Annotated in this window: 411 protein-coding genes, 9 tRNA genes, 5 pseudogenes and 3 riboswitches (1 of these 428 cut by a window edge); of the genes and pseudogenes, 255 read left to right on the top strand and 170 right to left on the bottom strand. The window is 73.6% G+C overall.

Annotated features, from left to right (window positions below; genetic code table 11):
• The 7 genes from IFT72_RS08840 to IFT72_RS08810 all read left to right on the top strand — a co-directional run.
• Positions 1-473: the 3' portion of a helix-turn-helix transcriptional regulator gene (locus IFT72_RS08840; RefSeq protein ID WP_192046174.1), read on the top strand. The gene continues 1 nt to the left of window position 1, outside the view; the window shows 473 of its 474 coding nt (coding positions 2-474); its start codon straddles the left edge of the window (only 2 of its three bases are visible, at positions 1-2); its stop codon occupies positions 471-473.
• A gap of 119 nt (positions 474-592) precedes the next feature.
• A complete protein-coding gene (locus IFT72_RS08835; RefSeq protein WP_192046173.1) occupies positions 593-2,320 on the top strand; it encodes a long-chain fatty acid--CoA ligase in 1,728 nt (575 codons plus the stop codon).
• 90 nt (positions 2,321-2,410) lie between these two features.
• A complete protein-coding gene (locus IFT72_RS16500) occupies positions 2,411-3,460 on the top strand; it encodes a DMT family transporter (protein WP_192046172.1) in 1,050 nt (349 codons plus the stop codon).
• 13 nt (positions 3,461-3,473) lie between these two features.
• On the top strand, positions 3,474-5,006 hold the full coding sequence (locus IFT72_RS08825) for an MmgE/PrpD family protein (RefSeq protein WP_192046360.1): 1,533 nt from the start codon (positions 3,474-3,476) through the stop codon (positions 5,004-5,006).
• Positions 5,006-5,908 (top strand): methylisocitrate lyase, encoded by a 903-nt coding sequence (gene prpB / locus IFT72_RS08820; protein WP_192046171.1) that lies wholly within the window; start codon positions 5,006-5,008, stop codon positions 5,906-5,908. Before IFT72_RS08825 ends, prpB begins: the two co-directional genes overlap by 1 nt.
• Before the next feature lie 123 nt (positions 5,909-6,031).
• Positions 6,032-7,222, top strand: a complete 1,191-nt coding sequence (locus tag IFT72_RS08815; protein WP_192046170.1) for a bifunctional 2-methylcitrate synthase/citrate synthase — start codon at positions 6,032-6,034, stop codon at positions 7,220-7,222.
• Between the two features lie 196 nt (positions 7,223-7,418).
• Positions 7,419-9,434 carry a thioredoxin domain-containing protein gene (locus IFT72_RS08810; protein ID WP_192046169.1) on the top strand — a complete coding sequence of 672 codons (2,016 nt, stop codon included), beginning with the start codon at positions 7,419-7,421 and terminating at the stop codon, positions 9,432-9,434.
• Between the two features lie 106 nt (positions 9,435-9,540).
• Here IFT72_RS08810 and IFT72_RS08805 read toward each other — a convergent pair whose 3' ends face one another.
• The 5 genes from IFT72_RS08805 to IFT72_RS08785 form a co-directional block, all read right to left on the bottom strand.
• Complete coding sequence (locus tag IFT72_RS08805; protein WP_056058947.1) at positions 9,541-10,416, bottom strand: sulfurtransferase; 876 nt, start codon at positions 10,414-10,416, stop codon at positions 9,541-9,543.
• Between the two features lie 275 nt (positions 10,417-10,691).
• Complete coding sequence (locus IFT72_RS08800) at positions 10,692-11,255, bottom strand: CoA-binding protein (protein ID WP_056056755.1); 564 nt, start codon at positions 11,253-11,255, stop codon at positions 10,692-10,694.
• Complete coding sequence (locus IFT72_RS08795; RefSeq protein WP_056056753.1) at positions 11,252-12,550, bottom strand: O-acetylhomoserine aminocarboxypropyltransferase/cysteine synthase family protein; 1,299 nt, start codon at positions 12,548-12,550, stop codon at positions 11,252-11,254. The genes IFT72_RS08800 and IFT72_RS08795 overlap by 4 nt, the downstream gene beginning before the upstream one ends.
• Positions 12,551-12,672: 122 nt before the next feature.
• Positions 12,673-13,083, bottom strand: coding sequence for a hypothetical protein (locus tag IFT72_RS08790; protein WP_192046168.1), 411 nt, complete (start codon positions 13,081-13,083; stop codon positions 12,673-12,675).
• Positions 13,074-14,777 (bottom strand): dolichyl-phosphate-mannose--protein mannosyltransferase, encoded by a 1,704-nt coding sequence (locus IFT72_RS08785; RefSeq protein ID WP_192046167.1) that lies wholly within the window; start codon positions 14,775-14,777, stop codon positions 13,074-13,076. Before IFT72_RS08785 ends, IFT72_RS08790 begins: the two co-directional genes overlap by 10 nt.
• Before the next feature lie 57 nt (positions 14,778-14,834).
• On the opposite strand from IFT72_RS08785, the gene rsmI reads away from it, so the two are divergent.
• A complete protein-coding gene (rsmI, locus tag IFT72_RS08780) occupies positions 14,835-15,665 on the top strand; it encodes a 16S rRNA (cytidine(1402)-2'-O)-methyltransferase (protein WP_192046166.1) in 831 nt (276 codons plus the stop codon).
• Between the two features lie 189 nt (positions 15,666-15,854).
• Here rsmI and IFT72_RS08775 read toward each other — a convergent pair whose 3' ends face one another.
• Positions 15,855-16,787, bottom strand: coding sequence for a type IV toxin-antitoxin system AbiEi family antitoxin domain-containing protein (locus tag IFT72_RS08775; protein WP_192046165.1), 933 nt, complete (start codon positions 16,785-16,787; stop codon positions 15,855-15,857).
• A gap of 287 nt (positions 16,788-17,074) precedes the next feature.
• Here IFT72_RS08775 and metG point away from each other — a divergent pair, with 287 nt between their 5' ends.
• Genes metG through IFT72_RS08750 form a run of 5 tightly spaced genes read left to right on the top strand, consistent with a single transcriptional unit; the run spans position 17,075 to position 22,097 of the window.
• Positions 17,075-18,643, top strand: a complete 1,569-nt coding sequence (metG, locus tag IFT72_RS08770; protein WP_192046164.1) for a methionine--tRNA ligase — start codon at positions 17,075-17,077, stop codon at positions 18,641-18,643.
• Positions 18,640-19,590, top strand: coding sequence for a TatD family hydrolase (locus IFT72_RS08765; protein ID WP_167259921.1), 951 nt, complete (start codon positions 18,640-18,642; stop codon positions 19,588-19,590). The genes metG and IFT72_RS08765 overlap by 4 nt, the downstream gene beginning before the upstream one ends.
• Positions 19,590-20,477 (top strand): 16S rRNA (adenine(1518)-N(6)/adenine(1519)-N(6))-dimethyltransferase RsmA, encoded by an 888-nt coding sequence (gene rsmA, locus IFT72_RS08760; protein ID WP_056056743.1) that lies wholly within the window; start codon positions 19,590-19,592, stop codon positions 20,475-20,477. Before IFT72_RS08765 ends, rsmA begins: the two co-directional genes overlap by 1 nt.
• A gap of 4 nt (positions 20,478-20,481) precedes the next feature.
• Positions 20,482-21,144, top strand: a complete 663-nt coding sequence (locus IFT72_RS08755) for a DUF4287 domain-containing protein (RefSeq protein WP_197981321.1) — start codon at positions 20,482-20,484, stop codon at positions 21,142-21,144.
• 14 nt (positions 21,145-21,158) lie between these two features.
• Positions 21,159-22,097, top strand: a complete 939-nt coding sequence (locus IFT72_RS08750; protein WP_192046163.1) for a 4-(cytidine 5'-diphospho)-2-C-methyl-D-erythritol kinase — start codon at positions 21,159-21,161, stop codon at positions 22,095-22,097.
• A 490-nt stretch (positions 22,098-22,587) separates the two neighbouring features.
• Here IFT72_RS08750 and IFT72_RS08745 read toward each other — a convergent pair whose 3' ends face one another.
• Positions 22,588-24,381, bottom strand: coding sequence for a hypothetical protein (locus IFT72_RS08745; protein WP_185233459.1), 1,794 nt, complete (start codon positions 24,379-24,381; stop codon positions 22,588-22,590).
• Here IFT72_RS08745 and IFT72_RS08740 point away from each other — a divergent pair.
• Entirely contained in the window at positions 24,380-25,663 is a 1,284-nt protein-coding gene (locus IFT72_RS08740; protein ID WP_192046162.1) for a ThiF family adenylyltransferase, read from the top strand. The genes IFT72_RS08745 and IFT72_RS08740 overlap by 2 nt on opposite strands.
• A 271-nt stretch (positions 25,664-25,934) precedes the next feature.
• Here the strand turns inward: IFT72_RS08740 and IFT72_RS08735 are convergent, their stop codons facing one another.
• The 6 genes from IFT72_RS08735 to IFT72_RS08710 form a co-directional block, all read right to left on the bottom strand.
• Positions 25,935-26,204: a MoaD/ThiS family protein gene (locus tag IFT72_RS08735; RefSeq protein ID WP_192046161.1), complete on the bottom strand. Its 270-nt coding sequence runs from the start codon at positions 26,202-26,204 to the stop codon at positions 25,935-25,937.
• Position 26,205: 1 nt separating this feature from the next.
• Positions 26,206-27,318, bottom strand: coding sequence for a GTP 3',8-cyclase MoaA (moaA, locus tag IFT72_RS08730; RefSeq protein ID WP_185233455.1), 1,113 nt, complete (start codon positions 27,316-27,318; stop codon positions 26,206-26,208).
• Positions 27,319-27,499: 181 nt separating this feature from the next.
• Positions 27,500-28,684 (bottom strand): ATP-binding cassette domain-containing protein, encoded by a 1,185-nt coding sequence (locus IFT72_RS08725; protein ID WP_192046160.1) that lies wholly within the window; start codon positions 28,682-28,684, stop codon positions 27,500-27,502.
• Positions 28,681-29,586, bottom strand: a complete 906-nt coding sequence (locus tag IFT72_RS08720) for an ABC transporter permease (protein WP_192046159.1) — start codon at positions 29,584-29,586, stop codon at positions 28,681-28,683. The genes IFT72_RS08725 and IFT72_RS08720 overlap by 4 nt, the downstream gene beginning before the upstream one ends.
• Positions 29,564-30,394, bottom strand: a complete 831-nt coding sequence (modA, locus tag IFT72_RS08715) for a molybdate ABC transporter substrate-binding protein (protein ID WP_185233432.1) — start codon at positions 30,392-30,394, stop codon at positions 29,564-29,566. Before modA ends, IFT72_RS08720 begins: the two co-directional genes overlap by 23 nt.
• 9 nt (positions 30,395-30,403) lie before the next feature.
• Positions 30,404-31,987, bottom strand: coding sequence for a glycosyltransferase family 87 protein (locus IFT72_RS08710; RefSeq protein ID WP_192046158.1), 1,584 nt, complete (start codon positions 31,985-31,987; stop codon positions 30,404-30,406).
• Between the two features lie 62 nt (positions 31,988-32,049).
• Between IFT72_RS08710 and IFT72_RS08705 the strand changes: the two genes are divergently transcribed.
• A complete protein-coding gene (locus IFT72_RS08705) occupies positions 32,050-33,378 on the top strand; it encodes a molybdopterin-dependent oxidoreductase (RefSeq protein ID WP_056056724.1) in 1,329 nt (442 codons plus the stop codon).
• Positions 33,375-33,875 carry a hypothetical protein gene (locus tag IFT72_RS08700; RefSeq protein ID WP_192046157.1) on the top strand — a complete coding sequence of 167 codons (501 nt, stop codon included), beginning with the start codon at positions 33,375-33,377 and terminating at the stop codon, positions 33,873-33,875. Before IFT72_RS08705 ends, IFT72_RS08700 begins: the two co-directional genes overlap by 4 nt.
• Here IFT72_RS08700 and IFT72_RS08695 read toward each other — a convergent pair.
• The 5 genes from IFT72_RS08695 to IFT72_RS08675 form a co-directional block, all read right to left on the bottom strand.
• Positions 33,821-34,537: a class I SAM-dependent methyltransferase gene (locus IFT72_RS08695; RefSeq protein WP_371741223.1), complete on the bottom strand. Its 717-nt coding sequence runs from the start codon at positions 34,535-34,537 to the stop codon at positions 33,821-33,823. The genes IFT72_RS08700 and IFT72_RS08695 overlap by 55 nt on opposite strands.
• Positions 34,534-35,172: a DUF2064 domain-containing protein gene (locus IFT72_RS08690; protein ID WP_192046156.1), complete on the bottom strand. Its 639-nt coding sequence runs from the start codon at positions 35,170-35,172 to the stop codon at positions 34,534-34,536. Before IFT72_RS08690 ends, IFT72_RS08695 begins: the two co-directional genes overlap by 4 nt.
• A complete protein-coding gene (locus tag IFT72_RS08685) occupies positions 35,169-35,837 on the bottom strand; it encodes a glycosyltransferase family 2 protein (RefSeq protein ID WP_192046155.1) in 669 nt (222 codons plus the stop codon). The genes IFT72_RS08690 and IFT72_RS08685 overlap by 4 nt, the downstream gene beginning before the upstream one ends.
• Before the next feature lie 151 nt (positions 35,838-35,988).
• Positions 35,989-37,080, bottom strand: coding sequence for an NAD-dependent epimerase/dehydratase family protein (locus IFT72_RS08680; RefSeq protein WP_192046154.1), 1,092 nt, complete (start codon positions 37,078-37,080; stop codon positions 35,989-35,991).
• Entirely contained in the window at positions 37,077-38,003 is a 927-nt protein-coding gene (locus IFT72_RS08675) for an MTAP family purine nucleoside phosphorylase (protein WP_082514551.1), read from the bottom strand. Before IFT72_RS08675 ends, IFT72_RS08680 begins: the two co-directional genes overlap by 4 nt.
• 39 nt (positions 38,004-38,042) lie before the next feature.
• Between IFT72_RS08675 and glp the strand changes: the two genes are divergently transcribed.
• The 6 genes and pseudogenes from glp to IFT72_RS08650 all read left to right on the top strand — a co-directional run bounded on the left by glp (position 38,043) and on the right by IFT72_RS08650 (position 42,782).
• Positions 38,043-39,299: a gephyrin-like molybdotransferase Glp gene (gene glp, locus IFT72_RS08670; protein WP_371741222.1), complete on the top strand. Its 1,257-nt coding sequence runs from the start codon at positions 38,043-38,045 to the stop codon at positions 39,297-39,299.
• A gap of 10 nt (positions 39,300-39,309) precedes the next feature.
• Complete coding sequence (gene moaC, locus IFT72_RS08665) at positions 39,310-39,828, top strand: cyclic pyranopterin monophosphate synthase MoaC (RefSeq protein WP_056056712.1); 519 nt, start codon at positions 39,310-39,312, stop codon at positions 39,826-39,828.
• A complete protein-coding gene (locus IFT72_RS08660; RefSeq protein ID WP_197981390.1) occupies positions 39,816-40,313 on the top strand; it encodes a molybdenum cofactor biosynthesis protein B in 498 nt (165 codons plus the stop codon). Before moaC ends, IFT72_RS08660 begins: the two co-directional genes overlap by 13 nt.
• Complete coding sequence (locus IFT72_RS08655) at positions 40,306-40,803, top strand: molybdenum cofactor biosynthesis protein MoaE (protein WP_167259900.1); 498 nt, start codon at positions 40,306-40,308, stop codon at positions 40,801-40,803. The genes IFT72_RS08660 and IFT72_RS08655 overlap by 8 nt, the downstream gene beginning before the upstream one ends.
• A 164-nt stretch (positions 40,804-40,967) precedes the next feature.
• A pseudogene (locus tag IFT72_RS16615) lies at positions 40,968-41,436 on the top strand (ATP-binding cassette domain-containing protein); the annotation flags it as partial.
• Between the two features lie 2 nt (positions 41,437-41,438).
• A complete protein-coding gene (locus IFT72_RS08650; protein ID WP_371741251.1) occupies positions 41,439-42,782 on the top strand; it encodes an ABC-F family ATP-binding cassette domain-containing protein in 1,344 nt (447 codons plus the stop codon).
• A gap of 28 nt (positions 42,783-42,810) precedes the next feature.
• Here IFT72_RS08650 and IFT72_RS08645 read toward each other — a convergent pair whose 3' ends face one another.
• Positions 42,811-43,350, bottom strand: a complete 540-nt coding sequence (locus IFT72_RS08645; RefSeq protein WP_192046151.1) for a MarR family winged helix-turn-helix transcriptional regulator — start codon at positions 43,348-43,350, stop codon at positions 42,811-42,813.
• 76 nt (positions 43,351-43,426) lie between these two features.
• Between IFT72_RS08645 and IFT72_RS08640 the strand changes: the two genes are divergently transcribed.
• The 4 genes from IFT72_RS08640 to IFT72_RS08625 all read left to right on the top strand — a co-directional run bounded on the left by IFT72_RS08640 (position 43,427) and on the right by IFT72_RS08625 (position 46,608).
• Positions 43,427-43,498 (top strand) — tRNA-Gln (locus IFT72_RS08640).
• 105 nt (positions 43,499-43,603) lie between these two features.
• A complete protein-coding gene (locus IFT72_RS08635; RefSeq protein ID WP_192046150.1) occupies positions 43,604-44,092 on the top strand; it encodes a DUF4126 family protein in 489 nt (162 codons plus the stop codon).
• Positions 44,093-44,153: 61 nt separating this feature from the next.
• Positions 44,154-45,587 (top strand): bifunctional UDP-N-acetylglucosamine diphosphorylase/glucosamine-1-phosphate N-acetyltransferase GlmU, encoded by a 1,434-nt coding sequence (glmU, locus tag IFT72_RS08630; protein ID WP_192046149.1) that lies wholly within the window; start codon positions 44,154-44,156, stop codon positions 45,585-45,587.
• A 43-nt stretch (positions 45,588-45,630) separates the two neighbouring features.
• Complete coding sequence (locus IFT72_RS08625) at positions 45,631-46,608, top strand: ribose-phosphate diphosphokinase (protein ID WP_056056702.1); 978 nt, start codon at positions 45,631-45,633, stop codon at positions 46,606-46,608.
• Positions 46,609-46,733: 125 nt separating this feature from the next.
• Here the strand turns inward: IFT72_RS08625 and gndA are convergent, their stop codons facing one another.
• A complete protein-coding gene (gene gndA, locus IFT72_RS08620; RefSeq protein ID WP_056058923.1) occupies positions 46,734-48,137 on the bottom strand; it encodes an NADP-dependent phosphogluconate dehydrogenase in 1,404 nt (467 codons plus the stop codon).
• A gap of 206 nt (positions 48,138-48,343) precedes the next feature.
• Here gndA and IFT72_RS08615 point away from each other — a divergent pair, with 206 nt between their 5' ends.
• The 13 genes from IFT72_RS08615 to IFT72_RS08555 all read left to right on the top strand — a co-directional run bounded on the left by IFT72_RS08615 (position 48,344) and on the right by IFT72_RS08555 (position 62,966).
• Positions 48,344-48,865: a gluconokinase gene (locus IFT72_RS08615; RefSeq protein ID WP_056056700.1), complete on the top strand. Its 522-nt coding sequence runs from the start codon at positions 48,344-48,346 to the stop codon at positions 48,863-48,865.
• 189 nt (positions 48,866-49,054) lie between these two features.
• Positions 49,055-49,690 (top strand): 50S ribosomal protein L25/general stress protein Ctc, encoded by a 636-nt coding sequence (locus tag IFT72_RS08610; RefSeq protein ID WP_192046148.1) that lies wholly within the window; start codon positions 49,055-49,057, stop codon positions 49,688-49,690.
• Between the two features lie 51 nt (positions 49,691-49,741).
• On the top strand, positions 49,742-50,326 hold the full coding sequence (pth, locus tag IFT72_RS08605; protein WP_192046357.1) for an aminoacyl-tRNA hydrolase: 585 nt from the start codon (positions 49,742-49,744) through the stop codon (positions 50,324-50,326).
• A 131-nt stretch (positions 50,327-50,457) separates the two neighbouring features.
• Positions 50,458-54,072, top strand: a complete 3,615-nt coding sequence (gene mfd / locus IFT72_RS08600; protein ID WP_192046147.1) for a transcription-repair coupling factor — start codon at positions 50,458-50,460, stop codon at positions 54,070-54,072.
• A 7-nt stretch (positions 54,073-54,079) separates the two neighbouring features.
• On the top strand, positions 54,080-54,757 hold the full coding sequence (locus IFT72_RS08595) for a MazG nucleotide pyrophosphohydrolase domain-containing protein (RefSeq protein WP_192046146.1): 678 nt from the start codon (positions 54,080-54,082) through the stop codon (positions 54,755-54,757).
• A gap of 495 nt (positions 54,758-55,252) precedes the next feature.
• Complete coding sequence (locus IFT72_RS08590; RefSeq protein ID WP_192046145.1) at positions 55,253-55,843, top strand: TetR/AcrR family transcriptional regulator; 591 nt, start codon at positions 55,253-55,255, stop codon at positions 55,841-55,843.
• Positions 55,844-56,131: 288 nt separating this feature from the next.
• Positions 56,132-57,376 (top strand): HisS family protein, encoded by a 1,245-nt coding sequence (locus IFT72_RS08585; protein ID WP_192046144.1) that lies wholly within the window; start codon positions 56,132-56,134, stop codon positions 57,374-57,376.
• Positions 57,377-57,488: 112 nt separating this feature from the next.
• Positions 57,489-58,769 carry a phosphopyruvate hydratase gene (eno, locus tag IFT72_RS08580; RefSeq protein WP_192046143.1) on the top strand — a complete coding sequence of 427 codons (1,281 nt, stop codon included), beginning with the start codon at positions 57,489-57,491 and terminating at the stop codon, positions 58,767-58,769.
• A gap of 93 nt (positions 58,770-58,862) precedes the next feature.
• Complete coding sequence (locus IFT72_RS08575) at positions 58,863-59,402, top strand: septum formation initiator family protein (protein WP_056056685.1); 540 nt, start codon at positions 58,863-58,865, stop codon at positions 59,400-59,402.
• Positions 59,399-59,950, top strand: a complete 552-nt coding sequence (locus tag IFT72_RS08570; protein ID WP_056056684.1) for a DUF501 domain-containing protein — start codon at positions 59,399-59,401, stop codon at positions 59,948-59,950. The genes IFT72_RS08575 and IFT72_RS08570 overlap by 4 nt, the downstream gene beginning before the upstream one ends.
• A 5-nt stretch (positions 59,951-59,955) precedes the next feature.
• Complete coding sequence (locus IFT72_RS08565; RefSeq protein ID WP_255465495.1) at positions 59,956-61,209, top strand: S8 family serine peptidase; 1,254 nt, start codon at positions 59,956-59,958, stop codon at positions 61,207-61,209.
• A gap of 39 nt (positions 61,210-61,248) precedes the next feature.
• Entirely contained in the window at positions 61,249-62,772 is a 1,524-nt protein-coding gene (locus IFT72_RS08560; RefSeq protein WP_192046142.1) for an FAD-dependent oxidoreductase, read from the top strand.
• Between the two features lie 119 nt (positions 62,773-62,891).
• Positions 62,892-62,966 (top strand) — tRNA-Leu (locus IFT72_RS08555).
• Positions 62,967-63,014: 48 nt separating this feature from the next.
• Here the strand turns inward: IFT72_RS08555 and IFT72_RS08550 are convergent.
• A complete protein-coding gene (locus IFT72_RS08550) occupies positions 63,015-65,294 on the bottom strand; it encodes a hypothetical protein (RefSeq protein ID WP_192046141.1) in 2,280 nt (759 codons plus the stop codon).
• 238 nt (positions 65,295-65,532) lie between these two features.
• On the opposite strand from IFT72_RS08550, the gene IFT72_RS08545 reads away from it, so the two are divergent.
• The gene (locus IFT72_RS08545) at positions 65,533-66,114 is read left to right on the top strand and encodes a LemA family protein (RefSeq protein ID WP_192046140.1); all 582 of its coding nucleotides are present in this window, start codon (positions 65,533-65,535) and stop codon (positions 66,112-66,114) included.
• Positions 66,115-66,117: 3 nt separating this feature from the next.
• On the opposite strand, the gene IFT72_RS08540 is transcribed toward IFT72_RS08545, so the two are convergent.
• Positions 66,118-67,338 carry a DNA glycosylase AlkZ-like family protein gene (locus IFT72_RS08540; RefSeq protein WP_192046139.1) on the bottom strand — a complete coding sequence of 407 codons (1,221 nt, stop codon included), beginning with the start codon at positions 67,336-67,338 and terminating at the stop codon, positions 66,118-66,120.
• 155 nt (positions 67,339-67,493) lie between these two features.
• Here IFT72_RS08540 and IFT72_RS08535 point away from each other — a divergent pair, with 155 nt between their 5' ends.
• Complete coding sequence (locus tag IFT72_RS08535) at positions 67,494-68,885, top strand: AI-2E family transporter (RefSeq protein ID WP_185233401.1); 1,392 nt, start codon at positions 67,494-67,496, stop codon at positions 68,883-68,885.
• A pseudogene (gene ilvA, locus IFT72_RS08530) lies at positions 68,878-70,081 on the top strand (threonine ammonia-lyase); the annotation flags it as partial. The gene IFT72_RS08535 and the pseudogene ilvA, both read left to right, overlap by 8 nt.
• 19 nt (positions 70,082-70,100) lie before the next feature.
• Here ilvA and greA read toward each other — a convergent pair.
• Positions 70,101-70,595: a transcription elongation factor GreA gene (greA, locus tag IFT72_RS08525; protein ID WP_056056674.1), complete on the bottom strand. Its 495-nt coding sequence runs from the start codon at positions 70,593-70,595 to the stop codon at positions 70,101-70,103.
• A 162-nt stretch (positions 70,596-70,757) separates the two neighbouring features.
• A complete protein-coding gene (locus tag IFT72_RS08520; protein ID WP_056056672.1) occupies positions 70,758-71,213 on the bottom strand; it encodes a DUF4307 domain-containing protein in 456 nt (151 codons plus the stop codon).
• Between the two features lie 69 nt (positions 71,214-71,282).
• Here IFT72_RS08520 and mca point away from each other — a divergent pair, with 69 nt between their 5' ends.
• Positions 71,283-72,176 carry a mycothiol conjugate amidase Mca gene (gene mca / locus IFT72_RS08515; RefSeq protein WP_192046138.1) on the top strand — a complete coding sequence of 298 codons (894 nt, stop codon included), beginning with the start codon at positions 71,283-71,285 and terminating at the stop codon, positions 72,174-72,176.
• A complete protein-coding gene (locus IFT72_RS08510) occupies positions 72,173-72,511 on the top strand; it encodes a hypothetical protein (protein WP_192046137.1) in 339 nt (112 codons plus the stop codon). The genes mca and IFT72_RS08510 overlap by 4 nt, the downstream gene beginning before the upstream one ends.
• Here IFT72_RS08510 and IFT72_RS08505 read toward each other — a convergent pair.
• Positions 72,508-73,248 carry a hemolysin III family protein gene (locus IFT72_RS08505; protein WP_056056670.1) on the bottom strand — a complete coding sequence of 247 codons (741 nt, stop codon included), beginning with the start codon at positions 73,246-73,248 and terminating at the stop codon, positions 72,508-72,510. The genes IFT72_RS08510 and IFT72_RS08505 overlap by 4 nt on opposite strands.
• A gap of 83 nt (positions 73,249-73,331) precedes the next feature.
• Between IFT72_RS08505 and IFT72_RS08500 the strand changes: the two genes are divergently transcribed.
• The 4 genes from IFT72_RS08500 (at position 73,332) to IFT72_RS15660 (ending at position 77,996) form a co-directional block, all read left to right on the top strand.
• Positions 73,332-74,120 (top strand): isoprenyl transferase, encoded by a 789-nt coding sequence (locus IFT72_RS08500; protein ID WP_235491255.1) that lies wholly within the window; start codon positions 73,332-73,334, stop codon positions 74,118-74,120.
• 123 nt (positions 74,121-74,243) lie between these two features.
• Positions 74,244-75,371 carry an aminotransferase class V-fold PLP-dependent enzyme gene (locus tag IFT72_RS08495; RefSeq protein ID WP_192046136.1) on the top strand — a complete coding sequence of 376 codons (1,128 nt, stop codon included), beginning with the start codon at positions 74,244-74,246 and terminating at the stop codon, positions 75,369-75,371.
• A gap of 271 nt (positions 75,372-75,642) precedes the next feature.
• Positions 75,643-77,079, top strand: a complete 1,437-nt coding sequence (locus IFT72_RS08490) for a PhoH family protein (RefSeq protein ID WP_371741221.1) — start codon at positions 75,643-75,645, stop codon at positions 77,077-77,079.
• A gap of 326 nt (positions 77,080-77,405) precedes the next feature.
• On the top strand, positions 77,406-77,996 hold the full coding sequence (locus tag IFT72_RS15660; protein WP_197981318.1) for a prepilin peptidase: 591 nt from the start codon (positions 77,406-77,408) through the stop codon (positions 77,994-77,996).
• A gap of 77 nt (positions 77,997-78,073) precedes the next feature.
• Here IFT72_RS15660 and IFT72_RS08480 read toward each other — a convergent pair whose 3' ends face one another.
• The 5 genes from IFT72_RS08480 to xseA form a co-directional block, all read right to left on the bottom strand.
• A complete protein-coding gene (locus IFT72_RS08480; protein WP_192046135.1) occupies positions 78,074-79,468 on the bottom strand; it encodes an aspartate ammonia-lyase in 1,395 nt (464 codons plus the stop codon).
• Positions 79,469-79,533: 65 nt separating this feature from the next.
• Positions 79,534-80,124 carry a carbonic anhydrase gene (locus IFT72_RS08475; RefSeq protein ID WP_056058904.1) on the bottom strand — a complete coding sequence of 197 codons (591 nt, stop codon included), beginning with the start codon at positions 80,122-80,124 and terminating at the stop codon, positions 79,534-79,536.
• A 68-nt stretch (positions 80,125-80,192) separates the two neighbouring features.
• The gene (locus IFT72_RS08470; protein WP_167259860.1) at positions 80,193-80,867 is read right to left on the bottom strand and encodes a DUF4245 domain-containing protein; all 675 of its coding nucleotides are present in this window, start codon (positions 80,865-80,867) and stop codon (positions 80,193-80,195) included.
• A complete protein-coding gene (locus IFT72_RS08465) occupies positions 80,864-81,124 on the bottom strand; it encodes an exodeoxyribonuclease VII small subunit (RefSeq protein ID WP_056056660.1) in 261 nt (86 codons plus the stop codon). The genes IFT72_RS08470 and IFT72_RS08465 overlap by 4 nt, the downstream gene beginning before the upstream one ends.
• A gap of 1 nt (position 81,125) precedes the next feature.
• Positions 81,126-82,406 (bottom strand): exodeoxyribonuclease VII large subunit, encoded by a 1,281-nt coding sequence (gene xseA, locus IFT72_RS08460; RefSeq protein WP_056056658.1) that lies wholly within the window; start codon positions 82,404-82,406, stop codon positions 81,126-81,128.
• A 101-nt stretch (positions 82,407-82,507) separates the two neighbouring features.
• On the opposite strand from xseA, the gene IFT72_RS08455 reads away from it, so the two are divergent.
• Together IFT72_RS08455 and IFT72_RS08450 are read left to right on the top strand one after the other, a co-directional pair.
• Positions 82,508-83,581 (top strand): 4-hydroxy-3-methylbut-2-enyl diphosphate reductase, encoded by a 1,074-nt coding sequence (locus IFT72_RS08455; RefSeq protein WP_167259856.1) that lies wholly within the window; start codon positions 82,508-82,510, stop codon positions 83,579-83,581.
• Positions 83,578-84,186, top strand: coding sequence for a DUF6264 family protein (locus IFT72_RS08450; protein WP_192046134.1), 609 nt, complete (start codon positions 83,578-83,580; stop codon positions 84,184-84,186). The genes IFT72_RS08455 and IFT72_RS08450 overlap by 4 nt, the downstream gene beginning before the upstream one ends.
• A gap of 93 nt (positions 84,187-84,279) precedes the next feature.
• Here the strand turns inward: IFT72_RS08450 and fbaA are convergent, their stop codons facing one another.
• Positions 84,280-85,308 carry a class II fructose-bisphosphate aldolase gene (gene fbaA, locus IFT72_RS08445; protein WP_192046133.1) on the bottom strand — a complete coding sequence of 343 codons (1,029 nt, stop codon included), beginning with the start codon at positions 85,306-85,308 and terminating at the stop codon, positions 84,280-84,282.
• 132 nt (positions 85,309-85,440) lie between these two features.
• Positions 85,441-88,926 (bottom strand): SdrD B-like domain-containing protein, encoded by a 3,486-nt coding sequence (locus IFT72_RS08440; protein WP_192046132.1) that lies wholly within the window; start codon positions 88,924-88,926, stop codon positions 85,441-85,443.
• Between the two features lie 95 nt (positions 88,927-89,021).
• Between IFT72_RS08440 and glpX the strand changes: the two genes are divergently transcribed.
• Positions 89,022-90,020, top strand: a complete 999-nt coding sequence (gene glpX / locus IFT72_RS08435) for a class II fructose-bisphosphatase (protein ID WP_056056650.1) — start codon at positions 89,022-89,024, stop codon at positions 90,018-90,020.
• An 82-nt stretch (positions 90,021-90,102) separates the two neighbouring features.
• On the opposite strand, the gene rmuC is transcribed toward glpX, so the two are convergent.
• Positions 90,103-91,404 carry a DNA recombination protein RmuC gene (gene rmuC / locus IFT72_RS08430; RefSeq protein ID WP_192046131.1) on the bottom strand — a complete coding sequence of 434 codons (1,302 nt, stop codon included), beginning with the start codon at positions 91,402-91,404 and terminating at the stop codon, positions 90,103-90,105.
• Positions 91,401-92,000 (bottom strand): exonuclease domain-containing protein, encoded by a 600-nt coding sequence (locus tag IFT72_RS08425; protein ID WP_167259848.1) that lies wholly within the window; start codon positions 91,998-92,000, stop codon positions 91,401-91,403. Before IFT72_RS08425 ends, rmuC begins: the two co-directional genes overlap by 4 nt.
• A 99-nt stretch (positions 92,001-92,099) precedes the next feature.
• On the opposite strand from IFT72_RS08425, the gene ychF reads away from it, so the two are divergent.
• From ychF to IFT72_RS08380, 9 genes are all read left to right on the top strand, one after another.
• Positions 92,100-93,173: a redox-regulated ATPase YchF gene (gene ychF / locus IFT72_RS08420; RefSeq protein WP_167259846.1), complete on the top strand. Its 1,074-nt coding sequence runs from the start codon at positions 92,100-92,102 to the stop codon at positions 93,171-93,173.
• An 11-nt stretch (positions 93,174-93,184) separates the two neighbouring features.
• The gene (locus IFT72_RS08415; protein ID WP_192046130.1) at positions 93,185-93,682 is read left to right on the top strand and encodes a hypothetical protein; all 498 of its coding nucleotides are present in this window, start codon (positions 93,185-93,187) and stop codon (positions 93,680-93,682) included.
• Between the two features lie 556 nt (positions 93,683-94,238).
• A complete protein-coding gene (locus IFT72_RS08410) occupies positions 94,239-95,741 on the top strand; it encodes a glycosyltransferase (RefSeq protein ID WP_197981316.1) in 1,503 nt (500 codons plus the stop codon).
• Entirely contained in the window at positions 95,738-97,684 is a 1,947-nt protein-coding gene (locus IFT72_RS08405) for a right-handed parallel beta-helix repeat-containing protein (RefSeq protein ID WP_192046129.1), read from the top strand. The genes IFT72_RS08410 and IFT72_RS08405 overlap by 4 nt, the downstream gene beginning before the upstream one ends.
• A complete protein-coding gene (locus IFT72_RS08400; protein ID WP_192046128.1) occupies positions 97,681-98,790 on the top strand; it encodes a nitrous oxide reductase family maturation protein NosD in 1,110 nt (369 codons plus the stop codon). Before IFT72_RS08405 ends, IFT72_RS08400 begins: the two co-directional genes overlap by 4 nt.
• A gap of 315 nt (positions 98,791-99,105) precedes the next feature.
• Positions 99,106-100,521, top strand: coding sequence for a UDP-glucose/GDP-mannose dehydrogenase family protein (locus tag IFT72_RS08395; protein ID WP_244634314.1), 1,416 nt, complete (start codon positions 99,106-99,108; stop codon positions 100,519-100,521).
• Positions 100,522-100,715: 194 nt separating this feature from the next.
• Positions 100,716-101,588, top strand: a complete 873-nt coding sequence (locus tag IFT72_RS08390; protein ID WP_192046127.1) for a patatin-like phospholipase family protein — start codon at positions 100,716-100,718, stop codon at positions 101,586-101,588.
• Between the two features lie 81 nt (positions 101,589-101,669).
• Positions 101,670-102,968 carry a hypothetical protein gene (locus tag IFT72_RS08385; protein WP_192046126.1) on the top strand — a complete coding sequence of 433 codons (1,299 nt, stop codon included), beginning with the start codon at positions 101,670-101,672 and terminating at the stop codon, positions 102,966-102,968.
• Between the two features lie 70 nt (positions 102,969-103,038).
• Positions 103,039-103,200, top strand: coding sequence for a hypothetical protein (locus tag IFT72_RS08380; protein WP_156370064.1), 162 nt, complete (start codon positions 103,039-103,041; stop codon positions 103,198-103,200).
• Positions 103,201-103,356: 156 nt separating this feature from the next.
• Here the strand turns inward: IFT72_RS08380 and IFT72_RS08375 are convergent, their stop codons facing one another.
• Positions 103,357-104,565 carry a cysteine desulfurase-like protein gene (locus IFT72_RS08375; protein WP_192046125.1) on the bottom strand — a complete coding sequence of 403 codons (1,209 nt, stop codon included), beginning with the start codon at positions 104,563-104,565 and terminating at the stop codon, positions 103,357-103,359.
• 118 nt (positions 104,566-104,683) lie between these two features.
• Positions 104,684-105,676 carry a bifunctional methionine sulfoxide reductase B/A protein gene (locus IFT72_RS08370; protein ID WP_185233372.1) on the bottom strand — a complete coding sequence of 331 codons (993 nt, stop codon included), beginning with the start codon at positions 105,674-105,676 and terminating at the stop codon, positions 104,684-104,686.
• A gap of 111 nt (positions 105,677-105,787) precedes the next feature.
• Here IFT72_RS08370 and IFT72_RS08365 point away from each other — a divergent pair, with 111 nt between their 5' ends.
• Complete coding sequence (locus tag IFT72_RS08365) at positions 105,788-107,413, top strand: ABC-F family ATP-binding cassette domain-containing protein (RefSeq protein ID WP_167259811.1); 1,626 nt, start codon at positions 105,788-105,790, stop codon at positions 107,411-107,413.
• 63 nt (positions 107,414-107,476) lie between these two features.
• On the opposite strand, the gene IFT72_RS08360 is transcribed toward IFT72_RS08365, so the two are convergent.
• The 3 genes from IFT72_RS08360 to IFT72_RS08350 all read right to left on the bottom strand — a co-directional run bounded on the left by IFT72_RS08360 (position 107,477) and on the right by IFT72_RS08350 (position 109,760).
• Positions 107,477-107,749 (bottom strand): hypothetical protein, encoded by a 273-nt coding sequence (locus tag IFT72_RS08360; protein ID WP_192046124.1) that lies wholly within the window; start codon positions 107,747-107,749, stop codon positions 107,477-107,479.
• A 128-nt stretch (positions 107,750-107,877) separates the two neighbouring features.
• Complete coding sequence (locus IFT72_RS08355; RefSeq protein WP_192046123.1) at positions 107,878-108,741, bottom strand: siderophore-interacting protein; 864 nt, start codon at positions 108,739-108,741, stop codon at positions 107,878-107,880.
• Between the two features lie 14 nt (positions 108,742-108,755).
• Positions 108,756-109,760: an iron-siderophore ABC transporter substrate-binding protein gene (locus tag IFT72_RS08350; protein WP_192046122.1), complete on the bottom strand. Its 1,005-nt coding sequence runs from the start codon at positions 109,758-109,760 to the stop codon at positions 108,756-108,758.
• Between the two features lie 139 nt (positions 109,761-109,899).
• On the opposite strand from IFT72_RS08350, the gene IFT72_RS08345 reads away from it, so the two are divergent.
• The 4 genes from IFT72_RS08345 (at position 109,900) to IFT72_RS08330 (ending at position 113,651) form a co-directional block, all read left to right on the top strand.
• A complete protein-coding gene (locus IFT72_RS08345) occupies positions 109,900-110,973 on the top strand; it encodes an iron ABC transporter permease (RefSeq protein WP_192046121.1) in 1,074 nt (357 codons plus the stop codon).
• The gene (locus IFT72_RS08340; protein WP_192046120.1) at positions 110,970-112,037 is read left to right on the top strand and encodes an iron chelate uptake ABC transporter family permease subunit; all 1,068 of its coding nucleotides are present in this window, start codon (positions 110,970-110,972) and stop codon (positions 112,035-112,037) included. The genes IFT72_RS08345 and IFT72_RS08340 overlap by 4 nt, the downstream gene beginning before the upstream one ends.
• A complete protein-coding gene (locus IFT72_RS08335; protein WP_056056627.1) occupies positions 112,034-112,864 on the top strand; it encodes an ABC transporter ATP-binding protein in 831 nt (276 codons plus the stop codon). The genes IFT72_RS08340 and IFT72_RS08335 overlap by 4 nt, the downstream gene beginning before the upstream one ends.
• 106 nt (positions 112,865-112,970) lie before the next feature.
• On the top strand, positions 112,971-113,651 hold the full coding sequence (locus IFT72_RS08330) for an SDR family oxidoreductase (RefSeq protein ID WP_192046119.1): 681 nt from the start codon (positions 112,971-112,973) through the stop codon (positions 113,649-113,651).
• Between the two features lie 31 nt (positions 113,652-113,682).
• On the opposite strand, the gene IFT72_RS08325 is transcribed toward IFT72_RS08330, so the two are convergent.
• From IFT72_RS08325 to IFT72_RS08315, 3 genes are all read right to left on the bottom strand, one after another.
• Positions 113,683-114,177, bottom strand: a complete 495-nt coding sequence (locus IFT72_RS08325) for a MarR family winged helix-turn-helix transcriptional regulator (protein WP_056056623.1) — start codon at positions 114,175-114,177, stop codon at positions 113,683-113,685.
• A 172-nt stretch (positions 114,178-114,349) separates the two neighbouring features.
• On the bottom strand, positions 114,350-115,996 hold the full coding sequence (locus tag IFT72_RS08320) for a glycosyl hydrolase 53 family protein (protein ID WP_185233355.1): 1,647 nt from the start codon (positions 115,994-115,996) through the stop codon (positions 114,350-114,352).
• Positions 115,997-116,126: 130 nt separating this feature from the next.
• Entirely contained in the window at positions 116,127-118,178 is a 2,052-nt protein-coding gene (locus IFT72_RS08315) for a beta-galactosidase (RefSeq protein WP_185233353.1), read from the bottom strand.
• 204 nt (positions 118,179-118,382) lie between these two features.
• On the opposite strand from IFT72_RS08315, the gene IFT72_RS08310 reads away from it, so the two are divergent.
• The 11 genes from IFT72_RS08310 to IFT72_RS08260 all read left to right on the top strand — a co-directional run bounded on the left by IFT72_RS08310 (position 118,383) and on the right by IFT72_RS08260 (position 131,716).
• Positions 118,383-119,690 carry an ABC transporter substrate-binding protein gene (locus IFT72_RS08310; protein WP_056056617.1) on the top strand — a complete coding sequence of 436 codons (1,308 nt, stop codon included), beginning with the start codon at positions 118,383-118,385 and terminating at the stop codon, positions 119,688-119,690.
• A gap of 81 nt (positions 119,691-119,771) precedes the next feature.
• A complete protein-coding gene (locus tag IFT72_RS08305; protein ID WP_056056614.1) occupies positions 119,772-120,725 on the top strand; it encodes a carbohydrate ABC transporter permease in 954 nt (317 codons plus the stop codon).
• A 2-nt stretch (positions 120,726-120,727) separates the two neighbouring features.
• Positions 120,728-121,678, top strand: a complete 951-nt coding sequence (locus IFT72_RS08300) for a carbohydrate ABC transporter permease (RefSeq protein ID WP_167259793.1) — start codon at positions 120,728-120,730, stop codon at positions 121,676-121,678.
• A gap of 46 nt (positions 121,679-121,724) precedes the next feature.
• The gene (locus tag IFT72_RS08295) at positions 121,725-122,735 is read left to right on the top strand and encodes a LacI family DNA-binding transcriptional regulator (protein WP_185233347.1); all 1,011 of its coding nucleotides are present in this window, start codon (positions 121,725-121,727) and stop codon (positions 122,733-122,735) included.
• 161 nt (positions 122,736-122,896) lie between these two features.
• Entirely contained in the window at positions 122,897-124,549 is a 1,653-nt protein-coding gene (locus IFT72_RS08290) for an ABC transporter substrate-binding protein (protein WP_192046118.1), read from the top strand.
• Between the two features lie 3 nt (positions 124,550-124,552).
• Entirely contained in the window at positions 124,553-125,506 is a 954-nt protein-coding gene (locus tag IFT72_RS08285; RefSeq protein WP_056056607.1) for an ABC transporter permease, read from the top strand.
• On the top strand, positions 125,506-126,384 hold the full coding sequence (locus tag IFT72_RS08280) for an ABC transporter permease (RefSeq protein WP_185233343.1): 879 nt from the start codon (positions 125,506-125,508) through the stop codon (positions 126,382-126,384). The genes IFT72_RS08285 and IFT72_RS08280 overlap by 1 nt, the downstream gene beginning before the upstream one ends.
• A gap of 4 nt (positions 126,385-126,388) precedes the next feature.
• Complete coding sequence (locus IFT72_RS08275) at positions 126,389-128,281, top strand: gamma-glutamyltransferase family protein (RefSeq protein WP_371741250.1); 1,893 nt, start codon at positions 126,389-126,391, stop codon at positions 128,279-128,281.
• On the top strand, positions 128,265-129,962 hold the full coding sequence (locus IFT72_RS08270) for an ABC transporter ATP-binding protein (RefSeq protein WP_192046117.1): 1,698 nt from the start codon (positions 128,265-128,267) through the stop codon (positions 129,960-129,962). The genes IFT72_RS08275 and IFT72_RS08270 overlap by 17 nt, the downstream gene beginning before the upstream one ends.
• A 30-nt stretch (positions 129,963-129,992) precedes the next feature.
• Positions 129,993-130,793, top strand: a complete 801-nt coding sequence (locus IFT72_RS08265; protein WP_235491251.1) for a GntR family transcriptional regulator — start codon at positions 129,993-129,995, stop codon at positions 130,791-130,793.
• On the top strand, positions 130,790-131,716 hold the full coding sequence (locus IFT72_RS08260) for an acetamidase/formamidase family protein (protein WP_192046116.1): 927 nt from the start codon (positions 130,790-130,792) through the stop codon (positions 131,714-131,716). The genes IFT72_RS08265 and IFT72_RS08260 overlap by 4 nt, the downstream gene beginning before the upstream one ends.
• A 21-nt stretch (positions 131,717-131,737) precedes the next feature.
• Here the strand turns inward: IFT72_RS08260 and IFT72_RS08255 are convergent, their stop codons facing one another.
• From IFT72_RS08255 to IFT72_RS08235, 5 genes are all read right to left on the bottom strand, one after another.
• Positions 131,738-132,598 carry an ABC transporter permease gene (locus IFT72_RS08255; protein ID WP_056056599.1) on the bottom strand — a complete coding sequence of 287 codons (861 nt, stop codon included), beginning with the start codon at positions 132,596-132,598 and terminating at the stop codon, positions 131,738-131,740.
• The gene (locus IFT72_RS08250) at positions 132,585-133,568 is read right to left on the bottom strand and encodes an ATP-binding cassette domain-containing protein (RefSeq protein WP_192046115.1); all 984 of its coding nucleotides are present in this window, start codon (positions 133,566-133,568) and stop codon (positions 132,585-132,587) included. The genes IFT72_RS08255 and IFT72_RS08250 overlap by 14 nt, the downstream gene beginning before the upstream one ends.
• A gap of 11 nt (positions 133,569-133,579) precedes the next feature.
• Positions 133,580-134,704, bottom strand: a complete 1,125-nt coding sequence (locus IFT72_RS08245; protein WP_192046114.1) for a DUF2092 domain-containing protein — start codon at positions 134,702-134,704, stop codon at positions 133,580-133,582.
• Between the two features lie 233 nt (positions 134,705-134,937).
• Positions 134,938-135,252: an antibiotic biosynthesis monooxygenase gene (locus tag IFT72_RS08240; protein WP_192046113.1), complete on the bottom strand. Its 315-nt coding sequence runs from the start codon at positions 135,250-135,252 to the stop codon at positions 134,938-134,940.
• 71 nt (positions 135,253-135,323) lie between these two features.
• On the bottom strand, positions 135,324-135,806 hold the full coding sequence (locus IFT72_RS08235; RefSeq protein WP_056056592.1) for an FBP domain-containing protein: 483 nt from the start codon (positions 135,804-135,806) through the stop codon (positions 135,324-135,326).
• 423 nt (positions 135,807-136,229) lie between these two features.
• Here IFT72_RS08235 and IFT72_RS08230 point away from each other — a divergent pair, with 423 nt between their 5' ends.
• The 7 genes from IFT72_RS08230 to gcvP all read left to right on the top strand — a co-directional run bounded on the left by IFT72_RS08230 (position 136,230) and on the right by gcvP (position 144,702).
• Positions 136,230-137,078: a putative protein N(5)-glutamine methyltransferase gene (locus tag IFT72_RS08230; RefSeq protein ID WP_192046112.1), complete on the top strand. Its 849-nt coding sequence runs from the start codon at positions 136,230-136,232 to the stop codon at positions 137,076-137,078.
• Between the two features lie 51 nt (positions 137,079-137,129).
• Positions 137,130-137,588 (top strand): SseB family protein, encoded by a 459-nt coding sequence (locus tag IFT72_RS08225; protein WP_082514536.1) that lies wholly within the window; start codon positions 137,130-137,132, stop codon positions 137,586-137,588.
• 77 nt (positions 137,589-137,665) lie between these two features.
• Positions 137,666-138,157, top strand: coding sequence for a hypothetical protein (locus IFT72_RS08220; RefSeq protein ID WP_056056588.1), 492 nt, complete (start codon positions 137,666-137,668; stop codon positions 138,155-138,157).
• Positions 138,154-139,545, top strand: coding sequence for an HD domain-containing protein (locus IFT72_RS08215; RefSeq protein ID WP_192046111.1), 1,392 nt, complete (start codon positions 138,154-138,156; stop codon positions 139,543-139,545). Before IFT72_RS08220 ends, IFT72_RS08215 begins: the two co-directional genes overlap by 4 nt.
• Before the next feature lie 74 nt (positions 139,546-139,619).
• Positions 139,620-139,723, top strand: a riboswitch (glycine riboswitch).
• A gap of 1 nt (position 139,724) precedes the next feature.
• Positions 139,725-139,838, top strand: a riboswitch (glycine riboswitch).
• Positions 139,839-139,944: 106 nt separating this feature from the next.
• On the top strand, positions 139,945-141,264 hold the full coding sequence (gene gcvT, locus IFT72_RS08210; protein WP_192046110.1) for a glycine cleavage system aminomethyltransferase GcvT: 1,320 nt from the start codon (positions 139,945-139,947) through the stop codon (positions 141,262-141,264).
• A gap of 130 nt (positions 141,265-141,394) precedes the next feature.
• Positions 141,395-141,772 carry a glycine cleavage system protein GcvH gene (gcvH, locus tag IFT72_RS08205; RefSeq protein ID WP_167259769.1) on the top strand — a complete coding sequence of 126 codons (378 nt, stop codon included), beginning with the start codon at positions 141,395-141,397 and terminating at the stop codon, positions 141,770-141,772.
• Positions 141,773-141,873: 101 nt separating this feature from the next.
• On the top strand, positions 141,874-144,702 hold the full coding sequence (gene gcvP, locus IFT72_RS08200) for an aminomethyl-transferring glycine dehydrogenase (RefSeq protein WP_244634360.1): 2,829 nt from the start codon (positions 141,874-141,876) through the stop codon (positions 144,700-144,702).
• An 82-nt stretch (positions 144,703-144,784) separates the two neighbouring features.
• Here gcvP and IFT72_RS08195 read toward each other — a convergent pair whose 3' ends face one another.
• Positions 144,785-145,579: a CPBP family intramembrane glutamic endopeptidase gene (locus IFT72_RS08195; protein ID WP_235491319.1), complete on the bottom strand. Its 795-nt coding sequence runs from the start codon at positions 145,577-145,579 to the stop codon at positions 144,785-144,787.
• Between the two features lie 282 nt (positions 145,580-145,861).
• On the opposite strand from IFT72_RS08195, the gene IFT72_RS08190 reads away from it, so the two are divergent.
• From IFT72_RS08190 to IFT72_RS08175, 4 genes are all read left to right on the top strand, one after another.
• A complete protein-coding gene (locus IFT72_RS08190) occupies positions 145,862-147,484 on the top strand; it encodes an ABC transporter substrate-binding protein (protein WP_192046108.1) in 1,623 nt (540 codons plus the stop codon).
• Positions 147,485-147,635: 151 nt separating this feature from the next.
• Positions 147,636-148,565 (top strand): ABC transporter permease, encoded by a 930-nt coding sequence (locus IFT72_RS08185; protein WP_192046107.1) that lies wholly within the window; start codon positions 147,636-147,638, stop codon positions 148,563-148,565.
• On the top strand, positions 148,555-149,508 hold the full coding sequence (locus IFT72_RS08180; RefSeq protein ID WP_192046106.1) for an ABC transporter permease: 954 nt from the start codon (positions 148,555-148,557) through the stop codon (positions 149,506-149,508). Before IFT72_RS08185 ends, IFT72_RS08180 begins: the two co-directional genes overlap by 11 nt.
• The gene (locus IFT72_RS08175) at positions 149,505-151,265 is read left to right on the top strand and encodes an ABC transporter ATP-binding protein (protein WP_192046105.1); all 1,761 of its coding nucleotides are present in this window, start codon (positions 149,505-149,507) and stop codon (positions 151,263-151,265) included. The genes IFT72_RS08180 and IFT72_RS08175 overlap by 4 nt, the downstream gene beginning before the upstream one ends.
• Before the next feature lie 105 nt (positions 151,266-151,370).
• Here the strand turns inward: IFT72_RS08175 and IFT72_RS08170 are convergent, their stop codons facing one another.
• Complete coding sequence (locus IFT72_RS08170) at positions 151,371-151,598, bottom strand: hypothetical protein (protein ID WP_192046104.1); 228 nt, start codon at positions 151,596-151,598, stop codon at positions 151,371-151,373.
• Between the two features lie 179 nt (positions 151,599-151,777).
• Between IFT72_RS08170 and typA the strand changes: the two genes are divergently transcribed.
• Together typA and IFT72_RS08160 are read left to right on the top strand one after the other, a co-directional pair.
• Positions 151,778-153,688: a translational GTPase TypA gene (gene typA / locus IFT72_RS08165; RefSeq protein ID WP_056056572.1), complete on the top strand. Its 1,911-nt coding sequence runs from the start codon at positions 151,778-151,780 to the stop codon at positions 153,686-153,688.
• A 131-nt stretch (positions 153,689-153,819) separates the two neighbouring features.
• A complete protein-coding gene (locus tag IFT72_RS08160) occupies positions 153,820-154,344 on the top strand; it encodes a hypothetical protein (RefSeq protein WP_056056570.1) in 525 nt (174 codons plus the stop codon).
• A 46-nt stretch (positions 154,345-154,390) separates the two neighbouring features.
• On the opposite strand, the gene efeB is transcribed toward IFT72_RS08160, so the two are convergent.
• Genes efeB through efeU form a run of 3 tightly spaced genes read right to left on the bottom strand, consistent with a single transcriptional unit; the run spans position 154,391 to position 157,846 of the window.
• Positions 154,391-155,737, bottom strand: a complete 1,347-nt coding sequence (gene efeB / locus IFT72_RS08155; RefSeq protein WP_192046103.1) for an iron uptake transporter deferrochelatase/peroxidase subunit — start codon at positions 155,735-155,737, stop codon at positions 154,391-154,393.
• Positions 155,738-155,750: 13 nt separating this feature from the next.
• Positions 155,751-156,944, bottom strand: a complete 1,194-nt coding sequence (gene efeO, locus IFT72_RS08150) for an iron uptake system protein EfeO (RefSeq protein ID WP_192046102.1) — start codon at positions 156,942-156,944, stop codon at positions 155,751-155,753.
• Entirely contained in the window at positions 156,941-157,846 is a 906-nt protein-coding gene (efeU, locus tag IFT72_RS08145) for an iron uptake transporter permease EfeU (protein WP_192046101.1), read from the bottom strand. Before efeU ends, efeO begins: the two co-directional genes overlap by 4 nt.
• Before the next feature lie 166 nt (positions 157,847-158,012).
• On the opposite strand from efeU, the gene IFT72_RS08140 reads away from it, so the two are divergent.
• The 8 genes from IFT72_RS08140 (at position 158,013) to IFT72_RS08105 (ending at position 170,033) form a co-directional block, all read left to right on the top strand.
• Positions 158,013-159,386 (top strand): PIG-L family deacetylase, encoded by a 1,374-nt coding sequence (locus IFT72_RS08140; RefSeq protein ID WP_192046100.1) that lies wholly within the window; start codon positions 158,013-158,015, stop codon positions 159,384-159,386.
• Positions 159,383-159,709, top strand: a complete 327-nt coding sequence (gene fdxA, locus IFT72_RS08135) for a ferredoxin (protein ID WP_056056561.1) — start codon at positions 159,383-159,385, stop codon at positions 159,707-159,709. Before IFT72_RS08140 ends, fdxA begins: the two co-directional genes overlap by 4 nt.
• A 10-nt stretch (positions 159,710-159,719) precedes the next feature.
• Entirely contained in the window at positions 159,720-160,820 is a 1,101-nt protein-coding gene (gene dapC / locus IFT72_RS08130) for a succinyldiaminopimelate transaminase (RefSeq protein ID WP_192046099.1), read from the top strand.
• Between the two features lie 73 nt (positions 160,821-160,893).
• Entirely contained in the window at positions 160,894-162,186 is a 1,293-nt protein-coding gene (locus IFT72_RS08125) for a citrate synthase (RefSeq protein WP_192046098.1), read from the top strand.
• Between the two features lie 1,188 nt (positions 162,187-163,374).
• Positions 163,375-163,779 carry a hypothetical protein gene (locus IFT72_RS08120; RefSeq protein ID WP_192046097.1) on the top strand — a complete coding sequence of 135 codons (405 nt, stop codon included), beginning with the start codon at positions 163,375-163,377 and terminating at the stop codon, positions 163,777-163,779.
• A 174-nt stretch (positions 163,780-163,953) separates the two neighbouring features.
• Complete coding sequence (locus tag IFT72_RS08115; protein ID WP_192046096.1) at positions 163,954-166,245, top strand: NACHT domain-containing NTPase; 2,292 nt, start codon at positions 163,954-163,956, stop codon at positions 166,243-166,245.
• 146 nt (positions 166,246-166,391) lie between these two features.
• Positions 166,392-166,619, top strand: a complete 228-nt coding sequence (locus IFT72_RS08110) for a hypothetical protein (protein WP_192046095.1) — start codon at positions 166,392-166,394, stop codon at positions 166,617-166,619.
• Between the two features lie 489 nt (positions 166,620-167,108).
• Positions 167,109-170,033: a cutinase family protein gene (locus IFT72_RS08105; protein WP_192046094.1), complete on the top strand. Its 2,925-nt coding sequence runs from the start codon at positions 167,109-167,111 to the stop codon at positions 170,031-170,033.
• 180 nt (positions 170,034-170,213) lie between these two features.
• On the opposite strand, the gene IFT72_RS08100 is transcribed toward IFT72_RS08105, so the two are convergent.
• From IFT72_RS08100 to dapD, 3 genes and pseudogenes are all read right to left on the bottom strand, one after another.
• Positions 170,214-170,660 (bottom strand): DUF4913 domain-containing protein, encoded by a 447-nt coding sequence (locus tag IFT72_RS08100; RefSeq protein ID WP_192046093.1) that lies wholly within the window; start codon positions 170,658-170,660, stop codon positions 170,214-170,216.
• A gap of 54 nt (positions 170,661-170,714) precedes the next feature.
• Positions 170,715-171,209, bottom strand: a pseudogene (locus IFT72_RS08095) (SCO6880 family protein); the annotation flags it as partial.
• Between the two features lie 122 nt (positions 171,210-171,331).
• Positions 171,332-172,300, bottom strand: coding sequence for a 2,3,4,5-tetrahydropyridine-2,6-dicarboxylate N-succinyltransferase (gene dapD / locus IFT72_RS08090; RefSeq protein ID WP_185233311.1), 969 nt, complete (start codon positions 172,298-172,300; stop codon positions 171,332-171,334).
• Positions 172,301-172,349: 49 nt separating this feature from the next.
• Between dapD and dapE the strand changes: the two genes are divergently transcribed.
• The 3 genes from dapE to IFT72_RS08075 all read left to right on the top strand — a co-directional run bounded on the left by dapE (position 172,350) and on the right by IFT72_RS08075 (position 174,947).
• Complete coding sequence (dapE, locus tag IFT72_RS08085; RefSeq protein WP_056056554.1) at positions 172,350-173,426, top strand: succinyl-diaminopimelate desuccinylase; 1,077 nt, start codon at positions 172,350-172,352, stop codon at positions 173,424-173,426.
• Positions 173,411-174,691, top strand: a complete 1,281-nt coding sequence (locus tag IFT72_RS08080) for a hypothetical protein (protein WP_371741219.1) — start codon at positions 173,411-173,413, stop codon at positions 174,689-174,691. Before dapE ends, IFT72_RS08080 begins: the two co-directional genes overlap by 16 nt.
• A gap of 85 nt (positions 174,692-174,776) precedes the next feature.
• Positions 174,777-174,947 carry a DUF3117 domain-containing protein gene (locus IFT72_RS08075; RefSeq protein ID WP_082514530.1) on the top strand — a complete coding sequence of 57 codons (171 nt, stop codon included), beginning with the start codon at positions 174,777-174,779 and terminating at the stop codon, positions 174,945-174,947.
• A gap of 206 nt (positions 174,948-175,153) precedes the next feature.
• On the opposite strand, the gene IFT72_RS08070 is transcribed toward IFT72_RS08075, so the two are convergent.
• Positions 175,154-175,780, bottom strand: a complete 627-nt coding sequence (locus tag IFT72_RS08070) for an O-methyltransferase (protein WP_056056553.1) — start codon at positions 175,778-175,780, stop codon at positions 175,154-175,156.
• A 70-nt stretch (positions 175,781-175,850) separates the two neighbouring features.
• On the opposite strand from IFT72_RS08070, the gene IFT72_RS08065 reads away from it, so the two are divergent.
• Positions 175,851-176,255 carry a hypothetical protein gene (locus IFT72_RS08065; protein ID WP_056056552.1) on the top strand — a complete coding sequence of 135 codons (405 nt, stop codon included), beginning with the start codon at positions 175,851-175,853 and terminating at the stop codon, positions 176,253-176,255.
• A 13-nt stretch (positions 176,256-176,268) separates the two neighbouring features.
• Here the strand turns inward: IFT72_RS08065 and IFT72_RS08060 are convergent, their stop codons facing one another.
• Positions 176,269-177,183: a LysR family transcriptional regulator gene (locus IFT72_RS08060; protein WP_056056551.1), complete on the bottom strand. Its 915-nt coding sequence runs from the start codon at positions 177,181-177,183 to the stop codon at positions 176,269-176,271.
• Positions 177,184-177,463: 280 nt separating this feature from the next.
• Here IFT72_RS08060 and IFT72_RS16370 point away from each other — a divergent pair, with 280 nt between their 5' ends.
• Positions 177,464-177,586: a hypothetical protein gene (locus IFT72_RS16370; RefSeq protein WP_255354162.1), complete on the top strand. Its 123-nt coding sequence runs from the start codon at positions 177,464-177,466 to the stop codon at positions 177,584-177,586.
• Positions 177,587-177,742: 156 nt separating this feature from the next.
• Here IFT72_RS16370 and IFT72_RS08055 read toward each other — a convergent pair whose 3' ends face one another.
• The 3 genes from IFT72_RS08055 to IFT72_RS08045 are packed head-to-tail and all read right to left on the bottom strand — an operon-like array spanning position 177,743 to position 180,744.
• Positions 177,743-178,894, bottom strand: a complete 1,152-nt coding sequence (locus tag IFT72_RS08055) for an Mrp/NBP35 family ATP-binding protein (protein WP_371741218.1) — start codon at positions 178,892-178,894, stop codon at positions 177,743-177,745.
• Positions 178,887-179,438, bottom strand: a complete 552-nt coding sequence (locus IFT72_RS08050) for a DUF1003 domain-containing protein (protein WP_056056550.1) — start codon at positions 179,436-179,438, stop codon at positions 178,887-178,889. Before IFT72_RS08050 ends, IFT72_RS08055 begins: the two co-directional genes overlap by 8 nt.
• Positions 179,425-180,744: a magnesium transporter MgtE N-terminal domain-containing protein gene (locus IFT72_RS08045; protein ID WP_056056549.1), complete on the bottom strand. Its 1,320-nt coding sequence runs from the start codon at positions 180,742-180,744 to the stop codon at positions 179,425-179,427. Before IFT72_RS08045 ends, IFT72_RS08050 begins: the two co-directional genes overlap by 14 nt.
• 48 nt (positions 180,745-180,792) lie before the next feature.
• On the opposite strand from IFT72_RS08045, the gene IFT72_RS08040 reads away from it, so the two are divergent.
• From IFT72_RS08040 to IFT72_RS08030, 4 genes are all read left to right on the top strand, one after another.
• Entirely contained in the window at positions 180,793-181,290 is a 498-nt protein-coding gene (locus IFT72_RS08040) for a general stress protein (RefSeq protein WP_056056548.1), read from the top strand.
• 153 nt (positions 181,291-181,443) lie between these two features.
• Positions 181,444-182,073, top strand: coding sequence for a hypothetical protein (locus IFT72_RS15985; RefSeq protein WP_056056547.1), 630 nt, complete (start codon positions 181,444-181,446; stop codon positions 182,071-182,073).
• Positions 182,074-182,189: 116 nt separating this feature from the next.
• Entirely contained in the window at positions 182,190-183,002 is an 813-nt protein-coding gene (locus IFT72_RS15980) for a YcnI family protein (protein WP_369814273.1), read from the top strand.
• Positions 182,999-183,796, top strand: coding sequence for a copper resistance CopC family protein (locus IFT72_RS08030; protein WP_192046091.1), 798 nt, complete (start codon positions 182,999-183,001; stop codon positions 183,794-183,796). The genes IFT72_RS15980 and IFT72_RS08030 overlap by 4 nt, the downstream gene beginning before the upstream one ends.
• 97 nt (positions 183,797-183,893) lie before the next feature.
• Here IFT72_RS08030 and IFT72_RS08025 read toward each other — a convergent pair whose 3' ends face one another.
• A complete protein-coding gene (locus IFT72_RS08025) occupies positions 183,894-185,381 on the bottom strand; it encodes an aminopeptidase P family protein (protein WP_192046090.1) in 1,488 nt (495 codons plus the stop codon).
• Positions 185,382-185,422: 41 nt separating this feature from the next.
• Entirely contained in the window at positions 185,423-186,451 is a 1,029-nt protein-coding gene (locus IFT72_RS08020) for an endonuclease/exonuclease/phosphatase family protein (protein WP_244634312.1), read from the bottom strand.
• A gap of 68 nt (positions 186,452-186,519) precedes the next feature.
• Between IFT72_RS08020 and IFT72_RS08015 the strand changes: the two genes are divergently transcribed.
• On the top strand, positions 186,520-187,374 hold the full coding sequence (locus IFT72_RS08015; RefSeq protein ID WP_056058858.1) for a PHP domain-containing protein: 855 nt from the start codon (positions 186,520-186,522) through the stop codon (positions 187,372-187,374).
• An 87-nt stretch (positions 187,375-187,461) separates the two neighbouring features.
• Here the strand turns inward: IFT72_RS08015 and IFT72_RS08010 are convergent, their stop codons facing one another.
• Positions 187,462-188,955: a DEAD/DEAH box helicase gene (locus IFT72_RS08010; RefSeq protein WP_185233291.1), complete on the bottom strand. Its 1,494-nt coding sequence runs from the start codon at positions 188,953-188,955 to the stop codon at positions 187,462-187,464.
• A gap of 84 nt (positions 188,956-189,039) precedes the next feature.
• On the opposite strand from IFT72_RS08010, the gene IFT72_RS08005 reads away from it, so the two are divergent.
• The gene (locus IFT72_RS08005) at positions 189,040-189,759 is read left to right on the top strand and encodes a ferritin-like fold-containing protein (protein ID WP_371741217.1); all 720 of its coding nucleotides are present in this window, start codon (positions 189,040-189,042) and stop codon (positions 189,757-189,759) included.
• Positions 189,760-189,827: 68 nt separating this feature from the next.
• Here the strand turns inward: IFT72_RS08005 and IFT72_RS08000 are convergent, their stop codons facing one another.
• Both IFT72_RS08000 and IFT72_RS07995 read right to left on the bottom strand, forming a co-directional pair.
• The gene (locus tag IFT72_RS08000) at positions 189,828-190,121 is read right to left on the bottom strand and encodes a hypothetical protein (RefSeq protein WP_056056542.1); all 294 of its coding nucleotides are present in this window, start codon (positions 190,119-190,121) and stop codon (positions 189,828-189,830) included.
• A 4-nt stretch (positions 190,122-190,125) separates the two neighbouring features.
• On the bottom strand, positions 190,126-190,350 hold the full coding sequence (locus IFT72_RS07995; protein WP_167259742.1) for a DUF3107 domain-containing protein: 225 nt from the start codon (positions 190,348-190,350) through the stop codon (positions 190,126-190,128).
• Between the two features lie 105 nt (positions 190,351-190,455).
• Between IFT72_RS07995 and IFT72_RS07990 the strand changes: the two genes are divergently transcribed.
• Both IFT72_RS07990 and IFT72_RS07985 read left to right on the top strand, forming a co-directional pair.
• Positions 190,456-193,620, top strand: a complete 3,165-nt coding sequence (locus IFT72_RS07990) for a UrvD/REP family ATP-dependent DNA helicase (RefSeq protein ID WP_192046089.1) — start codon at positions 190,456-190,458, stop codon at positions 193,618-193,620.
• On the top strand, positions 193,617-196,919 hold the full coding sequence (locus IFT72_RS07985; protein WP_192046088.1) for a UvrD-helicase domain-containing protein: 3,303 nt from the start codon (positions 193,617-193,619) through the stop codon (positions 196,917-196,919). The genes IFT72_RS07990 and IFT72_RS07985 overlap by 4 nt, the downstream gene beginning before the upstream one ends.
• Positions 196,920-196,926: 7 nt before the next feature.
• Here the strand turns inward: IFT72_RS07985 and IFT72_RS07980 are convergent, their stop codons facing one another.
• A complete protein-coding gene (locus tag IFT72_RS07980) occupies positions 196,927-197,916 on the bottom strand; it encodes a phosphotransferase (protein ID WP_192046087.1) in 990 nt (329 codons plus the stop codon).
• A gap of 74 nt (positions 197,917-197,990) precedes the next feature.
• On the opposite strand from IFT72_RS07980, the gene nudC reads away from it, so the two are divergent.
• Positions 197,991-198,923: an NAD(+) diphosphatase gene (gene nudC / locus IFT72_RS07975; RefSeq protein ID WP_056056538.1), complete on the top strand. Its 933-nt coding sequence runs from the start codon at positions 197,991-197,993 to the stop codon at positions 198,921-198,923.
• The gene (locus IFT72_RS07970; protein WP_082514526.1) at positions 198,920-200,632 is read left to right on the top strand and encodes an ATP-dependent helicase; all 1,713 of its coding nucleotides are present in this window, start codon (positions 198,920-198,922) and stop codon (positions 200,630-200,632) included. Before nudC ends, IFT72_RS07970 begins: the two co-directional genes overlap by 4 nt.
• A gap of 847 nt (positions 200,633-201,479) precedes the next feature.
• Here IFT72_RS07970 and IFT72_RS07965 read toward each other — a convergent pair.
• The gene (locus IFT72_RS07965; RefSeq protein WP_192046086.1) at positions 201,480-202,934 is read right to left on the bottom strand and encodes a zinc-dependent metalloprotease; all 1,455 of its coding nucleotides are present in this window, start codon (positions 202,932-202,934) and stop codon (positions 201,480-201,482) included.
• A 105-nt stretch (positions 202,935-203,039) separates the two neighbouring features.
• On the opposite strand from IFT72_RS07965, the gene IFT72_RS07960 reads away from it, so the two are divergent.
• From IFT72_RS07960 to IFT72_RS07945, 4 genes are all read left to right on the top strand, one after another.
• Positions 203,040-204,143 (top strand): PDZ domain-containing protein, encoded by a 1,104-nt coding sequence (locus tag IFT72_RS07960; protein ID WP_192046351.1) that lies wholly within the window; start codon positions 203,040-203,042, stop codon positions 204,141-204,143.
• Between the two features lie 102 nt (positions 204,144-204,245).
• The gene (locus tag IFT72_RS07955) at positions 204,246-207,191 is read left to right on the top strand and encodes a UPF0182 family protein (RefSeq protein WP_197981315.1); all 2,946 of its coding nucleotides are present in this window, start codon (positions 204,246-204,248) and stop codon (positions 207,189-207,191) included.
• Positions 207,192-207,333: 142 nt separating this feature from the next.
• Positions 207,334-207,407, top strand: a tRNA-Met gene (locus tag IFT72_RS07950).
• A gap of 183 nt (positions 207,408-207,590) precedes the next feature.
• Entirely contained in the window at positions 207,591-208,721 is a 1,131-nt protein-coding gene (locus IFT72_RS07945) for a glycerate kinase (RefSeq protein ID WP_192046085.1), read from the top strand.
• On the opposite strand, the gene IFT72_RS07940 is transcribed toward IFT72_RS07945, so the two are convergent.
• Entirely contained in the window at positions 208,718-209,917 is a 1,200-nt protein-coding gene (locus tag IFT72_RS07940; protein WP_192046084.1) for an aminotransferase class I/II-fold pyridoxal phosphate-dependent enzyme, read from the bottom strand. The genes IFT72_RS07945 and IFT72_RS07940 overlap by 4 nt on opposite strands.
• Before the next feature lie 178 nt (positions 209,918-210,095).
• On the opposite strand from IFT72_RS07940, the gene IFT72_RS07935 reads away from it, so the two are divergent.
• The 6 genes from IFT72_RS07935 to IFT72_RS07910 all read left to right on the top strand — a co-directional run bounded on the left by IFT72_RS07935 (position 210,096) and on the right by IFT72_RS07910 (position 216,426).
• A complete protein-coding gene (locus IFT72_RS07935; protein WP_197981314.1) occupies positions 210,096-211,787 on the top strand; it encodes a S1C family serine protease in 1,692 nt (563 codons plus the stop codon).
• 166 nt (positions 211,788-211,953) lie between these two features.
• A complete protein-coding gene (locus IFT72_RS07930) occupies positions 211,954-212,997 on the top strand; it encodes a glycosyltransferase family 2 protein (protein WP_056056535.1) in 1,044 nt (347 codons plus the stop codon).
• 7 nt (positions 212,998-213,004) lie between these two features.
• A complete protein-coding gene (locus tag IFT72_RS07925) occupies positions 213,005-213,814 on the top strand; it encodes a CDP-alcohol phosphatidyltransferase family protein (protein WP_056056534.1) in 810 nt (269 codons plus the stop codon).
• Positions 213,811-214,695: a glycosyltransferase family 2 protein gene (locus IFT72_RS07920; RefSeq protein ID WP_056056533.1), complete on the top strand. Its 885-nt coding sequence runs from the start codon at positions 213,811-213,813 to the stop codon at positions 214,693-214,695. The genes IFT72_RS07925 and IFT72_RS07920 overlap by 4 nt, the downstream gene beginning before the upstream one ends.
• Positions 214,696-214,752: 57 nt before the next feature.
• Positions 214,753-216,042, top strand: a complete 1,290-nt coding sequence (locus IFT72_RS07915) for a CDP-glycerol glycerophosphotransferase family protein (protein ID WP_371741216.1) — start codon at positions 214,753-214,755, stop codon at positions 216,040-216,042.
• Between the two features lie 78 nt (positions 216,043-216,120).
• Positions 216,121-216,426 carry a helix-turn-helix domain-containing protein gene (locus tag IFT72_RS07910; protein ID WP_185233271.1) on the top strand — a complete coding sequence of 102 codons (306 nt, stop codon included), beginning with the start codon at positions 216,121-216,123 and terminating at the stop codon, positions 216,424-216,426.
• Between the two features lie 12 nt (positions 216,427-216,438).
• Here IFT72_RS07910 and IFT72_RS07905 read toward each other — a convergent pair whose 3' ends face one another.
• The 5 genes from IFT72_RS07905 to IFT72_RS07885 form a co-directional block, all read right to left on the bottom strand.
• Positions 216,439-216,717: a hypothetical protein gene (locus IFT72_RS07905; RefSeq protein ID WP_056056530.1), complete on the bottom strand. Its 279-nt coding sequence runs from the start codon at positions 216,715-216,717 to the stop codon at positions 216,439-216,441.
• Positions 216,718-216,808: 91 nt separating this feature from the next.
• The gene (locus tag IFT72_RS07900; protein WP_192046083.1) at positions 216,809-217,576 is read right to left on the bottom strand and encodes a hypothetical protein; all 768 of its coding nucleotides are present in this window, start codon (positions 217,574-217,576) and stop codon (positions 216,809-216,811) included.
• Between the two features lie 9 nt (positions 217,577-217,585).
• On the bottom strand, positions 217,586-218,377 hold the full coding sequence (locus IFT72_RS07895; protein WP_056056528.1) for an ABC transporter ATP-binding protein: 792 nt from the start codon (positions 218,375-218,377) through the stop codon (positions 217,586-217,588).
• Positions 218,377-219,174, bottom strand: a complete 798-nt coding sequence (locus tag IFT72_RS07890) for an ABC transporter permease (protein ID WP_056056527.1) — start codon at positions 219,172-219,174, stop codon at positions 218,377-218,379. The genes IFT72_RS07895 and IFT72_RS07890 overlap by 1 nt, the downstream gene beginning before the upstream one ends.
• Before the next feature lie 92 nt (positions 219,175-219,266).
• Complete coding sequence (locus IFT72_RS07885; protein ID WP_056058840.1) at positions 219,267-219,941, bottom strand: NTP transferase domain-containing protein; 675 nt, start codon at positions 219,939-219,941, stop codon at positions 219,267-219,269.
• Positions 219,942-220,308: 367 nt separating this feature from the next.
• On the opposite strand from IFT72_RS07885, the gene IFT72_RS15975 reads away from it, so the two are divergent.
• From IFT72_RS15975 to IFT72_RS07870, 3 genes are read left to right on the top strand one after another with little or no spacing between them, the layout of a single operon-like run.
• Entirely contained in the window at positions 220,309-221,793 is a 1,485-nt protein-coding gene (locus tag IFT72_RS15975) for an ABC transporter ATP-binding protein (protein WP_244634311.1), read from the top strand.
• Complete coding sequence (locus tag IFT72_RS07875; RefSeq protein WP_192046082.1) at positions 221,769-223,334, top strand: ABC transporter permease; 1,566 nt, start codon at positions 221,769-221,771, stop codon at positions 223,332-223,334. Before IFT72_RS15975 ends, IFT72_RS07875 begins: the two co-directional genes overlap by 25 nt.
• Positions 223,335-223,359: 25 nt before the next feature.
• On the top strand, positions 223,360-223,620 hold the full coding sequence (locus tag IFT72_RS07870; RefSeq protein WP_156370054.1) for a DUF3039 domain-containing protein: 261 nt from the start codon (positions 223,360-223,362) through the stop codon (positions 223,618-223,620).
• Between the two features lie 11 nt (positions 223,621-223,631).
• Here the strand turns inward: IFT72_RS07870 and IFT72_RS07865 are convergent, their stop codons facing one another.
• Entirely contained in the window at positions 223,632-224,882 is a 1,251-nt protein-coding gene (locus IFT72_RS07865; protein ID WP_244634353.1) for a nicotinate phosphoribosyltransferase, read from the bottom strand.
• Between the two features lie 80 nt (positions 224,883-224,962).
• On the opposite strand from IFT72_RS07865, the gene murI reads away from it, so the two are divergent.
• Genes murI through rdgB form a run of 3 tightly spaced genes read left to right on the top strand, consistent with a single transcriptional unit; the run spans position 224,963 to position 227,219 of the window.
• Entirely contained in the window at positions 224,963-225,817 is an 855-nt protein-coding gene (gene murI / locus IFT72_RS07860) for a glutamate racemase (protein ID WP_056056524.1), read from the top strand.
• A gap of 59 nt (positions 225,818-225,876) precedes the next feature.
• Positions 225,877-226,626: a ribonuclease PH gene (gene rph / locus IFT72_RS07855; RefSeq protein ID WP_185233267.1), complete on the top strand. Its 750-nt coding sequence runs from the start codon at positions 225,877-225,879 to the stop codon at positions 226,624-226,626.
• Complete coding sequence (gene rdgB / locus IFT72_RS07850; protein WP_056056522.1) at positions 226,623-227,219, top strand: RdgB/HAM1 family non-canonical purine NTP pyrophosphatase; 597 nt, start codon at positions 226,623-226,625, stop codon at positions 227,217-227,219. The genes rph and rdgB overlap by 4 nt, the downstream gene beginning before the upstream one ends.
• A 43-nt stretch (positions 227,220-227,262) precedes the next feature.
• Here the strand turns inward: rdgB and IFT72_RS07845 are convergent, their stop codons facing one another.
• The 3 genes from IFT72_RS07845 to IFT72_RS07835 all read right to left on the bottom strand — a co-directional run bounded on the left by IFT72_RS07845 (position 227,263) and on the right by IFT72_RS07835 (position 229,583).
• Positions 227,263-227,988, bottom strand: a complete 726-nt coding sequence (locus IFT72_RS07845) for a DedA family protein (RefSeq protein WP_056056521.1) — start codon at positions 227,986-227,988, stop codon at positions 227,263-227,265.
• 143 nt (positions 227,989-228,131) lie between these two features.
• Positions 228,132-228,216 (bottom strand) — tRNA-Leu (locus tag IFT72_RS07840).
• Between the two features lie 68 nt (positions 228,217-228,284).
• Positions 228,285-229,583, bottom strand: a complete 1,299-nt coding sequence (locus tag IFT72_RS07835; protein ID WP_185233263.1) for an MFS transporter — start codon at positions 229,581-229,583, stop codon at positions 228,285-228,287.
• An 82-nt stretch (positions 229,584-229,665) separates the two neighbouring features.
• Here IFT72_RS07835 and mnmA point away from each other — a divergent pair, with 82 nt between their 5' ends.
• The 10 genes from mnmA (at position 229,666) to IFT72_RS07785 (ending at position 240,985) form a co-directional block, all read left to right on the top strand.
• Positions 229,666-230,784: a tRNA 2-thiouridine(34) synthase MnmA gene (mnmA, locus tag IFT72_RS07830; RefSeq protein WP_156370052.1), complete on the top strand. Its 1,119-nt coding sequence runs from the start codon at positions 229,666-229,668 to the stop codon at positions 230,782-230,784.
• 10 nt (positions 230,785-230,794) lie between these two features.
• Complete coding sequence (gene ligA, locus IFT72_RS07825) at positions 230,795-233,131, top strand: NAD-dependent DNA ligase LigA (RefSeq protein WP_371741215.1); 2,337 nt, start codon at positions 230,795-230,797, stop codon at positions 233,129-233,131.
• A gap of 105 nt (positions 233,132-233,236) precedes the next feature.
• Positions 233,237-234,727: an alpha/beta hydrolase gene (locus IFT72_RS07820; RefSeq protein WP_192046081.1), complete on the top strand. Its 1,491-nt coding sequence runs from the start codon at positions 233,237-233,239 to the stop codon at positions 234,725-234,727.
• Between the two features lie 61 nt (positions 234,728-234,788).
• A complete protein-coding gene (gatC, locus tag IFT72_RS07815) occupies positions 234,789-235,088 on the top strand; it encodes an Asp-tRNA(Asn)/Glu-tRNA(Gln) amidotransferase subunit GatC (RefSeq protein ID WP_056056516.1) in 300 nt (99 codons plus the stop codon).
• 2 nt (positions 235,089-235,090) lie between these two features.
• The gene (gene gatA / locus IFT72_RS07810) at positions 235,091-236,641 is read left to right on the top strand and encodes an Asp-tRNA(Asn)/Glu-tRNA(Gln) amidotransferase subunit GatA (RefSeq protein WP_056056515.1); all 1,551 of its coding nucleotides are present in this window, start codon (positions 235,091-235,093) and stop codon (positions 236,639-236,641) included.
• The gene (gene gatB, locus IFT72_RS07805) at positions 236,641-238,140 is read left to right on the top strand and encodes an Asp-tRNA(Asn)/Glu-tRNA(Gln) amidotransferase subunit GatB (protein ID WP_192046080.1); all 1,500 of its coding nucleotides are present in this window, start codon (positions 236,641-236,643) and stop codon (positions 238,138-238,140) included. Before gatA ends, gatB begins: the two co-directional genes overlap by 1 nt.
• 37 nt (positions 238,141-238,177) lie before the next feature.
• A complete protein-coding gene (locus IFT72_RS07800; protein ID WP_192046079.1) occupies positions 238,178-239,020 on the top strand; it encodes a hypothetical protein in 843 nt (280 codons plus the stop codon).
• The gene (locus tag IFT72_RS07795) at positions 239,013-239,855 is read left to right on the top strand and encodes a DUF3097 domain-containing protein (RefSeq protein WP_185233251.1); all 843 of its coding nucleotides are present in this window, start codon (positions 239,013-239,015) and stop codon (positions 239,853-239,855) included. The genes IFT72_RS07800 and IFT72_RS07795 overlap by 8 nt, the downstream gene beginning before the upstream one ends.
• A 55-nt stretch (positions 239,856-239,910) precedes the next feature.
• Entirely contained in the window at positions 239,911-240,555 is a 645-nt protein-coding gene (locus IFT72_RS07790; protein WP_056056511.1) for a hypothetical protein, read from the top strand.
• Positions 240,556-240,586: 31 nt separating this feature from the next.
• On the top strand, positions 240,587-240,985 hold the full coding sequence (locus tag IFT72_RS07785; RefSeq protein WP_192046078.1) for a DUF3054 domain-containing protein: 399 nt from the start codon (positions 240,587-240,589) through the stop codon (positions 240,983-240,985).
• Positions 240,986-241,067: 82 nt separating this feature from the next.
• Here IFT72_RS07785 and IFT72_RS07780 read toward each other — a convergent pair whose 3' ends face one another.
• Positions 241,068-241,391 (bottom strand): hypothetical protein, encoded by a 324-nt coding sequence (locus IFT72_RS07780; RefSeq protein ID WP_056056509.1) that lies wholly within the window; start codon positions 241,389-241,391, stop codon positions 241,068-241,070.
• Between the two features lie 203 nt (positions 241,392-241,594).
• Between IFT72_RS07780 and IFT72_RS07775 the strand changes: the two genes are divergently transcribed.
• The 5 genes from IFT72_RS07775 (at position 241,595) to IFT72_RS07755 (ending at position 246,217) form a co-directional block, all read left to right on the top strand.
• Positions 241,595-242,335, top strand: a complete 741-nt coding sequence (locus IFT72_RS07775) for a DedA family protein (RefSeq protein ID WP_192046077.1) — start codon at positions 241,595-241,597, stop codon at positions 242,333-242,335.
• A gap of 94 nt (positions 242,336-242,429) precedes the next feature.
• On the top strand, positions 242,430-243,125 hold the full coding sequence (locus IFT72_RS07770) for a hypothetical protein (RefSeq protein WP_192046076.1): 696 nt from the start codon (positions 242,430-242,432) through the stop codon (positions 243,123-243,125).
• Positions 243,126-243,273: 148 nt separating this feature from the next.
• Positions 243,274-244,302: an SDR family oxidoreductase gene (locus tag IFT72_RS07765; protein ID WP_056056507.1), complete on the top strand. Its 1,029-nt coding sequence runs from the start codon at positions 243,274-243,276 to the stop codon at positions 244,300-244,302.
• The gene (locus IFT72_RS07760) at positions 244,299-245,765 is read left to right on the top strand and encodes an NAD(P)/FAD-dependent oxidoreductase (RefSeq protein ID WP_192046075.1); all 1,467 of its coding nucleotides are present in this window, start codon (positions 244,299-244,301) and stop codon (positions 245,763-245,765) included. The genes IFT72_RS07765 and IFT72_RS07760 overlap by 4 nt, the downstream gene beginning before the upstream one ends.
• Positions 245,762-246,217, top strand: a complete 456-nt coding sequence (locus tag IFT72_RS07755) for an SRPBCC domain-containing protein (RefSeq protein ID WP_056056505.1) — start codon at positions 245,762-245,764, stop codon at positions 246,215-246,217. Before IFT72_RS07760 ends, IFT72_RS07755 begins: the two co-directional genes overlap by 4 nt.
• Before the next feature lie 49 nt (positions 246,218-246,266).
• Here the strand turns inward: IFT72_RS07755 and IFT72_RS07750 are convergent, their stop codons facing one another.
• From IFT72_RS07750 to IFT72_RS16610, 3 genes and pseudogenes are all read right to left on the bottom strand, one after another.
• Positions 246,267-247,718 (bottom strand): serine hydrolase, encoded by a 1,452-nt coding sequence (locus tag IFT72_RS07750; RefSeq protein ID WP_192046074.1) that lies wholly within the window; start codon positions 247,716-247,718, stop codon positions 246,267-246,269.
• Between the two features lie 276 nt (positions 247,719-247,994).
• Complete coding sequence (locus tag IFT72_RS07745; protein WP_192046073.1) at positions 247,995-248,531, bottom strand: DUF4184 family protein; 537 nt, start codon at positions 248,529-248,531, stop codon at positions 247,995-247,997.
• 31 nt (positions 248,532-248,562) lie between these two features.
• Positions 248,563-248,808: pseudogene (locus IFT72_RS16610) on the bottom strand (DUF4184 family protein); the annotation flags it as partial.
• Positions 248,809-249,025: 217 nt separating this feature from the next.
• Here IFT72_RS16610 and IFT72_RS07735 point away from each other — a divergent pair.
• Genes IFT72_RS07735 through IFT72_RS07725 form a run of 3 tightly spaced genes read left to right on the top strand, consistent with a single transcriptional unit; the run spans position 249,026 to position 250,073 of the window.
• Positions 249,026-249,475 carry an SRPBCC domain-containing protein gene (locus tag IFT72_RS07735; protein WP_192046072.1) on the top strand — a complete coding sequence of 150 codons (450 nt, stop codon included), beginning with the start codon at positions 249,026-249,028 and terminating at the stop codon, positions 249,473-249,475.
• 47 nt (positions 249,476-249,522) lie between these two features.
• Positions 249,523-249,822 (top strand): hypothetical protein, encoded by a 300-nt coding sequence (locus tag IFT72_RS07730; RefSeq protein ID WP_156370048.1) that lies wholly within the window; start codon positions 249,523-249,525, stop codon positions 249,820-249,822.
• Complete coding sequence (locus tag IFT72_RS07725; RefSeq protein WP_185233231.1) at positions 249,819-250,073, top strand: hypothetical protein; 255 nt, start codon at positions 249,819-249,821, stop codon at positions 250,071-250,073. Before IFT72_RS07730 ends, IFT72_RS07725 begins: the two co-directional genes overlap by 4 nt.
• Positions 250,074-250,190: 117 nt before the next feature.
• Here IFT72_RS07725 and IFT72_RS07720 read toward each other — a convergent pair whose 3' ends face one another.
• Entirely contained in the window at positions 250,191-250,934 is a 744-nt protein-coding gene (locus IFT72_RS07720; protein WP_192046071.1) for a hypothetical protein, read from the bottom strand.
• A 228-nt stretch (positions 250,935-251,162) separates the two neighbouring features.
• Here IFT72_RS07720 and IFT72_RS07715 point away from each other — a divergent pair, with 228 nt between their 5' ends.
• Positions 251,163-251,696, top strand: coding sequence for a PadR family transcriptional regulator (locus IFT72_RS07715; protein ID WP_244634310.1), 534 nt, complete (start codon positions 251,163-251,165; stop codon positions 251,694-251,696).
• Between the two features lie 71 nt (positions 251,697-251,767).
• Positions 251,768-253,444, top strand: coding sequence for an AarF/ABC1/UbiB kinase family protein (locus IFT72_RS07710; protein ID WP_192046346.1), 1,677 nt, complete (start codon positions 251,768-251,770; stop codon positions 253,442-253,444).
• A gap of 83 nt (positions 253,445-253,527) precedes the next feature.
• Here IFT72_RS07710 and IFT72_RS07705 read toward each other — a convergent pair whose 3' ends face one another.
• On the bottom strand, positions 253,528-255,210 hold the full coding sequence (locus IFT72_RS07705) for a long-chain-fatty-acid--CoA ligase (protein WP_167259709.1): 1,683 nt from the start codon (positions 255,208-255,210) through the stop codon (positions 253,528-253,530).
• A gap of 72 nt (positions 255,211-255,282) precedes the next feature.
• Between IFT72_RS07705 and IFT72_RS07700 the strand changes: the two genes are divergently transcribed.
• From IFT72_RS07700 to lepB, 3 genes are all read left to right on the top strand, one after another.
• The gene (locus tag IFT72_RS07700) at positions 255,283-256,101 is read left to right on the top strand and encodes an SDR family oxidoreductase (protein WP_235491245.1); all 819 of its coding nucleotides are present in this window, start codon (positions 255,283-255,285) and stop codon (positions 256,099-256,101) included.
• 155 nt (positions 256,102-256,256) lie between these two features.
• Entirely contained in the window at positions 256,257-257,174 is a 918-nt protein-coding gene (locus IFT72_RS07695; RefSeq protein ID WP_192046070.1) for an oxygenase MpaB family protein, read from the top strand.
• A gap of 75 nt (positions 257,175-257,249) precedes the next feature.
• Positions 257,250-257,885: a signal peptidase I gene (lepB, locus tag IFT72_RS07690; RefSeq protein ID WP_192046069.1), complete on the top strand. Its 636-nt coding sequence runs from the start codon at positions 257,250-257,252 to the stop codon at positions 257,883-257,885.
• 12 nt (positions 257,886-257,897) lie between these two features.
• Here the strand turns inward: lepB and IFT72_RS07685 are convergent, their stop codons facing one another.
• Both IFT72_RS07685 and IFT72_RS07680 read right to left on the bottom strand, forming a co-directional pair.
• A complete protein-coding gene (locus tag IFT72_RS07685; protein ID WP_192046068.1) occupies positions 257,898-259,598 on the bottom strand; it encodes a long-chain-fatty-acid--CoA ligase in 1,701 nt (566 codons plus the stop codon).
• 92 nt (positions 259,599-259,690) lie between these two features.
• A complete protein-coding gene (locus IFT72_RS07680; RefSeq protein ID WP_056056495.1) occupies positions 259,691-260,248 on the bottom strand; it encodes a TIGR03086 family metal-binding protein in 558 nt (185 codons plus the stop codon).
• A 166-nt stretch (positions 260,249-260,414) separates the two neighbouring features.
• Between IFT72_RS07680 and IFT72_RS07675 the strand changes: the two genes are divergently transcribed.
• Positions 260,415-260,723 (top strand): DUF6412 domain-containing protein, encoded by a 309-nt coding sequence (locus tag IFT72_RS07675; RefSeq protein ID WP_056056494.1) that lies wholly within the window; start codon positions 260,415-260,417, stop codon positions 260,721-260,723.
• A gap of 72 nt (positions 260,724-260,795) precedes the next feature.
• On the top strand, positions 260,796-261,578 hold the full coding sequence (yidC, locus tag IFT72_RS07670) for a membrane protein insertase YidC (RefSeq protein WP_056056493.1): 783 nt from the start codon (positions 260,796-260,798) through the stop codon (positions 261,576-261,578).
• A gap of 61 nt (positions 261,579-261,639) precedes the next feature.
• Here the strand turns inward: yidC and IFT72_RS07665 are convergent, their stop codons facing one another.
• Together IFT72_RS07665 and IFT72_RS07660 are read right to left on the bottom strand one after the other, a co-directional pair.
• On the bottom strand, positions 261,640-262,191 hold the full coding sequence (locus tag IFT72_RS07665) for a YceI family protein (RefSeq protein ID WP_056056492.1): 552 nt from the start codon (positions 262,189-262,191) through the stop codon (positions 261,640-261,642).
• Between the two features lie 202 nt (positions 262,192-262,393).
• A complete protein-coding gene (locus IFT72_RS07660; protein WP_056056491.1) occupies positions 262,394-263,398 on the bottom strand; it encodes an aldo/keto reductase family protein in 1,005 nt (334 codons plus the stop codon).
• 265 nt (positions 263,399-263,663) lie between these two features.
• Between IFT72_RS07660 and IFT72_RS07655 the strand changes: the two genes are divergently transcribed.
• The 6 genes from IFT72_RS07655 to IFT72_RS07630 all read left to right on the top strand — a co-directional run bounded on the left by IFT72_RS07655 (position 263,664) and on the right by IFT72_RS07630 (position 271,055).
• Positions 263,664-265,178 (top strand): glycosyltransferase, encoded by a 1,515-nt coding sequence (locus IFT72_RS07655; protein WP_235491244.1) that lies wholly within the window; start codon positions 263,664-263,666, stop codon positions 265,176-265,178.
• Positions 265,175-267,172: a glycosyltransferase family 39 protein gene (locus IFT72_RS07650; protein ID WP_192046067.1), complete on the top strand. Its 1,998-nt coding sequence runs from the start codon at positions 265,175-265,177 to the stop codon at positions 267,170-267,172. The genes IFT72_RS07655 and IFT72_RS07650 overlap by 4 nt, the downstream gene beginning before the upstream one ends.
• A gap of 92 nt (positions 267,173-267,264) precedes the next feature.
• The gene (locus tag IFT72_RS07645; RefSeq protein WP_192046066.1) at positions 267,265-268,191 is read left to right on the top strand and encodes a DUF4397 domain-containing protein; all 927 of its coding nucleotides are present in this window, start codon (positions 267,265-267,267) and stop codon (positions 268,189-268,191) included.
• A 73-nt stretch (positions 268,192-268,264) separates the two neighbouring features.
• Positions 268,265-269,431, top strand: coding sequence for a glycosyl hydrolase family 8 (locus tag IFT72_RS07640; protein WP_192046065.1), 1,167 nt, complete (start codon positions 268,265-268,267; stop codon positions 269,429-269,431).
• Entirely contained in the window at positions 269,428-270,144 is a 717-nt protein-coding gene (locus IFT72_RS07635; protein WP_192046064.1) for a class F sortase, read from the top strand. The genes IFT72_RS07640 and IFT72_RS07635 overlap by 4 nt, the downstream gene beginning before the upstream one ends.
• A gap of 101 nt (positions 270,145-270,245) precedes the next feature.
• Complete coding sequence (locus IFT72_RS07630) at positions 270,246-271,055, top strand: polyprenol monophosphomannose synthase (RefSeq protein WP_167259698.1); 810 nt, start codon at positions 270,246-270,248, stop codon at positions 271,053-271,055.
• A gap of 84 nt (positions 271,056-271,139) precedes the next feature.
• Here IFT72_RS07630 and treZ read toward each other — a convergent pair whose 3' ends face one another.
• The 4 genes from treZ to IFT72_RS07610 form a co-directional block, all read right to left on the bottom strand.
• Complete coding sequence (treZ, locus tag IFT72_RS07625; protein WP_192046063.1) at positions 271,140-272,897, bottom strand: malto-oligosyltrehalose trehalohydrolase; 1,758 nt, start codon at positions 272,895-272,897, stop codon at positions 271,140-271,142.
• A 108-nt stretch (positions 272,898-273,005) separates the two neighbouring features.
• Positions 273,006-275,348 (bottom strand): malto-oligosyltrehalose synthase, encoded by a 2,343-nt coding sequence (gene treY / locus IFT72_RS07620; RefSeq protein WP_192046062.1) that lies wholly within the window; start codon positions 275,346-275,348, stop codon positions 273,006-273,008.
• Positions 275,345-277,543 (bottom strand): glycogen debranching protein GlgX, encoded by a 2,199-nt coding sequence (gene glgX, locus IFT72_RS07615; protein WP_192046061.1) that lies wholly within the window; start codon positions 277,541-277,543, stop codon positions 275,345-275,347. The genes treY and glgX overlap by 4 nt, the downstream gene beginning before the upstream one ends.
• A gap of 140 nt (positions 277,544-277,683) precedes the next feature.
• Complete coding sequence (locus tag IFT72_RS07610; protein ID WP_192046060.1) at positions 277,684-279,204, bottom strand: S8 family serine peptidase; 1,521 nt, start codon at positions 279,202-279,204, stop codon at positions 277,684-277,686.
• Positions 279,205-279,487: 283 nt separating this feature from the next.
• Here IFT72_RS07610 and IFT72_RS07605 point away from each other — a divergent pair, with 283 nt between their 5' ends.
• Positions 279,488-280,435, top strand: a complete 948-nt coding sequence (locus IFT72_RS07605; RefSeq protein ID WP_371741214.1) for an NAD-dependent epimerase/dehydratase family protein — start codon at positions 279,488-279,490, stop codon at positions 280,433-280,435.
• On the opposite strand, the gene IFT72_RS07600 is transcribed toward IFT72_RS07605, so the two are convergent.
• Positions 280,422-280,814, bottom strand: a complete 393-nt coding sequence (locus IFT72_RS07600; protein ID WP_192046058.1) for a type II toxin-antitoxin system death-on-curing family toxin — start codon at positions 280,812-280,814, stop codon at positions 280,422-280,424. The genes IFT72_RS07605 and IFT72_RS07600 overlap by 14 nt on opposite strands.
• Complete coding sequence (locus IFT72_RS07595) at positions 280,811-281,014, bottom strand: ribbon-helix-helix protein, CopG family (RefSeq protein WP_185233190.1); 204 nt, start codon at positions 281,012-281,014, stop codon at positions 280,811-280,813. Before IFT72_RS07595 ends, IFT72_RS07600 begins: the two co-directional genes overlap by 4 nt.
• Positions 281,015-281,082: 68 nt before the next feature.
• A riboswitch (TPP riboswitch) is annotated at positions 281,083-281,193 on the top strand.
• Here IFT72_RS07595 and IFT72_RS07590 point away from each other — a divergent pair.
• The 4 genes from IFT72_RS07590 (at position 281,185) to IFT72_RS07575 (ending at position 284,746) form a co-directional block, all read left to right on the top strand.
• Positions 281,185-281,841 carry an ECF transporter S component gene (locus IFT72_RS07590; protein WP_056056482.1) on the top strand — a complete coding sequence of 219 codons (657 nt, stop codon included), beginning with the start codon at positions 281,185-281,187 and terminating at the stop codon, positions 281,839-281,841. (Overlaps the previous riboswitch by 9 nt.)
• 19 nt (positions 281,842-281,860) lie before the next feature.
• Complete coding sequence (locus tag IFT72_RS07585; protein WP_192046057.1) at positions 281,861-283,339, top strand: ATP-binding cassette domain-containing protein; 1,479 nt, start codon at positions 281,861-281,863, stop codon at positions 283,337-283,339.
• Positions 283,336-284,130, top strand: coding sequence for an energy-coupling factor transporter transmembrane protein EcfT (locus IFT72_RS07580; RefSeq protein ID WP_185233186.1), 795 nt, complete (start codon positions 283,336-283,338; stop codon positions 284,128-284,130). Before IFT72_RS07585 ends, IFT72_RS07580 begins: the two co-directional genes overlap by 4 nt.
• The gene (locus IFT72_RS07575) at positions 284,123-284,746 is read left to right on the top strand and encodes a hypothetical protein (RefSeq protein WP_244634309.1); all 624 of its coding nucleotides are present in this window, start codon (positions 284,123-284,125) and stop codon (positions 284,744-284,746) included. Before IFT72_RS07580 ends, IFT72_RS07575 begins: the two co-directional genes overlap by 8 nt.
• A gap of 57 nt (positions 284,747-284,803) precedes the next feature.
• On the opposite strand, the gene IFT72_RS07570 is transcribed toward IFT72_RS07575, so the two are convergent.
• From IFT72_RS07570 to orn, 4 genes are all read right to left on the bottom strand, one after another.
• Entirely contained in the window at positions 284,804-285,121 is a 318-nt protein-coding gene (locus IFT72_RS07570) for a metallopeptidase family protein (protein WP_192046344.1), read from the bottom strand.
• 94 nt (positions 285,122-285,215) lie between these two features.
• Positions 285,216-285,491, bottom strand: a complete 276-nt coding sequence (locus tag IFT72_RS07565; protein ID WP_192046056.1) for a hypothetical protein — start codon at positions 285,489-285,491, stop codon at positions 285,216-285,218.
• Positions 285,492-285,688: 197 nt separating this feature from the next.
• Positions 285,689-285,761: transfer RNA gene (locus IFT72_RS07560), tRNA-His, on the bottom strand.
• Positions 285,762-285,801: 40 nt separating this feature from the next.
• Positions 285,802-286,422 carry an oligoribonuclease gene (gene orn, locus IFT72_RS07555; RefSeq protein WP_056056479.1) on the bottom strand — a complete coding sequence of 207 codons (621 nt, stop codon included), beginning with the start codon at positions 286,420-286,422 and terminating at the stop codon, positions 285,802-285,804.
• A gap of 104 nt (positions 286,423-286,526) precedes the next feature.
• Between orn and IFT72_RS07550 the strand changes: the two genes are divergently transcribed.
• The 3 genes from IFT72_RS07550 (at position 286,527) to IFT72_RS07540 (ending at position 287,247) form a co-directional block, all read left to right on the top strand.
• The gene (locus tag IFT72_RS07550; RefSeq protein WP_192046055.1) at positions 286,527-286,823 is read left to right on the top strand and encodes an oligoribonuclease; all 297 of its coding nucleotides are present in this window, start codon (positions 286,527-286,529) and stop codon (positions 286,821-286,823) included.
• Positions 286,824-286,888: 65 nt separating this feature from the next.
• Positions 286,889-287,149: a thioredoxin family protein gene (locus IFT72_RS07545; protein WP_056056477.1), complete on the top strand. Its 261-nt coding sequence runs from the start codon at positions 286,889-286,891 to the stop codon at positions 287,147-287,149.
• A gap of 25 nt (positions 287,150-287,174) precedes the next feature.
• Positions 287,175-287,247: transfer RNA gene (locus IFT72_RS07540), tRNA-Arg, on the top strand.
• A 95-nt stretch (positions 287,248-287,342) separates the two neighbouring features.
• Here IFT72_RS07540 and IFT72_RS07535 read toward each other — a convergent pair.
• The 3 genes from IFT72_RS07535 to IFT72_RS07525 form a co-directional block, all read right to left on the bottom strand.
• Positions 287,343-288,209, bottom strand: coding sequence for a hypothetical protein (locus IFT72_RS07535; protein WP_192046054.1), 867 nt, complete (start codon positions 288,207-288,209; stop codon positions 287,343-287,345).
• Positions 288,210-288,269: 60 nt separating this feature from the next.
• Positions 288,270-288,560, bottom strand: a complete 291-nt coding sequence (locus IFT72_RS07530; protein WP_082514516.1) for a hypothetical protein — start codon at positions 288,558-288,560, stop codon at positions 288,270-288,272.
• A 184-nt stretch (positions 288,561-288,744) separates the two neighbouring features.
• Complete coding sequence (locus tag IFT72_RS07525) at positions 288,745-289,764, bottom strand: aldo/keto reductase (protein ID WP_192046053.1); 1,020 nt, start codon at positions 289,762-289,764, stop codon at positions 288,745-288,747.
• Positions 289,765-289,859: 95 nt separating this feature from the next.
• Here IFT72_RS07525 and msrA point away from each other — a divergent pair, with 95 nt between their 5' ends.
• From msrA to IFT72_RS07495, 6 genes are all read left to right on the top strand, one after another.
• Complete coding sequence (gene msrA, locus IFT72_RS07520) at positions 289,860-290,387, top strand: peptide-methionine (S)-S-oxide reductase MsrA (protein ID WP_185233179.1); 528 nt, start codon at positions 289,860-289,862, stop codon at positions 290,385-290,387.
• Between the two features lie 49 nt (positions 290,388-290,436).
• Positions 290,437-290,667 carry a hypothetical protein gene (locus tag IFT72_RS07515; RefSeq protein ID WP_056056473.1) on the top strand — a complete coding sequence of 77 codons (231 nt, stop codon included), beginning with the start codon at positions 290,437-290,439 and terminating at the stop codon, positions 290,665-290,667.
• A 115-nt stretch (positions 290,668-290,782) separates the two neighbouring features.
• Positions 290,783-291,373, top strand: coding sequence for a single-stranded DNA-binding protein (locus IFT72_RS07510; protein WP_056056472.1), 591 nt, complete (start codon positions 290,783-290,785; stop codon positions 291,371-291,373).
• Positions 291,374-291,482: 109 nt separating this feature from the next.
• Complete coding sequence (locus IFT72_RS07505; RefSeq protein WP_056056471.1) at positions 291,483-291,947, top strand: hypothetical protein; 465 nt, start codon at positions 291,483-291,485, stop codon at positions 291,945-291,947.
• A gap of 99 nt (positions 291,948-292,046) precedes the next feature.
• A complete protein-coding gene (gene ettA, locus IFT72_RS07500) occupies positions 292,047-293,732 on the top strand; it encodes an energy-dependent translational throttle protein EttA (protein ID WP_056056470.1) in 1,686 nt (561 codons plus the stop codon).
• A 1-nt stretch (position 293,733) separates the two neighbouring features.
• Entirely contained in the window at positions 293,734-294,207 is a 474-nt protein-coding gene (locus IFT72_RS07495) for a thioesterase family protein (RefSeq protein ID WP_192046052.1), read from the top strand.
• A 43-nt stretch (positions 294,208-294,250) separates the two neighbouring features.
• Here IFT72_RS07495 and IFT72_RS07490 read toward each other — a convergent pair whose 3' ends face one another.
• The gene (locus IFT72_RS07490; RefSeq protein WP_185233175.1) at positions 294,251-295,141 is read right to left on the bottom strand and encodes an acyl-CoA thioesterase II; all 891 of its coding nucleotides are present in this window, start codon (positions 295,139-295,141) and stop codon (positions 294,251-294,253) included.
• Positions 295,142-295,162: 21 nt separating this feature from the next.
• Here IFT72_RS07490 and IFT72_RS07485 point away from each other — a divergent pair, with 21 nt between their 5' ends.
• Entirely contained in the window at positions 295,163-295,834 is a 672-nt protein-coding gene (locus IFT72_RS07485; RefSeq protein ID WP_056056467.1) for a hypothetical protein, read from the top strand.
• An 82-nt stretch (positions 295,835-295,916) separates the two neighbouring features.
• Here IFT72_RS07485 and IFT72_RS07480 read toward each other — a convergent pair whose 3' ends face one another.
• The 3 genes from IFT72_RS07480 to pepN form a co-directional block, all read right to left on the bottom strand.
• Positions 295,917-296,438, bottom strand: a complete 522-nt coding sequence (locus IFT72_RS07480) for a globin (RefSeq protein WP_192046051.1) — start codon at positions 296,436-296,438, stop codon at positions 295,917-295,919.
• Positions 296,435-297,448 (bottom strand): mechanosensitive ion channel family protein, encoded by a 1,014-nt coding sequence (locus tag IFT72_RS07475; protein ID WP_244634308.1) that lies wholly within the window; start codon positions 297,446-297,448, stop codon positions 296,435-296,437. The genes IFT72_RS07480 and IFT72_RS07475 overlap by 4 nt, the downstream gene beginning before the upstream one ends.
• 117 nt (positions 297,449-297,565) lie before the next feature.
• Entirely contained in the window at positions 297,566-300,106 is a 2,541-nt protein-coding gene (gene pepN, locus IFT72_RS07470; RefSeq protein WP_192046050.1) for an aminopeptidase N, read from the bottom strand.
• A gap of 133 nt (positions 300,107-300,239) precedes the next feature.
• Between pepN and IFT72_RS07465 the strand changes: the two genes are divergently transcribed.
• Genes IFT72_RS07465 through IFT72_RS07445 form a run of 5 tightly spaced genes read left to right on the top strand, consistent with a single transcriptional unit; the run spans position 300,240 to position 304,484 of the window.
• Positions 300,240-300,866 carry a DsbA family protein gene (locus IFT72_RS07465; RefSeq protein WP_056056464.1) on the top strand — a complete coding sequence of 209 codons (627 nt, stop codon included), beginning with the start codon at positions 300,240-300,242 and terminating at the stop codon, positions 300,864-300,866.
• A gap of 21 nt (positions 300,867-300,887) precedes the next feature.
• On the top strand, positions 300,888-301,373 hold the full coding sequence (locus IFT72_RS07460) for a ribose-5-phosphate isomerase (protein WP_056056463.1): 486 nt from the start codon (positions 300,888-300,890) through the stop codon (positions 301,371-301,373).
• A 9-nt stretch (positions 301,374-301,382) separates the two neighbouring features.
• Positions 301,383-302,357: an Fpg/Nei family DNA glycosylase gene (locus tag IFT72_RS07455; protein ID WP_185233169.1), complete on the top strand. Its 975-nt coding sequence runs from the start codon at positions 301,383-301,385 to the stop codon at positions 302,355-302,357.
• Between the two features lie 13 nt (positions 302,358-302,370).
• Positions 302,371-302,988, top strand: coding sequence for an FMN-binding negative transcriptional regulator (locus tag IFT72_RS07450; RefSeq protein WP_192046049.1), 618 nt, complete (start codon positions 302,371-302,373; stop codon positions 302,986-302,988).
• Positions 302,985-304,484, top strand: a complete 1,500-nt coding sequence (locus IFT72_RS07445; protein WP_192046048.1) for an amidohydrolase — start codon at positions 302,985-302,987, stop codon at positions 304,482-304,484. The genes IFT72_RS07450 and IFT72_RS07445 overlap by 4 nt, the downstream gene beginning before the upstream one ends.
• 72 nt (positions 304,485-304,556) lie before the next feature.
• Here the strand turns inward: IFT72_RS07445 and IFT72_RS07440 are convergent, their stop codons facing one another.
• Complete coding sequence (locus IFT72_RS07440; RefSeq protein WP_056056459.1) at positions 304,557-305,045, bottom strand: Dps family protein; 489 nt, start codon at positions 305,043-305,045, stop codon at positions 304,557-304,559.
• A 217-nt stretch (positions 305,046-305,262) separates the two neighbouring features.
• Between IFT72_RS07440 and IFT72_RS07435 the strand changes: the two genes are divergently transcribed.
• Both IFT72_RS07435 and IFT72_RS07430 read left to right on the top strand, forming a co-directional pair.
• The gene (locus IFT72_RS07435) at positions 305,263-306,855 is read left to right on the top strand and encodes a sensor histidine kinase (protein WP_192046047.1); all 1,593 of its coding nucleotides are present in this window, start codon (positions 305,263-305,265) and stop codon (positions 306,853-306,855) included.
• 9 nt (positions 306,856-306,864) lie between these two features.
• Positions 306,865-307,530, top strand: coding sequence for a response regulator transcription factor (locus IFT72_RS07430; protein ID WP_056056457.1), 666 nt, complete (start codon positions 306,865-306,867; stop codon positions 307,528-307,530).
• 40 nt (positions 307,531-307,570) lie between these two features.
• On the opposite strand, the gene IFT72_RS07425 is transcribed toward IFT72_RS07430, so the two are convergent.
• Positions 307,571-308,359, bottom strand: a complete 789-nt coding sequence (locus IFT72_RS07425; RefSeq protein ID WP_185233153.1) for an SGNH/GDSL hydrolase family protein — start codon at positions 308,357-308,359, stop codon at positions 307,571-307,573.
• A gap of 46 nt (positions 308,360-308,405) precedes the next feature.
• Between IFT72_RS07425 and IFT72_RS07420 the strand changes: the two genes are divergently transcribed.
• A complete protein-coding gene (locus tag IFT72_RS07420; RefSeq protein ID WP_192046046.1) occupies positions 308,406-310,304 on the top strand; it encodes an acyltransferase in 1,899 nt (632 codons plus the stop codon).
• 161 nt (positions 310,305-310,465) lie between these two features.
• Here the strand turns inward: IFT72_RS07420 and IFT72_RS07415 are convergent.
• Positions 310,466-310,536: transfer RNA gene (locus tag IFT72_RS07415), tRNA-Gly, on the bottom strand.
• Positions 310,537-310,687: 151 nt separating this feature from the next.
• On the opposite strand from IFT72_RS07415, the gene IFT72_RS07410 reads away from it, so the two are divergent.
• The 6 genes from IFT72_RS07410 to IFT72_RS07385 all read left to right on the top strand — a co-directional run bounded on the left by IFT72_RS07410 (position 310,688) and on the right by IFT72_RS07385 (position 316,801).
• Positions 310,688-310,760 (top strand) — tRNA-Pro (locus IFT72_RS07410).
• 64 nt (positions 310,761-310,824) lie between these two features.
• Complete coding sequence (gene tig / locus IFT72_RS07405; RefSeq protein ID WP_192046045.1) at positions 310,825-312,150, top strand: trigger factor; 1,326 nt, start codon at positions 310,825-310,827, stop codon at positions 312,148-312,150.
• Between the two features lie 160 nt (positions 312,151-312,310).
• Positions 312,311-312,898, top strand: a complete 588-nt coding sequence (locus tag IFT72_RS07400) for an ATP-dependent Clp protease proteolytic subunit (RefSeq protein WP_056056453.1) — start codon at positions 312,311-312,313, stop codon at positions 312,896-312,898.
• A 37-nt stretch (positions 312,899-312,935) separates the two neighbouring features.
• The gene (locus IFT72_RS07395; protein ID WP_056056452.1) at positions 312,936-313,598 is read left to right on the top strand and encodes an ATP-dependent Clp protease proteolytic subunit; all 663 of its coding nucleotides are present in this window, start codon (positions 312,936-312,938) and stop codon (positions 313,596-313,598) included.
• Positions 313,599-313,808: 210 nt separating this feature from the next.
• Positions 313,809-315,089, top strand: coding sequence for an ATP-dependent Clp protease ATP-binding subunit ClpX (gene clpX / locus IFT72_RS07390; protein WP_056056451.1), 1,281 nt, complete (start codon positions 313,809-313,811; stop codon positions 315,087-315,089).
• Between the two features lie 146 nt (positions 315,090-315,235).
• Positions 315,236-316,801, top strand: coding sequence for a right-handed parallel beta-helix repeat-containing protein (locus tag IFT72_RS07385; protein ID WP_192046044.1), 1,566 nt, complete (start codon positions 315,236-315,238; stop codon positions 316,799-316,801).
• A 73-nt stretch (positions 316,802-316,874) separates the two neighbouring features.
• Here IFT72_RS07385 and IFT72_RS07380 read toward each other — a convergent pair whose 3' ends face one another.
• The gene (locus IFT72_RS07380) at positions 316,875-318,920 is read right to left on the bottom strand and encodes a M3 family metallopeptidase (RefSeq protein ID WP_192046043.1); all 2,046 of its coding nucleotides are present in this window, start codon (positions 318,918-318,920) and stop codon (positions 316,875-316,877) included.
• Between the two features lie 95 nt (positions 318,921-319,015).
• Between IFT72_RS07380 and IFT72_RS07375 the strand changes: the two genes are divergently transcribed.
• The gene (locus IFT72_RS07375; RefSeq protein ID WP_192046042.1) at positions 319,016-319,837 is read left to right on the top strand and encodes a methyltransferase domain-containing protein; all 822 of its coding nucleotides are present in this window, start codon (positions 319,016-319,018) and stop codon (positions 319,835-319,837) included.
• A 56-nt stretch (positions 319,838-319,893) separates the two neighbouring features.
• Here the strand turns inward: IFT72_RS07375 and IFT72_RS07370 are convergent, their stop codons facing one another.
• Both IFT72_RS07370 and valS read right to left on the bottom strand, forming a co-directional pair.
• Positions 319,894-320,154 carry a hypothetical protein gene (locus IFT72_RS07370; protein ID WP_192046041.1) on the bottom strand — a complete coding sequence of 87 codons (261 nt, stop codon included), beginning with the start codon at positions 320,152-320,154 and terminating at the stop codon, positions 319,894-319,896.
• Positions 320,154-322,760 (bottom strand): valine--tRNA ligase, encoded by a 2,607-nt coding sequence (valS, locus tag IFT72_RS07365; protein ID WP_244634307.1) that lies wholly within the window; start codon positions 322,758-322,760, stop codon positions 320,154-320,156. Before valS ends, IFT72_RS07370 begins: the two co-directional genes overlap by 1 nt.
• A 222-nt stretch (positions 322,761-322,982) precedes the next feature.
• On the opposite strand from valS, the gene proP reads away from it, so the two are divergent.
• Positions 322,983-324,563: a glycine betaine/L-proline transporter ProP gene (gene proP / locus IFT72_RS07360; protein WP_192046040.1), complete on the top strand. Its 1,581-nt coding sequence runs from the start codon at positions 322,983-322,985 to the stop codon at positions 324,561-324,563.
• A gap of 9 nt (positions 324,564-324,572) precedes the next feature.
• Here the strand turns inward: proP and IFT72_RS07355 are convergent, their stop codons facing one another.
• From IFT72_RS07355 to IFT72_RS07340, 4 genes are all read right to left on the bottom strand, one after another.
• The gene (locus IFT72_RS07355) at positions 324,573-326,345 is read right to left on the bottom strand and encodes a dipeptide ABC transporter ATP-binding protein (RefSeq protein ID WP_192046039.1); all 1,773 of its coding nucleotides are present in this window, start codon (positions 326,343-326,345) and stop codon (positions 324,573-324,575) included.
• A complete protein-coding gene (locus IFT72_RS07350; RefSeq protein ID WP_056056442.1) occupies positions 326,342-327,151 on the bottom strand; it encodes an ABC transporter permease in 810 nt (269 codons plus the stop codon). The genes IFT72_RS07355 and IFT72_RS07350 overlap by 4 nt, the downstream gene beginning before the upstream one ends.
• A 101-nt stretch (positions 327,152-327,252) precedes the next feature.
• Positions 327,253-328,305, bottom strand: coding sequence for an ABC transporter permease (locus tag IFT72_RS07345; RefSeq protein WP_192046038.1), 1,053 nt, complete (start codon positions 328,303-328,305; stop codon positions 327,253-327,255).
• Entirely contained in the window at positions 328,283-329,923 is a 1,641-nt protein-coding gene (locus tag IFT72_RS07340) for an ABC transporter substrate-binding protein (protein WP_192046037.1), read from the bottom strand. Before IFT72_RS07340 ends, IFT72_RS07345 begins: the two co-directional genes overlap by 23 nt.
• 96 nt (positions 329,924-330,019) lie before the next feature.
• Between IFT72_RS07340 and IFT72_RS07335 the strand changes: the two genes are divergently transcribed.
• The gene (locus IFT72_RS07335) at positions 330,020-330,667 is read left to right on the top strand and encodes a TetR/AcrR family transcriptional regulator (protein ID WP_185233130.1); all 648 of its coding nucleotides are present in this window, start codon (positions 330,020-330,022) and stop codon (positions 330,665-330,667) included.
• 20 nt (positions 330,668-330,687) lie between these two features.
• Here IFT72_RS07335 and IFT72_RS07330 read toward each other — a convergent pair whose 3' ends face one another.
• The gene (locus IFT72_RS07330; RefSeq protein ID WP_197981312.1) at positions 330,688-331,203 is read right to left on the bottom strand and encodes a GtrA family protein; all 516 of its coding nucleotides are present in this window, start codon (positions 331,201-331,203) and stop codon (positions 330,688-330,690) included.
• Between the two features lie 300 nt (positions 331,204-331,503).
• Here IFT72_RS07330 and IFT72_RS07325 point away from each other — a divergent pair, with 300 nt between their 5' ends.
• On the top strand, positions 331,504-332,781 hold the full coding sequence (locus tag IFT72_RS07325) for an LPXTG cell wall anchor domain-containing protein (protein WP_192046036.1): 1,278 nt from the start codon (positions 331,504-331,506) through the stop codon (positions 332,779-332,781).
• On the opposite strand, the gene IFT72_RS07320 is transcribed toward IFT72_RS07325, so the two are convergent.
• On the bottom strand, positions 332,744-333,727 hold the full coding sequence (locus IFT72_RS07320) for a cation diffusion facilitator family transporter (protein ID WP_192046035.1): 984 nt from the start codon (positions 333,725-333,727) through the stop codon (positions 332,744-332,746). The genes IFT72_RS07325 and IFT72_RS07320 overlap by 38 nt on opposite strands.
• A gap of 280 nt (positions 333,728-334,007) precedes the next feature.
• On the opposite strand from IFT72_RS07320, the gene ileS reads away from it, so the two are divergent.
• The 4 genes from ileS to ndk all read left to right on the top strand — a co-directional run bounded on the left by ileS (position 334,008) and on the right by ndk (position 339,601).
• Positions 334,008-337,289: an isoleucine--tRNA ligase gene (gene ileS / locus IFT72_RS07315; RefSeq protein WP_192046034.1), complete on the top strand. Its 3,282-nt coding sequence runs from the start codon at positions 334,008-334,010 to the stop codon at positions 337,287-337,289.
• The gene (locus tag IFT72_RS07310; RefSeq protein WP_192046033.1) at positions 337,286-338,701 is read left to right on the top strand and encodes a folylpolyglutamate synthase/dihydrofolate synthase family protein; all 1,416 of its coding nucleotides are present in this window, start codon (positions 337,286-337,288) and stop codon (positions 338,699-338,701) included. Before ileS ends, IFT72_RS07310 begins: the two co-directional genes overlap by 4 nt.
• The gene (locus IFT72_RS07305; protein ID WP_192046032.1) at positions 338,698-339,123 is read left to right on the top strand and encodes a DUF4233 domain-containing protein; all 426 of its coding nucleotides are present in this window, start codon (positions 338,698-338,700) and stop codon (positions 339,121-339,123) included. The genes IFT72_RS07310 and IFT72_RS07305 overlap by 4 nt, the downstream gene beginning before the upstream one ends.
• 61 nt (positions 339,124-339,184) lie before the next feature.
• Complete coding sequence (gene ndk, locus IFT72_RS07300; protein WP_185233120.1) at positions 339,185-339,601, top strand: nucleoside-diphosphate kinase; 417 nt, start codon at positions 339,185-339,187, stop codon at positions 339,599-339,601.
• Positions 339,602-339,917: 316 nt separating this feature from the next.
• On the opposite strand, the gene IFT72_RS07295 is transcribed toward ndk, so the two are convergent.
• Both IFT72_RS07295 and IFT72_RS07290 read right to left on the bottom strand, forming a co-directional pair.
• On the bottom strand, positions 339,918-340,841 hold the full coding sequence (locus IFT72_RS07295; RefSeq protein WP_156370034.1) for a thioredoxin domain-containing protein: 924 nt from the start codon (positions 340,839-340,841) through the stop codon (positions 339,918-339,920).
• A 125-nt stretch (positions 340,842-340,966) separates the two neighbouring features.
• Positions 340,967-341,620 (bottom strand): vitamin K epoxide reductase family protein, encoded by a 654-nt coding sequence (locus IFT72_RS07290; RefSeq protein WP_235491242.1) that lies wholly within the window; start codon positions 341,618-341,620, stop codon positions 340,967-340,969.
• 411 nt (positions 341,621-342,031) lie between these two features.
• On the opposite strand from IFT72_RS07290, the gene IFT72_RS07285 reads away from it, so the two are divergent.
• From IFT72_RS07285 to IFT72_RS07265, 5 genes are read left to right on the top strand one after another with little or no spacing between them, the layout of a single operon-like run.
• Complete coding sequence (locus tag IFT72_RS07285; RefSeq protein WP_371741212.1) at positions 342,032-345,043, top strand: Rne/Rng family ribonuclease; 3,012 nt, start codon at positions 342,032-342,034, stop codon at positions 345,041-345,043.
• A gap of 18 nt (positions 345,044-345,061) precedes the next feature.
• Positions 345,062-345,967 (top strand): hypothetical protein, encoded by a 906-nt coding sequence (locus tag IFT72_RS07280; RefSeq protein ID WP_192046031.1) that lies wholly within the window; start codon positions 345,062-345,064, stop codon positions 345,965-345,967.
• A complete protein-coding gene (locus tag IFT72_RS07275) occupies positions 345,964-347,043 on the top strand; it encodes a permease (protein ID WP_369814269.1) in 1,080 nt (359 codons plus the stop codon). Before IFT72_RS07280 ends, IFT72_RS07275 begins: the two co-directional genes overlap by 4 nt.
• 25 nt (positions 347,044-347,068) lie before the next feature.
• Entirely contained in the window at positions 347,069-347,845 is a 777-nt protein-coding gene (locus tag IFT72_RS07270; RefSeq protein WP_056056432.1) for a TIGR03943 family protein, read from the top strand.
• Positions 347,826-349,247, top strand: coding sequence for a hypothetical protein (locus IFT72_RS07265; RefSeq protein WP_192046030.1), 1,422 nt, complete (start codon positions 347,826-347,828; stop codon positions 349,245-349,247). Before IFT72_RS07270 ends, IFT72_RS07265 begins: the two co-directional genes overlap by 20 nt.
• Positions 349,248-349,317: 70 nt before the next feature.
• On the opposite strand, the gene IFT72_RS07260 is transcribed toward IFT72_RS07265, so the two are convergent.
• On the bottom strand, positions 349,318-349,608 hold the full coding sequence (locus IFT72_RS07260; protein WP_056056430.1) for a DUF4031 domain-containing protein: 291 nt from the start codon (positions 349,606-349,608) through the stop codon (positions 349,318-349,320).
• A 256-nt stretch (positions 349,609-349,864) separates the two neighbouring features.
• Here IFT72_RS07260 and obgE point away from each other — a divergent pair, with 256 nt between their 5' ends.
• The 9 genes from obgE (at position 349,865) to IFT72_RS16605 (ending at position 358,055) form a co-directional block, all read left to right on the top strand.
• Positions 349,865-351,400, top strand: coding sequence for a GTPase ObgE (gene obgE / locus IFT72_RS07255; protein WP_056056429.1), 1,536 nt, complete (start codon positions 349,865-349,867; stop codon positions 351,398-351,400).
• On the top strand, positions 351,397-352,233 hold the full coding sequence (gene proB / locus IFT72_RS07250) for a glutamate 5-kinase (protein ID WP_185233116.1): 837 nt from the start codon (positions 351,397-351,399) through the stop codon (positions 352,231-352,233). The genes obgE and proB overlap by 4 nt, the downstream gene beginning before the upstream one ends.
• A gap of 28 nt (positions 352,234-352,261) precedes the next feature.
• Positions 352,262-353,581 (top strand): glutamate-5-semialdehyde dehydrogenase, encoded by a 1,320-nt coding sequence (locus IFT72_RS07245; RefSeq protein WP_056056427.1) that lies wholly within the window; start codon positions 352,262-352,264, stop codon positions 353,579-353,581.
• Between the two features lie 34 nt (positions 353,582-353,615).
• Entirely contained in the window at positions 353,616-353,834 is a 219-nt protein-coding gene (locus IFT72_RS07240; RefSeq protein WP_056056426.1) for a hypothetical protein, read from the top strand.
• A gap of 20 nt (positions 353,835-353,854) precedes the next feature.
• Positions 353,855-354,487 (top strand): nicotinate-nucleotide adenylyltransferase, encoded by a 633-nt coding sequence (nadD, locus tag IFT72_RS07235; RefSeq protein WP_255354173.1) that lies wholly within the window; start codon positions 353,855-353,857, stop codon positions 354,485-354,487.
• Positions 354,484-355,839 carry a hypothetical protein gene (locus tag IFT72_RS07230; RefSeq protein ID WP_192046029.1) on the top strand — a complete coding sequence of 452 codons (1,356 nt, stop codon included), beginning with the start codon at positions 354,484-354,486 and terminating at the stop codon, positions 355,837-355,839. The genes nadD and IFT72_RS07230 overlap by 4 nt, the downstream gene beginning before the upstream one ends.
• A gap of 117 nt (positions 355,840-355,956) precedes the next feature.
• Positions 355,957-356,361: a ribosome silencing factor gene (gene rsfS, locus IFT72_RS07225; RefSeq protein ID WP_056056424.1), complete on the top strand. Its 405-nt coding sequence runs from the start codon at positions 355,957-355,959 to the stop codon at positions 356,359-356,361.
• Positions 356,362-356,523: 162 nt separating this feature from the next.
• A tRNA-Ala gene (locus tag IFT72_RS07220) sits at positions 356,524-356,596 on the top strand.
• Positions 356,597-357,320: 724 nt separating this feature from the next.
• Positions 357,321-358,055, top strand: coding sequence for a general stress protein (locus IFT72_RS16605; protein ID WP_197981310.1), 735 nt, complete (start codon positions 357,321-357,323; stop codon positions 358,053-358,055).
• Between the two features lie 113 nt (positions 358,056-358,168).
• On the opposite strand, the gene IFT72_RS07210 is transcribed toward IFT72_RS16605, so the two are convergent.
• Entirely contained in the window at positions 358,169-359,068 is a 900-nt protein-coding gene (locus tag IFT72_RS07210; protein WP_192046028.1) for an SDR family oxidoreductase, read from the bottom strand.
• 167 nt (positions 359,069-359,235) lie between these two features.
• Here IFT72_RS07210 and IFT72_RS07205 point away from each other — a divergent pair, with 167 nt between their 5' ends.
• The 3 genes from IFT72_RS07205 (at position 359,236) to IFT72_RS07195 (ending at position 360,548) form a co-directional block, all read left to right on the top strand.
• Positions 359,236-359,634, top strand: a complete 399-nt coding sequence (locus IFT72_RS07205) for a DUF6578 domain-containing protein (protein ID WP_192046027.1) — start codon at positions 359,236-359,238, stop codon at positions 359,632-359,634.
• 63 nt (positions 359,635-359,697) lie between these two features.
• Entirely contained in the window at positions 359,698-359,979 is a 282-nt protein-coding gene (locus IFT72_RS07200) for a hypothetical protein (protein ID WP_192046026.1), read from the top strand.
• On the top strand, positions 359,976-360,548 hold the full coding sequence (locus IFT72_RS07195) for a MarR family transcriptional regulator (RefSeq protein WP_192046025.1): 573 nt from the start codon (positions 359,976-359,978) through the stop codon (positions 360,546-360,548). Before IFT72_RS07200 ends, IFT72_RS07195 begins: the two co-directional genes overlap by 4 nt.
• Positions 360,549-360,648: 100 nt before the next feature.
• Here IFT72_RS07195 and IFT72_RS07190 read toward each other — a convergent pair whose 3' ends face one another.
• From IFT72_RS07190 to IFT72_RS07180, 3 genes are all read right to left on the bottom strand, one after another.
• Complete coding sequence (locus tag IFT72_RS07190; RefSeq protein WP_371741211.1) at positions 360,649-361,971, bottom strand: M1 family metallopeptidase; 1,323 nt, start codon at positions 361,969-361,971, stop codon at positions 360,649-360,651.
• On the bottom strand, positions 361,968-366,038 hold the full coding sequence (locus IFT72_RS07185) for a Pls/PosA family non-ribosomal peptide synthetase (RefSeq protein ID WP_192046024.1): 4,071 nt from the start codon (positions 366,036-366,038) through the stop codon (positions 361,968-361,970). The genes IFT72_RS07190 and IFT72_RS07185 overlap by 4 nt, the downstream gene beginning before the upstream one ends.
• 79 nt (positions 366,039-366,117) lie before the next feature.
• Complete coding sequence (locus IFT72_RS07180) at positions 366,118-366,819, bottom strand: 4'-phosphopantetheinyl transferase superfamily protein (protein ID WP_192046023.1); 702 nt, start codon at positions 366,817-366,819, stop codon at positions 366,118-366,120.
• A 115-nt stretch (positions 366,820-366,934) separates the two neighbouring features.
• On the opposite strand from IFT72_RS07180, the gene IFT72_RS07175 reads away from it, so the two are divergent.
• The 4 genes from IFT72_RS07175 (at position 366,935) to IFT72_RS07160 (ending at position 369,068) form a co-directional block, all read left to right on the top strand.
• Complete coding sequence (locus IFT72_RS07175) at positions 366,935-367,240, top strand: cupin domain-containing protein (RefSeq protein WP_192046022.1); 306 nt, start codon at positions 366,935-366,937, stop codon at positions 367,238-367,240.
• 51 nt (positions 367,241-367,291) lie between these two features.
• Positions 367,292-367,849: a GNAT family N-acetyltransferase gene (locus tag IFT72_RS07170; RefSeq protein ID WP_192046021.1), complete on the top strand. Its 558-nt coding sequence runs from the start codon at positions 367,292-367,294 to the stop codon at positions 367,847-367,849.
• A 45-nt stretch (positions 367,850-367,894) separates the two neighbouring features.
• On the top strand, positions 367,895-368,365 hold the full coding sequence (locus tag IFT72_RS07165) for a GNAT family N-acetyltransferase (protein WP_192046020.1): 471 nt from the start codon (positions 367,895-367,897) through the stop codon (positions 368,363-368,365).
• Between the two features lie 229 nt (positions 368,366-368,594).
• Complete coding sequence (locus tag IFT72_RS07160; RefSeq protein ID WP_206758285.1) at positions 368,595-369,068, top strand: uracil-DNA glycosylase family protein; 474 nt, start codon at positions 368,595-368,597, stop codon at positions 369,066-369,068.
• Here IFT72_RS07160 and IFT72_RS07155 read toward each other — a convergent pair whose 3' ends face one another.
• Positions 369,069-369,995 (bottom strand): LysR family transcriptional regulator, encoded by a 927-nt coding sequence (locus tag IFT72_RS07155; RefSeq protein WP_197981309.1) that lies wholly within the window; start codon positions 369,993-369,995, stop codon positions 369,069-369,071. It abuts the gene before it with no gap.
• A 51-nt stretch (positions 369,996-370,046) separates the two neighbouring features.
• On the opposite strand from IFT72_RS07155, the gene IFT72_RS07150 reads away from it, so the two are divergent.
• On the top strand, positions 370,047-371,195 hold the full coding sequence (locus tag IFT72_RS07150) for a TDT family transporter (protein WP_192046017.1): 1,149 nt from the start codon (positions 370,047-370,049) through the stop codon (positions 371,193-371,195).
• Positions 371,196-371,227: 32 nt separating this feature from the next.
• Here the strand turns inward: IFT72_RS07150 and IFT72_RS07145 are convergent, their stop codons facing one another.
• Entirely contained in the window at positions 371,228-371,671 is a 444-nt protein-coding gene (locus IFT72_RS07145; protein WP_054145818.1) for a hypothetical protein, read from the bottom strand.
• A gap of 344 nt (positions 371,672-372,015) precedes the next feature.
• On the opposite strand from IFT72_RS07145, the gene IFT72_RS07140 reads away from it, so the two are divergent.
• Positions 372,016-372,681, top strand: coding sequence for an SDR family oxidoreductase (locus tag IFT72_RS07140; protein ID WP_192046016.1), 666 nt, complete (start codon positions 372,016-372,018; stop codon positions 372,679-372,681).
• Between the two features lie 236 nt (positions 372,682-372,917).
• On the opposite strand, the gene IFT72_RS07135 is transcribed toward IFT72_RS07140, so the two are convergent.
• Positions 372,918-373,604 carry a hypothetical protein gene (locus IFT72_RS07135; protein WP_192046015.1) on the bottom strand — a complete coding sequence of 229 codons (687 nt, stop codon included), beginning with the start codon at positions 373,602-373,604 and terminating at the stop codon, positions 372,918-372,920.
• Positions 373,605-373,768: 164 nt separating this feature from the next.
• On the opposite strand from IFT72_RS07135, the gene IFT72_RS07130 reads away from it, so the two are divergent.
• Positions 373,769-374,569, top strand: a complete 801-nt coding sequence (locus tag IFT72_RS07130; protein ID WP_192046014.1) for a nucleotidyltransferase domain-containing protein — start codon at positions 373,769-373,771, stop codon at positions 374,567-374,569.
• A gap of 9 nt (positions 374,570-374,578) precedes the next feature.
• Here the strand turns inward: IFT72_RS07130 and IFT72_RS16365 are convergent, their stop codons facing one another.
• Positions 374,579-375,067, bottom strand: coding sequence for a VanZ family protein (locus tag IFT72_RS16365; protein ID WP_192046013.1), 489 nt, complete (start codon positions 375,065-375,067; stop codon positions 374,579-374,581).
• 145 nt (positions 375,068-375,212) lie between these two features.
• Complete coding sequence (locus tag IFT72_RS07120) at positions 375,213-375,956, bottom strand: hypothetical protein (protein WP_192046012.1); 744 nt, start codon at positions 375,954-375,956, stop codon at positions 375,213-375,215.
• Between the two features lie 125 nt (positions 375,957-376,081).
• On the opposite strand from IFT72_RS07120, the gene IFT72_RS07115 reads away from it, so the two are divergent.
• Positions 376,082-376,588: a hypothetical protein gene (locus IFT72_RS07115; RefSeq protein ID WP_192046011.1), complete on the top strand. Its 507-nt coding sequence runs from the start codon at positions 376,082-376,084 to the stop codon at positions 376,586-376,588.
• Between the two features lie 52 nt (positions 376,589-376,640).
• Here the strand turns inward: IFT72_RS07115 and IFT72_RS07110 are convergent, their stop codons facing one another.
• From IFT72_RS07110 to IFT72_RS07100, 3 genes are all read right to left on the bottom strand, one after another.
• Positions 376,641-376,778 (bottom strand): hypothetical protein, encoded by a 138-nt coding sequence (locus IFT72_RS07110; protein ID WP_192046010.1) that lies wholly within the window; start codon positions 376,776-376,778, stop codon positions 376,641-376,643.
• 95 nt (positions 376,779-376,873) lie between these two features.
• Positions 376,874-377,206, bottom strand: coding sequence for a hypothetical protein (locus IFT72_RS07105; protein ID WP_192046009.1), 333 nt, complete (start codon positions 377,204-377,206; stop codon positions 376,874-376,876).
• Between the two features lie 94 nt (positions 377,207-377,300).
• Positions 377,301-378,497 (bottom strand): glycosyltransferase, encoded by a 1,197-nt coding sequence (locus IFT72_RS07100; RefSeq protein WP_192046008.1) that lies wholly within the window; start codon positions 378,495-378,497, stop codon positions 377,301-377,303.
• A 63-nt stretch (positions 378,498-378,560) separates the two neighbouring features.
• Between IFT72_RS07100 and IFT72_RS07095 the strand changes: the two genes are divergently transcribed.
• Together IFT72_RS07095 and IFT72_RS07090 are read left to right on the top strand one after the other, a co-directional pair.
• Positions 378,561-379,457 (top strand): UbiA family prenyltransferase, encoded by an 897-nt coding sequence (locus IFT72_RS07095; protein WP_371741210.1) that lies wholly within the window; start codon positions 378,561-378,563, stop codon positions 379,455-379,457.
• Positions 379,454-380,887 carry an FAD-dependent oxidoreductase gene (locus tag IFT72_RS07090; RefSeq protein ID WP_192046007.1) on the top strand — a complete coding sequence of 478 codons (1,434 nt, stop codon included), beginning with the start codon at positions 379,454-379,456 and terminating at the stop codon, positions 380,885-380,887. Before IFT72_RS07095 ends, IFT72_RS07090 begins: the two co-directional genes overlap by 4 nt.
• 29 nt (positions 380,888-380,916) lie before the next feature.
• Here IFT72_RS07090 and IFT72_RS07085 read toward each other — a convergent pair whose 3' ends face one another.
• Positions 380,917-381,387, bottom strand: coding sequence for a GNAT family N-acetyltransferase (locus IFT72_RS07085; RefSeq protein WP_185233069.1), 471 nt, complete (start codon positions 381,385-381,387; stop codon positions 380,917-380,919).
• A 50-nt stretch (positions 381,388-381,437) separates the two neighbouring features.
• Here IFT72_RS07085 and IFT72_RS07080 point away from each other — a divergent pair, with 50 nt between their 5' ends.
• Entirely contained in the window at positions 381,438-382,040 is a 603-nt protein-coding gene (locus IFT72_RS07080) for a TetR/AcrR family transcriptional regulator (RefSeq protein ID WP_192046006.1), read from the top strand.
• Positions 382,041-382,077: 37 nt separating this feature from the next.
• Here the strand turns inward: IFT72_RS07080 and IFT72_RS07075 are convergent, their stop codons facing one another.
• From IFT72_RS07075 to IFT72_RS07065, 3 genes are all read right to left on the bottom strand, one after another.
• On the bottom strand, positions 382,078-382,512 hold the full coding sequence (locus tag IFT72_RS07075) for a cupin domain-containing protein (RefSeq protein ID WP_185233065.1): 435 nt from the start codon (positions 382,510-382,512) through the stop codon (positions 382,078-382,080).
• Positions 382,509-382,853 carry a carboxymuconolactone decarboxylase family protein gene (locus IFT72_RS07070; RefSeq protein WP_185233063.1) on the bottom strand — a complete coding sequence of 115 codons (345 nt, stop codon included), beginning with the start codon at positions 382,851-382,853 and terminating at the stop codon, positions 382,509-382,511. The genes IFT72_RS07075 and IFT72_RS07070 overlap by 4 nt, the downstream gene beginning before the upstream one ends.
• 157 nt (positions 382,854-383,010) lie before the next feature.
• Positions 383,011-383,874, bottom strand: a complete 864-nt coding sequence (locus IFT72_RS07065) for a MerR family transcriptional regulator (protein WP_192046005.1) — start codon at positions 383,872-383,874, stop codon at positions 383,011-383,013.
• Between the two features lie 205 nt (positions 383,875-384,079).
• On the opposite strand from IFT72_RS07065, the gene IFT72_RS07060 reads away from it, so the two are divergent.
• The 3 genes from IFT72_RS07060 to IFT72_RS07050 all read left to right on the top strand — a co-directional run bounded on the left by IFT72_RS07060 (position 384,080) and on the right by IFT72_RS07050 (position 388,047).
• Positions 384,080-385,984 carry an ABC transporter ATP-binding protein gene (locus IFT72_RS07060; RefSeq protein WP_192046004.1) on the top strand — a complete coding sequence of 635 codons (1,905 nt, stop codon included), beginning with the start codon at positions 384,080-384,082 and terminating at the stop codon, positions 385,982-385,984.
• A 386-nt stretch (positions 385,985-386,370) separates the two neighbouring features.
• A complete protein-coding gene (locus IFT72_RS07055) occupies positions 386,371-386,520 on the top strand; it encodes a hypothetical protein (protein WP_192046003.1) in 150 nt (49 codons plus the stop codon).
• Positions 386,521-386,691: 171 nt separating this feature from the next.
• Positions 386,692-388,047, top strand: coding sequence for a hypothetical protein (locus IFT72_RS07050; RefSeq protein ID WP_192046002.1), 1,356 nt, complete (start codon positions 386,692-386,694; stop codon positions 388,045-388,047).
• Positions 388,048-388,146: 99 nt separating this feature from the next.
• Here IFT72_RS07050 and IFT72_RS07045 read toward each other — a convergent pair whose 3' ends face one another.
• Both IFT72_RS07045 and IFT72_RS07040 read right to left on the bottom strand, forming a co-directional pair.
• Entirely contained in the window at positions 388,147-388,845 is a 699-nt protein-coding gene (locus IFT72_RS07045) for a DUF6584 family protein (protein WP_192046001.1), read from the bottom strand.
• A 56-nt stretch (positions 388,846-388,901) separates the two neighbouring features.
• Positions 388,902-389,468 carry a hypothetical protein gene (locus IFT72_RS07040; RefSeq protein ID WP_185233053.1) on the bottom strand — a complete coding sequence of 189 codons (567 nt, stop codon included), beginning with the start codon at positions 389,466-389,468 and terminating at the stop codon, positions 388,902-388,904.
• Between the two features lie 222 nt (positions 389,469-389,690).
• Between IFT72_RS07040 and IFT72_RS07035 the strand changes: the two genes are divergently transcribed.
• The gene (locus IFT72_RS07035) at positions 389,691-390,344 is read left to right on the top strand and encodes a hypothetical protein (protein ID WP_192046000.1); all 654 of its coding nucleotides are present in this window, start codon (positions 389,691-389,693) and stop codon (positions 390,342-390,344) included.
• 25 nt (positions 390,345-390,369) lie between these two features.
• A complete protein-coding gene (locus IFT72_RS07030) occupies positions 390,370-390,564 on the top strand; it encodes a hypothetical protein (protein ID WP_192045999.1) in 195 nt (64 codons plus the stop codon).
• Positions 390,565-390,667: 103 nt separating this feature from the next.
• Here IFT72_RS07030 and IFT72_RS07025 read toward each other — a convergent pair whose 3' ends face one another.
• The 4 genes from IFT72_RS07025 to IFT72_RS07010 all read right to left on the bottom strand — a co-directional run bounded on the left by IFT72_RS07025 (position 390,668) and on the right by IFT72_RS07010 (position 393,485).
• A complete protein-coding gene (locus tag IFT72_RS07025; protein ID WP_192045998.1) occupies positions 390,668-390,979 on the bottom strand; it encodes a hypothetical protein in 312 nt (103 codons plus the stop codon).
• Positions 390,980-391,138: 159 nt separating this feature from the next.
• Positions 391,139-391,471, bottom strand: a complete 333-nt coding sequence (locus IFT72_RS07020) for a hypothetical protein (protein ID WP_192045997.1) — start codon at positions 391,469-391,471, stop codon at positions 391,139-391,141.
• Positions 391,468-392,631: an inorganic phosphate transporter gene (locus tag IFT72_RS07015; protein ID WP_056056346.1), complete on the bottom strand. Its 1,164-nt coding sequence runs from the start codon at positions 392,629-392,631 to the stop codon at positions 391,468-391,470. Before IFT72_RS07015 ends, IFT72_RS07020 begins: the two co-directional genes overlap by 4 nt.
• 119 nt (positions 392,632-392,750) lie before the next feature.
• Positions 392,751-393,485 (bottom strand): FadR/GntR family transcriptional regulator, encoded by a 735-nt coding sequence (locus IFT72_RS07010; RefSeq protein ID WP_056056344.1) that lies wholly within the window; start codon positions 393,483-393,485, stop codon positions 392,751-392,753.
• 367 nt (positions 393,486-393,852) lie between these two features.
• On the opposite strand from IFT72_RS07010, the gene IFT72_RS07005 reads away from it, so the two are divergent.
• Complete coding sequence (locus tag IFT72_RS07005) at positions 393,853-394,338, top strand: gluconokinase (protein WP_235491316.1); 486 nt, start codon at positions 393,853-393,855, stop codon at positions 394,336-394,338.
• 117 nt (positions 394,339-394,455) lie between these two features.
• On the top strand, positions 394,456-395,703 hold the full coding sequence (locus tag IFT72_RS07000) for an alcohol dehydrogenase catalytic domain-containing protein (RefSeq protein WP_244634306.1): 1,248 nt from the start codon (positions 394,456-394,458) through the stop codon (positions 395,701-395,703).
• A 12-nt stretch (positions 395,704-395,715) separates the two neighbouring features.
• On the opposite strand, the gene IFT72_RS06995 is transcribed toward IFT72_RS07000, so the two are convergent.
• On the bottom strand, positions 395,716-396,168 hold the full coding sequence (locus tag IFT72_RS06995) for a MarR family winged helix-turn-helix transcriptional regulator (RefSeq protein WP_192045995.1): 453 nt from the start codon (positions 396,166-396,168) through the stop codon (positions 395,716-395,718).
• A 71-nt stretch (positions 396,169-396,239) separates the two neighbouring features.
• On the opposite strand from IFT72_RS06995, the gene IFT72_RS06990 reads away from it, so the two are divergent.
• Positions 396,240-396,608, top strand: coding sequence for a VOC family protein (locus IFT72_RS06990; protein ID WP_056056338.1), 369 nt, complete (start codon positions 396,240-396,242; stop codon positions 396,606-396,608).
• Positions 396,609-396,705: 97 nt separating this feature from the next.
• Here the strand turns inward: IFT72_RS06990 and IFT72_RS06985 are convergent, their stop codons facing one another.
• From IFT72_RS06985 to IFT72_RS06970, 4 genes are all read right to left on the bottom strand, one after another.
• Positions 396,706-397,266, bottom strand: a complete 561-nt coding sequence (locus IFT72_RS06985; protein WP_192045994.1) for a GNAT family N-acetyltransferase — start codon at positions 397,264-397,266, stop codon at positions 396,706-396,708.
• Between the two features lie 30 nt (positions 397,267-397,296).
• Positions 397,297-398,721 (bottom strand): MFS transporter, encoded by a 1,425-nt coding sequence (locus IFT72_RS06980; protein WP_192045993.1) that lies wholly within the window; start codon positions 398,719-398,721, stop codon positions 397,297-397,299.
• A 36-nt stretch (positions 398,722-398,757) separates the two neighbouring features.
• Positions 398,758-401,343 carry an ATP-dependent DNA ligase gene (locus IFT72_RS06975; protein WP_192045992.1) on the bottom strand — a complete coding sequence of 862 codons (2,586 nt, stop codon included), beginning with the start codon at positions 401,341-401,343 and terminating at the stop codon, positions 398,758-398,760.
• A 123-nt stretch (positions 401,344-401,466) separates the two neighbouring features.
• Complete coding sequence (locus tag IFT72_RS06970) at positions 401,467-402,354, bottom strand: SDR family oxidoreductase (RefSeq protein WP_192045991.1); 888 nt, start codon at positions 402,352-402,354, stop codon at positions 401,467-401,469.
• A 92-nt stretch (positions 402,355-402,446) separates the two neighbouring features.
• Here IFT72_RS06970 and IFT72_RS06965 point away from each other — a divergent pair, with 92 nt between their 5' ends.
• Complete coding sequence (locus IFT72_RS06965; RefSeq protein WP_192045990.1) at positions 402,447-403,460, top strand: Ku protein; 1,014 nt, start codon at positions 402,447-402,449, stop codon at positions 403,458-403,460.
• A gap of 24 nt (positions 403,461-403,484) precedes the next feature.
• On the opposite strand, the gene IFT72_RS06960 is transcribed toward IFT72_RS06965, so the two are convergent.
• On the bottom strand, positions 403,485-403,760 hold the full coding sequence (locus IFT72_RS06960; protein WP_192045989.1) for a Rho termination factor N-terminal domain-containing protein: 276 nt from the start codon (positions 403,758-403,760) through the stop codon (positions 403,485-403,487).
• Positions 403,761-403,839: 79 nt separating this feature from the next.
• Here IFT72_RS06960 and IFT72_RS06955 point away from each other — a divergent pair, with 79 nt between their 5' ends.
• Positions 403,840-405,036, top strand: coding sequence for an FAD-binding domain-containing protein (locus IFT72_RS06955; protein ID WP_371741208.1), 1,197 nt, complete (start codon positions 403,840-403,842; stop codon positions 405,034-405,036).
• Positions 405,037-405,081: 45 nt separating this feature from the next.
• On the opposite strand, the gene IFT72_RS06950 is transcribed toward IFT72_RS06955, so the two are convergent.
• Entirely contained in the window at positions 405,082-407,490 is a 2,409-nt protein-coding gene (locus IFT72_RS06950) for a phosphoketolase (protein ID WP_192045987.1), read from the bottom strand.
• Between the two features lie 61 nt (positions 407,491-407,551).
• Positions 407,552-409,501, bottom strand: coding sequence for a glycoside hydrolase family 15 protein (locus tag IFT72_RS06945; protein ID WP_192045986.1), 1,950 nt, complete (start codon positions 409,499-409,501; stop codon positions 407,552-407,554).
• 122 nt (positions 409,502-409,623) lie between these two features.
• Here IFT72_RS06945 and IFT72_RS06940 point away from each other — a divergent pair, with 122 nt between their 5' ends.
• Positions 409,624-410,499 (top strand): SMP-30/gluconolactonase/LRE family protein, encoded by an 876-nt coding sequence (locus IFT72_RS06940; RefSeq protein ID WP_192045985.1) that lies wholly within the window; start codon positions 409,624-409,626, stop codon positions 410,497-410,499.
• A gap of 12 nt (positions 410,500-410,511) precedes the next feature.
• Here IFT72_RS06940 and IFT72_RS06935 read toward each other — a convergent pair whose 3' ends face one another.
• On the bottom strand, positions 410,512-411,741 hold the full coding sequence (locus IFT72_RS06935; protein WP_244634305.1) for an NAD(P)/FAD-dependent oxidoreductase: 1,230 nt from the start codon (positions 411,739-411,741) through the stop codon (positions 410,512-410,514).
• 107 nt (positions 411,742-411,848) lie between these two features.
• Positions 411,849-412,388: a Dps family protein gene (locus IFT72_RS06930; RefSeq protein ID WP_082514502.1), complete on the bottom strand. Its 540-nt coding sequence runs from the start codon at positions 412,386-412,388 to the stop codon at positions 411,849-411,851.
• Positions 412,389-412,619: 231 nt separating this feature from the next.
• On the opposite strand from IFT72_RS06930, the gene IFT72_RS06925 reads away from it, so the two are divergent.
• Both IFT72_RS06925 and IFT72_RS06920 read left to right on the top strand, forming a co-directional pair.
• Positions 412,620-412,997, top strand: a complete 378-nt coding sequence (locus tag IFT72_RS06925; protein WP_192045984.1) for a hypothetical protein — start codon at positions 412,620-412,622, stop codon at positions 412,995-412,997.
• Between the two features lie 49 nt (positions 412,998-413,046).
• Positions 413,047-413,784, top strand: a complete 738-nt coding sequence (locus tag IFT72_RS06920) for a triacylglycerol lipase (RefSeq protein ID WP_192045983.1) — start codon at positions 413,047-413,049, stop codon at positions 413,782-413,784.
• Between the two features lie 40 nt (positions 413,785-413,824).
• On the opposite strand, the gene IFT72_RS06915 is transcribed toward IFT72_RS06920, so the two are convergent.
• Together IFT72_RS06915 and IFT72_RS06910 are read right to left on the bottom strand one after the other, a co-directional pair.
• Positions 413,825-414,754: an alpha/beta fold hydrolase gene (locus tag IFT72_RS06915; RefSeq protein WP_192045982.1), complete on the bottom strand. Its 930-nt coding sequence runs from the start codon at positions 414,752-414,754 to the stop codon at positions 413,825-413,827.
• Complete coding sequence (locus IFT72_RS06910; RefSeq protein ID WP_192045981.1) at positions 414,747-415,808, bottom strand: aromatic acid exporter family protein; 1,062 nt, start codon at positions 415,806-415,808, stop codon at positions 414,747-414,749. Before IFT72_RS06910 ends, IFT72_RS06915 begins: the two co-directional genes overlap by 8 nt.
• A gap of 104 nt (positions 415,809-415,912) precedes the next feature.
• On the opposite strand from IFT72_RS06910, the gene IFT72_RS06905 reads away from it, so the two are divergent.
• From IFT72_RS06905 to IFT72_RS06895, 3 genes are all read left to right on the top strand, one after another.
• Positions 415,913-417,121 carry a phosphotransferase family protein gene (locus tag IFT72_RS06905; protein ID WP_056056311.1) on the top strand — a complete coding sequence of 403 codons (1,209 nt, stop codon included), beginning with the start codon at positions 415,913-415,915 and terminating at the stop codon, positions 417,119-417,121.
• Positions 417,122-417,487: 366 nt separating this feature from the next.
• Positions 417,488-419,620, top strand: coding sequence for a DEAD/DEAH box helicase (locus tag IFT72_RS06900; protein WP_056056309.1), 2,133 nt, complete (start codon positions 417,488-417,490; stop codon positions 419,618-419,620).
• 120 nt (positions 419,621-419,740) lie between these two features.
• A complete protein-coding gene (locus tag IFT72_RS06895) occupies positions 419,741-420,136 on the top strand; it encodes a VOC family protein (protein WP_056056306.1) in 396 nt (131 codons plus the stop codon).
• Positions 420,137-420,235: 99 nt separating this feature from the next.
• On the opposite strand, the gene IFT72_RS06890 is transcribed toward IFT72_RS06895, so the two are convergent.
• Positions 420,236-420,508 carry a mycoredoxin gene (locus IFT72_RS06890; RefSeq protein ID WP_056056304.1) on the bottom strand — a complete coding sequence of 91 codons (273 nt, stop codon included), beginning with the start codon at positions 420,506-420,508 and terminating at the stop codon, positions 420,236-420,238.
• Between the two features lie 121 nt (positions 420,509-420,629).
• On the opposite strand from IFT72_RS06890, the gene IFT72_RS06885 reads away from it, so the two are divergent.
• Positions 420,630-422,387, top strand: coding sequence for a pyruvate dehydrogenase (locus tag IFT72_RS06885; protein WP_192045980.1), 1,758 nt, complete (start codon positions 420,630-420,632; stop codon positions 422,385-422,387).
• Between the two features lie 125 nt (positions 422,388-422,512).
• Here IFT72_RS06885 and IFT72_RS06880 read toward each other — a convergent pair whose 3' ends face one another.
• Complete coding sequence (locus tag IFT72_RS06880) at positions 422,513-423,871, bottom strand: phosphotransferase (protein WP_192045979.1); 1,359 nt, start codon at positions 423,869-423,871, stop codon at positions 422,513-422,515.
• Positions 423,872-423,952: 81 nt separating this feature from the next.
• On the opposite strand from IFT72_RS06880, the gene IFT72_RS06875 reads away from it, so the two are divergent.
• On the top strand, positions 423,953-424,639 hold the full coding sequence (locus IFT72_RS06875) for a CYTH domain-containing protein (RefSeq protein ID WP_192045978.1): 687 nt from the start codon (positions 423,953-423,955) through the stop codon (positions 424,637-424,639).
• Positions 424,640-424,705: 66 nt separating this feature from the next.
• Here the strand turns inward: IFT72_RS06875 and IFT72_RS06870 are convergent, their stop codons facing one another.
• From IFT72_RS06870 to IFT72_RS06850, 5 genes are all read right to left on the bottom strand, one after another.
• On the bottom strand, positions 424,706-425,329 hold the full coding sequence (locus IFT72_RS06870; RefSeq protein ID WP_192045977.1) for a DUF1697 domain-containing protein: 624 nt from the start codon (positions 425,327-425,329) through the stop codon (positions 424,706-424,708).
• A 34-nt stretch (positions 425,330-425,363) separates the two neighbouring features.
• Positions 425,364-427,472: a S9 family peptidase gene (locus tag IFT72_RS06865; protein WP_192045976.1), complete on the bottom strand. Its 2,109-nt coding sequence runs from the start codon at positions 427,470-427,472 to the stop codon at positions 425,364-425,366.
• Positions 427,473-427,586: 114 nt separating this feature from the next.
• On the bottom strand, positions 427,587-427,892 hold the full coding sequence (locus IFT72_RS06860) for a hypothetical protein (protein WP_192045975.1): 306 nt from the start codon (positions 427,890-427,892) through the stop codon (positions 427,587-427,589).
• A gap of 10 nt (positions 427,893-427,902) precedes the next feature.
• A complete protein-coding gene (locus IFT72_RS06855) occupies positions 427,903-428,457 on the bottom strand; it encodes a hypothetical protein (RefSeq protein ID WP_192045974.1) in 555 nt (184 codons plus the stop codon).
• A gap of 35 nt (positions 428,458-428,492) precedes the next feature.
• The gene (locus IFT72_RS06850) at positions 428,493-428,843 is read right to left on the bottom strand and encodes a hypothetical protein (protein ID WP_056056289.1); all 351 of its coding nucleotides are present in this window, start codon (positions 428,841-428,843) and stop codon (positions 428,493-428,495) included.
• Between the two features lie 56 nt (positions 428,844-428,899).
• Here IFT72_RS06850 and IFT72_RS06845 point away from each other — a divergent pair, with 56 nt between their 5' ends.
• Positions 428,900-429,391, top strand: a complete 492-nt coding sequence (locus IFT72_RS06845) for an 8-oxo-dGTP diphosphatase (RefSeq protein WP_192045973.1) — start codon at positions 428,900-428,902, stop codon at positions 429,389-429,391.
• 154 nt (positions 429,392-429,545) lie between these two features.
• A complete protein-coding gene (locus IFT72_RS06840) occupies positions 429,546-429,881 on the top strand; it encodes a hypothetical protein (RefSeq protein WP_056056285.1) in 336 nt (111 codons plus the stop codon).
• Positions 429,882-429,890: 9 nt separating this feature from the next.
• Here IFT72_RS06840 and IFT72_RS06835 read toward each other — a convergent pair whose 3' ends face one another.
• Positions 429,891-431,234, bottom strand: a complete 1,344-nt coding sequence (locus tag IFT72_RS06835) for an ABC transporter permease (protein WP_192045972.1) — start codon at positions 431,232-431,234, stop codon at positions 429,891-429,893.
• Between the two features lie 55 nt (positions 431,235-431,289).
• A complete protein-coding gene (locus IFT72_RS06830; protein ID WP_192045971.1) occupies positions 431,290-433,002 on the bottom strand; it encodes a sodium:proton antiporter in 1,713 nt (570 codons plus the stop codon).
• Between the two features lie 201 nt (positions 433,003-433,203).
• Here IFT72_RS06830 and IFT72_RS06825 point away from each other — a divergent pair, with 201 nt between their 5' ends.
• From IFT72_RS06825 to IFT72_RS06815, 3 genes are all read left to right on the top strand, one after another.
• The gene (locus IFT72_RS06825; protein ID WP_192045970.1) at positions 433,204-434,772 is read left to right on the top strand and encodes a carboxylesterase/lipase family protein; all 1,569 of its coding nucleotides are present in this window, start codon (positions 433,204-433,206) and stop codon (positions 434,770-434,772) included.
• Positions 434,773-434,891: 119 nt separating this feature from the next.
• Entirely contained in the window at positions 434,892-436,184 is a 1,293-nt protein-coding gene (locus IFT72_RS06820) for an inorganic phosphate transporter (RefSeq protein ID WP_082514499.1), read from the top strand.
• The gene (locus IFT72_RS06815) at positions 436,181-436,390 is read left to right on the top strand and encodes a hypothetical protein (protein ID WP_056056277.1); all 210 of its coding nucleotides are present in this window, start codon (positions 436,181-436,183) and stop codon (positions 436,388-436,390) included. The genes IFT72_RS06820 and IFT72_RS06815 overlap by 4 nt, the downstream gene beginning before the upstream one ends.
• A gap of 44 nt (positions 436,391-436,434) precedes the next feature.
• Here IFT72_RS06815 and IFT72_RS06810 read toward each other — a convergent pair whose 3' ends face one another.
• Positions 436,435-438,009 carry an MFS transporter gene (locus IFT72_RS06810; protein ID WP_192045969.1) on the bottom strand — a complete coding sequence of 525 codons (1,575 nt, stop codon included), beginning with the start codon at positions 438,007-438,009 and terminating at the stop codon, positions 436,435-436,437.
• Positions 438,010-438,235: 226 nt separating this feature from the next.
• On the opposite strand from IFT72_RS06810, the gene IFT72_RS06805 reads away from it, so the two are divergent.
• Entirely contained in the window at positions 438,236-439,882 is a 1,647-nt protein-coding gene (locus tag IFT72_RS06805) for an aspartate ammonia-lyase (RefSeq protein ID WP_371741206.1), read from the top strand.
• 16 nt (positions 439,883-439,898) lie between these two features.
• On the opposite strand, the gene IFT72_RS06800 is transcribed toward IFT72_RS06805, so the two are convergent.
• Positions 439,899-441,017, bottom strand: coding sequence for a YihY/virulence factor BrkB family protein (locus tag IFT72_RS06800; protein WP_082514497.1), 1,119 nt, complete (start codon positions 441,015-441,017; stop codon positions 439,899-439,901).
• Positions 441,018-441,074: 57 nt separating this feature from the next.
• Between IFT72_RS06800 and IFT72_RS06795 the strand changes: the two genes are divergently transcribed.
• Positions 441,075-442,472, top strand: coding sequence for a PrsW family intramembrane metalloprotease (locus IFT72_RS06795; RefSeq protein WP_192045968.1), 1,398 nt, complete (start codon positions 441,075-441,077; stop codon positions 442,470-442,472).
• Between the two features lie 42 nt (positions 442,473-442,514).
• Here the strand turns inward: IFT72_RS06795 and IFT72_RS06790 are convergent, their stop codons facing one another.
• Entirely contained in the window at positions 442,515-443,873 is a 1,359-nt protein-coding gene (locus IFT72_RS06790; protein ID WP_192045967.1) for an MFS transporter, read from the bottom strand.
• 62 nt (positions 443,874-443,935) lie between these two features.
• On the opposite strand from IFT72_RS06790, the gene IFT72_RS06785 reads away from it, so the two are divergent.
• From IFT72_RS06785 to IFT72_RS06775, 3 genes are all read left to right on the top strand, one after another.
• Entirely contained in the window at positions 443,936-444,310 is a 375-nt protein-coding gene (locus tag IFT72_RS06785) for an FKBP-type peptidyl-prolyl cis-trans isomerase (RefSeq protein ID WP_192045966.1), read from the top strand.
• A complete protein-coding gene (locus IFT72_RS06780; RefSeq protein WP_192045965.1) occupies positions 444,310-445,149 on the top strand; it encodes an aldo/keto reductase in 840 nt (279 codons plus the stop codon). Before IFT72_RS06785 ends, IFT72_RS06780 begins: the two co-directional genes overlap by 1 nt.
• Positions 445,150-445,282: 133 nt before the next feature.
• Entirely contained in the window at positions 445,283-447,619 is a 2,337-nt protein-coding gene (locus IFT72_RS06775) for a UvrD-helicase domain-containing protein (RefSeq protein WP_192045964.1), read from the top strand.
• On the opposite strand, the gene IFT72_RS06770 is transcribed toward IFT72_RS06775, so the two are convergent.
• From IFT72_RS06770 to IFT72_RS06755, 4 genes are all read right to left on the bottom strand, one after another.
• Entirely contained in the window at positions 447,616-448,212 is a 597-nt protein-coding gene (locus IFT72_RS06770) for a DinB family protein (RefSeq protein ID WP_192045963.1), read from the bottom strand. The two genes, IFT72_RS06775 and IFT72_RS06770, sit on opposite strands and share 4 nt — an antisense overlap.
• An 85-nt stretch (positions 448,213-448,297) precedes the next feature.
• On the bottom strand, positions 448,298-448,903 hold the full coding sequence (locus tag IFT72_RS06765) for a hypothetical protein (protein WP_192045962.1): 606 nt from the start codon (positions 448,901-448,903) through the stop codon (positions 448,298-448,300).
• Positions 448,900-449,277 carry a protealysin inhibitor emfourin gene (locus IFT72_RS06760; protein ID WP_192045961.1) on the bottom strand — a complete coding sequence of 126 codons (378 nt, stop codon included), beginning with the start codon at positions 449,275-449,277 and terminating at the stop codon, positions 448,900-448,902. Before IFT72_RS06760 ends, IFT72_RS06765 begins: the two co-directional genes overlap by 4 nt.
• A gap of 113 nt (positions 449,278-449,390) precedes the next feature.
• Positions 449,391-450,434, bottom strand: a complete 1,044-nt coding sequence (locus tag IFT72_RS06755) for a M4 family metallopeptidase (RefSeq protein ID WP_192045960.1) — start codon at positions 450,432-450,434, stop codon at positions 449,391-449,393.
• A gap of 184 nt (positions 450,435-450,618) precedes the next feature.
• Here IFT72_RS06755 and IFT72_RS06750 point away from each other — a divergent pair, with 184 nt between their 5' ends.
• Positions 450,619-451,158, top strand: a complete 540-nt coding sequence (locus tag IFT72_RS06750; protein ID WP_056056260.1) for an adenine phosphoribosyltransferase — start codon at positions 450,619-450,621, stop codon at positions 451,156-451,158.
• A 9-nt stretch (positions 451,159-451,167) separates the two neighbouring features.
• Here the strand turns inward: IFT72_RS06750 and IFT72_RS06745 are convergent, their stop codons facing one another.
• Positions 451,168-451,911, bottom strand: a complete 744-nt coding sequence (locus IFT72_RS06745) for a M50 family metallopeptidase (protein WP_192045959.1) — start codon at positions 451,909-451,911, stop codon at positions 451,168-451,170.
• 96 nt (positions 451,912-452,007) lie between these two features.
• Between IFT72_RS06745 and IFT72_RS06740 the strand changes: the two genes are divergently transcribed.
• Both IFT72_RS06740 and rpsO read left to right on the top strand, forming a co-directional pair.
• Positions 452,008-452,463, top strand: a complete 456-nt coding sequence (locus tag IFT72_RS06740; protein WP_185232983.1) for a VanZ family protein — start codon at positions 452,008-452,010, stop codon at positions 452,461-452,463.
• A gap of 94 nt (positions 452,464-452,557) precedes the next feature.
• A pseudogene (gene rpsO / locus IFT72_RS06735) lies at positions 452,558-452,800 on the top strand (30S ribosomal protein S15); the annotation flags it as partial.
• Between the last annotated feature and the right edge of the window lie 893 nt (positions 452,801-453,693).

Here is a 453,693-nt window from a genome sequence, read left to right as displayed (position 1 = left end):
TGCTGGCCGACCCGGTCGAGGTGTGGATCATCGAGCAGCTCTGCGTCGGCGAGCACAGCTCCGGCGACCTCGCCTCGCTCGCTCACGAAGCCCTCGGCATCGGGTGGTCGGCCGTCTCGCGGCACCTCGTCACCCTGCGCCGCGCCGGCTTCACCGACGTCGTCGTCGACGGCCCGACCCGCTGGCACGCCCTGCGCCCCGACTGGCTCGACCGCGTCGACGCCGCGCTCTCGGGGCTGCGGGGCGTGTGGGACGAGCACCAGCCGCTCCGCGAGCTCGGCTTCACCGCGTCGCTCCCTCCCACGGCGTTCACCACCGACGTCGGAGCCCGCCACGGCGCACCTCTGCTCGACGACGTGCACCACCGCCCCGCTCGTCTGCGTCAGGGACGCGGTGCCCGCGACCTCGCCCGGCGGGGCGTCGGCCGGAGCGAGTGGGCCGAGGAGACGGACGGCGGTGCCGGCCTCACCTGACGAGGCCGGCGAGCCTCACCTGAGGCACCTCGCCGGCCACCTGACACTCGCCCCTGCGGTGGACGGATGCAGACGTATGATCCGAGGAACTCGCACGTCAACGGAGACGGAGACCACCCATGACCAGCACCACGGAGACCCCGGCCAGCACCAGCACCGGCACCGGCACCGGCACCGGCACCGGCACCAGCACCAGCCCGAGCCCGAGCCCCGGCTCCGACACCGGGGCCCGCCCCGGCCCCGGCGCCCCGGGCGACCGGAGCACCGCACCCACCCGCGCCACCGCCTCCGTCGCCGCTGTCCTCGCCGAGTCGGCGCGGCGGTTCCCCGACGACGTCGCCGTCATCGTCGGCGACCAGCGGACCACCTACGCCGAGCTGTGGGCGCAGACCCTCGCCTACGCCGGCGCGCTCCGCGCCAAGGGCGTCACCGAGGGCTCCCGTGTCGCGATGCTCGTTCCCAACGTCGCCGACTTCCCCCGCGTCTACTACGCGACCCTCGCCCTCGGCGCCGTCGCGGTGCCCGTCCACGCGCTGCTCAAGCAGCACGAGATCGAGTACGTGCTCCGCGACAGCGGGGCGACGATGCTCGTCTGCGCCGCGCCGCTGCTCGCCGAGGGCGCCGCCGGCGCCGCGCTCGCCGGGGTCGACGTCGTGACCGTGCTGGCGCCTCCCTCGTCCGTCGACCCGCACGGCACCGGGCACGACCGCCTCGAGGCGCTCGCCGAGGCGAGCGAGCCGCTCGACACCTACGTGCCCCGCGACCCGTTCGACACCGCCACCATCCTCTACACGAGCGGCACGACGGGCCAGCCCAAGGGGGCCGAGGGCTCGCACTTCGCCCTGCTCGAGCAGGTGAACACCAACCTCATGACGACCTTCGACATGACCCGCGGCGACGTGCTGCTCGGGGCGCTCCCGCTCTTCCACACCTTCGGGCAGACCTGCACGATGAACACCGGATTCCGGGCCGGGGCCACGATCGTCATGCTGCCGAAGTTCGACGGCGACGGCGCGCTCGCGGCCATGGTCGAGCACGGCTGCGAGATCTTCATGGGCGTCCCGACGATGTACATGGCGCTGCTCGACGCCGCGACGCGCACCGAGGCACGACCGGCGCTCCGGTACGCGATCTCGGGCGGCGCCTCCCTGCCGCTCGCCGTCCTCGAGCGCTTCCAGGCCGTCTTCGACGCTGCGATCCACGAGGGGTACGGCCTCACCGAGACCTCCCCGGTCGCCACCTTCAACCACGTCGGCCGCCCGCCACGCCCCGGCACGATCGGCACGCCGATCTGGGGCGTCGACGTCGAGATCGCCGACCCGGGCTCCGCCGACGCGATCGTCCTGCTGCCGCACGGCGAGATCGGCGAGCTCGTGATCCGCGGCCACAACCTGATGAACGGGTACCTGAACCGCCCCGACGACACGGCCGCGGCCATCGTCGACGGCTGGTTCCGCACCGGCGACCTCGGCACGAAGGACGACGACGGCTACCTCACGATCGTCGACCGCACGAAGGACATGATCATCCGCAACGGCTACAACGTGTACCCGCGGCAGGTCGAGGAGGTGCTCGCCACCCACCCCGACGTCGCCATGGCGGCCGTGTTCGGCGTGCCGCACGCGGTGCACGGGCAGGAGATCGAGGCGGCGGTGGTGCTCCGCCCCGGCGCCACGGCCACCCCCGAGCAGCTGATCGCCCACGTCTCCGACGAGATCGCCGCGTACAAGTTCCCGCGGGTCGTCCACGTGCTCGACGCCCTGCCGATCGGCCCCAGCGGCAAGGTGCTCAAGCGTGCCCTCGTCGACCGGTTCAGCGCGGAGGAGGAGCCGACCCGCGCCTCCTGACAGCCGCGCCCCCGCCGTCCGGGGGCGGCGCTCCGCACGCCCCTGCGCCACGGCGTCACGGGCAGACCCTCGCGGTGCCCGCGCCCTACGATGACGACGGTGATCGCCATCGTCCTCGCCGCCCTGCTCTGGGGCACGACCGGCACGGCCGCGAGCCTCGTCGGCGGGACGGTCAGCCCGCTGGCGACGGGGGCCGCCACCATGACGGTCGGCGGCCTCCTGCTGGCACTCACGGCCCCGCGCCTCGCCGCGGCGGTGCTCCGAGGAGGCGCGGGCAGCTGGCGCTGGATCGCCCCCGGAGCCGTCGGGGTCGCCGTCTACCCCCTCGCGTTCTACAGCTCGATGTCGCTCGCCGGCGTCGCCGTCGGCAACGTCGTCTCGCTCGGCACGGCGCCCCTGTTCGCCGCGCTGCTCGAGCGGCTGCTCGACCCGCCCGCCCGGCGCCGCCCCCTCGAGCGGCGCTGGCTCGCCTCCGCCGGGGCCGCCGTCGTGGGCGTGGCGCTCCTCGCGAGCGTCGGCCACGCCGAGCCGCCGACCGACGTCGCGGTCGTCGCCGGGGCGGGGCCCGACCCCCGCGAGGCCCTCGCCCCGGGCGCCGGCCTCGTGGGCGGCGTCGCCCTCGGCCTGCTCGCGGGCCTCGCCTACGCGGCCTACACCTACACCGCCGGCCGGCTCATCCAGCAGGGGCACCCGTCGCGGGGCGCCATGGCCGCCCAGTTCGGCGTCGGGGCCGTGCTGCTGGTGCCGGTGCTGCTCGCGACGGGCGGGTCGATCGTGCAGTCGGCGACATCGGTCGGCGTGCACGCGTACCTCGCCCTGGGCCCGATGTTCATCGCGTACCTGCTCTTCGGCCGCGGGCTCCGCACGGTGTCGAGCTCCCGCGCGACCACCGTCACGCTGCTCGAGCCCGTCGTCGCCACCCTGCTCGCGGTCGTCGTCGTGGGCGAGCGCCTGACGCCGCTCGGCTGGCTGGGCCTCGCGCTGGTGCTCGTCGGCGTCGTGGCGGTCGTCACGGGGCCGCGGGCGGGGCGGGCCGCGCCCGGAGCCCCGCCCGCGCCTCCCGCGACCCCGCCCGCGCCTCCCGCGACCCCGCCCGCCCCGCCCGCGACCCCTCGACAGGCCCCGGTGCCCGACGCCTAGAGTGAGCGTCGTGATGCTCAACGACGTGCACGTCCACCGGTCCGACGACCCGCTCGCGCGGCGCGACGAGCTGGCCCACCGCCTCGCCGCGGTCGCGGTCGACCCGGTCGCCGTCGACGACGACGTCGCCGAGATGGTCGTCAACCGCGTGATCGACAACGCGGCCGTCGCCGCCGCGAGCCTGCACCGCGCACCCGTCGTCGCCGCCCGGGCCCAGGCCGCGGCGCGGCTGCAGCACCGGTCGGCCCGCCACGAGGGCGCGACCGTCGTCGGCCTCGACCCCGACCGGCGGGTCCAGCCCGAGTGGGCCGCCTGGGCGAACGGCGTGGCCGTGCGCGAGCTCGACTTCCACGACACCTTCCTCGCCGCCGAGTACTCGCACCCCGGCGACAACGTGCCGCCCGTGCTCGCCGTCGCCCAGCACGTCGGCGCCACGGGCGAGCAGCTGCTCCGCGGCCTGGTGGCCGGCTACGAGCTGCAGATCGACCTGACCCGAGCGATCAGCCTGCACGCCCACAAGATCGACCACGTCGCCCACCTCGGCCCGAGCGCGGCCGGCGGCATCGGAGCCCTGCTCGGCCTCGACGTCGAGACCACCGCCCAGGCCATCGCCCAGGCGCTGCACACGACGACCGCGACGCGGCAGTCGCGCAAGGGCCTCATCTCGACCTGGAAGGCCTACGCCCCGGCCTTCGCGGGCAAGCAGGCGGTCGAGGCGATCGACCGCGCGCTCCGCGGCCAGACGAGCCCCAGCCCGATCTGGGAGGGCGAGGACGGCGTGATCGCGCGCCTCCTCGACGGCCCCGAGGCCCGGTACAGCGTGCCGCTGCCGGCCCCGGGCGAGTCGAAGCGGGCCATCCTCGACAGCTACACGAAGGAGCACAGCGCCGAGTACCAGGCGCAGGCCTGGATCGACCTCGCCCGCCGTCTCGGCCGTGAGCGGCCCGAGCTGCGCGACCCCGCGGCCGTGCGGCGCATCGTGCTGCACACGAGCCACCACACGCACGTCGTCATCGGCTCGGGCGCGGGCGATCCGCAGAAGTACGACCCGCGGGCCAGCCGCGAGACGCTCGACCACTCCATCCCCTACATCGTCGCCGTCGCCCTGCAGGACGGCGCGTGGCACCACGAGCGCAGCTACGCGCCCGAGCGCGCGCAGCGCCCCGACACCGTGGAGCTGTGGAGTCGCATCAGCACCGCCGAGGACGCCGAGTGGACGAGGCGGTACCACTCCGTCGACCCCGCCGAGAAGGCGTTCGGCGGGCGCATCGAGGTCGAGTTCGTCGACGGGTCGAGCCTCGTCGACGAGATCGCCGTGGCCGACGCGCACCCGCTCGGCGCGCGGCCGTTCGCCCGGGCCGACTACGTGCGCAAGTTCCGCACGCTCGCCGAGGGGGTGCTCGCCGACGAGGAGGTCGAGCGGTTCCTGGAGCTGGCCCCGCGACTCCGGAGCCTGCGCCCCGACGAGCTCGCCGGGCTCACCGTGACGCCGCCGGAGGGCAGCCTGCGCGAGGTCGACGCCGCGTCGCCCGAGGGGCTGTTCTGATGCTGTACTCGACGCTGGCCCCGGCCGAGAAGCGGCGGCTGTTCCGCGAGCGGCTGCGCGGCACCGACGAGGTGCTACGGCTGCCCGGGGCGTTCAACCCGCTCAGCGCACGCCTGATCGAGCGCAAGGGCTTCGAGGGCGTCTACGTCTCGGGCGCGGTCGTCGCCGCCGACCTCGGCCTGCCCGACATCGGCCTCACCACCCTCACCGAGGTCGCCCAGCGGGCCGGCCAGATCGCGCGCATGACCGACCTGCCGACGCTCGTCGACGCCGACACGGGCTTCGGCGAGCCCATGAACGCGGCGCGCACCGTGCAGACCCTGGAGGACGCGGGAGTCGCGGGCCTGCACGTCGAGGACCAGGTGAACCCCAAACGGTGCGGCCACCTCGACGGCAAGCAGGTCGTCGACCTCGACACGGCCGTGAAGCGCGTGCGGGCGGCGGTCGAGGGGCGTCGCGACCCCGACTTCCTGGTCATGGCGCGCACCGACGTCCGGGCGCTCGAGGGGCTCGACGTCGCCGTCGACCGGGTGCGTGCCCTCGTCGACGCGGGGGCCGACGCGGTCTTCCCCGAGGCGCTCACCGGGCTCGCCGAGTTCGAGGCCGTGGCCTCCGCGGTCGACGTGCCCGTGCTCGCCAACATGACCGAGTTCGGCAAGGGGCGGCTGCACACCGTCGACGAGCTGCGCGACGCCGGGGTGCGGATCGTCATCTGGCCCGTGAGCCTGCTGCGCCTCGCGATGGGCGAGGCGTCCCGCGGCCTGGACGAGCTGGCCGAGAGGGGCACCCAGGCGCGCCTCCTCGACCGGATGCAGCACCGCGCCGACCTGTACGACCTGATCGACTACGAGGGCTACTCGGCCTTCGACGGCGACGTGTTCGACTTCACCGTCGAGCGCTGAGCGCCGCGGCAGCGCCCGCCCACCGCAGCACACCACCACCGCACCGCAGCACCTGCAGCACCGCACCACCGCACCGTCGCCGGCACCGTCGCCGGCACCGCCTCACCTCACGAAGGAGTGACCATGAGCGACACCCTCACCGCCCCCGCGGCGGCGTCCGCCCCCGAGCTGCACAAGGGCCTCGCCGGGGTGGTGGTCGACCGGACGGCCGTGTCGTCCGTCGACCCGACGAGCGGGTCGCTGCTCTACCGCGGCTACCCCGTGCAGGAGCTCGCGGCCCGCTGCGACGTCGAGGACGTCGCCCACCTCCTGCTGCACGGCGAGCTGCCGACCCCCGAGCAGCGCGTCGCCTTCGACGCCGAGCTCCGGGCCGCGCGGCCGCTCGCGCCCGGGCTGCAGCACGTCATCGACCTCATCCCCACCTCGGCGCACCCGATGGACGTCGTCCGCACCGCCCTCAGCGCCCTGGGCGCCGCCGAGCCCGAGCCGAGCACCGCCCCTGGCGTGCACGACCCGGCCGCCGCGCGGCGCCTCGCGACGAGGGTCTTCGCGGCGCTGCCCGGCGTGATCGCCTACGACCAGCGGCGCCGCCACGACCTGCCTCCGGTGCCCCCGCGCGACGACCTCGGCTGGTCGGCGGACCTCCTCCACCGCGTCTTCGGCCGCGAGCCCGACGAGGTCGACGTGCGGGCCCTCGACACCTCGATGGTGCTCTACGCCGAGCACTCGTTCAACGCGTCGACCTTCACCGCGCGCGTGGTGGCCTCGACGCTCTCCGACCTGCACTCCGCGCTCGTCGCGGCGGTCGGGGCGCTCAAGGGCCCCCTGCACGGCGGGGCGAACGAGGCCGCCCTCGAGCTGCTCGAACGGGTCGCCGACGACGGCGGGGCCGACGGCGCCCTCGCCTGGCTCGACGCCGCGCTCGCCCGCCGGGAGAAGATCATGGGTTTCGGGCACCGCGTCTACAAGGACGGCGACAGCCGCGTGCCGACCATGGAGGAGGCGCTGGCCGGCCTCGTCGACCGTGCCCGCGCCTCCGGCGACACCCGGGTCGACGAGCTCGCCGCGGTGTACGACGCGCTGGCCGCGGGCGTGCTCGACCGCAAGGGGCTGAAGCCGAACGTCGACTGGCCGTCGGGCTTCGCCTACCACTTGATGGGCTTCGAGACCCCGGTCTTCACGCCGCTGTTCGTCGCGGCCCGGGTGCTGGGCTGGAGCGCCCACGTGATCGAGCAGCGGGAGGCGAACTCGCTGATCCGGCCGCTGTCGCACTACGACGGGCCCGCGCAGCGAGCCGTCCCGGCGCGAGCGTAGGCAGTCCGTCCCCCTCCCCGCCGCTGCTGCGGCTGCTTTCGCCGTCGCCGTCGATCCCGGCGGTTCCGCCGCCCCGACACCACCGACTGATCAAACAACCACGTCGTTGGGTGGTTCTTTGATCAGTCGGTGGTTCCGGCGAGCGAGAGGCGGCCGCGGCGGGACGCCCCGCCCGCACGCGCCTAGCGTGGGGCACATGACGAACCGACTCGCCGACGCCGTCAGCCCGTACCTGCGCTCGCACGCCGACAACCCCGTCGACTGGTGGCCCTGGGGCCAGGAGGCCTTCGACGAGGCCGCCCGCCGCGACGTGCCCGTGCTCGTCTCGATCGGCTACGCGACCTGCCACTGGTGCCACGTGATGGCCCGCGAGAGCTTCAGCGACCCCGAGCTCGCCGCGCACCTCAACGAGAGCTTCGTCGCCGTCAAGGTCGACCGCGAGGAGCACCCCGACGTCGACTCGAGCTACCTCGCCGCCGCCTCGGCCTTCACCGAGCAGCTCGGCTGGCCCCTCACCGTCTTCGCGACGCCCGAGGGCCGCACGTTCTTCGCGGGCACCTACTTCCCGCCGCAGCCGGTGCAGGGGCACCCGGCCTTCCGGCAGGTGCTCGACGCCGTCACCGAGGCCTGGACGTCCCGTCGCGGTGAGGTGGACGCGACCGCCCGCGGCGTGGCGGCGGCCCTCGCGGCCCAGCCCGCGCCTCCGGCCGCGCACGCGCCGCTGCCGTCGACCGAGGCGCTCCGGCACGCGGCCGCCCGGGTCGGCGCGGCGGAGGACGTCGAGCACGGCGGCTTCGGCGGCGCGCCGAAGTTCCCGGTCGCGCCGGCGCAGCTGGCCCTGCTCGGCCTGGGCGCCGGGGGAGACCGGGCCGCCCTGGCCCTCGTCTCGCGGACCCTGCGGGCGATGGCCGCGTCGCCGTTGCGCGACCCCGTCGAGGGCGGGTTCTTCCGCTACTCGACCCGGCGCGACTGGCACGATCCGCACTACGAGCGCATGCTCTACGACAACGCGCTGCTGCTGACGGCGTACTCGCGCCTGGCCCTGCTCGAGCCGGGCCTGGTCGAAGAGACGTCGTCGTCGGCGGAGCAGCCCGCGGGAGGCGCGGCCGCCGCCGCCCGCACCGCTCCCGACCCGCTGTCGGTCGCCACGGGCATCGCCGACGTGCTGCTCGGTCGGCTGCGGACCCCGCGCGGGGCGTTCGCCTCCGCCCAGGACTCGGAGAGCACGATCGACGGCCGCCGGGTGGAGGGCGGCTGGTACGCCCTCGACGCCGAGGAGCGCCGCCGGCACGAGGCCCCGCCCGTCGACGAGAAGGTGCTGACCGGGTGGAACGGGCTCGCCATCGCCGCCCTGGCCGAGGCCGGCGCGCGGCACGACCGGCCCGAGTGGGTCGCGGCGGCCCGGGCGGCGGCCGACCTGCTGCTCGACGAGCACGTGACCCGCGACGGGCGGCTGCTCCGCGCCTCCACCGGGTCCGGCGTCTCGACGGCCGTCGCGACCCTCGAGGACCACGGCATGTTCGCCGAGGGGCTGCTGCAGCTGACGCTCGCGACGGGCCTGCCGCGCTACGCGGTCGCGGCCCGCGAGCTGCTCGAGCGAACCCTCGTCGACGACCCCGCAGCCGCGGTCCCGTTCGCCGCGCCCGAGGGGGCCGACCCGGTGCTGCGCGGCCACGGCACGGCGTTGGCGGCCGACCCCTCCGAGGGGGCCTACCCCTCCGGGCTCAGCGCCACGGCGACCGCCGCCCTCACCCTGCACCGGATGACGGGGGAGGCGCGGTGGCGGTCCGCCGCGGAGCGCGCCGTCGCCCCCGGCGCGGCCCGGGCCCTCGACGCTCCCGTCGCGTTCGGCACCACGTTCGCCCTGCTCGCCGAGCTCGCCGCGCCGTCGACGCAGCTGGTCGTCGTCGAGCCCGCCGTCGTGGCGGGTGCGGACGCGGGCGCGGACGCGGCGGCTGTCGAGGACACGACGACGCTGGTGCCCGCGTTCGACCTCGGGGAGCGGGCGCGGCGCACCCTCGGACCCGGCGTGCTCGTCGGCGTCGTCGGGGAGGACGCCGCCGAGGCGCTCGCCGACGCCGGCTTGGAGCTGTTCGCCGGTCGTCGGGCGGTGCGCGGCCACGTGACCGCGTACCTCTGCCACGACTTCGTCTGCCGCCTGCCCGTCACGGGCATCGAGGAGCTCGACCGCGAGCTCGCCGAGCAGCTCTAGGCCGGCGGCGCCGAGTGGTCACGATCGGCTCCTCCCGCGCGCGGGAACGACAGTTCGTGACCACTCGGCGGTCAGACGCGCGGTGGCGGTCGGGTGAGGCCCCCGCTCAGGCGGCGAGCGTCGTGAGCGGGGCGTCGCCGTCGGCGGCCCACTCGGTGAGCGACCCGTCGTACAGCGCGACGTTCCGCTCGCCGACGAGGGTGAGCGCCAACGCGTCGGCGCTGGCCGCGATGCCCTGGCCGCAGTAGACGACGACGCGGTCGGCGCCGAGGGCGGGAGCGAGCAGGGCTCGGAGCTGCGCGGGGCTGGCGAAGCGCCGGTCGTCGGCGACGAGCTCGTCGGCGGGCGCGTTCACGCTGCCCGGGATGTGGCCGAGCCGCGGGCGACGGCCCTCGTGGCCGGCGAACTCGGCGCGGGGAGAGCCGCAGACGAGAGCGGCCTGCTCGTCGCCGTGCACGACGGCCTCGACGTAGGCCTTGTCGACCCAGAGCTCGGGACGCTCGTCGGCGAGGAAGAGCGCGGGCTGCGGCTCGACGTGGCCGACGTCGATCGGGCGCTGCTCGCGCTGCCACGTCGTGAAGCCGCCGTCGAGCACGGCGACGTCGTCGTAGCCGAAGGCACGGAACAGCCACCAGAGTCGTGCGGCCCAGAGGCCGACCGACGAGTCGTAGACCACGACGGTGGTCTCGTTGGTGATGCCGAGCGCGCCCACCGCCGCCTCGAAGCGCTCGGCGTCGGGGCGGGTGAAGGGCAGGTCGGCCCGGTGGTCGCTGAGCTCGCTGACGAGGTCGCCGAAGACGGCGCCGGGCACGTGGCCGCCGACGAGGTACTGCTCGTGCCCGGTGACGAAGCGGCCGCTGGGCCGCCCGTCGGGGCCGGCGACGGAGACGACCGACGCGTCGACGACCACCATCTCGTCGGCCCCGATGTGGTCGGCGAGCCACTGGCTCGAGACGAGGGGGGAGGTCAGCACGGGAGGCATGCGGGCCACGGTACTGCCGACCCCTGTCATCGGCCAGGGCGCGCCTTCACGGCGCGTCACGATCGCGACCGGGCCGACCCGCGGCTCCCGCCGGCGGAACGACCGAGCCGACCCGCGACTCCCGCAGGTCGGCCCGGGCGAGCGACTACTTCCCGGTCGGGCCGGAGAAGCTCTCGATGTCCTGCAGCTCGAGCTCGGCGGTGGCCTGGATCAGCTCGAGCAGGTCGGCGTCGAGGCCGGGGGCGAACTCCTCGAGCCCCCGCGGGGCACCAGGGTCAGCGCGACCGACGCGACGAGATGACGCCCGTGTCGAAGCCCATCAGGTTCAGCCCGCCGTTGAAGCGGGCGTGCTCGACCTTGATGCAGCGGTCCATGACGACGGTGAGGCCCTTCTCCTCGCCGTACCGCGCGGCCTCCTCGTCGTAGATCCCCAGCTGCACCCAGATCGTGCGGGCGCCGCTCGCCACGACGTCGTCGACCACCGACGCGATGTCGCTCGCCTTGCGGAACACGTCGACGATGTCGGGCACCTCGGGCAGCGACGCCAGGTCGGGGTAGGCCTTCTCGCCGAGGATCGTGTCGGCGTTCGGGTTGACGAAGTACACGCGCAGGTCGCTGGACTGCTGCAGGTACGTGCCGACGAAGTAGGAGGAGCGGGTGGCGTTGGGCGACGCGCCCACGATCGCGACGGACTTCGCCTCGCGGAGGATCGCCTGGCGCTCCTTCGCGGTCGGCCCGACCCAGGTGCGCTGCGACTTCAACAGCTTCGCGAGCGGCGAGCTCGACGGCAGCTCGCAGGTGAGCCCGTTGGTCAACTGCGTCGTGACGGTGTCGGTCATGACCGGTCTCCCTTGCTGGCTGCGGTCAGCGCCTGGTCGAGGTCGTCGATGATGTCGGCGGGGTCCTCGATGCCGACGCTGATGCGCACCGAGCCGGGCAGCACGCCGGCGTCGACCAGCTGCTGCTCGCTGAGCTGCGCGTGGGTGGTCGACCCGGGGTGGATCACGAGCGTCTTGGCGTCGCCGATGTTGGCGAGGTGGCTGGCGAGCTCGACCGACTCGATGAAGGTCTTGCCGGCGGCGCGGCCGCCCGCGAGCTCGAACGTGAAGACCGAGCCGGGCCCCTCGGGCAGGTACTTCGCCGCCCGCTCGTGGTGCGGGTGCTCGGGCAGGCCGGCCCAGCGCACCCGCTCGATGCGGGGGTCGGCGTCGAGCCACTCGGCGACCTGACGGGCGTTGTCGACGTGGGCGCGCATCCGGTACGGCAGGGTCTCGACGCCCTGGGCGAGGAGGAACGCCGAGTGCGGGGCGAGCGCCGGCCCGATGTCGCGCAGCTGCTCGGCACGGAGGCGCGTGAGGAAGGCGTACTCGCCGAAGTTGCCCGACCAGTTCAGCCCGCCGTAGCTCGCCACCGGCTGGTCGAAGAGCGGGAACCTCTCGGTGTCCCACGCGAAGCGGCCCGACTCGACGACGACGCCGCCGAGGGTGGTGCCGTGCCCGCCGAGGAACTTCGTGGCCGAGTGGATCACCACGTCGGCGCCCCACTCGATCGGGCGGTTCAGATAGGGGGTCGCGATGGTCGAGTCGACGATGAGGGGGATGCCCGCGGCGTGCGCGACCTCGGCGAGGCCCTCGAGGTCGGCGATCTCGCCGGAGGGGTTGGCGACGGTCTCGACGAAGAGCAGCTTCGTCGCGGGCGTGATCGCGGCGGCGTAGTCGGCCGGCTCGCTCGACTGCACGAACGTCGTCTCGACGCCGAACCGGCGCAGCGTGACGTCGAGCTGCGTGATCGACCCGCCGTACAGGTTGGCGCTCGCCACGATGTGGTCGCCGGCGCCCGCGAGGCTCGCGAAGGTGATGAACTGCGCGCTCAGCCCGCTCGAGGTGGCCACGGCCCCGAGGCCGCCCTCCAGGCTGGCGATGCGCTCCTCGAAGGAGGCGGTGGTCGGGTTCGCCAGGCGGCTGTAGATGTTGCCGTACTTCTGCAGGGCGAAGCGAGCCGCGGCGTCGTCGGTGTCGTCGAAGACGAAGGCGCTCGACTGGTAGATGGGGAGGGCGCGGGCGCCCGTCGCCGCGTCGGGGATGTTGCCCGCGTGGATAGCCCGCGTGCGGAAGCCGTACTCACGATCTGCCATGGGGCCACGCTAGCCGCTGCCCCTGACGGCCCCGGCTGGGAGGTCACAGAACTTCACAGTCGACCCGCGCCTCCGGCGGGTGGGGAGGGACGGGCGACGGGTGGGGAGGGACGGGCGACGGGTCAGAAGGGGTTCGTGAGCCCGTCCACGACGGCCTCGATGGCCTCGCCCAGGACCTGCTTGACCCGGTGGGCGGCCTTGACGTGCCAGGGCGCCGAGCTCTCGAGGCTCCGCGCCGACGCGCGGCGGAGGACTCGGCGCGGGACCCTGCGGCGACACGGCTCGACGTCCGCGGCGGCGTCGGCCTCGACATCGGCGTCGGGGTCGGCCGCGTCACCGTCGCCCTGCGCGGCGCACTCGAGGCAGCGCGTGACCACCGGCTCGTGCGCCCCCGGGTGTGCCGTCCACGTGTGGCCGCAGGCCTCGCAGCGGGCGGCGGCCAGGCGACGGCGGGCGGCCCGGCCGGAGGGGCTCGGCCCGGCCGGTGGCTTCGACCAGGTCTCGGGGGCGGGGGAGGCGCCGCCTACTTCCACGACGGGATCCAGTAGTGCAGGCGGATCCACTCCCAGTCCATCTGCTGGGCCGTCCACATCGGGTACCACCAGACCGACACGGCGACGGCCAGCACGAGGAAGCCCGCCGTGATCGAGAGGCCGCGGCGGCGACGGTCGAGGTCGTCGGTGCGGCGCCCCAACAGCAGTCCGATCACCGCGGCGAGGCCGAGCAGGAGGTAGGGCTCGAAGGCGATCGTGTAGAACTGGAACACCGTGCGGCCGGAGAACGCCAGCCACGGCAGGTAGCCCGCCGCGATGCCGACGAGGATCGCCCCGTGCCGCCACTCGCGGTGCCGCACCACCCGCCAGAGCAGGTAGAGGCAGGCCGCGACCGCGGCGTACCAGATCAGCGGGTTCGCGATCGAGGTGATCGCCTCGCCGCAGCGGGCGACGTCGCAGCCGGCCTGCCCGAGGTCGGTGCCCTGGTAGTACATGCTCGTCGGCCGGAGCATCAGCAGCCAGGTGAACGGGTTCGCCTGGTAGTCGTGCGGCGTCTGCAGCCCGACGTTGAAGGCGTAGACACCGGCCTCGTAGTGCCAGAAGTTCTGCACGACGTCAGGCACCCAGGCCAGTCCGCCCGTCCAGCGCTCGCCGGTCTCCTGCACCCAGTCGCGGTAGTACCCGCCGCCGGTGACGAACCAGCCCGTCCAGCTCACCAGGTACGCCACGACGGCGATCGGCACCGTGAGGAGGAAGCTCACCGGCGCCTGCTTGAAGAGGGTGCCCGACAGCCAGAACTCGACGCCGGCCCGGCGTCGGGCCAGCACGTCGACGACGACGGTGTAGACGGCGAACACGGCCAGGAAGTAGAGGCCGTTCCACTTGACGGCCGTCGCGAGGCCGCACATCAGCCCCGCGGTGACGAGCCAGGGGCGCGACCACAGGGCAGGGCCCCAGGCGGTGTCCCGACCGGCACCGCGCCTCCTCGCCAGCCAGGCCTCGAGACGGCCGGCGCTCTGTCGCCGGTCGAGCAGGACGGCGCCGAAGGCCAGCAGCCCGAACAGCATGACGAAGTTGTCGAGCAGCGAGACCCGCGACATCACGATCGCGTGGCCGTCGATCGCCATCAGGAAGCCGGCGATCGTGCCGACGAGCGTCGAGCGCAGCAGCACCGTGCCGATGAGGGCGACGAGGGCCACCGCGAGCACGCCCGCGATCGCCGTGCTGAGCCGCCAGCCCGCCGGGTCGCCGGGGCCGAGGGCGGCCATGCCGAGCGAGATGAGCCACTTGCCGAGCGGGGGGTGCGCGACGAAGGAGGGGCTGGTCAGGAACCCGTCGGCGCCGCCCGCCGCGAACGAGGCGTCGTAGTCGGTCGGCCACGAGCCCTCGTAGCCGAGCTCGTGGAGGGTCCACGCGTCCTTGACGTAGTAGGTCTCGTCGAAGACGAGCGTGCCGGGCACCCCGAGGTGCCAGAGCCGCAGCAGGGCCGCGAGCACGGTGACGCCGATCGGGCCGCCCCAGCGCCAGGCGGTGCGACGGCCGGGGGTCGAGAGCAGCCGGCCCCACCAGGCGTCGACGCGGGTGAGGCGCGGGGCGTGCGCCGGCGGCGGGGCGGTCTCGCCGGCCTCGCCCAGGCCCGGGGCGGAGCCCTGCGCGAGGCCGTCAGGGCCCCGGGGAGGCGCGCCCTCGGCCTCGAGGAGCGCGTCGAACTCGCGCTCGCCCGGGGTCGTCATCGGGCCATCGTATTCGGCGCGTCGAGCGGCTCCGTCGCGCCGGGGGAGAATGACCGGGTGATCGTTCTCGCCGCGACCCCCATCGGCAACCTCGGCGACGCCTCGACGCGTCTCGTCGAGGCCCTCCGCAACGCCGAGGTGATCGCCGCGGAGGACACCCGCACGGCCATCCACCTCATGCGCGCCCTCGGCGTCGAGAACCGCCCGCGGCTCATCGCCCTGCACGAGCACAACGAGCGCGAGAAGGCGGGCGAGCTCGTGGAGCTGGCCCGCGCCTCCGACGTCCTGGTGCTGACCGACGCCGGGATGCCCGCCATCAGCGACCCCGGGTTCCCCCTCGTCGAGGCCGCCGCCGCCGCCGGCGTCACGGTCACCGCGCTGCCCGGCCCCTCGGCGGTGCTGATGGCGCTCGCCGTGTCGGGCCTGCCCACCGACCGCTTCAGCTTCGAGGGGTTCCTGCCGCGCAAGCAGGGCGACAGGCTGCGGGTGCTCGGCGCCCTCGTCGACGAGCGCCGCACGATGGTGTTCTTCGAGTCGCCGCACCGTCTCGCCGACTCGCTCGGCGACGTCGCGACCGCCCTCGGCGCCGACCGCCGCGTCGTCGTCTGCCGCGAGCTGACGAAGATGCACGAGGAGGTGCGGCGCGGGTCGGCCGCCGACCTCGCCGCCTGGGCGGCCGACGGCGTGCGCGGCGAGATCTGCGTCGTGGTCGAGGGCGCCCCCGAGCGCGAGTTCGACCTCGCCGCCGGGCTCGCGCAGGTGCAGGCGCTCGTCGCCGACGGCGCCCGCCTCAAGGAGGCCTCCGCCGACGTGGCCGCCGCCACCGGCCTCTCCCGCCGCGACCTCTACCAGGCCGCCCTCGGCGCCCGGGCCCCCCGCCCCTCCTGACCTCCCCCCGGGGCGCGGCGCCCCCCGCCCGGCCGGCCCGGCCTGTCCAGTGCGGCGGGTTGGTGTCCTCCTGGGCGGGCGAGCGCCCGCCCGCCCACAGGGACACGAACCCGCCGCACGGTTCGTGCTGCACCGCCGGGGAGGACGTCGACCCGCCGACCATGGCCGACAGCGAGCGTTCACCGCGGCTCACCAGTCCCGCGGCACGGTGGTCCCGCGCATCATCGCCTCGAACGCGGCCCTGTTCCAGACCCGGTCCCAGGTCGGGCGGCGGAAGTCGTACCCCTGCTCCCGGAGATCGTCCTCCCGGACCTTCTCGTCCCAGTGCTCGTCTCCGGTCATGAGCTCGGCGTCCGGCCCGTACTTGTACCGGCCGTCCGCCTCGAGCACCAGGCCGGGCCCGATCGACCCCGGCAGCTCGCGCCACAGGCAGTCGACCTCGGCCCGGCGACCCGTCAGCAGCCGGAGGCGCACCTGCTGCTCGGGGCGACGCCAGCCGCCCTCGAAGCACCTGACCTGGACGAGCGACTCGAGCGGCGACTGCGAGAGCGGGGTGCCCAGCCCCAGCGCGGATCTCGCCCGCCGCGCGCCAGGATGGCGGGGGCGCCGCTCCAGCTCGTCCGACAGCTCGTCGAGCTCGACCATCCCGTGGAGGAGGGCGTGGTCGATCATCGGCACGGAGACGATCAAGGAGTGCGCGAGGGCGACGTCGACGAGCGTCCGTGCCAGGGGCGTCAGCCAGAAGTCGCCGATCGGCACGGGGTCGCAGGGCAGCGTCGAGCGGTGCGCCCGGATGCTGGCCTCCGACCGGCCGCCCGACACCTCGGTGCGGAGCGCGTCGAGCCGGTCGGGGAGCCCGCCGACGACGGGCAGCCCGAAGAGGACGGCCGCCGAGCGGTGGCTCACCACGAGTTCTCGGGGGCGGGTGGCCACGACGGCGCGCGCCCGGGCGACGAACCTGCCCCTCGTGTCCAGAGCCTCCCAGACGTCTCCCTCGAGGTAGGCCCCCGGGGCGACCCGGACGAGCACGCCCCTCCGGGTGAGTCGGCTCTGCGCGTTGCGGTCGACGCCGCGACGGGCGAGTTGGCGGGAGGTCGCGATGACCAGGTCTGAGGGGTCCACGGAGGTGATCCTCGGAGACGACCCGCGACTCCCTGGCGTCCTTCCGTGGGGCTGCGGAGGGACCGGCGCTCCCGAGTCCTGGGGAGGGACGCCGTCGAGCGCAGGTGCGGCGGGTCCGTGTCCTGGTGGGCGGGTCGTCGCGCACCCGCCCACGAGGACGACGACCCGCCGCAGCCGGCGAGGCGAGGAGAGCGCGCCGCCGAGGCCCGGCACCTGCCCTGAGGAGGCCCCCGGGGGGAGGCGCGGGCCGCGTCACGGGGGCGGTGGCCGCACCTAAGATGGTGGCCATGCCCGCCGGCGACTCCTTCTTCATCGCAACGCCCATCTTCTACGTCAACGACGTGCCGCACATCGGCCACGCCTACACCGAGGTCGCGGCCGACGTGCTCGCGCGCTGGCACCGCCAGCGCGGCGACGACACGTGGCTGCTGACCGGCACCGACGAGCACGGCCAGAAGATCCTGCGCACCGCGACCAGCCACGACGTGACCCCGCAGCAGTGGGCCGACAAGCTCGTCACCGAGTCCTGGAAGCCGCTGCTCGAGACCGTCGACATCAGCAACGACGACTTCATCCGCACGACCGACGAGCGCCACGAGGCGGGCGTGCAGAAGTTCCTGCAGAAGCTGTACGACGACGGCTTCATCTACCAGGGCGAGTTCGAGGGCTCGTACTGCGTCGGCTGCGAGGAGTACAAGCAGCCCGGCGACCTCGTCGAGGGCACCGGGCCGTTCGAGGGCGAGCAGGTCTGCGCGATCCACTCGAAGCCCGTCGAGCTGCTGAAGGAGAACAACTACTTCTTCCGCATGAGCGACTTCGAGCAGCGCCTGCTCGACCTCTACGAGCAGCAGCCCGACTTCGTGCAGCCCGAGACCGTGCGCAACGAGATCGTGCAGTTCGTGCGGCAGGGCCTCCGCGACCTCTCCATCTCGCGCCAGAGCTTCGACTGGGGCGTCAAGGTCCCGTGGGACGAGGAGCACGTCGTCTACGTCTGGTTCGACGCCCTCCTCAACTACGTCACGGCCATCGGCTACGGCGTCGACGACGAGCAGTTCCGTCGACGCTGGCCGGCCGTGCAGCTCGTCGGCAAGGACATCGCCCGGTTCCACGCCGTCATCTGGCCCGCCATGCTCATGGCCGCGGGCCTCCCGGTGCCGAAGGCGGTCTTCGGCCACGGCTGGCTGCTCGTCGGCGGCGAGAAGATGTCGAAGTCGAAGCTGACCGGCATCGCCCCGCAGCAGATCACCGACGTCTTCGGCGCCGACGCGTTCCGCTACTACTTCATGCGCGCCATCACGTTCGGCCAGGACGGCAACTTCAGCTGGGAGGACATCGCGGCCCGCTACCAGGCCGAGCTCGCGAACGGCTTCGGCAACCTGGCCTCCCGCGTCGTCGCGATGATCACCCGCTACTTCGACGGGGTCGTCCCCGTCGCCGGCGAGCTGACCGACGCCGACCTCGCGATCCGCGAGACCGAGCTGCGCGTGACGGCCGCGGCCGACGCCGCGATCGAGCGCTTCGCGATCAACGAGGCGCTGGCGTCGATCTGGGAGCTCGTCGACGCTCTCAACGGCTACATCACCGAGCAGGAGCCCTGGGCCCTCGCCAAGCACGAGGACCAGCGCGAGCGCCTCGCGACGGTGCTCAGCACCGCCCTCCGCGGCCTCGGCACGCTCACCGTGCTGCTCTCGCCCTTCATCCCGACCGCGACGCACACGCTGTGGGAGTCCATCGGCCAGGGCACGCTGACCAGCCAGCCGGTCGACCGGGCCGCCGAGTGGTCGAGCGCGCCGGCCGTCGTGCCGCTCGCCGCCGGGCTCTTCCCGCGCATCGAGCAGCCGGAGCCGGCGGCGTGAGCGACGCCGACCGCGACGCGGCCGCCCCCGGGGGCGACGCTCCCGCGCACGTCCGCCACCGCGCCTCCACCGAGTCCGGCGGGCAGACGCGCGACCTGACGTACCCGCCGAGCCCGCAGGCCCTCGTCGTGCCCGTGTACGACAACCACACGCACCTCGAGATCGCCGACGGCGAGAACTCGCTCGACTACCGCGAGCACCTCGACCGGGCGTCGAGCGTCGGCGTCCGCGGCGTCGTGCAGGTCGGCACCGACCTCGAGACGTCGCGCTGGTCGGCCGCGATCGCCGCCCGCGAGCCGCGCGTGCTCGCCGCCGTCGCGCTGCACCCCAACGAGGCGCCCGCCCTCGCCGCCCGCGGCGAGCTGGCCGACGCCCTCGCCGAGATCGACGAGCTCGCCTCGCGCCCCCGCGTGCGGGCGATCGGCGAGACCGGGCTCGACTTCTTCCGCACCGGCGAGGAGGGCCGCGACGCCCAGATCGAGTCGTTCGTCGCCCACGTCGAGATCGCGAAGAAGCACGGCCTGGCCCTGCAGATCCACGACCGCGACGCCCACGACGAGGTCGTCGACCTGCTGCTCGAGGTCGGCGCCCCCGACAAGACCGTCTTCCACTGCTTCAGCGGCGGCCCCGAGCTCGCGAGCATCCTCGCCGAGAACGGCTGGTACGCCTCGTTCGCGGGCACCGTCACGTTCAAGAACGCGCAGCCCCTCCGCGACGCGCTGGTGCAGCTGCCCCGTAGCCTCGTCATGGTCGAGACCGACGCGCCGTACCTCACGCCGACGCCGTTCCGCGGCCGGCCGAACGCGCCGTACCTCATCCCGCACACGCTGCGGTCGATGGCCGAGACGATCGGCACCGACGTGTCGATGCTCGCCGCCCAGATCTCGTCGAACACCGAGCTGGTCTACGGCTCGTGGACGGACGAGCCCGTGACGGTCGAGGGCTGATGTCGCGCTCGACCCTGCTGGGCCCCGCCGAGATCCGCGACCTCGCCGACCTGCTCGGCATCCAGCCGACGAAGAAGCTCGGCCAGAACTTCGTCCACGACGCCAACACGGTGCGGCGCATCGTCGCGGCCTCCGGCGTCTCGGCCGGCATGTCGGTCGTCGAGATCGGCCCGGGCCTCGGCTCGCTCACCCTCGGCCTGCTCGAGGCGGGGGCCGACGTCGTCGCCGTCGAGATCGACAAGCGCCTCGCCGAGCAGCTGCCGAAGACCGTCCAGCTGCTGCAGCCGGCCGCCGACCTGCGGGTGATCGTCGACGACGCGATGCGCGTCGTCGCGCTGCCCTCCGAGCCGTCGCACCTCGTCGCGAACCTGCCCTACAACATCAGCGTGCCCGTGCTGCTGCACTTCCTCGAGCACTTCCCGTCGCTCGAGCGCGGGCTCGTCATGGTCCAGGCCGAGGTCGGCCTGCGCCTCGCGGCCGAGCCCGGCTCGAAGATCTACGGCGCCCCGAGCATCAAGGCGGCCTGGTACGGCGAGTTCTCGACGGCCGGCCAGGTCAGCCGCCAGGTGTTCTGGCCGGTGCCGAACGTCGACAGCATCCTCGTCGCGTTCGACCGGCGCGAGCCCCGCGGCACCGAGCAGGAGCGCCTCGCCGTCTTCGAGCTGGTCGACGGCGCGTTCCAGCAGCGCCGCAAGATGCTCCGCCAGTCGCTCTCGGGCGTCTTCGGGTCGTCGGCGGCCGCCTCCGAGGCGCTGGTCGCCGCCGGGCTCGAGCCGACCGAGCGCGGCGAGCAGCTGACCGTCGACGACTTCCTCCGCATCGTGCGCGCGAGCGGACGTGGGGGAGGCGCCGCCCCGGTCGCCGAGGGCGCTCCCGAGGCAGACTGACCCCGTGAGCACCCACGACGACCCCTCGACGCCGCGTCGTCGCGCGTCGTCGGGTCGCCGGTCCGCCGACGGCGCGACCGCTGCCGCCGCAGCCTCAGCCGCCGCGGGAGGCGTGCCCCCGCGCGGCGTCATCGGCCACGAGCAGACCATGAGCGACGCCCGGCTCGGCGCCGGCACCGGCCGCAGCGCCGAGCAGTGGTTCGCCCTCCTCGACGCGGCGGGCTCCACGACGCGGTCGCACACGCAGATCGCGCGCTGGCTGGTCGACGAGCACGAGGTGCCGGGCTGGTGGGCTCAGAGCATCACCGTGCGGTACGAGCAGGCCAGGGGGATGCGCCTCCCCGGTCAGCAGGCCGACGGCACGTTCTCGGTGTCGGTCAGCCGTAGCCTGCGCGGCGGCCAGCTCGAGCTGCTCGACCTCGCGGTCGAGCGCTTCGCCGCCTTCGCGGGCGGCCCGCCCGACTCGACGAGCCGCTCGGCGAAGCACCCCACGGCGCGCTGGCGGCTGCCGAGCGACGAGTCGCTCCTGCTCACCGTGGCTCCGCCGGTGGGCGGCAAGTGCTCCGTCAGCCTGACCCTCAGCAGGCTCCGCCTGCCCGAGCGGGTCGAACCCGTCAAGCAGGAGCTCACGAAGGCCTTCCGCGTCGTGAGCGGCCGGCAGAACTGACTAGGTTGGGAGTCATGACGACCGTGGCCGCCCCGACCGTGGTCCACACGCGTGCCCCCGGCAAGATCAACGTCTTCCTGGCCGTCGGCGACCTGCAGGGCGACGGCTACCACGAGCTGGCGACCGCCTACCAGGCCGTCTCGCTCTACGAGGACGTGCGGGCGCGCCACTCCGACGACTTCACCGTGCGCGTCTCGGCGGGCCCGGGCGTCGACGTCTCCGGCGTGCCCACCGACGAGAGCAACCTGGCCATCAAGGCCGCCCGCCTCCTCGCCGCCACGACGGGCTGGGCCGGCGGCGTCGACCTCACCATCGACAAGGCCGTGCCGGTCGCCGGCGGCATGGGCGGCGGCTCGGCCGACGCGGCGGCGACCCTGCTCGCGTGCGACACCCTGTGGCAGACCGGCGTGGGGCGCGACGAGCTGCTGCGGCTCGCGGCCGAGCTCGGGGCCGACGTGCCCTTCGCCTTCGCCGGCGGCACCGCCGTCGGCACCGGTCGCGGCGACGAGCTGAGCCCCGCCCTCGCCAAGGGGCAGTTCCAGTGGGTGCTCGCCCTCGCCGACTTCGGCCTCTCGACCCCCACCGTCTACCGCGAGCTCGACGAGCACCGCCGCCGCCACCAGAGCGAAATCGCGCCGGTGCGGCAGCCCGTCGTCGACGCCGGGGTGCTGCAGGCGCTGCGCGCCGGCGACGCCGGCATGCTCGCCGACAGCATGCACAACGACCTCCAGGCGCCCGCGCTGCACCTCGAGCCGGGTCTCTCCGCGGTGCTCGAGCTCGGCGAGAGCAACGGGGCGCTGGCGGGCATCGTCTCCGGCTCGGGGCCGACCGTGGCGTTCCTCACCGCCGACCTCGACAGCGCCCTCGAGCTGCAGATCGCGCTCAGCGCGGCACGGCTCACGGTGCTGAGGGCGACGGGGCCGGTGCACGGCGCCCGCGTCGTCGCCGACTGAGGCGGGCCTGAGAGCCACGCCGGCCGGAGCCGACCATTCTCGCCCGACCGGAGCGGGACCGGGACCGGGACCTGTCGGCTCGACCCGCGACTCCTCGACGCCTGACTCCGAGACGGCGATCCGAGAGAGATCCGTTCTGCCGAGCCCCGAGACCGGGGCTGCCCCGGTCGCCTGCGGGCTGATCACTCTCGAATTTGAGAGCCGCGTCGGCTGGCGCTGGCCGTTTCTCCGCCGCCGGGATCGGAACCGGACGACCCGTCCCCCGACTCCTCGACCCGCGACTCCGCGACCCCTCGACCGGCGATGCGAGAGAGATCCGTGCTCCCAAGACCTGAGACCGGGCCTTCCAGGCCGCGCGCGGGCCGATCACTCTCAAATTGGGAGGGAGAGAGGCTGGGAGCAGGAGCAGGAGCAGGAGCAGGAGCAAGGGCGGCGTCGGCCCGCAGCAGCGCCCGCCACCAGGGCCGCCTCGGGCGGCGCCCGCCACCGCTCAGCGCGTGTAGCGCAGCACGTTCGTGCGGGTCAGCGACCACTCCTCGTCGAGGTGGAACCCGACGCTGCCGAGCTCGTCGGTGACGCGGGGGCGCCAGTCCTGCTTGTCGCTCGTGATCAGCCAGACGACGTCGAGGTCGGCCGTGCGGTCGAGCACGTCGCCGAGGTCGTGCTGGGTCTCCCACAGGCCGTCGGTCTCGGCGCCGGGCGTCTCGAGGGTGAAGTCGGACATGCCCTCGAACGCGGCCGGGTAGGTGTCCTGGATGATCCGCGACGTGGCGTGGGGGTGACGCCGCACGGGGCCGAAGACGAGTCCCTCCGCGGTGCCGGCGGGCTCCTCCGCGCGCTCGCGGGCGACGAGGGCCGCGACCTGGTCCCAGGCCGCGGAGTCCTTGGCCTCGGGCTCGCGCTGCTCGAGCCAGCTGGGGGTCGTGAGCACGACGGCCACGAGCAGCACGAGGGCGATCACGCGCCGCCAGGGGATCGCGGCCACGGCGACGGCCATCGTCATGGCGACGGCGGGGGTGCCGAAGGTCAGGTACCGGGGCGAGTACAGCGGGTCGACGACCAGCGAGACGCCGACGAGCCCGACCGTCGGCACGATGAGCCAGGGCAGCACGACCTCGGCGAAGCCGCGCGCGGCCGGGGCGAGGCGCAGCGCCAGCACGACGAGGGTCGACGCCATCGCGAGGATCGCGAAGACGGCGAAGTTCTCGTTGCCGATGAACCACTGGGTCACCAGCACGCCGCGCAGGGTGTCGAAGTTCGGCCGCTCGATCCAGCTGACCTGCCCGTTCTGCCCCGAGATGAACCAGGCGAGCGGGAGGCAGGCGAGGCCGGCCACGACGGCGCCGCCGAACCACCCGACGAAGGCGCGGCGCGACGAGCGCACCGAGTCGCGCACGACGCCGCCGAGCTGGGTCGCGGTGCGGAGCGGCCCCGTGGCCGACCCCGCGGCGGCGCCGGCCGGCACGACGACGACCGAGCCCGTGCGGGCCCACTCGTCGACGCGCCCCACCTGGTCGCGCTGGTCACGGTGGTCGCGCACGACCCGGACGATCATCGTCACGGCGTGGCCGACGACGAGCAGCGCCAGGTAGAGGAAGAACGCGGCGGCGACGACCGCGAGCACCCCGTAGGCGACCCACCAGAGCGCCACCGAGCGGCGGGTGCGGGCCACGCCGTCCTCCGAGGTGCGGCGGGCGGCCACGACGAGCACGAGGGTCAGGGCGACGGCGAACATCGCCGACAGGGCGTACGAGCGGCCCTCGCCGCCCATCCAGGTGACGCGGGGCAGCAGGCAGAACAGCAGGCCGGCCACGACGGCGGTGCGGCGGTCCACGAGGATGCGCGTGAGGGCCACCGTGAACCCGGCCGCGGCGCCCGTCGCGAGGGCGCTCGGCACGCGCAGCGACGTCGGCGAGTACGGGAAGACGTCGAACCAGAGGTGCATGAAGGCGTAGTACGTGGCGTGCACGAGGTCGACGGTGTGGATCATCGTCCAGAGCTGGCCCCAGGTGCGGGTGGCCGAGACGACGGTCGCGGCCTCGTCGTACCAGACCGAGGGCACCCCGAGGAAGGCCCCCGACACCACGGTCGCGAGCAGGCCGATGAGGACGGCGTCGGCGTGACGGGCGTGCAGGAGGCGCGCGACGGCCCCGCGAGGGCGGCCGGCCGGGCGATCGGCACGGCCGTCGGCGGTGCCGGGGGCCGTGCCGTCGGCGGTGCCGGTGGTCGGGGATACAGTGGGCGCGGCCGCGTCGCCCGCGGCTGGTCTCAGGAGGTCCGCCATGTCGTCACTGCCCCCTCTCGTGTCGTCTGTCAGGGTGTCCGCCGCGCGGGCCGCCGCCGGCCCGGAGGGGTCGGCCACCGCCCCGGAGGACGACGTGCGCTGGTCGCGCAGCGTCCGCCTGCCGGGCTTCGGTCTCGACGCCCAGGGCCGGCTGCGGGCAGCGCGGGTGCTGGTCGTGGGTGCCGGTGGGCTGGGCGCACCGGTCGTCCAATATCTCGCAGCCTCCGGTGTGGGGACGCTGGGAATGGTCGACGACGACGTCGTCGACCGCTCGAACCTACAACGTCAAGTGCTCTTCTCGCCGAGCGACGTCGGCCGGCCGAAGGCCCACGTCGCGGCCGAGCGCGTCCGTGCCGCGGCCCCGGAGGTCGAGGTCGTCGTGCACCCCGTGCGGCTCACGGCGGAGACCGCGTCGCTCCTCGACGGGTACGACCTCGTCGTCGACGGCAGCGACTCGTTCGACACCTGCTACCTCGTCGCCGACGAGGCCGCGGCCCGGGGGCTGCCCGTCGTCTGGGGGTCCGTCTCCCGCTTCGACGGCCAGGTCTCCGTCTTCTGGGACGCCGCCCCCGACGGCCGCGCCGTCGACTACCGCGACCTGCACCCGGCGCCGCCGGCCTCCGGCTGGGACGAGTCCTGCGCCGACGTCGGCGTCCTCGGCCCGCTCTGCGGCACCGTGGGCGGCGTCATGGCCTCCGAGGCGGTCAAGCTGCTGACGGGCGTCGGCGAGCCCCTCCTCGGCCGCGTGGTCACCCTCGACGCCCTCGGCGGCTCGTGGCGCGAGAGCCGGCTGCGGCGGGCTCCGCACCGGGCGGCCGAGCGGGAGCGCGCGGCCGCGGCCCGGCGGCAGGCCGACCCCGAGGAGTCGCGGGTCGAGCCGAGCGCGTCGGCGGGCCCGGTCGTGACCACCGCCTCCCCGGCTGCTCCTGTCGCCGCCTCGGAGGCCCGGGCGGTCGGGCCCGACGTGAGCGCCGACGACCTCGCCGAGCTGCTCACGGCGCGGGAGGAGGGCGTGGCGGAGTTCACCCTGCTCGACGTGCGGGAGCCCGACGAGCACGACTTCGCGCACCTGCCGGGCGACGTCACGGCGCCCGGCCTCGGCGTGCGGACGCGGCAGCGGCCCGAGCTCGACCCCGCGGTGCCCGTGATCGTCTACTGCGCACGGGGGCCCCGGGCACGGGCGGCCGCCGACCTGCTCGCGGGGGAGGGCTTCGACGTGGCCGTGCTCGACGGCGGCATGCTCGGCTGGCAGCTGCGCGCCGACGCCGCGGCCCGTCGCTGAGGCGGCCCGTCCCCGGCCTGTCGGCGGGGCACCCCGTCCTGGCCCGCGGCTGACGCGCCACGGACGTCCTCGCCCGCTGACCGGTGGGCGGCGCCACTTCTCAAATTTGAGAGTGATCCGGTCAGAACGAGGGTCGGAGCCCCGGCCCTCCGGTGCTGGCGACCGAGATGCTCTCGTTCTGCGCCGCCGGGCGCTCGACTGAGCCGCCGCCCGACTCCGCGCCCCGCGCCGCCCGCCCGGTCGGCTCAGCCCGCGCCGCCGTACGCCCGGCTCAGCCGCCGGCGAACGGCGGCATGACGTCGACGACGTCGCCGTCCGCCACGAGCTGCTCGCGGTCGCGGGTCGTGAGCCCGTCGACGAGGAACGAGCAGCGCAGCAGCACGTCGCGCCAGTCGGCGGCCGACGTGCCCTCGACCGGCCGCACCTCGGCGAGCAGCCGCCCGACGGTCGCGCGCTTGTCGTCGGGCAGCTCGACGACCTGCTCGTCGAGGCCGACGGCCGCGCGGGCCGCCGCGAAGAACCTCAGGGTCGCTCGGGTCACGTCAGCCTCCGATGGCGCTCATCGACCGCGCGGGCTGCACGAAGTCGGGTCGGTCGATGCCGTGCGAGGCGGGCTTCGTCCACATCGCCCCGCGCCAGAGGTCGGCGAGCTCGCGGTCGTCGGCCCCGGCCCGCATCGGGTCGCGGAGCCCGGTCTCGGCGTCGCCGAACAGGCAGCTCCGCACGCCGCCCTCGGCGGTGAGCCGGGTGCGGCGGCAGTCGCCGCAGAAGGGGTCGCTGACCGAGGCGATGATGCCCACGGTGCCGGCCAGCCCGGCGTCGGCGCCGTGGCCCACCACGTCGAAGCGCTCGGCGGGCGCGCCGTCGCGCGGTGCGGCGTGGGGGCTGAGCACGAAGCGCTCGGCGAGGCGCGTGCGGATGTCGAGGGAGGTGACGAAGGAGTCGCGCTCCCAGGTGTGGTCGGCGTCGAGGGGCATCTGCTCGATGAACCGCAGCTCGTGGCCGCCGGCGAGCGCCCAGGCCAGCAGGTCGGCGGCCTCGTGGTCGTTGACGCCCGGCAGCAGCACCGCGTTGATCTTGACCGGGGTGAGGCCCGCGGCGGCCGCGGCGTCGACGCCCGCGAGCACCTTGTCGAGGAAGGGGCGTCGGGTGAGCTGCGTGAAGGTCTGGGCGTGCAGCGAGTCGAGCGACACGTTCACGCGGTCGAGGCCCGCGTCGCGGAGCGCCTGGGCCCGCTGCGCCAGGCCGATCGCGTTGGTCGTGAGCGACACGTCGGGCCGGGGCTCGAGCGCCGCGACGCGACGGACGATGTCGACGAGGTCGGCCCGCAGCAGCGGCTCGCCGCCGGTGAAGCGCACCTGCCGCACGCCGAGGTCGCGCACGCCGATCGCGACGAGGCGCACGATCTCGTCGGCGCTGAGGGCCTGGTCCTTCGGCAGCCAGGGCAGCCCCTCGGCCGGCATGCAGTAGGTGCAGCGCAGGTTGCACTTGTCGGTCAGCGACACCCGGAGGTCGCTGGCGACGCGCCCGAAGCGGTCGAGCAGGCCGGGGGCCCGGTCGGCGGAGGGGCGCGCGGGGAGGCCGGCGTCGGCGCTGCCGGCTCCGACCTCGCCGGTGCGCCGGGGGAGGGCTGGCAACCCGAGCGAGACCGTCATGCGACGACTGTAGGCGAACCACGCGGACGCCGCAGGCCGGAGGCGCGGTGACCGCGGCGCGGACCGGCCCGGTCGCGCTCCCGCCGGCTCGGCCCGGGGCCGTCGGGGGTCGTCCCGGCGAGTCGGCGGGTCCGTGTCCTCGCCGGTGCTGGCCCCCGGTGCAGCGGGGAACGCCCGTCGGTCAGCGGATCGTGACGAGGCCCGGGTCGACCGTCACCGTCACCGGGGCGCCCGCGTGCAGCACGGCGGGGTCGGCGTCGCCGAGGGGCACCTCCGCGGTGGCGAGGTGACCGCCCCGGTCGGTGGCCACCAGCACGGCCAGCCGCGAGAGACGCTGCTCGGTGCGGACGACGCGGGCGGCGAGGGCGGCGGGCGCCGCGCCTCCTGCAGGGAGGTCCCCCGGGGCGGCCACCCGGCCGGCCCCGCCGCGGCCGGGGGCGGAGAGCACCAGCGCCTCGGCCGGGAAGGCGACCCGGGGCGGCCCCGTCGCGGCCCGCGGGCGCGTCGACGTCAGCACGACCCCGCCCGGCAGCTCGGCGGTCAGCGTGCCCGGCCCCTCGTGCACCGCCGCGGGCGACCACACCGTCGCGCCGGTCAGCGACGCGACGTAGGGGGTGTGCGGGTCGAGCAGCACGGCGGTCGGGCTGCCGTGCTGCACGGCGGCTCCCCGCTCGAGCACGACGACCCGGTGCGCGAGGGCCACCGCGTCGACCGGGTCGTGGGTCACGAGCACCGTCGGCACGGCGACCCCGCGCAGCAGCTCGGCGAGGGCCGCCCGGAGCTCGGCCCGCGCCCCGGCGTCGAGTGCGGCGAGCGGCTCGTCGAGCAGCAGGAGTCGCGGGTCGGCCGCCAGCGCCCGCGCCACCGCCACACGCTGGGACTGGCCGCCCGACAGCTCGCCGGGGCGACGCCCGGCCTGGTCGGCGAGCCCCACGCGGGCGAGCTCGTCGCGGGCGCGCGCCCGGGCGCGGGTCGCCGGCACGCCCCGCGCGCGGAGGCCGAAGGCGACGTTCTCGAGGGCGGTGAGGTGCGGGAAGAGGCGGTAGTCCTGGAAGACGGTGCCGACGTCGCGGTCGCGGGCGGGGACGCTGCGCGCCGGGCCCTGCGCCGCCCGGCCGCCGGCCGTCGAGCCGCCCTCCAGCGGCCGCCCGTCGAGCACGACCGCCGACCCGTCGGCCGGCAGCAGCCCGGCCAGAGCCCCGAGCACGGTCGACTTGCCGGCGCCGTTGGGCCCGAGCAGGGCGACCACCTCGCCGGGCGCGACGTCGAGGTCGAGGGCGAGCCGGAACGCCCCGCGCGCGACGTGCAGCCGCGCCGAGAGCCCGGCCCCGGCCCCGAGCTCGGCGGCCCCGGCGCCCCCGCTCACCGCGCCCCCGTCGTCAGCCACCGGTCGCGCAGCAGCAGCAGCACCCCGACGCCGACCGCGAGCAGCAGCAGCGAGATCGCGACGGCGCTCTCGGGGTCGCTCTGCTGGGCGAGGTAGACGCTCGTCGGCAGGGTCTGGGTGCGCCCGGGGAAGGTGCCGGCGAAGGTGATCGTCGCGCCGAACTCGCCGAGGGCGCGGGCGAAGCAGAGCACGGCGCCCGCCGCGACTCCCGGTGCCACGAGCGGCACCGTCACGCGCCGGAAGGCGTACCAGCGCGACGCGCCGAGCGACGCGGCGGCGGCCTCGAGCCCCCGGTCGACCCCGCGCAGGGCCCCCTCGACGCTCAGCACGAGGAAGGGCATCGCGACGAAGGTCTGCGCGATCACGACGGCGCCCAGGGTGAACGGCACGGTGACGCCGAAGGCGGCGTCGAGGGGCCGCCCGATGAGCCCCTGGCGCCCGAGCAGGTAGAGCAGCGCGACGCCGCCGACCACGGGCGGCAGCACGAGCGGCACGGTCACGACGGCGCGCAGCAGGCGACGCCACGGCGCCGCCCAGCCGTCGCTCGTCGTCAGCAGCCAGGCCAGCGGCACGCCGAGCACCAGGCTGAGGGCGGTGGCCAGCAGGGCGCTGGTCAGCGAGAGCCGCAGGGCGTCGAGCACGCCCTCGCTGAGGAGTCGCGGCGCCAGCGTCGCCCACGGCGCCCGCACCAGCAGGGCGACGGCGGGCAGCACGAGCAGCGCGAGGCCGACGAGCGCGGGCACGAGCACGAGCACCGGGAGGCGGCGGTCACGGGCCCCGGGCCGCGTCGCGACCGCGCCGCGCCCCGCCTCGGAGGCCGGCCCTGCCCCGGAGCCGGCCCCGGAGGCCGCCCCGGCCTCAGCCGACCCGGAAGCCGGCATCGGCGAGGGCGTCCTGCCCGGGGTCGGAGAGCACGTACGCGAGGAAGGCGTCGGCCACGGTCGGGTCGGGAGCGTCGCGCAGGCGTGCCCCGAGGTACGCCGTCGTCAGGGCGTCGGCACCGCCGACGTCGACGCCCTGCACGCGGTCGCCGGCGGCCGCGACGTCGGTCTCGTAGACGAGCGCGGCGTCGACCTCACCCAGCTCGACCTTGGTCAGCGCGCTCTTCACGTCGGGCTCGAGGGTGGCGGGCACGACGTCGACGCCCTCGGCCTCGAGCAGCTGCCGGGCGAGCGCGCCGCAGGGCACCTCGACGGCGCAGAGCGCGACCGAGACGTCGGGGTCGGCGAGGTCGGCGAGGGAGTCGACGCCGCCCGGGTCGCCGGCCGGCACGGCGATCTCGAGGGCGTTCCGCGCGAACGTGGTCGGCTCGCCCTCGACGAGCCCCGCGTCGACGACGGTCTGCATCGTCGCGCTGCTCGCGCTGAGGAAGGCGTCGACGGGCGAGCCGGAGACGATCTGCTGCGCGAGCGCCGAGCTGCCGCCGTAGCTCACCGTCACGGTCGTGCCGGGGTTCGCCGCCTCGAACTCGGCGGCGAGGCGGTCGACGGTCTCCGTCAGCGAGGCCGCGGCGAGCACGGTCACCTCGCCCGACAGCGCGGGCGTCGCCCGGCCCGGGGCGGTCGTGCCCGCGGTCGAGTCGTCGCCCTGACCGAGGTCGCTGGCGGAGCACCCCGCGGAGGCGGCCAGCACGCCGAGCCCGACGAGGGCGGCGGCGAGGAGGCGCGGTGCGCGTGACCGGGTCGGCATGCGACGATCCTAGGCCGACGCCCCCGGCGGCCCGGCGGCCCCGGTCGACCTCGCCGCCCCGGCGGAGCTGCCCCCGACGCCCCCGACGCCCCCGACATCCCCGACATCCCCGACGCCCCGGGCGCCCGCGACGCCCCCGCCCCCGAGGGCGGCACGCCCGCCCCGGCCCCGCGGCCAGCGCGGGTGGCGCAGTCGCCGGCCCCCCGCCTCCGCCAGGTCCGCCAGCCGGTCGAGCCAGCCGGCCCCGGCGCGGAGGATCGTCCCGAGCAGGATGACCAGCACCGCCGCCGCGAGCGACGACCTCTGGAGCGCCTGGCCCGGCTCGAGCTGCCGCACGAGCAGCGCGAGCGGGATCGCGAGCCACTCCCACCGCCCGGTCATGGCGACGAACGGCACGAGCAGCAGGGCGTACCAGGGGTAGCGGGGGCTGACGGCGACGAGGGTCACGCCGATCATCACGAGCTGGCCGAGCCAGGGGTCGCCGGGCGGCGTCCTGACCCACACGACGACGCCGGTGACGAGCAGCACGAGCGCGACCACGGGCGTCGCGACGGAGTCGGGGAGGTACGCCGAGGCGAAGACGAAGCGCGAGCCGTCCTCGTAGCCCTCCTCGGTGAGGTAGCCGGGCAGGTAGCCGAGCACGCCGATGCCCGTCGACACGACGTAGGGCACGTAGAGCACGGCGAAGGTGACGATCGAGGCGACGATCACCCGCACCGGCTGGCGGCGCAGCAGCGCGGGCGCGGCGATGACCGGGATGAGCTTCGTCGCGATCGCGGCGCCCAGCGCGACGCCGCCGCGCCAGCCCGCGCCGCGGGCGACGAACAGCGAGGCGACGACGACGAGCACGGCGCCGAGCAGGTCGACGTGCGAGTTCGTCACGCCCTCGCCGAGCACGAGCGGGCACCAGCCCCAGAGCGCCGCCCACCGCGGGTCGAGCCCGCGGCGCCGCAGGGCGACGAGCAGGGCGGCCGTCGTGCCGAGCACGAGCAGCGCCCCGGCGAGCTGGAAGGGCAGGAACTCCACGTCGGCGGGCACCACCGAGCGCACCGCCCAGAACCACAGCTCGGCGGTCGGCGGGTAGATCGTCGGCACCTCGGGCCGGTTGATCGCGGTGCAGACCACGTCGCCGGTCTCGGTGTCGTAGGCGCGGTGGATCTGCCGGTCGGGCTGGCTGCAGCGCTGGCCGATCGTGCCGTCGTCGCGGGTGAAGTCGGCCGCGGGCGGGAAGATCCACTCGGGCCGCAGGTCGCGCAGCTCGCCGGAGTCGGGCGTGTACGTGTACGGCGAGGTGCCGGCGCCCTGCACGATGCCGTCCCAGGCGTAGCGGGCCGGGTCGGTGCTGGTGTTCGGCGGGCCCACGAGGGCGGCGCCGCCGAGCAGCGCCGTGCCGGCGAGCACGAGGGCGGTGACGGCCCGCAGGGGCACCCGTCGCAGCAGCACGACGGCGAGCGCGAAGAGGGCCCAGCACGCGGCCGTCCAGAGCACGTAGGAGTCGCGGAGGTCCTTCTCGAGGAAGCCCAGCTCCAGCACGCCCCAGGCCACGGTCGCCGCCAATCCGGAGACGGCCACGGCCGCGAATAGAGTACGCACGCGACCAGTCTGGACGACTCCGCCCTGGGAGGTCGTTCCCGCACCTCGCAGAGACGGCCCCCATGAGACGACTGCTCGACACACTCCGCACGGCGGCCTCCTCGCCGACGCGCACGGCCCGCACCGCGACGGTGCTCGGGCGGCTGCTCGGGCTGGCCTTCGTCGTCTGCCTGCTGACCGGCCTCTACAGCCACTTCCTCCAGGAGCCCGCCGCCTGGATGCGCTTCCCGACCTCGCCCGTGTGGCTGTACCAGGTGAGCCAGGGCGTGCACATCACGGCCGGCATCGCGTGCGTCCCGCTGCTGCTCGGCAAGCTCTACGCGGTCTTCCCGCAGCTGTTCCAGACGCCGCTGGTGCGGCACCCGGTGCAGCTGCTCGAGCGCGCCTCCATCGCCCTCTTCGTCGCGAGCTCGATCCTCCAGCTCGTCACGGGGCTGCTCAACACGTACCAGTGGTACCCGTGGCCGTTCCCGTTCAAGCAGGTGCACTTCGCCCTGTCGTTCGTGATCATCGGGTCGCTCGCGGTGCACATCGCGGTGAAGCTGCCGCTCATCACGCGCTACTGGCGGGCCCGCGACAGCTACGACGCCGAGGGCCGGTTCGTCGAGCCGTCGCGCGAGCTCGACCCGGCCCGCGCCGAGTTCACGGCGGCCCGCGAGCTGCGCGCCCGGCAGGCGGCCCCCGAGCCGCGGCGCGGGCAGGCCGCGGCCGCCCCGCAGCCCACGGGCCTCGTCGGTCGCGTGACCCGGTGGATCGACGGCGCGCGTGACGAGCACGACGCGCCCCGCGCCTCCGTCGTCTCCCGCCGGGCCTTCTTCACCGGCGTCGGCGTCGCCACCGGCGGGGCCGTGGTGCTGACCGCCGGGCAGTCGTTCGCCGCGCTCGCGCCGCTCAACGCCTTCGGGCCGCGGCAGGCGGGCCTCGGCCCGAACGACCTGCCGATCAACCGCACGGCCGCGGCGGCGCGCGTCCTCGAGACCGCGATGGACCCGGCCTGGCGCCTCACCGTCGCGAACGGCGACCGCGAGCTGTCGTTCAGCGCCGCCGACCTCGAGGCGATGCGGCAGGGCGACGAGCGCCTGCCGATCGCCTGCGTCGAGGGCTGGAGCCAGACGGCGGCCTGGCGCGGCGTGCGCCTCGTCGACCTGATGGGCGCCGTCGGCGCCCCGGCCGACGCCCGCCTGAAGTTCACGAGCCTCGAGGAGAAGGGCGGGTACCGCATCATGCTGATGGGCCCCGAGTACGCCACCGACCCGACCACGCTGGTCGCCCTCGAGCTGAACGGGAGCCGCCTCGACATCGAGCACGGCTACCCGGCCCGCGTCATCGCCCCCGGCCGCCCCGGCGTGCTGCAGACCAAGTGGCTCAGCCGGATCGAGGTCGTCCGATGACCGCGTCGAGCGCCGCCCCGAGCGTGCCGGCCTCGACCGGTCGCGGCGTCCGCGTCGCCCGGGCCGTGCTGCTCGTCGTCGGCGTCGCGCTGATCGGCCTCGGCGGGTACGTGCTCACCGACACGGTGAACCCGACCCGGTACGGCGGGCTGCTGGTCTGGCTGATCGGCTCGGTGATCGTCCACGACGCCGTGCTCGCGCCGCTCGTCGTCGCCGTCTCGCTCGTCGTGCGGCGGGCCGGTCGCCGGGTGCGCCCGGCCGTGCTGGCGATCGTCCAGACGACCGTCATCGTCGGAGCCGTGCTGTCGATCGTCGTCGTGCCCGAGATCATCGCGAAGGCGAAGGGCACCAAGAACGACACGGTGCTGCCGTTCGACTACGGCGCTCGGCTGGGGCTGCTCTGGCTCGTGCTCGCCCTGCTCGCCGCCGCGACGATCGCCGTCTACCTCGCGGTGACCAGGCGACAGAAGGTCCGGCCCGAGGCCGACCAGGTCTGAGCCACCCGCAGGCCCGCGGCGGCGGCGTGGCGCCCGAGGGCCTCACGGCCGACCTCGGCCCACGGGAAGGTCGCGCTCGCGCGGCCCTGCTCGTCGACGACCTGGGCGTCGTACACGACGTCGGCGCGCGCGTCGGGAGCGGTCTCGACGACGACCGAGCCGTCGGTCGACAGCACCGAGGAGGCGCGGCGCACGAGCGCGGTCGGGTCGCCCCCGATGCCGATGTTGCCGTCGAGCAGCAGGGCGACGTGCCACGACCCCTCGCCGGGCAGGCCCGCGTCGAAGACGGAACCGGCGACGACGGGCAGGCCCGCGTCCACGGCCATCGCGACCGCGGTGACGGAGACGTCGACCCCGAGGGCGTCGAGGCCGCGGTCGACGGCGGCGCGCACCATCCGGGCGGGGCCGCAGCCGATGTCGAGCACCGAGCGCGCGTCGTCGATCGTGGTGAGGTCGGCCGCGTCGGCGTCGGCGCTCCAGCGGGCGACGTCGAAGGCGGCCTGGGCGGTGCCCCGGGCGGCGTCCCCGGGGCGACCGCCCCGTTCGCGGGTGCTGCCGGGGGAGCGGACGAGCTGCAGCAGGCCCTCACGGCGGAGGGCGCGGGCGTAGGGCTCCGCGCCTCCTGATCCGAAGGTGGGGCGGGGGTCGGAGGCGATGGTCACGAGCGGGGCTCCTCGAAGCGGTGCAGCAGGCGGGCGAAGCGGGTCTCGGGGCCGGCGGCGGCCGCCAGGCGCGCGTCGTCGATGGTGTCGACGTCGGCGAGCTCGGGCAGGGTGCGCACGCGCAGGCCGGCCTCGGCGAGGCGGCGGAGCTGGTGCTCACCGGTGTCGGCGCGCGACATCGGGACGCCGCGGAGCAGGTCGCCGGTCGGTCGGGCGAGGCCGAGGGCCCAGAAGCCGCCGTCGTTGGCGGGGCCGAACCAGGCGTCGACCTCGTCGCCGGGACCGTCGCGCCACGAGTCGAGCACGGGCGCGAGGTCGACGGCGGTCATCTGCGGAGTGTCCATGCCGACGAGCACGGTCGGGCCGTCGACGGCGTCGAAGAGCGCCCCGAGCCGTTCGTCGAGGTCACCGCTGGTCTGGGGGATCACATCGAGGTCTTCGGAGCCGGGCGGCGTCCGGTTGCCGTCGAAGAGCAGGACGCGTCGCGTGGCGGGCAGCGCGCGGAGCACGTCGAGCGTGTCCTGGATCGCCGCGGCGGCCAGCTCGGCCGCCTGCTCGAGGCTCAGCGGCGGGTGCAGCCGCGTCTTGACCCGGCCGGGGAGGGTCTCCTTGCAGATCAGCACCAGGGTGGTCACCGGCCCACCTCGCGCAGCAGTCGCGACATGTCCTTCACGGCGACCCAGGTGCCGCGGATCGTGCCCGTGACCTTGCTGCGGCCGACCCGCGGGGCGTAGGGGGCGTCGAGCTCGACGATGCGCCAGCCGGCGTGCGAGCCGCGCAGCACCATCTCGAGCGGGTAGCCGCTGCGGCGGTCGACGAGGCCGAGGCCGAGGAGGCCCTCGCGGGAGGCGACGCGCATCGGCCCGAGGTCGTGCAGGGCGACGCCGGAGGCGCGGCGCATCAGGCGGGCCAGCACCAGGTTCGCGAGGCGGGCGTGCAGCGGCCAGGCGCCGCGCGTGGTCGGGCGTCGGCGGCCGAGCACCAGCTCGGCGTCGCCGGCGAGGACGGGGGCGGCGAGGGCGACCAGGTCGCCCGGGTCCATCGAGGCGTCCGCGTCGCAGAAGGCGACCCACGGGGCCGTGGCGGCCTCGAGGCCGGCGTGGGCGGCCGCGCCGAAGCCGCGCCGCGACTCCTCGACGACGAGGGCGCCGTGCTCGCGCGCGACGGCGGCGGAGCGGTCGGTCGAGCCGTTGTCGACGACGATCGCGCGCCAGCCCTCGGGGATGCGCGTGAGCACCCAGGGCAGCGCTCCCTCCTCGTCGAGGCAGGGCAGCACGACGTCGACCAGGGGAGAGCTCATCCTCCCGACTGTAGAGAGCCCGCCTTGGGAACGGCCGGTGCCGCCCCGAACGGGGTGCGCGCCTGTCCGCCCAGCGCTGTCGGCGGCGGCGGGGCGCCGCCGACAGCGCCGCCCACCGCCGCCCGTCGCGTCGCGCGACGGCGCCCGGTGGTCAGCGCGCGACGGCCGCCCGCAGGGGCGCGGTCGCGAACTCGCGCATGCCCTCCTCGAACGACACGCTCGGGCTCCAGCCGAGCTCGTCGCGCAGCCGCTCCGACGACGCCGTGACGTGCCGCACGTCGCCCGCGCGGTACTGCCCGGTGACGACCGGGGCGGGGCCGCCGGCCTCGCGGGCCAGCGCCTCGGCCATCTCGCCGATGGTGTGCACGGTGCCGCTGCCGACGTTGAAGGCGCGGGAGGTCTCGGGCTCCTGCCCGGCCGTCCAGTCGAGCGCCGCGAGGTTCGCCGACGCGACGTCGCGCACGTGCACGAAGTCGCGGCGCTGGGCGCCGTCCTCGTAGACGCGCGGCGCCTCGCCCCGCTCGAGCGACGAGCGGAAGAGCGAGGCGACGCCGGCGTACGGCGTGTTCTGCGGCATGCCGGGCCCGTAGACGTTGTGGTAGCGCAGGGCCGCCGCACGCCCGCCGGTGCTGCGCGCCCACGAGGTGGCGAGGTGCTCCTGCGTCAGCTTCGTGATCGCGTAGACGTTGCGCGGGTCGAGCGGCGCCTCCTCCGAGATGAGCTGCGGCTGCAGCAGCTCGCCGTGCTCGTCGCGCGGGTCGAAGACGCCCGCGTCGAGGTCGGCGACGCGGCGGGGCGCCGGGCGCTCCGTCTCGCCGGTCGACGTGCGGTAGCTGCCCTCGCCGTAGACGACCATCGACGAGGCGACGACGAGACGGCCGACGCCGGCCCTGTCCATCGCCGCGAGCAGCACGGCCGTGCCGTGCTCGTTGCTGTCGACGTAGTCGGGGGCGTCCTGGAAGTCGACGCCGAGCCCCACCTTCGCGGCCTGGTGGCAGACGGCGTCGACCCCGACGAGCGCTGCGTCGACGGCGGCGGCGTCGCGCACGTCGGCGTGCACGAACTCGACGCGCGGGTCGAGCGACGGGGGCCCGCCGTGCACGTCGGGGCGCAGCGAGTCGAGCACGCGCACCGTCCAGCCACGGTCGAGCGCCTGCGCCACGATCGCGGAGCCGATGAACCCGGCCCCGCCCGTGACGAGCAGCCGGCCGGGGGCCGACGGGTCGCGGGTCGCGTCGCTCACGACCGTGCCGCCGCGACGGGCCGTGCGAGGACCTCGGCCACGGCCGCCGCCGGGATCAGCTCGCGCGGCTCGTAGTCGGCCGGCAGCGCCGCGACGATGGACTCGATGGCGGCGACGATGCGGGGCTGGGCCGCGGCGAGGCGCTCCATCACGAGGCCGTGGCTGACGGCGTCGTCGTCGGTGCCCTCCTCGGGCGAGATGCCGGCGTCGCTGTCGGTGACGAACGACAGGTTGACGGCGCCCATGCCGAGCTCCATCGTGAGCGGCACCTCCGGGTACATCGTCATGTTGATCGTGTGCGCGCCCGCGGCGCGGAACCACAGCGACTCCGCCCGCGTCGAGAAGCGCGGCCCCTGGATGACGACGCAGGTGCCGGTCGCGGCGAACGGCTCGCCCTGCTGCTCGAGGGCGGCGACGGCCGCGGCGCGCAGCACCGGGTCGAACGGGTCGGCCGCGACGAGGTGCTGCACCGAGCCCGCGACGTCGAAGAACGTGTCGGGGCGGCCCCAGGTGCGGTCGATGAACTGGTCGGTGACGACCATCGTGCCCGGCGGGTACTCCGGGCTGACCCCGCCCACGGCCGACGACGAGACGACGGCCTTCGCGCCGAGCGACGCGAGCGCCCAGACGTTCGCGCGGAAGTCGATGCGGTGCGGCGGCACCGAGTGGCCCTTGCCGTGCCGCGTGAGGAAGGCGACCGTCTTGCCGCCGAGCTGCCCGACCGTGACCTCGCTCGAGGTGGGCCCGTAGGGCGTCTCGACGACGTGGCTCGTGGCCGTGCCGGGGGCGAACAGCGAGTAGAGGCCCGAGCCGCCGATCACGGCGACGTCGACGCGGGGCAGGCCCGCGGCGTCGGGCGCGGCGGAGCCGGCGGGGGAGGAGGAGGTCGAGGAGTCGCGGTGCGCGTCGGTCGTGTCGGTCACGCTCGCTACGCTACTGGCGACCACCGCGAGAGGAGCCGAGTGCGCACCGTCGAGCAGCACCGCCACGACGTCGAGGCCCTGGTGAGGGACGCCCTCGCCGACCGTTCCCCCGAGGTCCTCCGCGTCGATCCCGCCCTCCTCGCGGCGCAGCCCGAGCGGTACCGCCGCCGCGTGCTCGCCGCGCCCCTCGTCGCGCCGATCGACCTGCCGCCGTTCGCGAACTCGCAGATGGACGGCTTCGCCGTGGGCGCTGCCGACCTGGGGGGCGCGGGGCCGGTCGACCTCGTCGTCGTCGAGCCGATCCCCGCGGGGCGGACGGGCCCGCGACTCCTGCCCGGCACGGCCGCGCCGATCATGACGGGGGCGCCCGTGCCCGAGGGCGCCGTCGCGGTGGTGCCCGTCGAGCGGGCCCTGCCCGCGGCCTTCCCCGAGCCCGGCACGGCGGCCCGCGTCGTGCTGCCCGGCGACGTCGCCCCCGGCACGTTCGTGCGGGCGGCGGGCAGCGACGTGGCCGCCGGCGCCGTCCTGCACGAGGCGGGCACGGTGCTGACGCCCGCCCGCTGGGGGGTCGTCGCGGCCGCGGGCCTCGCCACGGTCGAGGTGCTGCGCCGCCCGAGGGTGCTGCTCGTCTCGACGGGGGAGGAGCTCGCCGAGCCCGGCAAGGCGCTCGCGCCGGGCACGATCCACGACGCGAACGGCGCGAGCCTCGCCGCGGCCCTCGGCGACGTCGGCGTCGACGTGCGGGTGCGCCGCGTCTCCGACGACGCCCGGGCGCTGCTCGCCGTGGTCGCCGCCGCGGCCGACGACGTCGACCTCGTCGTCACCACCGGCGGGGTCAGCGCCGGGGCCTACGAGGTCGTGCGCGACGCCTTCGAGGCCGCCGGGGTCGTGTTCTCGTCGGTCGCGATGCAGCCGGGCGGGCCGCAGGGCCTCGGGCGTCTCCGGCTCGAGGGCCGGGCGGCCGCCCTGCCGGTCGTCTGCTTCCCCGGCAACCCGGTCAGTGCGCTGGTGTCGTTCGAGGCGTTCCTCCGCCCCGTGCTCCAGGCCGAGACGTCGGCGGGCACCCCGCGTCGGGCGTGGTCGGCCCCGATGGCCGAGGCGGCCGAGTCGCCCGTCGGCAAGCACCAGCTGCGCCGGGGCCGGCTCGACGACGACGGCCGGGTCCGGTTCGTCGGCGGCCCGGGCTCGCACCTGCTCTCCGCCCACGCGGCGGCCTCGCTGCTGGTGCACCTCCCGGTCGGGGTCGACCGGGTGCAGCCGGGCGACGAGGTCGTAGTCTGGGCCCTCGACGACTGAGGGGCCCGCGATGACCGACGACCACTACCGCCTCCGCCCGGCCTCCTCCTCGCCCGTGGCGCCCGGCGGCCTCACCCACGTGCGGGCCGACGGCACAGCGCACATGGTCGACGTGACCGAGAAGCCCGAGACGACGCGCGAGGCCTCCGCCCAGGCCGTGATCACGACACGGCCCGACGTCGTCGCCCAGCTCAGCGACGGCACCCTGCCGAAGGGCGAGGCCCTCGGCACCGCCCGCATCGCCGGCATCATGGCCGCGAAGCAGACGCCCGCGCTCATCCCGCTCTGCCACCCGCTGCCGCTCGGCGCGATCTCGGTCGACTTCGAGGTCGGCCGCGACCGCGTCACGGTCGTCGCCCGCGTGGCGACCCGCGGCGTGACGGGGGTCGAGATGGAGGCGCTGACCGCGGCCACCGTCGCGGCCCTGACCCTCTTCGACATGATCAAGGCCGTCGACCACCTCGCCGTGATCGGCGACGTTAAGGTGCTCGAGAAGTCGGGCGGCACCTCGGGGCGCTGGTCGCGGTGACCACCCTGCCGGTGCGCCGCGTCGCGGTCGTCGTGGCCTCCACCCGGGCCGCCGCCGGCCGGGCCGACGACCTCACCGGGCCCGTGATCCGGGCCTGGGCCGAGGCCCGCGGCTGGGACGTCGCCGAGCCGGTCGTCGTCGCCGACGGCCCGCCCGTGGGCGCGGCGCTCGCCGCGGCGCTCGCCGACGGCCCCGACCTCGTCGTCACGACCGGCGGCACCGGGCTGACGCCGACCGACCGCACGCCCGAGCAGACCCGCCCCCTGCTCGACCTCGAGGTGCCGGGCGTCGCGGAGGAGCTGCGCCGCCGCGGCCTCGCCGCCACCCCCACGGCCGTCCTCTCCCGCGGCGTCGCCGGCGTCGCGGGCCGCACCTTCGTCGTCAACCTCCCCGGCTCGCGCGGGGGAGTGCGCGACGGCCTCGCCGTGCTCGACGAGATCGTCGACCACGCCCTCGACCAGATCTCCGGAGGCGCACATGACTGACGACGACGGCCCGCTCTCCGAGACGGCCGGCCCCGACGACGACGTCCCCGTGCCGGGCGGGCCGAGCGGGCGGGTCGTGCTCGCCGAGGTGGTGTCGACCGAGCTGTCGGCCACCGAGTGCTCCGTGATGGTCTCGAGCCGCGCCTCCGGGGCGGTGGTGGCCTTCGCCGGGGTGGTGCGCGACCACGACGACGGCCGGGGCGTGACGGCCCTGCACTACGAGGCGCACCCGTCGGCGGGCGACGTCATGGCCGAGGTCGCCGAGCAGATCGCCGCGCGGCACCCCGAGGTGACGATCGCCGTGCAGCACCGGGTGGGCGACCTCGACGTCGGCGACCTCGCGCTGGCCTGCGCGGTCGCGTCGGCGCACCGGGCCGCCGCCTTCGTCGCGTGCTCCGACCTCGTCGACCTGGTCAAGGAGCGCGTGCCGATCTGGAAGCGCCAGGAGTTCACCGACGGCACCGACGAGTGGGTCGCCTCGCTCGGCTGACCGTGCCGCGGCCGGCGACGGCGGGCCCAGCTGGGCCGCACTACTCTTCTCGGGTGGCACATCTGCTGGCGCGCTGGAGCTGAGGCGTCGCGGAGCGGCGCGCGACGCCAGCGCCGAGGGAGCCTGCGACCGAGGGTCCAGGTGAGCCGCACTACTCTTCTCAGGTGGCACATCTACTTGGAGCAGAGAACCTCCGGCTCGAGTTCCCGACGAAGGTCGTCCTCGACGGCGTCACCCTCGGCATCGACGAGGGCTCCCGGATCGGCGTCGTCGGGCGCAACGGCGACGGCAAGTCGACGCTCATGTCGGTGCTCGCCGGCCGGCTCGAGCCCGACGACGGCCGCGTGACGACCCGCCGCGGCCTCACCATCGGCATGCTCGACCAGCGCGACGTGCTGCCCGAGCACGAGACCGTCGGCGCGATGATCGTCGGCGACCGGGAAGAGCACGAGTGGGCGGGCGACGCCCGCATCCGCGACGTCATCTCCGGCCTCGCCAGCGACATCCCGTGGGAGGCCACCCTCGGCGACCTCTCCGGCGGCCAGCGTCGCCGTGTCGCGCTCGCCACCCTGCTCGTCGGCGACTGGGACGTCCTCTTCCTCGACGAGCCCACCAACCACCTCGACGTCGAGGGCGTGGCCTGGCTGGCCGAGCACCTCCGTCGTCGCTGGTCGCCCTCGTCGGGCGCGCTCGTCGTCGTGACCCACGACCGGTGGTTCCTCGACGAGGTCTCGACCGACACCTGGGAGGTGCACGACGGCGTCGTCGAGCCCTTCGAGGGCGGCTACGCGGCCTACGTGCTGCAGCGCGTCGAGCGCGACCGCTCGGCCGCGGCGAGCGAGTCGAAGCGCCAGAACCTCATGCGGAAGGAGCTGGCGTGGCTGCGCCGCGGCGCCCCCGCCCGCTCGACGAAGCCGAAGTTCCGCATCGACGCCGCCAACGAGCTCATCGCCGACGAGCCCCCCGCCCGCAACTCGGTCGAGCTGTCGCAGATGGCGACCGCGCGGCTCGGCAAGGACGTCGTCGACCTCGTCGAGGTCGGCGTCTCGTTCGGCGACAAGCGCGTGCTGCACGACGTCGAGTGGCGCATCGCGCCCGGCGAGCGCACCGGCATCCTCGGCGTCAACGGCGCCGGCAAGTCCACCCTGCTGAAGGTCGTCACCGGGGTCGTGGCCCCGACGGAGGGGCGGGTCAAGCAGGGCAAGACGGTCAAGTTCGCCATCCTCGACCAGCAGCTCGCCGACCTGCACGCCGTCGCGAACGAGAAGGTGAACGACCTGATCGGCCGGCAGCGCACCTCCTACGTGACGGCCGGCAAGGAGATGACGCCGGGCCAGCTGCTCGAGCGCCTCGGCTTCACGAGCGCGCAGCTGCAGACGCCCATCAAGGACCTCTCGGGCGGGCAGAAGCGCCGCCTCCAGTTCTTGCTCATCCTGCTGGACGAGCCGAACGTGCTCATCCTCGACGAGCCCACCAACGACCTCGACACCGACATGCTCGCGGCGATGGAGGACCTCCTCGACGGCTGGCCCGGCACCCTGCTCGTCGTCTCGCACGACCGGTACCTGCTCGAGCGCGTCACCGACCAGCAGTACGCCGTGCTCGACGGGGCCTTCCGGCACCTGCCGGGCGGCGTCGACCAGTACCTGGCGCTCCGCAAGCAGGTGACCGACGCCCAGGGAGGCGCCACCGACCGGCCGACGGCGGTCCAGGGAGCCCACGGCTCGGTCGCGGCGGCCGCCGCGGCGTCGGGCCTCTCGGGCGCCGAGAAGCGCAACGCGGAGAAGGAGCTCGGCTCGATCGACCGCAAGCTGGCGAAGGCGGGCGGCGACCGTGCCGGCCTGCTCGAGCAGTTCGCGACCTCCGACCAGTCCGACTTCGACGGCCTCGCGGCGCTGCAGGCGAAGCTCACGGCGCTCGACGCGAAGACCGCCGAGCTCGAGGCCCGCTGGCTGGAGCTCAGCGAGCTTCTCGCCTAGCGAGCCACTCGGGCCGCGCGCGGGCGGCCTAGCCGCCGAGCGTGAGGCTCAGGGTGCGCAGCAGCCCGGCGAGGCGGCGGCGGTCGTGGTCGTCGAGGTCGCTGAGCAGGGCCCGTTCGGCCTCGACGAGCCGCTCGATGGCGTCGTCGACCGCGCGGCCGCCCGACGGGGTGAGCGTGACGAGGATCCCGCGCCCGTCGTGCGGGTCGGTGCGCCGCTCGACGAGGTCGCGGGCGACGAGCCGGTCGATGCGGTTGGTCATGGCGCCGCTCGAGACGAGCGTCTGCTGCAGGAGGGTCTTCGGGCTGAGCTGGTGCGGGGCGCCCGCGCGGCGCAGGGCGGAGAGCACGTCGAACTCCCACTGCTCCAGGTCGCTGGCGACGAAGGCGTCGCGTCGGGCCCGCTCGAGGTGCTTGGCGAGCCGGTCGACGCGCGAGAGCACGTGCAGCGGGGCGAAGTCGAGGTCGGGGCGCTCGTGGCCCCAGGCGTCGACGATGCGGTCGACCTCGTCGCGGGGCTCGGGCCCCACGGGCTGGTCGCGCCCCTCGGTGCGCTCGGGCTCGGACATCCCCTCATCATGGCACCCGGTCCGCTTTGCCCTGCCTGCACCGCGCTGTCACACTTGACCTCGCGCGCGAGCGCGGTCCGCCATGGTGTAACGGCAGCACGACAGCCTTTGGAGCTGTTAGGTCCAGGTTCGAATCCTGGTGGCGGAGCCGTGAGTCGGCCGGGCGGGGCGGACGCCGTGCGGCTCCGTCGGTAGCCTCCAGGTCCACCGGCCGGCCGCGTCAGCGCCGCGCCCCGACGACGAGGAGCCGCCCATGTCGACGTCCGCCACCCTCCGCCCGCTCGTGAAGGCCGCCCTGCTCGGCGCCCTCAGCGGCTCGCGCTCCGCCACGCCCCTCGCCGTGCTCGCCCTCCACCACGACAGCGCGGAGGCGCGGGGCAGCTGGCAGCGCTGGGCCCTGTTCCGCAGCCCCGTCGGCCGCGGCGTGGCCGTCGCCGCCGGAGCGGGTGAACTCGTCGGCGACAAGCTGCCCGCCACGCCCAGCCGCGTCGGCGCGGGCCCGCTCCTCGGCCGGGCCACCTCCGGCGCCGTCGTCGGCGCCGCGATCAGCACCACCGCGGGCGACGGCCACCGCGTCGCCGGCGCCGTGGCCGGGGCGCTCGGCGCCCTCGCGGGCAGCTGGCTCTTCTACCTCGCCCGGAGGGCCGTCGTCGAGAAGACCGGCCTGCCCGACCTCGTCGTCGCGCTCGTCGAGGACGCCGTCGCGGTCTCCGGCTCGGTCGCGGTCGTCCGCTCCCGCTGATCGCCGCCCCCGCGTGGGAGGATCGGCGGTGAACGCCGCGCCCACCTCACCAAGGAGCACCATGCCCGCACGCACCCTCGCCGTCGTCGTCCTCGCCGCAGGGCAGGGCACGCGCATGAAGTCCGCGACCCCGAAGGTGCTGCACCGCCTGGCCGGCCTCCCGCTGATCCAGCACGTCCTCGAGTCGGCGGCCGCGCTCGAGCCCGAGCACCTCGTCGCCGTCGTGCGGCACGAGCGCGACCTCGTCGTCACGAGCATCGTCGAGACGACGCCGACCGCCCTGATCGTCGACCAGGACGACGTGCCCGGCACCGGCCGCGCCGTCGAGCAGGCCGTCGAGGCGCTGCCCGCCGACTTCGACGGCGACGTCGTCGTCGTGAGCGCCGACGTGCCCTTCCTCGACCACGGCACCCTGCGCGGCCTCCTCGAGCAGCACCGTGAGGAGGCGGCGGCCGCGACGCTGCTGTCGGCCGTCCTCCCCGACGCCACCGGCTACGGCCGCGTCGTGCGCCTCGCCTCGGGCGACGTGGAGCGCATCGTCGAGCACAAGGACGCCACCGACGCCGAGCGGGCGCTCCGCGAGATCAACTCGGGCACCTACGCCTTCACGGTCGCGGCCCTCCGCGCGCAGCTGCCCCGCGTCGGCTCGGCCAACGCCCAGAACGAGAAGTACGTCACCGACGTCGTCGGCCTGCTCACCGGCGCCGGCGAGAAGGTCGCCGCCCGCGCGGTCGACGAGACCTGGCGCCTCGAGGGCATCAACGACCGCGTGCAGCTCGCCGTGGCCGCCCGCCGCCTCAACGACCGCATCGTCGAGCACTGGCAGCTCGAGGGCGTCAGCATCGTCGACCCGCAGACCACCTGGATCGACCGCGACGTCGCCCTCAGCCCCGACGTCGAGCTGCTGCCCGGCACCCAGCTCAAGGGCGCGACCTACGTGGCCGCCGGCGCCGTCGTCGGGCCCGACACGACCCTCGTCGACACGGAGGTGGGCGAGGGCGCGGTCGTGAAGCGCACCGACGCGACCCTCGCCGTGATCGGTGCCCGCGCCTCCGTCGGCCCCTTCTCGTACCTGCGGCCCGGCACGACGCTCGGCGAGGGCGGCAAGATCGGCACCTTCGTCGAGACCAAGAACGCCGAGATCGGCGCGGGCTCGAAGGTGCCGCACCTCAGCTACATCGGCGACACCGAGGTCGGCACCGACTCGAACATCGGCGCCGGCACGATCACGGCCAACTACGACGGCGTCTCGAAGCACCGCACCGAGGTCGGCTCGAACGTGAGGACGGGGTCGCACAACGTGTTCGTCGCCCCCGTTAGGATTGGCGACGGAGCGTACTCAGGTGCGGGAACGGTCGTCCGGAAGGACGTGCCGGCAGGTGCCCTGGCCCTGAGCATCGCTCCTCAGCGCAATGCGAGCGGATGGGTCGAGGCGAACCGCCCCGGCACCGCGGCTGCCGAGGCCGCCGCTCGCGCCGAACGAACGACCGACTAGCGAGCCGGTCGGGTTGGCCCCTCGGGGCCGGAGAGCGAGTGACGTGTCCGGAATCAAGATCACCGGGGAGAACCGACTCGTCCTGGTCTCGGGTCGTGCGCACCCCGAGCTGGCGAACCAGATCGCGGCGGAGCTCGGCTCGGAGCTCATCCCGACCGACGCCCGCACCTTCGCCAACGGCGAGCTCTACGCCCGCTTCGACGAGAGCGTGCGCGGTGCCGACGCGTTCGTCATCCAGTCGCACTCGGCCCCGATCAACGAGTGGCTCATGGAGCAGCTCATCATGGTCGACGCCCTCAAGCGCGCCTCGGCCAAGCGCATCACGGTCGTCGCCCCCTTCTACCCGTACGCCCGGCAAGACAAGAAGGGCCGCGGCCGCGAGCCGATCTCGGCCCGCCTCGTCGCCGACCTGTTCAAGGCCGCCGGCGCCCACCGCATCATGAGCGTCGACCTGCACGCCCCGCAGATCCAGGGCTTCTTCGACGGCCCCGTCGACCACCTCTTCGCCATGCCGGTGCTGCTCGAGCACTTCCGCGCGAAGCTCGACAACTCGACGCTCACGGTCGTGTCGCCCGACATGGGCCGCGTGCGCGTCGCCGACATCTGGAGCGAGAAGCTCGACGCCCCCCTCGCCATCATCCACAAGCGCCGCGACCCGCTGGTGCCGAACCAGGTGACGGTGCACGAGATCGTCGGCGAGGTCGAGGGCCGCGTCTGCCTGCTCGTCGACGACCTGATCGACACGGGCCGCACCATCGTCAAGGCCGCCGAGGCCCTCAAGGCCGCCGGCGCGATCGGCGTCGTGGTCGCCGCGACCCACGCCGTGTTCAGTGACCCTGCCCCCGAGATCCTCGCCAGCGAGTTCATCGACTCGGTCGTCGTCACCGACACCCTGCCGCTGACCGAGCACCAGAAGTTCGACAAGCTCGAGATCCTGCCGATCGCCCCCCTCATCGCGCGGGCCATCCACGAGGTCTTCGACAACGGGTCGGTCACGTCGATGTTCGACGGAGCCGCGTAGCGGCTCCGTCGAACCAGGAGGCGCAGCCGACGGCGCCCCCGGGCACCCCGGGACCTGCGCCACAGAACGGCCGTGACCGGGTTGGACCCAGCCACGGCCGTCCGGCGTCTCCGGCCTGCCGCGCGTCAGTGCGTCGACGGCTCCGTCTCGATCTCCGAGCGGTCGCCCGACCACAGGGTGTGGAACACGCCCTCCTCGCCGACCCGCTCGTAGGTGTGCGCGCCGAAGAAGTCGCGCTGCCCCTGGATGAGGGCGGCGGGGAGGCGCTCCGACGCGAGCGAGTCGTAGTACGACAGCGCCGACGCGAACCCGGGCACGGGGATCCCCGACAGCGCCGCCTTGGCGACGATGCGGCGCCAGGCGTCCTCGCCGTCGCGCACGGCAGCGGCGAAGTAGTCGTCCTCGAGCAGGGTCGCGATGGTCGCGTCCTTCTCGTAGGCGTCGACGATGCGGTTGAGGAACTGCGCGCGGATGATGCAGCCGCCGCGCCAGATCTTCGCGATCGCGCCCTTGTCGATGTCCCAGCCGTACTCCAGGGCGCCCGCGATGATCGCGTCGAAGCCCTGCGCGTAGGCGACGATCTTCGACGCGTAGAGCGCCTTCTGAACGTCGTCCTCGAAGCCGTCGCCCGCCTCCTGCACCTCGGGTCGGCCCTGCAGCGTCGCCTGCACGGCGGCGCGCTGGTCGGGCTTCGACGAGACGGCGCGGGCGAAGACGGCCTCGGCGATGCCGCCGACGGGCACGCCCAGCCCGACCGAGTTCTGCACCGTCCAGACGCCGGTGCCCTTCGAGCCCGCCTGGTCGACGATGGAGTCGACCAGCGGGGCGTCGGTCTTCGCGTCGGTCTGGCGCAGCACCTCGGCGGTGATCTCGATGAGGTACGACTCGAGCTCGCCGCGGTTCCACTCCTCGAAGACGTCGGCGATGGCGGCCGGCTCGTGGCCCCCGACGCGGCGCAGCAGGTCGTACGACTCGGCGATGAGCTGCATGTCGGCGTACTCGATGCCGTTGTGGATCATCTTGACGAAGTGGCCGGCGCCGTCGCTGCCGACGTGGGTGACGCAGGGCTCGCCCTCGGCGACCGCGGCGATCGAGGCGAGGATGGGGCCGAGGGTCTCGTACGCCTCCTTCGAGCCGCCGGGCATGATCGACGGGCCCTTCAGCGCGCCCTCCTCGCCGCCCGAGATGCCGGCGCCCACGAAGTTCAGGCCGCGCTCCTTGAGGGCGGCCTCGCGCCTCCGCGTGTCCTGGAAGTTCGCGTTGCCGCCGTCGACGATGATGTCGCCCTCCTCGAAGAGGTCGGCGAGCTGGTCGATGACGGCGTCGGTGCCCTTCCCGGCCTGCACCATGATGATCGCGGTGCGCGGCTTCTGCAGCGACGCCGCGAAGTCCTCGATCGACTTGGACGCGACGAAGCCGGCGTCGCCGTGCTCGCTCATCAGGGTGTCGGTGCGCTCGGGGGAGCGGTTGTAGACCGCGACGGTGTTGCCCTCGCGGCTGGCCAGGTTGCGCGCCAGGTTGGAGCCCATGACGGCCAGGCCGACCACTCCGATGTTCGCCTGCGCGGTCTGCTCGCTCGTGTCTCCGTGTTCGGTCACGGTGCCTCCTCAAGGTCGGTGGACCGCAGACTATGCCTCGCCGCCCACCGGTTGACAGGGACCGTCGGGCACCCCCGGCGGACGGGGGGAGGCGCGCCTACGCTGGTCGGGACCCGCCCGTCTCGGAAGGACACCGCATGACCACCTCCACCCTGCCCCCCGTCGTCGTGATGGGCGTGAGCGGGTCGGGCAAGTCGACCGTCGGCGAGCTGCTGGCCGAGCGCGCCGGCGTGCCGTTCGTCGACGCCGACGACCTGCACCCGAAGGCCAACCGCGACAAGATGTCGGCCGGCCACCCGCTCGACGACGACGACCGTCGGCCCTGGCTCGAGATCGTCGCCGGGCGCATCAGCGAGGCCGGCGACGACGGCGTGGTGGTCGCGTGCTCGGCGCTGAAGCGCTCGTACCGCGACGTCCTCCGCTCGGGCGACGACCGCCTCCTCTTCGTCCACCTCACCGGGGTCCGCGAGCTCGTGGCCGAGCGCCAGAAGGCCCGGAAGGGCCACTTCATGCCGCCCGGGCTGATGGAGTCGCAGTTCGCCGCGCTCGAGCCGCTCGCCGACGACGAGCCCGGCACCAGCGTCGACGTGCAGGCCGGCCCCGACGAGATCGTGGCCGAGGTCCTCGACCGGTTGGCGACACGCCCGGGCCGCGTGTAACCTGGGCAGCTGAACTTCGGCGAGGGATGCCCCGGCATCCGTGATCGACGAGGTAGGCAGGCACTCAGTCCCGAGACCGCCCTCTGGGTGGTCGCTCCACGGCTGTGGGTCCCTCCTCACGCGACGCGCGTTCGAGTTGACACCGACCACACACCCCAGGCCCGAGGGCCTGCAGAAACGGAGACCACCATGTCCGACGACAACACCCTGTCCGCCACCCTGCGCACCAGCTTCGGCAAGGGAGCGGCCCGCAAGATCCGCGCCGCCGACGCGATCCCCGCGGTCATCTACGGCCACGGCACCGACCCCCAGCACGTCACCCTGCCGGGCCACGAGACGATGCTCATCACGCGTCGCTCGAACGCGCTCATCACGCTCGACATCGAGGGCACGCAGCAGCTCGCCCTCGTCAAGGACATCCAGCGCGACCCGGTCAAGCAGATCATCGAGCACATCGACCTCATCGTCGTCCGCCAGGGCGAGAAGGTCAGCGTCGACGTGCCCGTGCACGTCGAGGGCGAGTCGGCTCCCGGCACGATCCACGTCGTCGAGCTCAACGTCGTCTCGCTCGAGGTGTCGGCCACCGACATCCCGCAGTCGGTCGTCGTCTCGATCGAGGGCCTCGAGGAGGGCTCGCAGGTGCACGCCTCCGACCTCGCGCTCCCCAAGGGCGCGACGCTGGTCACCGACCCCGAGGTGCTCGTGCTGGCCGTCTCCGTGCCGCAGCTCGACCTCACCACCGACGCCGTCGACGACGAGTCGGGCGAGGCCGCCGAGGCCGAGGGCGACGTGCCCTCGATCGAGGACGAAGAGCGCTCCGAGTAGCACCCGCTCCGCCGTCTGACGCCCCGCCGCTGCATCACTGAGGAGGACCCCCTGAGCGACCAGTGGCTCGTGGTCGGGCTCGGCAACCCCGGGCCCGGCTACGCCGGCAACAGGCACAACGTCGGGCAGATGGTGCTGGCCGAGCTGGCCCACCGCCTGTCCGCGGGGTTCAAGAAGCACAAGACGAACTCGCTCGTCGCGGAGGGCCGCCCGGCACCGGGCGGCCCCCGCTTCGTGCTCGCGGCGCCCGGCAGCTTCATGAACCTCTCGGGCGGCCCCGTCGCGGCCCTCCTCAAGTACTACGACCTCGACGTGTCGCGGCTGATCGTCGTGCACGACGAGCTCGACATCGACTTCGACACCCTCAAGATCAAGCAGGGCGGCGGCCACGGCGGCCACAACGGCCTGCGCGACATCATCGCGGCGACGGGCTCGAACGAGTTCCTCCGGGTCAGGGTCGGCATCGGCCGCCCCCCGGGCCGCCAGCCGGCCGCCGACTTCGTGCTGCGCGACTTCACGCCCACCGAGCGGCAGACCCTCCCGATCCTCCTGGCCGACGCGGCCGACGCGGTCGAGATGATCGCCGCCGACGGGCTCACGGCGGCACAGCTGAAGTTCCACACCGCGAAGAGCTGAGCTCCAGCGCGCAGCTGACGTTCCACACGGCGAAGAGCTAGCCCCCTCCCCATCTGCGGGTGGTCGGTCCGGGGCTGAGCCCTCAGCGAACCCGCGGGCTGTCTGTCGGTCGTGCCGAGTAGCCTTGCCGGGTGATACTCGCGGGCTTGATCTCGGCGCTGTCGCGCGCCTCCACGTTCTCCGCTGCCCTCGACCGGGCCGGTCGCAGCACCGACTACAGCCTGGTCGACGGTCTGCGCGTCCCCCTCGTCGCGGGCCTCCTGGCCCGCCGCGAGGGTCCTCAGGCGATGCTGGTCGTCACGGCGACCGGCCGCGAGTCGGAGGCCGTGCGCGGCTCCCTCGCGAGCTACCTGCCCGACGCCGAGGTCATCGAGTTCCCCGCGTGGGAGACCCTGCCGCACGAGCGCCTCAGCCCCGGTGCCGAGACCGTCGGCAAGCGCATCCACGCGCTCCGGCGCCTCGCTGCCTGGTCGGCCGAGGCCGACGCGGCGACCGACGCCGTGCGCCCGATCGTCGTCGTGGCCGGCGTCCGCGCCGCCCTCCAGCCCCTGGCCGACAACCTCGCCGACATCGACCAGGTCGAGCTGACCGTGGGCTCCCGCGGGCACGACCTGACCGCCATCTCGCAGTCCCTCGTCGGCCTCGCCTACGCCCGGGTCGACATGGTCACCCGTCGCGGTGAGTTCGCCGTCCGCGGCGGCATCCTCGACGTGTTCCCGCCCACCGCCGAGCACCCCGTCCGCGTCGACTTCTTCGGCGACGAGGTCGACCAGATCCGCCGCTTCTCGGTCGCCGACCAGCGCAGCCTCGACGGCGACGTGGCCGGCGTCGAGCTGCCGCCGAGCCGCGAGATGCTGCTCACCGACGACGTGCGGCAGCGGGCGCGCGAGATGCAGCACGAGTTCCCGAGCCTCGCGCAGATGCTCGCCAAGATCTCCGAGGGCATCCCCGTCGAGGGCATGGAGTCGCTCGCGCCCGCCCTCGTCCACGGCCTCGTGCCGCTCACGCACTACCTGCCGGCGGGCGCCTCCGTCGCCGTGCTGTCGCCCGAGCGCGTGAACTCCCGTGCCCAGAGCCTCGCCGAGACGAACCGCGAGTTCCTCTCCGCGGCGTGGAACGCCGCGACCGCCGGCGCCGAGGCGCCCATCGACCTCGACGCGGGCGACTTCATCACCCTCCGCCAGCTCCGCGAGTCGGCGGGCGACCGCACCTGGTTCACGATGAGCTCCTTCGACACCGGCGAGGTGCTCAGCGACGAGGACGCCGCCGCGTCGGCCGGCGACTACGTGCGCGTCGAGGCCGAGAGCGTGCCGAGCTTCAGCGGCCACGCCGAGGGCGCCGTCGACCATGTGGTGCAGCGCCTCCGCGACGGGTGGAGCGTCGTGGTGACCTCGCGGGGCGTCGGCCTCGTCGAGCGGGCCCGCGACGTGCTCGGCGAGCGCGCCGTGGCCGCTCGCCTGCTCGACGACCTGCCCGACGAGCTCGAGCCGGGCGTCGCCCTGCTCGTCGCCGGCGGGGTCGAGGCCGGCTTCGAGCTGGCCGAGGCCAAGGTCGCCGTGCTCGGCGAGAGCGACTTCTACGGCCGCTCGGCGAACTACGACTCCCGGCAGGTGAAGAAGCTCGCCAGCCGCCGCAAGGCCGTCGTCGACCCCCTGCAGCTCAAGCCCGGCGACGTCGTCGTGCACCAGACGCACGGCATCGGCAAGTTCCTCGAGCTCACCAGCCGCGAGGTCAGCACCGGCGGCAAGAACGCCGTGAAGAACAGCCGCGAGTACCTCGTGCTCGAGTACGCGCCGTCGAAGCGCGGCTACCCGGGCGACAAGCTCTACGTGCCCACCGACCAGCTCGACCTGCTCAGCCGCTACGTCGGCGGGGAGGCCCCCACGCTCAGCAAGATGGGCGGCAGCGACTGGGCCAGCGCCAAGAGCAAGGCCCGTCGCGCCGTCCGCGACATCGCGGTCGAGCTCGTGAAGCTGTACTCCGCCCGCATGGCGTCGAAGGGCCACGCGTTCCCGCCCGACACCCCGTGGCAGCGCGAGCTGGAGGAGGCCTTCCCCTTCGCCGAGACGCCCGACCAGCTGACGACCATCGACGAGATCAAGGCCGACATGGAGCGGCCCATCCCGATGGACCGCCTGCTCTCCGGCGACGTCGGCTACGGCAAGACCGAGGTCGCCGTGCGCGCCGCGTTCAAGGCGATCCAGGACGGCAAGCAGGTCGTCATGCTCGTGCCGACGACGCTGCTCGTCAAGCAGCACTTCGACACCTTCGCCGACCGGTTCGCCGGCTTCCCCGTGCACCTGCGCAGCCTCAGCCGCTTCCAGTCGGCGAAGGAGAGCCGCGAGACGATCGCGGGCCTCGGCGACGGCACCGTCGACATGGTCATCGGCACCCACCGCCTCCTCAGCGAGAGCATCGTCTACAAAGACGTGGGGCTCGTCATCATCGACGAGGAGCAGCGGTTCGGCGTCGAGCACAAGGACGCGCTGAAGAAGCTCAAGACGAACGTCGACATCCTCGCGATGTCGGCGACGCCGATCCCGCGATCGCTCGAGATGGCCGTCACCGGCATCCGTGAGATGTCGACCCTCGCGACCCCGCCGGAGGACCGCCACCCCATCCTCACCTTCGTCGGCCCCGAGAGCGAGCGGCAGAAGGCCGCCGCCATCCGCCGCGAGCTGCTCCGCGAGGGCCAGGTCTTCTACGTCCACAACCGCGTCTCGAGCATCAACCGCGTCGCCGCGCAGATCGCCGAGCTCGTGCCGGAGGCGCGGGTCGCCGTCGCGCACGGGCAGATGGCCGAGTCGACCCTCGAGCAGGTGATGGTCGACTTCTGGGAGCGCAAGTTCGACGTGCTCGTCTCGACCACCATCATCGAGACCGGGCTCGACATCGCCAACGCGAACACGCTCATCATCGACCGGGCCGACAAGTACGGCCTCAGCCAGCTGCACCAGCTGCGCGGCCGCGTCGGCCGGGGCCGCGAGCGCGGCTACGCGTACTTCCTCTACGACGCCGAGAAGCCGCTCAGCGAGACCGCCCAGGACCGCCTCGAGACCATCGCGGCGAACAACGAGCTCGGCGCGGGCATGCAGGTGGCCCTGAAAGACCTCGAGATCCGCGGGGCGGGCAACCTGCTCGGCGGCGAGCAGTCCGGGCACATCGCCGGCGTCGGCTTCGACCTCTACCTCCGCATGATCGGCGAGGCCGTCGGCGCCTTCCGCGGCGAGGTCGCCGAGGGCCAGACCGAGCTGCGGCTCGAGCTGCCCGTCGACGCCCACATCCCCGAGGAGTACGTCGAGAGCGAGCGCCTCCGGCTCGAGGCGTACCAGAAGCTCTCGACCGCCAGCTCGCCCACCTCGACCGACGAGCAGATCGACGCCGTCCTCGAGGAGCTCACCGACCGCTACGGCGCCCCGCCGGCGTCCGTGCTCGCGCTCATCGAGGTGTCGCGCCTCCGCCGTGCCGCCCAGAAGGCGGGGCTCAGCGAGGTCGTCGTCATGGGCAGCAACCTCCGGGTCGCCGGCCTCGACCTGCCCGACAGCATGCAGGTGCGCCTGCAGCGCATGTACCCGGGGTCGCGCTGGTTCGGCCAGACGCGCTCCGTGAGCGTCCCCCTGCCGCGGAAGCACGGCGAAGCCCTGCCCGACGGCGAGCTGATCACCTGGGTCGAGCAGCTCATGTCGTCGATCTACGGCGCCGAGGCGCCGCGCCCGTCCGCCGACAGCTCCGCCGCGGCGAGCTGAGCCGACCGTGACGGACGGCGTCGACGGCCGCGCGGGCGCCGAGCTCGCGGCTCTCGTCCGCGTGGTCGAGGCGCTGCTGGCCGACGAGGGCGGCTGCGAGTGGAACCGCGCTCAGACCCCCGACAGCCTCGTCACCTACCTGATCGAGGAGTCGTCGGAGCTCGTCGAGGCCATCGAGTCGGGCACCCCGGCCGACCGCCGGGAGGAGCTCGGCGACGTGCTGTACCAGGTCGTGCTCCACGCTGCGATCGCGGCGAGGGCGCCGGCGGAGGGCTTCGACCTGGCCGACGTCGTCCGCGACGTCGCCGCGAAGACCGTGCGTCGGCACCCCCACGTCTTCGCCGGCGACGAGGCCGCCGACGTCGACGACATCGTCCGGCTCTGGTCCGCCGCCAAGGCCCGGGAGAAAGCCGACCGCCGCAGCGCCTACGACGGCGTGCCCCTCGGCCTGCCCGCCCTCGCGAGGGCACAGAAGGTGGAGTCGCGGCGCCGGTCGGCCGGTCATGTCACGCCGCCCGCCGCCCTCGTCGACGACGAGCCCGACGTCGAGCTCTCCTGGGGGCGCGAGCTCCTCGCCCGCGTCGACGCGGCGACCGCGGAGGGGCTGGACGCCGAGCGGGCGCTCCGGCGAGCCGTCCGCGAGCGGGAGCAGCAGCTGCGGTCTGGCGAGGCTCCGCGGCCGTAGCGCGTCCCCGGCCGGGCGCGGACGGGCCCCGCCACGATGTCGCCGTCGTGGACGGACAGGGCACGGGGGAGAGGCCCGGGGGAGAGGGCCGGGGGTCCGACCGACCCGAACGGCGGACACCCCGGCACAGGGCACCCGACCGACCCGAACGGCGGGCGCCCCCACGTGCCCGGCCACACGGCGGTCGAGGACCAGCCGCGCGGGCGAGGGGCACGTCGGCGCCGCACTGCGTCGAGGGGGATCACCCGCGACGCGTCGTGCGGCACTGTGTCGAATGTACCGGGTGGAGTGCTGACATGTCAAAGACGGAACCCTGATGTGTCATGTGGTCGGCGGTCGCCGGTGGTCGTCGACGCTGCTCGTCGACCCCGGCGTGTCCGCCCGCCGGTGTCGTCGGGGGCGCCCGGGGGTCGCGGTGGCCGTCTGTTATCGTGCGACCGGGCCGACGACCCGGCGCAGGGCCGGGCTGCTCGCCCTCGCAGAGGAGGGGCTCCCGTGCCTCGCAGACCCGACCCGACCCGCAAGCCCGAGCTGCTCGCGCAGATCATCGAGCACCTCCGCAGCCGGTCGATCGCCACGGTGTCGTTCCGTACCCTCGCCGACGCGCTCGGCGTGAGCACGTACGTCTTCGTCTACCACTTCGGCAACCGCGCCGAGCTCGTCGCCGAGATCGTGCGCGGAGTCGTCGCGCGGCACGACGCCGCGCTGGCGGTCGACCCGACCGCCCTGGACGGCCGGGCGCTCCGGTCGCATCTGCTCGACGCCTGGGTCGACTCGACCAGCGAGCGCGGCCGCGACCTGCTGCGCCTCGAGACCGAGGCGGCCCTGCTCGAGGTCGTCGCCGGCGAGCAGGGCCCGGCCCGGGGCGAGGTCGCCCGCTGGCACGACTTCGTCGCGCGCTGGCTGGTGGCGCAGGGCGTGCCGGAGGCGGTGGCCGGGCCGGAGGCGCGGGTCGCCGTCGACGCCCTCCGAGGCCTCCAGCACGACTCCCTCGTCACGGCGGAGGTGCGCCCGCTCACGACCGCGGCCACCCGCGTCGTCGACGACCTCGTGGCCCGCGCGCCGCAGCTCGCCTCCACGCCGTGACCGCACGCCGGAGTCCAGCCCGGAGCGGTCGCGTGACGGGCGGTCACGTCGCGGCCGGCCCAGGGCGGAGCCGCCCCGCCCCGCGCTGATGAACGGGCCAGGCGCGAGGCGCCTGGCCCGTCGTGGAGCCCTCACCGCAGGGAAGGGAGGGCGCCGGGGTCGGTCGCCGGTGCGCAACCCGATTCGCGCCGACGACCTGCGTCGACCATAGCCGACATGTCACATGACGCGCAATCCTGCGGAGCTCGACGCGCGCCTCCCGGGGCTGCCCTCTGGGATGATGGTGCGATGCCCTCACACGTGACCCCGCCGCGCGGGATGCGAGACTTCCTGCCCGCCGAGAAGCGCCGCCGCGAACGCGTGCTGGCCACCGTGCGCGACGTCTACCGCTCGCGGGGCTTCGACGAGATCGAGACCCCGGTCGTCGAGGGCGCCGAGTTCCTCTGGTCCGGCCTCGGCGGCGACAACGAGAAGCAGGTCTTCGCGGTGCTGCGCCGCGGGCTCGACCTCGACGCCGTCCGCGCCGTCGGGTCGCCGCTCGAGCTCGCCGACCTCGGGCTGCGCTTCGACCTCACCGTGCCCCTGGCCCGGTTCTACGCGTCGCACCGGGCCGAGCTGCCGACCGTCTTCCGCTCGGTGCAGATCGCTCCCGTCTGGCGGGCCGAGCGGCCGCAGAAGGGCCGCTACCGCCAGTTCGTCCAATGCGACATCGACATCCTCGGCGAGCCCGGGCAGCAGGCCGAGGTCGAGCTGATCTCGGCCACGACCGACGTGCTCGACGCCCTCGGGCTCCGGGGCACGACCATCCGCGTCAACGACCGCCGCGTGCTGCTCGGCGTGCTCGCCCACTGGGGCGTCACCCCCGAGCTGACCGACCGGGCGCTGATCGAGATCGACAAGCTCGACAAGATCGGCGTCGAGGGCGTGGCGACGCAGCTGCGCGAGCTCGGCGTCGGCGGCGACGACCTCGCGGCGCAGCTGCACCAGCTCGGCGAGGCGACCTTCGACTCGATCACCGGCTCCGCGCCTCCCGCCTGGCTCGACGCCGAGGCCGCAGCCGACCTCGTGGCCCTCCGCGACGCGCTGCCGGGCGCGACCCTCGTGCTCGACCCGACGCTGGTGCGGGGCATGGGCTACTACACCGGCACCATCTTCGAGGTGGCGCACCCCGACTTCAGCTACTCGCTGGGCGGCGGCGGTCGCTACGACGGGATGATCGGCCGGTTCCTCGGCACCGACGTGCCGGCCGCGGGCTTCTCGCTCGGCTTCGAGCGCATCGTCGACCTCGTCGAGCTCGACGGGGCCGACGACGACGGCCTGGCCGTGCTGCACGACAAGACGGTGCCGCCGGCCGAGCTGGTCGCCCTGCAGCGGGCGCTGCTCGCCGGCGGCGAGGGCCGGGTGCGGCTCGAGCGCCGTGCGAAGAACGCCAGGGGCCAGCTCGCCGCGCTCGCGGCCGCCGGCTTCGGGCGGTTCACCTCCGTGCGCGGGGGCGAGTCCGTCGACGAGCTGCAGATCCGCCCGATCGGCTGACCGACGGCGGGCGAACGTCCGCTGAACACCCGCGTCGCCGGTCGGAGGCGCGGCTAGGCTAGGCGGGGGGGCCCAGGCCCCGACGACCTGACGACACACTAAGGAGTTCTCCGTGGCAGCAATCGACGCCGTAGGCGCCCGCGAAATCCTCGACTCGCGGGGCAACCCGACCGTCGAGGTCGAGGTCCTGCTCGACGACGGGACCGTGTCGCGCGCGGCCGTCCCCTCGGGCGCATCCACCGGGGCCTTCGAGGCCTACGAGCTCCGCGACGGCGACGACAGCCGCTACCTCGGCAAGGGCGTGCTGAAGGCCGTCGCGGCCGTCATCGACGAGATCGGCCCGGAGGTCGAGGGCCTCGACGCCACCGACCAGCGCCTGATCGACGCGGCGATGATCGAGCTCGACGGCACCGAGAACAAGTCGCGCCTCGGCGCCAACGCCATCCTCGGCGTCTCGCTGGCCGTGGCCCGCGCCGCCGCCGACTCGGCCGACCTGCCGCTCTTCCGCTACCTCGGCGGCCCGAACGCCCACACGCTGCCCGTGCCGATGATGAACGTCATCAACGGCGGCTCGCACGCCGACAGCAACGTCGACATCCAGGAGTTCATGATCCTGCCGATCGGCGCGTCGACCTTCGGCGAGGCCGTCCGCTGGGGCGCCGAGACCTACCACGCGCTGAAGAGCCAGCTGAAGGCCGCCGGCCTCTCGACCGGCCTCGGCGACGAGGGCGGCTTCGCGCCGAACCTCGAGAGCAACCGCGCCGCGCTCGACCTGCTGGTCGAGGCCATCACCACGGCCGGCTTCACCCCCGGGAAAGACATCGCGCTGGGCCTCGACGTCGCCTCGAGCGAGTTCTTCTCCGACGGCTCGTACACGTTCGAGGGGCAGTCGCGCGACTCGGCCTTCCTCGCCTCGTACTACGCCGACCTCGTCGCCTCGTACCCGCTCGTCTCCATCGAGGACCCCCTCGACGAGGACGACTGGGAGGGCTGGGCGCACCTCACGAGCGAGATCGGCCGCAAGACGCAGATCGTCGGCGACGACCTCTTCGTCACCAACCCGACCCGCCTCGCCAAGGGCATCCAGACCGGCGCCGCGAACTCGATCCTCGTCAAGGTGAACCAGATCGGCACCCTGACCGAGTCGCTCGACGCGGTCTCGCTCGCCCAGCGCAGCGGCTACACCACCGTGCTGTCGCACCGCTCCGGCGAGACGGAAGACACCACGATCGCCGACCTCGCCGTCGCGACCGACGCCGGCCAGATCAAGACCGGCGCCCCGGCCCGCAGCGAGCGCGTGGCGAAGTACAACCAGCTGCTCCGCATCGAGGAGGAGCTCGGCGAGGCCGCGGTCTACGCCGGCTACTCGGCGTTCCCGCGCTTCCAGGCCTAGCCAGCGCCCCGCCGAGAGGCCCGTCCCCGCCCGGGGGCGGGCCTCTCGGCGTTCCGTGACCCGGCGCCCGGGTGCGTCGTCTACCCTCGACACATGCCTCGTGAGACCCCGAACCGCCGCGTGCCGGTGAGCCTCCCGGCCGCCGACTCGGCCGCGGGCGCCTGGCTCCGCAACATCCGCTCGTCGGGCTTCAGCCTCGTGATGCTCGTCATCCTCGTGCTCTTCGTCGTCATCCTCGCGCCGTCGCTCCGCACGCTCATCCAGCAGCAGCAGCAGATCGCCGCCCTCGAGCAGGAGGTCCGCGACCAGCAGGCCGACGTCGACGACCTGCAGGGCGACGTCGCGCGCTGGAGCGACCCGGCCTACATCGAGGCCCAGGCCCGCGACCGCCTGCTCTACGTCTACCCGGGCGAGTACAGCTACCTCGTCATGGGCGAGTCGGCCGGCGCCGAGCCCTCGCAGCCCGCCCCGATCAGCGACTCGCTGCAGACCCCCCAGGTCGACTGGGTGGCGGCCATGACCTCGTCCGTGCTCGACGCCGGCCTCAGCGACGCCCCCGCGACCGAGCTGGTCGCGCCCGACCTCGGCGGCGCGACCGTGCCGTCCTCCACCTCGACAGGCGGCACCCCGTGACGACCCCTCCCTTCGACCCGGTCACCGACGACGACGTGCGCATCGTCACGGCGCAGCTGGGCCGCCCCGCCCGCGACGTCGTGGGCATCCCCGCGCGCTGCGTCTGCGGGGCGCCCACCGTCGTCGCGACGAAGCCGCGCCTCGGCGACGGCACGCCCTTCCCGACGCTCTACTACCTGTGCCACCCGGGGGCGACGGCGGCGGTCTCGACCCTCGAGGCCACCGGCGTGATGACCGAGATGACCGAGCTGCTGGCCGGCGACGAGCAGGTGCGCGAGCAGTACCACGCCGCCCACGACGCCTACCTCGCCGACCGCGAGGGCATCGAGCACGTCGCCGAGATCGCGCACGTCACGGCGGGGGGCATGCCCGAGCGCGTCAAGTGCCTGCACGCCCTCGTCGGCCACGCCCTCGCGGCGGGCCCCGGGGTCAACCCGATCGGCGACCTCGCGCTCGAGCGTGCGTCGTGGAGCCCCGACGTCTGCCGCTGCCCCGACTGGCTCGACGAGTCCGCCCCGGCGACCACCGCCTCCGACGGCGCAGCCTGACCGCCGTGCGGCGGCGAGGGGGCGTCAGCGTCGCGGCGGTCGTCGCCGCGGCCGCCCTCGTCGTGCTGCCCGCGGCCTCGGCGCGTGCCGACGCGATCCGCGACCAGCAGTACTGGCTCGCCGACTACGGCATCGAGCAGGCCTGGCAGACCACCCGGGGCGCAGGAGTCACGGTGGCGGTCATCGACACCGGCGTCGACGGGTCGGTGCGCGAGCTCCAGGGCGCCGTCGTCGGGGGCACGGACGTCAGCGGCCAGGGCAGCCCCGACGGTCAGACCCCGGTCGGGACGGACGACCCGGCGCACGGCACCCTCGTCGGCTCGATGCTCGCGGGCCGAGGCACCGGCAGCGGCGACGGCGTCGTCGGCGTCGCGCCCGAGGCGAGCCTGCTGTCGGTCTCGGTCGGCTTCGGCACCGGCGCCGTCGACTCCGACACCCAGATCGCCGACGCGGTCCGCTGGTCGGTCGACCACGGCGCCGACGTCATCAACATGTCGCTCACCCGCAACACGCTCGACTGGCCGACCAGCTGGGACGACGCGTTCCTCTACGCGATGGAGCACGACGTGGTCGTGGTGGCCGCCGCCGGCAACCGCGGCAGCGGCACGACCGAGGTGGGCGCGCCGGCGACCATGCCCGGCGTGCTGACCGTCGCGGGCGTCGACCGCTCGGGCACGGCGAGCTTCGACGCGTCGAGCCAGGGCATCACCATCGGGGTCGCCGCGCCGAGCGAGAAGCTCGTCGGGGTCGGCCCCGACGACGTCCACTACAGCTGGAACGGCTCGAGCGGGGCCACGCCCCTCGTCGCGGGGATCGTCGCCCTCGTGCGGGCCGCCCACCCCGAGCTCGACGCCGACGACGTCATCAACCGCGTGGTCGCGACGGCCGAGCCGCGCGGCGCGAGCCAGCCCGACCCCCTCTACGGCTACGGGCTCGTCGACGCGGCGGCGGCCGTCACCCGTGACGTGCCGCACGTCGAGGCGAACCCGATGGGCGACCTCTCGGAGTGGATCCGCGTGCACCGCCGCGCCGACGAGGTCGTGCCCGACGGCAGCTCGTCGGCCGTGCCCGTCGAGCCGGCGCCGGTGCCCACCCCCGAGACCCCCGACGGCGAGCGGCTGTCGGCCCTGCTGCCCACGGTCGAGACGATGCGGTCGACGGGCGTCCCGCTCATCGTCTTCGCGGTCTTCGGCGGGGCCCTGGTGCTCGTCGGGGTCGGCGCCGCCCGGCAGTACGGGCGGGGCCGTCGGCAGGAGTAAAGTCTCCTCCGACACCCCACAACGAGGAGAGCCTTCACCGTGCCTGAAATCCTGATCGTCGGCGGCGGCTACGCCGGCTTCTACACCGCCTGGAAGCTCGAGAAGCACCTCCGTCAGGGGGAGGCGTCGGTGACGGTCGTCGACCCGCTGCCCTACATGACGTACCAGCCCTTCCTCCCCGAGGTCGCGGCCGGCTCGATCGAGCCCCGTCACGCCGTGGTCTCGCTCCGCCGCCACCTCAAGAAGACGAGGGTCGTCACCGCCAAGGTGACCGCGGTCGACCACGCCACGAAGACCGCGACGATCACCCCGTCCGTCGGCGACGCGTGGACGATGCAGTACGACCAGATCGTCATGACGGCCGGCGCCGTGTCGCGCACCTTCCCCATCCCGGGCGTGGCCGACGAGGCCATCGGCCTCAAGACCATCGAGGAGGCCGCGGCGATCCGCGACAAGCTCCTCACCAACTTCGCGAAGGCGGCCGACCTGCCCGCCGGCCCGCTGCGCGACCGCCTGCTGACGGTCACGGTCGTCGGCGGCGGCTTCGCCGGCATCGAGATCTTCGCCGAGCTGCGCAGCTTCGCCAGCGACCTGCTGAAGAAGTACCCGACCCTCACCATCGACGACACCCACTTCCACCTCGTCGAGGCGATGGGCCGCATCATGCCCGAGGTGTCGCTCGAGACGAGCCACTGGGTGCTGAAGAACCTCGCCGAGCGCGCCGCCACGGTGCACCTCGACACGCAGCTGCAGTCGGCCGTCGGCGGCAAGATCGAGCTGTCGACCGGCGAGTCGTTCGAGTCGGACCTCATCGTCTGGACGGCCGGGGTCATGGCCAACCCGATGGTGCGCTCCACCGACTTCCCCCTCGAGCAGCGCGGCCGCATCACGGTGCAGGCCGACCTCCGCGTCGTCGACGGCGAGACCGTCGTGCCCGGCGCCTGGGCCTGCGGCGACGTCGCGGCGACGCCCGACCTCACGGGCAAGGGCGTCGGCGGCTTCTGCGTGCCGAACGCCCAGCACGCCGTCCGCATGGGCAAGCAGCTCGCCAAGAACATCACCGCCGTGCTCCGCGGCGAGGAGCCCGTCGACTACGTGCACGAGAACCTCGGCGCCGTCGCGGGCCTGGGCCTCGGCACCGGCGTCTTCCAGAGCGGCAAGTTCGTGCTGAAGGGCTTCCCGGCCTGGGCCGCGCACCGCGGCTACCACGGCATGGCGATGCCCTCCTTCGAGCGCAAGTTCCGCGTCGTCACCGGCTGGTGGAACAACTTCTGGCTCGGCCGCGACATCGTCTCGCTCGACGACCGTGAGCGCCCCCGTGCCGCGTTCGAGGCGTTCGCGTCGCGCCCGAAGCCGGCCGCCGACGCGCCCGCCGCCGCACCCGCGCCCGAGATCGGCAAGGCCGCCGGCGAGCCCGGCCCCGCCTACGCGAACCCGGTCGACGCCGACGGCAGCGCGCCCGCCGAGGGCGAGAAGGTCGGGGCCACGGCCAGCGGCTCGGCCCGCGGCACCGGAGCGTCGACCGACGTCGCCGGCACCGACGCGGTGCCCGCCGCCGAGTAGTCACGGCACCGGCCGCCTCGAGCGGCCGACCACGACGCCCGCCCTGCTGCTCGTCAGCACGGCGGGCGTCGTCGTGTCCGTGCGACGGCCGCCGCCGCCGTCTCGTAGGCTCGGGGGAGGCCCTCGTAGCCCAACTGGTCAGAGGCAGGCGACTTAAAATCGTCCAAGTCAGGGTTCGAATCCCTGCGGGGGCACGGTCACGCCGTCAGGGCGACGCGGCCGACGCGGGCGACGGGCGCGGCTCAGGCCTCGCGGCCCGCGGGCTCGACCACGCGCAGCCAGAGCCAGGCCGCGACCGCCCCGAGCGCCACGACCGCGCTGGCCGCCACGAGCGGCACGACCGGGAACGCCGCCGTCGGCGCCCCGACGAAGACCACCGCGGCGACGCTCACGCCGACCACGACGAGCCCGACGTAGGCGCCGCGCGACCAGGCCCAGACCCGTCGCCCCGGCAGGCCGCCGAGCGGCACGAGCGAGACGACGAGCGAGCCGAGCCCGGCCAGGCACACGGTCGCCAGCGTCTCGCGGGCGAGCTCAGCGCCCGCGCCGGCCCCGGCCGCGGCCCCGGGCACGACGCCGTGGAGCACCCACGCCGCCCCGCCGAGCACGACGAGGGCCCCGAGCTGCGCGGCCGCCGCGACGCCGACGTCACGGGAGTCGGGCTCGCGCGCAGCCTCCGCGCCGCGGTGTCGCCCGGACGACGACGGCACGGCGACGAGGGCGCCCGTGAGCAGCACCCCCAGCACGAGCGGCGGGTCGAGCGAGAGGGCCCGCGTGGCCGCGCACGCGACGACGGCCGCCAGCAGGAGGCGCGGTGACATCCGCACGCGGAGGGCCAGGCCGCGGGCCCGCGCGACGAGCAGGGCGGGCAGCGCCACGCCCAGCCCGTTGATCACGACGAGCCCGATCACGATTCCCAGCGCCAGGCGGGCGTACTGCAGCTCGTCGTCGACCCCGGCGGCGACGGCCGTGACGGCGGCGCCCGCCACGAGGGCCAGGGCGACCGGCAGCCACGGGCTGACCGTGGCCGCGCTGAACGACGTGGGCAGCTCGACGCCGCGGTTGCGGCCGGTCAGCGAGGCGCGGCGCCGTCGCTGTCGCCCGCGCAGCGACGCGGCCGCGAGGCGGGCCGGCGCGGCCACGAGCAGGAGGAACAGCAGCGCCAGCCCGCCGGCGAGCGCCCAGGCCGGCCCGCCGAGGGTCTGGCCGAGCGTCGGCAGGTGCTCCCCGAACGAGGTGGCGGTGGCCCAGGTGCCCCGGGGGCCGTCACCGGTGCCGGGGGCGCCCCCCGCGCCTCCTGCGGCGTCGTCGGTCGGAGGTCCGCCGTCGCCGTCGGGCGACCCGGGGGCGACCGGCGCGGCCGACGTCGACGGGCCTGAGGGCGACGGGGAGGCGGTGGGGGCGGGCGTGGCACCGGGTCGCGGCGTCGGGCCCACGACGGGAGGCGCGACGGCGGAGGCGGGGTCGACCACGGTCACCGTGACGCCGGCCGAGGGGGGCCCGTAGTTGCCCGCCGGGTCGACGAGGGCGGCCTGGACGACGTGCGAGCCGAGGGGGAGGTCGGAGCCGGCGGTGCTGCACGACCACGGGCCGTCGCCGACGACGACCTGGCAGACGGGCGAGCTGTCGACGTAGACGGTCGCGAGGGCTCCGGCCTCGCCGCTCCCGGTGACCGTCACGGGCTGCGCGGCGATCCGCTGCCCGGCCGTCGGCGAGGTGAGGCGCGGAGCGGCGGGCGCGTCGCGGTCGACCCGCACCGAGACGGCGCTCGAGGCGCCGGAGCTGGGCACGTCGGGCACGGAGGGCGACGACTGCGTCGCGGTCACCGTGTACGAGCCGGAGGGGAAGGAGGAGGCGGGCAGCGTCGTCGTCCACGACCCGTCGCCGCCGGCGGTCGCCGTGGCGCGGGCGCCGCCGTTGGCCGTGACGGTCACCGTGGCGCCGGGCGCGGCCGTGCCGGAGAGCTTGCCGCCCACGAGGAGGCCGCCGCGGACGGTCGGCGGGGTCAGCACCGAGAACGGGCCCGAGTCGACGTCGGGCGTGCTCGGCTGGTCGAGGTCACGGGCCGTCGCCGTCCAGCCCGCGCCGGTGGGCACCGGCCCGGAGCACGACCAGGCCCCCTCGGCGTCGGCCGTCACCGCGTCGCAGAGGGTGCGGAACGTGCCCGAGCCGCTGACCGAGACCTTGACGCGCGCGCCGGGGGTCGCGGTGCCGCTGACGAGCACCGTGCCCGTCGCGCTGTCGCTCACCGGGCCGATGGTCGGCGCGACGGGCTCGGCGGTGGGCGGGGGAGTCGTGGGCGGGGCGCCGAGGGAGGGCGGCGCCGGCGACGGGGTCGGGCTCGCCGCCGCCCAGCCGGGTGCGGACGGCCCGGCGAGCAGCAGCGCGAGGCCCAGGACGGTCGCGAGGACCACGGTGACGGACGCCCGGGCCCTGCCCTGCGCCGGGGCGTGCCGGAGGCCCGCGGGGCGGCCGGTCGGGGCCGGGCGTCGCGGGGCGGCGGAGGGCAGGAGGTCGATCACTGAGACCCATTCAGCACGGCCGCGGGGGACAAGTCAATCCGCTGCGCGGAGGAGGACCGTGTGCTCCTCCTCGCCGGTCGACGACGCATGTCGTGAGTTCGCTCCGAGAACGCCCAGTCGACGTGGAGGCCCCGTCGGGCGCATTTATAGTGTTCTCCGGACCGAGCCCCGACCCGACGACGTCTCCGAGCCCCCCGCTCGGCCGCGGGTCGCCACGCACCTGGAGGAGTCACCCGTCATGCAACCCGGCCTCACCGGCATCCTCGTCGCCGTCGGCGTCGTCGTCCTCCTCCTGCTCCTGGCGGGCATCTGGGCCTGGGCGTCGTACCACTCGCTCGTGGCGCTCCGCACCCGGGTCGACGAGGCGTGGGACGGCATCGTCGTCCAGATGCGCCGCCGGGCCGAGCTGGTGCCGACGATCGTCGAGCAGGTCAGGGGCTACGCATCGCACGAGACCAAGGCGCTCGAGAACGTCGAGCGGGCTCGGGTCGAGACCCTCGAGGCGAGCACCCCGGCTGCCGCGTCGACCGCCGAGGGGCACCTGCAGACCGCGCTCCGCGGGGCCTTCACGGTCTCCGAGTCGTTCCCGCAGCTGCAGGCGAGCCAGTCGTTCCTGCAGCTGCAGTCCGAGCTCGTCGAGACCGAGGACGGCCTCCAGGCCGCCCGTCGCTCCTACAACGGCGGCGTCCGCGAGCTGAACGCGAAGGCCGTCGGCTTCCCGGCGCGGCTCTTCGCCCCGCGCCTGGGCGTCTCGCAGCGCGACTTCTTCGAGGTCGAGCAGCCCTCGACCATCGCCGAGCCCCCGCGCGTCCAGTTCTGACCCCTAGCTGACGTCGCCCGCCCCGACGGCGCCCCGCAGCGCCGCCGCGAGGTCTCCCCGGTCGACGACCTCCACCCGCTCGAGCCCCTGCCAGCGGGCCGCCCGGCCCAGCAGCGCTGCGAGCCGGTCGACGTCGACGGGCAGGTCGCGCTCCCGCCACGAGGCCTGGACCCGCAGCACGCGGGCCTGCCGGTCGCTCTTCAGGTCGACGCGGGCGACGAGCTGGTCGCCCTGCAGCACCGGCAGCACGTAGTAGCCGTGCACCCTCTTCTCCTGCGGGGTGTAGATCTCGATCCGGTAGCGGAACCCGAACAGGCGCTCCGCCCGGGGCCGCGTCCAGACCACGGGGTCGAAGGGCGAGAGCAGGGCGTCGGCGGCGATCCGCCGGGGGAAGGTCGCGTCGCGGTGCAGCCAGCCGCCCCGCGGCCAGCCCGGGACCGCCACCGGCGTCACGACGCCCTGGTCGGCCAGGTCGTGCAGGGCGGGCACGACGTCGGCCGTCTTCATGCGCCAGTGGTCGGCGAGGTCGGCGGTGGTCGCCACGCCGGAGGCGCGGGCCGCGTGGGCGAGCAGCTGACGGTGGGCCTCCTCCCGCCCCACCTCGACGGCGAGGAGCTCGGCGGGCAGCACCTGCTCGGGCAGCGCGTACACCCGCTCGAACCGTCGTCGCCCGGCGCTGACGAGCGCCCCCACGCGGAAGAGCGCCTCGAGCCCGCGCTTGACGTCGCTCCAGCCCCACCACGGCCCCGTGCGCCGGTTCGCGTCGTGCTCGACGAGGCTCGCGGGCAGCGGCCCCTCGCCGCGCAGCTCGTCGAGCAGCCAGGCGGCCGTCCGGGCGTTGGCCGACAGCCACGACCCCGGGTCGGCCTCTGCCCGGGCGCGGTGGTCGTCCATGCGCCAGCGCATCAGCGGCCAGGTCTCGACGGGCAGCAGCGCGGCCTCGTGCGCCCAGTACTCGACGTACCGCCCGCGCGGGGCGAACAGCAGCTCGTCGAGCCTGTCGCGGTCGTAGTGGCCGAGACGCGCGAAGACGGGGAGGTGGTGGCTGCGTTCGAAGACGTTCACCGAGTCGATCTGCAGCAGGCCGAGACGGTCGACGACGCCGTGGAGCTGGCGGGCGCCGACGGCCCGGGGGCCCGCCGCCTCGGCGACGGGCCGGCCGAGGCCCTGCGCGGCGAGGGCCGTGCGGCGGGCCTGGGCGGGGGAGAGGGCGTCGCGGGTCACGGGGCGACCCTACCGACGGCCGCCGACACGGCCGACCCGACCCGCGCCTCCTCGTGTCCGGGCGCCGACGCAGCCGGGCCCGAGACGGGGCCAGCATGCCGGGAGGGGCATGTGGCGCGGGCGTCACGGTCGGCCGCGACACCTACACTGAGCGCATGAACCGCCTCCGACGGCTCCTCCGACGCCCCCCGGGCAGCCACGTCGCGACGCCCGTGCCCGCCGAGCCCGTGCCCGGCGCCGCGGCGCTCCCGTCGGCCCCCGTCACGGGCCCGGAGGTCGCTCCCGAGCGCCGCACGGAGGGCGACCTCGACGGTGCGCTGCCCCGCGGCGTCGTCGTCGCCGGCGCGTGGTCGTGGCGCGTCCTCGCGATCGTCGGCGTCATCGCCGTCTTCGTCTGGCTGGTCATCCAGCTGCGCATCATCGTCGTGCCGTTCATGGTGGCCCTGCTCATCGCGGCGCTGCTCGTGCCCCTCTCGTCGTGGCTGCAGCGGCACGGCTGGCCGAAGTGGCTCGCCGTCGTCGTCAGCCTCGTCGGCTTCGTCGTCGTCGTGGCCGGGCTGCTCTACCTCGTCGTGCTGCAGATCATCGACGGCTGGCCCCAGCTGCGCGACCGATCGGTGGCCTCGTACGTCGAGCTGAAGGGCGTGCTCCTCGACTCGCCCCTTCACCTCACCGAGGCGCAGCTGAACGGCTACGTGACCGACGCCGTGACCGCCCTGCAGCAGGACAGCCAGCCGCTCCTGCGCGGCGCCCTCTCCGTCGGCACGACGGCCGGCCACGTCGGCGCCGGGCTCGTGCTCGTGCTCTTCTCGACGATCTTCGTGCTGGCCGGCGGCGGCGACATCTGGCGCTGGTTCGTCCGTCTCTTCCCGCGACGCGCCCGCACGGCCGTCGACGGCGCCGGCCGCGCCGGCTGGACGACGCTGACCAACTTCGTCAAGGTGCAGATCCTCGTCGCCGCGGTCGACGCCGTGGGCATCGGCCTGGGCGCGTTCTTCCTGGGCCTGCCGCTCGTCGCGCCGATCGCCATCGCGGTGTTCCTCGGCTCGTTCGTCCCCGTGGTCGGCGCGGTCGCGACAGGCACCGTCGCCGTCGTCATCGCGCTGGTCTACAACGGCTGGGTGGTGGCGCTGGCGATGCTCGCGGTCGTGATCCTCGTGCAGCAGATCGAGGGCCACGTGCTGCAGCCGTTCGTCATGGGCGGCGCCGTCAAGGTGCACCCGCTGGCCGTGGTCTTCGCGGTCGCGGCGGGTGCCCTCCTCGCGGGCATCCCCGGCGCGCTCTTCGCGGTGCCCGTCGTCGCGGTGCTGAACGTCATGGTGTCGTACGTCGCGGGCGGCAGCTGGCGCGACGGGCCCCGGTCGGTGCCCGCTCCGCCGGGTCGCGTGCCCCCGGGCCCGTCGGCCGGCGCCTCCGCCCCGAACACGAGGGGCGGCCCCGTGGTCGGCCCCTCGGCCACGTCCCCCGCGGCCACCTCCCCCTCCGCGGCCGACCCGGCCGCCGCCTCCGCTCGCTCCGTTCCGTCCCGAAAGGCCGCTGATGCCTGACCTCACCATCGCCGGGCCCACCCTGGCCGAGATCGAGGAGGCGCGGGTCCGCGTCTCGACGGTCGCCCGCGTCACGCCGATGGAGAGCTCGCGGTTCCTGGCCGACGTGCTGGGCTCGCCGGTGTACCTCAAGTGCGAGAACCTGCAGCGCACGGGCTCGTACAAGATCCGGGGCGCCTACAACCGCCTCACGCAGCTCTCCGACGACGAGAAGGCGCGGGGGGTCGTGGCCGCCTCGGCCGGCAACCACGCCCAGGGCGTGGCCTTCGCGGCGCGGGAGCTCGGCATCGCCGCCACCATCTTCATGCCGGTCGGGGTCGCCCTGCCCAAGCTGCAGGCCACCCGCGACTACGGGGCCGACGTGGTGCTCAGCGGCCACGCCGTCGAGCAGTCCCTGATGGCCGCCAAGGAGTTCGCGGCCACCACCGGCGCCGTCTTCATCCCGCCCTTCGACCACCCCGACGTCGTCGCCGGGCAGGGCACCGTCGGCCTCGAGATCCTCGACCAGGTGCCCGACGTCGACACGGTCATCGTGCCGATCGGCGGCGGCGGGCTCATCTCGGGCGTCGCGAGCGCCCTGAAGCAGAACGCCGCCCGGACGGGCCGCGACGTCCGCATCATCGGGGTGCAGGCGGTCAACGCGGCCCCCTACGCGGTGTCGATGAAGCGCGGCGTCCGCACCGACATCGAGGCCCTGCCGACGATCGCCGACGGCATCGCGGTCGCGAAGCCGGGCGTGCTGAACTTCGAGATCGTCCGCGAGACCGTCGACGAGGTCGTCACGGTCAGCGACGACGACACCGCCCGGGCGATGCTCGTCATGCTCGAGCGCGCGAAGCTCGTCGTCGAGGCGGCGGGCGCCGTCGGCGTGGCCGCGGTGCTCACCGAGCAGGTGCGCGACCTCGGCACGACCGTCATCGTCCTCAGCGGGGGCAACATCGACCCCCTGATGATGGAGCGCGTGATCGGGCGAGGCCTCGCGGCCGCCGAGCGCTACCTCAAGCTGCGGGTCGGCCTGCCCGACCGGCCCGGGCAGCTGACCCGGGTGTCGGAGATCCTCTCGGACGCGAACGCGAACGTCGTCGAGGTGCTGCACACCCGGCACGGCCGCGGGCTGCAGATCAGCGAGGTGGAGCTCGAGCTCAGCGTCGAGACCCGCGGCCCCGAGCACGTCCAGCACGTGCTGCAGCGCCTCCNCGTCGTCAGCGCCGGGGGCTACGGCGTGTAGGTCTCGACCGCGGTGACGGAGACCGCGATCTCCTTGCCGTTGGGGGCCGTGTAGCTCGTCGAGTCGCCCACCTTCAGGCCGTTGATGGCCTGGCCCAGCGGGCTGGTCTCGCTGTAGACCGAGAGGTCGCTGTCGGCGGCGATGATCTCGCGGTTGCCGAGCAGGAACGTGCTGGGGTCGCCGGCGATCGTCGCGGTGACGACGGTGCCGGGGCCGACGATGCCGGCGGCGGCGGTGGACTCGCCGACCGTGGCGTTCTTCAGCAGGTTGGTGAGCACCCGGATGCGCGCCTCCATCTTGCCCTGCTCGTCCTTCGCGGCGTGGTAGCCGCCGTTCTCCTTCAGGTCGCCCTCTTCACGCGCCGCCTCGATGCGGGCGGTGATCTCCTTGCGGCCCTCACCGCTCAGGGTGGCGAGCTCGGCCTGGAGGCGGTCGCGCGCGTCGGGCGTCAGCCAGGTCGTGGCGTCGTTGGCGTCGTTCATGGTGTCTCCGTTCGTGTGGCGGCCGGCCGCGCGGTCGCCCGCGCGGGTGGTCCGGTCACGGGTGCTCACGTCGCGCGTGCGGGGAGCCGCGGGGCGGACGAGGCACGCCCCTCGAAAGAAGGAGACCGGCCGAGTGGCCGGTCTCCGGTGATCCGATGTAGTCTACGGAAGCCAGCACTCGTAGATCAACCCCGTCACCGCCCGCTCGCTGGTGGCCAGCGAGGTGGTGTACGTGGTCGAGTGCTGCGCCGCGGCGGGCAGGTGGACGACCTTCCAGCCGACGATCGCGAACTTCTGGTTCTGCGCCTGGACGGCGCAGCTCACCTCGGTGCCCGGCTGCACGCTGACGGTGTACTGCACGTCGACCGAGCGATCGTCGAGCACCGTGTAGCCGACGTCGGTGCTCTCGAGCTTCGACCCGTCGCCGTCGAAGGCGGCGAAGACGACCCAGGCGGCGAAGACCACGACGAAGGCGACCGCGACCGAGACGGCGACCACCGTGCGCCGGCGGCGCGTGCCCGGAGACCGGCCGTAGCGGTCGTCGAGGTGCGACGAGCGAGCCGTGTCGGGGGCCGGCGTCGAGGGCGCCGGAGATGCTGCGGGGGGCGTGGACGCCACTCGGGACTCCGTCCGATTATCCTGGTCACAGGGTAGCAACGTCTGCCCTGCACGAATTGCGAGGAACCCGTGACCCTGCGCCTCTTGGCCGTCCACGCCCATCCCGACGACGAGTCCAGCAAGGGCTCGGCGACGTACGCCCACTACCGCAGCCTCGGCGTCGAGGTCCTCGTCGTCAGCTGCACCGGTGGTGAGCAGGGCTCCATCCTCAACGAGCAGCTGGAGGCCCGGCACCACGCCGAGCGCGACATCGCCGGCCTGCGCGTCCACGAGATGCGCGCCGCCCAGGAGGCGATGGGCGTCGACCACGTCTGGCTCGGCTACGCCGACTCCGGGCTGCCGGCCGAGGGCGAGCCGGTCGCCGTGAACTCGTTCGCGACGATCCCGCTCGAGACGAGCGCCGAGCCCCTCGTCGCCGTCATCCGTCGCTTCCGCCCGCAGGTGCTCATCACCTACGACGAGAACGGCGGCTACCCGCACCCCGACCACATCCGCACCCACGAGATCTCGATGGAGGCCTTCCGCGCCGCCGCCGACCCCGCGCGCTACCCGGCGACGGGCGAGCCGTGGTCGATCGAGAAGGTCTACTACGACCGGATGTTCAGCACGGGCCGAATCGAGGCGATGATCAGCCACCTCCGCGAGAGCGATCCGGAGTCGCCGCTGATCGAGCGCCTCGGCGAGATGCTCGAGCGCTTCAGCGACCGCCCCGACCTGGCGACCACGAAGGTGCCGGTCTCCGACTTCTTCCCCGTGCGCGACGCCGCCCTCCGTGCCCACGCGAGCCAGGTGCCGCTCGACAGCGCGTTCTTCTTCTGGCCGAACGACCTCCAGGTGCGGGCCTGGCCGACGGAGGACTTCCAGCTGGTCGAGTCGGCCGTCGAGTCGACCCTCCCCGAGACCGACCTCTTCGCCGGCGTCGTCGACCCCGACACCGGCCTCGTCGGGACGGAGCGCTCGTGACCGCCCTCGGCGACCTCGCCCTCGGGGCGACCGTGCGCCTCCTCGCGCAGCCCTCCACCCCGTCGCCGACGCTGCCGGCCTCGACCGTGCCCGACGAGGCCGTCACGCCCGGCGTCTGGGGCTTCGTCGCGATCGCGTTCGTGGCGATCGCCACCGTGCTGATCATCGTCGACATGACGCGTCGGGTGCGCCGCACGCGCTACCGCGGCGAGGTCCGCGAGCGCATCGAGGCCGAGCGGGCCGAGGCGAGCCAGGCCGCGGCGGGCCTGGACGAGGAGGCGCGGCCCGGCCAGGGCGACGACGAGCCGTACCGCGAGGGCGGGCCCAGGGCCTAGCCGAACGACGGCGCGTTCAGCGCCAGCACGAGGATCCCGCTCCAGTGGCAGAGGTACGCCGCCACCGTGCAGGCGTGGAACAGCTCGTGGAAGCCGAAGTGGCCCGGTGCCGGGTTCGGGCGCTTCAGGCCGTAGAACGTCGCGCCGACGATGTAGAGCAGCCCGCCGACCAGCACGAGCACCGTCATCGGCACGCTGGCCGCGACGAGGTCGGGCAGGAACCCCAGCGCGCCGACGCCCATCAGCACGTAGAGCGGCACGTACAGCCAGCGCGGCGCGTGGATGAAGAAGACCCGGAAGGCGATGCCGAAGGCCGCCGCCGTCCAGACGAGCACGAGCAGCAGCTGCGACTTGCCGGGCGGCAGCGCGATGGCCGCGATGGGCGTGTAGGTGCCGGCGATGAGCAGGAAGATGTTCGAGTGGTCGAGCCGCTTGAGGAACATCTTGGCGCCGGGGCTCCACGGGAACCGGTGGTACGTCGCCGAGATGCCGAAGAGCAGCAGCGAGGTCGTCATGAAGACGGCCGAGGCCCACGTCGCGGCGGTGCCGTCGGCGAGCACGACGAGCACCACGCCCGTGGCGATCGCCACCGGGAAGGTCGCGGCGTGGATCCAGCCGCGCCAGGTCGGCTTGCGTTCGATGGACGCGTAGTCGAGGGCGTCGTCGAGGAGGGGCAGGTTCGGGAGGTCGGCGCCGCCGTCCTCGGCCACGCCGTCGCGCGCGGGGGTCGTGCTCATGCCCCCGAGCGTAGGCGAGGGGCCGGGGAGGCGGGGGACGAGGCGCTGGGAATCTCCCGCCGAGCGTGCGTTAACGTAGGCACGTGAAGAACCGTCGGCGCACCCCCCTGGCCGGCGGCGTGCTCTACGGCCTCTACCAGCGTCGGCTCCGCCGCGAGCTCGAGGGCGCGGAGCTGCCGCACCACGTCGCCATGATCGTCGACGGCAACCGGCGGTGGGCCAAGCTCCGCATGCTCGAGACGGCCGCTCACGGCCACCGGGCGGGCGCCGCCAAGATCAGCGAGTTCCTCACCTGGTGCGACGACCTGGGCATCCGGGTGGTGACCCTCTACCTCCTGTCGGCGGACAACCTCGGCAACCGCGCCTCCGACGAGCTCACCGAGCTGTTCGGGATCATCGGCGACGTCGCCGACGAGCTGTCGCGCCAGCGCGACTGGCGGGTGCAGCACGTGGGGTCGACCGACGACCTGCCGCCGTCGCTCCGCGAGTCGCTCTCGCGGGCCCAGACGAGCACCGCCGACCGCGGCGGGCTGCACGTCAACCTCGCCGTCGGGTACGGCGGGCGTCGCGAGATCGCCGACGCCATGCGCAGCATCGTCCGCGAGCACGACGCCGCGGGCGGCACCCTCGACGCGCTCGCCGAGGTGCTCACGCCCGAGCTCATCGCGCAGCACCTCTACACCGGCGGGCAGCCCGACCCCGACCTCGTCATCCGCACGTCTGGCGAGCAGCGGCTCAGCGACTTCATGCTCTGGCAGAGCGCCCACAGCGAGTTCTACTTCGTCGAGGCCTTCTACCCCGACCTCCGCGAGGTCGACTTCCTCCGGGCGGTGCGCGACTTCGCGCTCCGGCACCGGCGGTACGGGAGCTGACGACCGGGCTGTCCTCCCGGCGCTGACCCGCGCCTCCTCCCGGACAGCACGGGGGCCCGAGGGCGACGCGCCAGCGCGTCGCGCACTACCGTAGGAGGCTGACCCCCACCCGAGGAGCCGACCGTGACCACCATCGACGAGTTCGCCGCCGGCTTCGCCGACGAGCCCGGCTACTTCGACTTCGCCAAGTACGGCCCCATCTCGACCCCGGTCGCGGAGGAGCAGCGCGGCCTCGTCGACCTGCAGGCCCGCTCGCGGCACGGCTCCGAGATCGCCCTCGACGAGCAGGCCGGGCGCGTGCGCCGCGCAGTCTCGGCGCTCGTCGGGTTCCCCGCCGACCAGGTCGTCTTCCAGCCCAACACCAGCGAGGGCCTGCTGCACACGATGTTCGGCCTCACCGGGCAGATCGTCCTCTCGGCCCGCGAGTACCCGAGCCTGCCGCTCGCGGTGACCCGTGCCTCCTCGGCCCTGCGGGTGCTCGACCCGGTCTGGATGGACCCGACCTACGGCGCCGTGACGCCCGCCCTCGTGCAGGAGCACCTCACGTCGTCGACCACGGCCGTCGCCGTGAGCGCCGTCGACTACCGCACGGGGTACCTCGCCGACCTCGAGGGCATCCGCCAGGTCATCGGCGACCGCCTGCTGATCGTCGACGCCATCCAGGGCCTCGGCGTCGCCGACCTGCCGTGGTCGCTGGCCGACGTCGTCATGGCCGGCGGCCAGAAGTGGCTCCGCGCCGGCTGGGGCACGGGCTTCCTCGCGCTCAGCGAGCGCGCCGCGACGGAGCTCACCCCGGTCTTCACGGGCGTGGCGGGCTCCGAGCTCGTGCTCGGCGGCCGGTACGACCAGCCGGTGCCCGTCCGGGCCGGCGCGGCCGCGTTCCAGGTCGCGAACCCCGACCCCATCGCGCAGGCCCGGCTCGCCACAGCCGCCGAGGCCGTCACGGCGGTCGGGGTGCCGGCCATCGCGGCGGCGGTCGCCGAGCGCGCCTCCCGGCTGATCGACCTCGCCGACGAAGCCGCGGTGCCCGTGATGTCGTCGCGCGACGAGGCGGAGCGGGCCGGCATCGTCGTGCTCCAGCCCGAGCCGGCGCAGCTGACGACCCTCACCGCCGCGTTCATCAACCACGGCGTCACCGCGACGGTGCGCGACACGACGGTGCGGCTCAGCACCCACGTGTCGAACGACGACGAGTCGTTCGACATGCTGCGGGCGGCGCTGACGTCGTTCGGGAGCGCCGTCACCTACTAGCGGCGACCGGTGCGGGCGACCGGCACCGCGACTCCTCGGGGCCCGCCCTCGCAGCCGTCGTCCAGGTCTCGACCACAGCGTGAGGGTCGTTCACCTGATCGTCACACGACGCGGCGCGTCGCCGTCGACACGGCCGCCGGGCTCGACGTAGGTTCGCATCACCGGGCAAGTCGCCCGGTCGAGGCGGCCACGAAAGTTCGTCCTCGCGTCGCACTCCGGCCGTCTCCGCCGCAAGGGAACGGGTGCCCAGGCACCCGGAGATGGAGTCGTCGTGACCTCGCTGAACGAGCCCCGCACCGAGACCCGGACCGATCAGAGCACCGACCGCGGCACCGACCGCGGCACCGACCGCGGGTCGGACCGCGGCCACGGACGCGCCGCCGAGACCCGCGCCGGGGAGGCGCGCAGCACGTCGGTCGCCCAGCGCACGTACGTGCTCGACACCTCCGTCCTCCTCTCCGACCCGCAGGCGGTCTTCCGCTTCGCCGAGCACGACGTCGTCCTGCCCGTCGTGGTGGTCAGCGAGCTCGAGGGCAAGCGGCACGACCCCGAGCTCGGCTACTTCGCCCGGCAGGCGCTGCGGCTGCTCGACGACCTGCGCGTGCAGCACGACCGCCTCGACTTCCCCGTGGCGGTCGGCGACGGCGGGTCGTTCCGGGTCGAGCTGAACCACTCGAACATGTCGGTGCTGCCCTCCGGGCTCCAGCTCGGCGACAACGACTCGCGCATCCTCGCCGTGGCCAGCAACCTCGCCGCCGACGGCCTCGCCGTCACCGTCGTCTCGAAGGACCTGCCGCTGCGCGTCAAGGCGGCGTCGATCGGCCTGGCCGCGGAGGAGTACCGCGCCGAGCAGGTCGTCGACAGCGGGTACACCGGGCAGATGGCGCTCGACGTCTCGAGCGAGCAGATGGCGACCTTCTGGGAGACGGAGCGGCTCAGCTCGCGTGCGCTCGGCGACGTGCCGGTCAACACCGGCGTCGTCGTGCACTCGGACCGCGGCTCGGCCCTCGGCCGCGTGACGGCCCGGGGCGAGGCGCGGCTCGTGCGCGGTGACCGCGACGTGTTCGGCCTGCACGGACGCTCGGCGGAGCAGCGGCTCGCGATCGACCTGCTGCTCGACCCCGAGGTGGGCATCGTCTCGCTCGGCGGCAGCGCGGGCACCGGCAAGTCGGCGCTCGCGCTCTGCGCCGGGCTGGAGGCGGTGCTCGAGAAGCAGCAGCACAAGAAGATCATGGTGTTCCGGCCGCTGTACGCGGTCGGCGGGCAGGACCTCGGCTTCCTGCCCGGCGACGCCGGCGAGAAGATGAACCCCTGGGGCCAGGCCGTCTTCGACACCCTCGGCGCGCTGGTCTCGCAGAACGTCCTCGACGAGATCGTCGAGCGTGGCCTGCTCGAGGTGCTGCCGCTGACGCACATCCGCGGGCGTTCGCTGCACGACGCGTTCGTGATCGTCGACGAGGCCCAGTCGCTCGAGCGGAACGTGCTGCTCACGGTGCTGAGTCGCATCGGGCAGAACTCGCGGGTCGTGCTGACCCATGACGTCGCGCAGCGCGACAACCTGCGGGTCGGCCGCCACGACGGCGTCGCCTCGGTGATCGAGACGCTCAAGGGGCACCCGCTGTTCGGGCACGTCACGCTGACGCGGTCGGAGCGGAGCGCCATCGCGGCGCTCGTCACCGAGCTGCTGGAGTCGAACGAGCTGAGCTGAGCCGGGCCGCCGCACCGCCTCCTGCGGGGTGCGGCGGGTCGGTGTCCTCCCCGGCGGGTGGGCGCCCGCCCGCCGGGGCCGACGACGACCCGCCGCGTCGCCGCCGCCGCCGGGGCCGGAGGGCACGGGGGAGGCGCGGGCCGCCTGGTCCTCCCCAGCCCGGTCACGGGGGCCGCGGTCCCCGATCGGCGACCCCGGCGCGCCCGACGGAGTCCGCCGCACGGCACCCTCGGCGCATGACGACGCCTCCGGACCCCCCTCCCGCCGCTCCCGCCCCTCGACCGGTGGCCGGGCCTCGTGCGGTGCGCCGGCGCTGGAGCTTGGTCGTGGCCGCCGCCGCGCCTGCCGCGCTCCTGGCGGCCGTGGTGCTGACGTCCTCGCCGCGCCCGGCCCTCGCGGTCGTCGTCGCCGTCGCGCTGCTGGTCACGCCCGGGCTCGTGGTCACCGACCTGGTCTCCCGTCGGCTGCCCGACCGGCTCGTGGCCCCGCTCGCCGCGGCCACGCTCGGGGGCCTGGCGCTCCACGCCGCGACGGGCGCGGGCTCCTGGCCGTCGGTGCTGCAGGGGCTGGCGGTGGGCGTCGCCGTGCTCGTCGCCGGGGGAGCGGTCTCGTGGTGGGGCGGCCTCGGGATGGGCGACGTCAAGCTCGGCGCCGCCCTGGCGACGTCGACGGCCCTCACGGGCACCGCGGCCGAGCTGGCCGGGGGAGCGGTGCTCGCGACCGGCAGCGTCGGCGCCGCCCTCGCGGTCGCCCTGACGGGCCGGCACGCGGGGAGGGCGCAGGCCGCGGGCGAGGCCCGGCCCGCCAGCGCGACGGGCGGCACGAGCCTTGCGCGGGGCGTCCCGCTCGGGCCCGTGCTGCTCGCCGCGTGGTGGGCGACCGTCACGGTGGAGGTGACCGGCGCCTCCACCATGTGACGGCCCCGATCACCTCGGAGCGCGGCCCGGGGTGCCGACTGTGCCCGGGCCGGGCCCGTCGACGGCCACGGGGCGAGCTAGCCCGGGTGGGTCATGCTCAGCACGTCGAGGGCGGAGTCGAGCTGCTCCTCCGTCACCTCGCCGCGCTCGACGAAGCCGAGGTCGACGACGGCCTCGCGCACGGTGAGCTTCTGCGCCACGGCGTGCTTGGCGACCTTCGCGGCGGCCTCGTAGCCGATCACGCGGTTGAGGGGCGTGACGATCGCGGGCGACGACTCCGCCAGGGCGCGGGCGTGCTCGACGTTGGCCTCGAGCCCGTCGACGGTCTTGTCGGCGAGGGCGCGCACGCCGTTCGAGAGCAGGCGGATCGACTCGAGCAGCGCCGTCCCCATCACGGGGATGGCGACGTTGAGCTCGAAGGCCCCCGAGGCGCCGGCCCAGGCGATCGTCGCGTCGTTGCCGATCACGCGCGCCGAGACCATGAGCACGGCCTCGGGGATGACCGGGTTGACCTTGCCCGGCATGATCGACGAGCCCGGCTGCAGGTCGGGGACGTGCAGCTCGCCGAGCCCGGCGTTCGGCCCGGAGCCCATCCAGCGGATGTCGTTGTTGATCTTGGTCAGGCTCACCGCGACGACGCGGAGGGCGCCCGAGGCCTCGACGAGCGCGTCGCGCGCGCCCTGGGCCTCGAAGTGGTCGAGGGCCTCGGTGACGGGCAGCCCGCTGTCGGCCGCGAGGGCGGCGATGACCCGCTGGGGGAAGCCGACGGGCGTGTTGATGCCCGTGCCGGTCGCGGTGCCGCCGAGCGGCACCTCGGCGACGCGGGGCAGCGTGGCGCGCACGCGCTCGACCCCGAGCCGGATCTGGCGGGCGTAGCCGCCGAACTCCTGGCCGAGGGTGACCGGCGTCGCGTCCATCAGGTGGGTGCGGCCCGCCTTGACGACGTCTGCCCACTCGACGGCCTTGCGCTCGAGCGACTCGGCGAGGTGCTCGAGCGAGGGCACGAGCTGCTCGAGCAGGGCGCCCGTGACGGCGACGTGCACCGAGGTCGGGAAGACGTCGTTCGACGACTGCGAGGCGTTGACGTGGTCGTTCGGGTGCACCGGGGTGCCGTCGACGGTGCCGGCCAGCGTCGCCAGAACCTCGTTCATGTTCATGTTCGACGAGGTGCCGCTGCCCGTCTGGTAGACGTCGACCGGGAACTGGTCGTGGTGCTCGCCGCCGATCACGGCGTCGGCGGCCGCGACGATCGCGTCGGCGACGGCCGGGGCGACGATGCCCATCTCGCCGTTCACGATCGCGGCCGCGCGCTTGATGCGCGCCAGCGCCACGATCTGCGCCGGCTCGAGGCCGGCCCCCGAGATCGGGAAGTTCTCGACGGCACGCTGGGTCTGGGCGCGGTACAGCGCCGATGCGGGCACCCGCACCTCTCCCATGGTGTCGTGCTCGATGCGGTACTCGGATGTGGTCACGACGTCGTGGTCCCTTCCTGTGGCCCTCGTGGGGCGCTCTCGACCCCGGCTCGCCGGGGGTGGTCTCAGAGGCGGCCGATGACGACCGAGCGGTCGACGCGGCCGTTCGCCAGGTCGTAGTTCGCCCCGACGACGGCCAGCCGCCCCTCGGCGATCGCCGTCGCGACCAGGGCCGAGCGGCCGACCAGCGTCTCGACGGAGGCCTCGATGTGCAGCTTGCCGACCGAGCGGGGGTCGAGCACGGCCCCGGGCTCGAGGTCGATCGTGGCGCGGCGCACCGAGGGCACGATCATGTCGACGAGGTCGCCGAGGAACCGCGACCCGGGAGGCGCGGTGGAGGTCATCGACTCGATGGCCGTCGCGACCGCGCCGCAGCTGTCGTGCCCCAGCACGACGATGAGCGGCACGTTGAGCACCGAGACCGCGTACTCGAGGGAGGCGATGACGGTGTCGCCGACGACCTGGCCGGCGTTCCGCACGACGAAGAGGTCGCCGAGGCCGACGTCGAAGATGATCTCGGCCGCGAGGCGGGAGTCGGCGCAGCCGAAGAGGGCGGCGACGGGCTCCTGGCCGCCGGCCAGCAGCGACCGCCGGTCGCTGTCCTGGTGGGGGTGCTCGGGGCTGTTCGCGACGAAGCGGTCGTTGCCGTCGGCCATGCGCTGCCAGGCCTGGCCGGGGGTCAGGTGCTCGGGGGCGGAGGGCGTGGCGGCGGTCTCGGGGGAGGTCACGATCGGGTGCTCGTCTCGTCGGCGATCTGCTCGGCGAGGGCGGTCGCCAGGGTCTCGAACTCGGTGTCGTCGGCCGTGCCGTGCAGCACGTACGAGCTGCGGTCGACGGTGGTCGTCAGGCTGTAGGCGTAGTTGCCGGGGTCGTCGGCGTCGCGCTGGTCGTAGACCAGCCAGTCGAGCCCGCCGATCGTCGTGGTGCCGTTCGGCACGGCCGTCTGCACGGCGGCGCTGACCCAGGTGTCGTTGGCGTCGATGCCCTGCTCGAGGGCGATGAACTGGTCGGCCGGGGTGATCAGGCCGACGTACCAGGTCGAGACGCCGTCGGCCGTGCCCGTGTCGATCTCGGCACGGTTCGACGACCAGCCGTCGGGCAGCGCGGGGGCGGCGAGCGGCACGTCGACGCTGGCCTCGGACTGCTCGGCGACGCTGCGGTAGTCGATCACCTGGCGGTTCACGGTGCCGCCGGGGCGGACGACCACGAGCACGAGGAACAGCACGATGCCGAGCGACGCGAGGATGGAGAGCGTGAGGTTCTTCGCCGTCTGGTTGGCGTAGTGCTTGCGGGTGTTCTCCGCCTTGCGCCGGGCCGTCTCGTCGGGCGTCTCGGGGCGGCCGAGCTCGGCGACGACGCGGGGCTCCTTCGGGCGTCGGCCCCTGCCCTCGCCGCTCATTCGGCGGTCACCTGGCGGCGAGCGGCCTCGAGGCGCTCGCGGGCGCCCATCAGCCACTCCTCGCAGCGGCGGGCCAGGGCCTCGCCCCTCTCCCACAGGGCCAGCGACCGCTCGAGCGTCGACCCGCCCTGCTCCAGCTCGGCGACGACGCGGACGAGCTCGTCGCGGGCCTGCTCGTAGCTCAGCGACGAGACGTCGGGAGCGGAGTCGGCGCTGGCCGCGGGGGAGTCGGAGGGGGTCGTGGTCACGGGCACCATGCTACCGAGCAGAGCTGACGGCGGGGCCCTGGCCCGCGCCGGCGGGGGAGGGCGACGGGCCTGGGGAGGAGGCGCCGGTGCTGACGGCCCCCACCGCGCCTCCCTCGAGGGTGACGACGAGCTCGACCCCGGCCGGTGCGTCGTCGGGCTCGCGCAGCACGCCGCCGCCCGGCAGCTGCACGATCGAGTAGCCGCGCCTCAGGGTGCCCTGGGGCGAGAGGGCCCGCAGCTGCGCGGTCAGCTCGGACACGCGCGTGTGGGCGCGCTCGACGGCCCGGGCGAGCAGCTCCTCGCCGCGGGCCACGGCCCGCACGACCTCGTCGGCGCGGACGTCGACGAGGGTCTGGGGCGACGCGAGCACCGGGCGGCTGCGGAGCTGCTCGAGCCGGTCGATCTCGGTCGAGACCAGGGAGGTGAGCCGCTGGCCGATGCGGGTGCGGGCCTGCTGCACGCGCTGGAGCTCCTCCGACACGTCGGGCACGACGCGCTTCGCGGCGTCGGTCGGCGTCGAGGCACGGAGGTCGGCGACGTCGTCGAGCAGCGGCCGGTCGGCCTCGTGCCCGATGGCGCTGACCACCGGCGTCGTGCACGCCGCCACGGCGCGCACCAGGCCCTCGTCGCTGAAGCCGAGCAGGTTCTGGAAGTCGCCGCCGCCCCGCGCGACGATGATCACGTCGACCTCGGGGTCGGCGTCGAGCTGCTGCACGGCCGCGGTCACCTCGCCCACCATCCGGTCGCCCTGCACCGCGGCGTGCACGACCCGGAAGGCGACCGACGGCCAGCGCAGCTGCGCGTTGCGCAGGACGTCCTTCTCGGCGTCGCTGTCGCGACCGGTCACCAGGCCGATGCACTGCGGCAGGAAGGGCAGCGGGCGCTTGCGGTCGGCGCCGAAGAGCCCCTCGGCCGTGAGCTGGCGGCGCAGCCGCTCGAGCCGTTCGAGCAGGTCGCCGAGCCCGACGTGGCGCATGTCGAACACCTGCATGGTGAGCGAGCCGCCCTTGACCCAGTAGTTCGGCTTCACCGCGGCGATGACGCGGTCGCCCTGCTTGAGGTCGGCCGGCACCCGAGACTTCACGCTCGACCAGATCGAGAACGAGATCGTGGCGTCCTGCTCGAGGTCCTTGAGCTTGCCGTAGACGTTGCCCCCCGAGACGTTCCACTGCGTGATCTCGCCCTCGACCCACGCCGTGCCGAGGCGGTCGATCCAGTCGCGCACCTTGGCGGCGAGCAGCCCCACGGGCCAGGGGGCCTCGGCGGTCGGCGGCGGGGTGACGATGGTCATGCTGCTCCCGGTGGTCGTGGGTGGTGGTCGGTGCTCGGTCGGCGGCGCGGGGCGTGCCCCGCTCCCAGTGGGTCGGCAGTCGAGCGCCTTACACTCTCCTGGTGGCCCACATCACGAACGGCGCGCTCGCCGTCGACCTCCCGACCCCCCGCGTGCCCGCCGTGCGCAACAGGCTACGGGACACCCCCGTCGCCGGACGCAAGCGCGTGCTGCTGGCCGCTCCCCGCGGCTACTGCGCCGGCGTCGACCGCGCCGTGATCGCCGTCGAGAAGGCCCTCGAGCACTACGGCTCGCCGGTCTACGTCCGCAAGCAGATCGTCCACAACGTCCACGTCGTCTCGACGCTCGAGAGCCAGGGCGCGATCTTCGTCGACGAGGTCGAAGAGGTCCCCGAGGGGTCGCACGTCGTCTTCAGCGCCCACGGCGTCTCGCCGGCGGTGGTGCAGGGCGCGGCCGACCGCGGCCTGCAGGCCATCGACGCCACGTGCCCCCTCGTCACGAAGGTGCACCGCGAGGCGGTCCGCTTCGGGTCGCAGGGCCGCCACATCATCCTCATCGGCCACGCCGGCCACGAGGAGGTCGAGGGCACGATGGGCCACGCCGCCGACCGGACCACCCTCGTGCAGAACCCCGACGAGGTCGACGACCTCGTCGTCGACGACCCCGAGAACCTCGTCTGGCTGTCGCAGACGACCCTCAGCGTCGACGAGACCATGGAGACCGTGCGTCGCCTTCGCGAGCGCTTCCCCTCCATCCAGAACCCCCCGAGCGACGACATCTGCTACGCCACGCAGAACCGTCAGGTCGCCATCAAGAAGGTCTCGGTCGAGGCCGACCTCGTCATCGTCGTGGGCTCGGCCAACAGCTCGAACAGCGTGCGCCTCGTCGAGGTCGCCCTCGAGCACGGGGCCAAGGCCGCGTACCGCGTCGACTACTCGAGCGAGATCAAGCAGGAGTGGCTCGACGGCGTCGAGACCGTCGGCGTCACCTCCGGCGCCTCGGTGCCCGAGGTGCTCGTCAAGGAGGTCCTCGACGACCTGGCCGACGCGGGCTACCTCGACGTCTCCGAGGTCGTCACGGCCCACGAAGACCTCATGTTCTCGCTGCCCAAGGAGCTCCGCACCGACTCCACCGGCGCCGTCGACAGCCGGGCCCTCGGCGGACGGACCCGATGACCGACGAGTCGTCGGCTCCCCGCGACGCCCGTCCCCGCCCGCGGTACGGCGAGTACGCGCCCGAGGGCTGGGTCAGCCCCGTGGCCGACGCGGCCGCAGCGCGGGAGGCAGAGCTGGCGGCGAAGGCCGCTGAGTCGCGGGCCGTGGACGCCCGGCCGGGCGCAGCCCCGGTGACGCAGACCGCCTCGACGGCGGGCCCCGCGACTCCTGCTGCCCTGAGCACGGGGCGCCGGGTGGACCGCATCGCGACCCTCGCGCTGATCGGCCTCGCCGTCTACAACGTGGTGGGCAACGTCGTGCTGGTGCCGAACTTCTCGGCGACCCTGCTCGACCTGCTCCGGCGCAGCGGCTACGACGTCGACACGTTCACGTCGCAGGCGGGCCTGCAGACGGCGGGCGCCGTGATCGCGGTGACCTCGCTGGTCGTCTTCGTCGTGATGCTCTGGTGGTCCCTGCGCCGACTGCGCGTCGGCCGTCTCTCGTTCTTCGTGCCTCTCGCCGCGGGCGTGCTCGTGACCGCCGTGCAGGTCATCGCCGTCTTCTCGGTGGTGCTCGGCGACGCGGCCTTCGTGCAGTCGGTCATGGACGCGGGCAGCCGGCCCTGATCCCGCCGCCCCGGTCGACCCGGGGCACGCACGTGACGACGCCCCGCCGGCCTGAGCCGACGGGGCGTCGTGACGTCACGGGGGAGTCGCGGGTCAGCTCCCCGACTGGCCGAACGACCCCAGCTGCCGCGTGGCCTCGACGACCCGCGCCGCCATGGCCGACTCGGCGACCTTGCCCCAGGCGCGGGGGTCGTACTGCTTCTTGTTGCCGACCTCGCCGTCGGCCTTGATGAACCCGTCGTAGTTCTTGAGCACGGTGTCGGCGATCGACCGGCTGAAGGCGTACTGCGTGTCGGTGTCGAGGTTCATCTTGACGACGCCGTTCGAGACGGCCTCGGAGATCTCGGCGTCGGACGAGCCCGAGCCACCGTGGAAGACGAGCTCGAGGGGCTTCTCGGCGGTGCCGAAGCGCTCCTGGATGCCCTGCTGGATCTCGCCGAGCAGCTCGGGGCGGAGCTTGACGTTGCCGGGCTTGTAGACGCCGTGCACGTTGCCGAAGGTGAGGGCGGCGATGTAGCGGCCCTTCTCGCCCAGGCCGAGCGCCTCGACGACGCGGGTCACGTCGCCCACGGTCGTGTAGAGGGCGTCGTTCGTGCCCTCGTGCTGCACGCCGTCCTCCTCGCCGCCGACGACGCCGATCTCGACCTCGAGGATGGCGTTGATGGCGGCCGTGCGCTTCAGCATCTCCTCCGCGATGGAGATGTTCTCGTCGAGGGGGACGGCCGAGCCGTCCCACATGTGCGACTGGAAGAGCGGATTGCGGCCGGCCTTGACCTCCTCCTCGGAGGCGGCGATCAGCGGCAGGACGAAGCCGTCGAGGGCGTCCTTCGGGCAGTGGTCGGTGTGCAGCGCGACCGTGATCGGGTAGTTCTTGGCGACCTCGGTCGCGAACTTCGCGAAGGCGATCGCCCCGGCGGCGCGGTTCTTGACGGTGTGGCCAGCGAAGTAGTCGGCACCGCCGGTCGTCACCTGGATGATGCCGTCGCTGCCCGCCTCGGTGAGACCCTGGAACACCGCGTTGATCGTCTGCGACGACGACACGTTGACGGCGGGGTAGGCGAACCCCTTCTTCTTCGCTCGGTCGAGCATCTCGGCGTACTGCTCGGGGGTGGCGACGGGCATGGCTTCTCCTTCGGTGGTGCGGGTGCGGCTCTGCTCAGCCCAGCCTAGTCAGCGGGCCCGGCGTCGGCCCAGGCGCGGGAGGCGACGGCGGAGGGTCGACACCCGGGGGTGCCGACCCTCCGCCGGGTCGCCTCAGACGGAGCTCGCCGTGCTGTCGTCCCGCTCCGCGGTGCGTCGACGGGCGAGGAGGACGACGCCCCCGGCGGCGAGGGCGAGCAGGGCGGCCAGCGCCGTCAGGCCGAGCACGAGGGATGCTCCGGTGAACGCCAGGACGGCGGGGCGGGGCTCCCTGGCCCCGGCCGTCAGGTGCTCCTCCGGGTCGGCCCCGGGGGAGGTCGAGGCGCCGCCCTCGTCGGTCGGCGGGGCGACCACGGGCGGGTCGACCACGGGGGGCTCGACGACCGGGGGATCGACGACGGGCGGCTCCACGACGGGCGGCTCGGCCGGGTCGGCCAGCGCCCCCGCGTCGACGTGGTCGTGTCGCGAGACGCCCGCGAGTGCGCCGCTGGGGTCGAGCACGCGGCTCACCGTGACCGCGGCCTGCCCGTCGGCGTCGACGTCCGAGTCGCGCTCGGGGTCGTCGCCGGCTCGGACGGTCGTCCACCCGCCGGGCACCTCGCCCACGTCGACGCGGTAGTCGCCGGGGCGCAGGCCGGTCGTCGACCAGCGACCGAGCGCGTCGGTCGCGACGGCCCGCGAGACGAGGTCGCCGCGGTCGTCCGTGCCGGTGACCCGCACCGGGTGGCCGGGCCGACCCGGCTCGTCGTCGCCGCGGACGCCGTCCGCGTCGACGTCCGTCCAGACGCGGTGGCCGAGCGTGCCCGCGGCGACCCGGGTGCTGGCCCGGTTCGAGGTCGTGGCCCAGTCGATGCCGGCGACCCGGAGGGCGAAGGTCGACGCCCAGACGTCGGAGTCGGCGGAGTCGTCGGCTCCGGTCAGGACGAGCTCGTGCTCCACCGAGCCGCCGCGTTCGACGGGGCCGTCACGGTGCACGCGCACGGCCGTGACGTCGTCGAGCCCCGTGGGGCAGCCGGCCCGGCCGAGCTCCGCCTCGAGGCACCAGGTGGTGGCGCCTCCCGGCTGGTTCGACCCGTGGGCGGGGTCGGTGTGGACGTCGGCCGAGGGGGCGCCGGTGTAGCTCACGGTCTCGGTGTCGCCGTCCGCCGCCACCGGGGCGACGAGCCGAGGCTGCGTCGCCGCAGTGGTGCTGCCGTCGCCCGGATGGGGCAGCGTGCTGATCAACGAGCTCGAGGGCAGCGCCTCGGAGCCGACGTTGCGGTACGAGAGCGTGAAGGCCACCTCGTCGCCGACGACGTGCACCGGGCGGTCGACGGTCTCCTCCGTGTCGAAGCCGCTGCCGGCCAGCACCTGGAGGGCCCGGTCGGAGGTGCGGAAGGACGCCGCCGACACGTCACGGCTCGACTCGATCGTCGCGCGGTTCAGGGCCTCGACCCCCGCTCGCGTGCTCGTGAAGCGGGCGTCGAACACCAGCGGCGCGATCGTCGCGTTGACCTCCACCGGGTCGAAGCGCCAGGTCAGCCGCTGGCGGGCCTCGCCGTCGATCTCGACCTCGTCGACCACCGGCTCCGGCGAGCTCGACCCCGGGACGAACTCGGCACCGGCGGGGAGGACGTCCCGCACCGTGACGACCTCGGCCACCCGGTCGTCGCTGGCGTTCGTCACCGACGGGTACAGGGCGTAGCGGACCGTGCCGCCCGCCGTCACGAAGGCGCTCTGGTCGGGGGTGTCGCCAGCGTCGTGGCCGGGGTCGACGACCGCGCTCGTGATGCGGGCGGTGTTGCTGGTCGTCGTGAGGAAGTCCGACCAGGGGCCGTTCGCGCTCTCCGCGTCGGCGCGGTCGTGGGTCCACTCGCCGTCGGCCGAGGTGCGCATGCTGGAGAAGGTGCGCACGCGGGTGTCGTTCTCGAGCCGCGGTGCCACCGTGAGGTGGACGTTGAAGCCGATGGTCGTCGTGGCCGGGTGGTCGTACGACCAGCGGACGGCGCCGACGGCCGCCGGGCCGCCCTCGACCTCACGCGGGTCGGCGTGCCACTCCTGGTCGTCGTCGTCGCAGGTGGCGTTGCGGGCCGCCTCCTGGTCGCCGCCGGCGAAGGCCGCGAACTCCGGCCGGCCGGTCGTGCCCACGCTGTTGCTGGCCGCCCACGACCCCGGGGCGTTCTCGCGCAGCGTCTGCACGGTGTTGTCGAAGACGGAGCAGACGACGGTGTCGCCCCACGGGCCCACGCCGCGGTTGTTGAGGCTCGTGCTGCTGAGGATCGACTGGGCGGGGGTGACGTACGGGAGGTCGTTCTTGCCCGACAACGGGAACGACGCGGAGCGCTCGGCGTCCCAGCCGTAGTACCGGGTCACGCCCCCGACGCCGGCGTTCTGGCTGACGTTCCGGTCGACGGAGTTGTCGTGGTCGGGCTCGGGCTCACCGTCGTAGTTCGCGCGACCGCTGATGGAGGTGGCGGCGACGTCACGGTAGGTGTTGCGGGACGTGAAGGACTGGCCGAGCGGCGGGGCCGGGACCCAGAGGCTGACGTAGGCCGAGACGACGTAGGGCACGACGCCGCCGGCGATCTGCCCGCCCGACACGCTGCGGGTCGGCACCGAGGCGAGGCTCGTGTCGGTGCCCCTGACGGTGATCGAGACGGGCTCGCCCGGGGCGGCCTGTTCGCAGGTCACGGTGCCCGAGTCGACGACCGCCCGTTCTCCGCCGCCGACGCCGCCCGGCGCGGCGGCGATCTGGCCGGTGTTCACACCGCAGGCCGGGGCACCGTCGACCGAGTGGAGCACGGCGGGGCTCGGCGCCGAGCCGTACATGCGCGACACGTCGTCGACGAGCGTGATGCCGTCGGCGAGCTGCTCGTAGCCCAGCAGTCCGCCGCCCTCGACGAGCGACTCCCAGTGCACCTGCAGCGGGTAGACGATCGAGAAGCCGGGCGTCGTGCCGTCGGCGCCGAGCGACGGCGAGAACGCCGGCACGGTGCGCGACATCGACACGTCGAAGCGCGGGGCGGCGGAGACGGTGACGGCGGGCGCCGTGACCTCGACCGGCTCCAGCCCGACGGCGTGGGCCTCGACCCCGGCCTCGAGCACGGCCGCGTGCGGCAGCGCCGTCGAGACCGACGCGACGGCGCTGACCGTCCGGGCACCGCCGGTCAGCGTGCCGAGCTCGCAGCTCAGCACGTCGCCGACGACGGCCGAGCCGGCCGAGCACTCGTCGGGGACCCCGGCCCAGCTGGTGCCCTCGGCGGCCGTGAGGCGCACCCCGCCCGTGGCCGACCCCTCCGAGGTGCCGACGGTGACGGCGTAGACGACGGCGTCGGCCGTGCGGACCACGCCGTTGCGCGGACCGCTGTCGCCGCCGGGCCGGTCGTCGTCGCTGAAGCGCCCGAGGCCGTCCGACGAGACCGCCACGCTGAGCCGGAGCCCGTCGGCGGAGACCTCGGAGCGCTCGCTCGGCGGGGCCGTCGTCGACGGCCCCCCGGGCTCGGGGGGAGGCGATGAGGAGGCGCGGGCGGAGACCGCGGGGACGGTGGCCGCCGCGATCAGCGCAGCGGCGACGGCGGCTGCCGTCACCCCGCGGGTGAGGGGAGTGGAGAGAGGGGTCAAGGGAGGCCTTCCGGTCGGGCATGCATGCCTCATGCCGGGTGAGAACATATCGCATGACAGCCGTGAGGGGAAGGCGTGGCGAGTACACTCGTGGAATGGCTGATTCGTCCTCCGGGAACCTCTACTCGCACCCTGACCGCAACCTCGGCATGGAGCTGGTGAGGGCCACCGAGGCGGCGGCGATCCGCTCCGCTCCCTTCATCGGCAAGGGCGACAAGAACGCCGCCGACGGCGCCGCGGTCGACGCGATGCGCAAGTTCCTCGGCACTGTCGCCTTCGACGGCGTCGTCGTCATCGGCGAGGGCGAGAAAGACGAAGCCCCGATGCTCTTCAACGGCGAGCACGTCGGCAACGGCTTCGGCCCCGCCTGCGACATCGCGGTCGACCCGATCGACGGCACGAGCCTCACCGCCGCCGGCCGCATGAACGCCCTCTCGGTGATCGCGGTCAGCGACCGTGGCAGCATGTTCGACCCCAGCGCCGTGTTCTACATGGACAAGATCGTCACCGGCCCGGAGGGCATCGGCGTGATCGACCTCGACCGCCCGATCGGCGACAACATCCGTGCCCTGGCCGAGGCCAAGGGCCTCGCCGTGGAGGACGTCCAGGTGGCCGTCCTCGACCGCCCGCGCCACGCGGACCTCATCCAGCAGATCCACGCCGCCGGCGCCGGCACGCGCCTGCTGCTCGACGGCGACGTGGCCGGCGGCATCAACGCGGCCCGCCCCGACTCGCGCATCGACATGTGCGTCGGCATCGGCGGCACCCCCGAGGGCATCATCACGGCGTGCGCCGTGAAGGCGCTCGGCGGCCTCATCCTCACCCGCCTCGCCCCGAAGGACGACGCGGAGCGCCAGAAGGCCATCGACGCCGGTCACGACCTCACGCGCGTGCTCGACCAGGACGACCTGGTCAAGGGCGACAACGCCTACTTCGTCGCCACGGGCGTCACCGACGGCGCGCTCGTCGCGGGCGTCAAGCGCAAGCAGGGCATGATCCGCACCTCGAGCATCGTGCTCCGCTCGCACTCCGGCACGATCCGTCGCGTCGAGGCCGACCACCTGGTCTCGAAGTGGTACGGCGAGAACGCCTAGTCACCGAGTGACAGACGGAGGGGCCGGGGCGACGTGTTCGCCCCGGCCCCTCCGTCTGCCCCGCGCCGCCGCTCGCGGGGGATCAGAGGCTGTCGTGCTGGTGCTCGTCCTGGCGCTGCCCGTCGCGCTGCTCGGCCTCGTCGAGCGCCGCCGTCAGCTCGGGCGCGGTGAGGTCGCGGGGCACCTCCTCGACAACTGCGGGGGCCGCCAGCACCGTCGACTCGTCGAGCACGCTGAGGCGCCGGGCCGACGGCAGGACGGTGCGCTCGAGCGACCCCACGAAGCGGTTGTAGTCGACGACCGACCCGCGCAGGGACCGGCCGAGCTTGTCGACGTGGCCGGCCATCGTGGCGAGGCGGCCGTGCAGCTCCCGGCTGAGGTCGAAGAGGGCCTTCGCCTCCGTGGTCACGACGTCTTGCTGCCAGCTGAAGGCCACCGTCTTGAGCACCGACCACAGCGTGACGGGTGAGGCGAGCGCGACCCGCTTCTGGAAGGCGTAGTCCATCAGGGCGGGGTCGGCCTCGAGGGCCGACGACACGAGCGACTCGCTGGGGATGAAGGCGATGACCAGCTCGGGGGAGGAGTCGAGCCCCGCCCAGTAGGTCTTCGCCGAGAGGGCGTCGACGTGCGCCCGGAGGGCCTTCACGTGCTGCTTGACGAGCAGGTCGCGGCGGGCCGCCTCCTCGCCGGAGGCGGTGGCCGGGATGGTGCTCGCCTCGAGGTAGGCGGAGAAGGGCACCTTGGCGTCGACGGCGATGGACTTGCCGCCGGGCAGGTGCACCACCATGTCGGGCCGGCCCTGGCCGACGTCGGAGCTGATGCTCGACTGCAGGTCGAAGTCGACCCGTTCGATCAGGCCGGCCGCCTGCACGACGTTGCGCAGCTGGGTCTCGCCCCAGACGCCTCGGGTGCTGTTGGAGCGCAGGGCGCTGGCCAGCGACTCCGCCGTGCTCCGGAGGCGCTCCTCCGACTCGACGGCACTGCGCAGCTGCTCGCTCAGGGTGCCGTACTGGTGCGCCCGCTGCTCTTCGAGCTCGGCGACCTTGGCCTGGACGGCCGCGAGGCTCTGCGCGACCGGGCTGAGCGCGGTCATGACCTGGCCCTCGGAGCGGGTGCGCTCGGCCTCGGCGATGCGGACGTCTCGCAGGCGGTCCTGGAACTCGCGGAGGCGCGCCTCCTGGTCGGCGGACTGGCGGCGGTGCAGCTCGTCGAGGTCGGCGAGGCGCTCGCGGTGCCCCTCGACGGTGGCGCGGGCGCCGGCGAGCTCGGCCGAGAGACGGGCCGACGACTCGGCCGACCGGGCCCGTGTCGCCAGCACGCCCAGCACGACGCCGACGGCGAGGGAGAGGACGACGAGGGCCACGACGGCGATCGGTGAGGTCATGCCCGCAGTGTCGCAGCAGCCCCCGACAGCGGTGTGAGGCGCTTCATGGTCACGCGCGAGGCCTCGGCGAGCTGCCGGAGGTCGTCGGCGCCGTGCACCGCGGCCGCGTGGGTCACGATGGCCGCGCAGGCCTCGGCGTCGGCGAGGGCGTCGTGGTGCGAGAAGCCCGTGAAGCCCGCGGCGGCGGCCGCCATCGGGAGCCGGTAGGAGTCGAGGGCGTACGTCTTGCGCGCCACCTGGAGGCTGCAGAGGTAGGCCCAGTCGGGCGGGTGGATGCCCGTGGCGTGGCAGGCGGCGCGGATGACGCCCATGTCGAACCCGGCGTTGTGCGCGACGAAGACGTCGATGCCGGCGAAGTCGGCGATGAGGTCGAACTGCTCCTCCCACTCGAAGGCGCCGATGACGTCGTCGGCGACGATCCCGTGGATGCGGGTGTTCCACTCCAGGAAGGCGTCGTGGCCGGCGGGCGGCTTGATCAGCCAGCCGACCTTGTCGACGACGACGCCGTCGCGCACCTTGACGAGGCCCACGGAACAGGCCGACGCACTGCTCGCGTTGGCGGTCTCGAAGTCGATCGCGGTGAAGTCGATGGGCACCGGGCCATGCTCTCACGCACCCCCGACGTCGCCAGCCCGGCCCGCGCCTCCCCGGCTCCGGGCGGTGCGTCGGGCCCCGCGCCGGTACGATGGCTGACCGTGGCTCTCACTATCGCGATCGTCGGACTGCCCAACGTCGGCAAGTCCACCCTGTTCAACGCCCTGACCAAGAACCAGGTGCTGGCGGCGAACTACCCGTTCGCGACCATCGAGCCGAACGTCGGCATCGTCAACCTGCCCGACCCGCGCCTCCAGGTGCTCGCCGGCATCTTCGGCAGCGAGAAGACGCTGCCCGCGCCGGTGTCGTTCGTCGACATCGCCGGCATCGTCAAGGGCGCGAGCGAGGGCGAGGGGCTCGGCAACAAGTTCCTCGCCAACATCCGCGAGGCCGACGCCATCGCCGAGGTCGTGCGCGGCTTCGTCGACGAGGACGTCGTGCACGTCGACGGCCGGGTCGACCCCGAGGGCGACATGGGCACGATCAACACCGAGCTGATCCTCGCCGACCTCGAGACCGTCGAGAAGGCGATCGTGCGCTACGAGAAGGAGCTCCGCCTCAAGCGCGTCGAGCCGCTCACGCACGAGACCGCGGTCGCCGCCCGCGACGCCCTGCAGCGCGGCGAGGCCCTGTCGGCGTCGGGCATCGACCTCGAGCCGATCCGCGAGCTCGGGCTGCTCACCGCCAAGCCCTTCATCTACGTCTTCAACGTCGACGAGTCGATCCTCACCGACGAGACGAAGAAGGCCGAGCTGGCCGCCCTGGTGGCGCCGGCCGAGGCCGTCTTCCTCGACGCGAAGATCGAGTCCGAGCTGATCGACCTCGACCCGGACGACGCGGCCGAGCTGCTCGCGTCGACCGGCCAGGAGGAGTCGGGCCTCGACCAGCTGGCCCGCATCGGCTTCGAGACCCTCGGCCTGCAGACCTACCTCACGGCAGGCCCGAAGGAGACCCGCGCCTGGACCATCGGCAAGGGCTGGAAGGCCCCGCAGGCGGCCGGCGTGATCCACACCGACTTCGAGAAGGGCTTCATCAAGGCCGAGGTCATCTCGTTCGAGGACCTCGTCGAGACCGGCTCCATCGCGGAGGCGCGCTCGGCCGGCAAGGCCCGCATCGAGGGCAAGGAGTACGTCATGCAGGACGGCGACGTGGTGGAGTTCCGCTTCAACAACTAGCAGGGGTGCGCGTGCTGCGACGACAGGCGGGGGTCGCCACCGCGATGGTCGTCGCGGCGCTCTGCGGCTGCGCCGGATCGGATGACGGTGAGCCGCTCGACATCATGCCCCGGTCGTCGGCCGACGAGGTCGTGGCGGCGGTGGCCGCCGGGCGAGGTGCTGTCGGCGGAGAGTGGCTGGGTGGCTGGGACCTCGCCACGCGCCCGTGCGCCGGCGGCGGCGACCAGTTCGCGGGGTACTTCGAGCAGCAGCCGGCGCGAGACCCTGACGAGTCGGAGCCGGCGGTGCGCGCCGTGCTCGAGCCCCACGGGGGAGAGGTGACCCGGACCGACCGCCCCGACGGGAGCGTCGAGCTGCTCCTCTCACGGGCCGACGGATTCCTCACGCTCGTGACCATCACCGAGGCCAAGACGAGCTTCACCGCCACCAGCGCGTGCTTCCCCGACGGCTCGGACGCGGATCCGCGCGAGTACCTGCCGCAGTCCGAGCAGGGCGTCACGGTCCTCTGAGCGGACGCCCGGGGTGTCCGGGCGGCGGTCCGAGCCCGACGTGGGCCCCTCAGGAGCGCGCGCCACGGCTGACGGGGGGACGATCTGGGCGGCGGCTCGGGGGACGACCTCCGGGGTACACGTCGTCCCCGATCGACGGCCCGTGGGGGACCGGATCCGTACCCCGCCGTGCCCCCCGTCCGGCCGATACTCGTGGGTATCCTCCCCTCACGTGACGGTCGTGTACCCCGAAGGGGGAGGGATCACCCGTTCGGGGGTCGCGGGTCATCCGCGGATGGTTCCGGGCCCGGCTCACAGCACAGTCTTGACGTGGTCACAGCGCTGTCCCTACTTTGAGCACCAGACGCCGGTACCCCAGCGTCGAGGCCCGAACCTCGACGTTCCGTGCGGGGGGAGCCCGAACTCCCTCCGATCCCGACACGGTCACCACACGCACCTCGCGAGAGGTCGTTCACCGGTCGGCGGCCCCTGAGGGGGCCGCCGTCCGCGGCACGCCTCATCGAGGCTGTCGGCCACCGGTGCGCCTACCCGAACCCCGATCGAGGACCCGCCACCCATGCGCCTTGGCACAGCTCTGTCGACCGACTTCCAGATCGCCCTGAACTGGCAGTCCGTCGTCGACGTCTTCACCACCGTCCAGCCCTACTTCCCCATCGCCATCGCCGGCACGATCGTCTGGCTGCTCTGGCTCTACCGGGTCATCCTGTCGGCCCGCGCGAAGCCGATCGAGAGCGACTTCCGCTCGACGACCTCGCTCGTCGTGCCGTCGTACCACGAGGACCCCGACATCCTGATGCGCTGCCTCCAGACGTGGCGCGAGCAGGGGCCGGACGAGATCATCATCGTCCTCGACCTGATCGACACCGAGGCGTACGACCGCATCATCGCCCTCGGCGACCCTCGCGTGACCCCGGTGCTCTTCCACCACGTCGGCAAGCGCTCGGCGCTCGGCGCCGGCATCCGCCGGGCCCAGGGCGAGATCCTCTTCCTCACCGACTCCGACACGTCGTGGACGCCGGGCCTGCTCGAGAACGCGCAGAAGCCGTTCGCCGACCCGCTCGTGGGCGGCGTCAGCACGCAGCAGAACGTGTACCAGCGCCGCACGAGCGTGTGGAGGCGCGTGGCCGACTGGCTGGTCAACCTGCGGTACTACAACTACGTGCCCGCCATGGGCGCCGCCGGCGCCGTCGCGATCATCTCGGGCCGCACCGCCGTCTACCGCCGCTCCGCCGTGATGCCCGTGCTCGAGAACCTCGAGAACGAGTTCTTCCTCGGCCGCCGCTGCATCTCGGGCGACGACGGGCGCCTCACCTGGCTCGTCCTCGCCAGCGGCTACAAGACCGTCCACCAGTCGTCGGCCAAGGCCCTGTCGATGTTCCCCGACACGTTCAGCGCCTTCGTCAAGCAGCGCGTCCGCTGGAGCCGCAACTCCTACCGCACCTACTTCACCGCGATCGCCAAGGGCTGGCTCTGGAAGGTGCCCTTCGTCACCAAGGTGACGGTCATGCAGATCATCCTGACGCCCGTCACCATGGGCCTCACCGTCGGCTACCTCGCCTTCAGCCGCATCGACGGCACGGCGCTCGGCATCGGCGCGACGCTCGCCTGGGTGCTGCTCAGCCGCGGCGTGCGGGGGTTCTCGCACCTGAAGCGCAACCCCGGTGACATCTTCATCCTCCCCGTCGTCGCCTTCGTGGTCATCTTCATCTCGCTGCCCATCAAGGTCTTCGCTCTGATCACGATGAACAAGCAGGGCTGGCTGACCCGCCACGCCGACCGCATCGGCGGCGACGGCCAGACCGCGTCGTCGCTCGTCAGCGAGGCGGCCTACGCCGCCGGCCCGGCCGACGAGGGAGTCCCGGCCGACGAGGCCGTCACCCCGGCCGGCCGCCACGGCGCGCTGCCGCCCGCCCCGGTCTCGCCGCCGGTCGGCGTGCCCGTCGCGGCGTCGACCGCGGACGTCCAGCCGGCCACGGCGCAGCCCGTCCCCGCGCAGCCCGTCCCCGCCCAGCCCGTCGCCGCCCAGACCGCTCCCGTCGCCCAGGAGGTGACCGCATGACCGCCCTCCGCCGCCGCACCGTGCTGAGCTGCGCCTCCGCCGTCCTCGTCACCGCCGTCGTGGCGGGCGGCATCGCCCTCACCGGGGCGGGCACCGCCTCCGCCGCGTCGCCCGAGCCGAGCTCGTCGAGCTCGTCCGAGCCGACCTCCGAGCGCCTCGACGCCAGCGGCGTCGCGTCGTACGAGGGCGACCCGGAGGCGGAGGCGCAGGTCTCCGCCACCGAGGACCGCCGCCTCATCGAGGTGCGGGCCATCGCGAACGCCGCCGACTGGAGCGGCGTCGCGCACTACAAGCCGTACCGCCTCGCCACCGGCAACCTCTACACGCTGGTGCTCGTCGCCCGTGACGCGCCGTACACGCTCAGCGACCTGGAGGAGCTGGCGCCCCGCACCTTCCGCCGCGAGCCCGACGGCAGCTGGCTGCTCAGCGAGAACATCGTCGTCGAGGACGGTGCCACGCTCGACCTCAGCGACAAGGACGGCCTGACGCTGCACCTGCAGTCGAACTCGGAGGCGTTCACGTCGATCGTCACCCTCGGCGGCTCCCTCGTCGTGGCCGGCACGTACGACGAGCCGACGCGCATCAGCAGCTGGGACCCGGACGCCGGGGCGGTCGACACCGACACCTCCGACGGCCGCGCCTACATCCGCGTCGTCGGCGGGCGCGCCGAGCTGAGCAAAGCGTTCTTCACCGACCTCGGCTTCTGGAGCGGCATGACGGGCGGCGTCTCGATGACGGGCACCGACATCCCCGACAAGGGCACCGACACCCTGGCCCGCAAGGGCACCAACGCCAGCGCGAGCGACGAGGCGGCCGCCGCGGCCGCCGCGGAGGAGGACGCCAGCACGGAGGTCTTCGGCACCGAGCTGCTGCCGACCGACGAGGCCAGCGTGCTCGACATGGACCCCGACCTCAGCGGCTACAGCTACGTCTCGGCCATGGTCCGCGACGTCACCTTCGACGGCAACGCCTTCGGGCTGTTCGTCACCAGCGCCGACGGCGTCGTGGTCCGCGACAGCGCCATCAAGGACAGCCTCGTCGACGGCATGGTCTTCCACCGCAACGTGTCGAACAGCGAGGTCGAGAACACGACCTCGACCGGGAACGCGCTCGACGGGTTCGACGTGAACCGCGCCTCCTCGGGCATCGTGCTCGAACGCCTCACGGCGACCGGCAACGGCCACAACGGCATCACCATGAACGGCCGCGCCCTCGCCGAGGGCCCGAGCGCGACGGGCATGCCCACCGGCGTCTACGGCAACAACTCGCTGTCGAACAGCAAGTCGAGCGACAACGCCCGCTACGGCGTCGAGGTCATCGGGGGCACCGACATCGAGGTCGACGGCAACACGCTGACGGGCAACGAGGTCGGCATCGTCGTGGGCCAGGGCGCCGAGAAGGTCGCCCTGACCGACAACACCATCGAGGAGTCGGCGCTGCAGGGCATCGCGCTCCGCGACGCGGGCACCGGCGGCACGATCAAGGGCAACACGATCTCCGGCGGCGACATCGGCATCTACCTCCGCGACGCCGGCGCGACCATCTCGCGCAACACCGTCGAGGACGTCGGCAACCACGCCATCACCCTCATCGGCGACACCGGACGGTCTAGCATCAGCGACAACGTCGTGTCGGGCCGCGGCCCGAGCGCCATCGACACCGCCCGCACCGAGGGCGCCGTCCGTGCCGACAACGACGACAGCGACTGGCGCAGCACCAAGCCGCTCAGCGTGATCCTGCGGTCGATCTTCCAGCCGCTGACCATCATGTGGCTGAGCCTCGGCCTCATCCTGCTCGTCACGGCCATCACCAGCGTCGGCCGCAACCGTCGCGGCTTCGTCCACCCCTACGCGAACCTCGCCCCGCTGTCGACCTTCACCCGCGGGGAGGCCTCGCGCGACGAGGTCGGCCCGCCCTCCACCCCTCGAGGAAGCACCGCATGATCGACCTGTTCCGCAAGCACCCCGCCCTGACCGCGACCGGCCTCGTGCTGGCCGGCGTGATCGTGGGAGGAGTCGCGGTGACGGCGATCGGCGTCGGTCGTGACGACGAGGGAGGCGCGTCACGGGCTCCGTCCGCCGGCGCCACCTCGGCGCCCCTCGAGGAGGCGTCGCCCACCCCGAGCGCCACCCGCGCCCCGGCCGCTCCGGCCACGGCGAGCGACGTCTGCCAGGACGCGACCGTCTCGGTCGCCTCGGCGGACGAGCTCACCTCGGCGCTGACCGACGCCGCCCCCGGCGACGTGATCCAGCTGGAGCCGGGCACCTACGTCGGCAACTTCGTCGCGTCGGAGTCGGGCACGGCCGACCAGCCGATCGCGCTCTGCGGCTCGGCCGACGCCGTGCTCGACGGCGACGACGTCGAGAAGGGCTACGTGATGCACCTCGACGGCGCCGAGTACTGGCACCTCGAGGGGTTCACGATCACGAACGGCCAGAAGGGCCTGATGGCCGACGGCACCGTGGGCAGCACGATCACCGGCCTCACCGTGAACCACATCGGCGACGAGGCCGTCCACCTCCGCGACGGCAGCACCGACAACGTCGTGTCGTCGAACACCATCAGCGACACCGGCAACCGCAAGGAGAAGTTCGGCGAGGGCATCTACATCGGCTCCTCGAAGAACAACTGGGGCGAGATCACCGGCGGCGACCCCGACACCTCCGACCGCAACGTCATCGAGGGCAACACCATCTCCGACACGACGGCCGAGAACATCGACATCAAGGAGGGGACCACGGGCGGCGTCGTCCGCGGCAACAGCTTCGACGGCGCCTCGCTGACCGAGGGCGACTCCTGGGTCGACGTCAAGGGCAACGGCTGGACCATCGAGGGCAACACCGGCACCGCGTCGTCGATGGACGGCTTCCAGACCCACGAGCTCCTCGAGGGCTGGGGCACCGACAACGTCTTCAGCGGCAACACGGCCGCGGTCGACGGGCCCGGCTTCGGCTTCTCGCTCACCCCCGAGCTCGGCAACCGCGTGATGTGCGACAACACCGTCTCCGGCGCCGGCGAGGGCGACTGGAACGTGGAGTGCGCGCGCTGACCCTGCCCGCGCCTCCGGGGCCCCGGCCCCTCCCCGCCCCCACGGGCCACCGACCGCACCACCCGATCACCCGCACCGCCTGACCACCCGCACCGCCCGCACCACCAGATCACCCGCCACGCCCGATCACCTGCACCACGGATCACCGTGCTCCACCCGCACCGCACCCGCGGTGCACCCCCGCTGCGCCCGAAACGCAGCACCGCGCCCCGCCGGGCGCCCTGAACGCCCGGCGACGGCGTCCTCCTGTGACCCTGCCGGGCACCTGAACCGCTCGGCACCGTCCGCTCACCCACACCCGCCTGGAGGCACCCCTTGTCCGACCCGACCACCCGCTCCGCCCCGCTGCCCATCGTCGAGAAGCCCCGCCTGACCGTCGTCGGCACCGGCTACCTCGGCGCCACCCACGCCATCTGCATGGCCGTCCTCGGCTACGAGGTCATGGGCGTCGACGTCGACGTCGCCAAGGTCGAGGCCCTCGCCGCCGGAACCGTGCCGTTCTACGAGCCCGGCCTGCCCGAGAAGCTCCGCGAGGCGCTCGACAGCGGCCGCCTCACCTTCACGACCGACTTCGACGCCGCCGCCGAGTTCGGCGACGTGCACTTCATCTGCGTCGGCACCCCGCAGACCCCGGGCTCGATGGCCGCCGACATGCGCTACGTCGACTCGGCCTTCGGCGAGCTCGCCAAGCGCATCACCCGCAAGGCGCTCCTCGTCGGCAAGTCGACGGTGCCGATCGGCACCGCGAGCCGCCTCACCGAGCTCGTGCAGTCGCTCTCGCCGCTCGGCGCCGAGCTCGAGCTCGCCTGGAACCCCGAGTTCCTCCGCGAGGGCTTCGCCGTGCAGGACACCATGCACCCCGACCGCCTCGTCTTCGGCGTGCAGTCGGAGTGGGCCGAGCGCCAGCTCTCCGCGGCCTTCGCGCCCGTGCTCGAGGAGGGCACGCCCCTGGTCGTCGCCGACCTCGCGACCTCCGAGCTCGTCAAGGTCGCCGCGAACTCGTTCCTCGCCACGAAGATCTCGTTCATCAACGCGATGGCCGAGGTCTGCGAGACCACGGGCGCCGACGTCAACCTGCTCGCGCAGTCGCTCTCGTACGACTCCCGCATCGGCGGCCGCTTCCTCAAGCCGGGCCTCGGCTTCGGCGGCGGCTGCCTGCCGAAGGACATCCGCGCCTTCGCGCACCGCGCCGACGAGCTCGGCGTGGGCCAGGCGGTCTCCTTCCTCAAGGAGGTCGACAGCATCAACAACCGTCGCCGCGTGCGCACGGTCGACCTCATCCGCGAGATGGTCGGCGGCGACCTCGCCGGCAAGCGCATCGCCTGCCTCGGCGCCGCGTTCAAGCCCAACTCGGACGACGTCCGCGACGCCCCCGCGCTCGACGTGGCGCGCATGCTCTACCTCGAGGGGGCGACCGTCACGGTCTACGACCCCGAGGCGAACGAGAACGCGCACCGCCTCTACCCGGACCTCACCTACGCGTCGAGCATGATGGCCTGCGTCGTCGACGCCGACGCCGTCGCCCTGCTCACCGAGTGGCAGGTCTTCCGCGACGCCGACCCCGATGACCTGGCGCAGCTCGTGCGCCACCGACGCGTCGTCGACGGGCGCCACGCCCTCGACGCCGACGACTACCGTGCGAAGGGCTGGGAGTTCCGGGCGCTGGGTCGCCCGGCGCAGTCCCGCACGGTCGCCCTCGCCTCCGACCTGCGGGACGAGGTGACGGTCTGACGGCCCTTCGGGGGGTTCGTCAGCAGCGCCCCGCAGGGCGCTGACAGGCCCGGAGGGGGTCGGGCCTCGGGTGGCCCGGCCCCCTCCGGTGCACCCGGGGCCCACTCGGGGTCGCCCGGTCGCGTTCGCTGGGAGCGCTCCTCGGCCGGGGGTCGTAGCGTGACGGCGTCCCCGTCATCGTCTGGAGGAGCCCCGTGACCGACACCGCACCCTCGACCCCCCGCACCGCCCTCGTCCTCGGCGGCGGCGGCATCACCGGCATCGCGTGGGAGGTCGGCGTGCTCGCCCGCCTGCTCGAGGCCGGCGTGCCCCTCGCCGACGCCGACCTCGTCGTCGGCACGTCCGCCGGCTCGGTCGTCGGCACGACGCTCCGCCTGGGCGGCGTCGCCGACGCCTACCGCGAGCAGCTGCTGCCGGCCGGCGCGACCCCCGAGGCCGCCCTCGACGGCGGCGACTTCCTGGACCGCGTCGGCCAGGCCGTGGCCGGCGCCGCCAGCCCCGAGGAGGCGCGGGCCCGCCTGGGCGCGCTCGCCCGGCAGGTGCCCGTCACCGGCGACGAGCCCGAGCTGGTGACGACCATGCGCGAGCGGCTCGGTGCCGACACCCCGTGGCCCGCGGGCGACCTGGCGGTCTGCACCGTCGACGCGACCGACGGCGAGTTCCGGGTGCTGACCCGCGACTCCGGCGTCCCCCTGCACGTGGCCGTCGCGGCCAGCTGCTCGGTGCCGCTCGTCTGGCCGACCGTCGAGGTCGACGGCCGGCCGACGATGGACGGCGGCGTGCGCTCCGGCACCAACGCCGACGTCGCCGACGCCGCCGAACGCGTTCTCGTGCTGTCGTGCGGGCCCGAGCTGGCGCAGTCGCCGCTCGGGCCGACCCTGCCGGGCGTCGTGGCGGCGCGTCAGGCGGCCGGTCGCGAGGTCATGGTGATCCAGGCCGACGACGCGGCGCTCGCGGCGTTCGGCGCGAACTCCCTCTCGGGCGCGACCCGCGGCCCCGCGGCTGAGGCCGGGCGGCGCCAGGCGGACGAGGTGCTCGATGCCGTGCGGGAGTTCTGGCGGGGCTGAGCCCGACGCTCCACCGGGAGGGGGACGCCCGTCCTCCTCCCGGGCGACGAGGGGCGGCCCGCGTCTTCCTAGGCTGAGGTGATGCCGCTGCCCCGCCTTCGTCGTGCTCGCCGCGCCCTCGCCGGGGTCGTCGGCCTGGCCCTCGTCGCAGCCTCGCTGAGCGCCTGCTCGCTGCTGCTCGTGCCGCCGCCGGAGGGCTCGGAGGAGTCACTCGCGGCCCTCGCCGACCGTCTCCGAGCAGTGGACGGCGTCGCCGGCGTCGAGACCGACCTCTCGCAGGTCGACGCCAGGGACGACCCCCACCACTGGATCGCCCGGGTCGCCGTGACGGCCGACGGGCCGGACATCGACCTCGCCGACGACCTCGACGGCGCCGCGTTCGGCGGCGTGACGCGGGCGGCGCTCGTGCTCGACCTGCACCTGCCCGCGGGCGAGGGCACCTCGGCCGCCACCTTCGACGTCCTGGACGCCGCCTCCGTCACCCTCGCTGACGAGCTCCGACGCGTGCCGGAGGTCGAGTCGGTCGTCGTCGACCGGTCCTCCGCCCAGGTCACGGTCGCCGCCTCCGCGAGCCTCCGCGCCACGGTCGACGCGGTGCGGCCGCTGGTGGACGGGCTGCGCACCAGCCTGACCCGCGGTTCCGCGTACCTGGGGGTGGGGCGGACGAGCCCGGGGCCGGCTCTGCTCGACCGGCTCGACGCCCAGCTGGCGGCGGGTCGTCTCACGTCGCTGAGCCTCTCCGTCGCCGACCCCGTGGCCGGGCCCGTCGGCCCGACGCTCAGGGTCGAGACCCGTGAGGTCGTGTCGATCGCCGAGGAGCTCGCCGCGACCACCGACGAGGAGGCCGACGCCGGCACCCGCGACCGCACCGGCTTCACCGTCTCCCCGCCGGGCGTGGCCGACGTCGACCGCGACGTGGACGGCTGGCTGGGCCTCCCGCTCGGGTCGCCTCCGCCGCCCTCCGTCCCGCGGATCACGCCCGACGCCCCTCCGGCGCCGCTGACCGAGGCCGAGCTGCAGGCCGTCGACCTGACGGAGGAGGAGGCGGCGGTGCGGGCGTTCCTGGACGCCTCGGTCGCGCTCACCGGCGTTGAGGCGGTCGTCGCCGTCGACGGCCGCGAGCAGTGCGAGGGCTCGCTGCGGGTCCGCGTGCGGGGCTGGGTCGTCGCGCCGGTGTTCCTCCACGTCGACGACGCCCAGGTTCCCTTCGACGCCGTCACGGCGAGCTGGACCGACCAGGGCCTGCGCCCAGTCGACCGGGCGCTCGGCCTCGACATCTGGGCGACGCAGGGGAGCGGGGCGTCGGGCGTCGCCGGCGCGACCATCCGCGGGACGGCGGAGGGTCTCAGCCTGTCGGCCACCTCGGCCTGCGGGTCCTGAGGGGCCGGTCGGCCTGGGCATCCGCCGCGGGTCCTTGCCGCGGCGCCCGCGCCTCCGTCAGGATCGGGGGGTGGAAACGTTCATCATCGCGCTCATCGTCCTGGGGGCCGCCGTCGTCACCCTGGGCATCCTCGTCCTGCTGCTCGGCTCGGCCGTGACCGCCGTCGTCGACAAGCGCCGCGCCGCCGCGGCCCCGACCCGTCGCCCGCCCGGGGGAGTCGCCTCGCGCTGACGGCCGTCTCGCGTCCCGCGTGTCGCCTCTCGCTGAGCGGGCGAGTTCGACGCGGCCGGGCGTGCACGACGGCCCGTCGGTGTCGAACACGCCCGCCGGACGGCCGGGGCACCGGCCCGCCGTGCGGCTCGGGCACCCACGGCCGCGCAGGCAGCGTCAGGCGGCGACGAACTCCTCGATGCCCGCGAGCAGCCGGTCGACGTCGCTGTCGTCCGTGTAGGCCGCGAGCCCGATCCGCAGCCCGGTGGTCTCGTCGTCGAGGCCCATCGCGCGCCAGGCCTCGATCGCGTAGAAGTGGCCCGACGGCGCCAGCACGTCGCGCGTCGCGAGGTGCGCCGACAGCTCGCGCATGCGGCGCCCGGCGATCGTGACGTACAGGGTCGGCGTGCGCCGCGCCGCCCGCGAGTGCAGCGTCAGGCCGGGGACGGCGAGGAGGCGCGCCTCCAGCCGGGCGCGCAGCTCGCCCTCGTGCTCGTGGCAGGCCCGCATCGACGCCACGATCGCCTCGCGGCGGGTCGTCGCGTCGCCCGGGGCGATCCCGGCGAGGAAGTCGACGGCGGCCGTGGCCCCGGCCAGCTGCTCGTAGGGCAGGGTGCCGAACTCGAACCGCTCGGGCACCACGTCGGTCGACGCCAGGAGCTTCGCGGGCCGGAGGCCCTCCAGCAGCTCGGGGTCGGCGCCGAGCACGCCGCAGTGCGGGCCGTAGAACTTGTAGGGCGAGCAGACGACGAAGTCCGCGCCGAGGGCCTCGCGGTCGACGACCTCGTGCGCCGCGAAGTGCACGGCGTCGACCCAGACGAGCGCGCCCGCGGCGTGCGCGCGGTCGGCGATCGCCCGGACGGCGGGCTGCGTGCCGAGCAGGTTGGAGGCGGCGGTCAGGGCCACGACGCGGGTGCGGTCGGTGATGGCGACGGCGGCCGAGGCGTGGTCGAGCTCGCCGGTGGCGGGGTCGAACTCGATCCAGCGGACGGTCGCGCCGACGGCCTCGGCGGCCTGCACCCAGGGGCGCACGTTCGAGTCGTGGTCGAGCCGGCAGACGACGACCTCGTCGCCCGGGCCCCAGCTGGCCGACAGGTGGCGTGAGAAATCGTAGGTGAGCTGCGTCGCGCTCCGGCCGTGGACGACGCCGCGGGCCGGCACGCCGAGCAGGTCGCCGTAGGCGGCACGGAAGGCCTGGACCGTGGCCTCGCTGTTGCGCTCGCCGAGGGTGCTCGTGCCGCGGATCGACGTGGGACCGGTCATGGCGCGGGCGATGGCCTCGCCGACGTCGAGCGGCGTCTGGGTGCCCCCCGGGCCGTCGAAGTGGGCGATGCCCGAGCCGAGCGAGGGGAAGGCGGAGCGGAGGGCGGCGACGTCGAGGGGCATGCCCCCTGCTTACCAGGTGCGGCGGCGGTCGCCGCGCACGCGCACGGGAGGCGCGGTGCCGGCATGACCGGCACCGCGCCTCCCGCAGACCTGCGGCCCCGCACCGCGGGGCCCGGGCTCAGCTCGCGCTGACGGCCTGCTCGCGCTTCGGCAGCACCCAGCCGGGTCGCACGAAGTGGCAGGTGTAGCCGTTGGGGAGCTTCTCGAGGTAGTCCTGGTGCTCCTCCTCGGCCTCCCAGAAGTCGCCGGCGGCGGTCACCTCGGTGACGACCTTGCCGGGCCACAGGCCCGACGCGTCGACGTCGGCGATGGTGTCGAGGGCGGTCTCGCGCTGCTCGTCGGAGGTGTAGAAGATCGCCGAGCGGTACGAGTCGCCGATGTCGTTGCCCTGGCGGTCCTTCGTCGACGGGTCGTGGATCTGGAAGAAGAACTCGAGCACCTCGCGGTACGAGGTCACGCCCGGGTCGAACACGATCTCGACGGCCTCGGCGTGGCCGCCGTGGTTGCGGTACGTGGCGTTCGCGACGTGTCCGCCGGAGTAGCCGACGCGGGTCGAGACGATGCCCGGTCGGCGACGGAGCAGCTGCTGCGCGCCCCAGAAGCAGCCGCCCGCGAGGATCGCGGTCTCGGTCGTTCCGCTGGGGGCGGGGGTGGACTCAGGGGAGAAGAGCGTCATGTACGAACCGTATCCTTCGGTCTCGAGTGCGGTGAGGGGGACGAAGCGGAGGGCCGCCGAGTTGATGCAGTAGCGGAGGCCGCCCGTCGCGGTGGGGCCGTCGGGGAAGACGTGGCCGAGGTGGCTGCCGGCGCCCGCCGAGCTGACCTCGGTGCGGCGCGCGAAGAACATGCCCTCGCGGCGCTCGACGACGTTCTCGGCGTCGATCGGCCGGGTGAAGCTCGGCCAGCCGGTGCGGCTGTCGAACTTGTCGACGGAGGCGAAGAGCGGCTGGCCGCTGACCACGTCGACGTAGATGCCCGCCTCGTGGGAGTCCCAGAACTCGTTGCGGAACGCGGGCTCCGTGCCGCCGCCCTGGGTGACGCGGCGCTGCTCGGGCGTCAGGCGGGCGAGGGCGTCGGGGGTGGGTGCGTGGTCGTGGTCGTCGGTGGTCATGGTGCCTCCAGTTCGGAGCGGGGACGCACCCGGAGTGGTGCGCACGGCTCCGGGGGGTGCAACGCCCCGGCCCGGTCCAGTGTTCCGACGCAGGCTGCGAGACTGGTGGGCATGAGCCTCATCCGCCTGAACGACGTCACCGTGCGCTACGAGCAGCGGCCGGTGCTGCGCGAGGCCTTCTTCCGCCTCGAGCCCGGCGACCGCGTCGGCCTGATCGGGCGCAACGGCTCGGGCAAGTCGACCCTGCTGAAGCTCGCCCTCGACCAGGTGCAGCCCGACGAGGGCACGGTCACCGTCGACGACGGCCTGCGGCTCGGCTACTTCTCGCAGTTCAGCGAGCTCGACGGCACCGCCACCGTCACCGAGGTGCTCGAGGGGCTCTTCGACGACGTCCGCGCCATGGAGGCCGAGCTCGCCGAGATCGACGCCGCGATCGCGGTGGTCGCCGTCGACCCCGACCAGGGCGACGAGCTCACGCGCCTGATCGAGCGGCAGTCCGAGCTCTTCGCCGAGATGGACCGGCTCGACGGCTGGGAGTACCGCCGTCACGTCGACACCGCCCTCACCGTGCTCGGCTTCGACGCGGCGCACCGCACCAGCCCGATCGACGCGCTGAGCGGCGGCTGGCGCAACCGCGCGGCCCTCGCGAAGATCGTCCTCGAGGCGCCCGACGTGCTGCTGCTCGACGAGCCGACGAACTTCCTCGACGTGGCCGGCGTCGAGTGGCTCGAGCAGTGGTTCCGCGACTTCCGCGGCGCCGCGATCGTCGTCTCGCACGACCGGCAGTTCCTCGACGCGGTCGTCACCCGCATCGTCGAGGTCGAGAACTTCCACCTGCACGAGTACCCGGGCGCCTTCGCCGAGTACGTCGTGCAGAAGCAGTTCCGGCTGAAGACCCTCGAGCAGCAGTTCGCGCACGAGAACGAGCTGCTCGCCTTCGAGGCCGAGGGCATCAGCGACCGTCGCGAGGCCGTCAAGGCCGCGAAGGCGCAGAAGCAGGGAGGCGCGGGCGGCCTCACGAAGGACCTCGCCAAGATCAAGAAGCAGCGCACCCCGCGGCCCGTCGACCAGATCATCACCGAGATCTACGGCGGGCTGCACGTGAAGGACGTGCTCTGCCGCGTCGAGGGGCTCGGCAAGGCGTACGGCGAGAAGACGCTCTTCGACGACCTCGGCTTCGAGGTGCGCAGGGGCAACCGCATCGTCGTCGTGGGCTCGAACGGCAGCGGCAAGAGCACGCTGCTGCGGGTGCTCGAGGGCACCGAGGCGGCCGACCGCGGCCGGGTCGACTGGGCCGGCGGCGCGAAGGTCGTCTCGTACAACCAGGTGCTCGCCGAGCTCGACGACGCCGACACGGTGACGCACTCGGTCAACGCGATGCCCGACAGCCTGGCCCTGAAGGCCACCCGGAAGTCGGTCGCGCGCTTCCTGGCCATGTTCCAGTTCTCCGAGGCGGACCTCCAGCAGCGCATCGGCGCGCTCTCCGGCGGTCAGCGCGCCCGCGTGGCGATGGCGCAGTGCCTGCTCTCCGGCGCCTCCGTGCTGCTGCTCGACGAGCCGACGAACCACCTCGACATGGCCAGCACCCAGGTGATGGAGCGGGCCCTCGTGCACTTCCCCGGGGCGGTCGTCGTCGTCAGCCACGACCGGTTCTTCAGCGAGAAGGTCGCGAACCGGCGCATCGAGTTCGGCGCCGAGGGGGCCGAGCCCGGCGAGCTGCTGGTCGGCGCCGCGTAGGCCGACCGGGCACCTCGACCGCCGCGGGCGTGCGTCGCCACGGCCGACGGCCGGGCCCAGTCGTCAGTCGCGGTCGTGCCAGCGCAGCAGCAGCGGCGCGGCGATCGTCGCCGGGCACGGCACCGTGCGCGACTCCCCGCTCGTCACCGTGAGCGTGATGCCCCAGAGCGGCCCCTCGCGGTCGACCCCGATGTCGGCGATGTCGCCGTTCTCGACGCGGTGCTCCTCCGGAGGCGCGGTGCTGTCGGCCGCGCGGGTGCGGTACAGGAAGTAGTCCTCGTAGAGGCAGACCTCGTGCCACTGGCCACGCACGACCCACCTGCTGCAGAACCTCACCGGGACAGGCTACCGGGGCCGTCGAGGTGACCCGTCCGGGGCCCACGTCGACGGCGAGGCCCCGGGACGCGTCGCCTCGATGACCGGACGGCGGCGGCGGCGGCGGCGGCAGCGCGCCGCGCCGCGGGTCAGTCCGCGAAGATCGCGCCGACCGGCTCGCGCTTCTCGGCCTGGAAGGCGTCCTCGACGCGACCGAGCGCCCAGTAGGCGCTGATCGACAGCGACGCCCGATCGAGGCCCCAGCGGTCGTGGAGCACGACCCGCGCCTCCTTCACGGCCCCGCGCTCGCCGTGGGCGAAGACGGTGACCGGGCCGACCGGCGGCTCGAGGGCCCCGAGGGCGGCGAGGAGCGCGCTGCCGGGTGCGCCCTCGCCGCGGTGCAGCCAGCGCAGCTCGAGCCCGGCGGGCGGGGTCAGGGCGACCTCGTCGTCGGGGCCCGCGACCTCGACGAGCGCGAGGCCCCGGGCGTCGGGGCCCATCGCCTCGAGGGCCGACGCGACGGCGGGCACGGCGGAGTCGTCGGCGAGCAGCAGGTTCGGCACCGCGGGGTCGGAGGAGGGCGACCAGCCGCCGCCCGGGCTCGACATCTGCAGCCGGTCGCCGGGCCGGGCCGCGAGGGCCCACGGGCCGGCCACGCCCTCGTCGCCGTGCACGACGAAGTCGACGGCGATCGTGCGGGCGTCGTGGTCGACCGAGCGCACCGTGTACGTGCGGCGCACGGGCAGGTCGTCGGGGGCGAGCTCGTCGCGCAGCCGCTCGAGGTCGAACGGCGGCTGCAGCCCGAGCCCGGGGCGGGCGAGCAGCAGCTTGACGTAGCGGTCGCTCTCGGCGAGCTGCGCGGCGCCGGCCTCGACGAAGCCGTCGAAGGCGTCGCCGCCGAGGTGCACGCGCACGAGGTGCGGCGTCAGGCGCTCGGTGCGCTCGACGACGAAGACGTGCTGCGCGCGCACCGGGCGCGGGGAGCGGGCGGGGGAGGCGTCGGTCGGGCTCACGGGGTCGCTCCCGGTCAGCTCTTCGTCGCCGTCTCGAGCAGCGGCACGAGGGCGTCGAGGGCGTAGCTGCGCGACAGCGAGGTGCCGAGCGAGTACGCCGACGAGACGTCGCCGTCGATGACGACGTCGTGCCCGGCCTCGACCGCCGGCAGGGCCTGCCACTGCGGGTCGTCGGTGATCTGCGCGGTGTCGATGTAGATCGGGAAGGCGACGATCACGTCGGCGTCGATCACGTCGAGGTTCTCCGACGAGATGCTCACCGAGAAGCCGCCCGAGTTCGCGTCGAGGGCGGCGACCTCCGGGTTCTGCTCGAAGCCGAGCGACTCGAGCAGGCTGACGCGCTCCGAGCCGGCGACGTAGGCGCCCCAGCCCTCGCTGGTCTTGGTGGCGGCCGTCACGGTGAGGCCCTTCCACCCGGGGTGCGCCTCGGCGGCGGCCTCGACCTCGGCCTCGCTCTGCGCGACGAGCTCGTCGCCCTTCGCGGACTGCCCGAGGGCCGTCGAGACGAGGTCCATCTGCTGCTCGAAGGTGGTCAGGTAGCTGTCGCCGCCCTCGGGCACGCCGATCGTGGGGGCGATGCCCGACAGGCGGTCGTAGCGGTCCTGGTCGCCCGACGACTTCGTGTCGAGGATGAGGTCGGGCTGCAGCGCGGCGATCGCCTCGTAGGAGGGGTCGAGCGTGCCGATGATCTCCGGCGACTGGTCGTAGAGGCCCTGGGCCCACGGGCCGACGCCGTCGACGTCGTCGCCGAACGCCAGCCAGTCGGAGGCGCCGACCGGCTGCACGCCGAGGGCGAGCGCCGTCTCGGCGTCGCCCCAGCCGAGCGCGACGACGCGCTGCGGCTGCTGGTCGACGGTCACCTCGCCGAACTTCGTGTCGACGCTGACGGGGAAGGAGTCGGCGGCCGGGGCGGCGGAGGAGGTGGCGGTCGCGTCGTCGGAGGCGCTGCCGGCCGCGCAGCCGGTCAGGGCGACGGCGGCGGCGGCCAGGAGGGCGGCGAGCTTCAGGGGGGTGCGCATGGGGTCCTCGGAGTCGGGGGCGGGGCAGGGGAGACGGGGTGCGGTGCAGGGTGCGGGGGAGTCGCTCCGGCGGGCCCGCTGCGGTGGGGGCGCGACGCTCGGGGTCGAACTCAGGGAAGGCTAGCCTAAGCTCCTCAGCATGGCCATCAGCACCCGGCCCGGCGACGTCCGGGCGACCCGGGTGGTGCGCCGTACCCGCACGCGGCTCGCCTGGCTGCTCGCCGGCCTGGGCCTGCTCGTCGTGGCCGTGCTCCTCAGCCTCGCCGTCGGCGCACGGCCGGTGCCGCCCGACGTCGTCGTGCAGCTGCTCACGGGCTGGAGCCCGACCGGCTCGACGGCGGCCCCCGACGCGGGCGACGCGACCGCCGTCGTCGACCTGCGGCTGCCCCGCACGGTCGCGGCGATCGTCGCGGGCGCCGGGCTCGGGGTCGCGGGCGCCGTCGCGCAGGCGGTGACCCGGAACCCGCTGGCCGACCCGGGCCTCCTCGGGGTCACCTCCGGCAGCGCCTTCGCCGTCGCCCTCGCCGTGGGGTTCGCCGGGGTCACGGCGGCCAGCGGGTGGGTGTGGCCTTCCCTGCTGGGCGCCGCGGTCGCGACCGTCGCCGTCTCGCTGATCGGCGGCGCCGGCCGCTCGGGCGGCAGCCCCGCGCGCCTGACGCTGGCGGGCATCGCGTTCGGCGCCGTGCTGAGCGGCCTGACCTCGGCCATCGTGCTCGCCGACCCCCGGCGCTTCGACGCGGTCCGCGCCTGGGAGGTCGGCAGCCTCGCCGACCGCGGCTGGGCGCCGGTCGTGACCGTGGCGCCGTTCGTCGTCGCGGGCGTCGTCGTCGCGCTCGTCGCCGCGCGGCCCCTCGACGCGGTCGCCCTCGGCGACGACCACGCCTCGTCGGTCGGCGTCTCGGTGCCGCTGGTGCGCGTCGCCGCGCTCGTCGTCGTCACGCTGCTGGCCGGAGGCGCCACCGCGGTGGTCGGCCCGGTCGCCTTCCTGGGCCTCATGGTCGCGCACGCCGCCCGCGGCGTCGTCGGAGCGAGCCAGCCGTGGACGATCGGCCTCAGCGCCGTGCTCGGCCCCGTGCTGCTGCTGCTCGCCGACGTGCTCGGCCGCGTCGCCGCCCCGCCCGGCGAGCTCGCCGCGGGCCTCGTCACCGCCGCCCTCGGGGCGCCGGTGCTCGTGCTCGTGGCCCGTCGCCGCACGGCGGGAGGGACGCGGTGACCGCGGGCACGGGCACGGGGTCCGGCACGGGGACGCCGACGCGCGGGGCGCCGCCCGCCCGCGCCCCGCGGCCGCGCTCGGCCCTCCGCCGGCATCGGGTCACGGCGACCGCCGCGATCGCCCTCGTCGCGCTCGTCGTCGGACTCGTCGCGCTCGGCCTCGGCGACTACCCGCTCAGCCCGCTCGAGGTGCTGCGCGCCCTCGGCGGCGCCGACGGCCCCGCCTCGACGATCGTGCTGGGCTGGCGGCTGCCGCGGGTCCTGGCCGCGCTCGTCTTCGGGGCCGCGCTGGGCGCCTCCGGAGCGGTCTTCCAGTCGTTGACGCGCAACCCGCTCGGCTCGCCCGACGTCATCGGCTTCTCGACCGGCGCCTACACCGGCGCGATCGTCGTGATCGTCTCGGGCGCGACCTCGACCGTCGGCACCGCCGCCGGGGCGCTCGTCGGGGGGCTCGGCACGGCCCTCGTGGTCTACCTGCTGGCCTGGCGCGGCGGCGTGCAGGGGCTGCGGCTCATCATCGTCGGCATCGGCGTCACCGCCGTGCTGCACTCGGTCAACAGCTGGCTGCTGCTGCGCGCCCAGGCCGAGGTCGCGCTGACGGCGTCGTTCTGGGGCGCCGGCACGCTCGCGCTCGTCAGCTGGTCGGAACTCGTGCCCGCGGCGGCGCTGCTCGCGCTGCTCGGCGTCGCGGTCGCCGTCCTCTCGCGGCCGCTGCGCCAGCTCGAGCTCGGCGACGACGCCGCGCGCGCGCACGGCCTGCGCACCGAGCCGGCCCGCCTCGCGCTCGTCGTTGTCGGGGTCGCGCTGACCGCGGTCGTCACGGCGAGCACGGGGCCGATCGTGTTCGTCGCCCTCGCGGCGCCCCAGCTCGCCCGGCGCCTCGTGCGCTCGGCGGGCGTGCCGCTCGGCGCGGCGGCGCTCGCCGGGGCCCTGCTGCTGCTCGTCGCCGACGTCGTCGCCCAGCACGTCACCACCTCGCCCGTGCCCGTCGGCCTCGTCACCCTCGTGATCGGCGGCGCCTACCTCGTCTCGCTGCTCGTCGGAGAATCCCGGAGGTCGTCGTGACCACGCCCCAGCCGCCCGCCACGCCCGGGCAGCCCGGCACGCCTCGCCTGGCCGCCCGCGCCGCGCACCTCGCCTACGACCGGCGCACCGTGTCGCGGTCGATCGACGCGAGCGTCCGCGACGGCTCGTTCACCGTGATCGTCGGGCCGAACGCCTGCGGCAAGTCGACCCTCCTGCGGGCCTTCGCGCGCCTCCTGAAGCCCCGGTCGGGCAGCGTGCTGCTCGACGGCCGCGAGCTGGCCGGCGTGCCCGCGAAGGAGGCGGCGCGCACCGTGGGCCTGCTGCCCCAGTCGTCGACGGCCCCCGAGGGCATCACCGTCGGCGAGCTCGTCGCGCGCGGGCGCTACCCGCACCAGGGCCTCTTCCGCCAGTGGTCGGAGGCCGACCGCGAGGCCGTCGACGGCGCGCTCGCCGAGACCGACCTCGTCGACCTCGTCGACGTGCCGGTCGACGAGCTGTCGGGCGGGCAGCGGCAGCGCGTCTGGGTGGCGACCGCGCTGGCGCAGCAGACCTCGGTGCTGCTGCTCGACGAGCCGACGACCTTCCTCGACGTCGCCCACCAGTACGACCTGCTCGACCTGTTCGCCCGGCTGCACGAGCGGGGCACCACCGTGGTGGCGGTGCTGCACGACCTCGCCCAGGCGGCCCGGTACGCGACCGACCTGATCGTGATGCGCGACGGCGAGGTGGTCGCGACGGGCGCCCCGGCCGACGTGCTCACCGCCGAGCTCGTCGAGCGGGTCTTCGACCTGCCGTGCGTCGTCGTGCCCGACCCGGTCACCGGCACGCCCCTCGTCGTCCCGCGCCGACGTCGCCCCTCGGCGTGAACCGCGTTCCGTGCGGTGAACCGCACTCCACTGCGGTTCACCGCACGGAACGCGGTTCATCGGCGGCCCGGCGGCGGGCCCAGCCGCCGCGGGTACGCTCCGCCGCATGACCGAACTGCGTGGTGCCGTCGTCCTGGTGACCGGAGCCTCGGGCGGGCTGGGCTCGCGCCTCGCCGCCCAGCTCACCGAGCGGGGGGCCGTCGTGGTGCGCGCCGGCCGGGCCGGCGGCAGCCTCCAGGGCCCGGGCGCCTACGTCGCCGACCTCCGCGAGCCGACCGGGGCGGCCTCGCTGGTCGCCGCGGCCCTCCAGGCCCACGGGCGCCTCGACGGCATCGTGGTCGCGGCCGGGGTCGTCGCCTTCGGGCCGGCCGACGCCGTCGCCGACGACACCCTCGCCGAGCTGGTCGACACGAACCTGCTCGCGCCGATCCGACTGCTGCGCGACGGCGCGGAGGCGCTGGCCGCGTCGGCCGCGGAGGGCCGCGACCCCTTCGTGGTGACGATCAGCGGCGTCGTGGCCGAGTCGCCGACCGCGGGCATGGCCGCGTACTCCGCGGCCAAGGCGGGCCTCGCCGCGTACGTGGGCGCCGCCTCCCGGGAGTTCCGGCGCCGCGGCGTCCGCCTGGTCGACGCGCGGCCGGGCCACACCGGCACCGCCCTCTCCGAGCACCCGATCGCGGGCAGCGCCCCGGCGTTCGGCGCGGCGCTCGACCCCGACGCGGTCGCGGCCCGCATCGTGCAGGCGATCGCCGACGGCGAGAAGGACCTGCCGAGCACGGCGTTCTGAGCGCCGCCCGGCAGGTCGCCGCGAGCGGGGCCTAGCTGGGGAACTCGGCGCCGAGCACCCGGAGGAGGTCGGCGAGCTGCGCCTGCTGGGCGCGGTCGAGCGAGCTGAGCGGCGACTCCTCCGCGGCGAGCAGGTCGAGCATGGCCGCGTCGACGCGCTCGATGCCGGCCGGGGTGATGCAGATGCGGGCGGCGCGGCCGTCGCGCGGGTCGGCCCGGCGCTCGACGAGCCGACGCTCGACCAGGCGGTCGAGGCGGTTCGTCATCGTGCCGCTCGTGACCATGGTCGCGGCGACCAGCTCCTTCGGGCTGAGCTCGAACGGCTCGCCCGCGCGGCGGAGCGTCGAGAGCACGTCGAACTCCCAGATCTCGAGGCCGGAGTGGCTGAACGCCTCGGAGCGCACGCGGTCGAGGCGCCGCGACACGCGCCGCAGCCGCGAGAAGACGTCGAGCGCCGCGAAGTCGATGTCGGGGCGCACGCGCGCCCACGCGTCGATGATCAGGTCGACTTCGTCGCTGGTGCTCACGGAGGCGTGTCCAATCCGGTCGGGGGTCCACCCACGATCATGCCCCCAGGAGGTGCGGGTCGCCTCCACGACGCCCCCGGCGGGGCCGAGCGCGCGCTCCCGGGACAGGCAGGAGGCGCGGTGCCGACCGACCGGCACCGCGCCTCCCCGGGGCTGCGCCCGGCCCTGTGGCCTAGTCGGCCGCGTACTCGTCGAGCGCGGGCAGCGGGCGGCCGTCGTGGTCCCACATGGCCTGGTTCTCCCACGCGTTGCCGGAGGTCGGGTCGTCAGGGTCCCAGCCGGCGCCGTCGACGGCCGTCCAGGTGGGCTCCCACGCGACGACGCCGATGCCGCGGCCGCCCGGGGCGGCGGCCACGACGTCCTGCACGGCGCGGAAGTTCGCCGCCTGGCCCTCGGGGGTCGCCGGGTAGCCGGGGGTCAGCATCGAGGCCTGCGCGACGACGTTCTCCCACACGTGGTCGGGGTCGTCGGCGAGGGTCCACGGGTAGGAGGTCTCGACGATCAGCACGTCGCGGTCGTAGCGCTCCGACAGGGTGCTGACGGCGCCCTGCAGGTCGGCGAGGCTGCCGTGCCAGTACGAGTAGTACGAGAGGCCGATCAGGTCGAACGGCACCCCGCGCGCGCTGACCTCGTCGAACCACCAGGTGAGGCCGTCGACGCCGGCGTTGATGTTGGTCAGGTGCAGCACGACCTTCGTCTCGGGCGACACCTCGCGGACGGCCGTGGCCCCCGCGGTGAGGAAGCTCGCGAGGTTCTCCCACTGGGCGCCCGTCACGCCGTCGGTCGGGTCGACGTCCCAGGTCTGGCCGAGCGGCCAGACCATGCCGGGGTTGATCTCGTTGCCGACCTGGACGGCGTCGGCGGTGATGCCCTCGGCGGCCAGCGCGTCGAGCACCGCCCGGGTGTGGTCGTGGATCGCCTGGGCGACCTGCGGGGCCGTGAAGCCCTGCCACGCCCTCGGCATCGTCTGCGCGCCCGGGTCCGTCCAGCGGTCGGAGTAGTGGAAGTCGACGAGCAGCTGCATGCCGGCCGCGTCGATCCGCTTCGCGCTCGCCACGACGTCGTCGAGGTCGTTGTAGCCGTCGCTCGGGTCGACCCAGACCTTCAGGCGGCCCATCGTCGCGCCGTGGTCGGCGAGCTGCTGGATCGCGTCGGCCGGCTGACCGGCCGCGTCGAGGTACACCGCCCCCTCGTCCTCGTTGCGCAGCAGGCCCGACACGTCGGCCCCGCGCACGTCGCGGGTGACGCGGCCGGGCGTGAACTGCACGTCGTCGATGCTCGCCCAGGCGCCCGCGGCGCCCGTCGTGCGGAAGGTCAGCGTGCACTGGCTGTGCGAGACCTCGGCCGAGACCGCGAGGCGCACCCAGCCGTCGTCCGCCTCGGTCGAGGGCACCGCGGTCGACGCCGCGACGGCCCGGCTCGACCCCTGCCCGCAGCCGGCGAGCTCGAGCGCGCTCGCGTCGAGCCCGCCGCCGCTCTTCACCCAGGCGCTGAACGTCCACCAGCCCGGCGTGACCTTCTTGACCTTCTGCGTGGTGACCGCCTCGCCGGCGGCGGGCAGCCAGTGCGTCAGGCGCGTGGGGGAGTCGTGCCCGCCCGCCTCGAGCGACGTCGTGCCCGAGCCCTTGCTGACCCAGCCGGAGGCGCCCTGCTCGAAGCCGGGATCGCTCACGACCGCCGTCGGCGACGCGGCCAGGGCCCCGCTCGTCGGCAGGAGGCCGCCGCCGAGGGCGACGACCGCGACGGCGACGCCGCCGGTGAGGGCGAGCCGCGCCCTCCGTCGGCCGCCGGGGGCGGGGTGGGGTGCGGGTCGAGCCATGGTCGTCCTCCTTGACGATCTGCGGGCGGTGCGGTGGCGGTGCTGGCGGTGCTGGCGGTGCGGCGGCGGTGCTGGTGGTGCGGTCAGGGGGCCCGGGCCGCGCCCGGTGGGCGGCGACCCGGGCCGGGCGTCAGCGGCGGTCGCTGCGGACCACGGCGACGCCGCCGGCGGCGATCGTCACCGTGCCGTCGACGGCCTCGCCGGTGAGCAGCTCGGTGCCGGTCGGGGCGACGACGGCGACCTCGGCGTCGGTGTGGTTCAGCCAGAAGGTGAACAGCGCGTCGTCCGAGCGGCGCTCGACGACCTCGACGCCCGCGACGCGGCCCTCGCGCTCGGCGACGCCGGCGTCGGCCAGCACCTGCTGCACGAGACGCTCGAGGTCGCCGCCCTCGACGCGAGTCGAGACGTACCAGGCCGAGCCCTCGCCGAGGGCGTTGCGGGTCACGGCGGCGCCGCCGGCCGCGGGGCCGGTCGTGTAGCTCGCGACGGCGGTCGCGCCCTCGAGCACGACGTCGTCCGACCAGCCGGCGCCCGTCGAGCCGTCGTCGAGCGAGACGAGCTCGTCGGCGTGCAGGGGCAGGAACTCGGGCACCGAGAGGCCGAGCACCTCGCGGAGCGCGCCGGGGGCGCCGCCCTCGTGCACCGCGTCGTTCTCGTCGACCACGCCGGAGAAGTACGACGCCAGGAAGGTGCCGCCGTCGCGGACGAAGCCGGTCAGGTTCTCCGTCGAGCGGTCGTCGACGAGGTAGAGCGACGGGGCGAGCACGAGGTCGTAGCCCGACAGGTCGTCGTGCGGGTGGCGGAAGTCGACGGTGACGCCGAGCTGCCAGAGCGCCGTGTAGTACGCGACGACGCGCTCGCGGTGGTCGAGCTCGACGGAGGGGCGCCACTCGAGGTCGTGGGCCCAGAACGACTCGATGTCCCAGAGGATCGCGACCCGCGCCTCCACCCGGCTGTCGCGGACGCTCGCCAGCTTGCCGAGGTCGCCGCCGAGGCGGACGACCTCCTGCCAGACGCGGCTCGAGGCGCCCGCGTGGGGGAGCATCGCCGAGTGGAACTTCTCCGCGCCGTAGCGGGAGGCGCGGAACTGGAAGAACATCACCGCGTCGGCCCCGCGGCCCAGGTGCGACAGGCTGTTGCGGGCCAGCTCGCCCGGGCGCTTGGCGATGTTGCGGGGCTGCCAGTTGACGGCGGAGGTGGAGTGCTCCATGAGCATCCACGGCCGGCCCTGCGCGAAGCTGCGGGTGAGGTCGGCGTCGAGCGCGAGCAGCACGTGGTTGTCGGGGCGCTCGGCGACGAGGTAGTGGTCGTTCGCCACGACGTCGACCTCGCGGGCCCAGGCCCAGTAGTCGATCGACGGGCAGTTGCTCGACATGAAGTTGGTCGTGACGGGGCGGCCCGGCGAGTGCGCCTTGATGACGTCGCGCTCGGCGACGTAGAGCGAGAGCAGGGCGTCGGAGGTGAAGCGGGCGAAGTCGAGGCGCTGCGTCTGGTTGACGACGGTCGCCGAGACGCGCGGGGCGTCGATGTGCTCCCACTCGCCGTAGACCTGGCCCCAGAAGAGCGTGCCCCAGGCCGCGTTGAGGGCGTCGAGGGTGCCGTAGCGCGCCTGCAGCCACCGACGGAAGGCGACGACCGAGTGCGGGCCGTAGTCCTCGCTGATCGGGGCGCCGTACTCGTTGTGGACGTGCCACATGACGACGGCCGGGTGCTGGCCGTAGCGCTTCGCGAGCTGCTCGGTGATCGCCGTGGCCGCGCGGCGGTACTCGGGCGAGCTCGGGCTGACCATGCCGCGCGAGCCGCGGCCGAGGACGGTGCCCTCGCGGGTGACGGGGTGCGACTCGGGGTAGGCGGCCCAGAACCAGGCCGGCGGCACCGTCGTGGGCGTGGCGAGGTCGACGTCGATGCCCGCCTCGTGCAGCAGGCCGATGATGTCGTCGAGGAAGGTGAAGTCGTACTCGCCCTCGCGGGGCTCGAGCAGCGCCCACGAGAAGATGCCGACGCTGACCAGGTTGACGCCCGACTGCTCCATGAGGGCGATGTCCTCGAGCCAGGTCTCGCGGGGCCACTGCTCCGGGTTGTAGTCGCCGCCGTAGCGGATCTCCGCACGGCCGGGGACGCGCGAGGCGCCGGTCTGCTCACCGGGCTGCGCGGCGGGCGGGGTCTCGAGCTCGAGTGACATGCGGTGATCTCCTTTGACTGTGTGCGCTCCCAGTTCTAGCACACGGTCACCCCGCCGAAATAGTGCGTCATCCGCATCTGGCGCACAGTTGACAAGCCATTTCGGCTGTGCATAACTGTAACCGCTCACAGGCACAGCGACGTGGTTCTCCGAAGCACGGCTGCGCCGCCCCACCCCAGCTCTTGCTTTCCTCAAGGAGGACGAATGCGCAGCTCATCCCGCCGTCTCGGCGTCGCCACCCTCGCCACGGCCGCACTTCTGCTCACCGCCGGCTGCTCCGCCTCCGGCGGGGACTCCGCCGACGGCGGCCCCGTCGAGCTCACCTACTGGGCCTGGGCCCCGAACCTCGACAAGGTCGTCGACATCTGGAACGACCAGAACCCCGACATCCAGGTCACGGTCAACAAGCAGGACGGCGGCGACCCCGCCATCACCAAGCTGCTCACGGCCATCAAGGCCGGCAGCGGCGCGCCCGACCTCATCCAGGCCGAGTACCAGAAGATCCCGACGCTCGTCGCCTCCGACGCGCTCGCCGACATCAGCGAGCAGGGCGCCGGCGACCTCGAGGGCGACTTCTCGGCCGGCACCTGGTCGTCGGTCACCCTCGGCGGCGACGGCGTGTACGCCATCCCGCAGGACTCCGGCCCGATGATGGCGTACTACCGCGAGGACGTCCTCGCGCAGTACGGCCTCTCCGTGCCGACCACGTGGGACGAGTACGCGCAGGTCGCCGAGGCGCTGCACGCGGCCGACCCGACCAAGTACCTCGGCACCTTCTCGGCGAACGACGCCGGCTGGTTCGCCGGCCTCGCCCAGCAGGCGGGCGCCTCCTGGTGGTCCAACGACGGCGAGAGCTGGAGCGTCGACATCGCGGAGGACCCGACCGAGAAGGTCGCCTCGTACTGGGGCGGCCTCGTCGAGAGCGGCGCGATCGACAACGCGCCGATGTACACGCCCGAGTGGAACGCCGGCCTCAACGACGGCTCGCAGGTCGGCTGGATCAGCTCGGTCTGGGCCCCCGGCGTGCTGAGCGGCAACGCTCCCGACACGGCCGGCAAGTGGACGGCCGCGCCCGTGCCGCAGTGGGACGCCTCGGAGCCGACCGACGGCAACTGGGGCGGCTCGACCACGGCCGTCACGACCCAGTCGACCAAGAAGGAGGCGGCGGTCGAGTTCGCGACGTGGCTGAACACCGACCCCGAGGCCGTCGCCGCGCTCGCCGACATCTCCGGCGTCTACCCGGCCGCCACCGACGCGGCGTCCGACGCGCTGACGACCCCGCCGGAGTTCTTCAGCCAGCAGGCCGACTTCTACGACATCGCCGCGGCGTCCTCCGACGCCGTGCAGCCCTTCACCTACGGGCCGAACGTCAACGTCGCCTTCAGCGCCTACAACGACGAGTTCGCGAAGGCCGCCGACGCCCGGACGCAGTCCGCGTTCGAGGACGCCGTCGACGCCATGCAGGAGATCACGCTCGACGACCTGACCAAGAGCGGTTTCTCGGTCAAGTAGCCGTCCACCCGGGAGGGGCGGCCCCGGCCGCCCCTCCCGCCCCGCACCCGCACCGCCCCCCCACGAGGAACCAGGACCGGCATGGCCGACACGCTCACCCCCACCCGACCGGCGACCGGTCGACGACCCGGCAGCGTCCGCAGCCGGGTGATCACGCCCTACGCGATGCTCGCCCCCGGCATCGTGCTGTTCGTCCTCTTCATGGCCGCGCCGATCGTCTACACGGTCTTCCTCAGCTTCCAGAAGAAGCAGGTGATCGGGCTCGGCCTCGGCTCGGGCGGCCAGACCACGGCCTTCGCCGGCCTCGAGAACTACGTCGGCACGCTGACCGACCCCGAGTTCGGCGCCAGCGTCGGGCGCGTGCTGCTCTACGGCGTCGTGCTCATCCCGTGCATGCTCGGCCTCGCGCTGCTCTTCGCCCTGCTGCTCGACTCCCGTCGCACCCGCGCGGTGACCTTCTCGCGCGTCTCGATCTTCCTGCCCTACGCCGTGCCCGCCGTGATCAGCTCGCTGCTGTGGGGGTTCCTGTACCTGCCCGCGGTGAGCCCGTTCTACTGGGTGTTCGACCGCCTCGGCTGGGACGTCGACAGCGTGCTCGGCTCCGGCACCGTCCTGTTCGCGATCGCCAACATCGCCCTCTGGGGCGGCGTCGGCTTCAACATGATCGTCATCTACACGTCGCTCCGGGCCGTGCCGAGCGACGTCTACGAGGCCGCCCGCCTCGACGGCGCGAGCGAGGTCCAGATCGCCCTGCGCATCAAGATCCCGATGGTCGCCCCGGCGCTCGTCATGACGGGCCTGTTCTCGATGGTCGCGACGCTGCAGGTCTTCGCCGAGCCGACCACCCTCCGCCCGCTGACGAACAGCCTCTCGACCAGCTGGTCGCCGCTGATGCTCGTCTACCGCGACGCGTTCACCCGCGACGACATCTACTCCGCGGCGGCGACCTCGGTCGTCATCGCCCTCGCCACCTTCATCGTCTCCTTCTTCTTCCTCCGGGTCGTGCAGAAGCGAGCCTTCGGCCAGGAGGACTGACCATGACCACCCTCGACACCGCCCCCGAGGCCGCGGCCTCCCCGGCCGACCCGACCCGCGCCTCCGGCGCCCGCCCCGTCGCCCCCGCGCGGCCGCGCCGCGACCCCTCCGCCCCGCGCCTGCACGCCGAGCGGCCGAGCGTCGTCTCGACCGTGCTGCTGCTGATGGGCGCCGTCTACTGCCTCTTCCCCGTGCTGTGGGTCGTGATGGCCTCGACCAAGGACGGCGGCGAGCTGTTCTCGACCTTCACCCTGGCCCCGAGCGGCCACCTGATCGACAACGTCGTCGCGCTGACGCAGTACCGCGACGGGCTGTTCTGGCGCTGGATGCTCAACACCGCGCTCTACGCGGGCATCGGGGCGATCGCCTCGACCTACGTGTCGGCGCTCTCGGGCTACGTGCTGGCGAAGTTCGAGTTCCCGGGCAAGAAGGTCGTCTTCAACGTGCTGCTCATGGGCGTTCTGGTGCCCGGCGTGATCCTCGCGATCCCGCAGTACTTCCTGCTCGCGAACGTCGGCCTGACCAACACGTTCTGGGGCGTGCTGCTGCCCCAGATCATCAGCCCCTACGGCATCTACCTGGCCCGCATCTACGCCGCGGCGGCCGTGCCGACCGACGTCATCGAGGCGGCCCGCACCGAGGGCGCCACCGAGATGGGCATCTTCTCGAAGATCGCCGTGCCGATGTTGCTGCCCGGGCTCGTCACGATCTTCCTGTTCCAGTTCGTCGCCATCTGGAACAACTTCATGCTGCCGTACATCATGCTCGGCGACGACTCGCTCTTCCCCCTCACGGTCGGCCTCAACGGCCTGCTCAACCAGGGGGCCTCGGCACCGGCGCTGTACACGCTCGTCATCACCGGCGCGCTGCTCTCGGTCATCCCGCTGATCGCGATCTTCCTGGTGCTGCAGCGCTTCTGGCGCGTGGACCTCGCCGCCGGCGCGGTCAAGTAGGCGGCGGGGCGTGGCGGGCGGGGCGGTCGCCCCTAGGCTGTCCCGCGTGAGCAGCGCGACGGGCCGGCGACCGACGATCGACGACGTCGCGACCGCGGCCGGCGTCTCGCGCGGCACCGTCTCGCGGGTGCTCAACGGCGGCCGCTGGGTCAGCCCCGACGCCAAGGGGGCGGTCGACCGGGCCATCAAGCAGACCGGCTACCGCGTCAACCCCCACGCCCGCAGCCTCGCGACGAACCGCACCGACTCGGTCGCCTTCCTCCTCACCGAGGACCACCAGCAGCTCTTCGAGGACCCGAACTTCTCCGCGCTGCTCAAGGGCACCGCGGCGGCCCTCGCCGCGGCCGAGAAGTCGCTCGTGCTGATCATGGCCGGCACGGTCGCCGAGCAGGAGCGCGCGGTGGCGTACATCCAGGCGGGGCACGTCGACGGCGTGCTGCTCGTCTCGGCCCACAGCGGCCAGCGCCTGCTCGCCGACGTCGTCGCGGCGGGCGTGCCCGCGATCGCCTGCGGCATCCCGCTCGGCTACGAGAAGAAGCTCGGGCACGTCGGGGCCGACGACGAGCAGGGCGCCCGCGACATGGTCGCCTACCTGCGCTCGAGGGGGCGGCGCCGCGTCGCGACGATCACGGGGCCGGCCGACACCCCGGGCGGGCTGATCCGCCTCGACGGCTACCGGGCCGAGCTCGGCGACGAGTACGACCCGACCCTCGTCGCGCACGGCGACTACAGCCGGGCCAGCGGCGACGCGGCGATGCGCGAGCTGCTCGCGGTGCACCCCGACCTCGACGCCGTCTTCGCGGCGAACGACCGGATGGCCGCGGGTGCCCTCGACGCCCTGCGCGACCTCGGGCGGCGCGTGCCCGACGACGTCGCCGTCGGCGGCTTCGACGACTCGAGCGTGGCGGCGCAGACCGAGCCGCCGCTGACGACGATGCGGCAGCCGTTCGACCGGATCAGCGCCGAGATGGTGCGGCTGCTGCTCCAGGTCATCGCGGGCGAGAAGCCGGCGACGATCACCCTGCCGACCGAGATGGTCGTACGCGGGACGGCCTGATCCGCCCGACCCGCCTGGCCCGCCCGACCCGACCCGCGCCTCCCGCCCCCTCGTCCGGGGCACGTTTTACATGGTCGTAACGCGTTGTATACGAAATCGAGCCTGTGCGGCTGATTGCATTCAATCCACTCCCTCCCGCACCCTCGAGCATCGGATCACACATGCCTCGCACCTCGTTCCCCCGGCGACGCGCGCTCGCGCTGCCGGCCGCCGCCCTCGGTCTCGCCCTCGCGGTGACCGGGTGCCAGCAGGTCCAGACCACCGACACCCCGTCCGCCGGCAGCCGTGAGGACGTGTCGACCGCGCCCATCGGCGACTCGACGATCGTCGAGGGCGGCGACCTCGTCATGGCCCTCTCGGCCGAGCCCGACCGGCTCGACCCCACCACCTCCTCGTCGCTCTACACGCGCTACGTGATGGAGACGATGTGCCAGAAGCTCTACGACATCGACGCGGAGGGCCAGATCGTGCCGATGCTCGCGACCGAGCTGCCCGAGGTCAGCGACGACGGCCTGACGGTGACCTTCCCGGTGCGCACCGACGCGGTCTTCGCCGACGGCACGCCCCTCGACGCGGCCGCCGTCGTCACGACCCTGCAGCGCGGGCTCGACAAGGACGACTCGTCGCGCCGGAGCGAGCTCGGGCCGATCACGGGCATCACCGCGGTCGACGACTCGACCGTCGAGGTCACCTACTCCGAGCCCTTCGCTCCGCTGACGGCCGCCCTCGCCGACCGTGCCGGCATGGTCATGTCGCCCACCGCGCTGGCCTCGGCCGGCGACGCCTTCGGCGACGCGCCCGTCTGCGTCGGCCCGTACAAGTTCGTCGAGCGCGTGCCGCAGACCTCGATCACCGTCGAGCGCGACCCGCTCTACTACGACGCCGAGTCGGCCCACTTCGACACCATCACGTACCGCATCATCACCGACGCGAGCATCCGCGCTGCCAACCTGCAGTCGGGCGACGTGCAGGTCGCCGACTCGATGTCGACCCAGGACGTCGGCACGCTCAAGGAGGACGACTCGCTGACGGTGCTCGAGGTCGGCTCGCTCGGCTACCAGGGCCTCACCGTCAACATCGGCAACCAGGACGGCATCGGCACCGAGCCGGTGCAGATCGACACCCCGCTCGCGAGCAACGCCGTCGTGCGCCAGGCGCTCTCGATGTCGATCGACCGCGAAGCGCTCGTGAAGACCGTCTTCGGCGGCCTCTACGACCCGGCCTGCTCGCCGATCTCGCCCAGCAGCCCCTTCGCCACCGACGCGAGCGACGCCTGCCCCGACTACGACCCCGAGGCCGCGAAGCAGATGCTGGAGGACGAGGGCGTCGACACGCCCCTCGCCATCGACATGCAGGTCAGCAACAACCCCGACACCGTCCGCTTCGCCCAGGCTCTGCAGGCGCAGGTCGCCGACGGCGGCTTCGAGCTGACCATCACGCCCGTCGAGTACTCGACGCTGCTCGACGTGCAGACGCAGGGCGACTTCGAGGCGCTGCAGCTCGGCTGGTCGGGCCGCATCGACCCGAACGGCAACATGTTCAACTTCCTGTCGACGGGCGCCGGCAACAACTACAGCGGCTACAGCGACGACGCGGTGGACGAGCTGCTCGGCGACGCCGCCTCGACGACCGACGTCGACGAGCGCGCCGAGCTCTACGGCCAGGTCGTCGAGAAGGTGCAGGAGGACGACCCGATCATCTACCTGTACCGCGTGCGCAGCCTCACCGCGCTGTCGAACGACATCGCCGGGGTGTCGACCTACGCCGACGGCGTCGTCCGCCTCAGCACCGCCGCGTTCGTCGAGGCCGACTGAGCCATGACGCGCTACCTCCTCACCCGCCTGTGGCAGTCGGCTGTGACGCTCGTGCTCGCCTCGGTCGTCGTCTTCCTCGGCGTGCGGCAGCTGCCGGGCGACCCGGCCCTCGCCCTCGCGGGTGAGGAGGCGAGCCCGGAGCAGGTCGCGGCCATCCGCGCCGACCTCGGGCTCGACGACTCGCTCGTCGTGCAGTACCTGCGCTTCGCCGGCGCCTTCCTCCGCGGCGACCTCGGGCAGTCCACCCGCACGGGCACGCCGGTCACCGAGCTGATCGGGGCGACCCTGCCGGTGACCCTGTGGCTGGCGCTCTACGCCATCGTCGTGGCCGTCGTCGTCGGGGTCGCCCTGGGCGTCGTCGCCGAGCGCTGGCGCGGCCGCTGGCCGGAGTGGATGGCCAACGCCGCCGCCCTCGTCGGGCTCAGCGTGCCGAACTTCTGGCTCGGGATCCTGGCGATCCTGTGGCTGGCCGTCGGGCTGGGGCTCTTCCCCGCCTCCGGCTACGTGCCCGTCAGCGACGACCCGTGGCAGGCGCTCGTGCACCTGACGCTGCCGGCGCTCATCCTCGGCACGTCGCTCGCCGCCGTGATCATGCGGCAGACGCGGGCGTCGATGATCGAGACGATGACGACCGACTACGTCCGCACCGCCCGGGCGAAGGGCCTCGGCCGCGGCCGCGTGCTGCTCCGCTACGGGCTGCGCAACTCGATGATCGTCGTCGTGACGATCGTCGGCCTCCAGCTCGGCGGGCTCATCTCGGGCGCCGTCGTCACCGAGCGCATCTTCGCGCTGCCGGGCTTCGGCAAGCTCACCCTCGACGCGGTCTTCACCCGCGACTACCCGGTGGTGCAGGCCGTCGTGCTCGTCATCACCCTCGGCTACATCCTCATCAACCTCGTGGTGGACGTGCTCTACAGCGTCCTGAACCCGCGCATCCGAGTCGGAGGAGCCTCCTGATGACCGTCCTCGTGCCCACCACCCACGAGCTCGGCTCGGCCCGTGGCCGCGTCTGGGGCCAGCTGAGGCGCAACAAGCTCGGCGTGACCGGGGCCGTGATGCTGCTCGTCGTCGTCGTGGCCGGCGTGCTCGCCCCGGTGATCGCGCCCTACGGCCCCGCCGAGGTGCACTTCGACACGCCCTTCCAGCTGCCCGGCACCGTCGGGTTCCTGCTCGGCACCGACGACCTCGGCCGCGACATCCTCTCGCGCACCGTCTACGGCATCCGCGTCTCGCTCGTCGTCGGCGTGCTCAGCGTGCTGCTCGCGGTGGTCGTCGGCACCCCGCTCGGCCTCGTCGCCGGGTACTGGCGCTGGCTCGACGCGATCGTCTCGCGGCTCACCGACGTCATGCTCGCCTTCCCCTTCCTCATCATCGCGGTGGCGCTCGCCGCCATCAGCGGGCCGAGCCTCGGCAACGCCGTGGTGGCCCTGGGCATCGCGCAGATCCCGACGATGATCCGCGTCGTCCGCGGCGAGACCCTGCGCATCCGCTCGAGCGACTTCGTGCTGAGCGCCCGCACCATGGACGCCACCGGGCTCCGCGTGATCTTCACGCACGTGCTGCCGAACTGCGTCTCGGCGATCATCGTCCAGGCGACCGTGATCATGCCCGTCGCGGTGATCGGGGAGGCGCTGCTGTCGTTCCTGGGGCTCGGCATCCAGCCGCCGACGGCCAGTCTGGGCATCATGCTCTCCGACGCGCAGCAGTACCTCGCGAACGCCCCGTTCGCCGCCGTCGTGCCGGGCCTCGCCATCGCCGTCATCTGCCTCGGCTTCAACCTCGTCGGCGACGCGCTCCGCGACGCCCTCGACCCGACCTCCCGTGAACGGAACTGACCCCGTGACCTACACCGCGCCTCCGGCGTTCACCACCCGGCCCGACCTGCGGGGCACCGTCGGCATGACGGCCTCGACCCACTGGCTCGCGACGGCCTCGGCCCAGTCGGTGCTCGAGCGCGGCGGCAACGCCTTCGACGCCGCCGTCGCCGGCGCCTTCGTGCTGCACGTCGTCGAGCCGCACCTCAACGGCCCCGGCGGCGACATGACGGCGGTCTTCGCGACCGCCGACGAGCCCGGCCGCCCCGTCGTGCTGATGGGGCAGGGCCCCGCGCCCGCCGCCGCGACGGTCGAGCACTACCGCGCCGAGGGCCTCGACCTCGTGCCCGGCTCGGGCGCCCTCGCCGCCGCCGTGCCCGGCGCCGTCGACGCGTGGCTGCTGCTGCTCCGCGACCACGGCACGTGGGAGCTCGCCGACGTGCTCGCCTACGCGATCGGCTACGCCCGCGACGGCCACCCGCTCACCGCCCGCGTCAGCGAGACGATCGCGGCCGTCACCGACCTCTTCACCGAGCACTGGCCCACGTCGGCCGACCGCTGGCTCGTCGACGGCGCCCCGCCCGAGCCGGGCTCGCTGGTGACCAACGAGGCGTACGCCCGGGTGCTCGACGGGCTGGTGAGCGCGGGAGGCGCGGTGCCGGTCGCCGAGGAGGGCTCCGGCCCCGCCGCCGGGGAGGCCGCCCGTCGCGCCCGCGTCGACGCCGCGCGCACCGAGTGGGCCGAGGGCCCCGTGGCGCGCTCGGTCGACGCGTTCGTGCGGGCCCCGCACCGGCACTCGACCGGGGGCGACCACGCGGGCGTGATCCGCGCCTCCGACCTGGCGGCCTTCCGCGCCTCGACGGAGGAGGCGGCGACCGTCGAGTTCCGCGGCCACGTCGTCGCCAAGACCGGCGCGTGGGGCCAGGGCCCGGCGCTGCTGCAGGTGCTCGCGATGCTCGAGCCGCTGCCCGACGAGCTGCTCGACCCGTCGACCGCCGACGGCGCGCACACGATCATCGAGGCGCAGAAGCTCGCGATGGCCGACCGCGAGGCCTGGTACGGCGACCGCGACGTGCCGCTCGACCGGCTGCTGTCGCCCGGGTACGCGGCCGAGCGCCGCGCCCTGATCGGGTCGGCAGCCTCGCTCGAGCTGCGGCCGGGCGACCCCGGAGGGGCAGGAGTCGCGGGTCGGCTGCCGACGCTGCGCACCGACCACGAGACCACGGCCAGCGGCGTCGGCGAGCCCACCGTCGGCTCGTTCGCGGCGGTGCCCGCCGACGACGCCCGCCAGCCGGGCGCCGAGCCCGACGTCGCGCCGACCGGCGAGACGCGCGGCGACACGTGCCACATCGACGTCGTCGACCGCTGGGGCAACATCGTCTCGGCGACGCCGTCGGGGGGCTGGCTGCAGTCGTCGCCGACGATCCCCGAGCTCGGCTTCTGCCTCGGCAGCCGCCTGCAGATGTCGTGGCTGGAGGAGGGCACGGCCTCGACGCTCGAGCCCGGTCGCCGCCCCCGCACCACGCTGACGCCGACGCTCGTGCTGCGCGACGGCCAGCCGGTCGCGGCGCTGGGCTCGCCCGGCGGCGACCAGCAGGACCAGTGGCAGCTGCTCTGGCTGCTGCGCACCCTCGTCGGCGGCTGGAGCCCGCAGCAGGCGATCGACGCGCCCGCGCTGCACACCACCGCCTTCCCCGGCTCGTTCTGGCCCCGCACCTGGACGCCCGGCGGCGTCGTCGTCGAGGACCGCCTCGGCGACGACGTCATCGCCGAGCTCGAGCGCCGGGGCCACGTCGTCACCCGCGCCGGCGACTGGTCGCTCGGCCGGCTGTCGAGCGTCACCCGAGACCCCGCGACCGGCGTGCTGGGCGCCGCCGCCAACCCCCGAGGAGCACAGGCCTATGCCGCAGGACGCTGACCGCGTGACCACCCCGACCGGCGCCGCGGGCCCGAGCACCGCCGCGGGCTCGCCCGCCTCGCCCGCCGAGCCGCTGCTCACCGTGCGCGGTCTGCGGGTCGCGTTCGGCGACCGCGACGTCGTGCACGGCGTCGACCTCGACGTCGCCCGCGGCGAACGGGTCGCCATCGTCGGCCAGTCCGGCTCGGGGAAGTCGACCGTCGTCGCCGCGGTGCTGCAGCTGCTGCCCGGCGCCGGCCACGTCACCGGGGGCAGCGTGCACCTCGGCGGCGACGAGCTGACCGGGGCGGGCGAGGCGCGCATGCGCTCCGTGCGCGGGGCGCGCATCGGCCTCGTCCCGCAGGACCCGTCGACCAACCTCAACCCGTCGATGACCGTCGGCGCGCAGGTCGCCGACGCCCTCCGCGCCGGGGGAGCGCGCGGCCGGGCCACGGTCGCCCGCCGCGTCGTCGAGCTGATGACCGAGGCGGGCATCCCCGACGCCGAGCGCCGGTCGGGGCAGTACCCGCACGAGTTCTCGGGCGGCATGCGCCAGCGCGTGCTGATCGCGGTGGCCCTGGCCCGCGACCCCGAGCTGCTGATCGCCGACGAGCCGACCAGCGCGCTCGACGTCACGGTGCAGCGGCAGATCCTCGACCACCTGCAGACCCTGGTCGACGCCCACGGCACGTCGCTGCTCTTCATCACGCACGACCTCGGCGTCGCGGCCGACCGCACCGACCGCATCGTCGTCATGCTCGACGGCCGCGTCGTCGAGCAGGGCACGCCGCGGCAGATCCTGCTCGACCCGCAGCACGAGTACACGAAGCGCCTGGTGGCGGCCGCCCCGACCGTCGCGGCCGCCGCGGCGCTGCGGGCCGAGGAGCCGGTGGGCCAGGAGGGGCAGGAGGCGCGGGTCGACCCCATCCTCGTGGTCCGTGACCTGGTCAAGGAGTACCGCCTGCGGGGTCGCCGTGGTGAGACCGTCCGCGCCGTCGACGGCATCTCGTTCGAGGTGCCGCGGGGCACCACGACCGCGGTGGTGGGCGAGTCGGGCTCGGGCAAGACGACGCTCTCGCGCATCGTGCTCGGCATCGAGCCGGCGACCTCGGGCACCGCGCTGATCGACGGCGAGGGCATCACCGCCAGCCGGGGAGCCGCGCGGCGGGCCCTGCGACGACGGGTGCAGCCCGTCTTCCAGGACCCGTACGGCTCGCTCGACCCGACCTACAGCGTGGAGCGGCTGGTCGACGAGCCGCTGCGCGTCTTCGGCGTCGGCGACCGCGCCTCGCGTCGGGCGCGCGTGGCCGAGCTGCTCGACCAGGTCGCCCTGCCCCGCTCGGTGGCGCAGAGCCGGCCCGGCGAGCTGTCGGGCGGCCAGCGACAGCGGGTGGCGATCGCCCGGGCGCTCGCGCTCGAGCCCGAGCTGCTCATCTGCGACGAGGCCGTCTCGGCCCTCGACGTGCTCGTGCAGGAGCAGATCCTCGAGCTGCTCGCCGAGCTGCAGGGGCGCCTGGGCCTGAGCTACCTCTTCATCACGCACGACCTCGCGGTGGTGCGGCAGATCGCCCATAGTGTGGTGGTGATGCGGCGCGGCCGCATCGTCGAGCGGGGCAGCGTCGACGACGTCTTCCTCTCGCCGACCGACGAGTACACCCACCACCTCCTAGGAGCGATCCCCGGTGCCAGCCTGGCCGTCTGACCCCACGCCGCACGCCCGAGCGGCGGCGTCGTGCTGAGCATCGTCGACGCCGTGCGCGCCGACATCGTCGCCGGGGCCCTCCAGCCCGGCACGCGCATCACCGAGGCGGCGCTCGCCGAGCGCTACGGGGTGTCGCGCGTGCCGGTGCGCGAGGCCCTGCGCGGCCTCGAGGCGGAGGGGTTCGTCGAGTCACGGCCGAACGTCGGGTCGCGGGTCGCCGAGATCCCCGTCGACGAGGCCGACGACCTCTTCGCGGTGCGGGAGGCCCTCGAGATCTCGACCGCGCGTCGGGCCGCGGCCCGGGCACGCCAGCTCTTCACGCGCGACGAGCCGGCCGACGACTGGCAGCGCGTGCGACGCAGCCTCGAGCAGCTGCTCGACGACGGCGACGCCGCGATCGAGGTCGGCGACCTCGACCGGCTCGTCGAGCTCAACGAGCGGTTCCACATCGGGGTGGCCGAGCTGAGCGGCAGCATGACGCTGGCGACCCTGCTGCGTCAGCTCTCGCGCAAGATCGAGTGGCTCTACGCCCTCGACACGTTCTCGCGCGGCAAGCGGCTCTGGCCCGACCACCGGGTCATCCTCTCGGCGATCGACGCCGGCGACGCCGACCGGGCCGCCGAGCTGATGGGCTGGCACGTCCGCGAGTCGCGCATCGGCTACCTCAGCCGGACGGCCCCGGCGGAGGTCGTCGACGAGCTCCGCGCGACGCCGCCCGTCGTCGTCCCGGCACGCGCGACCGCGGTCGGCGGGGCGACGGCGGTGGCCGCCTCGGCCCGGGCCACGCCCACGCCCGCGCTCGCGCCCGTCCCGGGGGAGGGCGCCGCGTGACGGCCCACCGCCTCGACCCCACGCGCGAGACGACGAACGACGTCTACTCGCGCGACCACCGGCCCGTGCTCACGGTCGACCCCGGCGACACCGTCGTCGTGGGCTCGCTCGACGCCTCGGGCCACCTCGAGCGCCAGACGACGCCGGGCGAGCTCCGCCCGCGCCTGTTCGAGCCCGCCCGCGGCCACGCCCTCACCGGCCCCGTGGCCGTCCGGGGCGCGCGCCCCGGCCAGGTGCTCGTCGTCACCTTCGTCGACCTGCGGCCCGGCGAGTGGGGCTGGACGGTCGCGGGCGGCCGCGAGACCCCCGTGACCACCCGCCTCGGCCTCGCCGACGTCGAGCCCTCCTGGCTGCTGTGGGAGATCGACGCCGACGCCGGCACGGCCACCGAGAGCCGGGGCCTCACCGTCCCGACGGCGCCCTTCCTCGGCGTCACCGGGGTGGCGCCCGCCGAGCCGGGCGAGCACGCCACGACGCCCCCGCGCGCCACGGCCGGCGGCAACATCGACTGCCGCGAGCTCGTCGCGGGCTCCGTCCTCTACCTGCCCGTGCAGGTCGACGACGCCCTGCTCTACCTCGGCGACGGCCACGCGGCGCAGGGCGACGGCGAGGTCGGCGGCACCGCGGTGGAGTGCCCCATGACGACGGAGGTGCGGGTCGACCTGGTCGACGACCGCCCGCTCGACGGCATCCACGCCGAGACCCCGGCCGGGCGCGTCACCTTCGGGTTCGACGCCGACCTCGACGTCGCGACCGGCGACGCGCTCGACGCGATGGTGACCTGGCTCGCCGTGCTGCTCGACGTCGACCGGGCGACGGCCCTGGCCTTCGCCAGCGCCGTCGTCGACCTCCGCGTCACGCAGGTCGCGAACCAGACCTGGGGCGTCCACGCCGTGCTGCCGACCGGGGCCCTCGGCCTCTGAGCGGTGCCCCACCGGCTCAGCTCAGCTGAGCACGTCCTTCGTGGTGAAGCGGCCGAGCGCGAGCGCGCCGAACACGGCGACGTAGCCGGCCTGCAGCAGGGCGTTGTCGGCGAAGTTCCCCCACGAGACGGGGTCGCGCATCAGGTCGGCGAAGCCGAGCCAGTAGTGGGTGAACAGCCAGGGGTCGAGGGCGTCGAGCTGCGGCAGGGCGTCGACGATCTGGGCCACGGTCGAGAGCACGATGGTCGCGGCCATGGCGCCCACCGGCACGCTCGTGAGCGTCGACGCGAAGAGGCCGATCGCGCTGAGGCCGAGCAGCGAGATCGTCACGTAGAGCGCCATCAGCAGCAGGCGGCCGACGTAGTCGCCCACGCCGATGGTCTGCCCCGAGAGCAGGGTGACCGGCCCGACGGGGAAGAGCGCCGCGCCGGCGATCGCGCCGAAGACGACGACGACGAGGGTGGCCACCAGGCAGAAGAGGGCCGCCCCGGCGTACTTGACGAGCACCAGGCGCACCCGCCCCACGGGCGTCACGAGGAGGTAGCGCAGGGTGCCGAGGCTCGCCTCGCCGGCGACGGTGTCGCCGGCGACCACGCCCACGGTGAGCGGCAGGAAGAGCGGGATCGCCACCGTGAGCGCCGTCAGCGACACGAAGAGGCCGTTCTGGGTGATGTCGCCGAGGAAGGCCGGGCCGTCGCCGCCGCCCTCCGACCCGTCGGTCGTGACGCGCACGGCGACGGCGAGCAGCACGGGGATGAGCGCGAGGGCCGCGAGCAGCGCGATCGTGCGCACGCGTCGGAAGAGCACGGCGACCTCGCTGCCGAGCAGTGCGAGGCCGCTGCCCCGGCGGGCGGGGCGGGCGGGAGCGTCAGCCGGCGACATCGAAGCCCTCCCCGGTCAGGTCGACGAAGCGGTCCTCCAGGCTGGCACCGGCGACCTCGAAGCCGCGCACGCGCACGTCGGCGGCCACGAGGGCGGCGACGATCGACTCGGGCGAGGGGCCCGGCTGCGGCAGCTCGGCCTCGACGTGCGTCGGCCCGGTGCCGGGCGCCGCGCCGACCGGGTCGGGCGCGAGGCCGAGGCGCGAGAGCACCTCGCGGGCAGGCCCGGGGTCGGGGGTCAGCAGCCGCACCCGGTGGGCGCCGAGGGCTCGCAGGTCGTCGAGCGTGCCCTGCGTGAGCAGGCGACCGGCGCTCATCACGCCGATGTGGGTGCACATCTGCTCGACCTCGGCGAGGAGGTGGCTCGAGACGAACACCGTCGTGCCCTCGTCGGCCAGGGAGCGGATGAGGCCGCGCACCTCGCGCGTGCCCTGCGGGTCGAGTCCGTTGCTCGGCTCGTCGAGCACGAGCAGGTCGCGCGGCATGAGCAGGGCGGCGGCGAGGCCGAGGCGCTGCTTCATGCCGAGCGAGTAGGCGTGGGCCTTCTTGTCGGCGGCGTGGCCGAGGCCGACACGGTCGAGCGCGGCGCCGACGCGGGCCCGGCGGGTCGCCGACGGCGCGCTCCGGTCGCCCGAGTCGAGGCGGGCGAGGTTCGCCCGACCCGAGAGGAAGGGGTAGAAGGCCGGGCCCTCGACGAGCGCTCCGACGCGGGGCAGGACGTCGCGCGACCGCTCGGGCATCGACTCGCCGAGCACCCGCGCCTGGCCGTCGGTCGCGGAGGTGAGGCCGAGCAGCATGCGGATGGTGGTCGTCTTGCCCGAGCCGTTCGGCCCGAGGAACCCGTAGACGCTGCCGCGCGGCACCGCGAGGTCGACGTCGGCCACGGCGCGCTGCCGGCCGAAGGCCTTGCTGAGCCCCCGCGTCTCGATCGCGAGGGCGTCGTCGGCGGGGGCCTCGGCGGCGTCGGTCACCGGGCTGTCGGTCACCGGCCGGCGGCGGCGGTGCGGAGGGCGTCGGCGTCCACGGACCCCACCCACACCCGGCCGTCGTCGGCCAGGAAGACGCTGACCAGCGAGGTCTGCAGCACGCGGCCGCCGTCGACGGCGGTGGTCACCTGGTCGAGCAGCGCGGCGGCGTCGCCGGCGTCTCCCTCGGCCTGGTCAGCGGGCTGGCCGCCCACGGCTGCGTCCGTCGACGTCGAGGCCGGCAGGCCGACGACGGTGCTCCAGCCCGACCCCACGACGGTCGGGCGCTCGCCCTGGGCCTCGGAGCCGTGGCCGTCGTGGCCGGTGCCCTCGGCGGGCGGCGTCACCTCGGTGACGTCGGCCCCGGCGGGCGCCGTGAAGTCGAACACGTCGGAGTCGGGGGCCCGGAAGTCCACGTCGGTGAAGCCCACCGAGAAGGCCGGGTCGGCCTGGCCCTTCGCGGCCACGACGACCTTGAGGGGAACGCCGGTCTCGGCGTCGACGGTGAGCGTGGCACTGCCGACGAGCGTCGAGGCGTCGTCGGGGGTGAGGACGATCTGGTACGCGTCACGGCCGGCGACGGAGACGTCGTCGCTCGTGGTCACGGTCGTGCTGGGCTCGACGGCGGCCACGAGGGCGTCGGCCAGCTCGGCGGGCGTCTGCGGCACCGCGGTGCCGTCGGGCAGCGTGCTCGGCAGCTCGCGGGCCTCGTGCTCGGGCAGGGTGGCGTGCGTCGCCTCCTTGGTGCTGCTGTCCCAGGCCCAGACGCTGTCGCCGTCGCGCACGACGTCGCGCTCGGCGAGGTCCTCCACGACCTGGACGCGCTGCTTCGACGCGCCGTCGACGAAGACCTGGGCGGTGTGGCTGCCGGTCAGCAGCTCGAGGGCCTGCGAGACGGAGTCGCCCGAGCCCCCGCGCGAGGCCGAGGCCGGCAGCTCGGGCAGGCCCAGGTCGCTGGTCTGCTCGACGGTGCCGGAGAACGCGGCGTCGGAGCTGCCCGCGATCATCTGGAGGATCTGCGACGCCGACTTGTCGGGCAGCGAGACCTCGGCGTTCGCCGAGACGGCGGGCACGACGACGCCGGCGGCGACGACGGCGACCGGGACGGCCGCGGCGGTGATCCAGCGGGCGGACTTCTTCATGGTGACGACACCTCTCGGGTCGACCCGGACGGGTCGGCGACTGGGCAGCAGGGTACGCGGGAAGCCTGGAGTCCACTGGGGACGCGGGGCACGGCAGTTCGACGTCGAGGCACCCGGCCCCTGCGCCCTCGTGCATCGCACGGTGCCGACGAACCACGTCCTCGCACGGGAACCACGCCGCGGCCTGGTTCCGGTGCGAGGACGTGGTGCCTCGGCGGGTCGGTCGGGGCGGGCTAGAGCTCGACGACCTCGAACTCGAGCAGGTCGGCGCCCGAGGCGACGGGCCGGCGCGGGGCCTCGGCACCGTCCGCGGGAGGCCCGGCGTGGGCCGCCTTCGCGCCCGTCTCGGACCACGCGCGGAACGACTCCTCGTCGGCCCAGGTCGTGACGACGAAGTACCGCGACTCGCCCGCGACGGGGCGGAGCAGCTGGAACCCCTCGAAGCCGGGGGCCCCGTCGACCGAGTGCTTGCGGGCGGCGAAGCGCGACTCCAGCTCGGAGCCGGCCCCCTCGGGCACGTGGATGGCGTTGATCTTGACGACGGACACGGGGTCTCCCTCTGCGGTTCGTGGGGCGCGGTGCCGACCGGCACCGCGCCTCCTCGACGATAGGGCGGTGGTCAGGCCGTCTTCATGACGTTCGCCGTGAATCCTCGGACGCGCTCGGTGAGGCCCGCGGCCCGGCGGTCGATCTGCTCGGGCGGGTTGAGGTGCGGCGGCGCGACCCGGATCAGCAGCGAGCACGCGAGGTCCTCGCAGATGTAGGTGCCGACGGTGTCGCCGTTGGCTCCCGCCTCGCCCGCCTTCGGCGCCGTGAAGAGCCGCACCTGCGTGGCCGGCTGGGGGGAGTGGCAGAGCGAGCACATCGCCGCGATGCCGGGGCGGAGCGAGGCACCGGAGGAGCGCACGACGAGGCCCACCGGTCGGTCGTCCACCCAGTGCACGATGTAGCCGCGCTGGTGGGCCTGCGGGTCGCGCCAGCCGAGGAACTCGCGCTCGCTCCAGAGCATCTCGTGCAGGCCGGGGATGGGCAGGCGGTCCAGGTCGCCCGGCAGGGCGTTGACGAACGACTCGCGGATGTCGGACTCGGTCAGCGGCTTCATGTTCTCCCTCGTGCCGTCGGTGCTGCGAGCCTACGCGGCCCGGCCGCGCCGCCGCCGGGCGTGGGCCTGGTGCGGTGCGTGTGCGCGTGCCGTGCCGATGCGGCGGGTCCCTGTCCTCGTGGGCGGGCCCGCGCCGGCCCGCCGGGGAGGACGGCGACCCGCCGACCGTCCCCGGGCTCCTGGCCGGGCACGGTGCCGGGGGAGGTCCGGACCTGGCGGTCTGGATCCGCTGATCCACTCTGGAGTGGATCAGCGGATCCGGGGCCCGTCCCGTGCGGGCTCGGTGCAGGAGGAACAGGGGGTGCGGCGAGTCCGCGTCCTCGTGGGCGGGCCCACGATGGCCCGCCGGGGAGGAGGGCGACCCGCCGCACCACTGCCGGGGAGGACAGTGACCCGCCGCACCCCGGGGCCTACGCTGGCGGCGTGGTCGAGCAGCGGGCGGGGCAGCGAGCCGAGCAGGGCGACGAGCAGCACGTCGTCGACCGCCTGCGCGCCGCCGGCTGCGTCTTCGCGGAGGACGAGGCCCGGCTGCTCGTCGAGGCCGCGACCGGCGGCGAGCGCGAGGCGATGGTCCGTCGCCGCGTCGCCGGCGAGCCCCTCGAGCAGGTGCTCGGCTGGGCGTCCTTCGACGGCCTGCGCGTCCCCGTCGTGCCGGGGGTGTTCGTCCCGCGTCGCCGCACCGAGCTGCTCGTCGACGTCGCCGACGCCCTCCTCGACGGCACGGTCGCCGGAGCCCCCGTCCGCCGCGGCGCCCCCGCCCGCCCCGTCGTCGTCGAGCTCTGCTGCGGCGTCGCCGCCGTCTCCGCGGCCCTGCTGCACCGCCGCCCCGCCCTCGACCTCGTGGCGGCCGACCTCGACCCCGCCGCGGTCGGCCGTGCCCGGCGCACCCTCGGCGACCGCGCGTCCGTGCTCGAGGGCGACCTGTTCCGGCCGCTGCCCCCGCGCCTCCTCGGCCGGGTCGACGTGCTGGTCGCCAACGCGCCGTACGTCCCGACGGGCGCGATCGCGACGATGCCGCCCGAGGCGCGCCTCCACGAGTCCGTGCTCGCCCTCGACGGCGGCGCCGACGGGCTCGACCTGCACCGGAGGATCGCGGGGGAGGCGCGGGCCTGGCTCGCCCCCGGCGGCAGCCTCCTGGTCGAGACGAGCGAGGCGCAGGCCGACGCCACGGAGGCCCTGCTGGCCGCGGCCGGACTCGTCACCCGCGTGCACCGCGACGACGACCGCGACGCGACGGTCGTGGCGGGCCGGTCGGAGGCGCGGGTCGGCTGACGCGCCGACCCCACGGAGCCGACTCGGAGGTCGACCGGGCAGGATCGACGGATGACCGCTACGGAGAACCGCGAACCGACCGCCCTCGAGCAGGCCATCAGCAAGGGCCAGGCAGGGGAGGGAGACATGAACTCCGTCCTCGCCGAGTTCGTCAACTCGCAGGTCGTGGTGCCCACCGCGACCGACGCCCAGGAGTCCCTCAACGACCTGCAGCCCGTGCTGTTCGACCGCGAGGGCACGCCGATGCTCGCCGCCTTCACCCACGTCGACATGGTCGGCGAGCAGGTGAAGGGCGTGGCGCAGTACACGGCCGTGCTGCCCGCCGCCGAGCTCGTGCAGGCCATCCCGGCCCAGACCGGCCTCGTCGTGAACCCCGGCAACGCCGAGGGCTTCGAGATGCTGCCCGAGGGCGTGGCCCAGCTCGCCGGCGACGTCCGCGCGCTGGTGGCGGCCCACCAGGCCGCCGGCTCGCCCGAGCCCGGGCAGCCCGGCACGCCCGCCCAGGCCTGACGCCCCGGCTCGACCTCCCCGACGCCCCGACCGCGACCCCGCGGCCGGGGCGTCGTCCGTGGCAGGATCGGCGCACCATGACCTCCGCCACGCCGCAGCCCACCGACGTCGTCTCCGCCGCCCTCGCGATGCCCCCGTCGCCCGCGGTCGTCTTCCGCTCGAGCGCGGAGGAGGCGCTGCCCGCGACGCCGTTCCGCGTCACGGTGCCGACGCCCGCGAGCCTCGACCCGCTGGTGGCCTCCGACAACCTCGGCTGGCCGACGCTCGTCGCCGTCGTCACGCGCACGGGCCGCGACCTCTCGGCGCTCTCGTCGCAGCCCTGGCAGCGCGAGTGGCTGCTGCTGCCGGGCACGACGTACGTGGCCGTGCCCTCGCCGCCCGAGCTCCTCGCCGGCGTCCGCGTGCTCGTGCTCGACGAGGTCGTCGACGACGGGGGCGCCTCGCAGGCCCAGCTCCCGCCCGACATCGCCGTGCTCATGGCGCACGTGCGCGACGCGGTGCTCGCGGCCGACGAGCGCGACGACGTGCCGGTGCCGTTCCCCGGCCGCTTCACCGGCCCCCTGGCGTGACCGACGCGGGCGGCCGCCGGGCCGCACCGGGCCTCGTCGTGCCGACCCGCGCCTCCTCGGCCGTCGTCGGCGTGCTGACGGACCTCGGCCTCCGCCCCCTCGTGGTGGGCGGCACCGTGCGCGACGCGCTGCTCGCCGAGAGGCGCGGCCTGCCGCCCGAGCCTCCCCGCGACCTCGACCTGGAGGCGCACGGCGACGTGTCGACCGAGGTGCTCGGGGCCGCGCTCGCCCCGCTCGGCCCCGTCGCCGTCCGCGGCGCGGCCTTCCTCGTCGTCTCGGTCGTCGTCGACGGCGAGGAGGTCGAGGTGTCGGTCGAGCCGCTCGTGCCGGGTCAGAGCGTCGCCGAGGCCGACCGAGCCGCCGCCGCCCGTCGCGACCTCACCGTCGGCGCCATCGCCTGGGACCCGGTCTCGCACGAGCTCGTCGACCCGCACGGCGGCGAGGCCGACCTCGCGCGCGGCGTGCTGAGGCACGTCTCCGAGCACTTCGGCGACGACCCGCTGCGCGGCCTCCGCGTCGTGCAGCTGGCCGGCCGGCTCGGCTTCGCGGTCGCCGCGGAGACCGCCGCCCTCTGCCGCGAGCTGCTGCCCGCCGCGGCCGACCTGCCCGTCGAGCGGATCTGGGCCGAGTGGCGGAAGCTCGCGCGCCGGGCGGTCCACTGGCCGGAGGCGCTGGTCGCCCTGGAGCAGACCGGCTGGCTCGCGCGGTGGCCCGACCTCGCGGCCGTGCGCGACGTGCCGCAGGATCCGGCCTGGCACCCCGAGGGCGACGTGTGGACCCACCTCGGGCTGGCGGCCCGCGCCGCAGCCACGGCCGCCGAGGAGGAGGGCACGGCCCCGGCCGACCGTGAGGTGGCCGTGCTCGGGGCCCTGCTGCACGACCTCGGCAAGGCCACGCACACGCAGCTCGGCGACGACGGGCGCGTGCGGTCGCTCGGGCACGCCGAGGCCGGGGTCGACCCCGCCAGGCGCACGCTCGCCGCGATGGGGGCGCCCCGCGCCGTCGTGGAGCGGGTGCTGCCGGTGGTCCGCGAGCACATGACCCACGTCTCGGTGCCGGGGCGTCCCTCCGGCCCCGCCGTGCGGCGGCTGCGCCGACGGCTCGCGCCTGCCGGGCTCGACGACTGGGCGCGGGTCGTCGACGCCGACGCGGCCGGGCGGGCCGGGGCGTCCCGTCGGGGGGCCGCCGACGCCTGGCGCGAGGTCTCCGCGGCGACGCCGCCGACGCCGGGGCGCGGCCTGCTCACGGGGCGCCACCTCATCGACGCCGGGCTGACGCCGGGGCCGGTGTTCCGCGAGACCCTCCGGGCCGCGGCGGCGGCGGAGGACGACGAGGCCTACGTCGACGAGGCCGGCGCGGTGCGCTGGCTGGCCGCCCGGCTCGGCTGAGCCGCTCGCCCCCACGAAACCTGCTCGTCACACGCCGCCTGTAGGCTGCCCCCCACAACCGAACATCGGGCCACGAACACGTCGCGGGAGAGCTCCGGTGCGCAGATGCTGCGCCGACCGGGCACCGAAGGAGCAAGCTCCCCGCCAATCTCTCAGGTACGCGTACCGCGACGGACTGGCCACTCTGAAAAGCAGGAGGCACCGCGCCGTCGTCAGGTCGGCCGACGTCCTCCTCGCCCACGGTGAAAACCGACCTCGGTCGGTGAAGCTCTCAGGCCCATGACAGAGGGGGAGCCGCGACCAGCGACGCTGGCCGCTGCCCACCCCGTCGTGCAGGTGCTGCACGGCATCGCTCCCGGCCGGCGACACCCGCGGCCGGGCCGTCCCTCCAGGAGTCCGATGTCCGACGCGTCCTCGAACCTGCCCGCCGCCCCCGGCCCCACCGACGCCGACCTCGTCGACGACGAGCTCGAGCCCGAGGCCCCCGTCGGCGCGGAGGCCGTCGGCGACGTCGTCACCGGCGACGACGGCACCGAGGGGGTCGCGACCGGCCCGGGCGCCGGCGACCTCGAGGTCGTCGACGGCGCGGAGGCCGAGGCGCTCGCCGCCGACGAGCCCGACGAGCGGCTGAGCCCGCTGCACGACGTCCACGTCGCGGCGGGCGCGAGCTTCACCGACTTCGCCGGCTGGCAGATGCCCGTCCGCTACAGCTCCGACCTCGCCGAGCACCACGCCGTGCGCACCGCCGCCGGCCTCTTCGACCTCTCGCACATGGCCGAGATCGCCGTCTCCGGCCCCGAGGCCGGGGCCTTCCTCGACCGGGCGCTGGCCGGCACCCTCTCGACCATCGCGGTCGGCCGCGCGAAGTACTCGCTGCTGCTCAGCGCCGAGGGCGGCATCGTCGACGACCTGGTCGTGTACCGGCTCGAGGACGACGACTTCCTCGTCGTGGCGAACGCGTCGAACCGCGACGCGGCCTTCTCCGCCCTCGCGACCCGCGCCTCCGGCTTCGACGTCACGGTCGACGACGAGAGCGACGACACCGCGCTGATCGCGATCCAGGGGCCCGAGGCCGAGGGCGTCCTCGACGAGCTGGTCACGAGCGACCGCCTCCAGCCCGACGCGCCGCTGTCGACGCTCCGCTACTACCGCGTGCTGCAGGGCACCTTCGACGACGCGCCCGTGCTGATCGCCCGCACCGGCTACACCGGCGAGGACGGCTTCGAGCTCTACCTCGACCCCGAGACCGCGCCCGAGCTGTGGGCGGCGCTCGCCGAGGCCGGCGCGCCCCGCGGCGTCGTCCCCGCGGGCCTCGCCAGCCGCGACACCCTCCGCCTCGAGGCCGGCATGCCCCTCTACGGGCACGAGCTCGGGCTCGACGTGCGACCCGCCCAGGCCGGGCTCGGCCGCGTCGTCGACACCTCGAAGGAGTTCGTCGGCAAGGCCGGCGTCGAGCCCGCGCCCGACGCCCGCGTGCTCGTCGGCCTCGCGCTCGAGGGCCGCCGCGCCGCCCGCGCCGGCTACCCGGTGGTCACCGACGACGGCACGGTCGTCGGCGAGGTCACCTCGGGGGCGCTGTCGCCGACCCTCGGCCACCCCGTCGCCATGGCGTTCGTCGACCCCGAGGTCGTCGAGCGGGGCCCCGGCCTCGCCGTCGACGTGCGCGGCACGGCGATCCCGGCGGCGGTCGTCCCGCTGCCGTTCTACAAGCGCTCCTAGCCCGGCCGCTCGCTCGCCCGCGGCCGGCCCGCCCGGCCGGCACCGCGCCTCCCGCACCGCCCTCCCGCACCGCCCCCACGACCCCAGCCCCCGCCTCCGTCGCACGACGGCCCCCACGAAAGGCCCGGCCATGACCGACCTCACCGCCCTGAAGTACACCTCTGAGCACGAGTGGCTGCTCATCGACGGCGACACCGCCACCGTCGGCATCACCGACTACGCGGCCGACAAGCTCGGCGACGTCGTCTACGTCGACCTGCCCGCCGAGGGCACCGAGGTCGAGACCGGCAAGGTCGTCGGCGAGATCGAGTCGACCAAGTCGGTCGGCGAGCTCTTCGCCCCCGCGCTCGGCACCGTGCTCGAGGCGAACCAGGCCGTCGTCGACAGCCCCGACCTCGTCAACAGCGACCCGTTCGGCGAGGGCTGGCTGATCAAGATCACCCTGTCGTCGAGCGACCAGGTCGGCCTCCTCTCTCGCGACGAGTACGTCGCCTTGACCGCCGAATGAGCGCCGTGACCGAGGGCAGCGTGTTCGGCGACTGGTCCGACCGCGCCGCGACCGGCTTCGTCGACCGCCACGTCGGCACGACCACGGCCGAGCAGCGCGCCATGCTCGACGTGCTGGGGCACGACAGCGTCGCCTCGCTCGTGAGCGCCGCGGTGCCCGACAGCATCCACGCGTCCGCCGTCGAGGGCTCGGTGCTGCCCGCCCCGATCGGCGAGGAGGAGGCGCTGGCCGAGCTCCGCGGGCTCGCCGACCGCAACCGCGCCTCCCGCAGCATGATCGGCCTCGGGTACCACGACACCGTGACCCCGGCCGTGATCCGCCGCAACGTGCTCGAGAACCCGAGCTGGTACACGGCCTACACGCCGTACCAGCCCGAGATCTCGCAGGGCCGCCTCGAGGCCCTGATCAACTTCCAGACCATGGTCTCCGAGCTGACCGGCCTGACGACCGCCAACGCGTCGATGCTCGACGAGGGCACGGCCGTCGTCGAGGGCATGCTGCTCGCCCGCCGCGCGTCGAAGGCGCCGAGCGACGTCTTCGTCGTCGACGCGGACGCGCTGCCGCAGACGAAGGCGCTGCTGGCCGGCCGCGCCGAGGCCGTCGGCGTCGAGATCGTCGAGCTCGACCTCGCGACGACCGCGCCCGCCGACCTGCCGGCCGCCTTCGGCGTCTTCGTGCAGTACCCGGGCGCCTCGGGCGCCGTGTGGGACCCTGAGCCCGTCGTCGAGGCCGCCCACGCGGCCGGGGGCCTCGCGGTCGTCGCCGCCGACCTGCTCGCGATGACCCTGCTGCGGGCGCCCGGCGAGTTCGGCGCCGACGTCGCCGTCGGCACGAGCCAGCGCTTCGGCGTGCCCATGGGCTTCGGGGGCCCGCACGCGGGCTACATGGCCGTCCGCACCGGTCTCGAGCGTCAGCTGCCCGGGCGCCTCGTCGGCGTCTCGCAGGACGCCGAGGGGCACCCCGCCTACCGGCTCAGCCTCCAGACGCGCGAGCAGCACATCCGCCGCGAGAAGGCGACCTCGAACATCTGCACCGCCCAGGTGCTGCTCGCCGTGATGGCCTCGATGTACGCGGTCTACCACGGCCCGTGGGGCCTCCGGCACATCGCCGGGCGCGTGCACGACCACGCCGTCGACCTCGCCGCGGCGATCACGGCCAGCGACCTCGAGCTCGAGCGCGACTCGTTCTTCGACACCCTGCAGGTCTTCGTGCCCGGCCGGGCCCGGGAGGTCGTCGCCAGCGCCCACGAGCGCGGCTACCTGCTCTGGGCCGTCGACGACGACTGCGTGCGCTTCTCCTTCGACGAGACGACCACCCGCGACGACGTCGCGGTGGTGGCCGACGTGCTCGGCGTCACGCTGCCCCCGCTCGACGCGGCGGCGCGGGTCGAGGTCCTGCCCGAGGCGGCCCTCCGCACCTCGGACTACCTGACGCACCCGGTCTTCCGCACCCACCGCAGCGAGACCAGCATGATGCGCTACCTCAAGCACCTCGCCGACAAGGACTACGCGCTCGACCGCGGCATGATCCCCCTCGGCAGCTGCACGATGAAGCTCAACGCCGCGACCGAGATGGCCGCGGTGACCTGGCCGGAGTTCGCCGGGGTCCACCCGTTCGCCCCGGCCTCCGACGTCGAGGGCTACCTCGAGATGATCGGTCAGCTCGAGGGCTGGCTCGCGGAGGTCACCGGCTACGACACCGTCTCGCTGCAGCCGAACGCGGGCAGCCAGGGCGAGCTCGCCGGCCTCCTCGCGATCCGCGGGTACCACCGCGCGAACGGCGACCTCGCCCGCACGGTCTGCCTCATCCCGCAGAGCGCGCACGGCACGAACGCCGCAAGCGCCGTCCTCGCGGGCCTCCGCGTCGTCGTCGTCGCCTGCAACGAGCAGGGCGACGTCGACCTCGCCGACCTGCGGGCCAAGGTCGCCGAGCACGCCGACGACCTCGCCGCGCTGATGATCACGTACCCGTCGACGCACGGCGTCTACGAGCACGACATCCGCGAGGTCACCGACGCCGTCCACGCGGCCGGCGGCCAGGTCTACGTCGACGGCGCGAACCTCAACGCCCTGCTCGGCGTCGCGCGCTTCGGCGAGTTCGGGGGCGACGTCTCGCACCTCAACCTCCACAAGACGTTCTGCATCCCCCACGGCGGCGGCGGCCCCGGGGTCGGGCCGGTCGCGGCGAAGGCGCACCTCGCGCCGTTCCTGCCCGGCCACCCGCTCGCGCAGCAGGCCGACCGCCGCACCGGCGCCTCCGCCGCCGGTGCGGGCGAGCGCCTCGCACACGGGGGCGTCCCCGTCTCGAGCGCCCCCTACGGGTCGCCGAGCATCTTGCCGATCAGCTGGACCTACGTCCGGATGATGGGCACGGAGGGCCTCACCGCCGCGACCGGCGCCGCCGTGCTCGCCGCGAACTACGTCGCCGCCCGCCTACGCGAGCACTACCCGGTGCTGTACTCGGGCGAGAACGGCCTCGTGGCGCACGAGTGCATCCTCGACCTGCGCCCGCTCCGCGACGCCACTGGCGTGACGGTCGACGACGTCGCGAAGCGCCTGGTCGACTACGGCTTCCACTCGCCGACGATGTCGTTCCCGGTCGCTGGCACGCTGATGGTCGAGCCGACCGAGAGCGAGGACCTCGCCGAGATCGACCGCTTCGTCGACGCGATGATCGCCATCAAGGCGGAGGCCGACCAGGTCGCCGCCGGTCGCTGGTCGGTGGAGGAGAGCCCGCTGCGCGGCGCGCCGCACACGGCGGAGTCGGTCATCTCGGGGGAGTGGTCGCGTGACTACACCCGCGACGAGGCCGTCTACCCCGTCCGGTCGCTCGTGCGCGGCAAGTACTGGCCGCCGGTGCGCCGCATCGACCAGGCCTGGGGCGACCGCAACCTGTTCTGCGCGTGCCCGCCGGTGGAGGCGTTCGCCTAGGCGCCGTCCGCGCCCACCGACGGCGTCCCCGCCCACGGCGCCCCGGCCGCCCCGCGAGAGCGGAGCGGCCGGCGCCCCGTCGTCAGCTCGGCAGGCCGAAGAACGAGGGGAAGGTCGCGGCGGCCCACGGGTAGCCCACGAAGACCGCGGCGTCCATCAGCACGTGCGCGACGACGAGCGGCAGCACGCGCCCGGTGCGCGCGTACAGCCAGCCGAAGGCCAGCCCCATCACGAGGTTGCCGACGAACGCGCCGAACCCCTGGTACAGGTGGTACGTGCCCCGGAGCAGGGCCGCCGTGACGATGATGGGCCAGGTCCGCCAGCCGAGGTCGCGGAGGCGCGCGAAGAGGTAGGCGACGACGATGACCTCCTCGGTGACGCCGGCGCGCAGGGCCGAGAGCAGCAGCACCGGCACCGTCCACCAGTGCTGCGCGAGGTCGGTGGGCACCACGGTCACCGTGAGGTCGAGGGCCTTCCCGACGAGGTAGAGGCCGATGCCCGGCACGCCGATCGCGAGGGCGATGCCCGCTCCGCCCGCGACGTCGCGGCCCGCGCGCGAGAAGTCGACCCCGAGACGGCCGAGGTGCGGCCGGGCCTCCCGCCAGAGCAGGAAGGCCACCAGCAGCACCGGCACGAGGTCGACCGCGATGCCCATCAGCTGGTAGAGCAGGTCGAAGACCGGCCGGTCGCTGAGCGACGAGTTCAGCGTCGCGGTCTGCTGCGAGAGGGCGACGTCGCGGGTCAGCCGGTTCGCCAAGGACAGGAGCGAGTACACCGCGGAGGCGCCGAGCGACAGGGCGAGGACGATCGCGATCTCCGCCCGCACGCGCCCCCGGGAGGGCACCCCGCCGTCGTCCGCCAGCCGGGCCCTCGTCACGTCGCTCACGCGGCTGATCGTACGGGACGGCCACACCTGTCGTGCGGGGCCAGGGATGATAGCGGCAGCCTCGGGGATTCCTCGCAGCAGATCCATGCGAGATGCAGGCCCCACGCGCAACGAACCGTGCGTCGACGCAACGAATCGGCGAGTTGGTTTCCGTCGTGTAACCGTTCTCCGTGAGGTTTGGTGATGCCTCCGGGCGGTGCTTAGGGTACTTGCATCCAACGCGGCACGGCTCATGGGGGCTGTGCTGCGTCCTTTCTTGCATCAGGAGGAACATTGAAGAAGACGCGCATGGGCCTCGGGGCCATCGCCGTCGTGGGGACGGCAGCACTCGTCCTCACGGGCTGCGCCAGCGGTGGGGACTCGGGCGACTCCGCCTCGGGCGACTCCAGCGCCATCATCTCGACGAACGGCACCGAGCCGGAGAACCCGCTGATCCCCTCCGACACCACGGAGACCGGCGGCGGCCGCATCGTCACCTCGATCTTCTCGGGTCTCATCAGCTACAACGCTGACGGCACGACGAAGAACGAGGTCGCCGACAGCATCGAGAGCGACGACGCCACCCTCTGGACCGTCAAGCTCAAGGACGGCTGGAAGTTCACCGACGGCACCGACGTCACCTCCGAGTCCTTCACGAAGGCCTGGAACTGGGCCGCGAGCTTCGACAACGCGGCCACCTCCTCGGGCGCCTCGTTCTTCGAGAACTTCAAGGGCTACGACGACACCGCCCAGAGCGACCTCGCCCTGACCGTGGTCAGCCCCACCGAGTTCACCGTCGAGCTGTCGGCCCCCGAGGCCGACTTCCCGCTGCGCCTCGGCTACTCGGCCTACTCGCCGCTGCCCGAGTCGTTCTACGCCGACCCGGCCGCCTTCGGCGAGAACCCCGTCGGCAACGGCCCCTACATGCTCGACGGCGAGGGCGCCTGGACCCACAACCAGGGCATCAAGCTGGTGACGAACCCCGACTACGACGGCAACCGCAAGCCGAAGAACGGCGGGCTCGACATCAACTTCTACACCTCGCTGGACTCGGCCTACGCCGACGTGCAGGGCGGCAACCTCGACGTGCTCGACCAGATCGGCCCGGCGGCGTTCCAGACGTACCAGAGCGACTTCCCGGACACGAACACCAACCAGCCGGCGGCCGTCTTCCAGGGCATGACCATCCCCCAGTACCTCGCGCACTTCGGTGACGACGAAGAGGGCAAGCTGCGTCGCCAGGCCATCTCGATGGCCATCAACCGCGACGACGTGACCAAGGTCATCTTCCAGGGCACGCGCACCCCCGCCAAGGACTTCACGTCCCCCGTCATCCCCGGCTACACCGACGAGCTGAAGGGCGAGGACGTCCTCTCGTTCGACGCCGACAAGGCGAAGGACCTCTGGGACCAGGCCGACGCGATCTCGCCCTACGGCGACACCGTGTTCACCATCGGCTACAACTCGGACGGCGGCCACCAGGAGTGGGTCGACGCCACGACCAACAGCATCGCCAAGACGCTGGGCATCAAGGCCGAGGGCAAGCCCTACCCGACTTTCGCCGAGTTCCGCACCGATGCCTCGGGCGGCGCCATGACTGGGGCCTTCCGCTCCGGCTGGCAGGCCGACTACCCGTCGCTGTACAACTTCCTGTCGCCGACGATGGCCACCAACGCCAGCTCGAACGACGGCAAGTACTCGAACCCTGAGTTCGACGAGCTGCTCGCCAAGGGCAGCGCGGCCAGCGACGTCGACGAGGCGAATGGCTACTACCAGAAGGCGCAGGAGATCCTCCTCGAGGACCTCCCCATCGTCCCGCTGTGGTACGCCAACGTGAACGGCGTCTGGGCCGACACGGTCAGCAACGTCGTCTACGGCTGGGACTCGGTCCCGCTCTACTCGGACATCACCAAGTAGGGTCGAGCCGCACCGCGCTCGACCGGCGCTCACGAGGGGTCCGGGCAGTGTCCACACTGTCCGGGCCCCTCGGCGGGCGTCACGGCCCTTTTTCCCGAACCACTCTCATGATTGCGACATCGATGCACGCGCAGACGTCTGAGGAGGCCTGATGCTCTGGTACACCGGGCGCCGGCTCCTCCAACTGATCCCCGTCTTCTTCGGGGCGACGTTCCTCATCTACTTCATGGTCTTCGCCCTCCCCGGCGATCCCGTCGCCGCGCTCTTCGGCGACAAGACCCCGAGCCCGGCCGTCATCGATGCCATCCGGGCCGAGTACAACCTCGACAAGCCGTTCATCGTGCAGTACCTGCTCTACATCGGCGGGCTGTTCACGGGCGACCTGGGCACCACGTTCTCCGGCCGCCCCGTGGCCGACGAGCTGGTGCGGGCGTTCCCGATCACGTTCCGCCTGGCCATGCTCGCCCTCGTCTTCGAGGCCGTCGCCGGCATCGTGGTGGGTCTCGTCGCGGGCCTCCGCAAGGGCAAGCTCTTCGACACGAGCGCCCTGGTCGTGAGCCTCCTGCTCATCTCCGTCCCGACCTTCGTCATCGGCTTCCTGCTGCAGTACGTCTTCGGCATCCAGCTGGGCCTGTTCCGCACGACGGTCAGCAGCCAGGCGCCGTGGTCCGAGCTCGTGCTTCCGGCGATCGTGCTCGCGTCGGTGTCGTTCGCGTACATCGTCCGCCTGACCCGCGCCTCCGTCGCGGAGAACTCCAGCGCCGACTTCGTCCGCACCGCCTCGGCCAAGGGCCTCACGCGGCGTCGCGTCGTCACAGTGCACATCCTCCGCAACTCGCTCGTGCCGGTGGTGACATACCTCGGCGTCGACATCGGCTCCCTGATGGTGGGCGCCATCGTCACCGAGGGCATCTTCAACATCCAGGGCGTAGGAGGCACGGTCTACCGCGCCATCACGCTCGGCGAGGGCCCGACCGTCGTGTCGTTCGTCGCGGTGATGGTCATCATCTTCATGCTGGCCAACCTGCTCGTCGACCTCCTCTACGCCCTTCTCGACCCGAGGATCCGCTATGCCAAGTAACGACTCGTCGGCACTCTCCGCCGACCACTTCGTCGCCGATCTCGAGGAGACGCCCGTCCGGGCCGTCGACGCGATCGACGAGTCCGAGAAGCCGCGCAGCAGCTGGAATGACGCGTGGGACAGCATGAAGCGTCGTCCGACCTTCTGGATCGCCGCCGGCCTGATCCTCGTCGTCGTCGTGGTCGCCCTGTTCCCCGGCCTCTTCACGAGCGTCGACCCGCGCGCCGCGGAGCTGACCAAGAGCAACCAAGGCGGCGAGAGCGGTCACCTGCTCGGCTTCACGCTGCAGGGCGCCGACGTCTTCTCGCGCATCATCTGGGGCACACGCGCATCGCTGACGGTGGGCCTGCTCGCGACCATCATCGTGACGCTGGTCGGCATCGTGATCGGTTCGCTCGCCGGGTTCTACGGCGGCTGGCTCGACGCGATCGTCTCGCGCATCGGCGACATCTTCTTCGCCATCCCCACGGTGCTCGGCGCCATCGTGCTCATGTCGATCCTGCCCACGCGCACGCCCCTCACGGTGGCGCTGGTGCTGTCGGTGTTCGCCTGGCCGCAGATCGCCCGCGTCATGCGCGGATCGGTGCTGAGCGCCCGCGGCAGCGACTACGTCACCGCCTCGGCCGCGCTCGGCGTCTCCCGGTTCCGCATCCTGCTCCGCCACGTCGTGCCGAACGCCATCACCCCGGTGATCGTCGTGGCGACCGTGTCGCTCGGGACGTTCATCGTCGCCGAGGCGACGCTGTCGTTCCTCGGCATCGGTCTGCCGCCGAGCACCATGTCGTGGGGCAACGACATCAACGCCGCGCGCACGTCGCTGCGGGTCTCGCCGGCGCCCCTGTTCTGGCCTGCCGCCGCGCTGTCCGTGACCGTGCTCTCGTTCCTCCTCATGGGCGACGTCGTGCGCGACGCCCTCGACCCGAAAGCGAGGGCACGCCGATGACCTCCGAGACCACCACGAGCCCCCGGGCAGAGCGCGCCGGCGAGCCCGGCGCTCCGCTGCTCGAGATCAAGGGCCTGAAGATCGGCTTCAAGACGCAGGCGGGCTACATCGACGCCGTGCGCGGGGTCGACATCACGATGCGCCAGGGCGAGAGCCTCGCCATCGTCGGCGAGTCGGGCTCCGGCAAGTCGACGACGGCCACGTCGATCATCGACCTGCTCCCCGGCACCGGCAAGGTCACCGGCGGGCAGATCCTCTTCGACGGGAAGGACCTCACGAAGGCCTCCGCCGCCGAGATGCAGGCCATCCGCGGTCGTGAGATCGGCTATGTCCCGCAGGACCCGATGTCGAACCTCAACCCCGTGTGGAGCATCGGCTTCCAGGTGGAGGAGGCAATCCGTGCGAACGGCATCGCCACCGGCAAGCAGGCGGTCCGTGCCCGAGCGATCGAGGTGCTCAAGGAGGCCGGGCTCGGCGACGCCGACCAGCGCCTCAAGCAGTTCCCGCACCAGTTCTCGGGAGGCATGCGCCAGCGCGTGCTGATCGGCATCGGCCTGTCGTCGCGCCCGAAGCTGCTCATCGCCGACGAGCCGACCTCGGCCCTCGACGTGACCGTGCAGCGACGCATCCTCGACCACCTCGAGAGCCTGACCCGCGACTACGGCACCTCGGTGCTCTTCATCACGCACGACCTCGGCCTCGCGGCCGAGCGCGCCGAGAAGCTCGTCGTGATGTACAAGGGCCGCGTCGTCGAGTCAGGTCCCTCGAAAGAGATCCTGGCGAACCCGCAGCACCCGTACACGAAGCGCCTGGTCGCGGCGGCCCCGAGCCTCGCGAGTCGTCGCATCCAGTCGACGATCGAGCCCGCCTCGACCGCGGACCTCGCCGTGACAGCCGCCGGGTCGGACGACGCCGAGCTGATCGCCCGCGCTCACCAGCGCGAGGAGGCCGGCAAGGCCGCCGCCGACTACATCACCGTCGACTCGCTGTCAAAGACGTACCGCATCCGTCAGGGCGGCTTCAAGACGACCGAGCTCAAGGCAGTCGACGAGGTCTCGTTCCGCATCCCGAAGGGCACCACCATGGCGCTCGTCGGCGAATCGGGCTCCGGCAAGTCGACGGTCGCGAAGCTCGTGCTGCAGCTCGAGTCGATCACGTCGGGCACGGTGTCGATCGGCGGGCAGAACGTCGGCGCCCTGCGCGGCAAGGAGCTCTTCGACTTCCGCCGCCGCGTGCAGCCGGTCTTCCAGGATCCGTATGGATCGCTCGACCCCATGTACAGCGTGGGCAACACGATTGCCGAGCCTCTGGCGACGCACGGCATCGGCGACCGGGCGAGCCGTCAAGCCCGTGTCCGGGAGCTGCTCGACCAGGTCTCGCTGCCCGCCTCGACGGTCAACCGGTACCCGAACGAGCTGTCGGGCGGTCAGCGTCAGCGCATCGCCGTGGCGCGCGCCCTGGCGCTGAAGCCCGACGTCATCGTGCTCGACGAGGCCGTCTCGGCGCTCGACGTGCTCGTGCAGGGCCAGATCCTCGACCTGCTGACCGACCTGCAGACCGAGCTCGGCCTCACGTACCTCTTCATCACGCACGACCTCGCCGTCGTCCGGCTCATCGCCGACAACGTCGCGGTCATGCAGAAGGGGCGCATCGTCGAGTCGGGCACCACCGACGACATCTTCGCGCAGCCGTCGAAGCAGTACACGCGCGAGCTGCTCGAGGCCATCCCCGGCGCGCACTTCGAGTTCGGCCGCTGAGGCCGGTCCCGCCGCGGGCGTACCCGCCGCGGGCGCAGCCGCTGCGGGCGGAGACAACGAAGGGCCCCACCGCGAGGTGGGGCCCTTCGCCGTCGTCGGCGGGCGTCAGGCCGAGTAGGTGAAGTTCCAGGTGCCCGAGCCGTTGTAGTACTTGCAGGCCGAGGTGATCGTCAGGCCGGTCTGGCGGTACGTCCTCGCGCCGGCGTTGCAGGCGGTGAGCGACGAGTAGCCGGGGGAGGTGCTCGAGACGGCCGCCTGTGCAGCGGCAGGGACCGTGAGGGCCCCCGCGACGAGGCCGAGTCCGAGCAGTGCCGAGGCGATTCGCCTGTTCATGGTGTCCTCCGTTCGTGCAGGCCCTGCGCCCGCTCCTTGCACGATCGCAGTACCCGTCGGGCCGGGCAAGGGGCCTTGTAGGGGACAACGCTCGTCCCCTTTACCACGTGCCGTAGACTGATCGGGCCGGGCTTCGTCCCGACCACTTCCCCCCTCACTCTTTCGTAAGGAATACATCCATGGCGACTGCCATCCGCAGCGACCTGCGCAACGTGGCGATCGTGGCCCACGTCGACCACGGCAAGACGACCCTCGTCGACGCCATGCTCAAGCAGACCAACTCGTTCGACGCGCACTTCGACACCGAAGACCGCATGATGGACGGCAACGAGCTCGAGCGCGAGAAGGGCATCACGATCCTCGCGAAGAACACCTCGGTGCTCTACAACGGTGCCCACGCGACCGACGGCCCGATCACGATCAACGTCATCGACACCCCCGGCCACGCCGACTTCGGCGGCGAGGTCGAGCGCGGCCTCTCGATGGTCGACGGCGTCGTGCTGCTCGTCGACGCGTCCGAGGGCCCGCTGCCCCAGACGCGCTTCGTGCTCCGCAAGGCCCTCGCGGCCAAGCTGCCCGTCATCCTGCTGGTCAACAAGACCGACCGCCCCGACGCGCGCATCGACGAGGTCGTGGCCGAGAGCCAGGACCTCCTCCTCGGCCTCGCCAGCGACCTGAGCGAAGAGGTGGAGGACCTCGACCTCGACGCCATCCTCAACGTGCCCGTCGTCTACGCCTCGGGCCGCAACGGCGCCGCGTCGACGAACAAGCCCGCCGACGGCTCGCTGCCCGACAACGACGACCTCGAGCCGCTCTTCGACGCGATCCTCACCCACGTGCCGGCGCCGCGCTACGACGACGAGCACCCGCTGCAGGCGCACGTCACCAACCTCGACGCCTCGCCGTTCCTCGGCCGCCTCGCGCTCCTCCGCGTCTTCCACGGCACCCTGCAGAAGGGCCAGACCGTCGCCTGGGTCAAGTCCGACGGCACCGTGCAGAACGCGCGCATCACCGAGCTCCTGGTGACGAAGGCCCTCAGCCGCTACCCGGCCGAGAGCGCGGGCCCCGGCGACATCGTCGCCGTCGCCGGCTTCGACACGATCACCATCGGCGAGACCCTCTCCGACCCTGAAGACGTCCGCCCGCTGCCGACCATCACGGTCGACGACCCGGCCATCTCGATGACCATCGGCACGAACACCTCGCCGATCATCGGCAAGGTCAAGGGCCACAAGCTGACCGCCCGCATGGTCAAGGACCGCCTCGACCGCGAGCTGGTCGGCAACGTCTCGCTCAAGGTCGTCGACATCGGACGCCCCGACGCGTGGGAGGTCCAGGGCCGCGGCGAGCTCGCGCTGGCCATCCTCGTCGAGCAGATGCGCCGCGAGGGCTTCGAGCTCACCGTCGGTAAGCCGCAGGTCGTCACCCGTCGTGACGAGAACGGCAAGCTGCAGGAGCCCTTCGAGCACATGACCATCGACGTGCCCGACGAGTACCTCGGCGCCGTCACGCAGCTGATGGCCGCCCGCAAGGGCCGCATGGAGAACATGGCGAACCACGGCTCGGGCTGGGTCCGCATGGAGTTCATCGTCCCCTCGCGCGGCCTGATCGGCTTCCGCACGCAGTTCCTCACCGACACGCGCGGCACCGGCATCGCCAACGGCATCAGCCACGGCTACGGCCCCTGGGCCGGCGAGATCTCGACCCGCACCAACGGCTCGATCATCGCCGACCGCTCCGGCGTCGTCACCCCCTTCGCGATCATCAACCTGCAGGAGCGCATGTCGTTCTTCGTGCAGCCGACCGAAGAGGTCTACGAGGGCATGGTCGTGGGCGAGAACTCGCGCGCCGACGACATGGACGTCAACATCACCAAGGAGAAGAAGCTGACCAACATGCGTCAGTCGACGGCCGACAACTTCGAGTCGATGACGCCCTCCAAGGTGCTCTCGCTCGAGGAGGCCCTCGAGTTCGCCGGTGACGACGAGTGCGTCGAGGTCACCCCCGACGCGATCCGCATCCGCAAGGTCGAGCTCGACGCCAGCGCCCGCCAGCGCAGCACCGCTCGCCTGAAGAAGCAGAACGCGTAGCGCTCCGCACAGAACGCCGTCAGGAGGCGCCCCACCGGCCGGTGGGGCGCCTCCCGTCGTCCGGGGGCCCGGTGGGTGCACCCGCCGCACGTTCTACGACGTCGCCCAGTCGCGGCCGCTACGGTCGTCGCGTGACCTCGACACCGGCCCGCCCCGCCCGCACCCGCCTCGTCCGCTCCGCCACCGGCCTGTTGCTCGCTGCCGGGCTCGTCGGCGGGCTCACCGCCTGCAGCTCGCTCGACAACGTCGTGGGCAGCGCCGTCGACCAGGGCGTCGAGAGCGTGCGCGGCACGGTCGAGGGCGCCGTCGGCGACGCCGTCAGCGAGGCCCTCGGCGGCGCCAGCGTCTCGACCGACGGCACCCTGCCCGAGTCGTTCCCCGCCGAGGTGCCGCTGCTCGACGGCACGGTGCGCGGGGGAGGCGCGGGGCCCGACGGCTCGGGCTGGGTCGCGCAGCTCGCCGTGGCGAGCCTCGACGACTTCGCGACGGCCCAGGCGGCGCTCGAGGCGGCCGGGTACTCCGCCGCGGGGGTGAACGTCGACGCCGACACCGCGCTCGGCACGTTCACCGGCCCGACGTACCGCGTCGTGCTCACGATCACGACGCAGGCCTCTGACGGCGCGGTGCTGGCGACCTACGTCGTCACGCCCGTCTAGGCGCCGCAGCCGGCGCGGTGACGATCGCCCCGGGAGACCGCGCCGCTCAGCCGAGCAGGGTCTCGCCGACCCAGCCGCCCTCCGACGCGCCCGGCGGCACGGCGAAGATCGCCGAGCCGACGTGCTTGAGGTACTCGTTCATCCGGTCGTTCCTGGCCAGGGCGGTCTGGATCGGCACGAACTGCCGCCGCGGGTCGCGCTGGAAGCACAGGAAGAACAGCCCGGCGTCGAGCCGCCCGAGCTGGTCGTTGCCGTCGACGAAGTTGTAGCCGCGGCGCAGCAGGGTCGCTCCGCCGTTCTGGTCGGGGTGGGCGAGGGCGACGTGCGAGTCCCGCGCGATGGCGGGCCCCGAGCCGTCCGTCGCCGCGGCCGAGAAGTCGGGCGCGGTGAACTCGTCGCCGCCGGAGAGCGGCGCTCCGTCGCGCTTGTCGCGGCCGACCACGGTCTGCTGCTCGGCCAGCGACGCGTGGTCCCACGTCTCGATCGTCATGCGGATCTTGCGGGCGACGAGGTACGAGCCGCCGTCCATCCACGCGCTGCCGTCCGAGCCCGCGGCCCAGACGCCCTCCTCGACCGCCGCGGTGTCCTCGGCCTTGAGGTTGGCCGTGCCGTCCTTGAAGCCGAACAGGTTGCGGGGCGTGCTCTGGCCGCGGGTCGTCGACGAGGTGCGGCCGAAGCCGAGCTGCGACCACCGGAGGGAGGCCCGGCCGAAGGCGATGCGCGAGAGGTTGCGGATGGCGTGCACCGCGACCTGCGGGTCGTCGCTGCACGCCTGCACGCAGAGGTCGCCGCCGGTCAGGGCCTCGACGAGCTGGTCGCCCGAGAAGTGCGGCAGGTCGACGAGGGCGGCGGGCCGTCGGGAGGCGATGCCGTAGCGGTCGGCGCCGGTCGCGTCGGTGAAGAGGGTCGGGCCGAACCCGATGGTCACGGTGAGCCCGGCCGCGGGCAGGCCCAGCGCCTCCCCGGTGTCGTCCGGGGGAGCGAGCGGCGACCCGCCGACGGAGCCGGCCTCGCTCACGTCGAGGCCCTGGGTCAGGCGGGCCGCCGCCGCGCTCCAGTCGCGGAGCAGCGACACGAGGTCGTCACGCGTCGTGCCCCCGGCCATGTCGAACGAGGCGAAGTGCAGGCGGTCCTGGGCGGCGGTGACGATGCCCGACTGGTGACGGCCGGCGAAGGGGTAGCGGGCGGACGCGCCGGAGGCGCCCGTCGCGTGGGCCTGGACGGCGCGGTCGGCCCCGACCCCGACCCCGGCGCCGAGCACCCCCGCGCCCACGCCCGTGCCCAGCAGGCCGAGCAGGCCCCGCCGGGAGATGCCGCCGCGGGGGGCGCGTGCCTCGCCCGAGCCCGGGGCCGTGCCCTCGTGCTGCTCGTCGTGCCGCTCGTCGTCCGTCACGCCCGGCCGCCCGTCAGCTCACCAGCGCGGCGGTGAGCTCGCTGAGGGGCTCGCTGAGCGCGTTGACGGCGTCGCTGAGCGACTTGGTGTCGGCCGTGGTGAGCTCCGTGTAGCTCGGGAAGCCGGCGTCGAGGCTGCCGTACGAGGCGAGCAGCTCCTCGAGCGCGGCGAGCTTCCCGTCGATCCGGTCGGTGAGCTCAGGGTCCTTCTCGGCGACGATGTCGCGGACGCCCTCGTAGGCGACGCGGGCGCCCTCGAGGTTGGCCTGGAAGTCGTAGAGGTCGGTGTGCGACCAGATCTCCTCCTCGCCGGTGATCTTGCCGGTCGCCACCTCGTCCATCAGGCCGACGGCGCCGTTGCTGATCATGTCGATGCCGACGGTGAAGTCCGGGGCGGTGACGGCGGCCTGCAGGTCGGCCGTGTCGGCGGTGAGCAGGTCGGCGAAGCGCCCTCGCTCCTCAGGCGTCAGGGGCACGTACGCCTCGCCGCCGTTGTCGTCGGCCGTCGGCTGCCAGAGGTCCTTCTCGATGCGGTGCCAGCCCGTCCACTCGGTGCCCGGCTCGACGTCCGCCTCGCGGAAGTCGATCTTCGGGTCGAGGTCGCCGAACGACTCGGCCACGGGCTCGATGCGCTCGTAGTGGGCGCGCGCGGAGGGGTAGAGCGACCGGGCCGTCGCGTCGTCGCCGGCGCGGTACGCGTCGAGGAAGGCCTGGGTCGCCGGCACGAGCTGGCCGACCTGGTCGTCGACGTAGGCGACGTACGCGGCGGCGGCCGCGTCGACCTGCTCCTTCTCCGTGCCGACCGGCGTCACGGCCGTGCCGGAGTCGGTGACGGTGAACGGCGCACGGACGCCCTCGCCGACGAGGCCGGGGATGCAGGCGGTGTAGTAGTCGCCCGGCTGCACGGCGACGGTGATCGAGGCCGTCGTGCCCGGCCCGATGTTCTCCTTCTCGCTGACGATGCGGAGGCCGTCGTCGCCGAGCAGCTCGAACTCGGTCTCGTCGCTGCCCGCGTTGGTCATGGTGAAGGTCACGGGGCCGCTCGGCACCGAGGTCGCCGAGACCTCGCAGCGGTCGCCGTCGCCCTGGACGGAGACGGTCGTGGCGCCGGCCGTGGCCGACCCGCCGGGGGAGTTGGCGACGCAGCCGGTGAGGGCGAGGGCGGTGAGCAGCGCTCCGGCTCCGAGGGCGAGGGGGCGAGCGGTCATCGGGGGGCTCCTGCGGTGGTGGGGGCGGTGGTCGAGGGGTCGGTGGCCGCGGCGTCGGGGTCGACGGCGTCGGCGGTGCCGGAGGCGCGGGGCGCCCGGCGGGGCCCGCGGGTGGCGGCGGTGAAGAGCGGCAGCACCACGGCGAGGTAGGCGAGCCAGGCGGCCACCTGCAGCCAGCTGGGAGTCGCGGTGAAGTTCACGAGGCCCTGCAGCAGCGTGCCCCACCAGCTGGTCGGCGGCACGGCGGCGCTGACGTCGAAGGCGAGGGCCGTGCGGCCGGGCAGCACGCCGGCCTCCTGGAGGTCGCCGACGCCGTAGGCGAGCACCCCGGCCGCCACGACGACGAGCAGGTAGCCGGTGACGGCGAAGAAGCGGCGGAGGTCGACGCGGACGACCCCGCGGAAGATGAGCACCTCGATCGCGACCGCGGTGAGGATGCCGAGGAGGGCGCCGAGCACCGGGGCGTCGCCGCCGCCGGTCGACTGGACGGTCGCCCAGACGAACAGGGCCGTCTCGAGCCCCTCCCGGCCGACCGAGACGACGCCGAGCACGACGACGGCCCAGGCGCCGCCCGCGAGCGCGCGGTCGAGGCCGGACTCCAGCTCGCCGCGCATGCTGCGGGCCGTGCGCGCCATCCAGAACACCATCCAGGTGACGAAGGCCACGGCGACGACCGACAGGCCGCCTCCGATGATCTCCTGGGCCTGGAAGGTCAGCCCGTAGGCGCCGAAGGTGAGGAGGGCGCCGAACCCGAGCGAGAGGACGACGGCGGCGGCGACCCCGGCCCAGAGTCGGGGGAGGACGTCACGACGGTCGACCTTGACGAGGTAGGCGACGAGGATGCCGACGACGAGGGCGGCCTCGAGGCCCTCACGGAGTCCGATGAGGTAGTTCGCGAGCACAGGTGCGGCTTTCGGGTGGGGGACGGCGGGCCGGTCCGTCGGGGCGACGGGGGCCGTCGCGTCGATGCGGGTCCGACCGGACGAACCGGTATGGTGAGGCTTGCCTAACTAAGGGAAGCCTCAGCGCGAACCGACCCTAGTGTCGCTCGGCATATCCTGTCCAGTGATGACTCCTCCCGGCACGGCCCCGGCCGACCCCCGCCCGGCTCCCGGCGCCTCCTCCTCGGCCGCGCCCGCGAGCGGCCCCGCGGCCCGCGAGCACGTGCTGCTCGTGCACGCCCACCCCGACGACGAGACGATCACGACCGGCGGCACCATCGCCTCCCTGCTCGACTCCGGCGCCCAGGTGACGGTCGTGACCTGCACGCGCGGCGAGCTCGGCGAGGTCCTGCCCGACGACCTCGCCCGCCTCCGCGGCGACGAGGCGGGGCTGGCCGTGCACCGCGAGGGCGAGATCGCGGAGGCCCTCCGCGAGCTGGGCGTCCGCGACCAACGGTTCCTCGGCGACCCGGCCGCCCGCACCGCGGGCCTGCCGTCGCGGGCGTACCGCGACAGCGGCATGGTGTGGCGCTCCGACGGCGTCGCGGGGCCGACGCCCGACCTGCACCCGCAGGCGTTCTGCGCCGCCGAGTTCGGCGAGATCGTCTCCGACCTGCAGGCCGTCGTCGACAGCGTGCGGCCCACCGCGATCGTCAGCTACGACGAGGACGGCGGCTACCACCACCCCGACCACGTGCGCGCCAACCGCGCGGCCGTCCGCGTCGCGCGCCTCGCCGAGGTGCCCTTCTTCGCCGTCGTCGCCGGGGCCGACCAGGCCACGGGCGCCGAGGCCGAGGCGCTCGCGGCCGACGCGACGGTGACCACGGTCGACGTTCGGGCGACGACGCCGCGCCGCGTGGCCGCGCTGCGCCGCTACCGCACGCAGCTCGAGGTCGTCGACCTGCCGGGCGGCCGGGCGGGCGTGCGGTACCCGCACGGCGCCGTCGACCCGCTGCCCGACACCGAGTCGTTCCGGGCCGTGCCCGAGCCGGTGCGCACGGTCGACGCGGCCGCCACCACCTCCGAGCTCGCCGAGATGACCCTCGGCGGCCGCCTCGGCACGCTGGCCCTGGCCCTCGCGGCGGGCGTGGTCTTCGGGGCGATCGGCACGGTCGCCCACCAGGGCACGACCTCGGTCGCGGGGGTCGATGCGCCCGTCGGCCTCGTCCTGTCGCTCGTGATGGCCGCCGCCCTGCTCGTGGGCTTCCGCCTCGTCTTCCGCTCCCGCCTGGTCACGACGATGACCGCGCTCGGGCTGCTGCTGACGGCGGGCGTCTTCTCCCAGCCCGGGGCCGGCGGCTCCGCGCTCGTGCCGGCCAACCTCGCCGGCCTGGTCTGGTCGTTCGGGCCCCTGCTGATCGCCATGGTCGTGATCGCGTGGCCGACCCTGCCGCCCCGCGACGCGACGGGCGCGCCGACGCCGCCCGCGCCTCCGGCGTCCAGCCCGCTCGGGGATAGGATGGAACCTCTGCCCGACGCGAAGGGAACCCCCCAGACGTGACGTACGTGATCGCCCTCCCCTGTGTCGATGTCAAGGACCGTGCCTGCATCGACGAATGCCCCGTCGACTGCATCTACGAGGGCGAACGCTCGCTCTACATCCACCCCGACGAGTGCGTCGACTGCGGTGCCTGCGAGCCGGTGTGCCCCGTCGAGGCCATCTACTACGAAGACGACCTGCCCGACAAGTGGGCCGACTACTACAAGGCCAACGTCGAGTTCTTCGACGAGATCGGCTCGCCCGGCGGCGCGGCCAAGGTCGGCGTCATCGCGAAGGACCACCCCGTGATCGCCGTGCTGCCGCCCCAGGGCTCCGCCGAGTAGGCGCCCGGCCGTGGCGCTCGACCTGCCCGACTTCCCCTGGGACTCCCTCGCCGCGCACGCCGCGACGGCGCGGGCCCACGAGGGCGGCATCGTCGACCTCTCCGTCGGCTCGCCGGTCGACCCGACCCCCGAGGTCGTGAGGGAGGCGCTGGTCGCCGCCACCGACGCGCATGCGTACCCGCAGGTGGCCGGCACCCCCGCCCTCCGCGCCGCCATCGCGGAGTGGTACGAGCGTCGCCGGGGCGTGCCCGGCCTCACCGACGCCGAGGTGCTGCCGACCATCGGCTCGAAGGAGCTCATCGCGGGCCTCGCCCTGTGGCTGGGCCTCGGCCGCGGCGACACGATCGTGCACCCGCGGGCCGCCTACCCGACCTACGCCCTCGGCGCCGCGCTCGTCGGCGCCGACGTGCTCGCCTCCGACGACCCGGCCGAGTGGCCCCGGTCGACGCGGCTCGTCTGGCTGAATAGCCCCGGCAACCCCGACGGCGCCGTGCTCGACGTCGAGCAGCTCCGCGCCGCGGTCGAGCGCGCCCGTGAGCTCGGCGCCGTGATCGCCGGCGACGAGTGCTACGCCGAGCTGGGCTGGGAGGGCGAGTGGGCGGACCGCCCCACGCCGAGCATCCTCGACCCCCGCGTCGTCGGCGAGAGCCGCGAGGGCGTGCTCAGCGTCTACAGCCTCAGCAAGCAGTCGAACCTCGCGGGGTACCGCGCGGGGTTCGTGGCCGGCGACGCCGCCGTCGTGCAGCAGCTGCTCTCCGTGCGCAAGCACGCCGGGCTGATGCCGCCGGCCCCCGTGCAGGAGGCCATGCGCACAGCGCTCGGCGACGAGGCCCACGTCGCGGCACAGAAGGAGCTCTACCGCTCCCGCCGCGACCGGCTCGCCCCCGCGCTCCGGGCGGCCGGCTTCCGCATCGACCGCAGCGAGGCGGGCCTCTACCTCTGGGCCACCCGCGACGAGCCGGCGGAGGCCAGCGTCGCCTGGCTGGCCGAGCGGGGCGTGCTCGTCGCGCCGGGCACGTTCTACGGCGTCGACGGCGGGCGGCACGTGCGCGTGGCCCTGACGACGACCGACGAGCGCATCGACGCCGCGGTCGAGCGCCTCACCGCCTGACGCCCGACGGCCGACTCCCGACAGCTGACGCCGACGACCTGACGCCCGACGGCCCGACCGCTAGGGTGACAGGGTGACTACTGCCAACGACGCCCAGAAGGCCACGCTGCAGTTCCCGGGGGGAACAGCCGAGTTCCCGATCGTGCCGAGCACCGAGGGTGCCTCGTCGATCGACATCTCGACGTTCACCAAGCAGACCGGCTACACGACGCTCGACACGGGCTTCGTGAACACCAGCAACGCCCGCTCGAAGATCACCTACATCGACGGTGACCAGGGCATCCTGCGCTACCGGGGCTATCCGATCGAGCAGGTCGCGGAGCACTCGACCTACCTCGAGACGGCCTGGCTGCTGATCTACGGCGAGCTGCCCACCCCCGACGAGCTGGCCGACTTCGACGCTCGTATCCGCCGCCACACGCTGCTGCACGAAGACCTGCGGCGCTTCTTCGACGCCCTGCCGCACAACGCGCACCCGATGTCGGTGCTCTCGAGCGCCGTGGGCGCCCTCGGCACCTTCTACGAGGGCTCGATGAGCGTGACCGACCCGCTGCAGATCGAGCTGCAGACCGTCCGGCTGCTCGCGAAGCTGCCGGTCATCGCGGCCTACGCGCACAAGAAGAGCCTGGGCCAGGCGTTCCTCTACCCCGACAACTCGCTGAGCTTCGTCGACAACTTCCTCAAGCTCAACTTCGGCACGATGGCCGAGCCGTACCAGGTCAACCCCGTCCTCTCGAAGGCCCTCGAGCGCCTCCTCATCCTCCACGAGGACCACGAGCAGAACGCGTCGACGTCGACCGTCCGCCTCGTCGGCTCGACGCAGGCGAACATGTTCTCGTCGATCTCGGCCGGCATCAGCGCCCTCTACGGGCCGCTGCACGGCGGCGCCAACGAGGCCGTGCTGACGATGCTCGCCGAGATCAAGGCCAGCGGCCAGGGCGTCGAGCGCTTCGTCGAGCGCGTGAAGAACAAGGAGGAGGGCGTCAAGCTGATGGGCTTCGGCCACCGGGTCTACAAGAACTACGACCCGCGCGCCAAGCTCGTGAAGGAGAGCGCCACCGAGGTGCTCGAGGCGCTCGGCGTGAAGGACGACCTGCTCGACATCGCGATGGAGCTCGAGGCGATCGCCCTCGCCGACGACTACTTCGTCGAGCGGAAGCTCTACCCGAACGTCGACTTCTACACCGGGGTCATCTACAAGGCCATGGGCTTCCCGCCCCGCATGTTCACGGTGCTCTTCGCCATCGGTCGCCTGCCGGGCTGGATCGCTCACTGGCGCGAGATGAACGGCGACCCGACGACGAAGATCGGCCGCCCGCAGCAGCTGTACCTGGGCGAGACCCAGCGCGACTGGCCTGCCCGCTAGCCCGCGCCTCCCGCCCGCACGACGACGGGGACCTTCCCAGATTCTTGGTCGGACACAGTGGGTGCGGCATCCAGTCGTGCTCTCGCGCGAGTCGTCGCATGCCGGCGGCAGATGAGCCAAGCGAAGAAGAAGCACCCGGAGGCCGCGGCCTCCGGGTGCTTCTTTGTTCTGCTGGCCGCCGTGACCTTGACGCCGGCCAGGACTGGCCGCCCATCGGTTCACTACCCGATGGGGATCTAGTAAGCCTCAGTTAGGCGGGGCTGCGTGCTGACTCCGTATCCAGGTGGTCGAGAGTTCGAGCGTCATCGTAGCCAGCAGCGTGTCCAGTTGCTCGGTGTCGAAGAGATCCCGGGACCGCTCGCGGACGCCTCCCGTGTGCTTGCCCGCAGTGGTCAGCTCCGCAAGCACCAGGTGAAGCCCAAGCCCGCCGGCATGGCCTCCGCCTCGGGAGCCGTGATGCTGCTGCCGAGGCCAGCATCGTCCGCGACGCCCTCGGCCGCCACGAGCGCGCCACCCAGGACAGCAATGACCGCCTCGAGGACCGCACTGAGGGAGACGCCCCCGACCTCGATCACCTCCGCAGTTCGGAGGCCAAGATCGACCGCAACACGAGGGTCGGGCTGAAGCTCGAGAAGGCCACCGAGGAGCGCGCTGTCGGCTCCGAGAATCGCGGCGCGAGCCTCAACGCCTGGAACAGCACCAATCGCCGTGACAGTCACGCGTCTGAGATGGCCGCGCAGAACGTCGCACCGGCAGCCGTGCAGGCCCAGTACGGCGCGGACGTGTCCAACGCCAAGCACCCACGCTCGGCTGTGACCACGACCCGCGGGGCCGCCAAAGCCCGCAAGGCTGGCACCCGTGCGATGGGGACCCAGCGCGAGCGTGGGGAGCGAGGTCGATGAGAGGGGAAAGTGGACCAACTGCTCTAAAGCTCTGGCGCGGTGCAGGCGTGGCTCTTGCCGCTATTGCGCCGGCCCTGCACGTCGTCCCAGGCGGGAAAAAAATTGGACAGGCGGTGTTACCAGCCTCGAGAACGACTTCTCTGCACGACTTGCAGCAGCAGGTACGGATGTTCCGCTTCGGAAAGAAATTGAGGCGCAGATCGCACAGGCCGCATTCGACCGCACACTCATCATTTACCTCGCAGTGGCTGGTCTCGTAGTAGCAGTGGGCTCTGTCCTCCGGGCCGTGTCGCACTCGTCTGAGACCACCTGCGGCAAGACGACAGACTTCGTCGGAAAGTGCCTTGCTTTGACCGGCGCTGTCTTGGGTGGTTCCGGTGCGGTGGCACGCTTCGAGCAAGGCGGGTTTACTGGAAAGTTGGGTCCTATGTCGTATACGGCAGCGGGAGCCGCGTTCCTGCTGGTCTTCCTACTCATCAGCATCTTTGGTTGGCTGGCAATGAAGTCAGCCAAGGCTGCGAAGGACGCAAAGGCAGCAACTGCATCCAAAGCGGCGGCCGTAAGCGCGAAGGCCGCAGAGGCGGCCTCAGCGAAGAAGATGGCGAGAGCCTTCCAGAAGAAATTGCTCGCCGGATTTGTTCTCACAGCGGTGATCAGCGGACTCTTGAGCAGACGACCAGCAAAGACCTGAGCGGGTCGCTGGGTCTTGAAAGAAGAACGCCGCCTTACGGGGCGGCGTTCTTGTGTGGCACCTTCTCAAGAGGCGAACACGAGGTCCGGCGTGTTGGAGCTGGCTGGCGTCATCTGTGCTCCGAAATGCGAACTGCTTTCACGTAATGGGAGTATTCGCCGATAGCTTCTATCCATGGGACGTTCCCCGGAGAGCCGCGCCGAAGACGAAGCATTCGAACAAGAGGTGCTTCGCAGCGCCCGCATGATTTTCGCCCCACATCGCCCCCACCAGGGTGCCACCTTTGTGGCTGGAAGAGAAAGGGATGCGGTGATTGAGGGCGATGACGTAGTCGTTGCGATCGAAGCGACCACCAGCCGTACCCTCGAGAAGGCTGAGAAGGACGGTAAGAAGCTTGAGGAGATGTGCGAGCGCTTGGCCGCCCAGCACAAATTCAAGGCGGTCAAGGGCTACTTTGTTACTCGTGACGATCCCACCGCTCAGCAGCGCGATGCGATCAACGCATTGCATGGCCCCATAGTTTCCTGCAGCCTTGCTCAGCTGCGATCGCAGCTCATTGATTCTCGCGACTACCTTGAGGCGCGTTCCCAGTACCCGTTTGGCAGCGCACGAAATCCGGAGACAAACAGCACCACTGAACTCGAGCGGTACGTCCCTCTAGGGTTTATTTCAGCTAGTTCGCGAACGGCTACTGGCAGTACCCAATCAATCGGGCACATCGTCGAGCAAGTCTCGGCCGGCAAAACTGTCGTTGTAATGGGTGACTTCGGAGCGGGCAAAAGCATGTCGCTTCGCGAGGTGCACAACAGTCTGAGGAAGGCACACTTCAGGGACTCTCTGGCACCCTTCCCTGTCTCACTTAACCTCCGTGATCATCAGGGGCAAACAGAAACCGACGAAGCAATTCGCCGCCATGCTTCCAAGCTTGGTTTCGAGTCCCCAACGAAGCTCGTTCGCGCCTGGCGCGCAGGGCGGGTCCACCTTCTACTCGACGGATTTGACGAGATTGCAGCCAGCGGTTGGCGAGGCCGCACACCCGACCTCAAAGAGATCAGGCGGGGATCTGTGGAGCTGGTCCGTCGCTTCGTAGAAGAGACTCCGGCCAGTGCGGGTCTGATGATCACTGGCCGCCGTCATTTCTTCGACTCAGAGGCCGAGATGTCCACGTCGCTGGGCCTTCGTGACCGTCGGCATGAGCTGCTTTACACCGACGAGTTCACCGACGAGCAGATGCAGACGTACCTCTCGCAGCAGGATTGGGACGGTCAATTGCCCGACTGGCTGCCAAATCATCCGCTCTTGCTCGGGCACTTGGCGAGTGCAGGTGCACTTGCGGTCTTGGCCGACGGTGGCGTGCCAGAAGCTGCTCGGGGGTGGGAGTTCCTTCTCGAAAAAATATGTGAACGAGAAGCGCGCATCGAGCATGGGATGGACGGGCTAACCATCCGTCGAGTTCTCGAGAGACTTGCGAGCCTCGCTCGTAGTCGAGGTAGCGGTCAGGGGCCGATTAGGCCGGCTGATCTGTCGTTGGCCTTCGAGGGGGTTGCCGGAAGTCCTCCGGACGAGGGGTCATATCAGGTGCTCCAGCGCCTTCCGGGTCTTGGCATCGAAGATGCGACTGACGGCTCCCGATTCTTCATTGACGGATCGCTCCTTGACGCGGCCAGGGCTGGCGACATCGTTCGTTATGCCCATGGTCAAGATGACACGTTGGAATCCAATGCAACCGCATTCGTGCCACTCGGTCGCCTTGGCGTCCAGGTGGCCACTACACAAGCCAATGCGCTCGGTCTAACTGGTTCGCAATGCAATGCGGCCGCCAAGCGACTCCAGGCTCGCGGGGGCGCGGATGCGCTCGTGTTGGACCTTGTAACCCTGAGCGCGGAGCTTGGAGTGTCCAAGCTTGGTGTACTCGATTTCGCAATGCTCGAGATCCCAGTTTTCACCCTTGCGGAAGCTGATACCGATTTTGGATCGCTGACATTTCACGAGTGCATTATTGGCACCTTGGACCTGACTGAGTATGACGGCGAGCTTCCCGTCCCTCACTTCGATCGATGCATGATTGGGACAGTGCTAGGAGCCGCATCGGCTACCGCCCTACCGGCCGGTCGGTTCACCAGTTGTGACTTCGAAGCCTTCGACCCCTCATCGAAAACAACGCGTGGGATCTTGGGGATGCCGGGTCTACGTCCTGCCCAGAAGGTCCTGCTGACAATTCTGAAAAAGGTCTACATCCAGTCAGGAGGTGGCCGAAAAGAAAGTGCCCTGGTGAGAGGACTGGCGCCTGAGTACAAATCACTGGTGAGTGCCGTGATCACGCACCTGATATCTCATCAGCTTCTTATCGAAACCCGCTCAAGCGGCAGAACGATTTACGTTCCGGTTCGAGGTAACAGAAACCGTGTCCGGTCGATGCTTGAGTCTCCCTCCACCACTCAAGACGCCGTCATGTCGGGGGTCTAGTGGTGCCTGTGCCTGTGCCTGTGCGTGTGCGTGTGCGTGGTCAGTCTGCCTAGCGAACTTGGCGGCAGCTGCTTCAACCAATCGGACACAATAGATATTATCGGCGGTTTGCCGGTTCGGAACATGTCCCGCCAGGTCGATCGGTAATGACCGGAGCGGTGACCAAGGCGTGCCGCAACGCGGTCGCCCAGCAAGACCCTCCAGCCGTCGCGCTCAAGGCCCTGGAGAAGGTCCGCACGCTGGGGATCGCACCAACGGACGTGACTCAGAAGAGCCACGACGAAGAGAGATGCCTGTGCACGGCGTTCGAGGGTCGTATAGTCCCGCCCTGGGCTGAGTTCTCGTTTGGGGGGTACCTCGACGACCTCAGCTGATGCCAAGCTTGCTCCAAGTTTGGGGGATGGGTGCGGAAAAGTAGAAAGCAAGCAGCGGTTGTCATAGTTCTAGGGCTTTCGCTTGTACTTTCGGGATGCTCCACGGGCGCGACGTCGCGGCTTAGGACCGTCACGGATGATCTAGATGTCGAATCTTTCTCCACCATCGTGGCTTCTGACAGCTACGGGCAGGAGCGCAACACAACTGGGCCGCCACCGACGCAGGCATATCTGTTTGCGTCCTCGCCAAACCTGCGGTCCGACCTCGAGAGGCACCTAACCTCAGAGGGATTTGTTTTATCGAGTCCGAGCTACTGGTCAATGCCCCAGAAAGACGGACTTACTGCCTGGGCTCGGTTCGAAGAGTTCGAGCCCAATGCAACCTTCAAGACGGTTGACGGTGCAGAGACTCGGGTGCCGTCAAGCGGGGGCCTGCTCATCGCTTTCTATGTCGAATAGTGCCGGTCAGCGGCGCGGAACGAGGAATAGTTGAAGTTCTACAAAGCGGTAGCTGCAGCTGTGGCTGCAGTCGTATTCTCGTCGCTCCTGGTTGCCGGTCCTGCACAAGCTGCCGACTGTACAGACTGGGTCTTTCTCGGCGCGAGGGGCTCAGGAGAGCCCGCGAATGCGCCGGCAAGCGGTGTTGGCACCAAGCTCGATGGCCTTTATCAGGGAATCAAGCAACGGGTCGAAGAAGAAGGCTTGACGATGAGAGCAGAGGGGGTTGTTTACCCTGCCGTCCCCATTTCTGGCAGTCTCTCGGCCATTGCCACGGCCATCACCGCACTTCTCCCTATCGGAAAAAAGTATAGGAAGTCAGTAGCGGAGGGAGCGGCCGCTTTTCAGCAGCAAATATCTACAAATAGAACTTCCTGCCCCAACTCGAGAATCATACTCGCTGGTTACTCGCAGGGCGGAGAAGCGCTGAATATCGCTTCATACAAGTTGAGCCCGAGCGACAAGGCCTCCATCGGAGGCGTGTTTATTTACGGCGATCCATGGTTTAATGCAGACGATAAGATTGCTAATGTTGGCACATACGATCCGTATCATCACGGTTTGTTTAATCGTCGCGGCATATGGGAGCAGGATGGATTCAATAATGCTGTGTCCATTTGCAATGGTGCAGACCCTGTCTGTAATTCCACGGCCATTGGACCAGATGGGAAACCGTACCGAGATGTTCAGTACCTTCGTGATTACTACCTTGCGCATGGCATAACAGATCCATTTGAGCCACACACCACTGGTATTCAGAATGTACAGCGAGACACGGCCCTTCTTGCGCAACAAATGGGCCTAACAGGTATCGATACACCCGAACTGGGCACTGCAGACGTTTATTCCTTTGTCATAAATGCCGGAGATTTTATCGCCGACATTGGGCAGGCCGTGGACTCGGTTATCGCAGCGGCTGATGCAATTTCTACCAAGAATGCGAACGCAATTTTCCAGCTTGACATTGTCATGAATCCGGAAAGTACGGACGAGCGAGGCAATACTGTCGCTGGATACGGTACCGGCTATGCAAGTAAGGAAGGTTACAAAGAACTTTTCCTGAGTGTTCGCAGTGACGTGACGCAATACACCCTGGTTGCATCCACTGATACTGACGTGCGCAACATGGTCACGAACGGTATCCATTGGTTGAGGGGTTGGCAGGAACCTAAAACCCTTGTCTTTGTATCAAGCACGGCGCCAAAGAGTGAATATATGCCTGAACTGATGTCTGATGCCAAAGAAGCGGGTGTTTCCGTATTTCAGGCCGACCTCAAGACAGGCATTTTGGACCCTGTCGGTAGGCAATCGCGCCAATCCGCACCCAGCGCGCAGGATACTTCTTCGGCTGAATCAGATATGTCCGCCTTGACAGAGGCCACAGGTGGCGCCGTCTTTACGGGCTCTGACGCCATTACCCGGGCTGGAGCAGCGGCGGCGGCACGACCACAGGTCACCATGTCGAGAAGTCCTGGGGCAACGGCTGGCCAGCCTGTGCAATTTTCCGCTGTTGACTCGTATCCGGACCTCCAAAATACGGCAACTGAGTACGTGTGGAACTTCGGCACGGGAACGCCGGTGGGGCAGTGGGACTTGACGACGGCAACTCCCGAGGTGCAGACAGTCTTTCCCGCGGCTGGTACATATGACGTCCAGATGAAGGCGGTGACGGCGGAAGGTGTCGGTCACATTTTATCGGAGAAGGTAACGGTCGTTGCATCTACCGGCGCCGTGCCGTCGAGGGTGACTGCCTTGACCGCGGTGCCCACTGCGGATTCTGTGTCCCTCAGCTGGCCGTCAGACCCGACAGCCACGATTTACCAGGTCCTGGACGCGAATGGTGTCATCGTCGACAGCTTCGGTGCTTCGGCAAACGTTGGGCCTGTACTCACTTGGGTCCAAAGGCAGCTACCACTTGGAACGAAGTCAACCTTTAGTGTCCGTGCCGGCAATGCGTTCGGGATGTCTCCGCTAGGTACGGCTGTTTCCACCACGACAGCCCCAGCAGCAGTCCTTTCCGCCGACTCACGTGTCACTTCCTCTGGCTATGAGTCCGTTGCGGGGGACGTTTGGGTCAAGGGCAGTTTCACTTGCGCGTCGGGTGACAGATACTCCGGCAGCATCATCGCCACCGGAAATGTCAGCGTGGGCACGGACTGCGCAGTTGCAGGAAATGTAATCGCAGGAGGCTCTGTCACGTTGGCTCGATACTCGGCAGTCGAGGGGGACGTGCGATCCGTAGGAGTCGTCACAGCCCAAGACACAACGGCTCGAGTTGACGGCGATGCCAATTCAAGGACCACGGCCTCGATCGCAAATTCGTCAACATCTTTTGCCACGCTGGTTGGTGGAACCCTCACAGTCAACGACACGACTGTCGTTACCCCGGCGGCTCCTACTAAGCCAAGCGTCGTTGTGCCGACCTCGACAATGTCTTGGAAGGACTTCCGAGCGCAGATTGTGACGGCCCTAAAGAGTGCCAATCCGGCATTTGTCGACACCATGAGTGCCTGTGCCCTTCCTTTCATTGATGCCAGCGCGCCGGTACGTATTACTACCAAGACGGTTGTAAACGCCACGCAAGCAAGTAGCGGTTGTGCATCCGTAGATCTCGGCGCCGCGTCGTTCGAGCTTGCTGCTGACCTGACCATTTACACAACGGCCGCTAGTCAGGCGCACGGGACCCGTCCGCTCACAGCAGTGTCTGTGGATGCGGCTCCTAGAAAGCTCTCCATTTTGAGCGTTGCTGGAGCTCTAAATCTCAATAAGGGCATAAAGGGGGGAGTATTTAGCCTCATCACGGGAGGAGTCATCACGATCGGAATCGGATCGGACTTTGTGGGTACCGCGCACGGAGGAACTCTTGCACTTAATGGCTACGGAGTAGTGCGCCACCCAGCGAAAGCAGGGGGCTAAGTCTCTATTGACAGGGACTACAACGCCCGGTGGAAGCAAGCCACTCTTGGAATCGTTGTTTCTCGTCTCTGGTGTCCTGCGAGCTGGTCCAAGAGGAGGCCACATGCCAACGCCAGCGCTAACCCGGTATCAGGCAGGAACCTCAGCGTCTCAGGAAGACGCTCTGTGGCCATCGTGGAATTAGTCACTGAGGTCGCTTACACGGACGAATAGGCCGGGGGGCGGGGCTGTGTACGGCAGGGGATCCCCCGGCTCCGACGTCGCGGACGACTTCGCGAAAGGTCCGACGGGGCTCAGGAGGACGCCCATGTGGTGATCTGCGTGGTCGCGCCACCAGACGCTCATCCCGGTTGCGGGGTCGCCTCGGAAGTGCTCCCAGGAGCGCCAGAGAGAGTCGAGCCTGGCCACAGCTTCAGGGTGCATCCACCACTGGGGGTCCCAGCGGAATTCTCCCTTGGGGCTGACCTCGCGGCGGTAGGTGACGATCAGAAACTCTCGTACGAATTCGTCGGCCGAGCCGTAGAACGTCTCCGGCCTCTCGAAGGTTCGACTCGGACTTCGCCTCGGCCTCGGCGGGGGTGAGCGTCTTGGCTCGCTTCCTGGTGACCCGACGGGTCCCCTGGTCAAGCGCGGGCATCGGTAGTCCCTTCCGTGTGGTCGCTCATCAGAGCTGGTCGCGCATTAAAGCTGGTCGCGGATGTCGTGCGGGATGGCCAGGTGCCGAGGGAGCACCACGCCGAGGGGCAGGCCTGCCACGAAGGTGAAGTCCTGGGACCCATATACCGGCCGCAGCCGGATGCGAGCCTGAGCGGAGAGGCTGTCGATCGCGGCGCGCGCGTCTTCGATCGTTGCCGGGTCTTCGACGGTCGCCGTGACGACCATGCCGAAGTTCACAAGTCCTGCGCCGCCGGACTCCTCCGACTCGTTCGCGAACGCCGCCAGGGCGTCCTTCCGCGAGCGGCCGGTCGGCCGGCGGGACGAGCCGACGATGAACTCGGCGTCACGCTTGTCGGCCTCGACGATCGCCGCGGCCCGGGCCGGGTCGATCGGGCGGTAGAGCATGGTCACGCGCTTGCGAGCAATGTCGCGGTGCGGGGCGAGCAGGCGAGCAAGGATCGACTCACCGACGTTGCCGCGCGGCGCCTGAGACATCATCCACGACACCGACAGGGCGGAGCCGGAACAGCAGCGGCCAGGAAATCGGGAAGATTGGCTCCAACGGCCCCGGCCACCCCTCGGGGTGGCCGGCCGTCGTCGCGTCGCCCGGCGACGCCCCGGTGCCGGGGCGCCGGCCGGTGCTACGCGTGCAGCTGCGAGTTGAGGGTCACGCCGTGGCCCTTGCGCGCCAGCACCTCGACCGCGCCCGTGACCGAGTTGCGGCGGAAGAGCAGCCCGGGGCGGCCCGAGAGCTCGACGGCCTTGACCGTCTGCGGGCGGCCGTCCGACGTGGGGGTGCCGCCGACGACGACGACCTTCGTGCCGGCCGTGACGTAGAGGCCCGCCTCGACGACGGTGTCGTCGCCGATGGCGATGCCGATGCCGGCGTTCGCGCCGAGCAGCGCGCGCTGGCCGATGGTGACGCGCTGGGTGCCGCCGCCCGAGAGCGTCCCCATGATGGAGGCGCCGCCTCCGATGTCGGACCCGTCGCCGACGACGACGCCCTGCGAGATGCGGCCCTCGACCATCGAGGCCCCGAGCGTGCCCGCGTTGAAGTTGACGAAGCCCTCGTGCATGACGGTCGTGCCCGGGGCGAGGTGCGCGCCGAGGCGCACGCGGGAGGCGTCGGCGATGCGCACGCGGTCGGGCATCACGTAGTCGAGCATGCGCGGGAACTTGTCGATGCCCGTCGTGACGATGCCGGCCCGCTGCAGCGTCGGCCGCAGGCGCGAGAAGTCGTCGGGGTGCACGGGGCCGGCGTTGGTCCAGACGACGATCGGCAGGTGCGCGAAGAGCCCCTCGAGCGAGATGGTGTTCGGCTCGACGAGCAGGTGGCTGAGCAGGTGGAGGCGGAGGTACGCGTCGGGGGTCGACGCGGGAGGCGCGCTCAGGTCGATCTCGACGGTCGCCGGCACGAGGTCGACGGCCCGGCGGGCGTCCGGCCCGGCGGCGGCCGAGATCTCGGCGGGGACGATCTCGGGGTCGCGGTCGGCGGGGAGGCGCCCGAGCGAGGGTGCGGGGAACCACGTGTCGAGGGTGGTGCCGTCGGACGAGACGGTGGCCAGCCCGTAGCCGTGGGCGTGCGTGGGCGCGGAGGCGTCGTTGGTCATGCACCGATCGTAGGACGAGCCGCAGGGCGGGCCCCGTACACTCGGCGTCATGCCGAAGATCGACCTCAGCGTCTCGCCCGTGGACGTCACCCGTCAGCTCTGCGACATCGAGTCCGTCTCGGGCGACGAGAAGGCCGTCGTCGACGCCATCTGGGCGACGCTCGAGGGGCTCGACCACCTCGAGCTGACCCGCGACGGCGACGCGATCGTCGCCAGGACGACCCTGGGGCGCGAGCACCGGGTCGTGATCGCCGGCCACATCGACACCGTGCCCCTCAACGACAACCTGCCCACGCGCTACGAGACCGACGACGACGGCGTCGAGCACCTCTGGGGCCGCGGCACCGTCGACATGAAGGCCGGCAGCGCCGTGCACCTCCGGCTCGCCGTCGAGCTCACCGAGCCCTCGGTCGACGTGACCTGGGTCTGGTACGACCACGAAGAGGTCTCGGACGCCCTGAACGGCCTCGGCCGGCTGGCCCGACGGCGCCCCGAGCTGCTCGAGGCCGACTTCGCCGTGCTCGGCGAGCCGACCGCGAGCAAGGTCGAGGGCGGCTGCAACGGCAACCTCCGGGCGGAGGTCCGTACCTTCGGGCGGCGGTCGCACAGCGCCCGGTCGTGGGTCGGCTCGAACGCCATCCACGCCGCCGCTCCCGTCCTCGACCTGCTCGCGGCCTACGAGCCGCGTGAGGTCGAGGTCGACGGGCTCGTCTACCGCGAGGGCCTCAACGCCGTCGGCATCACCGGCGGGGTGGCCGGCAACGTCATCCCCGACGAGTGCATGGTGCACGTCAACTACCGCTTCGCGCCGAGCCGCAGCACCGACGAGGCCGTCGCCCACGTCACCGAGCTCTTCGCCGGGTTCGACGTGACGATCGTCGACCTCGCCCCGGGCGCGCGCCCCGGCCTCGACGCGCCCCTCGCCCAGCAGTTCCTCGCCGCGGTCGGCGGCGAGGCGACGCCGAAGTTCGGCTGGACGGACGTCGCGCGGTTCTCGGCCCTCGGCGTCCCCGCCGTGAACTACGGCCCGGGCGACCCCCTCCTCGCCCACCACGACGACGAGCGCGTGCCCGTCCAGCAGATCCTCGACAACGAGCGCGGACTGCGGGCGTGGCTGACGGCCTGACGACCTCGGGTCGGGCCCACGGCTCGGCCGCGGTGGCCGCCGCGGCCCGTCGCGCGCCCCGCGGTCGCCTCCCCACGACGCCCCGGCAGGTGCTCGTGCGCTGGCGGCTGCTGCCCTGGTGGGCGAAGGTCCTGGTGGTCTTCGCGCTCTCCCGCGTCGTCAGCACGGCGCTGCTGCTCTCGTTCGCGGCCCGCCAGGGCGCCAACGCGTGGACGCTGGCGAGCCCCGACTACGCGAGCTTCGCCTCCATCTGGGACGGCCACTGGTACTACATCATCTCGGCCGTCGGCTACCCGTCGACGGTGCCGGTCACGGCCGACGGCCACGTGGGCGAGAGCGCGTGGGCGTTCATGCCCGTCTACCCGCTGCTCGTGCGGGGGCTCACCGAGCTGACCGGCGCGGGCTTCGCGCCGACGGCCGTCGCGGTCTCGGTGCTCGCCGCGGCGGGCACGGCCCTCCTGCTGCACCGGCTGCTGCGCCACGTCCTGCCCGAGGGCACCGCGCTCTTCGGCGTCGTGCTCTTCTGCGTCGCGCCGCTGTCGCCGCTGCTCCAGGTCGCGTACGCCGAGCCGCTCTTCCTCCTGCTGCTCTGTGCGTCGCTCCTGCTGCTCGTCGAGCGGCGCTACCTCGCGATGCTCCCGGTCGTCGCCGTCCTGTCGTTCACCCGGCCGGGTGCCCTCGCCCTGGCCTTCGCGGTGGGCCTGCACGTCGTGCACCGCTGGTGGGTGCGTCGACGCGAGCCGTTCCCCCGCCGGGAGGCGGTCGAGGCCTCGGTCACGGCCGTCGTCACGGCGCTGCTCGGCGTGGCCTGGCCGGTCGTCGCCGGGCTCGTCACCGGCGTGCCGAACGCCTACGCCGAGACCGAGCTGGCCTGGCGCGCGCCCTACGTCGGGTACGGCCCGCTGGTGCCGTTCGCCCCGTGGATCGAGGGAGCGAACTGGTGGCTGCCGGGTGGTGCGGGGGTGGCCGTGCTGGTGATCTCCGTGGTCGCCTTCGCTGTGCTGCTGCTGAGCCCGGCCGGCCGACGGCTGGGGGTCGACCTGCGCCTCTGGTCGGTGGCCTACGCGCTCTACCTGCTGGCGGTGTTCTTCCCGCAGTCGAGCACGTTCCGCCTGCTGATGCCGCTCTTCCCGCTGGTGGGCGCCCTCGCCCTGCCGCGCTCCCGGGCGTACCGGATCGCCCTCGTGGTCGCCTGCGTGGTGGGCCAGTGGGTGTGGCTCGACCTCTGCTGGTGGGTGGACGGCTACGACTGGACGCCGCCGTGATCCGCGCCTCCGGCAGGGCTGTTTAGGTCTGGGCCGCGAAAACACGGATAATGGCAGTTGCATCTTTGCGAAAGGGGACTATCTGATGGCAGCCATGAAGCCGAGGACCGGCGACGGCCCTATGGAAGCTGTGAAAGAGGGCCGTCTCATCATCGTGCGGGTTCCGCTCGAAGGTGGCGGCCGTCTCGTGGTGTCGGTCAACGACGACGAAGCCAAAGAGCTGCACGACGCCCTCGCCAGCGTCGTGGACGCCTAGTCAGCGACGTCCTGCAGCCTGAGGGCTGCGCCGCGTACGACGCCCCGGTGGTCACCCGACCACCGGGGCGTCGTCGTGCGCCCGGGCCCCGGCAGCCCTCCCGCCCCTGACCCGGCTCCCGGCGAGCGGGCGACGCGCAGGGTGAAGCCGTCGGCGGTGCCGCCGACCCCGGGGAGGCGCGGGCCGGGTCGACGACGCGGGTCGCGTCAGCGCTTGACGAGCTGCAGCAGGCCGTCGCCCGCGGTCGACAGCGAGCTGATCACCGCGGGGGAGGTGGAGACCTCGGTGAGCAGCGTGCGGAAGCCCGTGGTCACGGGGTCGCGCCGTGCCGGGTTCGCCACGGCGCCGTGCCAGAGCGCGTGCGCCACGAGCACGAGGCCGCCGGGCCGGGCGAGCCGGAGGCCGTGCTCGACGTTCTCGATGACGGCCGCGGGGTCGGCGTCGACGAAGACGATGTCGTACGAGTTCTCGTTCATCCGGGGCAGCACGTCGGCCGTCCGCCCCGTGATCAGGCGGAACCGCGCCGCGGGCACGCCGGCGGAGAGGTAGGCGTCGCGGGCGGCCTGCTGGTGGTCGACCTCGCGGTCGATGGACGTCAGGGTCGCGCGCGGGGCGCCCTCGAGCAGCCAGAGGCCGCTGACGCCGACGCCGGTGCCGATCTCGATGATGCTCGTCGCCGACGAGCTCGCGGCGGCGACGGCGAGCTGCGCGCCGACGGCGGGGGAGACGGGCTCGACCCCGAGCTCGAGGGAGTGCTGTCGTGCGGCGGCGACGGGGTCGCTCTCGGAGACGAGCTCCTCCGCGAACTTCCAGCTCGACTCGATCTGCGACACACCGCCTCCTTCGACTGACGAGTCTAGGGGCTGGCCCTCGGGGCGATGACGTTATCGTGCATGCATGTCCATGTTCGGTCTGACCTTCGACAAGCTCCTCGTCATCGGGGTGCTCGCGGTCTTCCTGCTGGGCCCGGAGCGGCTGCCGCACTACGCCTCCAAGCTCGCCCAGCTCGTCCGCACGGTCCGCACCATGGCCGACGGCGCGAAGGACCGCATGCGCAGCGAGATGGGCCCCGAGTTCGACGACGTCGAGTGGCAGAAGCTCGACCCGCGCCAGTACGACCCGCGCCGCATCATCCGCGACGCCCTGCTCGACCCGCCGGCGGGCGGGAGCTCGACCAAGCCCGTCTCGGCGGCCATGGCCGGCGCGACCGCGGCGGCGGTGTCGGTGGGCCTGCCCGGCGGCACCCGGGCCCCGGTGGTGCCGCTCGCCGTCGGCGAGGCGCCGCCGTACGACTCCGAGGCCACCTAGGCCCCGGGTGTCGCTAGACGCCGCCGTGCAGCGCCGCGACCCGTGACGCCTCCGCGCGCAGGGCGTCCACGACCCGACGGACGGACGGGCGCTCGGCGCGGTCCCGGCGCATCAGCACCGAGACGTAGCGGACGGCGCGGATGCTCTCCAGGGGCAGCAGGACCATGTCGTCCCGCGCCTCCTTCGCGGTGAACCGGGGCAGGACGGCGATGCCGAGGCCCGCGCCGACCAGGGCCTCGGTCACCTTCGTGTCGCTGAAGCGCTGCGTGACGCGGACGGGGCTGCCCGTGACGCGCTCGATCTCGCGGTAGACCCACTCGAACGGGAAGTCGGTGGGCACGCCGATCCAGGCCTCGCCCTCGAGGTCGCCGGGCGAGAGGGAGGCGCGCTGCGCGAGCCGGTGGTCAGCCGGCAGCGCGATGTCGAGGGGCTCGGTGAGCAGCGGCACCGTCACGAGGCCGCGGCCTCGCCAGGCGCGCCCGTCGGGGGAGTGCGCGACGACGACGTCGTGGTCGGCCGCGAGGTCGGCGAACTCGAGGATGGACGGGTCGTGGTCGGTGGCCACCACGACGAGGCCGGGGGTCTCCGCGACGGTGCGGAGCAGGCCCGGCAGCAGCATCTGGCCCCCCGTGGGGAAGGTCGCGAGGGTGACCTCGCCCTGGGGGGTCGCGACGAAGTCCGTCCAGACCGCCTGGGCCCGTTCGAGGGCGACGGCGACGTCGGTGGCCGTCTGCGCCAGCACCCGGCCGGAGCCGGTCAGCACGACGCCGCGGCCCACCCGCTCGGTCAGGGCGACGCCCGCCTCCTTCTCGAGCACCTTGAGCTGCTGCGAGACGGCCGAGGGGGTGCGGTGGGTCGCCTTGGCGACGGCGGCGATGCTGCCGCGCTCGGCGAGCTCGCGGAGCAGTTCGAGGCGCTTGACGTCCATGTAGCGAGACTACGCTGTTCCGGTAGCAAAGAGTGATTGTGCTTAGGCATCTCCGGGCGCATCATAGAAGAGTCCGGAGCGACCCCATGCGCTCCCCACTCGGTCGACCTGGTCCCGAGTGCCGGCATCGACGCAGGTGGGCCACCCGCTCCCGAGCCGCGCAAGAACGGTCCGGGCCCGTGGGTGTCCAGCCTGCGTCAGCACCCGACGACGGCCCTGCCGTCGTCGGCCCGCACCTCCCCAGAACCGCGCGACGAACCGCGCCGAGAAAGAAGTAGTCATGTTCATCGGAATCATCGTCCTCGCCGCCGCCGCCCTCGTCGGCATCGTCGGGTCGGTCGTCTCGGTTGCCCGCGACGGCTTCCGCGCCATCCCCACCAAGACGTACCAGCGCTGGTCCTAGCCCGCGCCGGGCGCCGACGCGCCGCCCCGAGGGGCTCGTCGACGCCCACCGCCCTGCAGGGGCGCCCCGCACACGAGCGGGGCGCCCCTGTCGTGCGTCCGGGCCCTGCCAACTGGCGCGGGCCCGACACCGTCAGCTGGCGCCGTCCCGGCGTCGTCAGCTGACGCTGAGGCCGAGCTTGCGGCCCGCGAGCCCCCGGCCGCGCACGGCCAGCTGAGCCGCGAGGGCGTCGACGGCCCGTGCCGCGGGGTCACCGGGGCTCGACAGCACCACCGGCCGTCCGTCGTCGCCGCCCTGCCGCAGCTCGAGGCTGAGGGGCACGCTGACGAGCAGCGGCACCTCGGCCTCCTGACCGGCCGACAGACGCCGGGCCGTCTCCGCGCCGCCGCCCGAGCCGAAGAGCTCGAGCACCGATCCGTCGGGCTGGGGCAGGCCCGCCATGTTCTCGACGACCCCGAGGAGGCGCTGGCCGGTCTGCCGGGCCACGAGGCCGCTGCGCTCGGCGACGTCGGCCGCCGCGGGCTGCGGCGTCGTCACGACGAGCACCTCGGCGTGCGGCAGCAGCTGGCCGACCGAGATGGCGACGTCGCCGGTGCCCGGCGGGAGGTCGAGCAGCAGGACGTCGAGGTCGCCGAAGAAGACGTCGGTGAGGAACTGCTGGATGGTGCGGTGCAGCATCGGCCCGCGCCAGGCGACGGCCGTCGAGGTGTCATCGACGAACATGCCGATCGAGATCACCTTCACCCCGTGGGCCACGGGCGGCAGGATCATGTCGTCGACGCGCGTGGGCTTCACGGAGGCGCCGTCGGCGTCGACGAGGCCGAGCAGGCCCGGGACGCTGAAGCCGTAGACGTCGGCGTCGACGATGCCGACCGCCAGGCCGCGCGCGGCGAGGGCGACGGCGAGGTTGGCGGTCAGGGTCGACTTGCCGACGCCGCCCTTGCCGCTCGTGACGGCGTAGACGCGCGTGAGGGTCTCAGGGCCGAACTGCATGCCCCTCGCGGCGCGGCCCGCCCGGAGCTTCTCGGTGAGGGCGTGGCGCTCGGTCGCGGTCATCACCGTCACGTCGACCGTCACCGCGGTGACGCCCTCGACGGAGGCGGTCGCCTCGCGGACGTCGCGCTCGATGGTGTCGGCGGCCGGGCAGCCCACGATCGTGAGCTTCACGGAGACCGTCGCCGCGCCTCCCTCGTCGACCACGACGTCGCCGATCATGTCGAGCTCCGTCACGGGGCGACGGATCTCGGGGTCGAGCACCCGGCCGAGCGCGCCGTGCACGCGCTCGACGAGGCCGGCGGCGTCAGCCACGGGCGTCGGCCGCGTGGTCGCCGGCACGGTCGACCGCGTGCTCGTCGGCGTCGCGACGGTCGAGCTCCTCGAGCAGCGAGCGCAGCTCGGCGCGGATGAAGTCCTTGCTGGCCATGTCGCGGATCGCGATGCGGAGCGCGACCACCTCGCGGGCGAGGTACTCGGTGTCGGCGAGGTTGCGCTCGGCCCGCTGGCGGTCCTGCTCGAACTGCACGCGGTCGCGGTCGTCTTGCCGGTTCTGCGCGAGCAGGATGAGCGGCGCCGCGTACGAGGCCTGCAGCGACAGGATGAGGGTGAGCGCCGTGAAGCCGATCGCGGCGCTGTCGAAGCGCCAGCTCTCGGGGGCCAGCACGTTGTAGCCCATCCACGCCACGCAGAAGAGCGTGAGCGCGATCAGGAACTGCGGCGTGCCCATCGCGCGGGCGATCGCCTCGGTGGCGCGGCCGAACCGGTCGCGGCTGACGCGCTGGCGACCGGGCAGCACCCGGGTGCGGAGGCCCTTGGGGGAGTCGAGGCGGACCGTGCTGCGGTTATCGCGTGCCACCGGGTGTCCTCCTCGTGGTCGTGGTCAGCGGTGCTCGTCGGGCGCGGGGGCGCGACCTGCCCAGGGGCTGGTCGGGATCCTGGCTGCGCCAGTCGTCGGGCAGCACGTGGTCGAGGACGTCGTCGATGGTCACCACCCCGACCAGACGGTGGGCGGCGTCGACGACGGGCACGGAGACGAGGTTGTACGTCGCCATGACGCGCGTCACCTCGAGGGCGGTCGCGTCGACCCTGACCGGCTCGAGCTGCTGGTCGAGCAGCGTGCCGAGCCGTTCGTTCGGCGGGTAGCGGAGCATGCGCTGGAAGTGCACCATGCCGAGGAAGCGGCCCGTGGGCGGCTCGTAGGGCGGCAGGGTGACGCAGACCGCCGCGCCGAGCGCGGGGGCGAGCTCGTGGCGGCGGATGAGGGCGAGCCCCTCGGCCACGGTCGCGTCGGCGGAGACGATCACCGGCTCGGTGGTCATCAGGCCGCCGGCCGTGTCGGCGTCGTAGCTCAGCAGCATGCGGACGTCGTCGGCCTCGTCGGGCTCCATCAGCCCGAGCAGGTGCTCCTTGCGCTGCTCGCCGAGCTGCGACATGAGGTCGGCGGCGTCGTCGGGCTGCATGTGGTCGAGCACGCCGGCCGCGCGCTGGTCGTCGAGCTGCGCGAAGATCTCGACCTGCTCGTTCTCGGGCAGCTCCTCCAGCACGTCGGCGAGACGGTCGTCGGAGAGCTCGGAGGCCACCTCGAGGCGCCGCTCGGCCGTGAGGTCGAGCAGGGTGTTCGCGAGGTCGGCGGGCAGCAGGTCGGAGTACGCGGCGATGAGGTGCTCGGCGCTCTGGGCCTCGCCGGTCTCGGCGTCCTCCGACACCTCGTCCCAGGCGGCGAAGACGGTGGGGCCCTTGCCGAAGGGCGACGGCGTCGCCTTGGGCTTGCGGAGGAAGAGCTGGCCGATCTCCCAGTCGCCCTCGGAGACCTCGTCGATCGCGACGTCCTCGACGGTGGCGTGGCCGCCGTCGCGGAGCAGCGTGACCTTGCGGCCGAGCATCTCGGCGATGACGCGCGTCTCGCCGCCGCGCTGCTCGAACCGGCGCAGCGTGATCACGCCGTTCGTGATGATCTGGCCCGACCCGATGCTCGTCACCCGGCCGATGCTGACGAAGACGCGCCGCTTGCCGGGCACCTCGACGATCAGGCCGACGACGCGGGGCGCGCCCGAGCCGCGGTAGACGACGAGCACGTCGCGGACCTTGCCCACCTTGTCGCCGGCGGGGTCGAAGACGGAGCACCCGGCGAGACGGGCGACGAAGACTCTGGTGGCGCTCACCCGTCCACGTTAGCCGCTCGCCGGTCGGGCCCGTGATGTAATCCAGGCATGACGAACCAGAGCCCCCTGGCCCGCCGCTCGGCCGGTCCGCCGACCGTCCCCCGGGGCGACGTGCTCGGCACCTACGACAGCTACCCCGAGGCCCAGGCGGTCGTCGAGAAGCTGTCGCACGCCGAGTTCCCGATCAAGCAGCTCGCGATCATCGGCAACGAGCTCACGACCGTCGAACGGGTGACGGGCCGCATGAGCTACGGCCGCGCCGCGCTCGCCGGCGCGGTGACCGGGCTCTGGCTCGGGGTGTTCTTCGGCCTCGTGATGCTGCTCTTCTCGCCCGAGACGGCGACCGTGACCACCGTCGTGGCCGCCGCCCTGATCGGCGCCGGCTTCGGCATGCTCTACGGCCTCGCCAGCTTCGCGGTGAGCCGTCGGCGCCGCGACTTCACCTCCACCCACCAGGTGCTGGCCCGCAGCTACCAGATCGTCGTCGACCCGGGCGTCAGCCACCGCGCCCGCGAGATCCTCTCCCGGCCCGACGCCGGGCGCTGAGGCGGGCCGGGCCTCCGGCCTCCCGCCCTCGGCGCCGGCATCCTCCTCCGGCCCCCGCGGCTCCGCTCCCGGCGGGGCTCTGTATCCTTGACCCTGCGCCGCGCGGGCACCCGCCCCGGCGCGCCTCTGCACGCCCCCGAGCGAGAGACCGACGTGACGACGACCCGATGGACGCGGTTCCTCCGCGGCTGGCTGACCGCCGGCTTCTCCGTCGTGGTCGCCGCCTTCTCGCACGTCGCCGGCGGCGGCGAACGACCCGGGCTGCTCGGCGTCGTGCTGGCCCTGGCCTTCAGCGTGCCCCTCTGCGTCGCGCTGGCCCGCGGGCGGGTGTCGACCACGCGCCTCCTGCCGGCCGTCGCCCTCAGCCAGCTCGCCTTCCACCTGCTCTTCACCGTCGGCGCCCCGGCGGCGGGCCAGGGGCCGACGGCCTCCGGGGGCCACCACGGCCCGCTCGTGCTCACGGCCGCCGTCGACGGCGCCTCCCGCGTCGCGACGTCGGCCGGCGCCGACCACGTCATGGCGATGTCGTCGTCGACGATGTGGCTCGCGCACGGCCTCGCCGCCCTCCTCACCGTCCTCGGCCTCCGCCACGGGGCCCGGTGCGCGGACCGCCTCGTGCGCCTCGCCGCGCGTCGTCTCACCGTCGTGAGGCTCCTGCTCGCGGGCACGGCCTCCGTGCCGGAGTCGCGGGTCGTGCCGGTCACGGAGGTCGCCACCCGGCGCCCCGCGCCCCTGGTCTTCCTCACCGCGCGTCCCCGCCGCGGTCCGCCCGTCGTCGCCTGAGCCCGCGCTCCCTCGACGCCCGTCGACGGAGCCGCACGACGCCCCCGCTCCCGGCGGGGCCCCTCGTGCACCTCGACGACCCGGTCGCGCACCGCGCACCGAGACAGGACACCCTCGTGACCCACCGCACCACCACCCGCACCTCGTCCCGCACCGCCCGCACCTCGCGCCGCGGCGCCGTCGCCGCCCGCGGAGCCGCCGCGCTCGGAGCGGCCGCGCTGCTGGCCCTCGCCGCCCCGCTGTCGGCCTCCGCCCACGTCCGTGTCGACCCCGGCCAGGCCGACGCCGGCTCGTACGCCACGCTCACCTTCAAGGTGCCGAACGAGTCGGCGACGGCCGGCACCGTCCAGCTCGTGGTCGACCTCCCGACCGACACCCCGTTCACCTCGGTCTCGTACGAGCCCCTGCCCGGCTGGACGACCGAGGTCACCACGTCGACGCTGCCCTCGCCGGTGGAGGTCGGCGACGCGACCGTCACCGAGGCGCCCACCTCGGTGACCTGGACGGCCGACCCCGGCGTCCAGGTCGCGCCCGGCCAGTTCGAGCGCTTCGTGATCTCGGCGGGCGCGGTGCCCGACACCGGCTCGGTGCTGCTGCCGGCGCACCAGCACTACTCCGACGGCACGGTCGTCGACTGGGCCGACGAGACGCCCGCGTCGGGCGAGGAGCCGGAGCACCCCGCCCCCGTCCTGTACGTGAACGACGCGCCGCCCGCCGACGCACACGGCTCGTCGCACGACGCGGGCGCCGACACGGCGTCCGACGAGGCGGCCGTGACCACGACGTCGTCCTCGGACGACAGCGGCACCGTCGCGCTGGCGCTCGGCATCGGGGGGCTCGCCCTCGGGGCGGTCGCCCTGGTGCTGAGCGTGGTCGCGCTCACGCGTCGTCCGCGCACCTCGGCCGAGGGCACGGTGACCGGACGATGACCCGGGCCACCGCGCCGACCGCGCCCCGCGCCTCCTCGAGGCTCGTCCGCCGTGGTGCGCTCGTGGCCGCCGCCGGCGCGGTGGCCGCGCTCGCCCTGGCCCCCGCCGCGGCGCAGGCGCACGACTACGTCCTGACCAGCGACCCCGCCGCCGGGTCGACCCTGACGACGTCGATCGACACGGCGTCGATCACCTTCAGCGACGTCGTGCTCGACCTCTCGGGCACGGGCTCGTCGAACGTCCTCGAGGTGACCGACGCCTCCGGCCTGCACTACGAGGACGGCTGCTCGACGACGGCGGGCCCCGTCCTCTCGACCGGGGTCGCCCTCGGCGGGGCGGGCGACTACACGCTGACGTACCAGGCCGTCTCGGCGGACGGCCACACGGTCTCCGACACGGTGCCGTTCCGCTACGAGCCGGCCGACGGGTCGACGGCCGCGCCGGGGGCCGCGGAGCGGCCCGCCTGTGATGCGTCGGGAGGCGCGGGTGAGGCGACCGGAGCGACCGACGCTCCCGAGGCGGCCGGCACCCCGACCGCGGAGCAGACCACGACGGCCGGCGAGCCCGACTCCGGCGCGTCGGCGTCGGCCGTCGACGGAGGCAGCTCCGACGGTGCCGCCGCCGACGACGACCCGGCGAACCTCGGCGTCGTCATCGGCATCGCCGTGGGCATCGTCGTGCTGGCGCTCGTCGCCGTCGCGGTCGTGCTGGTCACCGCGCGCCGACGACCGGCCGGAGGCGCGGCGACGGGCACCGGCACCGCCCACGACGGCGACGGGGACGGCGAGGAGTAGCCTCCGCCGCGCCCCGACGCACGACGGCCCCGGTCCCTCTCGGGGCCGGGGCCGTCGTGCTCCGACCCGCGGGGCGGAGCGGGGCGTCAGGGCGTCGTCAGCTGCGCGCGACCCAGGCCTCGACCTCGGCGACCGTGCGCGGGATGCCGACCGAGAGGTTCTCGGCGCCGTCGGCCGTGACCACGATGTCGTCCTCGATGCGCACGCCGACGCCGCGGAACTCCGCCGGGACGGTCAGGTCGTCGGACTGGAAGTACAGTCCGGGCTCGATCGTGAAGACCATGCCGGGCTCCAGCACGCCGTCGAGGTAGAGCTCCCGGCGGGCGGCGGCGCAGTCGTGCACGTCGATGCCGAGGTGGTGGCTCGTGCCGTGCACCATGTAGCGACGGTGGTGCTGGGCGTCTGGCTGCAGCGCCTCCTCGGCGGTGACGGGCAGGAAGCCCCACTCCGCCGTCCGCTCGGCGATGACCCGCATCGCGGCCTGGTGGATCTCGCGGAACCGGATGCCGGGGCGGACGATCGCGAACGCCGCGTCGGCGGCCTCGAGCACGGCCTCGTAGACCAGGCGCTGCACGTCGGTGAAGCGGCCGTCGACCGGGAGGGTGCGGGTGATGTCGGCCGTGTAGAGGCTCTCGAGCTCGATGCCGGCGTCGATCAGGATGAGGTCGCCGGGGCGCACGACGCCGTCGTTGCGCGTCCAGTGCAGCACGCACGCGTGCTCGCCGGAGGCGGCGATCGTGTCGTAGCCGACCGTGTTGCCGTCGGCGCGGGCCCGGCGGTTGAAGGTGCCCTCGACCAGGCGCCCGCCGCGGGGGTGCGCGACGATCTCGTCGAGGTCGGCGATCACGTCGGTGAACCCGGCGCCGGTCACGGCGACGGCCCGGCGCATCTGGGCGATCTCCCACTCGTCCTTGACGAGCCGCAGCTCGCTGAGGTCGCGGGCGAGGTCGTCGGTGCGCTCGACGCGCTCGGCCAGCTCGGAGGCGGGGGCCTCGAGGTCGGCCTCGTCGCGGACGGCGTCGACGCGGCGGGTGAGGTCGGGGTCGGCCTCGCGCACGAGCAGCGTGTCGGCGTCGACCTGCCCGACGACGGCCTCGAAGTCGGCCAGGTCGCGGGTGGCGAGGCCGAGGTCGGCCCCGACCTGGGCGAGGGTCGGGCGCGGGCCGATCCAGAACTCGCCGATCTCCGGGTTGGCGTAGAACTCGTCGGAGTCGCGACCGGCGCTGGCCCGGAAGTACAGGGTCGCGTCGTGGCCGTCGCCGGCGGGCTCGAGCACGAGCACCGAGCCGGGGACGGTGTCGGCGCCCCAGCCGGTCAGGTGGGAGAACCCCGAGTGGGCGCGGAAGGGGTAGTCGCAGTCGTTCGACCGGACCTTCGCCTGCCCGGCCGGCACGACGAGCCGCTGCCCGCGGTGCAGGGCGGAGAGCCGGGCCCGGCGGGCGGCGGCCCACGGCGCCTCCTCGCGGGGCTCGGGGAGGACCTCGGGGTGCTCGGCCCACTGCGACGAGATGTAGTCGCGGAAGAGGTCCGACCCGGGGGTGGTGGATCGGTTGGTGGTCGCGCGGGGCGCCGTGTCGTCAGCCATGCCCGCCATTCTCCCCGATCGGGCCCGGCGCCGTCAGCCCCTCAGGCGCCCGTCGAGCTCAGCTGTGCGACGACCGGGCGGTGGTCGCTGCCGGCGTCGTCGAGGTCGGTGACGACCTTGAAGCCGGTGGTGTACCACTGGCGCGTGGCCATGACGTGGTCGATCGGGGTGCCCAGCAGCGGAGCCACGTCGGCGGGCCAGGTGCCCAGGCCGCCGTTCGCGGTCGAGACCGCGGCGTCGCGGCACCGCCCCAGGGCGCCGCCGGCCCGGCCGAGGCCCGCCATGTGGTCGACCGTCGCGTTGAAGTCGCCCGCCATGATGACGTCGCCGGTGCGGCAGGCGTCGGCGAGGGCGGTGAGGCCGTCGCGCCAGGCCGGCACGTCGTCGCGCGTCGGTGCCTGCGGGTGCGCGGCCACGATCGTCGGGCCGGTGCCCGACACGGGGGTCGCGACGACGGACGGCATCAGGGGAGTCGTCTCGACGGCGACGCCCGCCTCGTCGACGGCGACCGCGTACTGCCCGAGGGCGGTCGAGATGAGCAGCGACGTGGGCTTCGAGCTCGCCACGTCGTCGTAGGCGACGGTCAGCACGCTCATGGGCAGGCCCGCCGCCTCCATGGCCGCCGCCACGGCGGCCGCGGTCTCGGCGTCGGTCTCGGGCAGGCTGACGACCTCGGCGCCCTCCTCGACCGCCAGGGCGGCGATCCGGTCGGCGCCCGGGGCCCCGCCCAGGGTGTTCCAGGCGAGCACGGTGACGTCGGTCGGCTGCGCCTCGACGAAGTCGTCGCGGCCGAGGCCCCGGGCACCGACGAAGCCGGCGGAGACGGCCCCGAAGACCAGCAGCAGCACCGCGACGGACGAGGCGAGCGAGCGCACCGGGCGGGCCACCAGGGCCACGACGAAGAGCACGACGGCGGCGCCGGCGGCCACGACCGCGGCGGCGCCGCGGAAGGACACGAGCTGCGCGGTCGGCCAGGTGCGCTGCAGGTCGAGCACCTGGGGCCAGAGCGCGAGGAGCAGCGCGGCGGCGACCGCGAGGACGAGGAGGAGGGCGACGAGACGACGGATCATGGCCCTGCCGAGCATAGGTGACGGGGCCCTCCACGGCGACGCCCGGGGGCGACGCCTACGATGGGAGGATGCCCTCCCGTCCGATCGACCTGCACACCCACAGCAGCGTCTCCGACGGCACCGAGACCCCCGCCGAGCTCGTCGCGGCCGCCGTGCGGGCCGGGCTCGGCACCGTGGCCCTCACCGACCACGACTCCACGGCCGGCTGGTCGGAGGCGACCCGGGCCGTCGCGGGCACCGGCCTCACGCTCGTCCCCGGCATGGAGCTCAGCACCCGCCTGGGGCTCGACAGCGTGCACATGCTCGCCTACCTCTTCGACCCGACCGACCCGGCCCTGGTGGCCGAGACGGCGAGGCTCCGCGACAGCCGCCTCCACCGGGCCGAGCGCATCGTCGAGCGCATCGCCGCCGACTACGACATCTCGTGGGGCGACGTGCTCGCCCAGTCGACGAGCGGCGCGACGCTCGGCCGGCCCCACATCGCGGACGCCCTCGTGGCGAAGGGGTTCGCCCCCGACCGCAGCGCGGCCTTCGCCGGGATCCTGCACTGGCGCTCGGGCTACTACGAGCCGCACGAGGCGCCGAGCCCCCTGCTCGGCGTGCGCCTCGTCCGTGAGGCCGGGGGAGTGCCCGTCATCGCGCACCCCGCGACCCGCGGCCGCGGCACGAACATCCCCGAGCGGGCGTTCGACGAGCTCGTCGAGGCCGGACTGATGGGCGTCGAGATCGCGCACCGCGAGAACACCGACGCGGGGGCAGAGCGCCTCCGCGCCCTGGCCCGCCGGCACGACCTCATCGTCACCGGCTCCAGCGACTACCACGGCGAGGGGAAGCCCAACCGGCTCGGCGAGAACAGCACGGCGCCCGAGCAGCTGGAGCGGATCGTCGAGGCGGCCACCGGCTGGGCGCCCGTCCGGGGCTGACCCGGCCCGCGACTCCCGCACTCCCCCCCCCGGTGCACCGAGAGCCCCCGTCGAACTCGACGGGGGCTCTCGGCGATGTGCGGAGCGTTACTGCGCGGCGGGCGCCGAGCCGTCGCCCGCGGGGCGACGACGACGAGCGCGGCTGCGACGACGAGGGGCGTCGCCCTCGGCCGTCGTGGAGGCCGAGCCGCCGTCGACGGGAGCCTGTTCGCGGGGGGCCTCGGTGCGGGCCTGGCCGTCACGGGCCTGGCCGCCCCGGCCGCCGGAGCGCCCCTGGCCGTCACGGCCCTGGCCGTCGGAGGCACGGGCCGAGTCGCCGCCGCGACCGCGGGAGCGCGACGCCCCGGCGGCACGCTCGCGGGGAGCGGTGGAGCCGCCGTCGACGGCCGCCTTCGGGGCGGACGCGAGCCGACCCTTGGTGCCGGCCGGGATGTCGAGGTCGGTGAACAGGTGCGGGCTCGACGAGTACGTCTCGACCGGCTCGGGCTGGCCCATGTCGAGCGCACGGTTGATGAGCGCCCACTTGTGCATGTCGGCCCAGTCGACGAAGGTCACCGCGATGCCGGTCTTGCCCGCGCGGCCGGTGCGGCCGGCGCGGTGCAGGTAGGTGTCGTGGTCGTCGGGCACGGTGTGGTTGATGACGTGCGTGACGTCGTTGACGTCGATGCCGCGGGCGGCGACGTCGGTGGCGATCAGGATGTCCTTCTTGCCGGCCTTGAACGCGGCCATGGCGCGCTCACGCTGCTCCTGGTTGAGGTCGCCGTGCACGGCGGCGGCGTTGAAGCCACGGTCGGTGAGCTCCTCGACGAGCTTGGCGGCGGCGCGCTTCGTGCGGGTGAAGACGACGGTCTTGCCGCGGCCCTCGGCCTGGAGGATGCGGGCGATGACCTCGTCCTTGTCGAGCGAGTGCGCCCGGTAGACGACGTGCTTGATGTTCGCCTGCGTCAGCCCCTCGTCGGGGTCGGTCGCCCGGATGTGGATCGGCTTCGTCATGAAGCGACGGGCGAGCGCCACGATCGGCCCGGGCATCGTCGCCGAGAACAGCATCGTGTGGCGCGTCGCCGGGACCTGCTGGAAGATCTTCTCGATGTCGCTGAGGAACCCGAGGTCGAGCATCTTGTCGGCCTCGTCGAGGACGACCTCCTGCACGTTCTTCAGGTCGAGGAGGCGCTGGCCGGCCAGGTCGAGGAGGCGCCCGGGGGTGCCCACCACGATCTGCGCGCCGGCCTTGAGCTGCTCGACCTGGCCCTCGTAGGCCTTGCCGCCGTAGATGCTCACGACCTTGGTGGCGCGGTTGGCGGTGGCGACCTCGAGGTCGTCGGCCACCTGGACGCACAGCTCACGGGTCGGGACGACCACGAGGACCTTGACGCCGGGGGCCGGGTCGAGCCCGATGCGCTGGATGATGGGGAGGCCGAAGCCGAAGGTCTTGCCGGTGCCGGTCTTGGCCTGGCCGATGATGTCCTGGCCGCTGAGGGCGAGGGGGATCGTCTGGGTCTGGATGGGGAAAGGTTCGAGGATCCCCTTCGACGCCAGAGCGTCGACCATGTCGGGGTCGATCGCGAGGTCTGTGAATGTCAAAGTGTTGCCCTGTCTCATATAGGGGGATGCGAGGAGTTTAGCCGGTCGGGGCGAGCGCCCCTCCGGACCCCGTAGGATGACGGCGTGGTGTCATGGATGGGCCGTAGGTCACAGCGCGGCGTCCCGACCCTCCAGTGGCCGCGACCCGCGTCGCGTCCGGTCGCCGTCAACCGGGTCGAGCTCGGCGACTTCACGCCCGACCTCGCCGTCTACCTGGGCCAGGCCGCGTACCTCCAGCTCGCGCTCTTCGAGTCGCTGGCCCGGGCGTCCGCCGTCGCCCCGAGCGTCCGCGCCCGGGAGGTCACCGGCCACGTCGCCGGCAGCACCCTCGACCGTCACCGCGGGCTCGTGGCCGAGATCCGTCGTCGCGGCGACGACCCGACCGAGCTGATGGAGCCGCACGTCGCGGCCGTCGACGACTTCGGCCGACGCATCGAGGGCACCGACTGGTCGGAGGCCGTGCTCGGCGCGTACGTCGGAGCCGGCCTGCTCAACGACGTCTTCGTCCGGCTCGCGGCGGGCCTCGACGGCGACCCCCGCGACCGCATCGTGCGCGTGCTCGAGGCCGGCGACGACCAGGCCGTCATCGTCGACGAGCTCTCCCGGGCCATCGGCGACGACCCCGCCCTGGCCTCGCGGCTGGCGCTCTGGGGCCGACGGCTGGTCGGCGACACCCTGCTCGTGGCCCGCGCCGCGATCGACGCCGCGCACGTCTCGGCCGACGACGAGCGCCTCGAGCCGGTCTTCACCGAGCTCATCGCCGCGCACACGCGCCGGATGGACGCGCTCGGCCTCACGGCCTGACCGCACGACGCCCCGTCAGCCAGGGCACAGAACGGCCGTACCGCCCGGGCGCGGCCGTGGTCCGCCCGTCAGGCGCCCGCGACCACCCGCTCGTAGAGCTCGGAGTCGGCTCGGCGCCGCCGGGCGACGAGGCCCCGGGCGACGAGCACCCCGGCGACCGCCGGGAGGGCGAGCGAGACGACCCAGATCCAGCCGCCGTCGGCCCGCCAGCCCAGCTGCAGGAGGAGCTCCCACGCCACGGCGGCGACGACCGTCGCGACGCCGGGCACGAGCAGCACGCCGCGCGTGTCGCGCGCGGGCAGGGCGGCGTGCAGCACGAAGCCGATCAGGGCGCCGCCGAGGCAGACGAAGAGGAGCTCCACGGGGTCAGCCGACGAAGCCGACCCGACGGCTCTCCTCCGAGCCGACCTCGACGTACGAGAGCGACGCGGTCGGGACGAGGTAGGTCTTGCCCTTCGAGTCGGAGAGGGTGACGTACGACTTGCCGCCGTCGAGGGCCTGGGCGACGACGGCCTCGACGTCGGAGGCGCTCTGCGACGTCTCGAAGCTGATCTCACGGGGGCTGTTGGCGATGCCGATTCTGATGTCCACGACGTCACGATATCCGACGGCGCCGGGTCGGGCGTGCCCGTTCACTGTGGGCGCAAGCAGCCCGACCGACGCGCTCCGTCGGTGGCGGCCGGTAGCGTCGACCCCATGGTGGCGACGGCGTTCCGACCGGTGACCGACGACGAGCGCGCAGCGCGCGTCGTCGAGCTCGACGCGTCCCAGCGCGCCGTGCTCGAGCTGGCCGACGGGGCGTCCGCCGCGGTCATCGGCGCCCCGGGCAGCGGCAAGACGACCACGCTCGTCGAGTTCGTCGTCGATCGCCTGCAGCGGCGGGGCTGGGCCCCCGGCTCCGTGCTGGCGCTGTCGCCGACCCGCACGACGGCCACGCGCCTCCGCGACGTCCTGGCCGCGCGCGTCGAGGTGCCGACGCCGGGCCCCCTGGCGCGCACCGTCGCCTCCCTCGCCTTCGACGTCGTCGGCCACTCCGCGCGCCTCGCGGGGCAGGTGCCGCCGACGCTGCTCACCGGCGGCGACCAGGACAGCATCGTCCGTGCCGTGCTGGAGGGGCACCTCGCCGACGGCGGCGGGCCGGCCTGGCCCGACGAGCTCGGCCCGCGCGTGCGGGCGCTCCGCGGCTTCCGCACCGAGCTGCGCGAGGTCCTGATGCGCACCACCGAGCAGGGACTGTCGGGCGACGACCTCCGCCTGCTGGGCGACCGGCTCGACCGGCCCGCCTGGCGGGCCGTCGCCGACTTCGCCGACGAGTACCACGCGGTCGTCGACGGCCTGGCCGGCCGCCGCCTCGACTCGGCCGAGCTCGTCGACTTCGCCGTGGCGGCCCTCGACCGCGGCGAGACGGCCCCCGCCGTCGACGGCCTCCGCGTCGTGCTCGTCGACGACGCCCAGGAGGCCACCCGGTCGACCGTCGCCCTCCTCCGCGCCCTGGTGCGGCGCGGCGTCGCGGTCGTCGCCCTCGGCGACCCCGACCTCGCCACGACGGCGTTCCGCGGCGGCAGCCCCGACGTGCTCGGCCGTCTCGCGCCGCGGCTCGGCCTCGACCAGGTCGAGACCCTCTGGCTGACCCGGGTGCACCGGCACGACGACGCCCTGCGCGAGTTCGTCGGCCGGGTCACGGCCCGCATCGGCACGGCCGCCGCCGGGCGGCAGCACGCGGCCGACGCCGCCGGTCCGACGGCGGACGAGGGGCCCTGGCGCGACGTGCCGCCGGTGGTCACCGTGCAGGCCGACAGCCCTGCTCACGAGGTGTCGGGCGTGGCCCGGCTGCTCCGCGAGCACCACCTCCTGCGCGGCGTCCCCTGGGCGCGCATGATGGTCGTCGTCCGCAGCGGCGGGCAGGTGACCTCGGTCGCGCGCAGCCTCCAGCTCGCCGAGGTGCCCACACGGACCCCGGTGGCGGGCCGGGCCGTGCGCGACGAGCACGGGGCTCGGCACCTCCTCCTCGCCGCCTCGGTGGCGGTCGGTCGTGACCCGCTCACGGCCGACGTGGCCGCCGACCTGCTGCTCGGCCCGCTCGGCGGGTTCGACCCCCTCTCGCTCCGGCGCCTCCGCCTCGCCCTCCGGGCGGAGGAGCTCGCGGGCGGCGGCACGCGATCGGCCGACGCCCTGCTGGCGGAGGCCCTCGGCGCCCCCGGGCGCTTCGTGACGATCGACTCGAGGCCGGCCGCCCGGGCCGGCCGGGTCGCAGCCAGCCTCGACGCCGCCCGGCGGGCGGCCGACGAGGGCGCGAGCATCGAGGAGGTCCTCTGGGGGCTGTGGGAGCGCAGCGGCCTCGCGACCGAGTGGTCGACCCGGTCGGCCGGGCGCGGCATCGTCGCCGCCGAGGCCGACCGCCACCTCGACGGCGTCGTCGCCCTCTTCACCGCCGCCAAGCGGTACGTCGAGCGCACGCCCGAGGCGCCCGCCGTGGGGTTCCTCGACGCCCTGCTCGACGCGGAGGTGCCGGAGGACACCCTGTCGCCCCAGGCCTCGGCCGACTCCGTCCTCGTCTGCACCCCCGCCTCCGCCGTGGGCGTCGAGGTCGACGTGGTCGTCGCGGCCCGGGTGCAGGAGGGCGTCTGGCCGAACCTCCGCGTGCGGGGCGCCCTCCTCGGGCCCGACGAGCTCGTCGACGCCGCCGAGCGGCTGCGCGCGGGCGAGCTGGACGGCCCCGCCCCGGCCGCACCGACCGACGCGCGCGCCGGCGTCCTCAGCGACGAGCTCCGCATGTTCGCGCTGACGGTGTCGCGGGCGCGCCGCCAGGTCGTCGTGTCGTGGACGGCCGACGACGCCGAGGGGCCGTCCGTCTTCTCCCGCCTGCTGCCCGCCGACGTGCCCCGCGCCTCCGGCGGTCACCCGCTGTCGCTGCGGGGGCTCGTGGGCCACCTGCGCCACGCGCTCGTGACGACGCCGAGGGGCGTCCGCGGCGACACGGCGGCCCGGGGGCTCGCCCAGCTCGCCGAGGCCGGCGTCGCGGGGGCCCACCCCGGGCAGTGGTACGGCCTGGCCGAGCCCACGACGACGGCCCCGCTCGTCGACCTCGCGGTGCCCGAGACACACGTGCCCGTCTCGCCGTCGCAGCTCGGCTCGTTCGAGGAGTGCCCCCTGCACTGGTTCGTCGACCGCTTCGGCGGCTCCGCCCCGAGCGCGGCGATGGGCCTCGGCACGGTGCTGCACGACGTGATGGAGCACGCCACGGCGACCGACGTCGAGTCGCTCTGGGCTGCGGTCGAGGAGCGCTGGGGCGAGCTCGAGTTCGAGTCGCCGTGGATCGCCGAGGCCGAGAAGAGACGAGCGCGGCAGATGACCGAGAGCCTGTCGTCGTACCTGCGCGACTTCGAGGCCTCCGGGGCGGAGCTGCTCGCCGCCGAGTCGTCGTTCACCCTCGACATCGGCCCGGCCCGGCTCCGCGGGGCGATCGACCGCGTCGAGCGCACCGCCCAGGGCGCGGCCGTCATCGTCGACCTCAAGACCGGTCGAGCCGTGCCCACCTCGCCGCGCGCCGTGGCGGAGCACCCCCAGCTCGGCAGCTACCAGGTCGCGCTCGCCGACGGGGCGATCGAGGAGGTGCCCGAGGGCACGGCACCCGGGGGCGCGAAGCTCGTCATCGTCTCGTCGGGGGTGCGCGGCAAGCTGTACCGCGAGCCCGCCCAGGCGCCGTTCGACGCCGAGACCCTCCAGGGCTTCCGCGACCGGGTGACCGACGCCGCGGAGGGCATGGCCGGGCGCGTGTTCGTGGCCCGGCTCGACGAGCACTGCGAGGGGCGCAACGGCGGCACCTGCCGCATCCACGTCGTCGGGGAGGTCAGCTCGTGAGCGTCGCCGCCCCGCCCCCGACGACGGGATCCCCGGCCGCCCCCGCACGGGGTCTCCGCTCGGCCGTCGAGATCGCCGAGGTGCTCGGCCTGCCCCGCCCCACGGCTGAGCAGCAGGCCGTCATCGAGGCGCCCCTCGAGCCGGCCCTCGTGGTGGCGGGCGCCGGCAGCGGCAAGACCGAGACCATGGCGAACCGCGTCGTCTGGCTGCTCGCCAACGGCCTGGTCGGGGTCTCCGAGGTGCTCGGCCTCACCTTCACCCGGAAGGCCGCGGGCGAGCTCGGCGAACGGATCGAGCGCCGCGTGCAGCAGCTCTCGGCCGCGGGGCTGCTCGGCGACGACGTCGACCCGTTCGACGCCCCGACCGTGTCGACCTACAACGCCTTCGCGAACGGCATCTTCCGCGACAACGCCCTCCGGGTCGGGCGCGAGAGCGAGGCCCAGGTGCTCGGCGAGGCGTCGTCCTGGCAGCTGGCGCGCTCGCTGGTCGTCGCCAGCACCGACGACCGCCTCGCCGGGCTCGGCCGCAGCGTCGACTCGCTCACCGAGGCCGTCCTCAGGCTCAGCCACGCGCTGAGCGAGAACGTCGCCGACTCGGCCGACGTGGCCGACCTCGCCGAGCGGTTCCTCGACCTCGCGGGCCTGCCGTCGACGAAGGGCACGCCGTACAAGTCGGTGGTCGACGCCGTGGCGGCCGTCGCCGCCCTCCCTCCGCTGCTCGAGCTGGCGAGCGCCTTCTCGGACGAGAAGGCGCGCCGCGGCTTCGTGGAGTACTCCGACCAGGTCGCGCTCGCGCTCGAGGTCTGCGAGACGGCGCCCGACGTGGTGACCGAGCTGCGCGCACGCTTCCGGGTGGTGCTGCTCGACGAGTACCAGGACACCAGCGTGGTGCAGACGACCCTCCTCTCGCGCCTCTTCGGCGGCACGGGCGTGATGGCGGTCGGCGACCCGCACCAGTCGATCTACGGCTTCCGCGGCGCCTCCGCCGCCAACCTGGGGCGGTTCCCGGTCGACTTCGGGGCCGCGCCGGGCGCTCTCTACAGCCTGTCGACGAGCTGGCGGAACGCCTCGCGGGTGCTCGACGCGGCCAACGCCGTCGTCGCCGAGCTGGCCGCGGCGGCCGAGGGCGCCGTCGCCGAGCTCAGCCCGCGCCCCGCGGCGCCCGAGGGCCGGGTCGAGGTCGTCTTCGAGCAGACGCTGCCCGCCGAGGCGGACCGCGTGGCCCACTGGCTCCAGCGGGAGCTCGACCCGGCCTGGCACGGGGGTGCCGAGCCGCGGACGGCGGCGATCCTCTTCCGGTCGAAGAAGACCGTGCCGGCGTTCGTCGAGGCGCTCGCCGCCCGCGGCGTCCCGTACCACGTGCTCGGCGTCGGGGGCCTGCTGCAGCGGCCCGAGGTCGTCGACCTGGTGTCGTGCCTGCGCGTTCTCCACGACCCCGCGGCGGGCTCCGAGCTGATCCGGCTGATGGCGGGTGCGCGGTGGCGCGTCGGGCTGCACGACATCGCCGTGCTGCGGTCGGTGTCGTCGTGGCTCTTCTCCCACGACCACGCGCAGCAGCAGCTCGGCGACGACGTCGCGGCGGGCTTCCGAGCCTCGGTCGCCGTGGGCGAGCACGGCTCGATCGTCGACGCGCTCGACTTCGTGACGACCGCTCCCGAGGGCCACCGCCAGCTCGCCGACTTCAGCCCCGAGGGGCTCGCGCGTCTCCGGCGCCTCGGCTCGCAGCTCGCCTTCCTCCGCGGCCGCGTCGGTCTCGACCTGGTCGACCTGGTGACCCTGGTGCAGCAGGAGATGCTCCTCGACGTCGAGGTCGGCGCCGCGACCGGCCAGGGGCACGGCGGAGCCTGGCTGCAGGCGCTGGAGGACGAGCTGGCCGGCTACGTGGCCACCGACGAGTCGGCGACCCTCGGGGGCTTCCTCTCCTGGCTCGCGGCGGCCGAGCGACGCGACGACATGGGTCCGCGCTCGGAGGACGGCGAGCCCGGCACCGTGCAGCTGCTGACGGTCCACGGCTCCAAGGGCCTCGAGTGGGACGTCGTGGCCGTGCCGCGGCTCGTCGAGGGGGAGCTGCCCGGCACCTCGCGGGAAGGCGTCGGCTGGCTCGGCTTCGGCGAGCTGCCGTTCGAGTTCCGCGGCGACGCCGCCGAGCTGCCGCAGCTCGCCTGGCGGGGCGTCGACGACCAGAAGGAGTTCGACCAGGGCCTCGCCGCGTTCCGGGCCGAGCTCGTCGAGCGGCACCTCGCCGAGGAGAGGCGCCTCGCCTACGTGGCCCTCACTCGGGCCCGCGACGCCGTGCTGCTGAGCGGGTCGTTCTGGTCGACCACGGTCAAGCCCCGGGCGGCGAGCCGCTACCTGCGCGAGCTGGTCGACGCGGGGGTCCTGCCCCCGGGCGCGCTGCCCGAGCTGCCCGACGACGACGAGAACCCCCTGGCCGACACGACCCGGGAGCTCGCCTGGCCGATCGACCCGCTCGGCCCGCGACGGGCCGCCGTCGAGGGCGCGGCGGCCCGGGTCGGCCGCGAGCTCGCCGCCCGCGCGGTCGAGCCCGACCGCCCCGACGTCGTCGACGGACCGTGGTCGGCCGACATCGACCTCCTGCTCCGCGAGCGCGACGCCATCCGCGAGCGGGCGGGGTCGATCGACCTCCCGCAGCGCATCCCCGCCTCGCGCTTCAAGGACTACGTCAGCGACCCGGCCGCGGTCGCGGCGTCGCTGCGCCGCCCCCTGCCCGAGAGGCCCTACCGGGCGACCCGGCTCGGCACCCTCTTCCACGAGTGGGTGGAGGAGCGGTACCGGCCGACGGGGCGAGCGGAGGTCCTCGACGCCTGGGCCACCGAGATCGACCTCGACGACGAGCGCGTCGGCGGCACGGCGGGCCTGGTCGACCCCGACGACGCGCGGCGCCTCGTCGAGCTGCAGCGCACGTTCGAGCGCTCGCCGTGGGCGGGCGTCGAGCCGGTCGAGGTTGAGCTCGAGGTGCACCTGCCGCTCGGTCGCCGCACCGTCATCTGCAAGATCGACGCCGTCTTCGAGCGCGACGGGCGCTGGCAGGTCGTCGACTGGAAGACGGGCGCCGCGCCCGTCGACGCCGCCGACCTCGAGCTCCGGCAGCTGCAGCTCGCCCTGTACCGCGAGGCCTGGGCGAGCTTCCGGGGGGTGCCGGCCGAGAGCATCGACGCGGTCTTCTACTTCGTCGCCGACGACGTGGTCGTCGAGCCGCGGCACGTGGCCGACCGGGCCGAGCTGGTCGCCCTCTGGGAGGCGGTCGAGGCCGGGCGTCCGACGTCGGCCGCGACCTAGGGGCGGCCTAGGAGTGCCGGCGCTCCGTCGAGGCGAGCAGCTCCTCGACGCCGTCGAGGTCGAGGGCGGCCGTGCCGCCGGCGCCGATGCTGGCCTGCAGCCGGTCGACGAGGTCGGTCATCATGCCCACGGCGTCGTCGACGACCGCGGTGCTCTTCGTGCTCGTGCCGTGCAGCAGCCACTTGGCGAGGTCGAGCTCGCGGTACAGCGTGGCCCGGTGGCGCAGCTGGTGGTCGCTGGTGCCGCGGGCGGCGTTGTAGGCGTCGAAGGCGGAGTCGATCGCCTCGCGCCCGGGGGCGCCGAGCAGCCAGGCGAGGTCGCGTGCCGGGTCGCCCACCTGGAGGTCGTGCCAGCCGAGCACCCCGCTGACGGCGTCGTCGACGACGAGCACCGACGACGCCTCGAGCGAGGCGTTGACGACCGTGGGCTGGAACTGCCAGAGCACGCTGTCCTGGATCGCCGCCTCCCACCGCTCCAGCAGCGCGGCGGGGAGCAGCCGCGTCGAGGCGGCCCGGTCGACGAGGGCCGCCGACGACCGCATCGCCTCGAAGGGCGTGTGGCTCGTGAGCCCGGCGTCGGTGACGAAGCTCGTGGGGAGCGAGTGGATCGCGGCGATGCCGCGGCCCAGGGCGGTGGGCAGGCCGGAGCCGGAGGTGACCTCGTTGCTGCGGAGGTGGCGCCCGGACACGAAGTCGTAGACGATGCCGCGCGTGCGGCCGATCGGCGCCTGGCCCCGGTACTGCGGGACGGCGAAGGGGAGGCGGCCGCGGACCCCGGCGCTCAGGGCGCGGAGCGCGACGAGGTCGGCGGACTGGGTGGCCTCGGCGCGCTGGCTGCGCGGCACCCGCACGATCAGCTGCTCGCCGTCGCTGCTGCCCACGACCGCGGAGTCGTAGTCGCCGCCCTGGGAGGAGCCGTGCGGCGACGCCGTCACGACGTCGAGCTCGGCGACGGCGGCCGTGGCCAACGCGGCTAGAGTGAGATGAGATCTGGCCATGCCCTCAGGGTAGGCCGCCGCGCCCGGTGCCACTCCGCGCGCCACGCTGTCAACTCGCGATGATTGGTCGTCCGATGTCCTCGCCGCTCACGCCCCGCCTCCCGCTGTCCCGGCAGCAGGTCGACCGTGACTACCTCACCCGCGAGCGTCCGGGCGTGGTCGCCGAGCTGCTGTCGTCCGCCGACACGAGGGTGCTGCCCGTCTGGCGCGGCCGGACCCTGATGGCGACGCCGTCGGCGCTGGCCCTGCTCGAGCCCGCCGCCCTCGGCCAGGCTCGCGACCACCTCTACCTCGGCCGGTCGCTCGACCCGGCAGCCGCCGAGCCCGTCGGCACCCCCGTCGTGGCGGCGCTGCTCGACGACGACCAGGCGGCCGCCCTCGAGCCCGACGACGACGCGTGGAGCAGCCCGCGGGCCACGGGCTCGACGCTCAGCGCCCGCGACGTGGGCCTGGCCGTCGAGGCCGTCGCCCTCGCCAACTGGCACGACTCGCACCGCTTCGCCCCGCGCACCGGCCGCGAGCTCGTCAGCGACAAGGCCGGCTGGGTCCGGCGCGACCCCGACGACGGCCACGAGGTGTTCCCGCGCACCGACCCCGCGATCATCGTCGGCGTCACCGACGCCGACGACCGGCTGCTGCTCGGCTCGAACGCCCTGTGGGAGTCCAACCGGTGGTCGCTCCTCGCGGGGTTCGTCGAGCCCGGCGAGTCCCTCGAGCAGGCCGTGCAGCGCGAGGTCTTCGAGGAGAGCGGGGTGAAGGTCGTCGACCCGCAGTACCTCGGGTCGCAGCCCTGGCCTTTCCCCGCGAGCCTGATGCTCGGCTTCCGGGCCGTCGTCGACGCCGCCGACCCGGGGGTGCTCGAGCCCGACGGCGCCGAGATCCTCGACCTGCGCTGGTTCAGTCGCGACGAGCTCGCGGCGAGCCTCGGCGACGTCCTCCTGCCGGGCCGCACGTCGATCGCCCGCGCCATCATCGAAGACTGGTTCGGCGGCGAGCTCGACCAGTGACCGAGGCCGCTGAGCTCATCGCCGGGCTCGACGAGCAGCAGCGCGAGGCGGCCCGTCGGCTGCTCGGGCCGGTCTGCCTCCTCGCGGGGGCGGGCACCGGCAAGACCCGCGCCATCACGCACCGCATCGCCTACGGCGTCGCGACCGGCGTGTACGCCCCCAACCGCGTGATGGCCCTCACCTTCACCTCCCGCGCGGCGGCCGAGCTCCGCGGGCGGCTGCGCCACCTCGGCGCGGGGGGCGTCTCGGCGCGCACCTTCCACGCCTCCGCCCTCTCGCAGCTGTCGTACTTCTGGCCGCAGACCATGGGCGGGCAGATGCCGCGCCTCCTCGACGGCAAGGGCAAGCTGCTGGCGCACGCCGCCGAGCGGCTGCGGCTCAAGCTCGACACCGCCTCGCTGCGCGACATGGCCGGCGAGATCGAGTGGCGCAAGGTCTCCCGGCTCACGATGGACGAGTACGCGCTGAAGGTGCCCTCGCGCTCGCTGCCGCAGTCGGTGTCGGTCGAGGCGGCGCTCGACCTGCACGCCGCCTACGAGGACATCAAGGACGAACGGCGCCAGCTCGACTTCGAGGACGTCCTGCTGGCCACGGTCGGCATGCTCGAGCTCGAGCCCCGGGTCGCGCAGCAGGTCCGCGAGCAGTACCGCTTCTTCGTCGTCGACGAGTACCAGGACGTCTCGCCCCTGCAGCAGCACCTCCTCGAGCTGTGGCTCGGCGACCGCAACGACCTCTGCGTCGTCGGCGACGCCAGCCAGACCATCTACTCGTTCGCCGGGGCCTCCGCCGACTACCTCCTGGGGTTCGGCTCCCGGTACGACGACGCGACGGTGGTGCGCCTCGAGCAGAACTACCGCTCGTCGCGCCAGATCGTCGACACCGCCAACCAGCTCATGCGCGGCCGGCCCGGCGCCCTCCACCTGCACCCCGCGGTCGAGACGACCGGGCCGGTGCCTCCGGTGACGCAGTACCCGACCGACATGGCGGAGGCGCGGGGCGTGGCCCAGACGATCGCCGACGAGATCGCGTCGGGCGTCGCGCCGGAGGAGATCGCGGTGCTCTACCGCGTCAACGTCCAGGCGGCGGCGCTCGAGCGCGCCCTCTCCGACGTGGGCGTCTCGACGCGGGTCCAGGGCGCGACGCGGTTCTTCGAGCTGCGCGAGGTCAAGGAGGCGCTGATGATGCTCAAGGGAGCGGCCGTCAGCATCGTGGGCGAGCCGCTGTTCAAGACGGTCAGCGACGTGCTGCGCTCGCTGGGGTGGACGCAGGAGGCGCCCGAGCAGCGGGGCGCCGTGCGTGACCGCTGGGAGTCGCTGAACGCCCTGATGGGGCTCGCCGAGGCCTCGCCCCCCGACACCACGCTGCGGCAGTTCGTCGACGAGCTCTTCGCCCGTCAGCAGGGGCAGCACGAGCCGACGATGGCCGCCGTCACCCTCGCGACCCTGCACTCGGCGAAGGGGCTCGAGTGGCGGAGCGTCTACCTCGTGGGCCTCAGCGAGGGCCTCGTGCCGATCAGCTACGCGCAGGGGCTCGAGGCGATCGACGAGGAGCGGCGACTGCTCTACGTGGGCGTCACGCGGGCCCGGGAGCGCCTCCGGCTGTCGTGGGGCGCGGCGGGCCAGGGCCGGGGCGGCGAGCGTCGACCGAGCCGGTTCCTGGAGGAGCTCCGCACCCGCAGTCGCGACGCGGCGTCGTCCACGAGCGCGTGACCTCGCCGCTCGCCCGGTCGAGGCGGTCGACGGCCGCCGCGTCGTCGCCGGCTCCGTGCTCGGCCACGGCGAGCAGTCGCCGCACCGCCGCCGCGGCCGCCTCGTGCACCACCAGCGACGACAGGGGCGTCGGCGGGGCCGTCACGAGCTGACCGGCGAGGGCGGGCCACGCCGGGTCGGCCTCGCCGTCGTGCAGGTGCAGGCACCGGACGCACGCCGTCACGCCCGGCACGACGACCGGCCCCACCCGCACCGAGCGGTCGCCCGAGCGCACGACCAGGTGGACGACGTCGTGGCGGACCCACTCAGCCGTCACGCACGGGTCGGAGACGAGGCCCGAGACGACCAGGCCCAGGCCGGCAGGCACCGAGGAGGCGCTCCGCGGGTCGCCGGGGGAGCCCGCGACGCTCTCGGCGTCGACCCGCAGCACCCCGAGGCCCTCCGCCTGGGCGAGCCGCCCGACGGCGTCGGCGAGGGGCCCCGCCCCCGCGAGGCGCACGAGCGGAGCGGCCGGGCGGGGGCCGTCGGCGAGCAGGGCCGGCTCGAGCCGCTGCACGGCGGCGGCGACGGACCCGGCATCGGCGCCGAGCTGAGCGGCGAGCGCGGTGACCCCGCCGTCGCCGCGACCTGCCACGAGGGCGGCGACCACCGCCTCCTCGAGCCTGCTCACGCCGCGGAGCACGACCAGGGCCCGCTCGACCCCGATCTGGAGGGTGTCGGGGTCGCGCCACAGCACGGGGACGTGGTCGGGCAGGCGGAGGGGGCGAGGAGCGGGCACGCCCCGAGTTTGCTGCAGCGGGAACGGCCGCCCCGCGTTGTCCACAGGCCCGCCCGGGCGGGCCCGCGGTCAGCGAGCGGGGGAGGGACCGCCGTCGGGGGAGCCGTCGTCGTCTCGGTCGGTCTCGACGTCGGCGTCGGCGTCGGTCGCGTCGGCGGCGTCGGCCCCGGACTCGACCGCGCTGCCGTCCGTGGACTCGCGGGGACGGTCGTCGCCCGTGTCGGCCAGGAGGTCGGCGATGGCCTGATCGACGTCGTCGAAGGCGGGCTCGGACGCGGTCAGCCGCGCCACGAGGGCCTGGGGGTCGTCGATGTCGGCGTCGGTCGGGACGATGTCGGGGTGGGCCCACAGCGCGTCGCGCTGCTCGGCCCCGACCGCGGCGCTGACGGCCGACCACATCGCCGCCGCCTCGCGGAGGCGTCGCGGGCGGAGCTCCAGGCCGACGAGCGTCGAGAACGCGGACTCGGCGGGCCCGCCGGCCGCACGGCGACGGCGGACGGTCTCGGCGATCGCGCCGGCCTTCGGCAGGCGCGCGGTCGCCTCGGCGGTGACGACGTCGACCCAGCCCTCGATGAGGGCGAGCGTCGTCTCGAGGCGGGCCAGGGCGGCCAGCTGCTCGTCGGTCTTCGGGGGGATCAGCGCTCCGCTCGCGAGGGCGTCCTGCAGCTGCTCGGGCGACTCGGGGTCGAAGTCGACCGCGAGCTCCTCGAGTCGGCTCGTGTCGATGCGGATGCCCTGGGCGAACTCGCGGATGGACGAGATGAGGTGGAGGCGGAGCCAGCGCGCGTGCCGGAACAGCCGGGCGTGCGCGAGCTCGCGGACGGCCAGGTACAGCTGCACCTGGTCGCGCTCGATGTCGAGGCCCTCGCCGAAGGCGTCGACGTTCTGCGGCACGATCGCGGCCTGCTGGTCGTCGAGCAGGGGGATGCCGACGTCGCCGCCCGAGACGACCTCGGTCGAGAGCTGGCCGACGACCTGGCCGAGCTGGAGCGCGAACAGGGTGCCACCCACGCTGCGCATGACCTGGCCCGCCCCGGCCAGGAGCGACTGCATCTCGTCGGGGGCCTGCTCGGAGAGCACGCGGGTGAGGGAGTCGGCGATGGACTCGGCGACCGGCTCGGCCAGCTGCGTCCAGACCGGCATGGTCAGGCGCGCCCACTCGGCGCGGCTCACGAGCTTCGGGGGGACGGTGAGCTCGGCCACGTACGTGACCTCGTCGAGCCAGAGGGCCGCGAGGGTGAAGGCCTGCTCGAGGGCCGCGGTGGCGGTCGGGTCGGCGGCGACGGCGGAGGCCGTGCCGACGGCGGTCGCCTGCTGGGTGGCGACGCTCCAGTCGATGCCGTCGCCGCTGCGGCTCACGGCGTCCTGCAGCTGGCTCATCAGCCGGGCGACGAATGCCGGGTCGGACGGGAGCCCCGCCGCGCCCGCGAGCTTCGACGGATCGATGTCGGAGCCGCCCGCCAGGAACTGGCGCAGCATCTCTCGGAACTCGTCCTCCGGGCCGCGCTGCGGTTCATCAGTCATGCTGACTACGCTAGCTGCTGGCCGCAGGAACAGCCTGGGTTCCGGCCGACGCCTCCCGGTCCGCCGCTGCGCCCGTGGCGAACACCGAAAGGACCGTCCGTGGCCATGTTCACGCCCCCGGCTCGACCCGTCGAGCAGCCCCGTCGTCGTGCCGCCCTCGGGTGGTGGCTGCTCGTCGTGGCCCTGGTCGCCGGGCTCGCGCTCACCTTCCTCCCCTCGCCCTACCTGATCGAGCAGCCGGGCCCCGTCTTCGACACCCTCGGCAGCGCCGACTACGAGGGCGAGAGCGAGCCGCTCATCACCGTCGAGGGCGCCGAGACGTACCCGACGGCCGGGTCGCTCGACCTGCTGACCGTCAGCGTGCGCGGCGACGTCGCGAACCGGCCCAGCTGGCTCGACGTCGTCCAGGCCTGGTTCTCGCCGAGCCGGGCCGTCGTGCCGGTCGAGGCGATCTACCCCTCCGGCGTCTCGAACGAGCAGGTCGACGAGCAGAACGCCGTCGACATGCAGAACTCCCAGAAGTCCGCCGTCGCGGCCGCCCTCGTGCACGAGGGGTACCAGGTGCCCAGCACCGTCACGGTCAGCCAGGTCTCCGACGACGGACCGTCGGCGGGCGTGCTCCGCGAGGGCGACGTCGTCGTCAGCGTGGACGGCGTCGACCTCACGACCAACGGCGACGTCGACGCCCTCCGCGCCGTGGTCGCCGACCACGGGGCCGACGGCCCCGCCGACGTCGTCGTCGAGCGCGACGGTCAGCAGGTGATCGAGCAGGTCACCCCGCAGGAGGTGCAGGGCACGCCGCTCCTGGGCGTCGGCGTGAGCGTCGACTACGAGTTCCCCTTCGACGTGACGCTCCGTCTCGACAAGGTCGGCGGCCCGAGCGCGGGCATGATGTTCGCCCTCGGGATCATCGACAAGACGACGCCCGGCGAGCTCAACGGCGGCGAGACGGTCGCGGGCACGGGCACCATCACGGCCTCGGGCACCGTCGGGCCGATCGGGGGCATCCGCCAGAAGCTGTACGGAGCCCGCGACGCGGGGGCGTCGGTCTTCCTCGCGCCGGCCAGCAACTGCGACGAGGTCGTCGGCCACGTGCCCTCCGGCCTCGACGTCTACGCGGTCGCCACCCTCGACGACGCCGTGACGGCGCTCGAGACCGTGGCCGACGGGGGAGACACCGCCTCGCTGCCCACCTGCACGGCCGGCTGAGGGCCCCTGCACAGCTCCCTGCGAGGAGGCGCGGGCACGGTGGAACGGTCAGGCTCGACACGTAGGATGGCCGTCCACGTCCCCTGAGCCAGGAGCACCCTCTTGACGTCACCTGCATCGTCGCGCACCCCGCGACGTTCGCCCCGAGCGCCGGTCCTCGTGACGGTGGCGATCCTCGCCGCCCTCGTCATCGCGTTCTTCATCTTCTCGTCGCTGCTGACGGACTACCTCTGGTACGACCAGCTCGGGTTCGCGAACGTGCTGACGACGCAGTGGATCGCGGGCGCGGTGATGTTCCTCGTGGGCTTCGTCGCCATGGCCGTCCCGGTCTGGGTCAGCATCGACGTGGCGTTCCGGTTCCGCCCCGTCTACGCGAAGCTCAACTCGCAGCTCGACCGCTACCAGCAGGTCATCGAGCCCCTCCGCCGCGTCGTGGTGCTCGGCGTGCCGATCGTGCTCGGGCTGTTCGCGGGCATCGCGACCTCGACGCGCTGGCAGGTCACCCTGCAGTGGCTGAACCGCACCTCCTTCGGCGAGACCGACCCGCAGTTCGGCCTCGACGTGGGCTTCTACGTCTTCGAGCTGCCCTTCTACCAGGGCGCCGTCGGCTTCGCGTCGGCCGTCGTCCTCATCGCGGGCCTGGCGGCCCTGGCCACGAGCTACCTCTACGGGGCGCTGCGCTTCTCGGGCCGTGACGTGCGCATCTCCCGCGTGGCGCGCATCCAGCTGGCCGTCACCGCCGCGCTCTACCTGGCCCTCCAGGGCCTCAGCCTCTGGCTCGACCAGTACGCGACGCTCACCGACGGCACGAACAAGCTCGTCACCGGCGCCACCTACACCGACGTCGCCGCGGGCATCCCCGGCAAGCAGATCCTCGCGCTCGCCGCGGCGGTCGTGGCGATCCTCTTCATCGTCACCGCGGTCGTGGGCAAGTGGCGCCTCTCCGTCATCGGCACCGCGGCGCTGATCATCATCAGCATCATCGTCGGCGGCATCTACCCCTGGATCGTCCAGCGGTTCCAGGTCGAGCCGAGCGAGCGGACGGTCGAGTCGACCTACATCGAGCGGAACATCGACGCCACCCGGGAGGCGTACGGGGTGGCCGACGTCGAGGAGCAGTCCTACGACGCGCAGAGCGACGCCGAGGCGGGCGCGCTCGCCGGCGACGCGGTCACGACCGCGAACATCCGCATCATCGACCCGGCGCTCGTCACCGACGCCTTCGCCCAGCTGCAGCAGTACCGCCAGTACTACAGCTTCCCCGAGCAGCTCTCCGTCGACCGCTACACGATCGACGGCCAGCAGCAGGACACCGTCATCGCGGTGCGCGAGCTCAACACGGACCAGCTCGGCAACTCGGCGACCCCGTACAACACGACGTTCGTCTACACGCACGGCTACGGCGTCGTGGCGGCCTACGGCAACCAGCGCTCGGCCGACGGCCAGCCCGTCTTCCTCGAGTCGGGCATCCCGGTGACGGGCGCCCTCGGCGACTCGGACAGCTACGAGCCGCGCATCTACTTCGGCCAGGAGTCGCCCGACTACTCGATCGTCGGCGGCGACGGCGGCGACGACATCGAGCTCGACTACCCCTCGGGCGCGAACGACAACGGCACGAACCAGACCACGACCTTCGAGGGCGACGGCGGGCCGAAGCTCGACAGCGCGTTCAAGAAGCTGATCTACGCGATCAAGTTCCAGTCGGAGCAGGTGTTCCTCTCCGACGCGGTCAACGACCAGTCGCAGATCCTCTACGACCGCGACCCGGCCCAGCGGGTGCAGAAGGTCGCTCCGTACCTCACCATCGACAGCGCGCCGTACCCGGCCGTCGTCGACGGGAGGGTGAAGTGGATCGTCGACGCCTACACGACGACCCCGGAGTACCCCTACTCGAAGCCGCAGGCCCTGTCGGACGCGATCGCCGACACCTACACCGAGCGACCGGTCTACGCGTCGAACGAGATCAACTACATCCGCAACTCGGTCAAGGCGACCGTGGACGCCTACGACGGGTCGGTCGACCTCTTCGCGTGGGACACCGAGGACCCGATCCTGAAGACGTGGCAGAAGATCTTCCCGTCCACGACGAAGCCGCTGAGCGACATGTCCGTCGACCTGATGCAGCACGTCCGCTACCCGCAGGACATGTTCAAGGTGCAGCGCGCCATCCTCGGCACCTACCACGTGACCGACGCCGACTCGTTCTACTCGAGCGACGACGCGTGGGTGACCCCGAACGAGCCGACGAGCAACACGGCGAACCCGCCGCTGCAGCCGCCGTACTACCTGACCCTGCAGCTGCCCGACCAGGACCCGGCGTTCTCGATCTACTCGACGTACATCCCCCAGCAGTCGGGGGAGAACGCGCGGAACGTGTTGACCGGGTACCTGGCCGCGAACGCCGACGCGGGCACGACGCCCGGCGAGATCTCGCCCGACTACGGCAAGCTCTCGCTGCTGACCCTGCCCAAGACGGACACCGTCCCCGGCCCGGGCCAGGTGCAGAACAACTTCAACACCGACACGGCCGTGGCGAACCAGCTGGCGCTGCTCACCCGGGGCGACACCAGCGTCGTGCGGGGCAACCTGCTCACGCTGCCGGTGGGAGGCGGCCTGCTGTACGTGCAGCCGATCTACGTGAAGTCGAACAGCGAGACGTCGTACCCCGTGCTGCAGAAGGTGCTCGTCTCGTTCGGCGAGAAGATCGCCTTCGAGGACACCCTCAACGGAGCGCTCGACTCGCTCTTCGGCGGCAACTCCGGCGCCCAGGCGGGCGACGAGGGCGTGCCGGAGGGCGACACCAGCACGGGCGACACGGGTGACACGGGTGCGGGCGACGCCCCGGACGCCGGTGCCGGCGCCGGCACGGGCGCGACGGGCAACTCGCAGCTCGACCAGGCCCTCGCCGACGCGCAGTCCGCCCTCGAGGACCGCAGCGCGGCGTACCAGTCGAACGACCTGGTGGCCGCGGCCGAGGCCGACGAGCGCCTCCAGACCGCGCTCGAGGCCGCGGTGACCGCGAGCGAGGCCGCGACCGCCGGCCAGTAGCGCCGACCGCTGCACCGGTGACGACCACCGCCCCTCGACCCCGGTCGAGGGGCGGTCGGTCGTCCTGCAGGCGGCGGCTCGGGGTCGGTGGTCGTGCCGATTGGACAGGTCGCAGATCGCCTGGTAATGTTTCTTCTTGTGCCGCGGGGTGGAGCAGTTCGGTAGCTCGCTGGGCTCATAACCCAGAGGTCGTAGGTTCAAATCCTGCCCCCGCAACAGAGAACGCGACACACACGAAAGCCCTGGTCTCCTGACCAGGGCTTTCGTCGTTCCCGCCGCACGGGTCGCGGCCTGCCGGAGGCCGGTGTGGCAGGCCTCGCGGTCCCTTCCGTCGTCGACGTCGGCACCGTCGCCGACGCCGCCCTCGCCGCGGGCGCCGGGACGTGTCACTGTGTGCACATGCAGTCGCCCCTCTCCGTCGTCGTCGCCCCGGACTCCTTCAAGGGCACGATCGCCGCGGCGCCCGCCGCCGCCGCCCTCGCGCAGGGCTGGCGGGAGGTCCGCCCCGACGACGTCGTGCGCCTCCTGCCGCTCGCCGACGGGGGAGAGGGCACCCTCGACGCGTTCGAGTCGGCCGTGCCGGGTGCGGTGCGGCACGAGCTCTCCGTCCCCGGGCCCGACGGGCGGCCCGTCACGGCGTCCTGGCTGCTGCTGCCGGGCGCGGTGGCCGTCGTGGAGCTCGCCGCGGCGAGCGGCCTCGGCCTGCTGACGCATCCCCAGCCGTACGACGCCCACACCCGCGGGCTGGGTCGAGTCGTCGCTGCCGCCCTCGACGCCGGGGCGCGACGTGTGCTCGTCGCGCTCGGCGGCAGCGCCTCCACCGACGGCGGCGCGGGGATGCTGACCGAGCTCGGCGCGCGCCTCCTCGACTCCCTGGGGGAGCCCGTCGTCGACGGGGCCCACGGCCTCGCCGCGGCGTCGCGGCTCGACCTCAGCGGGCTCCGCGCCCTGCCGGTCGACGGCGTCGTCGGCCTGACCGACGTCCGCAGCCCGCTCTTGGGGCCGAGGGGCTCGGCCGCCGTCTTCGGGCCGCAGAAGGGCGCGGGCCCCGACGACGAGCTCGCGCTCGAGGCGGCGCTGGCCTCGTTCGCGTCGCTGGTCGACGTCGACCCGGCCACCCCGGGCGCGGGGGCCGCCGGGGGCACGGGCTTCGGCCTGCTGCTCTGGGGAGCCGTCCTCGAGTCCGGTGCCGAGGCGGTCGCGGAGGCCGTCGACGCCCGCTCCTTCGTCGAGACCGCGGACGTCGTCGTCACGGGGGAGGGCCGGTACGACGCCCAGACCGCCGAGGGCAAGGTCGTCTCCTGGGTCTGCTCGGAGGCCGCCCGGGCCGGGGTGCGCACCGCCCTCGTCGCGGGGTCCGTGGCCACGGAGACCGGCTCGTTTGACGCCGTCGTGGAGCTCGCCGGGCTCGCCGGCGGAGCAGCCGAGTCGTCCGCCCGGCCGGAGCCGTGGCTGCGCGAGGCCGGTCGCGAGCTCGCGCGCCGGGAGACCGCCCTCCGCGAGGGAGACGCGAGCGCCCCGGTCGACTAGGTCCGCAGGCGGGCGAGCTGGTCGCCGGCGCGCTCCAGCACCGCGGTCGTCTTGCAGAAGGCGAACCTGAGCAGCGACGAGTGCTCGCGGGCGAGCTCCGGCCCGCAGAAGGCGCTCACGGGCACGGCGACGACCCCGGCGAGCTCGGGCAGCCGACGGGCGAGCTGCGCCGCGTCGTCGAAGCCGAGCGCGCGGGAGTCGGCCACCACGAAGTACGAGCCGCTCGAGGGCGACACCCCGAAGCCGGCGGCCGTCAGCCCCTCCGTGAGGAGGTCGCGGCGTCGCTGCAGGCTGTCGGCGAGGCCCGCGAAGTAGGAGTCGGGCAGGCCGAGGCCGACCGCGACGGCCGGCTGGAAGACCGACCCGTTGACGTAGGTGAGGTACTGCTTGACGGTGAGGATGCGCGTCAGCAGCTCGGCGGGCCCGGTCGCCCAGCCGATCTTCCAGCCCGTGACGCTGAACGTCTTGCCCGCGCTGGAGATGGTGACCGTGCGGTCGGCAGCGCCCGGCAGCGTCGCGATCGGGACGTGGCGGCGGCCGTCGAAGAGCATGTGCTCGTAGACCTCGTCGGTGACGATCACGGCGTCGTGGCGGATCGCCAGGTCGACGAGCAGCTGACGGGTCTCGTCGTCGAGCACGCTGCCCGTCGGGTTGTGCGGGTCGTTCACGAGGACGACCGCCGTGGCGTCGGAGAAGGCGGCCCGGAGCTCGTCGTGGTCGACGCGGAAGTCCGTGCCCCGGAGCGGGACCGTCCGGTGGGTCGCCTTCGTGAGGCCGATGACCGCGCCGTAGGCGTCGTAGAAGGGCTCGAGGGTGAGCACCTCGTCGCCCTCGTCGACGAGGGCGAGCAGGGTCGCGGCCAGGGCCTCCGTGGCGCCGGCCGTCACGAGGACCTCGCGGGCGGGGTCGAGCTGCAGGCCGTAGAACCGTGCCTGGTGCTCCGCGACCGCCTCGAGCAGCACGGGCACGCCGCGCCCGGGCGGGTACTGGTTCAGGCCGGCGTCGAGGGCCGCGTGCGCGGCGTCGAGCACCTCGCGCGGACCGTCCTCGTCGGGGAAGCCCTGCCCGAGGTTGATCGCTCCCGTCGCGGCGGCCAGGGCGGACATCTCGGCGAAGATCGTGGTGGCGAGCCGGCCGTCGTCGTCGAGCAGCCGGGCGCCGCGGGCGACGCGCTGCCAGGGGGCTGGTGCAGTCATGGTCCCGACACCGTAGCCGCCGCCCGCCACACCGGCCAGCCCCGCGTCGTCCGGTGACGGGCGCGGACCCGACGCGCGGCGGGCGCATACCGTGGCCGCAGGACCCGCTCAGGCTCGCCATATGTTCCCCACAGGCAGAGGGACCAGGCTAGCGGGGCTTGGAAGGAGCACCGCGACCATGAACGACACCCCCCGAGGCACCGACGACTCCGACGACGCCACCCGCCCCCCGGAGCCGGTCACGCCGCGCGACCCGTCCGAGGCCCCTCGTGGGCAGGGCGACGAGCCACGGGTCAGCTTCGGTGCGCCGCCCCTGCCGGGGAGCGCCCCGAGGTCGCTGGCCGAGGAGGAGGCGTCTCAGCAGCAGGCAGGCGGGCAGCAGCCGTCCTACCAGCAGCCCGGGTCGTACCAGCAGCCCGGCAGCTACCAGCAGCCCGCGTCGTACCAGCAGCCCGGCAGCTACCAGCAGCCCGCGTCGTACCAGCAGCCCGCGTCGTACCAGCAGCCCGGCAGCTACCAGCAGCCTGCCTCGTACCAGCAGCCCGGCAGCTACCAGCAGCCCGGCTACGCCCAGGCCGGCGACCACCCGCAGACGGCCGGCTGGCACGACCAGCAGACGGCCCCGCAGGCCGGGTGGCCGACCGCCGACGGGCAGCCGCAGGGCACCTGGGCGGCACCCGCGCCGACGGAGAAGAAGCCTCGCCGTGGCCGGGGCGTCGTCGCGGCGGCCCTCGCGGTCGGCCTGATCGGCGGCGGGGCCCTCGGCGGCGTCGTCGGCGGCGCGGTGGCCGGCGGCGGCAGCTCCACGGTCGTCGGACAGTCCCGCGACCTGACCGTCAACGACTACGCCGACGCGACGGCGATCACCGCCGTGGCCGCGAAGGCGACGGAGTCGGTGGTCACCATCAACGTGACGGCCGGCCAGTCGGGCGGCACCGGCTCCGGAGTCATCGTCTCCGACGACGGCTACCTCGTCACGAACACGCACGTGGTCACGCTCGACGGCGCCAGCGCCTCCGGCACGATCTCGGTCACCCTGAGCGACGGCCGCATCCTGCCGGCCACCGTGGTCGGCCTCGACCCGACCGTCGACCTCGCCGTCCTCAAGATCGACGCCACGGGCCTCACCCCCATCACCTTCGCCGACTCGTCGAAGCTCAACGTCGGCGACACCGCGGTGGCCATCGGTGCCCCGCTCGGGCTCTCGAACACGGTCACGGACGGCATCGTGTCGACCCTCAACCGCAGCATCACGGTCCAGTCGTCGGCCGCCCCGACCGACGGCTCCGACGAGGGCCAGCAGAACGACAACAACGGCCAGGGCCCGTTCTCGTTCAACAACGGCGACGGCAGCACGCAGAACCAGGCGAGCAGCGTCATCTCGCTGCCCGTCATCCAGACCGACGCCTCGATCAACCCCGGCAACTCGGGCGGCGCGCTGCTCGACGCGCAGGGCGAGCTGATCGGCCTCAACGTCGCGATCGCGAGCTCGGGCGAGTCGTCGGGCAGCATCGGCGTCGGCTTCTCCGTGCCGTCGAACCTCGTCAAGCGCGTCTCCGACGAGATCATCGCCAACGGCTCGGCGTCGCACGGCCTCCTCGGGGCGAGCGTCGACGACGCCGCGAACGTGCAGGGCGCCGACCGCGTCGGAGCGGTGATCGTGGAGATCAGCAGCGGGGGAGCCGCCGAGGCGGCGGGCCTGCGCAAGGGCGACGTCGTCACGGAGTTCAACGGCGTGCCGGTCACCAGCCGCACGGACATCACCGCGCAGGTGCGCTTCCTGGCGGGCGGCAGCACCGCCGACCTCACGTACGTCCGTGACGGGAAGTCGGCCACCGCCTCCGTCACGCTCGGCACGCTCACGAGCTGAGGCCGAGCGCGGCGCACGCCGCGACAGCACGCCGCGACAGCACGCCGCGAGGGCGGGCCCGGGGCTCCCGGGCCCGCCCTCGCCTGTTGGTAAGCTCGCGGGGATGCCGGCGGCATCCCCCGTCCCCGACCGTGCGCCCAGCGCCGTGAGCCCGAGGCCCGACACCATGGCACTGCCCGACACGCCCCTCCCCGGTGTCTCGTACGTGATGCCCGTGCTCAACGAGGAGGCGGAGATCCGCGCCGCCGTCGAGAGCCTCGTCGCGCAGGACTACCAGGGCCCCTTCGAGGTGCTGCTCGCCCTCGGGCCGAGCGTCGACCGCACCGACGAGGTCGTCGCCGAGATGTCGGCGGCCGACCCGCGCATCCGGAGCATCCCCAACCCGGTCGGCTCGACGCCGGCCGGCCTCAACGTCGCCATCCGGGCCTCGGTGCACCCCGTCACCGTCCGCGTCGACGCGCACTCCGTCCTGCCCCCCGAGTACACGCGGCTCGCGGTCGCGGCCCTGCAGCGCAGCGGGGCCGACAACGTGGGCGGCATCATGCTCGCCGAGGGGCGCACCCCCTTCGAACGGGCGGTGGCGCGCGCGTACGGCAGCCGGGTCGGCCTCGGGGGCACCCCCCACCACGTCGGAGGCGCGGAGGGGCCGGCCGAGACCGCCTACCTCGGCGTCTTCGTGCGCTCCCGCCTGCTCGAGGTCGGCCTCTTCGACGAGGACGTCAAGCGCGGCCAGGACTGGGAGCTCAACCGACGGCTGCGGGCGACCGGAGGAACGGTCTGGTTCACGCCGGAGCTCGTCGTGACCTACCGGCCCCGGCCGAGCCTCCGCAAGCTCGTCCGGCAGTTCGTCGCGACCGGGCTCTGGCGCGGCGAGCTCGCCCGGCGGTTCCCGAAGGCGAACACGCTGCGCTACCTCGTGCCGCCGGCCATGGTCGTCGGTGCGGGAGTCGGCCTCGTGGTGGGCCTGGTCGGCGTGGTCGGCGCGGTCGTGGGCAGCCCGTGGGCCTGGGCGCTGCTCGGCTTCGTGGCCCCGGGGGCCTACCTGCTCTTCGTGGTCGCGGCGGCCGTGCTCGCCGCGCGCGGCGAGAGCCTCCGCACGCGGCTGTGGTTTCTCGTAGTCTTGCCCTCCATCCACTTCGGCTGGGGATCCGGCTTCGTCTTCGGCTTCCTGTCGCTCACGAAGAACATCACCGCTCACACCGGGAGGTAGCCGCGCCATGACCTCGCTGCCCACGAGGCCGACCTCCATCGACGAGCTCCGCCGCGTCGCCCAGCCCCCCGAGGTGCGCAGCCGCGCCAACGCCGAGCACTGGACGGCGTCGCTGTACCTGCGTGACGTGTCGCCGTACCTGACGTGGTGGCTGCTGCGGACGAGCGTCACGGCGAACGGCGTGACCGGCTTGATGATCCTGACCGGCTGGGCCACGGCGGCGGCCCTCCTGGTGCCCGGCATCGGCGGCGCGATGCTCGCCCTGGTGCTCGGCCAGCTGCAGATGCTGGTCGACTGCTGCGATGGCGAGGTCGCGCGCTGGCGCGGCACGAGCTCGCCGGCGGGTGTCTTCCTCGACAAGGTCGGCCACTACTCCACCGAGGCGCTCATCCCCGTCGTGCTGGGGGTGCGGGCCGCGGGCTGGCCCTTCGACGCGCCCGCCGACTACCTCTGGACCACGCTCGGGTGCGCGCTCGCTCTCGTCGTGGTGCTGAACAAGGCGCTCAACGACATGGTCCACGTCGCCCGGGCGGCCGCGGGCCTCGACCGCCTGGCCGACAAGCGGGGCGGCGCCACGGTGCCCTCCGGCCGGCTCCTCGCCCGGCTCCGCTCGGCGGCGAGGTTCGTGCCGTTCCACCGGCTCTACCACTCGGTCGAGCTGACGATGCTGGCCGTCCTGGCGGCCGTCGTCGGGCTGGTCGTGGGCGACCCGCTGGGCGCTGACCGTGTGCTCGTCGCCGTGCTGCTGCCGCTCTCGGTGCTCGCGCTCGTCGGGCACTTCGTCGCGATCATGGCCTCGAAGCGGGTCAGGTCCTGAGCGCCGGCGCGGCCGGCCTGCCCCGGGTCGGGGTCGTCAGCCTCACGCAGGGCCGACGGCCGGCCGACCTGACGGCGGGGCTCACGTCGCTCCTCCGGCAGGAGGGCGTCGAGCTCGACGTCGTCTGCGTCGGCAACGGCGGCGGGCCGGGGCCCGTGCCCGACGGGGTCGCCGTGCTCGCGCTGCCCGACAACGTGGGCATCCCCGCCGGCCGCAACCGCGGCGCCGAGGAGGTCTCAGGGGACTGGATCTTCTTCCTCGACGACGACGCCTCCCTCCCCTCGCCGACGTTCCTCGCCGACGCGATCGCCGTGGTGCGCCGCGAGGGCGACGTCGGGCTCCTCCAGCCCCGGGTCGTCGACCCTGCAGGGGCGACGTCGCCTCGCCGGTGGATCCCGCGCATCCGCAAGGGCGAGCCCACCGACAGCGGCGACGTCTTCTCGGTCTGGGAGGGCGCGACGCTCCTGCCCCGCGACGTCTTCGACGCCTGCGGCGGCTGGGGCGAGCCGTACTTCTACGCCCACGAGGGCATCGAGCTCGCCTGGCGCGTCTGGGCGCAGGGCCTCCGCGTGCGCTACGACGGCGACCTGGTCGCCCACCACCCCGCCATCGACCCGGCCCGTCACGCCGAGTACCACCGCCTGAACGCCCGCAACCGGGTGTGGCTGGCGAAGCGCAACCTCCCGTGGCCGCTCGTGCCCGTCTACGTGGCCTCGTGGACGATCGTCCAGGTGCTGCGCTGGGCCCGCACGCCCGTCCGTCTCGGCCAGTGGTTCGGCGGCTGGGCCGAGGGCTGGCGCACGAGCCCGGGCGGGCGCCGCTCGATCGGGTGGGCCGCCGTGGCCCGGATGGCGAGGGCGGGTCGGCCGCCGGTGATCTAGCCTGGATCAGCCCGGTCGGCACCCCGCCCGGACCGCCACCGATCGGAGGACGACCTCGTGCCCCTGAGACGAGATCTCTCACTCGCCCGCGGACTCGCCCGTCGGGCGTTCCGCTCGCGCCAGCAGCGGCGGCGACTCGAGCGGCTCGACCGCGAGCGGATCCGTCGCGCGCCGGAGCCCGGCTCCGTCAGGGTCGCCGTCTACTTCGCGGACACGTCCGTGAACATGTACCAGATCCGCCAGTGGTACGCGCCGCTCGCGCACCTCGCCGAGACCTTCCCGGTGGCCATCGTCTCCCGGTCGCCGGGGGCCATGCTCGCGCTGATGGAGGAGTCGCCCGTCCCGGTGGTGTACGCCCGCCAGGTGGCCGACCTGGAGGCCTTCGTGGAGGCGCACCCGCTGGCCGTCACGCTCTACGTCAACCAGAACGCCAAGAACTTCCAGATGATGCGCTACGGGCGCATGTGGCACGTCTTCGTCAACCACGGCGAGAGCGACAAGATGTACATGACCACGAACCAGTTCAAGGCGTACGACTACGCCTTCGTGGCCGGCGACGCCGCGCGGGAACGCCTCGCCGCGGCCCTCTGGGACTACGACCTCGACGCGAGGGCCGTCCCGGTCGGCCGGCCCCAGGCCGACCACACGGCGGGCGACGTGCCCTTCTCGCCCGACGACCGCACCGTGGTGCTCTACGCGCCGACCTGGGAGGGCGACCGGGCGGCCGCGGCCTACGGCTCCATCGCCAGCCACGGCACACGGCTCGTGCCGGCGCTGCTGGCCAGCGGCCGCCACCGGGTCATCTACCGCCCGCACCCGCGGAGCGGTGTCGTGGACCGCGACTACCGGCGGGCTCACGAGGAGATCGTCGCCGCCGTGGCGGCGGCCAACGCCGCCGATCCGACGGCCCAGCACGTCTACGACGCCGGGGGGGAGCTCGGCTGGCAGCTCGCGGTCGCCGACGTCGCCGTCAGCGACATCTCGGCGATGGTCTACGACCGCCTGGCGACCGGTCGGCCCCTCGTGGTCACCCGCCCCACGTCGCCGCTGGCGGACGTCGACGAGCGGGGCTACCTCGGCTCGGCGGAGTGGTTGACCGCGGACGACGCGTCGCAGGTGGTGGAGGTCCTGGACAGGGTCCAGGCGGACCCGGAGGCGCAGGGGCGCCTGCAGCACTGGGTGCGGCACCACTTCGGCGACACGGCCCCCGGGGCGGCGACGCAGCGGTTCGAGGCCGCGGTCGCCCGTCTCGTGGCCCGGCGCGACGAGTACGCCGCGCGGGACCCCCAGCCCCCGCGTGCCGTCGAGGAGGCGGATCCGTCGGACACCGGCGACGACGGCCTCTAGGGCATCCAGTCACCGGTGATGCATGCCCGGGCGGCACGGCATCTGGAGTTCTGTGCGCAGGACGCGTACTCATGATGCATGCCTGAGCCCTCGTCGCCCGCCGCCCACCTCTTCGGCGATCGAGTCCGCCAGGAGCGCCAGCGCCTGGGGCTCAGCCAGGACGAGGTGGCGCACCTCGCCGGCATGAACGTGTCGAACTACGGCAAGATCGAGCGAGGGGTCGGCAACCCCGTGCTGCACACGATCGTGCGCCTGGCCGTCGTGCTGGGCGTCGACCCGGCGACCTTCGTCACGGGGATGAGCGCGGAGCACCTGCCGCCCGTGATCGAGACCTTCACCGCGGCCGAGTACGTCGCCGAGCGACGAGCCCGCTCGGGCCGCTGACCTCGGCGACCGTCAGAAGCTGAAGCGCCAGAGGTACTCGTCTCCGCCGGGGCGGAACCAGCGGACGACGGCGATGCCCCGCCGCTCGAGCTCCGGGCCGATGACGCTGACGCTCATCGAGCCGCCGGGCTCGAGCCGCGAGGTCGCCACGGGCACGAGGAGGCCGGTGTCGAGCAGCGTCACCCGGAGGTCGAGCAGGGGCTCGTCGCCCACGTTGAGGAGACGCTGCACCCGCGGGCCACGAGAGCGGTCGACGGCGAGGGGGACGGGGTAGGCGGTCGTGGTGTCCATGGCGTGACCGTAGGTCGTCCCGCCGACACTCGTGCGGTCAGCCTGTGGGCGACGGGTCCGTGGGGAGGGACGGCGGCGACGGACGGGGTGGCTAGCTGTGGATGTCGAGGGGGAAGGCGGCGGGTGCCGGCCCGAAGGCCGTCCTGGCGCTCTGCACGACCTTGCGTCCGAGCGCGTGGTTGCCCGCGCCTCCCACGACGGCTCCGATGCCGAACGGTGCGGCGCGGCCGAGGATGCTGGCGCCCTGCGAGGCGGCGAAGCGGCGGACGAACTGCTTCCGCACCTTGCCCATGAGGCCGTCGATGGCGGTCTTGGGCAGCTTCTGGGTCACGAGCTCGCCCCAGAACGCCGTGCGGGCCGGCGCGGTGCCCAGGGCTTCGCCGGCGAACTGACGCACGAGCGACGCCCCCGGTGCCCCGAGCAGCATCGCCATGACGAGGGCACGGGCCCGGTCGGGGTCGGTCAGGGCGATGCCGTGCACCTCCGTCACGGACTGGGAGAACAGGGCGCTGGCCTCGAGGAAGCCCGCGGTCTCGACGCCGGAGAGCGCCAGGGAGATGCCCCAGCCGATGCCGGGGACGACCGCGCTGGCACCGACCGCGGCCCCGCCCGCCGTGACGGCGGTCAGGTACTCGCGCTCGAGCATCCGCACGAGCTTCTCGGGCGTCGCCTTCGGGTGACGACGACGGAGCCGTCGCACGTGGGCGACCGCCACCGGCCGCTGCACCGCGAGGACCGCGTCGAGGCGCCGGAGCCACGGCGTCTCGGTGAACGGACCGGACCCGTCGGCCTCGGCGACGACGTCGGACGGGACGGGCGGGAGCGGCTGCGGGGTCTCGGGCACGGTCTGGTCGGGCATCGCTGGAGCCTACGCCGCCGGGCGGGGAGGGTGGTCGGAGGCGTACCGGGCCAGCGCCTCGTCGAGGGGGCCGTCGAGGACGAGCCGACCGCCGTCGAGGTACAGGCCCCTCGAGCAGAAGCGCTTGAGGTCCCGCTCGTTGTGCGAGACGAGGAAGAGGGTCCGGCCGTCGGCGAGCATCTCTTCTATGCGTGCGTAGCACTTCTCGCGGAACGCCTTGTCGCCCACCGCCAGGACCTCGTCGACCAGGATGACCGGCTCGTCGAGCCGGGAGATGACGGAGAAGGCGATGCGCACCTTCATGCCGCTGGAGAGGTGCTTGTAGGGGGTGTCGACGAAGGCGGAGATCTCGGCGAAGTCGATGATCTCGTCGAAGCGCTCGTCGATCTCGGCCCGGCTCATGCCGTGCAGGCCGGCTGTCAGGTAGACGTTGTCGCGGACCGTCAGGTCGGCGACGAACCCGCCCGTGATCTCGATCAGCGGGGCCACCCCGCCGACGACCGAGACGGTGCCGGTGTCGGGGAGGATCACCTCCGCCACGAGCTTCAGCAGCGTGGACTTGCCCTGCCCGTTCCGCCCGACGACCCCGATCGCCTCGCCCCGCTGCACGGTGAAGCTGACGCCGCGGAGCGCCCAGAACTCTCCGGGGCGCGACCGGCGGCTGCTGTCGGAGAAGAGGTCCTTGAACGACCGGCGGCCGCGCTTGTTGCGGCGGAACCGGATGCCGACGTCGTCGACCCGGATGACGGGGGCGTCGCCCTCCTCGACGGTCGCCCGCCCCGGCCGCGTGCTCGAGGTCATCAGATCTCCTTCAGGACGGCGCGCTCGCTCGAGCGGAAGACCGCGAGCCCGACAGCGAGGAGCAGGAAGCACATGCCGGCGCCGACGAGGGCCTCCGTCAGGTCGAGCTGCTCGGGGAAGAACGCGGAGCGGTACAGCCCGAAGATGCCGCTCAGCGGGTTGAAGGCCGCGAGGAGGTGGAGGCTCTCGGGCAGGTCACGGGTGCCGTAGATGATCGGCGACGCGTAGAACAGGAAGCGCAGGGCGAGCTTCGTCGCGCGCTCGAGGTCTCGGAAGAAGACCACGAGGGGGGCGACGAGGAGGCCCACTCCGGCGACGAGGACCGCCTGCAGGGCCATGGCGACCGGGAAGAACACGACCTGCCAGTGCAGCTGGGCGCCGCCGAGGACGGCGAAGAGCGCGAGGACGGGCAGGCTGAGGGCGAACTCGATGCCCTTCGAGGCGACCAGGCGGAGCACCCAGATCGTCCGGGGGATCTTCGTGGACCGCACGAGCTTCGCCTCGCGGAGGAACGCGCGGGTGCTGTCGGAGACCGCCCCGGTGAACCACATCCACGGCAGGAGGCCGCTGAGGAGGAAGACGATGTAGGGGTCGTCGCCCACCGACCGGCGGAACACCACCTGGAAGACGAAGAAGTAGATCCCCGCCATGACCAGCGGGTCGAGGATCGACCACACGTAGCCCAGAGCCGAGGTGCTGTACCGGACCTTCAGGTCACGGCTCGTGAGGAGCCACAGGGTCTGGCGGTAGCGCGCCGACGACGATCGCCGAGGGCGCTCGGCCTGGGCTGTGCTCACGGGTGTCCTCTGCGGTCAGGGACACCTCGGGGGGCAGGGCGAGCCTCGACGGCCAGGTCGCCCGACGTGCTGGTGGTCAGTCGGGCTGACGGTCAGACGAACAGGTTCGCGCGCTCGAGGTCCTCCGCGAAGTCGACCTCGACGGCGTAGAGGTCGGAGATGTCCACGGGCTCAAAGAGTAGCCCGTCCTGGTCGATGGCCAGTTCGATGCCGCGCTCGAAGTAGTCCTGGGCGTCGACCTTGCCGAGCTGGCGCAGCAGGGCGGGCTTGTCGGCCCGGGAGACGTAGTTGATGCCGACGGCCTCGCCGAGGCCGTGCTTGACCTGCTTCGAGAGCTCGGCGATGTAGCCCTCGGCGTCGGTCGTGTACTTGACCTCCTCGTCGGAGACCTTGGAGGTGTTGACCGTCACGAACGACTGGTCGTCGCGGACGAGCCGCGCGGCACGGCGGAGCGCCTCGGGGTCGAAGACGACGTCGCCGTTCATCCACAGGACGCCGCCCGCCGAGCTCGCGCGGAGCGCACGCATGAGGCTCTTCGAGGTGTTGGTCTGGTCGTACTGCTCGTTGTAGACGAACGACGCGTGCGGGAAGGCCTCGACGATGTGCTCGAACTTGTACCCGACGACCACGGTGACGCGCGCACGGGGGCCGAAGGCGGCGTGGATGTTCTCGAACTGCTGCTGCATGATGGTGCGGCCGTCGCTCAGCTCGGTGAGCGACTTGGGCAGCGAGCGGCCGAGGCGGCTGCCGAGGCCGGCGGCGAGGATGACGACCTGCTGGGTCGCGAGCTCGGCGGCGCGGTCGCTGCTGCTGTTCTTGCTCGAGGCGTTCGTGGTCACGGGGTCTCCTTGGCGTCTGCCCCGTCGGCGGTGATCTGGCGACGGAGGGGGCGAGAGCGGACTGGTCGCCGTTCTCCCGGTGCCCCGCCGGTGGGGATCGGGCCCGTCCCGGGCGTCGATCCTCGTCTCGTGTTCGAGCGGTGTTCACCGCGGAGCTTCGATCTGGACACGTCATCGTGCTCGGCACAGACTACCGGCAGACCCCGTCCGGCGTCTCGTGGAGCCCGAGTCGTGACCGTTCCGTGATGCGCGCCGCCGGGCCGCCGGGGCACCGGGGCGTTGGTACGGTGGGCACATGGCCCTCGCGCGCGACGATCAGGACGACGTCGCCGATGCCGACTCCACCGTGAGCGGACGGGCCGCCGAGCTGCCCCGGGGGGACGACATGAGCGACGACGTGACGACCGGCGACGAGCCGGGGGAGGCGCGGGCCGAGGCCTCGGGGGAGGCCACGACGCCGGGGGCGGGCACGGCCGAGCGCCCCGCCGCCGCCGCCGCTGCGCGGACGGCCCGACCCGCCGCGAAGCGCAAGCCGGCGTCGACGCGGACCGCCGCCGACCGGTCGGCGGCGGCGAAGAAGGCCGCCGCGACGAGGGCCGCGAACGCTCGCGCCCGCGCCGCCGCGGCTGCCGCGGCCGCGGCGGCCGAGGCCGCCGAGGCGGAGGCGGAGGCCGAGGCCGCAGCCCGGGCGGACGACGCGGTGGCGGCGCGAGCCGCGGAGACGGCCGTCGTCGAGACGGAGCCGGAGGTCGACGCCCAGCCCGAGCCCGTCGTCGAGCCGGAGCCGGAGCCCGCCGTCGAGCCCGAGTCCGAGCCGGAGCCAGAGCCCATCGTCGAGCCCGAGCTCGAGCCCGCCGTCGAGCCCGAGCCCGAGCAGGACCTCACGACCGAGCCGGAGCCGGACGTCGACGGCGCCTCTCCCGTGTCCGACGCCGAGACGGTCGCCGACGCCGAGACCGACGCCGACGCCGAGACGGGCGCCCGTGCCGACGAGGTGCCCGCGGCGGACCCCGACGAGCGCCCCGTCGTGCTCTCGATCAAGGGCGTCGGCAAGCGCTACGGGGGCACCGTCGCCGTCGAGGGCGTCGACCTCGAGGTGCGCGCCGGCTCCTTCTACGGCATCGTCGGCCCCAACGGCGCCGGCAAGACCACGACCCTCTCGATCGTCACCGGGCTCCTCCGCCCCGACGAGGGCAGCGTCACCGTCCTCGGCGCCGACGTGTGGAGCGACCCCGCCGCCGCCAAGCGCGCCCTCGGCGTGCTGCCCGACCGCCTCCGGCTGTTCGACCGGCTCACCGGCGCGCAGCTCCTCTACTACTCCGCGACCCTCCGGGGCCTCGACGGCGCCACGGCCCGCAAGCGGTCGGCGGACCTCGCGACGGCGTTCGGGCTGCAGGACGCCCTCGGCCGCCTCGTGAGCGACTACTCCGTCGGCATGACGAAGAAGATCGCGCTGGCGGCGGCGGTCATCCACTCGCCGCGGGTGCTCGTGCTCGACGAGCCCTTCGAGTCCGTCGACCCCGTGTCGGCGGCGACCGTCACCGACGTGCTCCAGCGGTACGTCGCCGGCGGCGGGACGGTCCTGCTCTCGAGCCACAGCATGGACCTCGTCGAGCGCATCTGCGACTGCGTCGCGGTCATCGTCGACGGCCACGTGCTGGCGAGCGGCAGCGTCGAGGAGGTCCGCGCGGGCCGGTCGCTCGAGCAGGCCTTCGTCGAGATCGCGGGCGGCCGCGCCGTCACGGAGGGCATGGAATGGTTGCAGAGCTTCTCCGACTGAGGCTGCAGACGATCGCGAACACGGTGCGCTTCGGCCCCCGTCGCCTCACGATCTCCGTGGTCTCGGTCCTCCTCGTCCTCCTCGTCTCGCTCGCGCTGGCCGGCCTCGTCGGCAGCCTCCGCGACTCCCCCCTCTCCGACACACGGGCCCTCGTCGTGGGCGGCGGGTCGCTGCTGATGCTCGGCTTCGCCGTGGTGCCGTTCGCGACCGTCCGGCCGGCCTGGAGCGACCCTCGCCGCCTGGCCGTCCTGGGCGTCCCGGAGGGGCCGGCCGCCGCCGGGCTCGCCCTGGGCTCCCTGGTCGGCCTGCCGACCCTCGCGCTGCTCGTGCTGTCGACCGGCTACGTGCGGTCGTGGGACTCCGGCGCCGACGTCGCCGGCCTGGCCGTCGTCGCCGCCGTCCTGGCCGGGCTCACGGCCTGCGGCCTGCTGCTCGTCGCCTCGACGGTGAACACCGTGGTGCTGACCACGAAGCGGTCGCGGCAGTTCCTCGCCGCGGGCGGCGTCGTGCTGGCGCTGCTGCTCGTGCCGCTGGTCGTCGACCTCGTCCGAGCGTCCCTCCCCGGGGCGTCGGGAACGGGCGTCGTGGCCGACTCGCTGGCGTGGACGCCGTTCGGCGCCGCGCTCGCGCTGCCGGGCCACGCGGCCGCCGGCGAGACGGGGCGGGTCGTCGCCGACCTTGCCGTGGCGCTGCTGACGCTGGCGCTGCTGTGGCTGGCCTGGCGCCTCCTCGTGGCCCGGGCCTTCGTCGACCAGCCCGAGCCCGACGTGGCCGACGAGGCGGCCAGCCTCGGCTGGTTCGACTTCGTCGTCGCGAGCCCCACCGGGGCGGTGGCGGCCCGCAGCCTCACCTACTGGGCGCGTGACGCCCGCTACCGCATGTCGCTCGTGATCCTGCCCATCCTGCCGCTGCTCGTGCTGCCGCTCGGCATCGCGGGCGTCAGCTGGAACTGGCTCGCGCTCGTGCCCGTGCCCCTGATGTGCCTCATCCTCGGGTTCCTGCCCCACAACGACGTCGCCTACGACAGCACGGCCTTGTGGCTGCACGTCGCGGCCGACACCCGGGGCCTCGCCGACCGGGTGGGGAGGCTCGCGCCCCCGCTGATGCTCGGCGTGCCCCTGGTCGTGGTGGGCTCGCTCGTCGCGGTCTGGGGCTTCGGCGACTGGACGGCCCTGCTGCCCGAGCTCGGCGTCAGTGCCGGGCTGCTGCTGAGCGGCCTCGGCCTGTCGAGCGTCGTGTCGGCCGCCATGCCGTACCCCGCGGTGCGCCCGCACGACGACCCGTTCCAGCAGCCGCAGGCGAACGGCGGGGCGGCCGTCACCGCCCAGGTCACGATGATCGGCGGGGCCCTGCTGCTCACCGGCCCCGCGTTCTGGTTCGCCGGGCGTCACCTGCTCGCCGGCGTCGAGCCGGCGGGTGCCTGGTCGTTCGCGGCGGGCCTCGGCGTGGGCCTCGTCGCGCTGGTCGTGGGCGTCGTCGTCGGTGCGCGGGTGTTCGCCCGGCGCGCACCGGAGCTGCTCGCCTTCACGCTGCGCAGCTGAGTCGCCTCGACGTACGATGGTCGCCATGAGCAACACGGAAACCGGCGGTGGCCTCGACGTCCTCGATCGCGAGCTCGAGAAGCTCCTCAACGAGGAGGCGATCGACCCGGGCGACCACGAGCGCTTCTCGCACTACGTGAAGAAGGACAAGATCATGGAGTCGGCGCTGAGCGGCAAGCCCGTCAAGGCGCTCTGCGGCAAGAAGTGGACCCCGGGGCGCGACCCGGAGAAGTTCCCCGTCTGCCCGACCTGCAAGGAGATCTACGAGAAGATGAAGGGCGAGTAGCCCTCACCGCCTCACTCGTAGACGGTCGGCAGGACGGGCTCGCCGCGACCCAGCCGGAAGGCGCCCGCGGGCAGCTCCGCGACCGCCGCCTCCCGGTGCTCCCTCGCCCGTCGGGTGCCCGCCTCGCCCAGCCACCGGTCGTCGACCACCCCGTCGACGACGAGGTCGACCAGGAGCGCGCGCTCGCCCTCACGGGGCTCGGCGTCGTCGACACGGACGACCTCCTGCTGCGCGACTCCCGACGTCAGGGTGCGCACCGGCGACTTGCGGCCGCCGACCGTGGCCTTGTCGGCCGACTTCTTGGCGACCGACACCCACCGGCCGTCGTCGTCCTGCCGGGCGACGAGCTTGAAGACCATCCCGGCTGCGGGGTGGCCCGAGCCGGAGACGACCGACGTGCCGACGCCGTAGCTGTCGACCGGTGCGGCGCGGAGGGCGGCGATCGTGTACTCGTCGAGGTCGTTCGTCACCGTGATTCGGGTGCCGGTGGCACCGAGGTCGTCGAGCTGGCGGCGCACCTGGGCCACCAGCGAGGGCAGGTCTCCGCTGTCGATGCGGACGGCCCCGAGGCCGGTGCCCGCCACCTCGACGGCGGTGCGGACGGCGGCCTCGATGTCGTAGGTGTCGACGAGCAGGGTGGTGCCCGGGCCGAGGGTCGCGACCTGCGCCCGGAAGGCGTCCTCCTCGGAGTCGTGCAGCAGAGTGAAGGCGTGGGCGGCCGTGCCCATCGTCGGGACGCCCCAGGTGCGGCCGGCCTCCAGGTTGCTCGTCGCGCCGAAGCCCGCGATGTACGCCGCGCGCGCGGCGGCGACGGCGCTCCGCTCGCCGGTGCGGCGCGAGCCCATCTCGGCGAGGGGGCGTCCGTCCGCGGCGGAGACCATCCGGGCGGCCGCGCTGGCCACGGCCGAGTCGTAGTTGAAGACGCTGAGGGCCAGGGTCTCGAGCAGCACGCCCTCGGCGAAGGTCGACTCGACCACGAGCAGGGGCGAGCCGGGGAGGTAGACCTCGCCCTCGGCGTAGCCGCGGATCGTGCCCGAGAACCGGTAGTCGGCGAGCCAGTCGAGCGTCGGGCCGTCGACGATGCGGCCCTCGCGCAGCCACTCGAGCTCGGCGTCGCCGAAGCGGAACCGCGCGAGCTCGGCGAGGAAGCGCCCCGTGCCGGCCACGACGCCGTAGCGCCGCCCCTCCGGCAGCCGTCGCGCGAAGAGCTCGAAGACGCTCTCGCGGTGGGCGGTGCCGGCCCGCAGGGCCGCCTCCACCATGGTGATCTCGTACCGGTCGGTCAGCAGTGCACTGGTCACGCGGCCCAGCCTACGGGCGGAGGGCCCGGTAGGCTCGACGCGTGACGGACGCACCCCTCGGAGTCTTCGACAGCGGAGTCGGCGGGCTGACCGTGTCGCGGGCCATCATCGACCAGCTGCCCCGCGAGTCGGTCCTCTACGTCGGCGACACCGTGCACTCGCCGTACGGGCCCAAGCCGATCGCCGACGTCCGCCGTTACGCGCTCGCCGTGATGGACGACCTCGTGGCGCAGGGCGTCAAGCTGCTCGTGATCGCCTGCAACACCGCCTCCGCCGCTGTGCTCCGCGACGCCCGTGAGCGCTACACGATCGGCAGCGGGATCCCGGTCGTCGAGGTCATCCAGCCGGCCGTCCGCTCCGCCGTGCAGCAGACCCGCACGAAGCGGATCGGCGTCATCGGCACCGAGGGCACGGTCAACAGCCGGGCCTACGAGGACGCCTTCGCGGCCGCCGCCGACCTGCAGCTCTTCACGCAGGCCTGCCCGCGCTTCGTCGAGTTCGTGGAGGCGGGCGACACCTCGAGCGCCGAGCTCCGGGCCGTGGCCGAGGAGTACCTGGCGCCCCTCCGCGCCGAGCGGGTCGACACCCTCGTGCTCGGCTGCACGCACTACCCGTTGATGTCGGCGGCGATCCAGTACGTGATGGGGCCGGAGGTGCGGCTCGTCTCGAGCGCGGACGAGACGGCCGCCGACGTGTACCGGACGCTCGTCGACCACGACCTCGAGGCCACCGGCTCCGCTCCGCCGCGGTACGAGTTCGACGCGACCGGACCCGACAAGTCGTCGTTCCTCCGGCTCGCCAAGCGCTTCCTCGGGCCCGAGATCTCGAGGGTGGGCCACCTCGAGACCGGGGCCATCGAGCTGCCCGGCGCCGCCCGCGCCCGCCGCGCCTCCTGACCACCGCACCGACCTCCGCAGCACCGACCTCCGCAGCACCGACCCGACAGGGGACCCCCATGAGCGACACCACCACCACCGAGACCGTCCGCGTCGACGGCCGCCGCCTCGACCAGCTCCGCCCCGTCACCATCGAGAAGGGCTGGAGCGCCCAGGCCGAGGGCAGCGCCCTCGTCTCGTTCGGCGGCACCAAGGTGCTCTGCACCGCCTCCTTCACGAACGGCGTGCCGCGCTGGCTGGCCGGCAAGGGCAAGGGCTGGGTCACGGCCGAGTACTCGATGCTGCCCCGCGCGACGAACTCGCGCAACGACCGCGAGAGCGTGAAGGGCAAGATCGGCGGCCGCACGCACGAGATCTCGCGCCTGATCGGCCGCAGCCTCCGGGCCGTCGTCGACACGAAGGCCCTCGGCGAGAACACGATCGTGCTCGACTGCGACGTGCTGCAGGCCGACGGCGGCACGCGGACCGCCGCCATCACCGGGGCCTACGTCGCGCTCGCGCAGGCGATCGAGTGGGGCCGCGAGAAGAAGTTCATCGCGCAGAAGGCGACGCCGCTCACCGACAGCGTCGCGGCCGTCTCGGTGGGCATCGTCGACGGTCGCCCGATGCTCGACCTCGCCTACGTCGAGGACGTGCGCGCCGAGACCGACATGAACGTCGTCGTCACCGGCTCGGGGCTCTTCGTCGAGGTGCAGGGCACCGCCGAGGGCGCGCCCTTCGACCGCAGCGAGCTCGGCCTGCTGCTCGACCTGGCCGTCGCGGGCGGGGCCGACCTGACGGCCGTCCAGCGTGAGGTGCTGGGCGCGTGACCCGGGTCGTCATCGCGACGCACAACCAGGGCAAGGTCGCCGAGCTCCGACGCATCCTCGCCGAGACGGCGCCGGGCGTCGAGCTCGTGGCGTACGACGGCCCCGAGCCCGTCGAGGACGGCGACACGTTCGCCGCGAACGCCCTCATCAAGGCGCGGGCGGCCGCGGCCCACACCGGCCTCCCGTCGCTCGCCGACGACAGCGGCATCTCGGTCGACGCCCTCGGCGGGGCCCCCGGCATCCACTCCGCCCGGTACGCCGGCACGCGGGACGACGACGACAACATCGACCTCCTGCTGGCGAACCTGGTCGGCGTGCCCGACCGCGCGGCGCACTTCTCGTGCGCCGCGGCCCTGGTGGTGCCCGGCCCCGACGGCTCGACGGAGCTCGAGCACGTCGAGTACGGCGAGTGGCCGGGGGCCGTGCTGGAGGCGCGGGTCGGCACGGGCGGGCACGGCTACGACCCGGTGTTCCGCCCGGAGGGCGAGACCCGCAGCTCGGCCGAGCTCACGCCGGACGAGAAGAACGCGGTCAGCCACCGCTCACGCGCGTTCCGCGCGATCGCGCCGCACGTGGCGGCGCTCGCGGGCTGACGGCCCGGCGCGCTGACGGCCCGGCGGGCTGACGGCCCGGCCGTCAGGCCTGCGTCGGCGCCGTCTCGACGGGCGCCGCGTCGTCGGCCGTGCCGTCGGTCGCGGCGCTGTCGCCCTCGTGCTTCTTCGCCTGGTGCACCCCGTGGAGGTAGTGGATCGCGATGGGGATGACCGTCGCCAGCACCGCGCCGAGCAGGATCAGGTCGATGTAGGCGCTGACGAAGTCGGCCACCGGCGGGATGTGGCCGATGCCGAAGCCGGTGAGCGTCACGCCGAGGCCCCACACCACCGCGCCGATCGCGTTGAAGAGCGAGTAGCGCCGGTAGCTCATGTGGGCCACGCCCGCCATGATCGGGGCGAAGGTGCGCACGACCGGCACGAAGCGCGCGATGATGACGGCCATCGGCCCGAACCGCTCGAAGAAGGCGTTGGTGCGCTTGACGTTCGCCACGCTGAAGAGCCCGCTCTCCTTCCGCTCGAAGATGCGGGGCCCGACCTTGTGGCCGATCAGGTAGCCGAGCTCGCCGCCCGCGAACGCGGCGATCGCGATGAAGATCGCGATCAGCCAGATGGGCAGCCCGAGGGCGCCGGGGTTGGTCGCGGCCAGGATGCCGGTGATGATCAGCAGGGTGTCGCCGGGGAAGAGGAAGCCGACGAGCAGCCCGGTCTCGGCGAAGACCAGGAGGCAGACGCCCACCACGGCCCAGGGGCCGAAGGCCGACAGGAGGTACTCGGGGTCGAGCCACGAGATGGTCGCCAGGGGCAGCATCGGTCTCTCTTCGGGTGCGGGCGGCCCTGGGGTCGACCGGGTGCGGCCGACGAGGGCCGTCGACCGGTGATGGGGACAATGTAGTGGGCCCGCGGGGCCCCGCGGCTCGGAGGTGGCCGAGAGCACCCGGTGCCCGGGTCGCCTGGTGCGGGAGAAGGGACTTGAACCCTCACGCTCGAAAGCACAGGAACCTAAATCCTGCGTGTCTGCCAGTTTCACCACTCCCGCCGGAGCGGGCAGAGTCTACCGGCTGGCCGTGGGGGAGTCGCGGGTCGGCCCGCGCAGGCCGCCGGCCCTCAGCGGCGGTCGCGCGGCACGTGCGGCGAGTACCGCGGCACGTAGCGCAGCAGGATCGCGGCCCCCGCGAGGCCCAGCAGGCCCATGACCCCGCTGGCCACGGAGATCGACACGAGCGCCGTCAGCCCCGAGATGAGCAGCGGCGCCGCCGCGCTGCCCGCGTCGCCGGTGAAGCGCCAGGCGCCGAGGAAGGGAGCGGGGTCGGCCCGGTCGGCGAGGTCCGCGCCGAGCGTCATGAGGATCCCGCTGCCGATGCCGTTCGCCAGCGACATGAACATCGCCACGGCGATGAACCAGCCCACCCGCGCGTCGAGGTCGTGGGTGAGCGACAGCGCCAGGTACGAGACGCTGAGCCCGACCATCGAGGGCACCGCGCTCCAGAGCCGTCCCCAGCGGTCCATGATCTGGCCGCTCGTGTAGAAGAGCGCGAAGTCGACGGCGCCGGCGATGCCGATCACGAGGGCGGTCTGCGGGGCGTCGACGCCGATGCTGACGGCCCACAGCGGCAGGATCACCTGGCGACCCGCGCGCATGGCGCCGATCAGGGCCGCCCCGCTGCCGAGACGGAGGAGGACGCCACGGTGGCGGGCGAGCGTCGCGAACAGGCCCCGCGCCTCCTTCTCGACCGCGACCTCGCCGGGCGTCGGGCCCGCCGTCGCACCGGCGGCGGGGTCGACCGGCGACCCGGCGGCGGCCGCGGCGGCCCGGCGCTCGCCGAGGACGGCCGTGGGGTCGCGCAGCACGAGCAGGACGGCCGCGGCGCCGAGGCAGCCCCCGACGTGGATCCAGAACGCCGACTGGGTCGAGCCGGTGAGGTGGATGACCCCGGCGGCCAGGAAGGGGCCGACGAAGAAGCCGAACCGGAAGACGCCGCCGAGGCTCGAGAGGGCCCGCGCGCGGATCTCGACCGGCACGAAGCTCGTCATGAACGCGTGCCGGGCCAGTGCGAAGACCGCCGTCGAGAGGCCGATCAGGAGGACGCCGAGGGCCAGCACCCACTCGTTCGGGGCCGCGACGCAGGTCAGCAGGCCGACCGTGCTCACGAGGGCCGCCGAGATCATCGCGGTGCGCTCGCCGATGCGGGAGACCAGCCACCCGCTCGGGACGTCGCCGATCAGCTCGCCGACGAGGATGAGCGCCGCGACGAAGGCGGCGAACGGGAGGCTGGCCCCCAGGTCGCTCGCGACGACCGGGATGATCGGGATGATCGCCCCCTCGCCGATCGCGAAGAGGGCGGCCGGCAGGAACGCCGCGAGGGCGACCGACCGGAGGGAGGCGGCGGGGGTGGGGGACGACATGACGCCCGCCACACTATGCCCGGCCCCGCGGGCTCGTCGGCGCCGCCCGCCCGACGTCGGGGGCGCTGCCTACACTGGAGGGATGAAGGTACTGGCAGCGATGAGCGGCGGCGTCGACTCGGCGGTGGCGGCGGCACGGGCCGTCGAGGCGGGGCACGACGTCGTGGGGGTCCACCTGGCGCTGAGCCGGATGCCGGGAACGCTCCGCACGGGCAGCCGCGGCTGCTGCACCATCGAGGACAGCATGGACGCGCAGCGCGCGGCCGACCTGATCGGCATCCCGTACTACGTGTGGGACTTCTCCGAGCGCTTCAAGCTCGACGTGGTCGACGACTTCGTCGCCGAGTACTCCGCTGGCCGCACCCCCAACCCGTGCATGCGCTGCAACGAGCGGATCAAGTTCGCCGCGCTGCTCGAGAAGGCCCTCGCGCTCGGCTTCGACGCGGTCTGCACCGGCCACTACGCGACCATCGTCACCGACGACCAGGGGCAGCGCGAGCTGCACCGCGCCTCCGCCTGGGCCAAGGACCAGTCGTACGTGCTGGGGGTGCTCACCGCCGAGCAGCTCGCGCACTCGATGTTCCCGCTCGGCGCCACGCCGTCGAAGGCCGAGGTGCGCGCCGAGGCCGCCGCCCGCGGCTTCAGCGTCGCGACCAAGCCCGACAGCCACGACATCTGCTTCATCCCCGACGGCGACACCCGCGGTTGGCTGGCCGAGCGGGTCGGCGCCGAGACCGGCGACATCCTCGACCGCAGCGGGGCCCGCATCGGCACCCACGAGGGCGCGCACGCCTTCACGGTCGGGCAGCGGAAGGGCCTGGCCATCGGGTTCCCGGCCGACGACGGCAAGCCGCGCTTCGTGCTCGAGGTGCGTCCGGTCGACAACACCGTCGTCGTGGGCCCGAAGGAGGCGCTCGAGATCGCCGAGATCGCCGGCGGCTCGTACACGTGGGCGGGTGCCGCCCCGGCCGACCCCACGGTGCCGTTCGCCTGCGACGTCCAGATCAGGGCCCACTCCGACCCCGAGCCCGCGACGGCGCGCGTGACGGAGGTCGAGGGTAAGAAGGAGCTCGTGATCACTCCCCACGAGCCCCTCAGCGGCGTCGCCCCCGGGCAGACCGCCGTCGTCTACGTCGGCACCCGCGTGCTCGGCCAGTGCACGATCGACCGCACGGTCAGCGCCGTGCCGGTCTCGGCCTAGGGGGCTCGAGGTGGCCGACATCGACGACGCCGCCGCCGCCGCTGACGCCGAGGTGCCCGACGACCTCGCGACCGCGCGCGACGAGGTCGAGGCGCTGACGTCGCGCGTGCTCGAGCTGCGCGACCAGTACTACGAGGGCAACGCCTCGACGGTGAGCGACGCCGACTACGACGCCCTCGTGCGTCGCCTCGATGCCCTCGAGCGCGCCCACCCCGAGCTGCAGAAGCCCGACAGCCCGACGCAGACCGTGGGCGGCCGGGCCGAGACGACGCAGTTCGCGCCGGTCGAGCACGCCGAGCGCATGCTCAGCCTCGACAACGTCTTCAGCGACGACGAGCTCGCCGAGTGGGCGGGCAAGGTCGAGCGCGACGCCGGCGCCGAGCGCGTGCGCTTCCTCTGCGAGCTCAAGATCGACGGCCTCGCGATCAACCTGCGCTACGAGCACGGCGTGCTCGTCACGGCCGCCACCCGCGGCGACGGGGTCGTCGGCGAGGACGTCACGGCGAACGTGCTCACGATGGGCACGATCCCCGAGCGGCTCAGCGGCACCGGGCACCCGGCGATCGTCGAGGTGCGGGGCGAGATCTTCTTCCCCGTCGCCGAGTTCGACCAGCTGAACGCCCGGCAGCGCGAGGCCGGCGAGCGCGTCTTCGCGAACCCGCGCAACGCCGCGGCCGGCTCGCTGCGCCAGAAGATCGAGGGCAAGAGCCCGGCCAAGCGCGAGCTGATGGACGCGCGGCTGCGCAGCCTGCGGATGCTCGTGCACGGCATCGGTGCCTGGCCCGTCCGCGAGCTCGAGCGCGACACCGAGGTCCGCGCCCAGAGCGAGGTCTACGAGCTGCTCGCGTCGTGGGGCCTGCCGACCTCGACGCACTACCGCGTGTACGACACCGTGCCCGAGGTCGCCCGGTTCATCCACGACTACGGGGTCAGGAGGTCGTCGGTCGAGCACCAGATCGACGGCATCGTCGTCAAGGTCGACGACCTCGCGCTCCACGACGAGCTCGGGGCGACGAGCCGGGCGCCCCGGTGGGCCACGGCCTTCAAGTACCCGCCGGAGGAGGTCAACACCGAGCTTCTCGACATCGTCGTGAGCGTCGGCCGCACCGGCCGCGCCACGCCGTTCGCGGTGATGCGCAAGGTCGAGGTGGCCGGCAGCGAGGTCCGCCAGGCGACGCTCCACAACCAGCACGTCGTCCGCGCCAAGGGCGTGCTGATCGGCGACACCGTCGTGCTCCGCAAGGCCGGCGACGTGATCCCCGAGGTGCTCGGCCCGGTGGTCGAGCTCCGCGACGGCAGCGAGCGCGAGTTCGTCATGCCCGTCGACTGCCCCGAGTGCGGCACCCCGCTGGCCCCGGCGAAGGAGGGCGACGTCGACCTGCGCTGCCCGAACGCCGAGAGCTGCCCGGCGCAGGTGCGCGGGCGCGTCGAGCACATCGCCTCCCGCGGCTCGCTCGACGTCGAGGGCCTCGGCGAGGTCGCGGCGGCTGCGCTGACCCAGCCCGTCGAGCCCGCCGAGCCGCCGCTCCGCACCGAGGCCGGGCTCTTCGACCTGACGATGGCCGACGTCTTCCCCGTCAAGGTCGTCGTCCGCGACTCCGAGACCGGCATGGAGAAGCTCGGCGACGACGGCGCGCCCAAGCTCGTCACGCCCTTCCGTCGTCGCCGCGGCAAGGCCGACGGCCCGTTCGACCCCGAGGCGGCCGAGTTCGCCGGCGACGAGACCAGCGTGCCGTCGAAGACGGCCATCGAGATGCTCGCCAACCTGCAGGCGGCGAAGACCAGCCCGCTCTGGCGGATCCTCGTCGGGCTGAGCATCCGCCACGTCGGCCCCGTGGCCGCCCGCGCGCTCGCGGACCACTTCGGCTCGCTCCACGCGATGCGCTCTGCCAGCCGCGACGAGCTCGCCGCCGTCGACGGCGTCGGCGGCATCATCGCCGACGCCCTGCTCGCGTGGTTCGAGGTCGACTGGCACATCGAGATCCTCGACCGCTGGGCCGCTGCGGGCGTCCAGTTCGACACCCCCGGCCACCCCGGCCCCGGCGCCGCCGTCGAGGCGGGGGGCGTGCTCGCCGGCCTGACCGTCGTCGCCACGGGCAGCCTCGAGGGCTTCAGCCGGGAGGGGGCGCAGGAGGCGATCCTCGCGGCGGGCGGCAAGGCCGGCAACAGCGTGAGCAAGAAGACCGACTTCGTGGCCGCCGGCCCCGGTGCCGGGTCCAAGCTCACCAAGGCCGAACAGCTCGGGTTACGGATCATCGACGCGGACCAGTTCCGTGTCCTCCTTAAGGAGGGCCCGGCCGCGTTCGCTGACCCCAGTTCGGGGGGCGTCGACGACCCGGAGGCCTGAGATCACTGGCCCCCCGAACGGGTCCCCTCCTACGATGTGAGCACGTGTCGACCTCTGCTGTAGGGCGCAGGGGCACTGGCACCCATCGAGGGGGAAACACCCGACGTGCTGTTCCTCGCCACAGCCATCCTTTCTGCATCGATCCACTTCGCCGGAGCGGTCGATGCTCCCGTCGTGCCCGGGGTCGCGGTCACCGCGCCCGGAGAGCCGGGTGGTCCTCCGCTCGCCGACACCGCCGCGCCGCCTCGCGGTGACGAGCCGGCGACCGTCGACACGACGCCCGGTCTCGAGCAGGTCGCGGTCTGCCGCGCACTCGCCACGGCCGAGCCGTCGACCACGACCGGCGCGCGGCCGTCGACCGCGGCCCCCGACCTCACGGTGCCCGCGTGCCTCGCCGAGCTGAGGGGCGCCTCCTCGCCGGCCCTCACGGCCCTCGGTGACTCGTTCGACCCGGTGGGCGACGACGCGTCGCGCCTGTCGGCGGTGCTGACGGCCGGTGCCGACGCACCGACCACGGCGGCGTGGTGGGCCGGCCTCGACGACTCGCGCCGGCTCGGCCTCGTCGCCGCCGTGCCCGGCGTGGTCGGGCAGCTCGAGGGCGTGCCCTACTCCGTGCGCGACCAGGCCAACCGGCTCTTCCTCGGCGCCGCGACGCTGGCCCTCCACGACCGCAACGAGACCGCCGCCGAGCAGGACGGTGACGACGCCCGCTCCGCCATGCTCGGGCAGGTCCAGCTCGCGCTCGCCGACCGGAGCGCGGGCGACGAGGACCGCCAGCTCATCGCCCTCGACACCGTCATGCCCGGCCGGGCCGCCGTCTCGGTGGGCAGCCTCGACACCGCCGACGACGTCAGCGTGCTCGTGCCCGGCATGTTCTTCACGGTGCAGGGGCAGATGGTCGACTGGGCCGAGACCGCGGGGCAGCTGCACGACGAGCAGCGCGCCTGGACGTACCTCCTGGCGCGCTCCGACGCCCGTCCGCTCGACAGCGTCGCCGTCGTGGCCTGGATGGGCTACCGCACGCCCGACCTCACGAACGTCTACACGCTCGACCTCGCCCGTCAGGGGGCCGGCCACCTCGAGGACGCCCTCAGCGGTCTCGACGCGGCCCGCGCCTCCGACGCCCCCCGGGTGACCGTCGTGGCGCACTCGTACGGGTCGACCACCGCGACGCTGGCCCTGTCGTCGGGCCGGGTGAGCGTCGACTCGCTCGCGCTGCTCGGCTCGCCGGGCAGCGTCGTGCCGACGGCGGCGATGCTGTCGGTGGCCGACGACGACGTCTACGCCGCCGCGGGCAGCTTCGACCCGGTGGCGGGCAGCGGGTACTTCGGGGTCGACCCGGGCACGGGCGCATTCGGCGCGGTGCTGCTGCACACCGGCGGAGGTGACGACTCCGTGACCGGCCGCGCCCTCCGCGCCGCGCTCGGCCACAACGACTACCTCCTGCCCGGCACGGAGTCGATGAGGAGCCTGGCCCTCATCGCCCTCGGCCACGGCGACATGGTCGACGGCGACGAGCGCGGCCCGGGCGAGCCGCGGCCCGACGGGCCGGAGCTCGCGCTCGTCCGCCCGCAGGACGTCTACCTGCGCGACTGAGCCCCGTAAGATCGACCGGTGCCCCGACCGGGGCCCCCACTCCACCATGTGACGGAGCAGCATGTCTGAAATCACGCGCGAGCAGGTGCAGCACCTCGCCGGTCTCGCCCGCATCGCCCTGACCCCCGACGAGATCGAGACCATGACGCGGGAGCTCGGCCACATCGTCGACAACGTCGCCAAGGTCGCCGAGGTCGCGACCGACGACGTCCCCGCCACGAGCCACCCCATCCCGCTCGAGAACGTGTTCCGCCCCGACGTCGTGGGCGAGACGCTCACGGTCGAGCAGGCCCTCTCGGGCGCCCCCGACCACGACGGCTCGCGCTTCCGCGTGACCGCGATCCTCGGAGAAGAGCAGTAGCCATGACCGACGCCTCCTCGATCGTCCGCCTCAGCGCGGCCGACCTCTCCGCGGCGCTCACCGCCGGCGACGTCTCGGCCGTCGAGGTCGCCCAGGCGCACCTCGACCGCATCGCCGCCGTCGATGGCGACGTCCACGCCTTCCTCCACGTCAGCGACGCGGCCCTCGCCACCGCCGCCGACGTCGACCGTCGCCGCGCCGCCGGCGAGCAGCTCGGGGCCCTGGCCGGCGTGCCGATCGCCGTCAAGGACGTCCTCTGCACGCTCGACATGCCCTCCACCTCGGGCAGCAAGATCCTCGAGGGGTGGGTGCCGCCGTACGACGCCACCGTCGTCCGCAAGGTGCGCGCCGCCGACATGGTGCCCCTCGGCAAGACGAACATGGACGAGTTCGCGATGGGGTCGTCGACCGAGTTCTCGGCCTACGGCCCGACCCACAACCCGTGGTCCCTCGACCGCATCCCCGGCGGCTCCGGCGGCGGCTCGGCCGCGGCCGTCGCCGCCTTCGAGGCGCCTCTCGCGCTCGGCAGCGACACCGGCGGCTCGATCCGCCAGCCGGGCGCCGTCACGGGCACCGTCGGCGTCAAGCCGACCTACGGCTCGGTCAGCCGCTACGGGGCGATCGCCCTCGCGAGCTCGCTCGACCAGGTCGGGCCCGTGAGCCGCACGGTGCTCGACTCCGCCCTGCTGCACGACGTCATCAAGGGCCACGACCCCCGCGACTCCACCTCGCTGCGCGACGAGTGGCCCTCGTTCGCCGAGGCGGCCCGGGCAGGCCTGGCAGGAGGCGCGCTGCAGGGCGTGCGCATCGGCGTCGTCCGCGAGCTGAACGGCGAGGGCTTCCAGGCCGGCGTCAAGGCCCGCTTCGCCGAGGCCCTGGAGCTGCTCTCGGGCGCCGGCGCGGAGATCGTCGAGGTCTCGGCCCCCAGCTTCGAGTACGCCATCAGTGCGTACTACCTGATCCTCCCCGCCGAGGCGTCGTCCAACCTCGCGAAGTTCGACTCGGTGCGCTTCGGCCTCCGCGTCGTGCCCGAGGGCAAGGGCACGGTGGAGGACGTGATGGCGGCCACGCGCGAGGCGGGCTTCGGCCCCGAGGTCAAGCGCCGCATCATCCTCGGCACCTACGCCCTCAGCGCGGGCTACTACGACGCGTACTACGGCAGCGCGCAGAAGGTGCGCACGCTGGTGCAGCGCGACTTCGCCGCGGCCTTCGACCAGGTCGACGTGCTCGTCTCGCCCTCGGCCCCGACGACGGCGTTCCCGCTCGGCGAGAAGCTCGACGACCCGCTGTCGATGTACCTCAACGACATCACGACGATCCCGGCGAACCTCGCCGGCATCCCCGGCATCACGGTGCCGATGGGCCTCGCCGAGGAGGACGGGCTGCCCACGGGCCTGCAGTTCATGGCGCCCGCCCGCCAGGACGCCCGTCTCTACACCTACGGCGCCGCGCTCGAGCAGCTGCTCGAGCAGGGCTGGGGCCACACGCTCATCTCCCGTGCCCCCGACCTGAGCGCCACCGAACAGAACGCCGCCACCGAGGGAGTCATCTGATGGCCAAGGCAGACCTGATGGACTACGACGAGGCCCTCGAGAAGTACGAGGTCGTCATCGGCTTCGAGGTGCACGTCGAGCTCGCGACGAAGACCAAGATGTTCTCCGACGCGCCGAACTTCTTCGGCGGCGCCCCGAACACGAACGTGACCCCGGTCGACCTGGGCCTCCCGGGCTCGCTGCCCGTCGTCAACGAGCAGGCCGTGAGGTACTCGATCAGCCTCGGCCTCGCCCTCGGCTGCTCGATCGCCGAGAGCTCGCGCTTCGCCCGGAAGAACTACTTCTACCCCGACAACCCCAAGAACTACCAGGTCAGCCAGTTCGACGAGCCGATCGCGTACGAGGGCGAGGTCGAGGTCGAGCTGCCCGACGGCACCGTCTTCCACGTGCCGATCGAGCGCGCCCACATGGAGGAGGACGCCGGCAAGCTGACGCACGTCGGCGGCTCGACCGGCCGCATCCAGGGGGCCGAGTACTCGCTCGTCGACTACAACCGCGCGGGCATCCCGCTGGTCGAGATCGTCACGAAGCCGATCATCGGCGCCGGGGTCCTCGGCCCCGAGCTGGGCGCCGCCTACGTCTCGACGATCCGCGACATCGTGCGCGGCCTCGGCGTGAGCGAGGCGCGCATGGAGCGCGGCAACCTCCGCTGCGACGCCAACGTGTCGCTCCGGCCGCACGGCCAGGTGGAGCTCGGCACCCGCACCGAGACCAAGAACGTCAACTCGTTCCGCTCGGTCGAGCGTGCCGTGCGTCACGAGATCCAGCGCCAGGCCGCGATCCTCGCCGCCGGCGGCACCATCACGCAGGAGACCCGGCACTGGCACGAGGACACCGGCCGCACCTCCGCCGGCCGCCCGAAGAGCGACGCCGACGACTACCGCTACTTCCCCGAGCCGGACCTGCTGCCGGTCGTGCCGTCGCGCGAGCTGGTCGAGGAGCTGCGCCTCGCGCTGCCCGAGGCCCCCGTCGCGATGCGTCGTCGGCTCAAGGCCGACTGGGGCTTCGCCGACCTCGAGTTCCAGGACGTCGTGAACTCCGGCCTGCTCCAGGAGCTCGTCGAGACGGTCGCCGCCGGGGCCTCGCCGCAGGCGGCCCGCAAGTGGTGGACGGGCGAGATCGCCCGCCTCGCCAACGCGGCCGGGGTCGACGCGTCGACCCTCGTCTCGCCCCGCCACGTCAGCGAGCTGATCGCGCTCGTCGAGACCGGCGAGCTGACCGACCGCCTCGCGCGCCAGGTGCTCGAGGGCGTCGTCGCCGGGGAGGGCTCTCCCTCCGAGGTCGTCGAGGCGCGCGGGCTCCGCGTCGTCTCCGACGACGGCGCGCTGATCGCCGCCATCGACGAGGCCCTCGCCAGCCAGCCCGACGTGCTCGCGAAGATCCGCGACGGCAAGGTCCAGGCCGCGGGCGCCGTCATCGGTGCGGTCATGAAGGCCATGAAGGGCCAGGCGGACGCCGCTCGCGTCCGCGAGCTCGTGCTCGAGAGGGCCCAGGCCTGATCGTCGCGCCCGCTCCCGTCGTCGGCGGCCGGTCGTCGTGACCGTGCCGCCGACGATCCGCGCCGCGGCGCCGGCCGGCCTCGCGCTGGCCGTCGCCGGCGTCGCCCTGCTCGTCTCCTGGTGGGCGCTGCCCGACCGGGTCGGCCTCGTGCACGAGCCCGAGACCGGAGCCGTCGCGTTCGCCGCGAGCCGGGTCGACCTCGTGCTCGTCGTCGGCCTGCTGCTCGTCGGCACGCTCGTCGCCTACCTGGTCTGCGCGGCCTTCCTCGCGTGGACTCCCGCCCGGCACGTGCTGGTGCCCCACGCCGAGCACTGGAAGGCCGCGGGCCGCCGACCCGAGCTGCGTCGCCGGCTCGCGGCCTGGCTGGCCCGGGGCTTCGCCGTCGCGTGGTGGTCGGTCGCCCTCGAGCTCGTCGTGACCATGCTCGCGCAGCGCGGCGGCGCCCTCGCCACGTGGTGGCTGCCCGCCGCGGTCTCCGGGCTCACCGTGCTCCTGCTGCTCGGCGGGCTCGTCGTCGCGTTCACGGCGGGCTTCACGCCGGACGCTCGTCCGGCGGCGGCGGCGGCCGCGTCGGCGGCCCCGGCGCGGGCCTCGGCCCCGGCCCGGGCCTCGGCCCCGACCCGCGCCGGGGGCCGCGGCTCCGTGGCGGACGCGACCGCCGCCTCCTCGCGCCCCTCCCGCGCCGGCGGGGCGCCGGCCGCTCCCGCCGCGACGTCCCGGGCCGCGCGCCCGGCCTCGACGACGGCTCGCGGCGCCGGTGCAGCTCCGGCCGCGGGTGCCGACCGCCCGGGCCCGCCCCGGCCCTACCAGCCCCGACCCCGGGCGCCCCGTGCGCCGGGCTCACGACCCCACCAGGGAGGTGGCTCGACCCGTGGATGACGACCGGTACGGCCGAGACGTGCTCAGCGGCGACTGGAAGCGCTCGTCGCGCCCCGCGCCGACCCCCACCGACGCGGTGCGCGACCTCGTCGTCGAGGAGTCGCGGAGCGGCTTCACGGGAGCGGTCGTGCGCGTCGAGGCGGGCACGGTCGAGCTGGAGGACTGGAAGGGGCGCGTCCGCGCCTTCCCGCTCTCGGGCTCGTTCCTGATCGACGGTGCGCCCGTGGCGCTCCGGGTGCCGAGGGCGGCGCCGCAGGGTCGTGCCCGCACGGCCTCCGGCTCCTTCGCCGTCGGCGACGCCCGCGCGCGGGTGGCCCGCCAGAGCCGCATCTTCGTCGAGGGCCGGCACGACGCCGAGCTCGTCGAGAAGGTCTGGGGCGCCGACCTGCGCGTCGAGGGCGTCGTCGTCGAGTACCTCGAGGGCGTCGACCACCTCGCCGAGGTTCTGGCCGAGTTCCGGCCGACCGCCGAGCGCCGCGTCGGCGTGCTCGTCGACCACCTCGTGCCCGGGTCGAAGGAGAGCCGCATCGCGGAGGCGGTCACGAGGGGCCCGCACGGCCGTCACGTGCTCGTCGTCGGGCACCCGTTCGTCGACGTCTGGCAGGCCGTCGTGCCCGCACGCCTCGGGCTCACGCGCTGGCCGGAGGTGCCCCGCTCGGTCGAGTGGAAGCACGGCGTCTGCGAGGCCCTCGGCTGGCCCCACGACGACCAGGCCGACATCGCCGCGGCGTGGCAGCGCATCCTCGGCCGCGTGCGTGCCTTCGGCGACCTCGAGCCCGCGCTGCTCGGCCGGGTCGAGCAGCTGATCGACTTCGTCACCGTCGACCAGGGCTGACGGCTCGCCCGGGCGTGTCGGGCGTCTCCCGGCCTCGGGCCCTAGATTCGTCGTCATGGTCGATTCCCTCGAGGGGCAGGTGCGCACGGCGGTCGACGCCTGGCTGCGCTGGCTGCCCCGGTGGCGGATCGGCACCGCCCGGGCCCGCACGCGCGTCTGCCGGGTCTGCTTCGGCTCGCCCGTCGCGGTCGCCGCCGGGTTCGACGGCGACGTGCCCCACGCCGTGCAGCACGCGCTGCTGAACCGGCTCCGGCACATCGTCGACGACGAGGTCGACTCGTACACCACCCGCAACCTGCCCCTCGTGACCCGCGAGCTCCGACGGGCCGCCGAGGTCGGCGTCGACGGCTACCGGCCCGACGAGGGCCTCGCCCTCGAGTTCGACGGCCTCGACGTCGACCCCGAGCCGGAGCCCGGCCAGCCGTTCCTGTTCACCCTGGAGGGCCTCGCCGCCGAGGAGGCCGCACGGCACGCAGCCGACGGCGTCGACGACGAGCCCGAGTTCTCGGACGAGGCGAAGGCGGCCCTGCGCCGCGAGCTCGCGTTGGCCGACGAGCACGCGCAGTCGGTCGGCACCGCGCTCTGCTTCGCGGTCGTCGCCCAGCGCGAGCGGATCGCCGACGCCGTCGACCGGCTCGTCGAGCCGCAGGTCGAGGAGCTGCTGGCCGAGCTCTCGCGCACGCTCGAGCCGCCGCGCTGAGCCCGACCCGCCCGTACCCCCTGAGGACACCATGACCACGCCCCGCTCCGCCACCCCCTCCCGCCGTCCGCCGTGGTGGGCGCTCGCCCTCGACGCCGTCCTGGTCGTGGCCTTCGTCGTCATCGGCCGCCGCAGCCACGCCGAGGGCCTCGACCTGACCGGGCTCGCCACCACGCTCTGGCCGTTCGCGGTCGGCCTCGTCGTGGGCTGGCTGAGCGTGGTCGGCGTGCGCTGGCCGCTGCCGCGCCTCGCCTCCGGCGCGGTCGTCTGGGTGTCGACGGCCGTGCTCGGGGTGCTGCTCCGGGTCGCGAGCGGGCAGGGCGTGCAGCTGAGCTTCGTCGTCGTGACGATCGTCGTGCTCGGCGTCTTCCTGCTGGGGTGGCGGGGCGTCGCGGCGCTGGCCCGGCGGGGCGGTCGCACCCGGCGCTGACGACGGCGGCGGAGCAGGGCTCGAGGGCCGCTCCGCGACTCCGCGGGGCCCGGCGGTCGATCGGCCTGGTGGCCTGCCCGGGCTACTTGCGCTTGACGCTGTTGTCGGTGCTGGGCTCGTCGGTGAGCACCAGGCCCGACGAGCTGTTCGACGACGCCGTCAGCTCGGTCAGCCAGTCACGGTTGATGGCGGGCACGCGGCCGCCGGAGTACTTGAAGTAGAGGGGGATGCCCGGGTCGAGCCAGATGCTGCTGCGCCCGTCGCCGACCTTCTGGGTGTCGCGCCACGAGAAGAAGAACGACTCGCGGCGCCGGAGCTTCGTGGCGATGACGATCTGGAGGTGCTCGAGCACGCGGTCATCGAACTCGACCTCGATGCCGGAGGTGCCGTAGATCAGCGATCCCATGGAAGTCCTGTTCAGTCCTGTCGTCTGCTCCGCACCGGGGACGAGGAGGCGAGGGTGCGGTCGTGCGCCAATCTACCGTGCACGGCGGGCCCGGTCCGGCACGCGACACGAGCCTGTGGGCGGTCGTCCAGCCCGTGCTGGCATGCTCGACGGAGCCGATCCGACCCGTGGCGACCGCGGGCACCGAACCGACCCAGGGACCCATGACCTCCACCGCCGTGCTCGCCCCGTCCGCCTCTGCCGCCCTCGCGGGCCCGTCGGGGGGCCTGCCGTCCACGGTCGTCGCGCAGGGCGCCTCCTCGTCCGTCCAGGAGCTCGACGGCCTCGTCGGCGTCGCGGCGCGCGTCATCGACGCCCTGGGCGAGTGGGGCGTGGGGCTGCTGACCTTCGTCGAGACGGTGTTCCCGCCGATCCCGAGCGAGATCGTGCTGCCGCTCGCCGGGTTCCTCGCCGGGCAGGGGAACATGAACATCGTGCTGCTGATCGTGGTCAGCACGCTCGGCGCCTACGTGGGCGCGCTCGTCCTGTACTGGCTGGGCGCCGTGATCGGCCTCGAGCGGAGCATCACGCTGCTGTCGAAGCTCCCCCTCGTCGACCGGGAGGACTTCCAGAAGGCGGCCGACTGGTTCCACCGGCACGGGCGGTCGGCGGTCTTCTTCGGGCGCCTCGTGCCCGGCGTCCGGAGCCTGATCTCGCTGCCGGCCGGCGCCGAGAAGATGCCGCTCGCCTCGTTCACGCTCTTCACCGTCGTCGGCAGCGGGCTCTGGAACGCCCTCCTCATCCTGCTCGGGGCGGCCCTCGGCACCCAGTACGAGCTGATCGACCGCTACGCGAAGTACCTCGACTACGCGGTCTACGCGGCGATCGGCGGGGTGGTGCTGTGGCTGGTGCTGCGGGCCGTGCGCCGTCGCCGGGCCTCCGCCCGCGACTCCGCTCGGAGCTGATCCGCACCGCGCGTCCAGGCGCGGGCGGCCGGTCGTCCGTACTGTCGGAGACCCGTCGGGGCCGACGCCCCGACCCGACAGACAGGACGGCACCATGGGATTCCTCGACAGGCTGCTCGGACGAGACGACGAGGCCGCGGGCCAGCAGGCGCAGGCACCGGCACCGGGAGGGCGGGCACCGGCGCGGAGCGACGACGAGATCGCCGTCGAGCGCTACCGCTACCTGCTGCGCACGGCGCCGCCCGAGACCATCGAGCAGGTGCACGCCGAGGCCTTCGAGAAGCTGAGCCCCGAGCAGCGCCGGCTGGTCTTCGACGAGCTCAGCCGTGAGGCCGGCCAGGGCGAGCAGCCCCGCGGCGACGACGCCGGGTCGCTCGCGCAGGCGGCGACCCGGTCGGAGCTGCGGAAGCCGGGCACCCTCGAACGGACCCTGGGAGGCGGCGGTGCGGCCGGCGGTCAGGGCGCGCAGGCAGGCGGCCGCCCGGGCATGGGCATGGGCTCGATCATCGGCGGGTCGCTGCTCGGCACCGTCGCGGGCTACGTCGTGGGCTCCGCGCTCGTCGGCGCGTTCCTGCCCGACGGGGGCAGCGACGTCGCGGGCGGAGAAGGCGAGGGCGGTGCCGACGGCGGCGACGGCGGCGACGGCGGGCAGGACGGCGGGGACGCGGGCCAGGACGGCGGCGACGCGGGCGACGGCGGCGGCGACGACTTCGGCGGTGGCGGCGACTTCGGCGGGGGCGACTTCGGGGGCGACTTCGGGGGCGGCGACCTGGGCGGCTTCGACATCTGACACCGCGCCTCCTGCAGTCCCTCCCCAGGGCGGCGCCCGGCCGGTCGTCCCCGTGACGTCCCCCGGGGCGGACGCCGCCCAGCGGGGTCGGACTACCGTCGACCCGGCACGGCCTGAGCCAGCGGGCCGCCGACGAGCCAGGAGAACCATGTCGAAGAGCACCCCCACGAAGCCCCGCGTCGCCGTCGTCACCGGAGGCTCGGCCGGGCTCGGCCGGGCCGTCGTGCGCGAGCTCGCCGAGCGCGGCTGGGACGTCGCGGTGCTCGCCCGCGGGCAGGACGGCCTCGATGGCGCCGTCGCCGACGTGGAGGCCGCCGGTCGTCGCGGCCTCGCCGTGCCGACCGACGTGGCCGACCGCGAGCAGGTCGAGGCCGCCGCGACGCGCGTCGAGCAGGAGCTCGGCGAGATCGACCTCTGGGTCAACGACGCCATGGTGGGCGTCTTCGGGGAGTTCCTCGAGACCGACCCGGCCGACTTCGAGCGCGCCACGGCGGTCAACTACTTCGGCTTCGTCAACGGCACCCGCGCCGCCCTCTCGCGCATGGTGCCGCGCGACCGCGGCCACGTCATCCAGGTCGGGTCGGCGCTCGCGCACCGCGGCATCCCGCTGCAGGCGTCGTACTGCGGGGCCAAGCACGCGGTGCAGGGCTTCACCGAGTCGGTGACCACCGAGCTGATCCACAACGGGAGCGCCGTCGAGATCTCGACCGTCGACATGCCCGCGCTGAACACCATCCAGTTCAACTGGGTGCGCTCGCGCCTGCCGCACCACCCCAAGCCGGTGCCGCCGATCTACCAGCCCGAGGTGGGCGCGATCGCGATCGCCGACGTGGCCGACAAGCCGCGACGGCGCACGTGGCTCGGCGAGCCCACGGTGATGACCGTGCTCGGCAACCGCTTCGTGGCGAACTTCCTCGACGTCTACCTGGCCAAGTCGGGCTACTCGGGCCAGCAGGCCCCCGAGAAGTCGGAGGCCATGCTGCCCGACAACCTCTACCAGCCCACCAGCGGCGACCACGGCGCCCACGGCATCTTCGACGACCAGGCCCGCAGCACCAGCCCCCAGGTCTGGTACACGCGCAACCGCGGCCTCAGCTACGCCCTGGCGGGCGCCGGGGCGGTCGGCGCGGGCGTCGCCGTCGTCCGTGCCCTGGTCGGAGGGCGCAAGGGCGCATGAGCCACGCCTTCGACGCGGTCGTCGTCGGCGCCGGGCCGAACGGCCTGGCGGCGGCGGTCGTCCTCGCCCGGGCCGGCCTGCGCGTGCAGCTGCTCGAGCGCGACGACACGATCGGCGGCGGCACCCGCACGAAGGAGCTGACCCTGCCCGGGTTCCGGCACGACGTCTGCTCGGCCGTGCACCCGATGGCGATGGCGTCCGGGTTCTTCCGGCGCTGGGGCCTCGAGCAGCGCGTCGACATGATCGTGCCCGAGGTCTCGTACGGCCACCCGCTCGACGGCGGCCGCGCCGGGGTCGCCCACCGCGACCTCGAGCGGACCGTCGAGGGCCTCGGCCGTGACGGTGCGACCTGGCGTCGCATGTTCTCGCGCCTCGTCGACATCGAGGCCGAGCTCTCGCAGTTCACGCTCTCGCCGATCCTCCAGCTGCCCCGCCACCCGCAGACGGTGGTCGAGTTCGGGCTGCGCATCCTCCACCAGGGCGGCCCCTGGTGGGACGCCGGGCTCCGCACGGAGGAGGCGCGGGCGCTGCTCGCGGGCGTGATGGCCCACGCCATCCGCCCCATGCCGAGCCTGTCGGCGGGCGCCGCGGGCCTCGCGCTCGCCGTCCACGGCCACGGCTACGGCTGGGCGGTGCCCCGGGGCGGCAGCCAGGTGATCGCCGACGCGCTCGCCGACGACCTGCGAGCCCACGGCGGCGTCATCGAGACGGGCGTCGACGTGACCAGCCTGCGCCAGCTCGACGCGCGCGTGAAACTGCTCGACGTGACCCCGCGCCAGCTGATCGCCATCGCGGGCGACGAGATGCCCGCCGGCTACCGACGTCGTCTGGAGCGGTTCCGGTACGGGGGAGGCGCCTCCAAGGTGGACTTCGCCCTCAGCGGGCCGGTGCCCTGGGCGGCGGAGGAGCTGCGGCGGACGCCCACCGTGCACCTCGGCGGCACGCGGGCCGACATCGCCCGGGCCGAGCACGACGTCGCCCGCGGGGTGCACCCGGCCGAGCCGTTCGTCCTGGCCGTCCAGCCCGGCGTCGTCGACGACAGCCGAGCCCCGGCCGGCCAGCACTCGCTGTGGACGTACGCGCACGTGCCCAACGGCAGCACCGTCGACATGACCGAGGCGATCACCCGCCAGATCGAGCGCTTCGCGCCCGGCTTCCGCGACCTGGTCCTCGCCAGCAGCGCCCGGTCGGCCGACGAGCTCGAGGCCTACAACCCGAACTACGTCGGGGGCGACATCGCCTCCGGCGCCCCGAGCCTGAAGCAGCTCATCGTGCGCCCCGTGCTCTCGACGGACCCGTGGCGGACGGCCGTGCCCGGCACCTACCTCGCGTCGTCCTCGGTGCCGCCGGGCCCGAGCGTGCACGGCATGGGGGGTGCCTACGCCGCGCAGAGCGCTCTGCGCCACGAGTTCGGCATCGACCACCTGCCCCGTCTGGGGCCCGACGGAGGGAGCGACTCGTGAGCGTCGTGCACCGGTTCCTCGAGGCGTCGCCACGCGACGTCTTCGACGTCCTCAGCGACGGCTGGCTCTTCCCGAGCTGGGTCGTCGGCGCGTCGCGCATCCGCGACGTCGAGCGCGAGTGGCCCCGGGCCGGCGCGAAGATCCACCACTCGTTCGGCGTCTGGCCGCTCGTCATCGACGACTCGACGACGCTGCTCGAGTGGGACGCCCCGCGGCGGGCCGTCTTCCTCGCCCGCGGCTGGCCGGCGGGGGAGGCCCGCGTCGGCATCGACGTCGCGGACCGTGCCGGGGGCTGCTTCGTGACGATGACGGAGGAGGCCGTGAGCGGCCCGGGTGCGCTCGTGCCGGACGCCGTGCTCGACGTGCCGCTCACCTGGCGCAACCACGAGGCGCTGCGGCGCCTCGCCTGGCTGGCCGAGGGGCGCCTGCGCGACACCGTCCACCCGACCTGACCCGCGACTCCCGACGGCCGGCCCGGCCCTAGCGACGGCCGGCCCGGCCCTAGCGCGTCGCCACGTCGTCGGGGCCGGGGGCCCGCAGGGTCCTCAGGTCGGGGCCGTGCAGGGGCGCCGTCCGCCACCGGACGCTCACCGTGCCGGTGCCCCGGCCGGCGTCGAGGTGGAGGCGGTGGGGCGTCTCCACGAAGACGACGTCGACGAGCAGGTGGTCGCCGTGCTGCTCGGCCCAGGTGGCGAGCGGGCCGGTGGTGCGCCACTCGCCGAGCCCCAGGGCGGCCTCGAGGCGGTGGTCGCCCTCGACGAGGGTGAGCGTCGGCGTGCCCTCGGTCGTGACCTCGACGGCGGTGAGGCCGGGCTGGTCGCCGCCCGCGGCGACGGTCCAGGTGCCCGCGGCGGGGGCGCCGACCGTCTCGGTGCCCCCGGTCGTGTCGTCGCCCGCCGCGCCGTCGCCGGTCGGGGCCGCGACGCCGGGCAGCGTGAGCGCGCCCAGCCGCTCGGCGAGGCGGGCGTCGTCGTCGGCGCTGCCGCCGGCCCCGAGGGACGGCAGCACGGTGGCCCAGACGAGGTCGAGCAGCGCCCTCGTGTCGGTGGTCTGGCTCGTGATCGCGACGACGAGGTCGTGCTCGGGCACGACCAGGCTGAACTGGCCGTAGGCGCCGTCGGCGCGGTAGCCGTGCGTCGAGACCCAGAACTGGAAGCCGTAGCCCTGCTGCCAGTCGGCCGAGCCCTCGTGCGCCGTCGAAGCGTGCGGGCGCGACGCCTCGGCGACCCAGGCGGCGGAGACGAGCTGCTCGTCGCCCCACCGGCCCTGCTGCAGGTGCAGCTGGCCGAGGGCCGCGACCGCGTCGGTGGTCGTGTGCAGGCCGCTGAAGCCCAGCTCGGCGCCGCTCGCGTCGCGCTGCCACGCGGCCACGTCGATGCCGAGCGGGTCGAGGAGGCGGGGGCGCAGGTAGCCGACCAGCGACGTCCCCGAGGCGCGGCGCACCACCTCCGCGAGCGTGTAGGTGCAGGGCTGGTTGTACGCGAAGACCGAGCCGGGCTCGGCCTCGGGCGGGGTGAGCAGGAAGCCGCGGACGACGTTCGTGGGGTCCAGCGCCTCGGCGCGGTCGAGCGTCTCCGTCCGGTGGCCGCTGGCCATGGCGAGCAGGTGGCGGAGGCGCATCCGGCGCGTCCGGTCGTCGGTCACCTCGGCGTCGAGCTCGGGGAACCAGCTGATGACCGTGTCGTCGATCGTCAGCAGTCCCTCGTCGGCGGCGATGCCGACCGCCGTGGCCGTGAAGCTCTTGCTCACCGAGTAGACGAGGTGCGGGCGCTCGGCCGAGTACGGCGCCCACCAGCCCCGGGCGACGACGGCGCCGCGGTGCACCACGACGAGGCCGTGCGGCTCGACGCCGGGCGTCGCCTCCAGGCCGTCGACGAGGGCGAGCAGCCCCCGGGCGTCGACGCCCAGGTCGGAGGGGGAGCGGGTGGGCAGCGTGGTCGTCGTCGAGGTCACGGGCCGAGCCTACGACGCGCCTCCCGGCCTGGGCGTCCGTTGCCCCGCCGGCCGGCGGATCGCCCCCGCCCCCGCCCCGCCCCGCCCCGCCCTGCCCCGCCGCGCCCGCCGTGCCCTGCCGCTCTCTGTCGCAATTGCCGACCGTTCGCCTGCTCCCGGCGTCCTGGTACCTGACTTTCCGGTCATCAGGAGGCGCGTGGTCGGGTTCTGCAGCTCGGGCCGGCTGCCTGTGCCGGGTGGGCGGTGGCGCGGAGTTCGTCGAGTTCAGGCACCCGGTCATGGTGCAGCGCCCTCGCCCCGACCGTCGAACGGCTCCTCGGGGGTCGCGACGCCCTCGGTGCGCCCTCCGGCGCGTCGTCCGAGCTGGACGGCGACGGACGCCCCGACGGCCAGCAGCAGCAGGAGCGCGCCCGAGCCCGTGCCCGCGAAGAACACGAACGACTTCGCCGTCCCGACGTCGGAGGGCAGCCCGCGGGTGACCGCCACGGCGACGGGGCCCGTGACCAGGGCGGCGACGGCGAGCCACCACGAGACGGTCCGCGACCGTGACGGTCGAGGCCGAGCGCTGACGGGTGCGCGCCGCAGGTACCGCGCCCCGGCGACCGCGAGCACGGCGAGCCCGACGACCGACGACCCGTACTGCGCCCACTGCGTGCCGACGAAGGGGCCCCACGGCTCCGCCAGGGCGGGCAGCAGGGTGCTGCCGAGCCGCCCGGGGTGGGTGAAGGCGTCCCACCCGACGTGCGTCAGCACGCCGACGGCGACGGCGAGCAGCACCCCGAGGAGGCGGCCGGCCGACGTCGCCCCGGGCACGGCCCAGGCCGGCGGGGGGGCGCGTGCCGACGACCGGGGGCAGCAGCACCCCGGCGGCGGGGCGCAGCACCCGGAGCCACACCAGGTAGAGCAGCGCTCCGAGCGGCACGGAGACCACGAGCAGGCCCGGGACGCCGTGCGTGGTCTCGTAGGTCACCCCGACGGGGAAGAAGAGGGGGAGGTCGGGCGCCATCGAGCCGACGGCGACGGCCCCGGCGGGCAGCGGGCTCCGGACGAACGGCAGGGCGACGACCGCGTGGCTGGGGGTGAAGGGCACGACCCATGGTCGCGGGGCGGGTGGCCCGGCGTCGTCCTCCCCAGGGCGGGACGGTGTCCACCCGTGGGCTGAGCAGAGCGCCGGGCGTGCGTCGTCGCGCGGCCTTGGCGCGGCCGGTCGGGGCCTGGGACACTGCCACCAGGCCTGCGAGGGCCGACCACCGACTCCGGCAGGTCGCCCGCCCCGGCCACCGCCACCGAACCGAGGAGCACCCCCGATGAGCGACCAGGCTGCCGAGGGCGTCGAGATCGTCCGGACCTTCACCGCGCCTCCCGCAGCGGTGTTCTCGGCCTGGACGACCGCCGCCGACTTCGCCCGCTGGTTCGGCGGACCGGCCGTCGACGTGCCGCTCGACGCCCTCGACTACGAGGCCGTCGCGGGGCGGGCCTGGTCGGCGACCATGGTGCTGCCCGACGGGAACGCCCTCAGCTGGGCCGGCGAGTTCGTCGAGGTCGTGCCCGACGAGCGCCTCGTCCTGACGCTCACCGACGACCCGGCGTCGCCCGCTCGCGCGACGATGGTGGTCGAGCTCGCCGCGGTCGACGGCGGCACCCGCATGCGCTTCACACAGCAGACGCCGGGCTTCTCGGCCGAGCAGCGTGACGCGACCGCCGCCGGCTGGGCCGGCTTCTTCGAGGAGCTCGCCGCCGGCCTGCCCTCGTCGTAGCCCACGCTCCGTCGTCGCCCGCCGCGTCGTCGCCCTACCCTGGGCGCATGAGCCGACCCGCCGAGCCCGCTGCGCCGAGACCGCGCCTCGTGTGGGCCGTCGTGCACTACTGGACCGCCACGGTGCACGACTACGAGGAGGTCGCCTTCCCCCGCCTCTTCGGCGTGTACTCGACGAGGGCACGCGCCCGGGCGGCTGCTGACCGCGCCCGGACCCAGCGAGGCTTCGACGGGCGCCTCGGCGCCGTCGACGAGGTGGAGCCCCTCCGCATCGAGAGGTGGCCGGTCGATGAACCCGCCTGGGTCGGCGGCTTCTTCTCGTACGACGCCGAGGGGCGCGAGGAGTGACGAGGGTCTGGTCGCTGACGCACCTCCGCCCGCGGGGGTCGCACACCGAGTGGCCGCTCGTCGACGTCAAGCAGATCGGCTTCTTCCGGTCGGAGGGCGAGGCCCGCCGAGCCGCCCGTCGCCTCCGCCTCGACCCTGGCTTCCGACGCTTCCTGGACCAGTTCCGCATCGAGGCCGTCGAGCTCGACGTCGACCGCTACGACGACGGCTTCGACCCCGACGCCGACCGGGATCTCGTCCCGAGCGACTGAGGGCCCCCGAGTGGTCGCGAACTGCTGCCCGGAGGGGGCGAGAGCCGCCGATCGTGACCACTCGGGCGACGGCGGGGCCGAGCGCGGGAGGCGGGTGTTCACCTGAGCGGCTCGTCGTCACGTCCTGGAGGCTGCCCGCCAGGCGTCGTAGCTCTCGTACTCCGCCGCGAGGCTCGCGAAGACCGGGCTCCGATCCGCCAGGGTGAACACCTGCCGACGGTAGGACCGCCGCAGCGGCAGGGTGAGCTCGACCAGGTCGGGCAGATCGAGCAACGGGGTCAGGTCGTGGTCGACGAGGCGCGTGCCGGGCAGCGAGAGGCACCGCAGCTGCCGCAGGCGGGGCACCCACCTGAGATGCGGCACGGTCAGCCCCGTGTCCGAGCCGGGCGAGACGTTGCCGAGGGTGAGCGAGGTGACGCCCACCAGCTCGCTGAGGACGGCCACGTCAGGCACGCGATGGACCTGCGACAAGGTCAGCTGTGTCAAGCGCGCCATCCCGAGGAGCGGGGTCAGGCTCTCGACCCGACTCGCGCCCTGCAGGTCGAGCGTCTCGAGCGAGGAGAGCTGGGCGACAGGCGACAGGTCGTCGTACGGGCCCCACTTCACGCCCAGGGACCTCAGCTGCCCCTGGCCGGCCACGGCGGCCAGGAGTCCCTGGCCCACCCGAGAGGCGAGCCGGAGATCGGTGATCGCGGTTGGCCGCGTCGAGAGGAACTCGATCCACGATCGCAGCCGGCGGGCCTCCGCGGCGGCGCCGGACCCGGGGGACGCGGCGTGCGTGGCCACGATCGCGACCCGCTCCTCACCGGCGTACTGGTCCGGGTGGTCGATGAGAGGGACGACCTCAGGACGTGTGTTCACGAGCTCACGCTAGGGCGTCGAGCCCCGGGTGAGGGGAGATGGGTCACAGAGCCGTCGAGTGGTCGCGAACTGCTGCCCGGAAGGGGCGAGAGCCGCCGATCGTGACCGCTCGGGCGACGGCGGGGCCGAGTGCGGGAGGCGCGGTGCCAGCCTGAGCGCCCGCCCGGCTCCGTGTCGGGGGCCAGGTATATCGTTCGGGCATCGCTCGACCCTCGACTGGAGATCATCATGAGCACCTCGCGCACACCCGGTTCGTTCCCCGTCGACCTCGACGGCATGTGGCATGCCATGGACCAGCTCCGGTCGACCTTCGACCGCCGCGACGGCGCCCGCGCCCCGCGCGGCGAGCTCCGCGCGGCGATCCTCGCCCTCCTCGCCGAGCGACCGATGCACGGCTACCAGGTCATCCACGAGATCGAGGAGCGCACGGGCGGTGACTGGAAGCCCAGCGCGGGCTCCGTCTACCCGACCCTCCAGCTGCTCGCCGACGAGGGCCTCGTCGTCGCGGAGGAGACCGACGGCCGCAAGGTCTACTCGTTGACCGACACCGGCCGCGCCGCCGCGGGCGTCGACCCGTCCGACCCGTGGTCCGCCCCGCGCTCCTCCGGCGACCGGCGCACCGCCCTGCCCAAGGCCGGCATCGAGCTCGCCCGCGCCACGGCGCAGGTGGGCCGCACCGGCACCGCCGCGCAGATCGACGAGGCGGTGGCGGCCCTCGACGAGGCCCGTCGCCGCATCTACTCGATCCTCGCTCGAGACTGACGCGGGTGGCACCGACCGCCCCCCTCCCGACCCCCACAGCCTCAGCCCGAGCCGGTGAGCCGGGCGACGCCCTGCGCGACCGCGCGGGGCGGGCCCGGTACCGGCGCATCCTCCGGTTCGCCTCCCGTCACCTCGCCGTGACCTGGTGGTTCGAGCTGGTGCTGCCGAGGTTCGGCCTGCGCTGGGTCGCCGAGCGCACCCGCGCCCGTCGCATGCAGCGCTTCGCACGCGGCTTCCACGCGCTGGCGCTCGACCTCGGCGGGCTGATGATCAAGGTCGGGCAGTACCTCTCGTCGCGCCTGGACGTCCTCCCGCCCGAGATCACGAAGGAGCTCGAGGGTCTGCAAGACGAGGTGACGCCCGTGCCGTTCCCCGAGATCCGGGCGCTCGCCGAGGCCGAGCTGGGCATGCCCCTCGACCGCGTCTTCACCGCCGTCTCTCCCGAGCCGATCGCCGCCGCCTCCCTCGGCCAGGCGCACCGGGCGACGCTCGGCCCGGTCGACTCCGCCGACACCGGGCTCGTCCACGTCGTGCTCAAGGTGCAGCGGCCCGGCATCGACCGGATCGTCGACGTCGACCTCGCCGCGCTCCGCAAGGTGGGCGGCTGGCTGAGCCACGTCCGCCTGGTCTCCGACCGGGTCGACGCCCCTGCCCTCGTCGAGGAGTTCGCGCGGACGAGCCTAGAAGAGATCGACTACCTCAACGAGGCCGCGAACTCGGCCCGCTTCGCGGCCGACTTCGCCGACGACGACCGGGTCGGCGTGCCCGACGTCATCTGGGAGCGCTCGACGCGGAAGGTGCTCGTGCTCGAGGACGTCTCGGCGATCAAGATCACCGACGTCGACGGCCTCCGCGCCGCCGGCATCGACCCGGTCGAGGTCGCCCCCGTCTTCGCCGCGGTGATGTTCGACCAGCTCTTCACGAACGGCTTCTTCCACGCCGACCCGCACCCCGGCAACATCTTCGTCACCCCGGTGGCCGCCGCCGAGGGGGAACGCCCCTGGCGGCTGACCTTCATCGACTTCGGGATGATGGGGGAGGTGCCCACCGGCACCCGGAACGGTCTGCGAACGCTGCTGATCGCCGCCGCCTCCCGCGACGGCAGCGGCATGGTGAACGCGATGCGCGACCTCGGGGTGCTCTTGCCCAGCGCCGACACCCGTGAGCTCGAGCGGGCGGTCAGCGCCACCTTCGCCCGCTTCGGCGGAATGGGGTTCGCCGAGCTGCGTGAGGTCGACCCTCGGGAGTACCGCGAGTTCGCCGGCCAGTTCGGCGACCTGATCCGGGCCCTGCCGTTCCAGCTGCCCGAGGACTTCCTGCTGGTGCTCCGCGCCGTCACCCTCACCTCCGGCGTCTCCAGCGCCCTCGACCCGGTCTTCAACCTCTGGGACTCCGTCGAGCCCTACGCGGCGCAGCTCGTCCGCGACGAGCGCGGCAACGCCGTGCAGGACGTCGCGCGACGCGCCCTCGCCGCGGCCGACGTCACCGTCCGGCTGCCCGGTCGGCTCGACCACCTCGTCACGCGCCTGGAGGACGGCACGCTGGAGGTCGGCAGCCCGCGCATCGAGCGTCAGCTCGGTCGCATCGAGCGGACGGCCCGCCGGGTGCTCGCGGCCGTGCTCTTCGCGGGCCTGCTCATCGCCGGCGCCGTGCTGCGCACCGACGACGACGGCCTCGGCACGGTGCTCATGGCCGCGTCGGCCGTGCCGCTGCTCTACGCCCTGCTCGCCGGAAGGCTGCCCGGCTGACGCCGGGCTGCCCGGTCAGCCCCGGGCTGCCCGCCAGCGCCCGGCTGCGCGGCCAGCCCCGGGGCTGCCCGGCCAGCCCCGGGCTAGCGGTCGGCGAGCTGGTCGCGGACCTTGCGGCGCAGCGTCTTGCCGATCAGCGACTTCGGCAGCTCGTCGACCACGACGATGCGGCGGGGCACCTTGTACGGCGTCAGGTGCGACCGCGCGAAGGTGCGGAGCGCCTGCACGTCGACGCTCGCGCCCGACTCGACGACGATGGCCGCGGCGACCTGCTCGCCGCCGGGGCTCGGCAGCCCGACGACGGCGGCCTCGGTGACGCCGTCGAAGCGCACCAGCACCTCCTCGACCTCGGAGGGGCTGACGTTGAACCCGCCGGTGATGATGAGCTCCTTGATGCGGTCGACGATGCGCACGAACCCGTCGGGGTCGATCGTGACGATGTCGCCGGTGCGGAACCAGTCGCCGTCGACGAAGACCTCGTTCGACTCCTGCGGCTTGCGGTAGTAACCGCTGAACACCTGGGGGCCGCGCACGATCAGCTCCCCGCTCTCGCCGGCCGGCACGTCGACGGTCGGGTTCTCCGGGTCGACGACGCGCACCTCGGTGCCGGGCAGCGGCAGGCCGACCGTGCCGGCGCGGCGCGTGGGCCCGACCGGGTTCGCCATCAGCACGGGCGAGCACTCCGACAGGCCGTAGCCCTCGACGAGCCAGCCGCCGCTCTCGGCCTCCCACGGCTCGACGACCTCGGCCGAGAGGGGCATCGCGCCCGAGATCGCGACCTCGACGCCCTGCAGCGAGACGCCGGCGTCGTCGGCGGCCTTCCGGAGGCGCGTGTAGATGGGCGGGACGGCCGGCAGGAAGGTCGGCGGCCGCTTCTTCATGACCTTGAGCACGAGGGCCGGGTCGAAGGCCGGGAACAGCACGAGGCGGGCGCCCATGCTCATCGCGAAGGTGAGGCAGAGCGTGAGCCCGTAGGCGTGGAACATCGGCAGCACCGCGTAGACGGTGCAGCGGCCGCGCTCGATGGTCGGCACCCACGCGCGCGACTGCGCGGCGTTGGCGAGCAGGTTGCGGTGGGTCAGCTGGGCGCCCTTCGGGGTGCCCGTGGTGCCGCTCGTGTACTGGATGACCGCCAGGTCGTCCGTCGAGGGCGCCGGGTGCTTCGCCTTGATGCGCGACGAGCCCACGATCTTCTCCCACGGCGTCGTGCCCCGGACGCTCGTGGTCAGCTTGGCGCGCGACTCCCGGGCCTTCGAGATCGGCAGGCGGAGGGCCGCCCGGGTGGCGAGGGGCATGCCGCGCGTCACGTCGACCGACACGATCGCGTCGGGGGCGACGTCGGCGGGGAAGTCCTGGAGGGTCTCGACCACCTTGTCCCACGCGACGACGACCTTGGCGCCGTGGTCCTCGAACTGGTGGCGCAGCTCGCGCGGCGTGTAGAGGGGGTTGTGCTCGACGACGATCGCCCCGAGGCGCAGCACCGCGTAGAAGGCCACGACGTGCTGCGGGCTGTTGGGCATGACGAGGGCGACGGTGTCGCCGTGGCGGACGCCCAGGCCACGCAGGCCCTCGGCGGCCCGGCTGATCTGCTCGACGAGCTCGGAGTACGACGTCGTCGCCCCGAAGAACTCGAGCGCCACGGCCCGCGGGTAGCTCTTCGCCGAGCCCTCCACCAGGTCGAGGAGCGAGCCCGTGACGGGCTCGATGTCGTGGGGGACGCCGGGAGCGTAGGAGGTCAGCCAGGGACGCGGGGTCTCGATGGTCACCCGGCCACTCTACGGCGTTGGATGATCGGGGCCGCCCCCACCCGAGGTGGTCACCACGACGAGAGGAACACCGTGAGCAAGGTCTGGTTCATCACCGGGGCGTCGAAGGGCTTCGGCCGCGAGTGGGCGGAGGCCGCGCTGGAGCGCGGTGACCGCGTGGCGGGCACCGCCCGCCGGCTCGAGACCGTCGACGCACTCGTGCAGCAGTACCCCGACGCCTTCCTGCCGATCGAGCTCGACGTCACCGATCGCGAGGCCGACGTCGCCGCCGTGCAGCGTGCCGCCGAGCACTTCGGCCGGCTCGACGTCGTCGTCAACAACGCCGGCTACGGCCACTTCGGCATGGTCGAGGAGCTCACCGAGGAGGAGGCCAGGGCCCAGCTCGAGACGAACTTCTTCGGCGCGCTGTGGGTCACGCAGGCCGCCCTGCCGATCCTCCGGGCCCAGGGCAGCGGCCACGTCGTGCAGGTCTCGAGCATCGGAGGCGTCAGCGCCTTCCCCACCGTCGGCATCTACCACGCGTCGAAGTGGGCGCTCGAGGGCATGAGCCAGGCGCTCTCGCAGGAGGTCGCCGGCTTCGGCGTGCACGTCACGCTGGTGGAGCCCGGCGGCTTCTCGACCGACTGGTCGGGCCCGTCGGCCTCCCGCAGCGACGAGCTCGAGGCCTACGCCGAGGTGCGCGAGGCTGCGTCCGAGCGACCGTCGGCGGCCGACCCGGGCGACCCGCACGCCACCCGCGGCGCGATCCTCAAGGTCGTCGACGCCGAGCAGCCGCCCCTGCGCGTCTTCTTCGGCAAGGCGCCCCTCGGCATCGCCGAGGCCGACTACGAGCAGCGCCTCGCGACCTGGCGCGAGTGGCAGCCCGTCGCGGAGGAGGCGCACGGGAACTGAGCCGGCCGCTCCTCCTGCACCGCGCCTCCTCGCGGGCTCCCGCACGACCGCGGAGGGCCCGTCGAGGAGGCGCGGTGCCGGCCAGGCGGTTCGACGTCGAGACAGAAGGCGCCCGCGTGGCCCCCGCGCCCAGACGTGCGGCGCATGATCGGTGCATGCCCGCCCTCACCGAGCCGCTCCGCGCCCGCCTGCAGTACACGTTCAACGGCCAGTACACGGGCACGCCCGAGTGGGTGACCGATCTCGAGAAGGGCGACGACGAGGGCTTCTTCCTGCCCGGGTCGGCCGTCTGGGCCGTCCACGGCTCGATGTCGACCATCGCCGCGGGCGTCCGTGCGCTGCTCGTTCAGGCCCTCCACCCGGGGGCGCTCGCGGGGGTGCACGACCACTCGCGGTTCCGCGACGACCCCCTGGGGCGCCTGGCCGGCACGATCCGCTGGATCTACACCGTGTCGTACGGCAGCCGCGAGGCGGCGACGCGGGCGTCGGGCTGGGTCACGCGGCTGCACACGAACGTCGTCGGGCAGTACGACGACCGCCACGGCGTGAGCCACGACTACGCGGCCAACGACCCCGAGCTGCTCAGCTGGGTGCACATGGCCTTCGCCGACTCCTTCCTCGCGGCGTTCCAGCAGTGGGGGCACGGTGAGGTGCCTGGCGGCCCCGACGCCTACGTGCGCGAGTGGGCCACGGCCGGCGAGCTGATGGGGGTCGTCGACCCGCCCCGCACCGTCGCCGAGATGCAGCACCAGCTGATGGAGTTCGACCGCCGGGGCGTGCTCGAGCGCACGGCGCGGACCGACGAGGTGGTCCGGTTCATCCGGCGACCGCCGCTCTTCCCTGTGCTGCGGCTCGGCTACCCCGTGCTGTTCAACGGAGCCGTCGGCACCCTGCAGCCGCGGTTCCGCGAGCTGCTCGACCTGCAGCCTCCCCACCTGGGCCCGGTCGCGCTGCCGACCGCCGGCCCGGCGCAGGCGATGCTCGGGGCGATCGGCGGCGTTCTCGGCGCCCGCCCGGTGGCGGAGGAGCACGCGCTGGCGCGTCTCGAGCGGCTCGGCTGGACCGCCGCCTGAGCATCGCCGTGCGGCGTGGTCCGGGCTCGTCAGGCGCGCAGCCGGCGGGCGGCTCCGCCCTGGCAGGATGACGGCATGAGCGAGACGGCAGGCCCGGGGACGGCAGCGACCTCGGGGGCCGGTGCCGCGCCTCCCGCCCGCCCCGGCTCGTCGTGGCGCTGGCTGCGCGACCTCGTCGTGGTGGTCCTCGTGGCGCTGCTCGTGTCGTGGGGCGTCCGCACCTTCCTGGTGCGGTCGTTCTACATCCCGTCGGCGTCGATGGAGGACACGCTGATGATCGACGACCGGGTGATCGTGAACGAGCTCGTGCCCGACCTCGTCGACCTCGACCGCGGCGACGTCGTCGTCTTCCACGACCCGGGCGGCTGGCTGCCCGGCGGGAGCGTCGGGGGAGACGACGAGCTGATCAAGCGCGTGGTCGGGCTGCCGGGCGACACCGTCTCGTGCTGCGACGCCGAGGGGCGGATGCTCGTGAACGGCGAACCGGTCGACGAACCGTACCTGGCCGACCCCGACGGGCCCGCGTCGACCATCCCGTTCGACGTGACCGTGCCGGAGGGCGCGATCTGGGTGATGGGCGACAACCGCGCGCACTCCGCCGACTCCCGGCTGCACCAGAGCGGGCCCTACGACGGGTTCGTGCCGCTCGACCACGTCGTCGGGCGGGCGTTCGTGATCGTCTGGCCGATCTCCCGCTGGGGCGGGCTGTAGCCGAGCCCCGGCTCAGCGCCCGGCGATGAGGGAGTCGCGCACCTCGCGGCGCAGCACCTTGCCGATCAGCGAGCGCGGCAGCTCGTCGACGACGACGACGCGCTTCGGCACCTTGTACGCGGCGAGCTGCTCCCGGGCGTGGTCGCGGACGGCCTCGGGGTCGATCGTCGCGCCCGGGCTCGCCACGACGGCCGCGACGACGTCCTCGCCGCCGCCCGCGCGCGGGATGCCCACGACCGCGACCTCGGCGACGCCCGCGGCGCCGCGCACGGCCTCCTCGACCTCGGAGGGGGCGACGTTGAAGCCGCCGGTCACGATGAGCTCCTTGATGCGGTCGACGATCGTGACGTACCCGTCGGCGCTCATGCTGACGATGTCGCCGGTGCGGAACCAGCCGCCGGGCAGGAAGGCCTCGGCGGTCTCGTCGGGGCGGTTCCAGTACCCTTGGAACACCTGGGGGCCCCGGAGGATCAGCTCACCGGCCGCGCCCGGCGTCACCGGGCGCTCGGGGTCGGGGGCGTCACGGTCGACGACCCGCGCCTCCGTCGACGGGAACGGCACGCCGACGGTGCCCGGGCGTCGCGTCGGGCCCATCGGGTTGCCGAGCGCGACGGGAGACGTCTCGGTGAGGCCGAAGCCCTCGACGAGCATCCCGCCCGTCACGCCCTCCCACGCGGTGACCGTCGACAGGGGCAGGTTCATCGCCCCCGAGATCGCGAAGCGGGCGCTGCTCAGGTCGACGCCGCGCTCCGCCGCCGCCTCGGCCAGGCGCTGGTAGATCGGCGGCACGGCGGGCAGGAACGTCGGCGGGTGCTTCGCCGCGGCCTTGAGCACGAGGTCGACGTCGAACTTGGGGAAGAGCACGAGGCGGGCGCCGATGCTCATCGCGAAGGTGAGGCACAGCGTGAGGCCGTAGGCGTGGAAGAAGGGCAGGACGCCGTAGACGGTCTCTTCGCCCTCGCGGATGCCCTGCACCCAGGCGCGCCCCTGCACGGCGTTGCTGTGCAGGTTGCGGTGCGTCAGCACGGCCCCCTTCGGCGAGCCGGTCGTGCCGCTCGTGTACTGCAGCAGGGCGACGTCGTCGAGGGCGGGACGGGGGTGCCGGCGCCGCAGCGGGCGTGACGAGACGAGCTCGGGCCAGGTGAGGTCGCCGCGGGTGCGGGAGGTGAGCGCCTCGCGCGACTTCCGGGCCGCCGGCACCGGCAGGGTCAGGGCCAGCCGGGTCGCCAGCGGCATCGCCCGCGTGACGTCGACCGAGACGACCGAGCGGAAGCCGATGTCGCTCGGCAGCGCCCGGAGGCGGTCGACCAGCTTGTCCCACGCGATCGCCACGGTCGCGCCGTGGTCCTCGAAGAGGTGGCGCAGTTCGCGGTCGGTGTAGAGCGGGTTGTGCTCGACGACGACCGCGCCGAGGCGCAGGACCGCGTAGAACGCGACGACGTGCTGGGGGCTGTTGGGCAGCAGGATCGCGACCCGGTCACCGGCCCCGACCCCGAGCTTGCGGAGGCCCTCGGCGGCCCGGGCGATCTCGTCGCCGAGGTCGCGGTAGCTCGTCTCCCGCCCGAAGAACTCGAGCGCCGTGCGGCTGCGGTGCGCGGCGACGGCGTCGTCGATGAGGTCGACGAGGGTGCCGGTGACGGGCTCGATGTCGGCGGGGACGCCCGGGGCGTAGCTGTGCAGCCAGGGGCGGTCGGGCGCGGTGTCGGAGCTCATGCGGCCATCGAACCAGCCGGGGGGCGGGGGAAGCTGCGTGGTCGCCGAGGGCGGACCGGGACTGCGCCTCGGTCAGCGCGCGTCGCGCCGGGTCAGCGCGCGTCGCGCCCGGTCAGCGCCAGCAGCCGCACGTGCAGCGGGGCGTCGTCGTCGACCGGCACGGGGCTCGCGAACAGCCCGGAGGCCTCGAGGGCGTCGGCCTGCGGCTCGAAGACCGTCCACACGGCCGCCACGAGCTCGTCGTCGAGGCTCTCGTCGGCGCCGATCGCCCGGGCGAGGTCCCAGGTGTGGATGGTGACGTCGGCGACCTGCTCGGCGAGGTACTCCCGGGCCGGCACGACGTCGGCGCTCAGGCGGACGGGCGCCTCGGGGTCGGCCTCGGCCCAGGCGGCCGTCGCGGCGGACGACCAGCGGTGCCACGCGGTGACGAGGTCGTCGTCGAGCGGCTCGATCGAGCGCTCGGAGGCCGACGGGTCGCCGCCGTCGAGCAGCAGCGGCACCCACTGCTGCTCGCGGGTCACGTGCCGGACGAGGTCACGGACCCGCCACTCGGTGTCGGGCGTGGGGGCGTCCCAGTCGGCCACCGCCTCCACCCGTCGGGCGAACTCGTCGTGCGCGCGCTGCTGCAGGGTGATCCAGTCGACGGTCATGGGGCGTCCTCTCGAGGCAGGGGCGTCACGACCACCGACGGCGCCGGCGGCGGAGCGGTGTCGCGGTCTGCTGGGGCCCAACCGCCGGAGGCGCGGCGGCCTTCCCGAGGTCGGCCCTCAGCGGAACAGTCGCCACGGTAGCGCCTCACCGGCTAGGGTCGCTCGCATGACGACCCTGCTCGAGCTCCTGGCGCGCGTGCTCGCGCCGCTCGAGCACGTGGTGCAGGCCCTCGCCGCCCAGGGCGGCGACCCGGCCTCCGCCGCGGTCGTCGTCTCGCTGCTCGGCGCGGCCACGGTGCTCGTGGCGACCGGGCTGGGCCGTGCCCTGCTGGCGCTGTGCGGCCTCGCGCCCGCACCAGCGCGACGGGTGCTCAGCGAGGGGGCCGACGTGCGCCTCCTCGTGTTCCAGCGCGACCCCGACGCGGACGGGCACGTGCGTGCCCGCGCTCCGGGCCGGGCGCTCCCGGCCGCCTGACCCGACGCTCACCCGCGACCCGTCGCGGCGGCCAGACGACGTCACCCGTCTCTCTGACCGAGGAGCCCCTCCGTGGACCTGTCCGCCTTCCCGCCCGTCGCCGTCGTCCTCGACGGCCTCCACTCGTTCGTCGCCCTGCTCGCCGCCCTGGTCGAGCCCGCCGTGGGCGACCTCTCGTCGGCGCTCGCCGTCGTCCTGCTCACCGTCGTCGTCCGGCTGGTGCTGGTGCCCGTCGGGGTCTCGCAGGTGCGCGCCGAGATCGGCCGACGCCGTCTCGCGCCCCGCGTCGCCGAGCTGACCCGCCGCGTCACCGACCCCCAGGAGCGCAGCAGGCGCCTCATGGAGCTGTACTCGTCGGAGAAGGTCTCGCCGCTCGCGGGCTGCCTCCCGACCCTCGCCCAGGCCCCGGTGCTGACGGCCGTCTACTCGCTCTTCGCCCACCCGACGATCGCCGGCCACGCGAACGAGCTGCTGGGCCACACCCTGGGCGGGGCCGTGCTGGGGGCGAACCTGCCCGTGGCCCTCGGCGCGGGCCTCGCGACGGTGTGGCCGTACCTCGTGCTGCTCGCCGTGCTCGCGGTCGTCGTCGAGCTGACCCGGCGCGCCTCGCTGCGGGCGGCGGGGCCGACTGCGGCACCGCTGCCCGGTGCTGCCGGTGCCGCGGGCCCCGCCGCCGTGCCGGGCATGACGGGGCTGCTGCGGGTGCTGCCGTTCGTCAGCGTCGTCTTCGCGGCCTTCGCCCCGCTGGCCGCCGCGCTCTACCTCGTGACCAGCGCCTCCTGGACCCTGCTCGAACGGGCGGTGCTCCGCCGGGCCCTGGCGCCGCGGACCGGGGGAGGCGCGGTGGCCGTCTGAGGCAACGACGGAGGGCCCGCCCCTGCCTGAGCAGGTGCGGGCCCTCCGGGGAGCGTCGTGACTACGCCGAGAGCACGAACTGGATCTCGAGCGTGACGGTGACGTCGTTGCCGAGCGTGAAGCCGCCGGCCTCGAGCGCCGCGTTCCAGCTGACGCCGAACTCGGTGCGGTCGATCTTCGTCGTGGCCGAGAAGCCGAGCTTCGTCTGGCCGTAGCCGTCGACGACGAGGCCGCCGAACTCGCTCTTGAGGGTGACGGGCTTGGTGACGCCGCGGAGGCTCAGGTCGCCGTGCACGAGGAAGGCGTCGTCGCCCTTCTCCTCGATGCTCGTCGAGGTGAACGTCATCTGCGGGTGCTCCTCGGCGAGGAAGAAGTCGCCGGTCTGCAGGTGGCCGTCGCGGTCCTTCTGGTTCGTGTTGATCGAGGCCACGTCGATCGAGGCCGTGACCTTGCTCGCGGTGTGGTCGTCATCGGTGACCAGGCTCGCGTCGAAGCGCTCGAACGAGCCCTTGACCTTGCTGATCGCGAGGTGGCGGACGCTGAACGAGACCTCGCTGTGGGTGGGGTCGAGGGTCCAGGTGCCGGCGGGGATCTTCTCTGCGGTGATGGCCATGGTGTTCTCCTTGAGGTGGTGACGTGTGAGGTGGTCGTAGATCGGTGACGTGTCACCGAAGGTGGTACGAGTATATGCAAGAGCATCGACAGGTCGAGCATTCCCGATCCGCGTGGCTGATCGGTGAACAGCGTCGATGCAGGTGCTGGGACCCGGTCGGCCGTCGCCGGGGCGGCGGCCGACCGGGGGACCGGGCCGAGGGTCAGGCGGGGCGCTCGGCGGGGGAGACCGTCTTCGCCGGGTCGGTCTCGGCGAGGTGGCCCACGGCCGCGTCGATCGCGGTCATGGCCTCGGCCGGCAGGCGGACGCCCGCGGCGGCGGCGTTGTCGGCCACCTGCTCGGGGCGGGAGGCCCCGATGATCGCCGAGGCGACGTTGTCGTTCTGCAGCACCCACGCGACGGCGAGCTGGGCCATCGTGAGGCCGAGGTCGTCGGCGACCGGCTTCAGGGCCGCGACGCCGGTGAGCACCTCGTCGGTCATGAACCGCTTGATGGTGTCGGCGCCGCCCTTGGCGTCGGTGGCCCGGCTGCCCGCGGGCAGCTCGGCTCCCGGTGCGTACTTGCCGCTCAGGACGCCCTGCGCGACCGGCGACCAGACGATCTGGCTGACGCCGTGCTGCACGCTGGCGGGCACGACCTCCTGCTCGATGACGCGCCACAGCATCGAGTACTGGGGCTGGTTCGAGATCAGCTGCACGCCGAGCTGCTGGGCGAGCTCGTGGCCGGCGCGGATCTGCTCGGCCGTCCACTCGCTCACGCCGATGTAGAGCGCCTTGCCCTGCCGCACCACGTCGGCGAAGGCCTGCATCGTCTCCTCCAGGGGAGTCGCGCTGTCGTAGCGGTGCGCCTGGTAGAGGTCGACGTAGTCGGTGCCCAGGCGGCGGAGCGACCCGTCGATCGACTCGAGCACGTGCTTGCGGCTCAGCCCGACGTCGTTGTGGCCGCGCGGGCCGGTGGGCCAGTAGACCTTCGTGAAGATCTCGAGGCTCTCGCGCCTCTCACCGGCGAGGGCGTCGCCGAGCACCTGCTCCGCCGCGGTGTTCGCGTAGGCGTCGGCGGTGTCGAAGGTCGTGATGCCCGCGTCGAGGGCGGCGCGGACGCACTGCGTCGCGACGTCGTTCTCGACCTGCGAGGCGTGGGTGAGCCAGTTGCCGTAGGTGATCTCGGAGATCTTGAGGCCGCTGCGGCCGAGGTGTCGGAATTCCATGTCGTCACCGTACGCGCCACCCGTCGCTCCGTGGAGGCGCGTGTCGACGCCCTGGCCCCCGCCCGGGGGTCGTGTGAACGCCGTGTGTCGGGCACCTGGCAGTTCGCCGGGATCCCGTACCCCGCACCCAACCCCCCGACCGGGGGCCGCCGAACCACGACCTGACCCACCCGACCGCTCGACCCGACCCGAGCGCGCCCGACCTGGTCCCCGACGACGTGGACGCGACTCCCCCCGACCCTGACACCCGACAGGAGACCGACCCGTGCCGTCCCCCCTGACCCACCTCGCGACCTCCGTCCTCGCCGCCGGCGAGCCGGAACCGCTGCTGACGCCCCAGGCGCCCGCCGACCCCTCGCAGGTGCTGCCCAACCGCGGCAGCACCTCCGGCCTGGGCGACGGCGTGCCCGGCTTCTCGCTGCCCGACTGGAGCCCGCTCGAGTGGATCGGCTACTCGGGCCTCGTCCTGGTGACCGTCCTCCTCACCGCGGTCGCCGTCTCGACGCTGTGGTGGATGCTCCACGCCTGGCGCTCCAAGGACACCCTCGAGGGCAGCCGCTTCAGCGACTCGCCCCTCGACGCGGCGCACTCGTTCACGCTCCTCGTCCCGGGGCGCCACGAGGAGGAGGTGATGGGCCAGACGCTCGACCGCCTCGCCCAGCAGGACCACCCCGACTTCGAGATCATCGCCATCGTCGGCCACGACGACCCCGGCACCGAGCGCGTCGCCCGGGAGGCCGCCGCCCGGCACCCCGAGCTCATCCGCGTCATCGTCGACTCGAGCGTGCCGAAGAACAAGCCGAAGGCGCTCAACCTGGCGCTGCAGACCTCGCGGGGCGAGATCGTCGGGGTCTTCGACGCCGAGGACGACGTGCACCCGCGCCTGCTGACCCTCGTCGACTCGCGCTTCACCGAGACCGACGCCGACGTCGTCCAGGGCGGCGTGCAGCTGATGAACTTCCAGTCCAGCTGGTGGAGCCTCCGCAACGTGCTCGAGTACTACTTCTGGTTCCGCTCGCGGCTGCACTTCCACGCCAAGGAGAAGTTCATCCCGCTCGGCGGCAACACGGTCTTCGTCCGCAAGGAGTGGCTCGACTGGTCGGAGGGCTGGGACGCCTCGTGCCTCGCCGAGGACTGCGAGCTCGGCGTGCGCCTCTCGAGCGCCGGCGCGAAGGTCGTCGTCGCCTACAGCCCCGAGGTCGTCACTCGTGAGGAGACGCCCGGCACCTTCGTCTCGCTGCTCAAGCAGCGCACCCGCTGGAACCAGGGCTTCATGCAGGTCTACGGCAAGGGGGAGTGGCGTCAGCTGCCGACCCTGCGTCAGCGCCTGATGGCCCGCTACCTGCTCACCATGCCGTTCATCCAGGCGGCCACCGGCCTGCTCATCCCGATCAGCGTCGTGCTCATCCTCACCGTCAAGGTGCCGACGGCCATCGCGCTCGTCTCGTTCGTGCCGCTCGCACCCACGCTGGTGCTGCTGGCCGTCGAGTTCACGGGGCTGCACGAGTTCGGCAAGACGTACGGCCAGAAGGTCCGCGTGCGCGACTACGCCCGCCTCGTCTGGGGCCTCCTGCCCTACCAGATCTTCCTCGCCCTCGCCGCCGTGCGGGCCGTCTGGCGCCAGCTGCGCGGGATGAACGCGTGGGAGAAGACGGAGCACTCGGGCACGCACCGTCCCGCGGTCGCGCCCGGCGCCTCCGTCAGCGGTGCCCCGAGCTCGCCGCCCGTCGTCGTCGGCCAGCCCGTCGACGCCCTCGCGACCGTGGGGAGCGACCGATGACCGCCACGATCGAGCGGCCCGCCGCCCCCGTCCGCCCCGCCGTGCCCCGTGTCCACGAGCCCGCTCCGGGCCGCGGGCGGACCCCCGTCGGCGAGTGGTTCCGTCGCCACGGCCGGAGCCTCGCCTGGCTGCTGCCGGTGCTGGCGATCGCCGCGACCGTGCAGGCCTGGAACATGGCCGGGTCGCCGCAGCGCATCGACGACGAGGGCACCTACACGGCCCAGGCCTGGGCCGTGCAGCACCTCGGCGAGCTGACCCACTACACCTACTGGTACGACCACCCGCCGGTGGGCTGGCTGCAGATCGCGGCCTACACCTCGCTGACCGGCGCCTTCTCGCGCTACGACATCGCGGTGCTGGCCGCCCGGGAGGCGGTGCTCGCGTTCACCCTCGTCGCCGTCGTGCTCGTCTGGCTGCTCGGTCGCAAGCTCGGCCTGAGCCGGCCGGCGGCGGCCGTCGCGGCCCTGGTGTTCGCGGTCTCGCCCCTGGCGCTGCAGTTCCACCGCACCGTCTACCTCGACAACATCGCGACGCCGTGGCTGCTCGCCGCCTTCGTCTTCGCCCTGAGCCGGCGCTACCAGCTGGCCGGGTACGCCGCCGCCTCGCTCACCTTCGGCATCGCCGTGCTGAGCAAGGAGACGTACCTCCTCGCCCTGCCCTTCCTGGCGTGGACGATGTGGCGCGGGGCCGACCGGTCGACGCGCCGCTACACCCTCTCGATCGCCGCGAGCCTGCTCGTGCTGGTCGGCCTCGGGTACGTCGCCCTCGCCGCCGTCAAGGGCGAGCTGCTGCCCGGCGCCGGGCGGGTCAGCCTGCTCGAGGGCGTGCAGTTCCAGCTCGCGACCCGCGAGGCGAGCGGCTCCGTCTTCGACACGGGAAGCCTCTTCTTCGCGACCGTCTCGCAGTGGTGGCAGCTCGACCCGGTGCTGATCGTGCTGGGCGTCGTGGCCGCGGTGGTGGGGCTCTTCCTCCGTCGCGTCCGTCCGATCGCCGTGATGCTCGTCTTCCTGGTCGCGTTCATGTTCCGCCCCGGCGGGTACCTGCCCGTGCCCTACGTGATCATGCTGCTGCCGTTCGCCGCCCTGCTCGTCGCGGCCGCCACCGACGCCGCCGTCCGGGCCGTCCGGGCCCGCCGCGCCGGGCGCGCGTCCACCGTCGCCGCCCGCACGGGCGCCGTCGCGTGGCTGGCCGTCACGGCGGTCGCCCTCGTCGCCGTCGTGCCGCTCTGGGCCGTGCAGCTGCGCGGCTTCGTCGACGCCGACCTCGACGCCCCGATGCGGAACGCCGAGACCTGGGTCGAGCAGAACGTGCCGACCGACAGCCGCCTGCTCGTCGACGACGCGGTCTGGGTCGACCTGGTGAACGCCGGGTTCGCCCGGGAGAACGTCATCTGGTTCTACAAGATCGACACCGACGGCGCCGTCCAGGCGCAGTCGCCGAACGGCTGGCGCGACAGCGACTACCTGTTCGAGACGGAGTCGGTCCGCACCTCGGGGCTGGCCTCGGCCGACGTCCGGCAGGCACTCGAGAGCTCGACCGTCGTGGCCTCGTTCGGCGAGGGCGACCAGCAGGTCGCCGTCCGCCGCATCGACCGTGACGGGGCCGCGGAGGCCCAGCGCACGGCCGACGAGGCCGCCGCGGCCCGGTCGCGGGCGGGCTCCGAGCTCGCGCAGAACCCCGGCCTCCAGGTGTCGTCGACCTTCGACCAGGCCCTGACCGACGGCCGCCTCGACCCGCGCGCCGTGATCGTGCTCGGGCAGCTGGCCGCCATCGCCCCGGTCTCCGTCGCCGACCCCGAGGGGCTGCCCGGCGAGCAGGAGTCGCTCTTCCGCCAGTTCGTCGTGACGCCCGGCGGCGGCGAGTCCCTCGCCGACCTCCGAGCCACCCTCGAGGGCCTCGGCGACGTGTACGCGCCGCAGTCGGTCGAGCAGGAGGGCGACGCCCTCCGCGTGACCTTCTCCGCCGTGCCGCCCGAGGGGCTCCTCGCCCCGTGACCGCCCGGTCGAGGCCCGCACCCCGCGGGCCTCGACCCTCCAGACTGGCTCCGCCCGCCAGGGCGGAGCACCCCGACCGGAAAGGAACCACCGTGATCCGCACGATCCGCTCCCTCCGCACCACCGCCTCCCGCACCGCCCCCGGCACGCCCGGCACCCCCGTCGGCACCGTGGCGACCCCGTCGCGGCGCCGCCTCGCGGCGCCGCTCGCCCTCGCCGCCGCGGCGGCCGTCGCCCTCGCCGGGTCGCTCGTCGCCGCCTCGCCCGCCCAGGCCGCCGACGGCGACGGCTGGGTGCGCGTCGGCCACCTGTCGCCCGACACGAAGGCCGTCGACGTCACCCTCACCTCGCTCTCGGGCGGGCAGGTCGTGATGGACCTCGACGACGTGACCTACGGCCAGGTCAGCGCCTACCAGGCCCTGCCGGCGGGCACCTACGTGGTCTCGATGACGGCCGCCGACTCGCCGGCCCGCACGAAGCCGGTCATCACGACGAACGTGACGGTCGACAGCGGCCAGCCGATCACGACCGTGGCGTACGGCCCGAACGACGACCTGCGCACCCAGGTGTTCAAGGACGACCTGACCGCGCCCTCCGACGGCCAGGCGAAGGTGCGCCTCGTGCAGGCCGCCACGGTCAGCGACCAGGTCTCGGTCGCGACGACGACGGGCACGACGATCGCCGCCGACGCGCCCTTCGGCAGCGCCAGCCAGTACGCGCAGGTCGCGGCCGGCCCGTGGCAGCTCTCGCTCACCGGCGACGACGTGACCGGCTCCGGCTCGGTCGACCTCGCCGCGGGCAGCATCAGCACGCTCTTCGTGCTCGACGACTCCGACGGCGGCCTCACGGTCGTCCCCGTCGTCGACAGCGCCGCGACGGCGCAGGCGCCGGTCGGCGGCGTCCAGACGGGCGGCGGCTGGCTCGCCGAGCACCCGTCGGACGACGCGACGGCCAGCGCCGCCGACGGCGACCAGCCCCGCGGGTTCTGGGCGACCGTCCTCGGCTGGTTCGGGGCGTGACCCGGGGAGGCGCGCCGCGCCTCCCGGCACCGCTCCCGCACCGCACCGCCCCACCAGCAGAGAGCAGAGCAGCATGACCCGCAGAACGAAGGCCCTCCTGGCCGTCGTCGTCGTGGTGGCCGTCGCCCTCACGGCCGGCGTCGCCTGGCTCGTCGTCGGCCCCTCGGGCCCGTCGTCCGACGAGCCGGCCGCCGACGCGACCGGCACGCCCGGCGCCGGCACCCCGACCCCGCAGGCCCGCACGGCGACCGAGATCGGCGAGGGGTTCCTCGACGACTGGGTCGACGACGACGGCCGCGTCGTGCGCCGCGACCAGGGCGACGACACCGTCAGCGAGGGGCAGGCCTACGGCATGCTCGTCGCCGTCGGCGTCGGCGACGAGCAGCGCTTCGACGCGATCTGGCGCTGGACCCGCGAGAACCTCGTGCGCGAGGACGGCCTGCTGGCCTGGCGCTGGGCCGACGGCGCCGTCGTCGACGACATGCCGGCCAGCGACGCCGACGTCGACGCCGCGCGGGCCCTCGTGCTCGCCGGCGAGGCCTTCGGCGACCCGTCGCTCACCGAGCAGGGCGTCGACCTCGGCGGTGCCGTGCTCGACGAGATGACCGCCGTCACCGACGTGGGGCGCATCCTGCTGCCCGGCCCGTGGGCGGCCGGCGACGGCCCGTGGTCGTACAACCCCTCGTACGCGTCGCCCGCGAGCTTCGCCCAGCTGGCCGAGGCCAGCGGCGACCCGCGCTGGTCGGAGCTCGAGGCCGGCTCGCGCGCCGTGACGACCTCCGTGCTCGACGCGACGGCCCTGCCGAGCGACTGGGCCCAGGTGCGCCGCGACGGCAGCGTCGTGCCCCTGCCGGGCGCCGACGGCACGTCGGGCACGGTGCAGTACAGCTACGACGCGGCCCGCCTCGCGCTCCGCTACGCCGAGTCGTGCACCCCCGACGACGTCGCCCTCGCCGCCCGGCTCGCGCCGGTGCTGCAGCGCTACGACGACCTGCCGATGCAGCTCGACCTCGGCGGGCAGTCGATCGGTGCCGACCAGAGCCCGCTCGCCTACGCGGCCCGCGCCGCGGCCGAGGCGAGCGCGGGTCAGCACGAGGAGGCCTCCGCCGACCTGCGACGCGCCGACGCCCTCGCCCAGTCGACCCCGACCTACTACGGCACCGCGTGGGCCGCCCTCGCGGCGCTCCAGGTCGAGGCGTCCGCGCTCGGCGCGTGCTCGCCGCTGGAGGTGGCCCGATGAGCCTCGTGCAGCGCATCTCCGCCCACCGGCGGGCCGCCGTCGGCGTCGCGGTCGTCCTCCTCGTCGCGGCCGGCGTGACCGTCGGCGCCGTCGCGGCGCAGCCCGACCGGGGCAGCTCGACCGACACGGGCGCCGAGGCCGGCGCCGGCGCCTCGCAGGCCGCCCCGGGCGGGGCCGCCACCGACCCGGCGCTCGACCCCGGCAGCGGGGCCGCCGGCTCGTTCCAGGACCCGGCGGCACCGTACGTCACCGCGCCTCCCGCAGGCTCGACCCCGGTGCGGGTCCAGATCCCCTCGATCGGTGTCGACTCCGGCCTCGAGTCGCTCGGCCTCGGCGCGCAGGGCGAGCTCGAGCCGCCCCGCGAGTGGATGTCGGCCGGCTGGTACCGCGACGGCGTCGTGCCGGGCGGCGTCGGTCCGGCGGTCATCGCCGGGCACGTCGACTCCGGCAGCGGCCCCGCCGTGTTCGTCGACCTGGCCGACCTCGCCGTGGGCGCGGAGGTGCAGGTGACGCTCTCGACCGGCAGCGTCGAGACCTTCCGCGTGACGGGCAGCGAGCGGACCCCCAAGGCGACCTTCCCGACCAGCGACGTCTACGGGGCGACCCCGACGGCGAGCCTCCGCCTCATCACCTGCGACGGCACGTTCGACCGCTCGACCGGCCACTACGTCGACAACCTCATCGTGTTCGCCGACCTCGTGTCGGCCACCTGACCGGCGCGGACCACCCGCACCGCCCCCGCACCGCCCCCGACCCGACCAGACCCGACCCGACCCGACCCGCTCCCTCCCACCCGACCTGGAAGGACCACCCCGTGAACGACGCACTCGTCATCATCCCGACCTACGACGAACGAGAGAACCTCGACTGGATCGTCGGCCGCACACTCGACAGCGGGGCCGCCGTCGACGTGCTCGTCGTCGACGACGGCTCGCCCGACGGCACCGGCGACCTCGCCGACGCGTGGGCCGCCCGCGACCCCCGGGTGCACGTGCTGCACCGCACCGGCAAGGCCGGCCTCGGCGCCGCGTACCTGGCGGGCTTCGCCTGGGGGCTCGAGCGCGGCTACGCGGCCCTCGTCGAGATGGACGCTGACGGCTCCCACCACCCCGAGGACCTCCCCGCCCTGATCGCCCTGCTCGCCGACGACGACCTCGTGCTCGGCTCGCGCTGGGTGCCCGGCGGCCGCGTCGAGAACTGGCCGCTGCGTCGCCGGCTGCTCAGCCGCGGCGGCAGCTGGTACACCCGCGGCGCCCTCGGCATCACGGTCGCCGACACGACCGGCGGCTTCCGGGCCTTCCGGGCCGAGGCCCTGCGCCGCATCGACCTCGACGAGGTCGAGTCGCGCGGCTACTGCTTCCAGGTCGACCTGCTCTGGCGGTCGCTGCAGGCCGGCCTCCGCGTCGTCGAGATGCCGATCACCTTCACCGAGCGCGTGCACGGCGCGTCCAAGATGAGCGGGTCGATCGTGCGGGAGTCGCTGGTCAAGGTCACGAGGTGGGGCCTGACCCGGCGCAGCCGCGCGGTCGTCGAGCTCGTGCTGCGGCACCGTCGCCTGCCGAGCGTGCGGGCCACCTCGCACCGCGTGCGGCCGGGCGAGCTGGCGGGCCTGCGGGCGCGCTAGCCGCCGCGGACGGACGAGAGGAGGGGCGGGTCGCGACACGACCCGCCCCTCCTCTCGTCTCCTCCGGCCCGTGGGCCGGCTGCCTCAGCGGACGATCGCCACCGAGTGCGGCGGCAGCAGCAGCGACTCGCCGGCGGTGACGGCGTCGTCGCTCGTGAACAGGACCTCGGTGCAGGGCACGGCGACCCGCGCCTCCTGCTCCGCGAAGTTGACGGCGACCCGCAGCGAGCCGCGCGTCAGCACGAGCCAGCGGGCGTCGGCGTCGTGCTCGACCGAGACGCGGGGGAGGCGCGGGTCGGTCAGGTCGGGCTCGGCGCGTCGCAGGGCGGCCAGGCGGCGGTACGCGCTCAGCACGAGGGCGTGCCGCCCCTGCTCGACCTCCGACCAGTCGAGCTTCGAGCGCCGGTAGGTCTCCGGGTCCTGCGGGTCGGGCACGGTCGATTCGTCCCAGCCGAGCTTCGCGAACTCGGCGATGCGGCCCTTCGCGGTCGCCTCGCCGAGGTCGGCCTCGGGGTGCGAGGTGAAGAACTGCCACGGGGTCGACGCGGCCCACTCCTCGCCCTGGAAGAGCATCGGCGTGAACGGCGACGCCAGGGTGAGGGCGGCGGCGATGACGAGCTGGCCGTCGTCGAGCGTGGCCGCGAGGCGGTCGCCGATCGCGCGGTTGCCGATCTGGTCGTGGTTCTGGTTCGCCACGACCAGGCGCCAGCCGGGCATGTGCTCGACGTCGATCGGGAAGCCGTGGTCGGTCTCGCGGAACGACGACCAGGTGCCGTCGTGGAAGAAGCCCTTCGTGAGCACCTTGGCGAGCGAGTCGAGCGACGCGAAGTCGGCGTACCAGCCGGTGGTCTCGCCGGTCAGCGCCACGTGCAGGGCGTGGTGGAAGTCGTCGCTCCACTGCCCGTCGAGGCCGTAGCCCTGGCGGTGGTCGGGGCCGGAGCCGCCCCCGTCGCGCGGGGTGATCAGGCGCGGGTCGTTCATGTCGCTCTCGGCGATCAGCGTCAGCGGGCGCCGCTGGTGGGCGCTCAGCGCCGCGGTGCGCTCGGCCATCTCCTGGAGCAGGTGCACCGGCGAGTCGTCGCGGAGCGCGTGCACGGCGTCGAGGCGCAGCGCGTCGACGTGGTAGTCGGTGAACCACATCGCCGTGTTGTCGAGGATGAACTCGCGCACCTCGTGCGCGCCGTCGTCGTCGAGGTTGACGTTGTCGCCCCAGGTGTTGGCGTGCTTGCTCGAGAGGTAGGGGCCGAAGACCGGCAGGTAGTTGCCCGAGGGGCCGAGGTGGTTGTAGACGACGTCCTGCACGACGCCGAGGCCCGCGGCGTGCGCGGCGTCGACGAAGCGCTGGTAGGCCTCGGGCCCGCCGTAGTTGTCGGTGACGGTGAACCAGTCCACGCCGTCGTAGCCCCAGTTCCAGCGCCCGTTGACGCCGTTCACCGGCAGCAGCTCGACGAGGTCGACGCCGAGCTCGACGAGGTGCGGCAGCTTCTCGATCGCCGAGTCGAGCGTGCCCTCGGGGGTGAAGGTGCCGAGGTGCAGCTCGTAGATCACCGCGCCGCCGAGCTGGCGGCCCGTCCAGGCCTCGTCGGTCCAGGCGAAGGCCGCCGGGTCGAAGGTCTCGCTGAGGCCGTGCACGCCGTCAGGCTGGCGCCGAGAGCGCGGGTCGGGCAGCGGCGTGTCGCCGTCGTCGAGCAGGAAGCCGTAGCGGTGGCCCGGCCCGCGGTCGAGGTCGGCGGGCGCGCGCCACCACCCGGTGGCGGGCTCGGCCGCGAGCGGCAGCTCCTCGCCGTCGAGGTGCAGTCGCACGGTGGTGGCGGTCGGGGCCCAGACGTCGTAGACGCTCATCGGTCTCCTCGGAGGTGTCGGGTGGTCGGTGTGCGGGGGAGGTGCGGGGTGCGGGCACGACGACGACCGCCGACCCGCAGGGGTCGACGGTAGTCGTGCGGCGCCCGGCTAGACCTGGCTGTCCGCCGGGACGAGCAGCGCGACGGGGTACGTCTCGAGCAGCCCGGCGAGGCGGACGTGGCCGCCCTCGTGGCGACGGCCCGTGAGCACGTCGACCCAGGCGCCGCCGCGGGTGAGCAGGACGGTGTCGTCCCAGCCGCCGGCCTGCTCGAGCGACACCGGGAGGCGCGTGGCGACGACGAGAGCGCCGCCACGGTCGGCGGCGACGACGTGGTCGCGGCGCTCGCCGAGCACGGGCAGCGGGGCGTACCGGGTGAACAGCTCGGGCCGGTCGCGGCGCAGCGTCAGCGCGCGGTGCGTGACGAGCAGCTTGGCCGCCCCCGTCTCGTCGACGGGCGGCACGGTGCCCGCGACGACGTCGGCGAGGAGGCGGCGGCGCGCCTCGAAGTCCACCTCACGTCGGTTGTCGGGGTCGACGAGCGAGAAGTCCCACAGCTCGCCGCCCTGGTAGACGTCGGGGCTCCCCGGCCCGGTGAGCTGCAGCAGCGCGACGCCGAGCGAGTTGCTCCAGCCCGCGGGGCGCAGCACGTCGACGATGCGCTCGACCTCGTGGCGCACCTGGTCGTCGTCGAACGCAGCGTCGACCGCCGCGTGCATGCGCTCCTCGAAGGCCTCGGCCTCGGGGGTGCGGTCGGTCCACGTGGTGGAGCTGCTGGCCTCGCGCGAGGCCTTCTCGGCGTAGTCGTGCAGGCGCTCGCGCGACGCCGGCCAGGCGCCGACGATCGTCTGCCAGAGGATGTTCTCGAACGGGCCGTCGCCGACCGGTGCGAGGCTCCGCAGCCGCTCGAGCGTGGCGGCCCACTCCTCGGCGACCTCGGCGAGCACCGAGACGCGGGCGCGCACGTCGGCGCTGCGCTTGGTGTCGTGGGTCGAGAGGGTCGTCATGCCGAACGGGCGCTCGGCGAGGCGCAGCTGCTGGCGGTCGTGGAACTCCGCGGGCGTGAGCGAGAACTCGGCGGGGTCGGCCCCGACCTCGGTCAGCGTGGCGAGACGGCTGTAGCGGTAGAACGCGGTGTCCTCCACGCCCTTGGCCATCACCATGCCGCTCGTCTGCTGGAACCGCACGGCGGCCGGGTGCTCGGCGTCGTGCAGCACGGCGACGACCTCGGCGATCGTGGCCGCGAGGTCGGGGCGGTGCGCGGTGGCGACCTCGGCGGCCTCGTCGAGGTGCTCGGCCCCCTGCGGCAGGTAGCTGCGGTAGACGGGGAAGGCCGCGGCGAGCTCGGCGAGGGCGTCGACGGCGCGGTCGTCGGCGCGGCCGTCGTCCGACAGCAGCCGGGCGAGGCGCCGGATCTCGCTGCCGAGGATCCCGTCGGCGATGCCCCGCTTGGTGCCGAGGATCATCTCGTGCCAGTCGTCGGGGCCGTCACCGTCGCGGAGGCGGGAGTCGAGCGCGCCGAGGGCCTCGGCGCCCGAGGGGTCGACGAAGACCCGGTCGAGGTCGGCGAGGGCGTCGTAGCCGGTGGTGCCGTCGGTGGCCCAGTCCTCGGCCAGGCGCTCGTCGCCCTCGAGGATCTTCTCGACGAGCACGTGCGCGCCGCCGGTCAGCTCGGCGAGGCGGTCGAGGTACCCGCCCGGGTCGGCGAGGCCGTCGGGGTGGTCGACGCGGAGGCCGTCGACGAGCCCCTCGCGGAACCAGCGGCCGATCTCGACGTGCGACTCGTCGAAGACGCGGGGGATCTCGACGCGGATGCCCGCGAGGGTGTTCACCGCGAAGAAGCGGCGGTAGTTGAGGTCGGTGTCGGCGCGCTTCCAGTGCACCAGCTCGTACGACTGGCGGGCGTGGACGGCGGCCGCGTCGTCGCCCTCGGCGGCCGTGCCGGGAGCGATCGGGTACACGTTGTCGTAGTAGTGAAGCTCGTCGCCGACGATCTCGAGGCCCTCGATGGTTCCGTCGGCCGCGGCCGGCTCGCCGAGCACGGGCAGCAGCAGCTTGCCGCCGCCGGCCGCCCAGTCGACGTCGAACGCCTCGGCCCAGCGGCTCTCGCGGCCGTGGGTCAGGACGTCCCACCACCAGACGCTGGCCTTCGGCGTCGCGACGCCCACGTGGTTCGGCACGATGTCGACGAGCACGCCGAGGTCGGCGTCGTGCGCGGCGGTCGACAGGGCGTCGAGCCCGGCCGCGCCGCCCCGGGCCGGGTCGACCCGGCTGTGGTCGACGACGTCGTAGCCGTGGTCGCTTCCGGGCTCGGCCTCGAGCACGGGCGACAGGTAGACCCAGTCGGCCCCGAGGTCGCGCAGGTAGGGCACGACCGCGGCGGCGGCGTCGAGGTCGAAGGCCTCGCGGATCTGCAGGCGGTAGGTGGAGCGGGGGTGGTCGCGTCGGGTCACGAAGGGTCCTCAGCCGTGGCGCGCAGGACGACCAGGGACCGGCTGGCCACGGGCAGCTGGTCGCCGGCCCTCAGGGCCGGGACGACCTGAGGGGAGGAGGGGGGCTGGGGGGTGGTCGCGGCACGGACTGCCTGCAGCGACCGGGGAGGCGCGGTGGCGGGGGCGACCGGAGGCGCGACGGTGCTGTCGACCACGACCTCCCAGCCCTCGGCGTACTCGTCGGGAGGCAGCACGAACGTGACGGTCTCCTCGCTGGCGTTGAAGTACAGGACGAAGTTGACGTCGGTGATGCGGCCGCCGCGGTGGTCACGGCCTCGGATGCCGTCGCCGTTGAGGAACATGCCGACCGACTTCGCGTACGACTCGTTCCACTCGCCCTCCTGCATCGCGTCGCCCTCGGGCGTCAGCCAGACGATGTCGGGCAGGGGCTCGCCCTCGCCGCGGGTGACCGGGCGGCCGTTGAAGTACCGCTGTCGACGGAACGTGGGGTGGTCGTGCCGGAGCTTGATGACCTCGGCGACGAACTCGATCAGCTCGCGGTCGGCGCTCGCCCAGTCGATCCAGCTGATCTCGCTGTCCTGGGCGTAGGTGTTGTTGTTGCCGCGCTGGGTGCGGCCGAGCTCATCGCCGTGCAGCAGCATGGGCACGCCCTGGCTGAGCAGCAGCGTCGCCAGGAAGCTCCGCTGGCGCTGCTCGCGGAGGGCCAGCACGCCCTGGTCGTCGGTCTCGCCCTCGACGCCGGAGTTCCAGGAGCGGTTGTGGCTCTCGCCGTCCGCGCCTCCCTCGCCGTTGGCGTCGTTGTGCTTCTCGTCGTAGCTGACGAGGTCGCGCATGGTGAAGCCGTCGTGCGCCGTGACGAAGTTGATGCTCGCGACCGGGCGGCGCCCGTCGCGCTCGTAGAGGTCGGCCGAGCCGGTGATGCGGCTGGCGAACTCGCCCAGGGTGGAGGGCTCGCCCCGCCAGAAGTCGCGGACGGTGTCGCGGTACTTGCCGTTCCACTCCGTCCACTGGGGCGGGAAGTTGCCGACCTGGTACCCGCCGGGCCCGACGTCCCAGGGCTCGGCGATGAGCTTCACCTGCGACACGATCGGGTCCTGCTGCACCAGCTCGAAGAACGTCGACAGGCGGTCGACCTCGTAGAACTCGCGGGCGAGGGAGGCGGCGAGGTCGAAGCGGAACCCGTCGACGTGCATCTCGGTCACCCAGTACCGCAGGCTGTCCATGATCAGCTGCAGCGAGTGCGGGTGACGGACGTTCAGGCTGTTGCCGGTGCCCGTGTAGTCCATGTAGTACGTCGCGTCGTCGTCCATCAGGCGGTAGTAGGCCGCGTTGTCGATGCCCTTGAACGACAGGGTCGGCCCGAGGTGGTTGCCCTCGGCCGTGTGGTTGTAGACGACGTCGATGATGACCTCGATGCCGGCCTCGTGCAGCACCCGCACCATCGTCTTGAACTCCTGCACCTGCTGGCCGGTGTCGCCGGTCGCCGAGTAGGCGGCGTGGGGCGCGAAGAAGCCGATGGTGTTGTAGCCCCAGTAGTTGCTGAGGCCCTTCTCGAGGAGGGTGTTGTCCTGCACGAACTGGTGCACGGGCATCAGCTCGAGCGTCGTGACGCCGAGCTTCTGCAGGTGCTCGATGATGGCCGGGTGGGCGACGCCGGCGTAGGTGCCGCGCTGCTCATCGGGGATCTCGGGGTGCGTCTGCGTCAGGCCCTTCACGTGGGCCTCGTAGACGACGGTCTCGTCGTAGCTGTACTTCGGCGGGCGGTCGCCCTGCCAGTCGAAGAACGGGTTGATCACGACGCCGAGCATCATGTGCGGCGCGCTGTCGCGGTCGTTGCGCGAGTCGGGGTCGCCGAAGTCGTAGGCGAAGAGCGCCTCGTCCCAGTCGATGTCGCCGCTCGTGGCCTTCGCGTACGGGTCGAGCAGCAGCTTGGCGGGGTTCGCGCGGCAGCCCGCGGCCGGGTCGTACTCGCCGTGCACGCGGTAGCCGTACTTCTGGCCGGGCTGCACCGTCGGCAGGTAGGCGTGCCAGACGTAGGCGTCGACCTCGGTGAGGGGCACGCGGGTCTCGACGCCCTGGGCGTCGAAGAGGCACAGCTCGACCTTCGTGGCCGCCTCGCTGAAGATCGCGAAGTTCGTGCCGCCGCCGTCGTAGGTGGCGCCGAGCGGGTAGGGGTTGCCTGGCCAGGTGTGCAATCGATCCTCCGTCTAGAACTCGGCCCAGCCTAGGGGCCGCGGCCGTCCGAGGGCCGCCGGGGGCGGCCCTCGGACGGCAAAGGGCGCCCCGTCGTCGACGGGGCGCCCTCCGGCGGTGCGGGTGTCGGCTCAGCGACGGGTCACGGCGCCGTCACGGCGTCGAGCGCGTCGACGAGGCCCTCGCCGAACCAGCCGTTGTCGGCCGGGGTGCCGACGCAGGTCGCCGCGGTGGCGGGGCAGGCGACGTCGTCGGCCTGGGCGTACAGCAGGTCGGTGAGCTGCGTGCCCTCGGCGCGGGGGTGCGTCGCCTTGAGCAGCGCGAGCACGCCGGCCACGTGCGGGCTGGCCATCGAGGTGCCCGACTTGGTGCCGTAGCCGCCGCCGGTCACGGTCGACAGGATGCTCGAGCCGGGGGCCGCGACGTCGATGACGCCGTCGCCGTAGTTCGAGAACGACGACTTGGTGCCGGTCGAGGTGGTGGAGGAGACCGTCACGACGCCGTCGAGCTCGGCGGGGATGTCGGTGCAGGTCTCGTCGAGCTGGCGGGTCACCGGCACGGTGTCGTTGGGGCTGCCGGTGTCGACGGTCTTGTTCGCGAGGTCGACGGCGCTGTTGCCGGCGGCCGCCACGTTGACGACGCCCTTGCGCTGCGTGAACTGGACGGCGCGGTCGACGGCGGTCTTGACGGCCGCCTGGTCGACGTCCGACCCGCACCAGAACTCCCACGGGTCGATGAAGTAGCTGTTGTTCGTGACGTCGGCGCCGGTGGCCTCGGCGTACATGAAGCCGCAGATGGCGGCCTCGGCGTAGATGAACCCGTCGTCGTTGACGACCTTGACGGAGCTCAGCTTCGAGGCCGGGGCGACCCCGACGATGCCGACGCCGTTGCGGCCGGCCGCGATGGTGCCGGCGACGTGGGTGCCGTGGTCGCTCGTCGTGGGCTGCCAGGCGGCGTACGAGGTGTCGGGCGTGCCGCTGAGGCAGCCGGCCGAGCGGCCCTGGTCGATGTTCGCGGCGAGGTCGGGGTGGTCGCCCTGGATGCCCGAGTCGAGCACGGCGACGAGCACCTTCTTCGAGCCGTCGGTGACCTGGTGGGCCTGGTCCGCCTTGATGGCGGTCATGTCCCACTGGCGGGCCTCGAGCGGGTCGGCCGTGACGGCGGTCGCCGCCTCCAGGCCCTCCTGCTCGGCGACGGACTGCTGCGAGGCCGAGCCGCCGGTGCGCTGCAGCGCGGCCGTGTCGGGCGCGCCCTTCCACGTCGGGTCGGAGGCGGCGACGGGCGCCGTGCGGGTCGCCCCGACCGAGGCGACCGACTTGTCGGCACGGACGGAGGCGGCGAAGTTCACGTTGTCGGACTGCGCGATGACGACGCCGATCTCGGGCCACGACGCGACGACGGTGCCGGCGGCGGCGGTGACGGCCCGCTCGGCCTTCCGGGTCTGGCCGTTGTTGGCCTTCGTGACGTTGACGGCGTAGTTCATGACCTGGCCGGTGACGACGGGCAGGGCCGGGGCCGGCTTGGCGGCGACGACCGAGCCGTCGCCGGGCGCGGCGACCGCGGCGCCGGCGCCGGCGAGGCCGAGGCCCGTCGCCAGCGAGACGGCCAGACAGGTGGAGAGCACGCGGCGGCGCGTGCGGGCGGTGATCGGGCTGAAGGACATCGTTCTCCTCGTCGGGTGGGGCCGGGCGACGTCGGTGCGGACGACGGGCGTCGCTGACGGCTCAGGCTGAACATAGGGAGAACGGCGGGTGACCGGATAGTGGGCACTTGGGGGGACCGTCGCTGACCCCCGGTCGGGGGCCAGGCCCGGCGGCGCCGCCCGGCGGGTAGCGTCGGGGCATGACGCCCGCACCGCTGCCGACGTCGGCAGCCACCGCCTCCTGCTCGCCCGCCCCGCGCCTCCTCGGTGCCCCCTCCGCGGCGGCCCGCTCGTGAGGGTCGTGGTGATCGGGGCGACCGGCCACGTCGGCGGGTTCCTCGTCCCGCGGCTCGTGCTCGCCGGCCACGACGTCGTCGCCGTGAGCCGGGGCACGTCCGCCCCCTGCCGCGAGCACCCTGCCTGGCGGCAGGTCGAGCGCGTCCAGCTCGACCGCGAGGCGGGCGACGCCGACGGCTCGTTCGGCCGACGGATCGCCGAGCTCGGGGCCGACGTCGTCGTCGACATGATCTGCTTCACCCCCGCCTCGGCGCTCTCCCTCGTCGAGGCCCTGCGCGGCACGGGCACCGTGCTCGTGCACTGCGGCACCATCTGGGTGCACGGCCCGTCGGAGGAGGTGCCCGTCACCGAGGAGGCGCGGCGCACGCCGTTCGGCGAGTACGGCACGCAGAAGGCCGAGATCGAGCGCCTGCTGCTCGCCGAGTCGCGTCGCCCCGGCGGGGTGCCCAGCACGGTGCTGCACCCCGGCCACATCACCGGGCCGGGCTGGCCGATGATCAACCCGGTCGGCAACCTCGACCTCGACGTCTGGGAGGCGCTCGCGACGGGCCGCGAGGTCGTCATGCCGGGCCTCGGCCTCGAGACCGTCCACCACGTGCACGCCGACGACGTGGCCCAGGCGTTCCAGCGCGCCGTCGAGCGGCCGGCCCAGGCGGTCGGCGAGTCGTTCCACGTCGTCAGCGAGCGGGCGGTCACGCTGCGCGGCCTCGCCCAGCAGGTGGCGAGGGCGTTCGGGCAGGAGGCACGGCTCGAGTTCGCGACGTTCGACGAGTTCCGGGCACAGCGCGACCCCGCCTCGGCCGACGCCTCGTGGGAGCACCTCTCGCGCAGCCACTCGATGAGCATCGACAAGGCCCGTCGCCTGCTCGGCTACGCGCCGCGCTGGACGACGGTCGAGGCGGTGCTCGAGGGGCTCGAGTGGCTGCGGGCCGACGGGCAGCTCACCCTCGCCTGACCCGGCGGGGCTCGGTGTGCTGGACGAGGCACTCAGCGATCGTCTCGACGTCGTCGAGCACGCCCTCGGCGATCTGGACGATGACGTCGTAGGCGCCGTCCTCGGTCATCGTCAGCCGACGACCGTTGAGGCCGAGGAAGGCGATCAGGCCGGCGAGCCCCAACCTCTTGTTCCCGTCCACCAACCCGTGGTTGTTGACGAGCGAGTGCACGAGGGCCGCGGCCTTCTCCTCCAGGGTCGGGTAGGCGTCCGCGCCGAGCACGGAGGCCCGCGGCCTCGCGAGGGCCGACTCGAGCAGGCCGGCGTCGCGCACGACGACGTCGGGAGCGACAGCGCGCCGTGCGACGTGCAGCAGCTCGCCGTAGGTGAGGTGGATCACTCGCCGAGTCGGCGGAGAGCCTCGGCGTAGCGAGGGAGCTCGTCGTCGAGGACGTCGTCCAGGAGGTCGGCCCGGCTGTGGGAGTCGACGTACTCCCTCACGGCCTGGCGTGCGACGTCCTGCATGGACCGGGACTCCAGCGCCGCGCGGCGGCGGAGCGCGTCGGCCTCGTGGTCGTCGAGTCGGAGGGTCATGGGCATGCAGTCGACGGTATCTGCTGTGATACCAGATGGCAACGAGCAGACCCTCTCGACTGGGCTATGCTCGGCGGCACACACACGGGAGTCCGGTGATCCGGGCTGAGAGGAAGCGATCCACGCTTCGACCGTCGAACCTGATCTGGATCATGCCAGCGCAGGGAGGAGAGAACATGTCTGTTTCCGTGTCCGCGAACGAGTCGTCCTCGAGCCGCGACGAACGTCCGGCCGCCACCTCGCCGAGGAAGCCGTCGCGCCGCTGGCGCGTCGTCGACATCGTCGTCGCGAGCGTCATCGGCGTCGCCTGCGGCGTCGTCTTCTGGGCCTGGGGCCTCGCCTGGACCCCGCTCGACAGCGCCCTGTCGTTCCTGCCGGGGCTCTCGGGCCTCCTCGCCGGCGGCTGGCTCTTCGCCGGCGTGCTCGGCGGGCTCGTCATCCGCAAGCCCGGCGCCGCGATCTACACCGAGGTCATGGCCGCCGTCGTCTCCATGCTGATCGGCACGCAGTGGGGCTTCTCGACGCTGATCTGGGGCGTGCTGCAGGGCCTCGGGGCCGAGCTGGTGCTCGCGGCGTTCCTGTACACGACCTGGCGCCTCCACGTGGCCCTGCTCGCCGGCGCCGGCGCGGGCGTCGTCGTCGCGCTGCTCGACACCTCGTTCTCGTCGATCGCCGCCACCGCGATCGAGTACAAGGTCGTCTACGGCGTCAGCGCCGTCGTCTCGGGCGTGCTGCTCGCCGGCCTGCTCTCGTGGCTCGCGGCGCGGGGCCTCGCCCGCACCGGCGCCCTCAGCCGCTTCGCCTCGGGCCGCTCGGCCGAGGCCCGCGTCTGAGCCGACCGCTGCCGACGACGTGACGACCGCCTCCGGGGCCCGGGTCGACGCCCGCGGCTGGGGGTGGCGCCACGCCGGCCGGCTGCGACCGGCCGTCTCCGGGCTCGACCTCGTCGTCGAGCCCGGGGAGCGCGTGCTGCTGCTCGGGGCCTCCGGCGCCGGCAAGTCGACGCTGCTCGCGGGCCTCGCCGGCGTGCTGGGCGGCGACGAGGAGGGCGACGCGACCGGGGAGCTGCTGGTCGATGGCCGCCCGCCGGCCGAGCAGCGCGGGCGGGTGGGCCTCGTGCTGCAGGACCCTGACTCTCAGGTCGTGCTCGCCCGCGTCGGCGACGACGTCGCCTTCGGCTGCGAGAACGTCGGCGTGCCCCGCGACGAGACCTGGCGTCGGGTCGACGAGGCCCTCGACGCGGTCGGGCTCGACCTGCCGCGCTCGTGGCCGACCGCCCAGCTCAGCGGCGGGCAGAAGCAGCGCCTCGCGCTCGCCGGGGCCCTCGCGATGAGGCCCGGCCTCGTGCTGCTCGACGAGCCGACGGCGAACCTCGACCCGGAGGGGGTCGTCGAGGTGCGCGACGCCGTGGCCCGCGTCGTCGAGGCCACGGGCGCGACCCTCGTCGTCGTCGAGCACCGCGTCTCGGTCTGGCTGCCCGTCGTCGACCGGGTCGTCGTGCTCGCCGCGGGGGGCGGCGTGCTCGCCGACGGCCGGCCCGACGACGTGCTCGGGCACGAGCGCGTCCGGCTGACGGAGGCGGGGGTGTGGGTGCCGGGGGCCGCGCCCGCCCTGCCCCACCGGCACCGCGCCTCCTCGTCCGGACCCCTGCTCGAGGCCTCGGGCCTCGCCGTGGGGCGCCGGGGGGCCCGCGGGCCCGCCGTGGCGACCGGCGTCGACCTCGTCGTCGACGACGCGCGCGCCCTCGTGCTGACCGGGCCGAACGGCGCGGGCAAGTCGACCCTCGCCCTGACCCTCGCCGGGCTGCTGCCTCCGGCGGGCGGTGCGCTCCGGGCGACCGAGCTGCTCGCCGCCGGCGCCGGGCCGTCGCCTGCCCGGTGGCGCTCGCGGCAGCTGCTCTCGCGGGTCGGCACGGTCTTCCAGGACCCTGAGCACCAGTTCCTCACCGCGACCGTCCGCCGTGAGCTGGCGGTGGGGCCGGAGGCGCTGGGCGAGTCGCCCGCGGAGGTCGCCTCCCGGGTCGACGAGCTCCTGGCCCGCCTGCGCCTCGACCACCTGGCCGGCGCCAACCCGTTCACGCTCTCGGGCGGCGAGAAGCGGCGGCTCAGCGTCGCGACCGTCCTCGCGTCGCGGCCGCGCCTCCTCGTGCTCGACGAGCCGACCTTCGGGCAGGACGCCCGCACCTGGCGGGAGCTCGTCGCGCTGCTCGCCGAGCTCGTCGACGAGGGGCGCTCGGTGGTGGCCGTGACGCACGACGCCGAGTTCGTCGCCGCCCTCGCCGACGACGTCGTCGCCCTCGAGCGGCCCGTCGGGCGCGAGGCCGTCGCGTGAGCCTGCTCGCGGCCGTCGAGACCGACCGGCTCGTCGGCCGCCTGAACCCGGTGGCGAAGCTGCTCGCGGCGCTGGTCGTGTCGCTCGTGCTGCTGCTCTCGATCGACGCCGTCTCGGCCGGGGTCGCCCTCGTGCTCGAGCTGCTGCTGCTGCCGTGGGCGGGGCTCTCGGCGCGGCAGCTGCTGCGTCGCACCGCCCCGCTGTGGATCGCCGCACCGACGTCGGTGCTCGTCACGGCCCTCTACGGCCGCGACGAGGGGGCCGTGCTGCTGCAGGTCTGGTGGATCAGCGTGACCGACGGGTCGCTCTCACTGGCCCTCGCCATCGGCCTCCGCATCCTCGCGGTGGGGGTGCCGGGCATCGTCCTGCTCGCGACCACCGACCCCACCGACCTGGCCGACGGCTTGGCGCAGGTGCTGCACCTGCCCGCGCGGTTCGTGCTCGGCGGCCTCGCCGGCCTCCGGCTCGCCGGGCTGTTCGCCGACGACTGGCGGCAGCTGGCCCTCGCCCGGCGGGCGCGCGGCGTCGCGGACGGCCGGGGCCCCGTCGCGGCGGCGCGCCGCTTCGGCGGGCAGGCGTTCTCCCTGCTGGTGCTGTCGGTGCGCCGCGGCAGCAAGCTGGCGACGGCGATGGAGGCGAAGGGCTTCGGCTCCGACGCCGAGCGCACCTGGGCCCGGCCGTCGCGCGTCGCGGGCCGCGACCTCGTGCTCGTCGCGATCGGGGTGCTCATCGCGGCGGCGGCGGTCGCCGCGGCCGTCGTGGCCGGCACCTGGGAGTTCGTCCTTGCCTGAGGAGTGGTCAGCGGCCGTCGACGACGCCCTCGTGGGCGCCCTGCTGCGGCGAGCCGAGGAGTCGCGGGTCGGCGCCGACCGCGTGGTGCTGCTCGTCGACGGCCGCTCCGGCTCGGGCAAGACGACGCTCGCGCGTCGCCTGGTCGCGGCGTGGCCCGGTGCCCTCGGGCCGGTCCAGCTGGTGCACCTCGACGACGTCTACCCCGGCTGGCACGGCCTCGCGGCGGCCTCCCGGGTCGTCGAGGAGTCGCTGCTCGTCGGGCGCGAGCCGGGCTGGACCACGTGGGACTGGGACGCCGACGCGCCGGGGGAGCGGCGGACGCTCGACCCGGCCGTCTCGGTGGTGGTGGAGGGCGCCGGGTCGCTGACCCGCGCCTCCTCGGGGCTCGCGACCCTGTCGGTGTGGCTGGAGCTCGACGCGGGGGAGCGGCGACGACGGGCGCTGGCCCGCGACGGCGCGGCCTACGAGCCGTGGTGGGAGGTCTGGGCCGGGCAGGAGGAGGCGCACCTCGCGGCTGAGCGGCCGCGGTCGCTCGCCGACGTGGTCGTCCGGGTGCCTGTGACGCCGGTGCCGACGCCGTCGCCCACGTCGTCGCCGCCGTCTCCGTCGAGGTGACCCGTCCGGGGCCCTCGCAGCGCGTCAGGGCCCAGATCGGGGCACGGGGAGGCGCAGCTAGGCCCAGCCGAGCTGGTGCAGCTGGTCGTCGTCGATGCCGTAGAAGTGGGCGATCTCGTGCACGAGCGTGACGTGGATCTCGTCGCGCAGCTCGTCGACGTGGTCGACGGTGGCGAGGTGGGGCTCGCGGTAGAGGACGATGCGGTCGGGCAGCTCGCCGAAGCCGTAGCTGCCGCGTTCGGTGAGGGCGACGCCGTCGTAGAGGCCGAGCAGGTCGAGCGTGCCGTCCTCCGGGCGGTCCTCGGTGACGAAGACGACGTTGTCGAGGCCGTCGACCATGTCGTCGGGCAGGAGATCGAGCTCGGCGACGACCATGTCGTCGAACTGCTCGGCGCTCACCTCGGACGGGTCGATGCCGGCTGCTCGGTCGTCGCTCACCCGTTCAGGCTCCCACACCCCGCCTGAGCCCTCAGTCGACCCCCACCGGGTCGGCAGGACGACTCGCCGCCCGTTCTCGCCGCATGCGGTGAACGACCTGCCGGGCTCCCCTGCCGATGCCCCACACGATGAGGACGACACCTGCAGGAGGCGAGATGACGGCGACGCTCGTGGTCCGTCCGTCCCACCCCCAGTAGCTGTACGCCAGGAAAGCCCCGACCCCCACCGTGATGAGGGCGACCCCGGCGACGACGAGCCCCCACCACGACGCCGGCGCCTCGCGCCCAACGCCCTGTGCGACCTTCACCCCGTAGTTGTACCGCCCCCGCCCCGTCCGCGCCCATCCGACACCGATGTTCACCGACCCGCGCCCCCAGCCACCGATCGTGACCGATCCGCACGCTCAGCCATCGACGACGTCTCAGATGCGCTCGCGCATCTGAGACCAGACAAGCACGGAACCCAAAAAAGGCCCTGCCTAGTAGGGCAGGGCCTTTCCTTTTGGGTGAGTAACGGGGCTTGAACCCGCGGCCTCCTAGACCACAACCAGGCGCTCTACCAGCTGAGCTATACCCACCATGTGCGGCCGCCGGAGCGATCGCAACGAGAAGACTCTACTACAGCCGCGAGGCCCATTCGTCCACGACGGCCTTCGAGATCGCCTGGACGTCGTCAGTGGTGGGCCCGGGGTCGGCGACGAAACCGGCACGGCGGTAGTACTCGAGCTCGCGGATGGACTCGAGGATGTCGGCGAGGGCCCGGTGGCCGCCGTGCTTCTGCGGGGCGTTGAAGTAGACGCGAGGGAACCAGCGGCGGGCGAGCTCCTTGATGGAGGAGACGTCGACGCTGCGGTAGTGCAGGTGACCGTCGACCCGCGGCATGTACTTCGCGAGGAAGGCGCGGTCGGTGCCGATCGTGTTGCCGGCCAGGGGGGCGTGCTGCTCGGTGGGGACGTACTTGAGGATGTACTCGAGCACCTCGTACTCGGCCTCGGCGAGGCTGACGCCGCCGGGGATCTCCTCCAGCAGGCCGGAGGAGGTGTGCATGTCGGTGACGAACTCGTTCATGTTGTCGAGCGCCGACTGGTCGGGCTTGATCACGATCGTGAAGCCGGGGTGCACGGGCGTGAGGTCGAAGTCGGTGACGACGACGGCCACCTCGACCAGCTCGTCGACCGCGATGTCGAGCCCGGTCATCTCGCAGTCGATCCAGACCAGCCGGTCGTTCGTGGAAGCCATGCCGCCACTCTAGCGTCGGGGGCCGACACGCTCGGGCTCGGGCGCCGCCCCGGAGGCGCGACCTACCTGGGCGCTCGGTCCGCGCCTCCTGGTAGAAGGGTGGCATGACAGACAGCAAGCCCACCGTGGCCGAGGGATCCGAGTACGTCGTCTTCTTCGAGGGCGGCCCGAGCGACGGCAGCACCGACACCCGCACCAGCTTTGATGGCTCCTACGAGGACGAGATCGTCGACTACGTGCTGGTCGAGGGCATCGAGACCGGCTTCGTGTACAAGGTGCGCGAGGCGAAGATGAACGGCGAGCAGCTGCAGGTGCACTACAAGCTCGACGAGGCCGACAGCGACCCGGTCGACGCCCTCGAGAACCGCGGCGACCGCACCGACGAGTTCGGCACGTTCTGACGCCACGGCAGGTGGACGAGGAGGCGCGGGGAACATCTCCCCGCCCCTCCTCGTTGTACGGGGGCATGAAGGTCGAGCTGTACACGTCCGCGTTCTGCGGCCCCTGCCACGCGGCCCGCGCCGTCGTGGCCGAGGCCTCGGCCCTGGTGCCGCTGCTCGAGGTGGACGAGGCCGACGTCGTCGCCCGGCCCGACGAGGCGGAGGCCCGCGACGTCCGCAGCACGCCGACGATCGTGGTGCTCGACCGGGCCGGCAGCGAGGTGTTCCGCGCCGCCGGGGTGCCGCGGCTCGACCAGCTGCTCGGCGCGCTCGCCCTGGCCGTCTGAGCGGGCACGGTATCGTGGGGCCCACGCCCTCGTAGCTCAGCGGATAGAGCAGGAGCCTTCTAATCTCTTGGTCGCAGGTTCGATCCCTGCCGAGGGCACCGTGACAGGTTCTTCGTGGTGCTTCTCATCTCTTGGTCGCAGGTTCGATCCCTGCCGAGGGCACCGTGAACAACGGCCCAGCCGAGGGCACCCGCTACGCGTCGGGTGTCGTCCGGTCGCGGACCTGCGTCGCGCTGACCGGGTCGCCGTAGCGGTCGGTGTCGTCGTCCCCGTCGTCGGACGAGTCCCGCTGGGCGGGCATCGCCTCCGTGGGCGCCTGCTCGCGGGGCCGCACGGGCTCGTGACGGGCCGGCGACGTCGGGCGGAAGGCGGCGTGCTCGTCGGTCAGCGGCGTGGGCGCCGTCGGCGTCCGTCGCTCCGGCACGAACGGCGTGACCTCGACGGGCTCGTCTGCCCGACGGGCGACGGCGGCGGGGCCTGAGCCGGAGGCCGGTGCCGCTCTCTGCCCGTCGCGCTCGGCCTTCCAGTCGCGCTGACGCTGTGCGGCCTCGGTCGCCTGCTCGGCGTCCTCGTAGCGCCACCGCTCCAGGTCCGCCCGGAAGAGCTTCTTGGCCCGCGACGGGCGGCTCTGCCAGTCGAGCAGGCGGTCGCGGAACTCCGCCAGCGACTGCTCGGGCTGGTGGCCGTAGCTGGCGGAGTCACGCTTGATCTCGCCGAGCTGGTGCTCGGCCCACGAGGCGGCGAGGCCCGAGCCGGTCACGGGCAGGAGGCGCAGACGGACCTCCGCCTCCTGGGCGAGGTGGTCCGTGAAGGTGCGCTCCTCCGCCCCGAGCGAGCTCCACGTCGCCGCCTTGCGCGACGCCGCGACGATGCCCGCGATCGCGGAGGCCTTCGCCTCGTCGTCGTGCAGGCGGACGACGCGCTTCAGGGCGGCCCTCCCGATCAGGGCGGCGACGACGCCGGCGACGAGGATCGCCACGAACGGCACCACCGCCTCGGAGACGACGCGCCACCCGTCATCGCTCTGGACCCACCGGACGAGACTGTTCCACCACTGCATGCGCGAACTCTACAGCCGAGGTCGAAGGTTGCCGGGGCCCGGTCGCGGGCGAGCCGCGGCTCAGGCGAACCGGAAGCAGTCGGTCGCGTCGCTGCGGCTCCAGAAGTCGCCGATCTCGACGAAGCGCCGCTGACGGGCCAGGAACCTCTTCGCCCGCCACCGGTCGCCCTGCGGGTCGTCGTGCCTCTCGACGTAGCCGAGCACCTCGCCCGAGGCCGTCGTGACGCGGGAGAGGTCGTCGCGCACCTGGACGAGGCGCAGGCCCCCGCGGGTCTCGGCGAGCGGGAGGTGCTGCGTCGCCGGACGCGTCGCCGGGGGCGTGAGGAGGGTGGTCGCGGAGGTGCTGGTCATGAGGTGCTCCTGAGGTCATCCGGCCGATGCTGTCGAGAACACGGCTGACGCTACGAGCTGCCACCGACATCGCCTCGACCCGGGACGGGAGCCCGACGACGGCGCCGGGGACGGCAGGAGGGGCGGACCCGACCGGGCCCGCCCCTCTTCCGACGCCGAGCCCGTCAGGCCCGTGTCCGCTCCGTCAGCGACCCGTCCCGTCGACGGCGAACGGCTCGATGGCCGCGACCTCGTCGTCGGTCAGCTCGGCTCCGTTCAGGGCGTCGAGGCTGTCGTCGAGCTGGGCGACCGACGACGCACCGATCAGGGCGCTCGTGACGGCGGGCTGACGGAGCACCCACGTCAGCGCGAGCTGGGCGAGCGACTGGCCCCGCGCCTCCGCGATGTCGTTCAGGCCCCGCACGCGCTCGAGGTAGGTCTCGCTCAGGGCGTCCTCCGTGAACCAGCGGCCCTCGGCCGCCCGCGACCCGGCCGGCGCCTTGCCCGAGAGGTACCGGTTGGTGAGCAGGCCGCCGGCGAGCGGCGAGAACACGATCGAGCCCACGCCGTTGTCGAGCAGCGTCTCGAAGAGGCCCTGCTCGGGCTTCCGGTCGAACATGTTGTAGCGCGGCTGGTGGATCAGCAGGGGCACGCCCTCGTCGGCGAGGGCGTCGATCGCCGCCTGCGTCTGCTCCGGGCCGTAGTTCGAGATGCCGGCGTAGAGCGCCTTGCCCTGGTGCACGGCGGTCGCGAGGGCCCCCATCGTCTCCTCGATCGGCGTCTCGGGGTCGGGGCGGTGCGAGTAGAAGACGTCGACGTAGTCGAGGCCCGTGCGCTCCAGGCTGGCCTCGAGCGAGTTCAGCAGGTACTTGCGCGATCCGCCGTCGCCGTAGGGGCCGGGGCGCATGTCGTAGCCCGCCTTCGACGAGACGACGAGCTCGTCGCGGTAGGGCACCAGGTTCGCGGCCACGATGCGGCCGAACTGCTCCTCGGCCGAGCCGTAGGGCGGGCCGTAGTTGTTGGCCAGGTCGAAGTGGGTGACGCCGCGGTCGAACGCGCGGAGGACGATGTCGCGCTGCGTCTCGAGGGCACGGTCGGTGCCGAAGTTGTTCCAGAGCCCGAGCGAGATGCGGGGCAGCTTGAGCCCGCTGCGACCGGTGCGGACGTAGTCCAGCTTCGAGTACCGCTCGTCGTCGGCGACGTAGGGGGTGAAGGGAGATCTCATGACCTCACCCTAGGGCCGGGCCCGGCCGGGGGCCCGAGCGATCGGGGGACGGCGCCCCCTGGTCGATCGCGGGTCGGCGGAGTACCGTGCGCCCCATGACGACGTTCGTCCTGGCCGGTGGCTGCTTCTGGTGCCTCGACGCGGTGTACCGCGCGCTGGAGGGGGTCACGGAGGTCGTCTCCGGCTACACGGGCGGCTCGTCGCACGACCCCACGTACGACGAGGTCGTGACGGGCTCGACGGGGCACGCGGAGTCCGTGCGCGTCACCTTCGACCCCGCCGTGCTGCCGGCCGACGTCGTGCTCGACGTGTTCTACACGGTGCACGACCCGCGTCAGCTCGACCGCCAGGGCGCCGACGTCGGGTCGCAGTACCGGTCGGCGACCTTCGCGGCCGACGACTCCCAGCGCGAGGTCCTCGAGCGCGCCCGCGAGCGTGCCGACGCGACCTGGGGCGGCGGGGTCGTCACGACCGTCGAGCCGCTCGGCCGCTTCTGGCCCGCCGAGGAGGAGCACCAGGACTTCGCGGAGAAGAACCCCGGCCAGGGGTACTGCGTGGCGGTGGCGCGGCCGAAGGTCATCGCCGTCCGCCGCGCCTACGCCCGGTACGCCCTGGCCACCTGACCCGCCCCGCACGCCGTGCGGGGCGCCACCGAGAGAAGGGTGCTCGACGATGAGCGACCACATGACCACCGACCGGGTCGAGCTGACTGGGCAGTCCTGGCTGGCCCTCGGGCCCGCCGGAGCCGTCGGCTCCGTCCACCGCACGAGCCACGGCTTCACCGTGCGCCTCGCCGGCCGCGACGAGTTCAGCGGGGAGTACCCCACGCTCGCCGTCGCGAAGAGTGCCCTGTTCGCGGCGCTCGGGCCGGGCGCCGAGTACCCCGAGTTCCGCGAGCACTAGCCGGCAGGGGGAGCCCCCGCAGGCCGTCCCTCCCCGGGGCGGCCCGGGCCCGCGCCGTCCCCAGGGAGGCGCGGGCCCGGCCGGGGGGCCCGCCCGCCCTCGCGAGACTCCCGGCATGACAGACACCATCACCCTCACCGGCATCGTCGCCACCGACCCCCGACTCGTCACGACCGAGGCCGGGCTCGACATCACGAGCTTCCGCCTGGCGTGCACGCAGCGCCGCTTCGACCGGGCCCGTGACGCCTGGGTCGACGGCGACACGAACTGGTACACCGTCACGGCCTTCCGGGCGCTCGCCGCCAACGTGGGCGCCTCCGTCCACAAGGGCGAGCGGCTCGTCGTCACGGGCCGCCTCCGCATCCGCCCCTGGGAGACGAGCGACAAGTCGGGCACGACCGTCGAGGTCGACGCCGACGCGGTCGGCCACGACCTGCGCTGGGGCCGGTCGTCCTGGAGCAGGGCCCTCGCCTCCGCGACGCCGGCGGGAGTCGCGGCGGGGGACGCGCCGGCCCCCGCCGACCCCGAGGCGGTCGCCGGGGGCACCGCGGCCCCGGGCTGGGCGTCCGTCGCCGCCGCGCGCCCCGACGAGTCGTCGGCCGGCGGGGGCGCCGTCGGTGAGGACGGGCCCCTCGTCCCGGCCGGGGCCGGGGGAGGTGCGGGCTCCTCCGACCCCGCCGAGGGCGGCGACGAGCCGCCCTTCTAGCTCCGGCCGCGGGCGACCCCGCACCGTGCCGCCGGGGCCCTCGCCACCGGTGACCGCTACGATCGGTCGAGAGCGACCCGGCCCGGGTCCGCGGCGAGGAAGGTGCCCCGTGAGCCGATCGCGACCCGTCGCCCTCCGACTGGGCGTCGTGGCCCTGCTGGCAGCGGCCCTCACCGGCTGCACCACGGAGGCACCGGCCCCCGCGCCGTCGACGTCCGCCGCCGCGACCGCCGAGCCCTCCGCCGACCCGACGATCACCCCCGACTCGACGAGCGACGAGGCCTACGCGTACTTCGACCTCGTGGCTCGCGGGCACGTCGACGCGAACGGCGCGAAGGACGGGCGCTCGATGGTCGACACCCTCGTGGCCGCCGGCTTCGACAAGGCGGCGATGGAGGTCACCCCCGACTCCACGTCCATCGGCCGGGCCGCCGACTCCGTGCAGTTCTCCGTGCTCTGGGGCAGCGACTGCCTCATCGGCCAGACCAGCGGCGCGGGCTACAGCAGCCAGCTCGCCCCGGTGCTCGGCAACGGCAGCTGCCTGGTCGGCACCACCCGCGCCATCGACTGGTGACGACCCGCTCCTCCTCGCTCCGGCCCCCAGGGGGCCGGCCCCCGAACCTCTCCCATCCCGCCCCCGGCGCCTCACGGCTCGACCCATAGACTGGACACCATGGCCGAATACATTTACTCGATGGTCCGTGCCCGCAAGGCGGTCGGCGACAAGCTGATCCTCGACGACGTCACGATGTCCTTCATCCCGGGCGCCAAGATCGGCGTCGTCGGCCCCAACGGAGCCGGCAAGTCGACGATCCTCAAGATCATGGCGGGGCTCGACACCCCCAGCAACGGCGAGGCCAAGCTCTCGCCCGGCTACACCGTCGGCATCCTCATGCAGGAGCCCGAGCTCGACGAGACCAAGACCGTCCTCGAGAACGTGCAGGAGGGCGTCGGCCCGATCAAGCAGAAGCTCGACCGGTTCAACGAGGTCTCGGCCGCGATGGCCGAGCCCGACGCCGACTTCGACGCCCTGCTCGCCGAGATGGGCTCCCTCCAGGAGGACATCGACGCCGCCGACGCGTGGGATCTCGACTCCCAGCTCGAGCAGGCGATGTCGGCCCTCCGCACGCCCCCGGGCGACGCCGAGGTCGCGAACCTCTCCGGCGGTGAGAAGCGCCGCGTCGCCCTCTGCAAGCTCCTGCTGCAGAAGCCCGACCTGCTCCTCCTCGACGAGCCCACCAACCACCTCGACGCCGAGAGCGTGCTCTGGCTCGAGCAGCACCTCAGCAAGTACCCCGGCGCCGTGCTCGCCGTGACCCACGACCGGTACTTCCTCGACCACGTCGCCGAGTGGATCGCCGAGGTCGACCGTGGTCGCCTCTACCCCTACGAGGGCAACTACTCGACGTACCTCGAGAAGAAGGGCGAGCGCCTCCAGGTCCAGGGCAAGAAGGACGCCAAGCTGGCCAAGCGCCTCGCGTCCGAGCTCGAGTGGGTTCGCAGCAACGCCAAGGGCCGCCAGGCGAAGTCCAAGGCCCGTCTCGCCCGCTACGAGGAGATGGCGAGCGAGGCCGAGCGCACGAGGGTCCTCGACTTCGAGGAGATCGTCATCCCCGTCGGGCCGCGACTGGGCTCGCAGGTCATCGACGCGAAGAAGCTGCACAAGCAGTTCGGCGAGCGCGTGCTGATCGACGACCTCACCTTCACGCTGCCCCGCAACGGCATCGTCGGCGTGATCGGCCCGAACGGCGTCGGCAAGACGACCCTGTTCAAGACGATCGTCGGCCTCGAGCCGCTCGACGGCGGCGACCTGCGCGTCGGCGAGACGGTCGACATCTCGTACGTCGACCAGAGCCGCGGCGGCATCGACCCGAACAAGAACCTCTGGGAGGTCGTCTCCGAGGGGCACGACTACATCCAGGTCGGCAAGACGGAGATCCCCTCGCGGGCCTACGTCTCGCAGTTCGGCTTCAAGGGCCCCGACCAGCAGAAGAAGGCCGGCGTCCTCTCCGGTGGTGAGCGCAACCGCCTCAACCTGGCGCTGACCCTCAAGCAGGGCGGCAACCTGCTGCTGCTCGACGAGCCCACCAACGACCTGGACGTCGAGACGCTCGGCAGCCTCGAGAACGCCCTGCTCGAGTTCCCCGGCTGCGCCGTGGTCATCACCCACGACCGGTGGTTCCTCGACCGGATCGCCACGCACATCCTCGCGTGGGAGGGCCTGAACGACGACGGCACCCCCAACTGGTACTGGTTCGAGGGCAACTTCGAGTCGTACGAGGAGAACAAGATCGAGCGTCTCGGCGCCGACGCGGCGAAGCCCAGCTCCGCCACGTACCGCAAGCTGACGCGCGACTGAGATGACCCGCCTGCACGTGCCGACCCGGGTCCGCTGGAGCGACCTCGACGGGTACCGGCACGTGAACAACGCGTCGATGCTGCGCCTCCTGGAGGAGGCGCGCATCGACGCGTTCTGGTCTCCCGACGGCACCATCGACGAGCTGTCGAGCGCCGCCGTGCTCGACGGGCGGCCCGACGCGGCGACGATGACGCTCATCGCCCGTCAGGAGCTCGAGTACCTCGTGCCGATCCCGTACCTGCGGGCGCCGCTCGACATCCAGCTCTGGGTCGGCCGTCTCGGGGGCGCCAGCCTCGAGGTCTGCTACGAGGTCTGGTCGCCCGTCGGCGTCGAGCCGGCGCAGCTCTTCACCCGGGCGGCCACCACCATCGTGCTCGTCGACTCAGCGACGAACCGGCCGAGGCGCATCTCCGACGTCGAGCGCGAGGCCTGGTCGCCGTACCTGGAGGAGCCCCTGAGCTTCCGGCGACGCTGATCACCGGCGGGCGCTGAGCCCTGGGTCGTTCCTGACCCCGAGGTCACGCCTCCGGCGCCACCTGACGGCGCGGCACCCGGACCATGCCCTCCTGGGCCACGCTCGCGACGAGCCGCCCGGCACGGTCGTAGATGCGACCCAGGGCGAGCCCCCGGCCGCCGATCGCGTTCGGCGACTCTTGCACGTACAGCAGCCACTCGTCGACGCGCGCCTCGCGGTGCCACCACATCGCGTGGTCGAGGCTCGCGGCCTTGAGGCCCGGAGTGACCATGGCGACGCCGTGGCGCCGGTAGATGGACTCGAGGATGGAGTAGTCGCTCGCGTAGAGCAGGGCCGCGCGGTGCAGGTCGGCGTCGTCGGGCATCGGCGCCGTGGCGCGCAGCCACACGGCCTGGTGCGCCACCCGGGCGCCGTCGACGCGGAAGTACACCGGCGAGGGCACGTGCCGCATGTCGAAGGGGCGGTCGTTCGCCCACGCCTGGGCGATGGGGTGGTCGACGACGGAGAGCAGCTCGGAGTCGCTGGGCACGTCGTCGGGGCCCGGCAGCCCCTCCGGCATGTCGACCTGGTGGTCGAGACCGTCGTCGGGGGTCTGGAACGACGCGATCATCGACAGGATGGGCACGCCGTCCTGGCTCGCCTGGGTGCGCCGGGTCGCGAACGACCGACCGTCGTGGATGCGGTCGACCGAGAACGTGATGGGGACGGTGAGGTCGCCCGGGCGGAGGAAGTACGCGTGCAGCGAGTGCACGGGGCGCTCCGGCCCGATGGTGCGCTGGGCCGCGACGAGCGACTGGGCCATGACCTGACCGCCGAAGACCCGGCCCAGGGGCTCGGGCTGCGACGTGCCCGTGAAGACGTCCTGGCCGTCGACCGAGCCGGCCGGCGCGAGGTCGAGGGTCGAGAGGAGGCTCTGCAGGGGAGAGGCGGTCATCCGATGTAGTTTAGGGGGCCGATGAGCCGTACATTCACCCTCCCAGACTCCCTGTCCCTGAGCGACCTCGCGACCTTCCTGGGGCGTGCCGCCCGCGTCGAGGACGGCTCGGTCCGGCTGATCGCCGGCGACGGCGTGCTCGCCGTGTACGTCGCGGTCTTCTACCCCTCGGGGCTGCTCGACCAGAGCCCGACCGTGCTGGGGCTGCGCACCTTCCAGCTCGTCGACCGGCCGAGCTTCGACGCCGTGGTGCCGGTGCGGTCGCTGACCGAGCGCCTCGTGCGACTCCAGAACGACGTCGTCGACCCCACGGCCGCGGTGACGGCGACGCTCCCCGTCGAGGTGAACACGGTGACCTGGGCTGCCATCTCACCGCCGCGCGGCGGCTGGAGCCGGCTGGCGCCCGCCGACGAGACGCAGCTGCGCGAGACCGCGACGGCCGGCATCGACGAGGTCGCGACGGCCCTCGGGTCGGAGACGGGCGAGCAGATCGTCACCCGCGTGCGCTCGGAGGTGTGGTCGCGCCCCGTCCCCGGCGCGGAGCACCTCCCCGCCGCGGCCGCGTTCGCCGCGCTCAGCCTGGGGTTCCTCGGCGACGACGAGCCCGTCTCCGTGCTCGAGACCGGCCCGTGGACCCGCGTCACGACGAGCCGGGGACACGTGCTCGTCAAGCGCCGCGGCGGCCTGCTCTAGCCGCACCCTCACCCGCAGCCGCGGGCAGAGCACGGCATCGGCGCCGGGGCCGGCGCAGGTCCGGTCGGCCCGACGCCGGTCGTCAGCGGTCGCCGGGCGCCGGCATCGCGTTCACCATGGCGTGGGCGGCCCGGTCGAGGTACGCCCACAGGGTCGCGTCGTGGAGGGGCGAGAGCTGGAGCTCGTCGACCGCGGCGCGCATGTGGTGCAGCCACCGGTCACGCGCCTCCGGCGTGATCGTGAACGGCATGTGCCGCATCCGCAGCCGGGGATGGCCGCGCTCGTCGCTGTACGTCGTCGGGCCGCCCCAGTACTGCTCGAGGAAGCCGGTGAGGCGCTGGATCGCGCCCTCGAGGTCGTGCTCCGGGTACATCGGCCAGAGCAGCTCGTCGGTGCGGACGCCCTCGTAGAAGTGGCGCACGAGCCGCTCGAAGGTGGCCCGCCCACCGATCTGCTCCCAGAAGACGCCCTGCGCGGCGTCGTCGCCGAGCCCCCGGCGGAGCGTGACCGGCTGTGCCGAGTCGGCGGGCTGACTCGGGCCGCTGGCCCCCGACGCCGCACCGTCACCGGCAGGGCGCGGGGTGAGGGGGATGCCGCCGCTCATCGCCGACGCCCCCGGGGAGCGGGCTGGTGCGGGGTCGGCACGGTGTGCGGCGGCTTGGAGCCCTGCACCGAGGAGGCGCTGTCGAAGCCGGTGAGGACGACGCTCGTCAGCGACGGCAGCGTGATGCCCATGGCGTCGGTGGCCCTCTTGAGCCGTGCCCGCAGCTCGCGGTCGACGGTGTCACGGTCGGCCGAGCGCGTCTTCACGACGACCCGGATGACCACGTGCTCGTCGGAGATCGACTGGATGCCCCACACCTCGGGCACGTCGATCACCGAGCGCTTCCACTTCGGGGTCGCCGCGAGCTCGTTCGCACTCGCGAGCATGGCGTCCTGCACGGCGTCGACGTCGGCGTCGTAGGGGACGGCGAGGTCGATGACGACGCGGCTCCACCCCTGCGACATGTTGCCCACCCGCAGGATCTCGCCGTTGCGGACGAACCAGAGCACGCCGTTCACGTCGCGCACCTGGGTGACGCGGATGCCCACGGCCTCGACCACCCCGACGGCCGGGCCGACGTCGACGACGTCGCCGACGCCGAGCTGGTCCTCCGCGACCATGAAGATGCCGTTGAGCAGGTCCTTCACGATGTTCTGGGCGCCGAACGCGAGACCGGCGCCGACGACGCTGGCCGCGCCGACGATCGCCACGACGTCGAAGTCGAGCTCTCCGAGCACGAGCACGAGGGCGACCGCCGAGATGACGACGGTCACGACGTTGTTCAGCACGCTGCCGAGCGTGCGCGTGCGCTGCACCACCCGCACCGCCGCGAGGGGCGAGGCGACGAGCGCCTGCGTGTCGTCGACGTTCTGCTTCCGCTTGATGCCCGAGACGACCTGGTCGACCACCCGTCGGATCGCGAAGTGCAGCACGATCCGCAGCAGCACGGCGATCAGCGCGATGGCGGCGATGCGGATCGGCACGCCCCACATCGCCCAGAAGGCGTCCCAGTCGAAGTCGACGGGGGCGTCGGGGGCGGTGGCTGCGGCGAGGAGGAGAGTCTGCATCATCGCCGACGATCTAAGCACGCCCGTCCGACGTCGGCCGTGTGCGGCCTGGACGGACGAACGGCGGACCCTGTGAGCAGGGTCCGCCGTCCGACGGGTGGCCGCGAGCGGCCGGCGCGGCTAGGAGGCGTCGGCCGCCTGGGCGCGCAGGGCACGCTCGACGCCGGAGACGCTCTCGCTCACGATGCGACGCAGGGCCGGCACGCCCGGGTTCGCCTCGAGCCAGGCACGGCTGCTGTCGACCAGCGCCTGATCGGCCAGGGGCGACGGGTACAGCCCCGAGACCAGCGTGTCGGCGATGTGGTAGCTCCGCGACTCCCAGATCGTCGTCAGCGCGGCGAAGTACGGCTCGACGAGCGGCTGCAGGATCGCGGGGTCGTTCGTGTGGACGAAGCCCTGGGCGGTCGCGCGGACGATGGCGTTCGGCTGCTCCGAGCTCTCGACGATCGACCGGAAGGCGGCCAGCTTGCCCTCGGTGGTGGGGATGGTCGCCCGGGCACGGGCCGCTGCCTGGGCACCGTTGGCCGTGTTGTCGGCCTCGAGCGCGGCGTCGATCTCGGCCGTGCCCGCGGCGCCGACCAGCACGAGGCCCTCGAGCAGCTCCCAGCGGAGGTCCGTGTCGACGGTGAGGCCGTCGAGCGCCACGGAGCCGTCCGTCAGGCCCTGCAGCGTCGCCGCGTGCTCGGGGGTCGACGCGATGCCGGCGAACGCCTTGACGAACTGGAACTGCGCGTCCGAGCCGGCCTCGGCCCGCTGCGCCAGCGCCCAGAGACCGTCGCCGACCTCCGTGACGGTGGAGGCGCGGGTCGAGGGGTCGACGTAGGCCCGCGCCGTCTGAGCCAGCTGCGCGAGCGTCGTGCGGATGGTCGTCGACTCGGTCTCGGTCGCGATGTTGTCGAGCACCAGGCGCACGTAGTCGCGCGGCGCGGTCTCGGCGTCGCGCGTGGCGTCCCAGACGGAGCCCCAGACGAGGGCGCGGGCCAGGGGGTCGCTGATCTTCGCGAGGTGCTCCAGGGCCGTGGCCAGCGAGGCCTCGTCGAGGCGGATCTTGGCGTAGGCCAGGTCGTCGTCGTTCACGAGCACCAGCGCGCCGCGGTGCTGGCCGACGAGCTCGGGGACCTCGGTGCGGGTCCCGTCGACGTCGATCTCGACCCGGTGCCGACGCACGAGGGCGTCGCCGTCGAGGTCGTAGAGGCCGATCGCCAGACGGTGCGGGCGGATCGTCGGGTAGTCGGCGGGCGCCTCCTGCAGGACGGCGAACGCCGTGACGACGCCGTCGGCGCCCGTCTCGATCTCGGGGCGGAGGGTGTTGACGCCCGCCGTCTCGAGCCACTTCTCGCTCCAGCTCGTGAGCTCGCGGCCCGAGGTCGCCTCGAGCTCGACGAGCAGGTCGCTCAGCTCGGTGTTCGAGTGGTGGTGCTTCTGGAAGTACGCGGCGACGCCGGCGTAGAACGCGTCGATGCCGACCCAGGCGACGAGCTGCTTCAGCACCGAGCCGCCCTTGGCGTAGGTGATGCCGTCGAAGTTGACCTGGACGTCCTCGAGGTCGTTGATGGTCGCGACGACGGGGTGGGTGGACGGGAGCTGGTCCTGGCGGTAGGCCCAGCTCTTCTCCATCGCCTGGAAGGTGGTCCAGGCCTCGGTCCACTCGGTGGCCTCGGCCGTCGAGATCGTGGAGGCCCACTCGGCGAACGACTCGTTCAGCCAGAGGTCGTTCCACCACTTCATCGTGACGAGGTCGCCGAACCACATGTGGGCGAGCTCGTGCAGGATCGTGACGACCCGGCGCTCCTTGATCGCGTCGGTCACCTTGCTGCGGAAGACGTAGGTCTCGACGAACGTCACGGCGCCCGCGTTCTCCATCGCGCCGGCGTTGAACTCCGGCACGAAGAGCTGGTCGTACTTCTCGAACGGGTAGGCGTACCGGAACTTCTCCTCGTAGTAGGCGAAGCCCTGGCGCGTCTTCTCGAAGATGTAGTCCGCGTCGAGGTGCTCGGTGAGCGACCGGCGCGTGAAGATGCCGAGCGGGATGGTCCGGCCGTCGGAGCTGGTGAGCTCGCTGCGCACGACGTCGTAGGGGCCCGCGATGACGGCGGTGATGTAGCTCGAGAGCACCGGGGTGGGGGAGAAGGCCCAGGTCGCGACGTCGCCGTCGACGGCGGGCTCGGGGGTCGGCTGGTTGCTCACGACCTCCCAGCGGGCCGGCGCGGTGACGGTGAACTGGAACGTCGCCTTGAGGTCGGGCTGCTCGAACACCGCGAAGACGCGGCGGCTGTCGGGCACCTCGAACTGCGAGTACAGGTAGACCTCGCCGTCGACGGGGTCGACGAAGCGGTGCAGGCCCTCGCCCGTGTTCGTGTACTCGGCGTCGGCGACGACGACGAGCTCGTTCTCGGCCGCGAGGTCGGCGATCTGGATCCGCACGCCGTCGTTCACCGCGGCCACGTCGAGCGCCGCGCCGTTGAGCGTGACCGAGTGGACGGTGCGCGTCAGCGCGTCGATGAAGGTCGAGGCACCGGGCGTCGCGGTGAAGCGCACGGTCGTCGAGCTGCCGAAGACCTCGGCACCCCGCGTGAGGTCGAGCTCGATCTCGTACGACTGAACGTCGACGACGCTCCTGCGCTCCTGCGCCTCGACTCGGGTCAGGTTCTCTCCGGGCACGCTTGCTCCATCCGTCTTCAGGTGTCCATGGCGGACTCGTGGTCCGCCGACGAGCCTAGACCTGGGGCCCGCGGCCCGGCGGGCGCCGCCGGCCCCAGAGGTGCGCCCTCCGGCACAGGTGTTGACTGGGTGCATGACCGACACCGTCGCCCCTGCCCCCCACACCACCGTCGACTTCTGGTTCGACCCCTCCTGCCCCTGGGCCTGGATGACGAGCCGCTGGGTCGACGAGGTCGCCGCGCACCGCGACCTGGACGTCACCTTCCACGTCATGAGCCTCGCGGTGCTGAACGAGGACGCCGATGTGAGCGACGAGTACCGCTCGATGTTCGCCCGGATGCTCCGCTACACGCGCCTCGTGACGGCGGCCGGCGAGCTCCACGGCCAGCAGGTGGTCAAGCCCCTCTACGACGCGCTCGGCACGCGCATCCACCCGGGCGGCGAGACCGACGCCGACGTCGTCATCCCCGCGGCGCTCGCCGAGGTTGGCCTCCCCGCCGACCTCGCCCGGCACGCCGACACCGACGAGTTCGACGAGCAGATGCGCGCCAGCCACTTCGACGGCATCGGCCGCGTCGGGCAGGACGTCGGCACGCCCGTCATCGCGGTGAACGGCACGGCGTTCTTCGGCCCGGTCATCTCGCCCGCCCCCAAGGGCGAGGTCGCGCTGACCCTGTGGGACGGCGTCGTCGCGGCGGCCTCGTACCCCGGCTTCTTCGAGATCAAGCGGACCCGCACCGTCGGTCCGATCTTCGACTGACGCCGTCCTAGGATCGAGGTCATGCGCATCCACGTCGCGACCGATCACGCCGGTCTCGAGTTCAGCACCACGGTCATCGAGCACCTGAGCCGGGCCGGCCACGACGTCACCGACCACGGGCCGACGAGCTACGAGCCCCTCGACGACTACCCCTCCTTCTGCATCGCCGCGGCCCGCGCCGTCGTTCGCGACCAGCGGGCGGGGCACGAGGCCCTCGGCGTCGTCTTCGGCGGGTCGGGCAACGGCGAGCAGATCGCCGCGAACAAGGTCGAGGGGGTCCGGGCCGCGCTGGTCTGGAACGACTCCACGGCGAAGCTGGCGCGTCAGCACAACGACGCCAACGTCATCGCCATCGGTGCGCGCCAGCACACCGAGGAGGAGGCCCTGGCCTTCATCGACGCCTTCGTGGCCGAGCCGTTCACGCACGACGAGCGCCACGTCCGCCGCATCGCGCAGCTCGCGGAGTACGAGACGACCGGGGCCATCGCCGGCCACCCGGTCGACTAGGGGCGACGCGTGCCCGAGGGCCACTCCGTCCACCGCATCGCCAACCAGTTCGCCCAGACCTTCGTCGGCCACCGCGTCGCGGTGAGCTCGCCCCAGGGCCGCTTCACCGCCGGTGCGGAGAAGCTCGACGGCGCGACCATGGTCGACGCGAAGGCGGTCGGCAAGCAGATGTTCCTCGAGTTCGACAACGGGCTCTGGCTGCACGTGCACCTCGGGCTCTACGGTGCCTGGGACTTCGCGGGCGACATCGCGACCGGCGCCTCCATGGCGGAGTCGCGCACGCGGCGTTCCGCCACCCGCAAGGCCGAGAACGCCCCCGACGACGACGGCGAGCACTCGATGGCGAGCATCGGGGCGCCGCGCCGCAGCCGCGTGCGCATGGCCGAGCAGGAGAAGGCGGAGGACGACATCGAGTCGTTCCCGCCCGAGCCCGTCGGCCAGGTGCGGGTGCGCCTGCTGAGCGAGACGGCGGTCGGCGACCTGCGAGGCCCGACCAAGTGCGAGGTCCTCGACGACGCGGGCGTCGACGCCGCCGTCGCGAAACTCGGCCCCGACCCTCTGGTCGACTCCCCGAAGAAGGGCAGCGACCGGTTCGTCACGACGGTGCGGAAGAAGCGCACGCCGATCGGCCTGCTGCTGATGGACCAGAGCGTCGTGAGCGGCATCGGCAACATCTACCGGGCCGAGCTGCTCTTCCGCGCCCGTCTCGACCCGCACACCCCCGGCAACCAGGTGCCGGAGGACGTCCTGAGGGCCCTGTACAAGGACTGGACGAAGCTCCTGAAGAGCGGCGTCGAGCTCGGCCAGATGATGACGATGGACGGCCTGACGAAGGCGCAGCACGCGAAGGCGCTGCGCAGCCGGGCCGACCGCCACTGGGTCTACCACCGCGAGGGCCTGCCCTGCCGGGTCTGCGGCACGAACGTCGTGATGGAGATGGCCGCGGGGCGGAAGCTCTACTGGTGCCCGGTCGACCAGGTCTGACAGGCTCGGTCGCATGAGGCACACCCCGCACTTCGTGCTGTCCGACGTCGCCGAGGTCGCGCGCCTCGTGCGCGAGAACCCCTGGGCGACGATCGTGGCCCACACGGCGGAGGGCCTGGTCGCGTCGCACTACCCGGTCGTCCTCGAGGAGACCGACGACGGGTCGCTCTCGCTCGTCAGCCACGTCGGCCGCCCCGACGAGCGCAGCCTCGAGCTGGGCCAGGGCGAGGTGATGATCATCGTCCAGGGCCCGCACGGCTACGTCTCGCCCGGCTGGTACCCGGCGGAGCAGATCATCCCGACCTGGAACCACGTCACCGCCCATCTCTGGGCCACCCCCGAGGTCCTCTCCGACGAGGAGAACTTCCGGGTGCTCGGCGAGCTCGTCGACCACTTCGAGCGCGTGATGCCCGAGCCCAGCTCCCTGCAGCTCGACGAGGAGGGGGCGCGCCGGGTCGCCCGCGGCACGGTGGGCGTCCGACTCCGCGTGACCCGGTTCGACGCCCGCCTGAAGCTCAGCCAGAACAAGCCGCCCGAGGTCGTCGACCGCATCGTCGCCGAGCTCGAGCACGGCGAGCACTACGCGCAGCCGGCGCTCGCGGCCGAGATGCGCCGGGTGCACCCCCGATGAGCCCCGAGCCCGAGGAGGCGCGGGCCGTCCTCCTGACGAACGCCCGCCTCGTCGGCACCGACGGCTCCGCTCCCGTCGACGCCTTCCTCGACGGCGGGGTCGTCGTCGAGCTCGCGCCCCGGGGCGAGCTCGCGTCGCCCGTCGGCGCCGAGGTCGTCGACCTCGAGGGCCGGTGGCTCGGCCCCGGCCTCTGGGACTCCCACGCGCACCTCGACCAGTGGGCGCTCGTGCGCCGCCGCCTCGACGTCGGCGGGGCGACCAGCGCGGCGGAGGCCGCGGCCCTCGTCGGGGCGCGCCTCCGCGAGGCGCCGCCCGCGCCCGGGGAGCCTCTCGTCGGCTACGGCTTCCGCGACGCGCTCTGGCCCGACCAGCCGCACCGGGCGCTCCTCGACGCCGTCAGCGGCGACGTGCCGGTCGTGCTGGTCAGCGCCGACCTGCACGCGGCGTGGCTCGACAGCGCGGCGCTGGCCGCGCACGGGCACGCCGGCCACGAGACGGGCCTGCTGCGCGAGCAGGACGCCTTCGCCGTCTCGACCGCCGTCAGCGCGGTCAGCGACGCCGTCCTCGACGGCTGGGTGGGCGACGCCGTCGCCGCCGCGGCCGCGCGGGGCGTCGTCGGCGTCGTCGACCTCGAGATGTCGTTCTCGCTCGACCGATGGGCCCGTCGCGTCCGGGGCGGCGTCGACCAGCTGCGGGTGCGCTGCGGCGTCTACCCCCACGACCTCGAGGCGGCCGTCGAGCGGGGGCTCCGCACGGGCGACGTGGTGCCGGGCACCCGGGGGCTCGTCACGGTGGGGCCGGCGAAGATCATCACCGACGGGTCGCTCAACACGCGCACCGCGTGGTGCCACGACCCGTACCCGGGGCTGAGCGGTCCGGGCGCGAGCGGGGTCGCGAGCTACGACCAGGGCGACCTCGTCGCGTGGATGCGCCGCGCCTCCTCGGCGGGCCTCGTGCCGGCCGTGCACGCGATCGGCGACCGGGCGAACGAGCGGGCCCTCGACGCGTTCGAGGCCGTGGGCTGCCGCGGCAGCGTCGAGCACGCGCAGCTGCTGGACGCGTCCGACGTCGCGCGGTTCGCCGGCCTCGGCGTCGTCGCCAGCGTGCAGCCCGAGCACGCGATGGACGACCGCGACGTCGCGGACGCCCTCTGGGTCGGCCGCACCGATCGTGCCTTCGCGCTGGCGTCGCTCGTCGCGGCCGGCGTCGAGCTGCGCCTCGGGTCGGACGCCCCGGTGGCTCCGCTCGACCCGTGGGTGACGATGGCGGCCGCCGTCTCGCGGTCGCGCGACGGCCGTGCCGCCTGGCACCCCGAGCAGCGGATCGGGGCACGGGCCGCGCTGCTCGCCTCGGTCGACGGGCAGGGGCTCGTCCGTGCGCGCCGTGTCGCCGACCTCGTCGTCACGGAGGCCGACCCGCTCGCGGCCGACGACCTCCGCGGGTTCCCGGTCGCCGCGACCCTCGTCGGCGGCCGGTTCACGCACCGCACGCCCTGACGACGGAGGCCGCCGCCCCGGTGGGGGCGGCGGCCTCTCGTCAGGCAGGTGCCGGGGTCAGCCGACGTCGGCTCAGCCGGCGACGTGCGCCGCGAGGAACCAGCGGTCCTTCTCGAGGCCGCGCGAGATCTCGATCGCGACGTCCTGGCTGGAGGCGTCGAGCTCGCCGAGCTCGTCGATGGCGGTGCGGACGCCGACCAGGGCGGCGTCGATCTGGGCGACCAGCTCGGCGATCGTGCGGTCGATCTGGTTGAAGCCGGGCGACGTCGTGGGGATCGAGGTCTTCGCGGCGACGGTCTCGATGCGCGCGTCGACGGGGAGGCCGAGGGCGACGACGCGCTCGGCAGCCAGGTCCGCCCACTCGCGGGCGTGGTCGACGACGACGTCGATGAGCTCGTGCACGGCGACGAAGGCGATGCCCCGGACGTGCCAGTGCGCCTGCTTGCCGTTGACGGAGAGGGCGGTCAGGTCGGTGACGATCGGGCTGAGGAACTGGGCGACGCCGGCGGCGACGTCCGGGTCGACGGAGCCCTGGGGAACGGTGATGCGGAGATCGGTCATGACGAGTCCTTTCCTAGACGATGGGTGCAACGCTATTCGGCTGGGGGGATTCCGCAAGCAAGCTGAGGCTGCACTTCGTGAGGGTCGCCTGCCCTCACCGGCGCCGGCCTGCGTCCCGTCGGAGCCGCTCGTCCGGGTCGCAGCGGGGGATAACCCCACCGGGCGTCCGGGCGCTGGCACCATGGGGAGCGAGGCCCGGACCCGCGAGGCTCGTCCCATGACCCAGGAGCGCCCCATCACCGTCCAGAACCCCTACCTGTCGCCGCCCGCCCGCCCGGGCGGCTACCGTCGCCGCTGGCGCGAGCTGCCCCGCGAGCTCGGCTACGTGGCCCTCTCGGCGGTGCTGGTCGTGATCGTGTCGCTGGGCGCCGCGCTGTTCTTCCACGTGCTGAGCGGCTCGAGCGACTCGCTCGTCACCCTCCTCTTCCTCGCCGTGGTCGTCTTCGGCGCCCTCTGGCTGGCCCGCTGGTTCGGCACCTTCGAGGTGCTCCGGCTGCGCTGGGCGAGCGACCGCCCGATCCGCCCCGTGGACTGGACCCCGAACACGGCCTGGGGTCGGTCGAGCTCGCGCTTCGTCCGCGCCGTGTCGGTCTTCGCGAACCCGCACTACTGGCTGTACCTGCTCTACGCGCTGATCATCTTCCCGACCGTCGCGGGCGTGACGACCTTCCTGCTCGCCCTGCTGCTGGGCGGCCCCCTCCTGCTCGTGCTCGGCATCGTGCTGTTCTTCGGCGCCGTCACCCCGTTCCCGCTCGGCGACTGGCCGTCGGCGATCGGCGCCGGCGGGGCCGCCGCCCTGGTGATCGTGGCCCTCGCCGTCTTCGCCGGCGTCGTGCTCGTCTACCCGTACGTGGTGCACGCCGCGGTCGTGGTGCACCAGGCGATCGCCGCCGCCGTGCTCGGCGGGTTCCGCTCCGAGCAGCTCGAGGTCGAGCTGGCCGACCGCGAGATCTCGCGCACCGCGGCGCTCTCCGCCGAGGGCACGGCGCTCCGTCGCCTCGAGCGCGACATCCACGACGGGCCGCAGCAGCGGCTCGTGCGCCTCCAGATGGACCTCGCCGCCGCCGCCCGCGCCGTCGACGTCGACCCGGAGAAGAGCAAGGCCCTGATCGAGGAGGCGCGGGTGCAGTCCCGCGAGGCCCTCGAGGAGCTGCGCGCCCTCTCCCGCGGGTTCGCCCCGCCGCTGCTGCTCGACCGAGGCCTCGTCGCCGCGCTCGAGTCGCTCGTCGACCGCGCCGTCATCTCGACGACGCTGGTGAACCGGGTGCCCGCCCACGTGGTGGTGCCCGCCGACATCGAGCGCAACGCCTACTTCATCGCGTCGGAGCTCGTGACGAACATCGGCAAGCACTCGGAGGCCAGCTCGGCCGACCTCGCGCTCCGCACCCGCACCGCCCCCGACGGCGTCGGCACCCTGCTCGAGCTCGTCGTCACCGACGACGGCCGCGGCGGCGCGGGCCTCCGTGACGGGCACGGCCTCGCCGGGGTGCAGGAGCGCCTCGTGGGGCTCGGCGGGTTCCTCGACATCTCCAGCCCGCAGGGCGGCCCGACGATCGTGACGGTGAGCATCCCGCTGGTGACCGACCTCGGCAGCTCGGTCGCGCCTCTCTCGGCGCATTCCCCGACCACGGCGGAACCGACGCCGACCGCGGCGACGCCGGGCACGTCGCCCACCCTGCCGCTGCCCCCGTACGCCGCCGTGACCGAGCCGCTGCCCGACGTGTCGCCGACCGCCGTGACCGAGCCGCTGCCCCGCGGTGCGGGCCGTGGTCGAGGGCGAGGCGCGACGGGCGGGTCGACGGCTCCCTAGACTGCCGGGATGACCGACGGCCCCCTCGACCCCGCCCTCCGCGTCGCGGTCGCCGACGACTCCGTGCTGCTGCGCGAGGGCCTGGTGCGGCTGCTCGACGAGCTGGGGGTGGCGGTCGTGGGGGCCTTCGGCGACGCGGACTCGCTGCTCGCCGACCTCGACGCCGTCGCCCCGGACGTCGCCGTGCTCGACGTCCGCATGCCGCCGACCCACACCGACGAGGGGGTGCGGGCGGCGATCGAGATCCGTCGCCGGCGCCCGCAGACCTGCATCCTGCTGCTCTCGCAGTACGTCGAGGTCGCCTACGCCCGCGACCTCCTCGAGTCGGGCTCGGGCGGCGTCGGCTACCTGCTGAAGGACCGCATCGCGTCGATCGACGAGTTCCGCGACGCCCTCGAGCGCGTCGCCGCCGGCGGTACCGTGCTCGACCCGCAGGTCGTCTCGCAGCTGCTCGGGCGCCGCAGTGACCCGCTCTCGGCCCTCACGCCCCGCGAGCGCGAGGTGCTGACCCTCATGGCCGAGGGCCGCACGAACGCGGCGATCGCCGCACAGCTCGTGATCGGCACGGGCGCCGTCGAGAAGAACGTCACGTCGATCTTCCAGAAGCTCCTGCTGGAGGACAGCGGCACGGACCACCGCCGCGTGCTGGCGGTGCTGGCCTACCTGCAGCACTAGGGGCGGGCGGGGCGCGACCCGCACCGCGCCTCCCCGGGGGTCAGCTGCCGCCGTCGACGCTCCCCGGCGCGACCCCGTCGGGCGTGCCCTCGACCGGCCCCTCGTCGGCCCGGAGCACCTCGGGGGCGGCGCCGACGTCGAGGATGGTCTCGCGGAGCGACCGGCCGAGCCGCTCGTAGCCGGCCGTGGTCGGGTGGATGCCGTCGACGCTGGCCCCGGGCACCCAGGCCTCGCCCGAGCGCACGGTGCGCCACGGGTCGACGAAGACGTGGTCGGTCGTCGCGACCCAGCGCTCGAGGTCGCGCTCGTAGCGGGCGGCGGCCGAGGGGTCGCGGTCGTACGGGGGGATGGCGGCCACGACGACCTCGCGCGCGCCGACGGTGTCGATGATCGACTCGTACGACGCCCGGGCCGCCGAGAACGAGACTCCCGTGCGCACGTCGTTCGTGCCCGACATCAGCACGAGGACGTCGACGTCGGCGACGGGCTGCACGGCGGCGGCCTGCTGCTCGACCGTGCTGCCGCCCCGCGCCCAGCCGCCGACGTACTCGACGCCGTCGCCCTGCGCGTACGTCATCCACGTGTCGGCGTCGAGCCCGTCGCTGAGCAGGCGACCGCCGCCGGCCGTGAGCGAGTCGCCCACGATCGCGACCCGGACGCCGTGGCCGTCGCCCGCCGCGACGGGCACGAGCGTGCTGGCCGCGCCCGGCGCGGCCGCGGAGACCCGAGCGGGGGAGGCGGTGGTCACGGCCCCCGCGGAGCAGCCGGTCGTCAGCAGGGCCAGCGCCGCGCCCACGAGCGCGACGCGGGCGGGGGTCGCGCGGTCCATGGGTCGATCGTGCCGCATCGCGGCGGCCCCCACGTACGCCGCAGGGATGACTCTCCGGATCGTGGTCATCACGGCCGTCATGAGACATATTAGACTGTCCGGTCTGTGGGCCCGGTCGGGCTCCTCGACGAACGGAGAGCCCGCCATGGTCCCCTTCCGCTACCGTGCCGAGCTCGACGGGCTCCGGGCCGTCGCGATCCTCACGACGATGTGGTCGCACGCGGGGTTCCGGGGGCTGAGCGGCTCGGGCATCGACTTCTTCTTCGTGATCAGCGGCTACCTCGCCACGAGCATCGCGCTGCGCGACCGCGACCTCGGGCGCTTCGGGGTCGGTCGCTACCTCGTCCGCCGGGCCCGCCGCATCCTCCCCGCCCTCGTCGTCGTCATGCTGGCGACCCTCCCCGTGGCCGTGCTCGTGATGCTGCCCGACGAGCTCGAGAACTACGGGCAGTCGCTCGTGGCGACGCTGGCCTCGGGCAACAACGTGCTGCTCTGGCTGACCTCCGGCTACTGGGACCTCGCCTCCGACTTCAAGCCCTTCCTGCACACCTGGAGCCTCGGCGTCGAGGAGCAGTTCTACCTGCTCTTCCCCCTCGTGCTCGTCGTCGCTCCGCGGGTGCCCGCCCGGGTGCGGACGATCGCGCTGGTCGCGGCGACGCTCGCCAGCCTCGCCCTGGCCCTGCACCAGGGGCTCGTCGACGTCGACTCGGCCTACTACCTCCTGCCCGCGCGGGCGTGGGAGATCCTCGTCGGCTGTCTGCTCGCGGTGGGTGCTCGTCGGGGGTGGCGCTGGCTCGTCGCCGTGCCCGACGGCCGGGCGCGCTGGCTCGCGCTGCTCGGCCTGGGCCTCGTCGTGGCCTCGCTGGTCGGCGCCCCGGCCGAGGAGGGGTTCCGCCTGCCGGTCGTGGCGGCGGCCGTGGCGGGCGTGGCGCTCGTCATCGCGTTCGCGCGCTCCGGGTCGCCGGTGACGCGCCTCCTCTCGGCCCGGCCGCTCGTCGCGGTGGGGGTCGTCACCTTCAGCGTCTACCTGTGGCACCAGCCCCTCTTCGTGTTCGCCCGCGTGCTGACGCCGGAGGCCCCGCCGGCCTGGCTCTTCGTCGTGCTCATGGCCGTCGCGCTGGGCGTGGGCTGGCTGTCGTGGCGGTTCGTGGAGGAGCCCTTCCGCCGCCCCGCGCGGATGTCGCTCCGACGGTTCGTGCCGGTGGTGGGCGGGGGAGTCGCGGTGGTCGTCGTCGCCGGAGCCGTGCTCGCCGGGTCGGGCGGCCTGCCCGCACGGCTCGGCGAGGACCCGGCCGAGGCCTCGATCGACTACAACCGGCGGATCAGCGAGACGGGCCGCGAGCCCTTCGACCGGCCCGGCGCGACGAACGTGCTCGTGGTGGGCGACAGCTGGTCGCGCGACCTGGCGAACAGCGTGCTCGAGACGTACCCGCGGGCCGACCTCGAGCTGCGGCACCTGCACGGCCCGTCCTTCGACGCGGGGGTCTGCTTCCTCGCCGCGAACCCCGAGCTCGAGGGGTCGGCGCTCTGGTCGGGCGCCGACGTGGTGCTGGTGTCGATCGGCGACGAGTACGAGCCCTGCCTGCGAGGCGAGCTCGCGAGCATGACGGCGGAGGGCAAGGCGGTCTTCTACGGCGGGCCGAAGAACTTCGGCGACAACCTCAACTGGGTGGTGCAGCGCCGCGGCGACGACCGTACCGGCCTGACGAACCGGTTGCCGGGGTGGGTGGCCGAGCGCGAGGCGAGCTCGTCGGCCCTCGTGCCCGCCGAGCATTACGTGTCGTGGAGCCCCCTGTGGCGCGACGGGCGCACGCCGATCACGGACGACGCGGGCGCCCTGCTGTCACCCGACCGCGTCCACTTCACCCGCGCCGGCGCGACCCTCTTCGGCGACGCCCTCCGCGCCTCCCCCCTCGACGCCTACTTCGCCCCCCTCGACCGCTGACCGAGGGCCCGCAGGGTCGCGCGAACGCGACCTGCACCGGAGGCGCCGACCGAGCACGACATCGGCGTCGCCTACGCGACGGACGAGGCAGAACAACGCCCGGAGGAAGATTCATTCACGTCGCCGAAGGCGACGGACGCCGGAGGCGTCGAACCCATACGAGGGGATGACGGGAATCGAACCCGCGCCATCAGTTTGGAAGACTGAGGCTCTACCATTGAGCTACATCCCCGGAGCGGCCGTGCCGCAGCGGTGGCACCAACTATAAACCATGGGCTCGGCCCGCTCAGTCACGGGCGGCCGTGGGTCGGCTAGACTCACCGAGGCCTGTTCCCACCCGACCTCAACGGGGTGACCGGGGGCGGGCCGAGTCAGGTGATGCACGGGGCGTAGCGTAGTGGCTAGCGCGTCCGTTTTGGGGGCGGAAGATCGCAGGTTCGAGTCCTGTCGCCCCGACAGTCGTCTACCCCCGCTGTCTCGGTCGTGAGTTCAGCGCCACCAACACAGGAGAAGCCCTACATTGGTCCAGACCACGGTTGAGAAGCTCAGCCCCACGCGCGTCAAGCTCAACATCGTCGTCACCCCCGACGAGCTGAAGCCCAGCGTCACGCACGCCTACGGTCACATCGCCGAGTCGATCAACATCCCCGGCTTCCGCAAGGGCAAGGTGCCGCCGCCCATCATCGATCAGCGCGTCGGTCGCGAAGAGGTCCTGAACCACGCGGTCAGCGAGAGCCTCGACAAGTTCTACCGCGAGGCCGTCGCCGAGACCGAGATCCGCGTCCTCGGCCGCCCCGAGGCGGACGTCGTGGCCTGGCCCGACGTCAAGGACTTCTCGGGCGACCTGACGATCGCCGTCGAGGTCGACGTGCGCCCCGACTTCGACCTGCCCGACTACGAGGGCCTCGAGCTCACGGTCGACAGCGTCGAGATCTCCGACGAGGAGGTCGACGAAGAGCTGTCGAACCTGCGCACGCGCTTCGGCACGCTCGTCACGGTCGACCGTCCCGCGACGACGGGCGACTTCGCCCAGATCGACCTCACCGCCACCATCGGCGACGACGAGGTCGACTCGGCCAAGGGCATTTCGTACGAGATCGGCTCCGGCGAGCTCATCGAGGGCATCGACGAGGCCCTCGAGTCGCTGACCGCCGGTGAGAGCACCACCTTCGAGTCGAAGCTGCTCGGCGGCGACCGCGAGGGCGAGACGGCTCAGATCGCCGTCACCGTCACCGCCGTCAAGGAGCGCGAGCTGCCCGAGGCCGACGACGACTTCGCGCAGATCGCCAGCCAGTTCGACACCATCGACGAGCTCAAGGGCGACCTCAAGGAGCAGCTGGCCAAGTCGAAGACCTTCGGTCAGGGCGCCCAGGCGCGTGACCAGGTCGTCGAGAAGCTGCTCGAGGCCGTCGAGATCCCCGTCCCGGAGAAGCTCGTCGAGGACGAGGTGCACCGTCACCTCGAGCAGGAGAACCGCCTCGAGGACGAGGAGCACCGTGCCGAGGTGAAGGAGAGCAGCGAGAAGGCCTTCCGCAACCAGATCCTCCTCGACGCGATCGCCGAGAAGGAAGAGGTCAAGGTCGAGCAGGACGAGCTCACCCAGTACCTGATCCAGGGCGCCGCGCAGTACGGCATGGAGCCCGGCGAGTTCATCAAGGTGCTCGACCAGAACGGCCAGATCCCGGCCATGGTCGGCGAGGTCGCCCGCAGCAAGGCCCTGGCGGTCGTGCTGTCGAAGGCGAAGGTCGTCGACGGCGAGGGCGCCGAGGTCGACTTGTCCGCCTTCACCGCCACGGCGGGCGTCGGCGGCGACGACGACGACCACGAGGGTCACGACCACGCCTGATCGGGCGTGACGACCGGAGGGCCGGGTGCATCTGCACCCGGCCCTCCGTCGTCTCCGGGGCGCGGCCGGCAGTCAGTTATTGCCGTGGGCGAACAGCCCGGAAGTGCCGCGTTGCACCCGATAGGTTCAACAGCAAGCGACAACGAATGGGAGCTCCACCATGGCCGACGTGACACTGCCCAACAGTGTTTTTGACCGACTGCTCAAAGACCGCATCATCTGGCTCGGGTCCGAGGTGCGCGACGAGAACGCCAACGAGATCGCCGCGAAACTCCTCCTCCTCGCCGCTGAGGACAGCGAGAAGGACATCTACCTGTACATCAACTCGCCCGGCGGGTCGATCACGGCGGGCATGGCCATCTACGACGCGATGGAGTTCGTGCCGAACGACATCGTGACCGTCGGCATCGGCATGGCCGCCTCGATGGGCCAGCTGCTGCTCACCGCCGGCACCAAGGGCAAGCGCTACATCACGCCGAACGCCCGCGTCCTGCTGCACCAGCCGCACGGCGGCTTCGGCGGCACCAGCTCCGACATCCAGACCCAGGCCCAGCTCATCCTCTCGATGAAGCAGCGCCTGGCCGAGATCACGGCGGCGCAGACGGGCAAGACCGTCGAGCAGATCAACGAGGACGGCGACCGCGACCGCTGGTTCACCGCCGAGGAGGCCCTCGAGTACGGCTTCGTCGACCACATCCGCGGTTCGGCCACCGACGTCATCGGCGGCGCCGGCACCGACCAGGACTAGCCCCCACCCGATCATCAGCACAGAAAGAGAAGAACTCATGGAACTCCCGATGATGGGTGGCGCGGGTCGACTGCAGGCCCCCAGCTCCCGGTACATCCTGCCGAGCTTCGAGGAGCGCACGGCCTACGGCTACAAGCGCCAGGACCCGTACGCGAAGCTGTTCGAGGACCGCATCGTCTTCCTCGGCGTGCAGGTCGACGACGCCTCGGCCGACGACATCATGGCCCAGCTGCTCGTGCTCGAGAGCATGGACCCCGACCGCGACATCACTCTCTACATCAACTCGCCCGGTGGCTCGTTCACGGCCATGACGGCCATCTACGACACGATGCAGTACATCCGCCCCGAGATCCAGACGGTGTGCCTCGGCCAGGCGGCGTCCGCCGCGGCCGTGCTGCTCGCGGCCGGCCAGCCCGGCAAGCGCCTCGCCCTGCCCAACGCCCGCGTGCTGATCCACCAGCCCGCGACCGGCGGCAGCAGCGGCGGCCAGGCGTCCGACATCGAGATCCAGGCGAAGGAAGTGCTCCGCATGCGCACCTGGCTGGAGGAGACCCTCTCGAAGCACTCGAACAAGTCGCCGGAAGAGGTCAACCGCGACATCGAGCGCGACAACATCCTGGGTGCCGAGGAGGCGCTGGCCTACGGCCTCGTCGACCAGGTGCTCACCTCGCGCAAGAACCAGCCGGCGCTCACGCGCTGACCCCTGCACCGACCGGCCACCGCCGGTCAGGTACGACGTCGGAGGACCCCGGGCACGCGCCCGGGGTCCTTCGTCGTCCTCCCCGGTGCGCCCGGCGCGGGTCGATCCGGCCCGCAGGGCGGTGCGGGTGCGGGAGTGTCGGACGATCGGGTTAGGCTCGGGGGACGACGGCCGACAGGGGTCGACGACCAGCTGACAGGGAGGCCGGGCATGGCACGGATCGGTGAGAGCGCAGATCTGCTCAAGTGCTCCTTCTGCGGCAAGAGCCAGAAGCAGGTGCAGCAGCTCATCGCGGGCCCCGGGGTCTACATCTGCGACGAGTGCGTCGAGCTGTGCAACGAGATCATCGAGGAGCGCCTGGCCGAGGCCGGTGAAGAGCCCACGAGCGAGTTCGACCTGCCGAAGCCCCGCGAGATCTACTCGTTCCTCGAGGAGTACGTCATCGGGCAGGACGCCGCGAAGCGCGCCCTCTCGGTGGCCGTCTACAACCACTACAAGCGCATCCGTGCCGCGTCGACGCTGACGGCGGCCGAGTCGCTCGCCGACGAGGTCGAGATCTCGAAGTCGAACATCCTGCTGATCGGCCCGACGGGCTGCGGCAAGACGTACCTCGCCCAGACCCTCGCCAAGCGCCTCAACGTCCCGTTCGCGGTGGCCGACGCGACGGCCCTGACCGAGGCGGGCTACGTCGGCGAGGACGTCGAGAACATCCTCCTCAAGCTCATCCAGGCGGCGGACTACGACGTCAAGCGCGCCGAGACCGGCATCATCTACATCGACGAGATCGACAAGATCGCCCGCAAGGCCGAGAACCCGTCGATCACCCGTGACGTGTCGGGCGAGGGCGTCCAGCAGGCCCTGCTGAAGATCCTCGAGGGCACCGTCGCGTCCGTCCCGCCGCAGGGCGGTCGCAAGCACCCGCACCAGGAGTTCATCCAGGTCGACACCACCAACGTCCTCTTCATCGTCGCCGGAGCGTTCGCTGGCCTGGAGGACATCATCAGCAACCGGGCCGGCAAGCGCGGCATCGGCTTCGGGGCTCCCCTCCACAGCAAGGAGGACGAGGCGGCCCTGTTCAGCGAGGTCCTCCCCGAAGACCTGCACAAGTTCGGCCTGATCCCCGAGTTCATCGGCCGCCTCCCGGTGGTGACGACGGTCACGCAGCTCGACCAGGCAGCCCTGATGCAGATCCTGACCGAGCCGAAGAACGCCCTCGTGCGCCAGTACCAGCGCATGTTCGAGATCGACGGCGTCGAGCTCGAGTTCGACAGCGCCGCCCTCGAGGCGATCGCCGACCTCGCCGTCCTCCGCCAGACGGGGGCCCGCGGGCTCCGGGCCATCCTGGAAGAGGTCCTCGGGCCGATCATGTTCGACGTGCCCTCCGACGACACCGTCGGCAAGGTCGTCGTCACCCGCGCCTCCGTCATGGAGAACGCGGCGCCGACCATCGTTCCGCGCCTCGTCGAGCAGCGCACGGAGAAGTCCGCCTAGCGCGCAGCCCTCGACGTCGACAGCCCCGCGGGCCGACGTCGCCCGGAGAGCCCGACCGACGAGGTCGGGCTCTTCGTCGTCCTGCCCCCTTCGGGGCTCTTCCCCCGCCTCGACGGTCAGTGTTAGCGTGGATCGTGCATGAAAGCGTGAGTGATGTAAGAGTCGACGATGTGCGGCGTGGTCACGGGGTCACCCCCGACACGGCACCCGACGACATGTCGGGGCCGTCGTCGGGGCCGGTCGACCTGCGGGGCAGCGCCGACACGGGAGGCCGGCTCGGCCGGAGGGCGATGCTCGCCGCCGCGCTCGGCACGCTCGGGGCCGGGGTGCTGGCGAGCAGCCCGGTCGGTCGCGGCGACGCGGCCCACGCGGTGGGGGAGCCGACCGCCCCGGCGACCGGGGCTCCCGGCGCAGCGGGCACCGCGACTCCCGGGGCCCCGTCGGGGGTGCGTCGCTCGTCGGCCTCCGCGACGCTCGCGGCGGCGATCGCGGGCACGGAGGCTCACGGCACCCTCGTCGTCGACCGGTCCGAGACGACCGCGGTGCCGGTCGTGGTGGACCGCCCGATGACCCTGCTCTTCGAGGCCGGCGTGGAGCTGCGGACGACCCGGGACGTCAGCGCCCTCGTCGTCCGGGCCGACGACGTCACGCTGCGGGGAGCCACCGTGGTCGGGTCCGGCTCCGCGACGAGCGGGAAGGCCCGCGGGGTCGAGGTGGTCGCGACGGTCGGGGCTCCCGTGCGACGGCTGCGCGTGTCGGGCTGCTCGATCTCGCGCTTCTCGTACGGCGCCGTGTACCTCGAGCACGTGCGCGACTTCACGGTCGACGGCAACGTGCTCACCGACCTCGCGTACGCGGGCGTGATGCTGTTCTCCTGCCTCGACGGCACGGTGCGGGGCAACGAGGTCACGGGCGTGCACCAGTCGGGGTCGTTCCCGAACTCGTACGGCATCGCCGTGAACCGGTACTGGAACCAGTCGATCGACGTCGCGCCGCGCTCGGAGCGGATCACGGTGGCCGACAACGTCGTCTCGGACGTGCCGCTCTGGGAGGGCATCGACACGCACGGCGGGCGCGAGGTCACGATCGTCGGCAACCGCCTGACGGGCTGTGCGGTGGGGATCGCCGTCGTGCCCTGCAAGAGCCCCGACGGTGCCACCACCTACGCGCCGCTCGACTGCGTGGTGGCGTCGAACACCGTCGACGCGGGCACGCTCGCCGTGCCGCGCAACGGCATCGTCTTCAAGGGCGCGGGGTTCGGTTCGGGCACGGCCGTCGAGGAGGGCACCGGGGCGATCCTCGACAACACCGTCACGGGCTACGGGGGAGACACCCTCGACGCGGCGGTCTGCGTCTACTTCACCTCAGGGCTCGTCGTCGCCCGCTCGGTGCTGAACGGGTCGATCGCCCGGGCGCTCAACATCTACACGGGCAACCACGACCTGACCGTCGTCGACACCCTCGTCACCGGGCTGACGAGCCGCACGACGCAGCGGCCGAGCGTGATCGACGTCCGCCACCACGACAACTCGGCGCTCATCGTCCGCACCCGGTACGTGGCGACGCCCGGCAGCCGTGCCGACGCGGTGGGGCTCTACGCCGCGGTCGGCGGCAGCACGCTCGACCTCGTCGACAACGACTGGACGGCCACGGCGCGCGCCGTCTACTGCAGCGTCGAGAACACCCTGGCGCGGCTGCACGACGGGGCCTGAGCGCCGCGGGGCGCCCGGTGGCGCCTCGGGGCGTCAGGCCAGGCCGCGGGGCGCCCGGCGGCGCCGCGGGGCGTCAGGCGAGGCCGCGGCGCTCCAGCAGGGGCTCGACCCGCGCGTCGCGGCCGCGGAAGTCGCGGTAGGCCTCGAGCGGGTCGCGGGAGCCACCGACGCCGAGCAGCCGCGCGCGGAACCGGTCGCCGCCCGCCCGGCTGAGCCCGCCGTTCTCCTCGAACCACTCCACGGTGTCGGCGTCGAGCACCTCGCTCCAGATGTACGAGTAGTAGCCGGCGTCGTAGCCGCCCGAGAAGGTGTGGGCGAAGTAGGTGCTCGAGTAGCGCGGGGGCACCGGCGCGAGGTCCAGGCCCGCCGCGGCCAGCGCCTCCCGCTCGAAGGCCTCGACGTCGGTGACGGCGGCGGCCTCCGCGGCGGTGAGCGTGTGCCACGCCTGGTCGAGCAGGGCGCTCGCGAGGTACTCGCTCGTGGCGAAGCCCTCGTTGAAGGCCCGCGACGCGACGAGCCGGTCGACGAGGTCCTGCGGCATGCGCTCGCCCGTCTCGTGGTGCACGGCGTAGTTCTCGAGCACCTCGGGCCAGAGCATCCACATCTCGTTGACCTGGCTCGGGAACTCGACGAAGTCACGGAAGACGTTCGTGCCCGAGAACGTCGGGTACGTCACGCGGGCGAGCAGGCCGTGCAGGGCGTGCCCGAACTCGTGGAAGAGCGTGGTGACCTCGTCGAGGGTCAGCAGGGTCGGCGAGTCCGCCGCGGGCTTCGGCACGTTGAGGTTGTTCACCACGACCGGCGGCAGCCCGAGCAGCGCCGACTGCGAGACCAGCGGGTTCATCCACGCCCCGCCCCGCTTGGAGTCGCGCGTGTACAGGTCGAGGACGTACAGGCCCACGGGACGGCCGCCCCCCTCGGTCACCTCGAAGACCCGCGCGTCGGGGTGCGGGCCGACCAGGTCGGGGCGCTCGGCGAACTCGAGGCCGTAGAGCTGCGACGCCGCGAAGAACACGCCGTCGTGCAGCACGCGCTCGGCCTCGAAGTAGTCGCGCATCGCGGTCGTGTCGACGTCGTAGCGCTCGGCCCGGAGGCGGTCGGCCCAGAAGGCCCAGTCGGCCGCGGCGACCTCCTGCCGGCCCGCGGCGGCCCGCAGCTCGACGAACTCGGCCCGGGCGTTCGCGGCCGCGGGCGGTGCGAGCCGGCCGAGCAGGTCGGCGACGGCCAGCGGGCTGCCGGCCGTCTCGCCGGCGGTGACCCACGACGCGTGGTCGCGGTGGCCGAGCAGCTCGGCCCTCTCGGCCCGGAGCCGCACGATCTCGAGCAGGAGGGCTCGGGTGTCGTGCTCGCCGCCGCGTCGGCCCCGGGCCAGGGAGGCGCGCATCACCCGGTCGCGGAGGTCGCGGTCGGTGAGGTCGGCCAGCCACGGGTGCCCGGTCGGCAGCACGAGGGTGATCACCCAGCGCCCGTCGAGGCCGCGGTCGCGGGCGGCCTCGGCCGCGGCGGAGACCTGGCCGTCGCTGAGCCCGTCGAGCTGGCGGACGTCGTCGACGACCACGGCGAGGTCGTTCGTGTCGGCGAGGAGGTGCTTCTCGAACTGCGTGGTGAGGGTCGACAGGCGGCCGTTGAGGTCGCGCAGGCGAGCCTTCTCCGCGTCGCCCAGGCCCGCTCCCGCCCGCTCGAACGACCGCAGCGTGCGGTGCACGAGGTAGCGCTGTTCGTCGTCGAGGCCGGCCACGTCGTCGTCGCCGCGCTCGACCGCGTCGGCCACGGCGCGCACGCGGGCGTACAGGCGCGGGTCGAGGCGGATCGCGTCGTCGTGGGCCGCTAGCTTCGGCGCGAGCTCGAGCTCGAGGGCGTCGGTGGTGGCGTTCGAGTCGCTCGAGGCCCGGTCGAAGAAGACGTGCCCGACGCGGGTCAGCACGGCCCCGCCGCGCTCGAGCGCCGCGATCGTGTTCTCGAACGTCGCGGGCGCCGGGTCGGCGGCGACGGCCTCGACCTCGGCGCGGTGCTCGGCGAGGCCCGCCTCGAATGCCGGGGCGAAGTCGTCGTCGGTGATGGTCGCGTAGGGCGGCAGCGAGTACGGCAGCGGGCTCGGCTCGAGGAACGGGTTCGTCATGCGCCCACCCTACGAGCGGCCCGCCCGCCGGGGCGGGCGGGCCGCGCGGCGTCACGGGGGAGGGCAGCCCCGAGGAGGCGCGGTACAGTCCCCGCATGAGCTCACGCCCCGGTGCCCCCGCCACGTACACCCACGGCCACCACGAGAGCGTGCTGCGGAGCCACGCGTGGCGCACCGTGGCGAACAGCGCCGCCTACCTCGAGGCCGAGCTCGTGCCGGGCCGCCGCGTGCTCGACGTCGGGTCGGGGCCCGGCACGATCACGGTCGACATCGCGGAGCGCGTCGCGCCGGGCCGCGTGGTCGGCGTCGACGCGGCCGAGATCGTCGTCGAGCAGGCCAGGGCGCTCGCCGCCGAGCGGGGCGTCGACACGGTCGAGTTCGTCGTCGTCGCCGACGTCTTCGCGCTGCCCTTCGACGACGACTCGTTCGACGTCGTGCACGCGCACCAGGTGCTGCAGCACGTCGGCGACCCCGTCGCGGCCCTCCGCGAGATGCGCCGGGTGACCGTGCCCGGGGGAGTGGTCGCGGCCCGCGAGGTCGACTACCACGGCACCGTCTGGGCACCGGCCTCGGCCGGCCTCGACCGGTGGATGGACGTCTACCAGCAGGTGCACCGCGGCAACGGCGGCGAGCCCGACGCGGGGCGGGCCCTGCGGGGCTGGGCGCTCGAGGCGGGCTTCACCGACGTCTCGTGCACCGCCTCCTCGTGGTGCTTCTCGACCGACGACGAGCGCACCTGGTGGGGCGACAGCTGGGCGGCGCGGGCGACGGAGTCGGCCTTCGCGGCCGACGCCGTCGCGCGGGGCGTCGCGACCGCCGCCGAGCTCCAGGCGATCGCCGACGCCTGGCGGGCCTGGCGGGACGCCCCGGACGGCGTGCTCATGATGCCGCACGGCGAGATGATCGCTCGCGCCTGACGCCTGACGCCTGACGCCTGACCGGCGCCCGCCCCGGGCTCCGGGCCGGTCGTCGCTCAGGCGTCGGGGTCGGTGCCCTCGTCGTCGGCCTCGTGGATGCGGGCCTCGCCCGTGACGGCGTCGACGCGGATCGTCGTGCCGTCGTCGAGCTCGACCACCGGGCGGTGCTCGAGGTAGGTCAGGGTCCAGCGCCAGGTCGTGGCGTCGACGCCCTGCTCGGCGAGCTCGCGCTCGACCTGGGCGACCGCCCCGACGACCGGGGCGGGGAGGGCGGCCGGCGCCGCGCCTCCCACGCTCCACCGCGTGCCGAGCTGCATCAGGCGCCCGCCGCCGGGGCCGGGGCCTCGGGCAGCTCGCCGAGCTCGATGGCCGCGACGGCCAGCGCCTCGCCCTCGACGAACTCGAGCGACTGGATCTTGCCGACCGCCGCGAGGTCGGAGGCCGCCCCGCGGAGCACGGGGAGCTGGGCGGCCGGGGCCGCGATCGTCGCCGAGACCACGGGGGTCTTCTGCGACGCCTTCGCGTCCGACTTGGCGCGTCGCACGCCGATCAGGGCCTCGCCGACGAGCGCGAGCAGACCCGTGGGCTGCTCGACCTCGCCGAGCTCGGCCGCCGTGGGCCAGGAGGCGCGGTGCACCGAGCCGTCGTGGGTCCACGACCAGACCTCCTCCGTCGCGAACGGGAGGTACGGGGCGAGCAGGCGCAGCAGGCCGTCGATCGTGGTCTGCAGGGCGAGCACGGCCGAGGCCTGCTCGGCCGGCGTCGTCGCGCCGTACGCGCGCTCCTTGACGAGCTCGAGGTAGTCGTCGCAGAAGGTCCAGAAGAACTTCTCCGTGATCTCGAGCGCCCGGGCGTGGTCGTAGCCCTCCAGCGCGTCCGTCGCGGCGCCGATCACCGTGGCGAACTCGGCGAGCAGGTCGCGGTCGAGCGGCTCGGTGACGCGGTGCTCGCCCGAGGGCAGCTCGAACGAGTACACGAACTTCGCGGCGTTGAGCACCTTGATCGCGAGGCGACGGCCGATCTTGATCTGCTTCGGGTTCTGCGGGTCGAAGGCCGCGTCGGTGCCGAGGCGGCTCGAGGCCGCCCAGTAGCGGACCGCGTCGGAGCCGTGGTCGTCGAGCATGGCCGCCGGGGTGACGACGTTGCCCTTCGACTTCGACATCTTCTTGCGGTCGGGGTCGACGATGAAGCCCGAGATGGAGGCGTTCGTCCACGGCACCGTGCCGTGCTCGAGCTGCGACCGCAGGGCGGTGGAGAACAGCCAGGTGCGGATGATGTCCTGGCCCTGCGGGCGGAGCGAGTACGGGAAGACGAGGTCGAACAGCTCCGGGTCGGTCTCCCAGCCGCCGGCGAGCTGCGGGGTGAGCGACGAGGTCGCCCAGGTGTCCATCACGTCGAGCTCGCCCTGGAAGCCGCCGGGCACGCCGCGCTGCGACTCGTCGTAGCCGGGGGCCGCGTCGCTCGACGGGTCGACGGGCAGCGACGCCTCGTCGGGCACGATCACGTCGTCGAAGACGGGGTTGCCGTCGGCGTCGAGCGGGTACCAGACGGGCAGGGGCACCCCGAAGAAGCGCTGACGCGAGATGAGCCAGTCGCCGTTGAGGCCGTTGACCCAGTTGTCGTACCGCACGCGCATGAAGTCAGGGTGGAACGACACCTCGCGACCCCGCTCGAGCAGCGACTGCTGCAGCTGCTCGTCGCGGGCGCCGTTGACGATGTACCACTGGCGCGTCGACACGATCTCGAGGGGCTTGTCGCCCTTCTCGAAGAACTTGACGGGGTGCGTGATCTTCCGGATCTCGCCGACGAGCTCGCCCGAGGCCGTCAGCTGCTCGACCACTGACTGCTTGGCGCTGAAGACCGTCTTGCCGGCCAGCTGGGCGTACGCGTCGCGGCCCGCCTCGGACTCGATCGCGGCCGGGGCCTCGCTGACGAAGCGGCCGTCGAAGCCGATCACCGCGCGGTTCGGCAGCTGCAGCTCACGCCACCACGCGACGTCGTTCGTGTCGCCGAAGGTGCAGACCATCGCGATGCCGGAGCCCTTGTCGGGCTGCGCGAGGTGGTGCGCCACCACGGGGACCTCGACGTCGAAGAGGGGGGAGCGCACGGTGGTGCCGAAGAGGGCCTGGTAGCGCTCGTCGTCGGGGTGCGCGACGAGGGCGACGCAGGCGGGCAGCAGCTCGGGGCGCGTCGTGTCGATGAGCACGTCGCCCTGGCCGTCGGTGCGGTGGAAGGCGAGCTTGTGGTACGCCCCCGGCATCTCCTTGTCCTCCAGCTCGGCCTGGGCGACGGCGGTGCGGAAGGTGACGTCCCACAGGGTGGGCGCGTCGGCCTGGTACGCCTCGCCCCGGGCGAGGTTGCGCAGGAAGGCCTTCTGCGCCATGGCCTGCGAGCGGTCGTCGATGGTGCGGTAGCTCTGGGTCCAGTCGACCGAGAGGCCGAGCTTGCGCCAGACGTCCTCGAACTGCTTCTCGTCCTCGACCGTCAGGCGCTCGCAGAGCTCGACGAAGTTGCGGCGCGAGATCGGCACCTGGTCGGCGGCCTTCGACGACTTGCCGTCGCCGCCCTCGAAGGGCGGCGTGAAGTCGGCGTCGTAGGGCAGCGACGGGTCGCAGCGCACGCCGTAGAAGTTCTGCACGCGGCGCTCGGTCGGCAGCCCGTTGTCGTCCCAGCCCATGGGGTAGAAGACGCTCTTGCCGCGCATGCGCTCGAAGCGCGCCTTGACGTCGGTGTGCGTGTAGCTGAAGACGTGGCCGATGTGCAGGCTGCCCGAGGCGGTCGGCGGGGGCGTGTCGACGGAGAACACGGAGTCGCGGGTCGCCTCGGTGCGCGAGAACCGGTACGTGCCGTCGGTCTCCCAGACCTGGCCCCAGCGGGACTCGAGGCCCTCGAGGGCGGGCTTGTCGGGCATCGGTGACGTCATGGGCTGACTCCGGTTCTGTGGGCGGCGCCGTGTCGGTGGTGAGACGCCTGGATGTGGACCAGGTCAGTGTACGCGGGCCGACACGGCCGCCAGGGAAACGTGCGGTCAGCGCAGGGTTGCAGTCACCGCACTGGCGGCTCCGGCGCAGCGCTGCTAGGTTTCGTGGGTTTTTGCCCGACACCGCGGTCGCGCTCCGTCCCCCGATCCGGAGGTACTCGCACCATGTCAGCCAGGAAGAACGCCCCGACGCCCCGTCGTCGAGAACTCACCACCGACGACGTCACCGTCGTCGAGGAGTCGATGCTCAAGCGCGCCGTCAGCGCGGCCGCCCTCGGCAACGCCATGGAGTGGTTCGACTTCGGCGTCTACGCGTACATCACCACCACCATCGCCCAGGTCTTCTTCCCGCCCGGGAACGACGCCCTGAACATCCTCTTCACCTTCGGCACCTTCACGGCCGCCTTCGTCGTCCGGCCGATCGGCGGCGCCTTCTTCGGCCCGCTCGGCGACCGCATCGGTCGGCAGAAGGTGCTCGCCATGACGATGATCCTGATGGCCGCGGGCACGCTCGCGATCGGCCTGATCCCCTCCTACGCGACCATCGGGGTGTGGGCACCGATCCTGCTGCTGCTGGCGCGACTCCTGCAGGGCTTCTCGACCGGAGGCGAGTACGGCGGCGCCGCCACCTTCATCGCCGAGTACTCGCCCGACAAGCGACGCGGCTTCATGGGCTCGTGGCTCGAGTTCGGCACCCTGGGCGGCTACGTGCTGGGCGCCTCCCTCGTGACCGCGCTGCAGCTCGGCCTGAGCGAGGAGGCCCTGCTCGGCTGGGGCTGGCGCATCCCGTTCATCGTCGCGGGCCCGCTCGGCCTGATCGGGCTGTACCTGCGGCTCAAGCTGGAGGAGACCCCGGCCTTCCAGAAGCAGCAGGCGGAGGCCTCCGAGCGCGAGCACCAGAAGGTGCCGCTCCTGGCGCTCTTCCGCGAGAACTGGCGCGCCCTGCTCGTCTGCGTCGGCCTCGTGCTCGTCTTCAACGTCACCGACTACATGCTGCTGTCGTACATGCCGACCTACCTGTCGAACACCCTCGGGCGCGACGCGACCAGCGGGCTGCTCTTCATCATCGTCGTGATGGTGCTGATGATGCTCGTCATCACCTTCGGCGGGCGGCTCAGCGACCGCTTCGGCCGGCGCCCCGTGCTCTTCGCGGGCTGCATCGGCTTCCTGGTGCTGTCGTTCCCGGCGCTCCGCATGGTGCAGAGCGAGAACGGCGTGCTGTCGTTCGCGGGCCTGCTCGTGCTCGGCCTCGTGCTCGTCACGTTCACGTCGACCATGCCGTCGACGCTGCCCGCGCTCTTCCCCACGATCATCCGCTACGGCGCCCTCGCGATCGCCTTCAACGTGTCGGTGTCGCTCTTCGGCGGCACGACCCCGCTCGCGACCGAGGCGCTCGTCGTCTGGGCCGAGGGCCGCGGCTTCGGCTGGGCCCACGACATCCCCGCCTTCTACCTGATGGCGGCCGCCGTGATCGGCCTCGTCGCCGTGTGGTTCACGAAGGAGACCGCGAACGAGCCGCTGCTCGGCTCGGGGCCGACCGTGGCCACCGAGGCCGAGGCGCACGAGCTGATCGAGGCCTACCGCGACGAGACCAGCGAGGTGGCGCGGTCGGACTGGGGCCTCGCGTTCGCGGACTCCGGGCCGATCGCGGTGATCCGCCCGGAGGGCCAGGGCGGCGAGGGCGACCGCACGGGCGAGGGCGAGCTCGGCGGGCGGCCCGCCGCCGCGGAGCCGACGCGCTCGTAGGGGACTGGCTCAGGGCCGGGCGGCCAGCAGCGCCCGCGTGTACGGGTGCTGCGGCTCGCCGAACACCCGGGCCGCACGGCCGTGCTCGACGACGCGACCGTGCTGCATCACCGCGACGTGGTCGCTCATGTGGGCGACCACGTCGAGGTCGTGCGAGATGAACAGGTACGCCAGCCCCTCCTCGCGCTGCAGCTCGTCGAGCAGGTCGAGCACCTGCGCCTGCACCGAGACGTCGAGGGCCGACACCGGCTCGTCGCAGACGACCACGCGGGGCCGGGGGGCCAGGGCCCGCGCGACGGCGACCCGCTGCCGCTGACCCCCGGAGAGCGTGCCGGGGCGTCGCTCGGCGACGTCGGCGGCGAGGCCCACCCGGTCGAGCAGCCCCTCGACCTCGGTCGACACCCGCCCCGGCCGGGTGACGCGCCCGCTCGTCACGGCGTCGGCGAGCAGCTGGCCCACCGTCCAGCGGGGGTCGAACGAGCTCGCCGGGTCCTGGTAGACCGCCCCCAGCAGGGCTCGTCGCCCCCGGCGCTCCCGCTCGCGCAGCGGTGCCCACGGCTCGCCGAGCAGCGTCACCGCCCCGTCGTCGGGGTCGTCGAGGCCCAGCAGGAGGCGCGCGGTCGTGGTCTTGCCGCTCCCGGACGCGCCCACCAGGCCGAGCGTCTCGCCGGCGCGCAGCTCGAACGAGACGTCGTCGACGGCGACGCGGGGCGTGCTGCCCCGCACCGGGAACGCCCGGCGCAGCCCGCTCGCGGCGAGCACCACCTCCGGCGCCGGCCCGGCTCCGACCCGCGATGAACCGCGTTCCGTTCCATGGACCGCGGTGGAGCGCAGTTCATGGAACGGAACGCGGTCCTCGGCGGAGGGCACCGGCGCGGGAGGCGCGGGGCGGGCAGGCGCGGAGGGCACGGGCGCGGGAGGCGCGGGGCGGTCAGGTGCGGAGGGCACGGGCGCGGGAGGCGCGGAGCGGGCAGGTGCGGAGGGCGCGGGCGACAGCCGGGCGCCGCGGGCCACGCCGCGCGGCAGGGCCGCGAGCAGCAGCCGCGTGTAGTCGTGCCGAGGGTCGCCGAGCACCTGCTCGGTCGGCCCCGTCTCGACGACGACGCCGGCGCGCATCACCACCACCCGGTCGGCGAGCCGACGCACGACGCCGAGGTCGTGGCTGATCGCGAGCACCGCGGTGCCGCCGTCGCGGAGCGCCGCCAGGCGGTCGACGACCAGCCCCTGCACCTCGGCGTCGAGGGCCGTCGTCGGCTCGTCGGCGACGACGAGCTCGGGGCGCAGCACGAGCGCCGCGGCGATCAGGGCCCGCTGACGCAGCCCGCCCGACAGCTCTCCCGACCGCTGCCCGAGCCGCGCCTCCGGCTCGGGCATGCCCACCTCGACCAGCGCCTCCAGCGCGCGCTCCCGGCGGCCCCGCGGCCCGAGGGACGTGTGGAGGCGGAGGGCGTCGTCGATCTCGCGGCCGATCGGTCGCAGCGGATCGAGCGACACGAGCGCGTCCTGCAGCACCAGCCCCATGCGCGGCCCGCGGACGGCACGCCAGCCGCGCTCGCCGAGGGCCGTGAGGTCGGTGTCGCCGAGGCGGAGGCCCCGGGCCGTGGCCCGGCCGCCGCTCAGGCCGAGCAGCGACCGTGCGGTGACGCTCTTGCCCGAGCCCGACTCGCCCACGATCGCGACGCACTCGCCGGCCGACACCGAGAACGAGACGTCGTCGACGACCGGCCGCCCGCCGAAGGCGACGGAGAGCCCGTCGACCTGGAGCAGCGCCGAGCCGCTCACGAGGTGCCCCCGCGTCGGGCGAGGCCGCGGCCGACGATCGTCGACGCCGCCGCCGTGACGACGACCGCGAGGCCGGGGAAGACGGTCATCCACCAGGCGACCTGCACGTAGGTGCGGCCGGCCGAGAGCATCGCGCCCCACTCCGGCGCCGGCGGGGGCGAGCCCAGGCCGAGGTAGCTCAGCGAGGAGGCCCAGACGACGGCCTGCCCCAGGCCGAGCGTCGCCAGCACGACCACGGGCGCGAGGGCGTTGGGCAGCACGTGCCGCAGCAGCACCGTCGACGGCCGGCGGCCGAGCACGACGGCGGCCTCGACCATGGCCGAGCGCCGTACGCGGCGCACCTGGGTCCGCACGATGCGCGCGTAGCCGGGCGCGGTGGCGAGGCCGACGGCGAGCGTCGCGGGCACGGCGCCGGGCCCGGTGAAGGCGATCACGACCAGCGCGAGCAGCAGGCCCGGCAGGGCGAAGAGCACCTCGAGCAGGCGGCTGACGCCCGCGTCGGCGACGCGCCCGGGCCAGCGCCCGTCGCCGAAGCCGGCGGCCACGCCCAGCAGCACGCCGAGGCCGGTGCCGATGAGGGTCGCGACGGCGCCGATCGTCAGCGACGCGCCGGCGCCGTGCACGATCCGCGTCCAGATGCCGCGCCCCGACTCGTCGGTGCCGAGGGGGTGCGCGAGCGACGGTGCGCCGAAGGCGTCGGCCGGCGACACGGCGAGGGGGTCGCCGGGCGCCAGGAGCCCCGGCGCGACCGCGGCCACGACGATCACCGCGAGCACGACGGCGGCCACGGCCTCGACGGGCCGCACGCGCCTCCGGGGTCTCCGGCGGCCGGAGCCCGACCGCGGCGGCGCGGGCGGCGCCGACGGCTCCGACGGCCCCGGCGCCCCCGGCAGCACGGGCAGCACCGTCACGAGGCCCGCTCCCGTGGGTCGACGGCGCGCTCCGCGAGGTCGCCGAGAGCGACGACCACGACGTAGGCGAGGGCGGAGGCCAGGGCCACGCCGGTGACGAGGGGCACGTCGCGGAGCGTCACCGCACCGAGCAGGGTGCGCCCGAGGCCCGGCCGGGCGAAGACCGACTCGACGACGACGGCGCCGCTGAGCAGCGAGCCGAACGCCCACCCCGACAGGGCCAGCCCCGGCAGCGCGGCGTGCCGCAGCAGGTGCCGACGGAACAGCCCCGAGGTCGACTCGCCCCGGGCCCGCGCCGTCACGGCGAACGGGGCGGACGCCGCGTCGAGCAGGGAGTCGCGGGTCACCTGCCCGAGGAACCCCGCCACCGGGATCGCCAGGGTCACCACCGGCAGCACGAGGCCGACGGGCGTGCCCGTGCTGACCGGGGGCAGCAGGCCGAGCTGCGTGCTGAAGACGAGGACGAGCACGCTCGCGAGCCAGAAGTGCGGCACCGCGGCGGCGACGACCTCGAGCGCCGACGAGACGGCGGACGCCGCCCGCCCGCCGAGGGTCGCCCACCAGGCCGTGCCGAGGGCGATCAGCCAGGCGACGACGAGCGACGCGAGCGCGAGGGCGAGGGTGCCGGGCAGCTGCTCGAGCAGCAGCCCGGCCACGTCGGCCCGGAGCGACCACGACGTGCCGAGGTCGCCGGTGACGAGGCGCCCCAGCTGCTGGAGGTACTGCACGACGAGGGGCTGGTCGAGGCCGTACTGCTCGCGCACGAGGGCGAGGGCCTCGGCCGACGCCTGCGAGCCCGGCCCGCCGAGGATCGCCTCGGCCGGGTCGCCCGGCACGAGCCGCACCGCGAAGAAGATGAGGGTCGCCACGGCCCAGAGCACCAGCACCGCGCCGGCCAGGCGACCGACGACCCACCGCAGGGCCCGCTCGGCCGACCCGCGACTCCTGCCCGACCGGCCGCCGACCGCGCTCCGTCGGGGCGACGGAGGGGCGACGACCGAGCCGGCCCCGGCCCCGGCCCCGGCCTCAGCCGGTGACGGAGGCGTCATACAGGGTGACCGCCTGCACCGGGGGCAGCGCGCGGACGCCGGTGACCGACGAGCCGACGAGGTAGTGGTTCTGCTGGTCGTAGAGGGGCAGCACGGTGCGGCTCTCGAGCACGATCTGCTGGGCCTGCTGGTAGAGGTCGGCGCGCTCGTCGGCGTCGGACGTCTGGGAGGCGCGGGTCAGCAGGTCGTCGAGGGCCGGGTCGGAGAGCTGGGCGTGGTTGGCGAAGTAGCCGCTCGGCGCCGGGGTGATGCCCGACGTGTCGAACAGGATGCGGAGCACGTCGGGGCCGACCTTCGTGTACGGCGCGCTGACCAGGTCGTAGTCGTCGCTCGCGAGGGCGCCGTACCAGCTCGAGAGGTCGAGGGGCTGCAGCACGACCTCGAACCCGAGCGACTTGGCCCCGGCCTGGATCTGCTCGAAGAGCGACTGCTCGGCCGGGATGGACTGGTTCGTGCTGACCGGGAAGGTCAGCGACAGGCGCGTGCCGTCCTTGGTGCGGTAGCCCTCGCTGTCGCGCCCCGTCCAGCCGGCCTCGTCGAGCAGGTCGCCGGCGGCGTCGGCGTCGACCTCGAACAGCGACGGGTCGGAGTAGGCGAGCGGCTCGACGCTCGACAGGGCGCTGTACGAGCGCTCGGCGGTGCCGAAGAAGAGCGAGTCGATCGCGTCGTCGACGTCGACGCCCGTGACGAACGCCTCGCGCACCCGCTCGTCGTCGAAGGGAGCCTTGCCCGAGTTCAGCTCGAGACGGTTGGAGGCGCCGGGCCGCGGGGCGTCGATCTCGCTGATCGCGTCGTCCTTCTCCGCGGCGACGAGGGTGTCGGGCTGCGCGTTGTCGATCACGTCGACCTGGCCGGCCTGGAGGGCCGCGTAGCGCGCCGCGGAGTCGGGGATGAACCGCCAGACGACGCTCTCGAGGTGGGCGGGGCCGGTGTGGTCGGCGTCGGCGGGCGGCGACGAGTAGTCGTCGTTGCGCGACAGCTCGACCTGCTCCTGCTTCGTCCACGAGTCGACGACGAAGGGGCCGGTGCCGACGGGCGACTCGCAGTTGACCTCCTGGGGCCGCTGGAGCGCCTCGGGCGACTCCATCGCGAGCCACGGCTGCGTGAGCGACTCGAGCAGGGCGCTGTCGGGCGTGCTCAGGTCGATGCGGGCCGTCAGGTCGTCGACGGCCTCGACGCCGGTCACCTTCGCGAGGGCGAGGTAGCCCGTCGACGACAGCGTGGAAGGGTCCTGCACGTGGGCCACGTTCGCGGCGACCGCGGCGGCGTCGAAGGGGGTGCCGTCGGTGAACGTCACGTCGGGCTTCAGGGTGAAGGTCCAGCTCAGGCCGTCGCTCGCCTCCGTCCACGACTCGGCGAGCCAGGGCACGATCTCGCCGTCGGCGTCCTTCGACACGAGCGACTCGGCGTACTGGGTCGAGATGAGGGCCTGCGGGTAGTTGCCGCCGACGTGCGGGTCGAGGCACGTGGGCTCGGCGTCGCCGGTCGCGTAGGTGAGGGTGCCGCCCTCGACGGGAGCCGCGGAGTCGCCGGCGTCGTCCGCCCCGGCGGTGCACCCGGCCAGCGCCAGGGCGCCGACGGTCGCGAGGGCGAGGAAGGGGAGGGGGCGCGTGCGCATGGTGCTCCGGAGGATCACGGGGTGGCCGGGGGAGGGGCGGCATTGTTGTACTCAGTACAAACGGGCCGCCACCGAGTGTACCGGCATGATGGGGCCATGTCCGACGACGCCCTCCGACGCCCCGACGACGCCCCGGCACGGCCCCTCGGGCGCCCGCGTCGGTCGTCGGCCGAGATGCTCGCCGACGCCGCGGCGGAGCTCTTCCTCGAGGCCGGGTGGTCGGGCACGACCGTCGACCACGTCGCCCGGCGGGCCGGGGTCAGCCGGGGCACGTTCTTCAACTGGTTCGACGCGAAGTCCGACCTCTTCTGGGTCGACCTCGACGCGAGCACGGCCGGTCTCGGCGACCTGCTCCGCGCCTCCTCGGGGCTCTCTCCCGTCCGGGCCGTGGCGGCGGCGCTGGTGGCCGTCGCCCGGCAGCACCCGGCCGACCGGGTGCCCTGGGCGCTGACCCAGGCCGACGCGATGGGCCTCGGCGACGAGGTGGTGGCGTCGGCGGCGGTGAGGGGCGTGCGGCTGAGGGCGGTCGTCGCGGCGTACCTGGCGGAGGCGGCCGGGCGCCCCCGGGACGACCTCGACGTCGAGGTGGCCGCGTCGGTGCTGCTCGCGGCGGCGGCCACCTCGGTCGTGACGTGGGCGGGCTCCGGCGTCGGCAGGCCGGCCCTCGGCGACGTCGTGGAGCGGGCGCTCGGCCCCGTCGCGGACGGCCTGGACGACCGTCTGCCGCCGACCGGCGGGGCCTGACCGGGTGCCGGTCGCGCGGGCTAGCGGGCGGGGGTCGGGGTGGACGCCGTGGAGGGCGACGTCGGCGACAGGACATCGTCGAGCTCGGCGCGCTTCGGGAAGACGAACTTGTTCATGGCCCAGTAGCGGAAGACCATCGCGATCATGGTGCCGATCACGGGGCCGCTGACGAAGTCGGCGATCTCCTGGTGGGTCCGCGTGACGTTCGGCACCTCCAGGTCGAGCCCGTAGCGGGAGAGGTAGAGGGGCGCCGAGTTGAGGCCGATGCCGATGACGCTGACGATGACGAACAAGAGCATCTCGTAGGCGGTGTGGCGGTCGCCGCGGTCGTCGAACGACCACTTCTTGTTCAGCACGTACGAGACGACGGTCGCGACGATCGTCCCCACCGCGAGCGCGGTGACCGGGTGCTGGGGGATCACGAAGAGCTTGAGGCCGTAGTTGATGACCATCGTGATGACGAAGCCGATGCCCCCGACCACCAGGAAGCGGAGGACGGAGGGGTTGGCCTTCACGAGCCGGATCAACGAGTGCACGAGGGGCACGGTACCCGCTCGGGCTAAGAGCGAGCCGGGACTGTCCCCCTGGCGCGGGGGTCGCGACCGGAGGCGCAGGGACGTCCTCCCGACGGCGCCCCGGGCAGGCACGAGCTCGCCCGGCGTGATGACCCCCGTCCGCCGAGCGGATGACATCCGGCCACGGAACGGTCACGGGGTGAGGTCGGCTCGTCTCTGATGGGTACGGTCGTGTCGAGCGGCCCGTGCGGGGCCGGAGCGCGCTGCCCGGGGTGGGTCGGGGGTGCCGCGTCGAGCTCGGCCCACACGAGAGAGAAGACCATGAAGAAGAACGTGTCGGCCGCCGTGGCGCTGCCGACTCTCGTCGCCATCGCCCTGGGGGGGCTCCTGACGGCAGCACCGGCGGCGTCCGCCGCACCGGCTGCGGTCGAGCAGATCGAGCAGGTCGAGCAGGTCGAGCAGATCGAGCAGATCGAGCAGGTCGAGCAGGTCGAGCAGGTCGAGCAGGTCGAGCAGATCGAGCAGACCGTCGGAGGCGCGGTGCCGGTCGACGAGACCGCCACGCCCCCGGCACCGGACGCCGAGGCGGAGGCGAGCACGACCGCGCCTGTCGCCCCGGCGCCGATCGTCGCCCCGGCACCCTCCGTCGCGGCGGCGCCGACGACCACCTTCCGCCTCGTCAGCCCCGTGTCGGGGAGCACGACGACCTCCCTCGGGTACGAGGTCGTGGTGGAGACCGACGTCGTCGGCGGGTCGCTCGCGGTCCTCGACCGGGACGGCGTCGAGGTCCACGGCGTGTCCGGGGTCTCGGGGCCCGTGGTCAGCCTCCGCGTGACCCTGGCCGACGACGCCGTCGCCGAGCAGTCGGCGACCGTCGTGCTGAGCGACGCCGGTGGCGCCGAGGTCGGGCGCCGGACCGTCGACTTCACGGTCGACGTGCCGGTCTCTCCTGCGCCCTCCGTCGTCGCGCCGGCGGAGGGGGAGGTCGTCGTGGGCGCGGCCTCGCCCTACCTCGGTGGTGCCGTCGAGTTCGTGATGACGGGCCGAGGCGTCGTCGGCTCGCAGCCCGCGGTGCGGTTCGAGGCGCTCGACGACCAGCAGGGATGGGGCTCGGACGACCAGCCCGGCCGGGTCGGGGCCGACGGCACCTGGACCTGGCGGACCGTGCTCCCCTCCGGGAGATGGAGCGCGAGCGTCGCCCAGTACGTCCCCGGCGACCCCACGCCCGTCGCCCCGGGCGACGGAGCCCCTCCGCTGTCCAGGCTGTCTCCCGCCGTCGCGCGGTCCTTCACCCTGGTGGCACCGGCAGCCCCGGCGCCGCCGGCCGTGCCGACCGCCGTCGTGCCCGCCGTGTCGGTGGCGCCGACCCTGAGCGCCCCGACGGGGCGTGGCTCCGCGCCCTCGGCGGCCGGTCGTGACCGCCGCCTCGCGCACACGGGCGACGACTCCGCCCGTGCCCTCGTCGCCGCGGGCCTGCTGCTCTCCGCGGCGGGAGCCGCTGTGGTGGTGCTGACCCGGCGCCGTCGCGGGTCCGCCGGAGCACCGGCCTCGACCGCTCCGGTCAGCGACGCGGCTGCAGGCTCGGCTCGTCGGGCGTAGCCAGCGTCAGCACCGCCTCCTCCACCGCGTCGTGCTGCTCGAGCTCGCGCTCGACGCGGCGGAGGGCGACGGCGACGTGCTCCTCGGTGTCGTCGCCGCGCATGTCGACGGCGGCGACGAGGTAGAGCCGGCCCGGCCCGACGAACTCCGTGTGCAGGTAGGTCACGCGGTCGATCTCGGACCGGGCCAGCAGCCGGGCGAGCACCGTCGACTCCAGCTCGTCGCTCGGGCTCTCGCCGACCAGGAAGCGCCGGTTGCGGTCGACGAGCACGAGGGCCACGACGCCGAGCAGCACGCCGACGAGGATGGACCCGACGGCGTCGTAGACGGCCGAGCCGGTCAGCTGGTGCAGCAGGATGCCGAGGAAGGCGATGACGAGGCCGACCAGGGCCGCGGCGTCCTCCGCGAAGACCGCACGCAGGGTCGAGTTCGAGCTGCGTAGCACGAAGCGCAGGGTCGGCAGCTGCCGCTCGCGGGCGCTGCCCCGGGCCTGGCGGAGGGCCTGGGTGAACGAGATGCCCTCGAGCACGAACGCGACCGCCAGCACGACGTAGTTGACGAGGTAGTCCTCGGCCTCCTCCGCGGCGCCGAGCTGCGAGATGCCGTGCTGGATCGAGACCACCGCGCCGACGGTGAAGAGGCCGAACGCGGCGAACATCGACCAGACGTAGGTCTCCTTGCCGTAGCCGAGGGGGTGGTCGGCGTCCCTCTGCTTCACGCCGCGCTTGTCGGCGACGAAGAGGAAGACCTCGTTGCCCGTGTCGGCCCAGGAGTGCGCCGACTCCGCCACCATCGAGGCCGACCCGGTCAGGAACGCCGCGACCGTCTTCGCGACCGCCACGAGCAGGTTCGCGAGGAACGCGACGACCACCGTGAGCGAGCTCTCCGGCTTCGGGGCGGAGCCGGGGCCCGGCGACGGGTCGGTGGTCGGGGGTGCTGTCGTCATGGACTCGATGATGCACGCCCTGCACCGATCGCGCCGCGCCTCCTCGACGCGTACGATGTGACGTGCATCGATCCGGCCATCACCGGGGAGCACTCGGAAGAACGCGGAGACCTGCCCCTCGGGGCCGGCAGCCGCCGGTAGAACCGAGCGGGGCAGGCCCGTCACAGCCGCAGAGCGAGTGGTCGGCCCGTGAGGGCCGGCAAGCGGGGTGGTACCGCGACCTCCGAGGCCCCTCGGCGGTCGTCCCCGTGGACGGACATCCGCACCACCTGGAGTTCCCATGGCCTACCAGCCGGTACCCGCGTCACCCCGGTTCCCCGACGTCGAGCAGGGCGTCCTCGCCTTCTGGAAGGGCGACGACACCTTCCGCGAGTCGATCCGTGCCCGGGAGGGCCGCGACGAGTGGGTCTTCTACGACGGCCCGCCGTTCGCCAACGGCCTGCCGCACTACGGCCACCTGCTGACGGGCTACGCGAAGGACGTCTTCCCGCGGTACCAGACGATGCGCGGCAAGCAGGTGCACCGCCGCTTCGGCTGGGACACCCACGGGCTGCCCGCCGAGCTCGAGGCGATGCGCCAGCTCGGCATCACCGAGAAGCACCAGATCGACGAGATGGGCATCGGCGAGTTCAACGCCGCGGCCCGTGGCTCGGTCCTGCGCTACACCGACGAGTGGCAGCAGTACGTCACGCGCCAGGCGCGCTGGGTCGACTTCGAGGACGACTACAAGACCCTCGACGTCAGCTACATGGAGAGCGTGCTCTGGGCGTTCAAGCAGCTGCACGACAAGTCGCTCGCCTACGAGGGGTTCCGCGTGCTGCCCTACTGCTGGCACGACCAGACCCCCCTGTCGAACCACGAGCTGCGCATGGACGACGACGTCTACAAGATGCGCCAGGACCAGACCGTCACGGTCGCCTTCCCGCTCGTCGGCGCCAAGGCCGAGTCGCTCGGCCTCACCGGCGTCGAGGCCCTCGCCTGGACGACCACGCCCTGGACCCTGCCCACGAACATGGCGCTCGCCGTGGGGCCGGCCATCGACTACGTGACCGTGCCCCACGCCCTGCTGCCGGGCGAGCGCACCGGCGACCAGGAGCTGCTGACCGGCAGCGTCTTCCTGCTCGCCGCCGACACCCTCGCCGCCTACGCCCGCGACCTCGGCTACGAGTCCGCAGAGGCGGCGGAGGCCGCGGTCACGGCGCACTTCGCCGGCGCCGAGCTCGCCGACGTCGAGTACGACCGCATCTGGGACGTCTACGCCGACACCGAGACCTGGGGCACCGAGAACGCCTGGCGCCTCCTCGTCGCCGACTACGTCGCCACCGGCGAGGGCACCGGCATCGTGCACCAGGCCCCCGCCTACGGCGAGGACGACCAGCTGGTCTGCGCCGCCGCGGGCATCCCCGTGATCGTGTCCGTCGACGAGGCCGGGCGCTTCCTGCCGATGTTCGACGAGCTGGGCGTCGCCGGCCTCCAGGTGTTCGAGGCCAACAAGACGCTGGTGCAGCGCCTGCGCGCCGACGGGCGCCTGGTGCGCCTGGCGAGCTACGAGCACAGCTACCCGCACTGCTGGCGCTGCCGCAACCCGCTCATCTACAAGGCCGTCTCGAGCTGGTTCGTCCGCGTCACGGAGTTCCGCGACCGGATGGGCGAGCTCAACCAGGAGATCACCTGGGTGCCCGAGAACGTCAAGGAGGGGCAGTTCGGCAAGTGGGTCGCCGGCGCCCGCGACTGGTCGATCTCGCGCAACCGCTACTGGGGCTCGCCCATCCCCGTGTGGCGCAGCGACGACCCCGCCTACCCGCGGACGGACGTCTACGGCTCGCTCGCCGAGCTCGAGGCCCACTTCGGGCGCCTGCCGCTCAACGAGCAGGGCGAGCCCGACCTGCACCGCCCGTACATCGACGACCTCACGCGGCCGAACCCCGACGACCCGACCGGGCAGAGCACGATGCGCCGCATCGAGGACGTCTTCGACGTCTGGTTCGACTCGGGCTCGATGCCCTTCGCGCAGGTGCACTTCCCGTTCGAGAACCGCGACTGGTTCGAGACGCACGCGCCTGCCGACTTCATCGTCGAGTACATCGGGCAGACGCGCGGCTGGTTCTACGTCATGCACGCGCTCTCGACCGCGCTGTTCGACCGGCCGGCGTTCTCGAACGTCATCAGCCACGGCATCGTGCTCGGCTCCGACGGCCAGAAGATGTCGAAGAGCCTCCGCAACTACCCCGACGTGAGCGAGGTCTTCGACCGTGACGGGGCCGACGCGATGCGCTGGTTCCTGATGTCGAGCTCGGTGATCCGCGGCGGCAACCTCGTCGTCACCGAGGAGGGCATCCGCGAGGGCGTCCGGCAGTTCCTGCTGCCGCTCTGGAGCACGTACTACTTCTTCACCCTCTACGCGAACGCGGCCGAGGCCGACGGGTCGGGAGGCGCGGGTCGGCACGTCGCGGACGGCTACGTCGCGCGGTGGCGCACCGACTCGACCGACGTGCTCGACCGCTACCTGCTCGCGAAGACCCGCCGCCTCGTCACCGAGGTCGAGGGCCACCTCGACGCGCTCGACTCGCCCCTGGCGGCCGCGGCCCTCCGCGACTTCGCCGACGTGCTGACGAACTGGTACGTCCGCCGGTCGCGCGACCGCTTCTGGGCCGGCACCGACCACGACGCCTTCGACACCCTGTTCACGGTGCTCGAGACGCTCACCCGCGTCGCGGCGCCCCTCGCCCCGCTCGTCACGGAGGAGATCTGGAAGGGCCTCACCGGCGGCCGCAGCGTGCACCTCGCCGACTGGCCCGACGCCTCCGCCTTCCCGGCCGACGACGCGCTCGTCGATGCGATGGACGCCGTGCGCGCCATCGCGTCGTCCGGTCTCGCGCTGCGCAAGGCGACCGGCCTGCGGGTCCGCCTGCCGCTCGCGCGCCTCACGGTGGTCGCGCCCGACACCGCGGGCCTCGAGCCGTTCCGCGCCATCCTCCGCGACGAGCTCAACGTCAAGGACGTCGTCCTCACCGCGCTGACGGAGGAGAGCCTCGGCGAGTGGGGCGTCACCCGCAAGCTGACGGTCAACGCCCGCGCGGCCGGCCCCCGCATCGGCAAGCAGGTGCAGCAGGTCATCCCCGCCGCGAAGAAGGGCGACTGGGAGGCGCGGGGCGAGACGGTCGTGGTGGGCGGCGTCGAGCTGCTGCCCGGCGAGTTCACGCTCGAGCTGGCCGTCGCCGACCCGTCGGCGGCGATCGCGTTCGTCGGCGACGGCGGCTTCGTGCTGCTCGACACCGCGACCACGCCCGAGCTCGAGGCCGAGGGCCTCGCGCGCGACGTCGTCCGGGCCGTGCAGCAGGCCCGCAAGGCGGCCGGCCTCGACGTCGGCGACCGGGTCGTCACGACCCTCGTCGTCGAGCCCGGCTCGGCCGCCGCGATCGAGGCGCACCGCGCGCTGATCGCGGGCGAGACCCTGACGACCGAGCTGGTCGTCGACGTGCAGGACGACGTCGCGACGCGCGACGAGAGGGTCGCCGTCGGTTCCGGCGCGGCCGTGACGGTGGAGGTCCGACGAGCATGAGCCCGAAGAAGAAGAAGAGCGACGCCGAGGGCACGGGCGGGGGCGCGGCCGACGGCGGCGAGTTCGCCGAGGGCGCCCGCCGCGTCTACGACGAGCTGCTCGCGCGCGTCGGCGAGCAGGCCCCGCAGCCGCGGCTCGCGGCGACGCGTCGGGCCGCCGAGCTGCTCGGCGACCCGCAGCGCGCCTACCCGGTGATCCACGTGACGGGCACGAACGGCAAGACCTCGACGAGCCGCATGATCGAGAGCGTGCTGCGCTCGTACGGCCTGCGCACCGGCCTCATGACGAGCCCGCACCTGACGCGCGTCAACGAGCGCATCGTCGTCGACGGCGAACCGATCAGCGACGAGCTGCTCGTGGCGAACTGGGACGACATCCAGCCCTACCTCCAGATGACCGACGGCGAGCTCACGGCGGCGGGGGAGCAGCCCCTGACCTTCTTCGAGGCGCTCACCGTGCTGGCCTTCGCCTGCTTCGCCGACGCCCCCGCCGACGTCGTCGTGCTCGAGGTCGGCATGGGCGGCGAGTGGGACAGCACGAACGTCGCCGACGGCCAGGTCGCCGTCTTCACGCCGATCGCCCTCGACCACACGCAGCGCCTCGGCTCGACGGTCGACGCCATCGCCCGCACGAAGGCCGGCATCGTCAAGCCGTCGGCCTCGGTCGTCAGCGCCTCCCAGCAGCCGGAGGCGCTGGCCGAGCTGCAGAGGGCGGCCGACCTCACCGAGTCCACGCTCGCGGTCGAGGGCACCGCGTTCGGCGTCGAGTCGACCACGGTCGCGGTCGGCGGGCAGCTGATCACCGTCCGCGGCCTCGCCGGCCGCTACGACGACCTCCTGCTGCCCCTCTTCGGCGACCACCAGGCGCAGAACGCGGCGGTCGCGATCGCCGCCGTCGAGTCGTTCCTCGGCAGCGGCTCGCAGGCGCTCGACCACGACGTGCTGGCCGAGGGGCTCGCCGCCGTGACGTCGCCCGGTCGCCTCCAGATCGTGGCCAACGAGCCCACCATCCTCGTCGACGCGGCGCACAACCCCCACGGGGCGCGGGCCCTCGCGAAGGCGCTCGACGACTACTTCCAGTTCGGGCGCGTCGTGGCCGTGCTCGGGGTGCTCGCCGACAAGGACGCCGCCGGCATCGTCCGGGCGCTCTCCGGCACGGTGCAGCAGTTCGTCGTGACGAGCAGCGACTCCGAGCGCGCCGTCGACGCCGACGAGCTCGCCGCGATCGCGGTGGGCGTCGTCGGCGCCGACCGCGTCGTGGTCGAGACCGACCTCGTCGCGGCGCTCCGCACCGCCCGCGACCTCGCGGAGGAGACCGAGGGCGACGAGCCCGGCGGCGTCGTCGTCACCGGGTCGATCACGCTGGTCGGCGACGTGCTCGCGCTGGCGCAGGCCCCGGGCGGTCTCTCGTGACCGCGACGCCGCCTCCTGAGGGCCCCCCGGCGGGCACCCGCCCGGGCGGCCGACGCCCCGGGCGCCGACGCGGCGCGGCCGAGAGCCTGCTCTCGATCGTGCTCGTGCTCGAGGCGCTGTCGCTGTTCTTCGTGATGCTCGTCGTCAACGGCCGCGACCTGCTGCCGACGGCCGTGGCCTTCGGCGGCGGGTTCGCCGCCATCGTCGTCGTCATGCTCGTCTCGCGCACGACGCGCTGGCCCTGGGGCATCGCGCTCGGCTGGGTCGTGCAGGCGGGCCTCGTGGCCTGCGGGCTGCTCGACCCCGTCATGTACGTCGTCGCGGCTCTGTTCGTCGCCATCTGGACCTACTGCCTGATCAAGGGCACCCAGCTCGACCGTCTCAACGCCGCCCGCTACGGTGGGCCCGGCGACGCGGCGTGAGCCGGCCCGGCCGACCCGACCACACCGACCCTCCCGCCATCACACCAGAAGGAGCACCACAGTGACCGACCTCCAAGAGACCCTCGTCCTCGTCAAGCCCGACGGCGTCGCCCGCGGCCTCACCGGCGAGATCCTGCGCCGCATCGAGGCCAAGGGCTACGAGCTCGTCGACCTGCGCATGCTGCAGGCCGACCGCGACCTCCTGTCGAAGCACTACGAGGAGCACGTGGGCAAGCCGTTCTACGAGCCGCTCGTCGAGTTCATGGAGAGCGGCCCCACCGTCGCCCTCCGCATCGCCGGCAACGGCGTCGTCGCGGGCTTCCGCTCGCTGGCCGGCACCACCGACCCGACGACCGCCGCCCCCGGCACCATCCGCGGCGACCTCGGCCGCGACTGGGGCCTCAAGGTGCAGCAGAACCTCGTCCACGGCAGCGACAGCCCCGAGTCCGCCGCGCGCGAGCTCTCGCTCTGGTTCTGAACCGTTCGGTCAGCCGCCGCCCCTGCGGCTGACGGCCGGGGCGTGCAGCTCGGGGTCGAGTTCTGGCCCCGGGGGGCGCTCCAGGCGCCGGCTCCGCAGCCGCCTTCGCCGACATCGGGGGGCCAGCCGCCGCCCCTGCGGCTGACTGGCCGGGGCGTGCAGCTCGGGGTCGAGATGTGGCCCCGAGGGACGCTCCAGGCGCCGGCTCCGCAGCCGCCTTCGCCGACATCGGGGGGCCAGCCGCCGCCCCTGCGGCTGACGGCCGAGGGGTGCCCCGGGGTCGCGACATGACCCCGGGGTGCGCTCTGCGCCGGCCCTAGGGGGCGGGGGTGGCGGACGACTCGGGGGCGGTGCCCGTGCTCGTGTCGGAGGTGGGGGCTCCGCCCGCGACCTCCGCGACGAACTGGGCGAAGACCGTAGGGTCGGTGAGCGAGCCCTGGTACTGCTGGCCGTTGACCAGCACCGTCGGGGTGCCCGTGACCTTCTCGAGGTCGCTGTTCGGCAGCGGGTCGTTCAGCGCCCGCTCGGTGGCCGAGGCCACCCAGTCGTCGAACTCGCCCCCCGTGACGCACCCGGGGATCTGTTCGTCGTCGGCGCCCGCTCCCTGCACCAGGCTGACCAGCTCGTCGTTCGTCAGCCCGCTGGTGTTCTCCTCCGGCTGCTGCGCGAAGAGGGCCGTGTTGACGTCGAGGGCCGCGTCCGGCTGGTAGTTCGCGACGCAGGCCAGGGCGTTCGCCGAGCGGGTCGAGTACTTGGTGCCGAGCGAGGCGTTGTCGAGGAACCCCAGGGGGTGGATCTCGAGGTCGACCGACCCCTGGCTCACCCACGTCTGCAGCTGCTCCGCGTTGGCCGTGTCGAACTGGCCGCAGTACGGGCACATGTAGTCGAGGTAGACGACGATGCTCGGCTTCTCGGCCGTGCCGGGAGCCGAGGCCGTCGGCTCGCCGTCGGCCGGCACCGCGTCGGTCGTCGTCGCCGAGACCGTGGTGCCGTCGCCCGAGAGCACGATGCCGTCGCTCGCCATGTTCAGCGGCCCGGGGCCGCCCGGGGCCATCGACCGCGTCACGACGAGCACGACGACGGCGGCGACGGCCAGCACGCCGAGCACGAGGCCGCCCTGCAGCGCCCACTTCTTGCGACGACGGCGCTTCGCGGCGGCCTCGCGGGCGACGCGGGCCTTCTCGCGGGCGGCCTCGCGGCGCTCTCGCTTGGTGTCTCCGGGCACGGCTGGTGGGGTCATCGGTCCTCGCTGGGTCGGGGGCGCCGACGGGCGCTCCCGGCCAGCGTCGCGCTGCCGGCCAAGAAGAACCTGGGACCGGGACGCCGCGGGGGAGGCGCGGTGCAGGTGGCGGAGGCGCGGTGCGGTCAGCCCAGGAGCGTCGGCAGCAGCAGCGGGAACTGCACGACGATGACCGTCGCGACGACGATGTAGTTGAGCACGGGCAGCACCCACGAGTACGGCAGGAACGCCGCCGCGGCCCGCTGCAGCCGGCCGGGCCGCACGAGGACCCCGCGCGCCGTGCCCCAGGTCAGGAAGACCCAGAAGAGCGGGATGGTGACCGACCACACGAGCATGCACCAGGGGCAGAGGGCGCCGATGACGAAGACCGTCTGGGTGAAGAGCCACGTGATGAAGACCCAGGCCAGCGACACGCCCGAGGCGAACGCGACCCAGAACCACCGGGCGAAGCGGGCGCCGGCGAGCAGGCCGAGCCCCACGGCGACCGGCGCCGCGAAGCCGACCAGGCCGATGATCGGGTTCGGGAACCCGAAGAGCGACGCCTGCCAGCTGTTGATGACGGGCGAGCAGCCGACGAACGGGTTCACGTCGCAGCCGAGCGACTCGGTCGGGTTCTCGAGCAGGCGGAACTTGTCGACGGTGAGGGCGAACGACCCCAGCAGCCCCACGAGCCCGACCACGATCAGCAGCACGGCGGCGACCACCGGGGTGCGGCCCCGGGGCAGGCCCGCGGAGGGGCCGACGGGCGTCGTGCTCGGGGCGGTGTCGGTGAGCGTCACCCCCCGATCATCGCACCCGTCGGATCGTGGTCGGCTGCGATGCGTGCGATAATCGACCCAGTCGAGGGGTGAGAGCCCCGAGATCATGACTTTCCGGGCCGTGCTGGCCCGCGTGGCACCGGCCCCGAGGGGCGTCGCGCGGGTGCAGGTGAAGCCGGGCACGGGGCGCAGGCGCTCCAGGTCGGATGGCCAGTTCCGACAGCAACGAAGAACCGCACGTCGACGAACGACACGGGGTGGCGACGACCGCAGAGACGGTCCGGCTCACCTCGTGACCGAACGCCGCGTGACCGACATGGCGTGCCGTGAGAGGGCACGGTGGTCCGGGGGCAGGTGCACGGCACCGCTCGGCCACGACACGAGACCACCTGCCGACGGCACGTCCTCGGCAGGGCGAGGAGCACACCAGCAGTGCTGGACAACAACGACGACACGACCGACGGTCGACCGAAGAAGAAGCGGGGCCTGTTCGGGGCCCTGCTCGCCCGCCAGGCGGCACCGCCCGCGGCGCGCACCAGCGGCGCACAGCGCCCCTCTTCTCCGACCGATCCCATCGACGACGCCCAGGAGGCACAGACCGTGACCCACGACACCGACTCCGCGGGCCAGGCCCCGAGCACCCCCGCCGACGACAGCGCCGCCCCGGCCCAGGCCACGCCTGACGCTGGTCGGGCCGCCGCGTCCGACGTCGCCCCCGCGGTCGACGTCGAGGCCGTCGAGGCCGACATCGCCGACGGCGAGCCCGCCGCCGAGGCGCCCGCGACCGGCTCGGAGCCGGCCGCCGACCCGTCCGCGTCGCCCATCCCGGCGCACCTGACGACGACGAGCCTGATCTTCCACGCCCCGGTCATCACGCCGCTCCCGGCCCGCCCCGGCCGTCGCCGTGACGACCGCGACGACCACCGCGACCAGCGCGACGACCTCGACGAGCGCGACGACGAGGGCTACGACGACGGCGGCTGGGACGACGAGCCCCAGCGCCCCGCCTCGCGCCGCCGCTCGCGCGGCCGCTCGCAGGACCGCGAGGAGCGCGACTCCGAGGCCCGCCAGGGCGACCGCGGCCCGCGCGAGCGCCCGCAGCGCCAGGTCGAGCTGATCACCGAGCCGCAGCGCATCAAGGGCTCGACCCGTCTCGAGGCCAAGAAGCAGCGCCGCCGCGACGGCCGTGACGCCGGCCGCCGCCGCACCGTCATCACGGAGGCCGAGTTCCTCGCGCGCCGCGAGAGCGTCGACCGCAAGATGGTCGTCCGCTCGTCGGGCGACCGCATCGAGATCGGCGTCATGGAGGACGGCACGCTCGCCGAGCACTACGTCGCCAAGGCGCAGAACGTCTCGTTGATCGGCAACGTCTACCTGGGCCGCGTGCAGAACGTGCTGCCGAGCATGGAGGCCGCCTTCGTCGACATCGGGCGCGGCCGCAACGCCGTGCTCTACTCCGGCGAGGTCGACTGGGACAGCCTGTCGAACGGCAACCAGCCCCGTCGCATCGAGCTGGCCCTCAAGCCCGGCGACCGCGTCCTCGTGCAGGTCACGAAAGACCCGGTGGGCCACAAGGGCGCCCGCCTGACGAGCCAGATCTCGCTGCCCGGCCGCTACCTCGTCTACGTGCCCAACGGCTCGATGAACGGCATCAGCCGCAAGCTGCCCGACACCGAGCGCGCCCGCCTGAAGAAGATCCTGAAGGAGGCGCTGCCCGAGAACGCCGGGGTCATCGTCCGCACCGCGGCCGAGGGCGCGACGGAGGAGCAGCTGACCCTCGACATCAAGCGCCTGACGAACCAGTGGGCCGACATCAGCGCCAAGGTCGAGACGGGCGCCGCCCCGGCCCAGCTGCACTCCGAGCCCGACCTGCTGATCAAGATCGTGCGCGACGTCTTCAACGAGGACTTCCACGAGATGGTCGTCGACGGCGAGGACGCCTACGAGACCCTGCAGTCGTACCTCTCGGCCGTCGCTCCCGACCTCATCGACCGCATCGTGCGCTACGAGGGCGAGCGCGACGCGTTCGACGAGTACCGCCTCAACGAGCAGATCGAGAAGGCCCTCGACCGCAAGGTCTGGCTGCCCTCGGGCGGCTCGCTCGTCATCGACCGCACCGAGGCCATGACGGTCGTCGACGTCAACACGGGCAAGTTCGTCGGCTCCGGCGGCAACCTCGAGGAGACCGTCACGAAGAACAACCTCGAGGCCGCGGAGGAGATCGTCCGTCAGCTGCGCCTCCGTGACATCGGCGGCATCATCGTCGTCGACTTCATCGACATGGTGCTCGAGTCGAACCGCGACCTCGTGCTGCGCCGCCTCGTCGAGTGCCTCAGCCGCGACCGCACCAAGCACCAGGTCGCCGAGGTCACCTCGCTCGGCCTCGTGCAGATGACCCGCAAGAAGCTGGGCCTGGGGCTCGCCGAGTCGTTCGCCGAGGCCGGCAGCGCCGCCCGCGTGCAGGAGCAGCAGCCGCGTCGCGGCCAGAACGGCCAGAACGGCCAGAACGGCCAGGGCGGCCAGAACGGCCAAGGCCAGGAGCAGCGTCGCCGCGGCGGCGCGGCCGCCAAGTCCGGAGGCGCGGGCCAGTCCGGTGCCGCGGGCGCCGGTCGCGGGGGCCAGCAGCCCGCGTCGGCCGCGTACCCCACCACGGGCACCCACGCGATCACCGAGGACGTCAAGAACGCCCTGTCGCGCATCGCGGCGTCGACGATCGCGCACGCCGAGGACGGCGACCGGAGCACCGACTCCGCCGTCGAGGCCGCCGCCGCCGTCGAGGCGGCCATCGACGCCGCCGCGGCGTCGGTCGGCGGCTCGGCCGAGGCGCCGGGCGACCAGCAGGGCGACGAGCCCCGCCGGGGCCGTGGCGCCCGCAAGAGCCGTCGCTCGCGCGGCGGCCGTGACGCCGACTCGACCGAGGGCTCGTCGTCCGACGACAGCTCGACCGAGGCGGGCCAGGGCCGCGCCGAGGCCGACCAGGCCGACGCGCCGGCGGCCGAGGCCGCCGTCGTGACGGTGCCGACGACCGCCCCCGCGGAGCAGGCCGTGGCCGAGCCCGTCCAGGCCCCGACGGCTCCCGCCGCCGCGGCCGAGGCGGTGCCCGCCCGCGCGGAGCGCAGCACGGAGTCCCGCCGGTCGCGCGTCACCGTGACGACCCCCGAGGCCAGCGTGGCGATCCTCGACATCCCGGTCACCACGACCCGTCGCGAGCCCCGCAAGATCAGCCGGGACGACGCCGAGCAGCTGCTCGACTCCGTCCTCGGGGCACTGCCCGAGCCCAAGCAGCCCGGCCAGGGCCGCAGCCGCTCGCGCCGTGCCTCGAGCTCGGGCACGACCTCCGCACCGGTCGCCCCCGCGGCCGCGGAGTCGACCGAGGGCCGCTCGACCGAGGGCGACTCCGGTCCCTTCATCCTGGGCGTGGGCGTCAGCTCCGACGAACTGTGACTCGTCTAGGGTGACTGCGTGACCTCGACGCAGCCCGGACAGCCGACCCGAGGGTCGACCGTCCGGGCTGCCGTCGTCTCGCTGCGCGGCACCTCGGGGCGCGACCGTCTGGTCGCCGCCGCCACGGCCGTCGGCGTCGTGCTCCTGGCCCGCTTCGCGCTGGGCCTGCTCGCCATGGTCGGGGCCGCCGTCGGGTTCAGCGTCACCGCCTTCCCGAGCGGGTTCGCGGCGACGCCGGTCGGCCAGTTCCTCGGCAGCTTCGTCTTCTACCCGTTCCCGTTCTACGTCGTGGCGTTCGTCGTGCTGCTGGTGGTGCGGCCGCTCGAGACGGCCGCCCCCCTCGCCACCGTGCTGCGCCGGGCCCTCGTGGCCGGCGCCGCGGGCACCCTGGCCCTCGCCGTCGTCGGCGTCGTGCCGGGCGTGCTGCTGTCGCAGAGCGGCGGCACCTGGGCCAACCTCGTCCTCTACGTCACGACCATCCCGCTGGCGGCGGGAGTCGTCGACACGGCCCTGCTCGTGGTGGGCGCCGTCCTGGCCTGGCTCTGGGCGCGTCGCGAGGGCGACGACCCGGCAGGGGCCGACCCCGAGGCCGACGCCCGGCCCGAGGCCGTCGTCGTGCCCCCCACACCGACGTCGTCGGACGCCGAGGCCGAGGCGGACGCCGACGCCGACGCGACCGGTGCACCGGCCCGGGTCTCCGGACCGTCGCGCGCGCCCCGCTCCGGCCCCGCCGACCACGCGTCCTTCCGGCCGGCCGCCGTCGCGCCCGTCGACGCCGACGACGCCCCCGCACGGCCCGCCGTCGAGCCCGAGGCGACGCGCGCACCCGACGCCCCCCGACGCTCCCGTCGCGCCGCCGACCCCGCGCGCGACGACTGGTCGCGCTTCGCGCCGCCCGCCGACCGCGGTGAGGGCGAGCGGTGAGCGCGCCCCTGCTGCACCGCGACCCGTCGCACGACCACCACGACCACGGCGTCGTCGCGCCCGGTCGGGGCCCCGGGCGAGGCCCGCGCCGCGCCTCCCGCACGCCCCTGCTCGTCGTCGGCGGCGCGGTGGCGCTCCTGCTGCTCGTGGTGCGCCTGGCGTCGCCCGCCCTCGGCCCCGGCCTGCTGCCCGACGTGGCCCAGGACTTCGTCACCCTGACGATCAGCGTCATCGTCGAGTCGATGCCCTTCGTGCTCCTCGGCATCGTGCTGTCGATCATCGTGCAGGTGTGGCTGCCGCAGGCCTTCTTCACGTCGTGGCTGCCGCGCCAGCCGCTGCTGCGCCGCGCGGTCATCTCCTTCCTCGGCATGTTCCTGCCGGTCTGCGAGTGCGGCAACGTGCCGCTGGCCCGCGGCCTGGTGCTCAAGGGCTTCACGGTCTCCGAGTCGATGACGTTCCTCCTCGCCGCGCCGATCCTCAACCCGATCACGATCATCACGACGCACCAGGCGTTCGGCTGGAGCGACGGGATCCTGGTCGCGCGCCTCCTCGGCGGGTTCCTGATCGCGAACCTGATCGGCTGGCTCTACAGCCGCCACCCCGACCCCGAGAGCCTGCTGACGAAGTCGTTCGCCGCGGAGTGCGCGCTGCCGACCGACCACGCCCACGGCGGCGGGCGCGTCCGCGAGAGCGTCGAGCTGTTCCGCCGCGAGATGTCGACCATGATGCCCGCGCTGTTCATCGGCGCCGCGATCGCCGGCGGCATCCAGACGGCCGTGCCGCGCTCGGTGCTCGTGACGCTCGGCAGCAACCCGGTCTGGTCGGTGCTCGCGATGATGGTGCTCGCGTTCGTCATCTCGCTCTGCTCGAACGTCGACGCGTTCTTCGTGCTGCCGTTCGCGACGACCTTCATGCCCGGCGGCATCGCCGCCTTCCTCGTCTTCGGGCCGATCATCGACGTCAAGATGCTCGCCCTGCTGCGCACGACGTACCGGCCGAAGGTGCTCGCGCAGCTGACCCTCGTGGTGGCGCTGACCAGCGCCGCGATCGGACTGGTGGTGAACTTCTTTGCTTAGCACGCTCGCAGATCGGTGGCAGGGGGTGCTGCTCACGCTCGTCGTGGGCGTCTCGACCCTCTGGCTCGCCGCGACCGGTCAGCTCATCCTCTACATCCACCCGCGCTACGTCGTGTTCACGGTGATCATGATCGCGATCGGCATGGTGCTCTCGCTCGGCGTGCTCGCCCTCGTGCCGGCCCGCGACGACCACGACCACGAGCACGAGGCCGCCGGGGAGGCGCCCGCCGGCTCCCGCAGGCCGCGTCGTCGCCGACGGGGCCGGGCCGGCCTCCGCGGGGCCGCCGTCTCGGTCGGCGCCCTCGTCACGGTCGGCATCGCCGTCGCCCTCGTCGTCCTCCCGCCCGCCACGTTGACCAGCGCGACGGCCGGGCAGCGCGACGTCAACTCGTCCACGGCCTCCCTCAACGGCACCACGGTGGCCGACGCCGAGGCGGGCGACGCCGACGCGTACAAGTCGTTCAGCGTGCTCGACTGGGCCGGGCTGCTGCGCCAGACCAGCGACCTCGCGTTCTTCGAGGGCAAGACCGCCGACGTCGTCGGCTTCGTGGTGCCGGCCGGCGACGACCCCGACACCTTCTACGTCTCGCGCTTCGTCGTGACCTGCTGCGCCGTCGACGCCCAGCCCGTCGGCGTGCCCGTGCAGCTCGACGACTGGCAGAGCCAGCTCCAGCCCGACGAGTGGGTCGACGTCTCCGGCGGCTTCCGGGCCAACCAGAGCAGCGCGTCGACCGATCCGGTCGCGCTCGTCCCCGACAGCCTCGAGAAGGTCGGCCAGCCGAGTGACCCGTACCTCTACTGACCGGTGGTCGGCGGAGGGCGGGCGCGACGGCGACCCGCTCGACGAGGCCGACCTGCGCCTCCGTCAGCGTCGCCGCTTCGTCGCGGTCGTCGCCGTGCTCGCCGTCGTCTGCGGGCTCTTCGGCGTGCTCACCCACCTGCAGGGGCCGAAGCTCACCGACGTGCAGGTCGACGCGAGCGCCGTCGTCGAGCGGTCGGGCCAGCAGCTGCGGCTGTTCTCGAACCAGGCCCTGGCGCACGTCGACCCTGACCAGGTCGTGGTCAGCCCGGCGGCGCCCTTCACCGTGCAGACCTCGGGCGACGTGGTCTCGGTGCAGTTCACCGACCGGCTGCGCTACGACACCGACTACCGGGTGAGCGTGTCGGGGGTGTCGAGCATCTACCAGCGGCAGACCTCCGACCTGGAGGCGCGGTTCAGCACCGAGCAGGCCGTCACCTGGCGCATCGTGCACGGTCGTGACGGTGCGGAGGACTCCCTCGAGCAGGCCGACCTGAAGGGCGGGGCCGAGCGGCGCACGGTCTGGAGCGCGCCGCGGATCCAGGCGTACGAGGTCTTCGACAGCGCGGTCGCCGTGCTCACCGACGACGGCGAGCAGTCGACCCTCAGCCTCGTCTCGCTCGACGGGGTCGCCGCCGAGACCCTGCCCCTGCCCGACGGGCCCGGTCTCGTCACGCAGCTCGGCGCCGACCGGGCGACCACCACGCTGGCGTTCTCGTGGCAGCCCGAGGGCTCCGAGCAGGAGACCCTCTACACGCTGCCGCTCCAGGGCCAGCGGGCCGTCGCCCCCGTGACGTCGATCGCGGGGGAGCCCCTCACGGTGCTCGACTGGCAGTTCGTCCCCGGGCTCGACAGCGTGGTGGCCCAGGCGACCGACGAGCAGGTGACCCTCTTCGACCTCAGCGGCGCCGCGCCTCCCCGGCCCCTCGGCACCTTCGTCGCGCTGCAGGGGGTCTCGCTCGACGGGCGGGGCATCGTCGCGGCGACGGCGCTGCAGGCCTTCCGGGTCGACCTGTCGACGGGGGAGCAGACCCCCATCCCGTTCTCGGCGGTGGAGGGGCAGACGCCGTTCCGCGGCGACCTCGTCGCCGTCGGCGCGACGGAGTACGTGCAGCAGGTGGCGCTGCCGACCGACGGCGGCACGAGCTTCAGCAGCCTCATCGTGCTGGACGACGAGCAGGAGGCGCGGGTCGTCTTCCGCCCGCCGAGCGGCTCCAGCGAGATCGAGGGCTTCTCCGTGTCGCCGAACGGGCAGTTCCTCGCGGTCGAGACCGCCACGGCCACGAGCCCGACCGACTACACCTACACGATCGACCCGACGCCGGCCGAGGTGACGACCACCGTCGTCGACCTCGCCTCGGGCGCGGTCGTGGCGAGCTTCCTCGGCCACGCCGCCTCCTGGTGAGGGGCCGGCGGCCGCCCGGGCGGCGGTCGACCCGCGCGGCGGTCGACCCGGCACCGCCGGGCCCGTGGCGCTAGGGGCGCGGGCGGGCCGGCAGCCCGCGCTTGACCCGCTGCGAGACGCGCAGGCCGCTGCGCTCGAGGCGGCGGGCGAGCTCGAGGCCCGAGACGGGCACGGCGCCGGCCGCGACGAGGTCGGCGAGCCGCGACTCGGGCACGTCGTAGTGGTCGTGGTCGAAGCCCCGGCGGGGCACGTCGTGGGCCGCCGCGAAGGCGTGCAGCTCGGCGTACGACTCGTCGCTGACCAGGTGCGCCCAGAGGGTGTCGTGGGCGGGCCAGATGGCCTCGTCGATCAGGATGGTCACGCCGCCGATGCTACCCGCGCGTTGACGCCCGCCGAGGGCCCCCTGTATCGTGGAGGGTCGGTGCGCGCAGGCCCACGGTCGTGTCGGCATCCCCGGGCGTGATCTCGTCCGCCCCACGACGTCCTCTCGCACCGCACCAGCGTCGCCCGTCCAGACGGTCCGGCGACGCGACCGAGCGGCGGGCACAGCCCGCTCCCTCGTGCTCGACCCGGGGCACCTTTCCCCGGCACACAGATCCAGAAGAGACTGAACACCCATGGCCACCTTCGTCGACCACGTGACCCTCCACCTCCGAGCAGGCAACGGGGGCAACGGCTGCGTCTCCGTCAAGCGCGAGAAGTTCAAGCCCCTCGCCGGCCCCGACGGCGGCAACGGCGGCAACGGCGGCGACATCGTGCTCGTCGCCGACGCCGGCGTCACCACCCTGCTCGGGTTCCACCGCGCCCCCCACCGCTCCAGCGAGAACGGCGGCCCGGGCATGGGCGACCACCGCAGCGGCACCCAGGGCACCGAGCTCGAGCTCGCCGTGCCGCTCGGCACCGTCGTGAAGTCGACCGACGGCACCGAGCTGATCGACATGACCGAGCACGGCACGCGCTACGTCGTGGCCGAGGCCGGCATCGGCGGCCTGGGCAACGCGGCCCTGTCGTCGACGAAGCGCAAGGCCCCCGGCTTCGCGCTGCTCGGCACCCCGGGCTGGCAGGGCGACGTCCTGCTCGAGCTGAAGGTCGTCGCCGACGTCGCGCTCGTCGGCTACCCGTCGGCCGGCAAGTCGAGCCTCGTCGCCGCACTCTCCGCGGCCAAGCCGAAGATCGCCGACTACCCCTTCACCACCCTCCACCCGAACCTCGGCGTCGTCGAGTCGGGCGACACCCGCTACACGGTCGCCGACGTGCCCGGCCTGATCGAGGGCGCCAGCGAGGGCAAGGGCCTCGGGCTCGAGTTCCTCCGCCACGTCGAGCGCTGCTCGGCCCTGCTGCACGTGCTCGACTGCGCCACGCTCGAGCCCGGCCGCGACCCGCTGACCGACCTCGACGTCATCCTCCGCGAGCTCGAGGCCTACCCGGTGCCCGAGGGGCAGCTGCCGCTGCTCGAGCGCCCGCAGATGATCGCCCTCAACAAGGTCGACGTGCCCGACGGCCGCGAGCTCGCCGACTTCGTCACGCCCGAGCTCGAGGCCCGCGGCTACCGCGTCTTCGAGATCTCGGCCGTCAGCCACGAGGGCCTCCGCAACCTCTCGTTCGCCCTGGCCGAGGTCGTCGAGGCCAGCCGCGCCGAGATCGCCAGCCGACCCGCGCCTCCCCGCCTCGTCATGCGCCCCCGCGCCGTCAACGAGAAGCCGTTCGTCATCAGGGTCGAGGGCGGCACGTACGGCAACGTGTACCGCATCCTCGGCCAGAAGCCCGAGCGCTGGGTCGTGCAGACCGACTTCAACAACGAGGAGGCCGTGGGCTACCTCGCCGACCGCCTCAACGCGATCGGCATCGAGGACGCCCTGTTCAAGGCGGGCGCGCAGGCCGGCTCGACCGTCCTGATCGGCCCCGAGGGCGGCATCGTCTTCGACTGGGAGCCCACGCTCACCTCGACCGCCGAGCTGATGACCTCGGCCCGCGGCACCGACCCGCGCCTGATCAAGAACGACCGCCCCACCCGCAACCAACGCCGCGAGGACTACTTCGAGCGCATGGACGCGAAGGCGGAGGCGCGGGCCGAGCTCCAGCGCGAGCGCGCGGCCGGCCTCTGGACCGACGACGAGGGCTTCCTCGTCACGGAGGGCGACGAGCGGGAATGAGCACCGAGGGCCCCCTCGTGACCCCGGCGCGCCCCGACGGCGCCCCCGTGGTCGACCGTGCCGGCATCGCCCGGGCCCGCCGCATCGTGGTCAAGGTCGGCTCGTCGTCGATCAGCGGCGAGAACGTCGGCCAGATCGAGCCCCTGGTCGACGCGCTCGCCGACGCCTACGCGCGCGGCGCCGAGGTCGTGCTCGTCTCCTCGGGCGCCATCGCGACCGGACTGCCGCACCTGCGGCTCGACTCCCGCCCGACCGACCTCGCGACCCAGCAGGCGGCGGCGGCGGTCGGCCAGAACGTCCTGATCTACCGCTACCAGCAGAGCCTCCGCCGGCACGGCATCGTCGCCGGGCAGGTGCTGCTCACGGCGGGCGACATGCGCGACCCGACGCCGCGCAGCAACGCCCAGCGCGCGATGGACCGCCTGCTCGAGCTGCGGATCCTGCCGATCGTCAACGAGAACGACACCGTCGCGACCCACGAGATCCGCTTCGGCGACAACGACAGGCTCGCGGCCCTGGTCGCCGAGCTGATCGGCGCCGACGCCCTCGTGCTGCTCAGCGACGTGGACGCCCTCTACACCCGGCCCCCGCACGAGCCCGGCGCGGTCGCGCTCGTCGACGTCCCGGTCGGCGACGACCTCGCCGGCGTCACGTTCGGCGACGCGGGCGCGGCCGGGGTCGGCACGGGCGGCGCCGGCACCAAGGTGGCCGCGGCCCGCCACGCCGCCGCGGCGGGCACGCCGGTGCTCGTCACGTCGACGGCGAACGTGGCGCTCGCGCTGTCGGGGGCCGCGGTCGGGACCTTCTTCGAGGCCGTGCCCCGCGCCTCCTGAGGGCTGCCCGCGGGCTTAAGATCTCGGCATGACGACCCTCGTGCCCACGCCCGTCGACCCTGCCTCCTCGTCGGCCGCCGGCCCCGCGCCCGCGGCCGGCTCGCCGTCGGTGCACGACTCGCTGGTCGCGGCGCGGGCGGCGTCGCGCGTGCTGGCGCAGCTCACCAGCGACCGCAAGGACGCAGCGCTGCACGCGATCGCCGACGCGGTCGTGGCCCAGGCCGACCGCGTGCTCGCCGCCAACGCGCTCGACCTCGAGCAGGCCGAGCGCGACGGGGTCGCCCCGGGCCTGCGCGACCGCCTGCGCCTCGACCTCGCGCGCCTCGAGGGGCTCGCGGCCGCCACCCGGCTCGTCGCCGCCCTCGTCGACCCCGTCGGCGAGAACGTGCGCGGCCGGGTGCTGCCCAACGGGCTGCGCCTCGACCAGGTGCGCGTGCCGTTCGGCGTGGTCGGCGCCATCTACGAGGCGCGGCCCAACGTCACGGTCGACATCGCCGCCCTCGCGCTCAAGAGCGGCAACGCGGCCGTGCTCCGCGGCGGCAGCGCGGCCCGTCGGTCGAACACGGCCCTGGTGGCCGTCATCAGGGAGGCGCTGGTCGCCTCCGGCCTGCCCGCCGACGCCGTCGTGACCATCGACCAGCACGGCCGCGAGGGCGCCGCCGAGCTGATGCGCGCGCGCGGCCTCGTCGACGTGCTCGTGCCGCGGGGGAGCGCCGCCTTCATCGAGACCGTCGTCCGCGAGTCGACCGTGCCGGTGATCGAGACGGGCGCGGGCGTCGTCCACGTCTTCCTCGACGAGAGCGCCGACGAGGCGACCGCCGTCGACGTGGTCGTGAACAGCAAGGTGCAGCGGCCGAGCGTCTGCAACGCCCTCGAGACCCTCCTGGTGCACGAGCGGGCCGCCGACCGCCTGCTGCCGGCCGTGCTGGGTGCCCTCCGCGCCTCCGGCGTGACCGTCCACGGCGACGAGCGCGTGCGCGCCGTCGACGCCGACGTGGTGCCCGCCACCGACGACGACTGGGCGACGGAGTACATGAGCCTCGACCTCGCGGTGCGCGTCGTCGCCGACGTCGACGCGGCGATGGAGCACATCGAGCGCTGGTCGACGCGGCACACCGAGTCGATCGTCACGGCCGACCACGCGACGGCGGAGAGGTTCCTCGCCGAGGTCGACAGCGCCGTCGTCATGGTCAACGCGTCGACCCGGTTCACCGACGGGGGCGAGTTCGGCTTCGGCGCCGAGGTGGGCATCTCGACGCAGAAGCTGCACGCGAGGGGGCCGATGGGGCTGCCCGAGCTGACCAGCACGAAGTGGCTCGTGCGCGGCACCGGCCAGGTGCGCGGCTAGACTGGCCCGGATCACCCCTCGGAACGGAGAACCCATGCTCGACGTCGCCCTCCTCGCCGCTGCCCACGAAGACCTGGCGCCGCTCATCGCGCCGCCCGCTGCCATCTCCGCGGTCTTCGGCGTGTTCTTCCTGTTCCTCGGCTACGTCGTGTGGAGCTACCGCGACGTCGCCAACCGCTCGCCGCGCAAGGCGTCCACGCAGGCGCACCACGAGGCCCCCGTCGACGAGTTCGGCCACCCCGAGCAGCACTGACCGGGCGGGCTGAGAGCGTGGTGGCGGTCGCCCCGGCGGCGACCCTCGAGGGCGTCGACGAGCAGCACCGCCGACCCCGCATCGGGATCATGGGCGGCACGTTCGACCCGATCCATCACGGTCACCTGGTCGCGGCCAGCGAGGTCGCCCAGTCGTTCGCGCTCGACGAGGTCGTGTTCGTCCCGACCGGCCAGCCCTACATGAAGGCGGCGCCCAGCGACAGCGAGCACCGCTACCTCATGACGGTCATCGCGACCGCCTCCAACCCGATGTTCACGGTCAGCCGGGTCGACATCGACCGCGGCGGCCCCACCTACACGATCGACACCCTCCGCGACATCCGCTCGCAGCACCCCGACGCCGAGCTCTTCTTCATCACGGGCGCCGACGCCGTCGCCCAGATCATCGACTGGAAGGACGTCGAGGAGCTCTGGGCCCTCGCGCACTTCGTCGCCGTGACCCGGCCCGGGCACGACCTGAGCGTTGGTGGATTGCCGGAGAGCGACGTAAGCTTGCTCGAAGTCCCCGCCTTGGCGATCTCGTCGACCGATTGCCGCGCCCGGGTCGGTCGCGATCACCCGGTGTGGTACCTGGTCCCCGACGGAGTCGTCCAGTACATCTCCAAGCACCACCTGTACAGGAGCCACTCATGAGTTCGACCGACGGCCAGCCGCCGCTCACCAGGCGACAGGTCCGCGACCTCGAGCGAGCCCGACAGGGGTCCGCCGCCCTCACGGGCGAGCAGCCCGCCGCCGAGGCCCCGACCGGCTCGGCCCCCTCGCCCGTCTCGGCCGCGCCCGTGACCGAGGAGGTCGTGCGGCCCGTTCCGTCGTCGCTGGTGGCCCCGGTGTTGAGCCCGGCCGTGGCCGCCTCCGCGCCGTCCCCCGCGTCCGCTCCTGCCCCCTCCTCCCTCTCGGCTCCGTCGTCGATCTCGGGCCCGCCCGCCTCCGTCGCCGAGCCGGGCCAGCTGACCCGTCGCCAGCTGCGCGCCCTCCGCGACGCGGAGGCCGCCCGTGGCCCCGTGCCGCTCCAGGCCCCCGGCCCCGAGCCGCGTCGCACGCTCTCCGAGGCTCTCGACACGGTCGACCAGATCGTCTCCCCGATCGAGGGCGGCGAGGGCTCCGCGGCGGGCACGAGCGCGGCCACGGGCTCACGTCCGGCCTCGTCCGCTCCGGCCTCTGGCGCTCCGGCCTCTGCCGCGCCCGCCTCGGCTCCGCCCGCCGGTGACGACCTCCCGGCGTCGGTGCGACCGCCGGTGTCTTCCGCGCCGTCGGTGCTGCCGACCCGCGACGACGACTCGACGGCCGACGACGGTGCGGCCCCCGGGCCGCGTCGCACGGGCGAGGTGCGCCCGGCCTCGTCGCCCGCGCCCACGTCGACCCCGACGGTCTTCCCGCTCGACCTCAGCGGCGAGCGGCCGTCGTCGGCGCCGTCCGAGCCCGTCGCGTCCCTGCGGCCGGCGGGGCTCGACCCCGTCGCCCCGACCCCGGTCGTGGAGGCCGCCCCGGCCTCGGTGCCCGAGCCGACCGGCTTCGTGCCGCCGGTGGGGCACTGGACGACGCAGGTCGACGCCCCCGACGACGAGAGCGCCCCCGGTCGCGCGCTCGGCACGCACACGGGCCAGACGAACGCGCTCATCCTCACCGACCAGCAGGTCGCCGACGTCACCGGGGCGCTGAACGCCACCGGCGAGATCATCATCACCGGCTCCATCGACCTGCCCCGCAGCCTCGGCGCCACGGGGTCGCAGGCCCGCATCGACAACTCCGAGATCGACCGCCTGATGGAGGCCGGCGACGCCGAGTCGGCCGACACCGACGCGGCGCCCGTCCGGGCCAGCAAGGCGATCAGCACGCACACCTCCACCCGCTCGGTCGTGCTCGCCGCAGCCCAGCCGGCGGCCAACCGGCTGCCGCTCGTGCTCGGGATCGTCGGGGGCGGCGTGGGCCTTGGTATCATCGGTGTCATCGTCTACGGCTTCTCGACCGGAGTCCTGGGCGGCTGACCTCCGACCCCCACCGGGTCGGCGTGGTGGCGGGCTCGACCCGACCACCGCCTCCTGAACACACTGGCCGTCCCTGACGGCCGCCTCCACCACATCCGTCCCTACCCAGAGGATCCCTTGACAGCCACCCCTCGCGCCATCGAGCTCCTGCAGATCGCCGCCCGCGCCGCAGACGACAAGCAGGCCGACGACCTCGTCGCGCTCGACGTCACCGAGCCGCTGCCCCTCACCGACGTGTTCCTCCTCGCCTCCGGGCGCAGCGAGCGCAACGTCGTCGCCATCGCCGGCGAGATCGAAGACAAGCTGCTCGAGCACGGCGTCAAGACGCTGCGCCGCGAGGGCCGGGCCGAGGGCCGCTGGGTCCTCCTCGACTTCGGCGACCTCGTCGTCCACGTCTTCCACGACGAAGACCGCCAGTACTACTCGCTCGAGCGGCTGTGGAGCGACTGCCCGACCATCCCGCTCGACGTCGTGACCGAGGCTGCGGCCGCTGAGCCGGCTGAGGCTCCTGCCGAGGCGTAGCCCGGCTCGCCCTCCGGGGTGTTCGACCTGACGGAGACCCGGCTGCGGCCGGGTCTCCGTGCGTCCGGGAGGCCGTCGGGGCAGGGTGTACTCGAGCCCTCGAAATCTGTAGTAAGGTTGACGAGTTGCTTCGGAAGGGGCAACAGAACGACAACCGAACATGGGTCTGTGGCGCAGCTGGTAGCGCACCTGCATGGCATGCAGGGGGTCAGGGGTTCGAGTCCCCTCAGATCCACCCGAACGAAGAGGCTCTCCCGCTGGGAGGGCCTCTTCTCGTTTCTGCGGGTGCGTGTGCCCCGCCGCGGGGGGCCGGGCGCGCCTCCCTCGAGGTGTCGCGTCCTGGGGCCCGGGCGTCGATGAGAGCCCACGACGGGTCGCTTCGTCGTGGTGTGGCCGTCGCGGCCGGGCGCCGCGCTCATCGAGGAGGTGTCGCATTCTGGGGGCTGGGCGAGGGTGTGGGCCCAGGACGGGTCGCTTCGTCGTGGTGTGGCCATGGATGGCCCGGCGCTGCGCGCCGTCCTCTCCCCACCCCAGGAGCCTCACGTGGCCCCGGCGCGCGACGTGGGGCGGGCGGGGGTTCGTCGGCCCCGCGCAGGCTGCGCGGGCGCTGCGCTCATCGAGGTGTCGCGTTCTGGGGGATGGCCCGTTGTGAGGGCCCAGGACGGGTCACCTCGTCGTGGTGTGGCCGTCGCGGCCCAGCGTGGCGCTCATCGAGGTGTCGAGTTCTGGGGGATTGGCGGGGGTGTGGGCCCAGGACGGGTCGCCTCGTCGTGGTGTGGCCAGGCGCGGCGTAGCGCAGCCCGGCGCGGCCGGTTGCGGCACGTTGCGGCGCGGCGGGGCGCTGCGCTGCTCGCCGTCTACGCGGCGGGAGCGCGCGTCCCCGTGCGCGGGCCGGGGGGCTGCTGGGGGAGGGCTGTGCATCGGCTCCATGCGGGGACGTGACGGGGTAGACATCAGGCATGACCGACCAGCAGCCCGTCCCGAGCCCGACCCCCGACGACGACGCGACCCGCGCCTCCGGCGGTCCCGCCCCCGAGTCGCGACCGCGCCCCGCCTACGGCGAGTACGCCCCGACCCCCGCGGGCGGCGCCGCCCCCGACGCGGGGCAGGGCCAGGCTCCCCAGGGCGCCCCCGCTCCCGCACCCGCCCCGGGCGTCGTGCCCCCGCAGCCGGGCTACCAGGCCTCGGCCGGCAGCTCGCCCCAGGCGACGCCGGGCCTCCCCGGCATCGGCGCCTTCGCCGGAGGCGGGCACCCGCAGACCCTCGCCACGTTCACGAAGTACGAAGACGCGCAGGCCGCCGTCGACCTGCTCAGCGACGAGGGCTTCCCCGTCGAGAGCGTCTCGATCGTCGGCCACGACATCCGCACCGTCGAGAACGTCGCCGGCCGCCTCACCACCGGCAAGGCCGCCGTGCGCGGTGCCGGCGGCGGTGCGTGGTTCGGCCTCCTGCTCGGCCTGCTCTTCGGCCTCTTCGCGAGCAACGTGGCCCTGATCGGCGTGCTGCTCGTGGCCGTCGGCGCCGGAGCCCTCTGGGGTGCCCTGTGGGGTGCCATCGGCCACGCGGCGACGCGGGGGCGCCGCGACTTCTCCTCCGTCAAGACGATGGAGGCGGGGCGCTACGAGGTGCTCGTGCGCGGCGAGCTCGCCGCCCGTGCGCACCAGGTGCTCGCGACCGGACGCAAGGTCGCGTAGCCAGACCGGCACCGGCACCGGCACCGGCACCGGCGCCGGCTTCGGCCCCGCACCAGACACGACGCCGCCCGACCCCGCGAGGGGCCGGGCGCCGTCGTCTGCGTCCGCAGCCCCTACGGCGTGACCATCCCGCCGTTGACGTTCAGCGTCTCGCCCGCGACGAAGCTCGACTCGGCGCTGGTGAGGAACACGTACGCCGGAGCCTGCTCGGCCGGCTGCGCGGCCCGCCCCATCGGCGACTCGCTCGAGCCGAACTCGGGCAGCGTCTCGGGGTCGACGCCGCGCGTGACCTGCAGGGCCGTCCAGGTGGGCCCGGGCGCCACGACGTTGACGCGGATGCCGCGCGTGATGAGCTGCTGCGCGAGCCCCTTCGAGAAGTTGTTGATCGCACCCTTCGTGGTCGCGTAGTCGAGGCGGTCGGGCGCGGGCACGTACGCCTCGAGCGACGCCGTGTTGACGATGGTCGAGCCGGGCGCGAGGTGCGGCAGGGCGGCCTTGACGATGAAGAACGGCGCGAAGACGTTCGTGCGGAAGGTCTCCTCGAACTGCTCGTCGCTGATCTCCTCGATCGCCGGCTGCCAGACCTGCTTGCCGGCGACGTTGACGATCGCGTCGAGCCCGCCCATGCCCTCGACGGCGCGCGCCACGAGCTCCCGGCAGAAGGAGGCGCTGGTCAGGTCTCCGGGGACGGCCACGGCCTTCCGGCCCGCCGCCTCCACCTGCTCCACGACGTGGCGGGCGTCCTCCTCCTCCTCGGGCAGGTACGACAGGGTCACGTCGGCGCCCTCCCGCGCGAAGGCGATCGCGACCGCGGCGCCGATGCCGGAGTCGGCCCCGGTGATGAGGGCCTTCCGCCCCGTGAGGCGGCCGGTGCCGCGGTAGGTCGCCTCGCCGAGGTCGGGCACCGGGGTCATCGCCGACTGCAGGCCGGGCTCCGGCTGCTGCTGCACCTCGGGGCTGATCACGGGGTAGCGGTGGCGGGGGTCGTCGAACGTGTACTGGTCGCTGGTCATGCCTCCGTCGTACGCCCCGTACCTGCCGGGACGCCGTGCCGTACCCCTCCGCACCACGTGCTCGACGGGGCTGTCAAGGGGGCACCACGGGGCGTCGAGGGCGGCGAGGGTGGAGGCGACGGGGCGGGCACGACGAGGCAGGCCGGGGCGACGGCGAGGAGGCGCGGGTGGCGACGAGCGTGACGGTGTGGGTCGACGCGTGGCAGCTGGTGCAGGGGCACGACGTCTTCCGGGTCGCCGACGTGGTGAGCTGGCCCGTCACGGTGCCCGCCCCCGGCGCCGACCGGCTGGCCGGGCTGCACGCCCCTGCCGACCCCGACCTGCTCGTCGAGCACTACGGCGCTACGCACCGGGTCAGCACGGTCACGGGCACCGTCGCGGCGATCGGACGGGCGTCGGCGCCCGTCGCCGTCGTGCTGCAGCGCCCCGGGGGACGGGCGTCGGCACCCGCCGCGTGGAACGTCACCTCGGTGCTGGGCACCGCCGACTGGGACGACCGGGGGCGTGCCGCGTGGTTCTGCGGCTACCTCGTGACGCTGGTCGACGCCGAGCTCGACGGCGCCTGACGGCCGCCCACTGCCCCGTCGGGGGATTCCGTTGGTGCCCCAACGATCTGTACACTCGACGTCATGGCCCGATCACCCCGAGCACCCCGCGACCGCGACCCCCACGCGCACGGCAGTCGCTTCGGCGACCTCGTCGAGGCGATGAACGCCCGGCTGCGCCCCTACATCGGCGGCGCGCAGCTCGGCCTCAAGAACGAGGCGCCCCCGGTGGCGCCGGCGCACGGCGGGGCCTGCCCGCTCTGCGGCGCGCCCATGGACGAGCACGTCGTCGACCGCTCCGGCCCCCGCACGATGGTGCACTGCCCCGGCACCCCCCGAGCCGCCCGGGCCGGCGCGGGCTCGTGAGCGCCCCCGGCACCAGCGCCCCCGGCACCCTCACCGTCGACAACGCCGGCGTCGACAACGCCGCCGTCGACCCGCTCGCCCTCGAGAGCCAGATCTGCTTCGCCCTCTCGGTCGCGTCCCGCAGCGTCGTCGCCGCCTACCGCCCCGTGCTCGAGCCCCTCGGCCTCACGCACCCGCAGTACCTCGTCATGCTCGCCCTCTGGGAGCACCGGGGGAGGCGCGGTGAGGGCCCGGGGGGCACGCCCGGCCCGGACGACCGCCCGCTGTCCATCCGCGACCTCGCGCGCCTCCTCCGGCTCGACCCCGGAACCCTATCCCCGCTGGTGAAGCGGCTGGAGGCGCAGGGCCTGCTCACGAGGCGCCGTCACGTCGACGACGAGCGCACGCTGGCCATCGAGCTGACCGGGCCGGGGCAGGCGCTCCGGGGCGAGGCCGAGGCGATCCCGGGCCGCATGATGCGTCGCCTGGGCGTGACGCGCGACGAGCTGGTCGTGCTGCACCGCACGATGACGAGGCTGATCGCCGCGGCCGAGGGCGACCCGCTCGACGACGGAGGCTCCGCGGGCTGAGCCGACCCGCGCCTCCTACGGGCGCTGCCCCGCCCGGACCCCGAGCCCCCCTAAGGCCGGCCCGGGAAGCCGAGCCCCGGGACGCCGAGCCCCGCGACGCTCAGCCCCCGGCGCCCCGCCGCGGCAGCGTCGGCAGCGCCGTCTGGTCGAGCCATGCCGCGAACAGCAGCGCCAGCGAGTCGTCGGTCGTGTCGGTGACCTCGTCGCAGAGCTCGACGAAGTCGTCGGTGCTGACGACGCCGTGGCGGTGGCGGGCCGTCCACTCGCGCAGCACGGTGAAGAAGGCGTCGTCGCCGATCGTGAGCCGCAGCGCGTGGAGCGTGAGGGCTCCGCGCTTGTAGACGCGGTCGTCGAACATCGCGTCGGGCCCGGGGTCGCCCACGACGATGTCGTGCGGCGGCAGGGCGAGCCGCAGCCGCGTGCGCTGGGCGTGCGCGTGCGCGGTGGTGCCGCCGTCGTGCTCCGACCAGAGCCACTCGGCGTAGCAGGCGAAGCCCTCGTTGAGCCAGATGTCGCGCCAGTCGGCGAGGCCGACGCTGTTGCCGAACCACTGGTGCGCGAGCTCGTGCGCGATGAGCCGCTCGGTGCCCGACTTCCCGTCGACGTGGTTGGCGCCGAAGACCGCGGCCCCCTGCGCCTCCAACGGGATCTCCAGCTCGTCGGCCGTGACGACGACGGTGTACCCGGGGAAGGGGTAGGGGCCGAAGGCGTCGACGAAGCAGCCCACCATGCGGTCGAGGGGCGCGAAGTCGTGCGCGGCGCGGTCGTGCAGCTCGGGCGGGGCGACGATCAGGCCGGCGACCGGGGCGGCCTCGGTGCCGAGGGCGACGGGGACGGTCTCGTAGCGGCCGATCTGCACGGTCGCGAGGTAGGTCGAGGTCGGCTCGGGCTGCACGTACGTCCAGGTGACCTTGCCGGCGGTGGTGCGGCGGTCGGTCAGCTCGCCGTTGCAGACGACGGTGTAGCCGTGCTCGGCCGAGACGCTGATGCGGTAGCTCGCCTTGTCGGCCGGGCGGTCGTTGCACGGGAACCAGGTCGGCGCGCCCGTCGGCTGGGCGGCCACGATGACGCCGTCGTCGAGCTCCTCCCAGCCGAGCTCGCCCCAGGGGCTCTGCCGGGGCGCCGGCGTGCCCGAGTAGTCCACCCGCACGACCAGCCGGGCCCCCGCCTCCACCGGCTCGGGCAGGGTGACCGTGAGCTTGCCGGCCGTGTGGCGCGAGCGGGCGCGGGCCCCGTCGACCCTGACCTTCTCGACGCGGAGGCCGACGAGGTCGAGCTGCAGGCTCCGGAGGCGCGTGGCCGCCACCGCGGTCACGGTCGCCGTGCCGTCGAGCCGGTTGGTGGCCACGCGGTAGGCCAGCTCGAGGTCGTACGACTCGGCCGACCAGGTCTCGTCGCCGCTGCCGGGGGCGTACGAGGTCACGAGGTGACGGCGTGGTAGTCGGCGAACGTGACCTCGCGCCACGGGCCGATCGGGTTGCCGCTCCAGCGGCTGCCGGCGGGCACGCCCTCGCCGCGCATCACGAGCGAGGCGGGGCCGACGGTCGCGTGCTCGCCGAGCACGGCGGCGGGCAGCACGACGCCGTGCGGCCCGAGGGTCGCCCCGGCGCGGAGCGTGACGGAGTCCATGGACATGATTCGATCATGGAACAGGTGGGTCTGCACGACGCAGCCCCGGTTGACGGTGCTGCCGTCGCCGAGCGTGACGAGGTCGGGCTCGGGCAGCCAGTAGCTCTCGGTCCAGACGCCGCGGCCGATCCGGGCGCCGAGGCTGCGCAGCCACCAGACCAGGGCGGGCGTGCCGCTCGCGGCGCGGGCGAACCACGGCGCGGCGCACATCTCGACGAACACGTCGGCGGTCTCGCTCCGCCAGACGAACGACGACCAGAGCGGCTGCTCGGAGGCGCGCACCCGGCCGATCAGCAGCCACTTCGCGGCGGTGCTCACGGCCGCGGCGACGGCCCCCGCGGCGAGCAGCAGGACGGCGCTGAGCAGGGAGGCGGCGAGCAGGCCGAGCGCGTCGGTCACCGCCCACAGGCCGAAGACGAGGCCGAGGCCGATCAGCACGGTGACGACGACGGGCACGACCCGGCTGAGCTCCCAGGCGACGCGGGCGGCGCGCAGCCGGGCCGGCGGGCGGAAGGTGCGCGACTCGTCGGCGACCGCGACCGTGCGTCGCAGCCGGACGGGCGGCGAGCCGAGCCACGACGAGCCGGCCTTCGACGAGCGCGGGGCCGCCGAGAGCACCGCGACGAGGCCGTCCTTCGGGACCTTGTGACCGGGGCCGGCCATGCCCGAGTTCCCGAGGAAGGCCCGGCGGCCGATCTCGGCCCGGGCGACCCGCAGCCAGCCGCCACCGAGCTCGTACGAGGCGACGAGGGTGTCGTCGGCGAGGAAGGCCCCGTCGCGGATCGTCGTCATGCACGGCAGCAGCAGCACGGTCGAGGCCTCGACGTCGCGGCCGACGCGGGCCCCGAGGAGGCGGAGCCAGACCGGGGTCGCGAGGCTCGAGTACAGCGGGAAGAGGTAGGTGCGGGCGAGGTCGAGCAGGCGCTCGGTGCTCCAGATCTGCCAGCCGACGCGGCTGCGCACGGCCCAGGTGCCCTCGCGGACGCCGAGGGCGAGCAGCCGGACGGCCCCGACGACGACGAGCGCCGCGACGACGCCGGCCAGCAGGGTGCCGGGCACCGCCCCCGCGACGGCCCGCCACCAGGCCTCGCCGAGCGTGGCCGAGCCCCGCACGCCCGCGGCGACGACGGCGCCGCCGGCGGAGAGCGAGGCGACCGGCAGCAGGCTGATCAGCAGCGACGAGACGCCGTAGGCCCACAGCCACCGTCGGGCACGGTCGGGCCGCTCGTCCGGCCACCAGGTGCGCGCCTTGCCGACCCGGGCGGCGGGGGAGCCCGACCAGGCCTGGCCCGCCGGCACGCGACCGAAGACGGCGGAGCCCGGCGCGACCGTGGCGTGCTTGCCGATGCGGGTGCCGGGCAACAGGGTGCTGCGCATGCCGACGGTGCTGCCCGCCCCGATCCGGACGGCGCCGAGGCGCAGCACGTCGCCGTCGACCCACCAGCCCGACAGGTCGACCTCGGGCTCGATCGACGCGCCCCGGCCGACGCGCAGCATGCCCGTCACGGGCGGCAGCGTGTGCAGGTCGACGTCGGGGGCGATGCGCGCGCCGAGGGCGCGGGCGTAGTAGCTGATCCACGGCGCGCCGGCGAGGCCGGTCGCCGCGGTCTGCAGCTGCACCTGCTCGGCGAGCCACAGCCGCAGGTGGACGCCGCCGCCGCGCGGGTGGTCGCCCGCGGCGACCCCGGACAGCAGGAGTCGCGCCGCGGCCACCGAGATCGCCATCCGCCCCGGCGGCGTCACGAACACGACGATCCCCACGACGAGCAGCCAGGCGTCGACCCGCGGCAGCACGTCGAAGCCGCCCGCTGCTCGCAGGACGGTGGAGGCGGTGAGCGCGATCGTCAGCCAGCGGAGGCCGGCGAGAAGGTGCAGCGGCAGGCCGAGCAGCGTCTGCAGCCACTGGGTGCGGGCGGGGACGGGCAGCGACCGGTGGTGCTCGGTGCGGGAGGGCCCTGCCGGGTCTCCCGCGACTCCGGCCCGTCGCTGGGCGAGGTCGTCGGCCATCGCGCCGAGGCGCGGGTGCGAGTAGACGTCGGCGACGGTGTACTCGGGGTCGCGCTCGCGGATGCGCGCCACCAGCTGGGCCGCGGCGAGCGAGCCGCCGCCGAGGTCGAAGAACTCGGCGGCGGCGTCGCCGACCGGGAGGCCCAGGACGGCCTGCCAGTCGGCCGCCAGCTCGGCCTCGTCGGGCCCGAGGGCGCCCGTGCCCGTGCCGCTGCCCGTGCCCGCCGAGCCGTCGTCGGGGGCCTGGTCGGCGAGGGGCCAGGGGAGGGCGTCGCGGTCGATCTTGCCGGAGGTCTTGGTGGGGAGGTCGCCGTCGACGACGGTGAGGAGGGGGACGAGGGCGGCGGGCAGAGCCTCGCGGAGGCGGGCGAGGGCCGCGGCGCGGTCGAGCGTCGGGGCGGGTGCGGCGGCTGTGCCTGCGCCGGTGCCCGTGCCAGCGCCGCCGTGCAGGGCGAGGTAGCCGACGATGACCCGGTTGCCGGCCGACGTCTCGCGGACGGCGGCGGCGGCGCCCGCGACGCCGGGCAGCGCCTGGAGCGCCGACTCGATCTCGCCGAGCTCGATGCGCCGCCCGCCGACCTTGACCTGGTCGTCGGCCCGGCCACGGAAGACGAGCCCCTCCCGGTCGAGCACGACGAGGTCGCCGCTGCGGTAGGCCCGTGACCAGCCGAGCTGCGGGTGCGGGGCGTACTTCTCGGCGTCCTTGGCGGGGTCGAGGTACCGGGCGAGGCCGACGCCGCCGATGATGAGCTCGCCGACCTCGCCCTCGGCGACCGGGTCGCCCGTGGGGTCGACGACGGCGACGTCCCAGCCGAGCAGGGGCAGGCCGATGCGGACGGTCTCGCCCGGCACGACGAGGGCGCCGGTCGCGACGACCGTCGACTCGGTCGGGCCGTAGGTGTTCCAGACCTCGCGGCCGTCGCCGCAGACGCGGTCGATCAACTCGGGCGGGAAGGCCTCGCCGCCGAAGATGAGCAGGCGCACCGACTCGAGCGCCTCGGCCGGCCAGAGGGCGGCGAGCGTCGGCACGGTCGAGACGACGGTGATGCCGTGGGTGACGAGCCAGGGGCCGAGGTCGGCGCCGGTGCGCACGAGGCTGCGCGGGGCGGGCACGAGGCAGGCGCCGCTCCGCCAGGCCAGCCACATCTCCTCGCAGGAGGCGTCGAAGGCGACCGAGAGGCCCGCGAGCACGCGGTCGCCGGGCCCGAGCGGGCCCAGCGGGTCGTCGGCGAGGAAGAGCTCGGCCTCGGCGTCGGCGAACGCGGCGGCCGCGCGGTGGCTCGCCGCGACTCCCTTCGGGGTGCCGGTCGACCCTGAGGTGAAGATGACCCAGGCGTCGTCGGCGGGCTCGGGGCGCGGCGGCCGGGCCGGGGCGCCGGGCCCGCGGCGGTCGGCGGTGCTGGCGTGCGGGGCCCGCGCGCCGAAGAGCGGCACGCCCTGGGTCTCGTCCTGCCCCGCGGTGCGGAACACCCCACCGGCGCCGACGACGCCCGCGACCTGCGCCTCGCCGAAGACGAGCTCGGCGCGCTCCTCCGGGTCGTCGGCGTCGACCGGCACGTAGGCGGCGCCCGCGGTCAGCACGGCCAGGATGGCGACGTAGAGCCGTCGGTCGCCCGAGGGCATGCGCACGCCGACCCGGTCGCCGCGGCCGACGCCGGCGGCGGCGAGGGCGCTCGCGGCGACGGCGACCTGAGCCGACAGCTCGCGGTAGCTGAGGGCGCCGCGCTCGTCCTCGAGGGCGGAGGCCTCGGGGTGGGCGGCGGTGGTCGCCTCGAGCACGTCGACTAGGGTGCGCGGGGCGGCGGCGCGGCCGGAGCGGAGGAAGGGGTCGAGGGGCGTGCCGGCGTCGGGCATGGGGTCTCCGCGGGTCGGGCGCGCGGCGGGCGCGCGGGGGAGGCCTCGGCGTCGAGGGTCTCGCAGGGTCGGTCGGAACCTAGGTCGACGCGGTGACCGGCAGGTGAACGCGGAGCGACGAGCCGTGCAGGGCGGGCCCCGCGAGGGCCGCGAGGAGGCGCGGGTCGGCCCCGGTGCCGGGGGCCGTGCCGGCGGTTACGGCGAGGTCGAGGTCGAGCCCCTCGGCCTCGCCGGACCACCGCGCCCGTGACGGGTCGCCCACGTCGACCGCGGCGGGGTCTCGGGTCAGGCCCTCCCCGGTGGACTTGAGCACCGCCTCCGCCCGGACCCAGCGGTGCAGGTCGTCGTGCGGGGTGGCGCTCGTCACCTGTTCGACGTCGACGCCGACGGGGAGGCCGCGGCGCAGCGCCAGCAGGGCGGTGTCGCCGGAGCGGCTGAGGCTGACGTGCAGGTCGTCGCCGTCGACGACGACGGGGCGCCCGTGCGGCCCGCCGCAGCGCCGACAGGGCTCGCGTCGCCAGGTCACGTCGGCCGGGTGACGGTCGAGCGCGAGGCCCACGAGGAGGCGCGTGGCGACGTGCGAGAGCAGCCAGCGGTGCCGGTCGGTCGCGTCGTGCAGCCGGGCAGCCCGGGCCCGCTCGTCGGCGTCGAGCCACACGGCCGCGGACGAGCCGGCGGGCAGCGTCAGCCCGTGCGCCCGGGCGACCCCCGCTGCCGTGTCGTCGAGGCGCAGCAGCCAGACGTCGACGCCGTGGTGGGCTGCGGGGACGGACGTGGGCACGTCGTCATGATCGCAGGCTGGCGGGGCGCTCTTGGCGGTGTGCGGTGAGCGGTGGTTCAAGGGGACGTGACAGGCTGCGGCGATGACTGACTCACCTGTTGCTCGAACGACTCTGATGGATCAGAAGCTCGCCGCCGTGGCCAGCGTCTCTCACGTGGAAGTCCGCCGAATCTCGATCGCGCCCGCCACGACCGGCGGTGCCCACACGCACAACGGACCTGTTTTCGGAACGATCGAGAGCGGCTCCGTCACTGTCCAGATCGGCGCGGGCCAGGAGATCGTCTTGAGAGCTGGTGACGTCTTCTACGAGCCCGCTGGGGTCGTGGTCTCGAAGTTCGACACCGCCGCTGAACCCGTGGTGTTCCTCGGCTACTTCTTGCTCGACGACGGGGCAGTTCCTGAGATCGAGTTCACCTCCTAGGACTGTTCGTCAGAGGGCGGTGCGCGAGCGACTGTGCCAGGCTTCCCGCTGATGACGATCACGAGCTCCCCCTGGGGTCACCCCGAGCCCCGCCGGTCGCAACTCCATCTCGACGTCGTGCCGGAGAGCATCCTCCACGCGCTGGCAGCAGGCGAGTCAGCCTCGCTCCCTCTTCGCCACGTGTCGCCCTATGTCGCAGGGCCCGAGTGCGTCGGCCTGTGGCGCATGAGGAGCGAGCAGATCCGTAGGACCCCCACGGATCTGCCGTGGATCACACGCCTGATGATCGACCCGCAGGTCACGGCGCCGGTGGGTCTGGCCGGCTTCCACGGTGCCCCGGACGAGGCGGGCATGGTGGAGATCGGGTATCGCGTGGATCCTGCGCTGCGCCGTCGGGGCTATGCGAGGCGATCCTTGGAGACGTTGCTCGCTGTCGCTCAGCGCCACCCGGACGTGAGCACGGTCCGCGCCACGGTCAGTCCCGACAACGTGGCTTCACGAGCTCTCGTCACTAGCTACGGGTTCGTGGAGACTGGCGAGCAATGGGATGAGGAAGACGGGCTAGAGACCATCTACGAAGTCTCGGCGTCAGCAGCGCCGTCGTCGTGAGCGGTGCCCGAGAAGGTATCGTGCTCCGGTCGCTAGCGTGAACGCATGACGGTCACGCTGATCACCTTGTCGTCCGATGACTGGAGAGTCTGGCGCTCCTTGAGGCTTGCGGCGCTGGCCGAGGCCCCGGAGGCTTTTGGCTCTAGGTTGGCTGATTGGGTCGATGCTGATGAGGGTCGTTGGCGCGAGCGCCTCTCCATCCCAGGGGCGATGGACCTGGCAGCCCTCGATTCGGGAACGGGCAGTCCGATCGGCATGGTGACCGGAACGCCGTCAGCACGGCCCGGTGCTGGCGCAGAACTCATCTCCCTGTGGGTGGATCCCGCAGCTCGGGGAAGAGGAGTGGCGACCTTGCTCATCGATGGCGTGGCGACGTGGGCCGCAGCCGCGGGGGCACCGCGCCTCGAGTTGTCGGTCATGGCCCAGAACGAGTCCGCCCGGCGCATCTACGAGAGGAACGGATTCGCCGTCGCAGCCGCTTCCGGAGATGAGCTCACGATGACACGTGCTCTCTGACGTCGGCGGTCGGCCGGCACGCCCGCTCCCTGTCCGACGGGGGATCGCCCACCGGATCACGTGCTGTGGTGCGAACGCGCTCGGCGAGGACGCCGTCCTGGTCGTTCCGCGTCGTCGGTGCGCGCGGGAACGGTCCTCGACGTCGTAGCGTCTAGGGATGCAGCAGCCCAGGGGCCTCCATCAGCTCGTCTCGGAATGGCGGAGCTCCGGACCAGACAGTGCGCGCTTCGTGCCGGGCTTCGACCCATCAGGTGGAGGAGCAGCGGCGAAGGTCCTCGTGCTGATGGAATCACCCGGTCCTGCCACGATCAGGCAGGGCGAGGACGCGATCAGCAGTGAGGACAACCCGGGGCCGACGGCGTCTGCGTTCCGGCGAGCACGGATCGAGTCCGGTCTGGGCAGGAACGTCTACCTGCGATGGAACATCGTCCCGTGGGCCCTTGGTCGGGCGCCGACCGTCACCGATCTCGACGACGCACGCCCTGCCCTCGCTCAGCTGCTCGATTCCCTTCCGCAGCTGCGGGCGATCGTGACCTTCGGCACTCCGGCCCTGACGGGCGTGATGAGGTACTTCACCCTGGAACCACGTGCGAGGGTCGTGCCCGTGCTCGCGGCACCCCATCTGTCGCCGGCGAACGCCACCCGCTCCGGCGAGAAGCACCTGCGGGCCGTCACAGCCCTCCGGCACGCTTCGCTCCTCTGATCATCTCGGCGAGGAGTCGTGGCTGTGCTGCAACGCGGCGATCACGGCCAGGAGGTCCTGCGCACCGGCGCCCAGACCGGCCGACCACACGGCGCGAAACGGGCGTCTCAGGTCGACGGCTGCCGGGACGGTGACGAGGCGCCCGGCGCGGAGGTCGTCCTCGACCAGCAACGAGCTGATGACTCCCGGGCCCACACCGCCGGCGATGGCCGCCCGGATGGCGCCCGTCGACGACAACTGCGCAGCGGGTTCTGCCATCAGGGCAGGGTCGATCCCCAGCGCGAGCTCGAGGGTCCGGCGGGTGCCCGAGCCCGCCTCCCGAGAGACGAGCGGTGTGGATGCGAGATCCGCTGCCGTCACGGGTCCGGACCTCGATGCCCATGCGTGCCTGGGCGAGACGACGATGAGCAGTTCGTCGACACCCAGGACGGTCGTGGCGAGCCCGTCGGCCTCATCAGGGGTCTCCGTGAACCCGAGGTGCGCGCGCCCCGAACGGACCTCGTCGACGACCCAGTCGCTGTTGCCCGATTCCAGGCGCACCCGGACACGATCAGCTGCCGCTGTCATCCAGCGGGGCATCAGCGCCTCTGACACCGTCTGACTCGCCGCGACGAGGAGAGCGTCGGAGGCGCCGGTCATCAGGGTGTGCAGCGATCGTTCGAAGGTGGTCGCCGCCTCGAGCAGGGGTCGGCCCCACTCGCACACCAGGAGTCCGTGCTCGGTCAGCGCCGAGCCCGCCCGAGAGCGGACGAGCAACGTGCGACCCAGCCGCCGCTCGGCGCCCGTGATGCGAGACGACGCCGCCTGCTGGCTGATGCCCACCGATGTCGCGGCACGGCCCAGACTGCCCGATCTCGAGATCGCCTCCAGCAGTCGGAGCGTCTCGAGGTCAACAGGGAGTCCGGTCACAAGGATCGATTGTGACACCACAAGCATCCGTCCGTATCGGTAGCCGGACGCACGCACGAAGATCGATGCATGCCTGCCACGATCACACCGGATGTCGCCCCACCCCGCACGCGCGGTCTGTTCCGCCAGCTCGAGCACCGCGGGCAGATCGTGTCGAACCTGACCCCGAACTGGTTCGCGTCGATCATGGGGACGGGCATCGTCGCCAACGCCGCGGCGACCCTGCCGTTGCAGTTCCCGGGGCTGCGCCCCGCCGCGACCATCGTCTGGGCACTGGCCAGCGTGTTGTTGGTCGCTCTCAGCACGGCGACCGTCATGCACTGGGTGCGTTACCGAGCCACCGCGCGGGGGCATCGACTCAATCCGGTGATGGCGCACTTCTACGGGGCACCGCCCATGGCGCTGCTGACCGTCGGCGCGGGCACCCTGCTCTTGGGCAAGGACGTCCTCGGTACGCCCCTGGCGGTCGGCATCGACTGGGTGTTGTGGACCATCGGCACGGTGCTCGGCCTCGTGAGCGCGATCGCGGTCCCGTACCTGACGTTCACACGACACGACACGGCCCCCGACAGTGCGTTCGGCGGCTGGCTCATGCCCGTGGTTCCCCCGATGGTGTCTGCCTCGACCGGTGCGCTGCTGCTGCCCTTCCTGCCCGCGGGGCAGGCGAGGCAGAACATGCTCTGGGGGTGCTACGCGATGTTCGGCTTGTCGTTGCTGGCGTCGATCGTGATCATCACGCTGATCTGGTCACGCCTGGCCCAGCACAAGATCGGCCCGGCCGGCATGGTCCCGACCCTCTGGATCGTCCTCGGCCCCCTGGGGCAGTCGATCACCGCAGCCAACCTGCTCGGTGGCAACGCCCACCTCGCCGTCGACCAGGGAACCTCGCACGCCCTGTTCGTCTTCGGGCTCGTCTACGGTGTGCCCACTCTCGGGTTCGCCCTGATGTGGGCGGCACTGGCATCGGCCATCACCCTCCGCACCATCCGCCAGGGGCTCCCGTTCTCACTCACCTGGTGGTCGTTCACCTTCCCCGTCGGCACCTGCGTGACAGGCCTGAACGGCCTGGCCCTGCACACGGGACTCGTCGCGCTGCAGGTACTGGCGGTCGTGTTCTACGTCGGGCTCGTCGGGGCCTGGATCACGGTCGCCGTGCGCACCTTCCACGGCAGCGTCATACGCGGAACGCTCCTCGCGCCTCCCCGTCCCCTGCCCTGACCGCGGACGACGAGGGTGCGTGGGGGAGTGGCTCAGATCGAACAGGCGTCGTTCCAGTCACGGCGATAGGCCTCGGGGTCACTGACGTCGACGATGGCCGAGGCGGCGCCCTTGGGCTCGTCACGCGACCGGTAGCTCTCGAACGCCACCGCACTGCGGTCGTTGCTCGCCGGATCACGCACCCCGGAGGCTTCGACCCACAGAGTCCAGTTCCACCGCGTCCGGACGCCAGGCTGCAACGCGCCTTCGCCGACGACCAACAGCACGTCCGTGCCGGCGGGTGAAGACTCGAAGTCTGCGCCCGTGAATGATCGGACCGACGACGTGAGGCCTCTCGCGCTGATCTCCCGAGCTAACTGACTGCCCATGTCCGAGAGATGCTCGCCAGCATCGCCATCCACAGCCACGATGCCTCCACCGGACGGAAGCTGACTCAGCATCTCGGAAACCAAGTCATGGATGACGGTGTTGCTCATGATGCTTTCTCCTGCTCACTCGTTCGTCGAAACGGAAAAGGGAGTCGGCGGCCGCCGACTGATGCGGCTGCACGAAGCGGTCGCGAACCTGATGCAACCACGAGCATGCGCCGACGTTCAGCCCTGTAGAAGCGCGTGCTTGGAGCGCCCGATAGACGATCGTTCACCGAGATCAGTTTCGGACTGACCCATCGGGACAGCTGGCGCCCCGTAGCTGCGGGAAGGTGGCTGGCCTCCACCGTTGATCGGTGACCGATCATCTGTAGGACACGCCTACGCGAGTCGAGGGTCCTATCCAGACTGGCTTTTGCTCAACGAATCGACCGCTGCCCTAGGGTCGGGGCATGCCTCTTGCGCTCATCACCGGAGCCGCGCGTTCGAACAGCATCGCTGCGGGCATCGTCCCTCGGCTCGAAGCCGATGGGTGGGAGGTCGTCACCAGCGACCTCGAGACGGGTGACTACCCCTGCGACCTCTCGAGCCCGACCGCCCCGACCGCTCTGATCGAGCAGATCACGGGCGAGCGCGGATCGATCGGCGGACTCGTTCTCAGCCATGCGCACGGCGTCGAATCCGGCGTGCTGGACACCACCGCGGAGGCCTTTGACCAGCACGTCGCGGTCAACGCCCGCGCATCGCTGCTCCTGATCGCCGCGTTCGCCCGTCAGGTCGACGCCGACGGTGGAGCTGTCGTCGCGTTCACGAGCGACCACACCACCGGCAACCTGGCCTACGGCGCCTCCAAGGGCGCTCTCGACCGCATCGTCATCTCTGCCGCCCGCGAGCTCGGCCCGAAGGGCATCTCTGCGAACGTCGTGAACCCAGGACCGATCGACACGGGATGGATGGATGACGAGGCACGGGACGCGATGACGACGTACAACCCATCGGGACGGCCAGGGACACCCCGCGATATCGCTGGCATCACTGCGTTCCTGCTGTCGGAGGAAGGACGTTGGATCAGCGGGCAGCTCCTACGTGCCGACGGCGGTTTCTCCGCGCAGTTCTGAATGGTGGCCACACACTAGGGGCGTCTCTTCAGCCGATCGTTCACCTGCGTGTTGACCGAGACCGTGCGGTGGCCGCGGCCCGTCGCTCAGCCGGTGTCCTTGCTCGGGACGGGACCGAGCCCGAGGGCCCGGTGCCTCTCGGCGGCTACGTCTTGGCGGCCCGACACGCGGGCAGGTGCGCCGAGCTCGACGCAGCCGAGTGATGACGTGCCGGGAGGGGATCGCTGTCCAGGCCGTCAGGTCGCGGATCGATTGATCGTGTCGCCGTCCCAGGAGAGGTCGGAGTCCTCGTCGACGGGGAAGGCCTCGAAGCGGCCGTCGGTGACGATCGCGTGGATGAGCGCCGGTGAGCCGGCGACGATCGTGGAGTCCCAGTCGATCTCGGTGGCGAGCACCCAGGCGTGGTCCTCGGGCCAGAGCAGCTGGGGTGACTCGTCCGTCCGGAAGCCGATGTCGACGCCCCAGCCTGGCTCGGCGAGTTCCGTGGTGCCGGTCCGGGTGAGCACGTAGTCGTATCGATCGATCGTCGCAGAGCGGCCGATGAGGTCCTGGCCGCTGCCGCCGACCCAGTACGCCGCGAGGGCGTCGTCGGGTGTCGTGGTCGCGTCGCCGAGCAGTGGTGCGAGGGCAGCGAGCACCTGGGGGTCGAGGTGCCCGACGTCGCTCGTTCCTCCACGGGGCTCGTCGTGGTCGAGGAGTCGCTCCCACTGCACGAGGGGGTGCATGACCTTCACGGCTGTGGCCGCGACATCGGCCCAGCGTCGGTGTTCCCAGGCGCCGCTGCCGGTGGGGCGGGGATGCAGGATGCGCGCGTAGGCCTCGAAGTCGTACCCGGCGATCGAGCCGACCCGTGCCCAGCCGCCCTGCCGGTACATCCGTCGCCCCAGCCAGGCCGCGCGTTCCACATCGTCGGTGATCTCCATGATCGTGACCCTGCCATGCAGGGGAGGCCGTGACGAGGAGGAAGAGGACGCTTGCACTGAGTTGCTGCGGGGGAAGAATCGAACAGCCATCCCGCTGAGGGATCGACGGGGCTGACCCGGTGTCTCGCCTGGGGCGTGTCCAAGTGGCTGGGTAGGGTCTGGACATGCGCGTACTCCCGGAGGACCCCGATCCGTCGGTCGTGGCACAGATCGACAGTCGTCTGGCGGGCGTCGCGGCTGACCACGACGTCCGTGTGCCCTGGGCGATCGAGAGCGGCAGTCGAGCGTGGGGTTTCCCGTCGCCGGACAGCGACTACGACTGCCGGTTCATCTACGTTCGCGCGCCGGAGGCCTACCTGTCGCTGTGGCCGTGGCGAGACGTCATCGAGACTCCCCTCGACAGCGTCCTCGACGTGAACGGGTGGGACCTCGCCAAAGCCGTTCGCCTCCTCGTCAAGGGCAACGCCGTCGTGATCGAGTGGCTGCGCTCGCCCATCGTCTACACGGGCGACGAGTCCTTCCGGGACGAGCTCCTCGCCCGCGCCGACGACGTCGTCGAGCGGGCGGCCGTCGGGCGGCACTACCTCCACGTCGCTCACAAACAGCAGGCGGGCAAGCCCACCCTCAAGCGCTTCTTCTACGTCCTCCGGACGACGACTGCGTTGCGGTGGCTGCACGTCCACCCGAACGAGACCGTTCCCCCGATGGACCTGCCGACGCTGCTCGCCGAGGCCGAGGTGTCGAACGACGTCCGTCTCGCGGCTGACACGCTGATCGCCACGAAGGCTCGAACCCGGGAGATGGGCACGCAGGCTCCGCCACCGCAGCTCGCGCGGTTCGTCGAGGTGGAGCTGCAGCGTGCCAGCCACTTCGAGACGGATCCCGCCGTGAAGCACCCCGATGAGGTCAGGGCCACGACCGACGCCTACTTCCGGCGGGCCGTCGCCTCGAGCTCCGCCCGCTAGCCGATCGGCCTACGGTGCTGCTGTGGCTCGACGGCCGAGGCTCAGCGCAGCGAAGGCGATGAGTCCGCCGAGGACGGCGCCGATGGTGTTCGTGATCCAGTCGCCGGTGTCGCAGGCGCGTCCGAGGGCCGGGACGATCGCCTGGACGAGCTCGATGAGTGCTGACGTGGCAGTGCCGCCCATGACGGCCAGGACGGGGCGCCGGACGAGCAGGCCCGCAAGCAGGACCGGGGGGATGAACAGCAGCACGTTCGCCACCGTCTCGACGGCTCGGAGCCCGAAGTAGGGAAGCCCGACGGTGCAGGTCACGTCTCGGTCGACCCCGCCCTCCGGGTAGAGGGTCAGGCCGGCGAGGATCACGAGGGAGGCGATGAAGAGAGCCCGGAGCAGTCGCGGCCGCGGCACGATCGCGGCCGCGATGAACGGGCCGGTCAGGACTGCGAGGAGCAGGACGGCGACGGGGAGCCACGGCACCTGCACCAGGAGAGTTGAGAGCACTGACTCACCGTAGTGACCCAGGAGCTGCACGATCGGGGCTCGTCGCCCTGGTCCAGGATGTCCCTCGTCTCGTAGCCACGTCGCAGGCTCTGGGCGCCGAGCTGCCGGATTCGTTCGGCCGCGCCGAGCAGCAGTCAGGACGCCGTCACGCGGTCGCCTCGCCGCCCGGGCCGTTGATGGTGTCCCCGTCCCAGGAGAGGTCGTCGTCGGGGCCGACGTCGAACGCCTCGAAGCGGCCGTCGAGAACGATGCTGTCGACGAGAGCCCGAGTGCCGCCGACGATCGTCGAGTCCCAGTCGATCTCGGTCGCCAGGACCCAGGCGTGGTCGTCGGGCCACAGCAGCTGGAGGGACGGAGACCTGACGTGGGAGAACCACCCGAGTCCGAGGGAGAACCCCCAGTCGGGGTCGGCGAGCTCGTCGAGGCTCGTGCTGGTCAGGACGTACTCGCGTCCCGGCAGGTCGAGCTGTCTCCGGCTGGTGAGCTCGATCCCTCCGTGCCCGGTCCAGAAGCCGGCGACGACGTCGTCCGGCGTGCTCGTCGCACTGGCGAGGAGGGGGACGAGCGCCGCGAGGACGACGGGGTCCAGGGAACCGAGGGACGTCCCCGGTGCGTTCGGGTCCTGGTCGTCGAGGAGGCGGCCCCACTGGACGAGGGAGTGCATGGTCCGCCCGGAGGCGGCTGCGACGTCGGACCAGCGCCGAGCCGTCCAGTCGTCGGACGGCGGCACGCCCCACGCCCGACGGTCGTCGACGTGCCCGCTCTCCCGGGGGTGGAGGATCCGGACGTAGGCGTCGGCACCGTGCCCCGCGACGGAGCCCACGCTCGTCCGGCCGTGCACTCGTCCGGCGAGCCAGTCGCCACGCTCCATGTCATCGATCACGTCCACGGGAGCAGCGTGGCACGGCGCACCGGCGTCCTGCACCACCGTTCGCCCGGCAGGGGGGTCCTGGACGGCTGGAGATCCTCCTCGGGGCGGACGACCCGCGGGCGGGCCTCTCCTACGGTGACGGCATGAGCCGTCCGGATCCTCCTGCCGTCGCCGCCTCGGTCGGAACAGGTCTCGTCGTGGCGTACGCCGTGGTGGGTGCCCTCCAGGTCCTCGTCTGGAACCCGCTCGCCGCGGTCCCGCGCCTGTCGCTGCCGGAGATCCACAGCGAGCTCGACCGCGTGGGCCAGTCGTTCTCACCCGCACCGGTGATCGCCTGGGCTGTGCTCGGCGTGGGCGCCGCGGTCGTCGTGGCGGTGTCGACGATCCGCCGCTCGCGCCTCACCCTCAGTCAGGTCGTCCTGGCACAGGCGCTCGTCCTGGTCGGGGGAGCGCCGTCGCTGCTTCTCGTCTCCTTCGCGCCGGGCATGCAGCTCGCCGACGGCTTCGGCATCAGCGGCTACGACCACTCACCGTGGGCTCGCCCGCTGTACCTGACGAGTCTGCTCGCGATGGTGGCAGCGATCGCCGCCGCGGGGCCCGCCGTCACGGCCAGCCGTGCTCGGCCGAGCGAGTGCGGGCGAGTTCTCTGAGCCTCCGCGCATGACCCTACGGCGGCGGATCGGCTGACCGACGTGAGGGGCCTCACCTCGTCGAGAAGGTGACCGAGCCGCCGTTGATCGAGGTGACCGTGAGGACGGCCTCGTCGCTCGTGTTCTCGACCCTGAGCCCGACGCTGAGGTAGCCGTCGAAGCGGTCCAGCACCTCCGCCGTCGCCACCACGCCCGGACGGTCATCGGAGCAGCGATCTTCACACCGTCATGGTCGCAGAGGTCGCAGCGAGAGCGTCCCGCCACACTGTCGAGGGAGGCGCGGTGTCAGAAGGGCAGGGGAGTCAGCAGCCAGAGGAGGAACAGGCACCCGCTGAGCACGAGTCCGACGGTGCCGAGCGTCAGGCCGACAGCGGCGGAGCGCGGCCGGAGGTCGCGGGGCGACGCCAGGTCGTCGCGCGCGACGACGATCGCGGCGACGCCGAGAGCGACCGACGCGACGGCCCAGAGGTCCAGGAGGATGCTCACCCAGGGCAGCAGCGGTGCGCCGATCAAGGCCGGGGCGTTGCCGGCGGCCACCACGAGCGGGCCGGAGACGCTCAGCCCGCCGAGCGTCAGTGCCCACGACCGTGGGGCCGGCGTTCGTCTCAGTGTCGTCACGACGACGTCTCCTCTCGGCAGCGGACCCGGGAGTCCGCCTGAACTCTCCCAGGGACGAGGAGGCGGCGATTCCTCCTGGCGGATGATGTTCGCGTCAGAGGGACTCGAGCACGTCGAGCGCCCGCTGCACGCCGTGCTCTCGACGCATGAGGCGGCCCACCTCGGCGGCCCGCCCGCGACGGGTCAGGGCGTCGCTCATCGCGGGCGCGAGGGCACCGGCCGTCAGGCGGCGCAGCGGGACGGCCGCGGCCGCCACCCCCTGTCGGTGCAGCTGGGCTGCCCAGAACGGCTGGTCGGCCGTGACCGGCACGACCACGGCGGGCACGCCGGCCCGCGCGACGGCGTGGGACGTGCCGGCCCCGCCGTGGTGCACTGCCAGCACGGCGTGGGGCAGCACGGCGTCGAAGGGCACCGACGGCACCGCCAGCACGTCGGGGCCGCGGTGCTCCGGCGGCAGCGCGAGCCCGCCCCACCCGGTGACGAGCAGCACCCGCAGGCCGTGGGAGCGGGCGGCCGCGACGACCGCCGCGCCGCGGGCCGAGGCGTCGCCCGTCGCCATGGAGCCGAACGAGGCGACGACGACGGGCCCGGCGGCCAGGAAGTCGGTGACGACCGGTCCGCACGACGCGGCCGGCGCCTCCTCGTGCCAGGCCCCCGTCTGGTGCACCTGCTCCGGCCAGTCGTCCGGCCGCGGGAGCAGCACCGGGCTCACGGCCATCAGCGTCGCGCGCGACGGGGAGCGCCAGGACGGGCGCCGCCCGCCCGGCAGCTCGGCGGCGGCGCGCGCCACGTCGCCGTCGAAGAGGCGGGCGGCGGCGCGCGGCACGGCGTAGGTGGACCGGTTGTGGGCGCCGAGGTCGCGGGTGGCGGTGGGTCCGCCGGCGGCGGGGAAGCGCGCGCTGGGGGTGGCCACCGGCGCGAACTCCACGAGCACGCGCGGCACGCCCAGCGCGTCCGCCACCATCGGCGCGGTCAGGACGAGCGGGTGGTGCACCACCACGTCGGGGTCGAACGCGACCGTCTCGCGCACCGCGGCCGCGAGCATGCGCCGCATCGCGGGCCGCACCTCGGCGAGGGCGTGACGCGCGAGGGCCCACGGGGCACGACCGGCGGGGGAGAGCACGCGCCGCGCGTCCAGGCCGAGGGGCACGGTGCCCACTCCCTCGGGCGCGCCCGCGTCGTCGGGCAGGGCCAGCCGGACGTCGTGGCCGCGACTCGTGGCGTGTCGGCCCAGCGCGACGAAGGGCTCGACGTCGCCCCGGGTGCCGGCGGTGAGCAGCATGATGCGCATCCGCCCAGTCTGGGCCCGCGAGCCGTGGGCCCGCAGCGCGGCGGGCGGCGTACGGTCGGTCTCGTGACTGACGGTGCTGAGCGGATGTCGCGCGTCGCGCCGTCGGAGAGGGCTGCGACCGTGCGCCGCCTCGTGCTGATCTCACGCCCGGTGCTGTGGATCAACACCGTCGGGTCGGGTCTCGTCGCCGTGTGGCTCACCGGTGCGCTCTTCGACCTGCGGGCGCTGCCGGTCATCCTGTGGCTCACCCTGCCGTTCAACCTGCTCATCTACGGCGTCAACGACATCTACGACCAGGACACCGACGCGGCCAATCCCCGCAAGGGCTCGATCGAGGGCGCCAAGATCGAGCAGTCCGAGGTGCGGCTCATCGCCTGGGCCGTCGCGGTCACGAACGTGCCCTTCCTCGTCTGGTTCGCCGTCACGCTGCCGCCGCTCGCGATCGCCGCGATCCTGCTCTACGTCGGCGTGTTCGTCTTCTACTCCGCACCGCCGCTGCGCTTCAAGGCGCGGCCCTTCCTCGACTCGCTGAGCAACGCGGCCTACGCGCTGCCGCTCGTCATCGTGCCCGCGGCCCTCTCGGTGACGCCGGTCTGGCCCGCCGCCCTCGGCCTGATGGCCTGGAGCGTGGCCAAGCACGCCTTCGACGCCGTCCAGGACATCGTGGAGGACCGCGACGCCGGCATCACCACGACCGCCGTGCGGCTCGGCGCCCGCGGGACGGCCCTGTGGAGCGGGGCCTGGTGGGTCGTCTCCACGGCGCTCTTCGCCGTGGTGAGCGTGCCGGTGGCTGCCCTGAACCTCCTGATCGCCGGCGTCCTCGTCGGGCGCCTGCTGCGCGACCCGTCGCCGGAGACCGGCCACCGCCTGTACCGACTGTCGGTCGCGTTCCCGTACATCGCGGGGTCGTTCGCCGGGGTGCTGCTGCTGGTCTCCATCGTGCTGGTGGGCCGGCCGTGAGCCGCGTGGTCGTCGTCGGCGGCGGGATCGGCGGGCTCACCGCCGCCGCGCTGCTCGCCCACGCGGGGCACCGCGTCACCCTGCTCGAGGCCTCGGCCGAGCTCGGCGGCAAGAGCCGTCGGATCCAGCTGGGGGAGGACCGCATCGACACCGGCCCGTCGCTGGTGACCTTCCCCGCCGTGTGGGACGAGCTGCTGCGGCGGCTCGGCGACGGCGGGCGCGCTCCCGACAGCGCTCGTGACGCCGGGCACCTCGACCTCGTGCGCATGCCTGAGGTGGGGCGCTACTACTACGACGGCGAGGAGACCTCGTTGCCGGTCGCGCCCGGGCACCCGTGGTACCCCGCTTGGCGACGCTTCTCCGACCTGCACGCGCCCCTCGCCGACGACGTGACCGAGCTGCTGCTCTCCGACCCGCTCGACCGCGCTGCCCTGCCGGCCCTGCGCCGGCTGCTGGCCGTCTACGGCTCGCGCCTCACCACCCGCGCCTACCTCGACGGCCTGCCGTGGCTGCCGGACGGGCTGCGCGAGATCATCGCGATCCACACCCTCAACGCGGGCGTCTCGCCCTCGCGCACCCCCGCCCTGTACGCGAGCATGCCGGCGATCATGGCCGAGACCGGGGCCTGGGTGCCGCGAGGCGGCGTCTACGAGGTCGTCCTGGCGCTGGGCCGGCTGGCGGAGGCGGCCGGGGTCGAGGTGCGCACCGGCGAGGCCGTCACCCGCATCGAGCGCGGATCCGTCACCACGGAGCTCGGGCACCACGCCGCCGACCTCGTCGTCAGTGCCCTGGACGCCGACCGGCTCGCGACGCTGACCGGCCCGTCCCGCCTGCCGACGCTGCCCCGTCTGCGCCCCCGTGCCCTCTCCTGCTCCGCCGTCGCGGTGTACGGCGTGCTGCGGGAGGAGCTGCCGGCGGACTTCCCGACGCACGGCGTGGTCCTGCCGACGAAGCCCGCGGCGCTCCACCGCAGCCTCGAGGCGGGCGACGAGCCCGCCGACACCATGGTCTTCGTCAACCAGTACCGCGCGGGTGAGGTCTACCCCAACCCGCGCAGCACCGTCGGCATCCTGCTCACCGCGCCCGCCGACGGCGGTCGCTACACGGCCGAGCACCCCTTCGTGCGGCGCGAGGTCGACCGGGTCTCCGCGGCGATGGGGCTCGACGGGCCCCTCACCGACCTCCTCGACGAGCAGCTGGTGCTCGATCCGCAGTACTACGGCGCAGGCGGCGAGCCGCACGGCGCGCTCTACGGAGCCGCGCGACCGCCGTGGCTGAGCGGTCCGTTCCACCGCCCGTCGTACAACGACCCGTGGCGGCCCTGGCTGTGGCGGGTCGGCGCGTCGGTGCACCCCGGCGGCGGCATCCCCGCCGTGGTGGGCGGAGCGATGATCGCGGTGACCCGGCTGCTGAGGTCGACCCCGGCCTGACCTGACCGCGAGTCGGTCGGCGGGGAGGCTCAGAGGTCCCGCGCGAAGCAGACCGACTCGGGTGATCCGACGTAGGCACCGAACAGGGGGATGCGCGAGTAGCCCTCTCGCTCGTAGAAACGGATCGCGTCCGGCTGGAGCGTGCCCGTCTCGAGTGCGACCTGTCGCGTGCCCAGCTCGCGAGCGGCGTCCTCGAGGGCCCGCAAGAGCCCGGAGGCCACGCCCGACCCCCGCGCGTCGGGCACGACGTACATCCGTTTCACCTCGACGGTGGCTGGTCCCACCACCGTGTCGGCCAGGGGCCGCAGTCCTCCGCACGCGATCGGGCGACCGTCGTCCGCCCGCGCGACGAGGAACACCGGGACGTCGGTCGCCGACGGCGGCGTGCCGGGTTCGTGGTCGTCGCTGCCGTAGCGGGCGTCGAGCTCGACCCGCTGGGCTCGACGGAGGCCGTCGGCGTCCGGGTGGTCGAAGGGTGTCCGCGTGATGGTCCAGCTCATGGTCGTCCTTTCGTGACGCTCGTTACCGTAACAGGCGTTACGATCAGGCGATGAGCAGAACACGAGATGTGTCGGGCGTCCAGCAGCGCCTCTCCGAGGCCGTCTTCACGACCCTCGCCGACCGTGGGCCGGCGGGGCTGACCCTCCGGGCGGTTGCCGAGCGCGCCGGGTGCACGACGGGTCTCGTGCTGCACACCTTCCGGGACAAGCGGGCTCTGCTCCTCCACGCCCGAGAGGTGCTGCACGACCGCACCCGCGTGCGGTCCGACGCGCTCGAGGCCGCGGCCGGTGATCCGGTCGCCGCCGTCCGTGCGGTGGTGCTGGGAGCCCTTCCCACGGACCACGAACGGCTCGCGGAGGCGCGGGTCTGGGTCGGCTTCCTGGCGGCGGCGCTCGGCGATCCCGTCCTCGAGGAGCGGCACGCTCTCAACAGCAGGGCCTTCGTCGACCGCCTGACACGTCTGCTCGAGGCCGGTGACCAGGGCGATCGCGGCGATCGCGGCGACGCGAGCGTCCGAGCCGCAGCTCTCGTCGCCGCCGTCGAGGGAGTCTCCAGCCTGGCCGCCGGAGACCCTGAGCGGTGGCCCCCGGCCCGTCAGGCGCAGACGCTCGAGTTCGTCCTGGAGTCGACTGCCCGTGTGACGACCGGCTGACGGAGCACCTCGACGACCTCCCGGGGCATCGCTTCCCTCAGCCCCGGCGCTGGTTCGAGGCGCGGTCCTCCGGCTCACCGGTGAACTGGGCGTCGGTGACGTGCTCGAGCCACGTGGTGGTGGCGGAGGGGTCGTCGCCGTTCTCGAGCATCGCGAGGTGCTCCATGAACACCCCGGGGGCCGCGGCGTGGAAGTGCTCCTGGCCGGGCGGGGTGTAGATCGTCTGCCCGGGGTGGACGTCGATGACGTGCCCATCGCGGGTGCCGAAGCGGCCGACGCCGGCGGTGACGCGGAGGTACTGGCCCTTCTCGTGCGAGTGCCAGGCGGTGCGGGCGCCGGGTGCGAACCGCACGGTGGCGACGACCATGTGCTGGCCGTCCTCGTGCGGCATCGCGATCGGGTCGAGCCAGACGTCGCCGGCGAACTGCTCGGGCGGGTTCTTGGTCGTGGGGGCGACGGGTTCGATGTTCATGCTGACTCCTGGTCGTCGGTGGTGAAGTGCTCCTTCGCGACGCCCATCGCGGCCATGCCGTTCGGCCAGCCGGCGTAGAGGGTCACGTGGGTGATCGCCTCGATCAGCTCCACCCGGGTGACGCCGTTCTCGACGGCGCGGCCCAGGTGGAAGTCGAGCTGCCCCGTGTGCCCGCCGGCGGCGAGGACGGCGACGGTGACGAGGCTGCGATCCCGGGCGGAGAGCTCGGGGCGGTTCCAGACGTCCTCGAAGAGGACGTCGTCGGTGAGGGCGGCGAGCTTGGGGGCGAAGTCCCCGAACGTGCGGCGCCCGCCCCCGATCTGGATCGGCTGGTCGGCCATGGTGGTTCTCCTGTCCGTCGTGTCGTGGAGGGCCACGCGTCGCGGTCCTGTCGTCCACGGAACACCGGACGCGCCGCGGGAGGGAGGCCCTGGCGTGGTCCCCCTGACGGGTCTGCACGGGCGGTCCGGCCTCAGCAGACCCCGACGCATGCCTGGCTCAGGGCGCCGAGGCCGCCGCGGACGCCCCCAGCTGCACCGCCAGCTCGCTGCAGCGCAGGCGGGCCGGAGAGAAGTCGGAGGGCAGGCTCCGGATGATCTCCGCCGCGCTCCTGCCCTGCGAGCTCCCGACCCGGTCGGGCGCCACGTCCGCGCCCCCCTGTGGGTGCAGTTCCTCCCAGGCGTCGAAGATGGCGTCGTCCTCCTCCAGCTGACCGGACTCCTCGATGACCCGCATGAGCGTGGTCTCGAAGGCGTGCCGCTCGGCCGCCACGCGGGCCACCCGCGGGTCGTCGACGGCGACCGTGTCGTCGAGGGCCTCCTCCGCGGCGTCGACGCGGTCGGACTCGGCGCGCAGCTCGGGGTGGAGGGCCAGCGTGAGGAACCGGCCAGCCTGCGCGACCGCTCCGAGCGGACCGAAGATGCGCTCGGTGACCAGCAGCGTGTCGAGGTCGTCCTGGCGCAGCGAGCCCTCGGGCGCGGCCTGGAGGCGGTCGGAGACGATGTCGTCGAGCAGCCCCAGGCGGTCGCCGCGGGCGCGCATGCGCTGCACCGCGGCCCGCTTCCGCCGCAGCTCGGCCTCCTGCGCCGCCAGGCTGTCCTCCAGCCGGGCGAGGACGCTCGCGACCTCGACCTCGACCTCGACCCCGCCCGGTGCGGCCTCGGTGAACGCGTCGCGGACGTCGTCGAGGGCGATCCCGGCGTCGGCCATCCGTCGGATCCAGAGCAGCCGGATGATCTCGGCGTAGCCGTACCGGCGTCTGCCGTCGCTGCCCCGCTCGCGCTCCGGGAGCAGGCCGACCTCGTGCCAGTGGCGGATGGCCCGGGGAGTGGTGCCGACGAACGCCGCAGCGTCGCCGATCATGACGTGACGGGGCGGAGTCGGGAGGGAGTGCACGGCGGACCTCTCGGAGCGGGGCGGAACGGGACGTGCTCCGAGCAGACCACATGACGCTGCGGCAGGTGCAACCCCGCCTCGATCAGGCCGCGACTCCACCTGGCTCCGTCGGCTGCGAGTCGAGCGTCGCCCGCCGTCTAGGTTGAGCCTGGTACCGATGGAAGGAACAGCCATGAGCATGGAAGGCGCGGCCTGGAGCTCGCTCTACAAGATCTCGTCAGCCCGCGACGGCGCGCACGGCATCTCACGGGCGTCCGTCCGGCGCATCATGACGTTCGCGGTGCCCTACCGGTCGAAGCTGGTGCTCTTCATCAGCCTCTCGGTGGTCGGGGCCTTCCTCGCGGTCGCGACGCCGGTGCTGGCCGGCCGCGTGGTCGACGTCATCGTCGCGCGGGGCGACGTCTCCACGATCGTGCGGCTCGCCGTCCTCATCGGGGTCGTGGCGATCGCCGACGCCGGCGTCTCGCTCGTCACGCGGTGGTACTCGGCCCGGATCGGGGAGGGCGTGATCCTCGACCTCCGCACCGCCGTCTTCGACCACGTGCAGAAGATGCCGATCGCGTTCTTCACCCGCACCCGGACGGGCGCCCTCGTGAGCCGTCTCAACAACGACGTGATCGGCGCCCAGCAGGCCTTCAGCGGCACGCTGTCGGGCGTCGTCACGAACGTCGTGGCACTCGTCCTGACCCTGATCGTGATGCTCAGCACGTCGTGGCTCGTGACCGTCCTCGCGGTGGTCATGCTCCCGATCTTCCTGGTCCCCGCGCGACGCATGGGCAGCCGCCTCGCCGCGCTCCGTCGCGAGGCCGCCGACCACAACTCCGCGATGAGCACGCAGATGACCGAGCGCTTCTCCGCGCCCGGCGCCACCCTCGTCAAGCTGTTCGGCCGCCCGGACGAGGAGTCGGCGGAGTTCCGGGTCCGCGCCGCCCGCGTCCGTGACATCGGAGTCCGGACCGCGCTGCTGCAGTTCGTCTTCGTCACGGCGCTGACGCTCGTCTCCGCCCTGGCCCTCGCGCTCGTGTACGGGCTCGGCGGCGCCCTCGTGCTCGCCGGCCAGCTCGACACCGGCGAGGTCGTCACCCTGGCTCTGCTCCTCACCCGCCTCTACGTGCCGCTGACCGGCCTCGCGAACGCGCGGGTGGAGATCATGAGCGCGGTCGTCAGCTTCGAGCGCGTCTTCGAGGTGCTCGACCTCGAACCGCTCATCCGGGAGAAGGCCGACGCCGCCACCGTGCCCGAGGGCCCGGTGAGCGTCGAGTTCGACGACGTCCGCTTCGCGTACCCGTCCGCCGACAAGGTGTCGCTCGCCTCCCTCGAGGAGGTCTCCACGCTCGACACGAGGGGCGGCGACGAGGTGCTGCACGGGGTGTCGTTCCGCATCGAGCCGGGCCAGACCGTCGCCCTCGTCGGCACCTCCGGGGCGGGCAAGTCGACGATCGCCCAGCTGCTCTCGCGCCTCTACGACGTCGACGGCGGTGCCGTGCGCCTGGCCGGGGCCGACGTCCGCGACGTGACCTTCGCCTCCCTGAGGCACACCCTGGGGATGGTGACCCAGGACGGCCACCTGTTCCACGAGACGATCCTGTCGAACCTGCGGCTCGCGAGGCCGGAGGCGACCGAGGACGAGGTGTGGGACGCCGTCCGTCGGGCGCGGCTCGAGCCGCTCGTCCGCTCGCTGCCCGACCAGCTCGACACGATGGTGGGGGAGCGGGGCTACCGGCTCTCCGGCGGCGAGCGCCAGCGCATGACCATCGCGAGGCTGCTGCTCGCCCGGCCGCAGGTCGTCATCCTCGACGAGGCGACGGCGGCGCTGGACAGCACGTCGGAGGCGGCGGTGCAGGCCGCGCTCAGCGAGGCGCTCGAGGGGCGGACGGCGATGGTCATCGCCCACCGCCTCTCCACGATCCGCAGCGCCGACCTCATCCTGGTGGTCGAGGACGGCTCGATCGTCGAGCGCGGGACGCACGAGGAGCTGCTGGCCGCCGCCGGCCGCTACGAGGAGCTGCACCGGACGCAGTTCGCCGTGCAGGAGGACGTCGCCGCCGACGAGGACACGTTGACCGAGCGTCGGTAAGGGTCGACACACGACCGCGGACGGGGCACGCCCGGCGTGATCGGGTGCGGCACGGGGGCGGACGGCTCGCCGGACGGGACGCCCACGGCGACCGACGTGGCGAGCACGGCATCGGCGACCCCCGCCCCCACGCCGTCGGCCACGCCCGCGGAGCCCGCCGTCGCGTCGATCCCGACGGACTGCACCGACATCGTCGACCCGGCCACCTACGCCGCGACGATGGGCGAGACGCCGCTCAACGGCCCTGACTCCTCTACGGGCCCGACGGGTCAGCTCCAGCCGAGCCCGGCACCCGCGGGCGCCGACCCCTCCGAGACCGTGGTGGCCGCCACGCAGCTGACCTGCGGCTGGCGCGACCCGCGGGCTCGGAGCGCCTCGGCGGCACCGTGTGCCAGTTCACGACGACGGACGAGCAGTACGACACGGACTTCGCCGAGACCGTCCTCGTGCGCGACGGCGTCGTCGTCACGGTGCGCCAGTCGAATTACCCGACGGACGACCTCCTCGGCGCGATCGTCGACCGCATCTGGGGCTGACCCTCCGCTCCGGTGGTCTCGTCGGAGCGCGTCGTCCCGGTGACGCCGGTGGATGGCCCCCTGACGCGGGATCGACCGGGGCGGGCGCCTCCGCCAGGATCGTCCGGGGGGAGGCGCGGGTCCTGCCGCAGGGGGAGGGCAGGTCGTCGTGACGTCACCAGGGCAGTCGTCGTGACCGAGGCGCAGCGCGCGATGCTGTGGTGCCTCCCCGTCTTCCCCCTCATGGCCGTCGTCGTGGCCGTGATCAGCACCGACGCCTGGCTCTTCCCCGACGTCGAGCAGCGGGCGCAGCTCGCGGCGGGCTGGCCGGTCGCGGGGGCGCTCTGGTTCCGCGTCGTCCTCGGGTACGTCGGCGCCCTCCTGTGCCTCGGGTTCTCCGTCGCGTTCGGGGTGCTGTACGCCCGGGAGATCCGCTTCGTCCGGGCCGTCCGTCGGCGCGCCGCCGCCGCTGCCCGGGGCGCCGCCGCACCGGGGCGACCTCGCCTCAGCGCCGCGCACCGCGCCTCCTTCGCTGCCGTCCTCGACGGCGACCGCATCCCCCGCGTGATGGTCGTGAGCCCTCGGGGCATCGGGCGGAGCGTCATGGCGGCGGCGTACCTGCGGGTGCTCGACGGGGCCGTGTTCATGGTCGAGGCCCGGGGCGTCTCGCCGCAGGAGGCGCGCGTGAGCCCGCTCGTGCAGCGGGAGGTGGTCGTCGTGATGGGGATGGACAAGGCTCCCGTCGAGACGGAGCAGGTGCCGGCGAAGGTGATGGCGGCACCGGTGCGGGCGGCCGACCTCGTCGTGCGGATCGGCTGCCCCGACTCGTTCCCCGTGCCCCGTGGCACGCCGGTGCTCGACTGGGACGTGCCCGACCCGATCGGGGCCGACCTGCTCGCCGTCCTGACGATCCGGGACGACCTGAAGGGGCGCGTCGAGCAGCTCGCCGCCGACCTGGGGCTCGACCGGACGTCGCTCGCGCTCCGCGACCGCACGATCCCCCGGCAGCGGGCGAGCGTGGCCGCGGGGAGGGCGACCATCGCGTACCCGGCGCTCGCCGACGACGTCGCGGAGTGGTTCGCGACGGCCGAGGCCCGGCTGCTGGTCGAGATCTCCGACGCCCCGCTCACGGCCGCGACCGTCAACGGCCGGGGCCCGTTCGCCCCGGCCCTCGCCATGCCGTGGCTGGCGTCGGTCGGCGCGGCGGAGACGGCCCTCCAGGCCGAGCTCCGCTGGCGGGCGGTCACCGGCGCCGACGAGGCCCGGGCCGAGGAGAGCCTCGCGCTCGTCGTCGAGTGGCTCGAGGGCGCGGGCGTCCTCCGGCCCCTGTCGTCGGAGCAGCGCGACGCCCTCTGTGCGTCGGGGACGGCTCAGCGCGACCACGACCACCCGTTCGACCAGTGGCCCCGGGGCCTGGCCGGCGAGTACCCCGCCATGGCCGAGATGCGGTTCTCGGAGGAGGACCGTCGCACCTGGGAGGTCGTGCCGGCCGCGGCGCTCCGCGTCTACCCGGACCTCGCGACGCAGTGGGCGGGGGAGGTCGTCTAGCGGGGGTGGGTCACGGTGTCACACGCCGCCGCCGCCAGCGTCGTCGTCGTGGCCGCCGCGGTCGGGGTCGCGCGGTTCGGCGTCGCGCACCTGCCGACCCTAGCCGCGGCCGCCGGCGCTGCGGCTGCCGTCGCGGCGAGGCGAGCGGCGCGCTCGCCGGCGCCGGTCCGTGATCACCTCGGGCAGCCGGGCGGCCAGGGCCGCCGCGGACCACAGGGTGACGATCGCCGCCAGGCCCAGGGTGAGCACGCCCGTGGCGGTCCACAGCCCGGCCCAGCTGTCGGGCCAGATGCCCCACTCCAGCACAGCGGACCCGGTGGCCAGCGCGACCGCGTGGGCCGCCGAGGCAGCGCCTCCGACGAGGGCGCCGAGCACGACGACGGCCGCGACGCCGACGGCCGTGTCGGCGATCCACCCCCGGATGCTCGTCGACGACGCCCGGGCGTACGTGGACGCGTCGCGGCGCAGCTGGTCCACGAACCCGGGGAGCACGTCGGCGGGGTCGACCTCGGCGGCCGAGAACGTCCTCGGGACGAAGAGCAGCCGCAGCAGCCGGTCACGGTCAGCCTCACCGCTCCGCACGATCCAGTCGATGAACGCCTGCTTCTCTGCTGCGGTCGCCGTGCCCGGGACGAGCAGCGCCCACCGGCCCGCCTGGTCGGCGTGCCCGGCGGCCCTGTGCAGGCCGGCCAGCGCAGCCCGGGCGTCGAGGTCGCCCGGGTCGCGGTGCAGTCGCTCCCGCAGGGGCCCCCGACCGCTCGACGCACGGGCGTGCGCGCCCGGCGCGGAGGGGTCCATGACGTGATCTTCGCAGAGCGCGACGCCGGTCGCGGGGCAGCGGCGGTGACCGCGCCTCAGAGGACGCCGCCGACGGCCCAGGAGCCGAGGCCGAGGACCCCGAACGCCAGCGCGACGGTGAGGAGGAGCAGGGGCAGGCCGAGCAGGTGCTCGCGGACGGCGCGGCCGAGGCCGTCGCGCGGCTGATCGCCGAGCAGTGCGGTGATGCGTCGCCTGCCCCCGTGGGGGAGCCCGGCCAGCAGGACGACGACCCCGCCGCGCGGCCCCACGACGACGGCGCCGTGCGAGGTCGACGGGGTGCTGAGGACGCGGAAGTCGACGACGCGGCACGACGCGACGGTGAAGCGGCGGCGACCCGTCACCGACGTGACGACCATCTCCGCTCCGTCCCGCCGAGCAGCCCAGGGCGACGCCACCAGGCCGCAGAGCCACGGGGCCAGGATCCCCACCGCGAGGAGGAGGGCGAACGTGACGTTCGGCAGCCAGTGCGCGGGGTACCCGGTCTCGTCCAGGCCCTGTCGCTCCCACCACGGCCGGGTCAGCCGGGTGGCGACCACCAGAGCCGCCGTGAGCGGCACCAGCACCCGCCCCGCCCACACGGCCACCAGGGAGGCGCGGGTCACCTCCCGCGGAGCCGCGTCGGTCGTCGAGTCGCGGTGTGCCGGTGCCGATCCCGGTGCCGGTGCCGGTGTGCCTGTCGCTGTCATGTCGCCCAGATCATCGCACGGGTCGAGCGCGCAGCGGTGCCGACATGTCCTCGACCTCTCATCGGGAAATGTTGTACATCCAGAACATCAACTAGCTATATTGAGCGAGCGGCAATGGTGCCGCACAGAGGAGGAAACATGAAGATCAATGCCGAAGGCCGTGTGCTGGAGATCGTGATCGCGACTGCTGCGGCGGCGACTCTGTGGTCGTCCATGCTCGTCGCTACCCCGGTCAACGCCGCTCAACGCGTTTCCGGTGAGGAGACGCCGGCAACGGGCGCCGCGTCTGACCGAACGGCCTCGACCGCGGCCCACGACCTGGAACCTGAGGTCTTCCTTGAGGGTCTCGAACAACTCGAAGCGTCTTCCGTACAACGGGGGATAGCGCACGACGAAGGTCTGAGCTACTACCGATATACGGTCGACGCAGGTTCACTCGTGTTGCCGAGAGCCGCCGACGTCCGCGCCGCGCTGGAGGCGGAGGACGGGGCGCGTGCTCCTCGCGAGTTCACGCCGTACCTCGAAGGACGTTTCTCCGGCGGGAAGACCGCCGTCGGGTTCAACACCATCGACCAGCAAGCGCTCGCCTCGGGCGGTGGTGCTGCGATCGCGGCTGCGATCTGCCTCCTGCCAGGGGTCGGCTGGGCCGCCTGCGCCGTCGTGGGCATCGTCGTGAGCGTCACGACGACCTACCTGGTCAAGAACGGCATCTGCAGTGGTGGGCGGAAGCTCTGGTGGTACGACGTCAGGGGCGGATCCACTGTCGCCTGTCGCTCAACAGCACCCTTCTAGGGTCCGTCGAGGAAGGGGCACTCTCGTGCGTCAGTGGCTGACCTACGTGCTCGTCGTGGTGGCGAGCACGATCGCTCTCGTCGCCGTCGCGTCGGCGTACCCCCGAGCGTCGTCCGTCGTCCTCCTCGTGGGGTGCCCCGTCCTCGTCACCGGGGCCGGGCTGGGGGCGAAGTTCGTGAAGGAGAGCCGCAGGGCTCGGAGGACGAGATCTCAGCGATAGGTGCCCCGCGGGAGCGACGGCCCGTCCAGGCTGCGTCCCTTCCGCGGTGCCAGGAGCCAGATCAGTGGGGTCCACGTGCCGTCGCGCGCAGCGGCGGTGGCCGTCAGCGGAGCGGCTGGGGCACGGTCGCGGGGCGCGACCAGCTCACGTCGAGCGAGCCCTCCTCGAGCCGCACCGCGATCTCGGTGCGGAAGGAGTCCTCGAAGTGCCGCGCGCTCCGCTCGTCCGAGACGACCACGTCGACGCGCAGCGAGCCGAGCTCGTCCGTGATGAGCACGGGCCCGTCCGCGAACCGCACCAGGAAGCGGTGGGGCGTGACCGGGACGCTCTCGTAGTCCCGTCGCAGGCTCTGCTCGAGCTGGCGGACGGGGCGGATGCCGGCGGTGGGCCGGACGAGGGCGCTCATGGCGATCATGCGTCGATGGTGCGCCGCCGATGCGACGCGCGCGTGAACGCGACGTGACGACTCGTCGTCGACCCGACCCGCGACTCCTCGGCGCCGCCCGGGCACCGAGATGCCCCGCCCTGGGCCGCCACCGTGTGGCAGGACCCAGGACGGGGCACCTCGACGTCGTCAGTGGAACTGCGGCACGATCATCCAGAGCCCGTAGAGCACCGCGGCCACGCCCACGGCGAAGCACGCGAGCCCCGCGGCGGTGGCCGCGGCCGGGCGGCTGACCGGGCCCGGGCCCGCGGCCACGGCAACCGTCGCCCCGTCGGAGCCCGCACCAGCACCGGCACCAGCACCGGCACCAGCACCGGCACCAGCACCCGCCGGCTCCTCCGCCCCGGCTGCGAACGCGCGGATGCCCAGCGCGAACGACGTGACGATCACGGCCGTCGCCGCGAGGGCGACGAGGAAGACGACCACGAAGGCGCCCCAGTCCACTCCGAGGAACACGGTCACTCTCCCTGCTGGCGGGAGGCGCCGGCCGGCTGGGCAGCCGCGGGAGCCTCGTCGCCGTCGTTGACGGTCTCGTGCGTGACGGGGTGCCGCCGCGCGAGGAACGCGAAGGCCAGGCCCCCGCCGAGGGCGAGCAGGGCGACGACGACGAGGCCCGCCGTGCTCGTGCTGGCCAGCCAGGCGGAGACCCCGCCGACGAGCGCGGCCGCGGGCAGCGTGAAGACCCAGGCCGACGCGATCTTGCCGACGACGCCCCAGTGCACGGTCGCGAGCTTCGCGCCGAGGCCGGCCCCGACGATCGAGCCCGAGGTCACCTGCGTCGTCGAGAGGGCGAAGCCGAGGTGCGACGAGATGAGGATGGTGGCCGCCGAGCTGGTCTCGGCGGCGAAGCCCTGTGGGGCCTTGACGTCGGTGATGCGCTTGCCGACCGTCCGCATGATCCGCCAGCCGCCGAGGTAGGTGCCGAGCGCGATCGCGAGCCCGCAGGCGACGATCACCCAGAGCTGCGGGCCGGTGCCCGCGCCCTGGTAGCCCGCCGCGATGAGGGTGAGCGTGATCACGCCCATCGTCTTCTGGGCGTCGTTCGTCCCGTGCGCGAGCGACACCAGCGAGGCGCTCACGGTCTGGCCGTGACGGAAGGCGGCGGTCGACCCGCGGAGGGTCGCCTGCCGGGTGATGCGGTAGGCGACGTAGGTCGCGACGAGCGCGACCACCCCCGCGACGACCGGCGAGATGATCGCGGGCAGCACGACCTTCGACAGCACGACCGCGAAGTCGACCGAGCCGATGCCCGCGCCGATCACCGCCGCGCCGATCAGGCCGCCGAAGAGCGCGTGCGACGAGCTCGATGGCAGGCCGAGGTACCAGGTGGCGAGGTTCCAGAGCACGGCGCCGACGAGCCCGGCGAAGATCATGACGGGCGTGACCTGCACCCCGCCCTCGCCCTCGCGGATGAGCCCGTTCGAGACCGTGCTCGCGACCTCGGTCGAGAGGAACGCCCCGACGAGGTTGAGCACGGCGGAGATGAGCACCGCGACCTTGGGTCGCAGCGCCCCGGTGGCGACCGAGGTCGCCATGGCGTTCGCGGTGTCGTGGAACCCGTTCGTGAAGTCGAACACGAGCGCCACGACGATCACCAGCATGACCGTGACGAGCACGTCCATCGTCGTCGTCCCTCCGAGGGGCGGCCGGTGCGTCGCGACGGCGGCGCCGCGCCCCCTGCCCGGCCGACGCTAGGCCGGGGCCGGGCCGCCCGCGATGAACGGCGCGTGAACGCTTGCGGTCAGTGCAGTTCCTCGTCCGACTCACGGACGAACTCGTCGACCGTGCCCGAGATCAGCTCCCACGCGGCGCGGAACGCCACGTCGGCGTCACCGGCCACGAGCGCCTCCGCGAGGGCGAGGTGCGCGGCGGCGGCGGCCGGCGTCCAGTCGGTGATCGTCGCGCGGGCCTCCTCGACGCGGGTCCGCAGCAGGGCCTCGACCTGCGTGGCGAAGTGCCCGATCACCTGGTTGCCCGAGCCGCGCAGCAGCGCGGTGTGGAAGGCGACGTCGGCCTCGAGGTAGCGGGGCCCGTCGCCGGCGGCGTCGGCCTCGACCATCGTGCGGGCGGCCTCCAGCACGACGGCGGCCTGCAGCGGGTCGGGCGTGAGCGCGCCGAGGCGGGCGGCCATCGGCTCGAGCCCGAGCCGCAGCTCGAGCAGCTCGCGCATCTGCGTGAAGTACTCGGGGCCGCGGCCGCGCCAGAGGATCACCTGCGGGCTCATCAGGTCCCAGGAGGCGCGGGGCAGCACCTGGGTCCCGGTGCGCTGCCGGGGCTCCACCATCCCGAGCGACTGGAGCACGCGGAGCACCTCGCGCAGCACCGACCGCGACACCGAGAACCGCTCGCTCATCGCCTCGACGTTGAGGATCGTGCCGGGGGCGAGGCGCCCGTCGACGATGTCCTGGCCGAGCGCGTCGACGACGCGGGCGTGGAGCCCGCGGTCGCGGGAGGCGGAGGGGAGTCCGGTCGTCATCGTGGTCTTCCTGAGCCCTCGCGGGCGTCTTGCCGGGGGAGTCGCCGTGTGGCACACTCCTGGGGTCTGATTAATCTGATTATTCAGATCCGCGCGTCCTCCCAGGATGGCAGACCGGCAGCCCCGGCCTCCACGACCGGCCGACCGACGCCGCCCCGCCGGGCGGTGCGCGCGGGCCCTCCCCAGACGACGAGGTCGCAGAGAAGCGTCCTCGGAAGGACGCGACACCATGACCTCTCCCTCCCCGACCCCCGCCCCCGCCCCCGGCCCCGTGCTCCACGACGCCTCCCGCGACGTGCCGGCCGGAGGCGCGGCGCAGGTGCCCGAGACCGCGCGCCGCTGGTCGGGCGCCCCCGTGCTCGTCGTGATGGGCGTCTCGGGCTCGGGCAAGTCGACCGTGGCGGCGCTGGTCGCCGAGCGCCTCGGCTGGGACCACGCCGAGGGCGACGACCTCCACCCCGACGAGAACGTCGCGAAGATGGCGGCCGGCGTGCCGCTCGACGACGACGACCGGGCGCCGTGGCTCGACACCGTCTCGTCGTGGATCATCGAGCACGCGATGCAGGGCGTGCCCGGCGTCATCACCTGCTCGGCGCTCAAGCGCAGCTACCGCGACGTGCTGCGCGAGCTCGACGTCGTCTTCGTCTACCTCCGGGGCAGCAACGACCTCATCGGCGGCCGGATGGCCGCGCGCCCCGGGCACTTCATGCCGGCCTCGCTGCTCGACTCGCAGCTCGCGACCCTCGAGCCGCCGCAGGCCGACGAGCGCCACATCGTCGTCGACGCGACGCAGACGCCCGAGCAGGAGGCCGACGACGTCATCCGGCTGCTGGGGCTCTCGCCGACCCGCTGACCGGCACCGCGCCTCCTCTCGTTCACCTCCCGGACGCCCTCCGATCACCGGCGCTCCGTAGCGTCGGGGGCACGACGCGGGCACCGGAGCCGCGGCGCGCGACGGGGGCGGCACGGCATGACGAACAGGGCGACGACCCGCGCGGGGGCGCGGGGGGTGGGCGGCACCGCGACCGGGCCCGTGACGCTGCCGCCGGGGCGCGACCTCGTGCTCGCGGAGGCGGCGGTCGCGATGACCTGGCAGGGCCCGGGGCGCCCGCTGCAGGCCGTCGCCGTGCCGGGGGTGCGGCTGCAGCGCGGCGACGCGCTCGTGCGGGTCGACCTCGCGACGATCTGCGACTCGGACGTGCACACCGTGACCGGGCGGCGGCCGGGCGCGACCCCGTGCGTGCTCGGCCACGAGCAGGTCGGGCGCGTCGTCGAGGCCGACCCGCACGCCCGGTCGGTCGACGGGCGTCGGCTGCTGCCGGGGATGCGCGTCGTCTGGTCGGTGGTCGTGTCGTGCGGCCGGTGCGTCGAGTGCCACCGCGGACTGCCGCAGGCCTGCGCGAGCCTCGAACGGCACGGGCACGCGGCCGTCCGTCGCTCGTGGGAGCTCGGCGGCGGGTTCGCCAGCCACGTCCACGTGCGCCGGGGCGCGGCGGTCGTCGTCGTCGACGACGACGCGGTGCCCGACGAGGTGCTAGCCCCCGCGTCGTGCGCGGTCGCGACCGCCGCGGAGGCCGTGCACCGCGCCTCCTCGCTGCTGGCCCTGGCGGCCGGGGTCGCGGCCGCGGAGGTGCTCCGCGGGCAGGTGGTCGTCGTCTCGGGGGCCGGGGCGCGCGGGCTCGCGGCGACGGCGATGGCGACGCAGGCGGGGGCCCGGGTCGTGGTCGTCGAGGCCTCGGAGTGCCGGCGGCTGCTCGCGTGCCGCTTCGGAGCGGCCGCGGTCGCGGACCCGGGGGAGTCGCGGGGCCCGCTGAGCCTCGCCCGCGCGCTCGCGCAGGTGGACCGCTCGGGCCGCCACCGCACCGTCGCCCTCGAGACCTCGGGTAGCTCCGCCGCCGTGGCGCTGCTCGTCGACACGGTCGGCGTGGGCGGGGTGGTCGTGCTCGCCGGGCCGGTCGCGCCCGGAGCGGCCGTGCCGGTGCTGCCGGAGAGGGTGGAGCGGGGGCTGCTCACCCTCACCGGGGTGCACGACTACGCGCCCGCGAGCCTCGTCGCCGCGGTCGCGTTCGTCTCCGAACAGCGGCACCGCTACCCGTTCGCCGAGCTCGTCGAGCACGTCGTGCCGCTCGAGCAGCTCGACGACGCACTGCGCCTCGCGAGCGCGCCGGGGGCGCCGGTGCGGGTCGGGGTGCGGCCGGGGGGAGTCGGCGGCCTGTGAGCGGGCCCCGGGTCAGGCGGCGTCGCCGCGCAGCGACGCGACCATGGCGCGCAGCGCCCGACGGGCGGCGTCCTCCTCGGCGACGGTGAGGTCGTCGAGCATCCGACGCTCGACCGCCCGCACGGCGGCCGTGGCCCGGGCGAGGTCGCGACGGCCCTCCTCGGTCAGCTGGGCCGGCAGGGCTCGGCCGACCCGCGCCTCCGGCGGTCGGTCCACCGACCCGGCCGCCTCCAGCGACTGCAGCAGCACGTTCATGGACTGCCGGGTGACGAACGCCCCGCGCGCCAGGTCGGAGTTCGACAGGCCCGGTCGCTGCGCCAGCAGCTCGAGGCACGAGTAGTGCGTGATCGTCATGCCGAGGGGGCGGAGGGCATCGTCCATGGCGGCTCGGAGGGCGCTCGCCGCCTCCTTGAGGAGGTAGCCGAGGGAGGTCTCGAGGTCGATGCCGTCTCGGTCTGGACTCATGTCAGCATTCTGACATAGGCTGTGCCATGTCAGGATCCTGACATTCAGCCACCACTCCCGAGGAGACCCCCGTGCCCGTCACCGGCCCCGACTTCATCTCACTGCAGACCCGCGACCTCGACGCCTCCCAGGCCTTCTACGAGCAGTACCTCGGCCTCGTGCGCTCACCGGCCGGCCCGCCCCACGCCGTGGTCTTCACGACCACGCCGATCGCGTTCGCGCTGCGCGACCTCGTGCCCGGCACCGATCTCGACGCCGTCGAGCAGCCGGGGCTCGGCGCCGCGCTGTGGCTGCACGCCACCGACGTGCAGCAGATCCACGACGCGCTCGTCGTCGACGGGCACCGCATCGTGTCGGCGCCCGTCGACGGGCCGTTCGGGCGGACGTTCACCTTCGCCGACCCCGACGGGTACCACGTGACCCTGCACGACCGGGCCTGACGGCCGTCGGGCCCCGCCGAGTGGTCGCGAACTGTCGCCCCGACCCCGGTCGAGGCGCCGTTCGTGACCACTCGACCGCGACCCGGGCGACGCCGGGCTAGGCCGACGAGGTGCGATCCGCCCGGTAGAGGACGTGGGGCCGGAGGCGGTGGCCCGGCGGCAGGGCCGGGTGCGCGAAGTCGTCGGCCGGGTCGCGCCGCAGGCCGATCCGCTCCATCAACGCCCGCGAGCGCAGGTTGAGCGCCGCCGTGAAGCTCACGACGCCGGGCAGGTCGGCGCCGGCCGGGTCGAGCGCGTGCCGCAGCACCTCGCGCGCGGCCTCGGTCGCGAGCCCCCGGCCCCACGAGTCGCGACGGAGGCGCCAGCCGATCTCGACGGGGTCGACGAGGGCCCGGCCGCCGGCGACGACCTCGAACGACGGACGCGACAGGCCGACGAAGCCGACGAACTCGCCGTCAGCTCGCTGCTCCACCGCCCAGAGGCCGAAGCCGTCGCGCTCGAAGCCTGCCTCGATGCGGTCCACCAGCGCGTCGGACTCGGCGGGCGTGCGCGTCGAGGGGAAGAACTCCATCACGACGGGGTCGGCGTTCATCGCCGCGAACGGGGCGCGGTCGGCGTCGCGCCAGCGGCGCAGCAGGAGACGGTCGGTGGTGAGCACCCGACGACGCTAGCGCGCCGCCGCGAGTGGTCACGAACTGCTGCTCGCGCCCCGGTCAGCACGCAGTTCGTGACCACTCGACCCCGATCCCGGCCCCGACCCCGACCCCCGCAGGCCGACGAACGACACGGCGGCGCTCCCCACGAGCAGCACCGCGACCACGACGACGACGCGGTGGAACCCGTCGACGGTCAGCGCGCCTCCCGCGATCACGCCGAGGAAGGCCACGGCGACGAGCCCGGCGACGCGCGAGATCGCGTTGTTGACCGCCGAGGCGATGCCCGACCGGGCCGGCGAGACCTGCGACAGCACCGCCGAGGTCAGCGGCGCCACCGTCACCGCGAGGCCGAACCCGAAGAGCACGACGCCGGGCACGACCTGCCACCAGACGTCGATCGGGTCGCGGACGAGCAGCATCCAGAGGAACCCGCTCGCCGTGACCAGCGGCCCGACCGTCATGAACAGGCGGGGGCCGTGCGTCGCGGCGAGCGTGCCGAACAGGGTGGAGAAGAGCAGCGACACGATCGTCGTCGGCAGGGTGACGAGCCCGGCGACGGTGGCCGACAGGCCGGCGAGCTCCTGCACGACGAGCGGGATGGTCAGCGTGCCGAGGTTGAGCGCTGCATAGAGGCCCACCGTCGCGAGGTTGCCGACGGTGAACTCGCGGGTGCGGAAGAGGTCGAGCGGCATCATCGGGTGCGGCGTGCGTCGCTCCCAGGCGACGAAGGCCACGAGGGCCACGAGGCCGACGACGAGCGGCACGAGCACCAACCAGGTGCCGAAGCCGACGCGCTGCCCCTCGATCAGCGCGAACACGGGCCCGGCGAGGCCGACCGCCGCGAGCACGGCGCCCACCACGTCGACGCGGGCCGGGGCGTCGGGCGTGCCGCGGTGGGCGTCGCCGGGGAGGCGCGTCATGAGCACCAGCGTCACCGCCACCGGCAGCACCACCACCCCGAAGACCCAGCGCCAGCCGATCGTGTCGACGAGGGCGCCGCCGGTGAGCGGGCCGACGAGGAAGGCGACGCCGGTCCAGGCCGTCCAGCGGCCGATGGCGCGGCCCTGCTCGGGGCCGCTGTAGGTCGAGGTGATCAGGGCCAGGCTGCTCGGCACGAGGAGGGCCGCGGCCACGCCCTGCAGCGCGCGGGCCGTGATGAGCAGGCCGGGGTCGGGGGCGAGGGCCGCGAGCACGCTCGTGGCGGCGAAGGCGACGAGCCCGGCGCGCAGCACCCGGACGCGCCCGAAGGTGTCGCTGAGCGAGCCGGCCACGAGCATCAGCGAGCCGAGCGTCAGCAGGTACGCGTCGACGACCCACTGCTGCAGCGTGAGGTCGCCGCCGAGCTCGCCGGCGATGGCCGGCAGCGCGACCGTCACGATCGATCCGTCGAGGAACGCCACGAACGACGCGAGCACCGCGACCACGAGGACGATGCGCTGGCCGCGGGCGTCTGTCATGCCCCGAGTCTCCTCCCCGCGGCGGGGAGGCGCGGCTCAGCTCTCACGCACCACGTCGTCCGGCGACTTGTCGGGTCGCCAGCCGCGCCACGACGGCTGCCGCAGCCGCCCGGTCGACGTCCACTCCGCGAACGACACCTCGCCGACGCGCGACGGCGTGATCCAGTGCGCGTCGCGGGCGTCGGTCGCCGGCACGCCGACGAGCGGGCTGGTCTTCCTCTCGACGCGGCGGAACTCGGTGAGCAGCTCGTCGAGGTCGCGGTCGCGGAACCCGGTGCCGACGCGCCCGACGTACGTCAGCCCGTCGTCGCCCGGCACGCCCATCAGCAGCGAGCCCACCCCGGAGGCGCGGCGACCGTTGCCGGGCCGCCACCCGGCGATCACCACCTCCTGGGTAGCGTGGTGCTTCATCTTGATCCAGGCCCGCGAGCGCCGGCCGGGGCTGTAGGCCGCGTCGCGGCGCTTCGCCACGACCCCCTCCAGCCGGAGGCGCTGCGACGTCCGCATCGCCGCCTCCAGGTCGCCGTCGAAGACGACCGGCACGTCGACCGCGCCCTCCGGCCGCACCACGCGCTCGAGCACCTCGCGGCGCTCGTCGTAGGTCCGTCGCACGAGCGACCTGCCCTCGGCGTGCAGCACGTCGAAGAGCAGGTAGCGCACGGGCGCGCCCTTCGCCGCGGCCTCGACCTCCCGCGGCTTCGTCAGGCCCATCCGCGTCTGCAGCAGGCCGAAGTCGGGGCGACCGGTCTCGTCGACGGCCACGACCTCGCCGTCGAGCACCGCGCCTCCCTCGCTGTCGACGAGGCCGGCGAGCGCCTGCAGCTCCGGGTAGGCGGGCGTGAGGTCGTTGCCGTTGCGGCTCGTCAGGGTGACGCGGTCGTCCTGGACGACGGCGACCGCGCGGATGCCGTCCCACTTCATCTCGTAGGCCCAGTCGTCGTCGACGTCGGCCGCGGTGCCGGCGACGGCGAGCATGGGGGAGACGGGCTCGAGGTCGCCCGCGTCGCCGCGGCTGCTCGACGAGGGCGACGACCCCGAGGAGTCGCGGGTCGAGCGGGCGGACCCGCTGCCGGCCCCCGAGCCGATCACCGTCCGGCCCTTCTTCGCCGCCCGGGCGGCCCCCGTCGAGCCGTGGCCGCCGTGGCCGCCGTGCCCGTCGGCGCCCGCGCCTCCCGTGTCGTCGGCCATGCGGTGGATCAGCCAGTTCTTCTCGGCCGACCCGCCGCCGTGCCCGGTGTGGATGAGGGCGACCCGCCGGCTGCCGCGCTGCTCGCCGTGCAGCACCGCGATGACCTCCTTGCCCTCCCGCCACTTTTCGAGCTCGTACGTGCCGGAGTCCCAGATGGTGACCTCGCCCGCGCCGTACTCGCCCTTCGCGATCGTGCCCTCGAAGGTGCCGTACTCGAGCGGGTGGTCCTCGGTCTGGACGGCGAGGTGGTTCTGGCCGGGGTCGTCGGGCTCGCCCTTCGGCAGCGCCCAGCTGACGAGCACGCCGTCGTGCTCGAGGCGGAAGTCCCAGTGCAGGCGGCTCGCGTGGTGCTCCTGGATGACGAAGCTGCGGCCGTCGCTCGTCGGCGGCGCCTCGGCGGGCACGGGCTCGCGCGTCTTCGCGGGGTCGCGCATCGAGCGGTACGTCGCGAGCCGGTCGTGGCGCTGGCGGGTCTCGCCGTCGCCCGACGGATCGTGCTCGGGCGACTCGGTGTTGCGCATGTCGTCGCCGAGCTCACCCGGCGGCACAGGAGTCCCGCTCGACACGTCGGCCAACGGGTCACCGCGTCGCCGCAGGCGCGCCAGCACCTCGGGGTACTCCAGCTGCCTCAGCTGCCTCGACGCCAGCTCGCGCCAGGTGCGCGGCGTCGCGACCGTCGGCCGCTCGCGCCCGCGCAGCGAGTACGGCGCGACGGTGGTCTTGTTCCCGTTGTTCTGCGACCAGTCGAGCAGCACCTTGCCGCGGCGGTCGGCCTTGCCCATCGTGCTGATCACGAGGTCGGGGTGGTCGGCCTCGACGGCCCGGGCGAGCTCGTGGGCGACGTCGCTGACCTGGGCGCTCGTCTGCCGGCCGTCGAGCCGCGCGTAGAGGTGGACGCCCTTGCTGCCGCTCGTGACCGGCACGAGCTCGAGGCCCATGCCCTCGAGGAGCGGCCGTATCAGCTGCGCGACCCCGACGCACTCGGCGAGGCCGACGCCCTCGCCCGGGTCGAGGTCGAGCACGAGCCGGTCGGGGTTCCGCGGTGCGCCGCGCGGGCCGAACCGCCACTGCGGCACGTGCACCTCGAGGGCGGCGACCTGGCCGAGCCAGGTCAGCGTCGCGAGGTCGTTGACGAGCGGGTACGTGTTGGCGTGGTCGCTGTGCTGGATCTCGTGACGCGCCACCCACTCCGGCGCCGAGTCGGGCAGGTTCTTCTCGAAGAACACCGGACCGTCTACGCCGTTCACCCAGCGTTTGCGGGTGGCCGGGCGGCCCTCGACGTGCGGCAGCATCCACTCGGCGACGGCGGCGTAGTAGCCGAGCACGTCGCCCTTGGTCGTGCCCGTGGCGGGGTACAGGACCTTGTCGAGGTTGGTGAGCTGCAGCGTGTGGCCGCCGACCTGCACGCGCTCGCCGCGTCCCTTCGGGCCCATGGCGCGCCTCCTCGTGTCGTCCGCGGCTGGTGGTCTCGTTCTACCCGCTCCGCGCCGCGTCGGGCACGGAGCGGCCCGCCGTCCGACGGGCGGACGGCGGCCCGGCAGGAGGCGCGGTGCCGGTCAGACGGCCGGGGTGCCGCCCGCGATCGTGATGGTGGCGCCGCTGGTGTAGCTCGACTCGGGGCTGACGAGGTGCACGTACGCCGCACCGAGCTCGGCGGGCTGGCCGGGGCGGCCGTAGGGGGCCTGCGTGCCGAACTCGGAGACGGTCTCGGCGTCCTGCGAGGCGGGCTGCAGCGGGGTCCAGATCGGGCCGGGCGAGACCTGGTTGACGCGGATGCCCTTCGGCGCGAGCTGCTGGGCGAGGCCCGCCGTGAACACGCCGATGGCGCCCTTCGTCAGGGCGTAGTCGAGCTTGTCGGGGGAGGGCTGCGTGCCCTGGATCGAGCCGGTGGTGACGATCGCCGAGCCGGGCTCGAGGTGCGGCAGCGCCGCCTGCGTCAGCCAGAAGAGCGAGTAGACGTTGGTCTTGATCGTCTGGTCGATGCCCTCGGTCGTCATCTCGAGGATGTCCTCGTGGCTCTCCTGGTGGCCGGCCACCATCACGAGCGTGTCGAGGCCGCCGAGCTGCTCGACGGCCTTCGACACGAGGTCGTGGCAGTACTGCTCGTCGCTGATGTCGCCGGGGAAGAGCACGGCCTTCCGGCCCTCGCCCTCGAGCAGGTCGCGCACCTCCTCGGCGTCGGCCTGCTCGTCGGGCAGGTAGCTGAGCACGAGGTCGGCGCCCTCGCGGCTGAGCGCGATGGCGGCGGCGCGGCCGATGCCCGAGTCGGCGCCGGTGACGACGCCGCGGTATCCGGTGAGGCGCTCCTTGCCGACGTAGCTGGTCTCGCCGTGGTCGGGCTTCGGGTCCATCCGCCGCGCCTCGCCCGGCAGCGACTGCTCCTGCTCGGGGAAGGGCGGGACGGGGTAGAGGTCGACGGGGTTCTTCTTGTCGTACTGGCTCATGCGGTCCACCGTGCTCCCGCGCGCCTCCCCGTGCTCGGCCGTTGTACCCCGAACCCGGTCGTTCGGGGTGCGTTCGGAGGCATGATGACCCCATGCGATCGATCTGGAAGGGCGCGATCACGTTCGGGCTCGTCAACGTGCCCGTGAAGCTCTACAGCGCCACGGAGGACCACGACGTCTCGCTGCACCAGGTGCACGACGCCGACGGCGGGCGGATCCGCTACCAGCGACGCTGCGAGATCTGCGGCAAGGTCGTCGACTACGAGCACATCGACAAGGCCTTCGACGACGGCGACCGCACGGTCGTGCTGACGGAGGACGACCTGAAGTCGCTGCCCGAGGAGCGCTCGCGCGAGATCGACGTGCTCGAGTTCGTGCCGAGCGACCAGCTCGACCCGATCATGTTCGACCGCAGCTACTTCCTCGAGCCGGACTCGTCGTCGCCCAAGGCCTACGTGCTGCTGCGGCGCACGCTGGAGGAGACCGAGCGCACCGCGCTCGTGCACTTCTCGCTGCGCCAGAAGACCCGCCTCGCCGCCCTGCGCGTGCGCGGCGACGTGCTGATGCTGCAGACGCTGCTCTGGGACGACGAGGTGCGCGAGGCGCGCTTCCCGGTGCTCGACCAGACGGTGCGGATCAGCTCGAAGGAGCTCGACATGTCGGGCTCGCTCGTCGAGTCGCTCGGCGACGACTTCGACCCGTCGCAGTTCGAGGACGACTACCAGGAGGAGCTGCGCAAGCTCATCGACGCCAAGCTCGAGGAGGGCGAGTCGCTCGACACCGACGCGACCTTCGGCCGCAGCGGCGACGACGACGAGGAGGGCGACGGCGGGTCGGACGGCGAGGTCATCGACCTGATGGAGGCGCTGCGCCAGTCGGTCGAGCGCAGCCGGTCGGCGGGGTCGTCACGCGCCCCTGCGAAGAAGCGCACCGGAGGCGCGAGGTCGGCGAGCGGGAAGGCCCCGGCCGAGAAGGCGGCCGCGAAGAAGGCGCCCGCGAAGAAGGAGCCCGCGAAGAAGGCTTCCGCGAAGAAGGAGCCCGCGAAGAAGGCTCCGGCGAAGAAGGAGCCCGCGAAGAAGACCGCGGCGACGAAGAAGGCCAGCTGACCCGGCGGGGCCGTCAGCCCGACCTCAGTGGTCGCGCAGCATCTCGATCAGTTCGTCCTTCTTCCGGTCGCTGTACCCGCTGAGCCCCAGCTCCTTCGCGCGGCCGCGGAGGTCGTCGACGGTCCAGTCGTCGTACGACCCCGACCGCCCGCCCTTCGCCGCGATCTCCTCCTCGCTGTTGCCCTCCTGAGCAGCGGCGTTGGAGATGCGCGCCGACTTCTCCTTCGAGTTCCCCTCCTCGCGCAGGGCCTCGTACATGTCCGGGTTCTTCAGCTGCGGGGGTGTCTCGTCCTTCGGCATGCCCGTGACCGTACGCCGCGTCGGCCGCGCTGTCCCGCCGCCCCGGCGTCGTCCACCCCGTGGGGCGCATGATGGGCCGGTGCCCACCCCCACCAGAGCCGCCGGCCTCGACGCGCTGGAGGACTTCGTCCCCCGCGCCGGCGCCGCCTACGCCCGAGACCGCAACCACGACGACGGGCCCTCCCGCAGCAACGTCTCGGGGCTGTCGCCGTACCTGCGCCACCGCCTCGTGACCGAGCAGGAGGTCGTGGAGGCCGTCCTGGCCCACACCAGCCTCGGGGCCGCCGAGAAGTTCGTCCAGGAGGTGTTCTGGCGCACCTACTGGAAGGGGTGGCTGGAGCAGAACCCCGAGGTCTGGCGGCGGTACCGTCACGACGTCGCCGAGCTCACGGCGGGCGACCTCCCCACGGGCCACCACGACGCCGTCGAGGGGCGGTCGGGCATCGACGCGATGGACGCCTGGGTGCGCGAGCTGGTCGACACCGGCTACCTCCACAACCACACGCGCATGTGGTTCGCGAGCATCTGGGTGTTCACGCTCGGCCTGCCCTGGCAGCTCGGCGCCGACTTCTTCCACCGGCACCTGCTCGACGGCGACGCCGCCTCGAACACGCTCTCGTGGCGCTGGGTCGCCGGCCTGCAGACGCGGGGCAAGACGTACCTCGCGACGGCCTCGAACATCTCCCGGTTCACCGACGGGCGCTTCTCGCCGGCCGGCCTGGCCACGACGGCTCACGCCCTCGACGAGGAGGCGCTGCCGGCCCGGACCCCCGTCGACCCGGACGACGTCGTGGGGCGGGTCGGCGACCGGGTCGGACTGCTGCTGCACGAGGAGGACCTCGAGGCCGGCAGCCTGCTCGCCGAGCGGCCCGACCTCGTCCACACGCTCCTGGCCACGGCCGTGAGCGCCGACGCCGGTGCGCGGTCCCCCTCGGGGGTCTCACCCGTCGTCGCCGCCTTCACGGCCGGGGCCGTGGCCGACGCCGCGGCGCGCACGCCGGACGCGAGCGGGCGCCCGGCCCGGACCCTCGCCGACGCGGCGCCCGCGACGGTGCTGAGCTGGGCGAGGGCCGAGGGCCTCGACACGGTCGTCGTGCCGTTCGCCCCGGTCGGGCCCGTCGCTGAGCGACTGGAGGCGCTGCGCCCCGTGCTCGACGCCGAGGGCATCGCCCTCGTGACGGTCCGCCGCCGGTGGGACGGCACCGCCTGGCCCCACGCAGCCCGCGGCTTCTTCCCGTTCCGCGAGCGGATCCCGGCACTGGTGCGTCAGCTCTGAGCTGGGCCCAGGCCGGGGCACCCGCGGCCCGGGCGCTTTCGGCCCCTAGCGGCCGAACTCCCACTCGACGACCTGGGGCAGGTCCTCGCCGTGCTCGTAGGCGTAGGCCCGCGCCTCCTCGCGCTTGGCCTCGAACTCTGCGACGAGCTCGGGGTGCTCGTCGGCGAGGCCGGGCACGCGGTGCAGCACGTCGAGCACGAGCCGGAACCTGTCGATGTCGTTGAGCATCGCCATGTCGAAGGGCGTCGTGGTCGTGCCCTTCTCCTGGAACCCGCGCACGTGCAGCGAGTCGTGGTTCGTGCGCCGGTAGGTCAGCTGGTGCACGAGCGACGGGTAGCCGTGGAAGTCGAAGACGACCGGCGCCGAGGTCGTGAACAGCGCGTCGAAGTCGTCGCTCGTGAGCCCGTGCGAGTGCTCCCGCACGTCCTGCAGGCGCATCAGGTCGACGACGTTCACGACCCGTGTGACGAGCTGGGGGAGTCGCTCCTTCAGGATGTCGGCGGCGGCGACGGTCTCCAGCGTGGGCACGTCGCCGGCGCACGCGAGCACGACGTCGGGGTCGACCCCCTCGACCGGCGTGCCCTCCGTGCCCGCCCACTCCCAGATGCCGGCCCCGGCGGCGACGTGCGCCTCCGCCTCCTCCAGGGAGAGCCACGCGGGCGCCTCCTGCTTGCCCGCCACGATGACGTTCACGACGTCGGTGGTGCGGAGGGCGTGGTCGGCCACGGCCAGCAGCGTGTTCGCGTCGGGCGCGAGGTAGATCCGCACGAGGTGCGCCTGCTTGTTGACGACCACGTCGAGGAAGCCCGGGTCCTGGTGCGAGAAGCCGTTGTGGTCCTGTCGCCAGACGTGCGACGAGAGCAGGTAGGTGAAGCCCGAGATCGGGGCGCGCCACTCGATCTCGGCGGCGCTCTCGAGCCACTTGGCGTGCTGGTTGAACATCGAGTCGACGATGTGCACGAAGGCCTCGTAGGTGTTGAGCAGGCCGTGGCGCCCCGTGAGCAGGTAGCCCTCCATCAGGCCGTGCAGGAGGTGCTCGCTGAGCACCTCCATCACACGGCCGCTCCGCGCGACGTGCTCGTCGTCCGCCTCGATGTCGGCGGCCCAGACCCGGTCGGTGACGTCGAACACCGGGTCGAGGCGGTTGGACACCGTCTCGTCGGGCCCGAAGAGCCGGAAGGTCTCGGGGTTGTCACGGACGACGTCGGCAAGCCAGCGGCCGAGCACGCGGGTCGCCTCGGCGGTGGTGCGGCGGTCGTCGCTCGTCTCGACGGCGTGCGCGCGGTGGTCGGTGAGCGACAGGTCACGGCGCACGAGGCCGCCGTTCGAGACCGGGATCGCGCTCATCCGCTTCTCGCCCCGGGGGCGCAGCGCGTCGAGGAACGCGGCCGGCGCCCCCGACTCGTCGAAGAGCCCCTCCGCGCCGTACGAGCGCATCCAGGCGTCGAGCTGCTCCCGGTGCTCGTCGTTCTCGCGGACCCCGCTCAGCGGCACCTGGTGGGCACGCCAGGTGCCCTCGACCTTCTTCCCGTCGACCTCCCTCGGGCCCGTCCAGCCCTTGGGGCTGCGCAGGACGATCATGGGCCAGCGCGGGCGCTCGACGCCGTCGCCGGAGCGCGCCTCCCGCTGGATCTCGTCGATGCGCCGGAAGGACTCGTCGAGCGCCGCCGCCATCTGGCGGTGCACCACCATCGGGTCCTCGCCGTCGAAACCGCCCGAGACGACGATCGGCTGGTAGCCGTAGCCGCGGAACAGCTCGAGCAGCTCGCCCTCGGGGATGCGCGCGAGGATCGTCGGGTTGGCGATCTTGTAGCCGTTGAGGTTGAGGATCGGCAGCACGGCGCCGTCGTGGACGGCGTCGAGCAGCTTGTTCGCGTGCCAGCTGGTCGCCAGCGGGCCCGTCTCGGCCTCGCCGTCGCCGATCACGCACACGGCGACGAGGTCGGGGTCGTCGAGCACGGCGCCGTAGGCGTGGCTCAGCGAGTAGCCGAGCTCGCCGCCCTCGTTGATCGAGCCTGGCGTCTCCGGCGCGGCGTGGGAGGGGATGCCGCCGGGGGAGCTGAACTGCCGGAAGAGCCGCTGCATGCCGGTCTCGTCGAGGCTGACGTCCGGGAAGAGCTCGCTGTAGGTGCCCTCGAGCCAGGTGTTGGCGACCATCGCGGGCCCGCCGTGACCGGGGCCGCAGACGTAGAGCAGGTCGCGGTCGTCGCGGCGGATGACCCGGTTGAGGTGCGCGTAGACGAGGCTCAACGCGGGGGAGGTGCCCCAGTGCCCGAGCAGGCGCGGCTTGATGTCGTCGCGCGCGATCGGGCGCGTCAGCAGCGCGTTCTCGCGGAGGTAGATCTGGCCCACCGTGAGGTAGTTGGCCGCCCGCCACCACGCATCGACGAGCTCGAGCTCGTCGGGCGTGGCGGGGCTCGCGGGGGCGGCGGGGGACGCGCTGTGGTCGCTCATCGGTTCTCCTCCTGGCGGGGGGTCGGTGCTGCTGGTGGCGGTGCTGCCGGTGTCGGTGCCGCTACTGCTCGCGGCTGGCCTCGTCGGCCCGGTCGTCCGAGGCGTCGTCGACGTCCTCGCCGCGCGCACGGCGCATCTCGTCGATGGTGATCGCGGCGTTGACCAGGGCGAGGTGGCTCAGGCCCTGCGGCATGTTGCCGAGGAACTGCCCGTCGTCGGCGCTGATCATCTCGGTGAAGAGCCCCAGGTCGTTCGACTGCTCGACGAGCTGGTCCATGAGCTCGACGGCCTCGTCGACGCGGCCGACGCAGGCGAGGGCGCCCGCGAGCCAGAAGGCGCAGGCCACGAACGTGCCCTCCTCCTCCGCGACGTCGCTGTAGCGGAAGAGCAGCGGGCCGGCGCCGAGCTCGTCGCGCAGGGCGTCGATGGTGCGCGACATGCGCTCGCCGCGGTCGAAGCCGCTCGGCGCGTGCAGCAGCACCGAGGCGTCGATCGCGTCGCTGCCCGGGTACATCAGGTACGCGCCGCGCTCCTCCGACCAGCCGTGCTCGTCGATCCACTCGACGATGAGGTCGCGGTTCGCCTTCCAGTGTTCGAGGTCGTCGGGGTCGGGGTGCATCTGCCCCTGCTCCGCGAGCTCGAGGGCCGAGGTGATGGCCTGCCAGCAGCCCATCTTGCTGCTCACGTAGTGCTGCTCCTCCGGCAGCTCCCACATGCCGCTGTCCTTCTCCTGCCAGCGACGGCACGCGTCGTCGGCGAAGCCGGCCAGCAGGTCGGCGGTCGACTCGTCGAGGATGTTGCCGCCCTCCGCGTACTGGCTCATCACGGCGAGGATGTCGGCGAAGACGCCGAGCTGCAGCTGCTCGCCGGCGGGGTTGCCCTTGTAGACCGGGCCGATGCCGCGCCAGCCCTCGGAGCCGGTCTCGTGGGTGCCGTCGGGCACCGAGCCGTCGAGGCGCAGGAAGATGTGCATCTCGCGCCCGTTCGCCTTGAGCGCCTTGAGCATCCACGACACGGCGCCGTGCGTCTCTTCGCGGAGGCCGAAGCGCAGCAGCGCGTTCACCGTGTAGGCGAGGTCGCGCACCCACGCGAAGCGGTAGTCCCAGTTCTTGTCGCCGGTGAAGTTCTCGGGCAGGGCCGTCGTCGCCGCCGCGGCGATCGCGCCGGTGGGGCTGAAGATCAGCAGCTTGAGGGCGAGTGCGCTGCGGTGCACCGCCTTCGCCCAGGGGCCGTCCCAGCTGAACTCGGTCGACCAGGTCTCCCAGTTCTCGATCGTGCGGTCGACGCCCTGGTCGACCACCCGCGGGTCGGGCAGGTGCAGGGGCTCGTCGTCGACGCCGCAGAGGCAGAGCAGCGAGCGCGAGCCGGGCGACGTGGTGAACGACCCGCGGAACTCGAGCGGGCCGTCGGCCTCGTCGCCGTGGCCGGGCTCGGTCGGGTCGGTGCGGCCGTGCTCGAAGCCCACGAGGGCCAGGTTGATGTCGGCGGCGCGCAGCACCGGCCCGTGCGGGGTGTCGACGCGCCGGATCGGGTGCGTGCCGAACGAGTTGCCCGGCACGACGGCCCAGCGCATCTCGACGCGGCCCCGCAGGCCGTCGACGCGGCGGGCCAGCTCGCTCCAGGGCAGCCGGCCGGCCACGCCGGTGATGAGGGCGTCGGTCACCTCGACGATGCCCGTGGAGGTGCGGAAGCGCGTGCGCAGCACGTTGGTGCCGGGCACGTAGGCCCGCTGCACGGTGAAGTCGTCGTCGACCGGGCGCAGCTCGACGCGGCCGCCGGTGCGGGAGTCGACGATGCCGCTGAAGACGGGGTCGGTGAAGAGGGACGGCATCGGCAGCCAGTCGATCTGCCCGTCGCGGGCGACGAGGGCGACGGTGCGGCCGTCGCCGATCGCGCCGTAGGAGCGCAGGGCGACGTAGCCGTCCTCCCGGGGGTCGGGCGCCTGCCAGGCGTCGGGCTCGTCGCGGAAGGAGTCAGTCGTCTCGTGGACGCTCTCGAGGGTGTCGGTCACTCCTCCTACGGTGCTCTCCCGCGCCTCCTCGCGCTCGGCGCTCGCAGGAGGCTGTGTGCTGGGGGCCCTCGCGTACCCCTGGGGAGGAGCGGGTGGCCAGGTCGGGCGCGTACACGGGAGGGATGACCGACAGCGCCACGCCCCGCCCCCGACTCTTCCTCGACGCCCGGGCGACGCTCGGCGAGAGCCCCGTGTGGGACGTCGACGCGCAGGAGCTCGTCTGGACCGACATCACCCCCGGGCTGCTGCACCGCACCTCCGCCGACGGCCTGCGAGACCGCTCCCTGCCGGTCGACCCGCCCCTCCCGAGCTTCCAGCGACGACGCGGCGGCGGGCTCGTCGCGGCCCTCGAGGACCAGGTCGTCCTCACCGACGACGACGGCGGCTCCCTCCAGGTGCTCGCGACGATCGAGCTCGCCAAGGAGGGCATGCGGCTCAACGAGGGCAAGTGCGACCCGTTCGGCGCCTTCGTGGTCGGCGCCATGGACCCGGACGGCGAGCCCGTCGCGGGCCTCTGGCGCGTCGGCCCCGACGGCGGCGTCACGACGCTGCGCGACGACTTCACGACCACCAACGGCTTCGAGTGGAACGACGACGGCTCCGAGATCTTCCTCACCGACACCGACCGCGAGACCATCTACCGGGCCTCGTGGGGCGCCGAGGGCGCCCTCGGCGAGCTGGAGCCGTTCTCGACGGGCGGCTCGCACGACGGGCTCGCCCGCGACGAGCGGGGCGAGTTCTGGGGCGCCGTGCACGGCGAGAGCGTCGTCGTCCACCTCGACCGCGACGGGGAGGTGCTCGAGCACGTCGAGTTCCCCGTGCCGCTGCTCACGGGCATCGGCTTCGGGGGCACCGACCTGCGGACCCTCTTCGTGCTCTCCGCCCGCGAGGGGCTCGACGAGGCGCAGCTCGCCGAGCACCCCCTGAGCGGCGGGGTGTTCGCCCTCGACCTCGACCGGGCCGGGCGGGCGCCGTTCCTCTTCGGCCCGCGCGGCTGAGGCCGATCCGGGTCAGATCCGGCCCACGAGCCCGTCCCGGTCGACGGCCGTGCCCTCGGCGAGCACGGCCCGGGCGGCGTCGCGGGCGTCCTCGACGTTCCAGAGCAGCACGCCGGCCACCGCGCCGTCCGTGAGGTAGTACACGACGGTCGACCCGTCGCCCTCGTCGTCGACGACGGTCTCGAGCGACGCGTCGAGCGTGCCGACGGCCTCGTACGAGATGTCGAGGACCTTCGAGTAGTAGTACGGCGTGTGGTGGTACTCCTCGGCCGAGCCCGCCATGACGCGGCCGACGAGCGCGCCCTGCTCCTTGGCGTTGTCGACGTGCTCGACGCGGCGGCGGCCCAGGATGCGGTCGGGGTAGGAGGCGACGTCACCGGCGGCGAAGACGTCCGGGTCGGAGGTGCGCAGCGAGGCGTCGACGACGACGCCGTCCTCGACCTCCAGGCCCGCGGCCTCGGCCAGCTCCGTGGACGGCGTGATGCCGAGGCCCACCGCGACGGCGTCCGCGTCGAGCGTCGAGCCGTCGTCGAGCCTGACCACGAGCCCGGCCTCGGAGGCCGTGCCGCCCTCGACGCGACGCCCGGTCACCAGGGTGACGCCCGCCTCCTCGAAGGCGGCCTGGAAGCGCGCGGCGACGGCGGCGGGGAACACCGAGCCGCCGAGCACGTCGTCCGGCGTGACGAGGGTCACGCGCGTGTCGTTCTGCACGAGCGCCGCGGCGAGCTCGGTGCCGATGTAGCCGCCGCCGACGACGACGACCCGGCGACCGTCGCCGGAGAGCGCCCGCAGGCGGCGGTAGTCGGCGGCCGTGCGGAAGTGGACCACGCGGTCGTCCTCGGGCAGGTCCAGACGCGTCGGCGAGCCGCCCGTGGCCAGGAGGAGGCGCCCCCACGACACCGTCCGCCCGTCGCTGGTCGTCACGGTGCGGTGCTCGCGGTCGACGGCGGTCACCGAGGTACGGAGGCGGATCTCGGCCCCCGAGGCCTCGCGGGTGCCCAGGTCGTTGTCGGCCTCGGTGTAGTCGGGGTCGATCCAGAGCTTCTTCGACAACGCGGGGCGGGTGTAGGGCTCGTCGACGTCGTCGCTGACCACGAGGACGGTCGCCTCGGGGTCGGCCTCGTGGATCGCCGTCGCGGCGGCGTCAGCGGTCATGCCGCCGCCGACGACGACGTGGTCGAAGGCCTCGGTGACGGGAGCGGCTGCGGTGACGTCGCCGTCGGGGGTGGTGGTGTCGGTCAAGGTCGTCTCCTGGTCGTGGCGAGGGCACCGCACCGGAGGTCGCGTAGGGGATCTCCGGGGCGGTGCCCAGTCGGTGTGCGCCCGTGGTGCCACGGGCGGAGGCGGTGCTAGTTGGCGATGGCGCCGACGCGGTCGAGGCCCTCCTCGGCCGCCTCCTCGTCGCGCTGGCGGGTGCCGGCGTCGGCGGCGTCGCGCTGCGGGTGGCGGTTCTCGGCGCCGGTCATCCAGGCCAGCTGCTCGAGGCGCTCGAGGATGCCGTGCAGCACGTCGGCCGTCGTCGGGTCCTCGTCGTCGATGTCGTCGTGCACGGTGCGGATGGTGTCGGTCGCGGCGTACATGCGGTCGACGATCAGGTCGACGACGGCGGTCGTCTCGACCGGCCCCTCGGGGAACTGCGGGAGGCTCGTGCCGCCGGAGACGACGTTCGAGCGGCCGTCCGGGATGAGGTAGACGGCGCGCATGCGCTCGGCGACCTCGTCGGAGAACTCGCGGGCCGCGTCGACGATCTCGTCGAGCTGCAGGTGGAGGTCGCGGAAGTTCGAGCCGAGGAGGTTCCAGTGGGCCTGCTTGCCCTGGATGTGCAGCTCGATGAGGTCGACGAGGACCTTCTGGAGGTTCTCGCGGAGAGTGTCGGATCCCTGGAACATGGTTCTCCCGTTCGTCGTGGGTCAGTGCGGAGTCGTCGCACCGGTGGGTGCGTCGTGCACGGTAGACCGTCGCCCTCGGCCCGGGTCCAGGCAGCGGGGGACAGACCGGGCGTGCGCGGAGGCGCGTCTGGATACCGGTGGGTACCGTCTGGGTGGTATGTTCCGGGGAGCGACCGCGACGTCGCTCGGCCGCCCCGAGGGGCGGACGATCTGCTCTGAGGGGGGCTCAGCATGATCAGTGGCACACCGGGGTTCGACTCCGACGAGATCACTCGCCTGCGACGCGAGATCGACAGCGCCTGGGGCGCGTTCGACGCGATCGACGAGATGACGTGGGAGCACCGCGTGCTCGTCGTCCGCTACGTCGTCGGCGCCCTGCCCGACGCGGCCAACGCGGCGGCGCGGGCCGGCTGGGGCGAGGCCGCCCTGTCGCTCCTGCACGACGCGCTCGCCTTCCCGCCGCCGTGGGCCGGCATCTGCACCAAGTGGGAGCACGCGCTCCGCGTCTCGATCGAGGCCGTGGAGTGCGTGGCCTGGCCCGAGGGCTGGCCGCTGGTCGGCGCCTCCGGGGCGGCGGGCGACCAGGGCCTGTCCTCCCGCGTGGCCTAGGGGGCGGCACGCCGGGCGGGGGCGACTCCCTGCGCCTACCGTCGACCCCATGAGCTCCACTCCCACCCGCGGCGAGGGGCACCGCCGGGTCGGCCTCCGACGCTTCGTCCGCACGCTGCTGTTCGACTACCCCTACGTCGTCCGCGTGCACCTCGTGCCCCGGTCCGCCCGCCGCGTCCCGGCCGACTGGCGCCGCGGCGACCGCGCCCCCGTGCTTCTCCTGCCGGGCGTCTACGAGACCTGGCGCTTCCTCCGCCCGATCGCCGAGCGCCTCCACGAGCTCGGGCACCCGATCGTCGTCGTGCCGGGGATGGGCCACAACCGGCGCCCCATCGCCGCCACGGCGACCGTCGCCCAGCGCATCGTCGACGCGCACGACCTGCGCGACGTGGTCGTGCTCGCGCACAGCAAGGGCGGCCTGATCGGCAAGACGATGATGGTCTCCACCGACCGCGACGGCCGCCTCGCGCGCATGGTGACCGTGAACAGCCCCTTCTCGGGCACGCGCTGGTCGCTGTACCTGCCGAACCGGACGCTCAAGGCCTTCTCGCCCCGCGACGCCGACCTGCTGCGCCTGGCCGACCAGCTCGAGGCCAACTCGCGCATCACCTCGATGGCGTCCGGCTTCGACGCGCACGTGACCGAGGGCAGCGTCCTGCCCGGGGCGACGAACGTGACGTTCCCCGTCGACGGCCACTTCCGTCCGCTCGGGAACCCCGAGTGCATCGACATGGTGGTCGCCGCGGTCGAGCACTGGCCCGACGCCGCGGCGCACGACGCGGGCTGACCGAGGCACCGGGGCGGGCGCCGTCCGGTCCGCCCCGCGGTCAGGCGAGCGCGTCGACCGTCGCGGTGGGCCACTCGACGTGTGCGAAGTGCCCGCACTCGGGCAGCAGCGTCGTGCGGCACTGCGGCAGCACCGCCCGCAGGCGCACGAGGTCGTCGAGCTCCGCGAAGGCGTCGTCGGCGCCCGCCACAGCCGAGGCCGGCCCGCGGTAGGCCGACCAGGCGCCCGTGTCGTACCCCGGAGCGGACCGCGTCGCGACGACGAAGGCGACCGGTCGCACCTCCGCGACGAACGCCTCCCGCACCGACCGCGGCACCCGTCGGGCGTGCCGGAACACCGGCGACGCCAGCGCCGTGAGCAGCCCGACGCGGGCCGCGGCCCGGAGGAGCACCGAGGAGGCGCGGGGCAGCACCGTGAACACGCCCCGCAGCAGCACCAGGGCCGGCAGCCGCCGCACCCCGCTCCACGGGCGTGCGGCGGCCTCGAGCGCCGAGAAGGTCGTCGGCGAGACGAGGCCCAGGCGCGTCACCCTGGCAGGGCTCGTCGCCGCGACGTGCAGGGCGACGAGCGCGCCGAGGGAGTGCCCGACGAGCTCGAACCGCTGGGCCCCGACGGCGTCCGCCACCGCGAGGACGACCCGGGCGGCGGCGTCGACGTCGAGGGCGGGCGTCGGCGCGGGCGACCCGCCCCAGCCCGGCAGGTCGACGAGCACGGGGGCCGTGACGGGGCGGCCAGCCTCGGCGGCGGCACGGAGGTACGGGGTCCAGGTCGTCCACGAGCCCGCCGCGCCGTGCAGCAGGATCGTCACCGGGTCGGCCGGGTCGGCCGGGTCGGCCGGGTCTGCTCGCCGGTGGTGCACGAGCACCGCGCCGTCGGGGGTGGGGACGACCAGCCGGGCGAGCCCGAGCGCCGCGGGGTCGTCGTCGAGACCGAAGGGCGCGTACTGGGAGGGCCCGCCGGTGTCAGGCACCGATGATCTCCTCGCGCACCCGGCGGATGTCCTCGAGCAGCGACCCCACCAGCACCCAGTGCACGGGGTCGGGGCGGAGCACCTGCACCGGGGCGGTGAGGGCGGGCGCGTCGTCGGGGCCCCCGGGTGCGGCGGGGGCCGTGCCCGCCGCCGGCGTCGCCCGGACGCCCTCGACGTCGCGGGCGAGCAGGCGCACGTCGTGGGCGGCGCGTCGCAGCTCGACCGAGATCTCCTCGACCACCGGGTCGTCGGCCAGCTCGGGCTCGTAGTTGTCGCGCACCGACCGCGTCATGCCGACGACGCGGTTGACGAGCACGGTGAGCCGCACGAGCAGGGCGGCGTCGGCCTGCAGCACCGTGCGCTGCCGGCTGGCCCGCGGGTTGAGCATGAGGCTCTCCTCGCCGGCGGCGACGGCCGCGACCGCTCGCGCCTGCAGGTCGCGCAGGTCGCGGGCCCGGGTGAGCACCGCCGTCACGCGGTCGGGAGCCGTCGGCGCCTCGAGGACGCCCGCGAGGTCGTCGAGCACGCCGGCGAGGCCGCGCGCCAGGCGGCCCACGGCCAGGTGCGCCGGCGCGAGCAGCACCGGCGGCACGATGAGCGCGTTGACGGAGAGCGCCACGACGGCCCCGATGATCGTCTCGACGATGCGGTCGAGCGCGTAGTCGGGGGTCTGCGCCCCGATCGCGAGCACGAGCATCGCCGAGATGGGCACCTGGTTCGCCGAGCTCGGGGTCAGGCGGAGCGCCCAGGAGACGAGCAGGCTGACCACGACGATGCCGAGCACCACGCCGCTGCCGTCGCCGAGCAGCTGGCCCGCGCCGTAGGCGATCACGACGCCCGCGATCACGCCCACGCTGCGCTCCAGCCCGCGCACGAACGACTGGTTGACGCTCGGCAGCACGACGAGCAGGGCCGCGATGGCGGCGAAGATCGGCAGGGGCTGCTGCACCAGGGCGATCGACGCGAACCAGGCCACGACGACGGCGACGCTGGTCTTCACCACCTGCAGCAGGGGAGTGCGCTTCGTCTGGCGCACCCGCGAGACGATCCTCATCCTGCCAGCGTAGCCAGGCCCCGGCAGATCACGATCAGGTCACCGTGGCGACGTGACGGGCCCGCCTGGCGCCCGCCGCGCCTCCGACGCGCTTTGATGGACGCGTGTGGCCGAACTCCGCTGAGGTGCTCCCCGCGGCCTTCGAGGGCTCCGGGGTCACCGTCGTGGCCTTCCGCCCCCACTCGGTCGAGCCGTCGGGCCACGGGTTCCTCTACGGCTACGAGGTCGACACCGTCGACGCGGCGGGCGTCACCGCGACCGTCCTGACCTTCATCGACACCGACGTCACGGGCGCCGACGCCTCGAGCGTGCTGACCACCGACCCCGGCACGGGCCAGCCCCTCGCCGTGTGGGCCTACCCGGCCGACCCGCTGCTGCCGGCGCTCGCCGGGGTGACCTACCCCGACCGCGTCGAGGAGTCGCTCGCCGCCCTGGGCATCGAGGTCACCGCGCCGACGCTCGCCGTCGCCGCGTACCGGCCCGGCAAGCGCGCCGTCATCCGCCTCGACAGCGCCGAGACGACGCTCTTCCTCAAGGTGATCCGACCCGACCGGGTCGCCCCGATCGTCGCGCTGCACGCCGCCTTCCGGGCTCAGGGGCTTCCGGTGCCCCGGGTGCTCGCCTCCCGGGCCGACGGCCTCCTCGTGCTCGAGCGCGTGCCGGGCGTGCCGGCCGGGCAGAAGGTCCTCGAGCTGGCCGACGACCCGCGGTTCGTCGCGCAGGTGGTCGAGCTCGGGGTCCGCACCGCGCGGGTCGACGTGACGTCGAGCGCGCAGTCCGACGCCCTCGACCACGGCGCGTGGCACCGCGCGACGCTCCGCAGCGCCCTCCCCGAGCGCGCCGCCGAGATCGACGGCCTCTACGACGAGATCGACCGGCGCCGCGCCTCCTGGGCCGGCGACCCGCGGCGCGTGATCCACGGCGACCTGCACCTCGAGCAGCTCTTCGTGCACCCGGCCGAGCCGTGGCGCGTCACGGGCCTGCTCGACATCGACACCGCCGGGCAGGGGCACCCGGCGCGCGACGCGGGCGCGCTCGTCGCCCACCTCGTCGTCACCGGCCAGTGGCACCGCGGCAACGGCGACGAGGCCGAGGCGCGTGCGTGCGAGCGGCTCGCCGACGAGGTGAGCCGCACCTGGGTGGGGAAGGCGCCCGCGATCGCCGACCGCCTCGCGCCCGCCGTGGCGTCGCAGCTGCTCGCGCACGCGGGCGGGCAGGCGACGCTCGGCACCGACAGCGGCCGCCGCAAGGCCGTGCAGCTGCTCGGCGCCGCCTCCGGCACGCTCTGGCCGCGCCCCGTCGCCGCCGTCTGAGCGGCGGACACGCCCCGGCGCAGGTGGCGCCCGGCCCCGTCGACCGCGTAAAGTGGCGCGCAGCACCGTCCGTGTCGGCTCCGACACGGTGCCCCGACCGATCGACAGGCGCAGATCTGAGCGTCGTGCCGGCCCTCGAGGCCTGCCTCGCGCGACGGTGCCCCGGGCGAGGGCCTGGCCTCCGGGCCGTCCGCTCCCGCACGTCCCAGTCGTACGCCCGTGCCGCACCAGATCGACCGCGATCAGCCCCGATCGCCGCGGTGCGCGGTCCCGGCCCCCGCACACCGCGGGTCGGCCGGTGCAGCACCCGTCGTCGCATCGACGACACAGCACCGTCGACGTGACCGTCGACCACGAGGAGGAGCCTTGGCTCGACCAGGCCAGAACCGATCCGGCGGCACCCGCACCGCCCAGCGTCCGCACCGTCGCCGCGAGGTCGACAACGACGGGCTGATCCCCGTGCTCGCCCGCGCCGTGCGCGAGGTCGAGGCCGCGGCCCAGCGGGGGCAGGTCAAGCCCTCCAGCCGCACGAAGTTCCAGGTCATCGCCCTGCTGATGCGCGAGGAGCGCGCCCGGGTGAAGGTCGACAAGGCCATCACCGACGGCGAGCGCGCCGAGCAGATGAAGCGCCTCGACGGCGTCGCGCAGATCCTCGCCAAGACGGCCGCGCGCGACACGTCGCTGATCGCCCTCCTCGGCGAGGACGCCGTCGTCTCCGAGAGCGCCAGGGCGCTGAAGCGCGACATGCAGCTCTCCGCGGGCATGGAGCTCGCCCCCGAGGAGCAGGTCGTCGTGCGCGAGGCCGCGCCCGTCGCCCCCGTCTCCGAGCGCCAGGTCGTGCCGCAGTCGGTCGTCTCGCGTCAGCTGGCGAACCCGTTCCTGCCGCCCGACTTCTCGCTCGCCGAGGTCTCGCGCGAGGTGCACCCCGTGCGCCTCGCCAACTGGGAGCTCTTCGGGCCCTTGTTCAAGGCGTTCGAGTACGGCGCGGGCGGTGGCTCGGCGTGCATGCCGCTGCCCGAGCCCAGCACGGTCGACGCCCCCGCCGGCGCGACGCTCATGCACCACCAGGCGCAGCTCGTCGAGTCCGCCCGTCAGGGCCACCGCACCTACCTGCTCGCCGACGAGCCGGGCCTCGGCAAGACCGCCCAGTCGCTCCTCGCCGCGCAGGCGGCCGGGGCCTACCCGCTGCTCGTCGTCGTGCCGAACGTGGTCAAGACCAACTGGGCCCGCGAGGTCCAGCTCTGGACCCCGACGCGCACCGCCACGGTCATCCACGGCGACGGCGACACCCTCGACGCGTTCGCCGACGTCGTGATCGTCAACTACGAGGTGCTCGACCGGCACGTCGGCTGGCTCGGCGACCTCGGCTTCAAGGGCATGATCGTCGACGAGGCCCACTTCATCAAGAACAAGGAGTCGCAGCGGTCGCGGCACGTGCTGCAGCTCTCCGAGCGCATCCGCGCCCGCACCGCGCACCCCCTCCTGATGGCCCTGACCGGCACGCCGCTGATCAACGACATCGAGGACTTCCGGGCGATCTGGCAGTTCCTCGGCTGGATCGGCGACAAGAAGCCGGCCGCCGAGCTCATGGAGCAGCTGGAGGAGGCGGGGCTCACCCCCGCAGACCCGGGCTTCTTCCCGTCCGCCCGCGAGATCGTCATCGACCTCGGCATCGTCCGTCGCCGCAAGGTCGACGTGGCCGCCGACATCCCCGCCCGTCGCGTCGCCGACCTGCCGGTCGAGCTCGACGACGAGGCCGGCCGGTCGATCCGCGAGGCCGAGCGCGAGCTGGCCCGCCGTCTCGTCAGCCGCTACCGCTCCGCCCTCGCGGCCCGCACCTCCGGAGCCAGGGTCGAGGGCATCGACCACGACCTCGTGCGCCAGGTGGCGAAGTGGGAGCTGGAGGACGCCAGCAGCTCGAGCAGCGGCGAGAACGTCTTCAGCATGGTGCGCCGCATCGGCCAGGCGAAGGCCGGCCTCGCGGCCGACTACACCGCTCAGCTGGCCCGCAACGTCGGCAAGGTCGTCTTCTTCGCGAAGCACATCGACGTGATGGACACCGCCGAGCAGACCTTCGCGAAGCGGGGCATCAAGTACGCCTCGATCCGCGGCGACCAGACGCCGGCCGTGCGCCAGCGCCAGATCGACGCGTTCGTCGACGACCCCGAGGTCGAGATCGTCGTCTGCTCGCTCACCGCGGCGGGCGTCGGCCTCAACCTGCAGGTCGCCTCCAACGTCGTGCTCGCCGAGCTGTCGTGGACGGACGCCGAGCAGACGCAGGCGATCGACCGCGTGCACCGCATCGGCCAGGAGGAGCCCGTCACCGCGTGGCGCGTCATCGCGGCCCAGACGATCGACACGAAGATCGCCGAGCTCATCGACAGCAAGGCCGGCCTCGCCGCCCGTGCCCTCGACGGCGACGACAGCGAGGTCGTCGACTCGGCCGACATCCAGCACAGCGCGCTCGTCGCGCTGCTCACCGAGGCGCTCGGCGGCTAGCCGCGCAGCGCGCCGGGCCGTCCGCCCGGCGCGCCGCGGGCCGCTGCGGGCCCCGCGCCCGTGCGGCTCCCAGCGGCGGCGCGTTCGGTGGGGTGACCACCCCGAATGAAGGAGCACCCCGTGCCGGAAGTCCAGGGCTACGCCCACGTCGCCATCACCGTGTCCGACCTCGACCGCAGCCTCGCGTTCTACGAGTCGCTGCTCGGCGCCCCGCCGGTCGGCCGCATCGAGCTCGACGGCCTCGACCGCCGGCTGTTCTCCGTGGGCGGCGGACAGATCCTCGGGGTCACCGCCTACACCGAGGGCAAGGCCGTCCCGTTCGACCCGACCGTGCCGGGGCTCGACCACATCGGCCTCGCCGTCGCCGACCGCGACGGCGTCGTCGCCTGGCAGGAGCACGCCCGCTCGGTCGGCATCGACTCCCACCTCGAGGACCCGGAGTTCGGCACCACGCTGATGGTGAAGGACCCGGACGGCAACCAGATCGAGTTCTTCGCGGCCGCACCGCAGGGCTGACGCGACCCGCACGCGACGACGCCCCGCGCCTCCCTCGGGAGGCACGGGGCGTCGTGTCGTCTCGGCGCCCGCCCTCGGGGGCGCGACGCGGGCGGCCCGCTAGAGGCCGAGCTTGGCCTGCACGTCGGCGAGCGAGGGGTTCGTGGCGGTGGAGCCGTCGGGGAAGATGACGGTCGGCACCGTCTGGTTGCCGCCGTTGACGCTCTCGACGATCTCGGCGGTGCCCGGCACCTCCTCGATGTTGACCTCGGTGAAGCCGATGCCCTGCTTGCCGAGCTGCTGCTTGAGGCGCGCGCAGTAGCCGCACCACGAGGTGCTGAACATGGTGATGGTGCCCGCGTCGGGAACGTAGGAGGTGGCGGTGTCGGTCATCGTCCAAGGCTAAGCCCAGGAGCCGGGGAGGCGCGGGGGAGTTGGCTGGGAGCAGGTCGCGACGAGCGCCCCCGCGGGCCCGCCGTCGATCGCCCCACGACCTCGACGAAGGAGACACCCCATGGCAGACACGGTCGCCGACCAGATCATCGCGCAGCTCGTCCAGGCGGGGGTCCGCCGCATCTACGGCATCGTGGGCGACAGCCTCAACCCGATCGTCGACGCGGTGCGCCGCACGGGCGGCTCGGAGGCGGGCGGCATCGACTGGATCCACGTCCGCAACGAGGAGGCCGCGGCGTTCATGGCGTCGGGCGACGCCCAGATGAGCGGCGAGCTCGCCGTCTGCGCGGGCTCGTGCGGCCCCGGCAACCTGCACCTCATCAACGGCCTCTACGACGCGCACCGCAGCCGCGCGAAGGTGCTCGCGATCGCCAGCCACATCCCGAGCGCCATGATCGGCTCGGACTACTTCCAGGAGACGCACCCCGACCGGCTGTTCGTCGAGTGCTCGGGCTACAGCGAGATGATCTCGACCTCGGTGCAGTCGCCGTCGGTGGTCGCCGCGGCGATCCGCCACACGCTCGCCGGGCACGGCGTCAGCGTGGTGACGCTGCCGGGCGACGTCGCCGAGCTCGACGCCGAGGGCGCGACGCCCCCGCACCTCACGACCCGGGCGCCCGAGCTGGTGCCCGCGCAGGAGGACGTCCAGGCCCTCGCCGACGCGATCAACGAGGCCGGCACCGTGGCGTTCTTCGTGGGGGAGGGCGGCCGCGGCGCGCACGACGAGATCATCGAGCTCGCCGGGCGGGTGGGGGCGCCGATCGGGCACAGCCTGCGCGGCAAGGACGTCATCCAGCACGACAACCCCTACGACGTCGGCATGACCGGCCTGCTCGGCTACGGCGCCGCGCACGCGGGCATCCACGACGCCGACCTGCTGGTGCTGCTCGGCACGGACTTCCCGTACCCCCAGTTCCTCCCCGACGGCGACCAGGTGCGCATCGCCCAGGTCGACGTCGAGGCCGCCGTGATCGGGCGGCGCGCGACGGTCCACGTGCCCGTGCACGGGGCCGTGCTCCCGACCCTGCGGGCGCTCGCCCCGCTCGTGCGCGACAAGAAGAGCCGCAGGTTCCTCGACAAGACGCTGAAGAAGCACGACAAGCTGATGAACGGCGTCGTCGGGGCGTACACGAAGAAGGCCGACGCCCTCGTGCCGATCCACCCCGAGTACGCGGCCTCCATCCTCGACGAGGTCGCGGCCGACGACGCGATCTTCACCGCCGACACGGGCATGTCGAACGTGTGGGCGGCGCGCTACATCACGCCGACGGCCGGCCGCCGCATCTTCGGCTCGTACCTGCACGGCTCGATGGCGAACGCCCTGCCGCACGCGCTCGGCGCGCAGTTCGCCCACCCGGGCCGCCAGGTCGTGTCGATGTCGGGCGACGGCGGGCTCTCGATGCTCATGGGCGAGCTGATCACGGCGAAGATGTACGAGCTGCCGGTGAAGATCGTCGTGTTCAACAACTCGACGCTCGGTCTCGTGAAGCTCGAGATGCTCGTCGACGGCTACCCCGACTTCGGCGTCGACGTGCCCTACGTCGACTACGCGGCCGTGGCCCGGTCGATCGGCATCCACGCCGTGCACGTCGACCAGCCGGGCGACCTCCGTGACGGCTTCGAGGCCGTCTTCGAGCACGACGGCCCGGCGCTGATCGACATCGCCACCGACCCGCAGGCGCTCTCGCTGCCGCCGGCGATCACGGGCTCCCAGGTGAAGGGCTTCTCGCTGGCGATGTCGAAGATCGTCATGAACGGAGGCGCGGGCGAGGTCGTGAAGATGGCCCGGTCGAACCTCCGCAACGTCCCGCGCCCCTGACCCGCGCCTCCGGCGGTGCGCGCCGAGTGGTCACGACGTGCTCCTCCCGGTGACGGGAGCGGCAGATGGTGACCACTCGGGCGGCCGTGCGCGGCCTGATTCTGCCCAGAGCGGCCTGAGGCGGCCTAGTTGCCGGTGGCGGGGGCGGAGCGCGCCACGAGGCGCTCGACCGCGGCGATCGGGATGCCGATCCAGTCGGGGCGGTTGCGGCTCTCGTAGATCGCCTCGTAGACGGCCTTGTCGATCTCGAACGCGTCGAGCAGGGCCCGCTGGGCCCGCACGTCGACGCCCGACGACGCCACGTAGCCGTCGACGAACGCGGCGCGGGCGTCGTGCGCCCAGGTGCCGACGTCGACCGGCGGCGTCTGCTGCGCGAGCGACCCGGCGACGTAGTCGAACGACCGCAGCATGCCGGCGACGTCGCGCAGGGCCAGGTCGGGGCGCGAGCGCTCGGGCATCGGCCGCAGGGGCTCGCCCTCGAAGTCGAGCAGCGTCCAGCCCCGCGTCGGCGACTGGAGCGCCTGGCCGAGGTGCAGGTCGCCGTGGATCCGCTGGAGGCGCGGCCAGGTGAGCGCACCGGCCGCGTCGTAGACCCGCAGGATGGCGTCCGCGTGCGGGGCGATCTCGGGCACCTCGCGGGCGGCCGTCGTGATGCGTCGTCGCATGCTGACGAGGGCCCCGTCGACGGCGTCCTGGTCGGCCTCGACGGTGCCGAGTTGACGCGCGAGCGTGGCGTGCACCTCGGCGACGGCGACGCCGAGGTCGTGGGCCTCGGTCGTGAAGCCCCGGCCGGCGGACGCCGCGTCGAGGGCGACGCGCCAGGCGTCCTCCGAGCCGGCCAGGAACTCCTGCGAGAAGGCGAGGTGGCCGCTCGCGACGCCGCCGTCGCGGCCCGGGTCGGGCCAGGTGGCGTGCAGCGAGCCGAAGGTCGTCGGCACGCGGGTGCTGCCGCCCTCGGTGAGCGCCGCCTGCGTCGTCACGTCAGGGTTGTCGCCGTGGTGCAGCACGCGGAACACCTTGGCGATGGCGTGCTCGACGGGGCCGCCCGTGACGTCGTAGATGATCGACGTGTTCGACTGCTCGCCCGAGAGCACGCGCGAGCGGGTGACGGTGCCGGCGGCGACGTGCAGCGTGCCGTCGACCGCGACGTCCGACCCGTCGACGTGGCTCGTCGACGACAGCAGCTCGAAGAGGTGCCGCGCGTACGCCGGGTCGTGGGGGGCGTCGTAGAGGTAGAGGTCGTCGGCCGAGCCGATGAAGGCCGCGTCGCCGCCGGGCAGGGGGCTGCGGCGGGCCACGACGGGCACCTGGTAGAGCACGGGCACGTCGGGGGCCTCGTCGATGACGAGGAGCGTGATCGCGAGCACGCCGTCGAGGTCGGCCTCGAACGACCCGATCACCCGGATCGCAGGCGTGCGCCCCTTCGTCGCGTACCAGCGCTGTCGCGCCATCCAACCAGCCAGACTCGGGGCGACATCGCTCATGGCCCCGACAGTACGCCGACCGGCGGGGTGACGGCCCGGTCGGCGTCGACGCGGGCCCGGCCGATCGACTACAACGGGGTGATGACCGGCACGGAGCAGATCGAGATCGAGCGCAAGTACGACGTCGACGACGAGGCCGCGGTGCCCGACCTGGTCGGCGTCGGCGTCGGGGCCGGAGCCGGGGCCGGGGGAGGCGCGGGTCGCGCCCTCGAGGTCGCGCGCGTCGTGCTCGACCCGGCCGCCTCGCTCTCGGCGACCTACCACGACACGCCCGACCACCGCCTCCTCGGGGCCCGGGTGACGCTCCGACGTCGCACCGGCGGGCACGACGCGGGCTGGCACCTCAAGCTGCCGCCCGAGGTCGCGGGCGGCGGGCGCCGCGAGGTGCACCACCCGCTGGGCGCCGACGACGAGCCGGTGCCCGCCGCGCTGCTCGACCGGGTCGCGGCGCTGCTCGCGACCGGGGGCGACGGCGACGGGGCGTCCGCGCTGCGGCCCGTCCTCCTGCTCGAGACGCGGCGGACGGCCCACCACCTGCTCGACGACGAGGGGCGCGAGCTCGTCGAGGTCGCCGACGACGTCGTGAGCGCGACGCGCGTGGCCGACGGGCGGGTCCGCACCTGGCGCGAGTGGGAGGCCGAGCTCGGCCCCGGCGTCGACGGCCCCGAGGGCGACGCCCTGCTCGACACGCTCGCGTCGCGGCTGCGCGCCGCCGGGGCTCGGCCCTCGGCACACCGCTCCAAGCTCGCCCTCGGGCTCGGCGACTGACCCGGCGCCGGCCCGGGCGGCAGGTCAGCGTGAGCCCCCTCGTCGGCGGGCTCGCGGCAGGTTCGCTCAGCCCCTCGACGCGGCCCGGTCGTCGAGCAGGGCGACGATCTTCTGCACCGTCGCGTCGTTCCGGGCCGTGACCGTCGTGGGCAGCCCCCGCCACCACGCGGCGGGCACCGGCGACCCCGTCACCCCGGCGGGCAGCCACTGGTAGACGGCGTCCGGAGCGACGACCATCTCCTCGTCGCCGAGGTCGACGGCGGGAGGCGCGGTGCCGGCGAGCGCGCCGGGCACCTCCGCGACCGCCACCGACACCCGCGCCGGCGGGCGCTCGTCGCGCCGGAGCGGGTTCGCCGCGGCGAGGGCGCGGAAGGCGTCGCCCGTGAGCACGAGCACGGCCGCGTCGACCCCGGTGGCCGCCGCGACGGCGGCCCTCAGCTCGGCGGCGAGGTCGCCGGCCCGGTCGGTCGGCACGCCGGCGACGAGGTTCCCGCTGGCGAGCACGGTGGCCGGCGCGACGAGGCCGAGGCCCGCGGCGACGGCCCGCAGGTCGGCCATGCCGACCCGCTTCGCCGTGCCGACGTTGATGCCCCGCCAGAGGGCGACGTGGTCGACGGCGCCCGCCGACGCGGCGAGCGCGTCAGCCCGCCGGCTGGCCGTCGGCCGGCCGGCGCCCGTGCCCTCGCCCACGACCGCGCCCCCGCGCCTCCCTCTCCTCCGCGCCTCAGGCCCGCCCGAGCACGTCGAGCAGCCAGGCGAGCTCGAAGGCCCGCTCGCGCCACGACTCGTACCGGCCGCTGACGCCGCCGTGGCCGGCCGACATCTCGGTCTTGAGCAGCACCGGCGCGCCGACGTCGCGCAGCCGGGCCGTCCACTTGGCGGGCTCGACGTAGAGCACGCGGGTGTCGTTGAGCGACGTCACCGCGAGGATGCGCGGGTAGCGCACGCCCTCCCGCACGTTCTCGTAGGGCGAGTAGCCGCGCATGTACTCGTAGACCTCGGCGTCGTGCAGGGGGTCGCCCCACTCGTCCCATTCGATGACGGTCAGCGGCAGGTCGGGGTCGAGGATGCTCGTCAGGGCGTCGACGAACGGCACGGCCGCGACGATGCCGGCGAACAGCTCGGGCGCGATGTTGGCGACCGCGCCCATGAGCAGGCCGCCGGCGCTGCCGCCCTCGGCGACGAGCTGCTCGGGCGTGGTGCGCCCCTCGGCGACGAGGTGGCGGGCGACGTCGACGAAGTCGGTGAACGTGTTCGTCTTCGTCAGGGTCTTGCCCTGCTCGTACCAGGCGCGGCCCATCTCGCCGCCGCCCCGCACGTGGGCGACCGCGAAGACGACGCCCCGGTCGAGCAGCGAGAGGCGCGCCACGCTGAAGCCGGGGTCGATGCTGTGCTCGTACGAGCCGTAGCCGTAGAGGTGCAGCGGCGCGGGCTCGCCGGGCGTCACGGCGTCGCGCCGCCAGACGAGCGAGATCGGCACGCGCGTGCCGTCGGCCGCCGTCGCCCACTCGCGGGCCTGCTCGTAGTCGGCGGGGTCGTACCCGCCGAGCACGACCTGGCGCTTCAGCAGCCGGCGCTCGCCCGTGCGCACGTCGAGGTCATAGACCGTCGACGGCGTGACGAACGAGGCGTAGCCGAAGCGCACGGTGGGCTGCGCGAACTCGGGGTTGCCGCCCGCGCCCGCCGCGAAGAGGGGCTCGTCGAACTCGACCTCGACGAGGTCGCCGTAGCCGTCGGGGCCGAGCGGCAGCACGGAGAGCCGGGGCAGCGCCTCGCGGCGGTGCTCGACGACGAGGTGGCCGGCGAAGGCGTCGACGGACTCGAGCCGCACGTCGTCGCGGTGGGCGACGACGACGCGGCGGTCGGTGGCCGAGGTCGGGTCGTCGGCGGGCACGTCGACGAGCTCGAAGTTCTCGGCGCCGTCGTTGTGCACGACGAGCAGGCGGTCGCTGCCGGCGACGACGGCGTGCTCGACGTCGTACTCGACGCCCTCGCGCCGTGGCCACACCACACGGAACTCCCCGGTCGGGTCGGCCGAGTCGAGCAGCCAGGTCTCGCTGGTGATCTTCGACCCCACGTCGACGACGAGGTACTGGCGGCTCCGCGTGAGGCCCACGCCGATCCAGTAGCGGTCGTCGGGCTCGGTGAAGACGGTGACGTCGTCGCCCCCGCCGCCGACCTCGTGGCGCCAGATGGTGTCGGGGCGCCACGACTCGTCGACCGTCGGGTAGAACACGAATCGTCCGGTGGCGTCGAAGACGGCGCCGGGGGCGGTGTCGGCGACCCGGTCGGGCAGGTCGACGCCCGTCGTCAGGTCGCGGACGCGCAGCTCGTAGCGCTCGTCGCCGGTGGTGTCGATCGCCCACGCGAGCAGGCTGCCGTCGGCCGAGACGTCGAAGCTGCCGAGCGAGAAGAAGTCGTGGCCGTCGGCCTCGACGTTGCCGTCGAGCAGCACCTGCTCGCCCGCCGGGGCGGAGTCGGGGCTGATCGTCGGCGGGGTCCAGTCGTCGGCGTCGGCGACGGGAACCCGGCAGTGGATGCCGTACTGGGCCCCCTCGGCGGTGCGCGAGTAGTACCACCACTCGCCCTCGCGCACGGGGACGCCGAGGTCGGTCTCCTGCACGCGGCCCCTGATCTCCTCGAAGATCGTCTCGCGCAGGGCGGCGAGGTGCGCCGTCTCGGCCTCGGTGTGCGCGTTCTCGGCCTCGAGGTGGGCGATGACCTCCGGGTCCTCCTTGGCGCGCAGCCACTCGTAGTCGTCGACGAACTCGTGACCGTGGTGGCGGCGGGTGACGGGCTTCCGGGGGGCGCGGGGCGCGTGAGACGAGGCCATCTGCCCAGCCTAGCCAGCGCTCCCGTCCTGGCCGGCGCCCCCCGTCGCCGCCACCCGGGCGGGCACGGGCCACCGAGCCCCGAGGAGGCTCGAGGGCCCCCGGGGAGGCGCGGGTCAGATCTGCGTGTCGCTCGCGGTGATCCCGCTCAGGCGCGGGCGCTCCGGGTACTCGTCGGAGGCCACGTGGACGTCGGCGGGGTCGGGCGCGGCCGCCTCGCGGGCCGCGTCGTCGAGGGCGTCCTGCGTGCCGGCCTTCTCCGGCGCGGCGGCCGAGGAGGCGGTGGAGAGCGTGGCCGTGCCGTCGACGTCCTCGCCCGCGGCGAGGCGGGCGGCGTCGAACTGGGCCTGCTCGTCGGCCGCCTCGACGGGGTCGGTGGCGGTGGCGTCGGCGGGGGCGGGGGTCTCGGGTGCGTCGCTCATGCGGCCGACGCTACCCGCGCCTCCCCGCCTCGGTGTCGGCCGGCCCGTCGGCCACCGCGGTCGGCGCCCGGAGCCCCGCGACGGTCGGGCCGAGCCGCGCCTCGCCCGGCTCGAGGTCGGCGATCGCGCGGCGCTGCGAGCGCAGCCGCCGCACGCCGGCGTTGAGCCGGGCGTGCAGCTGCATGAGGTGCAGACGGTAGAGGTCGGGCGCGTCTTCGCTGTCGTCGAGGAAGGTGTTGCAGGCGAGGGTCATCTCGTTGAGCACGGGCAGCGCCGACGACCGCGGGCGGGTCTGCCGCCGGGCCGAGCGGACGACGCCGCGCAGGCCGCCGATCGAGCGCCGCGCGGTCGCCCAGTCGGGGTCGGCGGTCTCGGCGTCGGGGCTGCGCGTCGGCACGATGCGGTGCAGCACGCGGCGGAAGTGGATCTCGGTGACGAGCTCGTTCAGCGCGGAGGCCTCGGCCCGCCGCGACTCGAGCCAGCGCACGAGCAGGTTGGCGCCGAAGGCGGCGCCGGCGCCCACGAAGGCGCCCAGCGTGACGGTGACGACGTCGGTCCAGAGCATGCGGCCAGGCTACGGCCGCCCACCGACAGGGGGCCTCAGCGCGAGGCGGCGTCGATGCGGCCCATCAGCGACCACACCGCGCGGGAGAGCTCGGGGTGCCAGAGGGCCACGCCGCGGAGGAACCGCAGCTCGTCGTCCGCGCCCCCGCCGCCCCCGTAGGGCACGCCGTCGACCCCGCGGGCGTCGGCCCGCAGCGAGATGACCACCTGCTCGTCGACGGTGGGGAGGCCCGGGATGACGTCCCACGGGTCCTCGCCGCCCCGGCAGCGCAGCTCGATCAGGGCCGCCAGCTCGTCGTGGGCCTCGGCGCGCAGCACCTCGAGGCTGCGACCCGCCCCGCGGAACTCGGGCACGCCGCCGCGGAGGGCGTCGGGCGTCTCGGGCATGCCGTCGAGCCTACGCCGGGCAGGCTGACGACCCGGTCGACCGCTAGCCTGCCGACATGGCCTACGACGTGTGCGTCACCTACCTCCTGCGCGAGGTCGACGGGCGCCGGCAGGTGCTGCTCGGCCGCAAGAAGACCGGGCTCGGCGTCGGCTACCACGTCGGCCTCGGCGGCAAGCTCGAGGGCTCCGAGACGCCCGTCGAGGCGGCCGTCCGCGAGATCGCCGAGGAGGCGCGGGTCGAGGTGCACCCGGCCGACCTCGAGGCGCGCGGCGAGCTGCTCTACCTCTTCCCGCACCGGCCCGTCTGGAGCCAGCGGTCGTCCGTCTTCGTCGCGCGCCGCTGGCGGGGCGAGCCGGTCGAGACCGACGAGCTCGACCCCGCGTGGCACGACGTCGACGCCCTGCCGCTCGACGCCATGTGGGACGACGCCCGGCGCTGGCTGCCCGGCGTGCTCGCCGGGGGACACGTCGCGGCGACGTACACCTTCGGGGCCGACCTCGCGACGGTCGTCTCGGAGGCCGCCGCAGGCTCGTCCGACCCCCGCTGACCCGTCGGCCACAAGGGGGACACGGGCCTGTCCCTCCCCCTCTCGGGTGTCACCGGGAGAGGGGGCAGACGGTCCCCGCGGCCCTCCGTAGTGTCGAGGGGAGACGTCACACCGGGTGACAGAACGCCCCCACGACCCCCTGCGGAGGACCCCTGTGAGCAGCTACGACGGCCTGGCCCTCGACGCCCCCCGGATCCGCCGCCGGGCCACCGCCTCCTCGCGTCTCCTCTCGGCCGTCCGCACCGCCGCCGTCGTGGTCGCCTGGACCGCCGCCGCCGGCCTGTTCGTCGTCGGAGCCGTCGTCGGGGGGCCGGGCATGCTCGTCTCGACGCTCGGCCTCCTCGCCCTGCTGGTCGGGTTCGGGGTCACCGCCCTCGCCTCGGCGAGCGCCGACCGCACCGCCGCCCGCACGCTCGCCGAGCAGCTCGACGGCGCCTCGTGGCAGGGCGTCCACCTCGACGGCGCCCACCGCGGCGGCGTCGACCTCTAGCAGGCCCGCTCAGCCCTGGCGGGCGTCCCGCTCGTCGACCACGCGGACGGGGCGGGTCGGCAGCTCCTCGGCCTCGAGGCCGCCCGCGGCGCCGAACATCATGTCGCCGCCCTCGTCGAGCTGCGCGCGCTCGTCGTCGGGCACGGTGCGGATCGTGCCCGTGTCGGTCGCGACGAGCCCGTGGCGGGCGAGCACCTCGTCCCGCTCCGCGGTGAGGAACTCGCGGTTCGCGGTCTGGGCGTCCGCGAACATGGTCGTCCGCCCCTCCACGATCCGCCGCACGCGCCGGGCCTCCCACCACCGCTTGCCCACGAGCATGAGCACGACGCCGGCCACCGCGTACGAGGCCATCATCGTGAGGCCGCGCGAGTACCCCGGCCCCACGTCGTAGAGCACGCGCTTGAGCATCTCGGTGATGCCGCTGCCCACGACGACGGCGTTCAGCGCGGCGAACGGCTGGGGCATGAACCACGCCGGGTACGCGCCGCCCGACGCGGGCATCGACAGGAAGACGAAGACGATCATCGCGGGCAGCGCGACGAAGCGGCCGACGAAGTAGCTGATGCCGTTGACCGCGAGCCCGATGGCGACGATCCAGGCCCAGCCGAGCAGGGCGAGCTCGGCGAAGTGGCCCTGCACGGCGCCCACCACGGGCCCCGCGAGCAGGTTCGTCACGAGCGAGATGACCGCGGCCCCGACGAGGATCACGGTGACGCGGGTCCGGTGCCGCAGGGGCGCGCCCATGAGCCCGATGAACATGGCGACCATGTAGCCGCCGATGCACCAGGCGAGCATCAGGTAGAGCGAGACCGTGCCGTACTCGTCGTACGCCGGCAGCGGGGCGAGGTCGACGACGGTCGGGGCGTCGCCCTCGGCGGTGAGCACCGGCGTGAGCATCGCGGGGATCAGGGCGGAGACCTGGTACTGGTGGGCGCTCGCCTTGAAGAGCTGCGCGTCGCCGGGGTCGACCGCGACCGCCACCTGCCCGCGGAGCACCGCCTCCTGCGCCGTGTCGAGGTCGTCGTACGAGCGCACGTCGAAGACGCCGTTCTGCGCGTCGTCGAGGTCCGCCTGCAGGGTCGACGCGGCCGACGACGAGCCCACCACGGCGATCGGCACGTCGTGCGGGTGCGGGGCGTGGAAGGCCGCGATGTAGCACAGGCAGAAGCCGACGATGAAGAAGAGCGGCAGCCAGAGCTGCAGGCCGATCAGCTGGAGGGACGGGTGGAGGGTGGAGTACCAGCGGCGGAACGCGCCGACCGGCGGCTTGGGCGTCCCTGCGGGCCCTGCGGCCCCGGCGGTGTCGCCCGCCCCCGTGGTCGTGGCCCCGTCGTCTGCCCGGCCTCGCGTCACGTGTCCTCGTCCTCCTCCGGCACCGCGGCCGACGATCACGCCGCCACGCTACGCCTCACGAGCGCGTGCTCGACACCGCGTTCGTGTCCATCGCGAGCTCCTCGGCGTCGAGGCCGAGCAGCACCTGCCGCATGACCTCCTCGTCGAGCTTCCCGGCGTCGCGCTCCCGCAGCACGACCTCGCGGCGCTTCGCGAGCAGCTCGCGCCGGATCTGGCCGATCGCCCGGGGCACCGCACGCCGTCGGTCGCGCTCGGCGCTCGACGGCTCGCGGTCCTCGGCGTCCTCGAGGGCTCCGCGCCGCAGCGCCTCCGACTGGCGCACGAGCCGCACGGTCGTCGCCTGCACCGCGCGCTCGGTGAGCTCGGGCCCGTAGAGCTCCTCCCACGCGGGGCGGCGGCTCTGGACGTACGCGAGGGTCTCGTCGGTGCTCGTCGTGAGGAGCGCCAGCTGCGCCGCGAGGTCGCGGTCACGCTGCGTGGTGTCCTGCACCCCGAGCCAGCGGATCACGGCCGGCAGCGTCAGCCCCTGCAGCAGCAGCGTCCCCACCGTGACGACGAACGCGATGAGGAACATCGTGTCGCGGGCGGGCACGGGCACGCCGCTGTCGGTCACGGCCGGGATCGACACGACCGCCGCGAGCGTCACCACGCCGCGCATGCCCGTCCACGAGATCACGGTGAGCTGCCGCCGGTCGAGGCGAGGCTGGGGTCGGTACCGCAGGCGGCGCAGGGCCGGCACCCGTCGCAGGCCACGGAGCAGGCGGCCGAGCAGCAGGTACCGCAGCACGCGGGCCGCGTAGTAGGTCACGAAGACGAACGCCGGCCGCACCAGCACCACGACGGCGAGCACGACGAACGCCACCCCGACGCTCTGCCCGAGCCCCCGGTCGCTCGCGGCGACGTCGAGCACGACGGTCTTCAGCTGCAGCCCGATCAGCGCGAAGACGAAGCCCTCGAGCAGCACGTCGGCGGCGGCCCAGAACGGCCGCTCCTGCAGCCGCGTCGCGTAGCCCGTGCGGGGCGAGTTGAAGCCGACGTAGAGGCCGGCGGCGACGACCGCGAGCACGCCCGAGCCGCTGAGCTCCTCGGCGAGGATGTACGCGACGAACGGCAGCAGCAGCCCGATGACGTTCTCGATGACCGGGTCGTCGATCCGCATCCGCACCCGGTGGGCCACGACGCCGAGCACGAGGCCGACCGCGACCCCCACGCCGATCGCGAGGCCGAAGATGCCGAGGTCCTGCCAGAGGGTGAGGGAGGCGCCCCCCACGATCGCGAGGAACACCTTCACCAGCGTCAGCGAGGCCGCGTCGTTGATCAGGCTCTCACCCGAGAGCACGGTCATCACCTTGCGCGGCAGCCCGAGCTTGCGGCCGATCGCCGCCGCCGACACCGCGTCGGGCGGGGCGACCACGGCGCCGACGAGGATCGCGGCCGGCAGGGTCATGTCGGGGATGAGCAGGTACGCGACGCCGCCGACGACGAACGCCGTGACGACGACGGCGCCGATGCCCAGCCGCTGGATCTGCACGCGGCTCTCGCGGAAGTTCAGCAGCGACACGTCGAGCGACGCCGAGTAGAGCAAGGGCGGCAGCACGACGGTGAGGATCACCTCGGAGTCGATCTCGATGTCGGGCACCCCGGGCACGAACGAGACCAGCAGCGCGACGCCGACCGTGAGCAGGGGCGCGGGCAGGCCCCGCCAGCGCGCGAACGCCGTGACGAGGAGCGAGCCGCTCAGGATGATCAGCAGTTCGGCGAGCTCCATGCGGCGCGGGTCCTCCGGGGTCGTGGGTCGGTGCGGTGCGGTGGTGCGTGCGGCGGCGCCAGCCGGTCGGCTCGACGCGGCTCGGTGCAGGGTCTGCACCCAGTCTCGCAGGCGACCGGCGGGAGGCGGCCGGATGAACGACGGGCGTCGCCCGGGCGGCAGCGCCCCGGCGTCCGCGCCCGCGGGTCGTAGGGTCGGGGGATGACCCGTGCCGCCCGACCCGCCCCCGCCGTCGAGGCCGCCGACCTGCTGCGCGACACGACGCACGGCCGGGTGCGCGGCGTGCACGAGCGCGGCGTCGTCGCGTGGCGGGGGATGCCCTTCGCCGCGCCTCCCACCGGCCCGCGGCGCTTCCGGGCGCCCGCGCCCGCGCAGCCCTGGCGGGGCGTCCGCGACGCCGCGCACTTCGGGCCGGCCGCCCCGCAGGACCGCGGCCAGTTCGTCGGCGTCGACGCCACGACGCCGACCGACGAGGACTGCCTGACGATCAACGTCGTCGCCCCCGAGGGCTCCCGCCCGGGCGACGACCTCCCGGTGCTCGTCTACGTGCACGGAGGCGCCTACAGCGTCGGCTCCTCGCGGGAGCACCCGCGGCACGGGGAGGCGCTCGTCCGCGAGGGCGGCATCGTCTACGTGAGCTTCAACTACCGGCTGGGCGCCTTCGGCTACCTCGACTTCACGGCCTGGTCGACGCCCGAGCGGCCGCTGGAGTCGAACCTCGGCCTCCGCGACCAGGTGGCCGCGCTCGAGTGGGTCCGCGACGAGGTCCGCGCGTTCGGCGGCGACCCGGGCGCCGTGACGCTCTCCGGCGAGAGCTCGGGCGGCAACGCGGTGACCACCCTGATGACCGTCCCGGCAGCGCGGGGGCTGTTCCACCGCGCCATCGCCCAGAGCTCGCCGACGAACGCGCTCTACCCGCCCGACGTCACGCGCCGCTGGGCGGGGGAGTTCCTGGAGCTGCTGACGCACCAGGTCAGCGACGACGACCTCGAGTCGACCTCCGTCGAGGACGCCGGGCGGATGCTGGCGGAGGCGCCCGTCGCGGCGGTCGTGCGGGCCTCGGCCGAGCTGCAGCTGCGGACTCCCGACGAGCAGCCCGGCACCATCAGTCTCAGCCCCGTCATCGACGGCGACTTCCTGCCCGAGCGACCGCTCGACGCCTTCAAGGCGGGCCGCGCGCACCCTGTCCCGCTGATCATCGGCACCAACGACCGCGAGGGCTCGGTCTTCACGGGGCGTCGCGACATCCTCGCGACCACCAAGCCGCGCATCCGCGCGATCTTCGCCGCCACCGAGAAGAAGAGCCGGAAGGCGATCAAGCGGCAGTACCCCGGCCTGCCCGCCGACCGCCGGGCCGCCCTCGACTTCGGGGGCGACTTCGCGTTCTGGTTCCCGACCGTCAAGGTCGCCGAGCGGCACGCCGTGCACCAGCCCGTGTACTTCTACCGGTTCGACGCCGCCCCGCGCATGCTCGCCGTCGCGGGCGTCGACGCCTTCCACGGGCTCGAGCTGATGGCCCTGCACGACCGGATGGGCTCGGCGTTCGGCTGGGCGATGAGCGCCCTCGGCGGGCGCCGGGCCTTCCTGCGGACGGCGGCGCGGATGCGCGCCCGCTGGATCGAGTTCGTGCGGACGGGCGAGGTCGACGGCTGGCCCCCGTACGACCCGTTCCGACGGCGCACCCTGATCATCGACGCGCGCGACCGCGTCGAGCACGACCCCCGGGGCGAGCGCCGTCGGGCCTGGCAGGCGTTCGTGCCGCACATCTGAGCGGGTGGGCGGCCCGGGCAGCCCTGCGGACGGCGCGCGGACACCTGTCGTCCACCTGCCTGTACCCCGCCGTCCACCTCCGAGTTGACCGGCGTTCACCATGCTGCGAGAGTTCCCCGGTGGATCTCACGCTCATCGTCGTCCTGGTCATCGCCCTGGCCCTGTTCTTCGACTTCACCAACGGCTTCCACGACACGGCGAACGCCATGGCGACCCCGATCGCGACGGGGGCGATGAAGCCCAAGGTCGCGGTCACGGTGGCGGCGGTGCTCAACCTCGTCGGCGCCTTCCTCAGCACCGAGGTCGCCAAGACCGTGTCGGGCGGCATCATCCGCGAGGGCGACGGAGGCGTGCAGATCTCTCCCGAGATGATCTTCGCGGGCCTGATCGGCGCCGTCGTCTGGAACATGATCACCTGGCTGCGGGGCCTGCCCTCCAGCTCGTCGCACGCTCTCTTCGGCGGCCTCATCGGCGCCGCGGTCGTGGGGGCGGGCGTCAGCTCGGTCGACTTCTCGGTCGTGCTCTCGAAGGTCGTGCTGCCGGCGCTCCTCGCGCCGCTGATCGCCGGCCTCGTCGGCTACACCGCGACCCGCCTGGCCTACACGATCACGCGCCGCCGCGACGACAAGAGCGAGCGCGGGGGCTTCCGCTACGGCCAGATCTTCACCTCGTCACTCGTCGCCCTCGCGCACGGCACCAACGACGCCCAGAAGACGATGGGCGTCATCACCCTGACGCTGATCGCCTCGGGCGCCCTCGGCGCCGGCAGCGGACCGCCGCTCTGGGTCGTCGTGGTCTGCGCCTTCGCGATCGCGCTCGGCACCTACACCGGCGGCTGGCGCATCATCCAGACCATGGGCGGCGGGCTCACCGAGGTCAAGCCGACCCAGGGCTTCGCGGCCGAGGCGTCGACGACGGCCACGGTGCTCGCCTCGAGCCACCTCGGCTTCGCGCTGTCGACGACGCAGGTCGCCAGCGGCTCGATCATCGGCGCGGGCCTCGGGCGCCGCGGCTCGAAGATCCAGTGGAGCACCGCCGGCAAGATCGTCGCCGCCTGGTTCATCACCCTCCCCGCCTCGGCCGCCGTCGGCGCCGTCGCCGCCCTGATCGCGACGCTCGGCACGCCCGGCCTCGTCGTCGACGCCGTGGTGGGCGTCGTCGTGATCGGCGGCATCTTCCTGCTGTCGCGGCGACGCCCGCACGAGCAGGGCGCCGCGATGGAGGTCGACGTCGCCGCGACGAGCGTGCTCTCGCGCCGCCGGGCCCGTCGGCTCGAGAAGAAGGGCCGCGTCGACACGCCGGCCTCCGGCGTCGAGGCCCCGTTCGTGCGCCTCGACGAGGCGGCCCCGACCGTCGCCCCGCGCGGCACGCTCTCGGGCGGCCCCCGCCCCGACAAGGAGGAGAACCGATGATCGACTGGTCCGCGTTCGTCGTCGTCGCGCTCGTCTCGCTGTTCTCGGCGGCCGCGCTCGTCAGCCTGTACTCGCTGGGCCTGCGGCTCGTGACGCTCGAGGGCCGCAGCACCGCCCGCGCGGCGGCCGGCTACGCGTGCTTCGTGGTCTGCGCGCTCGGGGTGCTCTACGGCATCTACCTGATCGTCCCCGGCCTGCACGGCTGAGGTCGCCCCGCTCATCCGCCGCCCCGCCTNGCGGGAGGCGCGGGTCAGCTCGTGCGCACCGGCCCGGTCGGCAGCGCCACGCGCTCGTACTCCGGCTCGCGCCGCGGGATGGCCAGGGCCAGCAGCACGCTGACCAGGGCGACCGCCCCGCCGAGCACGAAGGTGAGGCGGAAGCCCGCCTCGGTCGGCACGGACGCGTCGCCGAACGGCACGGAGTTCGCGGTGAGCAGCAGGCCGACGACGGCCGAGGCGCTCGTGGTGCCGAGCGACCGCATGAGGGTGTTGAGGCCGTTCGCCGCGGCGGTCTCGGTCGCGGGCACCGCGTGCATGATGAGCGTCGGCATGGCCGCGTAGGCGAGCCCGATGCCGAAGCCGATCAGCACCGAGACGAGCACGATCTGCCACACCTCGCGGAAGGCGAGCGCCGCGACCGCGTAGCTGACGACGATGATCGCGCCGCCGACGACGAGGCAGAGCCGGGCGCCGAAGCGGGCGGTGGCGCGGGCGGCGACCGGGGCCATGAACATCATCACGACGCCGGAGGGGGCGAGGCAGAGCGAGGCGACCATGACGGTCTGGCCGAGGCCGACCCCGGTCTCCGTGGGCAGCTCGAGCAGCTGCGGCAGCGAGACGTTGCTGCCGAAGAGCGCGAAGCCGAGGGCGACCGACGCCAGGTTGGTGAGCAGCACCGCGGGCCGGACGGCGACGCGGAGGTCGACGAGGGGGCTCGCGACGCGCAGCTGGTAGGCGCCCCACGCGACGAGCACGACGAGGCCGGCGAGGCCGGAGACGAGCGTGGAGGTGCTCGCCCAGCCCCAGTCGTTGCCCTTCGAGACGGCGAGCAGCAGGCCCGTGAGGCCCACGGCGAGGCCGATCGCCCCGGGGAGGTCGAACCGCCCGGGGGTCTTGAGGGTGCTGACGGGCACGAGCGTCGCCACGAGGGCGAAGACCACGACGCCGAGCGCGGCGGCCGTCCAGAACAGCACGTGCCAGTCGAAGGTGACCGAGATGTACGCGCTGAGCGGCAGGCCGATCGCGCCGCCGAAGCCGAGCGTCGCGCTGACGAGCGCGACGGCGCCGCCGAGGCGCTCGGCCGGCAGCGTGTCGCGGAGGATGCTGATGGCGAGCGGGATGATGCCGAGCGCCGTGCCCTGCAGGGCGCGGCCGACGATCAGCGGCACCAGCTCGGAGGTCGTGGCGGCGACGACCGAGCCGATCACCATCACGACGACGAGCACGAGCACGATGCGGCGCTTGCCGTAGAGGTCGCCGAGGCGACCCGCGATCGGCGTGACGACGGCCCCGGCGAGCAGGGTGGCCGTGATGATCCAGGTGGTGTCGGCCGGGTCGGCGTCGAGCAGCTCCGGGAACGACGGCACGATCGGGATGACGAGCATCTGCATGAGCGCCGCCACCATGCCCGAGAAAGCCAGCACGGCGATCACGACGCGGGGGTCGCGGGTGCGCGTCAGCCGGGCGCGTTCCCGGGCGCGCCGCCGGTCGCCGGGCTCCGCGGAGGGCCCGGGGGAGGCGGTGGTCGCGTCGGCCTGCGAGGCCGAGCGGGAGGGGGCTGCGGGGGTGGGGTCGCCCGGCTGGGCGTCGTCGTGGGTCAGCGTCATCTGTCTTCTCGGCAGGGGCCCGGAGGCGGCGGTGGAGCGGGTCGAGGTGCAGGCACTGCAACGTTCGCCGGCCCGAGAAGCTTCCCACGAGTTCGGGAGGTGACCGACAGCTGTCGATCATCGCCCGGAGTCCCGACCCGCGCCTCCTCGTCTCGGTAGGCTCGGCAGGGCCGACCACCGCAGCTCACGAGGCCGCGGGGCGCACGACGACGGAGGCACGACGACCGTGACGACTGACGACCTGACCCCCCTCGACGCTCCCGACGCGGCTCCGCCGCTGCTCGAGGGCGCGCCCCAGCCCGGGCCCGAGCACGAGGCCGGGCCCGCGACCGGCGCCGCGGCCGCCGGGCGCACGCGCCGCGCGGCCCGGGCCGCCACCCGGGTCGAGAGCGACTCGCTCGGCAGCCGGGAGGTCCCCGCCGACGCCTACTGGGGCATCCACACCGCCCGGGCGCTCGAGAACTTCCCGATCAGCATGCGGCCGATCTCGGTCTACCCCGACCTCGTCGTCGCCCTCGCGCTCGTCAAGCAGGCGGCCGCGCGGGCGAACGTCGAGATCGGCGTGCTCGACCCCCGCAAGGCCGAGGCGATCGAGCGGGCCTGCGTCGAGATCCGCGGCGGGGCGCTCCACGACCAGTTCGCGGTCGGGGTCATCCAGGGAGGCGCGGGCACGAGCACGAACATGAACAGCAACGAGGTGATCGCGAACCGCGCCCTCGAGCTCCTCGGCCACGGCAAGGGCGAGTACGAGCACCTGCACCCGATCGACGACGTCAACCGCAGCCAGAGCACGAACGACACGTACCCGACCTCGGTCAAGATCGGCATGGTGCTCACGCTGCGCCGCCTGCTCGACGAGCTCGACCTGCTCGCGACGGCCTTCGCCACGAAGGGCGCCGAGTTCCACGACGTGCTCAAGGTGGGCCGCACCCAGCTGCAGGACGCCGTGCCGATGACGCTCGGGCAGGAGTTCGTCGGCTTCGCGCACACCCTCGGCGAGGACGTGCAGCGGCTGCGCGACGTCGTGCCGCTGCTCGGCGAGATCAACCTCGGCGCCACCGCGATCGGCACGGGCATCACCGCCGACCCGCTCTACGCCGAGGCCGTGCGCCGCCACCTCGGCGAGCTCAGCGGCATGGAGCTCGTCACGGCGCCCGATCTCATCGAGGCGACGAGCGACACCGGCGTGTTCATGACCCTCAGCGGGGCGCTCAAGCGCAGCGCGATCAAGCTCTCGAAGATCTGCAACGACCTCCGCCTCCTCTCGTCGGGCCCGCAGGCCGGCATCGGCGAGATCACGCTGCCGCCGCGCCAGGCCGGGTCGTCGATCATGCCGGGCAAGGTCAACCCCGTCATCCCCGAGGTCGTCAACCAGGTGGCCTTCTCCGTGGCCGGGGCCGACGTCACCGTCACGATGGCCGCCGAGGCGGGGCAGCTCCAGCTCAACGCCTTCGAGCCGGTCATCGCGCACTCCGTGATGCAGAGCCTCCAGTGGATGACCGCGGCCTGCCGCACCCTCCGGGTCAACTGCGTCGACGGCATCGAAGCGAACCGCGCCCGCCTCAGCCAGCAGGTCGACACCAACGTGGGCAGCGTCACGGCGCTGACGCCCTACATCGGCTACTCCGCGGCGGCCTCGATCGCGCACACGGCCCTCACGACGAACGCCTCGATCTCGACGCTCGTCGTCGCGGCCGGGCTGATGAGCGAGGAGCAGGTCCGCAAGGTGCTCTCTCCGGCGCGGCTGTCGGGCCTCGAGGCGGTCACGAGCGCGATCCCGGTCATCGACGTCGACGCCGACCCGGTCGAGGCCGTCACGCGCGCCGCCGCCGAGTCGGGTGCCCGCAACCCCGGCGACGAGACCGCGGGCTGACGCGAGGGCGCCGGCCTCAGTCCGTCTCGACCTCGGGCTCGTCCTCGTGCCCGAAGGCGCGGCGGAGGGTCCCCTCGCCGATCAGGCGCCCGCCGCGCAGCTGCAGGTGCCGCAGCTCGTCCGCGTCGAGCACGCCGCCGTTCTCGCGGAGCGACCGCTCGCGGATGGCGCGCCCGACCCTGACGTCCCACGCCGAGTTGCGGGCCAGGATGTGGTTGCGGGCGGTGTCGCGCATCGGCAGGGGGATGACCTCCTCGGCCTGCAGGCCGCGGCGCAGCTGCCGCAGCCGCAGCACCTCGCTGTCGAGCTCGCCGCCGATGACGAGCACGAAGTTGCTGATGTACGAGTAGAGCAGCACGACGATGACCATGCCGAGCCAGCCGTAGAAGCGGTCGTAGTTCGAGAAGGTCGTCACGTAGAGGGCGAACCCGACGGTGCAGACCGCCCAGATGCCGAGGGCGAACATGGCGCCGTACGACACCCAGCGGAGGCGGGGAGGGCGCACGTTGGGGGTGAAGTAGTAGAGCATCGCCACCGCGAAGACCGCCAGCGCGACGAGCACCGGCCACTTCAGCACGTTCCAGAGGGTGAGGAACGGCTCCCCGAACCCGACGGCGTCGCCGATACCGCGGGCGAGCGTCGGCGTGACGAGCAGGATGGTCGCGATGACGGCGAACGACACCATCAGCACGAGCGTGACGATCATCATGTGGCCCCGGAACTTCCAGATCCGGCGCCCCTCCTCGACGTCGTAGGCGGTGTTCATCGCCCGGCCGAACGCGGTCGTGTACGACGAGAGCGACCACAGGGTCAGCCACAGCCCGATGCCGAACGCGACGCCGGGGTTCGAGAGGCTCAGCATCTGCTCCAGCGGGCCCCGGAGGGTGTCGACGGCCGACGGGGTGAGCACGTAGCGGGCGACCCCCAGGATCTCGTCCACCGCCTCCTCGCCCTCCTGGAAGAGCGCGACGCCGGAGACGAGCGCGAGGGCGGTCGGCAGGATCGACAGCGTCGAGAAGAAGGTGAGGGCCGCGGCGGCGTCGATCGTGCGGTGCCGCAGGAAGTCGTGCCAGACCCGCATGACGACGTAGCGGGTGAGCGACGGGTTCTCCGGCAGGGACCTCGTCGACGGCATCCCCCGAGGGTACCGTCGCGGCGCGCCCTCCCCGTGCCGGGTGCGTAGGGTCGTGCCATGACCTGGACCGACCCTCGTGGGCAGCAGCCCTGGCCCCACGACCCCCAGCGCCCCGTGGTCTCGAACCCCGACCCGGTCTGGTACCCCGTGCAGCCCGTCTTCACCCAGGCGCCCCCGCGACGCCGCGTGGCGAGCACCGTCTCGCTCGCGGTCGGCTTCACCGTCATCGGCGTCTTCGCGCTCGCCGTGGTCGTCTACTTCCTGCTCTTCCTGCAGCCGGCCGTCATCGTCGCGGCGAGCGTGCTCGCCTTCGTGCCGCTCGCGATCGTGCTGACCGGCATCTGGCTCGTCGACCGCTGGGAGCCCGAGCCCCGCGTCGCCCTGCTCTTCGCCTTCACGTGGGGAGGCGCGGTGTCGGTGGGCACGGCCCTGATCGTCGACCTCGTGGTCGGCTCCGTCCAGTCGCTGGTCGGCATCGGCGCCTCGAGCGGGTCGGAGGTGCTCGGCGCGGTCGTCCAGGCGCCCATCGTCGAGGAGGCCGCCAAGGGCTTCGGCGTGCTGCTGGTGCTGTGGATCTTCCGCCGCCACTTCGACGGGCCGGTCGACGGCATCGTCTACGCCGCGACCGTGGCGGCCGGGTTCGCGTTCGTCGAGAACATCCAGTACTTCGCGGTGCAGGTGACCGACGACCTGTTCAGCGGCAGCCAGGGGCTGGTCTTCGTCTTCGTCGTGCGGGCCCTGATGTCGCCGTTCGCCCACGTCATGTACACCGCGTGCACGGGCATCGCGCTCGGCTACGCGGCCCGGCGGACGGGCCCCTACGGCGCGATCGGCTTCTTCTTCCTCGGGCTCGTGCCCGCGGTGCTGCTGCACGCGCTCTGGAACGGCGCGCTCGTCGTGGTGGGCGACTCCTTCTTCGTCTACTACCTGCTCGTGCAGGTGCCGATCTTCCTGGCGATGATCGGCCTCGTGGTCTTCCTGCGCCGCAACGAGCGGCGCGTGACGCACGCCCGTCTCGCGGAGTACGCGGCCGTAGGCTGGTTCAGCGCCGACGAGGTCGCGATGCTCTCGACCTCGGCCGGTCGTCGACGGGCCCGCCGCTGGGCGGCGGCGGCGGGGGTGGGGCCGGCCATGAAGCGCTTCGTCTCCGACGCCACGCGCCTCGCGTTCACCCGGCAGCGGATGGTCAAGGGCAGCCGTGGCGGCGACCCGTCGGCGCAGCGCGACGAGGGCGAGCTGCTGACGGCCCTCGCCCGCAGCCGGGCGGCCCTGCAGGCGCCGACCGCCGCCTTCGTGGGCCACGCCCCACGGCCCGAGCTGCCGCCGACGCAGGCCGGCTGGGGCGCTCCGCCCGCCGGCGGCGGGCAGGGCTCGTACTGGCAGGGCGGCCAGACCGGCGGCGCGGCGCCGCAGACCGACCCCTGGGGTCGGCCGGTCCCGCCGCCGCACTGGTGAGGGGCGGGGCGGTCACGGTGGTGGCCGCCACGGCGTCGGGGGCTACGGCGTCGGGTGCGCGGCGTCGTAGCGGCCGAACGAGGGCGTGAGCCGGGCCGCGACGACCATCAGCACCACGATCAGCGCGCCGCCGAGCAGCGGGGGCCAGGCGACGCCGGCCACGGCGACGAGCCCGACGAAGAGGTCGCCGACCCGAGGCCCGCCGGTCACCACGACGATGAAGATGCCCTGCAGCCGCCCCCGCATGGAGTCGGGCGCGGCGGCCTGCAGGATGGTCGAGCGGAAGATCGAGCTGACGTTGTCGGCCGCCCCCGCGCCGGCCAGCGCCAGCGCCGCCGCCGCGAGCGGCAGCAGGTCGGCCTCGGCCAGGCCCTCGGTCAGGCCGCCCGACCCGTGGCCGGGGGCGAGCAGCAGCACGAGGCCGAAGGCGAGCACGAACCCGCCGTAGACCGCGATGGCCCGCTGCACGGCGCGCCCCTGGAGGCGCACGTGGCCGAGGCGGCCGCTGAACACGCTGCTCAGCAGCGCCCCGACGGCGTACGAGGCGGTGAGGACGCCGACCGTCACCGCGCCTCCTCCGATCACCACGGCCCCGACGACGGGGAAGAGCACGCGCGGCTGGCCGAAGGTCATCGCGACGATGTCGAGCACGAACGTGGTGCGGATGTTGGGGGAGCGGCGGAGGAAGCGCAGGCCCACCATCAGCGACGAGAGCCCCGGCCGCTGCGTCTCGCCCTCGGGCCGGATCGGCGGCAGGGTGACGATGCCGAGGAAGGCGGTGCTGAACAGGACGACGTCGACCGTGTACGTCAGCGGGAAGCCGGCGCCGGCCACGAGGATCCCCGCGAGCGCCGGTCCCACCGTCAGCATCAGGCCCGTGCCGATCCCGCTGAGGGCGGAGGCGGCGGGCAGCAGCGAGACCGGCAGGAGGCGCGGGATGATCGAGGCCCGGGAGGTCGCGATCATGGTGCCCGCGACCGCGTTGACGCAGGTCAGGGCGTAGAGCAGCACCACCTCACGGAGGCCGAGCCAGGCGTGCAGGGCGATCGCCCCGGTCGAGAGCCAGGCGAAGACGGCCGCGACCAGCGCGACCTTGCGGCGGTCGAAGGCGTCCGCGAGCATGCCGCCGTAGAGGCCGGCGAGGATCATCGGCACCAGCGAGACCACGCCCACGAGGGCGACCGAGAACGTCGAGCGCGTGATCTCGTAGACCTCGAGCCCGACGGCCACGAGGGTGAGCTGCGTGCCGATGCCGCTGATCGTGTTGCCGACGAACAGCCGTGCGAAGGCGGGGCTCGCCCGGAGCGGGGTCGTGTCGACGAAGAGCGGCCGGCGCGCCTCGGCGGCCTTCGGGGCGCCCTCGGACGGCGCGGTCTCGGGGGCGGGGTCTGGAGTGGACAAGCCTCCATCATCGTCCACGCGCGCGCACCGTGGTGCCGGGGTCGGGTGCTTGGATGGGAGGCATGACACACGACCCCCAGACCAAGCCCGAGATCGACGCTCCCACCGGCCCGGCCCCCGCCGACCTCGAGATCAGCGACATCACCGTCGGCGACGGCGCCGAGGCCCAGCGCGGCTCGACCGTCGACGTCCACTACCTCGGCGTCGAGTTCGACTCCGGCGAGGAGTTCGACTCCTCCTGGAGCCGCGGCGAGTCCGTGAACTTCCCCCTCGCCGCGCTCGTCCAGGGCTGGCAGGAGGGCATCCCCGGCATGAAGGTCGGCGGCCGCCGCCAGCTCGTCGTCCCGCCGCAGCTGGCCTACGGCCCCGCCGGCAGCGGCCACCCGCTCTCGGGCAAGACCCTGATCTTCGTCATCGACCTCATCGGCGTCAGCTGATGGCCCTGCGTCCCGCCCCGTCGGTCGGCCTGGCCGACGGGCACACGATCCCCGCGCTGGGGCTCGGCACCTACGGCATGGACGGCGACGAGGGCGCGGCGCAGGTCGCCGGCGCGATCGAGTCGGGCTACCGCCTCCTCGACACCGCCCTGAACTACGGCAACGAGGGCGCCGTCGGCGAGGCGATCCGCCGCGTCGACGTGCCCCGTGACGAGCTCGTCGTCACGACGAAGCTGCCCGGCCGCCACCACGGCTACGAGGAGGCCCTGGCCAGCTTCGAGGAGAGCCGGGCGGCGCTCGGCGTCGACGTCGTCGACCTCTACCTGATCCACTGGCCGCTGCCCCGGGTCGACAAGTACGTCGACGCGTTCCGCGCCTTCGTGAAGCTGCAGGAGGACGGCCTCGTCCGCTCCGTCGGCGTCTCGAACTTCACCGAGGCCCACCTGCAGCGCCTCGCCGACGAGACGGGCGTCGTGCCCGTCGTCAACCAGGTCGAGCTGCACCCGTACTTCCCGCAGGCCGAGCTCCGCGCCGTGCACGAGCGGATGGGCATCGTCACCGAGAGCTGGAGCCCGCTCGCCAAGCAGAGCGAGCTCCTGACGGAGTCGGTGGTCACCGAGATCGCCCGTGCCCACGGGAAGACGCCCACGCAGGTCGTCCTCCGCTGGCACGTCCAGCTGGGCGCCGTGCCGGTGCCGAAGTCGGCCGACCCCGGTCGGCAGCGCGAGAACCTCGACGTCTTCGACTTCGAGCTCACCGAGGCCGAGGTCGTCGCGATCAGCGGCCTCGAGCGCGGCCGGCTGTGGGACGGCGACCCGGAGACGCACGAGGAGTTCTAGGCCCTCACTGCGCCTCCCGCACGACCCCGAGACCGCACCGACCCGCACCGGGCCGGTGCGGTCTCGTCGTGGTGCCCGCGGCCCCGGCGGCACCGGGGGTGGAGCCGGGGGGAGTCGCGTGGACGGTAGACTGATGCGCCGACTTTCCCGAGGGGTGCGACCGCCAGTGACATCATCCGAGCTCGACCGCGAACGCTCCTACGTGGGCACGCTCTACGCCCGTCTCGACGAGCTCAAGGGGGACGCCCGCGTGCGCCTCGAGCGCGTCCGGGCCGAGTCCGTGGGCGGCAACCACCAGAGCCGCAGCGAGCGCGACGCCTACGCACGCCTCTACGAAGACACGATCGCGCAGCTCGGCGCCGTCGACGAGCGCCTCGCCTTCGGCCGCCTCGAGCTCGAGCAGCCGGACGAGCTGGGCCAGGGCGACGCCGTGGCGATGCCCGGCACGGGCGGCCGCTACCGCTACATCGGCCGCATCGGCCTCCGTGACGAGCAGCACCACCCGATCCTGCTCGACTGGCGCGTGCCCGGCGCCAGCGCGTTCTACCAGGCCACGGCGGCGACCCCGATGGGCGCCAGGGCCCGTCGGCACCTGACCCTCGACGGCCGTCGCGTCACGCGCCTGGAGGACGAGGTCTTCGACCCCGAGCTGCTCGACCGCGACGACGTCCAGCTGCAGGGCGAGGGCGCCCTGATGGCGGCGCTCACCGCGCAGCGCACCGGCCGCATGACCGACATCGTCGCGACCATCCAGGCCGAGCAGGACGTCATCATCCGCTCGCCCCTCGACGGCGTGCTCGTCGTCCAGGGCGGGCCCGGCACCGGCAAGACGGCGGTGGCCCTCCACCGCGCCGCGTACCTGCTGTACTCGCACCGCGACCGCCTGCGCGGGTCGGGCGTGCTCGTCGTCGGCCCGTCGCGGTCGTTCCTCCGCTACATCGAGCAGGTGCTGCCGTCGCTCGGCGAGACCGGCGTCGTGCTCTCGAGCCTCGGCGGGCTCTACCCGGGCGTCGAGGCGCAGACCGACGACGCGCCCGAGGTCGCGGCCCTTAAGGGCTCGGCCGAGATGGCCGACCTGATCCGTCGGGCGGTGCGGTCGCGGCAGGTGCGACCGACGCAGCCGACGACGATCGACGTCAACGGCGAGCGGCTCGTCGTGCAGCCCGAGCTCGTCGCCGAGGCGATGCGCAAGGCGCAGGAGCGCGGCAAGCAGCACAACGTCGGCCGCGTGACCTTCAACAAGGCGGCCCTCTCGGCGCTGACCCGGCAGCTCGTGGCGCAGATGCGCGACCACGGCACGACCGTCGACGAGTCCGACGAGGCCGTGCTGCGCGAGGACATCCGCCAGACCCACGACGTCAAGGTGCTGCTGAACACCGCGTGGCTGCCCCTGTCGGCCGAGAAGCTGATCGAGGACCTCTACGCGCGCCCGCAGTGGCTCGCGACGATCACCCAGCGCTGGAGCCCGAGGCAGCGTGCCCTGCTGCAGCGGCCCCGCGGCTCCGAGTTCACGATCTCCGACGTGCCGCTGCTCGACGAGGCCGCCGAGCTGCTGGGCGAGTTCCAGGCCGGCGTCGACCCCGAGAGGCTGGCCCGCAAGCAGCAGCGCAAGCGCGACATCGAGAACGCCGAGCGCGCCATCGAGAACATGGGCGTGGAGGGCATGGTCTCGGCCGAGCAGATCGCGGGCGGCTTCGCCGAGCGCGCCGCGTCGATGACCACCGCCGAGCGCGCCGCCGGCGACCGCACCTGGGCCTTCGGCCACGTCGTCGTCGACGAGGCGCAGGAGCTCTCGCCGATGCAGTGGCGCCTGCTCTCGCGACGCTGCCCGCTGCGCTCGTTCACCGTCGTGGGCGACATCGCCCAGGCGTCGAGCCCTGCCGCGGCCTCCTCGTGGGACGTCGCGCTGCAGAGCCTGCTCGGTCGCCGTCGGGGCTCGTCGGTCGCCGGCACCTCGGCGCCCTGGCGCCTGGAGGAGCTCACCGTCAACTACCGCACGCCGAGCCAGATCGTCGACCACGCCGAGCGGCTGGCGATCGAGGCGGGGCTGCGCATCACGCCCAGCCGCTCCGTCCGGTCGAGCGAGTGGCCCGTCCGCGAGGTCGCCGTCGGAGCCGGGGGAGCAGGGGGAGTCGCGGGTCGTGACGCCCTCGTCGCCGCCGGCGTCGAGGCGGTCGCCGCCGACCGGGCCGTCGACGACTCCGGGACGCTGGCCGTCATCGCCCCGCAGGGCCTGGTGGGCCCGCTCGTCGACCGGCTCGTCGAGCTGTTCCCGGGGCAGGTCGCCCCCGGCACAGCGTCGCTGACCAAGCCGATCTCGGTACTCAGCCCCGCGACGTCGAAGGGCCTCGAGTTCGACGCCGTCGTGATCGTCGACCCCGAGGGCGTGCGGGCCTCGTCGGCCCGCGGCGCCGCCAGCCTCTACGTCGCGATGACCCGCCCGACGCAGCGCCTCACCGTCGTCGGCTAGCGCAGGGGCTGCTCCAGCCCGGCCGCCCGGTGGGCGGCCTCGGCGACCCGGTCGTGGTGGGCGCGCCAGCCCGCCGCGTCGCGGTCGGGCACGTTCGGGTCGCCCGGCCCGGAGCCGAGGCGGCCGTCCACGAGCTCACGGGCGAGGTCGGCGTGCCCCGCGTGCCGGGCGGTCTCGACGCAGAGGTGCACGAGCACCGTGTGCAGCGTGACCTCCTGTCGGCCCGCCGACCACCACGGCACGAGGCCGGGGGAGTCGAGGTCGAGCTCGCGCACCGTCGCGTCGGCGTGCTCGGCGGAGTGCCGGGCCAGGTCGACGATCGAGGCGCGGCTCTCGTCGGCGGTCGCCCACAGGTCGGCGTCGGGGTCGACCTCGTCGTCCGACCACGCGGGCGAGAGCGGCGACGGCCGGCCGAAGACGTCGCCGAGATAGCCGAGCTGCACGAGGGCCGTGTGCTTGACGAGGCCGAGCAGGTTCGTCCCGCTCGGCACGAGCGGTCGACGGGCGTCGTGCTCGCCGAGGCCCTCGAGCTTGCCGAGCAGGTCGCCCCGCTGGCGTGACAGGTAGCGCTGCAGCGTCTCCTTCTGGTCCATGGCCCCCAGGGTGCCCCGTCGGGGCTCCCGGCACCAGCCCCCGTCGCCCCCGTCGGCGTCGTGTCGGGTCGGGCAGGGGGCCGGCTCAGTTGTAGTCGGCGGGCCAGGTGAACCCGGGAGGTGCGGTGACGGCCTCGCCCGCCGGCGCGAGCACCAGCGCCACGTCCTCGAAGTCGCTGAGCCGGATGCCCGCGGGGTCGCCGCCGTAGCGGCTCCCGTCGACGAACACGGTGAGCGACCGCCCGTCGTCGCCCCCGAGGTCGCCCACGCCGGACTGGTCGAGGTGCACGCCCCACTCCGTGAAGAGCTGGCCGAGGACGAACGACTCACGGCGGGGCGACTCGACGTGGACGATCCCCGACGTGTCGTGCGTGTGGATCGGCGCCGCGAACTTCGTCCCCGAGTCGTGGCCGATGTCGCCGGGCACGGTCACCGGCTCGCCGTCGACGGTGATCGACAGGTGGCTGTGCACGTGCATGGCGAGGTCCTGGCCCCAGACGTTCTCGAGGCCGGCGAGCTCAGCCCGCCCGGGCCGGTCGTCGACGTCGGGCACCGGCCACGGCGGGGCGGTCTCGGCCCCGACGACGCGGGCGGGGTTCGACGACTGGGCCACCGCGACGCCGACCCCGCCGCCGACGACGACGAGCGCGCTCGCGACGAGGGGGAGGAGGGCCCGCCGGGAAGGGCTCATCGTTCCCCGGCGCCCGTGCCGGAGGCGGCACCGGCTCCCGTGGTGGAGGTCGCGCCGGCGCCCGTGGCGGAGGTCGCGTCGGCGTGCGGTGCGACGGCCGACCCGACCGTGCGCACCCGGTCGACGAGCTCGCGCCACGGTCCGGTGAGCTGCTGCTCGGGCAGCGTCGCCTCGCGCACGGGCTGGGCCTCGACGACGATCACCCAGACGAAGCGGTCGGGCTGCGCGCCGTCGGCGGTCGACGGCGTCGACGACCAGGGGAGGCCGTCGATGAGCACGAGCCACGACTCGGTGTCGGGCTCGGCCTCGACGTCGACCTGCCACGACCGCGTGAGGCCCGCGAAGCCGCCGGTGCGCTGCACGGTGACGATCATGGCCGCGATGCTACCCCGGGTGCCCCGGGGCCAGCAGTGCAAGGGCAGGGCGCCCGCCGGGCGCCGGGGAGCGTGCCCGCCGCCCCGCCGCCCCGGCGCCCCGTCGCCCCGCCTCAGGCCGCGGGCAGCACCCCGACCCCGCGCCACCCCTCGGTCGTCGCGCGGGCCTCGCTCGACCCGGCGCCCCACCGCCCCTCCGCGGCGGCGACCGTGACGGCGGCGAACTCGGCGAACGTCGAGGTCGGCGACACGTCGCCGCTGGTGATCGCGTCGTACCAGACCTGCCCGGCGCGCTCCCACGCGCGGCCGCCGAGGGCCGTGGCCACGAGGTGGAAGGCCTTGTTGGGGATCCCCGAGTTGAGGTGCACGCCCCCGGCGTCCTCCGTCGTCTCGACGTAGTCGTCCATGTGGGCCGGCTGCGGGTCCTTCCCGAGCACGTCGTCGTCGTAGGCCGTTCCCGGCGCGGCCATCGAGCGCAGCGCCCGCCCCTGCACCTCGTCGGTGAACAGGCCCTCGCCGATCAGCCAGCTGGCCTCGTCGGCCGCCTGCCCGAGCAGGTGCTGCTCGACGAGCGCGCCGAAGACGTCGCTGACCGACTCGTTCAGCGCCCCGGATTGCCCCTCGTACTCGAGCGCCGTCGTGTACTGCGTCACCCCGTGCGCGAGCTCGTGGCCGACGACGCTCACCGACGCCGTGAAGCGGCGGAACACCTCGCCGTCGCCGTCGCCGAAGACCATCCGCCGGCCGTCCCAGAAGGCGTTGTCGTAGTCGAGCCCGTAGTGCACGGTCGCGTCGAGCGGCAGGCCCGAGCCGTCGATCGACGACCGGCCGTACGCCTCGAGGAAGAGCGCGTGCGTGGCCCCGAGGGCGTCGTAGGCCTCGGTGACGGCGACGTCGTCCGTCGGCGGCTCGCCCTCGCGGCGCACCACGCGGCCGGGCAGCTCCTCGGTGCCCCCGGCGTCCGAGATCGTGCGCTCGAGCGGGCCGTCGACGGCCACGGCGCCCTGCCGGGCCGGCGGCACGGCCGCGCGGAGCGCCCGCACCTCCTCCATCTGCCGCAGGCCCTGGCGGGCGGCCTCGGGGGCCCGTGAGAGGCGCGGCGAGTCGGCCCGGGCGAGGTGGTCGAGCAGGTAGGGCGGCACGATGAAGCGGGTCATGGCTGCACTCTCGCACCGGCCCCCGACATCGGCCCGACAGTTCACACGATCGTCACGGGAGGCGCTCCGGGGCCCCGCACCGCGCCTCCCGCAGGCCTGCACCGCGCCTCCGACCGGCCGGCCCCACGCTCGCTCGTCGACCCGGCGCACGGGGCCGCCCCGCCGCCCCGGTAGCGTTGTGCGGATGACCGCCTCCGACGCCTCCGCCCTGGTCGACCGCATGATCGCCGTCGTCCCCGACTTCCCCGTGCCGGGCATCCTCTTCCGCGACGTGACGCCGCTGTTCTCCGACGCGGACGCCTTCGCGACGGTGACGGCCGCGCTGAGCGAGCCCTTCGACGGCGCCTTCCAGGCCGTGGCCGGCATCGAGGCCCGGGGCTTCGCGCTGGCCGGCGGCATCGCGATCGAGCAGGGCGTCGGCGTGCTCACCGTCCGCAAGGCCGGCAAGCTCCCCGGCGAGGTGCTCAGCGAGAGCTACGCGCTCGAGTACGGCGAGGCGACCCTCGAGCTGCGCCCGAGCCAGCTGCCCGCGGGCACCCGGGTGCTCGTCGTCGACGACGTGCTCGCCACCGGCGGCACCGCCGAGGCGACCGTCACCCTCCTCGAGCGCGCGGGCTACGAGGTCGTCGGCATCGCCGTGCTGCTCGAGCTCGACGGCCTGCCCGGGCGCGACCGCCTCGCCTCCCGCCTGCCGGTCCACGCCCTCTCGAGCGCACCGGCCTAGGTCGGGGCCCTACGGCGCGGGCCAGCCGGGGAAGAGCAGCAGGCCGCAGCCCACGACGCAGGCCGCCGTCACCGCGACGAAGACGCCGACCCACAGCACTCCCGGCACGTGCGTCAGGCGGGCGAGCTGGTCGGCGTCCGACTGCGTCGACCCGCCGCGGCGGGCGCTGCGGCGGCGGCTGGACTGCAGCTCGAGCGAGGCGCGGACGGCTCCGAGGCCGAGCACGCTGACGAGCGCCAGGCCGAACGACTGCTGCCACACCACGGGGGCGAGCCACGTCACGCCGCCGACGACGGCGGCCCCGACCAGCACGACCCAGAGCCCGAACCAGTTGCGGATCTGCACGAGCATCAGCGCCAGCAGCAGCACCAGCGCCCAGAGCAGCCCCGCCGCGAACCCCGCGGCGAGCAGCCACGAGGCCCCGAGCGCGGCGAGCGCGGGCGCCGGATAGCCAGCCAGCAGCGTGACGACCATCCCGAGGCCGGTCGGCGGCCCGCTCGACACCGTGAGGCCCGAGGTGTCGCCGTGCAGGCGGATGCCCGAGAGGCGTCGCCCGCTGAGCACCGCGGCCAGGCCGTGCCCGCCCTCGTGCACGACGGTGACCGCGTGGCGCACGAGGCGCCAGGTCGTCGGGACGAGCACGAGCAGCGCCCCGACGGCGACCGCCGCGGCCGTCCACTCCGGCGGCAGGGGCGCGGCGCGCTCGGCGACCCGGGCCCAGAGGTCGGCGACGGTCTCGGGTGCGGTGGTCATCCGGCCAGCCTAGGAGGCGCCTCCCGGGCTCCGTCCGAGGGATGAACCTGGGCCGCCTGGCAGCTGTCACGGCCGGGGGTGCCCCACCATGGAGGGATGCGCCGCGCCGTCCTCCTCCTCGCCACCCTCGCGTACCTCGCCGGGGTCGCCTGGATGACCCTCCGACCCACCGTCTACGGCGACGGCACCTCCGAGCTGCTCTGGCGGGTGCTCGACCTCGCCGCCCGGCACGAGGAGACCGACTGGATCACCTTCGCCCGGGTCGAGGCGGCCGCGAACGTCGCGATGTTCGTGCCGATGGGCATGTTCCCGGCGTTGCTGCTGCCGAAGCGGGCGTGGTGGGTCGGCGTCGTGGTCGGCCTCGTCGCGACCGTGGCCATCGAGTCGTACCAGGCGACGGTGCTGTCGGCGACGCGCTTCGCCGACCCGCAGGACCTCGTGATGAACACCCTCGGAGCCGCGATCGGCGCGGCCGTCGTCGGCCTCGTCCTGCCGAGGAGTCGCCGGTCGCGTCGCCGCAGCCGGTCGCCGCGGCAGAGCCCGGCCTGGTAAGCTCCTCAGGTTGCCGTCAGAACGGCCGCGGATCAAGAGAGCCTGCACATCCTGTGACGGGCGCCGCGCAACGAAGAGGAAGGGGATCCCAGACATGGCCCTTGCACCCGAAGTCAAGACTGCGATCATCGAAGAGTACGCGACGCACCCCGGCGACACCGGATCCCCCGAGGTCCAGGTCGCCGTGATGACGCAGCGCATCCTCGACCTGACCGAGCACCTCAAGGAGCACAAGCACGACCACCACTCGCGTCGTGGCCTCCTCCTCCTCGTCGGCCAGCGCCGTCGCCTCCTGGGCTACCTGTCCAAGGTCGACATCGAGCGCTACCGCACGCTGNGGGGGGCCGTTCTCGTTCCGGGGCCGCCGAGGCGCCCGTCAGTACCAGTTGTTCGCGACGGAGTGCGCCCAGGCCGCGCACATCGTGCCGTACCGGCCGTGGATGTAGCTGAGGCCCCAGTCGACCTGGGTCCGGTAGTTCGTCCGCCAGTCGAGGCCGGCGCTGGCCATCTTCGAACCCGGCAGGGCCTGCGGGATCCCGTACGCGCCTCCCGACGGGTTCGTCGCGGTGGTCCGCCACCCCGACTCCTTGTTCCAGAGCTGGACGAGGCAGGAGTACTCGGCACCGGTGCCGACCTGGCTCGCGGCGTAGGCCTTCGCGCCGGCTGGGTCGTTCACGGCGCCGGACGGGGGAGCGGTCGAGCCCCCGGGGGCGGGGGCGGGGGCGGGGGCAGGGGCCGGTGCGGGGGCAGGAGCAGGAGCAGGAGCCGGAGCCGGAGCCGNGCCGCAGCCCCGGCAGCCGCAGCCGCCCGCGCCTGCTCCGCGATCGCGGCCTTCTCCGCCTCGCCCTCCCGGTACTGCCGCTCGACCTCGGCCGAGGTGTCGTTGAGCGTCGCGAGCTGGGCGTACAGCTGGTCGGACTGCGTCGTGGCCGACGCGACCTCCGCGTCGGCGGCGGCCTGCGCGGCCGTCGCGTCGGCGGCCCGGTCGGCGGCCTCGTCGGCGAGCCGCGACTCCTCGGCCCGCGCGACCTGGGCCTGCGCGGTCAGCGAGGCGACCGTGCCGCTCGTCGTCGTCGCCTCGGCGAGGACCCCGCGCCACCGGTCGCCCAGCTGGGTGAGCGCCCCCAGCTGGTACAGCACCTGGTCCGGGTCGGTGGCGACGAGCAGCTCCGTCGACGGCGCCTGGGGGCCGCCGACCCGCGAGAGCCGCGCGGCGAGCTGTCCCGCCTG

This window comes from Frigoribacterium sp. CFBP 8754 (assembly GCF_014841815.1).
Taxonomy (GTDB): domain Bacteria; phylum Actinomycetota; class Actinomycetes; order Actinomycetales; family Microbacteriaceae; genus Frigoribacterium; species Frigoribacterium endophyticum.
This window is presented reverse-complemented; position numbering and strand designations above follow the sequence as displayed.

Excerpts from the sequence above, each read along its gene's own strand:
- IFT72_RS08220 (WP_056056588.1), top strand. The coding sequence starts at position 137,666 with ATGACCTCCGCCACGCCGCAGCCCACCGACGTCGTCTCCGCCGCCCTC.
- IFT72_RS06865 (WP_192045976.1), bottom strand. The coding sequence starts at position 427,472 with ATGGCCTCGTCTCACGCGCCCCGCGCCCCCCGGAAGCCCGTCACCCGC.
- IFT72_RS06775 (WP_192045964.1), top strand. The coding sequence starts at position 445,283 with ATGCGCCGACTTTCCCGAGGGGTGCGACCGCCAGTGACATCATCCGAG.
- IFT72_RS06995 (WP_192045995.1), bottom strand. The coding sequence starts at position 396,168 with ATGAGTCCAGACCGAGACGGCATCGACCTCGAGACCTCCCTCGGCTAC.
- IFT72_RS07465 (WP_056056464.1), top strand. The coding sequence starts at position 300,240 with ATGACCGACACCGTCGCCCCTGCCCCCCACACCACCGTCGACTTCTGG.
- IFT72_RS08185 (WP_192046107.1), top strand. The coding sequence starts at position 147,636 with ATGCTCTGGTACACCGGGCGCCGGCTCCTCCAACTGATCCCCGTCTTC.
- IFT72_RS07230 (WP_192046029.1), top strand. The coding sequence starts at position 354,484 with ATGAGTTCGACCGACGGCCAGCCGCCGCTCACCAGGCGACAGGTCCGC.
- IFT72_RS07990 (WP_192046089.1), top strand. The coding sequence starts at position 190,456 with ATGGTGGCGACGGCGTTCCGACCGGTGACCGACGACGAGCGCGCAGCG.
- IFT72_RS08745 (WP_185233459.1), bottom strand. The coding sequence starts at position 24,381 with ATGGCGGACCTCCTGAGACCAGCCGCGGGCGACGCGGCCGCGCCCACT.
- IFT72_RS16500 (WP_192046172.1), top strand. The coding sequence starts at position 2,411 with ATGACGACGGTGATCGCCATCGTCCTCGCCGCCCTGCTCTGGGGCACG.
- IFT72_RS06830 (WP_192045971.1), bottom strand. The coding sequence starts at position 433,002 with ATGGAGCTCGCCGAACTGCTGATCATCCTGAGCGGCTCGCTCCTCGTC.
- IFT72_RS07865 (WP_244634353.1), bottom strand. The coding sequence starts at position 224,882 with ATGGTGGAGGCGGCCCTGCGGGCCGGCACCGCCCACCGCGAGAGCGTC.
- IFT72_RS07145 (WP_054145818.1), bottom strand. The coding sequence starts at position 371,671 with ATGAGCAACACCGTCATCCATGACTTGGTTTCCGAGATGCTGAGTCAG.
- IFT72_RS08410 (WP_197981316.1), top strand. The coding sequence starts at position 94,239 with ATGCGCCTTGGCACAGCTCTGTCGACCGACTTCCAGATCGCCCTGAAC.
- IFT72_RS08450 (WP_192046134.1), top strand. The coding sequence starts at position 83,578 with ATGACCGACGAGTCGTCGGCTCCCCGCGACGCCCGTCCCCGCCCGCGG.
- IFT72_RS06740 (WP_185232983.1), top strand. The coding sequence starts at position 452,008 with ATGCGCCGCGCCGTCCTCCTCCTCGCCACCCTCGCGTACCTCGCCGGG.
- moaC (WP_056056712.1), top strand. The coding sequence starts at position 39,310 with ATGACCGACGACCACTACCGCCTCCGCCCGGCCTCCTCCTCGCCCGTG.
- IFT72_RS06755 (WP_192045960.1), bottom strand. The coding sequence starts at position 450,434 with ATGACCCGCTTCATCGTGCCGCCCTACCTGCTCGACCACCTCGCCCGG.
- IFT72_RS16370 (WP_255354162.1), top strand. The coding sequence starts at position 177,464 with ATGTTCATCGGAATCATCGTCCTCGCCGCCGCCGCCCTCGTCGGCATC.
- IFT72_RS07080 (WP_192046006.1), top strand. The coding sequence starts at position 381,438 with ATGAGCAGAACACGAGATGTGTCGGGCGTCCAGCAGCGCCTCTCCGAG.
- IFT72_RS07930 (WP_056056535.1), top strand. The coding sequence starts at position 211,954 with ATGGCACTGCCCGACACGCCCCTCCCCGGTGTCTCGTACGTGATGCCC.
- IFT72_RS07695 (WP_192046070.1), top strand. The coding sequence starts at position 256,257 with ATGCCCGCCCTCACCGAGCCGCTCCGCGCCCGCCTGCAGTACACGTTC.
- IFT72_RS07200 (WP_192046026.1), top strand. The coding sequence starts at position 359,698 with ATGGCCCGATCACCCCGAGCACCCCGCGACCGCGACCCCCACGCGCAC.
- IFT72_RS07780 (WP_056056509.1), bottom strand. The coding sequence starts at position 241,391 with ATGGGATCGCTGATCTACGGCACCTCCGGCATCGAGGTCGAGTTCGAT.
- IFT72_RS07775 (WP_192046077.1), top strand. The coding sequence starts at position 241,595 with ATGACCTCCACCGCCGTGCTCGCCCCGTCCGCCTCTGCCGCCCTCGCG.
- fbaA (WP_192046133.1), bottom strand. The coding sequence starts at position 85,308 with ATGCCCGTCGCCACCCCCGAGCAGTACGCCGAGATGCTCGACCGAGCG.
- IFT72_RS07445 (WP_192046048.1), top strand. The coding sequence starts at position 302,985 with ATGAGCCCCGAGCCCGAGGAGGCGCGGGCCGTCCTCCTGACGAACGCC.
- IFT72_RS08365 (WP_167259811.1), top strand. The coding sequence starts at position 105,788 with ATGAGCCTCATCCGCCTGAACGACGTCACCGTGCGCTACGAGCAGCGG.
- IFT72_RS08655 (WP_167259900.1), top strand. The coding sequence starts at position 40,306 with ATGACTGACGACGACGGCCCGCTCTCCGAGACGGCCGGCCCCGACGAC.
- IFT72_RS07115 (WP_192046011.1), top strand. The coding sequence starts at position 376,082 with ATGAGCCGTCCGGATCCTCCTGCCGTCGCCGCCTCGGTCGGAACAGGT.
- IFT72_RS06965 (WP_192045990.1), top strand. The coding sequence starts at position 402,447 with ATGCGATCGATCTGGAAGGGCGCGATCACGTTCGGGCTCGTCAACGTG.
- orn (WP_056056479.1), bottom strand. The coding sequence starts at position 286,422 with ATGGCTTCCACGAACGACCGGCTGGTCTGGATCGACTGCGAGATGACC.
- IFT72_RS07765 (WP_056056507.1), top strand. The coding sequence starts at position 243,274 with ATGTCGAAGAGCACCCCCACGAAGCCCCGCGTCGCCGTCGTCACCGGA.
- IFT72_RS06795 (WP_192045968.1), top strand. The coding sequence starts at position 441,075 with ATGACCTGGACCGACCCTCGTGGGCAGCAGCCCTGGCCCCACGACCCC.
- IFT72_RS07295 (WP_156370034.1), bottom strand. The coding sequence starts at position 340,841 with ATGACCCCACCAGCCGTGCCCGGAGACACCAAGCGAGAGCGCCGCGAG.
- IFT72_RS07845 (WP_056056521.1), bottom strand. The coding sequence starts at position 227,988 with ATGCTGCCCCTGGCGACCATCTCGTGGCTCGACCCCGAGTACCTCCTG.
- IFT72_RS08615 (WP_056056700.1), top strand. The coding sequence starts at position 48,344 with ATGACCACCTCCACCCTGCCCCCCGTCGTCGTGATGGGCGTGAGCGGG.
- IFT72_RS08300 (WP_167259793.1), top strand. The coding sequence starts at position 120,728 with ATGACCACCCTCGACACCGCCCCCGAGGCCGCGGCCTCCCCGGCCGAC.
- IFT72_RS07045 (WP_192046001.1), bottom strand. The coding sequence starts at position 388,845 with ATGGACCCCTCCGCGCCGGGCGCGCACGCCCGTGCGTCGAGCGGTCGG.
- IFT72_RS08610 (WP_192046148.1), top strand. The coding sequence starts at position 49,055 with ATGTCCGACGACAACACCCTGTCCGCCACCCTGCGCACCAGCTTCGGC.
- IFT72_RS07650 (WP_192046067.1), top strand. The coding sequence starts at position 265,175 with ATGACCGCCACGATCGAGCGGCCCGCCGCCCCCGTCCGCCCCGCCGTG.
- IFT72_RS08285 (WP_056056607.1), top strand. The coding sequence starts at position 124,553 with ATGACGCGCTACCTCCTCACCCGCCTGTGGCAGTCGGCTGTGACGCTC.
- IFT72_RS07065 (WP_192046005.1), bottom strand. The coding sequence starts at position 383,874 with ATGATCGGCGACGCTGCGGCGTTCGTCGGCACCACTCCCCGGGCCATC.
- proB (WP_185233116.1), top strand. The coding sequence starts at position 351,397 with ATGAGCACCGAGGGCCCCCTCGTGACCCCGGCGCGCCCCGACGGCGCC.
- gatA (WP_056056515.1), top strand. The coding sequence starts at position 235,091 with ATGACCGACGCCTCCTCGATCGTCCGCCTCAGCGCGGCCGACCTCTCC.
- IFT72_RS07595 (WP_185233190.1), bottom strand. The coding sequence starts at position 281,014 with ATGCCCATGACCCTCCGACTCGACGACCACGAGGCCGACGCGCTCCGC.
- IFT72_RS07905 (WP_056056530.1), bottom strand. The coding sequence starts at position 216,717 with ATGGACACCACGACCGCCTACCCCGTCCCCCTCGCCGTCGACCGCTCT.
- IFT72_RS07135 (WP_192046015.1), bottom strand. The coding sequence starts at position 373,604 with ATGGAGATCACCGACGATGTGGAACGCGCGGCCTGGCTGGGGCGACGG.
- IFT72_RS07085 (WP_185233069.1), bottom strand. The coding sequence starts at position 381,387 with ATGAGCTGGACCATCACGCGGACACCCTTCGACCACCCGGACGCCGAC.
- IFT72_RS08280 (WP_185233343.1), top strand. The coding sequence starts at position 125,506 with ATGACCGTCCTCGTGCCCACCACCCACGAGCTCGGCTCGGCCCGTGGC.
- rmuC (WP_192046131.1), bottom strand. The coding sequence starts at position 91,404 with ATGACCTCACCGATCGCCGTCGTGGCCCTCGTCGTCCTCTCCCTCGCC.
- IFT72_RS06770 (WP_192045963.1), bottom strand. The coding sequence starts at position 448,212 with ATGGACCAGAAGGAGACGCTGCAGCGCTACCTGTCACGCCAGCGGGGC.
- IFT72_RS07335 (WP_185233130.1), top strand. The coding sequence starts at position 330,020 with ATGTCCGACGACGCCCTCCGACGCCCCGACGACGCCCCGGCACGGCCC.
- gndA (WP_056058923.1), bottom strand. The coding sequence starts at position 48,137 with ATGGGCTCCAACCTGGCGCGCAACCTGGCCAGCCGCGAGGGCAACACC.
- IFT72_RS07060 (WP_192046004.1), top strand. The coding sequence starts at position 384,080 with ATGAGCATGGAAGGCGCGGCCTGGAGCTCGCTCTACAAGATCTCGTCA.
- IFT72_RS07550 (WP_192046055.1), top strand. The coding sequence starts at position 286,527 with ATGACAGACAGCAAGCCCACCGTGGCCGAGGGATCCGAGTACGTCGTC.
- IFT72_RS08345 (WP_192046121.1), top strand. The coding sequence starts at position 109,900 with ATGGCCATCAGCACCCGGCCCGGCGACGTCCGGGCGACCCGGGTGGTG.
- IFT72_RS06825 (WP_192045970.1), top strand. The coding sequence starts at position 433,204 with ATGACCCGTGCCGCCCGACCCGCCCCCGCCGTCGAGGCCGCCGACCTG.
- IFT72_RS08270 (WP_192046117.1), top strand. The coding sequence starts at position 128,265 with ATGCCGCAGGACGCTGACCGCGTGACCACCCCGACCGGCGCCGCGGGC.
- valS (WP_244634307.1), bottom strand. The coding sequence starts at position 322,760 with ATGACGTCACCGATGCCCGACAAGCCCGCCCTCGAGGGCCTCGAGTCC.
- ettA (WP_056056470.1), top strand. The coding sequence starts at position 292,047 with ATGGCCGAATACATTTACTCGATGGTCCGTGCCCGCAAGGCGGTCGGC.
- gcvH (WP_167259769.1), top strand. The coding sequence starts at position 141,395 with ATGACCGACCTCACCGCCCTGAAGTACACCTCTGAGCACGAGTGGCTG.
- IFT72_RS07490 (WP_185233175.1), bottom strand. The coding sequence starts at position 295,141 with ATGACCGCCTCTCCCCTGCAGAGCCTCCTCTCGACCCTCGACCTCGCG.
- IFT72_RS08030 (WP_192046091.1), top strand. The coding sequence starts at position 182,999 with ATGACCCGGGCCACCGCGCCGACCGCGCCCCGCGCCTCCTCGAGGCTC.
- IFT72_RS08465 (WP_056056660.1), bottom strand. The coding sequence starts at position 81,124 with ATGGTGCCCGTGACCACGACCCCCTCCGACTCCCCCGCGGCCAGCGCC.
- IFT72_RS08635 (WP_192046150.1), top strand. The coding sequence starts at position 43,604 with ATGTCGACGTCCGCCACCCTCCGCCCGCTCGTGAAGGCCGCCCTGCTC.
- IFT72_RS15975 (WP_244634311.1), top strand. The coding sequence starts at position 220,309 with ATGGCCCTCGCGCGCGACGATCAGGACGACGTCGCCGATGCCGACTCC.
- mnmA (WP_156370052.1), top strand. The coding sequence starts at position 229,666 with ATGAAGGTACTGGCAGCGATGAGCGGCGGCGTCGACTCGGCGGTGGCG.
- IFT72_RS07140 (WP_192046016.1), top strand. The coding sequence starts at position 372,016 with ATGCCTCTTGCGCTCATCACCGGAGCCGCGCGTTCGAACAGCATCGCT.
- IFT72_RS07000 (WP_244634306.1), top strand. The coding sequence starts at position 394,456 with ATGACGAACAGGGCGACGACCCGCGCGGGGGCGCGGGGGGTGGGCGGC.
- IFT72_RS08750 (WP_192046163.1), top strand. The coding sequence starts at position 21,159 with ATGACGACCGTGGCCGCCCCGACCGTGGTCCACACGCGTGCCCCCGGC.
- IFT72_RS07635 (WP_192046064.1), top strand. The coding sequence starts at position 269,428 with ATGAGCCTCGTGCAGCGCATCTCCGCCCACCGGCGGGCCGCCGTCGGC.
- IFT72_RS07400 (WP_056056453.1), top strand. The coding sequence starts at position 312,311 with ATGGCCGACGTGACACTGCCCAACAGTGTTTTTGACCGACTGCTCAAA.
- prpB (WP_192046171.1), top strand. The coding sequence starts at position 5,006 with ATGCTGTACTCGACGCTGGCCCCGGCCGAGAAGCGGCGGCTGTTCCGC.
- IFT72_RS07530 (WP_082514516.1), bottom strand. The coding sequence starts at position 288,560 with ATGACCAGCACCTCCGCGACCACCCTCCTCACGCCCCCGGCGACGCGT.
- IFT72_RS06800 (WP_082514497.1), bottom strand. The coding sequence starts at position 441,017 with ATGCCGTCGACGAGGTCCCTGCCGGAGAACCCGTCGCTCACCCGCTAC.
- IFT72_RS07590 (WP_056056482.1), top strand. The coding sequence starts at position 281,185 with ATGTCTGTTTCCGTGTCCGCGAACGAGTCGTCCTCGAGCCGCGACGAA.
- IFT72_RS07025 (WP_192045998.1), bottom strand. The coding sequence starts at position 390,979 with ATGATCGCCATGAGCGCCCTCGTCCGGCCCACCGCCGGCATCCGCCCC.
- IFT72_RS07370 (WP_192046041.1), bottom strand. The coding sequence starts at position 320,154 with ATGCAGCTCGGCACGCGGTGGAGCGTGGGAGGCGCGGCGCCGGCCGCC.
- IFT72_RS07570 (WP_192046344.1), bottom strand. The coding sequence starts at position 285,121 with ATGGTCGTCGCCGAGCTCGATCTCCTGCCCGACGACATGGTCGACGGC.
- IFT72_RS08255 (WP_056056599.1), bottom strand. The coding sequence starts at position 132,598 with ATGTCGCCGGCTGACGCTCCCGCCCGCCCCGCCCGCCGGGGCAGCGGC.
- lepB (WP_192046069.1), top strand. The coding sequence starts at position 257,250 with ATGAGCGAGACGGCAGGCCCGGGGACGGCAGCGACCTCGGGGGCCGGT.
- IFT72_RS08290 (WP_192046118.1), top strand. The coding sequence starts at position 122,897 with ATGCCTCGCACCTCGTTCCCCCGGCGACGCGCGCTCGCGCTGCCGGCC.
- IFT72_RS07960 (WP_192046351.1), top strand. The coding sequence starts at position 203,040 with ATGTTCACGCCCCCGGCTCGACCCGTCGAGCAGCCCCGTCGTCGTGCC.
- clpX (WP_056056451.1), top strand. The coding sequence starts at position 313,809 with ATGGCACGGATCGGTGAGAGCGCAGATCTGCTCAAGTGCTCCTTCTGC.
- IFT72_RS07685 (WP_192046068.1), bottom strand. The coding sequence starts at position 259,598 with ATGAGCTCCGACACCGCGCCCGACCGCCCCTGGCTGCACAGCTACGCC.
- IFT72_RS06765 (WP_192045962.1), bottom strand. The coding sequence starts at position 448,903 with ATGAGCCCTTCCCGGCGGGCCCTCCTCCCCCTCGTCGCGAGCGCGCTC.
- IFT72_RS08385 (WP_192046126.1), top strand. The coding sequence starts at position 101,670 with ATGCCGCTGCCCCGCCTTCGTCGTGCTCGCCGCGCCCTCGCCGGGGTC.
- IFT72_RS07510 (WP_056056472.1), top strand. The coding sequence starts at position 290,783 with ATGACAGACACCATCACCCTCACCGGCATCGTCGCCACCGACCCCCGA.
- moaA (WP_185233455.1), bottom strand. The coding sequence starts at position 27,318 with ATGACGGTCTCGCTCGGGTTGCCAGCCCTCCCCCGGCGCACCGGCGAG.
- IFT72_RS08705 (WP_056056724.1), top strand. The coding sequence starts at position 32,050 with ATGAGACGACTGCTCGACACACTCCGCACGGCGGCCTCCTCGCCGACG.
- IFT72_RS07185 (WP_192046024.1), bottom strand. The coding sequence starts at position 366,038 with ATGCCCGACGCCGGCACGCCCCTCGACCCCTTCCTCCGCTCCGGCCGC.
- IFT72_RS06940 (WP_192045985.1), top strand. The coding sequence starts at position 409,624 with ATGACCGACAGCGCCACGCCCCGCCCCCGACTCTTCCTCGACGCCCGG.
- IFT72_RS07875 (WP_192046082.1), top strand. The coding sequence starts at position 221,769 with ATGGTTGCAGAGCTTCTCCGACTGAGGCTGCAGACGATCGCGAACACG.
- IFT72_RS07075 (WP_185233065.1), bottom strand. The coding sequence starts at position 382,512 with ATGAACATCGAACCCGTCGCCCCCACGACCAAGAACCCGCCCGAGCAG.
- IFT72_RS07965 (WP_192046086.1), bottom strand. The coding sequence starts at position 202,934 with ATGACTGATGAACCGCAGCGCGGCCCGGAGGACGAGTTCCGAGAGATG.
- IFT72_RS07660 (WP_056056491.1), bottom strand. The coding sequence starts at position 263,398 with ATGGAATTCCGACACCTCGGCCGCAGCGGCCTCAAGATCTCCGAGATC.
- glmU (WP_192046149.1), top strand. The coding sequence starts at position 44,154 with ATGCCCGCACGCACCCTCGCCGTCGTCGTCCTCGCCGCAGGGCAGGGC.
- IFT72_RS07735 (WP_192046072.1), top strand. The coding sequence starts at position 249,026 with ATGAGCGACCAGGCTGCCGAGGGCGTCGAGATCGTCCGGACCTTCACC.
- IFT72_RS07935 (WP_197981314.1), top strand. The coding sequence starts at position 210,096 with ATGAACGACACCCCCCGAGGCACCGACGACTCCGACGACGCCACCCGC.
- IFT72_RS08175 (WP_192046105.1), top strand. The coding sequence starts at position 149,505 with ATGACCTCCGAGACCACCACGAGCCCCCGGGCAGAGCGCGCCGGCGAG.
- rph (WP_185233267.1), top strand. The coding sequence starts at position 225,877 with ATGAGCGACACCACCACCACCGAGACCGTCCGCGTCGACGGCCGCCGC.
- IFT72_RS08815 (WP_192046170.1), top strand. The coding sequence starts at position 6,032 with ATGAGCGACACCCTCACCGCCCCCGCGGCGGCGTCCGCCCCCGAGCTG.
- IFT72_RS07835 (WP_185233263.1), bottom strand. The coding sequence starts at position 229,583 with ATGTCGTCCCCCACCCCCGCCGCCTCCCTCCGGTCGGTCGCCCTCGCG.
- IFT72_RS06890 (WP_056056304.1), bottom strand. The coding sequence starts at position 420,508 with ATGACCGACACCGCCACCTCCTACGTTCCCGACGCGGGCACCATCACC.
- IFT72_RS07430 (WP_056056457.1), top strand. The coding sequence starts at position 306,865 with ATGACCGACGGCCCCCTCGACCCCGCCCTCCGCGTCGCGGTCGCCGAC.
- IFT72_RS08825 (WP_192046360.1), top strand. The coding sequence starts at position 3,474 with ATGCTCAACGACGTGCACGTCCACCGGTCCGACGACCCGCTCGCGCGG.
- dapD (WP_185233311.1), bottom strand. The coding sequence starts at position 172,300 with ATGACCAACGACGCCTCCGCGCCCACGCACGCCCACGGCTACGGGCTG.
- IFT72_RS06875 (WP_192045978.1), top strand. The coding sequence starts at position 423,953 with ATGACCGGCACGGAGCAGATCGAGATCGAGCGCAAGTACGACGTCGAC.
- treZ (WP_192046063.1), bottom strand. The coding sequence starts at position 272,897 with ATGAGCGTCTACGACGTCTGGGCCCCGACCGCCACCACCGTGCGACTG.
- IFT72_RS07535 (WP_192046054.1), bottom strand. The coding sequence starts at position 288,209 with ATGCAGTGGTGGAACAGTCTCGTCCGGTGGGTCCAGAGCGATGACGGG.
- IFT72_RS07715 (WP_244634310.1), top strand. The coding sequence starts at position 251,163 with ATGAGCACCTCGCGCACACCCGGTTCGTTCCCCGTCGACCTCGACGGC.
- typA (WP_056056572.1), top strand. The coding sequence starts at position 151,778 with ATGGCGACTGCCATCCGCAGCGACCTGCGCAACGTGGCGATCGTGGCC.
- IFT72_RS08040 (WP_056056548.1), top strand. The coding sequence starts at position 180,793 with ATGACGAACCAGAGCCCCCTGGCCCGCCGCTCGGCCGGTCCGCCGACC.
- IFT72_RS08535 (WP_185233401.1), top strand. The coding sequence starts at position 67,494 with ATGAACCGCCTCCGACGGCTCCTCCGACGCCCCCCGGGCAGCCACGTC.
- IFT72_RS07010 (WP_056056344.1), bottom strand. The coding sequence starts at position 393,485 with ATGACGACCGGACTCCCCTCCGCCTCCCGCGACCGCGGGCTCCACGCC.
- IFT72_RS08375 (WP_192046125.1), bottom strand. The coding sequence starts at position 104,565 with ATGCCCCTCGACGTCGCCGCCCTCCGCTCCGCCTTCCCCTCGCTCGGC.
- IFT72_RS06970 (WP_192045991.1), bottom strand. The coding sequence starts at position 402,354 with ATGAGCCAGTACGACAAGAAGAACCCCGTCGACCTCTACCCCGTCCCG.
- IFT72_RS06850 (WP_056056289.1), bottom strand. The coding sequence starts at position 428,843 with ATGCCCGAGACGCCCGACGCCCTCCGCGGCGGCGTGCCCGAGTTCCGC.
- IFT72_RS07790 (WP_056056511.1), top strand. The coding sequence starts at position 239,911 with ATGGTCGATTCCCTCGAGGGGCAGGTGCGCACGGCGGTCGACGCCTGG.
- ileS (WP_192046034.1), top strand. The coding sequence starts at position 334,008 with ATGGCCTACCAGCCGGTACCCGCGTCACCCCGGTTCCCCGACGTCGAG.
- IFT72_RS08225 (WP_082514536.1), top strand. The coding sequence starts at position 137,130 with ATGACCGCTACGGAGAACCGCGAACCGACCGCCCTCGAGCAGGCCATC.
- IFT72_RS08065 (WP_056056552.1), top strand. The coding sequence starts at position 175,851 with ATGTTCGGTCTGACCTTCGACAAGCTCCTCGTCATCGGGGTGCTCGCG.
- IFT72_RS07240 (WP_056056426.1), top strand. The coding sequence starts at position 353,616 with ATGCTCGACGTCGCCCTCCTCGCCGCTGCCCACGAAGACCTGGCGCCG.
- IFT72_RS06845 (WP_192045973.1), top strand. The coding sequence starts at position 428,900 with ATGGCCTACGACGTGTGCGTCACCTACCTCCTGCGCGAGGTCGACGGG.
- IFT72_RS07070 (WP_185233063.1), bottom strand. The coding sequence starts at position 382,853 with ATGGCCGACCAGCCGATCCAGATCGGGGGCGGGCGCCGCACGTTCGGG.
- IFT72_RS08685 (WP_192046155.1), bottom strand. The coding sequence starts at position 35,837 with ATGAGCTCTCCCCTGGTCGACGTCGTGCTGCCCTGCCTCGACGAGGAG.
- IFT72_RS08400 (WP_192046128.1), top strand. The coding sequence starts at position 97,681 with ATGATCGACCTGTTCCGCAAGCACCCCGCCCTGACCGCGACCGGCCTC.
- IFT72_RS06925 (WP_192045984.1), top strand. The coding sequence starts at position 412,620 with ATGATCAGTGGCACACCGGGGTTCGACTCCGACGAGATCACTCGCCTG.
- IFT72_RS06960 (WP_192045989.1), bottom strand. The coding sequence starts at position 403,760 with ATGCCGAAGGACGAGACACCCCCGCAGCTGAAGAACCCGGACATGTAC.
- xseA (WP_056056658.1), bottom strand. The coding sequence starts at position 82,406 with ATGACCATCGTCACCCCGCCGCCGACCGCCGAGGCCCCCTGGCCCGTG.
- IFT72_RS07245 (WP_056056427.1), top strand. The coding sequence starts at position 352,262 with ATGACGACCCTCGTGCCCACGCCCGTCGACCCTGCCTCCTCGTCGGCC.
- IFT72_RS07210 (WP_192046028.1), bottom strand. The coding sequence starts at position 359,068 with ATGACCAGCGACCAGTACACGTTCGACGACCCCCGCCACCGCTACCCC.
- gcvT (WP_192046110.1), top strand. The coding sequence starts at position 139,945 with ATGTCCGACGCGTCCTCGAACCTGCCCGCCGCCCCCGGCCCCACCGAC.
- IFT72_RS06860 (WP_192045975.1), bottom strand. The coding sequence starts at position 427,892 with ATGAGCGACGCACCCGAGACCCCCGCCCCCGCCGACGCCACCGCCACC.
- IFT72_RS07610 (WP_192046060.1), bottom strand. The coding sequence starts at position 279,204 with ATGTCCTTCAGCCCGATCACCGCCCGCACGCGCCGCCGCGTGCTCTCC.
- IFT72_RS08350 (WP_192046122.1), bottom strand. The coding sequence starts at position 109,760 with ATGCGCACCCCCCTGAAGCTCGCCGCCCTCCTGGCCGCCGCCGCCGTC.
- IFT72_RS07310 (WP_192046033.1), top strand. The coding sequence starts at position 337,286 with ATGAGCCCGAAGAAGAAGAAGAGCGACGCCGAGGGCACGGGCGGGGGC.
- IFT72_RS07440 (WP_056056459.1), bottom strand. The coding sequence starts at position 305,045 with ATGACCGATCTCCGCATCACCGTTCCCCAGGGCTCCGTCGACCCGGAC.
- IFT72_RS07460 (WP_056056463.1), top strand. The coding sequence starts at position 300,888 with ATGCGCATCCACGTCGCGACCGATCACGCCGGTCTCGAGTTCAGCACC.
- IFT72_RS08740 (WP_192046162.1), top strand. The coding sequence starts at position 24,380 with ATGTCGTCACTGCCCCCTCTCGTGTCGTCTGTCAGGGTGTCCGCCGCG.
- IFT72_RS07525 (WP_192046053.1), bottom strand. The coding sequence starts at position 289,764 with ATGAGATCTCCCTTCACCCCCTACGTCGCCGACGACGAGCGGTACTCG.
- IFT72_RS08810 (WP_192046169.1), top strand. The coding sequence starts at position 7,419 with ATGACGAACCGACTCGCCGACGCCGTCAGCCCGTACCTGCGCTCGCAC.
- IFT72_RS07420 (WP_192046046.1), top strand. The coding sequence starts at position 308,406 with ATGACTCTCCGGATCGTGGTCATCACGGCCGTCATGAGACATATTAGA.
- IFT72_RS07170 (WP_192046021.1), top strand. The coding sequence starts at position 367,292 with ATGACGATCACGAGCTCCCCCTGGGGTCACCCCGAGCCCCGCCGGTCG.
- IFT72_RS07665 (WP_056056492.1), bottom strand. The coding sequence starts at position 262,191 with ATGGCCATCACCGCAGAGAAGATCCCCGCCGGCACCTGGACCCTCGAC.
- IFT72_RS06980 (WP_192045993.1), bottom strand. The coding sequence starts at position 398,721 with ATGACAGACGCCCGCGGCCAGCGCATCGTCCTCGTGGTCGCGGTGCTC.
- IFT72_RS07515 (WP_056056473.1), top strand. The coding sequence starts at position 290,437 with ATGAGCGACCACATGACCACCGACCGGGTCGAGCTGACTGGGCAGTCC.
- IFT72_RS08785 (WP_192046167.1), bottom strand. The coding sequence starts at position 14,777 with ATGACGACCCCGGGCGAGCGCGAGTTCGACGCGCTCCTCGAGGCCGAG.
- IFT72_RS08700 (WP_192046157.1), top strand. The coding sequence starts at position 33,375 with ATGACCGCGTCGAGCGCCGCCCCGAGCGTGCCGGCCTCGACCGGTCGC.
- IFT72_RS08805 (WP_056058947.1), bottom strand. The coding sequence starts at position 10,416 with ATGCCTCCCGTGCTGACCTCCCCCCTCGTCTCGAGCCAGTGGCTCGCC.
- IFT72_RS07675 (WP_056056494.1), top strand. The coding sequence starts at position 260,415 with ATGACGACCCTGCTCGAGCTCCTGGCGCGCGTGCTCGCGCCGCTCGAG.
- IFT72_RS07035 (WP_192046000.1), top strand. The coding sequence starts at position 389,691 with ATGAAGATCAATGCCGAAGGCCGTGTGCTGGAGATCGTGATCGCGACT.
- IFT72_RS07150 (WP_192046017.1), top strand. The coding sequence starts at position 370,047 with ATGCCTGCCACGATCACACCGGATGTCGCCCCACCCCGCACGCGCGGT.
- IFT72_RS07910 (WP_185233271.1), top strand. The coding sequence starts at position 216,121 with ATGCCTGAGCCCTCGTCGCCCGCCGCCCACCTCTTCGGCGATCGAGTC.
- IFT72_RS08235 (WP_056056592.1), bottom strand. The coding sequence starts at position 135,806 with ATGAAGCCGCTGACCGAGTCCGACATCCGCGAGTCGTTCGTCAACGCC.
- IFT72_RS08315 (WP_185233353.1), bottom strand. The coding sequence starts at position 118,178 with ATGTCACTCGAGCTCGAGACCCCGCCCGCCGCGCAGCCCGGTGAGCAG.
- IFT72_RS06745 (WP_192045959.1), bottom strand. The coding sequence starts at position 451,911 with ATGACCACCGCACCCGAGACCGTCGCCGACCTCTGGGCCCGGGTCGCC.
- IFT72_RS08475 (WP_056058904.1), bottom strand. The coding sequence starts at position 80,124 with ATGGCCGACGGCAACGACCGCTTCGTCGCGAACAGCCCCGAGCACCCC.
- IFT72_RS08025 (WP_192046090.1), bottom strand. The coding sequence starts at position 185,381 with ATGGCTGACGACACGGCGCCCCGCGCGACCACCAACCGATCCACCACC.
- nudC (WP_056056538.1), top strand. The coding sequence starts at position 197,991 with ATGTCCTCGCCGCTCACGCCCCGCCTCCCGCTGTCCCGGCAGCAGGTC.
- IFT72_RS08020 (WP_244634312.1), bottom strand. The coding sequence starts at position 186,451 with ATGATCCGTCGTCTCGTCGCCCTCCTCCTCGTCCTCGCGGTCGCCGCC.
- efeO (WP_192046102.1), bottom strand. The coding sequence starts at position 156,944 with ATGACCGCTCGCCCCCTCGCCCTCGGAGCCGGAGCGCTGCTCACCGCC.
- IFT72_RS07395 (WP_056056452.1), top strand. The coding sequence starts at position 312,936 with ATGGAACTCCCGATGATGGGTGGCGCGGGTCGACTGCAGGCCCCCAGC.
- IFT72_RS07940 (WP_192046084.1), bottom strand. The coding sequence starts at position 209,917 with ATGACTGCACCAGCCCCCTGGCAGCGCGTCGCCCGCGGCGCCCGGCTG.
- gatB (WP_192046080.1), top strand. The coding sequence starts at position 236,641 with ATGGCCAAGGCAGACCTGATGGACTACGACGAGGCCCTCGAGAAGTAC.
- IFT72_RS16605 (WP_197981310.1), top strand. The coding sequence starts at position 357,321 with ATGACCGACCAGCAGCCCGTCCCGAGCCCGACCCCCGACGACGACGCG.
- IFT72_RS08505 (WP_056056670.1), bottom strand. The coding sequence starts at position 73,248 with ATGAGCACGACCCCCGCGCGCGACGGCGTGGCCGAGGACGGCGGCGCC.
- IFT72_RS08470 (WP_167259860.1), bottom strand. The coding sequence starts at position 80,867 with ATGAGCGGCGAGGGCAGGGGCCGACGCCCGAAGGAGCCCCGCGTCGTC.
- IFT72_RS06815 (WP_056056277.1), top strand. The coding sequence starts at position 436,181 with ATGATCGACTGGTCCGCGTTCGTCGTCGTCGCGCTCGTCTCGCTGTTC.
- IFT72_RS07545 (WP_056056477.1), top strand. The coding sequence starts at position 286,889 with ATGAAGGTCGAGCTGTACACGTCCGCGTTCTGCGGCCCCTGCCACGCG.
- IFT72_RS07730 (WP_156370048.1), top strand. The coding sequence starts at position 249,523 with ATGAGCCGACCCGCCGAGCCCGCTGCGCCGAGACCGCGCCTCGTGTGG.
- IFT72_RS07005 (WP_235491316.1), top strand. The coding sequence starts at position 393,853 with ATGGGCGTCTCGGGCTCGGGCAAGTCGACCGTGGCGGCGCTGGTCGCC.
- IFT72_RS08405 (WP_192046129.1), top strand. The coding sequence starts at position 95,738 with ATGACCGCCCTCCGCCGCCGCACCGTGCTGAGCTGCGCCTCCGCCGTC.
- IFT72_RS08585 (WP_192046144.1), top strand. The coding sequence starts at position 56,132 with ATGCCCTCACACGTGACCCCGCCGCGCGGGATGCGAGACTTCCTGCCC.
- gatC (WP_056056516.1), top strand. The coding sequence starts at position 234,789 with ATGTCTGAAATCACGCGCGAGCAGGTGCAGCACCTCGCCGGTCTCGCC.
- dapE (WP_056056554.1), top strand. The coding sequence starts at position 172,350 with ATGCCGAAGATCGACCTCAGCGTCTCGCCCGTGGACGTCACCCGTCAG.
- IFT72_RS06780 (WP_192045965.1), top strand. The coding sequence starts at position 444,310 with ATGGCCCTGCGTCCCGCCCCGTCGGTCGGCCTGGCCGACGGGCACACG.
- IFT72_RS07495 (WP_192046052.1), top strand. The coding sequence starts at position 293,734 with ATGACCCGCCTGCACGTGCCGACCCGGGTCCGCTGGAGCGACCTCGAC.
- IFT72_RS07980 (WP_192046087.1), bottom strand. The coding sequence starts at position 197,916 with ATGGCCAGATCTCATCTCACTCTAGCCGCGTTGGCCACGGCCGCCGTC.
- IFT72_RS08015 (WP_056058858.1), top strand. The coding sequence starts at position 186,520 with ATGCCCTCCCGTCCGATCGACCTGCACACCCACAGCAGCGTCTCCGAC.
- IFT72_RS07380 (WP_192046043.1), bottom strand. The coding sequence starts at position 318,920 with ATGACGAACCCGTTCCTCGAGCCGAGCCCGCTGCCGTACTCGCTGCCG.
- IFT72_RS07475 (WP_244634308.1), bottom strand. The coding sequence starts at position 297,448 with ATGATGCAGACTCTCCTCCTCGCCGCAGCCACCGCCCCCGACGCCCCC.
- IFT72_RS08800 (WP_056056755.1), bottom strand. The coding sequence starts at position 11,255 with ATGACCGACACCGTCACGACGCAGTTGACCAACGGGCTCACCTGCGAG.
- IFT72_RS08140 (WP_192046100.1), top strand. The coding sequence starts at position 158,013 with ATGACTCCTCCCGGCACGGCCCCGGCCGACCCCCGCCCGGCTCCCGGC.
- IFT72_RS06950 (WP_192045987.1), bottom strand. The coding sequence starts at position 407,490 with ATGAGCGACCACAGCGCGTCCCCCGCCGCCCCCGCGAGCCCCGCCACG.
- IFT72_RS07340 (WP_192046037.1), bottom strand. The coding sequence starts at position 329,923 with ATGCGCACGCGCCCCCTCCCCTTCCTCGCCCTCGCGACCGTCGGCGCC.
- IFT72_RS07100 (WP_192046008.1), bottom strand. The coding sequence starts at position 378,497 with ATGCGCATCATGCTGCTCACCGCCGGCACCCGGGGCGACGTCGAGCCC.
- IFT72_RS07015 (WP_056056346.1), bottom strand. The coding sequence starts at position 392,631 with ATGGACGTGCTCGTCACGGTCATGCTGGTGATCGTCGTGGCGCTCGTG.
- IFT72_RS06920 (WP_192045983.1), top strand. The coding sequence starts at position 413,047 with ATGAGCTCCACTCCCACCCGCGGCGAGGGGCACCGCCGGGTCGGCCTC.
- IFT72_RS07640 (WP_192046065.1), top strand. The coding sequence starts at position 268,265 with ATGACCCGCAGAACGAAGGCCCTCCTGGCCGTCGTCGTCGTGGTGGCC.
- IFT72_RS07895 (WP_056056528.1), bottom strand. The coding sequence starts at position 218,377 with ATGACCTCGAGCACGCGGCCGGGGCGGGCGACCGTCGAGGAGGGCGAC.
- IFT72_RS08305 (WP_056056614.1), top strand. The coding sequence starts at position 119,772 with ATGGCCGACACGCTCACCCCCACCCGACCGGCGACCGGTCGACGACCC.
- IFT72_RS07680 (WP_056056495.1), bottom strand. The coding sequence starts at position 260,248 with ATGACCGTCGACTGGATCACCCTGCAGCAGCGCGCGCACGACGAGTTC.
- IFT72_RS06930 (WP_082514502.1), bottom strand. The coding sequence starts at position 412,388 with ATGTTCCAGGGATCCGACACTCTCCGCGAGAACCTCCAGAAGGTCCTC.
- greA (WP_056056674.1), bottom strand. The coding sequence starts at position 70,595 with ATGAACGACGCCAACGACGCCACGACCTGGCTGACGCCCGACGCGCGC.
- IFT72_RS08720 (WP_192046159.1), bottom strand. The coding sequence starts at position 29,586 with ATGCCGGCTTCCGGGTCGGCTGAGGCCGGGGCGGCCTCCGGGGCCGGC.
- IFT72_RS08545 (WP_192046140.1), top strand. The coding sequence starts at position 65,533 with ATGCAACCCGGCCTCACCGGCATCCTCGTCGCCGTCGGCGTCGTCGTC.
- metG (WP_192046164.1), top strand. The coding sequence starts at position 17,075 with ATGCCCGCCGGCGACTCCTTCTTCATCGCAACGCCCATCTTCTACGTC.
- IFT72_RS08330 (WP_192046119.1), top strand. The coding sequence starts at position 112,971 with ATGACCGAACTGCGTGGTGCCGTCGTCCTGGTGACCGGAGCCTCGGGC.
- IFT72_RS07450 (WP_192046049.1), top strand. The coding sequence starts at position 302,371 with ATGAGGCACACCCCGCACTTCGTGCTGTCCGACGTCGCCGAGGTCGCG.
- IFT72_RS06880 (WP_192045979.1), bottom strand. The coding sequence starts at position 423,871 with ATGAGCGATGTCGCCCCGAGTCTGGCTGGTTGGATGGCGCGACAGCGC.
- obgE (WP_056056429.1), top strand. The coding sequence starts at position 349,865 with ATGGCCACCTTCGTCGACCACGTGACCCTCCACCTCCGAGCAGGCAAC.
- IFT72_RS08245 (WP_192046114.1), bottom strand. The coding sequence starts at position 134,704 with ATGAAGAAGTCCGCCCGCTGGATCACCGCCGCGGCCGTCCCGGTCGCC.
- IFT72_RS07320 (WP_192046035.1), bottom strand. The coding sequence starts at position 333,727 with ATGACGACAGCACCCCCGACCACCGACCCGTCGCCGGGCCCCGGCTCC.
- IFT72_RS08575 (WP_056056685.1), top strand. The coding sequence starts at position 58,863 with ATGCCTCGTGAGACCCCGAACCGCCGCGTGCCGGTGAGCCTCCCGGCC.
- IFT72_RS08110 (WP_192046095.1), top strand. The coding sequence starts at position 166,392 with ATGACCGGAGCGGTGACCAAGGCGTGCCGCAACGCGGTCGCCCAGCAA.
- IFT72_RS07925 (WP_056056534.1), top strand. The coding sequence starts at position 213,005 with ATGACCTCGCTGCCCACGAGGCCGACCTCCATCGACGAGCTCCGCCGC.
- gcvP (WP_244634360.1), top strand. The coding sequence starts at position 141,874 with ATGCTCGACGTGCTGGGGCACGACAGCGTCGCCTCGCTCGTGAGCGCC.
- IFT72_RS06975 (WP_192045992.1), bottom strand. The coding sequence starts at position 401,343 with ATGGGCCCGAAGGGACGCGGCGAGCGCGTGCAGGTCGGCGGCCACACG.
- IFT72_RS08170 (WP_192046104.1), bottom strand. The coding sequence starts at position 151,598 with ATGAACAGGCGAATCGCCTCGGCACTGCTCGGACTCGGCCTCGTCGCG.
- IFT72_RS07760 (WP_192046075.1), top strand. The coding sequence starts at position 244,299 with ATGAGCCACGCCTTCGACGCGGTCGTCGTCGGCGCCGGGCCGAACGGC.
- IFT72_RS07175 (WP_192046022.1), top strand. The coding sequence starts at position 366,935 with ATGGATCAGAAGCTCGCCGCCGTGGCCAGCGTCTCTCACGTGGAAGTC.
- IFT72_RS07165 (WP_192046020.1), top strand. The coding sequence starts at position 367,895 with ATGACGGTCACGCTGATCACCTTGTCGTCCGATGACTGGAGAGTCTGG.
- IFT72_RS08180 (WP_192046106.1), top strand. The coding sequence starts at position 148,555 with ATGCCAAGTAACGACTCGTCGGCACTCTCCGCCGACCACTTCGTCGCC.
- IFT72_RS08835 (WP_192046173.1), top strand. The coding sequence starts at position 593 with ATGACCAGCACCACGGAGACCCCGGCCAGCACCAGCACCGGCACCGGC.
- IFT72_RS08795 (WP_056056753.1), bottom strand. The coding sequence starts at position 12,550 with ATGGCAGATCGTGAGTACGGCTTCCGCACGCGGGCTATCCACGCGGGC.
- IFT72_RS07425 (WP_185233153.1), bottom strand. The coding sequence starts at position 308,359 with ATGGACCGCGCGACCCCCGCCCGCGTCGCGCTCGTGGGCGCGGCGCTG.
- IFT72_RS06910 (WP_192045981.1), bottom strand. The coding sequence starts at position 415,808 with ATGAGGATCGTCTCGCGGGTGCGCCAGACGAAGCGCACTCCCCTGCTG.
- IFT72_RS08645 (WP_192046151.1), bottom strand. The coding sequence starts at position 43,350 with ATGTCCGAGCCCGAGCGCACCGAGGGGCGCGACCAGCCCGTGGGGCCC.
- proP (WP_192046040.1), top strand. The coding sequence starts at position 322,983 with ATGTCAGCCAGGAAGAACGCCCCGACGCCCCGTCGTCGAGAACTCACC.
- IFT72_RS06760 (WP_192045961.1), bottom strand. The coding sequence starts at position 449,277 with ATGATCGTCACCGTGCAGCGCACCGGCGGCTTCGCGGGCCTCACGCGG.
- IFT72_RS07480 (WP_192046051.1), bottom strand. The coding sequence starts at position 296,438 with ATGAGCGGCGGCATCCCCCTCACCCCGCGCCCTGCCGGTGACGGTGCG.
- IFT72_RS07870 (WP_156370054.1), top strand. The coding sequence starts at position 223,360 with ATGAGCAACACGGAAACCGGCGGTGGCCTCGACGTCCTCGATCGCGAG.
- IFT72_RS07345 (WP_192046038.1), bottom strand. The coding sequence starts at position 328,305 with ATGACGCCTCCGTCACCGGCTGAGGCCGGGGCCGGGGCCGGGGCCGGC.
- msrA (WP_185233179.1), top strand. The coding sequence starts at position 289,860 with ATGACGACGTTCGTCCTGGCCGGTGGCTGCTTCTGGTGCCTCGACGCG.
- IFT72_RS06750 (WP_056056260.1), top strand. The coding sequence starts at position 450,619 with ATGACCGCCTCCGACGCCTCCGCCCTGGTCGACCGCATGATCGCCGTC.
- IFT72_RS06885 (WP_192045980.1), top strand. The coding sequence starts at position 420,630 with ATGGCAGACACGGTCGCCGACCAGATCATCGCGCAGCTCGTCCAGGCG.
- IFT72_RS08060 (WP_056056551.1), bottom strand. The coding sequence starts at position 177,183 with ATGGACGTCAAGCGCCTCGAACTGCTCCGCGAGCTCGCCGAGCGCGGC.
- IFT72_RS07785 (WP_192046078.1), top strand. The coding sequence starts at position 240,587 with ATGACCACGCCCCGCTCCGCCACCCCCTCCCGCCGTCCGCCGTGGTGG.
- IFT72_RS07130 (WP_192046014.1), top strand. The coding sequence starts at position 373,769 with ATGCGCGTACTCCCGGAGGACCCCGATCCGTCGGTCGTGGCACAGATC.
- IFT72_RS08320 (WP_185233355.1), bottom strand. The coding sequence starts at position 115,996 with ATGGCTCGACCCGCACCCCACCCCGCCCCCGGCGGCCGACGGAGGGCG.
- IFT72_RS07375 (WP_192046042.1), top strand. The coding sequence starts at position 319,016 with ATGAGCTCACGCCCCGGTGCCCCCGCCACGTACACCCACGGCCACCAC.
- IFT72_RS06855 (WP_192045974.1), bottom strand. The coding sequence starts at position 428,457 with ATGCTCTGGACCGACGTCGTCACCGTCACGCTGGGCGCCTTCGTGGGC.
- rsmA (WP_056056743.1), top strand. The coding sequence starts at position 19,590 with ATGTCGCGCTCGACCCTGCTGGGCCCCGCCGAGATCCGCGACCTCGCC.
- IFT72_RS06810 (WP_192045969.1), bottom strand. The coding sequence starts at position 438,009 with ATGACGCTGACCCACGACGACGCCCAGCCGGGCGACCCCACCCCCGCA.
- IFT72_RS08115 (WP_192046096.1), top strand. The coding sequence starts at position 163,954 with ATGGGACGTTCCCCGGAGAGCCGCGCCGAAGACGAAGCATTCGAACAA.
- IFT72_RS08310 (WP_056056617.1), top strand. The coding sequence starts at position 118,383 with ATGCGCAGCTCATCCCGCCGTCTCGGCGTCGCCACCCTCGCCACGGCC.
- glpX (WP_056056650.1), top strand. The coding sequence starts at position 89,022 with ATGGCTGATTCGTCCTCCGGGAACCTCTACTCGCACCCTGACCGCAAC.
- IFT72_RS08075 (WP_082514530.1), top strand. The coding sequence starts at position 174,777 with ATGGCAGCCATGAAGCCGAGGACCGGCGACGGCCCTATGGAAGCTGTG.
- IFT72_RS07325 (WP_192046036.1), top strand. The coding sequence starts at position 331,504 with ATGAAGAAGAACGTGTCGGCCGCCGTGGCGCTGCCGACTCTCGTCGCC.
- IFT72_RS08370 (WP_185233372.1), bottom strand. The coding sequence starts at position 105,676 with ATGACCACCGACGACCACGACCACGCACCCACCCCCGACGCCCTCGCC.
- IFT72_RS06785 (WP_192045966.1), top strand. The coding sequence starts at position 443,936 with ATGACACACGACCCCCAGACCAAGCCCGAGATCGACGCTCCCACCGGC.
- modA (WP_185233432.1), bottom strand. The coding sequence starts at position 30,394 with ATGCCGACCCGGTCACGCGCACCGCGCCTCCTCGCCGCCGCCCTCGTC.
- IFT72_RS07945 (WP_192046085.1), top strand. The coding sequence starts at position 207,591 with ATGCAGTCGCCCCTCTCCGTCGTCGTCGCCCCGGACTCCTTCAAGGGC.
- IFT72_RS07770 (WP_192046076.1), top strand. The coding sequence starts at position 242,430 with ATGGGATTCCTCGACAGGCTGCTCGGACGAGACGACGAGGCCGCGGGC.
- IFT72_RS07900 (WP_192046083.1), bottom strand. The coding sequence starts at position 217,576 with ATGCCCGACCAGACCGTGCCCGAGACCCCGCAGCCGCTCCCGCCCGTC.
- IFT72_RS07485 (WP_056056467.1), top strand. The coding sequence starts at position 295,163 with ATGAGCCGTACATTCACCCTCCCAGACTCCCTGTCCCTGAGCGACCTC.
- IFT72_RS07435 (WP_192046047.1), top strand. The coding sequence starts at position 305,263 with ATGACCCAGGAGCGCCCCATCACCGTCCAGAACCCCTACCTGTCGCCG.